Raw genomic sequence first — 461,373 nt, forward strand, 5'->3', positions numbered from 1 at the left:
ATCCGGTTAGCTCCCATACTCCTTGGCCATTTTTCTGTACCAGCATACGGTAATCATGGACTCTGCCATTCGGCAACTGCACAGGAATGCCTTCCTGAACAATGTAGTTATCCATGTTCCAGCTGCTCAGACGCGGCTCCAGACGGTCTAGACGTACCCGCTGCTGGGGAATGATATGGCGTTTGCGATTGCGGCCCTCAATCAGATACAGGCCTCCTTGCTTGTTAACAGGTTCAATACGTAAAATACCTCGGCCTCCCGTACCGTTAATCGGTTTGAGGTACACTAGTGAATTCTGTTTGAGCATCCGTTTGACACTATGAAATCCACTGAACAGCTCTGTTGCAGGCAAATGGGGGCGAAAGGCAGACCTTCTCGCAAGCTGCTGATGAATGACCCATTTGTTACTCAGGGGTCGGTTTAAATATACAAGGTCTGTGTATTGCAATCGGAACTGCTTCAACTGACGATATCGCTCACTGCGCTGTACCCGACAACGGTCGAAAATCATGTCTGGGAACTCTCGCCACTTTCGGCTCCATTTTCCGCTGTGTGGATCATAGATTTGGGCAAGGAGCAGCCTGCGATCCTTATGGACATCCGCAGGAGTGAATACATACATATCCAGTCCCAGCCGTTTCCCTTCTGCAATCATGCGCTCATATATGTCGCGTTCCTCTAATTGCTTCTTGTTGTTCAAATACAAAGTCATGATGCCTAGGACAGGTTTTGGCACAGCATTCCACCTTCCTCTGCCGTCTGCTTATCTTGGGATAACTCTCCGTGAAATATCAGCGTGGGTTTCCCGGTTGGTCCAGTCGTCATTTCATGCGCAACAAGCCCAGCGCGGAAACAGGTTTTGAGACTGGACATATTGTCGGCGGCTACGCTGCACGTCAGACGGCGCAGCTGTTTGAGCTGGGCGGACAGCAGTCTAGCGCCCAGTCTGCGGCCCCGGTAAAGCGGACGAACAATTACGATGCAAGCATCCTCCCCGTAATTCAGAGCGAGGGAAAATCCGGCAATCCGCAGCCCCTTCTCCGTGCGCACAAATGCACACAGGAGGGAGGAGCCAGGGGTGTTCAATTGCTCGGGCGTTAAAACGGCCAACTGCCGCAGAGCATTACGAGTAATGCGCATGCCCCCTGAGCTGCGGGCCAAAAACAGCAACTGTCGTCGTCTCAGCAGCCAGCTCCGGGCAGGCAAATGTTGAACATCGCTAATTTGCGGCATGATTCCACTTCCTTGATCATGATTTCATTCGTCCGGCCAAAAAGGAGCTGTACTGGAATATGCGTCTAAGCGACTTTTGGCGGATTTCCGGCTCGTCAAATTTCATTGGTTTGGCATTGGCCTCAAAAAACCAGAGGGTTCCGAGCGTATCCACGCCCAGATCCATGGACATTTCGCCATGAGAAAGACCGGATGCGCGTTCAATTTGACGTGCAATCTGTATGGCCGTACTTTTAACTTTGTTCAGTAGATCCGTGCTGTCCTCAGGCCCAAACAGTGAGGACAGTAGCTTGAAAGGGTCCTCTACACTCCCGCCACGCGGGACATGTGTGGTAATGCTCCCCTTACCGGCCAGTCTGGCACCGACTCCGGTGATACTCCAGGAGCCACGGATATTTTTTTGTACCAGGATACGCAGGTCGAAGGGTTTTTTCTGATGGGTTGCCAGATCGATACCCTGTTGAATGATATAAGGTGAGTTGCCTGCTTCCCGTCGGATACGTCCCCACAGCCGGGATAGCGATACAGATCTGTAGGTTACACTTTTTTTGTCATGCTGAATGGTCAGTCTGTAAGCCATTAGATGGTCTGGGAGGAATTTAAGAATCATAATCCCCTTTCCGGCCTTACCGTTTTCCGGCTTGAGATACAGGTATGGATACGTAGACAGCATTTTTCCTAAGGAAGACAGGTTGCTTAACCGTTTGGTTGCCGGAACAAGCTGACGAGTCGTTTCTGAGGTGCGCAACCACTTGAACAGTTCCCATTTGTTAAAAAAGCCTGGATTGTACAGCTCAATGCCCGAGGCATGTGAAATTTCATCCAACTTTGTGCGCACAGAGGTTTTAAGTTCATAATTACGGTTGGGGATGCGATTATAAATGACCTGTGGAGGTGGGAAATCCTGTTCCTCCCACGTCTGTAAGCTCTTGTTGAAGACATAGCCCTTAATCGTCTCATCTGCCAGTTTCAGGTCCCTGACGGTAACAATGTACACCTGATATCCCATCCGTGTTCCCGTTTCAAGAATATCCCTGAAATTGCGCTGATTGCCCTTGAAAAATTGCCCTTCGTCGTGCACTGTCAATACAGCAACGACTGGCTTATGCTCCGCCCGGGTATTCATAGTTCCTCTTTTCTGCGGAATTTACTGAGGTAAAGACAGTGGTCCAAAATATGCTCCACGGATGCTTTACCCTCCGCACGCAACGATGGATGCTGAAAAATGGATCGGCCTGGCTTGGAGTTGGCTTCAAACATCCATACCTTTTCATCCTGATCAATGCCCAGATCAAAACCGATTTCACCCAATAGATGCTGGTGATGGTGTTCAATGGCTTCAGCGAGTGTAACTGCTACGTTCTTGGCACGTTGAAGCACTTCACCCGCCCGGTCTCCGAATACCCGGTTCAACGCCTGTTCAGGTGTCATAAGAGAACCGCCATTTTTGATATGGGTTGTGACACTGCCACGTCCGGCTTTTTTGGCTCCAATGCCGACGACGACCCACTGATTATTTCCATTTTTATGCATGTGAAACCGGAAATCAATCGGGCAATTGTCAATCTCGATCAGCTGGATACCCTGTTGAATGACATAACCCTTTAACATCTGTCCCTGATTGGAGTGAAGCATCCTGAGCATGGAATTAAAAGAGGCGAATTTTAGCAATACATTGCTACTTTTCTTACGGTACCTCACATAATATCCTTGCTTGGGAACATGGGACAGACGATAGATTCCTTTACCGAGACTGCCTCCACTTGGCTTGTAATAAGCAAATTGATGTCGCTCCAGCATACCTCGGATACGTTCAGAGCTGGGATTCATATATGATTCAGGGACATAGCGGTTAACATCTGGGTTATTCTCCAGCAGATTATAGATATCGGACTTATTGAAAAAGCTCCAGTTAAAAAAGGGAATTCGTTTGCGGGAAAAGCGTTCGCGTAGTTGATTGATCGCCGGGGAAAAATCAGAGCGACGGCTCGGCAAACGGTTATAGATCACGTCCGGCAAAGGTACAAGTTTACGTGTGAATTCCCCGCTGGATGACAGAAAATAGCCGTTAATCGTATCATTTTGCCAGTTGATATCCCGAGGGGTGAAGGCAAAAATATAAGATTTTTTGCTGCCTTCCCTCAGCAGTTGCTTAATAAAGCCTGTGCGCGATCCGAAAGGGCGAGTGGTGGAGGTGGTACCGTCAGACAGCACGCCAATCAACGGCCCTAGCTGTATATCACCATCCAGATTCCGCAAATAGATGGCCCCGCTTTTGGGAACACGGATTGCATTACGTAAGCCGGAGGTCAAGTATAGATGGCGTCCCGCCTTCTGAATTGGTTTTACTGTAGCGGGAATCTGATCCTTACCGAGCCGCAGACGAACGGACTTGGCTCCGGATAATTTAAGGCTTTTCAACAAGGCAGTGGATATATACGCCACCTTGTCGGGCTGCTGTGAGAAATGCACATTGCAATGCGTTAAACTCATCTGTTTATCCTCCTATACCGTATGTTCAAGGGAGGCGCCCGCGCCCTTTGGCCCTGTCGCTTTGGAATGGGTCATTAAATATCGAGCATATTCGAGCGGGCGGTTGACCGACTGGAAAGCGCACTCCGGCTGACGGGTCTGAAAAAAGGCGGCCCGACCAGGTCGGGAATTAACCTCCAATAGCCAGATGTTCCCGCTCTGGTCAATACCGTAATCAATTCCCAACTCGCCAAGGCGGCCATAACGTTCCTCAAGCGCCCTGGTAATGGTCGAGGACAGCGCCCTCATCTGCCCGATGATGAGACGCGTGGTGTCCGCGCCAAATTGTTCACGAAGGTATGGCTCAGCCGGATGGGCTTCGCCACCACCGTGCAGATTAGAAGTCAGAGTTCCTTTTCTGCCTTCTCTTACAGCAAAGCCCGTCAGGCGCCAATGGCCGTTGCCATCCTTTTGCATGAGTGCGCGAACATCAAAGGGATGATTGCCTTGGCTTGTTAATTTCAAATAAGGCTGCACGATATAAGCGCGTTTGTGTGCAATTCCGTGGATCCATGACAATCCTGCATCCAATTCGGGAAACAAACGCCGGAACGGACGGTTACGGGAGTCTCTACCCTGTACAAGTAGTCCCTGGCCTCCTTCTGCCAGCCGGAGATACAGTGTGCTCTTGCCATGTGTTCCGGTCTGTGGCTTCATAAACAGCTCCGAATGGCGTCCTAGCCATTCCACAAGCTGGGCCGTGTCCCGGTAAGGCGCCGTAGGCGGCACAAAAGGACGTACTTTATCTACCGCATGCAAAGCGCGATACACCTGCCATTTGCCAGGTAAGTTACGCGACCAGTAGATGAGCTTGCGCGAATTTTGCTCCGCCATGTCTTCCAGTGTGCGCCTGACATTCTGGCTCTCGTGGACATGGAGACAGCGGTTATACACAATATCCGGCAACGGAAAGCGGCCGGATGTCCATACTCCGTTACGATAAACATAACCTCGTATGGAGTGATCTTCAGGTGAAACTCCTTCGACGGTAAACGCCATTACGCTAAGATCAGAGCGCCTGCCCAACAGACTTAGCCTGCGGCAAAAATCGGCTTCGGTAATAGGGGGAGTGGCGGCCTGATTCCGGCTAACAAGCACGCCCAGCGTGCCTGGCACAACAAGAGACACCGACAACAGCTCCTTTGGCAGCCAGACTCTGGAAGAGATGAATTCATTTGAAGCCGGCTGAATAACAGCAGTATTCAATCATTTTTTTAACGGACGGGCGAGTTTTCTGATCATTTAACGGCGTGTTGTCATTCTTCGATGGCTTCGAATTGACCTCCAGCAACCAGATGCGCCCCGTGCTGTCTATTGCCAGATCAATACCAAATTCTGCGAAATGGGCGGGAATTGCTTTTTCTACTCCGCTTGCGATATCCAGTGCTGCTGTTTTGAGAGAGGTATGCCCATTCGATTTAACGGTTGCGGGCAGCGTGGTCTTGGCAAGTGCTTCCTTGACAGTACTCAGCGTGCCGCCTCTTGCCAGATTGGACACAAAGTGGCTTCCTCCGGCGATCCGAGCGACAATGGATGTTACGGTCCAGGTTCCGGACGAATTTTTCTGTACAAGCGCACGAAAGTCGACCGGACGCTTACCGTGATCAATCAAGGTAAGTCCCTGTTGGAGTTGAAAGCGTGTTGTTTTCATTTTTCCCGCCAAGCTTTTGTACAGCTTATCGACGTTGGCATACGTTTGCTTGCGGGGTGTGCCCGCTGTTGTGGATAGCACCGAAAAGGTGCCATCGGTTTGCTTATTAATGCGCATTATGCCTTTACCCAGGCTTCCGCGCACTGGCTTGAGAAAAACAGCGGGATACTGGTTGCACATTTTTTTGAAAACAACAAAAGTTTGCAGCAAGTGGGACTCGGGTAAATACTTGCGCAGGGAAGAATTTGATTTAAGCGCATCAAATACTTCATTCTTATCCAAAAACTTTTCGTTAAAAATAGTCGTGCCGTACTGCGATTTTACTTCTTTCATGAAATGCTGTACGCTAGTTCTGTTCTCGAGTTTACGGGAGGTAAGACGATTATTGACGACATCGCCGGCGGGCATGACCGTCTTTTTCCAGCCTCCGTCATACACCCATCCCTGAACTCGCCCGGGCTGACTTCCGATATGCTCCGGGGTGAAGAAATACACATATGCTCCTTGTCTGCGGCATTCCCCGACTAGTTCACGGCAGAACAGGGTGATCGACCCGAAAGGCTTGTCGGGCTGTTCGGGATAGTCCCGACTGACCAGCACGCTAATAAGTGGGCCCACTCGAAGTGTCCGGCGACCTCGGCTGTAGGTTACTCGCAGATCACAATTGGCATGAAGCCCCATTTTTCGGGCTAGCACGCTTCCCACACGTAGGCCGCTATAGCGGGGCACCGATATGACGGTAACCTCTTGGCGGAACGAACCGAAGGCGAGCTGAACGGGGTGGCCAGCGGATATTTTCCATTTGCGAAGCAAGGACTCGCCGACCATGAGTACGTCATCCTGCAAGATGCCCGATCCGATGATTTGAATCGTTGTTTTTTTGATGGACATCGTGGATCTCCTTCCGGGCAGCAACTTGATGTCTTGAAAGTAACGGGAAACGTGAATGGGCTGTAATAGCACTGATTCATCATATGAGGACATATATCCCTTGGTGATTGACGGACAATGTGAAATGTTGACACTAAACTTGTATTGGAGGAATAAACAATCATGAACATCTATGACAAAGCCCATGATTTAGCAAAAGCATTGAAGGAAAGCAAAGAGGTAGAGGAAATTACGTCAGCGATGAAGCTGATCGAAACCGATCCAGAAGCCAAGAAAATGCTCGACGATTTCCGTGAACGCCAAATGGAAGTACAACAACGCATGATGAGCGGTGATATGCCAGCACAGGAAGAGATGGAAAAGATGGAGAAGCTGTTCGAGGTACTTAGCTTGAACCTCAACATCCGTCGCCTGTTCGACGCTGAACGTCGCCTGAGCGTGATTATTGAGGACGTTAACAAAATTATTGCAGACAGCCTTCAAGATTTGTACGGTTCATCTCTGTAAGTTTGTCTCATATTCCTTCCTGTCCTCTCATAGACTAGATACATAGAGTCACAGGGAGAGGAAGGGATACGATTGGGTTCTTTTAAAAGATGGAAACATGGTTTGTATACACTGATTGCGCTGGCTATGGTCTTGGTCGCGTTACCACGCATCTCGCTTGCAGGCGGTTTGAACTGGGTCAACGGCTTTGGGATAGTATGGGTACTTTTTGCGCTGCTAGTCATCGGAGCGAACATGCATTTTTTGCTGGGTGTGGATGAGGAAAAGCGCAAAACGCTGGAGCGTGTACGGCGGGCCAAAATGCAGCAGTGGCAGATGAAATGGGATAAAAAGGCTGACAAAGGCAGCATGCAGTGAGTTTTTTTTCAGCTTGTCTTGGGCTGGCCTACCAGATTACAAATCAATCATAGTAAGAAGCGGTCCTTGTGAAGAGGGGATCGCTTTTTTGCTATTTCCGAAGCAGAGAACTCAAAATGAACAAAGGTCTAAAATAAAGGGTTTTTGTGCTATAATAGATACAGAATGATACAGATTGAACGTTGGGGGTGTAACAGAGTTGGACGGGCTAGATGAAACAGTTACGAAGCATGAGCAGCTATTGCGACATATCGAGCAGTTGAAAATAGGCTCCAAAATTTCTGTGCGCAGGTTGGCTAAAGAAATGAGCGTCAGCGAAGGAACGGCCTATCGGGCCGTGAAGGAAGCTGAAAACCTAGGAATTGTCATTACCAAAGAACGGATCGGAACAGTACGAGTGGAGAAGCGCCCTCGCGGCTTGTCCGAGCAGCTGACCTTTGCAGATGTCGTGAATATTGTAGAGGGACATGTGCTGGGCGGAAGTGAGGGGCTGGAGAAGCCTTTGCACAAGTATGTGATCGGAGCGATGCGCGAGGAAGCTATGGCTCGTTATATTGATGCAGGTAGTTTGCTGATCGTAGGTAACCGTGAGGATGCGCATTCACTTGCATTGGAGCAGGGGGCAGGTGTGCTGATTACAGGGGGCTTCGGTACGAGCCGAGAGGTTAAGCAGCTCGCAGACAAGATCAGTCTGCCGATTATTTCCTCACGCCATGATACTTTTACAGTGGCATCTATGATTAATAGAGCCATATTTGACCGCTTGATCAAAAAGAAAATTATGCTGATTGAAGATATTGCGGCAGGCAAACCGAAAACGTTGACTTTGAAAATCAACAGCACACTTACCGAGTTTGAAGAACTTTCGGTGACGACCGGACATCATCATTTTGCAATCGTGGATGAATGGAATCGTTTAATTGGTATCGTCAGCCGCAAAGATGTGGAGGGGCTTCAACCTGAGCATACGATGGATAAATGTCTGATCCGCAATCCGATAACGGTCACCTACCAGACCTCGCTGGCTTCAGCCGCGCAAATGATGGCGTGGGAAGGTGTGGATTATTTGCCGGTCGTGGACCGCAACCGCAAGCTGCTCGGGTCCGTTACACGGCGTGAGGTGCTGGAGGCGCTGCGTAACGCCCAAAAGCAGCCGCAACTTGGCGAGACGTTCGACCAGCTGATCTGGAACGGGTTTGCTGAGGAGCGTAATGAGGACGGATCGTTATTTTTTCGCGGGTTTATCATTCCGCAAATGGCGACCAATTTAGGTACGATCTCGGAAGGCGTACTGGTCAACGTGATGACACAAGCGGGCTACCGGGCAGCTAGAGACATGAGCGGCAAGGATTATGTGCTGGACAATTTGACGACATATTTTATTAGACCCGTACAGATAGAAGATGCTGTCGTTCTTCGTCCGATGCTGCTCGAGATGAGTCGCCGCACCTGCAAGCTAGAAATTGCAATTTCACGGGAAAATCATTTGGTATGCAAAGCAGTGATGACGCTTCATTCCATTGAACATGGTTAGTCTACAATGGAACGGAGTAAGGTGTGAAGTCGAATAGATCGACTAGTGGCTTTCAGGCAATCTTTCTTTTGCTTCCAGCCAAATTTGCAGCACGCCTTCCATTACAAGCATCGTTTTGACCTGGATCGTATACTCCTTGTCACGAACGGTGTATTTTTTTTGGTGCAGCAACATACGTACCAGCTTGCTGTCAGAGTCAATCTCGAACATATCTCTGCCACGCAGCACCTCCAGATCACGACTGACACGGCGAAGAAGTTCCTTCAGGTTGATAGAATCAATTTTTTCGGCCGAAGCTTCCTCCGCGATCAGCTTGATTTCTTTGACAACGGTTTGGCGCTTGCTGTATTTGCGCAATGTTTTGTTGTCCTCCTCGGCTTGCTGGAGCTGGAATTGGAGATCCTGGTTGTTCGTCCATAGCTGATTGAAGCTGGCATGCCAGATGACGTTGTAGATCATGCCTCCCGTAATCATACCGAGTACAAAGACGGAGGACAATTGCATAAAAGGACGCAGGCGCTCAAAAGGGGGAACTCTCATAGTCGTTTCACCTCACGGTCGTCCGTTGCCGCATACCCACTTGACCAGCTCTGCACCCATATGAGCGCCTAAAAAGGCGAAAATCAAATACAATATCTGCTTAATGGCAGGTGACAAATTACCATCCAACATATTGCTTTCAATGACCCGGATCGGGTCCATCGTTCCCCCCACAGCGGCAGCAAGCGCCCATATTTTAATTCTTCCGGCAACCTCTAGCATCGTCTGGGTGGGCGGCTGAAGCGATACCACAGCTCCCATTCCGCCGAGCATGGCTCCACCGAGCACGATGCCGAAGGCAATGAAGAAGTCGAGAATCGCTTTGGATATAAAAGTGCTCATGCTCTTTTCCTCCTTAGGTATACGAATCAAGACCGCGCTTGTCCGCCGAGGTCTGTACTTTTATTCTATGGGCGCTACTAACGCGGATATGATAAAATAGTTTGAAGAAAATCAAGCGGTGAAAGGAAGAGAAGCGCATGAGTTCATTTGTGCATTTGCATGTTCATAGCGAGTACAGCCTGCTGGACGGCGCGGCTCGTACCGCGGAGTTGGTCAAACAGGCATCAGCTTATGGAATGAAGGCGCTGGCCCTTACAGATCACGGGGTCATGTACGGTGCCATTCCTTTTTATAGAGCGTGTGTAGAGAACGGCATTAAGCCGATTATTGGGTGTGAGGCCTATATGACGGCAGGATCGCGCAAGGAGCGTGGCAGCCGCAAGGATCAGCCCATATATCATTTAATTTTGCTCGCCAAAAATAAAACAGGCTATCAAAATCTGATGAAGCTGTGCTCCATCGGCCATTTGGAGGGCTTTCACTATAAGCCGCGCATCGACATGGAGGCTTTGGCTGCCCATCACGAAGGCATCATATGCCTGAGCGCTTGTTTGGGCGGTGAAGTGCCGCAGCATTTACTGCATGGTCGGGAAGCCGAGGCACGACGCGCAGCGGAACGATATCGTAATATTTTTGGCGATGATTTTTATCTGGAACTCCAGGATCATGGTCTTTCGGAGCAAAAACGTGTAAATCCTCTCTTGATCGCACTGGCGAAGGAACTGGATATTCCACTGGTCGCGACGAATGACGTGCATTACTTGACTGAGCCAGATGCGGACGTGCAGGATGTCCTGATCTGTATCGGGACAGGAAAGACAGTTGACGATGAGGAGCGTTTGCGTATACCAACACGTCAGTTGTATCTGAAAAGTCAGGAGGATATGGCTCGTTTATTCCCGCATGTGGCAGAAGCCATCGCCAACACGGTGCGTATTGCTGAAAAATGCGAACTGGAGCTGGAATTCGGTCAATCCATTTTACCTGAATATCGCCCGCTGCCGGAAGGAATGACCTCTTCGTCCTATTTACGCAATCTGTGCGTGCAAGGGCTGGAGCGTCGCTATGGAAGCGATTCCGGATGGGAGCAGCCGGAGGAACGGGAAAGGCTGAACCAACGGCTAAACTATGAGTTGAATACCATTGACAGTATGGGTTTCAGCGATTATTTCCTGATTGTATGGGATTTTATTGCCTTCGCACATAAGCATAAGATTGCAACGGGACCAGGGCGTGGTTCCTCAGCAGGCAGTTTGGTTGCCTATGTGCTTAACATCACGAATGTCGATCCGATGAAATACAACCTTCTCTTTGAACGATTTCTGAATCCTGAACGAATTAGTATGCCGGATATAGATATTGACTTTAGTGATGAGCGGCGTGACGAGGTTATCGACTATGTAGTACAGAAGTACGGAAATGAGCATGTAGCGCAAATTATCACCTTTGGAACGCTGGCGGCAAGAGCCGCTGTCCGTGACGTCGGTCGTGCATTGAACGTGCCATATGGAGAGGTAGACAAGGCAGCCAAGCTGATTCCGGCGCAGCTGGGCATTAATATCCGTCATGCGCTGGAAATTACCCCGGAGCTGAAAACGCTATATGAAACGAAGCCCAAGACACGTGAACTGTTGGATATGGCGATCAAGGTTGAAGGAATGCCTCGTCATGCTTCGACACATGCAGCGGGTGTTGTCATTTCGCGGACTCCATTGACCGATGCGGTTCCGCTTCAAGAGGGGAGCGAAGGAGTACCTTTGACGCAGTACTCGATGGAAAATCTAGAGCGCATTGGTTTGCTTAAAATGGATTTCCTTGGGCTGCGTACGCTCTCCATTATTGAACGGTGCATACACTGGATTGCGGAAGAGCATGGAGAAACGCCTGATTTTAGCCGTATTCCCGATAACGATCCGCATACCTATGACTTGTTGGGCAAAGGAGATACAGGAGGCGTATTCCAGCTGGAGTCGGCCGGTGTACGCCGGGTACTCAAGGATTTGAAGCCGAGTGTATTTGAGGATATCATTTCTGTCCTGGCTTTGTATCGTCCGGGCCCGATGGGTTTTATTCCTAACTTTATACAGGCCAAGCATGGTCAGATTGAGATTTCTTATCCGCATCCTGACTTGGAACCGATCTTAAAGGATACGTACGGTATTATTGTGTATCAGGAGCAAATCATGCAGATTGCTTCGCGCATGGCGGGCTTTTCCCTGGGAGAAGCCGATCTGTTGCGCCGGGCTGTGTCCAAGAAAAAGCGCGAAGTACTGGATCTGGAGCGCGGACATTTTGTTGAAGGCAGTATGAAGCAGGGATACACGGAGGAGGAGGCCGGCAGGGTTTACGATATGATTGTTCGTTTTGCTGACTACGGCTTCCCGCGTGCTCATGCAGCTGCTTATGGTGTGCTAGCATTTCAGACGGCTTATCTAAAGGCACATTATCCAGTACAATTCATGGCTTCAATGCTGACGGCGGTGATGGGAAGTCATCGGAAAGTGGCTGAATATGTCGTCGAATGCCGTCGTATGGATATCGCAGTGTTGCCACCTGATGCGAATGAAAGCGGGGTGCTGTTTACTCCATTACAGCAAGGAAGCATCCGTTTCGGCCTGGCTGCAATTAAAAATGTTGGCACACAGGCGATGGAGAGCATTCTCGCTGTTCGCAAGGAACGGCCTTTCGACAGCCTGCTCGATTTTTGTCGACGTGTCGATTTGCGAGTATGTAATAAGAGAGTAATTGAATCGCTTATTCAGGCAGGGGCCTTTGACTCATTGACGGGTCATCGGGCACAGTTGCTTGCCATGCTGGATGAAACGGTGGATGCAGCCGTCAAGTGGCGCAAGGAACGGGATGACTTGCAAATTGATATGTTTGGTTTTGTGGAAATGCCCAATTGGGATATCGAATACCCCAATGTACCCAAATTCAGTGCCAGCCAGCAGTTAGAGCTGGAACGTGAACTGCTGGGACTGTATTTATCCGGGCATCCGTTGGATGATTTTGAGTCGCTGTTGGAAAACAGCGAGGCGGATCGTCTGATGGAGCTGGGCGATGTGCCAGATGAAACGGTTGTTGTGACCGCAGGCATGGTAGTGTCACTCAAAACGATTACGACCAAGCAGGGTAAGGCTATGGCCTTCATTGAGCTGGAGGATCAGATTGAGCGCTGTGAGGTTGTGTTGTTTCCTGAGGTGTGGAAGCGGAGCCAGCAGTGGATTGAAAAGGGGGCTTTGCTTACGCTTCGAGCCAAGATGCAGCAGCAGGACGAGCACTTCAAGCTCCTTGCGGATGAGACCGCCCCGCTGGCGGAAGACTCGCTGGCACGGCTCCTCCAGCGCCGACGTGCCAGTACGCGCTCGTCCGCCGCAGCTGGAGCATCCTTACCAGCTGCTGGTTCTGCCGCTGGCGGCCCAGGCGGGAGCGCGTCGCGTGTGTCGTCCCCGCCTTCGGCAGCCACTGCATCTGCTTCGCCTCAATCGAAGGCGGATCGCCCCGTGGCGGCGGCTTCACCGCGCGGAGTCGAAGCGGCTCGCGGTGAGCAGGTGCCGGTCCCGCGCAGCGCGGAGCCGACCACTCGTCAGCGGGTGTTTGTCAAGATCACCCGCCAGGCTGAGGAGGACGCCAGCTTGTTGGTCAGTCTCAAGGCGCTGCTACAGGAGCATCCCGGTGCTATGCCTACCGTACTTTTTTATGAGAGCAACCAGCGTCTGCTGGCGTTGAGCGATGCTTACAGCATTAAGCCCTCTCCTCAGCTTTTTGATCAAATGGAGTCGATGTTGGGTGAAGGCACGGTGAAAGTCAAATAATAGGTACACAGTAACCCGCCCTTATTGTAACGGTTTAATGAACATTTTCCTTCCCTCCCGCATACACTTGGAAAACTGGCGGAACAGGGGTTCAACACGCACCCTGCACCATAAGGTCCCGCACGGTGAAAGAATTGAACTGCACGGTGAAAGCGGGAGGGAAATTATGTCCTATGAATATGCAGAAACTTTGCTAAATCGCAGAGGCATTCGTATCGAGTCCATTGCGGACATTGTTTTTCAGCTTCAGCTAAAATATTATCCTCATTTGACGATGGAAGAATGTATAGACAGTGTCAAAGCGGTTTTGCAAAAGCGCGAGGTTCAATATACCTTGCTCACAGGCATTGCGCTCGATGAATTGGCTGAAAAAAAACTTCTCCCTCAGCCGCTGCAAGCCATTATGGAGGCAGACGAACCGCTGTACGGAGTGGACGAGACACTAGCTCTTGGAATTACGAGTGTGTACGGCATGATTGGCTTAACCAGTTTTGGTTATCTGGATAAGGAAAAGACGGGGATTATCGAACAGCTGAACCAAAAAGGCAGTGGTATTCATGTGTTTTTAGACGATCTTGTCGCCGGACTGGCTGCCGCTGCTTCTTCGCGAATTGCACATCGGAGTCTCCATGCCAAGCATTATCCTGCATCATTGGATGCTTAGTTGACCTGTGTAAACAGAGTTGATGATTTTCTAGGCCCTCCGACGGAACTTAAATGATCAGGAGGGCTTTTGTTGCGGGAAAAAAGTAAGGTATGTTATCATGAGTCTATTATATGGGCTCAAAACTTGAGGCTTAGGGGGTAGAAACAAGGCATGTGGACGGTGATTTATATTGCACCGACGGCCAGACTGGCTGACATGATTAAGCTCAAACTGTCTGAAGAAGGTTTTATGGTGCAGGCCCGGGCCATCAGCGCATCCAAGCAACAGTTTGAGATACTTGTGCCTTCGGGTGAAGTCGAAGAAATTCAGGAAGTGCTTAATTCGATTTTGCGCCCTTGAGTCCGGAACGGCGGAAGTGATACAGCAGCATGAGTGGAACAAAGGATGCACGATCGGCGGTAATGTTTTAGGAACAGGCGTTGACGTGTGTATGAACATAATGCTTAGAGGTGCCGCATAGACGGCAGAGGACCTTGTATCGGTTACGGCTGACAAATAAACGGCTGGAGAGGTGTAGTTGTGTTTAAAGATTTATTCCAAAAGAAGCGTAAATACGCGACCATCCCTTCGGAACGGGCGCTGAGCGGCGATCAAGCGGACATGCCGGATCGTCCCAAACGGGAAATTCCCGAAGGTCTTATGACCAAATGTGGCAAGTGCGGAAGTATTCAATACAGCAAAGAACTAGAGAAAAATTTGAAAGTGTGTCCGGTGTGCGGATACCATATGCGTTTGAATGCAATGGATCGCATTCGCATGGTGCTCGACGAAGACACGTTTACGGAATATGATGCCGATATGATTTCGGTTGACCCGCTGGACTTTCCGGGATATGCGAGCAAGCTGGAGCAACAGACCCTGAAATCTGGCTTGCGAGAGGCTGTCGTTACGGGCGACGGCCTTATTTATGGACATCCTGTTGTCGTTGCTGTGATGAGCTTTGACTTCTTTACTGGTAGTATGGGTTCGGTCGTAGGAGAGAAAATTACGCGCGCCATTGAGCAAGCAATAGACAAGCGTCTGCCGCTAATTATTTTCTCAACTTCCGGCGGAGCACGTATGCAGGAAAGTATTTTAAGCTTGATGCAGATGGCAAAAACAAGTGCTGCTCTTGCTCGTCTGGATGAGCAGGGATTGCTCTATATTTCTGTTATCACCGACCCGACTACAGGTGGAGTATCCGCTAGCTTTGCTACGCTTGGAGATATTAATATCGCAGAGCCAGGAGCTGTATTCGGTTTTGCAGGGCGTATTGTAATTGAACAAACAATCAGACAGAAGCTGCCGGATGATTTTCAAACTTCCGAATTTAATTTGCAGCACGGACAATTGGATATGGTTGTACATCGCAAGGAACTGCGCGATACCCTTGGGCAACTGCTTGATCTACACAGTGTGAAAGGGGAGGAATAGATGGCTGGCGAATTGCCTTATGAAAAGCCCCTGGTCGAGATGCGACAGAAGATCGAAGAACTCAAGCAATTCGGACAGGATAAGCAAATTGATTTTACAGATGAAATCAACCGTCTCGAGGAACGTTATCTCGAGATGGAAGAAGAAATATATTCGAACATTACAGCACCACAAAAAATGCATTTGGCTCGTCATCATCAAAGACCAACGTCTCTTGATTTGATAGAGCAGGTGTTTACGGATTTTATTGAATTACACGGCGACCGCTTGTTTGGAGATGATTTGGCGGTTGTAGGCGGGATTGCCAAGCTGAATGGTATTCCGGTGACCGTCATTGGCCAGCAGCGTGGTAAGGATACGAAAGATAACATTGCACGTTTTTTTGGTAGTGCCCATCCGGAAGGATTCCGTAAAGGCTTGCGTCTGATGCAGCAGGCTGAGAAATTTAAACGCCCTATTATTACATTCATTGATACGAAGGGCGCTTATCCGGGTAATACAGCAGAGGAGAGAGGTCAATCGGAAGCGATTGCCCGCAACTTGCGGGAGATGACAAAGCTTTCGGTGCCTGTTATTTGTGTGGTCATCGGCGAGGGTGGAAGCGGCGGTGCGCTTGCGTTTGCAGTCGGTAACCGTGTGCTGATGCTGGAACATGCCATTTATTCGGCCATTTCTCCAAACGGTGCAGCCTCGATTCTATGGAAAGATGCTTCCAAGGCCGATCAGGCAGCTGAAGCCATGAAGATTACGGCTAATGACCTCCTTCGCATGGAAATTATCGAGGATATTGTGCCGGAGCCGAAAGGGGGCGCGCATCGTAACTATGAAGTGACCGCTGCCGCAATCAAGGAGCTATTGGAACGTCATTTGGCGGAACTTACCAATATGAGCTGCGATGAATTGAGGGAAGATCGGTATCAGAAATTCCGAAAAATAGGTCAATACACCTTCTTGAAGTCTTCGGAAACTGAACCTATGTTGTAATACGCTGTAAACGGGTAACAATAAATATGACGAACTTCCTATACAAATAGGAAAAAGTGTAGTAGATTTAATTGTTGGAAAAAGATATAAAGAGTAGCACCTTTGAAAACGGAGGAAAAACCCAAATGCGCAAAACTAAGATTGTATGTACCATCGGTCCTTCCAGTGAGTCATTGGAAAATGTGAAGAAACTGATTTTGGCTGGTATGAACGTAGCCCGCCTGAATTTCTCTCACGGTGATTTCGAGGAGCATGGCAACCGGATTAAAAACATCCGTCAAGCTTGTAAGGAGCTTAACAAAAATGTTGCTATTTTGCTCGATACGAAGGGGCCGGAAATCCGGACAGGAAAGCTCGAAGTTGAACCTATTGAGCTTGTTCAGGACGAGTTCATTACGCTGACAACGGAAGAAATTCTCGGTACGCAAGATCGTATTTCTATTACGTACAAAGATCTTCCCTCGGACGTGGAGCCCGGCTCCACCATTCTGATCGACGATGGTCTGATCGGACTCACCGTTATTGAAGTATCAGGCACTGAAATCAAATGCCGCATTGTCAATGGCGGAACGATCAAAAGCAAGAAGGGCGTTAACGTTCCAGGCGTTGCAATTTCTTTGCCTGGTATTACGGAGAAAGATGCTAATGATATCATTTTCGGTATTGAGCAGGACATTGATTTCATCGCGGCTTCTTTTGTTCGTAAAGCAAGTGATGTACTGGAAATTCGTGAATTGCTGGCGAAACACAATGCAAGTCATATTCAAATCATTTCCAAAATCGAAAATCAGCAAGGTGTGGACAACCTGGACGAAATTTTGGAAGCTTCGGATGGCCTGATGGTTGCCCGTGGTGACCTTGGTGTGGAAATTCCTGCTGAAGAAGTGCCTCTGGCGCAAAAATTGATGATTAACAAATGTAATGTAGCTGGCAAGCCTGTTATTACGGCAACACAAATGCTGGATTCCATGCAACGTAACCCGCGTCCGACTCGTGCGGAAGCAAGTGACGTGGCGAATGCTATTTTTGACGGAACAGACGCAATTATGCTGTCCGGCGAAACAGCTGCGGGTAAATATCCCGTAGAATCCGTATTGACGATGTCACGTATTGCAGAAAAAGCTGAGTCCTCTCTGAACTACCGTGATTTGTTCAAAAAACAAAGAACGGCTCAAGAAATTAGTATCACAGAAGCAATCAGCCAATCCGTTTCTATTTCTGCACTTGACCTGCATGCTAAAGCGATTCTGACGTCCACACAAAGCGGAACAACAGCGCGTATGATTTCTAAATACCGTCCAGAAGCTCCGATTGTTGCTGTGACAACACAGGAAAGAACAGTTCGCCGTTTGGCTCTGATCTGGGGCGTACATGCAGTACAAGGCAGACCAATCGTTGACACAACAGACAGTCTGTTTGACAACGCGCTGGAAGGTGGTCGCAAATCTGGCCTCGTTAAAGAGGGCGATTTGGTTGTGATTACTGCGGGCGTACCTCTTGGTGATTCCGGTTCTACGAACCTGATCAAAATTAGTTGCGTTCCAGCACAAGCGTAATTAAAGCCTCCGTGAAATAATACCGAGGCTGTATGTATCGTTACAACAAGCAAAAGAGCATTCAAGTCAATAAGACTTGGATGCTCTTTTTTATGTTCTCTAGCTTTTTATTTCTAGTCCTTCTTGTCGTATGAAGTTAAGGAATGCCTGTTGCATTAAGTTCATGTGTGTATCTTGTTGATACACGATGTTTATTTGATAATGGCTCCTTTTGTTATCAGCCTCGGGATAAGGAAGCCACTCCACCGAGGGAATAGCATTTTCATGATTATCGACTCCGCTTGCAGGAAAGAAGGCAAGCGCCTCTCCGCCGCTTACGACTTGCTTTACCGCTTCCCAAGAGTTGATTTCCAGATGGGGCTTAACTAGCGAGGAGTACAGATCTACAACGGATGAACCGCTATATTTTACCCATGTGTGCTTGTCCAGCATATCGGTTCCATCGAACTCCTCTAATTTGACTTCAGGTGCACGTGCAGAACGGATAACTCCTACTTGATCTGAAGCCACTGGCTCTGCCACTGTATACTCTGGAAGAGATCCTCTATCGTCGAGAAAAGCAAAATCAATTTCCCCCTGTTTCAGTAGCTGCCTAATTGCATCCGGGGATTGAATCTCCAACTGAATACGACAATCTGGATACCGCTCAGCAAACTTAGCCATCAAAGTGGGGAGGAGATAGGTACCTGATATCGACTCAGCACCTAGATGTAATTGACCCTGTGACTCTTCTGTCAGTTCATCTACAGCTTGTCTAGCTTCTTGCTCCAGAGAGATGATTTGCTTTGCGTAAGGTAATAATTTTTTTCCAGCTTCCGTTAGCATAATCCTGCCTTGTTGAAGAGAGAATAGGGAAACACCCAATTCCTTTTCCAAGCTTTTCATATGAAAGCTGACGGTAGGTTGTTTGACTTGCAAAGCTTCGGCCACATCCGTCGCCTTATGGAATTTGTCGATCAGCATCAAGATACGCAATTTTAGAATATTCATGGAATCCAACAGCTCTCCTTATATGTCATTCATATATGAATTTCAAACTATAGATTAATTATATACCGAAAAATAATTTATCTATCAATATTTTATATTTGTTTTACAAAACCACGTCGTTCGTCTAACATTCCAGGCCTACAATGTAAAAGTGTTGATGGTCATAAATAAAAAACCGTCACTTAACTAAGGGGAGGACAATAAAAAATGTTGAAAAAATGGCCGTTCATTCTGATGACTCTCACCATGGTATTTGCACTTGCAGCTTGTGGATCAGGTAACAATGCTGCACCACAAGGAGAAGCTGCTACAGGAACAGACAATAAAGCAGCTGCTGAACTGACAGGAAACATTCTGGCTGTGGGCTCCACTGCACTTCAACCATTGGTAGAGCAAGCGGGACAAAAATTTATGGCTGTCGATAAATATAAAGGCATTGCAGTTCAAGTACAGGGCGGCGGTAGCGGTACTGGCTTGACTCAGGTTTCCGGCGGACAAGCGGACATCGGTAACTCCGACGTGTTTGCAAAAGAAAAACTGGAGAGCGGTGCAGATGAGCTGGTCGATCACCAAGTAGCTGTTGTAGCCATGTCAGCGGTAGCGAATCCTAAAGTAGGCGTTACAGACCTGAAAAAAGATCAATTGGTACAAATCTTCACAGGTAAAATCACAAACTGGAAAGAAGTTGGCGGTGCGGATCAAAAAATCGTTATTGTAAACCGTCCAAGCAGCTCCGGTACTCGTGCAACATTTGAAAAATACGCATTGGGACAAAAAACAGAAGATCTGCCGGGCTCCATTCAAGAAGATTCCTCCGGTACTGTGAAAAAGCTGATTGCTGAAACACCGGGTGCGATTGGTTATCTGGCTCTGTCCTACATCGACAACACAGTAACTGCTTTGAAATACGATGGCGTTGAAGCTAACGTTGAAAATGTAGAACAAGGTAAATATCCAGTATGGGCTTACGAGCATATGTACACTAAAGGTGAGCCAAAAGAGCATGTGAAAGCATTCCTGGACTACATTCTGTCAGATGAAATCCAAAAAACGGATGTCGTAGACTTGGGATACATTCCAGTATCAGGTATGCAAGTGAAACGTGATGCTGACGGTAATATCACGAAATAAGGAGAGTCACACCTCCTGTTCGATGAACGCAGCTAACGCGAGTATATTCACGAAGAAGAGGCGGACTAGCGTCCGGCCTCTATTCTTCGGTTAAAGGAGTTACAGTATGGGACCAATTGAAGGGAAGGCATACATGGAACAGAATAAACGATCCCGAGTTATGAAAGAAAGACATTACTGGGAAGAATGGACCGGCCGCATATATACGTCGGTTTGTGTCGTTTTTTTAGTTGCGGTTATTGTCTCCATCGTATATTTTGTTGCCTCCAAAGGTGTAGCTACATTTGCGGTGAATGGAGTCAGTCTGCGAGAGTTTTTCTTTGGAACCAAATGGAGTCCGGATGGCGAGCCTAAGTCCTTCGGCGCACTTCCGTTTATTACGGGTTCTTTTGCAGTAACCATACTGGCGGCTTTAATTGCCAGTCCGCTCAGCTTATGTGCGGCTTTATTTATGACGGAAATTGTGCCGAAATCGGGTAAGCGTATCCTTCAACCCGCGATTGAATTATTATCCGGTATTCCGTCTGTTGTATATGGCTTTGTCGGCTTGACCGTAATCGTCCCGCTGCTACGGAACGTGTTTGGAGGACAAGGCATCGGCATTCTGGCAGGCTGCCTAGTGTTGTCAGTCATGATTTTGCCGACGATTACGAGTATTATGGCGGATGCGTTGTCTTCCTTGCCGGGGGGGCTACGTGAATCCTCTTATGCTTTGGGTGCTACCCGCTGGCAGACAATTGCTCGTGTTATTATTCCGACGTTGTTGCCTGCTCTTTTAACAGGAATTATTCTCGGTATGGCTCGTGCCTTCGGAGAAGCGTTGGCTGTACAGATGGTAATCGGGAATGCTCCGCATATACCGCATTCCTTGCTGGAATCCGCTTCGACCTTGACCAGCGTCATTACACTTAGCATGGGGAATACAGCGATGGGCTCCGTTCATAACAATGCTCTCTGGAGCATGGCGCTTGTTCTTCTGCTCATGACATTCATTTTCGTGCTGCTGGTAAGGCTGCTTGAAAGGAGAAACCGGGTTTGATGAAAGCTAAAACGACCGACAAGATCGCTACATTTGTAATCTGTTTCTTCGCTTTGTTCATTGTTGCACTTTTGGTGGGATTACTGGGCTTCATTTTGGCCCGCGGAGTCAGTCATATTTCTTTTGACTTTTTAACCAGTGCTCCCCAAACATTACGTGCAGGCGGTGGTATTGGCCCACAACTGTTTAATTCCGTATTTTTGTTAATCTTAACTTTGATTATCACCATTCCGATTGGCTGGGGCGCAGGTATTTACATGGCGCAATATGCAAAGCCGGGGAAAATTACGGACTTTATACGACTTGTCGTCGAAGTATTGTCCTCCTTCCCGTCGATCGTCATCGGATTGTTTGGACTACTACTTATCGTAAATACGTTTGATTTTGGCTTTTCCCTCTTATCAGGAGCCTTGGCTTTGGCCGTATTTAACCTGCCGCTGATGGTTCGCACAACGGAGCAGGCTTTCCGAGCTGTGCCGAAGGAGCAAAAGGAAGCTGGACTTGCGCTTGGATTGTCCAAGTGGAAAATCATTACCTCCATTTTGTTGCCAGCTGCGCTGCCAAGCTTGATTACGGGTACCATTTTGGCCGCAGGCCGTATTTTCGGGGAAGCCGCAGCATTGCTGTTTACAGCAGGGATGAGTACGCCGCCGCTTGATTTTACTGATTGGAATCCATTGCATGCTAGATCGCCTATTAACCCGATGCGACCTGCTGAGACATTGGCTGTTCATATTTGGAAGGTCAATAGTGAGGGGATTGCTCCTGACTCCAAAGATATTGCTGCAGGCGCTTCTGCCGTACTGGTGCTGCTTGTGCTTGCATTCAACTTGAGTGCAAGATGGTTCGGAAGAGTTGTATACCGCCGTCTGACAGCTGCCAAACGTATGGATTAGAAAGGGGATGGAGAACAATGGAACATGTGATTACGCGAACGGCAAAAACCGCCGCACCAGCAACATCCGTTCAGTCTACGCGTTCGGAACAGCTTGTGGGACAACCGCCGCATCCGTTCAGTACTGAGGATTTGAGTATTTATTATGGTAGCTTTGAGGCTGTGAAAAAAGTGAATCTAGCCTTTCCCGAGCAGACAGTGACTGCCCTGATCGGGCCTTCCGGCTGCGGTAAATCGACCTTTTTGCGCTCCCTTAATCGGATGAATGATGAGATTGCATCTTCCTCTACAACGGGACACATCTGGATGGATGGACAGGATTTGACGGCACCGGAAACGGACGTGATCAAGCTGCGTCAGCAAATTGGCATGGTGTGGCAGCGTCCCAACCCTTTTTACAAATCCATTTACAATAATATCGCCTTCGGTCCCAAATACCGTGGGGTGCGCAAGAAGAAACAGCTTGATGAAATCGTCGAAAGCAGCCTGCGTAAAGCAGCATTATGGGATGAGGTCAAGGATCGCCTTCACGACTCCGCTCTAGCGCTGTCTGGCGGGCAACAGCAGCGGCTTTGCATTGCACGTGCTCTATCCGTTCAACCGAAAATTCTGTTACTTGACGAGCCAGCTTCAGCGCTGGACCCTGTGTCTACAGGCAAGGTAGAAGAGCTTATTACCGAATTGAAAAAAGAATTGCGCATCGTTATTGTGACGCACAATATGCAGCAGGCTGCACGAATTTCCGATTATACTGCTTATTTTTATATCGGAAGTCTGGTTGAACATGGGAAAACGAACGATATTTTCACGAATCCTGAAAATGAGCTGACTCAGGAGTACATCATGGGTCGATTTGGTTAAGCGATGTTGCTCATCGACCTACTTTATATTAGCTTTACGTAAAATCCTCTTACTAATCCGGCATTAGTAAGAGGATTTTTATTGTTTTCAAAGTTTTTTAACTTTTTTAATCTATTAGTAAATTAAAATATATTGATCGTTTGGATATATTTTCATATAATACAACTAACTATTTATCATGCATAAATAGTGGTTCAGTCCCTCTCACTATCCAAAAGAATCCTCAGCAAGAATGTATAGGTTAAACTGAACGCAATGACCCAACTTAAAATAAGGGAGAGGTTCAAATGAAGAAGAAGATGTGTCCAACTGTAAAGATGATAGCGCTTTCAAGTTTGGCGATTACAGTAACGTCAGGGCTCCTAAGTCCCTCATGGGCTGCGGCACAGGAGATTGTGCCGGCTACATATGATTCAGTACGTGAATCGGCTACTGCTTCTTATGAGCTTACCACAGATTCAGCTGTGGGACGGGACGTTTATGGTGACGATGTAAATTCAGGTGTGTTGGATCGTGAGCAATTATTTGGGCTGTCGGCTGTGGCGAAGCCAACCGCTGTTGTCAATACAGACAGCATCCTAAACAAGATGCGCGATTTCAGTAAGTTTTCTACGGGGAATACATCCAAGGATACTACACTTGCCTTAAATATTGTATCCTGGCAATTGCCACATGGCGGATTCTTCAAAGCTATGGAAAAGAATTATAAATCTAAATGGGATGGCAAAGCTGCACGCTCCACATGGAAGAGCAAGGATGGTGTTGAACTCGGAACGTTCGATAACGAGGCGACGACAACCGAGATTCGCTTTTTGGCGGATGTATACAAAAAAACCAAAAATAAAGACATTAAGATCAGTGTACAAAAAGCAGTTGACTTCGTACTAACTTCTCAATATTCCTCCGGTGGCTGGCCTCAAGTATACCCTAAACGTGGTAATTATTCCGATGCTGTAACTTATAATGATGATGCAATGGTCAGAGTTATGGTTTTGGCTGACGATATCGTGAACAAGAAGCAGCCGTTTGATAGCGATATTCTGGATAACTCTTACCGCTCCAGACTTCAGCAAGCGCTAAACAAAGGTATCCAGTACACAATTAAATCTCAAATTGTAAATAATGGTACACCAACAATCTGGGGTGCACAGCACGATCCGGCTACTTATGCATCTGTTGAAGCCCGGGCATTTGAGTTACCTTCCAAAACAACTACGGAATCAGTAGGCATTACTGCTTTTCTCATGTCCCAGCCGCAAACCGCTGAAGTGAAAAAAGCGGCTCAAAGTGCTTTGAAATGGTTTGACGCGAACCGAATCGACGGTATGAAATACAATCGTCAAGGTCCGGAGTTTTTCCAAAAGGACGCATCGAGTGTAATGTGGTATCGGTTCTATAATGTGGAAGACAATAAATACTTCTTTTCAGACCGGGATGGCAAAAAGTATACCGACATCATGAAAATTAGTGAGGAAAGACGACTCGGTTACGCCTGGGCGGGAAGCCAAGCTAAGAGCTTGCTTAAGCTGGCTTCGGATAGCGGATATTATAAACTGTCCAAGCCGTTGCCACAATAATAAAGGCATTATTATATATGATTTGCGAGGGAGGACCGGTCGGTCTGCCCTCTTTTTGTTCCCGGGCTGTAAATATGGTTTAATGGAGAGAGGGCAAAATAGAGATAAAGATGCACAAAGATAGGAGAGCTTGTATGACTCAAGAGGAGAAACAAACGGAATTACGCTGGTATGGCGCACCGCTACGTGTCCGTTATCAGGAAAGCGACCAGATGGGGGTCGTATATCATGCAAATTATTTGAACTGGTTTGAGATCGGGCGTACCGAAATGATCCGACAGACGGGTTTTAACTATCGGAGCATGGAGGAACGTGGAGTTTTACTGCCAGTTATTGAAATCAATGCGAAATATGCGAGTCCTGCTCGATATGATGATTTAATTACCGTTTATACCGCAATTACCGACTTCTCCAGACTGCGTCTAAACTATATCTATGAGGTTCGGCGGGTAACGGATGATGAGCATCAAAGGTATCTGGGAAAGGTATGGACCCAGGCAGACACGCTGCCGGGAGAGCTGCTCGTCACTGGGATGACACGTCACGTATGGGTGAACACCGAATGGAAGCCCGTTCGACTGGACCAGGCGCTACCTGAGCTGTACACTGCATTAAGGTTTGCTTTTACAGGCGGGGAGGGACAGAAGTCATGATGATGCGTAAACGTCTATGGCTGTTGCTGCTGCTCATTCCTTTGGCGGAGCTATACGGGTTTATATGGGTAAGTCACTGGATTGGAGCAGGCAAAACGATTTTACTCATCATTCTGACGACGCTAATCGGGGCTGCCATGATGCAATTTGAAGGTCGTAAGGTGATTGCCGATGCGAAAAATGAAATGAATCGGGGACAAATGCCCGGCCGTAAAATGCTGGATGGATTATGTGTCTTTTTTGGTGGGAGTTTGCTGCTTATCCCCGGATTTTTAACAGATATTATTGGTTTTACGTTGGTGTTCCCTTTAACACGAGCGTTGTACCGACGTTTTTTATTAAAGTGGCTGGAGAAAAAAATGAAAAACGGCAGTATTACGTTTCGGCGGTTTTGACGTGAGCTGCCGTTTTTCCTATCCATGATCTAGCGGACTCTTCCTGCGAGAATATAATTGCGCAAGTCCTGAATGACATTCGCACGATTCAGTGCATCAACGACAATGAGTGATACAGGTCCGATAATGAGTCCTAAAACGCCAAATAGCTTGAGCCCGATGAACATACCGATAAGGGTGGGAAGCGGGTTTAAGCCCACGCTGCTGGCCAGCACCTTAGGCTCCACGATCTGTCGTCCAATCAACAGGATGATATAAAGGATCGACAATCCTACCCCTAGCGCCAAATTACCAGACATATACGCATACAGTATCCACGGAATCATCACAATGCCAACCCCCAAATAAGGTAGCAAGTCCACCAGCCCGATCATTAAACCGATGGTAAAGGCGGATTCCACACGCAATATGAACAGCCCAACAATGACCGTTAATGCCGTAATGGAGATGATAATAAACTGTGCACGCAAATAGCCGTACAGTGCTTTACGTAGATCGTGCCATATATCCGACAATGGCTTGCGAATCGTATCAGGAACCGTGTTTGCGAGCATCCGACTATGTCGGTCCCAATCCTTACTAATAAAAAAAGCTGCTAATACAATAACCATTAGAACTGCTCCCATATTAGGCAGAGAGGTCAGCAAGTTCAAAACCCCATTAAAAAATTGAGCGACTAGCGTAGTGACAGCCGAACTGACGGTTTGAGTTGTTTTATCAATATTACTGTTAATGGTGTGTTGGTAATCCGGATTATCCCGGATGAAATGGTTAATTTCAATAATTACATTTTGAATCAAATCGCTTTGTGTCCAATCGATAAACAGGCTTTTAAAACGCTCAATATGCCCGTCAAAAGTCATGGCTAACTTTATAACTTCTCGAACCATGCGGGTGATTGCTGCAGACAGGATAATTGCAATTCCACCTAAATATACAAATAATGAGACCGTGACAGCCGTCCAACGTGGCATACGGGCTTTGTTACGCAGAAAACCAACCAATGGATTCATGGCATAAGCCACAAGCCAGGCGAATAGGAAAGGATAGACGAGAGGGAAAAGCACATATATGCCCAATAACAGAGCTACAATCACGATTGCCACCCATAGAGCACGAAATATGCGATTCAGGATTAACCGGCTCAAGCTCTCACGACTCCTTTCTTTTACGATAGTATTTCATAAAATAAATGCTCTACTATACATATGCGGGAAAGGGGGGAGACAAGACCTGTGTAAAAAAGTGCAAATGAATCAATAATTTTTGTAAGGGGTTTCAAAAATTTATTTATGGAAGCGATAAAACATTTGAATGTGTTGGAATAGCCCTCAATGTTCACATAAACGACAAAATCCAGTATAGTGAAAGAAGGTTTAAATATTGACATATGGCGTTAACATTACTCAGCTATTTAAAAGGCATATCTTACTTTTGAAAATGTTTACATTGCAAGTCCGTTCACAATGTTTTTACAAAGGAGAGATGTAACGATGACAGCGACTAAAGGTCTGGAAGGGATCGTAGCGACCACTTCCTCCATAAGCTCTATCGTAGATGGCGTTCTCACGTACCGGGGTTATAACATTGATGATTTGGCTGTTAACGCCGATTTTGAAGAGGTAGCTTATTTGTTGTGGTTTGGGAAATTGCCTGATAAAGAGCAATTGCAGGAGCTTCGCAACCAGTTAAGCGAATACGCTGCTATTCCGGATGAAATTGTTACTCAATTAAAGTTATATCCGAAAGATTTGAGCACGATGGCTGCCTTGAGATCAGCCGTATCGTCTCTCGCTTTGTATGACCCAGAGGCGGATGATATGTCGAGAGAGTCTAATGTGACCAAAACCGTCAAGCTTCAGGCGCAATTGCCTACCATTGTGGCAGCTATAGCACGTATACGCGAGGGCTTGGAGCCGATTGCGCCTAAAAAAGGTATTTCTATCGCTGAAAACTTTTTGTATCAGCTGACTGGCAAGGATCCAGAGGAGATGGCTATTAAAGCGTTCAATCAGGCTCTCGTGCTGCACGCCGATCATGAATTAAATGCCTCTACCTTTGCTGCGCGTGTAACGGTAGCCACATTGTCGGATATTTATTCCGGAATCACGTCTGCTATTGGAGCTTTAAAAGGACCACTGCATGGCGGGGCCAATGAGGCTGTGGCCAAAACGCTGGAGGAGATTGGTGGTTTGGATCAGTTGGACTCCTATATCCAGGCGAAACTGGATAATCGCGAAAAAATTATGGGCTTTGGACACCGAGTCTATAAAAACGGTGATCCGCGTGCCAAGCACTTGCACAAAATGTCCCGCGAGCTGGGGGAAATGAACGGCGACACAACGTTGTTTGATATGTCAGTTCGAATTGAGGAAATTGTAACAGGACAAAAAGGCTTGAAGCCCAATGTGGATTTTTATTCTGCCTCTGTTTATACCCAACTGGGTATCAAGAGAGACCTGTTTACACCTATTTTTGCTATGAGTCGTGTATCCGGTTGGACAGCGCACATTTTAGAGCAGTATGAAAATAATCGCCTGATTCGTCCTCGCGCCGAATATACAGGTCCAATGGATCAAAAATACGTATCACCAGAGTTGCGCTAACCCCTTGTCGAAGGAAGATTGAGGTTGTATACCCTGAATTTAAAAAATAAGGTACAATAGAGGGGACGACGAGAGATGTACGTTTTTGTCTGTGATAAAGATCATGTCTTTCGTCCTGTACCCATTCATATCTGAGGAGGAAAAGGAACTTATGGCGAAATTTGAAAAGTTTGAGCTCCCAACTGAAGGCGAAAAAATTACGATTGATAACGGTCAACTACAGGTTCCGAACCATCCGGTAATTCCGTTTATCGAAGGTGACGGCACGGGTCGCGATATCTGGAAAGCCTCCAAGCGCGTACTGGACGCAGCTGTAGAAAAAGCATATAACGGCAGCAAAAAGATTGCCTGGTATGAAGTATTCGCTGGTGAGAAAGCTTTCAATACATACGGCGAATGGCTCCCTAACGATACTTTGGAAGCCATCCGTGAGTATATTGTAGCCATTAAAGGTCCGCTTACGACACCTATTGGCGGTGGTATCCGTTCGTTGAATGTGGCATTGCGTCAGGAACTGGATTTATACGTATGTCTGCGTCCTGTTCGTTATTTTAACGGTGTTCCTTCTCCAGTGAAACGTCCTGAATTGGTAGATATGGTTATTTTCCGTGAGAACACAGAAGATATTTACGCGGGGATCGAGTATGCTGAAGGGTCCGAAGACGTGAAAAAGGTTATTCAGTTCCTCCAGCAAGAGCTGGGTGTGAACAAAATCCGTTTCCCTGAAACCTCTGGTATTGGCATTAAGCCAGTTTCTTCCGAGGGTTCAAAGCGTCTGGTACGGGCAGCCATTCAGTATGCAGTTGACCACGGACGCAAGAGTGTAACGCTTGTACACAAAGGTAACATTATGAAATTTACCGAGGGTGCCTTCAAAAACTGGGGTTATGAAGTGGCTGAGGAAGAATTTGCAGATAAAGTATTTACTTGGGCCCAATATGACGTAATCAAGGAAAAAGACGGTGAGGATGCGGCTAATGCAGCTCAAAAAGCAGCTGAAGATGCAGGCAAAATCATTATCAAGGATGCGATTGCTGATATCGCACTTCAGCAAGTACTGACTCGTCCTTCTGAATTTGATGTGATTGCTACGCTCAACCTGAACGGGGACTATCTGTCCGATGCTCTTGCTGCCCAAGTTGGTGGAATTGGTATTGCGCCAGGTGCGAACATTAACTATGTAACAGGGCATGCTATCTTTGAAGCTACACATGGTACAGCACCAAAATACGCCGACAAAGATGTAGTGAACCCTGGTTCCGTCATTCTGTCGGGCGTAATGTTGCTTGAACACTTGGGTTGGAAAGAAGCGGCTGACCTGATTTACAAAGGGCTGGAGACGTCCATTAATAAGAAGATTGTAACTTATGACTTTGCTCGTCTGATGGATGGTGCTACACAAGTGAAATGCTCCGAGTTCGCAGATACCATTATTAGTAACCTGTAAGGAAGGGGAATACCACTTGTCCATTCAACGTAAAAAAATATCCATTGTTGGCGCCGGTTTTACCGGTGCCACTACCGCATTGCTGCTGGCTCAAAAGGAGCTAGGTGATATCGTACTGATCGATATTCCGCAACTAGAGAATCCGACCAAAGGCAAGGCGCTTGATATTTTGGAGGCCGGTCCGGTACAGGGATTTGACAGTCAGATCACGGGCACTTCCAATTACGAGGATGCAGCTAACTCAGATATCGTCATTATTACAGCTGGGATTGCACGCAAGCCGGGTATGAGCCGTGATGATTTGGTAAATACGAACGCAGGAATTGTAAAATCCGTTTGTGAGAACGTGAAGAAGTATGCGCCAGATTCTATTGTTATTATTCTGAGCAATCCGGTAGATGCTATGACCTATACTGCCTACCAAACGCTGGGTTTCCCGAAAAATCGGGTTATTGGCCAATCCGGTGTGCTTGATACAGCGCGATATTGTACCTTTATTGCACAAGAGCTTAACGTTTCCGTCGAAGACGTGCGCGGCTTCGTTATGGGGGGCCACGGTGATGATATGGTGCCTCTGGTACGCTATTCCAGTGTTGGAGGTATACCTATCGAAACTCTGATTTCGCAGGAACGTATCGAAGCGATCGTACAACGTACACGCGGCGGTGGCGGAGAGATCGTCAACCTGTTGGGTAATGGTAGCGCATATTATGCTCCGGCAGCTTCGCTTGCACAGATGACGGAAGCGATTGTAAAAGACAAAAAACGGATTATCCCAGTCATCGCCTATCTGGAGGGAGAGTACGGCTATCAGGATTTATTCCTTGGCGTACCGACACTTCTTGGTGGCAATGGCATCGAAAAAGTGTTCGAGTTGGAATTGACAGCCGAAGAAAAAGCAGCGCTCGATCAATCCGCGGAGTCGGTCCGCAGTGTGATTAAAATAGTTACCGTTTAGATTCAATTTTCTACTAAAACGGTGACTATTACCTGAAGAGGTGTCCCTAAGCCATAGTCATGGCCGCGGGACACCTCTTTTACTCATAAACAGAATATAGGGAATCTATTCGTTTTCTTCCTTATTCCTTTGCTTTGACTCACTTCCCCGGTATAATAGAGTTCATATGCATTGATAGTTACATGAGGACTTTGCAAAATCCTGACATAGAAAAGCATGTCCCAAAACACTGAAAAAGATGGTAGTCATTCGTTGGAATATGATCGTTCTATGGAAAAAAAGTTTGTAAGAAAACAAAGAAGTGGAGGTTGTAAAATGTTTTTTATTCACATTATTGGATCACTGGCGATGGGTTTTTATTTATTGCTCCCCTTCGTGGTGGGCAAAATCGACAAATTGGCTCCTAGCGTGCAGGAAGGAACGATATCGGCTGTTCAGCTATTGAACCGTTTGGCTCAATTTGCGCTGATCTTAGTGCTTGTTAGCGGTATCTATATGATTTTTCCCTGGGGTTCTTATTCGGTAGCATGGATTGTTGTCGTTTTGCTGTTGTTTCTCGCTATTTCTGGTATTGCGGGAGCCATGGGTAAGCCGTTACGGCTGTCGCTGGAAGCGATTCGTAGCCAACAGCCTATTACGCAATATGCTGGCAAAATGCGAATGTTCAGTACGCTGCTTGCCGTCTTCCTGATTTTAATTACGTTTTTAATGGTATACAGCGATATTATTTAATTATGCATTTAGTGAGAGTCTATAATCGAATGATGACAAATGCTAAATTGAAAAACGGTCTGTGCTGAATAAGCATAGGCCGTTTTTTTTTGCGCTCAAATCACTACATTGTTCTTTTTTCGTTTAACGAATAACTTTGTGTGGTAATTCAGGAGTAGAGTGGATGCAAATGTTGCATCCTAAAAAATATCTGATTTTGAAGGGAGAATGTACAATGTCTAAAAGTAATCAACCTCAGCAAACTTTGCCCCCACAGCATCAGGACCAGCAACCGGGGATTGAGTCCAAAATGTCGCCTGCACCCCAATTTGAAAAACCAACTTACAAAGCCGCTGGCAAGCTAACAGGTAAAGTTGCACTTATTACTGGTGGGGACAGTGGAATTGGTCGGGCTGTAGCTGTCACGTATGCCAAAGAAGGTGCGGACGTAGCCATCATCTACTTGAATGAGCATAAGGATGCGGAAGAAACAAAACGTCAGGTGGAACAGGAGGGACGCAAATGCGTGTTGATTCCTGGCGATATCGGAGATGATCAATTTGCCAAAAAAGCGGTTCAACAGACAGTTAACGAACTGGGCAAGCTCGACATCGTTGTGAACAATGCGGCAGAGCAACATCCACAACAAAAGCTGGAGGATATCACCAAAGAACAGTTGGAGCGCACGTTCCGAACGAATATTTTCGGTATGTTCTTCTTGACGCAAGCAGCATTGCCGCATTTGAAAAAAGGGAGCACGATCGTCAACACAACATCGATTACCGCGTATGCTGGGAACAAGACACTCATTGATTATTCATCGACCAAAGGGGCAATCACATCCTTTACACGTTCCCTTTCACTCAATTTGGCAGATCAAGGCATTCGGGTGAACGCTGTAGCACCAGGGCCGATCTGGACACCGTTAATCCCGTCTACATTTGATGCTAAGACGGTCAGCGAGTTTGGAGGAGCGCAGCCAATGAAGCGTCCGGGTCAGCCGGAAGAATTGGCGCCAGCCTATGTGTACCTTGCTTCAGATGATTCTTCTTATGTAAGCGGACAGGTTATTCATATCAATGGCGGTGAAGTTATAAACGGATAAAAGGACAAGGAAAAGGTTAGGGCTGTGTTATGCCCTAGCCTTTTTTCTTTTCACAGTGGAACATAATGAAGGTAGCCTGTAGAATGAGACTTAACTTACATAAAGGATGGGCATATTTTATGAAATCGTTTCGTTTCAGGCTTACCCTGATCATGCTGATTTTGATTGGCGTATCTGTCCTTGCTGCTGGAATCACGATGGGACAAATTTTTAAAAATTCGAATATGAAGGTGCTAGAGGAGAACATGGGACGGGAGATCGACCTGCTTCGAGCTACATTCCCTTTTGTTAATGCAGATGCCCTGTCCAGCACGGATTATGTCTCTTATTATTCTCAAAAGGCGAAAGAAATTGCTCGTCTGACGGAATCGCGGGTGACCTTCATTCGCAAGGACGGGACGGTGGTTGGAGATTCGTTAAGCGATCCGCGTAAGATGGAAAATCACGCATCTCGTGAAGAAATTCAGCAAGCTTCAACAGAGAAGATTGGACGCACGATTCGTTACAGCGAAACCTTGCAGCGGAACATGCTATACGTTGCAGAGCCTGTTGTATCGGATAAGGGTTTTGACGGATATATCCGTTTGTCCATGAGTCTGAAAGCGGTGGAGGAGGGAGTGCAGCGCGGCTGGACGGCCATCGGGATTGGTCTAGTGTTGCTGTTTATTGCTGCTGGACTGGTGAGCTATCGTATTGCTCGCAGTCTCACCTCGCCCATTGAACATATTACTGGGGTAGCCAACCGTATATCAGGACTGGATTATGACGCAAGGGTTGGTGTGCAGCGCCGGGACGAGGTAGGGCAACTGGGTGAAGCCATTAATCGTATGGCTGATAGTCTCCAAAACCAAATGAAAACGATACGTGACAATGAGGATCTGCTCCAGAGTGTCATGAGTAATATGACAGGCGGAATTCTAATGATTGATGCAAATGAGTGTATTGCGCTTGTAAACCGTGAGTCTGAGCGAATGCTTGGTGTCGTGGGTAAACGGGTGACAGACAAGCCGTATCATGAGCTGAAGAAGCATTATGAGCTCACAAAGCTAATTGAGGGCAGTATACAAAGCCGAGAAAGGCTGCATGGTGAGGTTCATTTGTACAATCCCGAGGAGAGACTCGTGTTGCTGGACGGTGTTCCGATGTATGAGGATGAGGGCGGATACCGGGGGATGCTGTTCCTTTTACAGGATATTACGGCTATTCGACGGTTGGAAAATATGCGGAGCGAATTTGTGGCTAACGTTTCTCATGAGCTAAAAACGCCGATTGCCGCAGTCAAGGGTTTTGCCGAGACCTTGCTCGGTGGCGGGGTTAAAGATGAGGAGACGGCCCGTTCATTTTTGCAAATTATATATGATGAAAGCGAACGATTGAATCGGTTGATCGGTGATATTCTGGAGCTGTCCAAAATCGAGTCCAAGCGTTCCCCTCTGGAATGCTCGCCGGTGCACGTTTCGTCGTTCATAGAATCATTGCTGGAAAAACTGAACAATGTAGCTGCCAAAAAAAGAATTTCACTACACATGGATATCCCGGATGAGCTGTTTATGGAGGCAGATGAAGATAAGCTTCAGCAGATTTTCCTGAACCTTTTGTCTAATGGCATCAACTATACACTTGATGGTGGCAAGGTAAAGATTAAGGTTCTAACGATACAGCGGGAGAATGACACCGAAAAGGTCGTATTTACAGTCAGTGATACAGGTATTGGAATTCCGAAGAAGGACCTGCCACGTATCTTTGAGCGTTTTTACCGGGTGGACAAAGGTCGCTCGCGTAACTCTGGCGGAACGGGGCTGGGATTGTCGATCGTCAAACACTTGGTCGATTTGCATCATGGCACCCTTTCGGTGGAAAGTGAGCTTGGATTGGGTACTACATTTACAGTTGAATTACCGCTATTGCAACAGGAAGAATGAACTAGACCATTTTTTACATTCTGTTAACAATGCCGTGATAAAATAAACGGGTGTCGCATGAGTATGGAAAAAGTTTCAGGATTTTGACCAATGCGCCTTTAACAGGTAAACAGGAGATGAAGTTATTTATGGGACAACGCTTACTGGTTATTGAGGATGAACCAACGCTTGCCAGATTGCTATCCTACAATTTGATACAAGAAGGCTTCGAAGTGGATACGGAGGATCATGGCAGTGCCGGGTTTGAGAAAGCCTCCAGAGAGTCCTACGATTTGATCCTGCTGGATTTGATGCTGCCGGGAATGAACGGACTGGACATTCTGAGCAGACTTCGCCATCAGGGGCTGACGACGCCTATTATTATCTTAACGGCCAAAAACGGTGAAGCCGAGGTTGTCCAAGGGCTGAAGTCGGGTGCGGATGATTACATCACGAAGCCTTTTGGCGTTTCTGAGCTGTTGGCCCGCGTGACGGCTGTGCTGCGAAGAACTTCCGGTGGGGATGAAGGAGTGTTGTCTGATCAGAAAGATAGCTCCAAAATTCAATTGGGCGAGCTGGAGATTTACCCTGAAAAATATGAAGTCATTCTTGGAGGTCAGTCCATCAGCCTCAGACCCAAGGAATTTGAGGTGCTTCTTTATTTGTCCCGCAAGCCGGGTGTGGTCCTGACCCGGGATGATCTGATGAATGCTGTTTGGGGTTTTGACTATATTGGCGGTCAACGGACCGTGGATGTGCACGTCAGCTCCTTACGTAAAAAGCTGGAGCTTGATCCCGACTCGGTTCATATCGATTCGATCCGTGGAGTGGGGTACAAGCTGGTTGTAAATAAAAAAAGAAGCGCTTCTCATTTATTATAAATGAGGAGCGTTTTTCTTTATTCAGCGCAGTGTCCGGGGACCTTTGTGTCCATTTTGTGATTTTACATTTCATTAACAAAACTAGACGCTAGAATCAACAAATGACCGATATGATGTTCCCGTCACTCCAAGTAGTTAAAAAAAGGGGACTTCAGAACGATGATAACGGAACCAAAGACCCAGCCGAGCTCCACTGCCGTGATTGAACGTGAAGCATACAAGTCGATTACTACCTATGTGCCATGCCGGGAGGTTCCGATCATTGGTACGGATATGTCTTGTAAAGAACTGTTAGCCCTTATGAAAACACAGGAAGATATTCCTTGTGTCATTGTTGTGGATAAAAATGATCTTCCATTGGGCATTATTATGAGAGATGCGTACAATCGCCATTTTACGGGCAGATTTGCTGCGGCGTTGTTCTATGACAAGCCTGCGGCCCTATTTGCCGACCCCGATACATTAATTGTGGATCTGAAAAGCCAGGCATCGGACATTGTGGAACTGGCGATGCTGCGCGAAGATCAGCGTTTTTACGATTGTGTGTTGATTAAGGAAGGAACACGGTTACTCGGTGTACTCACGATTCGTGATATCCTGTCCGTCGTGCAGCGAATGCAAAGAGAAGCGGACGAAGAGCGGGGAGATGTGATTCGGCATAGCTATGACGGAGTCCAGCGTATTCAGCTGACTGTGCTGGATGCAGCTAAAGAGGCCGATGACAGTGTGCGGCTAACCCGCTCAATGAGTGAATTATCCCGTCGTGGCAAAGTAGAACTGGAGGATGTTTTGCTCTCCTATCGTGCGGTTACGGAGCAAATGAAACGCCAGCATGAGCAAATGACGGCATTGACGCAATCGCTGAATGACATTGCGGGCATGGCTTCATCCATTCGTGCACTGGCAGATCACAGTGGATTGCTGGCGATCAACGCGTCCATTGAAGCGGCACATGCTGGCGAACATGGACGAGGCTTCCAGATTGTGTCTCAGGAGGTGCGGAATATGTCACTCCAGACGAAAGCTTTTTCCACACAGATTACAGGCTTACTCACCCATATCGAGCAAATGCTGCGTGACACCGCTGAACTGACGGATACGAGTATGCAGCAGATTCATACAGGCTCTCAATATATATCTGCCGGAACACAAACTTTTGCCAAACTACTGCAGGCTGTCGATGAAATTGAAGCTAAAAACAGTGAAATGTCCCGTTCCGCAGAGGAAGCAGCTTTGAATGCAGCCGAAATTGCGCAGGAGCTTGAGCTCATGCTAAGTTCTTGATCATTTTACATACCGTTAACAAATCCACCACACTAAATTTACACACAGCTTATATAATCTTCATATTGTGCAAATCAGGTGCAATGCTTGAGGATCATAACTGCAACACGAAGGAGATCATAAATCCATGAATGATTCCGTAATCCGGATTGATAAGCTGAATTTATATTATGAGAAATTTCACGCGCTGAAACATATAAACCTCGATATTCCTGAAAAAACGGTAACTGCCTTTATCGGCCCGTCCGGCTGCGGCAAATCGACCCTACTGCGTACGCTGAACCGGATGAATGACATGATACCAGGTACGCGTATTGAAGGCACCGTGAGTATCGCAGGCCAGGATATATACGGCGATACTATGGAAGTAGAAACTCTGCGGAAGCAGGTGGGAATGGTTTTTCAACAGCCTAACCCGTTTCCCAAATCGATTTATGATAACGTGGCCTACGGCCCGCGTCTGCATGGAGTTCGGCAAAAGGACAAGTTGGACGAATTGGTCGAGCAAAGCCTGCGGCAGGCGGCACTCTGGGAAGAGGTCAAGGACTTTTTGAAGCGTTCTGCTCTGAGCTTGTCCGGTGGACAACAGCAGCGGTTGTGCATTGCCCGGGCGCTTGCTGTACAACCAGATATTTTGCTTATGGACGAGGCGACATCTGCGCTGGATCCGATCTCCACGATGAAAATTGAAGAACTGGTTCAGGAATTGCGAGACACATATACCATTGTCATGGTGACGCATAACATGCATCAGGCAGCTCGTGTGTCTGGTAGAACTGCATTCTTTTTGAATGGTGTTGTGGTGGAAGCGGCGGATACAGAGACAATGTTTTCCACGCCGCAGGATTCACGAACGGAAGATTATATTTCAGGGCGATTTGGCTAAAGCCTACCTGATGAATATGCCAGAAGGGGTGACTTCGAAATGATACGTAGAAAAGGTTTTGATGAAGGGTTAGATGAACTGAGAGCCGTACTGCGCGAAATGGGTGCACACGTTTCGAAGGCGCTCGATCAGGCCATTGAATGTTTGCAGACCAAAAATACAGAATTGGCTCAGCAGGTGGTCAAAAATGATGCATCCCTCAATACGCTGGAAGAGAATATTCTCGATATGGGTTCCAAGCTCATTATTACCCAGCAGCCGGTAGCGAAGGATTTGCGCCGAATCATTGTTGCATTTAAAATTTCCAGTGATCTGGAACGAATGGGCGATTTGGCACTTGATATTGCCAAGGTGACCCTTCGTCTGGAAGGGCAGCAGATCATTAAGCCGCTGGTGGATATTCCGCACATGGCTTCCATTGTTAAAGAAATGATAGATGATGCGATCAAATCCTATTTGGATGAAAACACAGATCTGGCCTACAAAATGGCCAAAGAGGATGATCGTGTGGATTCCATGTATAGCCACATGATCAGCGATCTGTACGCCTTTATGGTAGAAAAGCCGGCAGAGGCTTCACAAGCTATGCTGCAGTTGCTTGTAGGACGATACATTGAACGAATTGGTGACCATGCTACGAATATCGGTGAAAGCACTGTATATCTCGTGACAGGGGAGAGACCAGATTTGAACCAGTAGAGCTTTCAGGTATATAGCGGTTGTTTCTGACCCAGACTTGTCTTTGAGCAAAAGGCAAATTTGGTTAGGAAGCAGCCGTTTTTTTCTGAAAAAGGAGTCTTGTATGTTAAGATAGGAAGAGGAATGCGTAAAACGTAAGAACGTTACGAATGCATTGATGAACTTGCGAGGTGCTAAATGGATAAACTCATGCTTATAGATGGTAACAGTATCATTTACCGGGCGTTTTTTGCTATGCCACCGTTAACGAATTCGAGCGGGCAACAGACGAACGCGGTATACGGATTTACGACGATGTTATTGCGGCTCTTAGAGGAGCACAAACCAACACATATGCTGGTTGCCTTCGATGCCGGTAAAATAACGTTTCGCCATAAGGGATACGAGGATTACAAAGGTGGACGGGAGAAAACCCCGCCAGAGCTGTCCCAGCAATTTCCGTTGCTGAAAGAGCTATTGACCGCTTTCGGCATTGCCCAGTTTGAATTGGATGGCTATGAGGCGGACGATATTATAGGGACCCTGTCCAAGACAGCGGACGAAGCCGGCTTCAATGTGCTGGTCGTGACCGGGGACAAGGATATGCTTCAATTGGCTTCAGACCATGTCACAGTCGGCTTGACTCGCAAAGGGGTTACTGAGGTGGAGACGTATGGACCTGAGCAAATTCAGGAACGATATGGGCTGAAGCCGCTGCAAATTATTGATCTTAAGGGCCTGATGGGCGATACGTCGGACAATATTCCTGGTATTCCCGGCGTGGGTGAAAAAACAGCGCTCAAGCTGCTGCATCAATACGGTTCAGTCGAAGAAGTGCTGGCGCACACGAATGAGCTGAAGGGCAAAATGAAAGAACGCGTTGAGACACATGCTGACGATGCGCGAATGAGCAAAGATTTGGCGACCATTTATCGGGACGTAACGTTGGACAAGCAGCTGGAAGATGTGGCCTTCGGCGGGCTGCAAGCAGAAACAGCCGGGCCAGCTCTGGCGAAGCTGGAGTTCAAGTCCTTGCTGGAACGTTTATCTTTTTCAGGTGAGGTTGGCAGTACTGGGGTAGACGTAGAGGAAGCCGCGGCTGACGTAACAGTGCTGGATGAGCAGCGGATTAGCGAATTGGTAGAAGTGTTGGATCATGTGGATGTGCTGCATGTTGAGACGCATGGCGATAATCCGCATCATGCTGACATCGTAGGTCTGATATTTGCCGCAACGGGACAGCAGTTTTTTATGACACTGGGTGTACTGCAAAGCGATACAGCTACACCTATTCGCGAATGGCTTGCTGACCCTGAACGCAAAAAACGCGGTCATGATCTGCATCGTACGGATTTGGCTTTACACTGGCATGGAATTGAGTTTGCAGGTGCCGAGTTTGATGTGCAACTGGCAGGATACTTGCTGGACCCAACTGATGCAAACCAGACATTGAGCGGATTGGCAGCCAAATATGGCTTGTCTTCGATCCGTCCTGACGAAGAAGTGTTCGGCAAAGGAGCTAAATATAAAGTTCCTGACGTGGATGTACTGTCTGATCATGTGGCGCGTAAGGCAGCGGTGATTGAAGCTTTGGTGCCTGTGCAGCAGGCTGAGTTGGAGAAAACGGAAATGCATAAGCTGTTTCATGAGCTGGAGATGCCGTTGTCCCGCATTTTGGCGGATATGGAGAAGCAGGGCATTTTGGTGAACGTAGAAGAACTGCGTGCTTTGGGTAAAGAATTTGAAGCCCAGATCGCAACGTTGGTGAACGAGATCTACAGCATTGCCGGAGTAGAGTTCAATCTGAATTCGCCTAAGCAGTTGGGTGAGATTTTGTTTGATAAACTGGGTTTACCTGTCATTAAAAAGACGAAAACGGGGTACTCGACCGATGCGGAGGTACTGGAAAAGCTGGCCCCCTATCATGATATTGTACAAAACATTTTGCAGTACCGTACCATTGCCAAACTCCAATCGACGTATGTTGAAGGATTGCTTAAAGAAATTTCGGAGAAAACGGGTAAGGTGCATACGTATTTCCGGCAGACGGTTGCAGCAACTGGACGCTTGAGTAGTCAATTTCCGAATTTGCAAAACATTCCGATTCGTCTTGAAGAAGGTCGCAAAATCCGCAAAGTATTTGTTCCGTCCGAACCGGGCTGGTCTATTTTGGCGGCAGACTACTCACAGATTGAGCTGCGGGTGCTGGCTGATATTTCGGATGATGAACGTTTGAAGGAAGCCTTTGTCCACGATATGGACATTCACACCAAGACCGCATCCGATGTGTTCGGTGTAGCAGCGGAAGATGTGGACTCCAATATGCGGCGTTCTGCGAAGGCAGTCAACTTTGGGATTGTCTACGGGATCAGTGATTATGGTCTGTCACAAAATTTGAATATTACGCGGAAGGAAGCGGCTCGCTTTATCGACCAGTATTTTGATGTGTTCCAAGGCGTTCGCCGTTACATGGATGATATTGTGAAGGATGCGAAGCGGGACGGCTACGTAAAAACGCTGTTGGAACGCAGACGCTATTTGCCGGAGATTAACGCCAGCAATTTCAACCTGCGTTCATTCGCCGAGCGTACAGCGATGAATACGCCGATTCAAGGCACCGCAGCTGATATTATCAAGTTGGCGATGGTACAGATGGATAAAGCGCTACGTGAACGTAATCTTCGTAGCAGAATGCTGCTCCAAGTACATGATGAGCTTGTATTCGAGGTTCCGCCTGAGGAAATGGAAACGATGAAAGAGCTTGTCCCGGCTACCATGGAAGCTGCATTAAAGCTGGCTGTGCCGCTCAAAGCCGAAGTAAGCTATGGCAGCAATTGGTATGAGGCCAAATAAGATATTTCAATGAGTAGATAGTCCCAATTTGACGCTGCTTCCGTTATAATATAGGGTGAGGTGAAGACATCATGCCGGAATTACCGGAAGTAGAAACCATTAAACGAACGCTAAACGAGCTTATCGTTGATAAACATATAGATCATGTCACTGTGAATCTGCCGCGGATCATTCAACGGCCCGATGATATCCACGCTTTTGCCATGGAATTGGCTGATCACCGGATTACAGGGGTGGAGAGACGCGGAAAGTTTCTGCGGATTTTGCTGGACGGGCTGGTGCTGGTCTCCCATCTTCGAATGGAAGGGCGATATGGATTATATTCACAACATGATCCTGTGGAAAAGCATACCCATGTCATCTTTCATTTTAAAGATGGTACGGAGCTGCGTTATCAGGATGTGCGCCAGTTTGGCACGATGCACTTATTTCCAGCAGGACAGGATTTGCTGGAAAAGCCGCTGAACAAACTTGGTCTGGAACCGATGGACGAGGCCTTTACACCAGAAATGCTGCGTGCCGCTGTTGGAACTCGTTCGACTTCGATCAAGGCAGCGCTGTTAAACCAGTCATATGTGGTGGGCATCGGGAATATCTATGTAGATGAATCGTTGTTTAAGGCGGGGATTCATCCAGCACAGCCAGCCAAAAGCCTAACGGATAGCCAATTTCATGTCTTGCATGAAGCTATTGTCTCCACGCTAGGTGCGTCCATTCAGGTTGGAGGCTCGTCCATTAAATCATTCGTGAATGGACAGGGCGAAGCGGGCGACTTCCAGCATCAATTGCAAATCTATGGACGTAACGCGAAGCCTTGCATCAACTGTGGTACATTGATCGAAAAATCTGTCGTAGCCGGACGGGGCACACATCATTGTCCGGTCTGCCAGCCTCTGCGCTAAACAAGCACAGTCACCCCAAGCCCATCCCTCTCATATATTGTTCCAAGTACCAATACTGCGGAGGGTTTCGGTTGTTATAAGGCCCTGCCTTCGCAATGGGAGGGAATTGGAGTGGCTAATCATTGGGGAGCCCTGCTGTTACTGGCATTTGCGCTAAGTTTGGACAGTTTCGGAGTCGGTGTTACATATGGTCTGCGCAAAATGAAAATTCCACTGTTGTCGATTGCTATCATCTCCGTATGTTCAGGTTTGGTGATCGGCATATCCATGCAATTGGGCGCATTACTATCTCGTGTCCTGTCTCCTGTATATACGACCGTTTTCGGTGCTGTCATCCTGATCTGTATTGGCTGTTACTCTTTGATTCAAGCTCTGCACCGCAAAGAGGATTTGCCAGAGGATTCAGTGGAGCCCTCTCGGGGTCTGCTTCTTACAAAACAGACTGATCCAGCGAGCAGATCTGTTCTTGGGGAGAAGGAGGGTATGGAGAATGCTGATACCGAGTCTTTCCCCAGCTCAAGAAAAGATCTGTCGGCAGAAGCTTCTGTGGAGCAGCAGGAACGAACAGTATTTTCTCTGGAGTTTCGCAAATGGGGGCTTGTTATTCGGATTCTTCGAAGCCCGTCTGCTGCGGATATGGACCGTTCCGGCAGTATATCTGCTACCGAAGCGGTTTGGCTGGGTATTGCATTATCGGTCGATGCGTTCGGAGCGGGACTCGGGGCAGCTATGCTTGGTTTTCAACCACTGTCTACTGCGCTGGCTATTACGTTATTCAGTGGAACATTTTTGATTGCAGGGATGAAGGCAGGTTTCTTTCTATCAGCATTTCGATTTATGAAGGCGCTGGGTGTATTGCCGGCATTATTACTGATTATGATGGGCATATTGAAGCTGTTATGAGGTGAAAGAGCATGAATATCGGATTAACCGGAGGTATTGCTACCGGAAAAAGCACCGTGTCGGCTCTTTTGGTCGCCAAAGGTGCGCTGCTGATCGACGCAGATGCCATTGCCCGGGAAGTGATGCTTCCGGGGCATCCGGTGTTGGCGGCGGTCATACAGCATTTTGGACAAGCTATAGTGAACAGTGACGGAACTCTGCATCGCAAAAAGCTGGGAGAGATTGTATTCGGAGACCCTGCCCAGCGGCAGGCACTTAACGATATTACACATCCTGCTATTCGTGAGGAAATGCGTATGCGCATGGAAGCATTCGAACGGGAACAGCCGAACAAGCTTGTTTTGGCAGATATTCCGTTACTGTACGAGTCGGGGCTTGAGAGCTTGTACGAGGAAATTATGGTTGTGTACGTACCACGTGATATTCAGCTCCAGCGTCTGGTGCTCAGAGACGGTCTGACGGAGGAGCAAGCTGGACTTCGGCTGTCCGCACAAATGGATATTGAGCAAAAGAAAAGCTTGGCCGATATCGTTATTGATAATAGCGGAACACAGACTGAGACGAAGCGACAAATTGATCAATTTTGGCAGCGGAAGGGACTTGCATGAATATTTTGCGAAAGAAAAGAGTCCTGCTCATTTTGTTTGTCGGGTTTGTCCTGATTCTATTCCTTAATTCAAATTGGATGCCCTGGTTCTATCCAATTCAATATAAGGATGAGATTCGGCAGTATTCACAGACGTATGAAGTAGACCCATTTTTGGTGGCGTCTATTATCCGTGTAGAAACCAATTTTAAAACCAGTAAGCAGTCACATAAGGGGGCGCTAGGGCTGATGCAGATTATGCCGAATACGGCAAATTGGATTATGGACAGCGCCCAGATTCAAAAGGTTCCGCTGGACAGAGTCAAGCACGAGCCTGGCACCAATATTGAGCTGGGAACCTGGTATTTGCATAACCTATCCATAAAGTTTCAGGATAATCCTGTAGCAATCGTAGCTGCTTACAATGCAGGGCCGGGTAAAGTTCAAGAGTGGCTGGATAAGGGAGTGTGGGATGGAAAAGAAGAGTCCATCAAGCAAATCCCTTTTGGTGAAACACGACATTATGTACAGCGGGTCATTTATTACTACAGGCAATACACGAAAATTTATAATGATTTTTAAATCCAAGTTAATGACATGATGAGCTTTTCGCTTTAAAATGAAAAAAGCGTTGGACAGGCTGTTTTTACCAGCCCATCCAGACACTTTTTCTTGTTATTTTTGCATTATTACCGCGATTATTGGTATTGACCTGCCAATTGTTGTTCAGCGATCGTTACGAGGCGTTTTGTGATGTAGCCCCCGATCGAACCGTTCTCATAGGAAGTCATATTACCTTGGTATCCATCTTGAGGAATGCTGATACCCAACTCTTGAGCGATTTCAAATTTCATTTGCTCCAGAGCGCCGGAGGATCTGCTGACTACCAGATTGTTGGAGTTGCCATTGTTTCCTTGTGCCATTGTTGTTCACCTCCTCGCGATATGGTAAACATATTATGATCTGTTTTGACAAAATTATTACTAAAAGTCTTCGGGAATTTATTGGAAAAAGAAAGTGGTGAGATTATGAAATGTCCGTATTGTGCCTACAATGGCACGAAAGTGCTGGATTCGCGACCTGCGAATGATAACAAGTCCATCCGTCGCCGCCGTGAATGTGAGCAGTGTGCCAGGCGTTTTACCACCTTTGAAATGGTGGAGGAAACCCCTCTCATGGTCATCAAAAAAGACGGCAGCCGTGAAGAGTTTAGTCGTGATAAAATGCTGCGCGGTCTCATTCGAGCCTGCGAGAAGCGTCCAGTATCCGTCGAGCAACTGGATATGATCGTATCCCAGGTGGAGAACGCTATCCGCAACACAGCAGCCACAGAAGTGGATAGCCAGCAGATTGGTGAGCTGGTCATGGAACAGCTTTACCCAGTGGATGAAGTCGCCTACGTACGTTTTGCGTCCGTCTATCGTCAGTTTAAAGACATCAATATGTTTATGAAGGAACTGAAAACACTGTTATCTAAAGATACAGCCAGCGACTGATCGCTGACTGTATCTTTTCTGGGCCATGAAGGGAGAAAATTATATTTTTTTATAAAAGTATTGACACAGGGTTAAATATTTTATATGATATAGAAGTCGCTTGAAACGTTGATAAAACTTGCTTATGATGGGGCCTTAGCTCAGCTGGGAGAGCGCATCGCTGGCAGCGATGAGGTCAGGGGTTCGATCCCCCTAGGCTCCACCAAACTTTTATTATGGACTCTTAGCTCAGTTGGTAGAGCAGTTGACTCTTAATCAATTGGTCCAGGGTTCGAGTCCCTGAGAGTCCATCTTTTTAGAAAAAACGGCAGAGATGCCGTTTTTTTGTTGTTTATAGATCTATTCCCAGTCTAACCGGGAACAGTTATGGGTGGAATGAGCGCGTAACTGACTGCACAGAAAACAGATCCTAAAGGAAATAGACGTCTTTTTTAATTGCAACCCATTGTTCACGAGTGCAAGGACTAGTTATTTGCAGACATGGGCTGCCCATTGACGAACTCTCAGAACAATGTGGACTGTCTGTAGACCGCATTAAGAAAATCGTATACTCAAAAAAGATGGATTTTTTATCAGCATATTCAAAAGAAGTATGAAAAAAACATCATTGTTTAACGCTCACTGACATAATTGGCAAGGATTTCGAGATACTCGTCATTCACCAATTTTCTTGGGGCGAATACGGCTGTTAAAAAAGTTAGAGATTTTGAACGCGCGATTTTTTCATCCATCATGGAGTGGTCGGCTTCAGGTAAATGAATCACGGACAGCAGTTCTGGAGGTATCTTCTGGCGATAGACTCGCTCGGTATCCTTTGCATCAACATTAATATCTTTTCCAGCCAGAACCAAGAGTACAGGAGAATGGAAGTGACTTAATTCTTCGGTGGAATCAGACAGAAAATTTTTGCGTATAAAGCTCCATCTTTCTTTGGAAATCATATCGTCAGGATCGGCTATGCTTAGATATTCTTCATAAGAAGCCTGTCTTTTCAGTAACTGTAGAATCTCTTGATCGTAGTTCAATGTCTTTTGAATTTCTTGCGGAGTAACTCCTTCTCGCTCCAGTTCTTTTCTGGTATTAAATTGTCCTTGGGAAATCCAGTTCACGGCAGGCGATACAAGGATGCTGAATGCTATATCATGCTCCTCTTTAACGATCTTCGGAATGACCCATCCTGCTTGACTGGCTCCCCATAGGCCGATTTTTTGCTTATCAATCATAGGTAAGCTTCTTGCCCAGTCTATTGCATATCGGATCTCCTGTGCGCGGTCCTCCATGCTTTGGGCGAGCCAGTTGCCAGGAGCGCTGTTAATACCGGGCTTATTCAGTGACAAGGATGCATAACCCTTGGAAGCGAACTTTTCCCACAGTGGTTTGTATCCATCATCATAGGTGTCATTAATAGGACCATCCCCATGGACAAAAATAACCAATCCAATCTTTCCCGAGTAGTTTTTAGGCAAAGTTAATGTACCTGTTAACAGCCCTTTAGGTGTCGTGATTTGTATTTTTTCTTCTGTCATCTTGTAGGAATTTTGATATAGAACAATGAGTACCGAGACAGCAGCCAGAGCTGCCGCAATACCAAAAGTAAGCTTGAGTGTTTTTTTCAATGATGCTCTCTCCTCGAATGCAGGTTCTCTTTCCAACTCATCAGATGCCATACAGGCTCCTTGAACCAAAAATGCCGTAACCCATTATATTTGGATTGTTTTACTTCAAACGCCAGTTGGTGATACAAACGGATAGCCCCTTGGTTCTTATGCGCTACGTGAAGCGTCAATGCATGAAAACCAGATTCAACCGAAAATTGCTGTGCGAAAGCTACAAGATGGCGTCCTATTCCCTGATTACGATGACTTGAACGAATCGCCAAATGATCAATGTAACACTCATTTGCAGCGGGGGTATACTCTAGCGCATGCATACCTGCCAAAAATTTAAATACATTGAAACAACCAAACTGTTTTAGGAGCGGAGTCAAAGAAATGGGGTTTGTTTCAGGAAGTGAAGAGTAGGAGGGTTTCCATTTAAGGGAAAGAACACCGATAACTTCTTCGTTTTCTTTGGCTACAAATTGTTTCATAGATGTAGAATAAGGATTTTGAACCCAAACCTGCATTAACAACTGCTGTGTAGCTTGATCCTCTAGTGTAACAAGAGATTGGAATTTTGCTTTAAACGATTCGACTAAAAGACTGCAAACAGCTTCATGGTCTTGTTTTTGGTATGCAACAATGTCAAAAGATTTTGCACTCATGTAACACCTCCAAGATTTATTCTACTTTGACTTGAATTTCATATTGTAGCTTGTTGTTGTCGAACATCGAAAGATAAGATTTTTCTACTAGAATGATCTTGCTTTGGCAGTTATATTGGTGATGAGCTACATATCGTTCCATTTGTTTGATCTCATAATCAATCTCAGGTTCTTCAATGACGGAAAGATGCTTATAAAGATAGTTGCCTTCTTCCAGAATATAGTCAGCCACATCCGCCGTTTCATAACACAGCTTCAACTGTCCAGCATCAGGCAAGTAATGCATGTCATTTTCAAATAATCGAGGTGGGGCAGGGCGGTGTTCAAATAGGTTTCCGGCAGTGAACTCTTGACCATTCTCCAATGCAAACCATAGCTTTAAATGACGGGGACCTAATCGTTTGACTTGATACTCATCGCCCTGCTGGGTCCGATTATTATATTCTTCTAACACTTTGTGAATAAACTGTTCATGCATCTTTAAGTTAGCTATTTCAGCTTGTACTTTTTGCAACGAATGCTCTAAAAGCTGGTTATAATCATCGGCAGCATAGGAAGTCATACATTCTTGAATCTGACCGACAGGGACATTTAATTTACGTAGTAATAAAATATGCGATAGCTGATAAATCTCATGAAGCCCGTACATCCGATATTGATTTTCTTCAGTATGTGATGGATAGAGGATTCCCTTTTCTTCAAAATATCGCAGTTGATGTACAGATACATTCATAAGCTGAGCAAGCTGGCTGATCGTAATGTGTTCTTTCAATGAGAGGACTCCTTACTGATATTTGAATAACTCCACTATAAACCTTAGGTCAGACCTAGGGTCAATAGAAAATATCAAACAAATCTTGGATAGGCGTAGGTGTCGAGCATTTGATGCCCACACCAAGGGGGAGACTGGAGAGTTTACCTGTCGGTGATAACCCGTTATAATCATAAGATTAGTGAGCATAAACAAGATGCTCAGGATGAAGGTTAGAATGGGGAAATCATGTTGAAAACTTTTAAAAAGGTATACATTGAGATAACGAGCATTTGCAATCTCGCATGCAGCTTTTGTCCTCAAACACAGCGTGTCAAAAAATTTATTGATCCGGAAGTCTTTCGAAATGTGCTTGATCAGGTCAAACCACATACAGATTATATCTATTTGCATGTAAAAGGAGAGCCGTTGCTCCATCCGAAAATTGATCTTTTACTGGAAAGTGCTCATGAGAAAGGCTTAAAGGTCAATATTACCACTAATGGTACCTTGCTGCCGAAGACCGGACATAAGCTGCTTGGGCAACCAGCGCTGCGTCAGATGAACTTCTCTCTCCATAGTTTTGACGGACATGAAGGCTCCGTGGATCGAGAAGGATATTTGGGTAATATTTTCACGTTTGTAAGAGAAGCGGTGAAACACAATGTCATTATTTCGTTCCGTCTCTGGAACTTGACTGAAGATAATTTGACTAATGTGCAGCGTCAGCGCAATCGGGAAACACTTGAACGACTGGAGCAAGAGTTTGGACTGGACTATCGGATTGAGGAAAAGGTGATACCGGGTAGTGGGGTCAAAATCGCACCAAACGTTTATTTGAATCAGGACCACGAATTTGAATGGCCGAGCCTCAGTGCCCCGGAAGATGACGGAAAAGGCTTTTGCCATGCACTCCGTAGCCAAGCAGCGATATTGGTGGATGGAACGGTGGTCCCTTGCTGTCTGGATGGAGAAGGTGTCATTAATTTAGGTAATGTGCATGAGCAATCTTTTTCCGACATTGTGGAAGGGGAGCGTGCAAACCGTCTGTACTTCGGGTTCTCCAAAAGAGAAGCGGTAGAAGAGTTATGCCGAAAATGCGGGTACCGCAAACGATTTGGAACATAGCCATACAGGTAGAGCTTTAATCGACAGTAGAATGAATCGCAAGAAAGATAGCCCTTTTGCAGGGCTTCAGGCTGTCGAGAAAGTCTCGACAGCCTATTTTATGTTAATTTTGTTTAAGACGACACCGCGTTAATGTTGTATAATATAGGTAACTATTGTAGAACGGATGGTGTTGATATGCTACGCTCCAACCGCGAAAAACAACAATCCTACGAATTTGTTTCCATCGAAGATCTGGTTCCTCAAGATCACTTGCTCCGCAAAGTAGATAAGTATATCGATTTTTCGTTTATCGATGATAAAGTTCGACCACTGTATTGTGCAGACAACGGGCGTCCTGCCATTGATCCTACCGTATTGTTTAAAATGATCTTTCTCGGTTATTTCTATGGCATTCGCTCAGAACGGCAACTCGAGCGAGAAATTCAGACGAACCTAGCTTATCGTTGGTTTCTGGGGTTGGGCTTAACGGATAAAGTTCCGGACCATACGACGATTAGCTGGAATCGTCGCACTCGCTTTAAAGACACCACGATCTTTCAAGATATCTTCGATGAAATTGTGCTGCAGGCGATCTCTCACCGAATGGTGGGTGGGCGTGTTCTCGTCACCGATTCCACACACGTCAAAGCCAATGCTAACAGGCACCAGTACACCAAAGAACAAGTGTTGCAGAATACTAAAGACTATATGGACGAGCTGAACGAAGCGGTGAAGGATGACCGGAGAAACCACGGAAAAAAGCCTTAAAATCCCGAGAGGAAGTGAACGAAGAAAAAGAAATTAAAGTGAGCAAAACAGACCCGGACAGCGGCTATATGATCCGTGATGGCAAGCCCGAAGGCTTCTTCTATCTGGACCACCGCACGGTGGATATGAAGTACAATCTGATTACGGACGTGCATGTGACACCAGGGAATGTACATGATTCTGTCCCCTATTTGTCCCGTTTGGATCGCCAAAGAGAACGTTTTGGTTTTCAAGTAGAAGCTGTTGCACTAGATTCAGGTTATTTAACAACGCCGATTTGCCGAGGTTTGCAGAACCGAAAGATTTTTGCCGTGATTGCTCACCGAAGATTCCATCCCAGACAAGGACTGTTTCCGAAATGGAAGTTTGAATACGATGCCAAACGCAATGCGTATAGATGCCCAGCCCAACAGGAACTGCCCTACCGAACGACGGACCGTAAGGGATACCGGCAGTATGCCTCTGACCCAGCTCAGTGCCAGCATTGCCCACTGCTAAGTCAGTGTACCCAGTCTCGAAACCACCGCAAAGTGGTGACTCGGCATGTCTGGGAAGACAGCAAAGAGTGGGTACGGAGCAACCGGCTGAGCCCATCTGGTAAAAAGCTGTACCGCAAACGAAAAGAGACGATTGAGCGAAGCTTCGCGGATGCCAAAGAGCTCCATGGGTTTCGCTATTGCCGTTTGCGCGGTCTTCCAAACGTCAGGGAACAAGCCCTTATGACGGCAGCCGTGCAGAACATGAAGAAGATGGCGATCCACCTAGATCGCCTGGAGAAACAGGGGTAACCCCCCCTGCTTCTCCAGAGACCAAAGCATTATGATGTAAAAAAGAAACCCACGTCTCAAAATGACGGGGTTTCTCGACAATCTGTAGCCCTTTTGCAGGGCTTTTTTACTTATATTTTGATATATACATACATAATTAATGGTTTTAAACTATTCAGAGGAAGTTGGATATATTCGATTGCTTGTGAGAATGATTATCAATTATAATAAATTTAATTCTGATAGGACGGAATAAGAACTGAAGGAACGGTTTGGATGGGGGCTGAGCGGTAGTAATGAAGTTGAACGATCACATTTTGCTGTGGAATCATGTTTTTATACAGGTGATGGATGTTCGTCATAGGAAGATCGAAAAAGGAGAGGAGCTTCGAGCCTATCGACTTCCTGCCAGTGCGTTCTTATATGCCGTGCGTGGAAGTCCACGGGTACGGTTGGATAACAGTATTCACAGGATAGAGCGTTTCCATGTACTGCATGGCGGAAAAGGAATGTGCCTGAGTATCCTGGCGGAGGATGTGCTTGAATATTACATCATTTTGTACAGGGCGACGTTGGCCCTGCCTGATCGCAAAGAGATAGCACAATTGCTGGAAAAGGAAAATCCCTTTCAGAATCAGTATGCTTTCGCACCACATTACCCGCTGTCCCTGTACGAGAAAGTGAAGCTGTTGGAGCAAGAATGGCGTGGAGCTTCTGGACTTGGCAAACTGCATGTTAAAGCCTTGTTTCATCAATTTGTATACGAGTTGTTGCAGCAGTTGTATTGGCAGGGCATCGAACCTCTTAAGCCCGACCTTGTATCGCAGGCTCATGCACGGAAGAGTTAAAATAACGGCCATGATGATTATGCTGTGTTTATCATTGATGCTGGGAGCTTGCTCGGCTCCGACGAATACAAATGGAAGTTCGCAAACGAAGGCTAATCATACAGCGACAACATCCAACAGCGATGGACAAGCGGCAGTGCAAGCACTGGATAAATTCCGTAGAATCAGTGAAATCTTTGGCAAGCAGAAAGAAGCCGAGCAGTGGATTACTGAATACGAGAAGAAAGCTGCAGAGGCCAGAACGAAAATTCAAGGTATCGTTAAGGACGGAGAGACGGTTTCAATTGTACAAGTCGCCAATAAATCGATATATGTTTTGGCAGCGAAAGGCGGCAATTACGGAAGTCCGACCATTTATCAGATGCTAAAGCTGCCACCTACCAAGAAGGCATTGAATATGAAAGAAGGATTTGAAAATATTTCACTTGAGGTTTTACCCGAGTATATGGGAGATCACATCTTTGTATACGGTTCAGAAGATGAAGGGGCTAATCAGATTCTGCATAGTGAGCTATGGAAAGGCCTTCAGCTGGATACCATAGTTAATCTCTTATTAGCCCACAAAAAATTAAAGGATGTACAAGTAACATCTCCTATCTAAACAAGGGGAAGCTTTTAGAATTTCAAGCTGTGATAGTCATATAGACAAAATCCGCTTAACACAAAGATTCCTAAGTGTTTGGCGGATTTTATCATGTCTATATTTCTTCTTCTCTGTATGTTTTGGTGTATCTTTGAAATTCAGATTTTTGATTATCGTAATAATCAGCTCTCGTCCAAAAAATAATTTGAGAGAATGAGTCGGAATGTTCCAAATAAGTGATTAGATATACAATTTTTACTTTATCACTCTCTACCCATACTTCGTATTGCAAGCCTTGATTCCCGTTTATATTGACCTTTACTGGTCCTGTCGAAATAATCCCTTTTCCAGACCTTTTGAGTACTAATTGAGCTGAAAACTCAGCGTAATCTTTTAATGTGATCATTGAGGATTTCTCATACGGCAGTTCAGATTTCCAATCCTTGATGATCGTCATGTATGCATCGTTTTTTTCATACCAAGCTTGAATTAGCGCATCTGGATTAAGAATTAAACCAGTCTTCCATATATAAGGGAGACGAATTTGTTGCGTGGCATCTTCACTTTTAAATGTTTTCAAAATAGTTGTTGAGCGAAGGTCTGGCTTAACTTGTGAGTCGCTTAAGACTTTCAAGGAGCTGGCTATAGTTGCAAATTCGTGATGTTGTTCTACTGCAGAGCCTCCCCTTGAATAGATTAATACTTGAAGATAGTGCTGCTTACTCTCTAACATGGCACTGAAGTAATAGACCTGTTGGCCATTGTATTTCCCGCTATAATCGGCTGTTCTGGCGGTTGTGGAATCAATCTGGATTGGGGTAGTATCCACAGCCTTAAAGTTTTCTAGGCCCAATGCGGAGATTTCTTCACGTTGCTGTACGAATTCGTCGAGCGTCATATTATTTGCAAAAGCTGACTTGGGGACACGGAAAACCAGACCTACATTCTTTTTTTCTTTGTCACAAACACTAAGCACCGAATCCAGTTGTCCCTGTTTAAATTTACGCCAGCCAGCGGGAATGGTAAGAGCCACAAGATCCTTATCCGAGGTAACGGTATGAGGCAGCGACTCTGTGACGGGTAGAACAGGCTGACTTTCTTTGTCTACAACTGTTGTACTATGAGTCGCATTGTCTACATCAGAATTTGTTTGGACTGCAGTTGCAGCATTTTTTGAGGTGCAGCTGGTAAGCATGAGCACTGCGATCAGTGCAATAACATAAAATCGGAAATGCGCAAAATTGAATTTCATGGAAATAACTCCCTCTGTTTCATATTTACAAAGGAAATTTTACCTTTTTATAAAATTATAAAAAAGAGGCGTTTGTCCTGTTTTACGTAGCTCAGTCGCTTATGGTAGTCGTTACTGAACATTGTTGACAGAGGTTGAGGAGGCACTAGAGTTGAAATTAATAACTTCAACGACTACTGTCGCGCCAACAATCAGGCCTGTATTTATAATTAGGTTTGTAGCAGAAAGCGTTGTTAAGCCGCCTCGCTGCAACGTCCCATTTACAAAAACATTGTAGTATCCGCTACTAGTCGGAACAACAAGACTGTTTGCCGAGACTGAAGTACCACTATCATTTGTAAAACTTTGTGCTGGGATGGTGAGTCACTCCACCTAATATATTACCAAGCACGACAATAGCTGTGTAACGATTAACCACTGGAGTGACATTGATACTTGTTGTGATAGCAATGTTTCCAGATACGATACTGTCTGCTTCCAGATAGATTTGAATAATAGACATAGGAATTCCTCATTCCTAATACTCCAGATAAATATAATAGTTTATGTGAATACTCTAGATATGGATTGGATGGGGAGGAGTCTTCTAATTATTTCTCTTTGTTCAAGCTTCTTTGGGCCCGGGTTACTATTCGCTTCGTTTCTTTAGTATCCGAAGCCATCAGCCATGCATTACAAACTTGAAGAACCCATTCCGGGCTGGTTTTGCTGGCATCATTCAACCAATTGCCAACGGAGTCCTGGACATATTTGACCGGATCGGACTGAACAGCCTCCAAGAGCGGAAGAGCCAACTCGGGATGTTCTTTTAGTTCAGGGATGTGCTTGGCCCAAACGCCTTGTGGTCGGGTTAATTCAATGGCAAAACGACGTATGTTAGCATCCTCATCTCGCACCCAACTGTCTAACAGGGCAAGCCCTTCAAGCAGTTGCAAGGATATGGATTCTCTCACGGCCATCCAGGCTATTTCACGTACTCCGAAATGGGAATCCGCTGCAAAGGGGCGAATGCCAGCCAATTTTTCCTCTACACTTAAACAGGGATCAACCCCGATGATGTAGGCAGCCCAGCAGCGAATGCTGTCTGAAAGATGCGAGGCCATCGCATCAAAGATGCGAATACGTTCTTCTATCGCTTGTTGCTCAAACACATGAAGCCACGCTCGCGCGATTGCGGGTATCATTTTCATGATCTTCTTTTCCTTCAGCTCATTCAATTCGGTCAGGAAGACATCGGATGATTGCTGCAAGCCAAATTCATCAAGAGTATTTTGTAATAGTACAACATGATCGACAGCCAGCCATTCGGTGAGATTCACCGTCTGAAGCCGCCCTTGCTGTAGCAGCTGAAGCACATCACTAGGAATATCTGACCCTTTGCGAGCACCTTTTCGTTGTAACATTTCATCCACTCCATATCGTAAATTGTCTGATAGGTATACGATACTTTTTTGGGTTGGAGTATAGATGTAATGTAGTTTACAACTTCACTAACTTTTCGCGATGGATGTAAATCGTCTTAAAGCCGGTTTTAATGACCTTTTCTTTGACAAGCTCCTGAAGAGCAGCTGTTACAGCCTCACGGGTGGCCCCGACCAGATTCGCAATTTCTTGATGAGAGAGAGGGAAATTGATTTTGCAATACTCATCACGGCTTTGGAGGGCGAACTGATCGGACAATTTCAGAAGAATATACAAAATTTTATCCTGTAAATTTCCCAAAGCTAAATGCTGGGCCAGACTGCTCATTCCTGAAATTCGGTCACTTAACACCTTGATCATGTTCATCATGAACCTGGGATGTTCTATTAAAAAATGCTCGAATCGGTCTTTGTCCATACGGCAGATATCGCATTCTTCTATCGTTTCTATATACATCTCCCTTGTTCCTAGTGAAATCATATCCATTTCACCAAATACATTTCCCTCGCGGAGGATATCCAAAGTAAATTGCTTCCCGTCAGCATTTAGCTTATATAGACGTACTTTGCCCTTTTTCACAAAATAAAGTCCCTCGGAAAAGGTCTCTGGAGTTTGTATAAAGTTTTTTTTCGGTATAGTCGTAATGGAGGTCATTTGATCCATTTCAATTAAATCTTCTAATGAGAGACTATGAAGCAAATTAAATTGGGACAAATATTGAATGCTATTCATATGTTCTCCTTTTCGGTTGCACAGGGTATACAGAATCATAATACAATTATAGCTTCTATAAGGTATTTTGACCTCTATTACTCACTTGTTTGCGCTAGAGTGAATAATGAATTTTGGGGAATCTGTTGGATTTATATAAAAGAGAGGTTGGTATAAAATAGATATACATGATTAATAGTAGATACATAAAGAGTGAGGTAGTAACCATGATTAAATTAAAAGATGTAGGCAATTTCAAGGTTCTTCCTGAGATAGCGATGCATATCGTTCAAGGCAATATATCTGCTTTACGCCAGGCGCTGACCGAAGGCTGGGATATAGAACAAGGGATCGTACTCAGCAAATATACGACATTAAGTCCACTGGATATTACACTCATCACTGGGCAAATGGAAGTCTTGAAGCTACTGGTCGATGAGGGGGTTCAACTTAATGTAAAGGATAATCCCGCATTCCTGACGGCTGTTCGCTATGGTACCGAAGAGGTTGTCCGTTATGTGGTCGCCCATGGCGCCAAGCTGGACGGTAAAAATCATGTCAAATCTGGTGCTTATGAGCAAGCCTACTACGGTAACAAAAGTAATATGCTGCTTATCCATGAGCTGGGCCTCGATATGAAGCAGCATGCTGGAGCAACACTCCGCAACGCAGTTAGTGAGCATGACTTGAAAACAGTAGCTTTACTATTGGAACATGGCGTAGATATTAATTTCAATGCCCCTAATATGGTATATCCATATAAAGCCACGCCTTTGACAGTGGCGGCGCGCAACAACGATTTTTCGATGGTGAAGTATTTGGTTCAGCTAGGCGCTGATGTGACGCTGGCAGAAAAAGATGGAGAACGGGCATATACAATTGCACTAAGTAATAAAAACGTAGAAATGGCTGAGTATTTAAAGTCTGTAGAGCCTCCGGCATTTCATAATCTGGAAAATAAACGACATGCTTTGAAAAGCTACAAGCTTCCGAAGGATTTAATAGCCTTTCTGACAGGGAATCAACTCCGTGTGAACCTGCCAGAAAATGATCTTGATATTCAATTTGTTGAGTTCTTTTCAATTATCGATACGGTTGAGATGAAGGTAGGTCGGCAAAAGCTGTTGCGTCTGTCTCTAAACGTAGATAATTACTCGGATATTATATTGGTGTGGAATCCAAAGCAGAAGTGCCTGGGTTATTATGACGAGGAGCATCAGGAATATGCGGATGTGTGCAGCTTTGCTGAGTTTCTTGCACAGCCGGAAGATTATCTGGAGAAGATTATTGAGGGTGAATATGTATCATAACAAGGTGAGCCATGAATGCGGTATGCACGCAGTCATGGCTCTTGTTATTTTAAAATACAGCGCTAGTGTACACAGGTGCCTAATGCTCATCAGGAATGGTTACGTATGAGCTTAATGAGGTTTCAGGGAAATTGGGACGAATTGTGCGCATAATGGTAAAATAGTACTGATGGAAGCTTTAGAACGTTTTTGAACGTTTACTGCTGAATTCCTATGTAAGAAGAATGAATTTACATAAAAGTAGATGAATTTTCTTTAAAATGTAAACGCAATCATGTCGATTAGAGCGGGAATTCACCATTTTGTAAAAAAATGAAGTTGGAATGAATTTTTTTGAATCTTTTTGGAGAAAAATGATTGTTTTTTATCAGGTTTGTGGTACGATATAAACAGTTGGGGGAATGAAGATGCTGACGGAGGAAAGATACAAGTTAATAATACAGCGCTTACAAGAACGTGGTGTTGTAAAGTTGCAGGAATTGGCTGATCTGTTGGGAGCTTCTGAATCAACAATTCGGCGCGATTTGATAGATCTTGAGGGCCGTCAGTTGCTAAAACGGATTCATGGTGGGGCAACCTTACTGAATCAGAAAAGTCAGGAACCTGGCATGGAAGAAAAAACATTCAAAAACGTTCAACAAAAAAACGCAGTCGCCCGCATGGCAGCCAAAGAAATTTTGGATGGCGAATGTATTTATCTGGATGCGGGAACAACAACGATGGCGATGATTCCTTACATTGAAGCTAAAGACGTGACGGTCGTGACGAATGGTCTATCCCACGTAGAAGCACTGGTAAGTAAAAGAATCAGAAGCTATCTACTGGGAGGGATGATGAAAATTCATACCAAAGCCGTAATTGGCAGTATTGCCCTACAAAATTTGGACAATTTTCGATTCGACAAGTGCTTTCTAGGAACGAACGGGGTGGATATGGAAATGGGGTATACAACTCCTGATCCTGAAGAGGCGCTAATCAAGCGGCGAGCCCATCAGTTGTCAGGCAAAACGTATGTGTTGGCCGATTCCAGCAAAATTGGAGAAGTAACCTTCGCCAAACTGTTCGAGCTCAAGGAAGCTATACTTATTACCGAATCGATGCCAGAACGCTCACGCCGATCCATCGCTCAGAAAACTAAGATAATCGAGGGATAACAATGATATATACAGTAACGCTGAACCCTTCCATTGATTATATCGTGGAAGTTGACGATTTGAAGCTTGGTGATTTGAACCGGATGAAACGTGATTTGAAATTGCCAGGTGGTAAAGGAATTAATGTATCACGTGTACTAAACCAGCTGGGAGCAGATAGCACGGCGATCGGCTTTCTAGGAGGATTCACAGGCAGGTTTATCGACGATACATTGCGGGAAGAATCCATTAAAACTGATTTTGTAATGATCGAAGATGACACACGGATTAACATTAAACTCAAGCATGGCGATGAAACGGAAATTAACGGTTTGGGACCTGTGATTCGTGAGCAAGAGGCCGATGCGTTGGTGCAAAAGCTGGCCGCACTCCAGAAAAATGACATTGTCGTCTTGTCGGGAAGTATCCCGCCGTCACTTGGAGGAGACTTCTATGATCGGCTGATTAGCGTATGCCAGCAAACTGGGGCTGAATTCGTCATCGACACCACAGGTGAGGCGCTGATGAAAGCACTGGTTCATAAACCGCTGCTCATCAAGCCAAATCACCACGAGTTGGCTGAGTTGTTTGGCGTAACTATTCATTCAAAGGAGGAGATCGTCACTTACGGTCGTAAGCTGCTGGAAGCAGGTGCAAAAAATGTACTGATTTCCATGGCAGGAGAAGGGGCTTTGTTCATTACGGCAGATGAAGTGTATCACGCAAATGTACCAGCAGGAACGGTTAAAAATTCTGTAGGCGCAGGTGATTCAATGATTGCTGGATTCGTGGGTACGCTGGCTCTTCATGGCGATCCGATCGAAGCATTCCGTGCAGGAGTGGCATCCGGAAGCGCAACTGCGTTTTCCGATGATCTGGCTACTAGAGAGAAAATTGAACAATTACGGCCGCAAGTCACGATTTCAAAACGGTAATCCGGCTGCATCATGAGCTTATTATGCGTGTATCGACACGCTGACCGAACTTAGGAGAGTGTGAAAAATGAGAATAACAGACCTGATGATTAAAGAAACGATGATCATGGACCTGCAGGCGACGACAAAAGACGAAGCGATTGAGGAACTCATTGCTAGCCTTGAAGCAAGTGGACGTATTAATGACCGTGCCTTGTTTAAAGAAATGATTTACAAACGTGAAGCAGAGTCCAGCACTGGAATCGGCGGCGGCATTGCGATGCCGCATGCCAAGACCAAAGCTGTGAATGAAGCGACTGTCGTTTTCGCCAAAAGCAGTAAAGGCGTAGAATTCGAATCGTTGGACGGTGAGCCGGCAAAAGTGTTCTTTATGATTGCGGCTCCAGAGGGAGCAGCAAATACGCATCTTCGCACATTGGCAGCCCTTTCCCGGCTCTTAATTGATACCGATTTTATCGGGAACCTTATGAAAACGCAAACACCGGATGAAGTATCTGTGTTGTTTGATACCAAGCAGGCGGAAGAAGAAGCTGCCAAAAAAGCAAAAGAGGCTAAGAAAGAGGCAGCCAAAGCGCAGCAAACGCCAGACGTTATCGTTGGCAATCCGAATTCTGACGAGTTTGTGGTTGCAGTGACCGCTTGTCCTACAGGCATTGCACACACGTTTATGGCTGAAGATGCTCTTATTAAGAAAGCGAAAGAAATGGGTGTAAATATCCGTGTAGAGACGAATGGCTCGGAAGGCGCACAAAACGTACTGACAGCGGATGAAATTCGTCGTGCCAAAGGAGTAATCGTCGCAGCTGACAAGAAGGTTGAAATGGCCAGATTTGACGGTAAACCTGTATTACAAAGACCGGTAAGTGACGGTATTCGTAAATCTGAGGAACTGATCCGCAAAGCGCTGAACGGCGATGCGCCAATTTATCGTAGTGAAGGTAAAGGCAGCGCTGAAGAGTCGAAAGCGGAGAAGAGCAGCGTAGGCAGCAAAATCTACAAGGATTTAATGAACGGTATTTCTCATATGCTACCATTCGTTGTAGGCGGGGGGATCTTGCTAGCCATTTCCTTCTTGATTGAACAGGTAGCGGGAGAAGATAATGTATTCTTCCAACTGTTACAAACGATTGGCGGCGGAACAGGTGCGTTCCACTTCCTGATTCCGATACTGGCCGGATTTATCGCGATGAGTATTGGAGACCGCCCGGCACTGATGCCAGGTATGGTTGGGGGTCTGATGGCTGTAAACTCCAATGCAGGTTTCCTTGGCGGTCTGGCAGCAGGTTTTCTGGCTGGTTATGTGGTGATCTTCCTGCGTAAAGCTTTTGCAGGTCTACCAAAAACGCTGGATGGTTTAAAACCAATCTTGTTATACCCGGTATTCGGACTCCTAATTACAGGCGCGATTATGTTCTACCTGTTTGATCCAATTTTCGGTGGTATTAATACGTGGCTTGTCAACGTTCTGAACAATTTAGGAACAGGTAATGCAGTTATTTTGGGTCTGATCCTGGGCGGAATGATGTCGATTGACATGGGTGGACCTTTCAACAAGGCAGCTTACGCATTTTCGATCGGTGTCTTTACTTCCAGTGGTAACACGAACGGAGCTATGATGGCGGCTGTTATGGCGGGCGGCATGGTACCTCCGCTGGCAATCGCATTAGCTTCGACGTTCTTCAAAAATAAGTTTACTGAGCAAGAGCGCAAGTCTGGCTTGACGAACTATGTACTTGGATTGTCCTTCATTACGGAAGGAGCCATTCCATTCGCAGCTGCTGATCCTCTGCGTGTCTTAACCTCTTGTATTGTAGGTTCAGCGATTGCTGGTGGTCTGACGCAGTTCTGGCAAATCAATCTTCCAGCTCCACATGGCGGAATTTTTGTAGCAGCTCTTGCCAATCATGCTTTGCTGTTCTTGCTTGCAGTGGTGATTGGTTCCGTAATTTCCGCGCTCATTCTGGGACTGTGGAAAAAACCGCTTGAAGCGAAATAACAGGTATGACAACAAGAGTATAAAAATAAAGAGAGGGCCACATTTTCTTAGGCCTTCAAAATAGTAAAGCCGCTAAACACCAGGTTTCTGAGTGTTTAGCGGCTTTTTCTTTATGCAAAGATGATATAACTTATTAGTAGTCTTGCATAGATGCTATAGCCTGCAAAGCTCCTTAACCAGCTGTATAAATAGCTTTCGGGCCGAAGACATATACTGCTGGTGATGGTTGTTTTGTAATAGTCCAACGGCAATATTAGGGTCTGTTAACTGGAGGGGGACGGTGACCAGTTCCTCCGGCAAAGGCATTGACGATAGAACCACTCCAACTGAAGGAATCGTTTTTACGAACGTGGGGATCGACGAGATTTGACTGACAGTATAAAAAAACGGCATCGACGGGAAGTGTGAAAGCTCTTTCTCCAGTCGTATATGGTACAAGCAGTTCTTACCTCCGACGATAAGCGGATACGCGTACAGATCTTCGAGCTGAAGCTCACTTTTTGCCGCGAAGGGATGATTACGGGACACAATAAAGGCGATGTGTTCGTGATATATGGATTCAAAGTGTAAAGAAGGAATGGAGTGAGGTTCCCCAGAGATAGCAAAATCCAGCTTACCATCCACCAAAGCATGTGCGAGTGCATCCGTGTTTCCAACTGTAAAATGACATGTAATATTCGGTTTATGCTCTCGAAACTGCTGCAGAGCCAAGGGGAGTAAGGTAGCCGCTACCGTTTCAAGCACACCGATATGGAGCGTGCCGATCTCCTCCTTTTTCAGCGACTTCGCCTGGTCCATTACAAAATTCCAATGCTGAATAAGTCCGTCTATCTCCTCGGCATATAGTTTGCCCGGGGACGTTAACTCCGCATCCCAACCCCTTTTAAAAAGTTGAAATCCCAGCTCTTTTTCAAGCCTCTGGATTTGGTTCGTGACTGTAGACTGAGCGTAGTTTAATTTGACAGCAGCTTTTGAAAACGTTCCTTCTTCGATTATGGTACGAAATGTAGTTAATTCTTTCAGATCCACGCTTGCTCATCTCCATCGATGAAATTGAATATATTTATGATTATTTTCAATTATACAGATGAAAGTAAGGGGAGTACAATCATCTTATCCCAACGGATAGGAGAGATGAACATGCCATTTGTACGAGTTGGCTACATGGAGCAACAATACACAGAGCAAGAGCTGTCTGACATTAGCTGCTGTATCATGAATGCTTTGATCGAACATTTTCAGGTTCCGGAAAAAGATTACTTTCAGGCTTTTCATGCTCATAAGCAAAGCGAGTTTTATTATAGTCCTGATTATTTGAATGTATCCAGAACAGACAAGTTGCTGTACATCCAAATTACGATGGGATCGGGTAGAACTACGGAACAAAAAAAGGATTTTTACCAAAGATTAGCCGAACTCATCTCTATTGAATGTAAAGTCCGACCGGAGGATGTTTTTGTGACACTGGTAGAGACTGAATTAGAGGATTGGTCCTTTGGCAATGGACTTGCCCAGATGATTGTATGAAGCATAAATTAATCAAATCGAGTGTTCGGGAAACGATAGGTGATTTTGCACCCGCTTTTGTAACCTATACGGAGGATGTTCTTTTTGGAGATGTATGGAGAAGAAGTGAGTTGTCTCTTAGGGAACGGAGTTTTATTACAGTTGCTGCTCTGGTGGCGGGTGAGCATGTGAATCAACTTCCTTATCATCTGAACCTGGCCAAGGAAAACGGGATTTCGGAGGAAGAACTGGTTGAAGTCATTACACAGCTTGCCTTTTATGTAGGATGGCCCCGGGCAGCCTCAGCCATTCAGGTTGCCAAAGAGGTGTTTTGCAAAGAGCAAGAAAGTTAAGCATGAACCTAAAAAACTGCTAAGCACAAAGGATTCCGAGTGTTTGGCGGTTTTTTGGCATGATTGTATTGTTATTCTGCATTGAAAGCGGTATAGTAAGAGTAATTGAATGAGGGGTGAAGTGCCCTTCGGGATTGTTACTGGTGAGCAGGCGATACCCAAATAATGACTAATTGATTTAGTCGTTATTTGGTTTTTTTTTTGTTATTACAAACTTTGTCATTACATCAATGAGGTGAGCAGATAAATGATCATCCGGCAAATTTTTAACAACAATGTTATCCGAGTCGAAAATCAGGTGGGTCATGAATTTGTTGTCATAGGGAATGGTCTAGGCTTTAAAAAGAAAAATGGCCAGAGGGTCGATGAGGACAAAATAGAAAAAACCTTTGTATTAAAGTCCGATAAAATTCCACAAAAATTAATAGATCTTATTGGGGAAACATCTGTAGAGTATTTAAAGGTGGCGGATGAAATTGTAGGCAGCGCAAAAAAGGAAATGGGAGATATTTTTAGTGACAATATCTATATTTCTCTGATTGACCATATTCAATTTGCCATCTCTCGATACAGAAAATCCGTAGGACTTAAAAATTCACTGTTATGGCAAATTAAAAAATTTTACAAAAAAGAATTTATGATCGGAATGAACGCATTGGACATCATCCATGCTCAATTTGGCATCCAAATGGATGAGCATGAAGCAAGCTTTATTGCTATGCATTTTGTAAATGCAAGACAAGACGGTCAGGGAATGAAACAAACGGTTGAGATTACCGAGATTATTGATGACATTTTCAACATTGTAACCGATTACTACGAGATTACACTGGATGAAACTTCGTTCAATTATTCCCGGTTTATTACTCATTTGCAGTACTTTGCCCAACGATTGCTGAGCAATGAACAAGAACAACTAGCTTCAGGGGATAATTTCTTGTATGACCAAGTCAAAGATAAATACGAGAAGGCTTTTCAATGCACCCAATTAATCAATCAATATTTAGAGTTAAAGCATGAAAGTGCTATGTCGATTGATGAAAAAGTGTATTTGACGATTCATATACAGCGTGTAACCTCCAGAAATGATATAGCTAGTTCTTAGAAAAAAAGCTTGCAAACGATTTCTAAGTGATTTATAGTAGGCTCACAACTTAAATATAAGGATTGTTACTGGTTAAGCAGGCGATACCTAAATGAATGGCAGTGATCATTTTCTTTGATCATGCAGGCCTTTCGTTTAGGTATTTTTTTGTTTCCAGGCAATCTGCCCAAGAGGAGAATGAACATGGACCATAAGAAAATGGGCGAAGACATCGTATGTCTCGTTGGAGGAGAAGAAAATATCAATGGACTTGTCCATTGTGCTACACGACTCCGATTTGACCTGAAGGATTCACGAAAAGCCGAAAGAGAAGCGCTTGAGAAGCATGAGGGAATCATTACCGTTGTTGAAAGCGGAGGACAATTCCAAGTTGTTATTGGCAGCCATGTTGCCTATGTATATGCAGAGATCATGAAAAACAGGGATTTTGGATCGAATTCCCCTGCAGCCAGTGAATCCAGTGGTAAAAAAACATCGGTCATATCCACAATCTTTGAAGTCATTTCCGGTAGTTTCTCCCCGTTAATTCCGGCGATGGCGGGCTCGGGAATGATAAAAGCACTCCTGACGGTTTTGACCTTGCTAGGATGGATGTCTGCAACAAGTGATACTTATATGATCCTGTCTGCTGCAGGGAATGCTGTGTTTTACTTCTTGCCTATTTTGCTGGGGATTACGCTTGGTATAAAGCTGAAGGCGAATCCTTATGTAGCTGGTGTGATCGGTGCGGCTCTCATGGAACCCAACTTTACGGGGCTGATGGACAAAGGCACTGATGTATCGTTTTTAGGAATACCGGTGGTCATGATGAACTACTCCGCCAGTGTTTTCCCGATTTTTATATCCATTAGCATCTATGCGTTGGTAGATAAGTTTTTGAAGAAGATCATTCTTAAGGATTTACAGCTATTTTTAGTTCCGATGCTGGCTTTAATGATTATGGTTCCGCTATCTGCGATGGCTTTTGGACCTTTCGGTACAGGGGTAGGAGATTGGATTTCTTCAGGTGTGACATGGTTAATCGGTGTAAGTGGCATTTTGTCAGGGATTGTTCTTGGCGGTTTTATGACCTTTATGGTCGTCTTCGGACTTCACTGGGGTTTTACTCCGATCACGATTCAAAATATCGGTGTTGGCGGTGATCCGATTGAGGCGATGGCTGCAGCAGCTGTATTTGCTCAAATTGGGGTCGCATTTGGTATCTTCCTGAAGGCGAGAAAAGATAAAACACTTAGAACTCTTGCCGGTTCCACGAGTATTACAGGATTGCTGGCTGGTGTGACAGAGCCGATTGTGTATGGTCTGGTGCTTCGCTATAAACGTGTCATTCCGATTGTCATTATCGCAGGTGCTCTAGGCGGTGCCATCAATGGACATTTTGGAGTGAAAATGACGGCGTATGTGTTTCACAACATTTTTGCGATTCCAGTGTATACGCCAACCTTGCTATACGTGATTGCCATTGCCTGCTCATTCGCGGCAGCAACCGCACTAACCCTTATTTTTGGGTATGAAAGCAAGGTGAAGGAGGAGACCCCGGAAACAGTTGAATCCGTGAAAACAGCAGAACCAGAACCTGTTGTTACAGCAACGAAGGCTGTTGACATCAAGAAAGAAACGATCTACAGCCCGATCACAGGCAAGGCTATACCATTGAGCCAAGTGAATGATTCGGCATTTTCTACAGGGGCGATGGGAAAAGGCTTAGCCATTGAGCCGTCTGTCGGTGAGGTCGTAGCGCCTATAGATGGAGTTGTAACCTCGCTGTTTCCCACAGGACACGCCATCGGCTTGACTTCAAAGGCGGGTACGGAGATATTAATTCATATTGGAATTAATACCGTTGCGCTGAAAGGGAAGCATTTTAATCCAGTCGTTCAAGAAGGAGATATCGTAAAACAAGGGGACTTGTTAATCCAATTTGATAGGGAGCAGATTATAGAAGCAGGATACGAAATCGTGACCCCTGTCATCGTCACGCTTACAAAAAATAAAGTGGATGTGTTTGAGACAAATCAGGAGCAAATTCAAAAAAATGAAGTATTGCTAACGTTGGTTCTGTGATACAGGAAAGCCTATCATCACATTCATGAATTGCAAATTCAGAAGGATATAACGATAACTGGAGGGACTATAGCATGAAACATAATCAATTGAAGGCATTTCCTGAAAATTTTTTCTGGGGTGGTTCAACTTCTGCTTATCAAGTAGAGGGTGCATGGGACGAAGATGGAAAAGGCCCCTCTGTCATTGACATGGCTAATCACGTCGAAGGAGTCACTGATTTTAAGGTAACCAGTGATCATTACCATATGTTCAAAGAAGACGTAGCTCTGATGGCTGAAATGGGCTTTAAGGCGTACCGCTTCTCGATTGCTTGGACACGCATCTATCCGCAAGGCGCCGGTGAAGTCAATGAGAAGGGAATTGCGTTTTACAGCTCATTGATTGACGAACTCATTAAGTATGGCATTGAACCGATTGTTACTATGTATCATTTTGATCTGCCTTATGCTCTTGAACAACAAGGCGGTTGGTCGAAGAGGGAGACGATTGATGCCTTCGAACAGTATGCCAAAACATTGTTTGAGAACTTTGGAGACAGGGTGAAATATTGGTTAACCATTAATGAGCAGAACATGCTGATTCTCCATCCCGGTTCTATTGGCACATTAGATGCAAGTCTGGAAAATCCGCAAAAGGTACTGTACCAACAAAATCATCATATGTTAGTAGCCCAGGCGAAAGCCATGGTATTGTGCCACGAGATGCTGCCTGATGCGAAAATTGGACCAGCACCGAATATTGGGGTCATTTATCCAGCCAGTTCCAAGCCTGAAGATACGCTGGCGGCGGACAACTATGCAGCCATTCGCAACTGGCTCTATCTGGATATGGCTGTGTTTGGCCGATACAACCATATTGCCTGGAGCTATTTGGTCGAGAAAGGCTATGAGCCTGTCATTGAAGAAGGGGATATGAATATATTAGCGAAGGGGAACCCGGACTTTATCGCATTTAATTATTATACCTCTCAAACCGTAGGAGAAAGTTTAGATGACGGGAATGATTTTTCACATACAGGAGATCAGCATGAAATTGTGGGTGAACCCGGAGCATATCGAGGTTCCGTTAACCCCAATCTGCAAACGACGGAGTTTGGTTGGGAGATTGATCCGGTCGGTTTTAGATCCACGTTACGCCAAATTTATTCTCGCTACCACTTGCCTTTGATCGTGACAGAGAACGGCTTGGGCGCTTTTGACAAGCTGGAAGAAGGGGATGTAGTGAATGACCCTTATCGTATTGACTTTTTCAAGAAACATATTGAGCAGATTCAATTTGCTATTACAGATGGTGTAGACGTATTCGGCTTCTGTCCGTGGTCTGCAATTGATCTGGTGAGTACCCATCAAGGCTCCAGCAAGCGTTACGGGTTTATCTATGTGGATCGTGAGGAGTTTGATCTCAAGGATCTGCGTCGTATTCGTAAACAAAGCTTTTATTGGTATCAAAAGCTGATCTCCACAAACGGTGAAATTCGTTAATTAAAGCCGCCGTGAAAAAGCACCTCCTTGAAATGGATGTTACCATTTTGAGGGGGTATTTTTAAATTCCCTTTTTCAGGAGCATGGGCATGTATTATATAATAGAAGAAACACAAACGGAAAGGACATCATGCATTGACCCTACAACAATTAAAATATGTCATTGAGGTTGCCAATCGCGGTTCCATGAATGAGGCGGCAAAGCGGTTGTTCATTTCCCAGCCCAGTCTGTCGAACGCGATTCGTGATCTGGAGGAAGAAATTCATATCACCATTTTTGAGCGTACCAATAAGGGGATTTCTTTGTCCAAGGAAGGCGTGGAATTCCTCGGTTATGCACGTCAGGTCGTTGAGCAGGCGGAGCTGCTGGAAAGTCGCTATCTGGATGCCAAGCCTACACCACAGCATTTTGCTGTGTCCACGCAGCATTACGCTTTTGCCGTAAATGCATTTGTGAATCTGGTGAATCAATATGGTCAAGAAGAGTATGAATTGGCTTTGCGAGAGACCAAAACCCATGAAATCATACAGGATGTCAAAAGCCTGCGCAGTGAGATCGGAATCCTGTATCTGAACGAATTTAACGCCAAGGTCATTAACAAGCTGCTAAAAGATGCGAATCTACAATTCAACAGCCTGTTTACGGCCAAGCCACATATTTTTATCAGTGCCAATAATCCGCTATCCCAACAGTCCATCGTGACCATTGACCAGCTTTATCCGTATCCGTATTTGTCCTTTGAGCAAGGGGAGTACAATTCCTTTCACTTTTCCGAGGAGATTCTCAGTACGTTATCGCATCCCAAAAGCATTCGCGTCCATGACCGGGCGACCCTTTTTAATCTGCTCATTGGGTTGAACGGCTATACCATTTCTACCGGAGTGATCAGTGCCGATCTGAACGGTAACGACATTATTTCCGTCCCTCTGGAATGTGATGAGTCTATTAATGTGGGATGGATTTGCCATAAAAATGCTGCGCTCTCCAAGCTGGCCACTGTCTATGTAGAAGCGCTGCATGAGGCGATAGGGGAATAAAAAGTTGGGTATAGCCCTAGGCTATAACTAGCTATAGTTTATTGGAGTTACCTTATAACTGAAAATGTATGTTATCTTTCTTACAAGAACTTCACTATAGAAGCGAAAAAGGAGATAACCCTAATGAGCAGCATCCTTGATAATGCATCCCAACGTAAAGTGACCCCTTTTAGACATGATATGGTCGGCAGCTTTTTGCGCCCGCAAGCGATTAAAGACGCCAGAATTCAATTTCAAAATAATGAAATCTCTGCGGACGAGCTGAAACAAATTGAAGATAACGAAATTATCAAGCTAGTGGAAAAGCAAAAATCCGTAGGACTTCAAGCCGTGACGGACGGTGAATTCAGACGCTCTTGGTGGCATCTTGATTTTATGTGGGGTCTGGACGGTGTGGAAAAGGTACAGCTTTCGAACGGCTACCAATTCCAAGGTGTGGAAACAAGAGCGGAAACCGCACGCTTGTCCGGTAAAATCGGACATTCCCGTCATCCTTTCATTGAAGATTTCAAATTCCTGAAGCAAGTAGCAGGTGAGGATGCGATCGCACGCCAAACGATCCCGGCACCTGCACAGTTCCTGGCCGAGCTATTGCGCGGAGAGAATAAAGAAACAACCGATACGTATTACAGCAATCTGGATGAACTGGTGACGGATATCGCCAAAGCCTACAAATCCGTGATTCAAGCGTTGTACAATGAGGGTTGCCGCAGCTTGCAACTGGATGATTGCACATGGGGTATGCTCTGTGATAAAAACTATTGGGAAGCTAGACAGCATGCGGGTGAGAATGTGGAAGATACCAAAAAGCTATTCGCTCGCGTGAATCAGGAAACGGTGAAGGATCTTCCAGCCGATTTGGTCGTTACGACCCACGTATGCCGTGGTAACTACCATTCCACCTGGGCATCTTCTGGCGGCTATGAGCCTGTAGCCGAAACCCTGTTCGGCATCGACAACATCGACGGCTACTATCTCGAATTCGATACCGACCGTGCAGGCGATTTCACACCGCTTAAGCATCTGAAAGATCAAAAGCAGGTCGTACTGGGTCTCGTTTCCTCCAAAACGGGTGAACTGGAAGACAAGCAGACGGTCATTAATCGCATTAAGGAAGCGACTCAATTCGTCGACATCAACCACATCTGCCTCAGCCCACAATGCGGCTTTGCTTCGACAGAAGAGGGCAATATTCTGACAGAAGAGCAGCAGTGGAAAAAGCTTGCTTTCATTAAAGAGATTGCGGACGAGATTTGGAAGTAAGGTTTGGTTTAGGATATTTAAAAGGTTCTATTAGTTAAAAATATTTTATTGAAAAACACGTCATATATGGACGTGTTTTTTGATCTTTACAAGATTAGGTGGGGGTTTTCTTTTGATTGAATTCTATAACATTAACAACATGGTCATATGGTTTCGCCAAACTGATGGCGGGAAACTCTAAAAAAGCATAATCTCTGAGTATCCTAAAAAAGGCTAAGACTCTTTTATGTTTGTCCACTTCCTATTTACAACTCTTGCATACAATGGATTGTAGAATGGTATTAAGAGGGAGTGACAAAAAAATGAGTCTTTATTTTCGAAACAGCACCAATTCTACCGTACAGGTAGCCATTTTCTATCACGCGAGTAGGTGTGGGTTTGTCTTTGTGGGACAAACTGGTATATTGTCTACCTGGTACCGTTTGGCGCCTGGTCAAACGAGGGAAGTTGTTACTGGCAACGTAGGGGATAGAACAATATATTATTACGCTGAGAGCGTATCAAGAAATCTTGTGTGGTCAGGTAGTTTCCCCATACATGTTCCTAATTATAACTTCAGTGGATGTTGGATCTGGAATATTAATGGTAATCTATGCAATAATTGCAGAAGAGTTGGTTTTAAAACACTTAACATCCAACGCGGTTTCGTGAACTTCACAGTCAACCTTATTACAAATAGTGCTCAAAGAAAAGCGAAGCTAAAAAATGTTCGTATGGTATTGCCCACAAAAAGGGTAAAAAGAAAATTTAAATTGAATGACCGCAAGAAACTACCTAGAAGCCAATAATTTCATAATGGCGGGAAATCCTTTGCAATTTCGTATTCGATTCGGTTCGCGCTTTTATATAAGAAACTTGAAATTAAGATAATACTGGATATATATATGTTATTTTAATGTTCGATAGGGTATTGAACTTACGTAAAACAATAGTGCAATAGGAACTGCCTTGTTAACTAAAGGTGGCTCCTTTATTTTTGCTAAAAAATCCTTTTATTTTGTAATCTCCCGTATCACATTCCTCGCCAAGCGTACTTTCTCTGGACTCGATTTTTGGAGTATTTTTACGATTTCTTGTATATCAGTTTCATGTTTTGTAACCTTAATATCCTCATTTACATAAGCAAAAAGCTGAATCAAATTAACATCCAGTGCATTAGCAATTTTAGCTATATTTATTAAAGATACGTTTTTTTCTCCACGCTCAATCTGCCCTATGTATGAAAAATGGAATCCACCTTTTTCCCCAAGCGACTCCTGAGACAATCCTTTTTCTTTTCGCAAAGCACGTATTCTGGCACCCACTAATTTAAGAACTTCTTTATCTTCCATCGTCTACACCTCACTATTCTAAAAGTGTAGACAAGATATCCAAACGAAAACATTGAATAATGAATATAATAAATAATAATAATATCTATAAGTATTATTTTGGAGTATAATAAGACAAATATTGAAATTCTCTGGAGGAATAGATATGAAAGAAGCTCTTTCTACCTGTATTCCAAGTCCCACACAATCGTCCAGATCCTCACAACACCTACATCATTCAATAACTGATTTTCAAACTCTATCACAATACCACATGAAACTAGCCCAAATCCTGTACAAGCACAATCAAGTCCAATGCTGCATTATCCTATGTGACTGGGCTTTGACCTCTATGTTAAAAGCACTATATATGAAAGAAACCAACAGCCTTTTCCCTCCGGGATTCCTGTCCATGACGGATCTGCTGCACTTATTACATACTGATACCAGCCCGGGATTGGATGTTGTCGTATTTATAGGCACCACTCAATTTCTTTCAGCCCAGTTAGAAACTCCGCTCCTTCAAAAGATGAAGCGAAAGGATGTGAGCAGGCTACTGCGAAGAACGGACGACATTCTCTGCCAGTTGTCATCCCGAGTGATCAGCGATCCGTCCGAGACGTATCAGTCCATTTTCTGAGAGGGCCCTCCATGGCAAATAAACTTGCCAATCCGCCCTGTCGGTATCCGCTTTTCTTCATAAGATAAGAGTATGCTTTAACGCAAGGAGGGATTCAGACATGGGTGAAGTAGGTTACGGTGGAGCATGGACATCCACAGGTGCAATTTTGGTATTGTTCATTTTGTTGGTAATTATTACTAAGTCTTTTCTGATCTAACAGCAGATTAGTATTGCTTAAATCCACAAATCGGCCTTCTTTCGCGACATCGTGAGGGAGGGCTTTTTATGCAAAATGGATGGTAGCTCTAGTATGTTGTCTGGCCCTGCAAGCATTGTTATACTTTACATACAGGGAGATATTCCCTCTAGTATATAGCAATACGGATAGCGGAAGACGTGAAAAAACGGAAATTCGCTGACGGAAATTAGGAGGGTCGCATGATGAATACGGCAAGCAATCCATTTCAATTTACAACAGATACGGCGACTCTTTGCCTATTTGATACGCAAGCTCTGAAGCATCGCTTGAACGATGAGCCGGATTGGTGGTCCATTGAAGAGGACGAGCTGGGCGAGTTGAACAAAGGAAATGTTGCTTTTTTGAATCTGGGAGCGGACGGAACGTATGAGGTTGTGATGACAGATCATATCGACAAGCCTGCTGTGCGGCTGTTTTTGAAGGTTCCCTCAGGCAACCTATTTATTGGAGCAGGGGAGGAAGCCACAAGTGGTGGGCTGGAGCCTGAGTGTGTATGGGGAGGGATGTTCCTTTCTTTGCAACCGGGACTTTATGAATGCATGGCAAGCAGAGAAGACAACCGTATTTACCTTTCTATAAAAAAAGGAAGCGAAGGCAGCAATAGCTTTACAGATCTGATTCGATTGTAGATTGCAGGATCAATACGTGACGGCCATACATGCCGCTTGAACAGGTGGAAGCAGGAACAACCGAAGCTAGAGGAAATGGAAAAAGGCTATCCCCACGGCTTACAGATCCGTGAAGACAGCCCTTAATCCGTCTATTGATACTTTACAATAATGGCATTGCTGATTTGGCGGCCGGGTGTGGTGAGATAGGAGCCGTTGTAATACAGCCCGCTGGAAGCACCGCCGTCCAGATTCATGGCCTGATAAGCGCCGGCCTGCTTCATCATTTGGGCGAGCTGCGGAATGGTCGCTCCGCTTGTGGTCAGGAGGATCAGCTTATGATCCCGACTCATTCCGAGTGCGCTGCGGGCGCCGCCGCCTGTTAATATTTTAGGGTCCTAGAAGCCTTCGGCTTTGACATTTAGGGAAACCTGACCGTTCGTAACCAGACGAGGTCCAGCTTGAAGAGCACCTTCGACGCTGCCTTGACTTAAGCGTTGTTCAAAGGCAGAACCTGACACCAGCTCGGATAAATGGTTAGCATCGTAGGTGAAGACCGTCCGTTGGTCGCCGGAGCTCTTTTTCAACATCTTTCCATGGCTGACCAGGTAGCCGTAAGGCGTTTTGTAGGAGCTTTTGGTATAGGCATCAAAGAATGTACCGTTTATGGCTACAACCGCTTGATTACGTTTAGCGAGACTGCTTAAGTCTTCCACTTTACCAATGGTATCGCCTGCTAGAGCCACGTCTAGGCTTACCTTGGGATGGAGCATAGAGATGGTGACCACCTTAGCGGAAAAGGTACGAGACCCGACCTTGAAGCTTTTATGAGCCGTTGTAATGGGGGGAGTATTTCCGGGTAGCTTACCAGTAAGTACCGGAAGCGTGACGGACGTTGTACCCTGCTTAATGCGTACAGCTGAGGTTTCCTTTTGCCATGAGACTTGCAGGTTTAGATATTGGCTGACGAACTGCAAGGGTACATAGGTCGAACCATTATCGGTAAAAGGAGCGTTTTGCAAACGGACCGTCTGGTCATTCACTTTGGCGGTAGATTGTCCGGTGAATAATGTGATCCGGGTATTGCCTTGCGCGATTTCTATTTTTTTGTCCGCGGCAGTCATGTTGAGTGTGATCCCTTCATAGCTGTTCAGGAGACGGAGCGGGATGAAGGAGTGGTTACTTTGATCCACATAGACCAGCATAGGTGCTGGGGCAGCAGCGTAGATCGGGGTTACAAGTAATAGCAAGGACAGGATAACAAGTGCGGTGATTCTTTTCATGAATAGATCAATCTCCTTATGTAGTCTTGACACTTTACGAGGTGCTTGTAGTTATATCGGATTTTGTGAGTTGTAAATGTATGTTATACGAATGTTGAGTGTTTAACTGATATAGGAAGCGGGGTGGCTGGGGATGAGCAGGTATGAGACGAGACTTGAGGATTACCGTCGCAGAGAGCGCCCGTCTTATCGTGTGTTTGAAGGATTGCAGGAATTGGTGCATAGCGTGGGGCAACTGCATAATAACTGGTTATATGTGAATGTAGATCAATTGGATCAGGACCCTGTTCACACACCGATTTATTATTGGGATGAGCATTGGCTAGAGGAATGTGCAGAGGAGGGTACAGCCGTAACCAACGAACATGACGAGTCTATTCCCAAGTGGGTGCCAGATCGTCAGGTTCAAACCTGGTTTGAGTTGGCGACCTTCGAAAGTATTGTGGAAGTCCTTAAGGCTGCTGGACAGCCAGTGACGCTTCAGATGGTGATTATAGCGGTAAAATACTATGACAAGCACGATGCCTATCTGGACTATGAAGAGGTGAAGGCAGTGACAGACCTGTGGTCTGTGCTGACAAAGGTGAGAAACCACCTAGCAGAATGAACAAGCCTGTAGATCGAACGGGGCATACATACACTGGATGGGGGAAGCGAATGAGTTGGTTGGATCATGAAATGGCAGCAAAGTGGCGACAGGAAGGAAAAAGGTATGCTGCAGATGTGAATGAATTTGTCAGAATCGGTATGGAAAGTCAGTGGCAGCAAGAGCAGCCAGAGCCAAAGCAAGACGAACGCTCCAAACTGGCCGAAGATATTTTTCGTATGATTCAGGACGCAAATCAGGCAGAGGAAACAGAGCAGTTACGTCGGGAAATTCCGGCTGCATCCTGGCCGCTTACAGCAGCGTTTGAGGAGGCTTTGCAAGCCGTTAGGCCGATAGCCTTTATGAATGGAGGCAATGAAGTCATTCTACATGCGGGCAATCCTCGGGAATGTGGAATGATCTATGTGGCGGGAAAAGATAGAATCTTGCAAATCCCCGGACTGCATCGAGTAGGCTGTTCGCCAGACGGGACTTATTTTGCGTTGGTGGATGGACAGGGGATTCGTATTGTTCGTCAACCGGACTTAAATCTGCAAGGAGAAGAGACAGCACATTTTCAGTGGAAGGATATACAAGGACGCTTAAAAGCATCCATTCCTGATTTGGAGTGCTTGGGAGATGAAGAGCATCCAGAGGATATATTAGATGAAGTGATTCCGTTTGGCGATGGACAGCGAGTTCTGCTGGTATGCGGTTACGGCGTTTATTTGTTGGCTGGTGATCAGGTGGATTTGATCCATCCCAAGACGTCTGAACGAAGAGAACTAGAGCTGGAAGACACGATTGTGGATATGGCCCATGGAGCTGTGTCGAGGGATGGACGCTGGATCGCTTACGGTAGCCAGATGAGTGAGCATATGCTTATGGATCTGTCCGATAAGACGGTGCATACATTGGAGCCAAATTCTAGTTATCCGCATTATGCTGTATTTTCCAAAGATGATTTGAATGTCTGGTACAATGCCTGTCATTTCTACAACGGCGCCACCATTCAAGTGTCGATTGCTGAGGTGGATCAGGGTCTTGCTCAGAATAAGGAAGAGTGGCCGATGATAAATGAAGAAATGCGAGTATACGCTGCAACAGCACTGACGCAAGGATCTATTTTGGGTGATGCCTACGGTTATCTCCGTCTGATTGACAGGGAGGGGCGTGAACTTTGGCGCTATTTTGTCGGCAGTACGATATCCGGGCTGGCAGTTACACCCGATGAAGGCATGTTGGCGGTTGGAACGTATGGTGGTATGCTTCATTTGATTGATTTGCAGAGCAGCACGAAGGACGAATATAGCATTGGCACCGCTCTAATTCACGAGACAGAACGTTGGATGATCTGGCGTAACTATGAGCCGTTGCGCTGGTAATACTAATATTCCGCAAATGGTGATAAAAGCAAGTTCTGATAAGCTGAACTTAAAAGTGCAGTAACACATGAATACAATGCTATTTTCATATAGAGAGCATTTGGCATAAACCCATGATGCAAAATGCGAATAGAGAGGAAAGAGGTGTGAGGACATGGACAAGAAAGCGGATATTCGTACATCTATGAAGGAACTATTTGCACAGATGGATGAAGCCTTTTTTATGGATGTGGAAGAAAATGTACCGATTGAAATGCGTGATGGGAATGTCGACGAGGAGGGATGGATCAAGTGGAAGCCTCTCCCTTCACAGATTACTGAACAGGAAATTCGGGAGATGGAGGAAAAATACCATTTTGAGCTGCCGCCTCTGCTAAGGAGTTTTATCATGTCCTACCATTATGTATCTTTACAATTCGATAATGAATCCATTCCGGGAGTATACTGGAGCGATTGTACGTTTGTTGAGTTCCCGCGTCTGCCTGTAGGTCAAGGCTTAAAGGCATTTTATGATTTGATCGATCAATGGTCACCTCTGCTGTCAGCAGGCTACATTCCTTTTGCAATAGCAGAGGACGACCAAGGTCCCGTTTGTTTAAATGTAGGTAGCAGACATAAGGACGGCGATTATCCTATTGTTTGGTTCTTTCATGAGGACCTACAGCATTTGGATGAGGATGAGCTGCGGATCAGGAGTAATCTGCTTCCCCATGTACAAGGGCTGTTTCCCTCCTCTGTCGAAATGTTTAACGTGATGTTTAAACACATTAGACACTAGCGATTTCCTAAAATGTAATTTTACTGCTCAGCCAACCGAGATATTGACATAAAAAATGAGGAATGTTATAAAAAAGGTAGGCTAGCACTCGAAAGATGGGAGTGCTAACAAAGTAGAATCGTTTGCATAGCTCATATCTGCTGGCCTTACATAGGTTTACATCTGAAAGGAGATATCCGAATGGAGAAAAAACAGTTTCAGGCTGAGTCCAAGCGTCTGCTCGAAATGATGATTAACTCGATTTACACGCAAAAGGAAATTTTTCTAAGAGAGCTGATCTCCAATGCAAGTGATGCGATTGACAAAATTTATTATAAAGCATTGACGGATGATCAACTGGTCTTTGACAAAGAAAATTATTATATCAAAGTAACTGCCAATAAGGATAATAGAACGCTAACCCTGCGTGATACCGGGATTGGTATGACTAAGGAAGAACTAGAAAATAACCTGGGTGTTATTGCTAAAAGCGGCTCACTGGCATTCAAAAATGAAAATGAATCCAAGGATGGTCATGACATCATCGGTCAATTCGGCGTCGGCTTCTATTCAGCTTTCATGGTAGCAGATGTGGTTACAGTGACTACCAAGGCTTTGGGAAGCGATACTGCATATAAATGGGAATCCACAGGTGCGGACGGGTATACCATTGAGGCAGCTGAGAAGGACGAGGTCGGAACCGAGATTGTTCTGAAAATCAAAGCAAACACCGAAGATGAGTCCTACGACGAATATTTGGACGAGTATCGTTTAAAAGCACTGATTAAAAAATACTCCGACTTTATCCGCTATCCGATTAAAATGGATATTACAGGCAAGCGGTTGAAAGAGGGAAGCGACAACGAGTTTGAGGATTACGAGGAAGAACAGCGTATCAACAGCATGGTTCCGATCTGGAGAAAAAACAAAAGCGAGCTGACCGACGAGGATTATCAAAATTTCTATGCGGAAAAACGCTATGGCTACGACAAGCCGCTCCAGCATATCCATGTCAGCGCGGACGGCGCGGTAGTGTACCAAGCTATTCTGTTTATTCCTGAGAATATCCCGTTTGATTTCTACTCCAAGGAATATGAAAAAGGGCTGGAGTTGTATGCCAACGGTGTGCTGATTATGGAAAAATCCCCTGATCTGCTGCCGGATTATTTTAGCTTTGTCAAAGGTATGGTTGACTCCGAAAGCTTGTCACTCAACATTTCCAGAGAAATGCTGCAGCATGACCGTCAGCTGAAGCTGATTGCCAAAAATATCGAAAGCAAAATCAAAGGCCAATTGCTGACCTTGCTCAAAAATGACCGGGAGAAATATGATCAATTCTACAAATCATTTGGCAGACAATTGAAATTTGGTGTCTACAACGATTACGGCAGACATAAAGAAACTCTGCAGGATCTGCTCATGTTCTACTCTTCTACAGAGAAAAAGCAGGTTACTTTGGACGAATACGTATCACGTATGCCAGAAGATCAAAAGTATATCTATTATGCTTCCGGCGAGTCCAACGAGCGTATTGAAAAACTGCCGCAAACCGAAATGGTGGCTGACAAAGGCTACGAAATTCTGTACTTCACTGATGATATTGATGAGTTCGCTATTAAAATGCTCTTAAGCTACAAAGAGAAAGAATTCAAATCTGTATCAAGCGGCGATCTGGGCATTGAGCCTGACGAAACTGAGAAAGAAACAGAAGCAGAACAAAACGACAACAAAGAGCTGTTCGAGTACATGAAGGGCTTGCTGGAAGGCAAGGTATCCAGTGTTAAAGCCTCTAAGCGCTTGAAGACACATCCGGTATGTCTGTCCGCAGACGGCGAGGTGACGATTGAGATGGAAAAAATCTTGAACGCCATGCCTAATAACGCTGATGTCAAAGCGAATAAAGTGCTGGAAATCAATATAAACCATGCCGTGTTCAATTCTTTGAAAGAAGCTTTTGCCGAGGATAAGGAGAAAGTAAACCTCTATACGGCATTACTGTATAATCAGGCTTTGCTGATCGAAGGCTTGCCACTGCAAGATCCAGTTGAATTCACGAACGATATTTGCAAAATCATGGTTTAACAAGTTTTATTACTATATAGAGCCGTTCCCGTACTGGGAGCGGCTTTATTTATCATAAACGTTTCCTAAAGCTTCATGATAGATCATATAGCGCTTACAGAAGAAGGGATGGGCCCACACATTGCCGATCATACTCAATACAAAGGAGGGCAATTATATGAGTCTGGATCAAGCCAACCAGGAACTCCAAAATTTAGACCGTTTAGAACGAAGTGAGCTTATAGAGTTAGTGGAAAAAATCATCAGAGATGAGGGAACAGAAGAGGAAATCGACAGTATGCTGACCATAGTGAAGCAAAATACGCCCCATCCGGGGATCAGTAATTTGATCTACTGGGATGATCGTGATTTGAGTGCGGCAGAGATCGTAGATGAGGCATTACGCTATCAGCCCATCATTTTACCACCCCATGAATCTTCTCCATAGGATGTGGAGGGGTGGTCTTTTGTTTAGAAATAAGATAGTATTAATTCTTTAGGGCTATGCGCATTATATTCAAAAAAACTTCCGTTAAACGTGTGCTGACTTCCCTGGGGTGTATGGGGTAATAGTTGTTTTCTGTTCACTCTACGGAGTTTTATGCCTAATTTTGGGTTTTGTAAAGTTTTTGTGACATGCTCCTGTGAATTTTGACACAGCAAATTATCGTTTTTCTTGATTATTTGGTGGGATGTCTTTATAATCATTTTGTTTGCAAGAATGATTAGCGATTAGCGTATGGAATAAGGAGGTTATTTATTTTGGGAAAAGCATTGATTATTGGCGCCGGTGGCGTGGCCAGCGTTGTGGTGCATAAATGTTGCCAAAACCCAGATGTATTTGAAGAAATTTGTATCGCAAGCAGAACTGTTGAGAAATGCGATGCGCTTAAAGAGAAGCTGGGTGGAGGTCGTACGAAGATTCAAACGGCTCAGCTTGATGCTGACAACACCGACATGGTCATTGACTTGATTCGAAGCTTTCAACCGGATGTAGTTATCAATGTGGCTCTCCCTTATCAGGATTTGACGATAATGGATGCTTGCCTTGAGACAGGTGTTCATTACGTTGATACGGCGAACTATGAACCGCCGGATACGCCGAAGTTTGAATACAGCTGGCAATGGGCCTACAAAGAAAGATTCGAAAAAGCAGGAATTACAGCTCTGCTGGGCAGCGGTTTTGATCCAGGCGTGACTGGAGTATTTACGGCTTATGCTCAAAAGCACTACTTTGATGAAATTCATACGATTGATATTGTGGATGCGAATGCAGGGGACCACGGATATCCTTTTGCAACTAATTTTAATCCGGAAATCAATATTCGTGAAATTACGGCGAAGGGCCGTTACTTTGAAAACGGAGAATGGATTGAAACTGAGCCACTTTCTGAGAAAAAGGTATACGACCTTCCTGAAATTGGACCGAAAAATATATATCTTTTGTACCATGAAGAACTGGAATCTCTTGCAGTGAATATTAAAGGCGTGAAAAAAATCCGCTTCTGGATGACGTTCTCGGACAATTATCTGAATCATTTGAATGTACTTCAAAACGTAGGCATGACTTCGATCGAGCCTATTGATTACGAAGGACAACAAATCATTCCACTGCAATTCCTGAAGGCTATTTTGCCAGATCCGGCTTCTCTGGGTCCAAGAACAAAAGGCAAAACAAACATTGGTTGCATCATCCAAGGTGTGAAAGATGGAAAACCAAAAACGTATTATGTTTACAATGTTTGTGATCATGAGGAATGTTATGCAGAGGTTGGCTCCCAAGCCATTTCTTACACAACTGGTGTTCCTGCCATGATCGGCGCCATGCTTATCATCAAAGGTCTCTGGAAAAAGCCAGGCGTTTACAACGTTGAGGAATTTGATCCAGATCCATTTATGGAAGCCCTAAATAAACACGGATTGCCATGGCAAGAGAACTTTACGCCAACGTTGCTTGATTGAGGTCTGCGATGAATATTGATATTACAGGACTTCCATCACCTTGTTATCTTGTTGACGAAAGACTTCTTGTCAAAAACCTTGAGGTTTTAAATTCCGTTCAAGAACGGACAGGCTGCAGTATTTTGCTCGCTCTTAAGGGATTTTCGATGTTTTCGACCTTTCCTCTGGTTGGCAAATACTTAAAAGGGGTAACCTCCAGTTCGTTGTTCGAAGCTAGACTTGGTCGCGAAAAAATGGACAAGGAAGTTCACGTATACGCACCTGCTTATGTTGACAGTGAATTTGATGAGCTATTGGAGTATGTTGACCATATTGTTTTCAACTCCTTTGATCAACTGAAACGCTACAAAAGCAGAGTGCAAGGCGTAACTTCCAAAAAAATCGACATCGGCATTCGGGTTAATCCGGAATATTCGGAAATCGAAACGCCGTTGTATGATCCTTGCTACAACAACTCCAGAATGGGTGTGACTCTGGCTAACTTTAGACCTGAGGATCTGGATGGCGTGGACGGTATTCATTTTCATACGATGTGTGAACAGAATTCAGATACGCTGGAGCGCACCATTAAAGTCGTGGATGAGAAATTCGGGCCATACATTAAAAACATGAAATGGCTCAATTTCGGCGGCGGTCACCATATTACCAGAGAAGACTATGATCTGGACACGCTGGTACGCTGTATTCAATATTTTCAGGATAAATATGGTGTGCAGGTTTATCTGGAGCCGGGCGAAGCTATTGCTTTGAATACTGGATATCTGGTGGCTACTGTATTGGATACGATGAAGAACGGAATGGATATTGCCATTCTGGATACTTCGGCTGAATGTCATATGCCTGATGTGCTGGCTATGCCTTACCGCCCGAATATCATTGATGCAGGCAAACCTGGTGAGTATGCACATACTTATAGACTTGGTGGGCTTACGTGCTTGGCCGGAGATGTAATTGGAGACTATTCCTTTAAAGAGCCATTGAAGCCAGGAGACAAGCTTGTATTCTGCGATATGGCCCATTACACCATGGTCAAAAACCACATGTTCAACGGAGTCAACCTGCCAGCCATCGCCAGCTACAACGACGAAGAAGGCATTAAGGTAATCCGTCAGTTTTCCTACGAGGACTTTAGCTCTCGTTTGTCGTAAGAAATAGATGTGATTAAATGACTGTACCGAAGAATGAATGAACTACAAAAGCCTCGCCCCTTGAGATAGGGGCGAGGCTTTTTTGTATAGGAAACTGAATTAGTATCTTTATTCCTCAATTTTGGCGGAAATCTTGTACCAGAACAATTGACCGATTTCGTAGCCTGGCACTCCCACTTCTAAGTAGTACTCTTTGCCAGCCTCAAGTTTTTTACCTAAAGTATTCTGTCCTTCTTCTGTTGTTTTAATCATATGACCATCGCTATCTGTTAGAGTCAAATTTAACCATGCATTAGGATACTTATCCCCTTCAATTTTAAAATCAACCCACTTGGTCTGAAAAGCTTTAAATTTATACATATCGTAAGTATCATAGTCTCTTCCTTCAATGAGTTCCCCTATGGTTCCGTATATATCACTACCTAGCCAAACTTCGCTGGCCTTATCATACCAATTGTTAGGCTCCCTGTCAGTTCCATTACCGAAGAGTTGGTTGGTTTCCTTTGCAACTGGTACAGAATCTGCTTCTGCAGCTAAAGCGACACTGGCAGTAGTACTCAACATAAGTGTAAGACCTAATGAAGCTAATAATGTTTTTTTCATGAATAAGAGCCCTCACTTTTTTGGTTTATATTCATTAAGTATACATATTAATTTTAGGTTGTTATTCTATACCATTCACTAAATAATCATATACAAAAAAGAAATAACAATACGTGAGTATAATAGAATTCTTGTTATAAGATGGTGATTTTCCATGATGCAGAAGCTTATACCAGCCATAAGCACGGAGAAGGTGTTAGCGTTCATCCGTAGTTCTCCTACGAGGATAGCTGCGTTTGTGGTAAGACAGGAGTTGTTAAAAGTGGTAAAAATGTGGTCCTGAAAAAGGATCGTGTTTTTTTGTTAACTTCAATTTATCCTTTGATCTACTTGATCGTAGAAGTAATTTTATAGTCGAATAATTGTCCTAACTCAGCACCGGGTGTTTCTACGACCAGGTAGTACCATTTGCCAGCTTCAAGATTTTTACCTAAAGAGTATTCACGATCATTTGCATATCTAATGAAGTGTCCGTTACTGTCAGCCAAACCAAGTCTCAGCCATGTATTAGGGTATATGTCCCCTTGAATATTAAATTGATACCAACCAGACTGAAAGGCTTTAAACTTATAATAATCGGTATTGTCATAACCTCCATCAATGTGTTTGCCTATTTCCCCATAGATGTCGTCTCCTGCCAGTATTTCACTAGCTTCATCGAACCAGTTATTAGGCTCTCTGTCAGTCCCATTTCCAAAGAGCTGGATAGATTCCTTTTGTAAAGCGGGTGCTCCTTCTTGAGCTTCTTGAGCAGATGCAACAGCGGAGGATGTGCTTAATAGAAGTGCAAGACCTAGTGTGGAAAAAACTGCCTTTTTCATTTAATAATCTCTTCCCTTCTTTTGTTTTGTGGGATATATATGATATATTACTAATCCCATCCAGTATTATATAGTGTATTACAATAAATTGGAATAATAAACGAAAATATATATTTTTTTGTCACAATTATGTGTTTTTACAAATTTATTCACCGAACTTCGACATATAAATTGACCAACTTGCTGTATACTATAAAGTTCCATCTTAATATGCTTTCATGAAAAGGGGCATTCTATTTTAGAGGTAACAGAAGCTATGTTATACTCAATAATTGGAGGTGGAAAAATGTTCGACCCGACGGTTTTTGATAATTTAAAAGTGGCTATGGAAAATGCGGTTTACGATCTGGATAATTTGGATTCACGTATTGACATTACTCAGCGGATCGATAGATTGGAAATGTCTGTGATGTCGCGTGAATTTGGCGTACAGTTCAGACTGAGGGAACAGCCGGATGTGATGGCAGAACTTCAACTAAAGATGGATTTAAACAACTTGGCTGCGGAAATTTTGGAAATCAAAGATCAAATTCCGGGATGTGTCTTGTTGCTGAGTTTTTACATGGAAATTCGTGATATTGAGTCACAATGCAGGCGGATTGAAAATATACTGACCGAAATTTGGAAGCCCGATCTTCGATCGGTACAAACGCTTAGTCAGATTTACGGAGAGAAGACACCTACATACCAAAATAGGATTGAACTCCGATTTTCCAGACAAATTAATGAAGATCAGATGGAGGATATTCCAGAGTTATTGGAACATATGTTGCTGACACTTATGGAATTAAACAAGGTCTAAACATCCCTCTTCCTCTTAATAAAGACAGCCTGTCATTTGGGGGATTTAGAGGTAAAGGAGCTAGGAATATATGATAAATGAACACGATTTTTCTGAAATATATGCGATTATGGAGTCTTCTTTTCCAGCATCAGAATGCAGGACGTTTGAGGCTCAAAAGGCTTTACTGAAGCATCCAAGCTATCGTATTATCACTGAAAAGAATGAGCAGGGCAAGGCAGTGGCTTTTTTGGCAGGCTGGGAATTCGCGCATTTTCGGTTTGTAGAGCACATTGCGGTAGATTCCCGTATACGAGGTGGCGGATTAGGCAAAAAACTCATGAGTAGTTTTATCTCACAGTCTGATAAACCGGTAGTACTGGAGGTTGAGCCACCAGGGGATGAATGGACACGGAGAAGGATTGGTTTTTACGAACGTTTGGGGTTTCATCTAAACCATTTTGACTATGTACAACCCCCATTAAGAGAAGGACAGGCTGATCTGCGGCTTCAAATTATGAGCTATCCAGGTGCGCTGGCTGAACAGGATTTTGCTCCGTTTAAAAAGATTTTATATACCGAGGTTTATGGGCTTAAATAAGAGACTACATAGTCAGTTGTATTAAATAAAAGCAAAAGGCTCTGCTTAAGCCGTATTTCTACGGGAGCAGAGCCTTTGTGCTATAAAGCTGTTGGTGCTTCATTATTGTTAATGTTGTGTCCATTTCATCACGAATTCTTTCTCGTCAGTTTCGGTATCTACAGATTCCTCTTGAATGGTAAATCCATTTTTAGTGTAAAAGTTAAATGCTTTCGTGTTTGACTGGTACACCTTTAATTGAATCTCATCATGTTGCTCCTTAACCCAATCTAATAGTAACTTGCCGTAGCCCTTTCTTTGAGAATCAACACGTATAAATAGAGCCGCCAAGTATCCATCCAACATGGAAACGAAGCCGCCGATGCTATGATCATCTTGTATGATAACGTAGTTTTGAGCGAGGGGAAGGTACCTGTTCTCCATCTCAGTAGCTTGTGATGCCCAATACTGCGGAGCAATAAAATGGTGGGCTTCTACGGAAGCATCCAGCCAGATGGCTGCCAGTTCCTTGAACTCTTCTACATTCGCGGGTCTAATCGACATCGTAACGCCTCTTTTCACAGTATGTAATCCTATTCCGATAGTCAAGTATGAGAAAGATGTTGTTGAAATAAAAAAGACCGTCCGAGGACGGTCTTTCTACCCGTGGCGCTTAATTAAAGCTTTGATCCGTATCCCGCGCCTCCGTTAACTCTGTAAATTAGAGAATAACGGACCGGGTAAGGGATACGTTCAACATGTGATTATTGATGTTGACGCACCTCCTTTCCTGATGAACCCATTTTACCATATCTGGTTTGTGATATCCAGTGATTTTCTTATATTTACGGGAATGATTCATAGAAAATATAAGATAAAAATAGCTTGATTTTATGTTCTATGGAAGATATAATCTAAATTACCGTGATTGAAAAACATCGGTGTGAATACATAATATGCGGTCGTGGCGGAATTGGCAGACGCGCACGGTTCAGGTCCGTGTGGGCTAACCCCCCGTGGAGGTTCGAGTCCTCTCGACCGCATCATGCCTAACATTTACAGGTTCTTGGATTGGCTGGATGCCACCAAGAGCCTGTTTTTATATGGGTAAGATGCGTGTACTATTATAACTATTTTATTTATACTGAAATATATATTTGATATAATCCTTTGCACTCTGATTAATGTCTTCGTCACTTGCTTGAAACGAGGCTCCAAAGACAGCGAAATAGGGTAATGTTATGGCGCCAACATGTACTGCGCTTGCTTTAAAAGGTGCTATAACTTCATCAACAGTGAAAGAAACGGAACCAGTAGGTAAGTAATTTTCTTTTTTATCGCCAATGGACATGGCTATCCCTAGCTTCTTTCCTTTTAACTTATCACCTTGTGAACCATAAGCCCATCCGTGAGTAAAAACATCATCGAACCACTTTTTTAATAAAGGTGGGTAACTATACCAATATAAAGGGAATTGAAATATGATATTACTATGTTTTTCAAGTAACTTTTGCTCTCTCAAAACATCAATGCTCCAGTTTGGATACTCTTTATAAATCTCATGAATAGTAATTTCATTGGTATACTGAAGTAATTCTTGTTTCCATCTTTGATTTACTCTGGAATCTTCAATATTCGGATGTGCTAAAATCACGAGAGTTTTCATCATAAATCACCTTTCTTACATAGCATCATTTGTTTTTTGTTGGTACGTCTTATTATTCTGTACGCTATAAAAAAAGTAAATACACACAATAAAGTAATATAGTTACTAGAAAGTGTGCATGGTACTTAGAGTAAATATATGGGATTATAGAATTAATCAGATCAACTTAGTTATTTTAGCGTTGAAGAGGTGGTCGTATGAAACAATATAATTTAGGCATAGAAGCAACACTTGAGATCATCGGAGGTAAGTGGAAATCCTTAATCATATGCTTACTAATGTCTGGTAGAAAGAGGACAAGTGAATTACAGCGCAGTATTCCAGGCGTTTCTCAAAAGGTTCTTATACAGCAGCTCCGTGAACTTGAGAAGGATGGCATCATTGGCAGACATGTGTATAATCAGATGCCTCCAAAAGTGGAGTATTATATAACGGAATATGGTATAACAGCAAATGAAATAATTGATTTAATGTGTTCTTGGGGAAGAGCTAATATCAAAATAAGACAACAGCAAGGAGAAGATGTGATGTTGTTAGAATATGATTCAAAATGAATAGTGGAGTAAAAAAGCGTTATAGACTACGATGTTTGCGGCGGTTTTCTTCGGCTGCCTTCAAGTGCTATGTTATATGTTGAGCCACAAGCTGATTTGCTATATAGTAATGACTGGACAACCATTCCATCCATATTAAATGAATGCCAAAGTAGGGGGACCATTTACAATGATTATTAAACCGAAAATTCGTGGTTTCATATGTACGACTGCACATCCTGCAGGATGTGCGGCTCATGTTAATCGTCAGATCAACTACATCAAAGACAGTACATCAATACAAGGAGCTAAAAAGGTACTTGTGATCGGAGCATCTACTGGATATGGGCTGGCTTCTCGTATTGCTGCGAGCTTTGGGCTGGGAGCGGATACCGTAGGGGTATCCTATGAACGTCCCGCATCAGAGGGGCGCACGGCTTCAGCAGGCTGGTATAATACAGTAGCCTTTGAAAGAGCGGCCAGAGCAGCTGGCTACATAGCAGAAAGCATTAATGGAGATGCTTTTTCTCATGAAATTAAGCAGGAGACATTGAAGCTGGTAAAGGAAAAGCTGGGCAAGGTAGACCTGATTGTGTATAGTGTCGCTTCACCGCGACGGACACATCCCGATACGGGTGAAACCTTTAATTCCGTTCTCAAGCCTATCGGACAGTCTTTTTCTAATAAAACAGTGAATACGAATACAGGTGTCGTATCAGAAATTACGCTGGAACCGGCTACGCAGGAGGAAATTGAGAACACCATTACGGTAATGGGTGGCGAAGATTGGTCCTTGTGGCTAAAAGCGTTGGAAGAAGCTGATCTGCTGGCTGAAGGGGTAACCACACTGGCTTACTCGTATATTGGTCCCGAAATTACGGAGGCTATCTATCGTAAAGGAACCATTGGCCAAGCTAAAAATGATTTGGAAGCTACAGCACATACTCTAACAAAGCAACTGGAACGTTATCATGGAAAAGCCTACGTTTCTGTGAATAAAGCTTTGGTTACACAATCCAGTTCGGCTATTCCAGTCGTACCATTGTATATTTCTTTGCTGTTTAAGGTCATGAAGGAAAAGGGACTGCACGAGGGATGTATTGAGCAGGCACAACGTCTGTTCGAGACGCTATACAGTGGGTCCACTGTGGAAACGGATGAAGAAGGACGCATCCGTCTGGATAACTGGGAAATGAGAGACGATGTGCAGCAGGCTGTCAAAGTAGCTTGGTCTGAAATCACTACAGAAAATGTATCTGAATTGGGCGATCTCGAACAATACCGTCTGGATTTCCTCCAATTATTTGGATTCGGGTTTGATGAAATTGATTATGAATTAGATGTTAACCCAGAGGTAGACACGACTTCATAAGTGAATATGTGTAAAATAAAAACGGGTACTCTCAAGCGATGCAATTGGCTTAAGAGGCCGTTTTTTTATATTCTAGCAAAATACAAGTTGCACTCGTTTCACTAACAGCATTTATCGAGAATTAGACGTGGAAAGCGACTTACGGTGCAGCAAGCGAAAAACGGCAATGGTAATGATAATCCCCGCAATGCCAAAGATTGCAACAGAAGTCAGGGCCCGGTAAGCTTGCCAGCCGAACAAAAATGCAATACCACTGCCAAACGTTGTACCTGCCAGTAACCCAAGTGCGCAGGCAATATCCGTTCCAAATTTCATAAACATGTTCCTTTCAAATGTATAAATTAAAAAGTAACTTGTACTTTTTCTCTGGACTTAGACACACACTTGTGCGTACAATTAAATAGTAATCGTTTTCAAACGGAATCTATTAATCATTATGTATCATTCTTGTGCAAATTATTCCTTTTTCAGGAGGCTGATGAAATGAATATGAATGAACAGATCAAGCTGTGGAACGAAGAGGCGCAGGCTAGTAACGCTGATCATCCTCACCGAAAGGTTGAATTGTTTATTGAGGTACGAGATGGAGCATTGGAGGCTGTTGTTCCTTATTTGAACCAACAGGATTATCGTCATGTAACTCTGGTAGAAGATGAGCATACTTCGGTTGCGGCTGGAAAAAAAGTAGCTGAGCTGATCCGGGAGGCAGGTTTGACAGTTGATGTAGTCCGTTTACCTCCGAATGCTGTAGGGGATGTCATTGCTGATGAAACCTACATTATGAAGGTGCTGCTGGGTGTGGCGGATAAGAGTCAGGCTGTACTTGCTGTAGGTTCTGGCACGATTCATGATCTGGTTCGCTTCGTATGTTATAAAATGAATCGTCCCTTCTTGTCAGTACCGACGGCTGCCTCGGTGGATGGTTTTACCTCCGCAGGCGCACCACTGATTGTGGACGGTAGCAAGCAGACATTCCAAGCAGTTCCGCCAGAGGCGATCTTTGCTGATTTGTCCGTGCTGGCAAATGCGCCACAGACGATGACTGCCGCAGGTTTTGGCGATATGCTTGGTAAGTTCACCTCACTAGCGGACTGGCATGTTTCCAGAGATTTGGGAAACGAGCCGTATTCGCCTGTGGCTAATCGCATTACCGAGGAGGCTTTGCGTGCCTGTGTAGAGCATGTCGATGAGATTGCGGCAGGCAGCAAGGCTGGTGTCGAGGTATTGATGAATGCGCTGATTGCATCCGGTATTTCGATGCTGATGATAGATCATTCCCGTCCAGCGTCAGGGGGAGAGCACCATATTTCCCATCGAATTGAAATGGATTTTATTGCAGAGGGACGCAAGCAAGTTTTGCATGGTGCTAAAGTAGGCGTAGCATCCGCATTGCTGTCTGACCTGTACAGGGATTTAGCATCCAGTCAAGATGTAGAGGCTTTTAAGGTGTATCAGGCTTTGCCTACGTCGGAGCAGATGCGTGCATGGCTGGCTCAGGTCGGAGGCCCATCTACCATTGCCGAGCTAGGAGTTACGGAGGAACAGCTCGCTCGTGCATTGCGCACGGCTCATACCTTGCGTGATCGCTATACTGGGCTCAAGTATATGAACGAACATCAATTGCTTCGTTCGTAATGTGCAACATCTACGTAAATTGTCCTTAGATATTCAGCCAATCTTGTGTGGCAAGGAAGGGATAAGCGAATGGGTTTACACCTCCGGCAGCAATACGAGGATATCCTGCTCCTGTGACATTTGTATGTACAAATGAACGGTATGCTATAATCGTGGAATATAAACAGGTACACGATATTGCGAGTACGGAGGAAATTATGGCGCCAAAATATATACAAGTTAAACAGGAAATTTTGTCCTGGATTCATTCATCCAGACTTGAGCCGCAAAGTCAGCTTCCATCTGAGCATGAAATGTCTGAACGTTTTGCCGTTAGTCGGCAAACGGTGCGTCAGGCGCTGGGTGAGCTGGTGCAGGAAGGCTGGCTGTTTCGGATGCAGGGCAAGGGAACCTTTGTTGCGACACGTGACAGTAAACAGCCCGAAGATCCAAAGATTATTGGAGTCATTACAACCTATATTTCGGATTATATTTTCCCATCCATTGTACAGGGAATTGAATCCAAATTGAGTCGCCAGGGCTACAAGATGCTGCTGTCAAGTACAGGTAATGACCCTGAGCAAGAAAGTCAGTGCCTGGAAATGCTGTTAAGTCAACCGCTGAGCGGAATTATTATTGAACCGACCAAAAGTGGAGAGCGTAACCCCAATCTGAACTATTATTTAACCGTGGAAAATCGCCAAATCCCTTATTTGATGATCAATGCGCGTTATGAAGAAATGGATGCGCCATGTCTGCGAGTAGATGATGAAAAGGGTGGTTTTTTGGCGGCCGAGCATCTGATTAAGCTGGGACATCGACGCTTGGCCGGATTTTTCAAAACCGATGATATGCAGGGGATTCTTCGTATGAAGGGATTTGTTGCCGCTCACCGCAAATACGGAGTGACATTACACCCGAACGCAGTAACGACTTACCGGACAGAAGAAAAAAATGAGATTCCGCTACAACGTGCGTCGAGGCTGCTGGCGATGGAGGCGGGGGAGCGTCCTACTGGATGGATGACCTATAATGATGAGTTGGCTGTTCGACTCCTGGATATTGTACGTTCGGCGGGTCTGAATATACCCAATGATCTATCGCTGGTTGGGTTTGATGATTCGTTTTTGGCGACAGCAACAGAAATCAAGCTAACGACAATTCGGCATCCAAAGGAAGAATTGGGGTTACGTGCTGCCGATACCATGCTGTCGATGATTGAAGAGAAGGGGTACCATGAAGAAGATCGTCAGTTAATTCTACCGCCTGAGCTCATCGTTCGTGAATCTACAGGGCCTGTCCAGGTCATGCCTGGAGAACACTAGGCTGGGAGATCAGTCACTTTTATTACTTAACATGTAAGGACAGGTTAGTAAGTATACAGCTGTAACGCTTCATATTTGATGGGCATGGTTCTCGCCATACCGAACAGTCTGTTTTCTGGATTGCAGAAATAGACTGTTATTGTTATATCTTTTCTGAAAATAAGTACATAAATCTATCGAAAAAACATAAAAAGGTTAGCTAAGTTGTACGTACAACTATATAATGAAAGCAGAACCAAGAATAAAGGGTCAATGCAATCGGTCTGTAACCGTTCTCTGTTGGTCGACACTAACCTGACAGGGCTTATTGTCGGGTATACGTTGCTGACGTAACCGGACGGGAATTTATTTAAGGTTGCAGCTTCCACCCAAACTCCTGCGCTGGGTGCGGCCATGTTCGCAGCAGTGGCTGCGGGAGCTGAAACTGGAGGATACAATGATATCATCGAAGCAGCGCGTCATATGGCACGTGTACGGGACTAGAGCTTCAAACCGATCCCTGAGAACGCGGCCGTGTATGATAAGCTGTACGAGGAATACTGCCGTCTTCACGACTACTTTGGACGTGGAGGCAACCCGGTGATGAAAAAGCTAAAGTCCATTAAGGAAGAAGCCGGACGTTCAACTGAAGCGGCAAGCATTCATTCTTAAGATACTGACAAAATATAAGCAAGAAATATTTAAAGCTCTGTTATCTAAAAAGCACAGTACACCGAGGAATCGGCAGACTGTGCTTTTTGCAGTTTATTTTCTGTGAAATTACATGATGTGAAAGTCTCAGCGAATGAAAGATGGTAATGCGTTCCTTTCAAAGACTTTCATGAAAATTACAAACATTTCTCTTTTACGGACATTTTTACTTTTTCAGCATGGCATCAGCAAACAAAATGGATTTTGGAATACGGAAAAACTGTTCCGCCTGATCCTGGAAGGTTTGCGAAGGAACGGTACCCTGATGCAACCATTTCCGAAATGTACCGGGGTGAACTCCAATCCAATGACTCACATCGGTCACCGAAATATCATGTACCATGCATAGACCCGCCAAAATCCGATTTTTAACCGGAGAGCGAGTCACAGTCCGTTTCATAAAACGGGACGGCGCTGGTTGACAGATGAGTGGTGAACGCCGGACAACCTCTTCATTAAATAGGATATGGTGCGGATAACCAAGTGTATTACACGTCTTTTCCAGATTAGTGTTGCCGGGAATGCGACCTTCATATACCCACGCACTGACACTACGGGAGGAAATGGAAAGCTCCACGGCAAGTTGGGACAGTTTAATGTCATTAGCCATCAAAACGGCAAGCAAAACGCGATTGCGCACCTGACAGCGTGTTGGTTTACGAAAACGTTTGACACGCACGCCTTTTCCCAAATATTTGCGATTGATCAGAGACCACGCCTGAATGGAATGTTTATCTTGTTGTTTAGGCATATACCCTCCGATTTTTTTAAACACATACTACTATACCCGAAGGGGGGTTTGCAAGTGGCTCCTCTCCTGATTTTCTTTTAATCCCATGGGCTTAACCGGTTTATGGAAAATAAGGTCCATTTGGCCTATAAAAATGGAAGTTTAAGGTGCCGACATATTAAAATGTGACATTTTTAATGGAAATGGAGGTAACATGTTCTTCTCTTACAATTGTAAGGATGTACAGAGATAAAAGTGGGTCCTTGCAGCCCGACATGGATTTTTTTGACGAGAAAAAAGGAGGTTATACAGCTAGATGATTTGTAAAAAGGTAATGGTATGGTTTCTGACGGCACTTTTAGCAACAAACACTTTGCTGTGCTTGCCTAGTGTGGCAGGAGCGGAAAAACAAGATTTAAAGGACGGAATGCAACTGGATCAGGCAGGTTTGGTACAGGAGGAGCAGGAGCTTTCTGATGAAACAGTTTCTTTCAATCCGCCTACCTCTGCAACAAACAGCGTTTATAACGCACTCATGATGAGTTTGGCAGCGGTGGAGTATACGTCAATTGTTATCGAACCTGGGGAAACCTATGAATTCGAGAATACAGATACGATCAGTAAGTCCATATATAGCAACGCTTCTCAATCAAAAGGCATTTTGTACGATAGTGTAAGTTACAAAGAGGACGGAGACATCAGCACTGTCCATATGGACTATGGCATAAGCCCCATTGGTGTTCCTGGGGGAGGCACAGCGTTTATTACGAATACAGGAACAGCAGCATTAACCGTAAAAGTAACGGACGTCTTCACCTACAGTACATCAGAGGACCCGGCACTAGAGCGAGTTACGGTCTCTAAGAATGAAAGCTACCGGATTGTGAATGAAGGATGGACAGCCCGTTCCATTCAGCATGATGGGTCAAATGCAGACAATCGTCGTTTTGATTATGCAAAATACAAGGCAGACGGAACTTTATCCGCTTCCGCCCTTAATAGTATTGCTCATCCCACTTTGGGTGATGGCGAGGAACTGATTATTACAGGTTCCACTACCAATGCGGTGACCTTCGGATTTCCATACGGCAAATACAGTATAGAAAGCACCGGCGAGCCGGCTTATGCGCGGGTTACCCTAAATCAGGGGGAAAGCTACCAATTTATCAATGTGGGAACCCGATTGGATACGGTGGAAAGTGACGGTACATCTAAAGACAAACTTGACTATGTTGTTTATTTGGCAAACGGAACAGAGGCCTCCCGCGGCAGTGGCACTACGGCGAAGCCGCAGATTGCTGTGGACAGATACGCGGTAATTACCCAGGTCACTGCAAACCCGGTGACATATGGGGCTCCATATCGCAATTTTATTGCCCGTCCAGTGGGTGGAGATGCAATCAGCCGTGTGGAGCTTGAGGTAGGCAAGAGCTACGTTTTCCACAACAATGGTACGCTGATGAATCCGATCTACAATAACTCCAAAAAGGTAGGAAGCTTGTTCGACTATGCTATTTACAAGCCGGATGGAACGGTAAATTCCTCTGGTTTTAACAGCCAGTCTGGTCCCATGATCCCGCCTTCGGGATATGCCATTGTGACTGTGATTGGTCCGAATCCTATTATCTTTGATTATACAGATGATTTTTCCTGGGAAACGAGTAGCCATCCTGCTTTCTTGCGGGTAACACTTTCGAAAGGTGAAAGTTATGCTTTTACCAATATTAGTGATCATTTGAGGAATCTGCACAGCACAGCCAAAACTGTTAAAGGAAAATTTGATGTGGTCCTGTATAAAGCAGATGATACAGAGCAATCCAGGCGCAATACCGGGAACTCAACCTTTTTGGTTGGCGCAGGTAAAAAGGCTAGTGTGACGGTAACCAGTGACACGCCAATCACGTTTGGGGGTATCTATCGGAGCTTTAAGGCCAGCGAAGATGATAATGGTATTGGGCAAACGACGCTGGAGCCGGGAGATTCGTACATTTTCCGCAATCATGATAGCAAATCGAATTCATTGCGGCATGACAAAAGTAGTGGAAGTGCACGCTTTGATTCGGCAAGCTATCGAGGGCTTCGTTTACTGACATCAGATCATTTCAACAATACAGTGGACCCAGAGATTGTTGCGGGCGGTGAAGCCATTGTCACCAATGTATCCGATCGGCCAATCACCTTTATTTACAGCAGTAAGGTAGAGGCTATGCTTAACGCACAGGCAGCCTTCCATCGAATTACATTGAAACGCGGTGAAAGCCGGAAATTTATAAATGTTAGCACTTTGGACAAGGCCCTTGACGTCATTTCGGTCAACGGTATGAAATGGAATTACATTAATTATAAGGCAGATGGGACAGTGTACAGCCAGGCTAAGGATACAACTCAATTGCCATTGGTACAGGCCGGAGGTTATGCCATTGTAACGACGGTTTCGGATGTGCCAGTGACTTATGGAGCTGTATTAGGAATATTCGATGTTGAGGCTGCCGAGGTGCCAACAGGCAATCAGGTTACCATCAAGAAGGGAGAAAGCTATGTATTCCATAATATTGGCTCACAGGCTTCCTCATTAACCACAGATGCTTCAGACACAAGCCGTCTCTATGACTATGCCATGTATGGAGAAGGTAGCGGTGTGAATTCCAAGGTGGATAGAGCAGGTATGAGTGTTTCATTACCTGAGATCTCACTTGGAGCAGGAGGTACACTTGTTGTAACCGTCACTTCGCCGCAAGCTGTAACCATTCATTTCAACAATGACATTAAAGCAGATCCAAGCACAGAACCAGCATTATTAAAAACGTCTTTGTCTGGCGGCAAACAGGAAGTATGGATCAATCGCGGGAACCAGGAAGCACCTGTTTTGACGAATGCGAAAGCAACGGGTGGAACATATCAGTTCACTGTTGCAGATCATGCTGGAAAAGTGATTCGTGAACATAAAGAGGCGACAGACACTCAACAGCAAGTGCCAGCTAACGGAAATATTCATCTCGCCGTAGCTGCAACTACTCCTGCTGTTAACTTTGGAGCGCCTTATCGTGTGTTTGCTGTAAAAAATAACGATGACAGCAAGATGGACGAGCTAATTGAGCTTATAGATAAGGAAGTTGACTTTACGGTAGGCCAACAAGGGAAATATCGGTTTACACCCAAAGAAGACGGGATTTACCGTTTTGCGGTGAAGGAGAAATCCAACTTTGCTGCGCAGCAGCCAATTCTAGCCTTGTTTACGGACCCTGATTTTAGTAGTCAGCTTGTCTCCTCAACTGAGCAAGCACAAATATATGGTTGGGATTACACGGTCTTAGAGTATGAGATGAAGGCAGGTCAAACGGTTTATGTGAAGCTGTCAGAAATTAATAGCGGTGCATTGCAAACTGTAATTAAGGCAGCCCATATGGCGCTTGGCAAAGATACTTCATACGAATACGGCAAAGGAAACCGACTGAATAAAGTTATCTTATTCACCGGTGATCAAATTCAATTGGATTATGATTTAAACGGAAACATCATTAAACGGACAAAAAAGGTATTTCCTTTTACAGATTAAAAGGATGTCTTGGCTTCGAAAAAATATAACAGATCATTAGATGTATAGGCATTATTAATAGGGGTGAGCGAGTGTTTAAACGTTATATTTGTAGTCTACTATGTGTGCTGATGTTACTGGGTTCATGGAGCACATGGGCATATGGAGAAGCAGGTCGTGGAGAGGCAGCAACTTCTCAATCTTCTTCGTCTTCTACTCCGCAGATTATTACCAGAGCTTGGCTTGCACAGCAAACAGGTAAGGATCAGGCGTGGGTCAATGCACAGTTATCCAAAGGCTATACCTTATATGATATTTATAAAGCATGGCAAAAAGATGGTGGAGAAAATTCATTACCAGAACAAAGTCCAAGCTTGTGGGTACAGCAGAATGGACTGACATTGAGCACAAATACAAAGGTGGAACCATCCGATGAGTCGGCTGCACTGAAGGAGGGCGAAAAGCGCGCTCAGACCACCCAGGATGAAAAGGCAACTCAACATCCACTTGATAAGGAAGAGGGTAAAGAGCCGGCTCCAGACACGACTGAGATGGTTATCCCATCTATACCCCGAGTAAATGATTCCGTATATGCTCCGACTCCAGGAGAAAGCGGACTGATCGGGCAGGATTTATTTAAACAAAGTTTGTTGCAGGTATCAGCTACAACAGATGTGTATGCTCCTTTTGATCAGGCGGCGCTTGCACAAAGCAGGTTGAGTGATGATACGTCTCGTTATGGAATGGACTATGGTGACAACAGTGTGTCCACCGCTTCAGGACAGCTCGTTGTTCAAAATACGGATTTGGTACTGCCGGGGTCATTGCCCTTTGCATTGACTCGTGTGTATAACAGTTCATTGGCAAATAATCAGATTGGTGTGCAGCAAAATGAAGGGTTGTATACAAACACAAGTGCCATCCGCGAGGAAGAAGCAGCTTCTGGTCTGGGGAGAGGCTGGAAATGGGATCTTCCTCATATGCAGAAACAGGATGGTAAACGGTATTTGTATATTCCGGGAACAGGCTCCTATGAACTGAGAGATGATTTGCAGCTAGAAGGATATGCATACAAAGATCTGAAGATCAGTACAGATCAAAGCGCAAGTGTGCAGGGAGTAAGCAGTGCATACAAAATAGCAGTGCTGAATGGAAATGACTATTATATCGATCAGGACGGTTATTTGATTTTAATCCAGGATGCGTATAAGAATCGGGTGGAGTTTGATTATACAAGTTCTGGTGGAGTAAAGCTTATTCGATCGATTCGAAACAGTGATGGCAAAGAGCTTGACTTCACTTACAATGCCGGGCAAATTGTTGTTAAAGAGCAGGGCACGGACCATCAGTACACCTATCGCCAAAGTGGCGAGGGAAGCAGCAAGGTGCTGTCAGAAGTATTGGATTCTCTTTCCCGAAGCACAAGCTATGCGTACACATTTATGGATGCTCCTTTTAATGTAGTCGTAAATGGTGAAGGAAAGACTGGAGCTCTACAATCCAATGAAACCGCGCTCCTTACACGAATTGTACGACCTACTTCATCGATTACAGACATTCGGTATGAAGCCTATAACAAGCAGATAGGCGTATACGGTACACAAGGCGTGTTTAAGGTGGCTTCACGCGCTGATATGTACAGTACAACTGCCGGCGATCGTTTTTTAAATAAACTTGATTTCGCGTATTCCGGAGAAGATCTAGCAAGTTATGGCAAAAATGCTGAGTGGACGGTGGTTGCTAAAGGGACGCGTACAACAGAAACCTTCCATTTTGGTAAAGTCTTTAGAGGTGATAATACACCAGACAAGCTTGTTCTTAACCGCTATGATCAAGAGGGTGATTCTACCGGCTATCATATAAACTACATATATAATGATGCCATGGACTGGAATTTGCCTGTGCAAATGCAAGAGTCGTATACGGAGGGAGGTTCTTCGTCAGAACCTGTAACCACCTCCTATGACTACAATGAATATGGTCTTCCACTAAAAGTATCCCAAAGTACTGGATTGGAGACTGTTCATACGTATAAAACCTCTAGTGAGCCTTTTTTCTGGATTCAACCTACCCAGACGGTTACTAAAATAAGTGAAGGAAAAACTGGAACGACAGTTCGAACTTATAAAGCAGAGGGTACATTGTATGAACTGAAAAACTATGAAGGTACAGAGCAAGGGAAGCTTTTATCAGATACCTATACTTTTTACAATGCAAAAGGGAATGTAAGTGGTCAGAAAGTTCTTATTGATGACAGAAACTATACGGATGTTTCGATTGATTATAAATCTCCCTATGGTTCTCAGCTCCCAACAAGACAGCTTTTGCCTAAAGGTGTTGAGTATACGTATGATTATTATCCGACTGGGGAAATCAAGTCCCAAACAGATGCCAAGCGCAAAACAGAGTCCTACGTATATGACGCTTTGGGACGTGTAACGAAGGTTACTTATCCGGATGGAACTCAGACGGTTGTGGTGTATAAGGATGATACGAACGATGTCACCGTCACCGGACCAGATGGAGTAAGTGCTGAAAGAATGTATAATCCATTCGGACAGATGCTCCAGCAGCAGGTGGGTGATGCGATTTACGGATATGGTTATGATGATCATGGAGATATGGTAGAAAGCACGGATGCTGAACAAGCAACCACTCGCTATGCCTATGATGCCTTTGGACGACCTGTGAAGACGACCTATGCGGATGGAACCACAGATACCGTGACTTATAACGCAGTGGATCGTACTGTTACTCAGACGGATGCGTCCGGTTATCGTGTGCGTGAAGTATCAGATGCTTTAGGTCGTGTGACTTCCACACAAGAAGCTAAAAATGGATCATTTCAGCCGCTGGAATCGTTAGCTTATAATTATGCGGGTATGGTCACTAGCCGTACAGACGGTAATGGTCAACGCACGCTCTATGATTACGATGCTTTGGGACAAATGACCTCGGTCACTGATCCATCCGGACAGCAGGTCAGCTATGTGTATGATCTAGCCGGAAATTTGAAGACCGTTCAGTTTCCTGATGGGCAAAAGAATGTGTATTCATACGATGAGCTGGGCAGACGTACGTTACTTGAGAAATCAAGCGGAGGAACTACGTTAAATATTTACGATACAGATGGAAACATCACCCGTATGTTGACAGGAAAATCGGAGGCCATTACCTTTCAATATAACGCTGACGGATTAGTTACCGAAGCGGCGGGTCCCGATTTTAAAACCAATTACACCTATGACAGCGCAGGACGAAGAAAAAGCATGACTGATGGTCAGGGAACGACCTCCTATGCCTATGATCCATCAGATGGAGCCTTGACTGGGCTGAAGTACCCTGATGGTACGCACATCAGCTATGAATACAACAAGCAGTCTCGTACAGGCTATGTGCTAACAGATGCTGCTGGCACGTCTATGCACGTTCAATCCAAGCTGGACAGTGTGGGCCGAGTTACCCAAATGGACATTAGCGCTGGGGCCGGTGCGGCAAATGTACAGAGTTTGGGAGAAGCGAGTGCTGCTGCGGGCGGATCATTGGATCGAATGACGTTCGATTATGCTCCTAATGGTTTGCTGAAAAGCCAGTCTTCGAGCAGAGGGCTGAGTACGCGATTCAGCTACAATGGACTGGATTTATCCGGGGTTACGGTGGAGCACGGTGGTACGTCGCTACATCAATTTGGGTATGAACGGGATGGGAATAAAAACATCATCGGACGTACACAAAACGGAACAACAGACCAGTTTGGATATGACCCGTCAAACCGTATTGCCAGCGAAGCCGCTGGTGAAAAGAATAAGACCTATGTCTACGATCCGAATGGAAACCGAAGTGCTGAAGGCAGTGGCAAAGTGTTCGGCATGAAAAATGCTGAATATACGTATGATTCTGCCAGCCGTCTGACAAAGGTGACCGGTGAAGGCAAAGAGGTAGGGTACAGCTATAACGGAGACGGTCTACTGTACGAGCGTACAGAGGGCGGCAAAACGACTCGGTATTACTATGACGAAGAAGCGAAGCTGATTGCAGAAGCCGAGGTCCAAGGTGAAACAGCCAAGATCACTTACGCTTACGTGTATGACTTGTCCGGTCAACTGTGGGCCAGACAGGACAAGGCAAGCGGGCAGTTGCAATATTATCAGCTCAACGGTCACGGTGATGTGGTAGGTCTAAGTGATAGTTCGGGCAAGGAACTGAATAGCTACAGCTACGATATTTGGGGTGGACCGGAGAAGGTCAAAGAGACCGTTCCGAACGTGTTGCGTTATGCTGGCGAGTATTGGGATGACACGGCTGGACTCCAGTACTTGCGGGCTCGCTGGTATGATCCGGGCACAGCCCGTTTTATGGGCGAGGATACGTACCAGGGCGAGATCAGCGATCCGCAAAGCTTGAACTGGTATACGTATGCAAATAATAATCCGTTAAAGTATATTGATCCAAGTGGGCATAAAGTTTGGCTAGTTCACGGTACTTTTGTTGATCCAAGTACATGGGATAATAGTAAAACGTATATTAAAAATGAGCTTTTTAATGAACCGACTGATACTCCGCGATGGAGCGGTAAGAATAATGATGGAGCCCGAGTTGAAGGTGCAGAAATTGTAGCGAATCAAATTTATAATTATCACAAAGCTCATCCAACAGAACCGATACGAATCATGGGGCATAGTCACGGAGGTAATGTTTCCATCATGGCAACTAATATGTTGGCTAAACGTGGGGTACATGTAGATACTCTTATCACTATTGCAACACCAGTAAGGGAATATAGACTGAAAACGAAGGTCGGTCAACATATCAATGTATACAACCATAATGATATTATTCAAGTTAACGGAGGGTTTTGGGGTTTAGGAGAAGCAAAACGCAAATACCCTGGTGCTGAGAATGTTGAAGTTAAATTATCCCCATATTATTTTAAACATCCAATTGAAGCTCATTCTGTAATGCACAATAATCCCAATATTTTGGATAAATACGTAAAACCACGAGTGCTGTGGCACAACTTTTCTAAAGCCAGATATGAAAGTTATAAAAAGAATCAGAGTAGGTACTAATCACTAGAAATAATTGGTTTATTATGTATTTTAGGATAAAGTTAGTATTCGAAATAGTGAAGTATCAGTTTTTGAAATGTGAGTAAACATTTCAGTGAGACTGGAGGGAAGGAAATGAAAATGCCCATTTGGTTTAAAATCATATGGATGATTCCTATTGTTATTAATATAGCGGCGTTCATATGGTTTATTTTAGGCTCAACAGGGGGCTTTCAACGTGGACATGATATCTTGGCAACTGCTACATTAGTCATATTTGGAGTCCCGTCTATTATTATTGTATTAATATCATTAACATATATATGGCAAGGATGGCCACCATTTAATGGTGTGAAATATTTAGTATCAGCAATATTGATGGGATCTTTATTATTTTGTTCTTATTATTTGGTTGACGGGACTCCTACACGTGGATGGTTGTATGATAACGTTGATAGTGATCCTGTACGGTTAACTTCAGATCAAAAATATGAATACCGTATAGATTTAATTAATCCTTTCCAGAGGAATAGTAGAGAACAATTGCACTTGAAAAATATTTCAACAGGAGAAGAAAAGAATATCCCTATTTCAATTAGAAAGGAAAATAGTGGCTACTCAGGTGGTGATGGAGATAATTGGGCTTGGGGTATTTTAAAACCAACAAAAGTACCAAATCAATACGAGTTGTCTACATTGGATGAGTATAACAACGGTATGTATGGCATGGATCCGAGAGTTTTTTTAATTGATGTAAAAGCTGGAACTGCACAAGTATTGAAGTAGAATTTGAATTATTTAACCACAATACGAGATAGTTTCGTATTGTGGTCTTTATTTATTATTAGTTCTGAACTAATAATAAATAGCTAAATATTCTCGATACTGTGCTACACGGGCTGGTTACTGAATCTGCAGGTACAAAGGATAAGACTTACAACTACGTTTCAAAAGGAAACCGAAGCTTCGAAGGTAGGGCAGTGAAGATTACATACGCTTACGTGTTGTATGACTTGTCCGGTCAACTGTGGGCCAGACAAGACAAGGCAAGCGGACAGCTACAATATTATCAGCTCAACGGTCACGGTGATGTGGTGGTCCTAAGTGATAGTTCGGGCAAGGAACTGAATAGCTATAGTTACGATATCTGGGGCGGCCCGGAGACGGTCAAAGAGACCGTTCCGAACGTGCTGCGTTATGCTGGCGAGTATTGGGATGATACGACGGGGCTCCAGTACCTGCGGGCTCGCTGGTACGATCCAGGCACAGCCCGTTTTATGGGCGAGGATACGTATCAGGGCGAGATTAGTGATCCGCAGAGTTTGAACTGGTATGCGTATGTGGCCAATAATCCACTCGGATATGTAGACCCTAGCGGGCATGAACTTATGCCTACGACTAAAGGCGGAATATTTTATACTAACCAGAAGACGATTATTCATTATCAAAGAGTAGGCATGGGGACATGCTGGAATGAGTTTAAAGCAGGAACTATTCAGGCATCCACGGCTGTAGCCAATTTCTTGATTGTAGATGATATAAACACGATACTTGATCCCAAATCGTCCGCATATGACAAAACACTTGCTCTAGCAGGATTTATACCTGTTGGTAAGTTTGTTAAAGGTGGAAAATTGATCATACAGCTGACGAGTAAGGAGGGAAGATATGTTGAACGTTCTGTTGAATTGACAGAAAAAAATCTAAAATCAGCCAAGGCACTCCCTTGTAATTGCTTTACGGCGGGGACTAAGGTTCAAACAGACGAAGGGGAGAAACCTATCGAGGAAGTCGAGGTAGGTGACAAGGTTCTAGCCAAAGACGATGAGACAGGTGAGATGGCTTATAAGGAAGTCGAATGGCTCTACCAACGTGATGTGGAAGAAACGTATAATATTACTGTTGGTGGAGAAGTCATAACGACAACTGATGAGCATCCGTTTTGGATTGTCGGCAAAGGTTGGGTCAAGTCTAAAGACCTCGAGGTGGGAGATGTTCTGACAACTTCGGATGGTAAGGAATTAGCCATTGAGAAGATTGAAGTTAAAAAGGGACATGACACTGTATACAATTTTAAGGTCAAAGATTTTCATACTTATTTTGTATCAAATTTGGGTGTGTGGACTCATAACGCTTGCGATATCCCGAATAAAACAACAAAATGGGATATAAAAATGAATGCAAAAGGAAAAGTCACTTACAAATTCCACGGAGATACAATTACAGCTTACCAAGATAACACAAAGAAAGGTTATTGGTGGGCGAAAGACACAACTGGACACGGCGGTTCAGCGTATAAGGTATTTGAAAAGAAAGGAAATTCACTTCATTGGATTACTGATGCAGATGAATATGGAAATTTCATAACAGGGAAACACAAGAGTACAACAGGTACAGTCATAAAGCTAAAATAAATATAGTTAAAAAAACGCCGTAAAGGGAACATAGATTTCCCTTTACGGCTACATGATGGGGATGATTGAATGGAACATAATCAAAATTTAAATGATTTTTTGTTGCGATACTTTGAAGGAATTTATTTAAAGAAACCTTTGTTTTATAATGCTTCAATTGCTATTAGGTTTGAAATGGGGGGAGGGACAGATACGCCTGGAAAAAGAGTAGAGCAGGTGAAACAGAGAGCGGTTGCTTTATTTGACGCATTAAATAGTTATGATGACGATGTTTACTTTGTACTATTCGTAGATAAATGGAGTAATGAGTCAATTAATGCCATTGAGAATGATGTCTTTAAAGAATTCAATAATTATATTAGTAAGATAGATTTTGGACATGTATTTAAACAAGAACAGGAGTACCGATATAAAGATTCCGACGAAACTGATGATATAGTAACTATTAGATATTGTATAAATGTGAAATCCCAAGATTTGAAGATTGATAGTCTGATAGAGGCGATTGCCAATCGAACACTTGGTTTAGAACCTAGTGTAGATGGTGACATATATTTAATAAATGACACGAACAAAACAATTTTTCATCTTTATGACGATAGAGGCTTGGATATTGTAGCGGAAAACAAGGAGACTCTAAGGATTGTTTATGAGCAGTATAATCATTGGATATTGGATTATGACCGAAATAAAATCGATGAAATATTTTCTTGAATGATCTTGAGGGCTGCAATCCTCAAGGTCTTTCTTTATATTAATACCTAGTACCAAGTAAATGGTTGAATGACAATCCCATAGTCAATTAGAAACCCAAAATCTTCAGATACCACTGTATCTTGCTCAAAAGTACCTCATCTTCATTTTCTTCCGGTAGGTTCTAGTTCCGCCAAAAGAATCTACTACCCGCTTGTACCCTTCTTAACTCCTATTAATTTATTCACAACTTTGTAACTTTCTCTGGCAGGGGGGTTGCGAGATTGTTTTCAAATTGTTTTACTATATTTACCTACTATAGTCTGGTAATCTATTAATATATATAGGGGGAACGAAAAGACGTCCGGTTCAGTCGGTTTATATGCGTTTATGTTCTATATGTTGAGTGAATGTCTATATTGCCATGTCTATATCGTCATGTCTGTATAACTTCATAGACAAGCTAGAGATAGCTCCCGCACATTATAAAATACAGCACAGGATGGTGTAATGAATGAAGCTTTTAAAAGTAAAATGGATGGCTGTATGCTTGATGGTAATCTGTTGTTTGGGTTTGCTAGGTATACATACGAATACAGCAAGTGCACAAGCGAAGGCTCCTTTGCTGGGGGTCAATGATGTGTTGCTAGATTCGAATACGATTAAACCTGTAATGGAAAATGATAAGTTGTATGTACCCATCGTTACATTGGGGCAAAAGATGGGCATTTCTACTTCTGCCAATGGAAATACATTGGTGCTGACTGGACATAATCGCAGCTTTACGCTGGATTTGAACAAGGGGGATGTGTTCGAGCGTGGAGGACGCACGATGGTGCCAATTCGCACTTTGACCAATGCATTCGGCTTCACTATTACGGTTCCTACAAGTAATCTGTATCGAATTCAGAATGCAAACGCTAGTTTGTCTGATGCTCAGTTTTTGAATACATTCGCGGCAGAAATTAAACAGTATGCAGCTGTCGAACCGGGCAAAGCCAGCAATACAGGCAACAAGGGAACTGCCTCATCATCCAGCCGTACGATTTATTTGAGCTTCGATGATGGTCCTACGGCGCATACGTCGCAGCTGCTGGATATTTTAGATAAATATAATGCGAAGGCTACTTTCTTCATGCTGGGACCTGAAATTCGCCAACATAGCGCAGTGATGAAGAGAATGGTAGACGCAGGGCATGGTTTGGGCCTCCATGGGATGACACACCAGGTGAAAAAGATCTATGCATCCCCGGCAGCAGCATTGGCAGAGATGAATCAGGATAACGACATTTTATTTAAGGCCACAGGGAAACGCACTTCTTTGATTCGTACACCTTATGGCAGCAAACCGTATTTGAAGAAAGCATATCGTGATCAATTGACGGGTGCAGGCTATCATATTTGGGACTGGAACATCGATTCGAATGATTGGCGTTATACTAAAAATCCGCAGCATTTTGTACAGACAGTCCTCAGTGATATTAAGAGACTGAAAAAGCAAGGCAGAACACCAGTCGTTCTTATGCATGATAAGCCATCTACGATCAAGGTGCTTCCACAAATCATGGCGGCCTTGCAGAAAGAAGGATATTCGTTCGAGCCGTTGAATGATAACCTGACTCCGCTTAATTTTTGGAATGATCATCGTTAATTGAATAGCATGAAAGAAAAGGCACCTTTTCAACCATTTGTATAGTGGTTTGGAAGGTGTCTTTTTGTTGTATTTGCTCGAAAATGTGAAGTTTGCAGCATGGTTTATATGAATCTATGAATTCATGTCTATGCACAGGTCATATGACTTTACGGGTTATCATGTCGCTGCATATATTACAGTAACCGTCCCGAGAGGAGGAAGGTATGAATATTAATCCGAGTATGTTTAGTATGATTTGTGCTACCGCAGGAGCCTTTATTACGTTTGCCTTTGGCGGCTGGAATCAGCTAATGGTGCTATTCACGGTTGCAATGGCTGTCGATTATGTGACTGGAGTCGCCGCAGCAATTAAGACTGGGCAAGGTTTAAGCAGTAAAGCCGGCTTTTGGGGGTTGGCGAGAAAGGCTTTAATGCTAATGGTAATTTCTTTGGCGCATCATGTGGACCTCCTGATGGGTACCGAAATCATGAAAGGGGCGGCAACGTACTTTTATTTATCCAATGAATTGATCTCTATTACGGAAAACTGTTCACGAATGGGTTTACCGCTCCCACCGAAGCTCAAGAATTTTTTTGCCCTATTAAAGGACAAGGAGTCTGATGGAAAAAATGGTGGAAAAGATCGCTAGAATTACAAAGTTTCTTTCCGTATGTGGGGCGTTATGATAAAATTTTCAAGAGAACATTTTAAGATAAGGAGCCTATACGCATGATTAAACATATTGTTTTGTTCAAATTGAAAGACCGCTCCCCCGAAAGCATTGAGCACACAGCATCCATTTTGCGCAGCATGAACGGCAAAATCAAAGAGCTGCTGTCACTCGAAGTAGGTACGGATGTGATTCGTTCGGAACGTTCTTATGATATTTCCCTTACCGCTGTTGTCGAAACACTGGAGGATTTGCAAACGTATCAGGTACACCCTGTGCACCAGGAAATTATTGTACACATGAATGAAGTGAAGGATGTATCTATCGCAGTTGATTATGAAATCTAAAGCGGTACTGGAGGTGCAGGACCTTGTATTATGTCAACCGGGAACAAATTGAGCTTCGACTAGGGGCTGTTCCCGACATTGTCGCCGGACTTCGCCAGACTTCTGCTTCCTGGAACGGCGATCTGTTGCAGGGGCTAGTGCAGGAGCGCTGTCTTCATCTGGCCATTGAGACGGTAACGGACGTAGGAAGCTATATCATCGACGGATTTATTATGCGTGACGCCAGTAGCTATGAGGATATTATCGGTATCATTCATGAGGAAGGTGTACTGGATGATACCGTATTTCATTCGCTAGTAGAGCTGGTAGGCTTACGTAAACCCTTAGTGCAGGAGTATTTCCATTGGGACCGGACAAGCCTTCACCCGCTTACAACAAAGCTGCCTGGGTTGCTGGAGCTTTTTGCATCTAACGTGCATGATTATTTAAATAAGGAATTGGGTCCCCAGCCCGAGGGAGTGTAAAGGCAAAAGTGACGGATAAGTATATCGTACCCGAAATGCCCACTAGGCGCATGATCATGACACTATTGAAAACCCAGGGACCTGTGGGCGTCGGAAGCTTGGCAGCTCAATTAGGCATTACCGAAATGGGAGTGCGTAGGCATCTCAAATTGATGGAGCAGGATGGCCTGATCGTGGCTACAATCGTGAGACAGGCTATGGGACGCCCGACGTTTTTGTACAGCCTGAGCGAGCAGGGAAGCGAGCAGTTTCCACGTAATTATGATCATTTGTTACTGGAACTGTTAGAGGAACTCGATGAAGAACAGGGAATGGAAGCTGTTTACTCGCTGTTTGATGGTAGAAAACGTAAAATGATGAAGCGATACGCCCCTCATATAGAGGGGGAGACTACACTGGCTTCACGTGTGGAAAAGCTTTCGGGCATCCAGAATGCTTCCGGATATATGGCAGAGTGGCGCGAGGAAGAGGATGGTAGCTACTCTATTGTGGAATACAATTGTCCTATCTCTCAAATTGCAGGCCGTTACCGCAAGGCTTGTGAATGCGAGCAGCAAATGTTTGAGGAGCTACTTGATGCCGAGGTTGTTCGTGAGGATTGTTTGGCAGATGGGGGCCGTTGTTGCCTGTATCGTATCCGCTCTAAAAAAAAGTGAAACTTTTCAGGCTTGTTTTCTGTGTCATGACAAGCTCCCCATGCTTATAATGCACTAACAGATGGGCATTCGCCCGGGCACAAGGGAGAGATGATGATGAAGGAGAACTGCAAAAGTTTTATCCGAGGCGCGTTGGCAGGCAGCATTGTTGGTTCGGTTGCTGCTTTATTATTTGCCCCTAAGTCAGGTCGTGAGCTGCGTCAGAATATTACAGATCAGGCGCGCAACGTAAGTGATAAGGGACAGGAGCTAGCGGGGAAAATTTCAGACACTTCAATTGAGTATACTGACAAAATTAAGGAGACAGCCTCAGCCGTCATTCATGAAATTGGGCAATGGCGTAAAAAGAGTGAAATGATTCCTGAGGTTAGTATTTCATCAGCGACTGCTCAAGAAGATACGGAAAAAGATGCGCTGTAACGGTCTGTAAAAAATAGGTGAAACACTGAATACAGTTTGAATTCGTGGCTTCTCCCGTTGGGATGGAGCCTTTTTATTGATCACTTCCTCGTTTTAGGGTAATCTTTTGGGGTACCTTTTACACGAATACGACATAAGGTATGTAGCAACGGATAGCATTCCGAGATGAAACAACTCATATTTGAACAAAAAAAGGAAGCGGTGTGTACGTGCAGCAAGCGATTGCAATATTGGATTCCGGTGTAGGAGGTTTGACGGTTGTTAAAGAAGTCATGCGTCAGCTTCCACGGGAAAAAATCATTTATTTTGGAGACACTGCGCGCACTCCGTATGGCCCCCGACCATCGGAAGAGGTTAAAAAATTTACAGAGCAAATGGTTGATTTTCTGATTCAATTTGATCCGAAAGTCATTATTATTGCTTGTAACACGGCTACTGCCGCGGCATTGGACTATATTAGCCAAAAGGTATCCATTCCGGTGATCGGAGTCATTCACCCCGGGGCTCGTGCTGCGATTAGCGCGACTGCTACCGGGCATGTCGGGGTGATTGGGACTGTCGGTACGATTCGAAGCGGAGCGTATACAGCTGCGCTCAAGCAATTGTCTCCTTACGTAGACGTGGTGAGCCATGCGTGTCCTGCGCTTGTTCCATTGGTGGAGCAAGGGTTATTTCGCTCTAAGACGACATCGCAGGTTGTGGAGGAGACATTGAGACCTATTCAAACGTATCCGATTGATTGTCTGATTCTTGGTTGTACGCATTATCCTTTTTTGAAGGAAACGATTCAAGAAGTCATGGGGCCTGCAGTAAAGCTCATTAGCTCGGCAGATGAAACGGCGCGTGAGACGAGTACCATTTTGTATAACAAAGACAAGTTGGAAGCTGGGGACGAAACCCCGGTACATCAGCTTTTTTGTTCCGGCGATCCTGAATTGTTCCAGCGCATTGCCGCACAGTGGCTCGGGGAGCAAATTCGCCAAACGCCTGTCGTCTGGCAAGTCACCAATTTGGATTAACGAGACAGCCGACTTTTTGTCATTGGACAAAAGAAGTCGGCTGTTTTGCTTTTCGCTACATCAAGACACGCCGCGTTTGCATAACATGCAGTAAGGCAGATGGAAGGGGCGTAGAAGATGAGGGAATATATCGTTCAAAAAGGAGATACATTGCACCGGGTCGCCTCGGCTTTTAAACTATCGGCGGATACTTTAATCGTAGATAATCCGTGGGCCGCCACGCAACCCTATCTGATTAGTGGTCAAGTGTTATATATTCGTCCGTCTACGGATCGTAAATACGTTATTCAGCCTGGTGAGTATGCAAGACAGATTGCCAAGCAGTTTGGTGTGGAGCTTAATGAGTTACGGCTAGCCAACCCCGGACTTGCGGAGCATGATTTTATGGAAGGAAAAACTATTGTTATTCCTGAAGACCATCAGGATCAGATTGTACGATTACGTGGAGAGTATGGATATGAAGATTTAAAGGAAGACCTAGCGGCCTTGGCCCGCAGATATCCGTTTATTGAAGTTGGCAGCATTGGAACCAGTGTCATGGGGAAGGATATTCCTTATGTACGTATTGGGCAGGGAACGCGTAAAATTCACGCCAATGCTTCAGTTCATGCTAATGAATGGCTGACGACGCCTTGTTTGCTGCGTTTTATAGAGCAATATGCACAAGGGATCGGTGGGACTGAAGAACATGTAGGGGCCACTCAATGGGTGTATGGAGGTTCTCCGCGGGATTTGCTGGAGCATACATCCTTATGGGTGGTTCCGATGGTCAACCCGGATGGGGTAGAGCTGGTGCAACAAGGTATACTCCCAACTCATCCGTTGTATCATGACCTCAAAAAGTGGAATGAAGGACGTGCTGATTATCGCGGTTGGAAGGCGAATATTCGTGGTGTCGACCTCAACGATCAATTTCCGGCATATTGGGAAGAAGAGGTGCGCAGACGCGGTAAAACAGGTCCGTCTCGACGAGACTATGCAGGGCCTGCACCTTTGTCTGAACCGGAGTCTAAGGCGCTTGCCGATCTAACGGAGCGCGAACAGTTCGACATGGTGTTATCCATACACAGTCAGGGACAGGAGATCTATTGGAATTATCGGGATCTAGAGCCTAAGGAGAGCCGAGATTGGGCCTTACGGCTAGCTGCCGCAACAGGTTACCGGGCGGTAAAGCTGGGTGGGAGCGATGCAGGGTACAAGGATTGGTTTATACAGCGATTTGGTAAACCGGGGTTTACCGTTGAAGTCGGTCTAGGCGTAAATCCGCTGCCCATGCGTGATTACGATGATATTGCAGCAGAAGTGGGCATGTTAATGGCAACAGTGCTGTCATGGTAAAAAATTCGGCCTACTGAAACGTATCGAATCACTTGCACGTATTAGGAGGAACACGTTTTTTATAAGTGTTCCTCTTTACATGTCCCTTCAATGGGGTATATATACTTAGGAGCATTGGAAATGGAGTGAACAACCTATGAAGTGGAAAAGATTACTAACTCTCCGTCAATGGTCACATGTATTTCGTCGTATGCCCCGATTGATTACTTCATCAAGGATTCCGCTGGGAGAAAAATTACTCTTTGCGGTGCCTGTGTTGCTCTATTGGGTATTACCTGATGTCATGCCATTTATGCCCATCGACGATATTGGTGTTACGCTATTGCTTATGAATTGGTTTGTCACCCGTGCCGAACGAAAATATCCAGATGTGCTTGAAAAGCAACATGTACGTGTTCGGTAGATAAGCTTATGAATTTCGTGATTGCGATTTTTCGCGATTTTCTTTACAATAGGAATATTGCCTTTTGCTATGCTAAACATAATTGTGATTTATCCAATAAACCACATTTCATTTAATGAATATGAAGGAGATGAAGTTTGATGAACTGCAAAATTACTCGTAACGCAGCTAAAGTATTGAAACTTGAACTGGATAAGGAAGAGAACCAAGGGAAGAGCCTGCGCGTTGTTATTACTCATGCTCATGGAGATCATGCTCATTACGGGCTGGATTTGGACACGCCTAAAGAAACAGATACTGTCGTATCTACAGATAAAGGCATTGACGTAATTTTGGAAAGCGGCCAGCCGCTGCTGGATGGTGTGAAAATTGATTACTTGTACTTCCCCGAAGAAGGATTTGTCATTACTAACCCTTCCCAAGGTAATCACGGCGACCACTAAGCCGGAGCTCGGAGGGATGACAGATGGCCAACGATATTCGCGTATGTGATGAATGCAATCATATTCGCTTGAAAACAATCTTGCCCAAGTTGCAAAAGATGGCACCAGATGCCGAGATCAAAATCGGCTGCAAATCGTATTGCGGTCCTTGTGGGAAACGGGCGTTTGTGTATGTGAACGGACGTTATGTGAGTGCGGCTACGGAGGATGAAGTATTGGAGAAGGCTGCGCGCTTTATCAAATAGTTCCAGTACGCAGCATTCGCAATTTTTGAATAGTTCCCCTTCTTCTGATCCATGCTAATGGATGTAGACCACTGCCCAGAAGGAGGAGTGACTCATGGCCCAATATGATTCCAATCTCGACAATCACAGTGTTGAGGCTCAAACACAAAACTCGGTGGACAGGCTCCACAATGCCGTCTCTCAGGCATTGTCACATCCAGCTGAGCAACTGATTGAACAGGCGGAGCAGTCTCGCACTCATGCTGAACATGCCATACAGCAGGCGAAGGATAGCCTTGGTGACGACTCAGTAGAAGTTGCGGAGGATATGCTTGGTGAAGAGGTACAACGGCTTGAACAGGCCAAAAAAACGTTGCGTTCCTAAGCATTTGTGACTGGTAACAACGAGCGCAGTCGAGTGACAATCCATAAAAAAGCACGATCCACAGCACTTACAAGCCGATGGATCGTGCTTTTTTGTTATATACAGAGTAGTTATGCGGCGACATCGTTAAAGGGGTTTGGGAAGATGCTATATCAGCAACCTCCCACATAAAGTCTATTAGATACAGATACAGAAGGAGTTACTTCTTTGTTTGTGGTTCCCATTCGCGAATAAGATCGTATGTGATAACCTGATCGGATATGTTCAACCGATTGAGAGCTTCGGTATATCCCGGTCCGCAGGCGTTTACGTCTGTAGGCTGGCCTGTACTCAGGTTGTAACAGGTCCCTTTGGAGAATGTACCGTCCTCAGATGGAATGTAGTACACTCGTCCATCCGTGAAAGCACCAGTACGTAGCACAACCATACGAGGCTTCCCGCTAAACAGATCGTTTCCCATAAAATGATATGGTTTTGTAGAAATCCCAAGTAGGTGCATTACGGAAGGAGTCAGATCCAACTGACCTGCCGGTTCTGTATACGTGCCCGCCTGACTTCCGTCAGGAAGATGCACAAGCAATGGCACCTGATTCATGATTTTCTGCATGTCCAGATCCGTAAGTGGCTTGCCTAAAAATTTCTCATACAGTGCTTTGTCTTTAATAGAATTATCATGATCCCCATAAAACATCAGGATCGTATCATCCCACAGTCCGTCTTTCTTCATCTGATCTACCAATTCGCCTAGTGCTTCATCTACATAATGGACAGATTTTAGATAGTCTCCGAACATGGTACCTTCAAACTCGCCAACGTCTAAATCTACCGCGTCAGGTGACAGGTTGTACGGATGATGGCTCGAGATACCGACCATATAGGCATAGAACGGCTGCTTAACTTCGGTAGTGAGATCATTGAGCGTTTGACGGAAAAAGGATTTGTCTCCCAGGGACCAGCCCAATGGCTCATCAATTTTAAAATCTTTTTTACTGTAGAACTTGTCATAGTTCATTGCCTTATACATAGTGTAGCGGTTCCAGAAGCTGCTGTCATACACGTGAAACGCATTGGGACTATATCCAGTATCCTTCAAAATGGAAGGTAGCGTATCGAATTTATGGTCCGCATAACGGATAAATACAGAGCCTGTAGGGAGCGGATGCAGCGAAGCATGTGTAGAGAAGTCCGCGTCCGAAGTACGGCCCTGCGCAGTCTGGTGAAAATAATTGTTGAAATACATGCTTTCCTTCGTCAGTTTGTCAAAGTTAGGCGTAATCGCTGCACCGTTGATCTGTTTGCCGATAAAAAAGTTCATGAACGCTTCAGCTTGAATGACCATCACGTTTTTGCCCTTATACTTGCCAGATAGATCATTTTTTACCTGAAGCAACTTTTGGTGCTGATTAAACCATTCCTTATCCTTATCGGATTCCGCTTGAGCCAATGTAGGCTGAGGACCAAGGTGATCCTGACCATAGCGGTAGATGTCATATCCATGAAATCCGATCAACCCTGTTACATTGTACAAGGCCATCGACCACCAGTTGCCGACAAATATGCCAGTTGCCCACGTGGAGGTATAATATTTGATCGGCCCAAATGTTAATACATAGCCAATCAGGAAGGCCAATGCTCCTTTAGAGAAGCGAAGCAGGAACCTCTTTGTGTAGGAGCTTCGGGATGCTTTTAAATAAGTATCATTCGTGGTAAATCGACGTCGTAAGGAAGCCACAAATATGACATACGGAATGAATAGAATCCAGTCTGCAAAAAAGAGAATGTCCCCCCAGTACATAAGGGATGCGATACTTCCGCCCAGAGAATCAACTTGTCCAGCTTGAAGTAAGACGGGAATCGTAATGAAATCCTGGAAATACCGATAATAAACCATGTCGGAATAAATGAGCGCGGTGAGCAACATATCGAGCACCACAAGAGCAATCAAACGTCCGCGACGTGGCAGCCATAAGGTCCAGAAGCTCACAAGTAAAAGCGAACCAATAGCGATGACATAATCCAGCGGATTCATGTCAATATTTTGGGCATGCAAGTTATAGTGAATCAGTACGAGCTTGCCGATCATAAGCACAAAAAACAGACCTAGTCCAAAATATCGAGACAGCAGCATTCTGCTGAACGTGTTACCAGTGCGACTTGCACTGGACGTGCGAATAACCAACACTTTACCCCCTCTGGCAGAAATGTTCGGCTAGTATAAATTACATATTAACGTAATGTTAAAACCGAAATGCCTTTAATTATTATAGCGCTCATCTCGCGCATTTCAATGATTAAGTAAAGAAAATACAGCACAAATCAGGCCAGAACAACGAACGGAGAGTTCGTTTCCTGGCCTAGGCTTCATCTTATTTAAGGCTGCAACGGCGAAGTATCTTTGCGGCGCGGAGGCAGAGGGCCTAGATACTGATAGTATTGGCATTCGATCCGGCCGTTAAACAACTTCCGGCGCTTGTCTGCTTTACGGCCCCAATAATGCTCAAATTGCTTGGTGGAGCTGATGGCAAAGAAGGACCAGGTCTTCATTTCGGCTGCCGTGCGTGCGAGTGAACGGATCAGCTTTTCCACCTCGGATTGTTCGCTCAGTCTCTCGCCATAAGGTGGGTTTGTAATCATCACACCATATTGTCCTTCGAGTCTGACTTTAGTTACAGGCATCACCTTAAGAGGGATGTCTTTAGCAAAGCCTGCTGCTTTTACAGCTGCCTCAGCAACTTGTATGGCATTTGGATCGATATCGCTACCTGCAATTTCAAAAGGAATGTCATCGCGGGTCAAATCCATCGCCTCGTCGCGAGCCTGATCCCATAATTCTCTGCCAATGACAGGCCAGTCTTCCGAGTTAAAGGTACGTCTCAGTCCTGGCGCAATATTCCAGGCTTGCATGGCAGCTTCGACCAATAAAGTACCGGAACCGCAGCATGGGTCATAGAAGGGGCGGTCCGGGCTCCAGCGACTAAGCTGAATAAGAGCAGAAGCCATCGTTTCTTTGAGGGGCGCCTCTGTAACGAGCTTACGGTAGCCGCGTTTGTGCAGTCCTGGACCGGTTGTATCAAGCGTCAGCAACGCACGATCATTCAATAGAATGACCTCAATGACGTAACGAGGGCCATCTTCAGCAAACCAATCTGTGTGGTAGGTTTCCTTGAGCTTCTCTACAATCGCCTTCTTGACGATTCCTTGACTGGCTGGTACGCTACTAAGCTGTGATTTGTGCGAACGTCCCTCTACGGGGAATTCACCATCTACAGGAATCCAATCCTGCCAGGGTAATGCTTTGGTACCCTCGAACAGCTCATCGAAGGTTGTTGCAGCAAATTCACCCATTTTAATAAGTACGCGGTCTGATGTGCGAAGCCACAGGTTACACCGGCATATATCCATATAATCTCCGGTAAAAACGACGCGGCCGTTTTCGACGGTTAGATCTTCGTACCCGAGTTCTCTGAGTTCTCGGGCCACGACGGCTTCAAGTCCCATTGGCGCAGTCGCAATTAGTTGCAGTTGAGTCATTAAACGTATTCACTCCGTCCCCATAATCATGTAAGCTTGGTTCAATCCCTATAGTATAGGTCATTGTACTCGAAGAGACAAATCATTAAGGTAAAAAATTTACGAAGGACACCACGTCCTACCTGCGTTATGATTAAGCAATAAGGAGAGATGAACCGTGGAAATTACACCCAATATGACGCCTGAACAATATGTAGACCAGCTGGTACAAGAGGATGAAGCACTTCGCAGTATTAGGGAGGCTATCGTTAAAGAAGGTATGCCGGAAGTATCCGTTACCCATCCTTATGGAAAACTGTTGACCTTTCTAATTGAAGTATCTGGCGCACAGCATGTACTGGAAATCGGCGCATTAGGCGGCTACAGTGGATTATGTCTGGCCCGTGGGCTGGGAGAAAAGGGCCGTATTGTGTCACTGGAGCTGAAAGAAGCGTACGCAGCGCTGGCACATCGACATATGGAAAACAATGGCTACGGTGACCGTGTCGAATATCGTATTGGACCCGCAGCGGACAGCTTGAAAGAACTTCAGGAAGAGGGAAGAACTTTCGATTTTTTCTTCATTGATGCAGATAAGGAAAATTACCCAGTATATCTGGAATATGCGATTGCTCTGGCGAATCCAGGTGCCATTATTGCGGGAGACAACTGTTTCCTTCGCGGACGGACGCTGAATACGGATAAGAACGGCCCTGCCGTTCAGGCCGTGAGACGTTTTAACGAAACGATAGCAACAGATCCGCGGCTGGTCAGCACGCTTTTGCCAGCTTACGATGGATTGGCGCTAGCTCGAGTTAAATAGCGTTCATTCTTCCCTATGTATAGCTATAAAAAAAGAACCTCCCTGTCCAATGTAGCGTGGACAAGGAGGTTCTTGTCTGTTAAGGCGGGCTTGTCTTACCTGAAGGTTTCTTACCTGAAATCAGGCGTAGCCTTACGATCAAAAAGCTTCATGCGTACCCAGAATATGTTGACGATTAACAGGACACCTGACATGATAAACAGTCCTTCGATGCCGATAAACCCGGATAGCACCCCGCCAATGACAGCACCCAGCATATTCCCAAGCGCGAGCGAGCTGGTATTGAAGCCGAAAGAACGACTTTCCATTCCTTCCGGTGTATACGTGCGAATCAGCGCATTTACGCTTGGTAGCAGACCGCCCATAAATACACCCATGAAAAAACGGATAATGACAAGTTGCCACACTTCATTGACAAAAGCCTGCGGAATGAGCATAACCGCCGTTCCGAGCAGTGCAATGGTCAAGATCTTGTGCGCTCCTATCTTGTCACTCAATCTTCCAAGGAGTGGTGCAGCAATCATATTGGATACGCCTGTTATAGCTGTAACGAACCCGGCAATCAGTGCAATTCCTTCTGCCGACCCATATAGTTTTTGCACATATAACGGCAGCAGAGATACCGTACTGATCATGGCAAATTGGAGCAGAAACGTTACGGTGAACAAAGCCGGAAGCTGGGGCGTATGGCTTAGCTCCTTTAATCCGGCAAGAACCGAAATTTGCGGTGTGCGTGCGGCTTCCGCTTTACTGAAATTTTCTTTAACCAGAAACATTGCAATGAGCGAGGCTATAAAAATCAGAGCGCCTGTAATATAAAAGATCGGTCTGAATCCGACCCAATCAGCCAAAAATCCGCCTAGCAGAGGACCGAGAATCGTGCCGGCCATCTGACCGGATTGCATAATCCCCATAGCGAATCCGGTTCGCTCTTTGGGAGTGGTGCCCGATACTAGGGAAATCGATGCCGGATTGAAACCCGAAATCGTACCGTTCAGCAGGCGAAGCGCCAGCAGTTGCCACGGATGGGTGACCAAACCCATACATCCGATGACCAAAGCCATACCAAAGCCTGAGCGAAGCAGCATGACTTTACGTCCATATCGGTCAGCCAGCTTGCCCCACAAAGGCTGGAACATAAATGAGGTCAAAAAGTTAGCGGCAAAAATAACTCCAGCCCATAGACCAATATCGTGCTCTCCCTTCACATGAAGGTCCTGAGCCAGATACAGAGCGAGGAACGGAGTAATCATCGTAATACCCGCATTGACCAGAAACTGACCGAACCAAAGCACAATGAGATTGATTTTCCACGTCTCCCACGTTTTCAATGTGCTTTCACTTCCTTTCTGCCCATTCTCATCCTGTTGTAAATCCTACGTATCAACGCATAACTTCTCCGGAGCTTTAAAAAAAGCCATTTCTCTAGTATAGCACACTTCATTGAAACTTTATCCAAATGTCATGGGTTTGTCATGGTTTGTTCGAGAGCTACGGTTGTTACGACTCTTGAAAAAGGGCATAATTAAAATATAGTATTTATGATTCGAACTGGAGGCTGAAGTCATGACCTACAATGATACTTTTATCCGCGCTTGCCGCAAGCAAGCTGTGGATCATATTCCCGTATGGTACATGCGGCAGGCCGGAAGGTATGACCCTGAGTATCGCAAAATTAAAGAAAAATACACGTTGCTTGAGATATGCCGCCAGCCCGAGTTGGCCGCAGAAGTGACTTTGATGCCCGTGCGCAAGCTCGGGGTGGACGCTGCAATTTTATATTCTGATATTATGAATCCGGTGGCCTCGCTAGGGGTTGATTTTGATATTGTCAAAAATATTGGACCGGTTATTGATAATCCGATCCGGTCAGCTGCAGACGTAGACAAGTTGCGTCCAATTGATGTGGAACGCGATTTGGGTCATATTTTGGAAACGATCCGCATTTTGGACCGTGAACTGAAAGTGCCATTGATTACGTTCGCTGGAGCGCCTTTTACCATTGCAAGCTATTTAATAGAAGGAAGACCCTCCAAAGGATATATTCGCACCAAAGCGATGATGTATGGAGAGCCTGAGTTGTGGCATCGCCTGATGGATAAGCTAGGGGACATGGTTATTACATACGTGCGAGCTCATATCGCTAATGGCGGTAAGGCTTTTCAATTGTTTGATAGTTGGGTAGGTGCGCTCTCGCCCTATGATTTTCAAACTTTTGTGCTGCCGACTATCACACGTATTTTTCATGAATTATCTGATCTGGATGTACCTAAAATTTATTTTCCGGGCGTAAGCTCTGGTGAATTGCTCCCACACTTGAATGGGTTAAAAGCCGATGTGATTGGACTGGACTGGCGGGTAAGTATACCTGAAGGACGTCGTCGCTTGGGCAACGGTTTTGGTGTACAGGGAAATCTGGATCCTTATGTGCTTACTGCGCCAATAGATGTTATCAAGCAGTATGCGAAAACCATTGTAGATGAAGGTATCTTGGAGCCGGGTTACATTTTCAATCTCGGTCACGGTTTATTTCCTGAAGCCTCGCTAGATAAGCTAAGAGAGCTTACTGATTATGTACATGAGTATTCCCACTCGATTTTGTCAAAGAATTAAACCATTAGAAATGTTAAGAGGTGATCTGCTAATGAAAACCAAAGTGGGTGTGCTGGTTATGTCCTACGGGACGCCAGAAAGTCTGGATCAGGTGAAAGCCTACTATACACATATCCGTCGCGGTAATGCTCCCTCGCCGGAGCAGCTAAAGGAATTAAAGGATCGTTATGAAGCTATTGTGGGCGGTGTGTTTCCGCTGCGTCAGAATACGGATCGGCAGGTTCAAAACCTGCAGGAAACCCTAAATCGGGAAAATCGCAACCCGGACATTGAATTTGCCTGTTATCAGGGACTCAAACATGCGAAACCGTTTATTGAGGACGGTGTGGAAGCCATGGTGCAAGATGGCATTCGTGCTGCGGTGGGTGTCGTGCTGGCTCCGCATTATTCCGTTATGAGTGTAGGCACTTATATTAAGCGCGCACAGGCTAAGGCACAGGAACTGGATCTGGCCATATCATTTGTGGAGAGCTATTATCTTCATCCAAAGTTGATTAAGACGCTAACTGAGCGTGTGAACGCCAAGCTGGCGCTTTTTGAAGAAGCTGGAGCCAAGCGGGATGAGGTTCGTGTTCTATTTAGTGCGCACAGCTTGCCTGAGCGGATTTTGGCTATGGGTGATCCTTATGTAGAGCAATTAATGGCTACTTCGCAGGCTGTTGCGGATAAGGTGGGGATTACCAACTGGCAGTTTACGTGGCAAAGCGCTGGTCGTACAGCAGAACCATGGCTGGGGCCAGACATTTTGGATACCATGCACAGTCTTAAAGAGGAGCAAGTGGAGTATGTGCTGGCTGCACCAGTTGGCTTTGTTTCTGATCACTTAGAGGTGTTATACGATCTGGATATTGAAGCACAGGCTTTGGCGAAGGAATTGGATATGCGTTTTCAGCGTATTGATTCACTCAACAGTGATCCACTGTATATGGAGACGCTTAGTGATGTCATCATAGACCAATGGAAAAAGGGATGAGGACATAATGGAGCAAAGGTTACGTAATATTGTAATTGTAGGCGGAGGCTTGACCGGGCTTAGCACTGCTTTTTATACACGAAAAATGTACAAAGAAGCTGGCTACACACCTCGAATTACGCTGGTGGAGAAAGCATCCGTGCTGGGCGGAAAAATTGAAACACTGCATAAAGATGGTTTTGTGATTGAAAAGGGGCCAGATTCCTTTCTGGCCCGTAAAACGGCCATGATAGACCTGGCAAAAGAGCTGGAGTTGGATCATGAACTGGTGAGCACGAATCCTGAGGCTAAAAAGACATACATTTTGCATGAAGGACAGCTTCATCCGATGCCCCCTGGACTGGTGCTGGGGATTCCAACGGAGCTGAAACCCTTTTTGCGCAGCGGCTTGATCTCTTTAGGCGGGAAAATGCGGGCTATGATGGATTTTGTCATTCCGCCTCGCCGTGTACCGGGAGATGAGGCGTTGGGTGATTTTATTGAACGCCGACTTGGCAAAGAAGTGCTAGAAAATGTAACCGAACCACTACTGGCAGGGATTTATGCTGCCAACATGAAGACACTAAGTTTGCAAGCGACCTTCCCACAATTTGCTGAGGTAGAGAAGCAATACGGAAGTCTCATTCACGGAATGATGACAGGTCGAAAACCAGCTGAAACACATACGGGTACGAAAAAAAGCGCCTTTTTGACCTTCCGTCAAGGCTTGCAAAGTTTGGTGCATGCGTTACTGAATGATTTGTATGACTGTGATTTACGCACCGGTATTGCTGTTACAGAATTCACAAAGACACCGCAAAGTGAAGGCAGCCCATATCGCGTTATGCTGGACAATGGAGAGATGCTGGAGGCGGATGATATTTTTGTAACGACTCCCAACTTTGCTGCTGCGCCGCTATTGCGAGATCATGTCAATGTGGCTGCACTGGAAGCTGTTAATTACGTCTCCGTAGCAAACGTGGTCCTAGCCTTCGATAAAACAGATATTGAGAACGTCTTTGACGGTTCTGGTTTTCTGGTTCCTCGTAAAGAAGGACGCAGCGTGACCGCTTGTACATGGACGTCTGCCAAGTGGCTTCATACCAGCCCAGATGATAAGGTGCTGTTGCGCTGTTATGTAGGGCGAGCAGGAGCTGAAGACACTGTAGAGTTACCGGATGATGAGTTGATTGGACTGGTACGTAAGGATCTGAAAGAGATGATGGGAGTTACAGCGACTCCGTTGTTCACGGAAATTACACGTCTTCGCAATTCCATGCCGCAATATCCGGTAGGGCACCCGCAGGCTATAGCTGATTTGCGTGAAGAGTTACGCACTGAGATGCCGGGAGTGTATGTGTTGGGCGCTGGCTATGATGCAATTGGCTTACCGGATTGCATCCGTCAGGCTAAGGAATGGGCCTCCAATGCCGTCCAAACGACACAACAGGAAGCAGTCAAGGTACAGGTGTAAATGTTCGATAATGAACCCTTCGCGATCCAGGCGAGGGGTTCTATTTATATTGAAATTTGATATATAATGGAGAAGGTGTAAAGTTCGCCAGCTAATAAAGAAGTTATGCAAATGCAATAGCATAGAAGGAGTGAAGAATGTACCCTCCCAGATCACAGCGAAATGAAGGTCGCAAAAAAGCAAGAAAACCAAAAATAGGCAAGGCTTGGATCATTACAAATCTGGTCCTACTGCTTATGATTGTAGGTCTTTTCGGTTATTATTACATATTTGAACACGACAACAGTGGCTCTCTTGCGGAAAATGCCGGGTATTCGCAAACGGAGAAGAAAATCCAAACAGGATCTGCTAGTGCAGATCGGTCTACTCCCTCGGTCAGTGAAAATGTTACACCCTTGTCAAATAAACAGCTGGATGAAGGCCCCCATGCAGAAAATAAATTTGCCGACGATGAAACAAAGCAATCTACTGCTTCAGACACAAGCAATCGTCCCGCGACAACGTCTGACACAAATGCTCCCGAAGGCAGTTCCACAGGAGCAAAATTGTCCTCGGGGAAAGACGGGCAAGCACAGAACGATACGTCCAATAAGGATATATACGACGATAATCCATCCACCGATAAGGGAGGAACGGAGGATATAAAGAAATCCAAAACAGACGGTGCAGACTCTCCGACAGTCACGCTTCACTTTGTAGGGGATGTGCAGTTTTCCGGTAAAGTTGAGCAGCGTTTGGAGCAGAATGGGTTTGATTTTCCGTATCAATATCTCGGAAACTTGTTTCATAAAGACGATCTGACGATTGCCAATCTGGAAACGCCCGTGACAACGAATGGTGTGGGTGCGTTAAATAAAACGTATGTGTATAAATCTTCGCCCAAAGCGTTAACTGCGTTGGCTGCGGCAGGGATAGACGCTGTCAATTTGGCCAACAATCACATTTTGGATCAGGGCACAGGCGGATTACTGGATACACTGAAATATCTGGATGAAAAGGGTATAGCCCATGCTGGAGCCGGACGTAATGCAAAAGAAGCATATGCACCGCATTATTTTGAACGTAAAGGGATCAAAGTTGCCTTGTTGGGGACTACACGTGTTATGCCTGAAGCCAACTGGAATGCGGGCGCCAAACAGCCCGGTGTAGCAGGAGCCTATGATTCGACCGCTATCGTAAAGTCTATCCGTGAGGCACGAATGCAGGCCGATCTGGTGATTGTCATTACCCATTGGGGGAAGGAGCGCGCAACTGCACTTGAGCCCCATCAAACCGAGTTATCGCACGCTTTTATTGATGCTGGAGCTGATCTTGTCATTGGCGGTCATCCACATGTGCTTCAAGGGATGGAGCAATATAAAGGTAAATGGATTGCATACAGCACAGGCAATTTTATTTTTTCTAAATCAACGGTGCCAGCCACTTGGGATACAGCGATATTTCAGGCAACCTGTACCCGTAAAGGGGCTTGCGAGATGAAGCTGACTCCTTATCGGGCGGAGCTGGGTCAGCCGATCCCATTGAAGGATACGGAGGCCAGCAAAATTTTGCAGAGAGTGGCGGCACTGTCACCGGGAAATGTCTCGATTGGGACGGATGGTACAGTAAGTGCTCAATAGAATTTCGAAAGAAATTGTTAATATAGGAATTGACGGAATGAGCGTATGAGGGACTCCTTTGTGGATGGAGGTCATAACAAGATGAATAATTTGTGTGTGGCTCACCGCGGTTTTTCGGGGATTGCTCCTGAGAACACGATGGCAGCCTTTCAGCTTGCGTTGGAGCAACCATTTGTGCACTGGATTGAGCTGGATGTACAGCTGTCAAAGGACGGTGTTCCGGTGGTAATTCATGATTTTACACTGGAGCGAACGACGAATGGTACAGGGAGAGTAAAGGATTCGGACTGGAAAGCATTGCAACAACTTGATGCTGGTAGCTGGAAAAGTGCAGAATACCGTGGAGAAATAATCCCCTCCCTCGCACAGGTGCTGGATTTATGTCGTGGCCGCGTATCGCTCAATATTGAGCTTAAAACAGCGGGAGATATGTATCCAGGACTGGAGAAAGTCGTACTCCGTGAAATTGCGATGAGAGGGATGGAGGGAGAGGTGGTATTAACCTCTTTTGAGCGTGCTGCATTACGCCGGGCTAAGGAGCTGTGTCCTGAGATCCGTACCGGATTGATTATTGATGCGCGTCCAGATGACTTGGCAAAGCAACTGGAACAGCTACAATGCACTTTTTTATCTATAGGCTATCCGCGTTTGGATCGAAACTTGATGAAAGATCTCACTGGACGCGGTATTACTGTCATGGCGTGGACGGTGGATGACCGCCGTATAATGCGGAAATTGGCCTCATTGCATCCTGAATTGATGATTTGCACCAATTGGCCGGATCGCTGGGAACGGGTTTTTTTGCTTTCCAAGCATCGGATGTGGCACTATATACGTAAACTTATACGTTAATAATTGGACTACATACGCGGGAAGGGTGAAGGGTCGTAATGAACGTGGAAATTCGTAATGTTTACTGTGTTGGGCGCAATTATAAACTGCATGCGGAGGAGCTGGGTAATGAGGTTCCCGCAGAACCAATGATTTTTTTGAAGCCGTCTCATGCGGTTGTGCCGCTGGATGGCGCCACGCTGGAGCTTCCGCAGGGGCAGGGAGATATTCATTTTGAGACTGAGCTGGTTGTAGCTGTAGGACGTAAATACGAACCGGGCATGTCCGCAGATACGTGTCTGAACGCATTTGCATTCGGCATCGATTTTACCCTGCGTGATGTACAAAGTGCTCTCAAGAAAAAAGGCCATCCATGGACCGCCGCCAAAGGCTTTAAATCGTCTGCTCCCGTGACACCATTCCTGCCTTTAGAACAATTGGACATGCTGGAGCTGCAGGATTTTTCCTTGCTCAAAAATGGACAGGAAGTGCAGCGTGGACATGTCAAAAATATGATTTTTTCTATCCAGCACATCGTTGAATATATAGCGACTCATTATGGACTGGGCGAGGGAGATATTATTTTTACAGGTACTCCAGCAGGAGTAGGGCCTACAGCAAGTGGGGATCGCTTTGAGCTTTTCTGGGGGAGTGAGCGTCAGGGAAGCTTCACCATCGCATAAATTTGTGAACGAAATCCACAGAAGAGGATTAAAAAAGGGAATGTTTTGAAGGCCGTGTCCTGTGCCAAAGCATGGGACACGGCTTTTATATAAGCGTGGAGCGTTGTACAATAATATACAGAACGAAAAAAGAAAAACGGAGATTCATTTCAAAAGCGGGGGTATATCATGGACTGGATCATCGGATTGCTTTGTGCTGCTGTGGTGGCGGGAGCTGCATTTTATAAAAAATCCTTAACCTTATCTGGCTTTGCTGCGGCTGTACTGATGGGAACCGTATATTATGGGGCGGGTAACCTGTTCTGGTTCGGCACATTGCTCTTGTTCTTTATCACGTCAACCCTCCTGTCGAGGTTCAAAAAGGAGCGCAAGGCTGAGCTGGAAAAATCGTATGCCAAAACCGGCAACCGGGATGCAGGCCAAGTATGGGCTAATGGGGGATTAGGTATGCTGTTATGCCTGGGTTATGCGATATGGCCTCATGTTACGTGGCAGCTGGCTTTTGTCGGTGTCATGGCTACGGTCACTTCCGATACGTGGGCAACGGAATTTGGCAGTCTGAGTCGTAAGCCACCCCGTTCAGTGCTTAACGGGAAGGTGCTGGCACCTGGAACCTCAGGAGGAGTATCTGTATTGGGAACGGCTGCGGCCTTGGCTGGGGGTCTACTGATTGGCATAGGTGCATGGGGCTTTGGACACGCCATAGGAACGCAGAGTTTGCCGTTATGGCTGTGGGCACTGGTTGGAGGTATATCCGGTAGTGCCGGAGCCTTTGCTGATTCCTATCTTGGTGCTACGGTGCAAATGATGCGTTCCTGCACGGTTTGTGGACGGGAAGTAGAAGTAGACTCACATTGTGGACAAACGACGGTCTATGTACGAGGCTGGCGTTGGATGAGTAATGATCGGGTGAATAGCATTAGTTCTATTTTCGGAGGATTGGTCGCTCTTGCAGGTATTTTTCTTATACTCTGAACACGGAGCTGGGGATCGTTACAAGGGAATAATTATTATAAGAATTGACGGTGTTTCGATCCTTGTATAAGGAGGTGCTAAGATGGGCGATATACACGGAGATAAATATGAAGCCATTTTGGACGCCGCTTACACCGTCTTTGGCACCAAAGGCTTTTATGAAAGCAAAATTTCCGAGATTGCAGAACAAGCGGGAGTTGCCAAAGGCACAGTATACTTGTACTTTAAAAGCAAAGAGCAGCTATTTACAGCAGTCACACGTAGAGATTGCGAGCAATACCTAGCCGAAATGCAAGGCGCATTAATCAATCGTACTTTGGGAGAAGGTCTGCTGCGGATGGCAAATTTGCATCTGCACTACTATTTCAAGCGCAAGCAGCATACGAAATTATTTTTTATGACCCCCAACAGTGACCCCGATCTAATGGAGTTTATGCGGGGATTTATTCAGGACTATACTGATTTGGTCAAAAATAAACTGGCGTCAGAGGGTGTACAGCAGTCCGAGTTTCATGCGAAGGCATTCATTGGGATGTTGGAGCGCCTAAAAATGGATATTTTATTAAATAAAGATTTCCGAGAATGTGACGTGGATCAGACGGCTGAACTAGCAGCGAACTTATTTATGCATGGCTGTAAAGCCGGAATACAAAAATCCTGACATCTTATTGCTAAGAAACCGTACTGAATTCATTCAGATAACGGTTTTTTTAATCATTGGCTGTGTCTGTGTTAAAATAAACAGGATGCATCACAAAATTGGGGAAGAGTAGGGAATCCGTATGAATATTATGACCGTTGAACATATAACGAAAAGCTATGGCGAGAAAATGTTGTTTGAGGATGCTTCCTTTGGTATGGATGAACGTGACAAAATAGGAGTCGTTGGTGTAAATGGCACCGGTAAATCAACATTTTTACGCGTGATTTCCGGCTTAGAGCCGCCGGATGATGGCAATATTGCAGTGAACAACGATGTGCGAATTCAGTATCTAGCACAAAATCCGGAGTTTGATCCTGAAATGAAGGTACTCCAGCATATTTTTCATGGCAGTCAGCCTGAGATGAAAGCGGTCCGTGAATACACAGAAACCATGGAGTTGTTGGAATTAAATCCGGGTAGCGAGGAGCTTCAAAAACGTCTATTGCGAGCAAGTCAGCAAATGGATACGTTCCAGGCATGGCAGCTGGAGAGTGAGGCCAAAAATATACTTACCCGACTGGGGATCACCCAGTTTGAGTCTCGTATGGGCGTTCTATCCGGTGGGCAACGTAAGCGGGTGGCTTTGGCGGCGGCTTTGATCCAACCCTGCGAGCTGCTCATTCTGGACGAGCCCACAAACCATATTGATAATGAGTCCGTTGAATGGTTGGAGCAGTATTTGCAAAAAAGACGTGGTGCGTTGTTAATGATCACGCATGATCGCTATTTTCTGGATAGAGTTGCAAATGTCATGCTGGAGCTGGATCATGGTCGCCTTTTCCGTTATGAGGCTAACTATACCCGTTTTCTGGAGCTGAAGGCAGAACGCGAGGAGCGGGAAGCGTCTACGGAACAAAAAAGGAAGAACCTGCTGCGTAATGAGCTGGCTTGGATTCGCCGTGGAGCAAAGGCTCGTTCCACCAAGCAGAAAGCGCGTATTGACCGATATGAGCAGCTTAGGGACCAGCAACCGGAATCTCGTTCTGGATCTGTAGATATGTCCGTCGCCTCCACACGTCTGGGTAAAAAAATATTGGAGATCGAGCATCTGTCCAAATCGGTAGATTCTCGTAAGCTGATACAGGATTTGAGCTACATTGCGGTTCCTGGTGATCGTGTTGGTATCCTAGGTCCTAACGGTAGTGGGAAATCCACTTTGCTCCAAATAATTGCCCAGCATATAGAACCGGATTCCGGCAACGTTGTGCTGGGACCGACGGTGAAGCTTGGCTATTTTACTCAGGAACATCAGGAAATGAACGAGTCTTTACGTGTTATTGAATATATTAAGGAAGAAGCCGAAGTGATTCGTACAGCAGACGGTTCGACGATTACAGCTGCACAAATGCTGGAGCGTTTCCTGTTCGCACCAAGCGCGCAATGGACGGTTATTTCCAGGCTGTCCGGGGGTGAAAAACGGCGCTTGTATCTGCTTCGTGTTCTGATGTCGGCACCGAATGTGCTATTGCTGGATGAACCAACAAATGATCTGGATATTCAAACCCTTTCCGTTTTGGAAGACTATCTGGATGAATTCCCGGGCGTGGTGTTTATTGTTTCTCATGATCGCTATTTCCTGGATCGAACAGTGGACAAAATACTGGCGTTTGAAGGGAATGGACAGGTACGTGTACATGTAGGCGACTATAGCGAGTATGCAGAATGGATTAGTAAAAATGCTCAATCTTCTGTGAATACGTCTGTCTCGACGAGTACGGATTCCTCGAATCGCTCTTCCACGCCTAAGTCTGCGGGTCCTTCCGAGTCAGTCAAGGAGACAAGTAAAACCAAGCTTAAATTCACCTTTAAGGAACAGCGGGAATATGAGCAAATTGATGAGCTGATTGAACAAGCCGAACAGAAGTTGGCCGACATTCAGCGGCAGATGGAAGAGTCTTTTAGTGATTCAGCACGACTACAGGAGCTCATGGCTGAGCAAGCGAAGGCAGAACAGCATTTGGAGCACCAAATGGAACGCTGGACCTACCTGAATGAGCTGGCCGAGCAGATTGAACAAAGTAAATCTTAAGCAATGATAAAGCCACATTAATAGCATTCTGCCAGAGCTATTTCTTCATGTTGCTCAGACTAAAAAAGCAAGTATCCGAAAAACCGGAAGACTTGCTTTTTTATTTACTGATCTATTCGACGATGTAACAGGCTGATTGTCGTTATTCGAATTAAACTGTCACATAAGCTGCAAGCAGATGGGCAGTGTTCACCACGGCCTGCTTGTGCGTGCGCTCCATTGCATGGGAGGCGTGTACACCAGGGCCGATCAACGCAGCACGGATGTTGTTACCTGCTCTTAGTGCAGCCGAAGCGTCCGAACCGTAGTGTGGATAAATATCTACCGCATACGGAATATTCAGCTCTTTGGCCAGCTCAATTAGACGGGTTGTCATAGTATAGTCGTAAGGCCCGGAGGAATCTTTGGCACAGATAGAAACATCCGTTTCCTTGCAGCTCAGATCTTCACCCATACAGCCCATATCGACAGCTATCATCTCACTGATTCCTTCAGGTATGTAAGCCGCTCCGTGCCCCACTTCCTCGTAGTTAGAAATGAGCAATTTAACGGTATGTCGAGGCTTCCAGTTTCCATGTACAGCAGATTCCAGTAAACCAAACAGTGCAGCTACACTAGCTTTATCATCCAGATGGCGTGACTTGATAAATCCACTGGGTGTTACGACTGGACGCGCATCGAACGAAATAAAATCGCCCACTGCAATACCGAGCTGAAGCACGTCTTCTTTTGACTCGACAAGCTCGTCAATCCGTACCTCCATATGGCTCTCCTTGCGCTCAAAGCTCCGTGCATCATCATAGACGTGCACAGATGGATGGCTGGACAGAATAGTGCCTGTATACGTTTGTCCGCTTCTGGTATGAATAAGGCAGTATTCATTCTCAATACTGTTCATCATGAAGCCGCCGACGGATGTCAGACGCAGGGTGCCTTGTGCTGTAATGGAACGCACCATTGTGCCCAATGTATCCACATGTGCGCTCAGCGCCACCGTACGGTCCGTTTCCTGACCTTCCAGAGTCAAGATGGCACCGCCTTTTGCATTCCATTCGATTTGTACCCCGAGGCTTTCCGCTTCTTGACGAATCAGCTCCATCACATGGTGTGTATATCCACTGGGACTGGGTGTGTTCAGTAGCTGATTTAAAAAGTTCATCATATAATTCTCATTTAATTGAATCGTCATTTGTTGCTCCTCCTCATTTGGACAACCGATCAGAGTTAGAGGACGGTTGCTCTATATCTTGGTCGGATGTAGACCCTGTGCTGGAAGAACCAGTCGTGTCATAGGCCACATCCGCGTTTGCTTCTACCGTGGATGTGTGCTCTTCTTGTAGTGTATGAAGCTGAGTAGTCAGACGTTTAATCTCCCTCTGAAGCCTATATTGGCGGAAAATACCGAAAGAACCGACAATAAGTCCACCTAGAAGAGTGCAACCGAGAATAAGCAGAATCAAAGGAATGCTGACCATACTGAATAGAAGGTTCACTTGAACCGAATTCACATTAATAACAGCAAATACAGCTGTTAACAAAGCAATAACAAGAGCTGCGATCAAAGACCATTGTGTTTTCAAAATGCCACCTCCTCCCGTTACATTATAAAATCCCTTGCCCGCCATGGACAAGGGATTTATCCGTGCATCATTTCAATGCTGGATTTTAAGTGCGCACGGTTTTACTTTCCTTCAGTTAGCTTTTCCATTTCTGTAATGACTTCTTCGAATACGCTCATCGCTTCGCGAATCGGCTGCGGAGAGGACATGTCAACGCCAGCTTTTTTCAAAATATTGATTGAATAATCACTGCCACCACTCTTCAAGAAGCCCAAGTAACGGTCAACGGCTGGCTGGCCTTCTTCCAGAATCTGTTTCGAGAAACTGGTTGCTGCCGAGAAGCCAGTAGCATATTTGTAGACATAAAAACTGTTATAAAAATGGGGGATTCGTGCCCATTCCATTTCAATGTCTTTATCTACCTTCATGCCTGGTCCGTGGTATTTCACATTCAGATCATAGTAAATCTCTGATAAAAGCTGCGGTGTGAGGGATTCCCCCTGTTCAGCGCGTTCATGTACAATTTTCTCAAATTCCGCAAACATGGTTTGACGGAATACCGTTGTGCGGAATTGATCTGCATAGTAGGTGAGAAGGTACATTTTCTCTTTTGGATCGGTTGATTTGTTCAGCAGGTAGTCCATTAGCAACGCTTCATTGGTTGTGGATGCCACTTCAGCCAGGAAAATGGTGTACTGTGCATCTCTATACTTTAATGCGTTGTCTGAATAGTACGAATGCAACGCATGCCCCATTTCATGAGCAAGCGTGAACATGCTGTTCAGGTTATTTTTATGGTTCAGCAGCACATAGGGGTGGGTACCATAAGCTCCCCAACTGTATGCACCCGTACGTTTGTTTTCATTCTCGTATACGTCGATCCAGCGCTCATCATAGCCTTTTTGCAACGAAGCCAGATAGTCCGCGCCCAGTGGCTTAAGGCCTTCCTTTGTTTGCTTTTTGGCGTCTTCATACGTAATGTCCATCTTGTATTCGTCCACAAGCGGAGCGAACAAATCATACATATGGAGCTCATCCACACCTAACAACTTCTTACGCAACTTCATGTAACGATGGAGCAGGGGCAAGCTTTCATGAATGGTGTCAATGAGATTGGTATACACTTCCTTCGGAATATTGTCACCGTATAGTGACATTTCCAGTACAGAAGGGTATTTGCGAACACGAGAATAAAAAATATTTTTGTTCACATTGGCACTTAGTGTAGAAGCAATTGTATTTTTATTTTTGGCATACGTGTCATACACCGCTTTAAAAGCACGTTCGCGTACTTCGCGGTGCGGACTTTCGAGAAATTGAATGTAGCTGCCATGAGTCAGCTCAACCTCTTTGCCGTTCTCATCTTTAATTTTTGGAAACTTCAGATCAGCATTGTTGAGCATGCCGAAAATCGTTTGCGGGGCTTGAGCCAGATTGCCAACCTGAGCGAGCAGCGCTTCTTCTGTTTTGCCCAAAATATGTGCTTTTTCCCGCTTCATTTCTTGAAGGGTAAACCGATAATCTGCAAGCTTCGGATCTTCAATGAAGGCATCGAGCTGATGATCCGGCAGTGCCAAAATTTCAGGTGTCACAAAAGAAAGAGACTCGCTAACCTCAACGCCTAATTTTTTGGCTTTTTGCGAAAGACCCTGGTATGTAGGTTCAGCTGTATCCTCATCATGATGCAGATGTGCGTACACATATACACGCTCGGTTTTGAGCGACAATTCATCTTCCAATTTAAAGCAGTTGCCAATCGATTCTGCTGAATTGAGCTTGCCTTGGAATTGTTCAGCCTTTTTGGCTAGTTGTTTGACTTCTTCGTATTCTTGATCCCATGCTTTGCGGTTGGGAAACAGATCTTCCAATTTCCATGTATTTTCCACTGGCGCATCAGCGCGTTTTACAATTTCACTCATGGAGAGCCTCCTCTGATCGAACGTAATGTGGGGTAGGGCTGCGGCAGTAAGAGACGGATGCCAAAACGAAGAAACCGCCACACTTACCGTAAGCAGCAGGGCAAGAGGTTTTACAGGATGCATGTAACGGCAGATCCTCCTTATACCATGGCTTGTTATGCCATAGTATGACCTCTTACGCCCGAAAGTATAATTTTCCTTACTGTGGGTTGGAACCTATATTTAATAAGCTGTATACAATGAGATAAAAGGCAAAGCAAACCATGATTACAGCAGTGAGGGCCATCCACTTTTTGAGAGGAGTCGGTATCGTATCACGCTTCATGATCAGCACTCCGCCCAGCGTGAAGGCCAGAATAATGAAGATGAGATAGCTGTTGGACACCATGAATAGGCTAGACCTGTTTGAAAGCGTTCATGATCCGCTGCCATTCTTCCTCATTATCTTGAAAGGACTGCTTGGGAAACCGATTTTGAGCCCAATGCATCAGCGCCGGGCGGCTTAAAAACGTGTGGGCTTCCTCGCCCCAATCATCGGATATTTCCCGTAGAACGATGTAACGGCCCTGCACCTCGACAGTCATCATGTTCCAATTGTCTTTTTTGTATATTTCGTGTTTTTTCATCATATGCATGTCTCCGATTTTATAGATGTTTTGGTTCATGATACCGCAGTTTCCGCCGCAAAAGCAAATCATTCCAGCCCAAAAAACCCGGAAAAACATCAATTGCATTGTGAAAAAGCATGAAGTATAATATGGATATTCGCCATAGATGGCGGTATTTTTAGGAGGTTGTTCACTTGAAAGGTACAGTTAAATGGTTTAACGCAGAAAAAGGTTATGGCTTCATTCAAATGGATGGTGGCGAGGACGTATTCGTACATTTCTCCGCAATCCAAGGCGACGGCTTTAAAACTTTGGAAGAAGGTCAAGCGGTTGAATTCGAAATTACTGAAGGTAACCGTGGACCCCAAGCAGCTAACGTAATCAAACTGTAAGTGTAACTGAATTGTAAGAATGGTTCCGTTTCTACGGATGTCTTATATATTACGGTTAAACTATGAATTGAGAGCGCAGTTCCTTTATTTTAAGGGACTGCGCTTTTTTGCGTAAATACGTTTATGATATGAGAAGATTGAGCAGGAATAGGGTATTATACGTAATAAAACTAGGCAGAAGACATTATAGATTGAAGGAGTTGAGAAAATGAGTGCAGCAGAGGCTAGTCGTAAGCCTTCCTTGATTGAAGGTCCTATTGCTAAAACGCTGTTTATGTTCTCTTTGCCGATGCTGTTCGGCAACATTCTGCAATCCCTGAATGGAACGATTAATTCGATCTGGGTTGGGAAATTTCTGGGAGAGGCCTCCTTGACTGCCGCTTCCAACGGAAATATTATAATGTTTTTTCTTATCAGTTCCATTTTTGGTGTCACTATGGCTGCTACTATTATGATTGGACAAAATATCGGAGCAGGAGACGTAGCCGAAACCAAGCGTGTAGTAGGTACAAGTGCAGTCTTTTTTCTGGTGCTCGCTTTTGCTATAGGTATTATCGGATTTTTGAGTGCGCCTTGGATACTTCATGTACTCAATACCCCTGCTGAATCGGTAGATATGGCTATCACGTATACGCGTATTATTTTCGCAGGCATGCCCTTTTTGTACGGCTATAATTACATCATGACTGTAATGAGAGGGGCTGGAGATTCCAAAACACCATTTTATTTTCTGATTGTTTCCGTCGTACTGGATGTACTACTCAACCCGCTGTTCATATTCGGATGGGGACCGATTCCTGCTATGGGCATTGGAGGTTCCGCTACTGCTACCCTGATTGCTCAAGGGATCAGCTTTGTGTTGATTCTCATTTATCTATATCGTGTAAAATATTTTTTGCGCATTACATCTTCAGAGCTTCACTTACTTAGATTTGATTGGAAGATTATTTGGACCCTAGTCCGTAAGGGAGTGCCGATGGGGTTGCAAATGATTGCTGTCTCTACCAGCGCGATTGCTTTAATGAATCTGATTAACGGCTACGGGACAGTTGCAGCTGCAGCTTATACAGCAGCTAATAATTTGTCCAGCTATGTACAGATGCCGGCAATGGCGTTAGGTGCAGCTGTATCTTCCTTTGCCGCTCAAAATATCGGAGCCGGACGTTGGGATCGAGTGCGCACGACAACCTGGATTGGGATTGTGTATAATTTTGTATTGACTGGTGGAGCTGTGGTATTAATTTACGTGTTTAACCGTCAGGCCTTGCTCATGTTTCTTCCTTCTACAGGGGGTGCATTGGAATTGGGAATGCGGATTAATATGATCACCTTGTGGTCTTTTGTTATATTCGGTGTTACCAATGTCATTACAGGGGTTGTTCGATCAACGGGTTCCGTAATGATACCGCTTTTAATTACCATTATTTCATTATGGGGCATTCGTATACCTTTGGCCTATGCATTTGTTGATGAGTATGGTCTAGATGCTGTATGGTGGAGCTTTCCTGTTGGTTTTGCTATCTCTGCCGTAGCAGTCATTTTCTATTATGCTTTCGGGAAATGGAAGCAGGCAAGTATGGGAGAGGGAATCCAAGGCGTGAAGCCAGCAGAGGACAAGGATAGGTAGGCCCTTTATACTATTTTCGGCTAATAAAACATTACAGGTATAAAGTCTTTTAATGAGAACAGCTCATTTTTCTTGAATTTTAAAGAAAAAAGTGAGGTTGTTCATTTGTGCTAAAAGGACGATCATATTATAATGGATATGGTTTGGATAGGTATAATTACGTAGACAACAATGTGGAGGCACCGTCATTTGAGTTATGTTGAGCAAGGACGTTATCAAGTACCGAGAGGCCCCATAGGTCTAATGAGCCGAATGTACAAGCACATTCTCCCTGAAACGAAACAAGAATTGAGTAACTGGAAGAGCAAGGCCGAACAAATTCCGGACCCTGAACTGCGAAGCCAGGCGCTTGCGAGCATAGCGGATAAGACATTTCACTGCGTGGGTGGAGCGGTTTATGCCGCAGCTAATATGTCTGCCCGGCAGACGTTAATTCCGCTGATCGTAGCGTATCAGACCATTAGTGATTATCTGGACAACCTGTGTGATCGCAGTACGTCCATGGACCCGGATGATTTCAGGCTGTTGCATCAGGCTATGCTGGATGCGATTAATCCGACGGCTAGGCCAGTGAATTATTATGAGTTGCGTCGTGAGCAGGAGGATGGCGGTTATTTGACTGGGCTGGTGACAACCTGTCAGTCTTGTGTAAGCAGGCTTCCGGGCTATGAGGCGGCAATGCCTTACGTTCAGGATTTGGCGCGATTATACACGGATTTGCAAGTATACAAGCATATTAAACCCGAGCTGCGGGAACAAGCGCTTTTGGACTGGTGGTCGCTTCATAAAGACCGTACACCAGAGTTGCGCTGGAATGAGTTTGCTGCGGCTACCGGTTCAACTCTGGGGGTCTTTATGCTGTTTCTTGCTGCCAGCGACCAGCATCTGACAGATGCGGGGGCTGCCTCAATACATGCATCGTATTTTCCACATGTGTGCAGTCTTCATATTTTGCTGGATTATCTAATCGATCAAGACGAAGACCGGAAGGGCGGAGATCTTAACTTTTGCAATTATTATGAAGATACCGACATGATGCTAAACCGGATCGCCTACGTTGTGAATCGGGCGCGGGCTGATATTGCAGATGTCCCTGCCAGCTCCTTTCACCGGATGATTATCGAGGGATTGCTGGCTTTATATTTATCCGACCCTAAAGTTAGCGAGCAGCAAGACGTTCGCGCTGTTTCGAGACGTTTAATGAAAAATAGTCCGCTCATGCGTTTGTTTTTCTTATTAAACAGTCGATGGATAAGAAGGCTTATATGATTATTTTGAGGAGGTCATAAACCATGACAGCAGTTAAGAAAATTGCAGTATTAACAAGTGGTGGAGATTCACAAGGGATGAACGCGGCAGTTCGCGCCGTCGTACGTAGCGGATTGTATTTCGGACTGGAAGTATTCGGAATTCAACGTGGTTATCAAGGCCTTTTGAACGACGATATTTTTCCAATGGATCTGAGAAGCGTCGGAGATATTATCCAACGTGGGGGTACTGTACTTCAATCTGCAAGATGCCTGGAATTTACGACTGAAGAAGGGCAGAAAAAAGGCGCGCAAATTTTGCGTGACCGTGGGATTGACGGCGTAGTCGTGATTGGTGGAGACGGTTCCTACCAAGGAGCTAACAAACTGACCAAGCAAGGCATTAAAACCATGTGTCTTCCGGGTACGATTGACAATGACATTTCCTTCACGGACTACACGATTGGTTTTGATACAGCGGTTAGTATCGTAGTGGACGCAATCAACAAGCTGCGTGATACAATGTCATCTCATGAACGTTCTTCCATTGTGGAAGTTATGGGACGTCATTGTGGTGATATTGCTTTGCATGCGGGTCTGGCTTCTGGCGCAGAAACAATTTTGGTGCCTGAGGTAGAATTTGACCTGAACGAAGTATCTGATCGTATGAAACAAAATTTCAAGCATGGCAAGCGCCACAGTATTATTATCGTTGCGGAAGGCGTAGGCAAAGGCGAAAATGTAGCAAAGGTAATCCAAGAAAACTGTCCGGATTATGAGCCTCGTGTTACAGTGCTTGGACACATCCAACGTGGAGGCACACCAACCGCGTTTGACCGCAACCTGGCGAGCCGTTTGGGTGACTTTGCTGTTCGCCAATTGATCGAGGGCATATCTGATAAGGCTTGCGGAACGATCGACGGTAAGTTGGTAGCCACAGATATTGACAAGGTTGTAAATACTAAAAAAGATTTCAACATGGAGCTTTATGAGCTTGCTTTGCGTTTGTCGCAATAATAAGAGCCTTCTACGTACAGTAGATCGGTTCTGATATTGGAAAAGATCAAAATTATGCGGATGACCCGAGTCATCCGCTATTTTTTAGCTTTGAGTCCTATCAGGAGGTAGTCATACATGTACCTATTCAAAATCGAAGTGGATAGTTCGGAAGGAGCGCTGACTGTCATTCTCGCTGCTGAAAATGAAGAACAGGCATTTGAAGAGATTGAACAACATGTGGAGAGACACTTTCTATATCCTCCCAAGCTGAACGAAGTGGCTATTGTAGAGAAAAAACGAATAACTTTAGGCGCAGCATATGTAATCGAGACACGCAAAGGCTAAATAACCTCTGCGTGTTGTTTTTTTTCGGAGAAACGACGTTGTACTTTCACCAGACGCCAGAGAAGTAAAATAGCGCCTACTGCCAACCCTGTAATCAAACCGATCCAGTAGCCGTAGGGCCCCAATGAAGTCCAGCGTGCCAGTATATATCCTACAGGAAGCCCAATGACCCAATAGGAGAGGAATGTGAGCAAAAAGGCTGGATTGACGTCTTTATACCCGCGTAGCGCTCCTTGTGTAGGTGTAGCGACAGCATCAGATATCTGAAAGAAAATCGCATAGATTAGAAAATGCTGTGCCAACTGAATGACCTGCAGATCGGTGGAGTAAAGTCGAGCGACCTGTTCACTCCAGATAAGCAGTACAATAGCTGTAATCAGTGATAGACCTACTGCGCTGCTGATGCCCATTACACTATAAGCTTTGGCATCCCGCGGGCGAGTAGCTCCTGTTTCATAGCCAACCAGAATCGTAAGTGCCATACAAATGCTGAGTGGAATCATATATAACGTAGATGCAAAGTTCATCGCGGCCTGATGTGCGGCTATGGTAGCTGTATTATAGCTACTCATGAAGAGAGTGACGGCTGAAAAGACGGCAGTCTCAAAAAATATTGCAAATCCAATCGGTACTCCAATCTTGATGAGCTCTTTCAAAGCACTAGCAGCAATCCCGTATATTTTGCTGAAGATTCGGTATTCGGCAAATATTTTTCCCCGATGCGCAGTGATACCAGCGACCAGCATAATGATCCAGTAGGTGGTTGCCGTTGCCACCCCGGAGCCTACACCTCCCAGACGCGGAAAACCCCAGTTCCCATAAATAAGTAGATAGTTTAACAAGACATTGATGGGTAACGACATGAGCGTGATTAACATCGTAAAGTGGGTTTGTCCCAATGCATCCATAAAGCTTCGGAGCACCGTATAGGCAAATAGAGGCACAATACCGAAGGCCATCGCACAAAGGTAGTACAGAGCTACATTATGAACTCTCCATTCAAGATTCATACCATTTAGAATAGGCTTGACCAAAATGATGCCCACAATCAAAACGACCATGGATAGGGCAAGAGAGAGCCAAAGTGCTTGAATGACATAGTAGGAGACTTTATCTTTGCGCTGTGCTCCCACTAATTGAGATACAATAGGTGTGATAGCCATAAGTATTCCGTTAAGGCCTGTTTGTACAGGAATCCACAGACTTACTCCGATGGCTACTCCAGCCAGATCGGCAGGGGAAAAGTGTCCCGACATATTCGTATCGAAAAAAGTCATGGCAGATAGTGCAAGCTGGGTAATCAGGATAGGGAGCAAAATGTATAAAAGCTGCTTCCATTTCTGCCCCGTTGTTGAAGTCAATTGCATTTTTGTTTTCCTCATTTACTAGGGATTGAATATTCGTATGTATCATAACATGTAAGTATTTATTGTAAGGGATACCGCCACATTTGAACAGTAATAAAAAAGACTGCACCCGTTCGCCAAACAACGGGACAGCCTTCGAAAAAATTATATAATTTCTAAATTTCGTATTAGATAACGAGAAGTCCGGAGGGATAAAACTATTTGTAAGTTACTCCGCTTGAATAGCGGTTTGTGGCATTCCAGAGTAAATATTCATCCACTTTCATATCCTTAAGCGCTCGAATTTGGTCCTCTACTTGAGTTTTTCCATACTTAGCATAATGTCCGCTTCCTAACCAACTTGCAGTAAAATCCTGGATCCAAGGACGAATAATTGGCTTTAGCTTGCCCGTCGGATCTAGCTTTTTGTGTGTATCGGCCATGGAGCCTTTAATCGTCTGGTAGGGATTCTTATCAGGGTCTTTTACACCGAACCAGCCTGTGGTGTAGTGGCTTGGATAAACCATGGGTGAAATGACATCCACATTTTCAGAAATTTTAGTGAAATCCTGTCCGATTCCCTCCGCAGCAGGGACAGATGCAGCATATCCAAAAATATCTACGGATACTCGTACACCTAATGGAGCAAGCTCTCTGCGGGCATATTGTACGAATTCAGCGACTGCATCCGAGCGGGATTGATCTGATTTGGTATATTTCAGCTTGTCTGCTCTTTTCTCAAAGCCTTCAGGGAAACGTACATAGTCAAATTGAATTTCCTTAAAACCAAGTTTAGCTGCTTCCTTAGCGATGGCTATATTATAATCCCATACTTCTTTATTATAGGGATTGACGAACCCGTCTCCCTTGCCGTTTTTCCAGACAGAGCCGTCAGGATTACGGAAAGACATCTCGGGATTTTTGTTGGCCAGTACCGTATCTTTAAATACGACAATACGAGCAATCGGGTAAACATTATGCTTTTTCAATCGGTCCATCAAACCGGAAATATCCCGAATGAATTTTTGCGGCTTGCCCAATTTGAGCAGCTCGGGATTGGACGTTGGATAAGTGATATAACCTGCATCGTCTTTAATATCAATAACCATGGAATTGAGCTCTGTCTTATCAAGCAGTTCAAACAGCTGGGTCATACGCGAACCGCCTGCGCTATAAGCTGTGACATAGATGCCCTTGATAGCAGGAGTCGTCGGTTGTGGGTCAATTTTAACCGGAGGATTGGAGGCATCCACCTTCATCTTATTGTGCTGAGCCTGAATCATGGCGCTGCTAATTGTTGTTGCCACCGTATCTTTTACATTTGGAGTGTTGGCTGACTGGTCCCCGTTTCCGCCTATCCCCATCGCCAATAGCATAATTGCCCAAATCATATTCATTTCCTAACTCTCTCCCTTATGGATGTCGCTTACCTGATTATACGTAAAGTTATGTATCGAAAAACAACACGCTTGTAACCAATACTGGAATCATCAGGCACAGTCTTACATGATTAACCCAACTTATGTTTATTGAATCCATAAAAATGTATAAATAATGCCGCTCTCTTCGCAGTTGTAGATGCAACCGGAAGAAGCGGCACTTGGTAAAGAAATTTATTGAAGATAATTATTGTCTTGATGCTCGCAAATACTGTACTGAATAATTTCTAGCGCATCCGTTGGCTTGAGTATGGACATCCCGTCCCGAAGCACAATCATCGAGTTCAGCTCATCCTTTTTGAGAGAAGGGAGCATTTCCGGATACCATCTTAAGACAATGTCGGACAGTTTTACCGTTTCCATTTCCACAAAAATCACCCTTTCCTGCTCGGAATCATTCCAAAAGAATCATTCAATACGATTCGGAAAAGCAAAGTGCCTGTGAAATAGCAGGTAAAGCTGGTCTTTATATACTATGGGAACAGCGCACATATAGTGTACCACAGAAACTGTATTTTGACACTTGGGTTTGTGCTTATCTTCGGCGAAATGAACCCATCACCCCAACCGTTTCCACAATATTGACAAAAGCAGAAGGGTCCACTTCTTTAATGATCCGTTTTAATTCAACTAGCTCGTAGCGTGTCGTGACAGTCATCAGCATGTCTTTTTCAGTATGTGAAAATGCGCCTTCAATTTTTATTTTGCTAACACCGCGTGGTGTGGTTAACATCCGCTCCAGTAGCTTGTCGGTGTGTTCTGTAATAATGTAGACGGTAATCTTCGTGTGACTGACATAGATTTGATCTAACACTTTGCCAGTCACAAAAATAGATAGCATCGACGCAAGTGCAATATTCCAATCATCGTTCAAATATCCTGCTGCAAGAATGACCAGTCCATTCATGCCAACAAGTACAGTTCCTACGGGGAAGTCACGATAACGAGTGACGATGGAACCGATAATGTCAAAACCGCCCGTAGACCCCCCTACCCGAAAGGAAATTCCTGCTCCAACGCCGATCATCACTCCTCCAAAAACGGAGGCTAGCAGGGGGTCCGACACGACAGATCGCACCGGCACCAAGGCCAAAATCCATGTTGTAACGACAACGGATAAAATGCTCAGGCTAATAAAACGCTTGCCTAAAATAAACCAGCCTGTAATAAGCATCGGGATATTGATAATAAAATACATCGCGCTGATATCAAATTTTGTGAAGTAGCCGATTAACATGGAAAGCCCAGCTACTCCTCCGCTCAGCAAGTGGTGTGGCACGAGAAACAGATTAAAACCGCATGCAATGGCAGCGGCTCCAAGAATGACAGTTAAGCAGTTTAACACCATTTTTAACAACTTATTTTCACCTCATTTAAATTATACGGGAAGCAACTTGCTGGTATTCATGAATTGTTCTGTGCTATAATGCGATGTGGATATTCTTGAGTAGGGACCTATGTCCAGAGAAACACTTAAAATTTAAACTGTTTTAAAAAGGATAAATTCGTTTAAGATGTATCGGATAGGTTCCCCAAATTCATTACAGAAAGATGCAGTTATAGGTCTAAATAAACTGTCACTGTATTGGGGAAAACTTATACAATAATATCGCTACTTAAGAATACAGACAACATTGTGGATTGTCCACCACATCCACCATTAAGAAGGAGTTTGAATAAATTTGACGACATTTGCAGAATTTGATCTTGAACCGAAAGTAATTCAGGCGATTACAGAACTGGGTTTTGAAGAAGCAACACCAATTCAATCGCAATCCATCCCGATTGCACTACAAGGCAGAGACATGATTGGCCAAGCCCAAACAGGTACTGGTAAAACTGCTGCGTTTGGTATTCCGCTGATCAACAAAATTTCTAGAAGCGACGAAAAAATCAGAGCTCTGATCATGGCACCAACACGTGAGCTTGCTATCCAGGTAGCTGAAGAAATCGAAAAACTCTCCCGTTTCAAAGGTCTTCGTACTTTGCCAATCTATGGTGGACAAGATATCGTACGCCAGATTCGCGCTTTGAAAAAGAAACCTCAAATTATTATTGGTACGCCAGGACGCTTGCTTGACCATATTAATCGTAAAACCATCAAGCTGGAAGATGTAAACACAGTTGTTTTGGATGAAGCAGATGAAATGTTGGATATGGGTTTTATGGAAGATATTCAATCCATTCTGAAGCAAGTTCCAGACGAGCGTCAAACGATGCTTTTCTCGGCTACAATGCCTCCTAATATTAAAAGATTGGCTGAACAATTCCTCAAAAATCCTGAGCATGTTTCAGTTATTCCTAAACAAGTTAGTGCTCCACTGATTGATCAGGCCTATATCGAAGTTCCTGAGCGTCAAAAATTCGAAGCATTGAGCCGTTTGATCGACATGGAATCCCCAGAACTTGCTATCGTATTTGGTCGTACCAAGCGTCGGGTAGACGAGCTGGCTGAAGCTCTGCAAAAACGCGGATATTCTGCAGACGGTTTGCATGGTGACTTGTCTCAAAACCAACGTGATGCTGTAATGCGTAAATTCCGTGACGGAAGCATCGATGTGCTCGTAGCGACTGATGTAGCTGCCCGTGGCTTGGACGTTTCCGGTGTAACTCACGTTGTGAACTTTGACCTTCCGCAAGATCCAGAAAGCTATGTTCACCGTATTGGACGTACTGGACGTGCAGGTAAAGAAGGGGAAGCTTGGTCTTTCGTAACGCCTCGTGAAATTGACCATTTGCACTTTATCGAACGTGTAACTCGTCACCGCATTCCACGCAAGCCGCTTCCAACGTTGGCTGAAGCTCTGGAAGGCAAACAACGTATCATTGCTGAACGTCTCCTAGAGGCTGTAGAAAGCGGCGAGCTGAACGAGTACAAAGGTTTGGCTATTCAAATGCTGGAGCAATATGATTCTGTGCAACTTCTCTCCGCAGCTCTGAAACTAATGACTGGTGAGAAGAGAGAAGCATCGATTGAGCTGACTCCAGAAGATCCGATCCGTGCAAAACGTCGTAAACCAGACGTGCGTTCTGGCGGTCGCAAGCCTTCCAACTACAGCGGTCGCAGCAACGGTGGTTACAATTCCAACCGTTCCGGTGGTAGCGGCGGTAGTGGCAGCAAAGGTGGATATGGCGGTTACAACCGTGGCAAAGAAGGCGGTGGCTACAACCGTGATTCCGGAAGCCGGTACAGTGGAGATCGCAAACCACGCCCGAGCAGCAATGGGGAAACTCGTCGTCCTGCAAGACGTGAAGATTCCTCTTCCGAATAAGAAATGAAATAATGAAAAGTCGAAGCAGATGAAGCTTCGGCTTTTTTGTTATGATTGAATCAGTATGTATGAACCTTTTAGCAATCTGCTTTAATGAGGCACTTATTGATTTCACTGGCGCATTAGGGCTGAAATACGGTATGATATAGCCAAGAGCCGGAATTTATAGGCATAGCAACATGAGTCTTGGAACTGCCAAGGCTTGCGGAGGGAGAGACTGACATTGGAGTTTAAAGGAGCTATGGGTGGTATTTACCGCCTGACCGAGTGGATTACCCGACTGGCGGCTACAAATTTGTTATGGGTGTTATGTTCGTCGCCTTTTGTGTTCTGCCTCATACTGAAACTACTTGTAATGAATCAGAATTTGGCTAATGAATCTTTACAAATGAATTGGGCGATGGCTGTTTTGGCACCGCTTACTTTATTTCCAGCCACATCGGCTATGTTCACAGTGGTTCGCAAATGGGTAATGGGGGATACCGATACAGGCGTGTTTCGTACCTTTTTTAAAGGGTACAAAGAGAACTATAAGCAGAGTCTAATCGGGGGTATCTTTTACACGTTACTGTTTGTCATCATGTATGTGGATTATACCGTATATATGACACAACTCAGCAACTTGCAAATCGTGGGCGTAATTATGCTCATTCTTATCATTATTTTGCTTGTGTCTATGTTTAACTTCTTTTCGATGGTGGCTCATTATCATATGTCTACCGGACAAATTATCAAAAATGCGGTTTTACTGACGCTGATTCGACCATTCCGTGTATTTTCTACCATGCTCGGTAGCGCCGTTGTTATATTTATCGGAGTCAAATATCCTGTGCTTTTCTTATTCTTCATCGGTAGTGTAGTTGCCTGGTTCGCTTTCTTTAATTTTTATGGAACATTCCTTAAAATGCAGGATCAAATGGAAAAAATGAAGCAGAAAGATGAAGATACGGCAAGCATTGAAGACAAGAAAAGTGATAACCTCTAAAAATAAAACATATTTCTCCTAGCATTTACTTTCTGAGTGAGAAGCGCTATAATAAGGTCATATCCTGCGATGCACGTTACGGTCATTTGTTGTTTTGAACCAATGACAATGTCTAGGGAGATCTATACGGATGAATAGCTGAAAAGCCCTGTCAATTCCTGACAAGGGGACTTCAAAAGTTTATTCTGCGGTCACCCACCTGCTAAAGCAGGTTCAGAAGACGCTATGGTCGGACGGCATCGGCGGGTACTCCAAAGATAATGAATACACTCTGTTTATGCTTCTTGCAGAAACAGGGTGTTTTTTGTATGCAACAATGTTAAACTAAGACATGAGGTACTAAGGTCGCATACCACAGGTATGGTCGGTTAACTTTTTGTTGTTTAACGTTTTATAAAGCGCTTGCAGCAAAAAAACCGATGTGCTGCATTATGGCAACGATTATCGTGAAGGAGGAAATGTCTTGTCGTTGAAGAGGACTCTGGTAGGGATTGTGCGCAGCCAAGAAGGTACAAGCGACCGGGTCAAGGACCCCCAAATGAAGACACGCTATTATAACTTATCGAGAGACAAGGCTTGGGAAGAAGTATCATCTATTCTAAAAAAAATTCCTGGCTACAAGGTTCTTCATGAGGTAGCATCCGTAGGTGAAATTACGTTAGAGAAGCGAACGGCGTTCGGTAGAACCGTCGACATTACCGTTTCCATATTGTCTGTCTCACCAGTTCGGAGTGCGGTGGATATTTATTCTGCTTCACGCGGATCGCTAGGGGACTTGGGCGCGAATTACCGCATCATTTTGCAACTGTTCGCTGTGATTGACAAGAAGCTGTCTGCTCATAAGGTTGTGCAGTGATTGTAGATGTGTGAGCAGTGATGTGGCAGACAAACGTCAAAAAAAGCGAGGAAGGCAACCCTTCACTCGCTTTTTTAATATGCAGTCTTGATTTAGACGAGTTTTTTCACTGCTGCAATCGCTTGGTCATAGTCAGGGTGTTCGGACATTTCGCTCAAGTATTCTACGTAAGCAATTTTGTCATTTTGATCAATCACAAAAATAGCTCTATGATCCAAATGGAATTCCTTGATGAACACACCATAAGCTTCGCCAAAGGAATGATCCTTATAGTCGGACAGTGTCAATACGCGGTCAATACCGGCAGCACCGCACCAACGAGCTTGAGCGAAAGGCAGATCGACGCTGACAGTCAGCACCACGACTTGATCCCCAAGGGAATCAGCTTCCTGGTTAAAACGTCGAGTCTGTGCGTCACACACACCTGTATCCAAAGAAGGAACAACACTGATCAGTTTGACTTTGCCTGCAAAGTCTTGGAGCGTAGCTGCTTCTAACAGGTTTTTCTGTAATTTGAAATCAGGTGCCTGATCTCCAACCTTCAGTTCAGGACCTAAGAGTGTCAAAGCATTGCCTTTAAAAGTAGCAGCTCCTGTACGTTCTTGTGCCATATGTAATAGCCTCCTTGGTTTTTAGCATTGGTTATCGTTGCCGAAATCTATTATAATCTTTTATAAAAGACATTGTCCAATTTGAATAAGGTGGAGACACCCATGAAGGAAGGATTGCCTTGATTTTTTTACGTTATGAGAACTGGAAAAGTTATTTGCGGTTTTACCCAGTAACCTGTCTGATTTTGCTCATCAATATTGTGATGTTTGTTGTACTCACCGTACAGGGTGGATCGGAAAATAGTTTGACGCTGATCCGATATGGAGCTTTGATTAATGAGGCGCCATTCACCGATCAACTGTGGCGATATGTATCAGCCATGTTTTTACATGCAGGGTTTGATCATCTTCTGTTCAATTCCTTTGCCATACTCGTCTTCGCTCCTCCGCTGGAGCGTTTGCTGGGGTCCTTCCGCTATGTGTTATTGTATCTGGTCACGGGTATTGTAGGGAACATACTGTCCATTGCCCATTACAACATGGTGGCGGAAACGACAGTCTCTGTAGGGGCCTCAGGAGCGATTTATGGCATCTATGGGGCGTTTCTGTACGTTGCCTTGTTCCAACGTTCCTTGATGGATGATGCTTCGCGCAAAACGCTGTACACGCTGCTTGGGTTTGGCATTCTGTTTTCTTTTGCTGTAGCGAACATTAATTGGACCGCTCACTTTGGGGGATTACTCAGTGGATTTTTCATGTATGGATTATTAATTAGATTGACTGGCCAGCGCAAACGCCACTAAAGACAGTTTTACCGTAAGTTAGCAGGGAAGAAAGAGGATGATGTTCGATTGACGTCTTCTTCCGGATGTTGAAAAACAGATTGGAGCGAATATCGGAGTGGAATTACGACAGTTGCAATACTTCATGAAGGTAGCGCAGAAAGAACATGTCACTCAGGCAGCCGAGGAGCTACATGTGGCGCAATCTGCGGTAAGTCGGCAAATTCATCAGCTTGAAGAGGAGCTGGGAGTTAATCTTTTTATGCAAAAGGGTCGCAATTTGCAGCTTACGCCAGTGGGACAGCTATTTTGCAAACGGGTTGAGACGATAATAAAAGATCTGGAGCGAGCTGTTTTGGAGGTTCATGAGTTTTTGGATCCTGAGGGGGGCGAAATCCGCATCGGTTTTCCGCACAGTTTGGGGATTCATCTTATTCCTACGGTAGTGGCTGAATTCCGAAAGCGGTATCCCAATGTTAAATTTAGATTTAAACAGGGGATGTATCCGAGTTTAATTCGTGATGTGTTAGCGGGTGAGGTGGACTTGGCTTTTGTATCTCCTTTTCCGGATCGTCATGATCATGTGGAGGGGGATGTGGTGCTGACCGAGGAGTTGTTTGCTGTTCTCCCGCCCAATCATCCTTTAGCTACGGCCAAACATATCACGCTGAGTCAGCTTAAAGGAGAAAAATTTATTCTGTTCAGAGATGGATATTCGTTACGCCCGATTGTCTGGCAGGCTTGTCTGGAGGCAGGATTTACCCCAGATATTGCTTTTGAAGGTGAAGAGACAGATACGATACGCGGATTAGTTGCGGCTGGTATGGGCGTTAGCCTTTTGCCTGAAATGGCGTTGTTTCAGACCAACCCGCTTCAACCTGCAAGAGTGTCAATTGTTGATCCAGAAGTCACGCGAACTATTGGCTTGATTCATCGTAGAGATGATAAACTGCCATTAGTTGCAAAGTCATTCCGAACTTTTTTGTTGCAATATTTTGGTCTTAAAGGTAGTGTTGCTACTCCGAACGGAAGTGCAAAAGCGGATTTAGGACAGTGAGTATAGTTTAGATAAAGAAAAAGGTTGTTCTCTACCGTTAACTTGGTAGAGGAACAACCTTTTTTGCAACACAAGCAATTAATCCCGGCTGTTAAAGATACCGATTAAGCGGATTAGTTCCAACAAGGAGACAAGAGCTGCAGCCACATAAGTTAATGCAGCAGCATTTAATACTTTGGCTATACCCCGTTCTTCATCACTACGGATAAACCCTTCGGAAACCATAATTTCTCGGGCCCGGTTGGAAGCATTAAATTCAACTGGTAATGTAATTAATTGAAAAGCAACAGTAGCCGAGAAAAAGATAATACCCAAGCCAATCAGGTTCGTGTAGCTGAATAAGAAACCGGCAATCAGCAGAAACGGTGCAATCCCAGAAGCGAAGTTTACGATCGGAAAGATCCGGTGACGGAGTGCCAGCATGGGATAATGCTCTTTATGCTGAATGGCATGACCAACCTCGTGACAAGCTACGGCAACTGCGGAAATGGATTTTTCATAATAAACTGGCTCGGACAGCCGTACGACTCTTTGCATTGGATCATAATGGTCAGATAACGCACCAGGTACTGGTTCAATAGGCACATCATGCAAACCATTGCGATCTAGCATATGCCGAGCTGCATCATAACCGGTCAACCCATTTTCATTTGGGACATCAGACCATTTATTAAAAGTACCTTTTACACGGAATTGCGCCCATAAGGATAATCCGAACGCAAGAATAATCAATATATACATACCCATCATAAAGCAACCCTCCAATATTGTTCATCATACTAGCCCAGGTATCTACATCATAGAACTATGCTCCAGCAGATACTTCAGAGCTTCGATACAAGCGGCGCTTTGTGGTAGTAGACCAGTAAGCAACTTGCGCGCTTGAACGGGCTTGAGCTGCCCCAAGAGAGGTTGTAGTTCATTGACTTCACGCTCTAGACGCTGCATGTGCATCTCCAGACTCGTTAGTTTGTCAGTGACGTGCTCTTCCCCCGCAACCGAGTTCCATTTAATCAGTGTCTGTCTGATTTCCTCTAGGCTATACTTCTCTTGTTTCATTTGGTTAATACGTTCAAGCCTGTTTAAGGTTTCATCATTATAGAGCCGATAATTTTTCAATGATCGTTCTTCAGGTGTGATCAAACCAAGCTTTGTGTAATAATCAATAGTTCGTTCGCTGACACCAGCCGTCTTGGCTAGCTCACCAATTCGATACAGCTTCATATCCCCATCTGTCTTCACCTCGCGCTCTTCGTTCAACCTTCAATATTAGCATTTGCAAACGGAGTGTTTATAAAGAATATTTTACATGATTCCCAACCATACAGTCAAACGTTATGCTTTTTTTTGAACAGAAACAAGCTACTTTTATAGTTAGTAAATATGACATGGAGTGTTTGGAACCATATTTTTTTAACATAATAAAAAAAATCTTGTCAACTTTCATGTATTCTGATTATAATGACAATAAGAATTTCACGAAATGTAAAGAAACTTAACATTTGAGGGAGTGGGCTTCATGAGAAAAAAGTGGTTAGTTGTATTATTGGCCATGCTGACAGTATTAGCTTTTCCGGTAGGTGCGTTTGCTGCTGACGGTCCGACAAATATTCAACTTCAAGCCGGGCTAAACACGGCCTTTACGTTCTTGGCATTTATACTTGTATTTTTTATGCAAGCGGGATTTGCATTGCTGGAGGCAGGCTCGACTCGAATGAAGAATGCGGGTCATGTCGCTGGTAAAACGATTCTCACCACGGGTGTTGCGGCTTTGTCCTTCTGGGCACTTGGATTTGGATTCGGCTTTGGTAATGATGGCGGAAACGGATTTATGGGACTGACGGGTTTCTTCATGAGTGGTACGGATGCGGCTGCATCGTTTGATGCTCTCTCAGGTTTGGATGTTCCGATTACAATTATGTTTTTGTTCCACTTTGCTTTCGCTGCGGTATCACTTTCTATCGCATGTGGAGGGATGGCAGAGCGTGCAAAATTAAGTGTATACATTATTTTCGGTATTTTGTTCTCCATCGTGATCTATCCGGTTGTAGCTCACTGGGTGTGGGGCGGTGGATGGCTTGGTAAGTTGGGGATGCAGGATTATGCCGGTTCGACGGTAGTCCATTTGACAGGCGCTACGGCAGCACTCGTCGCTACCCTGCTGCTCAAACCGCGTCTGGGCAAGTTTAATAAAGATGGCAAGCCGAACATTATCCCTGGTCATAACCAGGTGTACTCTATCTTGGGTGTTATTATTCTCTGGTTTGGTTGGTTTGGGTTTAACCCGGGTAGTGCTGTATCAGCTATGAACGACGGATTCTTTGGATATGTGGCCTTGACTACCAATATTGCTGCTGCGGCAGGTGGGGTTTTCGCTTTGCTCGTATCCTGGATGGTATATGGAAAAGCAGATATTCCTGCTATGCTAAACGGTGTGCTGGCGGCTTTGGTTGCTATTACTGGTTCTTGTGCCTTTGTAGCACCTTGGGCGGCATTGGTCATTGGTGCAGTTGCAGGGATCGTTACTTTCTTCACAGCGCAATGGTTCGAGCGTGCAAGAGTAGACGACCCGGTATATGCTTTCTCCGTGCACGGTGTTGCAGGGATGTGGGGCGCAGTGTCCACAGGGTTCTTCGCTACTCCTGAGCTTGTAAAAATAACTGGTGTAGGTCAAGCGGGTCTGTTCTATGGTGGTGGATTTACCCAATTAGGAGTACAGCTGCTTGGACTGATTGGCACTTTGGCTTTCGTGTTTGTCATTTCCTTCATTATTCTGGGTGCGATGAAAGCGATTATGGGTATTCGCGTTACAGAAGAGGAAGAAACAATGGGATTGGATATCAGTGAACACGGTACGTACGGCTATCCTGAGCAAATGAAGTTGGTTGCTGAGGCTGAAAAGCGTTCTGGAATTGTGAACTAATATGTAAAATATAAAGAACCAGTATGGATGAGCGGAGGAGATGGAAGTATGGAACTGCAAAATATGGCCCCTTGGGTGAGTTCCGCCGAAGCGATTGATCATGCAGATACACCTGAATCGCTAAGGCGGGCCAGGGTCGACTCTCAAAAATGGTTGCTGGCTTCTCAAGCCTCCGCTCCGTTATCAGACTGGTTACAAACGGCGAATGAAATGCATGACCGCATCGCGGCCAGAGCTGTACAAATGTGCGAAAAAGGGATGGTTGAGGATGGCTTCGGCCCTCCTCCCGTCCCTTACGCATTTATAGCCTTCGGAAGCATGGGGCGCTCGGAATCAACGCTGTGGAGTGACCAGGATAACGGTATGATTATCAGTGACACGATATCTGCCGACAAAGAATTATATTTTAGAGAGTTTGGTCGCAAAGTGTCTGCGATGTTAGAGTATTTGGGATATCCCAAATGTGAGGGGAAAGTAATGTGCTCGGAGCCGTTGTGGCGTCAAACATTATCTGAATGGCAAAAACAGCTAACAAAATGGTCGGACGATTTTGCTTGGGAGCCGATCCGTTATCTGATTATCTCGTCTGATATGAGGCATATCGCTGGAGATGAACGACTATCTGCAAACTGGAAACGAAGTTTTTATGAGTTGTTCCGAATACATCCTGATTTACCCTCGGCGGTACTTAGGAACACGGTGAGGCATAAAGCGACACTTAACATTTTAGGTCAGGTTGTTACCGAGCGCTTCGGTGAGCATGCGGGCGATTTTGATGTGAAATACGGGTTGTACATTCCGCTGGTGAACGCAGTCCGTTTTTTGGCGTTGCAACATGGTGTAGAGGAAACCTCCACCTTCAAAAGGCTCAGTCGTCTCGCATCACTGGAAGCGGCACCGTTGCCTTTACTCGATGCTTGCGAGCGTGCCTTTCGGATTGCGCTTCAGCTACGAATGGCTACACCAGTGAAGGAGAATGATGGATTGCTGGTCAGCAATGGCTACCTGGCTGTAAAGCCGCTGAAACAAGGTAAAGGCTGGCATGAGTTGCGCGAGGCGCTTTCGACGGTACGACGGTTGCATCGTGCGTTGCAAAGGCAGTTGCGATTTATGGAAGGGAGAAGGTCATGAAGGAACCAGCGCAGGGAAGTGGCTTCTGGAGCGCTCTCCGCAGAGGAGGAGTGCCGTCTGCGATCGCATCTGTAATGGGGGCTCCTACGGCTCAACAGATGGCGTTTATTCGCTCCTTAACCCGGGAGCAACGGCGTTCTGAAGTATTGCGGACCCCGCTGGATCGTTTGGAGACGGTAGTTTTTGATCTGGAGACAACGGGATTTTCAGCACAGCATGGAGATGAGATTTTATCGTTCGGGGCGATTCGGGTTGTCGGGGACATGATTATGGAAAAAGAGCAGTTTTATACGCTTGTTAATCCACGGACTGTGATTCCTGAGTACATTACCGAACTAACTGGGATTACCCGGGAAATGACGGATGAAGCTCCACCACTTATGAATGGACTGCACGACTTTATGTCCTTTGTAGGTGGGCGAGTACTTGTAGCACATGCTAGCGCTCATGATAAGGCCTTTTTGAATGCTGCGTTATGGAAAACATCTAAAGTTCAATTGACTCATCGTGTTCTGGATACGATGATGCTTGCCAAATGGCTTGAGCCACAGCAACATCAAACCTACAGTTTGGATGAATTGTTGACCTATCAATCCATTCCGATTGAAGGGCGGCACCATGCGTTAGAGGATGCGAAAATGACGGCTAAGCTGTGGGTTGCTTATGTTCAGGAAATGTTGAAGCGTAATGTGACCAATTTGGCAGATGTCTACGCGCATTTAAGTCATGCCTGATTCAGTACAAGGCATAGCATTCATATACACATCAAAACAGCAAGTTCGCGATTTCGTGGGTTTGCTGTTTTTTTGCGTCCTATTCAGATTTAGAAGGTTAGAGGTGGGGACAGTATGGGCATCCTATGGAGAAGGTAAGGGTCATTTAGACGAAAGACAGGTGATAAGACTGTGAAAAAAATTCTTTTCATGAGAGCGATGGTTATACTGGTTGTGGTTGGGGCTTCATGGGGAGTTATTGCAAACACAACTTATGCAGCAACCCTGTCCATGAAAAATGCACCCTTAAAAGAGGGGAATGGTAGAGAAAAACTTGAAGCTAAGAAAGAGGTAGAGGCTGAAACAGATGCGGTAGAGGTATTGAAAAAGCTAAAGCCTGGTCAACGGCTTCCTTCTATGATTTTAAAGGGGTTAAACGGCAAGACCTACGATGTAGGGGCCCCGCGCAATAAGGCTTTGGTTATTAGCTTTTGGGCTTCATGGTGCGATCCGTGCCGATTAGAAGCGCCTATGCTGAATGAGTTGTATAGTAAGTACAAAGATGATGTAGATGTGTATGGTATCAATGTAACTCGTTATGATCGATTGGAGGATGTACAGAAGTTTTCCCGCTCTTTGGATCTCCAGTTTCCCATTTTACTTGATGAGCAAGGAGCATTGTTTGAACGAGTTGGAGGGGTGGCTTTTCCAACTCATGTAATGGTTGATCCTCATGGACAGGTCAGCGAAATCATCATCGGCATGCTCAGTGAGCAGGAGTTGGAACGCAAAATAGAAACTCTTCAAAAAAAGAAGGTGTCTTTGGGAGCCGAGTAGACCGCCAAAGGCACCTTATAAGCTCATGCGAGCAACTGATTAATGATTAACTAATCCATGATGAGTAAGCTCTGACTGATCGTTTGTTGGAGTTGGTGCTTCCAACAATGCGTAACGGAAGCTGTCCAAGAGAGCTTCCCAGCTGGCTTCAATTACATTTTCGGATACGCCTACGTTACTCCAGACGTCCTCGTAATTTTTAGACTCAATGAGCACACGTACCTTGGCGGCGGTGGCATCCTTTTCGTCAAGCACACGTACCTTGTAGTCGGCCAAATGCATGTCCCGCAAAGCAGGGAAATATTGAGAAAGAGCCTTGCGGAGTGCGTTATCGAGCGCGTTGACAGGACCGTTGCCTTCAGCTGCAGTATAGACACTCGTCCCTGCGACATTCAGTTTCAAGAATGCCTCGGATACGACCGGGCGGCCGGCTGTTTTCTCTACCAGCACTTTGAAGGATTCAAAAGAGAACATTTCCTTCACTTCACCACCTGCTTCACGAATGAGCAGTTCCAGCGAAGCGTCCGCGCCTTCAAACTGGTATCCCTGATGCTCCAGTTCCTTGATGCGGCTAATTACGCCACGTGCCTCATCACTGGATGGGTCAAGGGTGATGCCCAGCTCTTGCGCTTTGGATACCACGTTGCTTTGCCCGGCCAGTTCGGAGACCAAGACCCGCTGCTTGTTCCCCACAAGTTCAGGAGCGATGTGCTCATAAGTTCGCGAGTCGCGCAGAATGGCTGACACATGAATGCCCCCCTTATGGGCAAAAGCTGCATTGCCAACATAAGGCTGGTTCACAGGCATATTGACGTTGGCGACTTCACTCACAAAGCGGGCTGTATTGTGGAGTTGACTTAACTTCTCGGTATCTAGACAGTCGTAACCCAGCTTGAGCTGCAAATTAGGAATGACGGAGCACAGGTTAGCGTTACCACACCGTTCACCGTACCCGTTAATAGTACCCTGAACCTGCCTTGCGCCTGCTTGTACAGCACTTAGAGAGTTCGCTACTGCCAACTCGCAGTCATTGTGTGTATGAATACCCAACTGTGACCTCGTTATCTGGCTTTGCAGCATAGTGACAATTTCCTGAATCTCATGCGGCAGGGTACCGCCGTTTGTATCGCACATCACGAGCCAATCCGCGCCTGCTTCTTCAGCTTTTTTCATAACGGCCATTGCATACTCCGGATTGTTTTTATATCCGTCAAAAAAATGCTCGGCATCAAAAATAACCTCCATGCCCCCTTGCTTTAAAAAGGCGATGGAGTCGTAAATCATAGACAGATTTTCCTCCAGTGTCGTCTGTAAGGCAGTGTGTACATGAAAATCCCATGATTTACCCACAAGTGTAGCAGCCTGAGCGCCGGATTCCAGAATTCGTTGCAGATTGACATCCTGTGCTGCGATGCTATCTTTGCGGCGCGTGCTGCCGAAGGCTACAATCTTTGCCCGAAGGCCCAGTTCTTGTACCCGTTTGAAAAATTCGATATCCTTGCTGTTGCTTCCGGGAATCCCGCCTTCAATATAATGAACACCGAGATCATCGAGTTTTTTGGCGATTTTCAATTTGTCATCAGCAGACAAGCTAATTCCTTCTCCTTGAGTGCCGTCTCGCAGCGTTGTGTCAAAGATAGAAATAGCGGTGGACATGAGGGACTCCTCCTTTGCGGATTGCTCAGATTGGTGATATTCTGCTTTTTTAAGCACATTAATTTAGTTGTTTAACGCTTAAAAACAGGAAAGCGTTAGTTTGTCGTGTTCGTATGTTAGTCGATTATATCAACTTATGACTTCAATTGTAATATATAATTATCATTTTTAGCCGCAAAACCTTTATTTTTTATGTAAAATAGAAATGGTACTTAAGGGTATCTCAAGTGTAAAATCAAAACACATATTCCCGCGATGACGGGTGAATTTACAGTTAAAAGAAGGGTTGAGCATGAAAGATGTCAGTGCTTATTATCCGGTTGGCGGGCGAGTTATTCTGCATGTGGATATGAACGCATTTTATTGTTCCGTTCATGCCGCGGAGGAGCCGGAGAAATATGAGGGACTACCTACCGCGGTGGCAGGCAGTAGTGAGCTGCGCAAAGGTGTAATTGTAACCTGCTCTTATGAAGCCCGACGATTGGGCATTTCAACAGGAATGGTCGTTCAGCAGGCTCGTCGGATCTGTCCACAGCTCATCGTAATACAGCCTGATTTTCACTTGTATCGTCGTTATTCCAAAGCGTTTATGAGCATTGCATATTCGTATACGCCTATGCTGGAAGCAACTTCAATTGATGAGTGTTATCTGGATATTTCTGGATCCAAACAGTTTGGAACACCTATGGAAATTGCTGAGGAAATCCAGCGCAGAGTAGAAGACGAACTAGGCCTGCCCTGTTCCATTGGAGTTGCTCCCAACAAGTTGCTGGCCAAAATGGCCTCTGATCTGAAAAAACCGCGCGGGATTTCTGTTCTACGTTTGCGTGATGTACCCAACATTTTGTGGAACCTACCTTGTGGTCAATTGTTTGGTGTGGGCCGCAAAACGGCAGATAAGCTTCTACAAATGAACATTCGCACCATTGGGCAACTGGCTAAGGCTGATGAACATATGCTGGTTGGGGTATTTGGTGTGACGGGTTCGTGGTTAAAATTGGCTGCTAACGGGATTAATCATTCTCCAGTCAGCACTGAGCGGGAGCCAAACAAGTCTATCGGCCACACGACCACCTTACCTATGGATGTGGTCAAACTGGAAGAAGCCCAACGGGTACTTCTTAACATTAGTGATCAGGTAGCCCGGCGGCTTCGACGACACGGTATGCTGGCAGGAGGTATACAATTGACGATTCGGACGCCGGATATGAAGACCTTTACGCGTTCTCAAGTCAGGAGCACTCCTACGGAAAGTGCAGAGGACATATATAAGGAAGCTTGTGCGTTATATCGTCGCCATTGGGGAGAAGATAAGCCTGTGCGCTTGCTGGGGATTACGCTACAGCAGCTTATTCCAAAGGAGGAAGCGGCCGTTCAAATGGATCTATTTGAATACCAGGATCAGCCCAAGAAAGAAAGCTTATTGAAGACGATGGATGCACTTCGCGACAAGTTTGGTGAAAATGCAATTTTGACCGCTGGGATGCTGGGAGATGATCCTTCGGTACTTCTTCGCAACTCCAAGTTGCGCGGAACTTCGCTGCAAAAAGACAATCTACCAACTCCGGAGTGAACTTTTGGATAGATTAGTGCAAGCAGAAGCTTACGTTATAAGCATTTTTTGCATGAAGGATAAAGGAAAATAATTTGTAATAATATTGGGTTTGTATTAATATGTGAATAGAATGCAAAAGCTGGTTTGTTTGATTGTATAGGAGGAAGAGAAAAGTTATGGCTAAATACACTTGGGTAGAAAAAGATACATGCATTGCATGCGGAGCCTGTGGCGCTACAGCACCAGACATTTATGATTATGATGATGAAGGTTTGGCTGAAGTGATCTTTGAAGGGGATGCCAACCAAGGCATCAAGGCGATCTCAGAAGACCTGTTTGATGATATGCAGGATGCTTGTGACGGTTGCCCTACGGATTCCATTAAAGTAGCAGACGAGCCGTTCAATAAAGAAGGTTAAGCGTAGGCTTCTTTGATAGGCACAGCACCGACAGTTCCCTTCGCCGTATAACGGTGAAAGTAAGCTGTTGGTGCTGTTTTTTTAGGTTATAGAATGGTTCAGCGGAGGCTGAACCATTCTATAACCGCAAGAAAAACTTCTGCCAAGCGCGGTCTGGCTTCTGTGAAAGTACGTCGATAGACGTTTTTCTTATGTGCTGTCCATCAAGTCTATTTTTACCGATATACATAATAGGAAGTATGCAAGATTACACGATCAGGAGGATCCGATGAACCATTCGCCTCATCTTAAATCGTATGTGAAAAAACACCCTGATAATAAAATGGCCTGGTATTTACTCGGCAAAGAGTATGAGAGCAGCGGTCAGGAGGGCAAAGCAAATTATTGCTTTAATCGCGCAGGAGAAGTGTTCGAAGCCTTCGAGCATAAACAGATTCCGGCAGACGTATGGATGGAATATCAGGATAAACTGGTTCAGATGTCCAAGGAGAAGGAGCGAAGGACGGCTCGAACACGTCACCTGTTAACTGCGTTAATGGTACTACTGCTCATATGGGTTCCTTCAGCTAATTCACCGAGACCTTCAAATGAGAATACATTTGATCCATCTGGAACTGAGCAGGCAGCAATTGATAATATTGAAGTTACGAAAGTGGCCACTGCTGATCCGAAGGAGACGGCCCAGATCGGTGTGGTTGGTGGTGTGTTTACGGCTCAAGCTCGAAAAGGGAGTGAAGCTGGAACGGGGCTTACTGATATGTTGGCTAAGACTAGCCGACTGCCATCCAGGACTACGGTGTTGGGCATGGAGCAAGGGGGCTCGTGGCTGCTCTGGAGAGAGGGCATGAAACCATTACTTAGTGTACAGAACAAAGGAAACGGCGGATTAGCTGTTCAGTCTTACGACGCAGCTGCGTGTGCTTGTAAGCCGTCAGACAGTGAAAATCTTCGCAAAGCAGGTCTAAAATGGGCTGCTGGACAGGAGGAATTAGCTGTGCTGAATAGCTCCATGCGTGCTTTTCGCTCACAGCATCAACGTCTTCCCCAGAGTCTTGATGAACTGACTCGAGACTTTCCCGCTAACACGATGTATGGTACGACAGACGGGATGAAGAAGGCTTTTACACCTATGCGTAATTTACTTGCTTCACCAGGAAAGGGAACAGGGAAGGCAGTAGATTTAGACGCTGACTCGTTGGCCGGAAGCAGTCCATTACTGGCATCGTCATTGCACGGAAGGCCTTTTCTGGGGCAACCGCTGCGAATTGTGGTGGACAAATCTAAGCATAGGCTCGCCCTGGTAAGTGGCAATGTACTTATTCGAAATTATCCTATCGGTTTGGGTGGAGAAAGAACACCAGAAGGGAAATTTGTGGTTACCGATAAAGTAGTAAATCCGAACGGAAAATCCAACGGTGAGTTTGGCAGCCGTGGAATGCAACTGTCTGCAACGAATTATGCCATTCATGGCACGAACGAGCCGGACAGCATTGGCAAAAATGAGTCTTTGGGTTGCGTCCGAATGGGTAAAGAGGATGTGGAGGAATTGTTTGCACTCGTACCTTCGGGTACGGAGGTAGTCATTGGTAACGGGGGATTGCCTGATCAAGTGCTTGTGCCTGGTTCTCGATTTACAAGTGAGCCGCAGCATGACCAGACGAATCCCCGCAAAACCTATCACTGGCTAAATTAAAATTTTGATGCTATTGCTACTTGGTGTTTAACGATTTCCTGCTTGTGCTAAAACAATGACCAGAATAATTACAATGATGAGGAGAACAAAGCTGACGGCGGTCCATACAATCGCTTTCTTGTTCACCTCATCCTTTTTCTTTTGCAGACTGGGCGGCTTGCGCTTGGTCTTCATATCAGCAATCCCTCTTTTCTAACGAGCTAAGGTCTTGTCTTACTATGTCCATTGTAAATGGTTTGATTATACATTTTCAATGACATCTCCATGACAACTGAATTGTTCTGATGTTGCACCTCGCAAATTACTTTCTTTTTGGTATGGAAAAAGCTAAACTATTTTGTAGAGATGTTTTTTTAGGATTGTGCAAGGGCATAGAACGGAGTGGATGAATCGTGTTGTATCGAAGGATTGCGAAACCTGTTTTTTTTAAAATGAGTCCAGAGACGGCCCATCATGTAGTCATTGACGGTTTAAAACATGCGGGCTCACTTCCTGGTGGAGCAGCGACACTGCGAGGAATGTACGGAGTCAAGGAAACGGAGGATCTTGCCGTTGATCTGTTTGGCATTCATTTTCCCAACCCGATTGGACTGGCTGCAGGACTGGATAAAAATGCAGAAGCGGTTACTGGTTTTTCTTCCATCGGGTTTGGATTTATGGAAGTGGGAACGGTGACACCTGTGGGACAGCCCGGTAACGATCGGCCACGTTTGTTCCGACTGCCTCCCGATGAGGCATTAGTCAATCGGATGGGCTTTAACAATCTGGGTGCTGAGAGCATGGCCAAGCGTCTGGCTGCACTCAAACATCGACCTGTTCCGGTCGCAGTTAATATCGGCAAAAATAAAATCACGCCCAATGAGGATGCTCATAAGGACTATGAAAAGTGTATTTCCGCACTGTATCCGTATGCGGACTTCTTTGTAGTGAATATTAGCTCGCCGAATACGCCGGATTTACGAAAGCTCCAGCATGGTGATGAACTGAAGTCGTTATTGGAAGCGGTTCGGGCAGAGATGGGAGTCCAGGCGAAAAAGTATGGCAATGCCAAGTCTGTACTGGTTAAAATTGCGCCAGATGTATCGGATGAGGAATTGGAATATATGACAGATGCGATTGCTGCCAGTGGAGTAGACGGCATTATTGCGACCAATACAACGATATCCAGAGCTGGTTTAACGCACCGAAATGCGAGTGAAACAGGAGGGCTGAGTGGTAAGCCGCTGCGTGACCGTTCCACAGAGGTCATCGGACGGGTGTATCGCCAGACGGAAGGTAAGCTTCCTATTATCGGATCAGGCGGTATATTCACGAGCCGTGATGCCTATGACAAAATTAAAGCAGGCGCAAGTCTGATTGAAATTTATACAGCATTGATCTACGAAGGGCCGGAAGTAAATAGAGCTATACATGCTGGCCTGCGTGAGCTGCTTCGAAAGGACGGCTTTAGACACATTACCGAGGCTGTTGGTGCAGATCACAGATAAAAAAGTGTTGTCGGAAGAGACAGGAGGTACGGGGATGGACGGAAGAGACTGGGGAACATTTTTACTGCCATACGATCAGGCGGTGGAAGAGCTTAAGGTCAAGTTCAAAACAATGCGTGCGGAGCTGAAAAAGCGCGAGGAATACGCTCCTATCGAATTCGTAACCGGACGGGTTAAAAAAATATCAAGCATCCTCGATAAGGCGAAGAGATTACAGGTTCCTTCTGATCAGCTGGAGACGGGAATCGAGGATATTGCAGGCATTCGCATTATGTGTCAATTTGTAGAGGATATTCGGCGGGTGGCCGAATATATCAGAAGACGTAAGGATTTGACCGTACTGTATGAAAAGGACTATATCACCAATTATAAAGACAGTGGCTATCGCAGCTTTCATATGATTGTGGAGTATCCGGTTCAGACAGCAGTCGGGCTGAAAATCGTGCTGGCAGAAATTCAAATCCGTACTTTGGCTATGAATTTTTGGGCAACCATAGAGCATTCTCTTAGCTATAAGTATCGTGAAAGCTTGCCTGATAATATGCGTACACGGTTGAAAAAGGCAGCTGAGGCAGCCTTTGTATTGGATAATGAGATGTCTTCCATGCGTCTTGAAATATTGGAAGCGCAGAAAAAATTCGAGGATGAAGCCAATATCGTTTCCAAAGTGCTAACAGGCATGCATCGGCTGTATTTCTACCATAAGATCAGTGAAACGATTGATGCGCAGCGCAGATTCAATGAACTGTGGGAACGGCACGACATGGAAGGAATCAAGCTGCTTCACGATGAGGTCAAGGAGATGCTAGAAGCCTCTACCAAGGAAGAAGACAGGGATGAGTATTAAATGGCACACCTTTCCTACGAACCGCTGTACGTGACTTATTTGGTATACTTCAATCGTGATCGGGATTACTTTGAATGTCATGAGGTACTGGAAGAGCTGTGGCTTAAGCTGGACCGTGACCCTGTATATAAAGGTTTGCTGCAAGTTGCTGTAGGGCTGTATCATTTTCGGAATGGTAACTATCGTGGTGGACATATGATGCTGGATAGTGCGGTCCACCGGTTGGAGCATGCTCCTTCGCAGGCGCTGGGCATTAATATGGTGAAGCTGGTGGAAGAGGCGCGCATTTGCGCTCGTCAGCTTGCTGAAGCTGTTATGACCGGCACGGAAGAGCTTCAGCAAGAACCGCCGGTTTATCGGGATATGACGATTGAAATCGTCGAGCCCGGGTTGCGCCGGGCCGTGGAGAAGGCGTCGTCGTCCATTCCAGTCAACATCCCGCAGCAGAGAGGTCCTCGGCGTGGGGAAAAGCATGAGCAGCGTCAGCAGGCGCTGGAAGCTTCTATTAGGCGAAGACAGGCCGCTGGCGGCTCAGGTTCTGTCTCAGCGGAAACGAAGGATGCACCTTGAGTTTGAAGCGCATGATAAGCAAGCAGCCCGATCCGTTTCATGAGGATCGGGCTGCTTTATCGTTTTGAGGTGTGTGAAGGTTTGCCTAGGAGGTTACGTTCTTTTTATATTTCTCAAAGAAGGCTTTGAAATCGTCGAGTGTGTATCCATTGTCCGAAGGATTTTCCTTCAACCCGCCTACCATACGTTCCTTTTCCACGCCTTTTTCGTAATAAATGAGCGTAGGGGTATACTCAATCTTATACTTGTCCCAGCCATCCTCATACTCACGCAGGTTAAATTCGTGCATCGTGATGTTCTCCTGCTTGCTCAAAGGCAAGAGCTTAGGAGTAGTGGCGCGGCAATGCACACAGTCGGAGGCGAAATGATAGACGAAAAAGTTTTCCTTTTTGTCAATTTTGCTCTGTAAATCTTCCGGCTTAATAATTTGCTGATAGTTCGGGTCATTCAGCAGCTCTTGAGTAGCAGGATTTAACGAGGCTGTGGAAACGCCATACAGCTTGTTTTTAGTGCCTGAATTTAAAGCGAGCAGCACACCAATCAAAATGACCAGCACAACAAAAAAGCCGATGACGGGTATAAGCTTTTTTTTGTTGGAATTTTGTGCGTTCAATGCAATCTCTCCTATCAAAATTCAAAATATGCAGCTATGAATCTTATTATTATACAACATTACATCTTGTAGTGAAAGTTTGTAAATCACACGGATATTGCGGGATAACAGGTTGAATATGGTACAATAAAATTTATTTTAAAAGGACAGGATGATTACGATTATGGGTGTACAGCTCCCCACAGCATTTGTAAAGCGCATGGAGCAATTGCTCGGCGAAGAATTTGAAGCATTTATGACTGCCTATGACCACACGCCCCATGCCGGGATTCGCGTCAATACATTAAAAATTCCGGTAGAGGACTTTAAGAAACGTTCTCCGTTCGAACTGCGGCCGATTCCGTGGTGTGCCACGGGTTTTTATATTCCGCACGGTACAAAGCCGGGATTACACCCTTACTACCATGCGGGGCTGTACTATGTACAGGAACCGAGTGCAATGTCTCCGGTTGAGCTGCTCAATGTAGCTCAGGACGAAGCTGTATTGGACTTATGTGCTGCACCGGGCGGGAAATCAACCCAAATAGCTGCCAAATTACAAGGAAGCGGCGTATTGGTGACAAATGATATTAGCGCGGACCGAACCAAAGCGTTGGCTAAAAATGTGGAATTGTACGGTGTGCGTAATGCCGTGGTACTGAATGAAAGCCCGGATCGAATCGCCGATGCCTTTCCACATTTTTTTGACAAGATACTAATTGATGCACCTTGCTCGGGAGAAGGTATGTTCCGCAAGGATGAGGACATGGCAAAACAATGGGAAACGCATTCGGTAGATAAATGTATAGTCATGCAACGGGACATTTTGCGTGTAGCGGCCTCAATGCTGAGCGCAGGAGGGAGAATTGTCTATTCGACCTGCACCTTTGCGCCAGAAGAAAATGAAGGAATGATCGCAGAATTTCTGGAGGCTCACCCCGATTTTGACGTAGTCCCTGTTTCATCAGAAGCAGGCTTTGCACCAGGCCACCCGGAATGGATGAGTGAAGAGGTCGCGTCAGCATACCCCGAGCTGCGGGGAACAGCACGCCTTTGGCCGCATCTAGTAGAGGGAGAAGGCCATTTTATCGCTGTATTGCAGCATCAGGGGGGGCATGCCGCTGCGATAGAAGATCACACTGAATCGGAGGATTTGACTCCATTTGAGGACAAGGATGATAGGGCATTGAATATAGATGCAGCGTATCCACGGAAGAAGCCGTTTTTGTCCGTCAGGGAAGCGCAGACGCCAAGCCGTCAAGGAAGACATGGAACTGGTGAGCCTAAACGAAGTGGAAAAGGAATGGACGGGAAGTCCGGTAAAGGAAGGTCCGCGCGCGGCTTGGGTGGCATTAAGTCCCGATCTGGCAAAGAAAATGTAAAATCCGCTGCACGCTCCCCACAGGATGTGCTGGAATCCTATCACCAATTTGTGAAGGAGCAACTGGAAGTGTCTTTTACAGGCTATACGGTGGTTTATGGAGATCGCATTTATCAGTCGCCACTGGCATCACATCGTTTGGACGGCCTTAAGGTGGTGCGACCAGGCTGGTTTATGGGTACTGACAAGAATGGTCGCTTTGTGCCTTCACACCCGCTGGCGGTGGCATTACGCTCTTCAGAGGCGGTTAGAAGCATCAATCTCTCCAGTTCAGATGCTGAGGCCATCCGGTATTTAAAAGGGGAGACCTTGTCCATCCCCGTTGAGAGAATGGCACTGCGGAACGAAGTCCAGCCCAAAGGCCATACTCTCGTGTGCATTGATGGTTATTCGGCTGGGTGGGGCAAATGGCAGGATGGCATGCTCAAAAATGAATACCCTACAGGCTGGAGGTGGACATCGGTATGAGTGGAAAAGGGAGACAAACGCAACGTTTGGATAAAGTTTTAACCCATATGGGATATGGCACCCGTAGTGATATCAAGCGACAGGTGAAGCAAGGGATAATCACGGTAAACGGGAAGACCACCAAGGATAGCGGCTTACAGGTTCATCCATACCAGGATCAGATTGAAGTGAACGGGGAACGTGTTGTTTTTCGGGAGTATATTTATATCATGCTGCATAAGCCACCAGGTGTCATCTCTGCAACTGAAGATACAAGGGAGCGGACGGTACTGGATTTGCTGAGTGCGGAGGAACGACATTTTGAGCCTTTTCCAGTAGGACGTTTAGATAAAGATACAGAAGGATTATTGCTATTGACCAACGACGGTAAACTAGCGCATGAGCTACTTTCTCCACGGCGGCATGTTCCTAAAACGTATGAAGCTACCGTGTCGGGTCATGTCACGGAGGAGGATATTCTTCAATTTACAGCAGGAGTGGAACTGGATGATGGGTATGTTACCCTTCCCGCACAGTTGACTATTCTTCGCCACGAACATCCGTACCAGGCAGATGGAGAAGTCATTTCCTATATTTCGCTTGTCATCCATGAGGGTAAATTTCATCAAGTGAAGCGTATGTTCGAGGCGGTTGGTAAAAAGGTGACCTATTTGAAAAGAACGGCCATGGGACCATTGAAGCTGGATGAACAGCTTCCACTGGGCAGCTATCGAGAGCTGACTAGTGAAGAGCTGGCATGGATCGGCCGGGATATAGCGTCTGCAACGTCAGAAGTTTGATGAGCAGATTAAATATAAATGACGCACAGGCTCTTATAAGATTCCTGTGCGTCATTTTAGGGTATAGACAACCAGACAGAGAATTATTCAAACTCAACTTTTAACAACGAATCGCAGTTTACAAATTATTGTGCGCGTGCTGCCCGACTTTTTTTCACTTCGGCTGCCTTATAAGCTGTAACCTTGTTTTTACCTGTCGTTTTGGATATGTACATCGCTTGATCGGCCTGTTTGACCAGTTCATCCGGGTTCATTTCCTTCTTCACTGTACTGTGTCCGACACTGATCGTGACAATGCTTTCTTCCGCGACCCGTTCGCGGATACGTTCTGCGACATGTCCAACCTTGGCCCGTCGATCCACAACCATTGCGACCAGTTCCTCGCCACCATATCGTCCGGTCAGTCCGATTTCATCCAGTTCATCCTCCATAATCTGTGCCACCTGTTTGAGTACTTCATCGGCACGAGCATGACCCTGCGTATCATTCAACTTTTTGAAATTGTCAATATCGCAAAAAATGACCGACACGCGGATTCCCTGGTCCATATATCGCCGTAGTCGCCCCGAAAAATATTTACGGTTATATAGCCCGGTCAGGCCATCGGTGATGGAAGAACGGTAAATCCTTTGGAGCAGCTCCACAATTCGTTCAAATAGAATGATGAATAACGTAGTGTAGTACAACAATGGTAAAAATGACATATATAAGACTGTGTTTGATTTGCCAGCTTCTTCAGGGATGTCATTTCGCAGCCATAAATAGCCGAGCCAGAGCAAATACATGAATAAGCCCGCCACATACTTCTTTGGCTGCCCGATTCGTGGGGTGATAAACACAAGGCTCAGTATAAGCACCAGTACTCGATAAAATAGAGTGAACCCAACCAGTTTCGCTGCGCTGATCCAAGCGGGCAACAAACCTGCTGTCCAGGCAGTAACCGGCAATATCAATAACGCACCCAGCAGTAGCAAGGTCCATGTCTGCACACGTTTCAGCTTCCGGTATAGTTGAAATACGGCGGCATTGATGAGTACGAAGGCAGACGCCTCCAGTACATTTTTCCACACGATTCCTTGGAGTTGCATCTTGCCTCCGCCTGCTGAATAGAGATTCATGGCTTCATATGTCATAATAATAATAGCGGCAACTGAAAAAAGGATATAGGCTTTTTTTCGTTGTCTGCTATATATGATCACGCACATCAGTGCCATCATGAGTATAATATACAAACCGCAGGCTGCACTTACGGCCTCGGCCAGAGATGGGGGACCCAAGGTTCCCGATAAGGACAACAACGTCAACATCACCGACTCCATTTGCAAAAATAGTCAATCTATTGAACGGTTGATATCGTTCCGATACAATAGACAGGATTTATCCCATTTAAAATGTTATAATTTTCTTTTGTGACTAACATTTATTCTCAATATATCATCTTTCAGAAAATCCGGAAACCTATACATACATCTGTGATCCGGGCAGTTTAATGCTTGAAAGGGGAAGCACGTCATGAAATTGCTACAGGCTCTCTTTTTCCCACCCGAGCAACCGGGAGGTGTTTCATCCATGATTCCATATCTGCAAGAGCGATTTACATCCCCCCGTTGGGAAATGGAGCTATTTTCAATCCCTAAACGGATTCGTAACAAGGGTAGGGACGAAGTAATTTTTGATACCTTTGACTGGACGAGATATGAACAATATCCAATCGTTCAAAAATATATTCAGACGTACCGTGACTATTTGTGGTGGACCCGGCTTCGTATTCAGAAGCCCTATGACCTCATTCATGCTCATCACCCCATTGCCGGGATTGCTATGAAAACTGTTTTTCCTGACATCCCGCTTGTACAGACGATTCACTCTTCCTATGAGAAGGAGTTAATCCTAAACGGGAAAATAGAGGAGAACGGGCCTGAACACCAATTCTTGGTATCACTGTACGGGGAAATGGAGCAGAAGGCGGATCGCCTGATAGCGGTATCTCATTCTTTTCAGCATTATTTAACTCCTTACGTTCAGAATCCGCAAGACATTGCAGTCATTCCGAATGGATATGATGAGAAGCGCTTCAAGCCCATTCCACACGAAAATGAAGTGACACAGCTCATAACCGTTTGCCGCCTTGTTCCGGCGAAAGGATTGGATATTTTATTGCGGGCCTGTGCTGAACTTAAAAAAAGAAATATGGAATTTGTGCTTCATATTATTGGAGATGGCCCGGTTCGCCCTGAGCTGGAAGAGATGGCGCGAGAGCTTGATATATACCATGAGACGATTTTTTATGGATATACCCTTCATCCAGAAGAGTTTATGCCTTTCTTTGATGTATTTGTCTTGCCTTCTCGGGCGGAGGCCTTTGGTTCGGTATTTGCGGAAGCAGCGTTAAGTTGTCTGGCATTGGTAGGTACAGAAGTGGGGGGAATACCGGAGCAGATTGAAGATGGGGTAAATGGCCTGCTCGTGCCACCCGACCATCCGAGGGCACTGGCAGACGCATTAGAGAAGGTCATTGCTGACCCTGCCTATCGTTATGAGCTGGCTAGATCTGCCTGCGACAAGGCTAAGTCAAGCTATTCTTTAAGTCGGGCGGTTAACGAGTTGAAGAAAATGTATTTGAAATTTCCACATTAACCATGACGAGTATCATTTGGTTTGGAATCGGAATGCCGAAAGCTGGAGCGAGGACGTGAGGAACGGAAAGGCCTCCCGCGTCCTGCTATGATTAGTTTACTAACCCACATCAGACTGAGCATTCCGAAAATAGGATAAAGGACAGATAATAGTGAACTGAAGCCGAACTGACTGATTAAAAAACAGGTGAGCATAATGAATAGTGTAATGAGCTTGGGCGAAATTTGGACATGCTGACGAATTTGTAGACTGACTCCATAAATGTCGGCCACAAAGGTACTGAAGATTTCCATGAAAATGAGTAGAATGTATATGATTTCGACAAAGGCACCCAGACGGTAAGCAATGCTTCCCATAGGGATTTCAAATTGCTGAATACCCGGCATATGTGCTGACATGGCAAAGTGTGCAGCCATCAGCATAAACCCGACACCAACTCCGCCCAAAACTCCGCCCCAGCGGATGGTTCTTCGGGAAAAGGTTTGGCTGCCAAGTGGTACAAGCACGGCTTGGGCCATAGTTAGGTTGAAGGACGTGTACAGCAGTGGAGAGAGCAAGGTTCGAAATGTACTGTGATCTGTCGTATTCGTAATAAAACTCTGAGGATTGGGCATAGAGAGCGTGCTGTGAACGAGCAGAAGAGACATGATGATCATCAGTGGGACAACCACGGTGTTCATGTGCAAGATGGCTTTAATGCCTTTACTTAGCAGCAAATAAGTACCAATCAGTGTAATAAGCAGTCCGGTTTGGTAATGCAGGTGAAGGTGCTCTACAAAAACAGAGCCGGCTCCTGCCAACATGACGCTGTTTACGCCGATCAGCACGATGAGCGTGAACCAGCTAATCCATTTCCCGGCATTGGCGCCAAAAAGATGTTTGTTCAGGTCCTCGTAGGATTTGGCTGAAATATCATGAGCGATCAGCATCATTTTCGTACCCAACCATACAAATATGATTGTGGATAGCATAATAGTGAGTGTAGCCCAACGACCATACTGCGTAAAAAATTGCAGAATTTCTTGTCCGGTAGCAAATCCGGCACCGACGATTGTACCGATGTATGTAAAAGCAATCTGAAAAACATGAATATTACGTTTCATCCCCAGTCCCTCCTTGCCTGCTTGAATAACGCTGCAGCGAGCATATAATACAAACTATGTTCAACTGAAATAGGACATGACTGGATGAGACTGAAAATAATTAAAGTGAATTAATGAATAGCTTGACGGGAGCGTAATTTATGGGTCAAATCCTTGCATGGATACTGGAATACGGATATTTGGCAATGTTCGGCTTGCTTGCACTTGGAGTAGCGGGTATGCCGATACCCGACGAAGTGCTAATGATTGCCTTCGGCGGGCTCGTGTCTCAAGGGCACTACAACTTCATTGCTGCACTGGCAGTCACATTTTTCGGTAGTATGACGGGTATGATGCTTAGCTACACACTAGGGCGTCTGCTGGGAAAACCACTTTTGCATCGATACGGAAAATGGGTGAGGCTTACGCCTTCTAGGATTGCCTCTTCTGAAAATTGGTTTGGGCGCTATGGTACCTGGGGAATCCTGTTCGGATATTTTGTCCCCGGCTTGAGACATGTATCCTCATATCTGGCAGGTACAACCCGTCTAGGCGTTTTTCGCTATATCTGTTATGCATCAGCAGGAGCTTTGCTGTGGTGCGGTACATTTTTGGGGATTGGACATGCGGTGGGCATGCATTGGGAGCAGGTGGCGAAGCTAATGGAGAAGGTGACGCATCGGGTAGGGCTGGTCGTTATTCTTTTAATCGTTGTGGGAGGAATCACCGCATGGTTCTGGAACAAGCGTAAAAAAAATGTCACATGACCGCATGGAAAGCAGCTATAGCTTGAAAGCGGCGGGTGAAGTATGGTACTTTTACCGCATAGGAATGCCGTGGGAGGTCATGTAATGGAAGTATTAAAGGAACGAATTATAAATGAAGGCGTGATTGCATCAGATCAGGTACTGAAGCTGGATGGTTTGCTTAATCACCAAGTTGATCCGGAATTGACAATGGCAATGGGACGAGAGTTCGCAGCACGTTTCCGAGAAGAGAAGATTACCAGAGTAGTGACCGTGGAGTCCTCAGGCATTGCCATCGGGTTTGCGACAGCTTTGGAATTGGGTGTCCCGTTGGTATTCGCTCGTCGTAAAAAGACCCTACTAGCTGATCCAGACGCGCTGTGTGAACGCGTACCTTCGTTTACTAAAGGTATTGTTACGGATATTATGCTGTCTCGTCAATTTATTCACGAAGATGATCGTGTTCTTTTCATTGATGATATTATCGCTAATGGTGATGCGGCGCGAGGCATGGTTAAAATCATTCAACGCTCCGGAGCTGAGTTGGTTGGATTCGGTGTCGCGGTGGAAAAAAGCTTTCAGGCCGGAGCGAGAACCATCCGTGAGCAGGGTATTCGTGTAGAGTCATTGGTCAAAATTTCGTCGTTAGTGGACGGTAAGATTGAGTTTGCTGAATAGTAACAATTCAAAACTCCTGTTCCTTATTTCTAATAATAACCTTTGCATGAGCTTCAATTTCGCTTATAATATAGTTAAGGTTTTGGAGAGGAGGCAGCAACATGGGGAAAGAACAATTGACCGAACAGTTTTTTCTGGAAAAACTGGCAGCGGCTAAAGTACACTTTGAGCGTGCCTTGGATTGTAAGCATACGGAATTTGACGATTTGTATCCCTATATGATTGAACATCCTCAGTTTTTTTGGTATAAACGCTATGTGGCCTGGTCTGAGTTGTTGACGTTGGTTAACCTATGCGAAGAATTGTCCTTCTCTTGGAAAGAAGAATTTACTGCTCACCAAGTGGAGTATGTAGATCAGCGAGTGTTGTCTGCACAAGTGCTGGACTTCTGGTACGAGAAGAACGATACAAAAGAACATGATCACAGTGTAAATCAGTCGGGATAATTTGTCGCTCTGTTGGCAATCCATATAAGTAGTAAGTGAGAAGAGACCTAAATGATTCATTTAGGTCTCTTTTTAAACTTTTTCATGCATAGAATCATGGTCGCTGTGTTATTAAAAAAAGTGTATAAGGAGGGGACAAGGATGATTATGGACGAAGAATTGGATGCTTATCGACTCTCCGGTGAAAAGGTGCGTGTCGTACGCGATGGATTGGAGACCAACGATGTTGTTGGCATTGTACTGGCATGGGATGATGAACAGGTGCTTATTCGCCGCCAGAATCGACGTGTGGTCAAATTGGATCGCAGCTATACATATCAGCCGTTCAGCGAGCCACGTCACAATCCGATAGATCTGGATTAGGAATGGGTTCCAAATGGGTGTTGGATAAAAATAACTGGGTGATTCATTAGGCATACAGAAACTCTAAATCGGACACAGTAATGAAGGAAAATCCAACAGAGAGGACGTGCTGTGTCAATGACGGTTATGGACGAGAAAGTACATGCATATAAGGATCAAATCAGCCATTTGGAAGATCAGTTGCCCGAGGTAGTTCATGCATATCATCGCTTTACCGGAGAGTGCTTTCAAGCCGGCAGCTTAGATGAGAAAACTAAGCAACTGATTGCACTAGGCATTGGCTTATTTGCCAACAATGAAGTATGCACGTTTTATCACGTAGACGAGGCGCGGTCCAAAGGAGCTAGTGATCAGGAAATTATGGAGACCATTGCTGTAGCCGCAGCGGTAGGTGGAGGACATGCTCTAAGTCAAGGGGTTACGCGTGTACAGAAGGCGTTGCAATAAAGCGAATCATTAATAGATATGCTTATGCTTCATCTTAGCGGTTATAGATCGATTTGGATATATGATGGATATGGAAAGGAGCTTCCGAGCACAGTTGGTGTCTGCGGAAGCTTTTTTTTGCGTGTTTATTGTGCGGGGATTATGCTCTTCTGCTTGTGGCAACAGCAGCAGGGCGGGACGTTTTACGCTTATAGGCCAAAGAGGATGTAACCAAACTTCGATCAACGATGCGTAGGGGGGTGGAAGTTGAATTGTTTGGTAATTCGGCGCGATGTTTCTCTAGTAAAGGAAGGGCAGATGTATGGGGCATAGAGGTTGAGAGCCCCAGATATGCTCGCATCCGCTCATACATTTCTTTTCGGAATGCTGGCATTGCCATACTGAACTGCTCTTTATTGCCTTTACTTATATAGGTGGCGTGAACGCCGGAGTGGTTTTGTTGTATGTCCAGAACATGAATGCGATATTTATTAAATTCATGTTTTACTTCAGACAGTAGGATTCCGGTACGATCTACACCTGCGTTAACCATTTCGACATAAAGATCAGGGGTTTTCAGCATACCGCTTTCTTCAAGAATTAGGCTGTCCCGCTCAAATACTTTTTGAATAAAGGTAAGGAGCAGATAACTTTTCACAAGAGACCATTCATGCTGAGTAGTATCCAAAGAGGTCATTACCATTCACCGCCTTAGGAAAATGTGATGATAATTCATAAACGATTGAAGAAAAGGAACATTCATTCCCGAGAACCTATGTTCTTATTTTAGTTTATTATTCCTTTTTTATCAAGAGGAAATTAACGAACATAAAAGGTTTGACATCTTGATATATGCATGGTATGATCTATCTTGTCGCTAAGAAAGATTGATCTTTCGAGGATAAACGATAATTTATATGCGGTCGTGGCGGAATTGGCAGACGCGCACGGTTCAGGTCCGTGTGGGCTAACCCCCCGTGGAGGTTCGAGTCCTCTCGACCGCATCCATTAGAAAAGGTCTATAGAATTGCTCTCGTAGCAGTTTTAGAGACCTTTTTCTTATATTTCTGGGGATTTGCTCATAGTTTAAGCTGAACACGTTTCTTGTCTTCACGCAAACTATGGATTTCCAGATATGATAGAAAATTTTATGATGAAGTTATTGAAAGGTTGGATGTAAGATGGAGAAAGCAACTTTTGCAGGTGGGTGCTTCTGGTGTATGGTGACTCCGTTTGAAGAGCAGCCGGGCATTCATGGCATTGTGTCAGGATACACTGGAGGAACGATTCCCAATCCCACCTATGAGCAGGTTAAAACAGGAACTACAGGTCACTACGAGGTGGTGCAGATTACGTTTGAGCCTGAGCTGTTTCCTTATGAAAAGCTGCTCGAATTATATTGGCCACAAACAGACCCTACCGACGGGGAAGGTCAATTTCAGGACCGGGGCACACAGTATAAACCCGCAATTTTTTATCATACAGAGCAGCAACGTGAGCTTGCGCAACAGTCCAAGGAGCAGTTGGCACAAAATGGACGCTTTGATAAGCCAATTGCAACGGAGATCCTTCCGGCTTCGATTTTTTATCCAGCAGAGGATTATCATCAGGATTACCACAAGAAAAACGTGAAGCACTATAAGGAAGATCGGGCTCAATCGGGCCGTGATGAATTTATTGATAAGAACTGGTAAGCGGCTTTAACATACGTTTTTACGCACGATAAGGCAGATTAGGGAGTATTCCATGGTCTGCCTTATACATATTTAGACGAGGTTACTCACACAATGAAGGGACAGAGAAGGAGGCTGACCCGCAATGAGTACACGACGGAAGCTGCACATGAGAAATATAATAAAAAAGGCTTTAAAGGCATCTCGCGGTCGGAAAGAGCCAGCTTATGTACCTGTATTCCATTCAAGCTCCAAAATGCGAAGAACCGTAGTACTCTGTATTTCGGTATGCATGTTATTCATGGTCTGTAGTACTGGTGTTGCAGAAGCAATAGACAAACAGGACGAGTCGCAAAGGATGGTTGCTGTCATTATTAACGATCTGGGAAACAATATGAAAGGGACTGAGCGAATTTTAAATTTACCCGTTAAGATTACCGTTGCTGTGATGCCTTTCCTGCCTACAACCAAACAGGACGCTATGGAAGCGCACAAGCGTGGTCATGACGTCATTGTTCATCTTCCAATGGAGCCAAGACAGGGAAAGCCCGAATGGCTCGGACCCGGAGCAATTAAGGCTAATATGACGGATGATGAAGTACGCGCTAAGGTGACAGCAGCAATTAAGGATGTTCCTTATGCGATAGGGATGAACAACCACATGGGTTCCAAGATTACTTCAGATAAGCGCATTATGTCCATAGTTCTTGATGTTTGTAAGGAGCATGGACTATTTTTTGTCGATAGCCGTACTAATTATTGGTCAGTGGTGCCTGAGCTTGCCGCTAAAAAGGGAATGCCTCCGGTACGCAATAATGTTTTTCTGGATGATGTTCATACCCTCGCCCATGTGAATCGGCAACTTACAAAAGTGGTTGAATGGCTGGATGAGCACAACACCTGCGTAACAATTGGGCATGTCGGCGTGTCGGGCATGTACACGTCCTCCGCTCTTCATTCGTCGGTTCCCAAGCTAAAGGAGCAGGCCAAATTTGTGGGTATTAGCGATTTGGTGCGAGCTGTATGGGGATGGACGGGAGACCCAGCCACCAACACTACCAGGCCGTCAGATGCGCAATAATGCCTTCGGCAATAGCTCCTGCAATGCTTTTTTGACCACGATCCTCGGAAAGCATAGCTCTGTCCTGTTCGTTACTTATAAATCCGGTTTCCACAATGACAGCAGGGTGCTGGATTTTATTCAAAAGATAAAAGGGTTTTCCGTACACTGTTTTTCTATTCATGCAAAATAAGCGGTTTAATGAATGCTGAATTCGTTCAGCTAACAGATAGCTGCTGCCTTCATCCTGATACAGCACAATGGGTCCCCGTTTTTCGGCACGTTTGGTCCAATTGACATGCAGGCTTACAACCAAAGCGGTGGGCAGTTGTTCTGTTAGGCTTTTACGTTGGGCGAGGTCTTTAAGATGCCGGGATTTGGACTGTAGCCAACGGTTGTCGTCACTCAGTGCGTAATCCTTGTCCCGATTCAGAACAGCAGGATATCCCTGGGATCGTAAAATCAAGTACAGCTTTTGAGCAATGGCGAGATTGATGTCTTTTTCCAAAATTCCTTTGTGACTTGTTCCACCATCCACACCACCATGGCCTACATCAATCAGGACAACGGGCTTGGCAAAAGCGTGATAGGACGAATGTACGTTGGGCGGAACATCTGTATACTTGTTCGGTTCGTTACTTTTATCGTCGGGCTGAGCAGCTATATAGGTAAATGGGGCAAATACAGCACTGCAAAGGATGCATAGACTCAATCCCAGCCTTGTCAGCCCTATCTTGTTTAACTTTTTATTCCGCACGTTCTATTCCTCCAGTGGACGAATTAATTATTTACTGATTGAAGATAGTATGTTCCATTTAAGGGAAACCATGCATAGTTATTCCCACAGGGGTTAGACCTTTTGGAAAATGAGCAAGCTAGTTGTATCTGCACCTAACGTGTAAATCCGATATTTCCAAGCAACGTAAATGGAAAGGATGGGCGCAGATTGAAGGAGGTCATGGAGGATGGCGAAGAGTGACGAACTGGTGACGTATATTACGCAGCGGATTGTTCGCTATATGGAAACGCCGCGTGATGTTCGGCGCAGTCAAAAACAAGCCAGAGAGCCGTGGGGGAGCAAATGGTTTGGCATGTTGCCTCTCGCTCTGAAAATGTGGATGAAATCCACACGCAGAGGGCGAAGGGAGCGACATTAAACTCGCCAAAGAGACCACAAGAGGCATAGGGTATGCCATTTTGAGGTCTCTTTTTATGTTGTAGAGATCATTCCGAATCATTATCATGTTTCTTTATAACTAGGAGTCCAAACGATAGAATTCGCCAGCTGATAATAACTTTTTTAATGGTACAAATCGGGAAAGTCCATGATGGTAGGTTAACGCATATAAATTGGATTGGGACGGATGACCTGGGGATATCCAGGACTGATACCCACTAATAGATAAGGGACCCCCAAAGGCAAAATTGATACCTGTGGCAGAAAATATAATACGCGGCGAAATACTCAGTGTATCCATAAATTGGCCTGTGTTACGGACGGAAAGCTTTTGTTTGGGTTGAAGCCACCCCAGGTCGTCATAGGGATCGAAAGGAGCAGACAAGACCGTAACCGCCTGCGCCTGTGTTTTCAAAAAGGGAACAGATGAAGAGAATACGTTGTTCTGAAGCTTATGTTTCCAACTCCCATCTGCCACTTCTACAGGTAACGGATCGCCAGTTACAGCATCAATACATATTTGGCTGCCTGTAGAGGAACGCACCAGCCAGTAGGCTAGTAGCGGTTCCTCATACATAGGTGTGATTTGCAGCTTGTCGATAGATGAAAGATCGGTTTCTGTGAGCGACACCAGAGATTGGCGAAGTACATCCATACTATAAGGTCCACCTGGACCATTCCCATATTCGTTGAGTTGATATGCGCCATTTGAGTCTGATCCGATAATCAGGTAGCCGATGTATTCTCCTGCGCGGTTTACTTGAACAAGCCAACTATGGGTTCCAGGTCCGAGCGGATGATAGCTCAGCTCAGCATCTTTCCACAAGGAAAAAGGGGGTTGGGACGATAAGGATTGTACCTTGTTGTCCGCAGCTTGTTTTACGCCCGTAGGTACGCCTTGCTCCTGTGTAGGAAAACTTGCTGAAACGTCATCCTGGGAAGGGGAAGGAGTAGCAGGACTCGCGGATTCCAATGGAGGAACCCGCGAGCTATCGTTGTAAAGAGACTCCGAGTTTAAATTGTTGTCTTGAGCGACTGAGGGAGCCGCATGAATGGAAGTGAGCGGACAGACTGCGGACAGGCCGATCAGAACAGCTGCGATCATACCTATGCTATAGTGCCCGGAATGACTCTTCTTCAATGGTATCCACCTTTCTGTCGGCTTGATTGCCCGACGGAGGCATTCTTTTTTATCCAGCATACAGCCTGTCCCATAAAAAGACTGCTGCACCTTGTCGGCGTAAATGTCATATCCAGGTTCGCTTTTTGCTGTCGATACATAGGGGACATGTTTAACCAAACTTGTGGTTACAGCAGCGGAAACTGATGTAGGCTGAAGCAAGATGTTACAAGCTGACGATATCTCTGCAACTTTCCTGCGAAGGAGCGAGAGATATCGGTTACCGCAGATGAAATATCCCGCAGTTAATGGCGGATACGAGTACCTTTGGCTCATATTGCCATACCATTTCTTTACGGCGGGCTTGATGCTGCTCGGATATGGCTTCTTTTTTTTCCTCTTCCTCTTTCTGCTCCTTGATTAGATCTTCGTAGTAGTGGTCAATGACCTCCAATTCCTCGCGCAATCGTTCCTTCGCCTGCTCAGCCCAACCATAGTCTTGCTGACGGAGTTGTTCAGTGAGGTAGCTTTCAAGCGAGGTGGAAGCTTCCGGGACAGATAGCTTGGCAGGCTGTACATGCATATTGCCCGCCAGCAGCGGGCTGAGCTGCCGGGTTTCGAGCATGGCGCCAAAATCGGTTACAATGGTGCCGCTTTTGAGCGAAATACCTAGCCAATGAAGTTCCTCACGCTTCAAATCGCAAGCGAATTCAATTTTATAGCAGATGCTGAGCCAAGCTTCATAGACTACGGGAGAGCGGGCAGACAACTGACGGGCATCAGGCTGCTCAAACAAATAAACATATTTTCCTCCATCCCGTGCGGCTTCAAAAATTTGGTGCAGCCGACGGCTTCCATATCGAAGCTCCTCCTGCAAAATACGTCCAGGTCCCAATTGTGGTAACGTCGGTACATGACCGAAGTAACGCCCCATGACCTGATCTTGTGCTGCGTTGCCTGATGCTGGAGTTGGGGGTGTATGGTCCGCTAAACGTTCCTGTTCTGTGCGATAGGCTTCCCCATCAAAGATGAAGGTGAAGGACATCGTCTGCGCTGGAACGCCAGTACGCTCCACGTATCCCCAATAGTAGGGCCGGTTTGTTAAGGCTTTATCCGCTTCTGGAGAAAGCTTGACGGTTACATGGTGGGGTGACCTCTCAATGACACTGCATCCGGTAGCTTCCAGATAGGTGTGGACAAAACGCTGGACTTGCTGTGCATCCATGGTCAAACTAGCGACCTCCCTTCACACTGCGTCGAGCTTTACCCGGAGGAACCGTATTGCCTGCTAAGCCTAATAAGTTCTCGGTGTTTGGCTGGTCTGTGCGCAGTTGTTCCATTTCCTGTTTGATGGAATCCAGCGAGTGGCCCAGTTTTTGCATTTTTTTGCGAATTTCATCATCGCTACTGGATTCAAGCATGATTTTATACAAACTTTTTTCAATGGATTCTTTCTTCTCAAACTTCTCCAGAATAACGTCCAATCCGCCAATGACCATCTCAAACATATTTATTTTTTCATGCAGCAGATGTAGGATATGCTCCTCAATCGTTCCGGTTGTGGACAAGTTGAAAATATTAACATCATGCGTCTGTCCAAGTCGATGCACCCGTCCGATCCGCTGCTCCACGCGCATGGGGTTCCACGGTAAATCGAAGTTAATCATATGGTGACAAAATTGCAGGTTAATGCCTTCACCACCCGCTTCGGTGGCAATCATGACCTGAATGCGCCCACGGAACAGATCCATCATCCAATCCTTGCGTCCACGGTTCATACCGCCTCGGTAAGGAACAGCAGATAGGCCACGGTCACGGAAATAGTTCAGCAAATACTCCTGTGTGGCTCTGTATTCTGTAAAAATGATCACCTTTTCGTTCATCTGACGGATAAGCTCGAGCGCCTTTTCTGCTTTGGAATTGGCCTTGATCGCTTTAATGTGTGCAACCAAATCCCAGACACGATCGCGTAGGGGAGAGTCTGGAGCCATTTTTTTAGACAAATTGACCAGCGTCACGAACACAGCGTCCCGGCTGCTGCACACTTCCCGTTGAAGGGTAACGAGAGACAGCATGCTACTTAAATTTCCGCCATTCGCCTGGTATTGCTCTTTGACAAAAGAGGTTACCCCATCGTACAGCGCTTGCTCTTCCGGCGAAAGTTCCAAGTGAATATTGGAAACATTTCGTTTGGTGAATTGAACTGGGCCTTCTCCGCGACGATTGCGGATCATGACTTTAGACAGCTCATCCTTGAGCTGATCTTCATTTTTGGGCAGACGTTTATCTACAACAAAGTTGGCTGAAAAATCGCCATGTCTTCCCAATTGACCGGGCTTGAGCAGTGTAATCAGGTTAAACAGCTCAGACAGATCGTTTTGTACAGGTGTCGCTGTCAGGAGCAAACAATATTTTTTACGCAGCTTCATAATGAACTGGTAGTTGGATGTCTTTTTATTTTTCAGCTTATGGGCCTCGTCTATAATGAGCAGGTCATAATCGGTATCTAGCAGGATGTTACTATGGGGCTCTCGCTTGGCAGTATCCATAGAGGCCACGACAACCTCGGAAGACCAAGAATACGCTTTTTTCTGGGCGACAGCGGGAATACCGAATTTGCTGTTCAGCTCACGCACCCATTGTAGGACCAGGGATGCGGGTACAAGAATAAGCACTTTGGAAGCCAGCCCGCGAACCAGATATTCCTTTAGGATCATTCCAGCTTCGATCGTTTTGCCCAGGCCGACTTCATCGGCAAGAATGGCACGTCCGGACATTTGAAACAGTACCTTCCGAGCGGTATCCAGCTGATGGGGTAGTGGAGTGAGGTCTTGCAAATGCTGTAGACATTGAAGCTCATCGAAGTTCGGCACCAGTTTGACTTTTTCTGCCTCAATGGCCAGCTGATACAGATTCCAATCTCCCCAAGGGCCACCTTTGCGTAGGCGTTGGTCCAGCTCATCCTGCCAGCTTCGATCAAATTGCACCGGAACAGGCAGTGGCGCTTGATTGTGTATGTGCGGGGAACTTGTCGATTTGGCTTTCATGATGATTCCCTCCCTCCTGGTAGTAGCACAGTTGAAGCTCTTGGTTCTGTCACATACGTGGCATCTATTTTTGCACAGATCGTAGATGTAGTATGGACGGAAAATGATATCTTCATAACAGGAGGGATGAAATCCTTTAGCTGCCTTCCATTAACTTTTGGAGTTTGCTTTCCGTTGAGGTTTGCGCATTGGGGGTGTAGATGCTGCAACGGAGATCAACACTGCCTTGTACCTGAAGAGAAGTTAGGTCAAATAGCATTTTGCCAGCCTTCGCATGACGAAATTCAATGAGTACCTCCGGCGCGGAGCTTACTTCACTCTGATTCCAAAGCTCGTTAAACTCCGGGTAGGCCTGGCTCATATTTTGTATAAATTGTGCATACCAGGGATCTGTCACGTATTGCCCATAATAAGCGCGGAAAATAGCAAGGAACCCCTTTACAAAGTGTTCCCAATTCACAGCTAGACTTTTAAACTCCTTTTTGGTGAATAGCAGTTCAATCATATTGCGTTGCTCATGTGGTAGCTCGGCAAAATCCATAAAAACATGAGCAGCAGCGGCGTTCCAGCCGACAATATGACAGCGCCGATCTGAAATAATAGCAGGGCAGTAGTGCAGCTCTTGTACGATCTTTTGCAGAGAGGGGGAAATGACGGCTTGCTCTGCAGGAGCAGGAAGGCTGTGAGACCCAGCCTCGATCGCCAAATCATACAAATATTTGCGCTCGTCTGTGTTCAACTGCAATGCGGCAGCAATAGCATCCAACACAGAGGCGGACACCTTAATATCTCGTCCTTGCTCCAGCCAGGTATACCAAGTCGTACTGACACCAGCCAGCTGAGCGACTTCTTCTCTGCGCAAGCCTGGTGTTCTGCGACGTGATCCTTGGGGGAGACCGACCATATGTGGGTGTAGGCGGGCTCTTTTTGTTTTTAGAAAAACAGATAGTGCTTCCAGACGTGCTTCCGTTTTCATAGGTATCTTCTCTCCATTCAATGGGTATATCCGAAGTGAGCCAATAAGGCGTGTACTATAGTAGTGTTCATTATACCAGGATAAACAAACACTTGTAATAGGATAAGGCGAGGGTAAAATGAGGATTATAAGTAAGTCACCGAGCAGGAGGAATGAATAGCTTATGCAAAGAGTAGTGATAACAGGTATGGGTGTCGTTTCCCCACTGGGTAATGAAGTGGACACGTTGTGGAAGAATTTGCTGGAAGGCAATTCAGGTATACGTAAAATTGATACATTCGATGTGTCCGATTTGAAAGCACAAATTGCTGGACTGGTACAGGATTTTGATGCAGAAAAGCAATGGGGACGTAAAGATGCTAGACGAATGGATCGGTTTACTCAGTTTGCACTATATGCGGCAGAGCAAGCGCTCAAGGATTCCGGTCTGGAACTGGATCACACCGATTTGGAGCGTGTCGGTGTTTATGTGGGATCGGGAGTCGGCGGTTTGGATACGTTGGTGGACAATGTAGATGTACTGCTACAGCGTGGACCGGGCAGAGTTAGCCCGACGCTGGTACCCATGATGATCTCAAATATGGCTGCTGCTCAAATTAGTATCGCGTTTGGAGCGATGGGACCTACGCTTTCCCCCGTGACGGCTTGCTCTATTGGGAATACAGCAATTGGAGAGGCGTTTCGGACGATTCGTACAGGAGATGCGGATGTCATTTTTGCCGGTGGAGCTGAAGCAGCGGTGTCCCGATTGGCCTTGGCAAGTTTCGCTAATGCGACTGCCTTGTCCACACGTAACGAGGAGCCTTCCATAGCAAGTCGACCTTTTGATCAGAATCGGGACGGCTTTGTCATGAGCGAAGGTGCAGGTATTCTGGTACTGGAGTCACTGGAGCACGCTATCCGACGTGGTGCGGAAATCTATGGTGAGGTCATCGGTTATGGAGCGAGTTCGGATGCTTATCACATGGTTGCACCGCATCCCGAAGGAACCGGAGCTTACTTGGCGATGAAAGCGGCCCTTCGTTCGGCTCACATCTCCCCGGAAGAAGTGGACGTGATCAGTGCCCACGCAACGAGTACAGCTGTAGGGGATACCGCTGAAACTTTGGCAATCCACAAACTGTTTGGCGACTATGCCTATCAGATTCCGGTTACTGCGAATAAGTCCATGCTGGGTCATATGCTGGGAGCTGCGGGCGGGGTCGAAGCGATTGCGCTTGTGCAAAGCCTACGGGAGGGCATCATTCCACCAACGATGCACCTGGACAATCCGGACCCGGCTTGCGATCTGGATTATGTGCCTCACGAAGCGCGCAAGGCTCTACTAAATATTGGGCTATCTAATTCTTTCGGCTTCGGTGGTCATAATGCGGTCATTGTGCTGAAGCGCTACGAATCATAATTTGTAAGGAGTTATTGAAACCTCAGGCATTCTATTCGGCTGGATAGAGTACCTGAGGTTATTTTAATTGAAGAATAACAGATTCATTTTAGATCCGGATTTTGCAAAATTCGATACTAGTCGCTCCGAAGTGCAAGATATAGACGAACTAAACCATTTCGATCTATATCTTGTTCATTGAAAGTCGCTCATTGGATTTTTGCTAAATCCCAAGATAAGAGATAGAGTAAGATGAAGGAATACGATGAGGAGTTCATCGCTTATTTTTATTAATGGTGAAAGGTTTTGAAAAAATGAAAATTGACCGATTGCTTTCTATCGTCATTTTGCTGCTAAAGAAAAATAGAATACAAGCGAAGGAACTGGCTGATTTATATGAGGTTTCGATCCGGACGATCTATAGAGATATTGAAGCGATTAGTATGGCAGGTATTCCGGTGGTGACTTATCAGGGAGCCAATGGGGGGATCGGCTTGATGGAAGGATACCGCCTGGATCGCAGTATGTTGACGGATCATGATGTCAAGGACATTGTAATGGGGCTGCAGAGTTTGTCCTCGTCGTTGGGCGGCCCGAATGTGTCGCGGTTACTTCATAAATTTGAAAGTATTATACCAGAGTCTGGGAAAGAGCAATTTAGTGTCCATACCACACAGTTTATCGTCGATCATTCGGGATGGGGAAATCGGGCTGCGCAGGAAGGCAAATTGATAAAGGTAAAAGAAGCAATGAGCCAAGCGCGCACTGTCGCCTTTACCTATCGAAATGCGGGGGGAGCCATTACAGAACGGAATGTTGAACCGCATACGCTCGTTCTGAAAGGACAACAATGGTTTGTATATGCATATTGTCCCGATAGGGAGCAGTTTCGTCTATTCAAGCTTTCCCGCATGAGTGACCCTGTGGTTACAGAGACCGTTTTTGCTCGCAGGGATCTTTCTTATGAAGTGTTGCCGTGGAATGAGGGGCGGATGGAGGTATCCAGGGCCGTACAACCATTTACGCTACAATTTAACCGTAACTCAAGGCATCTGGCGGAGGACTGGTTTGGCGTAGAAGCATTGACCGAGCAGGAGGAAGGGATCTATACGGTCTCGGTCCCGTTTCCTGAGGATGCATGGGCGTACGGATTTATTTTAAGCCTGGGACCGGATGTGGTTGTCAAAGAACCAGCCCATTTGCGGGATAAGATTCATAAGATGGCGCTGCGTATTGCGTCTAATTACGAAGAAGTTCGGGAATCATAAAGGAATTCTTAGATTAAAGTAAAACAAACCTGACCCATAGTTGTCAGGTTTGTTTCGTTATACTGGTGGCATACCTGATATCAGATAGCGAAAGGGGATTTACGAGGATGGATAAAGCTTGTCAAAGTTGTGGGATGCCGCTGGAGCATGAGGACCAATATGGAACGGATGCACAACATCATAAAACGGATGAGTATTGCAAGTATTGTTACAAGGAAGGCGAATTTGTACAGCCTGAATTGACTATGGAGGGGATGATTCAGCAGTGTGTGCCTATCCTGGTAGAAGAGGGGATGCAGGCAGAAGAAGCGACTTCGATGCTGCGTAATTACCTACCGCATTTGAAAAGGTGGAGGTCTTTAGAGGATACAGAGCTTCAACTTGATGGACCCATTCGGGAGGAATACCGAGGTGAAATCCATTTAATTGGACTAAAAGCACGTACAAATAATCAGAAGGAACAAACATCTCACGGGATCATTCCAAATATGTGGGAACGTTTTTGGAGCGAGGGTGTGCCAGGTCGGATCAGGGGGCATGAAGGATCTGCTTCCGTCTATGGTTGCTATACTGACTATGAAAATGGAGCTTTGGGCGAGTATACATTCTTTATCGGGAAGGAAGCGGCTGTTGATTTCCAAACTCCTGACGATCTTGAAGAACTTGTTATTCCGGCTGCACGCTACGCCATTTTTCAGACAACTCAGGAACCCTCTTCTATCTTCCGAGTATGGCAGACGATCTGGGAGTGGGCTGCCACGGGACAAGGGGAGCGGACATACACAGGTGATTTTGAAGTGTATGGCAGTCCTGATGAACCTGTTTTGATTTATATCGCAATCAAGTGATGATTTTGTCGTGACAGAAGAGAACCACCCGGTCATTGTCGTGGACCCGGCGGTTTTTTCTGATTCAATCCATAGCATTCTCCCCATCAAGTTGAACGTCGGGTCACAGCCCAAAAGATGAGAGCCAGAGCACTGACACCAGCTCCTAATAGACACACCCCGTTCCATCCGGCATAGATGTACATATGAGTGGAAGCAATAGCCCCGGTGGCGCTACCGATGGAATAAAATATCATGTAGCCTGCGGTAAGTCGGCTCCGTGCCTCAGGGCGAACATTGAAAATCAAGCTTTGGTTGGTGACATGTACAGCCTGTACGGCCAAATCCAAAAGTATTACGCCAAGAACTAAAGCGAACAAAGAATGCTCGGTGTAGCGGATAGGTAACCAGGACAGCAGCAATACAACGAGTGCGATACCTGTCGTCCGTTGTCCCAAGCCTTGATCAGCAAGACGCCCTGCTCGTGCTGCTGCTAATGCTCCGGCGACTCCAGCCAGGCCAAAGGCTCCGATGGCTGTATGTGAAAGAGATAGAGGCGGGGCACTGAGAGGTAACACAAGCGAAGTCCACAATATGCTGAATGCCATAAAAATGAGCAACGCAAGGACAGCGCGAATGCGTAGAATTCGTTCTTGCACGAACAACAAGATAACCGATCGGAGCAGCTGCGGATAGGAAAGTGTCGCACTCGTGGGTTCGTTCTTTGGCAACACCCGCAACAGAGCTACAGCCATAAACAGCGTAAGTATAGCAGAAACAAGGTAAACTGAACGCCAGCCTGCCAGATCAGTTAATACACCGGCCACGGTTCGTGCAAGCAGAATGCCGATAACGACTCCACTGGTCACCAGACCTACGACCTTACCCCGTTCAGTCGGATTAGCCAAGGTAGAGGCGAAAGCCACGAGTGTTTGAGTAACTACAGCCAGCAGTCCAACCATTGCCATTCCCATAAGTAGTATTGTACGAGTAGGAGCAAAGCTAACCACGATTAATGCCAGCACGGACAGTAGCATTTGCCCAGCAATCAGCCGCCGTCGATTCAAAAGATCGCCAAGCGGGACGAGCAGCAATAAACCTAATGCATAACAAATTTGCGTGATGGTAATGACCATGCCTACCGATGAGTGCGTAATGCCAAATTCATTTGCCAGCGCATCCAACAGTGGCTGTGCATAGTAAATGTTAGCGACAGCCAGCCCGCAGGCTATGGCAAATAGGAGTGCCACAGATCGGGACAGGGAGGGAAGGGGGGCTGTTTCGGTAGCACCTGCTACCGTTTGATGAGGGAAGAGTACCGCTTTTTCTTCTGACGTCTTCATTTTCACATACCACATCGCTTTCTGTAAGTTACATACCGTTAAGTATAATATACCGATTGGTATGTAATTAATTTAGGTCAATATAACTCGTGCATATATGTTATGTCAAGAGTTTATCCTGTACATATTTGACAGTTCCTTTTCGTAATCATACAATCTTAATATACTGAACGATACAAAAAGAAGGAGTTGCTTATGGTTCGACCACGGGAATTTGATGAAGATCAAGCGTTGGATGCAGCGATGCAAATTTTTTGGGAAAAAGGATTCGAGGCTACCTCTTTAAGCGATTTAACCTTAAAAATGGGAATTCAGCGTCCTAGCATTTACGCTGCTTTTGGAGACAAGAAGCAATTATTCGAAGCCGCGCTGCGCAAATATACGCAATCTCATGCAGCTTGTGTAAGGGCTAAACTGCAAAATAGTTCATCTGTAAAAGAAGCATTTTACAATTTTTTTGGAGGAGTGGTGGCAGAAGAGTACGAGGAGGGACCCAATAAGGGATGCTTTTGCATCAACACGATGGTAGAATTAGCCCCTCATGATGAAAAATTCGAAATTTTAACTAGAGAACATCAAATGTATCTTTCTGCTGTCTTTCAGGAGACCCTCGAACGTGGTATTCAATCTGGGGAGCTTGAGGCGACTATGGATGCACGGGCTTTGGCGCATATGTTGGTCTCTTTGTTAATCGGGATTACCGTGATGATGAAATCACGCCCAGAGCGTTCTTTTGTGGATCATGCGGTTGCGACCGCACTTATGTTGCTGGATGGGAAATAGAGATGAAGGGAGGGGAGCGTGGATGCCACAGATAAAGGCCGTTCAAACCCCGATTGGAGTATTGTATGGACGAGATGCGATCTATTTGGACCATGTGCATATGAATTATTCGAAGAAGGAGCTGATTTTAAAGGGAGAGATTAATGGGGGGCTGGCAACGGAAGCAGCAGATGATTTTGTGCCTTATGAACTGATATTTACAGAAGTCTACTACTTCAACATGATTGAATTGGACGTCGCTTTGCACATGTCTGAACGGGAATATACGCAGGGCAGCAGCTTTGATGAGCTTATAGATACGCCGTTATTAGCTACAGTAGCAAGCGCACGGGGGAAAAATCTAAAGCACTATATGTTGAAAAACCTATGACGATATAGTAGAAATTGCCTGTAGAGACTATAAGATGACTATATAAACGAGTTGATTTTTAGAAGAGGGAGAGGATCAATGGATACCCAAATTGAACTATTGAACGTGACAATACGTGTGTTGCAAGGGGATATTACCCGTTGTAAGGCGGATATTATTGTCAATGCAGCCAATACAAGCTTGCTGGGTGGCGGTGGCGTAGACGGCGCGATTCATAGGGCTGGCGGTCCGGCTATCTTAGAAGATTGTGTAAGTATCAGAAACAAGCAGGGTGGATGTCCCGTAGGAGAGGCAGTTTATACCACAGCTGGCAAGCTGGATGCCCAATATGTTATTCATACCGTCGGCCCTGTGTGGAATGGTGGCGACCATCGGGAAGAGGAGCTATTGGCGAAATGCTACCATAATGCACTCCAATTAGCTTTAGAACTGAATGCACGAAGCATTGCTTTTCCGAATATCAGCACAGGCATCTACTGTTTCCCGAAAGAAAAGGCGGCGGATATTGCTATACAGGAAGTGACACGTTTTGTACGTGAACATTCGGCTTTGAATGAGATTATTTTTGTTTGTTTTGATGCGGAAAATGCTCAGTTATACAGCCGTAATGCTCAACAGGAGGTGCACGATGCTGGCTAAGCTGGTAAATAAAATTCCACGGGATTGGCTTGTATTCATGTATAAGCACACGCCGTTCACTCGATTGAAAAATGCATTGGTGTATCGGGCGCAGCACAAATTTTTGATTGCTGTGTTGGGCATTTTTACGAATGATGCCGGGGAAGTGCTGCTATTAAAGCACGTATACCGGAAGCAACCGTGGGGAATTCCCGGTGGCTGGATGGAGCTAGAGCAGCCGGAAATCGCACTACAGCGCGAAGTCCGAGAAGAAACCGGGCTGGAGGTAGAGATCACCTCATTAGCACAAGCCCAGTTTGGTCAGACGCCGAACCGTGTGGATCTCATTTTCACAGGCCGGGTTATCCCGGGTACTTTCCGACCAAGCGCCGAAATCTCCGACATTTGTTATTGCCGTGTAGGGGAATGGCCGGAAGGCTTGCCAGCACACCAGAAAAAGCTTATTCAGAAGCTGTTACAGTAGGGTTCATCCAGTACTCATGTTCATTTCAAGATAGGAAAAATCGCATTTACAGGCGCTTCAAAAATGCGCTAATGCGCTCCAAAGCCATTTCCAACTGTTCTCGCGATGACGCATATGAGCAACGGATAAAGCCCTCGCCGCCTGGGCCAAATGCGGAACCGGGTACAGTAATGACTCCTTCTTCTTCCAGCAACCGCTTGGCAAACTGCTCTGAGCTTAACCCTGTGTGCATAATGGAGGGAAAAGCATAGAAGGCACCATTTGGTTCGTGACATGGCAGTCCTGTCTGACATAGGCCTTCAACGAACCATTTTCTACGCAGATTGTAAGATTCCATCATACGATCTTTTTCCTCTAGCCCGTTACGCAGGGATTCAATAGCGGCAATTTGCCCGATAATAGGAGCGCACATGGCGGTATATTGATGAATCTTCAGCATAGCTGAAATCAACTCTCTTGGGCCGCACACATAGCCGACCCTCCAGCCTGTCATCGCAAATGCTTTGGAAAAGCCGCTGATGAGCAGGGTACGCTCTTTCATTCCCGGCAGAGAAGCGAAGCTTACATGCTTCTGTCCATAGGTCAGTTCAGCATATATTTCGTCTGATATAACGACAAGATTATGCTCCTCAACCAGGCGGGCAATCGGCAACCAATCCTCATAGGTCATCACCCCACCCGTCGGATTATTCGGATAACAGAGAATAAGCACTTTGGAACGTGGAGTCAGCTTGGCTTGGAGTGCCTCAACTGTTAGCTTGAACTGCTGATCCGCAGAGGTTTCAACCGTTACGGTATGTCCTCCGTTCAGAAACGTGATGGGCGAATACGAAATATAACATGGAGCCGGAATAAGTATTTCATCGTGTGTGGTGATCAGGGCGCGTAGTGCCAAATCCAGTGCTTCACTGCTTCCAATGGTAACCATGATTTCATCTGTCGGGTTGTAGGATGTGCTGAAGCTGCTCTCCAGATACCCGGCAATCTCCTCACGAAGCTCGGGAAGTCCAGCATTCGGTGTGTATGATGTTTTACCATTTTCCAGTGCTGTGATACAGGCCTTTCTGACATGTTGAGGGGTTACAAAGTCAGGTTCACCGACACCAAGCGATACAATATCTTTTCTGCCTGTACTATATTCAAAAAACTTACGGATGCCTGAAGGTGGCATTTCCCGTACAGCTGGAGTCAAAAAATCGGTTATAGATACTGCTGTCGATACATTTGTCATGATGATTTCCTCCTTTTTGAAAAACAAAAAAACCCGCCCCTGTAAAGGGACGAGTTTATACCCGTGTTACCACCCTAGTTTCATTCCATACGAAATGACACTCTGTTCACGTATCCATCAATACGTGTTCCGGTTAACGCTGGAAAGGCGGCAGAGCTTACTTCAGGTTCAGCCCGCTTCTCAGAGATGGCGTTCGGCTACCCTCGGAATGTTGGCTTTCACCTGCCCCAACTCTCTGCAAATCCGCTGTATAGCTTACTCGTTCTCGTCATTGAAATTTGTTACCGTATCAAGTTAGGTGTAATTATAAGCACAACATTTCAGGATGGCAAGTCTTTTTTTTATAAACATTAAAGACAGATCATCATTATTGACGACTGGAAAATAACGTATATAGTGGTATCAAGGGGATTGTGCCCAGATTTCAATGTGTTATATGACTATATTGCCAGAGAGGAATGGTGTCCATATGAACGTATTTGAACGCTTTAGCGGTAAAGTAATGCCGGCGGATTGGAGTTGGATCAATGAGCCGGCTGAATGGAGATTCGATGATTCCAAGTCTTTGCAAATTTCTGCACCTTCACAGGCAGATTTCTTTAGAGATCCGTCTGGCGCAGCGGTAAAATCGTCCGCACCCTTTTTGCATACAACGCTTCAAGGTGATTTTACAATATGGACGAGGGTTCGTGTTGATATGAAGCAGCCTTATGATTCAGGATGCTTGATGATGATGGCGGATGATACCCACTGGGCTAAGCTGTGTTTTGAATATTTTGAAAGCACTCCATCTATTCTTAGTGTGGTCACTCGGGATACATCCGATGATTGTGTCTCTGGGGCGATGGACGTGTCCAATCCGTATTTACGAGTGGCACGAGCTGGAAATTGCTTTGCATTTCATTATTCATCAGACGGTCAGCATTGGAGGCTGGCGAGATATTTTGGTATGAATGTTCCTAACCAGCTCAAAGTCGGAGTTGTTGCTCAATCTCCGGTGGGAGAGGGCTGTGCTGTTACCTTTGATGCCTTGACGATAACAACCCATGTATCCGAGGACATACGAAACGTGGAGTAAATAGACAAAGGCCCTCTCTAAATATGAAAGCGCTATAAAGTAGGGCTTAAAAAGACGTATATACGCATGATCAGGCAGGAGGTAGATGGAAACTTGCTGTTAAGAAGGAAGGGTTACAAGCTGCCCAGTTTGTTGGGAGTGCTGCTTGTAGCTACGTTGGGCTGTTTCGGGCTCATTATGTATTTACAGTCCACAAGCGGAACGAGGATGTATCAATTTCTGTACTGGGATATATTCCTGGCCTGGGTTCCGGTCTTTATCACTCTCGGCATGATGGCTTTATCCAGACTGCGAAGTACAAAAGTGAGGAGTATTCTTTTATTTTTCTCTTTAATTGTATGGTTGTTTTTTCTGCCGAATGCTCTCTATTTGGTGACTGAGTTACTTCATGCGTTTCGTTTTTACGATGTGAATCCTGATACACGTTTTTGGTTGAACACCCAATTTTGGTTAATCTTATTTACGTCTTTTTCAGCAGCAGGGCTTGGCCTTTTTCTTACATCCCTTTGTGTGTTGGTGATCCATCATATGCTGAGGAGGATTTGTTCAAAGGGGCTCGCATGGGCTGTAGTTTTGGTGTTGTTGTGGCTGGACAGCATAGGCGTATATATAGGCAGATTTGCTCGCTGGAATAGCTGGGATGTGTTGTTGCAGCCACTGGTGCTCCTTACGGATATTTGGAGCTGGGGAGTATATGCTGGACCTAGGCTTCATTTGCTGTCCTTTTGCTGGCTGGTGTTTGGGATAGCAGTCATTTTTTATTTATTGATCTATATCTCTTTAAGTGAGGATCAGGATGTTTAGGCCGAGGACATGTATTCCATGAATACAGGCTTCGGCCTATTTTTACATGTGGCGAGTCAGGAGTTGGCGTTGTCCTCCCCATGCACATCGTAAAGCACGCGCACAAGCAGATCCTGACTGAAATTCCCGAATCTTTTGCCAAAAATAGTGAGTCCTCCTTTGTTTTCTGATTCATCGGTTACAGATAAACGGAGTGTAATGTCGCTTTTATAATTAAGGTTAATATCATCTATTGTGACCTCGGAAATGCGGCACCCATCAATGAAGCTGCCTTGTTGATTGATGCGAATTAATTTGAGCATACCATATTGATTCAGATGCGGTGGCCACCAATCTGGATTGAGAACCCCCGGCACTTCTCCAAAATCTCCGGCGCTGGTCCAGTGCCCAATAGGGATACCGTTAATGTGAAAACAAATATCGGAGGGATATTCCTCACAATAGCAGGGTGCTTCTGAGCCCAGTTCTGCGGAGAATTGAATTTCTTTAAAGGATTGATTCGCTTTCAGATAGTTGGGGATACGGTATTCCAAAAAGCCCTCAGCCATCCAGATCATTTCCGACTCCAGCCGCCCGGGATCTGCAAAATAGCGTGGATCATCAAAATCGCCGATAATGCTGTCTCGGGTCACCAATCCACAAGTGGGGGACGCTTGATAGTTACTATAATGACCTACGCGAATCTCAACCTCATACACATTTTTTTGTTCTCTACTGCGCAAATCTACCATCAGTTTATCCTTGTTCAAATAGCACATTTTTCGGGTGCCGTGCTTGCCGCTCACGGTATTGATCTCCACAAGGCCGCATTCTTCCAATTTTCGAATATGCATTGTAATGGTACCGTTGCTCAAATTAAGTTTGTTAGCAATGTCATTCATACTTTGTCCCTGGTAGGCAAGTAACTCGAGAATTTGAATGCGGATTTCTGAACCCAGTGCTTTAAAAATATCTAATCCTGACATTAAGTCCTTAATATAAATCATAGCTATAGACCATCCTTATCTATAAAAATTGTGATGTAAGCGCTTATATATTTACTTTGATTTATGTTAAAATAAAATCAAAAAGAAGTAAACTGCTTTTTTGTAAATTTTTTTTACTAAATAAAGAGGGGAGCAAATTAAACTCCGAATTAAGAATTACTTCAAAAATAAATCGTATTTAAGCTTTATCACTGATTATTTCGATAAAAGTTAACTTAAATACGATTTAATTTTGCTTTCCATGTTACTCTAATCTATGTTTTATAATTATTTAAAAAGATTGAAAAATACATTGACGAACCGAGGAAAGGCATGCTATATTTTGTTTGTAAACGAATTCATTATTGATAAAGTAAAATGTTAATTATATGGTACATGAGAGGGATGATAATCACAGCGGCAATCAACAACGGGTTGTGTACCGCACAGTTAAAGATTAGGCCGAGTGGTATAAAGTTATTTTAACACTAAATGTATGCGGTTTCATTTAAATTTAGGAGGGGTCGCGTTGATAAAGAAAAAAGGTTTTGCAATAACAATGGTTGTTCTGTTGTTAATGGTGGCTGCACTGGCTGGTTGTAGTGGGGGAAGTTCCAGTAGTGATGGAAGTAAGGAACTGACATTCATGTTCCGTGGTGGCACAGATGAACAAAAGGCTTATAAGGAAGTAATCAAGAAATTTGAAGAGGAACATCCTGGCGTAAAAGTTAAAATGGTCGTGACGGCAGCGGATCAATATGCTACAAAGCTAAGAGCTGCGATCACAGGAAATAATCTTCCAGATATCTTTTACTTTGCCCCTGGAGATGTGAAAGCTTATGTAAACAGTGGGGTATTGAAGAATCTCACTCCTTACATTGAGAAGAACAAGGATATTAAACTGGATAACATCTGGAAATACGGTATAGATTTGTATCGCTATGACGGTAAAATGGCCGGTCAAGGAGATATTTACGGTATGCCGAAGGACTTAGGTCCATTCGCACTTGGCTACAACAAAACGATGTTCGAAAAAGCGGGCGTTCCATTGCCTGACAAAGACAAACCGTATACATGGGATGAATTTATCAAGGTTAGCCAAGAGTTGACCAAAGATACCAATGGTGACGGCAAGCCAGATCAATACGGTACAGGTTTTAACGTTCAGTGGGCATTGCAAGCCTTTGTATGGAGTAATGGGGCTGATTGGCTGGATGAGAGCAAAACGAAAGTAACGATTGATGATCCGAAATTTGCGGAAGCTCTTCAGTACTTTGCTGACATGCAAAACAAATATAAAATCACACCTGGTATTGAACAATCACAAACATTGGACACATACCAACGTTGGATGAAGGGCGAAATGGCATTCTTCCCGGTTGGTCCTTGGGATATGAGTACATTTGAAAAACTGCCATTCGAATATGATTTACTGCCGTTCCCAGCCGGATCGACTGGCAAATCAGCAACATGGATCGGTTCTCTGGGTATCGGCGTTTCCTCTAAAACAAAATACCCGGATGAAGCTGTTGAACTGGTTAACTATCTGACGACTTCTAAAGAAGGAATGAAGCAGCTCGTAGATGCCAAGGTACAAATTCCGAATCTGCTGGACATGGCTGATGAATGGTCCAAAGATACGAAAACCAAGCCTAACAATAAACAAGAATTTATTGATATCGTAAATGACTATGGACGCTCATTACCAGGCAACTATACGTATAATGCAGAATGGTACGATATTTTCTTCACAGATATTCAACCTGTGCTGGATGGTAAAATTACGGCGGCAGATTATGTGAAACAAGAACAACCGAAGATGCAGAAACTGCTGGATAAAGCGGTGGAGCAAGAGAAAAAATCACAGAAATAATGCGTAAATAGAGGAAAAAAGGATGATGTTAGTGGCTGAATATCATGCTGCTAACATCATCTTCATTCCAAATTAGAAACAGAGGTGAGCCCTGTGATAACCAAATCTAATCTCTACCGCAAAGAGAAGGTATATGGATACTTATTTATTCTTCCACCTATTCTCGGTCTGCTAATCTTTACGTTATTCCCGTTTGTCTATTCATTATACGGCTCTTTTACAGACTGGGACGGATTGGGACAAATGAACTTTATTGGTCTCGACAATTTTAAAGATTTATTTAGCGATGAGCTCTTTTATAAATCGATGTACAATACTCTTTTCTTAATGCTAGGTATTCCAATCGGTCTTGTACTAGCTTTACTGCTGGCACTAGGTTTGAATCGCAAGATTCCAGGTACGACAACATTTCGTGTGATTTACTATATCCCGGTTATTTCTTCGTTGGCTGCCGTTTCTATTATGTGGAACTGGGCATACAACGGGGACTATGGTTTGGTGAACCAATTCCTCGAAATATTCGGTATTAAGGGTCCTAACTGGCTAATGGATAAGGATACGGTCAAACCGGCCTTGATCCTCATGACCGTCTGGAAGGGTCTCGGATATACGATGCTGCTATATTTGGCAGCCCTGCAAAGCGTATCTCGCTCTTATTATGAAGCAGCAGAGCTAGATGGAGCTAGCGGATTCCAAATGTTCCGCAATATTACATGGCCAATGGTGAAACCAGTAACCTTCTTCCTGGTCGTAACTAATATCATTGGTGGTTCACAAATCTTTACTGAAATGAACATTATGACACCTACAGGGGGTCCGGAATACTCATCCGCCTCAATCGTCTTTTATATTTGGGATAAGGCATTTAAAAACCTGCAAATGGGATATGCCTCCGCGATGGCTATGATTCTCGGCATCTTCATTTTTATCGTAACTTTGATTCAATTCAAAATGAATGAAAAATCGTCCTTTGATGGGGATTGATTTTCGCGGAAAGGAGTGAGTCTGATTATGTCCCATAGTCAAAAAACGAAAGTTACCAATATCATTATCTTTATTGCACTAGCGATTGGAGCGATTGTGATGATCGCGCCACTGCTTTGGATGCTGTCCACTTCGGTGAAAGAAAAGCAGGATGTTTTTGCTCTTCCACCAGTATGGATACCAGAGGTGTTCCAGTTTGGCAAGTATAAGGAAATTTGGGAAGCAGGACCTTTGTTAAGCGGGATCAAGAACAGCGTGATTGTGGCTGTAAGTGTTACCGTTGTGGGTACCTTTACATCCAGTGTGGCCGCTTTTGCATTTGCAAAGCTGAGATTCCCTCATAAAAACAAACTGTTTTTGGCACTCATCGCATCTATGATGATTCCATACCCAACGGTTATGATTCCACAGTTTATGATGTTTTCCAAACTTGGCTGGGTCGATACACTTTTACCTCTGATCGTTCCAGGCTTATTCGGAAATGTAGTTATGATCTTTTTCCTGCGGCAGTACTTGCTTAGCGTACCAGATGCCATTATCGAAGCTGCGAAAATTGACGGAAGTTCTTATTTCCGACTCTATTCGTCGATTACGTTCCCGCTCATTAAGCCGGCGGTTGCGGCACAGCTTATTTTATGGTTCATGGGAATTTGGAACGATTATTTGGCACCGATTATTTACTTGAACTCACCAGAAACGCAAACACTGCAGCTGGTTATCGCGAATTTTAATGCGACTTACGCCATTCAGACGGACTATCCGCTTATAATGGCAGCATCCATTATAGCTTTGTTACCTGTACTGATTATATTCTTGATCTTCCAGAAACAAATTATTGAATCGGTTGCCATTTCGGGTGTCAAAGGTTAATTGACACTTGGAGGGTACGGATGAACGATGTAAGGCAGTCACAATATGTAATGGGTAAAGGAAGGAGGAGAATAACAGTTATGGTTATGCTGCTCATGCTGGGTCTATCCGGCTGTGGGGATAACACTCCGGACCCTGTGTATCCGCAGGCTCCGCCTCCCGATCACTTGTATGATCAAAGTACGATTAACGATGAACAGCGCTGGACCATTAACAATGCACATGACCCGGCGATTATCAAAACAGATCAAGGCTATTATGTCTACTCAACGGATGTAAAGACAGGTGGAGAATTGAGACCTGGTGTCATGGTACGCAAATCGACTGATCTGATTCATTGGAACTGGGTTCAGTATGCACTCCCCGGCATTCCAAAGGTAGCAGAGGCGTGGTCATCGGCAACCAATCTGTGGGCACCGGACATTATCAAGATGGGTGATACCTATCGCATGTATTACTCCGCTTCTACCTTTGGCAGCACACGGTCTGCGATCGGATTGCAGACATCCAGCTCCCCGGAAGGCCCTTGGAAGGATGAGGGGCTGGTCGTTAAAACGGAAGAGCATGACAAGCTGAATGCGATTGATGCCAATCCGGTGCTGGATGCAGAGGGTAATCCATGGATGGTATACGGCTCTTTTTTCGGCGGTATTTATATTACACCGCTTGATCCCCAGACTGGAAAGCTCAAAGAATCTGGCTATGGTAAAAATATCGCTGCCAGAGATCGGGCAACTGAGGACGGTGCTGTAGAAGGACCTTACATTGTGTACAATCCAATGTTCCGTAAATACTACTTGTTCGTCTCGTATGATTCTTTGTTTGAGGACTACAATGTTCGCGTTGCCCGTTCAGATTCTATCACAGGCCCTTATGTGGACATGAATGGACATGATATGGCAGATACCAACTATTTGCCTCAATACGAGATTGGAAACAAGGTATTGGGCGGTTATCGGTTCAGCGAAGGAGAAGGCTGGGTTGCGCCAGGTCACAATTCTGTCCTGAAGGACGGTGCGGATTATTATATTGTACATCATGCGCGAGGAGAAACGGACAAGAGCTGGCCGTACCTGCATGTACGCAGAATATTGTGGACGGCAGAGGGCTGGCCGGTCGTCTCTCCAGAGCGCTATGCCGGCGAAAAGGAGCAGGATATACCCAAAAGGCTATTATCCGGCAACTGGGAGCGCATCGTGATAAAGCAGGAAGTAGACGGCCAGGTGGAAGCTGAACAGCTCCGTCTAGAAGATGGAGGGCGGGCAACCAGCGGTTCTCTTGAAGGTCACTGGAGCTTTGATGGCAGGCGTACTCTAACAATGGATTGGAGCAATACATCCGAAGGAACTAAGGAAGAATTGTTATTGCTTCCTTCATGGGACTGGGAGCTTGGTCGCCATACTTTAATTTTCACGGGTATGAATGAAAAGGGAATTTCCATTTGGGGAAAGCGTATCAGCGATTAATTGTATGAACTACATACTACACATAGAGGAGAGAATAACCATGAATCAAACTGTACCCTTTAATAATCCGGTCATTGAGCAACGGGCAGACCCTTGGATTTACAAGCATAGTGACGGATACTATTATTTCACCGGATCTGTACCAGAGTATGACCGCATTGAGGTTCGACGAGCAAGTACTATTCAAGGCTTGAGTACAGCAGAGCCTGTCGCAGTGTGGCACAAATATGAAACGGGCCCGTTAAGTGCGAACATTTGGGCACCGGAAATTCATTATATTAACGACAAATGGTACATTTATTTTGCAGCAGCTCGTACAACGGAAACGAAGGAAGGCCTGTTCGACCACCGGATGTTCGTGCTTGAAAATGATTCAGCTAATCCTCTGGAAGGGGAATGGGTGGAAAAAGGACAGATCAAAACCCGTTGGGAGACGTTCGCTCTCGATGCGACAACCTTCCAGCATAATGGAGTTTTGTATTATGTGTGGGCTCAGAAGGACCCTGACATCGTCGGTAATTCCAATCTGTATATTTCCGAAATGAGCAATCCATGGACGTTGCGGGGTGAGCAGGTGATGATCTCCACTCCTGAATATGATTGGGAAATCATCGGTTTTAAGGTGAATGAAGGAGCAGCGGTTCTGAAACGGAACGGGCGGATCTTTATCAGTTATTCAGCTAGCGCCACAGACCACAATTATTGCATGGGTCTGTTGACGGCAGATGAGAATGCGGATTTACTTGATCCGAAATCATGGACGAAATCACCTCAGCCGGTATTCTGCACCCATGAGGAAACAGGACAATTCGGGCCAGGTCATAACAGTTTTACGGTTGCTGCTGATGGTAGCGATGTAATCGTATATCACGCCCGGAATTACAAGGAAATTACAGGCGACCCGCTGTATGATCCGAATCGTCATACACGTGTGCAGCCGTTCTACTGGAAAGAAGATGGAACACCTGATTTTGGTATTCCAGTACCAGATGGCGTTTCTGTTGATAAATAAGCGAAATCTATTATAGATGGTTGACGTGTTGCACAGTGGCACTTTAACTTTCTAGAAATCATAGGGGATTATGATTCGGCTGCGTATAACAAGAGTAATGAGATATCTTCTGAGCCTTCAGGCTGGAGGATATCTTTTTGATTTTGGGACGGCATGAAGGACTCTTTTCAAAAACTTCGATTTCTGCTATATTTAAATCGTAATATTTACGAATTGATCAAGGGGTGGAAATCTCGTGAACGAACGGATCGATCCGTTTACCGTTAAAAAGGTTGAATACCTGCTGAATGGCTATATTGCGCTAAAGGTGCCAGGCTACGTACGTTCTGACGTGCGGCTCATTTATCAAATAGAGGATAACTGTTTGATCTTGATGGAGGAAAGGCCTTCTAATGAAACTGAGTTGTGGGATCGCACGGACATTGTCCAATTTCGCTGGGAAGAAAATCATTGGCATGTATATGCCCGGCAAGAAGCTGAAAGCTGGCAGTGTGTAAAAGAGATTGCACCTAATCCGTGCTTTGAAGAACAGCTCGAACAGGTAGAAATAGATCATGCAGGTATTTTTTGGACAGGTTAACGAAGTCCAGAATGATAAGTTCGGAAGATGGAGGTAGTGGGAGTCGTGTCGTTAAACTGTATATGGAAATAAACAGGCTGACCGTAATTCCTTATATGGAAGTTACGGTCATTTGTTTTGTCTGATGTGGCACTGTCTAGTGCACTTGAGGGTTATGTATGCGTTTGGAAAGTATGTCAAGCGGTTGATTGATACAAATGTTTAATATTTTCCACGAGGTGGAAGTTACAAATGTATGGTAAAGTGTAGTATATACAAGGTTTTAATCCAAATGTCTTATTCAAAGTCTCCTGTGCATACCGAATCCGAATCACACGAGGTGAGAAAAATGTTGCAATCGTTAAAAGCCATTGCTAATTACAGGAAAGAAAATGATCTGGCCTGGGATACACCGACTTGGTTAAAGCTGCTTGTTTCGGCTGAGGAGCGTATTGTAAATTTGGAACGCATTCGATCTATAGGTGAGTTAAAGGATGCCAATCCTGTACTGGATTACGTGGAGCGTACGTTGCTTATTTTGGACGGACTTCCATTGTCATTCTGGGTTAAAGAGCTACTGGAGGATGTATTGGTATGGTCTGAGACAGCCAAAGGAGGCACAGTCCGCGAACGGCTACGCTGGCAGCATGAGGGTATTAATTTATTTGTACATAATATCGGATCCTCCCAACTGTATGTCAGACAGGCCCAAGCGGAGTCCCCTGCTTACCCGCGCAATAGCATGACCCGAATTCTGATTGAGACGCATGGATTGATCGGGCAATATATACGGGGGGAAATTCCTTTTGCTGAAAATCGACTGCTGCTTGAAATTACTCGTAAGGGCTGGCTAAGCCCTGAGGAACTGGAGCTTGTTTTACGGGCCCTGAACGAGTGTATTATCGCCGGGGTGGAACCTGCATTATGGGACCAAGTACGAAGTGAAGTGGAGCAGCTGATCGGCTGGATTGCATGGGATAACGCACCTGTAGTCTGGAGTGTAAAGGAGCGACTGGAAAGATTACGGTCGGTTTCCATTCATGAAGGGGAGCCGTTCGAGCAGGCTTACACAGAACTAGAGCGGGAGTTGAATGTAGAGAAGGCGCTGGCTCCGTTGGAGAATCGGACACTTTGGTATGTAGAATCAGCTTTGCAGGATTTTTCACTTCAAGAACTGGTAAAGGTATTTTTACTCACATTAAGGGATGGCACAGGGCAGGAACAGCCTGCGACCGTTCGCCATATCAGTTTCGAATCGCTCATGAATACGATGTACTATGACTATCGTGGTGTCAAGAAAATTAACGTATATAAAAAACGAATGATAGAAAAATATTTAAGTGCACTGTCTTGGCAGGACATTTCAAAAGGAAAACGGAAGCATAATCCTCATTTGAGTGTGATCGTGGAGCATAAAGAAGAGCTGCCGAGTACTGTATTTTTTAATTTTGTATTTTCATCTGCGGCTGAGAAACTGATTGACTTTTGTATTGAGGCAGAAAAAACGCCTCTGTATGACAAAGCAGTCCTGCTGCTGTTCGATCTGTTCGGATTACGGCGCGATGCGTATGATCGCTTTCACAATGAGGAAACGTACCTTACAGATATGAACCAGACCGTAGATTACAAAAGGGTCATTTTAGATTATGTGACTGGAACCCGCATACTGGATATTGGACCCGGCGGGGGTGTACTGCTGGATCTGATCGAACAGGAAAGACCAGATGCGAAGCCATTAGGTCTTGATATTTCTGTAAATGTCATTGAGGCACTTAAACGTAAAAAGCAATTGGAGCGCCATCGTTGGGATGTCATCAAAGGGGATGCGCTTCAGTTAGAGGAATATGTGGAAACGGGGAGTATGGACACGGTCATCTTCTCTTCAATTCTTCACGAGCTCTATTCCTACATTGAACGAGATGGGATTCGGTTCAATCCACAAACAGTGGAGGCAGCTCTGCAGAGCGCCTATCGTGTGCTTGCACCCGGCGGGCGTATCATCATTCGTGACGGGATTATGACCGAACCAGTAGAGCAGCGCAGACGAATTCGATTCTTGGAGCCGGATGGAATGGAATGGCTGATACGGTATGCGCAAGATTTTGCAGGTCGCCACATTGAAATAGAGCGTGTGGGGGAGCATGAGGCTGTTTTACCAGTGAACGATGCGATGGAATTTCTCTATACCTATACATGGGGAGCGGAAGCCTATGTGCATGAAGTGCAGGAGCAGTTTGGTTATTTTACCCCGTCACAGTATGAAGAGTGTATTCGTAGCACACTTGGATCACAAGCGATTATCCGCGTGAGCCGTCATTATTTACAGGAGGGCTATGCCGAGGCGCTGTCCAGACGTGTTGAGTTCATGGATGAGCAGGGCCAGCAGGTTTCTTTTCCAGACAGCACCTGTCTGATCGTGATTGAGAAGCCGAATAATAGGGTTGGAGTTGCTGAATGATTTTTAAATTGAACAAGAGAATGCCTTCTGATTTGTGCCAAGCACGATTAGAAGGCATTTTTTAGAAAGCTATGCATTCAAATATGACCGTGCAGCGTATACAGAAGCCAAAGGACCATTCATTCGGCAGGTGGTTGAGCGGGCGAAGCTTGAAAGATATAGGTAGGGACAGATGAATTCTTAGTCGCATGAACAAAGTGGGGGAATGATGAAGAATATGATGCTTGATGCACAGCTAACGCCGAATGGTTTAAAAGACAGAATGCTACTACTGTCAGCGCTGGACATTATATTGTCTCCAGAAGATTGGTTACGCACGTATCGTATGCGGTCTGAGTGGTCTGGTGATGTGTGCCTGGGTGAGGTAAACAATGGCGCTGGAGATACGATTCATATGCTATGGACGGGTGAAGGTGTGCTGCTGAAGGGGTTTGACCATGAATCCCCTGTAAGTTCTCATGCGAGAGACGATTATGAAGTCTGGCCGGGCATATATGACGGTGTGCCTAATGATATGATGGAGCTTTTGGAAGATGAAGCACTGGAGAAAGAGGACGTTACCTTTTGTATGTGGAGGGAAGCGGGAGATAAAGAGTGGCGTATGGGCAACGCGAACTTTCCTGAGGGATATGACGATGGCTCATCCTTTTTGTTGGGGAAAATTATAGTTACACCGGAGGAATATCAGGATTGGGCTGAGAGTTACTATGAGTTGCCGATTTCTCTAGGGGTGGTAAGCCAGATTTTCAACGGCGTTCCGATCACTGCACAGATGATCTCTGCGCTTCATCCACAGCGTAACGTTACGGAAGCGATAAAGGAGCTAAAGCAGCTTGGCGTTCAAGTGCATGAAAGCTAAGAATACAGATTTGTTTTTCTTGACAAGTTTTGTATATAATACAGGAGAAATGCTGGGTTAACCACCTCGAATTAAAGGAGCTGTGTTGAAGATGTCCAAACGTTTGATTCCTTACATCACGATGGATGGAAATGCAAAAGAAGCAATCGAATTTTATAAAGAGGCATTGGATGCTCAACTGCTTTTTATTCAAACCTTTGGGGAAATGCCGGAAAACCCCGATTTTCCCATTCCCGCAGAGGTCAAGGAACGTGTGGGACATGCTACCCTTAAAGTGGGTGAGACAGAGCTCATGTTTTCTGATACCTTTCCCGGGTCACCGTTTAGCCGCGGGAATCAGGTGAGCATCTGTATTACAACCGATAGTGTGGAGCAAGCTCAAAAAATGTTTAATGCTCTACAGCAGGGAGGACAGGTGGGAATGCCTTTGCAGGAAACCCATTTTAGTCCAGCTTATGGGAATGTAACAGACAAGTTTGGTGTCACTTTTCAAATGTTCACTGAGGCTGGGTCTTAAGAAATGTAAAACGGCTCGATTCCGCTACTTTAGCGATCTGGCCGTTTTTTTTTCGTGTATGCCCTCGTGCTCAATTCAATAATTATTTTAATATTGTTGAAATAGAAACAAAAATATACTATATTGTATTGTTAATGCACCAACGGGTGGGAGGACAGGCCATGAACAAAGAAGAACAGGTCATAGTGGGTTTCAGGGACTTATTTAACAAGATGGTTTGGCTTAATAAAGATAAGATGGAAGACAGCCTTAAGGGTTATAAGCCTTCTGAAGTACATTGCATCGAATACATTGAAAGAAATGCAGATTCCAACGTGACAAAACTTGCGGAGTCCCTTTATATGACTACCGGTGCCATAAGTAAAATAACTAAGAAGCTTATAAAAAAAGGCATTATCGAAAGCTACCAGAAGCTGGATAACAAGAAAGAAGTCTATTTTAGGCTTACTGAGGAAGGGAAAGTAATCTATAACATCCATGAGGAACTGCACAAAGAGTTTCAAGAGCGGGATAAAGCCGTATTTGAGCAGGTAACCGAAGAACAATTTAACAGTATGATTAGCTTCTTGGAAAAGTATAGTAGGCATTTGGATGCAGAAATAAAAAAACAGGGTATAGATATTAAGACGGAATAAATTTGAATAATGAAAATCAAACCATAGGCAGCCGGGCTCTATTGAGAACGGGCTGCATTTTTTTGTTATTATTTTGTTGCCGAGGAAGCAAAATTGTGATACGATATTTTTGCTTCCGAGGAAGTAAAAATTAACCTTTAAGGGGAGAAATGAAGTGTTCAAATGTAGATCACACAATGAACAGAACACAGAACAAACCGTAGATAAACACGCTTTAATATTCGGCCTTATCTCTGTATTTCTTTGCGGAATAGGCTTCAGTATCATAATACCTGTCGTCCCATTCTTAGTGCAGCCTTATACAAGCAGTCCGGGAGAACAAGCTATAGTTGTTACGCTGCTGACCTCTGTTTATGCATTCTGCGTGTTTTTTGCGGCTCCCGTACTTGGAGCTTTGAGCGACAAATATGGCCGTCGTCCATTGCTCTTAGTATGCCTTTTGGGTTCCGCAATTGGGTACTTGGTTTTTGGCATAGGAGGAGCTCTATGGGTACTATTTGCTGGGCGCATCATAGAAGGGTTAACAGGCGGGAGCATAAGCACGATCTTCGCCTATTTTGCAGACATCATTCCTCCAGAAGAGAGAACCAAATACTTTGGATGGGTGAGTGCGGTTGTAGGTGTAGGCACTGTCATTGGGCCAACTCTAGGCGGATTACTTGCCAAGTTTGGTTATTCTGTACCCATGTATTTTGGAGCAATCATAACTTTATTGAACGTTGTTTATGGATTCTTTTTTATGCCTGAGAGCCTTGACAAGAAACATAGACTGAAAGAGATTACCTTTGTAAGACTGAATCCATTTACACAGCTTGCAAATCTGCTTTCCATGAAAAACTTAAATAGGTTACTTGTCTCTGCGTTCTTACTTTGGATACCCAACGGATCTTTACAGGCCGTTTTTTCACAATTTACAATGGATACTTTCAGTTGGAGGCCTGCACTAATCGGACTTATGTTTTCAATTATGGGTTTCCAAGACATCATTTCACAAGGTTTCATCATGCCCAAGCTTTTGATAAAACTTAATGATAAACAGATAGCCATTCTTGGAATGGTTTCGGAGATTATAGGTTACAGTCTTATTGCGCTATCTACTTTGTTCTCATTCTATCCTCTTTTTATCGCTGGAATGTTTATATTTGGTTTTGGTGATTCGATCTTTGGACCTTCATTCAACGGGATGCTCTCCAAGTCTGTCGATTCTAGTGAACAAGGAAGGATTCAAGGAGGTAGTCAATCTATTCAGGCTTTAGCAAGAATGATTGGGCCTATTATTGGGGGTCAAATCTATGTATCACTTGGTCATGCCGCACCCGCTTTTATGGGTATAATCCTTATAACAGCGGCAATACCAGTTTTATATAAGCGAACGCATGTAAATGAGGATTTTGCAAAATCCTGAAATATGTAAACTATCTACTTTCTTTAGGCAATAGGGTTTCAGAACTCAGGGACAAGTTCTGAAACCCTATTTGTTTACAGTTTTACGTAATTGTACTTATACGCCAAAATTAAAATCATCATCTGTCAGCGGCTCTACATTCATCGCCCGCACATAGCCGTTTCCTTTTTTAGAAAAGAAATCATGCTGCTTAGTATGGGTGCTGATGCCGTTGAATACAATGGGATTAACTTCTTCTTCTTCAAACAGTGGATCAAAGCCCAAGTTCATCATGGCCTTGTTGGCATTATAGCGCAAAAAGACTTTCACATCGTCTACGAGTCCAATAGGGGTGTAAATTTGCTCGGTGTATTGTTCCTCGTTATTATGCAAGTAGCGCAGCAAGCCTACCAGCGTCTGGTAAAGATCACGTTGTTCTTCCTCGTCCAATTCTGCATAAATCTCCTGTGCCAGTACACCTACGTACACACCGTGAATACTTTCGTCCCGTAAGATCAAATCGATAATTTCTCCACTACATGTCAGCTTGCCCTGGCCCGCCAGATAAAGAGGATAGAAGAAGCCGCTATAAAACAAATAGCTTTCTAACAGCACCGACGCAGCCATCGCGAGATAGAGGTCTTTCGGTGTGTGGATATTCATATAATATTGACGAATGGTTTCTGCTTTGGTTTGGAGATGTGGATTTTCTTCCACCCAGCGGAATACACCGTCAATTTCTTCCGTGGAAGCTAGCGTTGTAAAGATGCTACTGTACGACTTGGCATGGATTTGTTCCATCATCGCCATAAAGCTTAGTACGGCTTTGCGTTGCAGTCCGTCCACATGCTCCATAATTTGCGGCATACCTACACCGCCTTGAATGGTATCCAGCAGTGTTAATCCGCCCAGCACCTTCATGTAGGCTTCTTTTTCGATATCACTGAGGGTTACCCAGGACATTTTATCGTCAGACAACGGGATTTCATCATCCGTCCAAAATTGCATGATGTTCTGGTTCCAGAACATCAGTGTAAAATCATCGTCCGAGCGATTCCAGTTTACGGCTTGTATACCTGTCATTGTTAGCATTCTCCCTTCAGCTTGCGAGATTCCCTAGAAACACACATTGAAATAGTGCAGGCGAATCATCGTATGCTTGACATACGGAAGCTGTATCCGCGAGGGTCTTGTCCAGCCCCGTAAAGGTCTGAACCACACGCTGGATACAGCTTCTAATGCAAAGCATCCATATCTATTTAAAATCTAATTTTTATACTACAGCTTGTTACCATTTATGCTTAGATGGAGCAGGTGAGGCACTCTTCCACAGACAGCTTTTTGGTGCGTGTGTAGTATAACGATTTAAGTCCTTTGTGTGCGGCGTACAGATAGCAACGTGCTAACTGACGCGTAGTCACGTCACTGTTCACATGAAGAACGGTCGAAATTCCTTGGTCCACATGCGGCTGGATTTCTGCAATCAGATCCAGCACTTTGAATTGGTCCATTTGATAAGCGGATTTATAGAAGAACACGTTATCCTTTTGCAAATAAGGCATTGGATAGTAGGTCGTCGAATTGGCATAGGTACGGGTTTCAATCTGCTCAACAATCGGCATGACGCTGGATGTTGCATTTTGAATGTACGAAATGCTGGCAGTCGGCGCAATTGCCATACGATAGGCGTGGTACAGGCCATTTTTCATCACATCTGCTTTTAATTTGTCCCAGTCCGCTGTAGTCGGAACATAGATGCCCTTGAACAGCTCTTGCACACGTGCAGTTGTTGGACGATAATCTGTGTTCAGGTATCGGTCAAAATATACGCCTGTCGCATAATCCGATTCCTCAAATCCATAAAAGCTTTGTCCAGCCGCTTTCGCGATTTCCATACTCTTTTCGATGGAATGATAGTTCATCGTCATGAAGAAGGTACGGACAAAGTCTTTTGCTTCATTGCTTTCATACGCAATTTTGTTCTTGGCAAAGTAGCCGTGCAGATTCATGACACCCAAACCGACGGAATGCATTTCACGGTTCGCTTTCGCGACACCTGGTGCATTAGCTACTTGGGTCATATCGCTGACCGAAGTAAGAGCAATCATACCCTCGTGAACGGATTCGCGGATTTTGCCATGCTCCATCACATTTACAATGTTCAGAGAAGCCAGATTACAGCTCACGTCCCGGCGGATAGTATCCTGTTGTCCGTAATCTGTAATTTCGGAAGTTTCCTGCAACTGGAAGATTTCCGTGCATAAGTTCGACATCTTGACTTGACCCACGTTTTTAAGAGCATGTGCCTGGTTCGCGTTACTTTTGTTCATGATATATGGATAACCAGACTCCAACTGAATCATGGCAATTTTCGTCAGCATGTCACGTGCGCTCATCGCTATTTTTTTCTTCACCCGATCGTCGGCGAGCAGCGTGTCGTACATTTCATCCAAATCCATGTCGTCCAGATGTGTTCCATAGGCTTTGAACACACTGTAAGGAGCAAATACATGCAGCGGTTCGTTATCTTGAGCCAGCTTGTAAAAGCGATTTGGCACCAGTAATCCAATCGAAAGTGTCTTGAGACGTACTCTTTCGTCAGCATTGATTTTTTTGCTATCCAGGAACTCCAGCACGTCCCATCCGAAAATGTTGTAATAGGCTGCCCCAGAGCCTTTGCGTTGCCCCATTTGATCTGCGTAGGAGAAGCCGTCTTCCATCAGCTTCAGCACAGGCATAATGCCTTTTGCTGCGCCTTCTACGCCTTTAATCGCTTCGCCGCGTGCCCGCAGCTTCGACAGGTTAACGGCAACACCGCCCCCGATTTTGGACAACTGCATGCAGGTGTTCAGCACATAGTTGATCGAGTTCAGGGAGTCGTCCATTTCGAGCAGGAAGCAGGATACCAATTCCCCACGGCGGCTTTTGCCTGCATTCAGGAACGTTGGTGTCGCTGGCTGGAGACGTTGCTCCATCATCGAGCGAGACAACAGGCGTGCCGTATCGGCGTTACCGCGTCCTAAATGCAGCGCGACAGCAGCAACCCGGTCAGGGTAATGTTCCAGATAGACTTTACGGTCGTTACTCTTCATTGCATAGTCGGTATAAAACTTGGATGCTGCCATATAGGAAGGAAATTTAAAATTATAGCTATGAGTGATATGGAAAATATCATTAATTTCGTCAGCCGTGTAGCTGTTATAGAAATTTTCGTAATAATCATTCTCAATCATATACAGCACTTGAGCGGCTGTGTCAGCAAACTTCAAACTCCGTTCCTGAACTTCCTTCATAAACTCTGCTACAGCCTCTTGGTCTTTTTCCAATTGGAAAAAGCCGTCTGTATCGCGTTTCATCAACATGTTGTTCAATTCAATATGCCGCAACTCGGCTCACCTCCTGTTTAAAACGCTCTACATCTCCGAACGTTCCAGATAATTCAAATTTACTAATCACGGGGACATTATAATGATCGGCAATCAAATCCGCACTTTTGGCAAATTTCTCACCCCAGTTACGGTTGCCGCTTGCAGCTACACCAACAAGGTTTTGAGCATTCTTTTTCAAAAAGGAAGATACCCTCTCAGGTATCTGCCCAAACCCAGTTGTATATGTAATAAGTACGTAAGGTTCTTCTATAGTCATTTGCTCCTCGATCTGAACCGCTGGAAGCTTGAGCTTGTTTATAAATCTTTTTACATTGCCGGTCTTGGAATCATATGCAATCAGCATGGTATGCAACCCCCTTAAACATTTAACGAAAAAAGAAAACGGCATTGCCTGGGATCTATTATAGATGGAATCCCTTGCTGGCTGCGCCATTTAAGATTTTTGACTCTATATTTACATGTATTTTCATACCTGTATCTTCAAGATATCGGGCATAAATACGTTTTTTACACTATATTTAGAGTACATTCTCTATTTTATATCTATATATAGTTTTGTCAATCGGTCTAGAGGGGATCAGAGGACCCAGATCGGGTAGAAGTCCAAGCGGGGTGCGGAAAAGAGCGAAAGAACTTTTTTTTCGTAAGTATGTTAAAAAAGTATTGGAGTTTTTGAGGGTGAAGATGTACGATTTGTCAATGGGCAATTGAATGGAAAATTTACATTTTACTGTAGAAAGGATGAAGTGAATGGGAAGTGATTCTATGGAAGTTCAATCGTTTAATACGATCTTTTTTATCGTATTTGGACTCATTGCTTTTGTAATGATTATGGGAATTGTCAAAACGATCGGAGCGGGCCTGTCCAATCAAGCAGCCGAACGGGTACAACGTTCATGTAAGGTTGTGGATAAACGGACGAGAGTGCGTGGGGGATCAGGCGATTTTTCAGCTTCGACCTATTATTATATCACCTTTGAGTTTGACGGGGGTGAGCGTAAGGAGCTGGAGGTGAAGGATAGGGACTTTGGTATGATTGTGATCGGGGATCGTGGGGAGCTTCATTATAAAGGTACACGTTTTCTGGAGTTTGTGAGAGTAATGGAAGCATAAAGGTGCTTAAACAAATACATAATCGGAGGGAAGATTACGATGCCGCATATCATTGGAAAACGAGTTGTATTGAGAGAATACCGTCAAGAGGATATACCAGATATCCGAAAATGGGTCAATGACCCGGAAATCACACGTGGTTTAAGCGACGTGTTTATCTATCCGCATTCACAGGTGAATAGTGAATCTTTTGTACAGATGATGATTGACGGCAACCCCGAGATCAAAGGTTTTGTCATTGCGCATAAAGACACCCTGGATTATATCGGACAACTGGACTTATTTAAAATCAACTGGGTGAATCGGCATGCCACCCTTGGAATTGTGATCGGGCGTGACGGTGATCTGGGCAAAGGTTATGGACGGGAAGCGATCCGGCTGTTACAAAAATTTGCATTTCATACGCTGAACCTACATCGACTGGAGCTGGAGGTCTATGCGTTCAATGAACGTGCACACCGTTGCTATTTGGCCAGCGGCTTCAAGGAGGAAGGGCGGCTGCGGGAAAAGCTATTCAGGGAAGGGCGATACTATGACATTATTCAGATGGGGATTTTGCGAAGTGAATATGAGGCTGCACAGCAATCGACGGAATCCTGAGAGTGCAACCTCATAAGCTATATTACTCCGTCAGCTTTCTTCAATTTTTTATGAGTGAAATCACGGGGACTACGCTCATCCTTTTTTTATTAGCTAAAGGACTTTCTTTGCAGAGTGCGAACTTCTTACTGGTTGTATTCTTTGTAAGTATTTTTCTGTTTGAGATACCTACTGGGGCTATTGCAGACAAGTATGGAAGAAAAATCTCTGTTATTTTGGGACTTTGTTGTTTTCTAGCCTATAGTGTATTGTTCGTTTCGACAGATCATATCGGGGTGCTTGTGTTTGCGCAAGTCTTTGGAGGTCTGGCTATATGTTTACAATCAGGTTCGTTGGAATCATGGGTTGTGGAAAATAGTGATAAGCCCATGGAAGTTCTTTTTACAATCTCTAACAGTATACAGTACATTTCAGGATTTATTTGTGGTCTGTTGGGGGCCTTTCTCGCAACTTTTAACTATTCACTTCCATGGGCGGTTAGCATTTTATCTATTATTGTATGCATTTTTCTATGCTTCTTTTATATGGATGAGGAGAATGTGGCTCATCGAAAGACGTCCACTACCCGCATTAAAACGATTATCGGAGAAAGTGTCCGTATCGGTTTTGAAAATAAATCTATCTGGATTGTGTTTATGATTGGCTTATTTATCAGCTTTTCAAACTCGGCTGGAAATACATTTCAACAGCCACGTCTGGTGGGCCTTTCCGAACAAGGGATTTGGATTATGGGGTTTATCAAGGCAGGGTATTCACTATGTATGACTTTGGGAAGCTACCTGGTTCGAAAGCTAGGCGCACGATACAGTGATGTACATATACTCATGTATGCTTGCGGCATGATTGGAGTATGGCTCATTTTTGCCGGTGCGTTCAACACATTTTATCCTGTACTGCTTACCTTTTTGATCTATGAAATGGGGCGCGGCATGTACCCGGTTGCCAAACAAATTTTTCTGAACAAAAGAATCTCTAATGAGTATCGTTCTACACTACTATCTCTGGATTCTGCGATTTCACAATTAGGCATGTGCATAGGTTTAATCATGACAGGGATCATCAGTCGTAATTTTACGGATTTGTCTTCCGATCAAACACCTATTCAAATATCTTGGGTAATGTGTGGGGGGATTGCGTTGATTCCTATCATCTTATTGTTTTACGTCAATCGTGTATCAGGGAAAAGTAATTCTTGGAAAGAAAAAGAAACCAAACAGAATATGTAATAATAGTTAATGTAGAAGGGCTGAACAGCATGGTCTGTCAGCCCTGTAATATTTCATTAAAAAGGCAAACCCTATTTTTCGCCGTACCACAGTTTCAGCCGATTTTGAATTAGGCCAGTATAGATTTCTTCAGCCTTTGGCACACCCGCCTGATCCAGCTCTTGGAGCATGCGGTCATACACAGCGTCGAACTGATCTGGCTTGGCGAGTACGGCCTCAGGAATGCGTTTGCGTACAATGTCCTGCGACTTTTGATAAATAACATTGTAATTCGTATTGGTCGGAACAGGCATGTTGTAGGCAGCCCCCCACTCTTTTACCGGAAAATCTTTTTCGTTCGGGAACAGGTCTTTCCACGTATGGGCTTTGTATGCCTGAAGGGACTCTTTCTCGGCTTGACTATAATTTTCGGTAATCATCTCCGGATAATTGGTTGTGTAATAATTGCCCGAAGGGTCCTTTACGCTATCGCCGTAATGTGGCCCCCATATCCAGTACAAACCGATACCTGACTCTCTGCTAAAAGAAGCGTTATCCGTGTTCTTACGTTGTTGCACATCCGCCGGAATGACTCGTTTGCCATTCTCTACGTTGTAATGCTGGCCTTCAATTCCCCAATTACGTAAAATTTGTCCTTCGTCGGAGGCCAGAAAATCCAGAAACTTGATAGCTCGCACCGGATTTTCACATGAGGTTGTAATTCCGATCCCGGATGCGGTATCGAAGCCGATGGGCTGGAGGGAATGGTCCTCGTATTTCTCATTTAAAGTGACTGGAAAATGGGCGTAAGTGAATTCATCCTTACCTGCTGCTTTGAGCGCATTTTCGGCATCTTGATAGTTCCATTCCTGATCAATGAGTCCGATGACACGGCCTGCGGCAATTTTGGACTTGTACTGATCACTTTTTTGCACAAAAGTATCCTTATCCAACAGTCCCTCATTGTACATATGGTTCAACCAACGGAAATATTCACGTTCTTCTGGGCGCTTGTAGTGAAGAATGGCTTTGTGTGTTTTAGGATCAATATAATATTCGCCATCGTCGGGTCCACCTGTAGCAGTAACAGCCGGGTTTGTCACTGTAATTTGAATTTTCCAGTCCTCGGCATCGAGTGATAGGGGGATGGTTCGCTGTCCATTGGTGGTTGGATATTTGGCGACATAATCTTTAAGTGCTTTTTCAAAATCTTGAACGGTGCGGATTTTAGGGTATCCGAGCTTCTTAAGTGCCTGGTGCTGGATTTCGAAGCCGGCTTGTGCATCAAACGCAATGTGATCCACACCCAGATTGGTCGGGATCGTGTAGATGGCTGGATCTTCACTACTATATTTAATACGATTAAAATAGTCTCCATACACTTTCTTAATGTTAGGGCCGTATTTGTCAATGAGGTCGGTTAAGTCAATGAGTGCCCCGGCATCGACTAACTTGCCAATGTCTGATTTAGGGTACACGAGATCTGGATATTCTCCGCTCGCTGCCATTAAAGCAAACTTTTCCTCGCCTCGACCATTGACAGCATGTTCGGCATTTAGCGTAACGCCCGTTTTCTTGATAATTTCCTGTCCGACAGCATCCTTCATGTTGTTCCAGTTAGAGCTGGAATCACCGCCAAAGAAAGTAAATGTAATGGGACTGGTGTCATTAGGATCTTCATTTTCTGCCTTACCGTCTGTTCCATTCGCACAGCCCGTTGTAACGAGCAGCAGCAAAGACAGGAGTAGAATAGAGCTCTGTCGTACCGACCTGTTCATGAACATTTGCAAATCCCCCTTAATAAGTATGATTTACACAATGTAAGTGCTTTCAATAGTAAATTGTAGGAAATAAAGAACCTCACGTCAAGTTATTTATAATTGTTTGTTATGCAGTTTGTTTTTTTATTAAGCAAACATATTTTAATGAAAAGTGTGGATTTGTGTAAATCCATCGTTTGATGATCTAAAACAAAGTATGCTACGATGGTACCAGTTTATAGGCATATCTGTATATTTAGAATCTAAGGTAGAAAAAGATTTCGAATAGGGTTGGGTGAGGAGATGCGTGGAAAAGTAACATTGCAGGAAATTGCGGATGCGGCGGGTGTTTCAAAGTTTGCTGTTTCGCGTGCACTGTCAGGCAAACCCGGTGTAAGTGAAGAGACGAGGGCGCTGCTGGTTAAGCTTGCTGCCCAGATGGGCTATTTTCGCAGTCATCCCAAAATGACTGGGATAGAGCCTCGGGACACAGATGCAAGAGAATGGTCGGGTACGGTGCTGGTGTTATTCCCAAATATTCGGCACCAGAACAGGGAATCCAGGTACTGGGGACCTGTATTTGAAGGGATTTCCGAGCGTCTGAACCGTAAGGGGATGGATATGATCACGTTAACGGAGCCCTCGACTGAGGATATGTTTTCTCTACTGAACCCGGAGGCGATTAAAGGGATTATCACAGTAGGGACAATTTCAACTTCGTTGTTGCTGAACATTTATCGGATGGGTATTCCGGTCGTCATGGTAGATCATTGGGATTCTGCATTTTTAAGTGATACGGTGTTTACAGATAATCGCACATGCATGAGTGAATTAATGAAGGATTTGCTGTGTAGGGGCTATACCCGCTTTCAGTTTGTGGGTCATATTGATGACGCTCACAGTTTCTACGAACGCTGGGAAGCTTGTCGTTCTACACTGGAAATGAGCGGAGTAGAATTGCGACAAAATAAAGCCCTTCTTCACGGAGGAGCGCAGGCGCTTGCTGAGGAAATGGACAAGTTGTCTGAGGACAAACTGCCTGAGGTTTTTGTGTGTGCTAATGATGTGACTGCTGCGCAGGTCGTGGATGTGCTGAAAGAAAAGGGGATTGACGTTCCGAGGCGTTGCGGAGTGACCGGGTTTGACGATACGAATGAACAAATGCCAATTTATGCCACGGTGAGAGTGGATAAGGAATTGCTGGGAATGCGTGCAGTGGACCAATTGTTGTGGCGCATAACGAACCCGAACTCGCCTGTCGAGAAAAAGCTGCTACATGCTGAGCTATTCATACGGGAAGTTCATGCACCCCGGATCAGTCGGGAAAATGATGACCGTGAGCGTCCCATCAGCACAATCACATATAGTTAATGTCCAGATACGTGTGTGACACCATACATCGTGAAGACAAAGGAGGTCGCTTTTAGCCTGTTTGGGGCAGAGGGCGACTTTTATTTTGTATTTTGTCACTTGTTCCAAAAAACAATTGACTACTTTGTTAGCTTAATGTTATTTTTGTTATGTTACTGACGAATCCAGATGTTCCCAATCATGCTTATAGGGAGGCTTGTGACGATGGTTAATGTGATAGGGTTGGATGGCTGGAGGTTTAGAGAAGCACAAAGTGATGAGTGGCTCAGCGCGAAAGTGCCGGGTTGTGTGCATACCGATCTTTTACGACATGGCAAAATTCCTGATCCGTTTATGGGTATGAACGAGATGGAGGTACAGTGGATTGATAAGCAGGATTGGATATATGAAGCCCATTTTGAGATAAATGCAGATCAGCTTCAATGTCAATGTGTAGAGTTGGTGTTGGAAGGTCTGGACACATACGCGGATGTAAAAGTGAATGATCAATCTGTCTTGTCAGCCAATAATATGTTTCGAGTATGGAGACGGGATGTGAAGGCATTGGTTCAGCAAGGGGAAAATCGGCTAGAAATCAGTTTTCGTTCTCCGATTGCTGAAGATGTACCCAAGCTGGAAAGCTTAGGTTATGGACTCCCTGCACCCAATGATCAGTCCGAAATAGGTGGTTTGTCCGATAAAAAGGTAAGCGTTTTCGCACGTAAAGCTCCTTACCACTATGGTTGGGATTGGGGACCGAGGCTGGTGACGAGCGGTATCTGGAGAGAGGTTCGGATCGAGGCTTGGTCCGGTCTGATCGTGAGAGACTTGTTTATTCGACAGGACGAAGTGAGTTCGGCAGGGGCTAAACTCATGGCAGTGGTAGAGATCGAAAATGCAGATGAGATTAGAGATGCCGAGTTGCGTATTTCTGCTGACGGCAAAGTGTGGTCCAAGCCAGTTCGGCTGCTGAAGGGGAAGCAGACAGTGGAGCTGGAGCTGGAGATGAAGAAGCCGAAGCTGTGGTGGTGCCGTGGACTGGGGGAGCCGCATCTATATACGTTTGTGGCCGAATTAGTGGAACAAGAACAAGGAGCTGTAATCGCGGAAAAATCAGTAAAAACGGGACTGCGTTCCATCCGTCTTGTACGGGAACGGGATGCAGCAGGAGAGAGCTTTTATTTTGAGCTGAACGGAATTCCGGTGTTTGCAAAAGGGGCTAACCATATTCCGAATGACAGCTTTGTCACTGAAGTTACGATGGAACGATATCGGTATGAAATTGCCAGCGCAGCCGCCTCGAATATGAATATGTTGCGAGTGTGGGGTGGCGGTATATATGAACAAGACGTATTTTATGAGCTTTGTGATGAATACGGTTTGCTCGTGTGGCAAGATTTTATGTTCGCTTGCAGTATGTACCCAGGCGATGAAGATTTTATAGACAATGTGGCACAGGAAGCCGAGGACAATATCAAGCGGCTGCGTAATCATCCCTGTATTTCCTTATGGTGCGGCAACAATGAGATCGATTCTGCGTGGGCGCATTATGAAGAGAATGGAGGCTGGGGCTGGAAAAAGAACTACACACCTGAGCAACGGGAACGCCTGTGGAATGATTATGAAATGCTCTTTCATCGGATTCTACCGGAGGCGGTACGCACCTGGTCAGCGCAGACAGCATATTGGCCCTCCTCCCCGCTAATTGACCTGACGAGAGATCGGAATCAGCATGCCCATCGGTCTTCAACTGCAGGTGATGTTCATTATTGGGGTGTATGGCACGCGTCTGAGCCGTTTGAGAATTATCATGTACATGTGGGCCGTTTTATGAGTGAATATGGTTTTCAGTCTTTTCCTGAATACAAGTCCGTTCGTACTTATGCGGAAGAGAAGGATTTGGAACTGGAATCTGCGGTGATGCTGGCACATCAGAAGAACGGTGCGGGCAATCGTCTGATTAAAGAATATATGGAGCGGTACATGCGAGAACCAAAGGATTTTACAAGTTTTCTTCCCATGAGCCAAATTTTACAGGCAGAAGCAATGAAAGCAGCTATAGAGGCGCATCGTCGTCACAAGCCTTATTGCATGGGAACATTATACTGGCAAATGAATGATTGCTGGCCCGTTGCCTCCTGGTCGAGTATGGACTATTTTGGTCGTTGGAAAGCGCTCCAATATACGGCTAAGCGTAGCTTTGCCGATGTGTTGTTGAGTGCAACAGATACAGAACAGGGGAATAAGGCACTACATCTGGTCAACGACACACTAGAGCCGATATCAGGTACGCTGCGGCTGACGCTTTTGCATATCCGAAGCAGCCAGGCTGTTCGTGAAGAGAATGTTAAGGTAAAGCAACCAGCAGGTGGTGCAGGAATTGTACATATACTGCCTATCGACAAATGGCTGAGTGGCCTGAACCGTGCGGAGCATATGCTGGTCGCGCGTCTGACGCAGAATGGTGAACAGGTGATCTCCAGTGAAATTTATTTTGCAGACACGAAAGAGATGGATTTACCGCAGGCAAAAATTGAAGTGACAGAGATTCAGGGAAGCGAGGCTAGCAGATTCATGCTGTGTTCGGATGTACTTGCCCGACACGTGTGGCTATCGGCAGAGCAGGAAGGTATTTTCAGCGACAACCATCTGGATCTGGCTCCCGGTATTCCAAAAACAGTGGAATTTTTGGCTTTGCACAACGGTTCATCAGCATTTGTGGCAGCTGCGCCGGGTACATTGGCAGTACATTCATTAGTCAATTGGATACAAGGTTAGACAACAGTAAAAGCTTATCCGTCTTTAAGTAGATGATGGATAGGCTTTTTTTATAATATAAATTTATTTTTGTGATATGTGGAGCGATTTCATAATGTTCATATACATAACAAAAGAAGGCTTGGGAGCTGAGTGATAATAGATCATTTGTAAGAAATTTATCTATTCAGCATCTAACTGTTGGAATATAAAAAAACATATGGGCGGTCGAGAACTTGTAGAGGAAATCCGTCAGTTGGGCTTTAGCAGGGTGGAGCTGAATTATAACATTACCCGGGAAATGCTAACGACGATTGAGCCTATGATTGAGCGGGGGAAAATCGGCATATCGAGTGTGTACAATACATTTCCTCATACACCAGATCCGAATTAGCACGAATTCCGTTCTGCTCGGGTTTGACGATGAGACCAAGCGACAACGTGCGATAGAACTGCTGGTGCAATCTGTGGAATATGCGCATCAGTACGGAGCAAAAGCGGGAATTGTGCATCCCGGACGACAGATGGCGAATGGACAGAGCGCAGCAACGGAATTTATAATGCCGTTAGCGGTATTATGCTAATTCATGCTGCCCGAATATTAAAACTACCGGAGCTACGCCTTTACCTGTGAGTGAAGTCTAAAACACAGTAAGCATCTATTTTTCGGGATGGGGTCGATTCCCAAAGAATAGATGTCTTTTTATGTTCATTTATGCAGAGGTGGAGCGCTTCCATTGAGCTTGAAGCCATTGTGGTGTACACTGTCCAGAACAGGTGTAAATTGGAACGTCAGGAAGGCAGGACGGTTACAAGGAGGGAAAGACACGTATGTATGCCCGTTTAAGATCGTTAAATTATCCAGTAAAACTTTATGTTTTTTTAACACTGGCCTTATGCTCCGTAATCAGTACATTGTGGATCATTAACGTGCGACTGCCCTCAGGGGGCCGCCCTTATCTTTTTATTTGGTGGAATATGATGCTGGCCTGGATTCCTATGCTGTTGACGCTGCTGCTTGATGTAGTGTATAGCTCGTGGAGGCGAGGAACGAGGACTTTTTTACTCTGGGTCACGGGGGCGGCATGGCTTTTCTTTTATCCCAATACACCCTATTTGATCACAGATTTGCTGCATGTATTCGCCAGATATCCGTTTCTCGGGGAGCAACGTTTCTGGGGAAATCCGTACTTTTGGAATCATGTATTGGGGATGCTGCTGGTAGCCATACTTGGTCTGACAATGGGATTTGTATCACTTGAATCCGTACGACAGTTGGTACAACGTGCACGTGGTGGGCTTGTTAGTTGGCTGTTTATGATGGCGGTACTCTTGTTGAGCAGCCTGGGTATTTATATTGGCCGTTTCTTTCGAGGGAACACATGGGATATTGTTTCTGCGCCTTCTCAACTGTATGCACAGGTATCTTCCATATGGGCAGACTCCTTGCAACGTACTCATTTTGTGGAGTTTAGCGGGATGGTATTCGTTATTTTGCTCGTCAGCTATGTATCCACGATGTGCGTAGTCTGGATGGGGAACAGCCGCCAGGACGAATGGCGTCGTTGGTGATTTTGTTGTAACTGAGTGGCTGAATATCATCATAAATATAAAACAAAGGAGGAATAGCTACAATGAACGGACAGAATCGATCCGACATCTGCGCTGGTCTTCAGGTAGATATTGTACTTAAAAAGGATCAGCCTACCGGTAAGTTGACGCGAGGAACGGTGAAAGATATTTTGACCAATTCCCCACGTCATCCGCATGGAATCAAAGTGCGTTTGGCAGACGGACAGGTTGGGCGTGTCAAACATATCGTAACGAACGAAGGCTAGAGCTTTGGGCTGAGGAGGAATGACGATGAACCAGGCAACGGCATGGTCTAAAAATGATCGCTACCCGCTTGTTTTACTTGTATTGCTGGCGCTTGCCCTAATTTGGTCTTTGATTCGCCCGGCGGATTATTTTACATGGGTACTGGAAGTTCTCCCAGCGGTTTTGGGAGCTGTACTGCTGGCGGCTCTATACCGAAGATTTCGGTTTACCAATCTGGTATATACCCTAATCTGGCTGCACGCATTGATCCTGATTGTGGGCGGACATTATACCTATGCCGAAATGCCACTGTTCAACTGGATTCGGGACACGTTCGGACTGGAGCGCAATTATTATGATCGACTTGGGCACTTTGTACAAGGTTTTGTACCCGCACTCATTGTCAGGGAAGTGCTGTTGCGTAAAACGGCCTTGGGAAGCGGGAGCTGGCTCACTTTCCTCACGGTTAGTGTGTGTCTTGCGATCAGCGCTGTATACGAGTTGATTGAGTTTGCTGTAGCCAAGGCAACGGGAACAGCAGCAGAAGCTTTTCTGGGCACACAGGGGGATGTATGGGACACCCAATGGGATATGCTTCTTGCGTTCATCGGCGCTTTGACCGCAGTGATTTTGTTGAGTGGGGTACATAACAAGCTGCTGAAACAATTAAGGTATTAGCAAAGGTTTTTCTTCTTTTATCTGCAATTGTAGTTAGACGGGGAAATAGTTAAGCTGATGAAGGGTGGTTACAGAATGCGTGAAGGAGCATTTTCTAACCACCCTTTAGCACCTGTAGCTATGAAGTCCTCAGAGTTACATTCGCGTCATGGGATGGCTGTCAAGATGGAGGGTCGCTGCGTCCATGTAGCTGTCCAGTAGCCGTTCAAAAATACGGTCCCATGTCTGCTCCAGACTGTAGGCTCTACCAGTTCTGGATATAGCATCGCGAAGTGAGGCATCCTTATACAACAGGTGTACAGCTTTGGCAAAGGCAGAGGCGTCCCCAGCAGGACACAATAGCCCCGTTTTTCCATGGATTAGATTATCTTTTACCCCGCCTTCATTGGCACCGACCACAGGTGTACCGCTCGCCATAGCCTCCAGTACTACGTTGCCGAAGGTTTCCGTGGTTGAAGGGAAGAGAAATACGTCGGCTGCGGCGTAGAGTTCAGCTAATTCCGGCCCTTTCACAAAACCAAGCCAGTGGAGTGCATGCTCCGGCACCCCTATATCCGCTGCAGTTTTGACCTTATATAATGGACCATCTCCTGCAATGACCAGCACAGAGGCTGCGCGGACGTCGTCAGGTAACTGGAGGTAGGAATCCAGTAACGTGTCTACCCCCTTTTCTGGTGCAAGCCTGCCCACATACAAAATAACAAATGCATCTGCATGAACGTCCCATTTCTTCCATACTGCATGACGGTCCACCTTTGGTTGAAATCGGTCGGTATCAATGCCTCTGCTCCAGATTTCGAGCTGCCCCATTCCTTTATTGCGCAACAATTCCATGGTTGATTGAGAGGGGACATATACCCTTTCGCAATGTCTATGAAACCAGAGCATGTATTTCCATAACGCAGGTTCAAGCCAGCGAAGCTTGTAATATTCAAGGTATTTATCAAAGTGGGTGTGATATGAGGCAACGAGTGGAATATGGTGTTTGGCTGCGTAGCTTGTTCCATACAGGCCAAGGTTAAACGGAGTAGCGACATGAATCAAATGCGGGGAAAAGGCTGACAGACGCTCGTTGATCTGTTTGGCGTTGGGGATCGCAAGTCTGCATTCCCGGTACAACAAAAAGGGAATACTTCGAAATCGCTCTACACCCGGCCCAGAGGGCAGATGATGGTCTGCCTCCGGTGCGAAGACGAGCGTAGATACTCCATGTGTCTCCAGATAGCCAATCCATCGTTCCAGGGTCAGAGCAGCGCCATTCACGTCAGGCGTATACGTGTCCGTAAATAATGCAACTCGAAGCATGCCTTCATTCCTCCTCCGCCATTCTCATTTATCCTATGACGTTCCAAGGGAGTCCGCTTGGAGGCTCCGGCTTTTATTGTGTCATGATTTTGTTTACGGGCCTGCCGGGTTTTGTAAAAGCTGGTTCGCAGACGGACGCTTTTCTCGAAACATCCTGTAATAGACGAGGGAGGACAAAATATAGAAAACACCTGTCATGCTAAATGTGATGGCATAGCCCCAGTAGTTGCCATAAGTTGTAACCAGATAGGCTTGTACAGGTCCCATACCTGCGGTGCCTAGCATCCAGGTCGTCTGGAGAATGGAGTTGGCAATGCCACGATTTTTATCTGACACACGTTCGACGAGAATGGCGGTTTGCAGCGGATTAGCTGCATTCATGAGCGCTTGCCTGAATAGAAAGCTGATCGAAGCGATCCATAGTACGTTTGTAAAGCCTGTAATGAGAAGGAACGGTAGCGAAAGCAGTTGGAAGCCAACTACAGCTCTGACTAGACCAATTCGGCTGCCGAGGGTAGGTCCGATCAACATGGAGAGGATGGTCATGAGCTGGCCGAGTGCAATCAGTAAACTCATTGCGCTGAGCGATACAGAGAAGCGGTTCGTAAAATACAAATTAAGATACGGGATGACCAGACCTGAACCCAGTCCAAGAAAAAACTGGGCCAGAACAAATTGTCCAATAACCCGGCGATCAGAAGAAGCAGTAGGTGTCTCCGAGGCAGGGATATCGGATGTAATGTACGGCGTCTGTACTTGTTCTGTTTGAGATGAAGATTCGGCAGGAGCTGGTGCTTCTACGGTTGCCGTAGTTTTTGTGATAAACAATAGAGGAATAAAAGCAGTCAATGTTGCCATTCCTCCAAGGAACAGAGCAACCCGCAGACTGGATAGCGGTGTGATTCCCCACGTCTGCAGCCCATCTGCAAGTACGCCACCCCCGAAGCTGCCCAGGACCTGAGCTGCCAATACAAGAGCCGAGTAATAGCTGAATATTTTTAAGCGTTGGGCTTTGCTTATGCTTTCTGCTAAAAAGGGCACAGCTAGTACCTGAATAAAGGCGGCGAATATACCTGAGATTATGGCAAATACCAACATGCTTGCGCTGGTATCTGTAAAGGTACGGGCGAGAAAGGCCAGGCCGCTGAATAATGCACCGATGACCAGCATATTTTTGCGGCTTGTCCGATCCCCCAAAAATCCGACCGGAATGAACAGCAACGCCGTCGCCAGCGCCTGCATGCTGACCACCCGGCCGTTCATATCATCATCAAAGCCAAGCCCTTGGATATACAGGTTATACAGTACGGAAAACATTCCCGTGCCCATCTGATACAGCAGATTGGCCATAAAAAACAATCGGATATTGCGTGGCCACTTTCGGGGCTCTTCTAACATTTTGCTAATCCATGACACGATGAGTTCCTCCTGTGACGTTGTTGCAAATAAGTTAATTCTGTTGATATGTATTCTATCAGGAACTGTACATTTCATAAATATTCCTGATCTTCGCTTGTTTTGGGTAATAATAAAGCATGGACTTTACATTGAATTTTCATTATAGTAATTCGGTATGAATAAATTTGAAAGGTAAGCAGGAGGGATGGCTTTGGCTTTTGGAGCACGGGTGTTGAAAACGGGAATTGCAGTGACGCTCGCCCTTTTTCTGAGCACGCTTTTGAACACCCATTCGCCTGTGGGGGCAGCGATAGCCGCTATTTTTGCCATGCAACCGTCGATATATAGGTCGTGGCGTTATTTCTTGGATCAACTCCAAACAAGCACACTAGGTGCAATCATGGCATTGCTGGGCGGAATGGTATTTTCGAATGAGCCGATTGCAGTCGGACTCGTATGTGTATTGGTACTTATGATATGTCTGAAAATAAATATGGCTGATACGGTTGGATTGACACTCGTGACCGTTGTTTCTGTAATGGAAGCCTCAGGGGACTGGAAATTTGCGGTGACTCGATTTGCGCTCACTTTGATTGGAATTGTGTCTGCTTTTGTCATCAATGTTAGCGTTTTTCCCCCGAAACCGAAAAGGCAGTTTATTAATCAGATTCAAAATGTATTTAACAGCATGTCCTTGCTGCTGCGTACTGCCATTTCCGATGAGATTAAGGAGTCTGTCTTTAAAGAGGAAAAAGGAAATCTAGAGGGAGCCATTAAATCGCTGTCGGACAAATATCATTTGTTCGAGGAAGAGCAGAAGAAGCTCAAGCGCTCCAAGTTTAGTCAAACGAGACAAATGGTAGTATACAAACAAATGCTCGGAAGTTTACACAAAGGATATGAGGTACTGGATGCGGTGGAAAGGCACTACTTCCAGTCTTTACGGCCAAAGGGAACGGATGCTTTTTTTGACAGTCACCTGGAGTTGCTGATTCGTTTTCACGAGCACGCTCTACTGAAATTCGAAAATAAGCTAAAACCGAATGAGGACGAAAGTGAATTGTTCCAGCAGGCGAACGGCGAATTTATGAAGCATGCGATTACACGTTTTGACCATTGTCAGGAAGGAATGCTGCGGCTTTCTATTGTGGCTGCGGCGATGTACGACTATGGTCATCAGCTGGAGAGGTTGAGCAGATTGGCCGATCATATTCATCCTGTGGAAGAGAGCAGATAGGCGAATTTCCTAAAAGAAAAGCGACCGCATTCATCAATCAGATGAACGGTCGCTTTTTTATGTAATGAATTCAAGTATGTCAGAACAGGTTAATAGAAGGTTGCCAGAACGCACAAAAAAAGCCCGCTGGTTGCGAACATGGACTGAACTTGCTACAATAGAGAATGCTCTGTTTTATGGTAAAACCATATGCATAAATTGTGAGTTACACTTCTTTTTACATTATAGCATGCTTCAAAGGATTAGTCAATTTTCCCGGAGCAGGGGGATGCCGCGGGTATGTCCGGGTCCATAATAGAGCATAGTTTGTACGCAAGGGAGCCCTGCGTGAGCAGGAGGAAACGGAACAGGAGCGATGCCAGTGACTACTGAACAGCAATGGAATGAAGAACAACGAAGAGTAGAAGATGTGACCGCAGTAATTAGCGGGCGTATTCGGAAGCTAGAGACAGAGGTTGGTTCTGTGCGCGGAGATGTCGTCGATATGCGTAAAGACTTCTGGGATGAGGTAACGATCAATTTCAGTGAGGCGGATGATGTGGGCGAGACGTCCACCAGTTTGCGTCAGCAGTCTGAGATTTTGTCTGAGCGGGAACGAAGACACAAACATTCCACAGAGGCGTTAGGTCGTTTGAAAAAGTTGCTTGATTCACCGTATTTTGCACGCATTGATTTTGCTGAGGAAGGGCAGACTGCGGAACGTGTTTATCTGGGGATTGCCTCCCTGCTTGATAATCAAGATGAGGAATTTCTGATCTATGACTGGCGCGCGCCTATTTCCAATCTTTATTACGATAACATGCCGGGTCCCGCTTCTTATAAAACTCCGGCAGGGGAGATGGATGGAGAGCTCACGCTTAAGCGTCAATTCTCGATCCGTGATGGACAAATTCGTTTTATGTTCGATACAGGGGTGACGATTGGAGACGAACTTCTTCAAGCCGTATTGAGCCGCAGCTCGGATGCTCAAATGAAAAGTATTGTCGCTACCATTCAAAAGGAGCAGAATCGAATCATCCGTGATGACCGAAGCCGTATGCTTATTGTTCAGGGAGCGGCAGGAAGTGGCAAAACCTCTGCAGCGCTTCAGAGAGTAGCGTATTTGCTGTATAAGTATCGGGATCGCTTGCGAGCGGATCAGGTCGTGTTATTTTCGCCAAACCCGATGTTTAACAGTTATGTTTCGACGGTATTGCCTGAATTGGGTGAGGAAAATATGCTTCAGGCCACGTTTCAGGAATATTTGGAGCGGCGTTTGGGCCGGGAGTTTCAGTTAGAAGATCCCTTTGAACAGCTGGAATATGTGCTTTCAGCGTCGTTACTGCCTGGGTATGAAGCCAGGATGGAAGGTATCCGTTTTAAATCGTCTAAGACGTTCTTACATGTGATTACAGGCTACAAGGCGTATTTGGAGCAGGAGGGCATGCGTTTTAAACCCATCCGCTTTCAGGGACGTGAGGTGGTTTCAGTAGAGCAGATGGCACGCAAGTTTTATGAATTCGACTCTACGGTGCGACTGGCGAATCGATTGGAACTGCTGCGGGATTGGATGCTTAAAGAGCTGGCCCGCTTTGGTAAGGAGGAATGCTCCGCTCCATGGGTGGATCAACAGATGGATCTGATGGAGCCGGAGGATTATCAGCGTGCCTATAACCGTATGCGCCGTAAATCCAAGAATAAGGGCGATACTTTCGATGATTTTGCACGTGAAAGAGAAATATTGGCACGTATGGTGGTCAGTGACCGCTTAAAGCCCTTGCGCAAATGGATTAAGGCGCTTCGCTTCGTAGATACGACCCGGCTCTACAGCGAGCTGTTTATGAACGAGACGCTGTTGAGCCAACTGGCGAATCATGCAGAGCTGCCCGTCAGCTGGGGTGAAATTAGTCGGCAAACCCTGCAACGAATTCAGGCTGGGGAGTTAGCGTATGAGGATGTAACCCCCTTTTTATATTTGCGTGAGCTGATGCTGGGCTTCCGTTCCAATAGCAACATCCGTCACGTGTTTATTGATGAGGCACAGGACTATTCCCCATTCCAACTGGCGTTCTTCAAGCGTTTGTTTCCACAGGCTAAAATGACGGCACTGGGTGATTTTAATCAGGCCATCTATGCCCATGCCTCGGTGCTTCAGGATGCAGAGCCATTGTATGACTTGTATGGTGCAGATCAGACCGAGATGATTTCCCTGACACGCAGCTATCGCTCGACACAGGAGATTGTGGAATTTACCCGGGGGATGGTCGCTGGGGGAGAGCACATTGTACCGTTTAACCGTAAGGGTGAGAAGCCTCTGGTAACCGAGGTGCGTTCACGTGAAAAGTTGCATCAACGGATAGCTGGGAATGTCACTGAATTGTTGGCAGAAGGCTATGAGTCCATCGCGGTGATCTGTAAAAATGCTGACGAAAGCGCGGCAGCCTACGAAGCGCTGGAAGGACAGCTGTCAGTGAAGCCAAAATTAATTAAGAAAACAACCCCCGCTTTTGAAAAGGGGATTCATATCATTCCAGCCTACCTGGCAAAAGGCGTGGAATTCGATGCGGTCCTGATTTATGACGGATCAGCGAAACAATACCAGCGTGAGAGTGAGCGTAAGTTGTTCTACACCGCCTGTACGCGAGCGATGCATTTGCTGCATATTTATAGCATAGGGGAGATTACACCATTCGTGAGTTTACGGGATACGTATACCCGCAATGTGGAAGAAAGTGATCGTGTTCTGTAGAGAGGATATTGGCAATCAGCTGGGGACAAATGCCACAGGAACCTTTGCGATGTTTGAATAGATATAGAGTTGGCTGGCATTATGGAGCGTATTCCAGTAACATAAGCAAATAAGCAAAACAGGTAAGAAGCATAAACGGAGGTTACAAACGTAATGGACATGAAGAGTGTATTTCAACGCCCGCCACTGGCGGAGTGTGTACCCGAGTTAGTAGCTACAGCTAGAGGGGAGCGCAAGGCATCACTGGTGATCCGCGGAGGAACACTGGTCAATGTGGTATCGGGCGAGTTGCTGCCGGGCATGTCTATTGCTGTGCAAGGTTCTCGTATCGCTTACGTCGGTAGGGACGTCAGTCATGCGATTGGTGAAGACACCATAATCATTGAAGCGGATGGCCGCTATATGGCACCGGGGTTACTGGACGGACATTGTCACATCGAAAGCACGCAGCTTACGGTAACTGAGTTTGCTAAGGCTGTACTGCCGCTGGGAGTGACGGGTGGTTTTTTTGACCCGCATGAAATTTCTAATGTACTGGGTCTAAAAGGGCTTCGTCTGATGTTGGACGAAGCCCGTACGACACCGCTGGCAGCTTACATGCAGGTGGCTTCCTGCGTGCCGTCCACAGGCCCGGAGCTGGAAACGACGGGTGCCTCCTTCGGCCCGGTGGAAGTCGCAGAAGCGTTAAGCTGGGGCCCGGATATGATCGGGCTGGGCGAAGTCATGAATTTCCCTGGTGTCGTCTATGGAGACGATGTGATGATCGGGGAAATTCAGGCCACGCTGCGCGCGGGCAAGGTGGCGGATGGCCATTTTACATGGGCCTCCGATGATTGGCGACTGCCGGTCTATGCAGCCGCGGGAATTTCGGGCGACCACGAGTGTGTCACGCCCGAGGATGTAGCTGAGCGTATCCGGCTCGGCATGTATGCCAAGATGCGGCAAGGTTCCGCATGGCATGATGTGGCCGAGACGATCCGCGCCAGCACGGAAATGGGTCTCGACACGCGCCGCATGATGCTGGTAACGGATGACCGCAGCGCAGAATCCTTGCTCCATGAAGGGCAGATGGACTTCGTTGTGCGTCATGCCATTGCACAGGGCGTCAAGCCCGTAACCGCGTTTCAGATGGCTACGCTGAATACGGCAGAGCGCTTCGGCGTGGCACGGGACATCGGCTCGATCATTCCGGGTGCGATTGCCGACATTATTTTGCTTGATGGCCGATTGGCCGAAGTGAATGTGACGGCTACCATCGCAGCGGGCCAGCTGGTGGCCGAGCACGGTCAAATGGTCGCCGATTGGGACGGATTCGTTTATCCTGCGGAAGTAATGGACACGGTCCATCTGGGACGAGAGCTGAGTGCAGCAGATTTCCGCATTGCGGCTCCAGTACAGGAGGGGAACGTACCCGTACGGGTGATTCGTGTTACGGAAAATCACGTGGACACGAAGGAAGTGCGGATGACCGTTCCGGTGCGTGATGGTGAAGTTGCATCAGATCCTGCGCAGGATTTGTGCAAAATCGCCGTTTTCGAGCGACATCATGCCAGTGGCAGTCACGCGGTCGCACTTGTGACAGGTGTCGGCTTCACTGAGCCGGCTGCGATTGCCATGACCGTCGCGCATGATAGTCACAACCTGCTCGTCATTGGTAATGATGACGAGCTCATGACCCAGGCGGCGAAGCAGGCTGTTGGTCTGCGTGGTGGCGTGGTGGTTGTATCCGCCTCGGGTGAGACACGCTTCCCGCTGCCTATTGCCGGGCTGATGTCCCCAGCTCCGTTTGCAGAGGTGGCAGCGCAGTCCGAAAGTATCAGCCGCGCGCTTCAGCAAGCCGGCTGCATGCTGAACAACGCGCTGATGACACTGTCACTGCTCGCACTGGTCGTTATCCCTGAAATCCGTCTGTCGGATCAGGGGCTTGTCGTCATCGGAGCGGATGGCATCCGCAAGGTATCTCTTTTCGTGGAAGAGGATGCTGCGGAAGTCTGATAGAACACGTCGCTGGGGGTTGTCCTGCAGGTCTGTCCAGACCTAAGGGATAACCCCTGTTTTTCATATACGAAGCCATAAAAGTTATCTTCGATTCCTTTATAAAAGTCAAGAAGAGGTGGGCAGATGCATCCCTATTATCGTTCACTAGAAAAAATGGCTCATCATGCCTCGATTATAGAGCAGGATTGGAACCGGTTTGTAGAGCAAACCCGTGTGAAGCATGTTCAGCAGGGAACGGTTCTCATTGAAACGGGTGAGCCTGTGAAACATGCCTATTTTTGTTCAGAGGGATTATTCCGTTTATTTTATACATTAGCAGATGGCAGAGAATATAATGTCGGTTTTTCGCCAGAAGATGATTACGTAACCTCTTATGGGGCTATGATCCAAGAAGAAGCCTCCACTTTTTCGATTGAGGCAATGGAAGATTCGGTTGTCATTGAAATTCCATATCACGTATTGAAGGAGCTTATGGATACAAGCCATATGTGGGAAAGATTCGTGCGCAAGAGTGTAGAGAGACTTTACATTCGAAAAGAGGAGCGGGAACGCGAATTATTGTACCTCTCCGCTAAGGAACGTTATCACGCTTTTCTCCTAAAATACCCCGGATTGGACAAGCGAGTTGCCCAATATCATATAGCTTCTTACATAGGCGTCTCCCCTGTGTCACTTAGTCGTTTGCTGCGTAGTGATCCGCATTAACCTATGTTAATGCGAATTTGTAGACAAGCAGCGTACAATAACGATACATCATTCAAGCTTCACCAAAAAAAGGAGATAGGCATATGCGTTATATGATGATTGTATTATTGGAATTCTACCCTTCCTGGTTGGCTCTTCCTCGGGAGGAACGTCGAAAACATGCGGGGACCTTGCAGGCTACCATTCAAAAGTATAACGAACAGGTTCAGGTTCGGTTTTTTGATGCAGAAGCATTGCCTGGAAAGGACTACACCGATTTCGTCGTATGCGAAACAGAGGATATGAAGCAATATCACTATATGTGGGAAGAAATTCGCGATTCGGAACCGTATACCAAAGGATACATGAAGATTAAAGATGTAGTGATGGGTATGGAAAATGCATTTCAGTCCTATGAGTCAGAAATGTTACAGATGGAAAAATAACCTTCATTCCGCTTTCTATGTAAAATGAAGAGTTCATCTTATATACGGTTAATAAAGGCGAATTCCTGTGCTGCTTATGTTCAGCTGGGAATTTGCCTTTTATCTTTTGGAGACGAAAAAAGTGTAATAAGAAAAACCACATTATACAGTTGTGTTACTTATAATCTTCAGAAAACCGTTCTTCCCAGCGGTAAACATTAACTGATTAATGGATTTTCTTGCGGTATCATTAAACAAATACCACTCATCTTTCGATACGTCATGAACTAAAATCTCTGGATATTCTGTTGAAAGTTCAGATGGAACAGGACTAATTAAAGAATAAATATCAAAACGGACTAAGCTTTTCCCTTTTTTGTCTAAAAAATCATATTGTGCATTTTTATAATAAGACCCAAGTGTGTCAATAGTGAAGCTCCAAGAGTAGTTTGCAGGTGCTTCAACCTTTTCACCTATGTTGTTTGCAAAAATACTATAGATGGTTTCATTAAATGCATTTCCATTAATTTGCTGAACTACGCCGCCCATAAACATATGGTATTCATATTGCAATGCTTTTACTTGTACACCGTCTATGAACAGTGGTTTAGTATCAACAATCACTGCAAGGTTGCTGTAATTGACATTGCAGCCAAACGTCTCTGCAATAAAACGAAGTGGAACATATATGCGATTGTTTTTCGTGTATGGTTTTACATCAAGCAGTATCTTTTCGCCGTTTTTCTCCGCTGTACTTCTATTTATTGCTAATTTCACTTTCATATCGCTTTTAGCGAGAATAACCTCGGAATTGGACCATTCGACGCTAGCCCCCAAACTTTCACTAACAACACGTAGAGGTACCATTAAACGGTTGTTCTTCATTTCGGGCTTCACATCGGATGTAGCAGTCACACCGTCAACTTTGATTTGATTTTCTGCTGCATAAGTAGTGGATGATGAAATAAATAAAAAGATTGCAAGAAAAACCCAGCAGAATGCTTTGTTCATAAATGATTGCCCCTTTTTTGATTAAATTTGTTGTGAAGTAACTTTTCCCCATATTAAGACGCGATTGGATAAAATTTGTTGTGCTATCTTGTCTGTTAACTTAACGTAACAACCTGTTTGTACTATTATTTAACTTCCGATATTTACCAACGAAAAACTTCTAACCTTCGCGAAGGATTATGTCGATAACATTGAATATTGTTCATAAATTTTATGAAAGCAAATCCTTAGGGGGGGAAGTTAATGAGAAAACAGCTAAAAGTTGCGATTTCTCTAGCATGTTTAATTATGTTTATAGGTTGTTCAGCTTCACCATTATCACAGCAGACGACCAAGATTACACTTTTGAATTCTAAATCTGAAATAAAAACCCAGTTAGAGGAAGTAGCAAAACAATACAATCAAGAGCACCCTGAAGTATCTTTAGAGATTATAACCGCTCCTGAGGGGACGTCTGCATATCAAAAGCTGATGTCGATGTATGGCTCAGGGAGTCCAGCTACCATGTCGATGCTTGATCCAGGCGACACGCTGACATTCTTGGATAAAGCTATTGATTTAAGTAAAGAGAAGTGGGTAGCCGATACGATAGAAAATGGACTTGACACCGTCAAGAAAAATGATGCTGTGCTGGGGTTTCCATTTGCAGTAGAAGGCTACGGATTAATTTACAATAAGAAAGTACTGGACAAAGCAACAGGGGGGGCTTTTGATGTTTCCTCGGTAAAAAGTAGAAGTAGCCTGAATTCATTAATGGCTAAAATTCAGAAGTCGGGAGTAGCACCGGACATGCTTTCACCAATGGACTGGTCTCTCGGCTCTCATCTTTTAGCTCTGTCTTATTCTGTTCAACCTGGGGGCTTTCCGGAGTTTGTTAAAGGTATGCAGAATAACTCCATTGATATGTCCCAGAACAATGTAATGTCTGGATGGGTACAAACTTTAGATCTGCTCAAGGATAACAACATTAATAAGCACTTGCCTTTGGACAGTACGTATGAAGATGGAGCCAAAGCTTTGGGAGAGGGCAAGGTAGGGCTTTGGTTTATGGGCAACTGGGCTTGGAATGGAATAAAGAGCAATGATACGGCAAATGAGGAATACGGTTTCTTGCCTCTTCCGCTAAACGATAATACGGATGATCCTAACAATGCTAAGATCACTGTCGGTGTGACAAAGTATATATTCATCGACTCCACAACTACCACACCTCAGCAGCAAGAGGAAGCAAAGAAGTTTTTGAACTGGCTGGTATATGAAAAATCCGGACAAGAACTTTTGGTTAACAAGGCCAATGTTATACCGGCGTTCAAGAATATTGACATGGTGCCTTCAGATCCTTTGAGTAAATCGATCAAGTCATATATGTCGAGCGGAAAGACGCTGCCGTTCATGGCAACCCTTCCACCTGATCATGGGGGCATCACAGGAGCATCTATCCAAAGCTACATCAGTGGAAAGATAGATAAGGCAGAGCTGTTGCGCCAAATACGTATATATTGGAAAGCTCAGCAGTGATGATACGAGACCAGTCACGGGAGGAAGATAAGGGTGTTTAAATTAACGTTAAAGAAAAAGATAATTAGTGCAGCGCTCATACTGGTGATCGTGCTGTCCCTTTCAAGTGTTATAGGCGTTATTAAGATGTCGGAAATGGGGGAGGCTTCTGATAAGGTAAATAACAGGTCTTTACCTGCAGTCATTCTTCTTCAAGGTATGGATAAGCAGATTACAGAAATCGATAGGCTCACCGTTCGAATGATACTCGAAGAGGATGCAGCCGTCCGCAGCACTTATCAAGAAGAACTAACCAAAGCTACAGCGTCAATGGATAAGAGTGTAAATAAATATCAAAGTTTAGCCTCCACGGCAGAGGAAAAAGAACTATTCACCGACTTTTATGGTCAGTGGGCAATGTATCTCCGCCATCTAAAGGTGGTTTCCGCGGCCATGGAAGAAAACGACAAGGTGATGGCCTACATGATCATCCATGGGAATTCTTCTATTTATAAGGCAGCCTTGGACGATGTGAATAAACTGAAGCTGCTTAATGAGCAGTACGCTACTGATGCCGCTAATCAATCGAGTCAATCTTACCATTCAGGTAGACTTTTGATGATTTCTCTGACTATCATATGTACGATCCTTGGAATTATCGGTTCTTTTTTACTGGCTCAATCGTTCACTAAGCCCATATTAAAGATAGCGGAACAGATAAAGCTGGTAACGAGAGGGGACCTGCAAGTGGAACCCCTTAGTATCCGATCCAAAGATGAGGTCGGGGAGCTGGCATCCGATTTTAATGAAATGTGCGATTCACTTCGCAATCTTTTAAAGGAAGTTGTGGATAATTCCTTACTGGTTGCCTCTACGGCTGAACAGTTAACGGCTAGTGCGGAACAGACAAGCATTGCTACCGAGCAGATAGCTATAAGTGCCACTCAGGTTGCGGAGGGATCTCAGACACAGCTTGTAGACATAGCTGAAACGCTGAATTACACGGTAGACGTTTCTAAAAGTGTAGAGAACATAACCAATCGCTTTGTGAATGTGGCAAATCTCACAACCCAAGCACAAGAAAAAGCAAACAACGGAAAAACCCAAATGTCTTCGACTGTTTCTCAAATAAGAGATGTGCATACCAAGGTAACTCAATCCGCTGAAGTAGTAAATATTCTAGGAGAAAAGTCTGCGGAGATCAGACAGATCACAGCTATGATCCGTGATATAGCAGCTCGAACCAATTTGCTTTCACTAAATGCGAGTATAGAAGCTGCGAGGGCGGGAGAGCAGGGAAAAGGGTTTGCGGTTGTTGCTTTTGAAGTACGCAATCTGTCGGCACAAGCAAGTGAAGCAACAGGCAAGATCTCTTCTCTGGTTAACGAAATTGCCTTAAGAACAGATGAAGTTGTGATTTCAATGAATGAAGGTGTTCAATCTCTAAATGAAGGCATGATGCTTGTCGAAGGCGTAGGTAACGTTTTTTCTGAGATTGTAGGTGCCGTTGAAGAAGTGAGCGGTGAGGTGGACACTGCGGCTGTAGAAGCAAGATCCGTAAATGAAGGGACCGTTTCTATGGTGGAATCGATGAAGAAAATTGCTGAAATCTCCGAACGTGCAGCAGATTCTACTCAAACAGTCGCAAGCGTAGTCGAGGAAACTACTGCATCCATGCAGGAAGTGTCTGCGGGTGCTAACATGCTTGCCAAGAGGGCGGAAGAGATGAATCAGACGGTGTCGGTATTCAAGATTTAAAATAAGCTTCAAATCAACTGGAGTTAAGAGCGGCAGCCTTGGACGAGAAAAAAGTCCTAGACTGCCGCTGTTTTGTTAAGCTTAAACCATTAGATTACGAATGAACTGCTTCAGCTTTTTTGGTTGCTCTTTTCAGATCCTGTTTACGGCGTTCTTCCAGATACCGCTCTCCATTCTTCTTGTCTGCTGTCAGTGTAAAACAGGATAGGATGGTGAATAGACCTGCAATGGAACCCAGAATTACATAAGTAATCGGGAAATTTAATACTTCATACATATGCCCGACAATGGGTGAGAAAATGGAAACCACCAGGGAGCCCATAAACAAATACAGCAGGTACATGGTGGAGGACAAGCGCTGGTCAAAGTTAACGGTAATGTACTTGAAGATGGCTACCAGAATAAGTGGTTTCTCCAGGGAGTGAATCATCTTCATCGCAGCCACCCATATAGAACCGAATGGCAGCGAAGAGCCGATAATACGCAAAGACATAATCGACCCGGCAATAATTAATGCCCATTTGGCGGTCGTTTTGTTCACAAACCAAGGGGTAACGAAAAGGAACACAAATTCCAGAAAAACCTGCACAGCGCTCAAATCGCCAAGGAATTGATTTCCTTCCGCTTTGGAACTGAACTGCGATACGAAGTATGTGGCAAACTGTTGGTCATATACCTCATAAATTTGGGTCACGCCAACCATGAATAGCATAAGAAACCAGAACTTTGTGGTACGTACGAGATGCAGCACATCAATGAGCTTCAACGATTCTGTTTTCTGCTGCTCCTGTCCAGAAATTTCGACTTTGGTCAGGAAGATGCAGATCATGGCAACAATGGCAGATACGGAGGCAATCCAGAAGGTCAGATTTACATTGATATTGATGACCCGTCCCGCAACAAAAGTAGCCGCCGCCCACCCGAGTGAACCCCACATACGAACCCGTCCGTATTCAAAGCCATATTTACGCGAAACTTTGTCCATATACGAATCGACGACACCGTTACCTGCATTAAATACCAGGCCGATAAATAGCGCACCAACAATGGCACCAATGACGAACTGCGTTTGAAGCAATGGACCGTATACATAGATAAAAAAGGGCCCGACGAGCAAAAGGATTGTAAAGAGTATGTACAGCAGGTGTTTTCTCAAGCCCAGCTTGTCAGATAAGTAACCGAACAAAGGCTGCATGATCAAGGCGACGATTGAATTAGCCGCGTATAAAAATCCCGTGTAGGTTTCTGAAATTTCCAGGCTTTGTCCCAGCCAAATGACAAAAAAAGACATGGCGGCAGACCATGTAAATAGATAAGCGAAGTTAAAAATACTCAGAGACCAATAGTTGCGTTTTGCCAAATTCGTCATGTTTAAGCACCCCTTCAATTGTAGCCGCTCAAATTGTATTCAACGTTAATATGCATTGTTGTACTATTAATTGTAAGGATTATTCGCTTGCTTCCATAGGGCATTTTCCCAAGATTTCCTGTGCTTATTACAATCAGTTGATGATTCGATTAAACCGCAGATTATGTAGTAATTTAAAACTTTTACGAGACCTACCGGGTGTGTGTAACTACATCTATGTCTTGTAAGAAATAAGTCCTACGTGTAAAATTCTCTTATAGTTCATTAAGCTCACTAAGTAGGAGGAGAAATATAGGGTAGCCTCATAAGTGCAAAAGCAAGGGGATGAAATGATTCATTTTTGCAAGTACAAAGTTACTTGAAACGATGATCGTATATAGAGTAACATACTCTAGGCAATCAGATGCCGTTCTTTGAATGCAACAATTGGCTACGTTCCTATTAACATACAGTATACAAAATTAAAAGAAAACGAATAAAAACAAAATGTTGTGAGTTCGTGGTTGGAGGATTTATTATGTCTAAAAGTGTTTCTACGTCCTTTATTATCATTATAGGATCAATGCTATTTGCCTTATTTTTTGGTGCAGGGAATCTAATCTTTCCACCTATGCTTGGGCAAATGGCCGGAAAGAATGTATGGATAGCCAATGCGGGTTTCTTGGTTACCGGTGTCGGCTTACCATTACTAGCCGTCACAGCCTTTGTTTTTTCGGGCAAAAGCAATTTGCAAACTTTAGCGAGTCGTGTACATCCAGTATTCGGTCTTGTCTTTACAACAATCCTTTATCTAGCCATCGGGCCTTTGTATGCAATTCCTAGAACCGGTAGTGTGTCATTTGAAATTGGAGTAAAGCCTTTTTTTTCAGACAATGCAGATCATCCTGTCGCACTTTTTGTATTTACTATCCTTTTTTTTGCAGTTGCATGTTTGTTGTCACTTAATCCTACAAAAATTATTGATGTCATCGGAAAGTTCCTAACACCCATTAAATTGACATTCATTGGATTACTTGTGATTGTAGCTATTATTCACCCAATAGGAAAATTCCAAGAACCTGCGGAGGGTTATACATCCAATGTCTTTTTTAAAGGCTTTCAAGAGGGTTATTTAACATTGGACGCTCTTGTAGCCTTTATTTTTGGAATTATCATTGTGAATGCGATTAAGGATAGAGGGGTTAATACAAAAAAAGAGCTGATGATCATTTGTGGCAAAGCGATAGCAATTGCGGTTATACTCTTAGCTTTTATCTATACGTCTCTTTCATACATGGGAGCTTCTAGTGTTGAAAAACTGGGCATTTTAGGAAATGGTGCTGAGGTGTTAGCTAAGGTTTCCTCCTATTATTTTGGATCTTATGGATCTATTCTATTAGGCTTAATGATTACAGTAGCGTGTTTAACGACAAGTGTGGGGCTTATCACTTCCTGCTCTTCCTTTTTTCATGGATTATTTCCAAAAGTCTCTTACAAAAGAGTCGCTCTCATGTTATCTATATTTAGTATCCTTGTAGCCAACATAGGTTTAACACAGCTCATTAAGGTTTCAACGCCAGTATTAATGGCAATATATCCTATTGCTATTTCTCTAATATTTTTAACTTTTTTACATCCCGTATTTAAAGGAAAGTCAGAAGTATATCAAGGCAGTTTGATATTAACCTTTATCATTAGTTTATTTGATGGCTTGAATGCTGCTGGAATAAAAATTAATGTAATTAATGATTTTTTCACCCATTTTCTCCCATTATATAATGTAGGGTTAGGGTGGTTAATTCCCTCTGTTTTAGGAGGTGTAGCTGGCTATATATTTACTAAATTAAGAGGAAGAAAAATAATTTTAGTACTTATGAAGCCCAAAAAAAACAAATAATTTATCCTATGCATATCAGTCTGTTATATAAGGGACAGCAAGCGCCTGATCTGCTTCGTGCTGCTTACGGTACTGCGAAGGGGTCAGGCCTTTCCATTTTTTAAAGGTCGCAATAAAGTAGCTTAGATTGTCAAATCCAACATCCAGCGCAATATCAACCACTTTTCGATCACTTTGCTCCAACAACCTGCAAGCCTTTTGAATCCGATGATAGTTGATATATTCTACCGGGCTTTTCTGAACCATCTGCTTAAAAAAACGGCAGAAATGTCCCTCGCTCATTCCAATCTCATCTGCGATTTCCCGTAAACGTATAGGCTCATGAGCATGACTGTTGATATACGCCAACGCTTTTTTGATCCGTTCAACTTTGTTGCGCTGACCCGCCATAATCACATCCTCTCCGTTAGCGGGAGTCATGTGTGGGTACAGGCAGGCGATCATGCTATAGAGCTGTGCCTTGGTCGCCAGTTCACGGGCAGGCGCATTCTTTTCATGGCTGGTGATAATGTATCGCAATGCAGCCAGCACCTCTTGCTCCCAGAGCTGCACGCCGCGAATGTGGGGGGGAGGGACAAGCTTTTTACTGATAAATGGGTCAATAAACTGCGTCTGCACCGTATCCTGCGTGCGGCTGTGCAGTATGTCGGGGTGAAACACCACCGCAGAAAATACACAGCGAGGACTTTTTTGTAAATAACCGGCGTGAAGCTCGCCACTGTTTACAAAAAGGGCTTCACCTTCGCTAACCTCCGTATAGACCATATCCGTCTGAAATACAGCGGTCCCTTGTTCCACTACGATAAACTCCATTTCCTCATGCCAATGGGACTCCAATATACTATTTCCGTTCAATTGCTCTACGCTCGGATATACGCTGACTGGATACATGGGATTGCCGTGAATGCGGTTTTCTCGTAACATTTCCCTTTGCATTTCAATGATTCCTTTCGGCAAACTGATTTATATAGAAAACATCAAAATATTGATACAATACGTCAAAATAAAAGAAGTAAACCCTTACATAAATCAATATTATTATAGTGAGGATTTCGAAAAAATCCAACAAGCGATTTGGAATCAAGAATATAAAGATTGAGACGGAGGAAGGAACAGATGAAATTTACAGATGGCTATTGGTTGGTTCGCAAGGGCTATGAAATACAAAATCCTGCTGAAATCCGTGATATCGTGACGGACGATGCTTCCATGACGGTATATGCAGCAACCCACCGGATCGAGCATAAAGGAGATACACTGAACGGAGCGTTGCTGAAAGCGACCTACAGCTCGCCTATGCCGAATGTCATTCGGGTACGTCTAAACCACCATAAGGGACGGGTGCATCAGGGACCGGATTTTGAAATTCACACCTTGCCAACAGAGGTAGGCATTACGGTGGATGAGGACGCAGCGGTACTGAAAAGCGGCGATCTGAGTGTGCGAGTCGGTCGTGGAAAGAGCTGGGACGTAGGCTTTTATGTCGAGGATCGCAGAGTCACAGGTAGCGGACATCGGGGACCAGGCTATATTACAGACCCGCAGGATCAGCCTTTTTTTCGGGAACAGCTGGAGCTGGGCATCGGTGAGTACGTATACGGACTCGGAGAGCGTTTCACTCCGTTCGTAAAAAATGGCCAAGTGGTCGATATCTGGAATGAAGATGGCGGGACCAGCAGTGAGCAGGCCTATAAAAACATTCCATTTTATCTATCTAATAAAGGGTATGGTGTGTTCGTCAACCATCCGGAAAAGGTATCCTATGAGATTGCATCGGAAAATGTATCAAAGGTTCAGTTTAGCGTCTCCGGCGAATCGTTAGAGTATTTTATTATTGGAGGAGCTAACCCTAAAGAGGTACTGGACAATTACACCAAGCTGACGGGTAAGCCTGCATTACCACCAGCCTGGACTTTTGGTTTGTGGCTGACCACTTCGTTCACAACAGATTACGATGAAGCCACAGTGAATCATTTTGTGGACGGGATGGCTGAGCGAGATCTGCCACTCTCGGTATTCCATTTTGACTGCTTCTGGATGAAGGAATACCAATGGTGCGATTTCCAGTGGGATCAAGACATGTTCCCAGACCCGGAAGGCATGCTGCAAAGATTGAAGGCAAAGGGGCTCAAAATTTGTGCATGGATCAATCCGTATATTGCTGAGAAATCCATTTTGTTTGATGAAGGCATGGAGAATGGTTATCTGGTCAAAACCGCCGATGGTGGCGTGTGGCAATGGGATATGTGGCAGGCGGGGATGGGGCTGGTTGACTTCACGAATCCGGCTGCAGTCGCCTGGTACCAGGATAAGCTGAAGGTGTTAGTAGATCAGGGGGTAGATTGCTTCAAAACTGATTTTGGCGAGCGCATCCCTACCCATGTGGTATATCATGACGGATCTGATCCGATGAAAATGCATAACTATTATACGCATTTGTACAACAAGGCTGTATTTGATGTGCTGGAGGAAAAGCTGGGTAAAAATGAAGCCGCGTTATTTGCACGTTCCGCTACAGCCGGGGGGCAACAGTTCCCGGTTCACTGGGGAGGAGACTGCTCGTCGACGTATGAGTCGATGGCGGAATCCTTACGAGGCGGTTTGTCGCTTGGTTTGAGCGGCTTCGGCTTCTGGAGCCATGATATTAGCGGCTTTGAGTTAACGGCTGCGCCGGACGTATACAAACGGTGGGTACAATTTGGACTTCTGTCCTCCCATAGCCGTCTGCACGGAAACGAATCCTATCGCGTGCCTTGGCTATTTGACGAAGAATCAGTGGATGTGGTGCGTAGCTTTACAAAACTCAAATGCTCGCTAATGCCATACCTGTATCCTTCTGCTGTGGAATCCTCGGTAAAGGGACTGCCGATGATGCGGGCTATGGTATTGGAATTCCCGCAGGACCCAACCTGTGCAACACTGGATCTGCAATACATGCTGGGGGATTCCATTTTGGTAGCCCCAATCTTTAATAAAGAAGGCAATGTACAGTATTATGTACCAGAAGGTCAGTGGACAAATTTACTTACGAATGAGAGAGTGTCAGGTGGTCGTTGGGTCAACGAGCATCATGATTTTACAACTTTGCCTGTGCTCGTGAAGCCGAACACACTGTTGGCAATCGGTCATGAGGACAGTCGTCCGGATTATGATTATGCTGATCAAGTGGCGCTTCATTTGTTTGAGCTTGGTGAGGGGCAACAGGCTCGAACGGTTATCGTGAATACGTCAGGTGAAGAAGAGTTAACGGTTATTGCCAGCCGCAAGGATTCTGTCATTACAGTGAAGGCAGAAGGTGCTGTTAAACCATGGTCGATCGTCCTGCGCGGTATCCACGAGGTTGTTCAAGTGGAGCAAGGCAGCAGCCAGTCGGGAGAACAGGGTGTAATTATTACACCAGCTTCCAGTGGACAGCAAGAGCTTACGATTCACTTGGGCTAGGTAAGGCGCTAGAAAGTGGATGAAGTATGTCACAATGTAGCGATTATATGTAAAGAAAGGGCTTGCTTGATCCAACAGGCAAGCCCTTTTTGATGCAGATTTTTGATAGAATCAGTTGCAACTTTTAGCATTGGTTATCTACTCCTATCCATTCTGCTGGAGTAGTAGCGGTACAATATACTGCCGGAAAATATCCACAGGAGTCCGTTTCTTTTTGAATTTATCGGCGGTAACGACAACAACCATGTCATACGACGGGACGACAACAATATATTGCCCACCAAAGCCGAGAGCGTAAAAATAGTCCGTTTCACTTCCTGTATCTGTTCCATCTGAAAAGGAAGAAGTCCACCAGTGCCATCCGTAAAATGCTTTTTGTGGTTTGGCAGCAGGGAGAAACGGACGGGTTGAATATCGAACCGTCTCTGCTTGGATGATCTGCCGTCCTTCCCAGCCTCCTTCATTCAGGTAAAGCTGCCCGAATTTGAGCATGTCCATTGGCCTGAGATGCAGTCCGAAGCCTCCCGTATGAGTGCCCTGAGGATCGGTTTCCCAATGGTAGCTTTCGATACCGAGCGGTTGGAATAATTGCTGTTCGGCAAATTCAGCAACTGTTTGTCCAGAAACATGACGTAGTATGGTGGCCAAAAGTTGAGAACAGCCAGAACTGTACTCCATTCGCGTGCCTGGCACATCCGATAATGGCTGTGAAAGTACAAATTGCACCCAGTCTGACGTTTTGCTCATGGTAGGAAAAGAGTTTTGTCCGCCAAACTCCGTCCAGTTAAAGCCTGCGGACATCGTCAGCAGATGTTCAATCGTAATATCATGTTTTCGAGAATCACTATCTGTGGCCAACTGGGGAAAGAATTCGAGGATCGGCGTCTCCGGTTTCGGTCCCTGTTGCTGGTTCATAGCGATACTAACTAATGCAGAAATCACGCTTTTGGTGCAGGAATTTATTTTATAGAGTTCGTTAGCAATTTGAGGTTCACGATAGTAATTCAAGATCATGTTACCCTGCTGCTCAATAAGGCAGCTGCGGGTTTCCAACTCGTTAAGCACGTGAATAAGCGGTTTGAGCTCCAGACTGTTCATGCAGATCCTCCTTGAGGCTTATGCTATACCAATACATAGTATATCATTTAAATAGTCTGAAATTCGAAGAGTACAAACTGAAAACAGTTCATTTACCTAATTTTGAATTTTTTTGTTTTTTGATATTAAAAAAGATATATATGTTCACTGAATAGACATAAATATATTTAAAAATCTATACACTATTTTCTATTTCATTCAAAAAAACAATCGAATAAAACGATATATAGTAAGTTGGACATTTTATTCAGAAATAACTGGGGGACCGATTCATGAATTTAACGATTAAGGCCAAAATGATTCTTAGCGCGATACTGATCCCGAGTGTGATTGCAGCAATGCTGCTGACCAATTACATTTTAAGCGTACATAGTGAGAATGAGTACAAGGATATTATGAATCGTGAAGAGGCTATTGCGTATAACTCGAAGTCTCTTCAATTTTTGTTAAACGGCATATCTAATGATGAGCGGGCATATTTGCTAACTCGTGACGAACAGTATGGGAAAGAGATCGGAAACAAGCAAAGTGAAGTTGCAAAGTTGCTACAGGAGACAGAAGCTCTGCTTAGTACAGGCAATGAGGATTCTAGTAAAAAGATGACTGATCTCAAGACGGGGATTAATACCTATATGAATCAAGTTCATCGTTTACTGACTACAGCGGGGTATCAGAGTACAAGAGATGACGCTTTCCCGCCATTTTCTGATTTGCTCGATGATTTTGAAAACGAACGGGTGTTGCGCAAGCAACTTGATACCAAGGTAGTAGCCTTCGTCAAAGCTCAAGAGGATATGGTGACGGTGAAAGTACAGCAAGCGCACCAAACGATGACGAATACATCCTTGATTACGAGTATTGTAGGGCTTCTGGTTATCATTTACAGTATTTTTCAATCCATCGTTCTGATTCGTTCAATTCGTCCATTACACCATATGAATGAGCAACTGTTGGAAATGTCTGAAGGTGGGGGAGATTTGCGTAGCCGACTGGATATTACGTCCAAAGACGAAATCGGTATGATTGCAAGCTCCTACAACAAGCTTATTGAGGGATTCCGCAGTATTATAGTGGATGCTCAGGATACGGCGCGTACATTAACCGTAACCGCAGAACGGGTTAGCGTAAGTACAGAGGAAATGAATCAGGCCAATCGTCATACTTCCGGTGTAATGGAAGAATTAGCGGCTGGTATGGAGCATCAGGTCGACGATATTACACAAACTACAGATACTGTGAAAGAGCTTGCCCACGAACTGGAGCATATTGCAGCTACGAGCCAGCAGGTATATGAGTTGTCTGATACAGCCGCTAAAGATGCAGAAGCAGGGGAACAATCTATAGGTCAGGCTATGCGTCAGATGGAGAAGGTAAGCGAAAGTGTAGACAGCTCTGCACGTGCTGTACGTTCACTTAGTGAACAGGCCGAACAGATTGGCATGATTGGAGCTGTTATTACTGGAATTGCTAAACAGACAGGAATGCTGGCGCTCAATGCGTCGATTGAAGCGGCAAGAGCCGGAGAGCAGGGCAAAGGATTTGCAGTTGTAGCCTCTGAGGTAAGAAGATTGGCCGAGCAGGTATCGGTTTCAGCAGCAGAAATCACACAATTTGTGCAAAATATTCAGGAGCATGTTGGAAATGTCGCTTCCAGTATGCAGACAGGGACGGTTGAAGTGCAGTCTGGCGTAAAGGTCATGCAATCCGCAGAAACCGCATTTCGTCAGATTGGAAGTTCCATTCAACAGGTCAGCGAACAGATTCACAATGTAAACCGGTCCGTAGAACAAATGTCCGGCGGATCAGAGCGAATGGTGGAAGCAGTAGAACGTATTCGTGAAGTAGCAGAGCAGTCGGCAGGAGGAACCCAGAGCGTCAGTGCGGCGGCTGAAGAGCAACTGGCTTCCATGGAGGAAATTGCATCATCTATTCATACACTGGCGGATATGTCGCAACTGCTGAATGCAAGGGTCGGTGGATTTAAAGTGTAGCCGTATAAATCCCCACCAATGTAAACACAATAACATCTGTTGAACAAATCTGAACAGCTGTGTTATTACTTTTGCAAAGGTGGTAACGGGATGCAACAAAATAAGGGGAATCTGCTTGCGTTAGGTTCCATCCCGCTGATGATGACGCTGGGTAATTCCATGCTGATTCCTGTGTTACCGGAAATCGGACGTAAGCTACATGTAAGCTCTTTTCGGATTAGCATGTTGATTACAGTATATGCGGTGGTGGCCATTTTACTGATACCGATTGCGGGCTATCTCTCCGACCGATTTGGCCGTAAGGCGGTGATTGTTCCCTGTCTGATTCTGACGGTGATTGGTGGGGGGATTTCTGCAGCGGGAGTATGGCTGCTTCACGATTCGGCAGCATACTGGACCATTATTGCAGGCCGTCTACTTCAGGGTGCGGGAGCGGCAGGGGCTTTTCCTATAGTCATTCCGCTTGTGGGTGATCTGTACGAGAATGAGGATGAGGCCAGTAAGAACCTGGGGGTCGTCGAGACTTACAACACATTTGGCAAAGTGCTAAGTCCGATACTCGGTGCCGCATTGGGAGCTGTTCTATGGTTTTTGCCACTGGCCGTAATTCCAGGCCTCTGTCTGATTTCGCTCATTTTGGTGCTTTGGCTGATCCATGTGCCTAAGCGTAAGAACCAACCGATTATGTTTCGGGAGTTTGTGGGAAATGTGAAGCGGGTGCTTGCCGAAAAAGGACGTTGGCTCTATGCTATTTTCGCTATGGGCGGCATTTGTATGTTTGTCATTTTTGGCGTCTTGTTCTACTTATCCGACATCTTGGAAAGTCGTTACAACCTCCATAGAGTGTGGAAAGGTTTTGTGTTAGCCATTCCGCTGATTTCCCTCTGTCTGTGTTCTTATGTAGGAGGCAAGATCATCGGCAAGCACAAAAAGCGTATGAAGTGGATCGGTTTTAGTGGTTTGGCCATATTGACGATCAGCTTTGCCATTCTCGGATTTATCCAAAATATTTATGCGGTGATCGGACTGTTTACGTTAGGGGGCGGCGGAATTGGGCTTGCGCTGCCTTGTTTGGATTCTCTCATTACAAAGGGAATTGAAAAAGAGGAACGCGGAACCATTACTGCCCTGTATAGCAGCATGCGCTTTGTCGGGGTGTCACTAGGCCCTCCGGTTGTATCCTTGCTGCTGGGCAGCAGTGGACATGGTCTGCTCTTTGGCGTGATGGCCGCAGTGGGAGGCATTGCAGCTCTGCTGATGCTGTTTGCGGTCAGACCCAAGCAGGATGAACCCACAGATGACAAATCCACGGACCGTATGAGTGTAAATGAGGAGCAAACAAGCGTGTCCCGGGAAAAGCCTCGTTCTCCCAAGCTAAGACGCAAAACTCCTGCGAAATAAATGAAAAAGCACCCATTGTCCATGAAACCATGGCAACGGGTGTTTTTGATAACTAAGCAAGTAAGAGCTAATGTTCATTTGTAAAATATAGTCTACCCTTCTAGAGGGAGATGCGTCTTAGGCTTGCGGCTCACAACGATTTGTATGACATAGATTAGTAAGAACAGTACAACAAACAGCGAGGAAAGACGGTACATCCACGCATAATCACTTGCTTTGGCGATAATGCCAAGTATAAGCGCTCCGGCTGCAACCCCGAAATCGAGGGAATTGAGAAACATACCGTTTGCCATGCCCCTCTGTTTAGGAGACACGACCTGAATCATCCAGGTTTGGAGGGTCGGCTGCATGACACCAAACCCGATACCGTAGCAAAGAGCAGACATATACATGAAGACATCACTGTGTGCGTAGGAAAGCAGGATCAGACCGCCAATTAAAAACAGGGAGCCAGGGATGAGCAGTGCTTTTGCCCCTTTTTTGTCATAAATACGGCCCGAGAAGGGACGCACGATCAGCACGGATACCGCATTAAACAGGAAAAAGTAGGCCGGATGTGCCAGATTTGCTTCATCCCCGTAAAGCGCCATAAAGCCGAGTAATCCACCATATGTGATAGACATCAGCATGTTCAACAAGGCGGGAACCCACAATTTACGGTTAAATGCCGGTTTTCGCCCTTCTTCCAAAGGAACCATAGGTGGTTCGATGTGCTCTTTGGGTAGTGTACGAATCAGCCAGTAAGCCAACGGGAATATCACAACAATTACAGCTGCTGTCGTATAGGCAAGCAGGTTGAAACTCCCGTATTGAAGCATCGAAATGCCGATGGTCGGCCCAATCGACATCGCTAGACTAGTGGACAGACTAAAGAAGCCCATTCCTTCACCGAGACGTTTGGGCGGGATGACGTCAGAGGCCATCGTTGGAAAGGCCGTGCTACTCATACCGAAGCCAATCCCAAATAACATCCGCATGAGCAGAAGCACTGTAATCGTTGGCGAAACACTGTACCCCAGCGTTCCTGCCAATGCAAACAGCAGTCCCACGAAGATCAGGGTACTGCGATGTCCCTTTTCCAGCATACGGGCTGAAAAGAGTCGTGCTGCAATCGCACTTAAAGCGAATAAGGTGGTAACGAGACTCACCTGAACGGAACTAGCGTGGAATGTATTTTTCACATAAGAAGGAATGGAAGATAGGATCATCTGTAATTCCAGAAACAAAAATAAATTGGAAACCGTAAGAACGATAAATTCCTTGGTCCAAAGAGGTTGCTTGCCTTGTTGCATATTAATCGTTCTCTCCTTGTTTTTCTGATTCGGTCATGTTGGCGTGAATTTGTAAAAGAGTCCGGCGGAATTGCTTCAGATCGGCCGAGGAAATTCCTTTTACAAAATCGTGATTGGTATCAAGTTCGACAGGAAGAGTCTTCTCCACAAGCTGTCGGCCTGTTTCAGTCAGATGAAGCAAATAGGCCCGACGATCCTGTGGGCTATTTACACGCCGTACCCAGCCCTTCTTGTCCAACAAATCAATAATTCGAGTCGTGGTAGGCTGGTCCTTCACGGCCTTAGCTGCAATTTCTTTCTGATTTAAACCCTCAGCCTGATAGATTTGGAACAGAACCGACCATTGCTCTGGGGAAATATCATAAGGTTTGAGGCGCTGCAAGAGCTGCTGACTCATTTTGCGGTGAGTAATCCCGAGCAACATCCCAATGGAACAATCGGGAGGCAAGTTATTCATAGGTACTCCTTTCTGTTTCCCGTACATAAATTACTTTGAAATTAATTAGTTGTTATAACAATTATATGAACAACAAGTTATTTTGTCAAAAAAAGTTGTTCAGCGTTTTGGGTTCTGCTATCACTACAGCAAAAAAAACAGCCCGTAAAATACGGGCTGTTTGGGTTGATATAATATCGTTTGCCATGACTGGCGAATTAAGCTTTAGGTACGGTTTCCCAGTCCTTCAGGAAGCGTTCGATACCACTGTCTGTCAGTGGGTGTTTCCACAGAGAAGGGAGCAAGGAACCTGGAATGGTGGCAATATGTGCACCAGACAGAGCAGCATCTTCTACATGCTTAATATTGCGGATGGATGCGGCGATGATTTCGGATTTCAGACCATGAATGTCCAAAATTTGTCTCAGTTCACGAATCAGCTTCATACCGTCAACAGCGATATCATCCAGACGTCCTACGAACGGGCTGATAAAAGTAGCGCCAGCTTTGGCTGCCATCAAACCTTGAGCCGCGGAGAAAATCAGTGTTACATTCGTTTTGATTCCGTTCTTGGTCAGCTCGTTACAAGCATACAAGCCATCTTCAGTCATAGGAAGCTTGATAACCACGTTCGGTGCCCACTTGGCGATATCATAAGCTTCTTTGAGCATATCTTCAGCCTTCAGACCAATAACCTCAGCACTTACGGGACCTTCAACGATACTGCAAATCTCCTGAATGACTTCCTTGAACACTCGACCTTCCTTAGCGATCAGTGAAGGGTTCGTTGTTACACCATCAACCAGACCCAAACGTTCAATACGTTTGATTTCTTCAATGTTACCAGTATCCAAGAAAAATTTCATTTGATTTCCTCCTCAGGTTTATATAATACATAATACATATCACATGCGATGTACAATAGTTCATTATAAATGTAGCATATTGCACACGTTAAACTTATAATTAGTATGTATTACATTCTTAATTGTGACACATTTTAAATTTGAAAACAAGCGGTGTATGATTAAAATTTGATGAATTGTCGGAAGATGCTGAAATTTACCGATCTACGCTCTTTATAATGTATTCTACCCCACTCCATAAGGAGGTAATCATTATTCAACTGTCTGAAAGACAGCGGGAAATTGTTGATATTGTCCAGCGTCTGGCACCTGTTACGGGGGATAAAATTGCTGAAACACTGGGATTGACGCGTCCGACTCTCCGTTCTGACCTTGCTCTGCTCGTTATGCTCGGACTGGTGGATGCCAAGCCGAAGGTAGGCTACCTGCCAGGGCGTCATCCTAAATATGATAGTCATATCGGCAACATGCTCAAAAAGCTGACGGTGGCGGATATACTTAGTGATCCGATTTTGATTTCCGGTGACACTACCGCCTATGATGCGGTGCTGATGCTGTTTCAGCAAAATACAGGTACCCTGATGGTCACAGGAGAGGAGCAGGAGCTCATTGGAATTGTTACCCGCAAGGATTTGCTGAAGGTCATGCTGGGGCATACCGATCTTCACACCGTCCCGGTGACCATGGCAATGACGCGCCGGGCCCAAATGACGACGCTTGCTCCAGAAGACACTTTACTGGAAGCGATATCGAAACTGATTCGGCATCAGGTCAATTGTCTTCCAGTTTTGGACGAGCAATGTAGCTCCTCAACTCCAATTCGGGAGTTGGTAGGGCGGGTTACGAAAACGGACATCATGAACGCCATTCTGAGCTTGACAGAAGATAAAACGTAAAACATAAATAAGGGGGCCTTGTATGTACTGGTTGGCCATGCTGACGATGCTGATTGACCATGTCGGACTTGTGTTTTTTCCGACGGATCCGGCTTGGAGAATTGCCGGCAGGCTTGCTTTTCCAATCTACGCGTACGCGCTGTATGCGGGATATACTCATACCCGAGACATGCAGAGCTACATGCTTCGTCTACTCGGACTGGCTCTGATTTCTCAGGTGCCCTATATGCTGGCGTTTGATGTGCTTAGACCGAACGTAATCTGGACGCTATTGGCCTCGTTGCTTGCGTTGGCTGCTGCATCCCACTTAAAGCATTGGACGGCTGTAACGTGTCTGTACGTCGTCTCAGCTCTGGTTATGGAGCTCAGCCAGATGGATTACGGAGCCTATGGACTGCTGTTGGTTCTGATTTATCGATACACCCGTTCATATATGATGATTGCAGCCCATTTTGTTTTGAACGTAGTGTATGATATGGTGCATCACGCGAATCTTCAGCACTTTAGTCTGCTGTCCAGTATTCTGATCGTATGTTTTGCAACTGGAGAAAGCGGATTTTATAGTCGGGTACCGCGTTGGTTGTGGCGTAGCTTTTACCCGGTACATCTGGCTGTTATCGCGGCAATTCGCATCTGGCCCTAATCTACATCTCATACATTAAAAAAACCTTTAAAACCACGACATAAAATGGTTTTAAAGGTTCTTTTTTATCCTTCAATAAGCTAGCCAACGTTTAGGATACCTTGTTGGGACCTTGAGCAAAAGGAAGTGGGCGAAGGGGAGCACCTTCCTTCATGTATTGCACCAATACTTCGGGAATATTGTGTATTCCACCTGCATTGACGCGATAGCCGTTCGTTTGCCCTGGCGAGTTAATCCCGCGTTTCACCGTAAACGTAACGTCAATACCCAAGGAACGGCAAATTTCCATCGTCTCCTTGGTATACCCACCATAAGGGAAGGCAAGTACATTCTGATCATTGTGTAGATGCTTGAACAGCTTCTTGTCAGCCATGTCCAAATCGGTAGAAACTCGCTGTTTGAACTCATCCTCGGTTTCCATTCGCCCCAGCTTTTTCGAATACACTGGAGCCATCAGAAGCGGCTTTTGTTGGGTGCGCGCTGTGTTGGAGTATCCGTAAGCATGCTGGTCATTGGTATGATTGTAGAAATCAATGCCTTCAGCATGCATCTGATGAATTTGATCCCATGTCAGCTTTGGAATACCAATATGTTTGGGATTGCTGATCGTGGACGTGATGAGAAAATTGGTTGCCGGTACCTGGTACTTTTTCAACACAGGAAAAGTGTCCGTATAAAAGGACTCGTAGCCATCGTCGAATGTCATAAGTACCGCATTATCAGGAACCTTGGCTTTATGTAAAATAAAATCCGTATACTCTTTCATCGTGATCCAGTGGAAGCCGTTAGCTTTCATTTCGTCCAACTGCCTCGTTAAATTACTAAGCTTGAGAGCACCGGGATCAGGTGGAGTCTTGGTCACCTCATGATACATCAGGACAATTACTTTGTTTTGGTAATATACTTTATCTGGTGTAGGCGTCATTGAAAATAAATGGCGTACCAGTCGATCTGCATTAGCTGTGCGTGTACGATGAGCCCCTTTAACTGTAGGTGTGTGGTATATGCTACGTGCTTCATACACCAAAATTCCTAAAATAGCCAACAAACTTATGATTAGCAACGTTCTTTTAAAAAAAGTGTGTTTCATTGAATGACATCCCCCGCATGCAAAAAAATTCTGAAAGTATAGAGGTTTATACTAGATATGAAACTAGCAAAATCTAGTCTATCATACCGAAAACACGCGGGGGAAATATCACAACTTTGTTACCTCTGTGTAGCTTTTACAGATACCGGTGAAGAGGTCGGGAAGTAACCGATCTCGACGGCATGCTGGATCATGTTCCGAATAAAATTCAGGTCGGTTGCCGGGCATTGAACGCCAGCTTGTTCCAGCAGAGCTGTGGTTACAGAGCATCCGTAACGGTAAGCTGAATCCTTGGCTCCGTCACCTTCTAGTTGTCCCATAGCAAGGTGAAGTGCATCCTCCTGAATGCCGGAAGACGGATTTAGCAACCAGGCGCTGTAATCGTCAAAAGGCAGGGTTTCTACTGCGTAACCGAGTTGGTTTACCATAGCGATCAGTTCATCATATGGCAGTGGGTTCGGATTGCAGATATGGAAAATACGGTTTGCGCTTTTTTGATGAACAGACAGCTCTACGATAGCACGGCTGGCGTAATCAATCGGTGTGAAGTCCGTATGCCAATCGGCTTGTGGCGCTTTGCCCAGCAGCAGCATCGCCTTCATCATACGATAATAAGCATTGCTATCAATATTTCGCTGGAAGCGTCCGTTGGCCGAATGGGCTGTCAAATTACCCGCGCGATAGATCGAGACAGGCGTACCGGCCTGAGCTGCTTGGAACAACAGCTTCTCCGCCGCGAGTTTACTGTTCGTGTACAGATTGTCCACGTTCAATTCATCTGGGAAGGCAGAAAGCTCCAATGCCGACTCCCATTTTCCTTCGTTAGCAAGATCCTCCGGTATTCCCATAGTGGAGACATGATGGAAGGATACTCCCGGCTTGGCTTGGGCGATTTTCAGCAGTTCCAGTGTTCCGGTCACATTCGTGCGATCGAAGGCTGCCGAATCACCAAAATGGCGTACGTCAGCGGCGCTGTGAATAATGCCGTCGATTTGGTGCTCCAGCATATGGCGGTCGACAGAAGAGAGACCCAGATCAGCTTGCTCCAGATCCCCATAGACAGCCTTCACTCGTCCTTCGATCAAGCTGGAGATATCATGTCCAAAATATCCCGTCAATACGGACTGAATACGCTCGATACCAGATGGACCGTCCTGAGAAGGGCGTACCATCGCGTATACTTTGGCTTCTGTTCGTTGAAGTAGGTCATACAAAATGTGCGAGCCCAGATAGCCTGTAGCACCGGTCAACAAAATCACGCGCAAGTCGCGGACTTCAGCTAAGTCAGAAGCACCAGATAACTCAATAGGATGCTCATTCAAGTCCATTTTTTCTTGAGAAATCGCGAGTGGCTTGCGTTGCGGCATTTGTTCCGTACCTAATTGTTCCACGTATTCAGCAAGCTCACGAACGGTTTTGTAGCGGAAAAAATCTCCGATGCGCAGCGCGCCATAACGCGGCTTCAAAATAGCCAGCACATGGATGACACGAAGCGAATCGCCCCCGATCAGGAAGAAATCATCGGTAGCGCCAATGTTATTTTTACCAAGCACTTGAGTCCATGCTTCGGCAATGAGTGTTTCGGTTCCTTCTCGGAGAGGTTCCCCGCCAAATGAAAGATCAGACGCTTCCGGTAGTGGTCGCAGGGCCAGCTTTTTGCGATCGATCTTGCCAGTTGGTGAAATTGGCATAGCTTCCAAATGAACGACATGACTCGGTACAAAATAAGAAGGCAGCTTGCCCCCAATATAAGACTGAATAACGTCCTGTGGAATAGATTGTCCATCCGAAGTGGTGAAATAGCCAACTAGCATGTTCTGATCTGTGTGATCTTTGACGGCTACCACAGCGACGTCCTGAACACCTGGATGTTTGGAAAAATGGTCTTCAATTTCTCCGATTTCAATCCGATTTCCACGAATTTTGAGCTGCGAATCCTTGCGGCTTACGTATTCAATCGTACCGTCTGGCAGCAGCTTGGCGATATCACCCGAGCGGTACATTTTTTCACCCGGAACAAAAGGATTGTCCACGAACGATTGCGCTGTACGTTCTGGCTGATGGAGATAACCATGGGCCAATGCAGGAGTAGCAATACATACTTCACCCGGAATATTGACTGGGCAGAGCTTGTTATCATCGTTAACGATATACACTTTGTAATTGTAAATCGGCTTGCCGATCGGGATATTGACGACATGCTCAGGCACGGCACCACGGACCCGATGGGTCGTTGTCGCTACGGTGCATTCGGTCGGTCCGTATACGTTTACGATGTCGGTATCTGTACCGAACTTGCTTTGGAACGCTCGAACTTGGGAGCCGTACAGCGCTTCGCCTGCTACAGTAACAATCCGTACCTTAGCGAGTTTGCGATAGCCTTCGTCTGACAAGTACGTAGATAGCTGATTAAAGAATACAGTTGGCAAAATGGTAATAATCGTCGTGCCTGTACGTGCAATGGCTTCAGCGAATTCTTCAACAGATACACGCTCTTCAGAAGACAGCAAGTACAATTTTGCACCGTAAAACAAGGCTCCAATGGTATCCCAAACGGATGCATCAAAGCTGTAGGTTGCAAATTGGGTCAATACATCCTGAGGTGTAATGTCGCAATCGCGTTGCACGACAGCTCCTAGGTTAACAACACCGCGGTGAGCGATCAGGGCACCTTTCGGTTTGCCTGTAGAGCCGGATGTATAGATGACATAAGCTAGATCATCCGGACTTACACGAACGTTCGGATTGCTTGCAGCATAGCCTGCCAGCGGCCCGTTAATAGCTAAAATTTCTTTTACCGTTTCAATAGAACCGCACAGTTCAGTCGCTTGTTCCATAAGTGCGGAAGTTGTTAATACAAAAGGAGAACGCGTGTCTTCGACAATGTAGCTACTCCGGTCAGCGGGGTGGGCGGGATCAACAGGTACATATACGCCTCCGGCTTTTAGGATACCAAGCAGTGAAATAACGGTCTCTAAGCTCCGTTCCATGAAGATGGTCACGAATTCACCTTTGGTAAGACCTTTGGATAACAAGACACGTGCGACTTGGTTAGCGCGTTCGTTCAACTCACGGTACGTGTACTCTCCAGTGTGGGAAGCAATAGCCGAACGATCAGGGTATTGTGAAGCCGCCTCCTCAAACATTCCATGAATAGTTTGATGCTCAGGATATTTCACGACTGTATTATTTAAAGCTTCGTGAGCAGCTCGATCTGCATCCGATAATATATCAATTGAATTCACAGGTGCATGGCTGTTGGTTAGCGCGCCACGCAAAAGGGTTTCAAAGTATTCTGCGTATCGGACAACCGTTGTTTCCAGCAAGAGTGATTGATCATATCGTATCTGTATTTGATAAGCGCCATTGTGTTCACTGACAGCCCAATCCATAATACGGGATTCTACACCGCTGTCCGTAGGCAGATTTGTCGAAAATGAAGTATCGGCTTGTGGTTCCGCAAGGTATGCACTTGGCTCACGGAGCATCTCCTGAAATAAGTCTGCTAGTTCATGAAAAGTCGTTTCCTTTTCGACTGTCAGCGAAGCTGTAAGCAGACCAGTTTGTGGCACGAAAGTAGAAAAAGAAACTTCTTCTTCTGCGGAAAGGCGATATACCCATGCAGTATATGCTGATAAGAGCAACGCTTGTTTGTCTCCCGCAGTTTTTTGCTGATTTAATTGTTCCGAGATGGACGCTTCTAACTCTACTTGATAAGTAGAGGATGTATGCTTGCGTTGTATACGTGCATAATCCAAGGGAACTAGGAATGGGGAAGGGGTTGTCTGTGTACTGTTTTGTAGTAATGAAGCCATTACGCTAACCTCCTGAATGTATGATGTCTTAATATAAATGGTAAACTCAGTAAATGCCTCGCTCCCTTCAAATGCATGAACAGGAGGGAGGCATTACCGAATGAATGATTAACTATGAAATTAACTTTAAGTCGATAAATGGCTATTATGATTTGCTACGGTTGGTGTCTGCAATTTTGAAATAAGATGTAATTTCTTGAAGCTCTTCAGACATGGATGTCAATTTATGGGATGAATCAATAATCGAATCCAAAGAAGCTTTTTGTTCCTCCACCGTTTGCACAATGTGAACACTGTTATTGGCTGTTTTGGTTACAGTGGAAGAAAGATCGTCTGCTGTCGCTGTCATTTCCTGTGTACCCGCAGATATTTGCTCAGTAGCGCTGGATACTTCTTGGATTTGCCATGCTACATTTTTAGTTGCTTGAAGAATATCATTGAACAGCACGCCTGCTTGTCCAGCAACGACGATTCCGTTTTGAACTTCAACGTTTCCTTGCTCCATCGATTTCACAGCTTGTCCGATTTCATTTTGAATTTCTTCAATCAGTGATGTAATCTGTTTGGTTGCCTCCGCAGATTGTTCTGCCAGCTTACGTACTTCACTGGCAACGACGGCAAAGCCTTTACCTTCTTCACCAACGCGCGCAGCTTCAATAGAAGCGTTCAGAGCGAGCAGGTTGGTTTGACTGGAGATGCCTGAAATGGTACTGATGATATTGCCAATTTCCTGCGAACGACTGTCCAGCAACTTGATGATACGGGAAGTATTGGTTACTGTATCGGTAATCAAGTGCATTTGGGATGATACCTTACTTACAATCTCGTTGCCTTCGTTAGAGCGTTTCTCTACCGAATTGGCTTCTTCCGCAACATTGGAAGAACTCGTGGCAATATTTTGAATGACCGAAGCCATTTCAGCCATGGCACGTGCACTATCGCCTGTTGCTTTTTCCTGCGAACGGATATTCTCCGTGATTTCACTGATGTTTTGATTGATGATGTTGGAATTGATTCCGTTTTGTTCGCAGATTGCGAGTAATTCTTTGGCGGATTCATTGACTTCATCAGTTGTCTGCTTCACTTTAGTCATAATGCTGTTAATATGACTTACCATATCGTTGAAATTCTGATTTACGAGTCCCAAATCATCATGACCTGCATGAATTTGAACATCCAGATTTCCTCTGCTTACTTCGCTGATACCGTACATCAATTGCTTAATCGGGGACAGCGTACGTTTCACAACCCAATATTGAAGCGCCAGGCAGATCAGTAGGAAAATCACTAAAATGGTAGCGCCGCTAATGAGCAGCTTGGTCAATCCTGCAGGTACGGCACCGGCATCTGCATCGACTGCAAAATATGCAAAGATTTTGCCGCTTGGATCTTTAATCGGAGTCATCAAAGTCGTCCATGTACCAAAAGTATCATCGTAGAAGCTGGTGAATGTTGGTTTGCCACTGTCCAGCATACCGGTTACGCCTACTGCCACGACATTGGGTTGCTCATACATAGAGCCAACGAGCATCTTATCTTTTTCAAATGCTTCTCTGAGATCCGTTGGCATCGCCACAATAGATGTCAGATTGCCATTTTCGAGCTCCGTCCCGAAAATATAGGCATGAGAGATATTTGGATTCGTCGCCATGATGTTATCTAGGTACGCGCGGAGTTTGGTTTGAATGGGTCCATCATAATTTTTCTCTTGAACCGCTTGGGTTACTTCATCGGAATTAATGCCCTGGGCCCACTTCAATGTGATTTTTTCCACTTGCCCATGCAATTGGTCTATCAAAATCGTACGTTGGATCAAATAGCTGGACACAATAAGAACTAGCCCAATCAATACGATGTTGAAGAAGGATAATAATAGGTTTTTGGTGAAGAATGATAAGCTACTCCACTTTTTCAAAATGTTCCACTCCCTGGTTGTATTTTTTGTATATGGTGTTGAACCGCTTATCGAATGAGATAATCAAGTCCCCCTTACAAACAAAATAATCGAGATCATAGACCCTTGAATTTTATGTAATAGGTCTTAAGTCCTTTTACAGACAAGTATGATATCCCTATATATATGTCGTACGAAAAGCCCTTGAAATGAATACCTTACACAATAAAAAATTAATTTTAATAGGTAAACGCTGTCTGTGTTTCAGTATATTCCAATTTATACTTCAACTTGAGATTTGAATTCATTACAGTCCATAAGCAACTATTCAACAGAAACCATCATACTTTATAATAGAGTCAAATGCACTTATCAATTTGGGACATTTTTCATATTTAACGTTGTAAATGCTTGATTTATCGCGGTTTTTGTGAATTGTTTGCAAATGAGTCTTTATATCCATGCAAAGAGAAGAGGGATAAGAAGAATGTCCAAGCTTACGATTTTAAAGGTTGAGAGTAATCACGAGGATCTGCATAAGTTGATTCAAAGGCTGGATGAGGACTTGCTGGAAAGGTATCCTGCCGATGAAATTTACTTGGTTGATTTTTCCAATCCGAAAGTTAAAGAAATGTTTTTCGCTGTTGTGTATGTGGACGAAAAACCGGTGGCTTGTGGAGGGCTTAGGCCTATAGATGCGGAAGAAATGGAACTTAAAAGATTTTATGTCGATTCCTCTTATCGCAGACAAGGGATTGCGGTGAGCCTATTATCTTTTTTGGAAGAGGAAGCCAGAAAACGGGGAGTTGTAAGGATTAAATTGGAGACCGGAGCGGCTCAACCTGAAGCGATTGCTCTCTATACCAAGCGGGGATACGAACCTATTGAACGATTTGGGGAGTATGAACACGATGAAAACAGCCTTTGTTATGGTAAAAAGCTGTCTCTGTTAATATAAAGCGTTCTCTTATAAAATGGATGATGATCAATACTAGCCTATATAGCGGGAGAGATGATAATGAATTTGAAGCAAAAAGCGGCCGAAAAAGCAGTTGAGGCGATTCAGGACGGCATGAAAGTAGGACTTGGTACAGGCTCGACAGCCTTTTGGGCTATTCAAAAAATTGGTGAGCGTGTAGCGCAAGGATTACATATACAGGCTGTAGCTACATCCCAAGCGTCGGAAGATCAGGCCAGGGAGCTGGGAATTCCCATCATTCCGTTTGATCAGATTGGAAGGCTTGACGTTACCATCGACGGTGCAGATGAGGTGAATGAGCAGCTGGTGCTGGTGAAAGGTGGAGGCGGAGCCTTACTGAGAGAGAAAATTGTGGAAAGCAATAGCGACCGATTAATTATTATTGTCGATGAGTCCAAGGATGTGAAGGTGCTGGGTGCATTTCCTTTACCTGTTGAGGTCGTACCCTTTGCCAGTGAATGGACGTTGGAGGCCTTGCGGCAGACGGGCTGTAAAGCGGAGTGGCGTATGAAAGACGGCGAGCGCTACCTTACGGATAACGGTAATTATATTGCCGATTGTCGCTATGGTACGATTGAGAATCCGCAGGAGTTGGAAATCCGCTTGAACCAAATTCCGGGAGTAGTCGATAACGGACTGTTCATTAATATGGCGGACCAGGTGATTATCGCACGGGCCAATGGACAGATCGACGTCCGTAACAAGTAATGTCTAGGACCCGTCTGCTTCATCATGTGGCATTGGTGTTATTGATTTTATATACAGGACTTCTATTATATTGGATGTTTCTCGGTTTTGGTCGTACATTACGGCCAGGACCCCCGTATTCGTATAATATTGTGCCGTTTGATACGATCAGGCAATACTGGCGGGCAATGGAGTCGTTTCCTTTTCGGGTATGGGGTGTTAATTTGCTCGGTAATATTGGCGTATTCATTCCCTTCGGTATCCTTGTGCCTATCATTTGGGTGTCCATGCGAAGTATAGGCAGTCTGTTGTTAACGATAGTGATCACACTGGTCATTCTTGAGGTGTCCCAAATGCTGCTGGGCGCAGGTACAATGGATGTGGATGACATCATACTGAATGTTCTGGGAGTATTATGCGGCCGTATTGCCTACGTATTTTTACGTAAGAAGTTAGGGATTGCAATATAATCGTCCTGCTCTCTGAATCAGTGTGTTAAGACTGGCTGAGAGCGGACTTTTTTTACATAATGAACTGTAATCTTCACATAATAGACGACAATTCCTCCATTTTTAGGCCGTAGGAGTAGGGGGAGGAACGCTTAAACTTGACAAAAGCGCACAATTAAGATATCTTGGAATAAAGATATGAGTAACGGAGGCTGTTAATATGTCTGTAAAACCAGATGATCAGGACCTAGCACTTAATTTGTTCGTTGTTCTGGCTCGTGCTTATAATTCGGTCACGTCTCGTACGAATCGGGACATTCATAGTCATGGATTAAATACAACAGAATTTGGTGTGCTTGATCTGCTGTATTATCGGGGACCCCAGCCTTTGCAGAAAATTGGAGAAAAGGTACTAATCTCTAGTGGGAATATTACGTACGTGGTAGATAAACTTCAGAAAAAAAACTTGCTTACCCGTCGTGCTTCGCAAGATGATCGGCGTGTGATTTATGCAGAATTGACTGATGATGGACGTCATTTCTTTGAGCAAATATTCCCGCAGCATCATCGTGTTATTATGGAGACCGTGGATGGCTTATCCGTGGAAGAGAAGGAGCAGGCTATTCATCTGTTAAAAAAGCTTGGACTAACGGCTGAGGGGCAGAAGAGTAACGGATCATAAATTGTGCATGTGCAGGTTAAATCTGCTTTAGATAAAATACCGACTTTTCGGTATTTTATTTTTTTGTCGTATTATGGGGGAGTAGGGTTAATGTAGAGACGCAAATCAGGTATAATTGTCTAATAGTCACGTCCGGAACAAATTCCCAGTACCTGTTTCGAATACAAAACCTTGTCGGGGAAGGAGCTGTACATGAGTATACAGCAATACACCGCAGGTGAATCGCTATTGATGCAAGCAGGAGCTTTGGCTGAATTAGTTACCCATAAGCAATACGAATTACAGCCCGATCTTTTGCAGCGTTTTGGGGATAACGGTAAAATAAAGACAAAACAGGATTCCATATATAGTTTGAACTATTTGGCTGAAAGTGTAATCATGAACAGCCCTATTTTATTTACACAGTATGTTTCTTGGTTAAAAAAGCTTCTGGAGGGTTTCGGGATAACCCAAGAAGATTTGAGCATCAATTTCAGATTAATCCAGGAGACGTTGGTAGAGCACTTCGATCATACGAATAAAGTCATGGTGCTGGAGCACCTGGATTTGGGGATACAGCAAATTGGGAAGAAAGAGGAGTATGCCTCTTTTATTACAGGTGATAATCCCTATGCTGCTGACGTGGCTCAATATTTGGAATATTTACTCTCAGGTAATCGCAGACAGGCTTTGGATTGGATCGTTCGCTTGCTGGATGAGGGTATCTCTATTCAACATACGTATAAATATATTTTTCAAATTTCGCAATATGAAATAGGCCGTCTATGGCATGAAGGCAAAATCACCGTCGGTCAAGAGCATTTTTGCACTGCCGTGACTCAATTTATTATTTCAAGCCTGTATCCCAGATGGATGGGGAGTGGAAGTAAGGAACGCTGCCTGGTGGCGGCGTGTGTAGGCAGCGAGCAGCATGAAATTGGAGTGCGTATGCTGGCTGATATATTTGAAATGGATGGTTGGGATACGTATTATTTAGGCGCCAATGTACCTAACCGGAGTTTGCTTCAGGCCATTGTGAGTTACAAGGCGGATGTAGTGGCTATCTCAGCTACCATGGCTTACCATGTCCATCTAGTGAAAGAGTTGATTGCTCTCATTCGGCAAGACCCAACGACTAGCCATGTGAAAATTATGGTCGGAGGCTTGCCTTTTAATCTCGATTCCCTCTTGTGGCAAGAAGTAGGGGCGGACGGATACGCACCAGGTGCGGAAGAAGCGCTGGAGGTTGCGGGTGACTTACTTTCGCTCAGGAAATAAGGTTGGTTTTGTGAACCTGTAAGTCATTTTGTAAAGGGGGCCTTTTAATATGAAGGAACCGACAGCAGAAATGGCTGTTCTGCGGAAAACGGTCGAACAATTAACGGATGAGATAGTGAAAAGCAAGGCTGAGGAAGAAAAGCTGCTGAATGAATTTTCAGCGATGAACAACGAGCTGGTTAATCTGCAGCGTCAGCTTGCCAAAAGCAATGTGGAATTATCACGGACGAAGGAAGAAGCGGTACGGGCTAATGACCTAAAGAGCACTTTTCTGGCTGTGGTTAGTCATGAATTCAGAACGCCAATGAACGGAATACTTGGAATGATCGAAATGTTAGGTTCATCCAAACTTTCCCCGGATCAACGGCAGGCCATCGGTGTGATACGTGAGTCAGCCTCCCTGTTATTGAACATGATTAATAATCTGCTTGATATATCCAAAGTGGAAGCAGGACAGATGGAACTGGAGATCGGAAACGTCAGAGTTCAGGCGATTATGAGCCATGTTGCTCAGTTGTTGGAGCCGCAAATCTATCAGATGGGTAACCGGTTGAGTATAGAGACCGATACCGGTGTGGCAGAGCATCTGGAGGGAGATTCGGCAAGGATCATGCAGATCTTGCTCAATCTGTTGAACAATGCGAATAAATTTACGAGTGAAGGATTGCTCATCATTCGAACAAAATTAGTGGAGGAAACAAAAGACTCCCAACGTGTTCGGTTTGAGGTGCAGGATTCGGGTATTGGGATTTCACCGGAGGATCAGAATAAGCTGTTTCAGCCTTATGTACAAGCCGGTGAAGGCAGCGCCTCCCAATATGGAGGAACGGGTCTAGGGCTATGGATATGCAGTTCATTTGTGGAACTCATGCAGGGAGAAATTGGGGTCGTCAGTACAGAAGGCCAAGGCTCCACGTTCTGGTTTGAAATTCCCCTCATGAAAGGATTGGAGCAGGCAGGCGAAATGGAGAAGCGTGAAAATGGTGATTTAAAGGTATTTAGCGAGTTGCTGCGTGAGCATAGTCATTCTCTAACTATTTTGGTGGCTGAGGATAATCGGGTAAATCGTCAGGTGGTGCAATTACAGCTTAACCATTTGGGATTCCAGCATATTGATTTTGCTGAGGATGGACAAGCTGCTGTAAAAGCGGCCTCCGAACGATCCTACGCTTGTATTCTAATGGATCATTACATGCCTCTGCTAAATGGTCATGATGCGGCAAAAGCGATCCGCCAGCGGGAAGCAGAAAACCAGCAACCACCTGTACCGATCATTTCTTTGACCGGGAATGTGTCTGAGGAGGATCAGGCACGGGGCCGGGAGGTTGGAGTGAACGATTACTTGATAAAGCCAGTAACGATTGAAAAGCTCTCTGAAAAGCTTGTCAAATGGCTTCCAAAGCCGGAAACCGAGCCGATTTTGGATAAGGAAGTTATACGTGAAATTATGCTGCTGGACGAGGATGGCAGCACGGCACTACTGGAGTCATTGGTCGAAATGTATACAAGTGATACACCTGCCAAAATCAATAGGTTAAGAGAACTGGCTGCTGTGGGCGAAGTCACAAAAGTAGTAGAGGCTGCTCATGAGTTGAAATCAGGCAGCGTGAGTCTGGGTGTCGGGCGTTTGTCCTCGTTGCTGTCGGATATTGAACAGCTTGCACGGGAGAACCGACTCGAGAATGCGAAAGCGAAGTTGTCTGCGCTCCAATCTGTCTATCAAGCAACGTGTTTAGAACTGGAACGCTATATTCACCAGTGCTAGACCGTTTCCCCCCCCCTTTATTAGACTTGCACGCGGAAGGAGAACGTAAAGGCATATATGAAAGAACAGTTGCGTTCCATTCACCCGCTGGCCTGGACGATTATTGTCGGTACTATTTTCGGGCGGATGGCGACATCCATGAGTATCCCGTTTTTGTCAATTTACCTTACCACCCGTTTAGGAGTGTCCCCCTTTCATACGGGGGTGATCGTGTCGGTAAGCTCGTTGGTCGGCATTTTTGCCAGCTTTTACGGTGGATATATTTCAGATCGAATCGGACGGCGTAAGGTGATGTTGGTGTCCATTGCGAGCTGGGCGCTTGTATTCGTTGCTTTTGCGTTGGCGGAAGCGGCCTGGGCCTTTTTTGTCATTAATGCTCTAAATGGACTGTGCAGGTCCTTGTTCGAGCCAACCTCGCGGGCGCTGTTATCAGATGTAACCCCCAAGGAGAAAAGACTGCTTATCTATAATATGAGATATGCGGCCATTAATGTTGGGGTAGTGGCAGGGCCGTTGCTTGGTTTGATGTTAGGATCTGCATCCAATGGTACGCCGTTCATGGTAGCTGCTGGTGTGTACGCACTATACGGAGTACTGTTGTTGATCCAATTTGCCCGTTATGCATCGGATCTGCATATAGGTACAACGGCGAGAGAGGCTCCACTGCGAATGGCTGAGGCATTCCGTACAGCCAGCCGTGATCCGGTGTTTATGCCGATTTTGCTGGGAACGGTATTTTGTGTGATGGGCTATGCGCATTCCAATTCCACAATGCCTCAATTCTTGTCCTTATCCTTCGCGGAAGGAACTCGATGGTTTACATATATGCTGACGGTCAACGCGGTTTGTGTATTGGCATTTCAATATCCGCTGGTGCGGCTGGCAAGCCGATTTTCCCCGGTGAATTCTCTGATTGCAGGGAATATATGTATTGCGGTCAGCCTGTTGCTGTGCGGTATGCTAAACTCAGGCTGGATGTTTATACTGGATATGGTGCTGTTTACGGTTGGTGAAGTGTTATTGTTCACGATGCTGGACGTATTGATTGACCAAATTGCAGATGCTCAATATAAAGGGACCTACTTCGGTACAATCGGCTTTAATAATTTGGGAAGCGTGCTGGCTCCTTTATTTGGTGGCTGGTTGCTGGATATCTATGGTCAAACGGCGCCGCTTGTTGTTTTTGTTCCGGTTGCCCTGTCGGTTGTGATTGGCATTCCGTTCCTTCTGGTCGCACGCCGCCGCCTGGTGCAGCGTACAGCACGGATCGCGGCTCAAGGAGGAGAATCGGTGCAGCAACTGTCATCATAAAAAGGGAGTTGAGTGCAGGATGAAGTCGGAAGAAGATGTGCTACGAGTCATACAATATATGAATGATCCGCAGGTACTGGAAGACTTGCGCTATGTGCGAGAGCTGAAGTTGCCGCAAGGATGTATTGCCGCAGGCTATGTACGTAACCGCGTTTGGGACAAGCTCCATGGGTATACAACGGCTACACCTTTAAACGATATAGATGTTATCTATTTTGACCCGAAAAACACGCTAGAGGAACGAGATGAGTATCTAGAGTTGTCCTTGAACCGTAAGCAGGCCGGACGTAATTGGTCTGTCAAAAATCAGGCTCGGATGCATTTTCGCAACGGGGAGGCTCCTTATTCCTCGGTAGAGGATGCGATGAGCCGCTGGCCAGAGACGGCAACGGCGGTGGCGGTTAGATTGAATGACAAGGATCAAATAGAGGTCATTTGTCCGCATGGATTGGAAGATCTGCTGGATATGCGGGTACGACAAAGCCCTTTGTTTCGTCACACAACGGCTTATCGTCAGCGTGTATTTGAGAAGCAATGGCTTGATAACTGGCCGTTGCTTATTATGGAGAATTAGAGTGAAATCCTAATTTTAGGATATTAAGGAGAGACGACAAACAATGTTTAAAAATATAAAAATAGATTCAGATCGTGAGGAAGTTCTGGAGCTGTTAACCTACGCCGTGCTGGATCACCCTGAACGCGGAGAAGCAGTTTTACGTACCTATCAAGCCTCGGATGACTGGAAGCTGTTCGGTGTAGAAGATGAAGGACTTATTGTAGGTATTGTCGGCTTTGAGGACCAGGAGGATGGAACAACTGTAATTCGCCATCTGGCCGTGTTGCCTGAAAACCGTCATAGAGGATATGCCAGAGGTATGCTACTTACGCTCATTCAGGAGCGTAATCCAAAACGGCTTACTGTGGACACGGATGCGGAGGGGGCAGATTTTTTCCGCAACGTGGGCTTTGCCGTGTATGGATCAGAGGATTTGCCGGATGGTGGGCAATTCCATTGTGTATATGAAATAGACGAAGAATAAGCGAATCTCCGGGTCCCGCGTCCCTCTTTCTACATAAGATATGTTATGCAGAAAGAGGGAGGTGGGTTTCATTGGCGTACCACTACACAGCGATTGGAGATTCTTTAACAACAGGTGCAGGGACGTTGCTGAGCGGCGGATTTGTACCTATCTATCGGCGAATGGCAGAAAGACATCTGCGTACGCCAGTCAGTTACGAGAATCTGGGAATTAACGGGCTGACATCGCAGGAGTTGCTGTCCATGGTCCGAAACAATCCACTTTTTCGGTCGGCGATCAGCCGGGCTGAACTTATAACGGTAACGATCGGCGGGAATGATCTGCGCCCATACATCAGCGCCCTTGCTGGAGGGTCCGGCTTATCGGGTTCTTCCATTCCACAAGCGTTGAATCACACAAAAGAACATGTACGCCAAATTGTACATGCCCTGTATCAGATAAAGTCCGGTCAGCGTGAGCCATTTATTATTCGAATGGTGGGATTATATAATCCTTTTCCAGAAGTAAGGGAGGCGGGAGTATATGTGCGTCAGTACAACTCGTTTCTCTATACATTAGGCGGACCGAATTACCGGGTGGCGAATATTTATCCCGCATTTGAGGGCTATGAACGGGCACTACTTTCGTTAGACCGGGTGCATCCGAACAGTCGTGGTTATCGCGTGATTGCGGAAGAGTTGAATCGGCTTGGTTATGCGCCATTAAGGCGAGCGTGAGAGGATGCTTTGGATCAGACAAAGTATATTAAAGAAAGAGGTTCATGATGACAGTAGAAACTGACCATTATGAACCTCTTTGTTTGCGTTAGTAGGCGCTGTTTAGCCGATTGATTTACGAAATAAGCTACGCGCAGCCCACTTGCGCTCACTTCGTTTGCGGTATTTGGGTAGAGAGCGATAGACGGCAATGGACTGGTTAAAGGCTATAGTGGCTTCATCCTTGCGTCCCAGCATACGGTACATCAAGCCTGTCAGATAATAACCCTCGCTGGAAGAAGACTGAATCTCCTGAAATTGCTGCAGATAATGAAGCGACTTATTGACGTCACGTTCCTTGAAAGCAGCGGCTAAATGCAAATAAGGCTCACCGTACTGTACCCGCGGGTTAATATCCAGTGCTTTTAGTAAATGTTGTTCTCCATCCTCCAGATGGTTTGTATGTACTTCAGCCGTTCCCCGTGCGTTCCAATAGTCTGCTGAGTCTTCATAACGGGATTGAATTTCCAATAAGAGCTCCAAAGCCTGCGGATATTTCTTGCTTTCGATCCAGATACGAGCCAAATCGAACCTAGCAGCCACATCGTTGGTGTTTAGCGCAATCTGTTGGCGCAATCGAGCGGCATTGCGTCTTCTTTTCCATGGTTTGCTGATGCTGGGCAATACACCGACAAAGCTACGATCCAATATATAGATCACGATTAAGAGTACGAGCAGTGCCAGAAACGGGTTGCCGAGCAAACTCCATAGTAGAGAGAAAATTAAAAATTTCCCAATCATTTTTCTCCAATCCTCCTGTGCATGTAACAATCCATACTTTCCACATTATAGCATAAAGCCGCTTTAAGGGGCATTAGCCTGATGAGATTTCGAAGGATGGTAGAGGGGGTGAGAAGAAAAACACTTATTTGTGATGCTCGGTGTATAGTTTTACGAGAAAAGGAACCTTTTTTTATTCCCGCCAAAAGGTTGAACAGTCTGCCTTATCCAAAATATTAAACTCGATCATTTTCTCAAGTAATGAGAAATCAACTGGACTATCCCACTGGATACGTACCAACTGCTTGGTGTGATCATAGCCAGCCTGCACAATTAACTCAGAAAAATGATTAATCCCTGCCTTTTCAGGGGCAACGGCCAAATGATGTTTGGCTACGCTAAAGCCAATAATAAATGTGCTGTGATCCGTAAACATAGGCTGATTCCACGCAATTTTTGGCATTAAATTTGGAAATTTCTTGGTTACCCAAGCCAATACTTCTTGCGTTCGAGCCCGATGTTGGGGGTTATCAATATGCGCTAAATATTCTGCAAAAGCTTCCATGTTGTTCCCTCCTTAATTAAAAATTGTATCGTTCAGAGAAGTTCCTCGAACCTATTTGTCGTTAAAACTCCTCATAGAATGGCTCAGACACGTTCTTAACAACACCTATTTCCAACGATATATATTTTCAAACTAGATAGTCAAAATGGTTTACTATCAATTTATCGCAGCAACATGCTTCCCAAGATGTAAACAATACCTTTTATGTCCTGTTATATTCCTCAGAAAGAATAGAGTACAAATATGAATCGTGAAATTCGCCTTTGTAGTACCAGTGTTCTCGCATTATACCTTCACGTTGCATTCCGATCTGTTGCATAATCTTCTCAGAAGCCTTATTTTCTGGACGACATGTTGCATAAATACGATGGACATCAAGTGTGCTAAATCCAAAGCCTAGCAGGGCTCGTGCCGCTTCTGTTGCATAACCCTTTCCTTGATAATCTGGGTTTAGAATATAGCCCATTTCTGCATTAGTATCTTTGACATGAATACCAACACCGCCGATCAGGATTCCAGTGTTTTTCAGACATATGGCTAGTTCGTAGTCTTGTCGTGGCATTTCCTGCTGTGAGGCTAGAACTTGTTCTATATATGCCTTTGTATCTTCTTCTGTATTGGGTCCCCATGCTGTGTGCCTAGTAACTTCAGGCAATGACGTGTAGGTATGTATACTTCCCCAATCGGATGTACAAATATCACGAATGATGAGCCGTTTTGTCTCAAATTGCATAACGATTCCTCCTGTCTATAATTAGCATACATATTCGTGTTTTTTGCACATTCTATTAATCCTATTTAAGCAGATCTGATGGGGAAGATCCAAGATTTTGAGAGAAAGTGCTAGAGAAGAGGATCGAATTACTTGTTGAACAATGGGAACGAATCAATACCTTTTGCCACCTGAACGCAAACCGCAAGGGAGGCGTCCGGCAAAAATGCAAACAGAAAATATTGAATGTGGTACTGGAATAGCCCGCTATTATTAGCCATCCAGTTTGTCTTAAAACAGCCTGCGGGCTGTTACGAAACGATTCTGCCATTTACCATCAAGCGTGTCAAAATGAACGCCACGTTCTTTGGAGAATGTATGCAACAATTTGTTGTTCCCTGCATAAATAGCCACATGGCCGATCTCCAGGCCGCGTGCGCTGAAGAACAGCAGGTCGCCTTTACGTAGCTCGTTTAGCCCGACCTTCTGGCCTTCTTTAGCCTGATCGTAAGAGACACGGGGGAGGTCGATGGAGAGCGTATGTCGGAACACTTCCCCCACAAAAGAAGAACAATCAAAGGTCGATGTCTGGCCGCTTGCTGCGCCGAATTCATAAGGAGTACCAAGGAATTTCTCTCCGTAGGCGATGAGTTCATCTCCCTGCCGTTCCACCAGGGATGAGCTGGTATAATCGCTGTATTTGGGTTTAGCCGATATGTATCCGGTCAGGTTGTCTTTAGTGCGCACTTCCAGCCAGAGGGCATTGATCTCACGGATGACATGAACCTTTTCGTTGGCTGGAATAAGCCGCAGGGAAGGGGAAGCTCCCGACGAATCCGGTTTGCTGCGCAGGTTGACTCCCGAAAGAACCGTTGTAAAAAAATCGTTACTGGAGACAATCCGAATCGCTCGGGTCAGGGCATCCCACTTCACTGTGCTCCCAAGTGCCTCGCTCACAAAACGTAGTGGAATCATTGTGTTGCCCTCAACAATTTGTCCAGGAACATTCAGGGACAGCGTTTTGCCGTTTAAGGTGGCAGCAAGTTCCCCCATACGGTAGGTCAGCACCGCTTCATTTTTGGTAGCTGTTACGGTTTTGCTGGATGCGTTCCAGGAAAGCTCGGCTCCTTGTGCCTCAAACAACTGGCGCATCGGGACGAGCGCTGTTCCTTCTAGCAGCAGCGGCTGGGCAGCAAGCTGAAGTGGGCGGTCATCTACATAAACGGTCGTCACCGGAGTCAGCGGTACCGACTTCGCATACGACGGGTTTGCTTGGAGCAGTGATACTGCTAGCAGAGCTAGCAATGCTTTCTTGTTGATTGTCATGCTGTCATCACCTCATTGTGAATATGTTCATCTAAGTTGTACGAGGCTTCCTCCGATTAGTTGTGTACCAAATATTGGACTGATTCGAAAAACGTAAACAAACAAAAATAAAACCAATAAATATCTGTGTTTAATTGTTGACACCAAAATAAAATAAAGATAACATTATATATGTGAAATATTTCACTTTTGAGAAATACCCTTATATTTAGCGAGGCAACAAGAAGTGAATCCTTTAGGAGGCCGATTTTATATGAGCGCACATGTATTTTTTGTACCATCTATCAATCTTATGGGAACAGGCTGTTTGCAAGAAGTTGGGCCGTATATAAAAGAACTGAATTTAAACAAAGCTCTAGTCGTGACGGATAAATTTTTGATGAAGAGTGGTATTGCAGGCAAGGTTACATCTTTGCTGGATGATATTGGATTGAACTATGCGGTATACGATGAAGTAAAACCAAATCCGACCTGTAAAAATGTACATGATGGTGTTCAGTTTCTGCAAGAAAATGAATGTGACTTTTTAATTTCGATTGGCGGAGGATCACCACAGGATACGGCTAAGGGAATCGGCATTATTGCCACCAATAGGGGACATATAACCGAGTATGAGGGCGTTCATAAATCCAAGCATAAATCGCTTCCTATTGTCGCCATTAATACCACAGCAGGAACATCTGCTGAAATCACGATCAATTATGTCATTACGGACGAAGAGCGCAAGGTCAAGATGGTTATGGTTGATAAGAATAGTGTAGCTACGATTTCAGTAAATGATCCTGAACTGATGGTAGATAAACCCGCCGCATTAACGGCAGCTACAGGGCTAGATGCTTTGACCCATGCCATTGAAGCTTTGGTTACGCCAGGTGCTTATCCTGTAACGGATGCAACTGCCTTGGCAGCAGTAGAAATTATTTTTAAACATTTAGCTCGTACAGTGAGAAACGGTCATGATATAGAAGCGCGTGAGCAAATGGTATACGCTATTTTCTTGGGAGGACTTGCATTTAATAATGCCGGATTGGGTTACGTTCATGCGATGGCGCATCAGCTTGGCGGCGTTTACGATTTGCCTCATGGTGTTTGTAATGCCATGCTGCTGCCAATCGTGGAGGAGGAGAATGCCAAGCATGTACCGGAGAAGTTTCGTGCCATCGCTAAAGCCATCGGTTTTGAAGATAAGGGGAAAACGGATAAGGAATGCGCAGACTATGTAATCCAAAGAATCAAAGACCTGTCGAAGGAAGTAGGGATTCCTTCCAAACTTTCTGAACTAGGTGTAAATGAAGTGGATTTGGATCTGCTTGCCGAGAACTCAATGAAGGATGCTTGCGCTCCGGGCAATCCGTTTATACCTAGCAAAGAACAAGTTATCGAGATGTTTAAGAAAATTCTTTAAATAAAAGAGGCAATTATTTTACTAAATACTATAAGGGCTGTCCCAGGAACTGATCGAAGTATACTGGGAACGGCCCTTTTTATTCGCATTTTCTACTAAGAGATTTGTGAGACTAGAGATAAGACAACCCCATTGAAGATTAAAGGCACAGCTCTCTCGGCTAAATCTGTAGGAGACTCTTTTTTTCCTTCCACATTCCAGCGAAAGGTTACACCATAAATGGACCAGCTTAAAATGGTCGCGGCAAGTTCTAACGTTCTTTGGTCTGTATTATTGGCTTCTCTTGTTATGAGTTGAAGTATGAATTGCTGTAATTGATTCTTAATATGTTCTTCCAGGATCGGTGCCACTGAATTATATTTATGAACGCATTGGTTACTTGAGTCGTGATAGTCACATAACGAAAGAATAAGTTTCTGAATGATCTCCTCCGACAAACGTGCCTCAGCATCAATCCTCTTGATAACATACTCCAAAAATGCATCTGACAAAAGGGTTTCAAGCAGTGCATATTTATCTTGAAAATGTGCATAGAACGTGGCGCGGTTAATGGTGGCTTTTTGGGTAATGTCATTGATCGTAATCGTGTAGAAGTCTTTCTTATTTAATTGGTCAACGAATGCGTCGAGAATTAATCTACGTGTTCGAATGACGCGAGGATCGTTTGGGTTGGGTGAAGTTACACCAGGCATCCTAAAGACACTCCTTTCAGGTAAATCAAATGATTCCCCCATTATAAACATGTGTTGTTTTGTCAACAAGTGAATTTAGATATACAACAATTTCATAACCCTTTTGGTTAAGCAACAGAATGAACATTTTGTCGGTTGAATGATAAATTAAACATTGCTAACATTTCACTTGCACCCCGTTTGATGATGCACGAGCCTTATATATAATCCTTTAAAAGAATAAAAGAAAATGAGGAGGTACAATCCTTGAGTAATCAACCGCAAAATGTTCATTCAACAGAAGCTTTATTTCAACCTTATACCATTCATAATCTAACCCTACAGACTCGTATTGTAATGCCGTCAATGGGCCGCGCTTTTTCACCAAATGGTGTGCCAGGACCGGATGTAGCCGCTTATTATCGCCGTCGCGCAGAGAATGATGTAGGTCTTATTATTACTGAAGGCGCAGTGATTGACCATCCGGCTGGAACAAGTGAGCCGAGGATACCTAATTTTTATGGGGAAGCGGCTTTAAACGGTTGGGCTGAAGTGGTCAGACAGGTTCATGAAGCTGGTAGTAAAATTTTCCCACAGCTTTGGCATATGGGGATGGCTCGTCCTTTGGGATCTCAGCCGAATCCCGAAGCGCTATCGATTGGTCCATCGGGGCTGGATCTGGAAGGCAATAAAGTGACCGAGCCGATGACAGAAGAAGAAATTGTCAAGGTCATTCGCGCCTATGTCGATGCAGCTGCGAATGCGAAACGACTGGGCTTTGACGGCGTTGAAATTCACGGAGCGCACGGCTATCTGGTTGATCAATTCTTTTGGGAGAAAACGAACCAACGTACGGATCGCTATGGTGGCGATATCATAAAACGTGCTCAATTCGCCATTGAGCTTGTGGAAGCTATTCGTGCTGAGGTTGGCCCTGACTACCCTATTGCCATGCGCCTATCCCAATGGAAAATGAATGATTACAACGCAAAGCCGTTCGATACACCGGATAAACTGGAGCAATTCCTGAATGTATTAGTAGAAGCGGGCGTGGACATCTTCCATTGCTCGACACGTCGCTTTTGGGTACCTGAATTTGAAGGCTCCGATTTGAGCTTTGCCGGATGGGTGAAGAAGCTGACTGGAAAAACTACGATTACGGTTGGCTCTGTAGGTCTGGATGAGGATTTTGTAAGTTATATCGAAGGGAAAGGGGCAGGACACCAAGATATTAATGAACTTCTGGAACGGCTCGACAACAATGAATTTGATCTGGTAGCTGTTGGGCGTGCGCTTCTGGGCGATCCTGCATGGGCTACGAAAATACGTGAAGGCCGAATTCATGATCTTCAAACCTTTACACCTGAGGTACTTCAAACGCTCAACTAAAACATATCATACTTCGAATACCTCTTTATTTCATAAATAAACACTGTAAGCCAAAATACTCAAAGTCAGGTAAGGAACTTTGGTATTTTGGCTTTTTTATGCGGCTGCGATAGTAGTCCATCATGAAACATTATAGATTAAGTCATATTTGCTTTTAGTTCAGACTGGTATCAATACTTGATATATATAGATATCTATGTAATAATGTTTGTATGTTAAAAAATAATGCAGCTGCACTGATAGGAACCATTAGAGACTCGATCAATAAATTGATTGTGTCTGAGCTCGAATCGAATGGAATTGAAGGGATTGTTCCTACTCATGGCGGAATCCTAATGTTCCTTTATCAAAACGACGGGCTTTCCATTAAGGAATTGACGCAAAAAATTTCTCGTCAGCAACCCACGGTCACTGTCTTGATCGACAAGCTAGTGAAGTTGGGATATGTCGAAAGAAAAAAAGAAAGGGAGGATAGCCGAGTTACCCTGATATTTCTGACCGATAAGGGAAGAGAGATAGAGCCTGTATTTGAGATGATCTCCAATAGATTACAAGAAACCATCTATGGTGGTCTCAAAGATGAAGAAAAAGAACAACTGGAATATTTGCTGGAGCATGTCAAAAACAGATTATAAATTTTTTTAAGTAAATGTATAGATATCTATATTAATATTAATATCAAAATAACAATAAAACATCTGGAGGTTATTAAAATGAAACATCTTATTATCTATGCTCACTCAAACGCAGAAAGCTTCAATCACGCGATACTCGAAACGGTTGTAAATACCTTGAAAGAAAAAGGTGATGAAGTCGTTGTACGCGATCTTTATGCCCTTAATTTTCAACCTGTATTAAAACCTGAGGATACTGCCGCTATGAGAGCAGGGCAAACTCCGGCTGATATTAAATTGGAGCAGGAATACATCTCACAAGCGGATACGATTACTTTTATTTCTCCCATTTGGTGGACAGGTCTTCCGGCTATCCTGAAAGGTTACGTTGATCGTGTATTTGCATACGGCTTTGCATATACGGCTGGTGCGGAAGGGATTAATAAGCTGCTTACAGGTAAAAAAGGTTTTATCGTGAATACACATGGTACTCCCAACGCAATCTACGATGAAATCGGTATGACCGCAGGATTGAAGATCACATCCGATACGGGAATTTTTGATTTCGTTGGAATTGAATCCGTCGGTCACTTGCTGCTTGGAAGTATCGGCTACCTTGATGAAGATGGCTATAAAGGGCTGCTAAAGCAAGTCCAAGATACGGTTAAAACGGTGCTGTAAAGTCAGTTCATTTTCTCTTAGAAACGTAAGACAGTCTTTAAATGATGAGGTCAACCCGTATTTAGTGGTTGGCCTTTTCTTGTAAATGTTAATACTTCTCTAATATAGTCCAAACAACAATCTCATTTGGAGCTGCTCAAATCCCCCTTTTCCTTGAAATTCTATGATATAACACATTTCCAGAACCTCATAAAATAAAACACTCCTTGTTGTCTCCTCTGGGTGTCTCACAGTCCACGGTATAAAACCTCCTGTTACTGGACATTCAAGGGGGGGATAAAGTATAAAAATTCACAAATATTTCATTGTTATTATCGTGGGCAATTCATTATAGTACATAGTATTAATAGTTAACTGTATGTATTATGTGTGTTGCGGAGGTTCACTATGAAAGATTATGAACTAAGGGACGAATTGAGAGAATCCGTTAACCGGATTTATGACATGGAATTATTCAGTAGCCTGACGGAGCTTGTTCAGGGGGAAAACCATGTGCTTCAATATTTAGTTCAGCATCGGGATGATGAAGTTAATCCTTCCTTGCTCAGCGATGATCTGCATGTATCCAGATCAAGAATTACGGCAGCGCTTACGGGATTAAGGAAAAAAGGCTATGTGACTATGGAAATGTCAGAGCATGACAGACGACGAATGTGTGTAAGGCTCACAGTAGATGGTGAATCCTTGATCAGACAGAAGCAAGAGAGAATTGAAGGTTATTTTGAAGCGCTTGTAGTAGGTTTGGGTGAGAAGAATGTGAAGGAATTTATACGGTTAATTGAGCTTTCTTTGAGTACTATGAACGCTCGTTCTATTGAAAAATAACATAATGTGAGGGTGTACCGGGTGAGATATAAAATAATAGCAGATAGTTGCTGTGATTTAACGAGAGAGCTTAGAGAAGAGATGCAGATTACTACGATCCCGTTAAATATGACGCTGGGAGATAAATGCTTTGTAGATGATGACACATTGGACTTACCTCAGTTTATGGAAGAAATGAAAGCCTGTACAACCAAAATAGGATCCGCATCACCGTCACCTATGCTATATAAGGAAGCCTTTCAAGGTGCGCATACTTCTTTTGCCATTACATTATCCAGCAACCTGTCCAGTTCGTATTCCAGTGCATTGGTAGGAAAAGATATGGCGGAAGAAGAGGGGGCGGATGTTCATGTATTTGATTCGAAAAGCGCTTCGGCTGGACAGCTCTTGTTAGCTCTAAAACTGCGCAAGTTGATTGACGAGGGATATCATAAAAGCGAAATTATTTCTTCCTTAGAGAGCTTTATCAGCAAGATGAAAACCTACTTTGTTTTAGAAAATCTGGATAATTTGGTTAAGAACGGGCGGATGAATAAAATCACTGGAAAGATACTTTCACTCTTGCATATCAGGCCTATTTTAGGCTCGGATGGTGACGGTAATATCGCATTTTTTACTCAAGCACGCGGCCAGAATCAAATTATCGAAAAGTTGGCAGATACTATTGAAAAAAGTGGCCGGGCTACCGAAGGAGAGAGCATTGTCATTACTCACTGCAATAATCCTGGGCTGGCGGAAAAATTAATGAATGCGCTGAAGAAACGCTATCAATTTAAAGATATTCATATTGTGTCCACCAGAGGGATTAGTTCAATGTATGCCAATGACAAAGGTATTATTATGGCGTTTTAAGCTATAGAAGTGGACTGTAATGATGACTGCCCATTGGAACAAGAATCGAGATTGGTAGTAATGTATGGAATGGAGAAGGTAACCCCTCTCCTCCCGCTCAAGCGACAGGGGTTTTAAGGAAATTCCATGGTTGCAATCCATGAAGAAGTGAATAGATTTTCTGTCATTGGCCCAAGCGGGAACAAGCTGATGTTTGATCTGAACAAATGAGCCGTTAGTAGTAAAATAAACGGGATGTTTCCAGATCTAACTTAATCTTTTGATAACCACAGAAGCGTTTACGTTGGCTTGGGTACCTCCAGCTAAAGTTTGGAGGGTAACCGCAGCGGCAGAACTATGATTTCTCAGGGTAAGAACATCACCGGATGCCAGAGCGATGATGGCTTGCCCTGTATTTTGCTGTGTGCCAGCTCCTGAGCCGTATATGGTTCCCGCAGCAAGGGTTCCATTAACAAATATTGCGAATTGACTTGGCTCTACACCCGATACTGAAAAATTAACTTCATAGATCCCCGCGTCAGTTACTGCAATCTGTGTAGTGCCGGGAGCATGTGTAATACCAGGTGTAAGTATACCGTTCGTATCGAAAATGACATCCGCTTCTATCGGAACGACTTGAGCACCTAAGTTGTAAATATAACCAAACTGTGCTATTCCACCTGCGGCTCCAGTAGCTCCAGTAGCGCCGGTGGCCCCCATCGCTCCAGCGGTACCCGTAGCACCAGTGGCACCTACCGCACCCGCAGGACCTGCTGGACCGATAGCACCTGCCGCGCCTGCAGGACCTACAGGGCCGACTGGTCCAGCAACGCCCGCAGGACCTACTGGTCCTACTGATCCAGCAACGCCCGCAGGACCTACAGGTCCTACAGGTCCTACTGGTCCTACAGGTCCTACTGGTCCTACCGGTCCTACCACACCCGCAGTGCCTACAGCCCCCGCTGCACCCACATTTCCGGCAGCCCCAACGGCGCCCGCAGTACCCACAGCCCCCGCTGCGCCAACATTTCCGGCAGCCCCGACAGCCCCAGCTGTACCTACGGCACCCGCTGCACCTACGTTACCTGCTGCACCTACGTTACCTGCTGCACCTATAGCTCCAGGAGCACCCGTTGCACCAAAAACATCTTGAGGGATATTTACACGGACGATTTGCTTTTTGACGACGATTTCCTTACAAAAGCACTTTCTTTTCGAGTGGCACTTTCTTTTCGAGCGGCCTTTTCTCTTTGGGGGCTTCTCATCAAACTTTTTTTCTAACTTATCAAACCAGGCACGGACAAAAACATTTTTTTTACGGCCTTTTTTTCGTTTTAATTCAGGATGACCCAATACAAACACCTCCATATGGTTTGTTGTATACTACTCCATTCATCTAGAGGAGGCATGGATATCTGTCCTGTGATTCATAGGAAACGATCTATTTTGACTAAAAACAGGCTACTGTACAAGGTACATTCGTCTAGTATGTAAAAAAAGCACCTTTGAATGTGCACTTGGATGACAACCAAGGACAGACAAAGGCACCAGTAGAGGTGTATATCATGATGAGGCGGTTTGAAGCCGCTTTTTGCGCACATATAGGGCGTACAAGATGCCCCCAAGCAGGCACAGGATACATGTGAAGCCTGCCAGCAACCACGCCGATGAGACTGCTCCACCACGATCCATGCTATTTCCGAGCCATAAAGGCAGCAGAGCTCCCCCAACTCCACCTGCGCCTATAAGCAGGCTGGTGGTAGATTCTTCGGTGCCTGGCATCATTTTGCTGGCAAAAACAAGTGCGATGGAAAAAATGCCCGACATGCCCAGCCCCAGCAGTGTGATAAGGACAAAGGCAACGGTAGTTCCCTTGGTCAGTGGGAACACGCATAGCAGCACGGTCGCCGCCAGCGAGCTTAGGGCTACAAAGACACCATAGCCGTACCGATCAGCAATACTTCCTGCGAACAACCGTCCGGTAGCCATTGCTAGCCAGAAGCAGGTGACACTGAGTGCTGCCTCCGCTTGAGTGAGGCCCAGCCGTTCGATGAACATGGAGGGCAGGAAATTAGCTAGGCTCATCTCTGTTCCTACATAGATAAAGAAAAAGATGATAAATAGTGTAAGTAGCTTCCGATTGCCAATAGGGTTACCTTCAGAAGCCTTCTCCGTGGGTGACTTCAGTGAATTAGTCGAACGCTTAAGGCTGTTATCTCGGTGTTCCTGTGGGTCCAATACAGCGTCCAGCGGGCCGAAGGACCCGCGCAACCAAGCTATAATGGTCACGGCTGCAAACATGGAAATGATGGGAAAGGCCAATCGCCACCAACCGAGAGCGATAAGTTGGCTGGCGATAGCGGGCATAGCCAAAGCGCCAATCCCAAAAAAGACTTCCAGACGGCTCATCGCCGCGCCCGTTCCTTGAGTAATACCGCTGATAATAATCGTGCCAATGAGTGTTTCTACCATGCCGAAGCCAAACCCCGCTGCTGCACCGACGACATATAGCCAATCCCAAGGCGGCAGCAATGAGTATAGCACTTCAGCCGCGCACAGCAAAAGCAGGGCGAATACCAGACTTCGGCGTTTGCCGAAACTTCGGGCAAGCCACGGTGACAGCAGGACTCCAACCAGAAAACCGGAAAATTGAGCGAAGATTAGACTACCGCCATCCGTATAGTTTCTACCGTAATGCTCTAACAACACAGGCAGTAGGGAGCCTACAACCACGTGTGCCAGGCCGATTAAAAAATAAGACAAGCTGCCGATCCATAGCAGTCGTTTCATGATGAACTCCTTTGATACCTAGATTATACTCATGCAGCAAAGTGAACTGTATGTGTCAAATCTGAGTGATTATGATAGCTCCAGTACTTGAAAGCCGTAGCCTTCAATAGAAATATCTCCTTCCAGGTATTTACCGCTGATTAGCTCATTCCCTTTCTGATCATCCAGATGATATTGCTGCGTCTGGGCGTTATGATTCAGAATGAACAGATATGATTTTCCATCTTTGGTCCGTACAGTGGTTTCTACACCCGCAGGAGCGCGCAGCAGGGATGGAATCCCTTTTTGCTCACAAATGTAGCCCAGCAGGCCATCAAGGAAAGTCTCTTCAGGATCTGAAGCAACGTACCATGCCTCGCCTTGACCGAAACGATTGCGTGTCAGCACTGGCATGCCCTGATAGAAATCATCGCCGTATTCCGCCAGCACCTCGGCACCTTCGCTATGCAACAGGTCGCAGAGCAGACCACATTGATATTCACCTTGTAATACGCCCACCTTTTCTTTTAATACAATGCGATTGTATGATTCCGGCAGAAGCGCGTCAATTTCCTCCACCCAGATCCCGAGCAAGTTACGCAGTTTACCAGGATATCCTCCGGTTGTGACCAAATCGTTTTCATTTACAATGCCACTGAAAAAGGTCGTTACGAAGGTGCCTCCATGCTCTGTGAATTGTTCCAGCTTCTCGGCGGTACCTGGCTTGACCATGTAGAGTACAGGCGCGATAATGAGATCATATTTCTGGAAATTTGCATCAACGGAAATCAGGTCTATCTGTACGTTGCGCCGGAAGAGGGTCGCATAATACTTATGCACCTGATCCACATATTTCAAGGCGACAGAAGGACCGCTTGATTTTTCCAATGCCCACCAATTATCCCAATCAAACAAAATGGCTACTTTGGCATTGACGGTCGCGTCAAGTAGCGTGTTGCCTAATGCGCCAAGCTCACTGCCAAGCTGTGCCACCTCGCGAAATACACGTGTGTTCTCATGCCCGGCATGCTCAATAACAGCCCCGTGGAATTTCTCACATGCGCCGATTGAGCGGCGAAGTTGGAAGAACATGACCGTGTCCGCGCCATGCGCGACTGCCTGATAACTCCATAACCGCATAACGCCGGGCCGTTTAAGCGAATTATACGCCTGCCAGTTCTGCTGGCTCGGTGTTTGCTCCATCAGCATAAAGGGTTGCCCATCCTTCAAGCCGCGCATCAGATCGTGTGCCATCGCGGTATAGCTTGGCGGGGTATTAGCCGCAGGATAACTATCCCAAGATACAATATCCATGTGCTTAGCCCATTTAAAATAGTCCAGTTGTTTGAAAAATCCCATCAGATTGGTCGTTATCACGGCATGGGGAATATGTTTTTTAATCGCGTTGTATTCCAGCAGATAGCAATCCAGCATACTGTCTGAATTAAAACGTGCATAATCGAGGGATATGCCCTGAAAGGAGGAGTGATTTTCTCCCCAATGCTCGCTCAAATTATTTGGTGGCACGATTTCATCCCAATCATAGAAGGTATGACCCCAGAAGGAAGTATTCCACACCCGGTTTAGCTCTTCCAGTGATCCGTATTTTTGCTTGAGCCACACCCGGAATGCGGCCGCACAGTTATCACAATAGCAATCCCCACCGTACTCATTGGACACGTGCCACACGAGGATCGCGGGATGGTTTTTGTATCGTTCTGCAAGTTGGCCAGCCATCTGCTCCGCAAATTTTCGATACGTAGGACTGTTCGGACAAGAATTGTGGCGACCACCGAACTTCCGCTTCCGTCCGTCAGCGTCCACCCGGAGAACGTCGGGGTAGCGAGTAGCCATCCAAGCAGGATGCGCTGCCGTGCTAGTAGCTAGACAAACGAAGATATCGCTTTCATAAAGACTGTCAATCAATTGATCCAGCCATTCAAAATGATATGTGATTTCGTCGGATTGAATTTTGGCCCATGAGAATACGTTGACCGTGGCGATATCAATCCCTGCCTGCCTGAACATCCGTAAATCTTCCTGATGCGTGGCCTCATCCCATTGTTCAGGATTATAATCTCCACCGTAAAATACTTTAGGTAGTTTACTGCTTATCATGCCAATCACCTCTGTATATAAGAATAATTCTATCTTATAATACAAATAACTGCTTTTAAATATAATAAAATGAACGTGTATATAACAATATGGATCTACATGAGAAATACATACCCGCATACGCCGGAGGTGCTTTTTATGATTTTAACTCCCCATCATTTGCGATTTTTCCTGACTACGCGTGAGCACTCTTTACCCCTTTTTATTGAAAGTATCGGATTTAACAGCAGGCAGGAAGATGTGTCCCGTCCAGAGGGCTATCCGTGCTTTCACTGGATTCAGACGGTGTCTGGTGAAGGGATGTTTACATTTAAAGGGGGGACCTTTCGTCTGGGGGAGCAGTCTGGAGTTCTGCTGCTACCTGGGGAATCCCATGCATACAGACGGGCGACCAAGGTATGGCGAACGTTATACATTACATTTGACGGCCCCATCGCCGCTGCTGTACTGACTGCACTGGGGTTGAAGCATACGCGTGGGTATCATTGGGACCCGGATAGCGAGCTGCACAGTTTTGGGGAAACGATGCTTCATTCCATGGTTAGTGAACGTGATTTGTCTGGATTAGATGCTTCGGCCAATATGTATCGTTTTCTGACTCTGCTGCGTAAACATGGACAACATAGCTCGATGCCTTCCCTATCCCATAATGTGGAACGATTAACCCCTGTACTGGCCTTTATGGAGCAAAATTATGCCAGTCCAGATGTGGGTCTAGGCGATATGGCAGTTATGATGAATGTCAGCTCCCGTCATTTAAATACATTATTTAAGCAAGCGTTTGGTGTGACTTCGTATGCTTATCTGATTGTGATTCGGCTGCGGAAGGCCAAGGAAATGATGGCGGAATATCCGCAATTAACAGTAAAGGAGATTTCGGAGCGAGTGGGCTTCCGAGATACCAGTCATTTTGTGGCAACTTTTCGCCGAGCTGAAGGAATTACCCCGGAAAGGTTCAAATTACTGTATACATAAAGGTATTTTATCGAAATGCTCTTTCTTACTCGGGAATGCTCTTTTTAGGGAGCATTCCTTATTGTTTTTTTCAGGAAGAGGGAGTATAAAATAATAGTTCATTTGTTTCATCAATCTGATGTGCAGGTGACATAATAAACATAAGATCCATAATTCTTTTGCAAAACCCTCATCCAAAGAAGGAGTCAACGAAATGCTGAGCAAAGTCAAAAGATTATTAATCGGTCGTCCGCGAAAGTCGACGGCCCTTGAAGATGAGAAGCTGAATAAGCTCAAGGCACTGGCCATTCTGTCCTCAGATGCCTTATCCTCTGTAGCTTATGGAACGGAGCAAATTCTGCTGGTTTTAATTACAGCCGGCTTTGCTGCCCTATGGTATTCCATTCCTATATCCATTGCGGTATTGGGTTTGCTGATCATTCTGATCCTGTCTTATAGACAGACCATTTTTTCCTATCCTGGTGGCGGAGGAGCGTACATTGTTGCACAGGACAATTTGGGAAAGAGTCCGAGTCTGATTGCAGGCGGTTCTTTGCTGGTCGATTATATTCTGACGGTAGCAGTTAGCTCATCAGCAGGTACAGATGCCATTACATCGGCGTTCCCATCGTTACATGATCATCGGATCGCCATTGCTCTAATTATGATCATCTTTTTGACGATTATGAACTTGCGCGGAGTAACAGAATCTGCCTCAGTGCTGGCTGTACCGATTTACTTATTTGTTGTTGCCATATTTGTTTTGATTATTAGCGGTATCATTCATTACGTGGCAGGGGGAGCTCATGCTGCAGCACCGCAATTTGGAGCTACGGTATCCAACGTCAGCCTGTTCCTGTTACTGAAGGCGTTCAGCTCGGGTTGCTCGGCGTTAACTGGGGTAGAAGCTGTCTCGAATGCCATTCCGAACTTCCGCAAGCCAGCTGCCAAAAATGCAGCAACTACACTAATGATGATGGGTTTGATTCTCGGGTGTATGTTTATCGGAATCAGTTTGCTGGCTTATTGGTACGGTGTTCGTCCTAATCCGCATGAAACGGTCATTTCGCAAATTGCGAACGCCACTTTCGGGCGCGGTGTGATGTATTACATCATTCAGGGCGTGACGGCGCTCATCTTGTTTTTGGCGGCGAATACAGCCTATTCGGCCTTTCCATTGCTTGCTTTTATGCTCGCGAAGGACAAATACATGCCGCACATGTTCATGGTTCGTGGAGATCGGCTCGGATACTCTAATGGTATTTTGTTTCTGAGTATCTTCTCGGCATTGCTGGTCATCGTATTTGGCGGCAACACAGAAAATCTGATCCCGCTTTATGCGGTAGGGGTATTTATCCCGTTTACCCTTTCACAGCTTGGTATGATGATTCGCTGGATCAAGCTCAAACCGCCAGGCTGGATCGTCAAACTTGCTATTAATACGGTTGGGATGCTGACCACGCTGTCGATTACGCTCATCTTTATCTTCACCAAGTTTAGCCAGGTGTGGGTAGTCTTTATCTTCCTGCCTTTGGTTCTGTATTTCTTTATGAAGATCAACAGGCATTACAAAAATACGGCTGAACAACTGCGCATTGATATTACCAAGGATAAACCTATGGTGAAAGGCAATACGATTATTATTCCGGTGGCAGGCATTACGCGAGTCGTCATGAATACGATCAGCTATGCCAAAACCTTGTCGGACAATGTGGTAGCCGTATATGTGGGTGTGGATGATGATGCAATTCGCAAAATGGAACAGAAATGGGAAGAGTGGGATGTCGGTATACGTTTGGTCGTACTGAAATCCCGTTATCGCAGCATTATTAATCCGCTTCGCAAGTTCATCGATACAGTAGAGTGGAAAAAAGCAGACGAGGACCATATCACTGTTCTCATTCCACAATTCATCACCAAGCACTGGTGGGAAAATATTCTACACAATCAGACCAGCTTACTGATGAGAGCTTATTTAATTAATTATAAAGACGTGATCGTAACGACCGTACCTTTTCATTTAAACAAATGACAAAATGAACATCTTTTGGCCGCATTTCTTTGCGGTCGGAAGGTGTTTTTTTGCATAACGAGGATATTTACTTTAGTGATACATTTTGTGTATTATAGATACAAAATGTATCATTTGAGGCTGTTATGGAGGGATACGATGCCCGAAGCTAAGGGGAAAATGGAAGATGACAAGCTGCAATTTGTAGATACGCTAAGGGCGCTGGCTATTATTGGAGTTTTACTTGTGCATGTCAGCCAGCATGTGGACGGATTAAACGGTTGGTTGCAAAAAGGCTTGAGTATAGGAGCCAAAGGTGTCGCTTTATTTTATATGGCCAGCGCTTTTACGCTATTTTTGTCCTTAAGCAGACGTTCGGGTAACAAGAGTGAAAGAATTTCAGCTTACCTGATGCGTCGTTTTTTTCGGATTGCTCCTTTGTATTACGTGATGTTAGGAATCTATTTAGTTGTGAACGGGACAGGTCCACGATTTTGGCTTGGGGATCAGGAGGGAGTCACTGCCGCCAATATCGCAGCTCATGTCCTGTTTTTGAATGGTCTGAATCCGTACTGGATCAACAGCATTATCGGTGTGGAATGGTCCATTGCGGTGGAATGTATGTTTTATCTGTTTATCCCTCTATTATTTAAGCTGATCCGATCCGTCCGCCATGCGACGTGGTTTGTCGTGATGGCGCTTGTGGTAAGCTTGGGGCTAAATACGGTAAGTGTTCAATATCCATGGATTAGTGATCACTCTTTATGGGGGCACTATCTGTATTTATGGTTTCCGAATCAATTGCCTGTCTTTGGGCTAGGTATATTGTTGTTTTTCATTTGGAAAGACGAGCGGCATTGGAAAAGTATAGACCGAGTCAGTGGAGGTTTGCTGCTTGTTTCTGTGCTATTTTCATTTTTAGAAGGCATGACCGATGTTCTCATAGGTGTCGGGTTGCTGCTGGGAGCGTATGCTTTGTATCACTGGCAGCCGATATGGCTGCTTAATCGGGTATGGTCATGGATCGGCCGCCTTAGCTACAGCATGTATTTAACGCATATGCTGGCTCTGGGACTAATCGTACAGGTTAAAATACCTTTTGCTCCCCTAGTCAGCCTCACACTTATGTTTATCATGACGTTGCTAGTCACCATCGGACTATCTTGGTTTACCTACTCGTGGATTGAACAGCCCGGTATCCGTTGGGGGAAAAAGCTTATATCACGTATGAAGCCTGTGCGCAAGCAGGGAGATTCGGTCAAAGAAAGTGTTGCCTAAGCTACAACTTGAAGTGGCATCCGATAACATTTGGTTGAAGTGCTTGAATAAATTTATGAAATAATTGAAAAGACCTCTTGAAAAGTAGCTCCCAGCCCTTTATATTCGATGTACATCCAAGTTTTTGAATACACCGATGAGGTTTGTTGGAATTGTAAAGGAGATGCACGCATGCTTTTGAAGCCAATCGGCTTTTTGCTTTTCTCCACACTTGAGGGAGTCGCTGTTTTTGCGCTTATTTTGAGTATTTTTAAAGTTAAAATGACCCCTTATCTATGGCAGGCCATTTTTGTTAACCTGATTATGAATATGCAAAGTTATATGCTTAGAGAAGAGTTTTCCCTTTCGTATTTGGTGCCTGTCGTAAATATGCTGCTTTTTATTTTTTTACTCGCTACGGTCGTGAAGATTCCGATTGTGTGGTCCGGTATTATGACGGTTACAGGTTATTTTGCATATGCCGTTGTTCAGTCGGTACTCTTAAAAGTCATGTTCGGCAATCTTCCGGTTTCTGAGCTGCAGGATGGGTCCTTGAAGGGCTATCTGCTACAAGTGGTAAGCGCAGCAGTAGGACTGCTTATTTCATTGATGTTGTCTCGAAAAGGGATCGGCTTTTCCCCTAATTTCAAGAAGCTTAAGTTCAAAGAGGAATATGGCATTGTCATCACGCTGATTATCCTGTCTCTCATTTCAACTTCTATTGTGCTCTACTATAACGAGGTATGGTTAAGTATGATATTTTTTGCACTGGTTTCGGGATTTTTCATCTATTATGCAATCGGAAAGGAATACCGGGATGATTGAAGCGATGGCTTTCAAACTTGCTAACCAGATCAAACGTACTGTGCCTGATCATCCGGCCTCTGTCGCGGTACTTAAATACGCACTTGCTCTCATTCTGAATGCGTCCCTGATCATTGTGTTGACACTATTCGCCTCATTCTTCACGGGGCGTATGGTAGAGGCTGTTACGATTCTCGTCGCTTTCGCCCTACTGCGCCAAATGTCAGGAGGCATTCATTTGAAAACGGGCATGACATGTGTGTTGGTGACCTCAGCAGCTTTTACTTACATATCCTGCATTGCCTTAAATAGTGGGTGGACAAACCTGTTTACCGGAATAGCTCTCATTTTCGTTTTATGTTTTGCCCCGTCCAGAATTGAAAAGCAGTCGCGCATTCCAGTACGGTTTTATCCCTTCTTGCGGCTGTTATCCTCCTTGCTTGTATGTACTAATTTTGTAATCGGTTCCTCTGTAGTGGCTGTTGCTTTTTTGGTCCAAAGCCTAACATTGATCCGGGGAAGGAGGTGAGTGGAATGATGAGAAAAATGGTATATGGGTTAGCCACATCGTTGTCTATGTTTGCTACATTTGCTGTATCAGTGGCGAGTTACGTGTATGTTTATCAAGGGGATACACCCGAGGAACTACTGAAATAAACAAAATGCCGAGATAGAAAAATGATACATAGAGCTGCTATTAAGCAGCTTCTTTTTATGCAAAAAAAATCAGGCGCTCCATTTAAAGAGCGCCCGAATGGGAGAGGAGAAACCGGACGAAGAGCTTATGGGGAAACGTAAGTCTTCTCCGCGGTTGTCTACGACATTGGTTGAATGCCGATATCCTAAGGATGCCCAGGGAATGGTTTTTTATACCTGCCTCATCCTAAGTTTTTCAAACGGCGGTGCATGTGGTACGATAGCGTCATAATCTATGGTTATGAACACATATAGAAAATAGGTGAGTTTCAGCGTGAGAGTGGTATCAGGTAGTGCCAAAGGAAGGCCGTTAAAGGCAGTTCCCGGCACAGGGACGCGGCCAACCACGGATAAGGTCAAGGAAGCGCTATTTAGCATGATAGGTCCTTATTTTGATGGGGGAGTCGCACTTGATCTGTTTGCTGGCAGTGGCGGCCTAGGTATAGAGGCGCTTAGCCGGGGGATGGACAAGGCTGTTTTTATTGATATGGAATCCAAAAGCATTGATGTCATTAAAGAAAATTTGCGAAAAACTGGATTGGAAGGACAGGCTGAAGTGTTCCGCAATGATGCCGGACGAGCGCTCAAGGCGCTGGCAAAACGTGGAGCTCTTTTTGATGCTGTTTTTCTGGATCCGCCCTATCGTCTCAAACACGGAGATGAATTGATGAGCCGTATGGTTGAATTGAACTTGCTTCGTTCAGATGCAATCATCGTGCTGGAGTATGAATCGGGACATGAATATCCGGAAAGCTTCGGGCCGTTCGAACAGGTTAGAAAAGCAGTCTATGGGGAAACGGCGTTATCCATTTATCATTTTGCAGCCGATGCTTTATCGGATGTCGAAGAACATACAGAAGCCGGAGTGGTCAAGTTCGGCATCATCGAATCAGACGGGGAGGACCATCATGATTGAGCACAAACCACGTATTGCCGTATATCCGGGAACCTTTGATCCTGTGACAATGGGGCACCAGGATATTATTCAAAGAGCAGCCAGACAGTTTGATCTATTGATTGTCGCGGTTCTTAACAATATTAGTAAAAATCCGCTGTTTTCACTTGAGGAACGAATGGAGCTGCTGCGAACGGTAACTCGCAATATCCCGAACGTTGAGGTGGACAGCTTCCGTGATTTGACAGCTAATTATGTACGTCAAAAAGGGGCCCAAGTTATTGTCAGAGGAATCCGGTCGGTGACTGATTTTGAATATGAGCTGCAATTAGCCTCTACAAATCATAAGCTGAACCCGGATGCGGAAACGATCTTTATGATGACCAATCCGGCTTATTCATATCTGAGTTCCAGTATGGTGAAGGAAATTGCGCATTTTGATGGCAAGGTTGTAGATCTGGTGGCACCGGAGGTGGAAGACGCGCTGCGTGCAAAGGTCAACGCAAATCGCGGCGGCTCCACCATGAAGTCATAAAGGAAAAGGCCAGCAGGGTAACTATAATTGTACCCAGCAGCGCAATGGACAGTACGGTTAGTTGCCAGGGGTACATAGATGTTCCTTCTATTTGTGTTAGTAAGCTGCTGGCTTCGGCCATGACAGGATGCGTGCCGGATTCATTTACGCTTTCCGCAAAAGAAGACACAGAACTCCGACTGACGTAAGCGGGAATTGTATTGCTGACGATGCGGTTAAGCGGGACCCATGTCGCCAAGGTAAGTCCAAAAGCAATGATCCCATGGAGCACTCGTGACAAGGTGAAGGTGATACCCTTGTCGGAAGGTCTGGTGACGGCGGTAATTTGAAGCCAGCCGCACAGGCCGCCCCAGCCCAACACAGCACTGATCAGCGCTGCTTGTGTACGGAGATCGTAGGGCAGACGGCTGGTTTCATAGGAACCCAGATGGATTTCCATCCAAGCAGGCCATATGAAAGAAAGCGATCCTTGGCCTGTGTATATGGACAGCAGTCGAATCAGTACGGAAAAGAAAATAATGAATCCACCTGTCACCATCAGCGTCTGTACAGCATGGGATACGGTTTCGCCCAACAGTTTTCCGAAGCTGCGGCCGTCCCGTTCTCTGGCAGAACGGGTAGCTTCCCATGCGGATCGGATCAGGGAGGGAGAAGTACGGGAAACTGAGGTGCGCCGAAGGGCAGCTGGCGTTTCCCGTTTTTGCAATTCTTTGGACGATACAGGTAGTCTGGCGGTGATCCAGCCTGCCAGCAGCCCGGAAATCCAGTGAACGGCAAGTAACATCACGCCTACGGCAGCATTGTGCAGTAGCCCTGTCCCGATGACGAGCAGGATGGTAATCGGATTGCAGAAATGAGCGATGGCGGTTAGACGTCGAAGCTGAAGCGCGGTCATATCTTCCTGTTGTGACCATTGGCGTACTGCTTCCGCAGCAGCCGGGAATCCCGCGGTCAGGCCGAGGGCCAACACCCAGCCACTTCGTCCGGGTAGACGGAACCAGAATCGCATAAACGGCTCCAGCAGGACACCTAGTCCATGTACTAGACCAAAGGCGATGAGCATTTCGGACAGCATCAAAAAAGGTAGCATAGCTGGGAAAATAATACTCCACCATAGCTTAAGGCCTTGAGTAGAGGCTTGAAATACTTTTTCTGGTGAGGCGACAACAGCCAGTACAAGCAAAATGGCTCCGAGGCCAAGCAGTACGGTTGTCCAATAAGGAGCGGAATGGGCTTCCTTTTGCATCAAAAAATTCACCTCTCATAAATATGCTAAGGAGAGTCGGATGCTATCTCCAGCGTTTATTCACGTTCGTTGTCTTGGGATAGGTTGTTCGTATACGTTGTCGTAAATAATGTATGCTTTTTTGAAAGGCTTGAGAACAGGTGCACAGAGGCACTTGGATAAGATGGGAGAAGTTAGGCTGGAAGGGGGGAGAAGCAATGAAACGAATAAACCGGAAAAGAGCTTTTTTTACAACCGGTTATGTCTTAATGCTGGCTGCAATGGTCTATGTGCTGGTCTATATGCCAACCCCTTATCTGATCTACGGACCAGGTGGGGCAAATGAGATCAAACCGATGGTTAGAGTCCGGGAGGGTGACAGCATCGAACGGGGGGCCTTTATGATGACGACGGTATCGGCGCGTTATGCCAATGTTATCATGTTGGGTCTGTCCAAGTTGGACCGCAATTCGGAGATTCAGCGCAAAGAGGATCGTCTGCATGGAAAAAGTGAAGACGAGTATGCGGCAGAACAGTTATGGTATATGGGGGATTCCCAATCTTCCGCGATGGAGGCTGCCTACACCCGTGCCCATGTCCCCTATCGCATTGTGCCGGATTACGTGTATGTATTTAAGGTCCCGGGATCGAGCAGCGTGTTTGACCCCGGGGATGAAATATTGGAGCTGAACGGCGTGAGGGTGACCGATAATCGTTCCATTCGGAAGGCTTTGGAGGACGAAAAACCGGGAATAATGGCTAAAGTGAAGCTAAAGCGCGATGGAAAGTTGCTGTCCGTGCAAGCTCCTTTAACGACCATTACGGACAGTGAGACGGGCAAGCAACGTTCCGGATTTGGCGTCAGTATTGCCACGGTACAGAAGGTAGAGCCGAAGGATGGACGTAAAACGATTCATTTTACATCTACGGATGTTGGCGGTCCTTCGGCAGGTTTGATGTTTACCATGGAAATCTATAACCAACTGACACCAGGTGATTTGAGTAAGGGATATCGTGTAGCCGGTACGGGTACCATTGATAAGGACGGTCAGGTTGGAGCGATTGGTGGTGCAAAGTATAAAATAGTTGCTGCTGACCGTCAGGGTGCGGATTTGTTTTTCGTCCCTGCGGATAATTATAAAGAGGCCAAGACCAAAGCTGAGCAAATTGGAACCCGGATGAAGCTTGTTCCGGTTCGCAAACTTGGCGATGCGCTGAATTATATGGAAAAGCTGCCCATCAAACCATAATGGGCGGTCGCAAGTAATCAGCATACATGTCGCGGATGGCGGGGCGTGGCATCCCGGCTGCATGTATGGCGGCTGCGGCGGTATCCCAGTCCAGATGAGGATGTGATCCGGTAGACAGCTTGACCCATACCGGAAGGGTAGCTGTCTGCTTCATACGTGCAAGCAGTTCGCGTCCAGCCCTGTTAAAGCCAAGCACGCGGATATAGCCCGGACCTTTCGCCAGCTCAGCCGGAGTCATATCGGCTTTGGCATGATTCAGCAAAATATGTGCACACATCCGCTGAAGCTTCGTACGAGTATAGCGCCTTGTCTTGATCGCGGCGAGCAGGGCCTCCACAGAGGGCTGGGGCAGCGTGTACAGCGATTGTCGCAGACGATGCTCCAGCCCTTCGGTGACCTCGTGCAGCTCCGCCAGCTGCTGCGAGCTACGTGTGATCAGGGCGTTCAGCAGCGGCTGGCTGAACGCTTCCCAATGCAGCGGTGCGCGTCCGGCTTGCCACTCGCGCCGCAAAATCCCCAGTGTCGCCGCAGGTATGTATGGCGACGCGGCCTCCGGCCCGCCGTCCAGCAGCAGACGGCGAATGGCCGTGGCACTGGCGATGACTCCGTCCGCAGGGGCCACGGCTTCATGGTAGCCCGATCCCGTGCGGGCTACCGTGAAGGGCTTGATTGTGCTGCCCAGCCGTTCCAGCGCAATCAAGTAATGCAGCCCCAACGTATTGTTGGGCTGCTGCATGAGGGCGGCGAGCGCAGCGCCGTCCGCTCCTTCGGCCGCGAGCGCGGCTGCGGCTCCCGCGTAGGCAGCGGGATAGCTCGCGCCGCTACTCAGGCGCTGCGCGATGCCGGCCTTGAGCTCGGCCGGCTCTGCCGCCAGCACGCGGACCAGCGCGCGCAGCGGGGCGATGTCTCCGCTCTCGCTGCCGAAGCAGAGCGCGTCTACGATGCCTGTCGCATGGAGCAGGGCGATTGCTCCGCGGGCAAACCATTCTGCAGGCTGGACGGCATAGGCCACAGGCAGCTCCAGAACGAGGTCCACACCCATGGCGAGTGCCATTTCGGTGCGGGACCATTTGTCTGTAATCGCGGGTTCACCTCGCTGAAGGAAAGGACCACTCATCACAGCCACTGTGCGCTGTGCACCAGTGATGCGAAGAGATTCCTCCCAGTGATGGACATGTCCGTTATGCAGGGGATTGTACTCTACAATCATACCGAGTGTTTTCAAGACCGTATGTCGGCTCCTTTCTTATAGTAGCTTATTGGATAACTATTTTGACAATAATGGTTAAGTACCCGTGAATGATTGTTTTCAGGGCAGCTATACTGATTTTTCAGCATCGGCATGAACAAGACCATTGAGACCTGGACGAAAAAGCTTTATACTCGCATTATTGTACACGAAGAGTGGCGGGGGTACGAATACTCATCAGTACATGTTTAGCACAATGCATTTTTGCTTCTGCATAAAACTTGTCGAACCATTGGAAAACCGGTGGATTTGTGAGTGGTGTAAAGTGAAAGGTGTTGACAAACGACTCGATCAGTCGGTATAATAATTTTTGTTTGTTTGGAGTGATAGTGATGCAACTATTTTTTCGCAAAGTAGCAACAAGTGACGGTCCTTTTCCTATCCGTGAATCTCTTAATGTGAGTGAATTGGTGGATGATCGTGCTGATGTTACGGCCGTTTCCCCGCTGGAGACCGACTTGGTCGCCGTTAGTCTGGGTCAAGGGTTGATGAGCGTGGAAGGCACGTTGACCGCAGGTCTGGACATGCTCTGCTCACGCTGTTTAAGCCCGATGCACGAGGATTTAAAGATTGAATTCCGTGAACGGTTCAAGCAAACCTCTTCGAGTGTTGAAGAGGAGGATGAAGATGGCGATTTTATCGCAGTGACGGAGGACTCCTTCGACATTGCACCGTATTGTGAAGAACTGTTTGTACTGCATGTGCCGTTTGCGCCTTTGTGCAGTGAGGATTGTCAGGGAATCGCACCAAAGACCGGACAAAACTGGAGTATTGGCTCCGATGACAGTAGCGATGGCGATACGGAAAAGATTGATCCGCGTCTGGCAGGGCTTAAGGATTTTTTTAAATGAGAATTGAGTTCAATTCTGAAAAATCATCATCCGCTTGTGCCGGAAAGTTACAGAACCGATGCGTGGATGTTGCAGGCTTGATTCACCGGCTGTAAGATAATTGCTTCTGGCATTTTCTTCAGTCTTGAATGAGATAAGAAGTCATACCCGTTATGCGGGGTTGATCTGGTTAAGGAGGTGGGAATAATGGCAGTACCTCAACGGAGAACATCCAAAACTCGTCGCGACAAACGTCGTACTCACTTTAAACTGGCAGTACCAGGTATGGTGAAATGCTCCGAATGCGGCGAATTGAAACTTGCTCACCATGTGTGCAAAGTTTGCGGAACGTACAAAGCTAGAGAGATCATCTCTCAATAATGTCCGATAAGCGGATTCTTTGGAATCTTCGCAGAAAAAGTAGCGCTTCACTTCAGTGAGGCGCTACTTTTTTTGTCTGCATGCTTCCTTTTTACGTCAGCATGCTATATACTGTTTTAGTACCAGGTTCTAAGAAAGAAGGGCCGAAGGGGTTCCTTTATACATACAAGAAGACAAATCGGCTTGAAGTTTCGCCGTTAGAAAGTGAAGTAAAGTAACCCGAACTGTCGTCTGAACGATGGTTTATTGTAGGGAAAGGAGGCGTCACTGACATCGAACGTTTGCCGAAGAGACAGAGACAGCAGCGGCTGACTCAATTAATTGATGATAATCCATTCGTAACGGATCAGGAATTGACAAGACAGCTGAAGGTGAGTATTCAGACTATTCGGCTGGACCGGATGGAGCTGGGAATCCCCGAATTGCGGGAACGGCTAAAGCTGATGGCTGAGCGCTCCTACGACCAGGTTCGTTCCTTGCCTTTGCATGAAGTGATCGGGGATATCGTTGATCTGCAGTTGGATCGAAGCGGTATTTCGATTTTTGAGATTAAAGAGGAACATGTTTTTTCGCGTACTGGCATTGCGCGGGGGCATTATGTATTTGCTCAGGCCAATTCATTGGCCGTTGCTGTGATTAATGATGAGATAGCATTGACTGCATCAGCGGATATACGCTTTGTCCGCCCGGTTCATTTAGGTGAGAAGTGCATTGCCAAGGCATATGTACGTTCAAATCCAGAACAAAAAGGGAAGGCTAAAGTGGAAGTTTTCGCCTACGTAGGAGAAGAAATGGTGTTCCAAGGCAACTTTATCATTTATCGCTCCACGGAGGAAGAGTATAGCGAAGGAGGAAGTCAGCATGCGGATCGCCATTGATGCCATGGGGGGAGATAATGCTCCTGAGGCGACAGTAGAGGGCGCGCTATCTGCGGCGGCGGAATGGAAGGATACGGACATTACGCTGGTTGGTGACCGGGAACGAATTGAATCGGTTCTGAACGGTAGAGCGTTGCCGACGAACCTCAGCATTCGCCATGCATCCGAAACGATAGATGCGCAGGACGAGCCTGTAAAGGCGGTGCGCCGCAAAAAGGATGCTTCAATGGTCGTAGCTGGTCGAATGGTCAGAGAAGGCGAAGCGGATGCCATGATATCTGCAGGTAATACAGGCGCGCTAATGACCACGGGGTTGCTGGTGGTTGGAAGAATGGAGGGCATTGAACGTCCGGCTCTCGCACCGATGATACCGACGATTGACGATCAGGGTATTCTGGCGCTTGACTTGGGAGCCAATATGGATGCCAAGCCTGAGCATCTTGCCCAGTATGCACTGATGGGGAGCTTGTATCGTCAGAAAGTTCACGGTGTGACTTCTCCAAGGGTGGGTCTGCTGAATGTGGGGACTGAAGCTGGGAAGGGCAATGAACTGACGAAGTTGGCATTTCCACTTATTGAGCAGTTACCTGTCCATTTTGTGGGTAATGTTGAATCGAGAGATGTGTTAACTGGGAATTGCGATGTACTGGTGTGCGATGGATTTGCTGGAAATATCATGCTAAAATCACTAGAGGGTACAGCGGGGGCCATATTTTCTCTCTTAAAAGAGCAATTCACCAAATCCTTGAAGACCAAGCTTGCGGCAGCCTTGATTATGCCTGAGCTCCGCAGTCTGAAAGGTAAATTGGATTATAAAGAGCATGGCGGGGCTCCTTTGCTGGGTTTGAGTGGACTCGTCCTGAAAAGTCACGGTTCGTCTGACGGCGTTGCCGTCAAAAATGCGGTAAGGCAGGCTCGTACGGCCTTGCAAAACCGGTTGGTGGAAAGTATATCCAAGGAAATCAGCAGGAAGTGAGTGACGATATGAATAAATTACGGCCGGTTGGTGTTATCGGAACAGGGAAATACGTACCTGAGAAAATTCTGACCAATAAAGATTTGGAAGCAATCGTAGAAACAAGTGATGAATGGATTGTCAGCCGTACAGGGATTCAGGAGCGCCATATTGCAGCTCCAGAGCAGGCTACATCTGATTTAGCTTATGAAGCAGCAATTAAGGCGTTGGAGTCCGCGGGTATGACGGCACAGGATCTGGATTTAATTATTGTAGCTACGGTTACACCGGATATGGCGTTTCCGTCAACTGCCTGCATTCTTCAGGACAAACTGGGAGCCAAAGGCGCAGCGGCTTTCGATTTGTCTGCGGCATGCTCGGGTTTTGTATACGGACTGGCTACGGCAACGAGCTTCATTAAGACAGGTATTTATAATAATGCGTTAATCATTGGGGCAGACTGTCTTTCTCGGATTACAGATTATACCGACCGCAATACCTGTGTCCTATTCGGAGATGGTGCAGGAGCTGTAGTGATTGGCGAAGTGCCTGAAGGCAGAGGATTCCAATCCTTTGATCTCGGGGCTGAAGGCGCAGGTGGAACCTTGCTTAAGCTGGAAGCTGGTGGCTCGCGTTTGCCTGCGAGTGCAGACACACTGGAGAATAAACAGCACTATATTTACATGAACGGACGCGAAGTGTTCAAGTTCGCGGTTCGTGTTATGGGAACGGCAACGGTTGATGTGTTGGAAAAAGCAGGGCTGTCCAAAGATGATATTGATCTGTTCGTTCCACATCAAGCCAATGTTCGCATCATCCAATCGGCGATGCAACGTCTGGATTTGCCAGAGGAAAAGGTAGTTGTTAATGTTCATAAATATGCGAATACATCCGCAGCATCAATCCCTCTCGCCCTAGTAGAAGCAGCTGAGGAAGGCCGCATGAAGGAAGGCGACCGTGTATTAATGGTGGGCTTTGGCGGTGGCTTGACCTGGGGAGCGTCGGTTCTTGTCTGGTAATAAGATGGAATTTTTGATATAATATTGAATTTGTGTAGTGTTTTACAGGACAAGCATTGGATATAGAGAGGTGCATACACGATGGGCAAAACGGCATTTATATTCCCCGGTCAGGGTTCACAAGCTGTAGGTATGGCTAAAGATGCTTATGAAGCAGTTCCAGCTGCAACAGAAGTATTTCGCCAAGCGGACGAACGGTTAGGGTTCGCACTAAGCACACTGGTTTTTGAAGGGCCAGACACAGCTTTGAAGCAAACATCCAATACGCAGCCTGCACTGTTAACGGCGAGCATTGCACTGTATGAAGCGTTCAAGGAAAAAATGGACATTCATCCCGATTATGTAGCTGGGCACAGTCTAGGAGAGTACAGCGCGCTAGTTGCTTCAGGTGTCCTTGCATTTGCGGATGCGGTTGAGACTGTTCGTGCACGTGGTCAGTTTATGGAACAGGCTATTCCTGCTGGACAAGGCGGTATGGCTGCTGTGTTGGGAGCTGATCGTGAAGCATTGGCAGCATTGTGCCGTGATATTACGGAGTCTGGTCAACTGGTCGAACTAGCCAACATCAATTGTCCCGGACAGATTGTCGTATCTGGTACGAAGGAAGGCGTAGCTGCTGTCGCTGAACGTGTGAAGGAAGCAGGCGGCAAGCGTGCTATTACTCTGGAGGTTAGCGGTCCTTTCCACTCGTCATTGATGAAGGAAGCAGCGACCAAGCTCTCAGACAAGTTGGGGACTGTAACTTTCTCTGAAGCTCAGATTCCGGTGGTGGCTAATGTAACAGCTAAACCTGTACGTGAGGGGAATGAAATCCGCCAACTGTTGGTGGATCAGGTCTATTCTCCGGTACTGTGGGAAGACAGTGTAGCATGGCTACTGGAACAAGGTGTTGACACTTTTGTTGAGTTTGGACCGGGAAGTGTTTTGACTGGACTGGTTAAAAAAATCGACAAAACGGTTAAGCTGTATAATATAAGTAGCCTGGAGTCGATTGCTTCTGTAACGGAAGCCTTGGAGGCCCGTTAAAAGTATAATTATTGCCTTAACGGGTTATATACTTGCAAGGGAGGACTATGATGTCTAAGCCATTAAGTGGAAAAACGGCGCTCGTTACGGGAGCGTCGCGCGGAATTGGCCGTAGTATCGCGCTGGCGCTGGCTGATGCAGGCGCTAATGTGGCGGTAAACTATGCTGGTAGTGAAGCGGCTGCGACTGAGGTAGCTGAGCAGATTCGTGCCAAAGGTGTGGAGGCTATTACAGTTCAGGCTAATGTCGGTCGCGCTGACGAAGCAGATCAGTTGATCAAGGATGTGATTGGCGCTTGGGGCAAGATTGACATCCTGGTGAATAATGCCGGCATAACAAGAGATAATTTAATCATGCGCATGAAGGAAGAGGAATTCGATCAGGTGATCGAAACGAATCTGAAGGGTGTGTTTAATTGTCTTAAGGCGGCAACACGTCCAATGATGAAACAGCGTTCTGGCCGAATTATCAATATCTCCTCCGTGGTTGGTGTTCTTGGCAATGCAGGACAAGCCAACTACGTTGCTGCTAAAGCAGGGGTGATTGGTCTTACCAAATCCTCTGCTCGAGAGCTTGCTTCGAGAGGTATTACAGTGAACTGCGTGGCTCCTGGATTCATCGATACTGAGATGACGCAGGTACTGGCTGATGATTTGCGTGACAATATGCTTAGCGGTATTCCGCTGGCCCGTCTTGGACGGCCTGAGGAAATTGCTGACGTGGTGCTGTTCTTGGCCTCGGATGCTTCCTCATATATGACGGGCCAGACTTTGCATGTGGATGGCGGCATGTATATGTAGTAGCATGTTGCCAATCTGCATGCCCCGATGAAGAGTTGTCAAAGAAAACTCTCTTCTATGGCATTTTAATTGTAATTTTCGTATAATACCTAAGAGGAGGTGAGCCGGATGTCCGATGTATTGGAGCGCGTAAAACGCATTGTCGTTGACCGTTTGGGAGCCGACGAAGCCGAAGTTACACTTGAAGCATCTTTTAAAGATGATTTAGGCGCTGATTCTCTCGATGTAGTTGAATTGGTAATGGAATTGGAAGATGAGTTTGATATGGAAATCTCTGATGAAGATGCAGAGAAAATTACAACTGTAGGTGAAGTTGTGAAGTACATACAATCTCATACCTAATTCATGTCATCAAAAGTCCCGTTCTGTTACAGGCGGGACTTTCTCCTAATTATACAGATTGAACTAAAGGCGGAATTGCCGCGTGTTTTTGAGTTTGGTTCAGCTTAACTTAGTCAAAGGCTGAGAAGTATGCCGCATTACTAACTTTAGTTGATTCTATATTATTTTAACGCACAAGAGTGTGCGGTCTTAAAATACAATATGCAGTAGACATAGAGGTGATTATCTTTGAAACAACGTGTTGTCATAACAGGAATGGGTGTAATCACTTCGCTGGGACAGGATTTGAACACACTATGGGATAATCTGATGGCCGGAAAATCCGGCGTCAGTGAAATCGAAGCTTTCGATACAAGTGAGTACACTACGAAAATAGCCGCTTCCATTAAAGATTTTAATCCAGAGGATTATATTGAACGTAAGGATGCGCGTAAAATGGACCGCTTTGTGCAGTTTGCGGTTGCTGCTAGTAAATTGGCGCTTGAGGACAGCGGACTTGTAATCGGAGAAAATGCGGAAGCTGAGCGTGTTGGTGTATCTGTCGGTTCCGGTATTGGCGGATTGGGAACTTGGGAAGATCAGCACAACGCACTGATTGAAAAAGGACCTAAACGCGTAAGCCCTTTCTTCATCCCGATGATGATTGCTAATATGGGTTCCGGTCAAGTGTCGATTTCGCTCGGTGCTAAAGGCCCCAATACATCACCAGTTACGGCTTGTGCCACGGGCAGTCATGCTATTGGCGATTCCTTCCGCATGATTCAGCGCGGCGACGCAGACGCCATGATTTGCGGAGGAGCTGAGGCGACTATTCGTCCGATTGGTATGGCTGGATTTTGTTCCATGCGAGCGATGTCCACGCGTAACGACGAGCCTGAAAAGGCAAGCCGCCCTTTTGATACCGAAAGAGACGGGTTTGTTATGGGCGAAGGCTCTGGTGTTCTTATTCTGGAATCGTTGGATCATGCTTTGAAGCGTGGTGCGCGTATTTACGGTGAAGTGATTGGCTACGGTCTTTCTGGCGATGCTCATCATATGACGGAGCCTGATCCAGAGGGAGCGGCACGCTGCATTAGAATGGCGATCCGTGATGCCGGATTGAATCCTGAGGAGATTGATTATATCAATGCACATGGTACGTCTACGCCAGTCGGTGATAAATCCGAAACGGAAGCAGTTAAGAAAACGCTTGGAGATCATGCCTATAAGGTAGCGATCAGCTCAACTAAGTCGATGACAGGGCATTTATTGGGTGCAGCGGGCGGCGTTGAAGCCGTGATCTGTGGTCTCGCCCTTCAGCACCAGACGATTCCGCCAACGATTAATTTGGATAATCAAGACCCGGCATGCGATCTTGATTATGTACCTAATAAGCCGAGAAAAGCGGAACTGAATGTGGTTATGTCCAATTCCTTTGGTTTTGGCGGTCACAATGCTACGGTTATTCTAAAAAAATATGAAGCATAAGGGGTCAGTTCGTTGAGTGGAGACTTGAAGCAATTACAGCAGAAACTTCATATTCAATTCAACAATCGGCAGCTTCTGAAGCAGGCCTTTACGCACGCTTCCTACGTAAACGAACATCGGTTCAGTCAGCATGCAGACAATGAGCGTCTTGAATTTTTAGGTGACGCTGTTCTGGAACTGACGGTGTCCGAGCAATTGTACAATCAGTACCCTAACCGACCCGAAGGCGAACTCACCAAGCTGCGTGCAGCTATTGTCTGTGAGCCTTCTCTGGTGAAGTTTGCTGTCGGACTTGAGTTTGGGCAATATGTGCTGCTTGGAAAAGGTGAAGAGTTGACAGGTGGACGTACTCGTCCGGCTCTGTTGGCTGATGTATTCGAAGCGTTCGTAGGTGCGCTTTATTTGGATCAGGGTCTGGAGGCCGTCCGTTCGTTTCTGGAACATTATATTTTCCCTCAAATTGTATTAAATGGTAAACTTCAGATGAGTGATTTCAAAACAGAGCTTCAGGAACTGACACAGCATCATAACATGGGGATGCTTGAATACAAGATTGTAGAGGAGCGCGGACCAGCCCATGAGCGCGAGTTTGTAGCCGAGGTATATATGGACAGCGAACGGCTAGGGGCAGGTACGGGGCGCTCCAAAAAAGAAGCTGAGCAGCAAGCGGCGGCAGTAGCTTTAAACCGTTTGAAGCTGGCAGAATCGTAATCGGTACCTGAGCAGCCCGGACGGGTTACGCAAGCAGGGGGCACAAAGTAAGAGCAAAGGGCAGTCCGCGGGGAGTCCCGGCCCGTAATGGCGAATGGACTGCGTTTTGCTCTTTTTTCGTGGCTTTGCTGGTGTAATGTGAGTGTTGGTACTGTGCTTTAAACAAGCTAGTTTATGCTACAATAGGGATAATTCATATCAATCAGGTAAACGGTGTTGTACAAGCATATTTGAAATGTTAGAGGTGAGATTGAGCATGTTTTTAAAGCGCATTGAGCTGGCGGGCTTCAAATCGTTTGCAGATAAAACGGAAATGGAATTTGTCCGCGGCATTACGGCAGTCGTCGGACCTAACGGAAGCGGAAAAAGTAATATTTCCGACGGGATTCGTTGGGTGCTGGGCGAACAGAGTGCCAAATCACTGCGTGGCGGCAAAATGGAGGACATTATTTTTGCAGGTAGTGATGCTCGTAAGGCTGTTAATTACGGTGAAGTATCGCTTACGTTGGATAATGAAGATCAGGCGTTGCCTCTGGATTTTGGTGAAGTCACGGTAACGCGACGTGTACATCGAAGTGGGGATAGTGAATATTTCATTAATCGGCAATCATGCAGACTCCGAGATATTACAGAGCTGTTTATGGATACAGGGATTGGTAAAGAAGCTTATTCCATTATTGGGCAGGGACGCATTGAAGAAATCCTAAGTACTCGATCTGAGGATCGTCGAGGTATTTTTGAGGAAGCCTCGGGTATCGTAAAATATAAATCCCGTAAAAAAGATGCGGTTCGCAAGCTGGATGAGACGGAGCAAAATTTGCTGCGTATTCACGATTTAGTTAGTGAACTGGAAGATCAGATTGGACCGCTTAAGGAGCAGTCTGAAAAGGCGATTCATTTTAAAGAGCTACGCGGTGAATTGAAATCAAAAGAAATCTCTATGTACGTCCATCAAATTGAACAAATTCATACTTCGTGGAGCGATGCGACTTCCAAATTAGCTTTGCTGCAGCAGGAGCAACTTCAGTTGTCTACGGTGGTCTCCCGCCATGATGCGATGCTGGAAAGCGACCGCAACGAATTACGCCAGCTGGAAGAGCAGGTAGAACAGTTGCAAAGGGATCTGCTGCAATACAGTGAAGCGACGGAGAAAAGTGAAGGCTACGGCGAATTGCTCAAAGAGCGCACACGCAATCTGGCGGCTAATCGGGAACAGCTGATCTTATCACTTAGCACAAGCGAATCACGGCATTCCGAGCGCAAGAGTGAACTGGATCAGCTGAACGAAAAGCTGTCTGCACTGAATGTAGAGCTTGACGAGTTGCGTGCACGGCTGTCTGACGAAGAGGCCAAACTGATTGGAGTTACAGGCGGAATCAGCCAGGAGCAGGAAGAAAGCCTAAAGGGTGGTCTGCTGGAGCTGATGAATCAGATGGCGCAGGCGCGTAACGAAATCCGTTATACAGACCAACAGAAGGAAGCATTGGAACGGCGTGTGACTCGTGTAAGTGACGAATCCGGCAAATGGGAAGCCCAGAAAGTACAACTTGAACAGCGCAAAAAGGGATTGGAAGCTGCGGTTCAGAAGCTGGGGCAGGAAATCAGTAGTTTGCGTAGTGGCTATATTCAGGGAAGTGAAAAGTACCAGGCCCTGCAAAAACTTTTGGAAGAAAACCAGGGTACAGTTCGTAAATGGGAACAAAAACGTGAGGCTCAAATTTCACGGCGAGATACAATGAAGGAAATGCAGGATGACTTTGACGGCTTCATGCTTGGAGTTAAAGAGGTATTGAAGGCTGCACGAAAAGAAACCTTGCACGGTGTGCATGGAGCGGTAGCAGAGCTGATTCGGGTGCCTGAGCATTTAGAGCAGGCAATGGAAACTGCTTTGGGTGCATCAGTTCAGCATATCGTGATGGAAAATGAATCCGTATCCAGACAGGCAATCAGTTTTCTAAAGCAGCGTCAACTGGGCAGAGCGACATTTTTGCCTATGGATGTTATCCGTCCGCGTCAAATCGGTGCAGGAGAACGCCAAATTGCAGAAGGAGCCGAAGGCTTTGTCGGAATCGGTGCAGATCTTGTTCAGTATGATGATCGATATGCCGGAATTGTAGGCAGTCTCTTGGGGAATGTGGTCATTGCCCGTACGTTGGAAGATGCAAACCGTATTGCGGCCCGTTGCCAATATAGATACCGCGTGGTCACTTTGGAAGGCGATGTTGTCAATGCAGGGGGTTCCATGACTGGGGGAAGCCAGTTTAAGAAAAATGCTAATCTGCTTGGACGCAAACGTCAGCTGGATCAGTTGGACCAGGACATTGTAGATACGGAGCAGCAAATTGCAAGGTTGCGCCAGAGTGCAATAGATACCAAACGCCAGTTGGAAGAGACACAGACCCGTCTGGACGAGTTGCGCCAGGGCGGCGATGTGAAGCGCGGTGAAGAGCAGCAGATGGCAATGGAACTCAAGCAACTGGAGCATGAACTTCGTCATGTTCTGGAGCAGGTCGCTGCGTCTGGTCAGGAGAAAAAGGGCTTTGATCAGGAAATCAAGGAGCTGGAAACTTCCCGTGAAGAAGCGTTGGTAAAGTTGGCTGCGCTGGAAGAAGAAGAAAAGAAAACGCATCAGGCCATTCACGCTGCTGAATTTGCCCGTAAAGCTAACGAATCTGCCAAAGAGCAGCTGCAGGGAGAGCTTACGAATCTCAAGGTAAGAGAAGGAAAGCTGGACCAAGAGCGCTTTTCTTTGGAAGAGCAGTTGCGCAGATTGCGTGGGGATTATGATACTCTTGGTAAAGATTCGAGACAAAACAAAACCTTGCTTGCTTCCATCGAAGCAGATTTGCTGACCAATGAGCAGGAGACCGTGAAACAGATTGAAAATCTCAATCAATACCGTTTGAAAAAGGAAGAAGCCGCACAGCAACTGGAATTCAAACGGGCTGCACGCAGCAGCTTGTCCAAAAAGCTTGAAGTGGCTGAGAACGACACGAAAGAACAGCGAATTCAGCTCAAGTCAGTGGAGGAGTTGCTTCGTCAAACGGAAATTGGAGTAAATCGGCTTGATGTGGAACTGGAAAACGTTCTGAAAAAATTAAGTGATGATTATGAACTCAGCTATGAGTTAGCCAAGCAGCGTTACCCTATACCGGAAGATATAGAAGGTACGCAGAGCGAGGTAGAGAGGCTCAAACGGGGTATTTCCGCGTTGGGTGAGGTGAATCTGGGTGCCATTGAAGAATACCAGCGTGTGCATGAGCGTTATACGTTTCTTGATGAGCAAAAGTCTGATTTGGTGGAGGCCAAGACAACACTTTATCAGGTTATTCGTGAAATGGATGAAGAAATGTCCAAACGCTTTAAGACTACGTTCGATGCTATTCGGCGCGAATTTGGAACGGTATTCTCCAAGCTGTTCGGAGGCGGACGTGCTGATCTCGTGTTACTTGACCCGGAACGCTTATTGGAGACGGGAATTGACATCGTAGCTCAGCCACCGGGCAAAAAACTGCAAAATTTGCAGCTACTGTCGGGCGGTGAGCGTGCGTTAACAGCGATGGCGTTACTATTTGCCATTTTACACGTTAAACCTGTTCCATTCTGTGTACTCGATGAAGTAGAGGCTGCATTGGACGAAGCAAACGTGGTGCGTTTTGCCCAGTATTTACGAGAATTCTCGGAGCAGACACAGTTCATTGTAGTCACACACCGCAAGGGCACAATGGAAGAATCTGATGTGCTGTACGGGGTTACGATGGAGGAAGGCGGGGTTTCCAAACTCGTATCTGTCAAGCTGGACAACGATGAAGCTGAGATTGCCTGACATTAAATAACATACTTTCAGACCAACGGAGGGAATCCATGAGTTTCTTTAGGAAATTGAAGGAAAGCATTGCAAACAAAACTGAATCGGTCACAAAACAGTTCAAAGATGGATTGGAAAAAACACGTAAAGGTTTTGTTGAAAAAGTAACGGACTTGATGATTCGCCGTAAAAAGATTGATGAGGAATTTTATGAGGAACTGGAAGAAATTCTGATCGGAGCGGACGTAGGCGTCAACACGGTTATGAACCTCATTGAAGACCTGCGAGAAGAAGTGAAAAAGCGCAAAATTGAGGATGCATCCGAATTACAGCCTGTATTGTCGGAAAAGCTGTCCGAGTTGCTGCGGGGGAATGACAACAGTCAGCTCAAAATGAGTCCTGACGGAATTACAGTCATTCTATTCGTGGGAGTCAATGGCGTCGGCAAAACGACAACCATTGGCAAGTTAGCTCATCGTTTTAAACAAGAGGGCAAAAAAGTATTATTGGCTGCCGGAGATACGTTCCGGGCGGGTGCGATCGAACAGTTGGAGGTATGGGGCGAGCGGGCAGGTGTAGAGGTTATTAAGCAGCAATCCGGTTCCGATCCGGCTGCAGTTATGTTTGATGCCGTACAGGCTGCCAAGCAGCGACAAGTGGATGTTTTGTTGTGTGATACCGCAGGACGTCTTCAGAATAAAAGCAATCTGATGGAGGAACTGAACAAAATTTTCCGTGTGATTCAACGCGAAATTCCAGATGCTCCTCATGAAGTGTTGTTGGTACTTGATGCGACGACTGGACAAAATGCACTTAACCAAGCCAAGCTGTTTGGTGAGAAAAGCGGTGTAACCGGGCTGGTACTAACGAAATTGGATGGTACAGCGAAGGGCGGGATTGTTGTGGCCATCCGTCAGGAGCTGAATTTGCCTGTTAAGCTGGTGGGCTTAGGTGAAAAAGTGAATGATCTTCAACCGTTTGATTCCGAGCAATTCGTTCATGCGTTGTTCGCGGGGTTGATTCAGGAAGAGACGGCCGAAGCAACTGCTACAGGCGAGGAAGAACAGAACTGATACGTTTAAAGTGGGCTTTCATGCTGCGTTTGGGATAACTAAGTAGCCATCCTGTTGCTGTTCAAGTTTGCCCAGATGTATAATGAAAGCAAGAGGTCTGTCGAACCGTATATGTAATGTATCTTGTATGTAAAATATAAATCAGGAAGCCGGGTGAAAAACCGATGGCAAACACCTATACCTACTCCCGACGGGAAGAAGTAGCTAACGCCATTACACATGGAATTGGAGCCGTTTTAAGCGTGGCAGCGCTTGTGTTGCTTATTGTTTTTGCTAGCATGAAAGGAACCACTTGGCATGTCGTCAGCTTTACTATTTACGGGATTACGATGCTGCTGTTGTACACCAATTCAACGTTGCTTCATAGCCTACGTGAAGGAAAAATGAAGGATTTGTTCGAAATATTCGATCATTCTTGCATTTACCTGTTCATTGCAGGTAGCTACACCCCGTTTATGCTCGTTGCACTGCGAGGTACTCTGGGATGGACACTATTTGGAGTGATTTGGGGGATTGCACTGTTCGGTGTGTTGTTCAAGGCGTTCTTCACCAAGCGCTTCCTGTTTATGTCTACCGTGTTTTACATTGTGATGGGCTGGCTCATCACAATTGCCTGGAATCCTCTGGTTGCGACTGTTCCCGCCGGAGGGATGACGTTATTGTTCGTAGGTGGCCTTATGTATACGTTGGGCACGATTTTCTATGTATGGCGGGCATTTCCATATCACCATGCGATCTGGCATCTGTTTGTTCTGGCAGGCAGCATACTTCATTTTCTGGCTGTTCTGCTGTATCTTACTCCGGTAAGGGTTTAAGTAACAATGGGTAAAAAGTCGATCCGTACTTCCGTTTAAGGACAGTGGATCGGCTTTTTTTTGTATGACAAGGGATAACGCTTGACATCTTCTTTTCTTTTAGGTATCATAAGGAACGTTGAAAAGAACTGTAAAGTGTTTTTCCTTGACGATGGAGGTATACAAGATGAGTCAGGAGAATCGGCTGGAAAAGACAAACCGGATTAACCGACTGTTTGACTTCTATGAACCTCTGCTTACAGAGAAGCAACAGATGTTTTTAAAATATTACTTCCATGATGATTTTTCTTTAGGAGAAATTGCATCGGAATTTCAAATTAGCCGTCAGGCAGTATATGAACATATTAAACGTGCTGAACAGGTATTGGAAATGTACGAGGAAAAGCTTGGTTTGCTAAGTAAGTATGAGCGCAGAATCCAAGATCTCGATGAATTAAATAAGACGTTGTATGAGGCATTCGGTAAAATCGGTGAATCCGATGAAGGCACTCTGCAACACGTTCATCAAATTGTAAATCGCCTGCAGGAACTGTAGGACATATAGATTAAGAACAAACAACCCTGGTAGACAAGGAGGTGCGAAAGTATGGCATTTGAAGGATTATCGACTCGCTTGCAAAATGTATTCAGTAAACTGCGCGGTAAAGGAAAAGTGTCTGAGGATGATGTAGCTCAGGCGATGCGTGAAGTACGATTAGCTTTGCTTGAGGCGGACGTTAACTTCAAGGTTGTAAAGGACTTTATTGCCAAGGTAAAGGAGAAATCCGTTGGTAAGGAAGTGATGGACAGCTTTACGCCAGGCATGGTCATCATCGACATCGTGAACAAGGAACTGACCGAGTTGATGGGTGGCAGTCAGGCCAAGCTTGCCAAAGCAAACAAACCGCCTACGGTCATTATGATGGTGGGTCTCCAGGGCGCAGGTAAAACGACGACATCTGGTAAACTGGCGAAATTGCTGCAAAAGCAAAATCATCGCCCATTGCTTGTAGCTGGTGATATTTATAGACCAGCCGCGATCAAGCAGCTTCAGGTTCTTGGGGAGCAGATTAATACTCCTGTATTTACTCTGGGAGATCAGACAAGCCCAGTGGAAATCGCAAAACAGGGTTTGCAGCATGCTAAGGATAATGGAAATGACTACGTTATTATAGATACTGCCGGTCGTCTTCATGTTGATGAAGAACTCATGGAAGAGTTGCGCCAGATTCATACCAACGTCAACCCGGATGAAGTTCTACTGGTTGTAGATAGCATGACGGGGCAGGACGCGGTTAACGTTGCGGAGCACTTTAATACTAGCCTAGAGTTAACGGGAGTTGTACTGACGAAGCTGGATGGCGACACTCGTGGTGGCGCAGCTTTATCGGTTAAAGCTGTAACGGGATGTCCGATCAAGTTTGCTACATTGGGTGAAAAGCTGGATGCGATGGAGCCGTTTCATCCTGAACGGATGGCTTCACGGATTTTAGGTATGGGTGACATGTTGTCCCTGATTGAAAAAGCGCAGTCCAATATCGACGCCGATAAGGCGAAGGAAATGGAACGGAAAATGCGTAATGCCGAGTTTACTTTCGAAGATTTTCTGGAGCAAATGGATCAAGTTAAGAAGCTTGGCCCAATCGACCAGATTCTTGATATGATTCCCGGTATGGGCAATATGAAGCAAATGAAAGATATCAAAGTGGATGACAAACAGATGGGCCGAATTGAGGCTATCGTTCATTCTATGACCACACAGGAGAAGCAAAACCCAGACATGATTAATCATAGCCGTCGCAAACGTATTTCTGTAGGCAGTGGAACATCACTGGCTGAGGTAAATCGTCTGATAAAGCAATTTGACGAAATGCGTCGCATGATGAAGCAGTTCTCAGATATGATGGGACCTAAGGGTGGCAAAAACAAGGCTATGAAGCAGTTAAAGAGTATGGGTAAAGGTATGAAGTTTCCTTTCCGCTAAGGCCAATAGGCCCTTGGAATTATGGATAACAATATACAGTCTACTTTTTGAAGGAGGTGAATTTTCGTGGCAGTTCGTATTCGTCTGAAACGTATGGGTGCACATAAAGCTCCTTTCTATCGCGTCGTGGTATCTGATTCTCGTTCCCCGCGTGACGGTCGTTTTATCGAAGAAATCGGTTACTACAACCCAATCACAGTACCAGCGGTTGTAAAAATTGATGAAGATAAAGCGCTGAAATGGTTGCAAGATGGTGCACAAGCATCCGACACAGTCCGTAACTTGCTTAGCAAAGCGGGCGTAATGAAAAAGTTTCATGAGTCTAAACTACAGAAATAAGGTGCTGATACGGAGGGTCAACCATGGAAGAATTAGTGATAATCATTGCTAAGGCTTTAGTCGATCATCCGGAAGATGTAACCGTGAAGACCTTGGAGAAGGATCGGCTTGTTGTATATGAGCTTAGTGTACATCCTGAGGATGTAGGCAAGATCATTGGTAAGCAGGGTCGTATCGCCAAGGCGCTTCGCACTGTGGTTGCATCAGCAGCCGTTAAGATGGATAAACGGGTTACCGTAGACATCATATCTTAAAGATATACGAAAGTGGGTTAGGATGTATGTCCTAACCCTTTTTCGTACATGATGAAGATGTATATGGAGCGGGACCGATTACAAGCAGGAGGAACACGATGCAACAATTGTTTAATGTCGGAAAAATTGTGAATACCCATGGAATCCGTGGGGAGCTAAAAATATTAACGACGACAGATTTTCCAGAGGATCGCTTTGCAAAAGGCAGTGAGCTTTTGATTGTTCCGGCTGAAGGTAAAGCACCGATCCCCGTAACTGTTGAAACAGCGCGTTTTCAAAAAAATATGGTTGTCGCTAAATTTAAGGAATATCACAATATTAATGAAGTTGAAAAATATAAAGGTACATTGTTGAAGGTATCTGCTGAGCGGTTAGGCGAATTGGAAGAAAATGAATTCTATTTTCATGAAGTAGTCGGCATGGAAGTGGTGACCGAGGACGGAAATGAGCTCGGCGTGGTCAAGGAAATTTTGACTCCGGGAGCCAATGACGTATGGGTAGTCAAAATGCCTAAAGGCAAGGAACTGCTATTGCCGTATATAGAGGATGTTATTTTGGATGTAAACGTGCGTGAAAAACGGGTTACGGTACGGTTAATGGAAGGTCTGCTGTAATGCGGGTGGATGTGCTGACCCTGTTTCCAGAGATGTTTGATGGAGTATTTAATGCAAGCATTCTGGGAAAAGCAAGGGATAAGGGAATTGTATCACTGCAAGCGGTTAATTTTCGTCAGTATGCCGGCAACAAACACGGACAAGTGGATGATACGCCCTATGGCGGTGGGGGCGGCATGGTTTTGAAGCCTGACCCTATTTTTGCTGCTGTGGAAGCGCTGTTGGATAAATCAGAGCAACCAACATTAGAGACTGCCGCTGAAGTTAACCAACTTGAAGGGGTAGAACGTAACACAGACATAAAATCTCCGCGTATCATTTTGATGTGTCCACAAGGCGAGACTTTTACGCAAAAGAAAGCGGAAGAGCTGGCCAAAGAGGACCATCTTATTTTTATATGTGGGCATTACGAGGGTTATGATGAGCGTATTCGAGAGCATTTGGTGACGGATGAGCTTTCTATCGGAGATTATGTATTGACTGGTGGTGAGCTTCCAGCCATGACCGTCATTGACAGTGTGACACGGTTGCTTCCAGGAGTTCTGGGGAACGAAACGAGTGCGGTAACGGACTCGTTTAGTACGGGGCTGCTGGAATACCCCCATTATACCCGGCCTGCGGAGTTTCGGGGCTGGAAAGTACCCGATGTACTCCTGTCAGGGCATCACGTCAATATTGATTCTTGGAGACGACAAGAGGCGTTACGTCGCACGATGGAACGCCGACCGGATCTATTGGAACAAGCTGAACTGACAGGCAAGGAGCGTGTGTGGATTGAGGAGCAACGCAAAGCTGACTTTTTGGAAGACAAGCATTAAAACGCTTTAAACATGAGTGGATTTGAAAGCAGGCAGTGACCTGTTCTATAATAAAGTCAATTAAATAATGTTTGGTCAAATCCCTTTTTGTTGTTGCAATGCGGTATCCTCCATGATACAATACATCTGTTGTGTGTAATACGGTGGTCCTCTGTGGATGATGAAGGAAACGGTTGTGTTTCCAGAAGAAGCATGAACACCTGTACGGAAGGAGGGAGTCATAGATGAATATCGTCCAAGCGATCACTGAAGAACAACTGCGTAAAGATTTGCCTAACTTTCGTCCTGGTGACACTTTGAAAGTGCACGTGAAAGTTATTGAGGGAACTCGTGAGCGTATCCAGTTGTTTGAAGGTGTTGTAATTAAACGCCGTGGTGGTGGAATCAGTGAGACTTTTACAGTTCGTAAAATTTCTTACGGTGTAGGTGTGGAAAGAACTTTCCCGCTTCATTCCCCGAAAATCGATAAAATCGACGTGGCTCGCCGTGGTAAAGTGCGTCGTGCGAAGCTTTATTATCTTCGTGAACTGCGCGGTAAAGCAGCGAGAATTAAAGAAATTCGTCGTTAATACAACGAATAACGAAAGGGGCTTGGTTACAAGCTCCTTTCGTTTTTTCTACGTACATAGGGAACTGTGGATTATTGACCGTAAAGAGAGGACAGTGAGCTATGGAGCAAGAAGTAGGACAAGGAGCTGTACAGCAGCCAACTGATCAGGATGGTACGCCCAAGCGTAAACCAAAAAATGAGATTTTTGAGTGGCTCAAGGCCATCATTATTGCGTTAGTGCTTGTCTTTTTAATCCGCTGGCTTCTCTTTAAGCCGTTTATTGTGGATGGCCCGTCGATGCAGCCTAACTTTCATACCGGAGAACGCGTCATTGTGAATGAGATTTTGTATGATTTCCGTGCCCCTAGACCAGGCGAAGTGATCGTGTTTCATGTGCCGGAGGAAGGAAGAGACTTTATCAAACGCGTCATTGCCGTTGAAGGAGATACGGTCAAGGTAGAAGGTGACACAATTACAGTAAATGGCAAGCCGATTCAGGAATCTTACCTGAAAGCTCCTTTGGAAGAAGCGCATCAAAATGGCGAGCTTTACAACAAGTTTACAAATTTTCCAAATGAGAAGTTTAAGGATGGAAAAGTTCCGGCTGGGCATATTTTTGTAATGGGAGATAACCGTTCCAATAGTACAGACAGTCGGATGATCGGATATATTGATTTGAAAGAAGTCGTGGGTCGGGCTGACGTTATTTTCTGGCCGGCGAAAGATATGCAGTGGATTAACCACTAGAATAACTAATAAGCAGCATAGCTGCCGTAATCCTAACTAAGAGCCTAAGGGTAAAAGTTGGAGTTACGCACAATGGGGTGATGACGGTGACGATTCAATGGTTTCCTGGTCACATGACCAGAGCGCGCCGCCAAATTGAAGCAAAATTAAAGCTGATTGATTTGGTTATTGAGCTGATTGATGCTCGATTGCCGCTCTCCAGCCGAAATCCAATGATTGATGATATTTTGCAAGGCAAGCCGCGAATGATTATATTGAATAAAGCAGATTTGGCGGACCCCGTAGTATCACAGCAATGGATTGCCTACTTTAAGGAACAGGGGCATGTGGCCTTACCAGTGGATGCCACAACTGGAACGGGGCTAAAAGAAATCCCGATTCAGGCTAAGCTGTTGCTTAAGGAAAAGATAGATCGGCAGATTCGGAAGGGAATGAACCCGCGTCCTATGCGTGGGTTGATTGTTGGTATTCCGAATGTCGGTAAATCGACACTGATCAACCGAATGGCGGGACGTAATATTGCAGCTACGGGTGACCGTCCAGGGGTAACGAAGGCACAGCAGTGGATCAAGATCGGTGAAATTGAATTGCTGGATACACCAGGTATTCTATGGCCTAAATTCGAGGATCAGAATGTAGGCTATCGTCTGGCTGTTACAGGTGCGATCAAGGAAGAAATTCTGAATGTCGAGGATATTGCTTTTTTTGCGACTAAATATTTGGTCCAGTACTATTGGGATGTAATGGCAGAGCGCTTTGAGCTCACCAAACGTCCTGAAGATACAGAAAATCCTGATGAAATTGTCAACGTCATGGAAGCGATCGGACGTAAACGCGGCTGTATTGTTAGCGGCGGACGTGTGGATCTTGAAAAGGCGTCAAAAATCATTTTGCGTGAGCTGCGTGCAGGGAAGCTGGGACGGTTCAGTCTGGAAGCTCCTTACTGATTCTACAGGTACACCGATACAGAACATAGCACTTTGTGGCAAGGAAGAACCTTCCCCATCTCTCCGGAGAGGAGGAAGGTTTTTTTGGTATTTGAAGGCAGTTAGAAAAGGGTTTTGGACGATGAAGGTCTGTGGTAAGCTGAATTCAATCGCTAGAGCTACGGCATGAATGACGCGTTAAACTACATATAGATGGGCAGGTATTGAATATGGAAGATAAAGAGATTGTAGTGAAGGACATGCTACATTATGAAAAAAAATGCTGGGAGCAGTCTTGTGAGCGGATTGCAGGAATTGACGAGGTAGGTCGCGGATGTCTGTTTGGTGATGTTGTGGCCGCAGCAGTCATTTTACCAGTGGGTGAGTTACTGGAAGGTGTGGATGATTCCAAAAAATTGACGGATAAGAAGAGAGAAGCGTACTACGAGCTGATTATGGAGAAGGCCATTGCTGTAGGAGTTGGCTATGTAGATGCGCAGACGATTGATGATATCAATATTAAGCAAGCAGCTCGTTTGGCTATGAAGCAGGCTATTGAGGCTTTACATGTGTCTCCTGATTATTTACTGGTGGATGCAGAAAAGGTAGATGTGCCTATTCCTCAGCTCGCTATTATTAAAGGAGATGCGAATAGTCAGTCTATTGCGGCGGCCTCTATCATCGCCAAGGTAACCCGTGATCGGCTGTGCAAAGGTGAATGGGATGCGAAGTATCCGGAATATGGGATCGGTATACATAAAGGTTACGCTACCAAGTTGCATAGGGGACAAATTTTGGCGCTAGGACCTACAAAGATGCATAGACGCAGCTTTCTGGGCAATCTGTTGACGGAGCAACCGACGCTGTTTGATCTGTGATTACTTATTATGAATCGGGACAATGCCGATATAAAGGATAACTAATACCATAAGCCCCTTTGAATGGGGGAGAGTGAGAGGAGGGGCGATATGAACATCGGATCTGTATTTCGTGGATTACTTGGAGATGTGAAGGCTGGAGAGGCTAAAAAGCTTGATATGCAGCCAGGTCAGGTCGTACGAGGAGTCGTGCTAAAGGTGTCTGAGGACGGCGGCGAGGCTGTGTTGCAAATACAAGGTTCTCAGGTCAGGGCAAAGCTGGAGACCCCTCTTCAACCTGGGCAGACTACAACGTTTCAGGTTCAACCGGCTTCCCCCAGCGGAATGACGGTGCTTAAACCTTTGAACGATGTGGCCAATACACCACAGCAAACCGTAGCGCTGACAGATGTATTGGAATCGGTGGGACTGCCGGATACAGCTCAGAACAGGGAGCTTATACAGGCAATGCAAAAGAATGGTGTGCCGTTGACATCTGAAAATGCGGCTTCTTTGCGAGAAGCTATGGCGAAGCAAAGTGGCAATGTACAGTTGGGAACGTTTGTGCAGGCGGCGGCAGTTGCTTTTCAGCGGGGACTTCCATTGACGGCAGAAAGCATAAACGGATTGCGTCAAGCGATGTTTGGGCCCCCTTTAAATGATCTGTTGTCTTCGCTGGAGCAAGAACTTGAAGCGGTGTTAAAGCAGCAAGGACAGGGAACGCCTACTGACCGTTCAGTAGGGGAAGCAAGCACAATAAAAAGCACTGACCGAACGTCAGTTAGTCCAACAGGCACTTCTTCTGTGGTGATTGCAGATGGACAGGAAGGCCAAGCTTTAACATTGTCCAAGGATGCTTCTGCCTCTGCTGCTACAAAACAGGCAGAAACAGGACAACAAGCCACAGGTGGCAAGGAATTGTTAAAAGGGACTCAGGCAGCCAATCTCGCTGCTACAGTAAGCGAAGCGAGTGTTTTGGCTACAGATTCGGATACTTCGGCGGGATCTACTGCATTTGCATCCAACGGGACTGCTTCAGAAGAACCGCAAGCAGTTAGCGGGCGAGGAGCGACAGTGGTATTGGATGCTGGTGCCAATGCGGCTGAATCGGGCGCTGCTGATGCATTAAACGGCTCCCGCGTCAAAGCGGAGCAACAACAGCAAGCTACTGCGGCAGGTACGCAGCTTAAGGATGCCGATGGTGCTCCAACTCCGGCCACGGCAGAGCCTACGGGGACGAAGTCTGCCTTAAACGCAGTCATGGCAGACCGTCCTTCCGCACAGCAAGCCGCTGGCTCTACGCTACCATCCGCGGCGAACAACGTTACTGCGCCAGAGGCGCCGCTCCAGCGGCTGCGCCTCCTGCTGCAAGAGCTGCGTGCAGCCGTGCCACCCGAACTGAGCACGGCTGCACCAGACCAGTCCACGGGAGAGGTAGCGCAGCCGGCGGCTGGCGCCTCGCGGACTGCGGATGCCGCTGCTTCACAGCCTGCGGCATCCAGCCCGCAGCTCACCCCCACGGAGGATCCGTGGGTGGGCCGCGTACTGAAGCTGCTCGGTGCAGAGCATGAGCAGCAAGTACACCGCGCGACTACACAGGTCGCGCAAGGGGCGACGGCACGTATGGAGTCGCCAGAGGGAATGCCCCAGACACTGCCGGGATTAGCGGCTACGTCAGGCGACACAGTGTCAGCAGACGCAGCCACCGTAAAAGGTGCGCTGCTCCAGCTGATGAGCAGTGACGACCTGCCGCCCGCTTTGAAAGAGGCGGCTCAGCAGGTTGTACAGCACCTGACAGGTCAGCAGTTGCTGCTCAATACAGACCGAACGGCGCCTTTTGCACAAGTACACATGTTTATACCGTTCGTTGGACCGGACGGTCGTGAAACAGCTACGATCCAGATTCAGTCTCGCCGCGGCAAACGGGGAGAACTGGACGCCTCCAACTGTCGTCTTTGGTTTGATTTGGACATGAAGGGGCTTGGACCGACCCTGGTAGATGTCCAGGTTGTAGATCGGATTGTAAGTGTCAAGCTCCATAATGATCATGAATGGGCGGCTTCGTTGTTAACCAGTGGGCGTGAGTCCATTCACACAGCGTTGGAGTCACTAGGATACCAACTTCTATCGCTTCGTACCGAGCCCATGCCCATAAGGACTGAACAGAACAGCCTCGTCTCTTCTGAAGTACAAAGCTATGTACCTCAGCCGTATAAAGGAGTCGATCTTAAAATATGAAAGAGCCGTTGGAGCCTCCTTCTCCTTCCATAAAGAAGGCGGTCGCCCTTAAATATACGCCTGGTGAGAGCGAAGCACCGATTGTCGTTGCCAAAGGGAGCGGCCGTATTGCGGATAGCATTTTAGAAAAAGCTAAAGAACATGGTGTTCCGGTACAGGAGGACGCTGCGCTGGTTGAAGTACTATCCAAACTTGATTTGGACGAACAAATCCCTGCTGAGCTCTATCAGTTGGTGGCAGAGGTGCTTACCTATATTTATCAAATGGATCGACTTGCATCAAGGGATGACTGGTGATGAGGAATGAGATGAAGGCTGGAGGCAAGGATCAACGGAAAGCCAAAGGAGCGATGGGCGAAGAGGCAGCGGCTTTGTTTTTAGAAAACTTGAGTTACCGTATCATAGAGCGTAATTGGCGATGCCGCAGTGGTGAAATAGATCTGATTGCCAAGCAGGAGCATACATTCGTGTTTATTGAGGTACGTAGTCGTAGTAGCTCCAAATATGGAACGCCAGCAGAATCAGTTACTACGCGTAAAATAGCCCAAGTTCGCCAAACAGCTGCTGTATATTTGCATATGAATGGGATTGGAGATGCTCCGATCCGCTTCGACATGATTTCTGTACAATTAACTGACGAAAAGGCAGTTGTTACGGACCATTTAATAGGTGCATTTTAAAAGAGTAAGAGCTTTCGCGAAGGTAAGAGTGCGGGACTGAATTCAAATGTGCAGGTTGACATGAAGGAAAGCTACAGGTATATTTTATTGAGAATAGTTATCATTTTCATCTTAAAATGAATATCGAGAAGTTGTACCTGTGAAGGAGGATTTACGTGACAAAGCATACCTTTAGTGAACATGTCATAGATGTAATTCAGGAACGTCGAACGATTAAACGATTTAAATCCGACTCCATTCCGGTAGAAACGATCAAAGAACTGTTGGACGTCGCTGTGTGGGCTCCTAATCATAAAATGCGTGAGCCGTGGCGTTTTTTGTTGTTTGCTGGTGAAGGACGGAAAAGGCTTGCAAAAGCCATTGCAGCCGATATTGGTAAAGACAACAAGTTTGAAAGTGGAATTCTGCACAACCCGATTCAGCTTTTAGTGGTGATGGAAGAAGATCCGCGTCAAGCGGTTTGGGATGAGGATTTTGCAGCGGTCAGTGCGCTTGTACAAAACTTTATGCTTGCCGCATGGAGCAAAGAAATTGGAACGTTTTGGGTGACAAAGCCATTTTTGTATTCGCCTAAGTTCCGTGAGCGCTTGGGAATTCAACCGGGTGAGAAGGTAATAGGAATGATATATGCAGGCTATCCTGACGTTATCCCAGAATCAAGGCCACGTACTCCGGCAGCCGATAAGCTGACCTTGTTTGACAAATAATCTTTCGTTAGATAAACTTAGTCAAGAATTTTGAAAGCATGTTCAGAGCTAAAATTACGAACATTATATTTGCAATAAATGAAAATTTGGAAGCACCTTTTTTCATATAGGCAATGATTCCCGAGAGGGACATTTCAATATGAGGAGAGGTGCTTTTTTGATATGTATGGAAAATTACATGGAGCTTGCCTATATGGGATAGATGGCGTTCTGATCGAAGTTGAGACTGATTTGTCCAATGGCTTGCCTCAGACCGCAATTATCGGATTGCCAGATTCAGCGATTCGAGAGGCAGTAGAGCGTGTGAGAGCAGCAATCAAAAACTGCGGTTTCAAATATCCGTCCCAGCGTGTCACGATTAACTTAGCTCCTGCAGATTTGCGTAAGGAAGGCTCATCTTTTGATCTTGCTATCGCTTTAGGCTTGCTGACAACCAGCGGACAGGTTGTTTTACCAGTAGGGGAACGAACGCTGTTTATTGGCGAGCTGGCACTGGATGGCAGCATTCGTCCTGTAAATGGGGTGTTGTCTATGGTTGATCTGGCCAAGCGAGAAGGATTCGATTCCGTGCTGCTTCCTCAAGAAAACGCAAGCGAGGCTCGTCTAATTGCGGATATACGTATTTACGCTATACGCCATCTGGTGGATCTTATCCCGGTTAATGAGCATGCACAAGGCACCCCGGACGGCCAAGTGACCAATCAAAATTGTACTGCCAGTAAACAAGTTATAATCCATTCCTATGACCATTTATCCCAAGCAGAGCATATAGCGTTGTGCGAGCAAGAGGAACTAGCCAGTAATATGGAGGATTACAGCGATGTGCTGGGTCAGCTACACGCCAAACGTGCGTTAGTTATTGCTGCAGCAGGAATGCATAATATTTTGCTTATGGGGCCGCCGGGTGCTGGAAAAACGATGCTCATCCGCAGATTGTCCTCTATCCTGCCGCCTTTGACTGAAAAGGAGTCGCTAGAAGTGACCAAGGTATACAGCGCAGCAGGAAAATGGAAGGAGTCATCGCCCCATCTCATGCATGTTCGTCCCTTCCGTTCGCCTCATCATACGATCTCTGCTGCTGGATTGGTAGGCGGAGGAGGCATACCCAAACCAGGAGAAATCAGTCTTGCACACCGAGGGATTTTATTTCTGGATGAACTGCCTGAGTTTAGCCGTCATGTACTAGAAGTACTGCGCCAACCTTTGGAAGACCACAATGTCACGATCAGTCGTTCACGTGCTGTTTTTAAGTATCCGGCGCATTTTTTACTTGCTGCCTCTTTAAATCCGTGCCACTGTGGCTTTTTCGGAAATGATACGGAACATCAGCGCTGTACCTGTTCACCTGCAGCAGTCGCTCGATACCGTTCACGTATTTCCGGTCCACTGCTGGATCGGATCGATCTTCAGCTTGAAGTATCGCAGCCGAAGGATTGGCGGGAGGAAAAAGAATCATTGTCGTCCGCTGAAATGCGAAGGCAGGTGTTGGCTGCTCGAGCAATACAAATCCGCAGATACAGCAAGCTTCCTTTTTCATGGAATAGTGAGCTGTCCGGTCAGCTGCTGCGTAAATATGCGGTATTAGAACAAAATGCAGCGGAGTTGCTTGACCAGACGATGGATGCACTTGGTTTAAGCATGCGTGCGTATGATCGAATTCTCAAGCTGTCCCGCACCATTGCAGACTTACATGAGTCAGAGAAAATTACGACTTCACATGTGGCTGAAGCTATTCAATACCGCCAGATGGATAGAGCAAATTCCAATTTTCCCGAAATGTAAAGAGGCGATAAAATTAGCAGATACAGCACGATCATTTTTATGAAAAAGTTTTTCCCGAAGGGTATGTATACGAGAGAAAACGGAAATAAGGACAAAAAAAGCTCCAGGCAAAAAGACCTGGAGAAGCAAAAAAAGATTATGACAATAGTGATTATACTATGAATATATCAATTTCGTATATACGATTATGCATCATCTCCCATGTTACTTGATGGAAAAACAACAAGCCCCTCGACCAATACGGTTCAGGGGCTTGTTGTGAAATTCATTCTAACTCTATGTTACAAAACGTTCAGCTTCACTTCAATATTACCGCGGGTAGCGCGGGAGTATGGACATTGTTCATGTGCGCCTTCCACCAGTTTTACCGCAGTTTCATGATCAACGCCTTTGACCAGAACGTCGAGGTTTACTCCGATTCCGAAGCCGCCGTCTTCGACTTTGCCAAAATGGACCGTAGCTGTGACTTCGGTACCTTCATGTTTAACACGTTGCATGCGAGCGACCATATTTAAAGCACTGTCAAAGCAAGCAGAATAACCTGCTGCGAATAGCTGCTCTGGATTCGTACCTGTACCGCCGGCGCCACCCATTTCTTTTGGAGTATCAATATCTAAACGAAGTTCAGGGGAAGAAGACTCGATATAACCGTTACGTCCACCAACTGCTTTTACTGTTGTTTCATACATTTTTTGTTGAATGGTCATCATAATCCAATCACTGCCTCTCGCTCAATTTATATTTTACACAATTTAATTTATCAAAATAATTATTGTTTGTAAAGTATTTCATGCAATTAGAATGTACTTTGCTATATAATGTGCTAAAATAATGACGAAAGTAGGTGACTAGACAGTATGGAAAATAATTCTAATGAACACGCAGCGTTGAAACTTGATAATCAGTTATGCTTTGCCATATATGCATGCTCCAGAGAGATTACGAAGCTATACCAGCCTTATCTGGAAAAGCTCGGTGTGACGTACTCACAATATTTGGTGCTAATCGTGCTCTGGGAGCGTGAAGAGTGTACAGTGAAGGAATTAGGTGAGGCACTATATTTGGACTCCGGCACACTAACTCCGCTATTGAAGAGATTGCAGAACGCCGGGCTGATCGATCGAAAGCGTTCCACTCAGGATGAGCGTAAGGTGCTGATTTCTTTGACGACAGAGGGAATCGCATTACGGGAAAAAGCTCTGTCTGTACCTGGATGCATCCAGGAAAAAACAAGTATGACCCATGATCAATTTGGGTCGCTTCTGCTCCAATTCAATGATCTGCTCGATCGTGTTCATCAAGCGAATGTACAAATCGAAAAATCATAAGGTATTTTCAGTTGCTCTGCGAATCTTACGGCATGAGTTAATCTCCACTGAAAGAAAAAATACCTAATCATGCTTGAAGAAATAAAGTGCCTCTTAATGCGGATTAGTAATCCCATATTGTAGAGGTGCTTTTTTTGTGTGAATTTGTATTATATATAATATCCAATAATATCCAAACATTCGATTTTGGGAATGATAATGATATCAAAATACTGTAATTCATAAGGTTAAATTATAAGGAAAGCGTTTTAAAAACATGTTACAATGATGTAGGTTTAGTATAGATTTCCTTGTGAACCGCCCTTGTTGCAGTCATGTTGATAGGAGGATTCCAGAATGAATATCCATGAATATCAGGGTAAAGAAGTATTGAAACAGTACGGAGTGGCTGTACCGAACGGTAAGGTTGCCTATACGGTGGAGGAAGCCGTTGCTGCGGCAGAATCGCTTGGGAGCGCTGTTACGGTGGTAAAAGCACAAATTCATGCTGGTGGACGCGGTAAAGCGGGTGGCGTGAAAGTTGCCAAAGGTTTGGATGAGGTGCGGACTTTTGCTGCTGAAATTTTGGGTAAGGTGCTGGTGACGCATCAGACCGGACCTGAAGGTAAAGAGGTCAAACGCCTTTTGGTTGAGGAAGGCTGCGATATTCGTAAAGAATATTACGTCGGTGTTGTCGTAGATCGTGCGACTGGACGTATCGTAATGATGGCCTCAGAAGAAGGCGGTACGGAAATCGAAGAGGTGGCTGCAGCCACTCCGGAGAAGATTTTTAAAGCGGTTGTTGATCCAGCGATTGGGCTTCAGGTGTATCAGGCCCGTAAGTTGGCGTATGACATTAATATTCCTAATGAACTGGTAAACAAAGCAGTCAAGTTTATGCTGGCGCTATACGAAGCTTTTGTGGACAAGGACTGTTCGATTGCAGAAATCAATCCCTTAGTCGTTACGGGTGATGGGAATGTACTGGCGTTGGATGCCAAACTGAATTTTGATTCTAATGCGTTGTTCCGTCACAAGGATATTTTGGAATTGCGTGATTTGGATGAAGAGGATGAGAAGGAAATTGAGGCATCTAAATACGATCTAAGCTATATTGCTCTGGATGGAAATATTGGCTGTATGGTCAATGGTGCGGGTTTGGCGATGGCAACCATGGATATTATCAAATATTACGGTGGCGATCCGGCCAACTTCCTAGACGTGGGGGGCGGTGCGACGACGGAAAAGGTAACCGAAGCGTTCAAAATCATTTTGTCCGATCCGAAGGTAGAAGGTATTTTCGTGAACATTTTCGGCGGAATTATGCAGTGTGACATCATTGCGAACGGCGTCGTGGAGGCTGCCAAACAGTTGGGGCTGACTCGTCCGCTTGTTGTCCGTCTTGAAGGGACGAATGTTGGGCTCGGTAAACAGATTTTAGCGGAATCCGGTTTGAATATCGTGGCAGCCGATTCTATGGCGGATGGCGCCCAAAAAATCGTCGAACTTGTTCAATAGCCTGTTTGCATTCCGATATGCCGAATAAACGATAGGGGATGTGAAGATCGTGAGTATTTTGGTCGATAAGCATACAAAGGTGATTACACAGGGGATTACGGGAAAAACGGCGTTGTTTCATGCCAAGGGTGCACTTGATTACGGTACACAAATGGTAGGTGGCACCTCTCCAGGTAAGGGGGGCACCGAGGTAGAAATTACACTGGAGAACGGACAACAGGTCAAATTGCCAGTGTTTAACACAGTGAGCGAAGCCAAGGAAGCTACTGGCGCAACAGCGAGCGTGATTTACGTGCCACCGGCTTTTGCAGCAGATTCCATTTTGGAGGCTGTAGATGCGGATTTAGATCTCGTGATTTGTATCACGGAGGGCATTCCGGTGCTTGATATGATTAGGGTCAAACGTTTTATGGAAGGTAAAAAGACCGTTCTGATTGGCCCTAACTGTCCAGGTGTTATTACACCAGGAGAATGTAAAATCGGTATTATGCCAGGTTACATTCATCTACCAGGTCATGTAGGCGTTGTGTCACGTAGTGGCACTTTGACCTATGAAGCAGTGCATCAGTTAACGACCCGGGGTATAGGACAATCTTCCGCTGTTGGTATTGGCGGTGACCCCGTTAAAGGTTCGGAATTCATTGATATTTTGCAACGTTTCAATGAGGACCCCAACACTCACGCTGTCATTATGATTGGAGAAATTGGGGGTACAGCCGAGGAAGAGGCTGCTGAGTGGATCAAGGACAATATGACGAAGCCGGTGGTTGGTTTTATCGGCGGTGTGACTGCGCCTCCGGGCAAACGGATGGGGCATGCTGGTGCCATTATTTCTGGCGGAAAAGGAACGGCTAAAGAGAAAATCGCCACGCTTGAAGCCTGCGGGATCCAGGTGGCACCGACTCCTTCCGAAATGGGCTCGACACTGGTAAGTGTGCTGGAAGCACGTGGTATTTTGAATTTGTGCACGACACATTAAATCGTGTTCCTTCATTAATATACAGGCCATAAAACGCATCGAAATTTGCCGCAGGCTAGTGTATAATGAAAGAAAGGTAAGCAACCTTTTTATCTTCTGAAACAGGGGATGAAAAGGTTGCTTTTTTTGCGTTAAGACAGGCTTATCAGGGAAACGCTTGCAAAATGACTCATTGTGCCACAAAATAAGGGAGGGTTCACTCTTCCGTGAATGGGGGAACCATAGTTTGGAAGAAAGATGGCTTTTGTTAGGCTTACATGAGTTAGAGGGAATCGGAAGAAAAACAATCCAGCGTATTTGGTCGAGTGACTATCAATTGCATGAGCTACTGCATTTTAGCGAACAAAAATGGATTGAGATAGGGTTAAGCCCTGCTCAGGCACGCATTGCGGCCCAGTGTTACGATGAAGAATGGGTGCATGAACGATATCAGCGAGTCCAATCCGGTGATATTGGAACGGTAACTTATGTGGACGAGGATTATCCCCTATTAATGAAGGAAACAGTTGATCCACCCTGGGTAATGTATACAATAGGGGATAAATCACTTTTGCATACATGTTCTGTAGCCATGGTAGGAACTCGCGTTCCCACCGCTTATGGACGTAGAGCAGCGGAGATACTAACAGAGGGATTATGTAATGCAGGGATTACAATAGTTAGCGGATTGGCGAGAGGCATTGACAGTATTTGTCACGAAACAGCCCTGCGCCGGGGAGGAAACACGATTGGTGTACTGGGAACAGCGATCGATCAAATTTATCCTCCCCAAAATGCGTCTTTATTTGCAGAGCTGGCTAGCAAAGGCTTGATCGTATCAGAGTATCCTCCAGGCACAAGGTCGCATCCGGGAATGTTTCCACAACGTAATCGGATTATAGCCGGCCTAACGAAGGGAACGCTTGTCGTCGAAGCAGATGCAAGAAGCGGTTCTTTGATTACAGCTGATGCTGCGCTAGAGGCAAATCGAGATGTGTTTGCTGTTCCCGGACCCATTACGTCACCGAAGAGTAGAGGCACGCTGAGCTTGATTAAGCAAGGAGCCAAAACAGTCACTGAAGCTTCGGATATTATTGAGGAGTATGAAGCGGATTTGCGTACAAGGGAGGTTTCTTCATACAATAGAGAGCAGAGTCCTAATCTGAAGGAGGTCTCCAAATTGCCAGAAAGTGAGACTTCTGAGGAAAACCGTGTCATACTGTTGCTCGAACAGGGAACCATGACTCTGGATGAACTGCTCGATGCTACGGCATGGGATTTTGGACTTTTACACGCAGTTCTGTTATCGTTAATCATAAAAAAAAGGATCGCCCAGCTAGCGGGCACAAAATACAAGCTTATTTAGTAGTTGTTTTTGCAAAGTCCTTAGTAAATGCACAAATTCAATTTTAAACATCAGGTGGAGGGCAGTATGGCATTTATCCGCGCCGCGGATTCCTACTCCTTCCCCACTTCCTGAAATGTGTTGAATTTATAGCTCGTACTAGTGAAGCGTTGGATTTGAACTTGGAAAAGCGACAGCGTTCGCCTTTGTAATGGAATTCTAACTTTATCGAAGGTTTATAAAATCTAAGAATTCCGTTACAAACAGCAATTGTAAGATCAATTCCATCGTGTAACTTCTCTACGAACTATAGCTCACCACATTTCAGGAAGTCTATCATACTCATGTGTGTAATTGAGAGGAGGAAGAGCCTATGGCGGATTCACTCGTCATCGTGGAATCGCCTTCCAAGGCGAAGACGATCGGCAAATACTTAGGCAGCAAATATATCGTCAAGGCTTCCATGGGTCATATCAGGGATTTACCGAAGAGTCAGATCGGCGTAGAGGTCGAAAATGATTTTAATCCCAAATACATTACCATTCGAGGTAAAGGCTCAATTCTAAAAGAATTAAAGGATGCCCGAAAAAAAGTGAAAAAAGTATATCTGGCGGCTGACCCGGATCGCGAAGGTGAGGCTATTGCCTGGCATCTAGCGCATGCGCTGGAACTGGACGATACGGCAGATTGCCGTGTGGTATTTAATGAAATTACAAAGCAGGCTGTCAAAGATGCTTTTAAAACACCCCGTAAAATCAATATGGATTTGGTCAATGCTCAACAGGCACGACGGATACTGGATCGACTTGTAGGCTACAAAATCAGCCCGTTGCTCTGGAAAAAGGTGAAAAAGGGCCTATCCGCTGGGCGTGTGCAGTCGGTTGCGGTGAAAATTATTCTGGACCGGGAAAACGAGATCAGTGAGTTTGTACCAGAAGAATACTGGACGATTACAGCTAAACTAGCTATTAAAGACAGCACCTTTGAAGCGAAATTTCATAAGCTGCGCGGTGAAAAGAAAGAACTCTCCAGCGAAGCGGATGTACAAGAAGTGTTGGAAGCTATCGGAAAATCGTCTTACAAGGTGCGCGATGTGAAAGAGAAAGAGCGTTTACGCAATCCTTCTCCTCCATTCACAACAAGTTCCTTGCAGCAGGAGGCGGCTCGGAAGCTCAACTTCCGTGCTTCTAAAACGATGTCTGTAGCTCAGCAGCTATATGAGGGTGTGGATTTAGGTAAAGAAGGGACCGTGGGTCTAATTACGTATATGCGTACGGATTCCACACGGATCGCCGCTTCAGCTCAAGAGGAAGCGAAAGAATTAATTATTCAAAAATATGGCGAAGCTTTTGTACCTGAAACTCCTCGTCAATATTCAAAAAAAGCGGCCAACGCCCAAGATGCGCATGAAGCGATTCGCCCAACCTCTGCGTTACGCGAACCGGAAACAGTTAAACCGTTTATGAGTCGGGATCAGTTCCGTTTGTACAAATTGGTATGGGAACGTTTCATGGCCAGCCAGATGGCTTCTGCTATTATGGATACTTTGTCCGTAGATATTGAAGCGGGTGAGACGATATTCCGGGCAGCAGGTTCGAAGGTTCGTTTTCCAGGTTTCATGAAAGTGTATGTAGAGGGAAATGACGACGGTAAAACCGAAGAAGATAAACTGCTGCCACCACTTCAACCAGGCGATAAATTAAAAAAAGAAGCAGTTGAGCCGAAGCAGCATTTTACACAACCGCCTCCCCGTTATACGGAAGCGCGACTTGTTAAGACGCTGGAAGAACTGGGTATAGGACGTCCAAGTACGTATGCGCCGACGCTGGAAACCATTCAGAAACGTGGGTACGTTGCTATTGAAGAGAAGAAGTTTTTCCCTACAGAGCTGGGCGAATTGGTCATCGAACAGATGGAGGAGTTCTTTCCAGAGATTTTGAATGTGGAATTTACAGCTCATATGGAAGGTGATCTTGACCACGTCGAAGAAGGCGAAGGTAATTGGGTCAAAGTGTTGAGTGACTTTTACGAGTCATTCGAGAAGCGACTTGAAGTGGCTGAAGAAGAAATGAAAGAAATTGAAATAAAAGATGAAGTATCCGATGTTATTTGTGATAAGTGTGGCAGCCAAATGGTCTATAAGCTTGGCCGATTTGGTAAATTCCTGGCCTGTTCTGCTTTTCCAGATTGCCGTAACACAAAGCCAATTGTTAAGGATATCGGGATTGATTGTCCTACATGCGGTGAGGGACATGTTGTCGAACGACGAAGTAAAAAGGGACGTATCTTTTACGGATGTGACCGCTACCCGGAATGTGATTTTGTATCCTGGGATAAACCGTCCATTAAGCCTTGCCCAAGTTGCAGTAGCCTAATGGTTGAAAAACGTACGAAACAAGGAACGAAGCTCAACTGTACTGTCTGCGATCACAGCGAAATGCTGGAAGAGAGCGATGAGAGTGTAGAGACTTCTTAAGAACAACATTAGCAGGGGGATTTAAACGTGAGTGAACTACAAAAGGTAACGGTCATCGGAGCAGGCTTGGCGGGCAGCGAAGCTGCCTGGCAAATTGCAAGCCGTGGAGTGCCAGTCAAGTTATATGAAATGAGGCCGGTTGTAAAAACACCAGCACATCATACAGATAAATTTGCCGAACTGGTATGCAGTAATTCCTTGAGGGCAAACGGCCTAACGAATGCAGTAGGCGTACTGAAGGAAGAGATGAGAATACTGAACTCCTTGATTCTGAGCGCAGCAGATCGTCATGCTGTTCCGGCTGGCGGTGCATTGGCAGTAGATCGTGACGGATTTTCCGGTCATATTACTGATACGCTTCATCAACATCCTTTGATCGAGGTTGTTAATGAAGAGCTTCAGGAAATCCCACAGGACGGTATTGTGGTTATTGCGACGGGGCCTTTAACTTCTCCAGCTTTGTCGGAACAGATTAAATCACTGATGGGAGAGGAGTATTTTTATTTTTACGATGCGGCGGCCCCGATTGTGGAAAAGGACTCTATCGACATGAGCAAGGTTTATCTGGCTTCCCGTTATGATAAGGGAGAAGCAGCGTACTTGAATTGTCCGATGAACGAAGCGGAATTTGATGCTTTTTATGAGGCTCTGATTACGGCTGAGGTAGCGCAAGTCAAGGAATTCGAAAAAGAAATTTATTTTGAAGGCTGTATGCCCATCGAAGTGATGATGCAACGTGGGAAACAAACGGCATTGTTCGGACCTATGAAACCTGTGGGTCTCGTAAATCCGCATACAGGTGAACTGCCTCACGCAGTTGTTCAGCTTCGGCAGGACAACGCTGCAGGAACGCTGTATAATCTGGTTGGTTTCCAGACTCACCTCAAATGGGGGGAGCAAAAGCGTGTATTTTCAATGATTCCGGGTCTTGAAGAGGCAGAGTTTGTACGTTATGGTGTGATGCATCGCAATACCTTTATTAATTCACCGCAGCAACTTCATCCAACCTATCAGTTCAAGGGAAGAAGTAATCTATTCTTCGCCGGACAAATGACCGGTGTAGAGGGATATGTGGAGTCGGCAGCTTCTGGTCTGCTGGCCGGGATGAATGCGGCACGAGCAGCACGTGGACAGGAAATGTTTGTATTTCCTGCAGAAACGACATTAGGCAGCATGGCGCGGTATATTACGACCGCTGATTTTAAACATTTTCAACCGATGAATGCAAACTTTGGTTTGCTTCCAAAGTTGGAAAAACGGATTCGTAACAAAAAGGAAAAGAATGAAGCTCTCGCTAGTCGCGCGTTGGAAAGTTTGCGCGGTTATATCAATGAAACGGGAGTTATATCAGCTGAAGTACAGGCATAGGGATGAAGGAAAAGGAGGAGCGCGTTATGGATATGTCCTTTCATGCTACCACCATCTGCGCTGTACGCCACAATGGCAAAGGAGCTATTGCGGGTGATGGACAGGTAACGTTCGGTAACAGTGTTGTAATGAAGCAGACGGCAAAAAAAGTACGCAGATTGTATCGTGGTCAGGTCGTTGCAGGATTTGCGGGTTCGGTGGCCGATGCTATCACGTTATTTGAAAAGTTTGAAAATAAGCTAGAGGAACACCACGGAAATCTTCAAAGAGCAGCCGTGGAACTGGCCAAGGACTGGCGTCAGGATCGTATCCTGCGTAAACTGGAAGCGCTTATGATTGTGATGGACTCTTCCGGGATGCTGCTCATTTCTGGAGGCGGCGAAATTATCGAGCCGGATGATGATGTGCTTGCCATTGGCTCAGGTGGCAATTTTGCATTGGCTGCTGCCCGCGCTTTCAAACGCCATGGCTCTGGCATGGAAGCAAAGGACATGGCACGGGAAGCGCTAGAGGTTGCTTCGGAAATATGTGTGTATACGAACAATCAGATTATCGTGGAAGAACTGTAAATCGGCTCTGAGTATTCAAGGGTGGAGGAGTGCAAAATGAATAATCAATCGTTGACGCCCAGACAAGTGGTATCCGAGCTGGATAAGTATATTGTCGGACAAAAGGAAGCAAAAAAATCTGTTGCTGTTGCCTTGCGCAACCGCTATCGGCGTAGCAAGCTGCCGGATGACATACGGGATGAAATTGTGCCTAAAAATATTTTGATGATCGGACCGACTGGTGTGGGTAAAACTGAAATTGCACGTAGACTTGCACGGCTCGTGGGGGCTCCTTTTGTCAAGGTAGAGGCGACCAAATTTACAGAAGTAGGTTACGTCGGTCGTGATGTGGAATCCATGGTGCGTGATCTGATGGAAACCTCCATTCGCATCGTCAAGTCGGAACGAACAGAGAATGTGAAGGACAAAGCGGAGGACATGGCAAATGAACGGATTGTCAGCATCCTTGTACCTGCAGAAAAGTCAAACAAATCGCAACGTAATCCCTTTGAAATGCTGTTTGGCAATAACACGGGAACTTCGGTAGAAGAAGAACCACCACAACAGGATGGATCTTTGGCAGAAAAGCGCCGTAAGGTTAAATTCGATCTGTTGTCCGGTAAGCTTGAGGATGATGTCATAGAGATTGATGTGGAGGATACTGCACCCAATATGCTCGATATGTTTGCTGGGCAAGGGAATGAACAAATGGGTATGAATATGCAGGAGATGTTCGGAAGTTTTCTGCCCAAGCGGACGAAGAAGCGCAAGCTGCCAGTCAAGGAAGCTCGCAAGGTGTTGATTCAAGATGAAGCCGCCAAATTGATCGATATGGACGATGTGATTCAGGAGTCTGTGAAGCGTGCTGAGCAATCGGGTATTATTTTTATCGATGAAATAGATAAGATTGCCAGCCAGGGTAAGGGGAGTGGCCCCGATGTGTCGAGAGAAGGCGTCCAGCGCGATATTTTACCTATTGTCGAGGGATCTACCATCATGACCAAATACGGTCCGGTAAGAACAGATTACATTCTGTTTATTGCTGCAGGAGCTTTTCATGTTGCAAAACCATCTGACCTGATCCCTGAGCTTCAGGGCCGTTTTCCAATCCGTGTGGAATTAAGTAGCCTGACTTTGGATGAGTTTGTGTCGATACTGACGGAGCCTAAAAATGCGCTGACCAAGCAATACACTGATCTACTCCGTACCGAGGAGATTGAAGTCGAATTTTCTGCGGAAGCGATTCGTGAGATTGCCAGTATTGCTGAGTCTGTAAATCGCAACACCGAAAATATTGGCGCACGTCGTTTGCATACCATTCTAGAAAAGCTGCTGGAGGATCTGTCGTTTGAAGCACCAGAGCTTACATTGGATCGTATGATCATTACCCCGGAATATGTACGTGAGAAGCTGGGAGATATTGCCCAAAACAGGGACCTTAGTCAGTATATTTTATGAATAGGGTTTTCTAAAAATAGGGTGTGTGGTCCAGAATAACACTATCTTGCACCGTCATTTAGACCTAGATAATGGTCAAGTTGATGATTTTTCTGTCTATTCCAAAAGTAGGACGTATAATCTTTTACAGGTGTAAAGTGCTAAGAAAACATTCATTTTCTTGAAAAAAACCTGAAAAATTTAACAATTTATGCATCTAAAGCCCTCTTTTTTTAAAAAGATAGGGCTTTTTTCTTATTGTAATTAGGTCCCAACTCTACGAAACTTAGAATATATGACAGAAAGTTATTATTTTCTACTTAAGACCTAAAAGAAATGTATAATTATGAAATTTTATTGTCGAAAAAAAGTGAAAAATCTTGTTTTATTGAATCTTACTTTGGAGTAGACGCTGGGAGGGAGGAGCTAAATGAATCTGCTGGGTGATATGAGCTTTCAAAAGCTTCAGGCAGGTGTACAGGCGGCAAATACGAGACAACGTGTGATGGCTGACAATATTTCCAATGCGGATACCCCGTATTTTAAGCGTTCGGAGGTTTCATTTGAAGAACTGCTTCAGCAGCAAATGGACGGGGATGTCACACCACTACGTGGAAAAGTAACCAATTCAAGACATTTTCAAATAGGACCTGTGAACTCCATTCCAGATGCCACGGTCACCAAAGATGGGTACTCAGTCATGAATAACAATATGAACAACGTAGATATCGACAGAGAAATGAGTCTTATGGCTGAAAATCAACTAAGATATAATACCTACATCCAAGAAATTAATGAGCGCATCAAGATGATGAGAACAGCGGTAGAAGGGAGATAGGAATAGGTGAAGATTAACAACGGCTTTGATATTAGTGCGTCTGCTCTTACTGCCCAACGGTTGCGGATGGACGTTATATCTAGCAACATTGCCAACGCAGAGACAACTCGGGCGAAAGTAGAGAATGGACAAGCAGTTCCATATCGGAGAAAAACGGTTGTTTTGGAGCCGAACCAATCTGGCTTTGCCGATGTTTTGAAGGCTCAAATGGAAGGAAGTAGAACTAGCGCTGCTGGCGTTAAGGTTTCGCAAATTCAGGAAGATCAGTCACCTTTGAAGCCTGTGTACAATCCGGGTCACCCGGATGCTGATAAAGATGGCTATGTATATATGCCTAATGTAGACATTATGAAAGAAATGGTCGACATGATTTCCGCAACACGCTCATACGAAGCCAATGTAACAGCTCTGAATGCATCAAAGGCTATGGTTTCCAAAGCGCTTGAAATCGGTCGCTAAGCTCTAGGACTACTAATTACTTAATAGGGAGAGTAAAACATGATTCAGAACGCCATGTTTAATGTACAGACACCGGTAATACAGCAGATTCAATCGCCTAACAATGAGTTGGCGAAAGCGACGCCTTCCGAATCCTTGAAGGACTTTGGTTCCTTCCTAAAGGATGCTCTCAATGAAGTAGGGCAGCAGGAAGCCGCTACGCACCAGATGTCCGACCAATTCATGGCAGGCAAAGTTGATGTAGATCAGGTCATGATCACTTCCCAACAAGCGCTGCTTTCCCTGCAGCTTACTACACAGGTCCGAAACAAAGCGATCGAAGCCTATCAGGAGATCATGCGTACACAGATGTAAAGAGGGTTTAGCAAAGTTTCGGATGGGGTGACGGAGTGAACGAGAGAATCGCCCAATATCGGGATAAGATTTCCGGGTATTGGAATAATTTTAGCAAAAAACAGAAGATATTACTTGTTTCGACATTAGCATTCATCATTATCGCTGTTGTAGTGCTAACGATGCAGTTTACCAAAACCGAGTATGAAGTGGCTTTCCGAGATTTAAATGCTAACGATGCTGCCGGAGTCATTAAATATCTCGATTCTGCGGGTATACCGTATCAACTTAATGCTGGTGGGACACAAATCTCAGTCCCAACCGCTAATGCGGATAAGGCGAAGGTAGATGTTGGGTCTCAAGGCCTGATTCAGAAGGGTTCAATCGGCATGAGCGCTTTTGACCAGTCCTCCTCTGCCATTGGCATGACGGAGAACGAGTTCAATGTGAAGTACAATAATGCATTGAACGGCGAAATACAGCAACTGTTGGAACGGATGGATGGTGTCCAAAGCTCCAAAGCTGTCATTAATATGCCAAAGGAAAACATTTTTGCCGGACTTGAGGAAAAGGACAAAGCCTCCGCTTCGATTCAAATGGAATTCGAGCCTGGCTTTACTCCAAATCAGCAGGCGATCGATGGATACTTTAATCTGGTAAAAACGGCAGTACCGAATCTTCCAGTGGAAAACATTACGATCACTAATAAGGAATATGAGTTGATTCCAACGGCCAAGGGCGGCCAAGGTGGGCTCACTAGTGGTGTTCAAGAAAACATGGCTCTACAGAAGAAGTTTGAGAGCGATGTAAGGAATAATGTTCAACAATTTTTGTCGAAAATTGTTGGAGACGACAAGGTAAATGTACTTGTGATGTCCCAGCTAAATTTCGACAAAGTAACATCAAAGGAACAAATGGTCACACCTGTTGACCAAACGAAAATGAAGGGTATTGAAATTAGCGCCCAACAAATTCAGGAAAGCTATACAGGTAGTAGTGGACAAACCGGAGGAGTTGCAGGAACAGGAACACAGGATGTTCCGGGCTACCCCGGAGGAGCTAATTCCGGCAATACCAGCTCAGATAAGAGCTCAAGTACGATTAACTACGAAGTTAACCGAATTGCAAGGGATATTATCCAAAGTCCGTATACTGTAAAAGATTTAACCATTAATGTAGCAGTTGAACCACCAACAGGTCAGCAAACGTTGGATACTGCAACTCAGACAGCAATTCAAAATATTTTGGTTAATATCGTAAGAGCGTCGTTGGCGAATTCTGGTACTACAATTACAGACGCTGATTTGGCTAAGAAGGTTTCGGTGTTCTCACAAGCAGTTCCGGCGCCTGCGAGCACAAATACATTCTTCTCAGCTTCCAACCCTTGGCTATGGGGCATCGGAGCTGCTGTTCTGGCACTGCTGGCGGGTGTAATCTTCCTCATCGTACGCGGTCGTCGTAAGCAGGAAGAAGAGTTGGATGAAGAATTGCAACTTATGCCAACGCCGACGGAGTTCCCGTCTATTACCATGGAAAGTGTGACAAATGAAAGTCAAGTGCGTAAACAGCTTGAAAGTCTGGCGAAAAAGAAACCCGACGAATTCGTCAATCTGCTTCGTACATGGCTGGCTGACGAATAGAGGTGAGTTCATTGGCAAAGGCAAGCAGTCAAGGTTTAACGGGAAGACAGAAAGCAGCTATACTTCTGATCACAATGGGACCAGAGGTATCTGCTCAAATATTCAAGCATTTGCGTGATGAGGAGATCGAGCAACTTACATTGGAAATTGCCAATGTGCGGAAGGTCGATGCCATTGAGAAGGACTCCATCATGGCCGAGTTTCATCAAATTTGTTTGGCTCAGGAGTACATTTCTCAAGGCGGTATTAATTACGCTAAAGAAATATTGGAGAAAGCACTCGGATCGCAAAAAGCAGTTGAGGTCATTAACCGTCTAACAGCGACGTTACAGGTAAGACCCTTCGATTTTGCCCGCAAGGCTGATCCAAACCAGATATTGAATTTTATACAGAATGAGAATCCGCAAACAATTGCCCTCGTGCTTTCGTACTTGCAATTTGAGCAGGCGGCTGCAATTCTGTCGTCTCTGCCACAGGAAAAGCAGGCAGATGTGGCCCGGCGGGTCGCTGTCATGGACAGTACATCTCCGGAAGTTATTTCCCAGGTGGAACGAGTGTTGGAGCAAAAGCTGTCTGCAACCGCGACGCAGGATTATACGAATGCCGGTGGTATCGAGTCCATTGTTCAGATTTTGAATGGCGTAGACCGCGGAACCGAGCGTACGATTCTCGACTCGCTTGAAATTCAAGATCCAGAACTGGCTGAGGAAATTAAGAAAAGAATGTTCGTGTTCGAGGATATCGTCAATGTGGACAACCGTTCCATTCAGCGCATTGTCCGCGATATCGACAATGCAGATTTGCAATTGGCGCTTAAAGTATCCAGTGAAGAAGTACGTGATGTGATTTTCCGAAATATGTCGAAACGTATGGCAGAAACCTTCAAAGAGGAAATGGAGTACATGGGACCGGTGCGGTTGCGTGATGTGGAAGAAGCACAGACACGTATCGTATCGACGATCCGCAGATTGGAAGAGGCCGGTGAGATTATAATCGCACGCGGCGGAGGAGATGACATCATTGTCTAACTTGATCAAGTCTTTCCAATATGTTCCTGTAGAGGCTTTGAAAACAATTGATGTGGCACATACGTATGCGCCAGAAACGACGGACGAAGAAATCACAACTGAATATACGGAGCCGGAGCCTCAGCGAGATCATGAGGCTGAACGGCTACGGGATGAAATGCTGAAAGATGCTAAGGATTTTGCCGAACGTCAGGTTCGCGAGGCAGCTGAAGAAGCGGAACGGATGCTTCAGGAGGCGCAGCAGCAGATTGAAGCCTGGTGGCAGGAGCGACGCGAGCATGACGATCAGCTGACTCAGTCGTTAAAGGCTGATGGGTTTCAGCAAGGATATGAAGAAGGTCAGAAGCTGGCTGAGGCCGAGCTTCAGACGAAATCAGAGCAGATGATGGAAGAAGCACAGGATATTCTACGTCAGGCCTATGAGATAAAGGAACAACTAATTCAGGAAGCTGAGCCTTTTCTGGTTGAACTGAGTAGTGCTATTGCTGAGAAGGTCATTGAGAAACAGCTTAGCCTTGAGCCGGACTACACAATTGAATTAATTCGTAAAAATTTGGCTCGTAAGCGGGAAAAAGGAACCATTACATTGTGTGTGTCGCCTCAGCATTTCGCATTTGTGCAAGGTGCACGAGAAGAATTGTCATTAACTGTCGATTCGCAGGCAGAACTGCAAATTATTCCTGATGGTACCGTGAAAGATCGCGGTTGTGTTATCCGTTCTTCTTTTGGGAGCGTGGATGCGCGGATTGATACGCAATTAGCTGAGATCAAAAAGGAACTACTGCGTCTGGCACATGAGAATGAGGAGCGAAGACATGAAGGGGCTTAATACGCAGCGCTACATGGATCATTTGCGCCAGCTGGACCCGGTTCGGGTAAATGGCAAGGTTACGCAGGTTATCGGCCTGATGGTTGAATCGGAAGGTCCGGATGCCAGTATCGGGGATGTTTGTTACATTTATCCGGGTAAAACGGCAAAGCCGTTGCAAGCGGAGGTTGTAGGCTTCAGGGACAATAAAGTGCTTCTAATGCCACTTGGAGAACTGCAATCCATTGGTCCCGGTTGTGATGTAGTAGGAACAGGGAAGCCGTTGAATGTGCAGGTCGGGTCGGAACTGTTAGGCAAGGTGCTGGACGGCTTGGGTCAGCCTCTGGATGGCTCATTGATTCCCTCGCGAATGGCGAGATATTCAACCTTCAATATTCCGTCCAATCCGCTGAATCGTCCGCGTGTGCAGGAACCAATCAGTATCGGGGTGCGCGCTATTGACGGGTTGCTTACTATCGGTAAAGGACAACGGGTTGGTATTTTTGCAGGTTCGGGTGTAGGTAAAAGTACCTTGATGGGAATGATTGCCCGTAATACGGAAGCTGATGTGAATGTAATCGCCTTGATCGGGGAACGTGGACGCGAGGTGCTGGACTTTATTGAACGGGATTTAGGTCCGGAGGGACTAGAACGTTCCGTGGTCATTGTGGCAACTTCCGACCAACCTGCGTTAATCCGTATTAAGGGTGCACTTATTGCAACGACGATCGCGGAATATTTTCGGGACCGCGGGTTGAATGTCATGCTGATGATGGATTCAGTTACCCGGTATGCGATGGCCCAACGTGAAGTCGGCCTAGCCGTAGGGGAGCCACCGGCAATGAGAGGGTACACACCTTCCGTGTTTGCTAGTCTACCTAAGCTTCTAGAACGTGCAGGGACAGGCCCTACTGGCTCCATAACCGCTTTCTATACGGTACTGGTCGATGGTGATGATATGAACGAGCCCATCGCGGATGCGGTGCGCGGGATTTTGGATGGACACATTGTCTTGAATCGTGGAATTGCGAACAAAGGACATTTTCCGGCAATCGATGTGTTAGCGAGTATTAGCCGGGTTATGAAGGATATCGCACCACGAGATCAGATAGACGCTGCCGAGAACATTAAGCGCTTGATGGCCATTTACAAAGATTCGGAGGACCTGATTAATATTGGGGCCTATCAGCAGGGTTCAAATGCAGAAATTGACGAATCCATGGAGCGTATACGGGATATATGGGATTTTACAAGACAAAGAACAGATGAAAAGGCTGAGCTGGACGAGGTAAGAGAGCGTTTGATTTCTGAATTTACGAGGAGATGAAGGTTGAACGATGAGATTTCAGTATTCCTTTCAGAAAGTTGTAGACTTGAAAACCAACGAAAAGTCACAGGCCGAATGGTTGCTTTCCAGTGCTGTTGGACAATTGCAGGCTGAGGAGCAGACATTAACACAGCTTGTAGGCGAAAGGAATCGAGTCATATCAGCCATTCAAAAGGCTGCCGAGGATTGCGCACCACTCTCTACCATTCAGGAATTACAGGCTTATGTTAATCATCTGGACCAATGTATTACACGCAAGCATAGGGATGTTCAATATGCGCAGCAAAATGTGCAAAGCAAACAAACCGTTTTGACCGATAAAATGCTGGATGAACAGGTTTGGCTGAAAGCGAGAGAGAAGGCCAACGTGAAATTCCAACAGGAAGTGCTCCTGCGCGAGCAGAACGAGCTGGATGAAATGGCTTCCGTGCGATTTGCCATGAAAGCCCGGTAAGCGGAAAGTCATAGGATACGCATATCAGCTGCCTGAGGAGGAAGACGATGGCACAGAAGTTAGCAGAAAATGAACTGGATATGGATTTAGGAAAAGAATCAGGCGGGGGATTTGAACGGTTTATGTTTTTCCTGATTCCGATTGTGTTCACAATCGTTCTGGTCGGGGTCCTGCTTACATTGTTCAATATGGACTTCAGAAGCGAAATGATTTCATTAGGGAACAAAATACCAGTTGTTAAAAATTGGGTACCTGAACCGAAAGATAAGGCTACACAGACGAAAGAGGCAGATCAAAAGGCTCAGTCCGAAAGTTCTGAAGCAACCATTCAGCAGTTAAAGGCAGATCTAGCCAAGCAGACGGAGGAGCTTAAAAAGGCTACCGCTGCTAAGACGACACAAGATAAAAAGGTTACTGAACTGCAGAATCAGGTCAATACGCTCCAAACGCAACAGGAACAGCAGCCACAGGCCAGTCAGCAGGGACAGGCTGGTACGCAAACTACAGGTGGAACAACAAATGAAGATCCTTATGTAAAACAGGCCAGAGATCTTGCTAGTATGTATGAAGGAATGACAGCTAGTAAAGCGGCACCGATTATGGAGAATCTGACTACGGAAGAGACTGTGCAGCTGCTAAGCTACATGGACCCTGCCAACAGTGCGAAGATTTTGCAAAAGATGGACGCTAAAAAAGCAGCCGATATTACTATGGCTCTGAAAAACGTAACGCCATCTACGGATTTGTCAGTTGCTGCGTTGCAGTCTCGTCTGAAAAAGGATCAAGGTACCACAGCTGGCACGACGAGTAAGAGTTTGCAAAGCACTCAAATCAGTAGCACATTTGCTTCCATGGACAAGAAGAGCGGTGCCGAACTTATTTTGCAAACTTACAAAATCAGTCCAGACAAGGCATTAAACATATTAAATACAGTAGATGATTCGACACGTGGTTCTTTACTACAAAATATGTCTGCCAAGGATGCGGCTCAGACCGCAAAAATTTTAAACAAACTGATGGGCAGTAAGTAATTTAAATGAAGGGAGGTGAAAAATAAATGACCCTTATTTCTCAAAGTGTATCGCTCGGCTCCAGTCAGACAGCTAGCAGTACAACGGCCTCAACAACGACTACAGCCACAGCTGCTGGAGCAACCACGGGTGCTTTTAATCAAACACTTACGCAAATGATGACAGGCGGGCAAACGGGCTCAGCAGGCACAGATGCGAACGGTTCTCCATTAGTTATGGTACTCCCGCTTATTGCGACTGGAGAATCCACGGAAGCTCCAACGGAGTCGCTGGTCGAAACACTGGCTCCTTTGCTGCAGAATCTCGAAAAGTTGGATGATCAAGTAGCTGCCGATCCTGCTCTGCTTGCAACTCTGCAAGCTTGGATTCAGCAAGTACAACAGTTTTTGCAAGGCGACGGAACAAATCAACAGTTAAACGGTGGAGAAACGACAGAGGCGACAGGCTTAACAGCCTTGGCAGCCAACCCGGCTACTCTTCGATTTGCATTGCAGGACGCTTTGTCACAACTTGCCAATGTAGCAGAGCAGGCTTCTGGAGACCAAAAGTCCCAGGTGACACAGTTGCTACAATCGCTCCAAAGCGCAACGGCAGGTAGGGGAGCAATTTCCGATGAGCAGTGGAATGGTGTAATGAAAGCTGTGGAACTTGCTGATGGTGGGGATTCACAAGCAGTTCAGCCTTCTGCAAATCGAGCAAATGGTACTCAGACCGTAGCTACAGCCACTACAGACAAACAGGTTGTTGCTTCTCAGCAGCAAGCTAGTCAGGGCGAAACTAATCAACGAGGTTCAGAAGGGCAACGTTCATCAACTAATATTCTCGTTCAGTCTGCAGTTAAGACGACTGGAGCGGATGAAGCGAGTGCATTCGTAGATGCAACTGAGCAAGCGGATTCGACAGCAACTGACAATCAGACTCCAGTGATCACGACTGCGGGACAGCTTTCGGTACAAATGCAAGGAACAACACCTTCGGCTCCGGCTCAACCAGTCGTACATGTGCGGCAATTTGCCAAGGAGATGACCGAATTTGTAGTGCAGAAACTTGACATTGTAAAACACACTGGGTTGACGGAAGCGACTATCATGCTTCGTCCAGATCATCTGGGCCAGCTGGAGGTTAAGCTGACAATGCAAAATGGTCATCTGGTTGCCCAGTTCATGACTGAGCATAGCGGAGCGAAGGATTTGCTGGAACAGCAAATGTCGCAGCTGCGTTCGAGTCTCCAGAGCCAAGGTATCCAGGTGGATAAGGTAGAAGTCACGCACAATGAGTCGCTTTCCTCCCATATGTATCAGGATGGGCGCGGATCTGGAGCTAATCAGCAGCAGCAATCCAATCAACGTTCCAAAGCTCGTGGTAGAGAAGAGAGCGAAGATGCTATCAAGGTAGCTGAAATGGCAGAGGAACTCCGTAACTGGACAGCAGAACAACGTGCAGATGATATAAATCGGACAGGCTCCTTTACAGCACAAGCGTAATGATGGAGGTGAGAACACAATGACGACGACAGACAACAATGTATCCACCAGCAACGTCTGGCCGAATTACAATGTGAACAATGTCAAAACGGCGAGTGCTAAGGATACTAAGACTATGGGTAAAGATCAATTTCTGAAAATTTTGATCACCCAGCTACAAAATCAGGATCCGATGCAGCCTTTGGAGGATAAAGAATTTATCGCTCAAATGGCCCAGTTTTCCTCAGTGGAACAACTGATGAACATTTCTACGCAGTTGAATGCATTGGGACAGTCTTTAGGTACGGCTTCCGGTTTGATAGGAAAAGAAGTCAGCTGGATTGAGGCAGGTAAAAAAGACTCCATCACAGGTGAAACAGGTGCGGGTACCGTAAAAAGTGGAATCGTGGATTCCATCGTTATTCGCGACGGTGTGCAGTATGCCAAAATGGGAGCGGCTGAGGTGGCATTAAAAGATGTAACATCAGTGAGTCAGGCTAATACAACGACTCCCGCTATAAATACATCGGATACTTCATCTTCTTCCTCTACTGGAAGCGGTGAGAACTCATGAATGATAGAATGACGGTCGGACGCCTTTTTCCCGCCAACGTGCCCCCGGCAGCAATCTCACAAAACCGAGTAAATTCGGTATCCAAGGATGCCAGACCGTTCGGTCAGGTGTTGCAGGAACAGGTGCTCAAGCTGAGCAACCATGCAGCCAAGCGTCTGGAGCAGCGGGGAATAGAGTTGAGAAGTGACCAAATGGCGAAAATTAACTCTGCTGTGGATAAAGCAGCTGCCAAAGGCGCCAAAGAATCATTGATTTTAATGCAGGATATGGCTTTGATTGTAAGTGTACCTAATCGAACAGTTGTTACCGCGATGGATAAGAAGTCCATGGAGGATAACGTATTTACGCAGATAGATAGTGCTGTGATTATTTCATAAAAATGTATATGAAGTGGCTGGCCCGAATAGGAAAGCCATGAAAAAGCCGCGGATCGACTGATGCGGTCAACTAAGCAACCAATCAGAGGAGGATTTATACTCAATGTTGAGATCAATGTATTCAGGTGTATCGGGCATGAAGGGCTTTCAAACAAAGCTGGACGTTATCGGTAACAACATTGCAAACGTAAATACTACAGGCTTCAAGTCCAGCCGAGTGATGTTCAAGGATATCTTGAGCCAAACGAGTTCAGGTGCAAGCGCACCAGACGCTACGACAACTGCAGGTCAAAATGCCAAACAGGTTGGTCTAGGCGTGTCGGTCAGCTCGATTGATACACTGCATCTTCCAGGTAGTGCAATGACTACGAACAATCCAACGGATTTGCGTATTAACGGTGACGGATTTTTCCTGGTCAAAATGAATGATGCACAGGAAGTCCCTTATCTGACTCGTGCGGGTGATTTCCACATAGATGCAAACCGGAATCTGGTTACTTCCGATGGATTTTTTGTGGGAAATTTGGATGGAGATCCAATCACACTTGAAGACAATGTTACGGCAGTCTCTATCTCACAGGATGGCACGATTGTACAGCAATTAGATGATGGTACAGTGAATAATGGCACGCAAATTGGTATAGCCAGAGTTACTAACCCGGAAGGTTTGGAGAAAATTGGAGGCAGCCTGTATCGTACAACGGTCAACTCCAACATTGATGAACTTGAGCCTGGAGCAGCCAACTCAGAGGGGCGTGGAGCTATCATCGCGGGTCAGCTGGAAATGTCCAACGTTGATCTGACAGGCGAATTTACCGAAATGATCGTAGCTCAGCGCGGATTCCAAGCGAACTCGCGTATCATTACGACCTCGGATGAAGTGCTTCAGGAAGTTGTAAACTTGAAACGATAATCTCATTTAAACGCGGAGGAGTAGAGGCTCCTCCGCACCTATCAGGAGGTTGGTATTACGATGATCCCGTTAACGCGGCTGAACGGCTCGCCTATGTGGCTTAATGCGCTGCTCATTGAGACTGTGGAGGAAACACCGGATACATACGTCACTTTGGTGACGGGGAAACGGTTGATTGTATTGGAAAAAGCGGCAGATGTCGTCTCCTTGATCAAGGGTTACAGCCGTGAAATCGGTATGCATGCCGCCACGATAAAAGTGCAACAAATGGAGGAAGACGAATGAAGAAGATGCTGCCATGGCTCATTACAATTTTACTCGCGATTACTTTGATTGCAGGCGCGGCCTTTGTACTTATACCAGCGCTTAGCGGGAAGAAGTCGGAAGTCATACCGAATGCGCAAGCTGCTCAGGCAGAACAACTTCCAAGATTGTCAGCAGATGAATTGGTGGAAGTGAGCTCTGAAATTACCGGTATCAAAACAAATCTGGCAGACGCAGATTACATTGTTCAGATGAACCTATCTTTTCAATTGAACGATGCCAAAGCAAAAGAATCTTTTGAAAAAATCAAAGACATCAGTATTAAGCCCATCGTTATTCAATTACTTGCAGACACCAAACCTGATGAGCTCAGAACGGCTAAAGGCCGGGACCAGTTCAGTGACAAGCTGACGGATCTCATCAACAAGTCGCTCCCTGAAGGTCACCTGGGGAACGCCAAAATTACAGACTTTTTGCTGGCAGCCATTTGATTCCAGGTGAACTTGTCAGGAACACGTAAGGGGGTGAATAACATTGGTGGATGTACTGTCACAAGGGGAAATTGATGCCCTTTTAGCAGCTCTTTCGTCCGGTGAAATGGATGCGGAAGAACTTAAAAAGGAAGATACCCAAAAGAAAGTTCGCGCTTATGATTTCAAAAGAGCGCTTAGGTTTTCCAAGGATCATATACGGAGTCTGACGCGGATACACGAGAACTTTGCACGGTATCTGACCACATATTTTTCAGCGCAGCTTCGTACTTTTGTCCAAATTAATGTCGTTCAGGTGGAGCAACTTCCTTATGATGAATTCATTCGCTCCATTCCGAAAATGACCATTCTAAACATTTTTGAAGCTGAACCGCTGGAAGGCCGTATGGTGCTTGAGGTTCACCCGAACGTTGCTTATGCCATGTTGGACAGGCTTCTCGGAGGAACAGGTTCGGCACCGTCAAAGGTTACTGCGTTGACCGAAATCGAGACGACGATTATGGAGCGAATTTTCAGTCGTACCTTTGATAGCCTGCAAGAGGCTTGGAAAACGGTACTGGACATTGAACCGCGCCTAGAGGCGATGGAAACAAATCCGCAGTTCATGCAGATTGTCTCGCCGAATGAAACGATTGCTCTGATTTCGCTTAGTACCAAAATTGGTGATACCACAGGGATGATTAACCTCTGTATCCCGCATGTGGTATTGGAACCTATTATGGCTAGACTGTCCACGCACCAGTGGTTTACATCCGAAAAGAAATCAAGGGCGCCCGAAGAGATTGACGCCTTGAGATTACGGGTCACCAAAGCAGAGCTCCCTATTATTGCGGAGTTGGGTGAATCCCGGATAAATGTAGCCGAGTTTCTGGGTCTTTCGGTCGGGGATGTCATTTCATTGAACAAACCTGTCAAAGAAGGACTATCCATCCGGGTAGGCGAGAAATTGAAGTTTATGGGAAGTCCCGGCATGGTAAGAGATCGTGTTGCCGTACAAATTGATGAAATTGTCAACGAAGGAGTTGAAGAAATTGACGAGTAAAGACTATTTGTCCCAGGAGGAAATCGATGCCTTGCTGAAACAGTCTGAAGCGGGGACGGATTCTACTCCCGCAGGCAAGACCGTTGACGATTTTCTGACTCCTCTGGAGCAGGATGCTCTCGGGGAAATCGGTAATATAACGTTCGGCAGCGCAGCTACGGCTCTTTCCACACTGCTCGGTCAAAAGGTGGATATTACGACACCTAAAGTTTCAATTATTACCCGTTCTGAATTTGAAACTGCATTTCCAAAGCCACACGTAGCTGTACATGTAAATTATGTCGATGGATTCGAGGGTATTAACTCACTCGTAATCAAAAAGCGTGATGCACAAGTGATAGCGGACTTAATGCTTGGTGGTGAAGGAAACCCAGCAGATGAAGAATTGAATGAAATCCACATTAGTGCTGTGCAGGAAGCGATGAACCAGATGATGGGATCGTCGGCGACCTCAATGTCTACTATGTTTAATCGTTTTGTTAATATCTCTCCACCGGGGATTGATATTTTGGATCCTATGCACGGTGATGGAGTATCCAGTCTGCCGGATGAAGAGACGCTCATCACAGTCTCCTTCCGGTTATTGATCGGGGATCTTATTGACTCTACGCTGATGCAACTGTTACCTGTTAATTTCGCCAAAAAAATGGTGAGCATCCTAATGAATGGCGGAGAGGATGAAGAACAACCGCAAGCGTCTGCACAGCAGGTAGCTGCAACAGCTGCTCCCGAAGTGCCGCAACAAGCTAGCGTTCCGCAGCAACCGCCTGCACCAGCCTATCAACAGCCACCTGCAGCCGCGCAGGCGCCGCAAGACGCAGGCTATGGACAACAACCGCCAATGTATCCTCAAGACCCGGGATATGGGCAGCAGGGCGCTCCAGGCTATGGAACACCGGGTTATGGAATGCCAGCTGGTGTACCGCCGCAAGCTCCTTACGGAACGCCTCATCACTACGGCGCAGTACCGGGACGTAATGTAAATGTACAACCTGTACAATTTTCTAACTTGCAGTCCGGTGCATTTGCGCAAGTGGATGAAAACAATTTAAATTTATTGATGGACATTCCCCTTAGAGTCACCGTAGAATTAGGAAGGACCCAAAAGCAAATTAAAGATATTCTGGAGCTCTCACAAGGTTCAATTATTGAACTAGACAAGCTTGCTGGGGAGCCGGTGGACATTTTGGTAAACAACAAACTGATTGCCAAGGGCGAGGTTGTCGTAATCGACGAGAACTTTGGTGTGCGCGTAACAGATATTGTAAGTCAATGGGACCGTATTCAAAAATTACAATAAAAGCATAATTTAGGGAGGATTTATTTCAGATGGCAAACCGTATTTTGATCGTGGACGATGCTGCATTTATGAGAATGATGATTCGGGACATCCTGTCCAAAAATGGATTTGAGGTAGTAGGAGAGGCCCAAGATGGATCACAGGCCATTGAAAAATTCAAGGAGCTTCGTCCGGACCTGATTACGATGGATATCACGATGCCTGAAATGGACGGCATTGCCGCTCTGAAGGAAATCAAACAAATTGACGCGAATGCAAAGGTTATCATGTGTTCCGCGATGGGTCAGCAAGCAATGGTTATTGATGCCATTCAAGCTGGCGCAAAAGATTTTATCGTTAAGCCTTTCCAATCGGATCGGGTTATCGAAGCCATCAACAAAACACTGGGTGTCTAAGGCGCACCCAGTATGGATACACAACAGGGTGCCTCTGACGCATTGAGTACATCCAGCAATATAGGCAACATTGCCTGGGTCCTTTTCGTGCTAATCTTTATCATCGTACTGATCGTGTACTTGATACGGTTTTTGAGTAAAAGAAATCAGAGCTGGTTCAGCAACCGCTCCGTTCGCATACTGGGAGGCGTGGGACTGGGTCCCAATAAATCCCTTCAGCTTGTTGAAGTAGGTAGCAGTGTGTACCTCATTGGTGTGGGAGAAGATATCCAGCTTGTTGACAAAGTATCCGATCCTGAAGAAGTGGAGCAAATTTTGGCCGCACTGGAGCAAGAAGCTTCTCTGCAGCGCGGCCCGATTGCCCCGCTATTCGCTAAAATTGCGGATAAGCTTCGCCGGAACAACGCGGCACAGCAGCAGCCTGAAGAGGAGACATCTTTTCACGAGATGTTTGAATCCAAGCTTCGGCAAATGCCGAATCGTAAGGATAAACTTGAAAAGCTGCGCAATGAGGAGAATACTACAGATCGGTCGGGAGATTCATGAGAAAAAAGATTATACTTGCATGTTTGCTGCTTGTCTTGTTCAGCTTCATTTCGGTGACGGCGGCCTCTGCGGAACCGATTCCGAACATTGATATTCAAGTCGGCAATTCGGACAAAGGACAGCCCGGTGCCACCTCGCTGTCTATTATTTTACTTATTACTGTCATTAGTGTAGCGCCCGCGTTGCTTGTACTTATGACAAGTTTTACGCGAATTGTGATTGTGCTTGGCTTTGTGCGAACTTCGCTGGGAACCCAGCAGATGCCGCCTAATCAGGTGCTTGTTGGACTGGCTTTGTTTCTCACTTTATTCATTATGGCACCGACGTTCTCAGCTATGAATGAAACTGCGCTTCAGCCGTATCTCAAGGGGGATATAACACAGTCTCAGGCGCTGGACAAGGCATCGGTACCGATCAAGACCTTTATGTTCTCTCATACACGTGAGAAGGATCTACTGCTCTTTATGAAATACACCAAGATGGAAAAACCAAAGAATTATCAGGATATTCCACTAACGGTGATGGTTCCGGCTTATGCAATCAGTGAGTTGAAAACGGCCTTTCAGATGGGCTTTATGATTTTCATACCATTTTTAGTTATAGACATTGTAGTGTCGAGTACACTCATGGCTATGGGGATGATGATGCTACCACCGGTAATGATTTCACTTCCTTTTAAAATACTGCTCTTTGTACTTGTAGATGGTTGGTATTTGGTAGTCAAATCGTTGCTTCTAAGTTTTAACACATGAGTACTTCATGCAAGGACAGCAATCAAGGAGGACGGCAATGACTTCGGAGTTTATTATTTCCCTGGCTGGGCAAGCGGTGTACATTGTACTCAAGGTGAGCGCTCCGATGCTGATTTTGGGGCTAGTCGTGGGTTTGATTATCAGCATTTTTCAGGCGACAACCCAAATTCAGGAGCAGACACTGGCCTTTGTTCCGAAGATTGTCGCCGTATTGCTGGCATTGCTTTTGTTCGGGCCTTGGATATTGACCACATTAGTGGACTTTACGTATAACATTCTGGACAATTTGTACAAATATATAGGTTAGGCTGAATGTTATGAACATATTGTTACAAAGTTTTCCTGTTTTTTTGCTGATTTTTTGTCGGATTACCTCATTTTTTGTAGTAGCGCCTATTTTTTCGACCCGAGGTGTACCTAATATCTTTAAGGTCGGAATTTCAGGATTTCTAGCTTTGGTCGTGTATCTTACATATGGTACGCATCAACAGGTACCGACCGATGTAGCGTATGTGCTGTTAGTGGGCCGTGAAGTGCTGATTGGGTTGTTATTGGGATTTACTGCATATCTGTTCATGACAGCGATCCAAACCGCAGGTTCATTTATAGATTTACAGGTGGGGTTCGGAATGGCAAGTGTGTTTGATCCCATGACAGGGGCTTCAACGCCTTTAACAGGGAATTTTAAGTTTGCCATAGCTGTATTGTTCTTTTTAAGTATAAATGGGCACCATCATCTGCTAAATGCTATCTTATACAGCTATGATTGGGTACCGTTGACAAATGATTTTTTTGTAAAGCTGTATGGTGGCAGTGTAACTGAATTTCTGGTACGTTCTTTTGCGGAATCATTTATGCTGGCCTTTCAAATTGCTGCCCCCATTGTAGTAGCTACCTTTTTAACGGATGTGGGACTCGGTTTTTTAGCTAAAACAGCGCCACAATTCAACATTTTTGTCATTGGTGTACCTCTTAAAATTATTGTGGGACTGTTCATGTTACTGCTTCTCATGCCAAGTTTTGCTTTTATATTCGAAAGATTGTTTTCTGTGATGTTCGAATCCATGCGCAACTTGTTGGATATTATGGGTAATCGTCCTTAATGTCTGGTCTGGAGGAACGTAGTTTGTCATTTAAATATGCTATGAACCTGCAGTTGTTCTCAGGGGAAAAAACGGAAAAAGCTACACCCAAAAAGAAACAGGATGCAAGACAAAAAGGGCAGGTTGCCAAAAGCATGGAGTTGCCCGCCGCTGGTGTCCTGTTGGTTACGTTTTTTTGCCTCATGATTTTCGGCGGGTATTTTAAGGACCATGCGGTTCGACTATTTCGAGATATTTTTGTGAATCGGCTTTCTATGGAGGTAACGCCGAACACAACGCTGCTGATGATGGGCGAATATGGCGTGCAAATCTTAATTATGCTGGCACCTATTTTTATTGGGGCCATTGTCATTGGGATAGCAGCGAATTACATGCAGATCGGTTTTTTATTAACCGGAGAGGGCATTACGCCCAAGTTTAGCAAGATTGATCCGATTAAAGGATTCAAAAATATTTTTTCCATGAGGTCATTGGTTGAATTCCTGAAATCTGTTTTAAAGATGACCGTAATTGGTTATCTGGTGTACAGCGTACTCTGGAAAACAAAGGCTGACCTACCCAAACTGGCTGAAATGTCCGGCGATCAGATGTTGAGCTTTACAGCTTCATTAACGATGGAACTGGGGCTCAAAATTGGTGTGGTGCTGTTCGTTTTAGCGGTATTGGACTATATGTATCAACGTTATGAGCATGAGAAAAACCTGAAAATGTCCAAACAGGACATCAAGGATGAATACAAGAAAATGGAGGGTGACCCGCTGATCAAAGGGAAAATTCGCGAGCGTCAGCGCCGTATGGCTATGCAGCGTATGATGCAGGAGGTTCCTAATGCAGATGTCATCATTACCAACCCTACGCACTTTGCTGTGGCTTTGAAATATGACGGTTCGGAGATGGAAGCGCCGCAGATTATTGCGAAAGGGCAAGATTACGTTGCGCTCCGAATTAAAGAAATTGCCAAGCAAAACGGCGTTATAACGATGGAAAACAAGCCGCTGGCGCGGGCGCTGTTTCAAAGAGCCGAAATCGGGGATGCGATACCAGCTGATCTGTTCCAGGCCGTTGCCGAAGTGCTGGCGTATGTATATAAATTAAAAGGTAAAGTGAAATAAAGGGATCGGAGGGCTAGAGACCCGTGAAAATAAAAGAAATAACTGTCCTTGCAGGCGTCATCGGTATCGTTCTTATGATGATTCTCCCGATCCCATCATGGCTGCTGGATATCCTACTCGTCATTAATATTTCTATTGCTTTAATGATTCTACTCGTTTCTATGAATACGAAGGAAGCTTTACAGTTCTCTATTTTCCCTTCATTGCTGCTCATTACAACGTTATTTCGTTTGGCACTTAATATCTCTACAACCAAACTTATTTTAGGTGAGGGCCATGCAGGGGAAGTAGTTGCTACGTTTGGTAGTTGGATTGCAGGAGGGCAAATTGCCGTCGGTTTTGTTGTCTTTCTCATTCTCGTGGTCGTACAGTTCATTGTTATCACCAAGGGATCTGAGCGGGTTGCTGAGGTAGGCGCACGGTTTACATTGGATGCAATGCCGGGTAAACAAATGAGTATTGATGCGGATCTGAATGCAGGTTTGATCAATGAGCAGCAAGCCCGTGAACGACGCAGTAAAATCGAACGGGAAGCAGATTTTTACGGAGCGATGGATGGTGCGAGTAAATTCGTTAAAGGTGATGCCATTGCTAGTATTATCATTTTGATCATCAACTTGGTCGGTGGCTTTATTATCGGTATGGCCGTTCAGGGAAAAGGATTTCAAGAGGCGCTGTCGACTTATTCTGTCCTCACCATCGGTGACGGACTGGTCAGTCAGATTCCCGCACTGCTCATATCCACGGCGTCAGGCTTGATTGTTACGCGGGCTACGTCAGATGGCAACTTGGCAGAGGATTTAACTGGACAACTCTTTTCTTATCCAAAACTGATCTACATTGTGGCTGCCACAATTGCATTATTAGGGCTTTTCACACCTATTCATATCATTACAACTCTTCCACTGGCGATTCTGCTGTTTTTTGCGGCTCGAAGAATGCAGGGCAATATGGAGCGCAAGCAGATAGCCGATGAACAGCTGGAAGAGGAGCAACAAATTGAAGAAGTCCGTAGTCCGGAAAGTGTCATTAATTTGCTTCAGGTAGATCCAATTGAATTTGAATTTGGATACGGGTTAATTCCGCTGGCGGATACACAGCAGGGCGGGGATTTATTAGATCGGATTATTATGATCCGTCGTCAATGTGCTTTGGAACTGGGTTTGGTTGTACCGGTCATTCGTATTCGAGACAACATTCAGCTCAAACCTAACGAGTATGTAATTAAAATTAAAGGTAATACCGTGGGCGGCGGAGAGCTTCTGTTAAATCATTACCTGGCTATGAGTCCAGGATACGACGATGATTCTATTACAGGAATCGAAACGACGGAACCAGCCTTCGGATTGCCTGCGCTCTGGATTGATGAGAACACCAAGGATGTTGCGGAATTATCTGGTTATACCGTAGTTGATCCACCTTCAGTTGTAGCTACTCATCTTACGGAGACGATCAAGAAACATGCTCATGAGTTGCTTGGCAGACAGGAGACACGTTCGCTGGTCGACAATCTCAAAGAGAATTATCCAGTGCTGGTGGACGACCTTATTCCTTCTGTGCTTGCGATTGGGGATGTACAAAAAGTGTTAGCCAAGCTGTTGAAAGAAAAAATCTCCATTCGCGATATGGTGACTATTTTCGAAACACTAGCTGACTACGGTACTTATACAAAAGATCCCGACGTGCTGACTGAATATGTCCGTCAGGCGTTGTCCCGCCAGATTACGCAGCAATTTGCCCAACAAGGGGAGACGTTACGCGTTATTACAGTGGGACCAGGATTGGAAAAGAAAATTGCTGAAAGCGTACAACAGTCGGAGCAAGGTAGCTATTTGGCTCTTGACCCGGTGTCTACGCAAACGGTGTATCAAAGGATGATGGAGCAAATCAACCGCCTTATTCAATCTGGACAGCAGCCTATTGTATTAACGTCACCGACAATTCGTATGTATTTGCGGCAAGTGATGGAGCGGACGATGCAGGATGTCCCGGTGCTGTCGTACAGTGAGCTGGAGCCGAACGTTGAAATTCAAAGTGTCGGGGTGGTGAACTTATGAGAGTAAAACGATATGTAGTGGATACCATGCCAGAAGCCATGCTGCAAATCAGGGGTGACTTAGGAACAGACGCCGTCATTTTAAGTACAAAGGAAATGAAGGTCGGCGGTTTCATGGGAATGTTCAGTAAAAAGAAAATCGAAGTGGTTGCAGCGGTAGAGGAGAAGCAACCTCAAAAGCCACGACGGTTTGGACCATCTTCACAAGAGCTTGCCCGGGCGGCTTCACCTCAAATGAACGCTCCTGAACAGCCAGAAAAATCATTTATGCCTGTGGTTCCCAGACAAGCTGCTCCAGAAGCTTACCGGCGGGTAACGCAGATGACGGGTGGTTCCAAAGAAGAACAAGCTGAATTAATGATCGATGCAGAACAAGCAGCTTCAGCAACTGAGCATTTGTCATCTAGGTCTGCTAATAATCTGGAGACTACGTCTCAAGCACTTGATCATGAAGCATTACTTTCGAACATGAAATCATCCAGTGAACTGTTTAAACAGCCCATTGAAGCAAGCGTTTCAGACAAGAGCGGAGCGGAGGAAAATCAGGCTCTGCTTAATGAATTGCGGGAAATGAAAGCTATGATGACTCGGTTTTCCCGAAACTCTTCAATGGAAAGTACTTGGCCGGAGCCGCTGCAAGAGATTTGTGAGCGTGTGCTGGAACAGGAAGTGGAACGTGATTTACTGGAGTATTGGCTCGAACAGGTATATGTGCGTCGGAGTGAGCACCCTTTTGTGCCTGAAACTTTCGATTGGGAACAAACCTTTCGTGAGGAAGTGGCCAGTTTTATTCAGACAAGACTGGACAAAGGGATCTCCAAAGATACCAAAATTGTGTATGTGGCAGGTCCTACCGGAGTAGGGAAAACAACAACCATTGCCAAGTTAGCAGCAGAACAGTTGTTTAAGCATCATCGCAAAGTTGGATTTATTACTTCTGACACGTACCGGATTTCTGCCGTCGAGCAACTGCGTACATATGCTACGATTTTGAATGTACCGCTTGAAGTTGTGCAATCTCCCGGTGACGTTCACAGAGCCATGCAACGTCTGGAACATTGTGACCTGATCCTCATGGATACGGCAGGACGAAATTATCGAAATGAATTACTTGTTTCGGAACTGCAAAGTCTGCTTTCGCCTATTAATGAAAGTGAGACGTATCTGGTACTCAGCCTAACATCCAAAAGCAAAGATATGCTCAATATAACTGGACATTTCAGCAAGTTTGGTCTCGGTAAGGTTGTGTTTACTAAGATGGACGAGACAGGTAGCTGCGGTGGAATGTTTAATCTTTTGCATCAATTTCCGATGCAGCTGGCCTATATTACCAATGGACAAAATGTTCCTGATGACTTGCTTCATCCCGATACAGAAATGGTGACAAGCATGCTGCTTGGACCCAAAACATCAACAGGAGTTAACGGAGATTCCATATGAGTGACCAAGCCCAATCACTTAGACAAATGGCTTCTTCCTTGGATAAATATCGATTGCCCCCACGTAATCGTCAAGCAAAAATTATAACGATCACCAGTGGTAAAGGCGGGGTGGGCAAATCCAATTTCACGCTGAACTTTGCTCTTGCTCTGCAATCCCTTGGTCGAAGGGTACTTGTGTTTGATGCTGATATAGGTATGGCCAATATTGATGTATTAATGGGAGCCAATTCACAATACAATCTTTTTCACCTGCTAAAACGTGAGAAATCAATTGATGAAATTATTCAAACGGGTGTAGGTGGTTTGCCTTATATTGCTGGAGGATCGGGTTTGAGCGAATTGTTTACGTTATCGGATGACGATCTGAATTATTTTGCCGAAGAAGTAGAGAAAATGGCGGCAGATATGGATTATATTCTATTTGATACAGGTGCAGGTTTATCCAAAGAAAACCTTAAATTCATCACTTCAGCTGACGAATGCCTGGTTGTAACTACACCGGAACCGACGTCCTTAACAGATGCGTATGCGCTAATTAAAGTCGTCAGCGGTTTGCAAAAGGATACGGTATTCAAAATTATAGTCAATCGTGCCGATAACGATAATGAGGCCCGTCAAGTTGCCGATAAGATCGCACTGGTTGCGAAACGCTTTTTGGAGATCGATATCCCGTTGCTTGGACATATCAGTGATGATACTCATGTCATGCAAGCAGTCAAAAGGCAAGTACCATTTATGGTTGCTTTTCCGGGATGTGCGGCTTCAAGAGATGTATTGAATCTGGCACACCGTTTTGCAGCAATGCCACAGATTCCGCAATCAGGTGCATTGAGTGGAATTAAAGGGTTTATGCAAAAATGGTTGCGGCGTTCTGTACATTGATTTTGATGAGAGGAAACAGAGGTGTTTAACATGTGTGCTTACCGGGTGCTGGTTGTAGATGATTCGGCCTTTATGCGCAAAATTATTACAGATTTAATTGTAAGGGATGAGTCGTTCAACATCGTAGGTACAGCCGCCAATGGCAAAGAGGCTGTAGAGAAAGTGAAGGAATTGCAGCCCGATTTGGTCACCATGGATGTCGAGATGCCTGAAATGAATGGTCTTGAAGCATTGCCATTGATTATGGCAGCCCATCCGCTACCTGTAATTATGCTGTCAGGCATTAATGAACAAGGCATGAAGGAGACCATCATGGCTCTGGAGGCAGGAGCTTTCGATTTTATAAGAAAGCCTTCCATCGCTCATGCGCAAGATATTGAGCAAGTGAGTAAGGCGCTGCTGGAACAGATGCACACTGCTATGCAAGCAGTGCGGAGTCGTCTGGAGCGCAAGGAAGCTAATGAGCGCAAAGCTGCATTGGAACAAGCGAAAAAAACGCCACAGCAAAAGCCTCCAGGACAGGCTGTGACTGAGAAGCGATCAGGCAGTCAAGCTTCGACAGACAAGTCTCCTGTTGTTCCGCTTGCTCCTTCACCTGCTGTATCAGCTCAGCCGAAGCGTGATGTTGGCAAGTCCGCCCCGGCAGTAGCCAAGCAGGAAACTAAACGACAACAGTCTGGAACATCTGTTACAGCGGGGCGCATAGAACAGCAGCCAGCTGCTCAGCCAAGCAATAAGTCAGTCCAAGCACCTACTGTTCAGAAGAAGGAAGATTTGTCCAAGGGGATAGGACGAACACCAGGGCAACTAAACAGTACTACTACGGCCGCTGGCAAATCGCTGCATGGTAAGGATAAAGCAGGCTTGGTTAAGCCGGAGCCCCATAAGACGGTGATTTCATCAGCTACTCGTACTCCTGCGGCTGCTACGCCTCCAGTAGCGGCACCTACAGTTCCTGCCGCACCTAAGGGATTGTCACTTAAAAAAGGTGTGCACACGTCCAACTTTCGCAAACTAGTGGCGGTGGGATGTTCTACGGGCGGTCCGCGGGCGCTTAAGACGCTGTTGGAACGCATTCCTGGTGATTTTCCTGCTCCAATCGTTATCGTTCAGCATATGCCGCCAAACTTCACTCGTTCGCTGGCACAACGCTTAAACACGTTAAGTCCACTCCGAGTTGTGGAGGCTGAGCAGGGAATGACGTTGGAGACTGGAACGGCCTACATTGCCCCAGGGGGATATCAACTAAGAATTGTACCAGGAGCTGGTGGTAAATACACTGTGTCACTGAAGACGGAGGAAGCTCGCAATGGTCACCGTCCTTCCGTAGATACGATGTTTGAATCGTTGCTCTCGTTAACCTCGTTGGAGCGGCATCTAGTATTGCTCACTGGAATGGGGAGCGACGGGGCCAAAATGATGAAGAAGCTTTATGATGCTGGGGTACAATCCACATTTGCTGAAAATGAGGAAACTTGTGTAGTGTACGGAATGCCCCGCTCAGCAGTAGAGTTAAAATGTGTGCGTCACCTTCTGCCAATGCAGGAGATCGCCCCCAAGCTTGTACAAGTTGTGAAATAATCGGAGTGTAACTCATGGAGGAGGTGTCTCACAATGGACATGAACCAATATTTAAACATGTTTATTGATGAGTCGAATGATCATCTGCAATCTCTTAACGAAAAAATGCTTCAACTGGAAAGCAATCCAACTGATCTAGGTATCGTTCAGGTGATTTTCCGTTCTGCCCATACCCTCAAGGGAATGGCTGCTACGATGGGGTTTGAAGACCTAGCATCGCTTACCCACCAAATGGAAAACGTTCTTGATCTTGTACGTAACAACAAGCTGGCGATGCATGAATTTATATTCGATACCTTATTTAAGGGATTGGATGCTCTGGAGTCCATGGTGCAGCACATTACAGAGGGAGGCGACGGAAAAGCGGATGTCTCCTCTATTGTATCTTCACTACAATCCATCGTGAGCGGGGATTTCCAAAAGACCGGCGCAAATGCTGCGACTGAGGAGTCTCCATCTAAAAAAGTGGGCAAAAACGATAGTGCTGGGCTTGTTTTGGATCAGTTCCAGTATTCTGTATTGGAGCAATCTATTTCTGAAGGACATCGTGTTCACTATATACAGGTAACAATCAGCTCAGAGAGCCAGTTAAAGGCGGCGCGTGCTTTTATGGTGTTTAATACACTGGAAAACTCTGGTGAAATCGTCAAGGCCTATCCGTCGGTACAGGATATTGAGCAGGAGAAATTCGAGCAAAGCTTCTCGTTATATTACATAACGCAGAAAGAAGTTGGGGAGCTGGAAAAGGAAATCGCGGGCATCTCTGAGATTGACACTGTCTCAGTGGTACAACTAGATCAGGAATCGCTTAAACAAATGAGCGAAGTTACTGCTGGACTGGCTGAGACTGCTGCGGTACAGGAAGCTCCTGTTGCCGTGCAATCACCTGCTCCATCCCAGCCGCAGTCTTCAGCTGCGGCCTCTGTGGCTAAGGCAGCTGCAGGTAAGACGCCAGCAGCTAAGGCAGCTGCCCCTACGCATAACCGTACGATTCGTGTAGATATTGAACGTCTGGATGTACTTATGAACTTATTTAGCGAGTTGCTCATTGACCGCGTGCGGTTAGAGCAGTTGGCAAGTGAAGCTTCCAATCCAGCACTGACAGAAACGGTAGAGCACATGAGTCGTGTGAGCAGCGATTTACAAAACGTCGTTCTTAAATTGCGAATGGTACCAGTAGACACTGTTTTCAATCGTTTTCCGCGTATGGTGCGCGATCTGGCCAAATCGCTGGATAAAAAACTTGATTTGGTTATTACTGGAGCAGAGACTGAAATGGACCGCACTGTTATCGACGAAATTGGCGATCCTCTGGTGCATTTGCTTCGTAACTCCGTGGATCATGGCATTGAGTCGGTAGCCGATCGGATTGCAGCTGGTAAACCTGAGACAGGAACGGTTAACTTGCGTGCTTTTCATAGCGGAAATAACGTATTCATCGAGATTGAAGATGACGGAAATGGTATTAATCGCGATAAGGTACTAAACAGTGCTATTTCTAAAGGGATTTTGACAGCAGAGCAAGCAGCGGTCATGACCGACGAGGAAGCTTATCAGGTATTGTTTGCTCCAGGCTTTAGCACAGCTGCAGTCATTTCAGACGTATCAGGACGCGGTGTCGGTTTGGACGTTGTTAAATCCAAAATCACTGCTTTGGGTGGCAATGTTACGGTTCACTCTACACTGGGCCAAGGCACTAATTTCTCTGTGCAATTGCCGCTCACCCTATCCATTATTGCAGCCATGATGATACAGATCGGTTCTGAAAAATATGCGATCCCATTGTCCTCCATTGTGGAGACTGCGATTGTCAAACGGACACAAATTCGTTCTGTACATGGCAATAAAATGATTGCTTTCCGCGATTCTCATATCCCGCTCATCTCCTTGAGTCAGCTGTTTGAGGTACCGGACTTCAATGAAGATGAAGAAGAAGAGACAGAGGTCGTGGTCATCCGCAAGGGAGACCGTTTGGCAGCTCTTTCTGTACAGGACTTTTTGGGACAAAGTGAAATTGTCCTTAAAAATCTGGGCAAATACCTTCCAAACATCCAAGGAATTTCAGGTGCCACGATTCTGGGTGACGGTCAGGTTGCGTTGATCATTGACCCGAATGTTTTCATTAAATAATGTCTTCATCAGAAATGAAAGAAATGTGAAGTTGCTGACATCAATAAGGAGGGTTTTTAGACATGGGAGAAGAAATTAAAGTTATCGTATTTAAGCTTGGTGAAGAGGAATACGGTGTTGAAGTAGAAAAAGTCCAATCTATTGAACGCATGGTGCCGATTACACGGGTTCCAAGAACTTACGATTTTGTAAAAGGTGTATTCAACATGAGAGGCGTAGTCATTCCGGTTATTGATCTTCGTGGCCGATTTGGATTGCCTGAAGCTGAATATACCGATCAAACCCGCATCATTATCGTTGCAGTGGGCGAAATGCAAGTCGGCTTTATCGTTGATTCAGCGAATGACGTTATTGACCTGAATACTGACAATATCGAGACACCACCGGAAGTGATTGGCGGAGTTAAGGCTAAATATCTTCGCGGAGTTGCTAAAATTGGTGAAGAGCGCTTGTTGATTATGCTGAACTTGTCCGAAGTCCTGAATCGTAGCGAAATGAACCAACTGGAAGGCTTAGAGGATTAACATATGGAGAATCTTGGGAATCTCGAAGACTTCAAGTTGGATGTGTTGAAAGAAGTCGGCAACATTGGCTCGGGGAACGCTGCTACAGCGCTCTCCCGGCTTCTCAATAAACCGGTCGACATGGGTGTGCCTAAAGTACAAATGCTGCCTTTTGAGGAAATTGCCGATAAAGTCGGTGGAAATGAGCAACTTGTTGTTGCAATATTTTTTAGGGTAGAAGGGGAAGCCCCCGGCAATCTATTCTTCATATTGCAGCCTCAGGCGGCAAAAGGCTTACTTTCCCGTTTGGCGAATATTCCTTCAGATGACGAGGACAGTTTTAACGAAATGGAGCACTCAGCCCTGTCGGAGATCGGAAACATTTTAGCGGGCTCTTACCTGTCTTCGCTGGCCGATTTCACACGTTTATCCATGTATCCAACAGTCCCTGCGCTGGCGTTGGACATGGCAGGAGCAATTCTTAGCTACGGACTGCTGCAGTTTGGGCAGATGGGAGATGCTGCATTATTGATTGACACATCGTTTCTGGAAGGGCAGAATCAGATAGAGGGTCAATTTTTCCTGATTCCTGATCCAGAATCGTTCGGGAAAATCTTTAGGTCGTTAGGAGTCCCGATGAACGATGATTGAGGATAAAAGCATCATTAAAGTCGGCATGGCAGATTTAAATGTTACCAGCAATCCGAACTCGATTCGTACGACAGGACTTGGCTCCTGCGTCGGATTGACCCTCTATGATCCTCATTTGAAACTGGCAGGCATGGCACATGTGATGCTACCGTCCTCAGATATTGCGCGTGAAGGGCAGCTGAATATAGCCAAATATGCGGATACGGCGCTGCCCGAGTTATTTGAGAGGATGCTGAAATTGGGTGCAGAACGACGCAGGCTGATTGCTAAAATGGCAGGGGGAGCGCAGATGTTCGCCTTTGCTGGTAGTGGAGACACCATGCGGATTGGTCCACGTAATGTAGAATCATGCAAGGAAATGCTCGTAGATCTCGGCATTCCTTTGATTGCGGAGGACACAGGCGGCAATTATGGACGAACGATTGAGTTGGACTCTGAAACTGGCGTTTTGAATATTCGAAGCGTACAAAAAGGTGTAAAGGAATTATAAACATGTTATTTGGCAGCTTACGCATTAATCTTTGGTCTGGAGTAGTCGGATTTATTCTGACTTTTGTGTTGTCCGTTGGCAGCAATCTGCTGACCACGAGCTTAATTCGTGGCTTGATCGCCTTCGTTTTTTGGTTCCTACTTGCATTTGTGCTGCGCTGGACACTAGGTGTTGTAGCGCGGCCAGATCTGGGGAATGCCCAAAGCCGGGCAAGCTCTCAGGTAGATGGCGTAGGGGGGAATCTGGACCTGACGACACCAGACGAAAATGAAGACCTGAATGAATTGCTGAAACCGAAACCAGAGCAGACGGACGAGGGGGATAATGGTTTTGCACCTTTAAACCCACCTAAGCTGGTTTCCAACAAGGACCCTGAAGAATTGGCCAAGGCCGTTCGTCACCTGACAGACAAATAAGGAGGGTGAAGCCGATGAACGAGCGAAAAGCCGCTCATTTAAACCATTCCGAACTATGGGAACAATGGAAAGAACACGGTGACAAGGAAGCAAAAAAACAGTTAATTGAAAAGTATCTCCATATTGTGGAGTATGTGTCAGGCCGTCTTGCAGTAGGCTTGCCTAAAAATGTATCCAAGGATGATCTGGCGAGTAACGGCGTTATGGGTTTGATTGACGCTTTAGAGAAATTTGACTATGAGCGTGGTTTGCAGTTTGAGACTTATGCTTCTTGGCGTGTTCGTGGAGCGATTTTGGATGGTCTTCGTCAAGGGGATTGGGTTCCTCGTTCAGTTAGGGAAAAAGCGAAAAAAATCGAGGATGCATACCAGCATTTGGAACAAAGATATCTACGCACGGTCAGCGACGAAGAGATGAGTCATTATTTGGACGTTTCTGAGAAAGAGTTTCAAAATATGATCCAAGAGGTCGCTGTTATGTCGATTGTCTCACTGGAGGATCCGATCCGCGAAGAGGAATCGGAAACACGGCTTTCCCTTTTGGTGGACGAGAAGGCGAAAAATCCGGATCATAAGGTCAATGAATTTACACTTCGTGATGCCCTTGCACAAGGCATTGATAAATTGACTGAAAAAGAACGTATCGTTGTTTCTTTATTGTATTACGAGGATTTGTCACTCAGCGAAATCGCTGAGGTCATGTCGCTATCTCCATCGCGAATTTCACAGTTGCATTCCAAAGCAATATTACGTCTGAGAGCGACATTGGACAAACAACGGGATTTGCTAATGCGTAAAGATTAACGTACGGGAGGTTACAGTAACAGTTAGACGGAAGGAGCACCCTTGTGGAGAAGCAATATGCTTTGGACCAGTTTTTAAAAGTGGTTGTCTCACCTGACAAACAAACCGCCTACTTGGAGTTTGCCAAACGTGAAGAAGGCTTTGCCTGTTCTGTGGAAGAATTAGAGCGTTTTCTAAGCAACCAAAAAATATCCTACGGTTTAATAACCGATGCAATTCGCGTATTTGCGGCAAGTCCGGAAGATCATTTCTTCGGAAAATTACTGATTGCTCAGGGAAAGCAGCCGATCCATGGCACAGACGGAAAAATCAATCTGGCTGATATTGTGACTGGCGAAGATGCACATAAGCCGCTTGAAACCGTGGATGGACGGGTGGATTATAAAGAACTAACTCGTTTAAGAAATGTAAAACGTGGTCAACTGATTGCCGAACGGGTTGATCCTCTGCCAGGTGTACCGGGGATTGCTGTAACCGGAGAGGAAATTCCTTTTCTTCCAGGTAAAGAGGCGCGTTTTAAAGTTGGAAAAAATGTAGTGATTCATCCAGAAGGTGTTGCGATGTATGCGGCTATTGACGGACTGGTAACTACGACTGAAAAGGGCAAACTTAATGTGTTCCCCGTATATGAAGTTAACGGGGACGTCGATTATAGTGTCGGCAACATTGATTTTGTTGGAACCGTCGTCATTCGTGGGAATGTTTTGACAGGTTTCCGGGTTCGGGCGGCTGGCGACATTCGTGTCATCGGTGGTGTGGAAGGGGCCGAAATTGTGGCGGAAGGTTCAGTGGAAATCACTGGCGGTATTATCGGATACCATAAGGGGTTCGTGAAAGCTGCACAAAATGTGAAATGCTCGTTTATACAAGATGGTAACGTGATTGCGGGAGGCGATGTACTTGTATCCCAGAGTATCATGCATTCCCAGATCAAAGCGAGTAATAATGTAATCTGCGAAGGGACAAAAGGGCTTATCGTAGGTGGCAGTGTACAAGCTGGTAAAAAGGTAGTGGCTCGTACCGTCGGTAATACGATGTCCACAGCTACCAATATCGAAGTGGGTGTACTTCCCGAACTGCGCGATGAACTGACAGAACTCCGCGCACGTTTGAAGCAGCAGACAGACAGCCAGGATAAAACGAATAAGGCTCTTACCATATTGGATCAGCTTGCCGCCGCCGGACAGCTTGCACCTGAAAGAATGGCTATGCGAATCAAGCTGACATCTACTAAAAAATCTAATGAACAGGAGCTTTTGGAAACCAAGTCCAGAATGCTTGAAATTGAACGAACATTAGAGGATACAAGCCGCGCACGGGTAGAAGTGAAAAATGTGATTTACGGTGGCTCTAAAATAGTTATCGGCAGATATACAAAATTTATTAAAGATTCAGTGGAAAGAATGGCGTTTTATTATCATGAGGGAGACATCAGCATGTCCTCCTACGTGTAATTCGGCACACTGATAAACAACATTTAACATTGTATTCCTTGGAAGAAAGATACGGATGCCCAATCGGAAAGGGTGTGGTCCAATGAGCTTGAAGGCTGTTGAATTGCAAATTGCCGTACCTCGCACCAGCGAAGCTGGAAAATACCAAAGTGAGTCCCAGCAGCGGCCGATGAATGATCAAGCATTGCTTGGACAAAAGGCCGCGCTGGAGACGGAGAACATGCGTCAGCGAAGCAGTGCTGTAGATCAGTCTGCGGAAACATTTGTCGGTGAGCGGCAAACAGGGGGACAGAGCAGAGATTCTTCCCAGCAGAGCCGCTCCCGGCCAGATGAGGCTGAACTGCCTAAGGAGCATCCGGCAGAGCATCCGTTCAAGGGACACCATATTGATTTTTCGCTCTGATCCGACAGGTGGAGAAGCGTTATTAAAGGAGACGATGGGCAGTGGATCAACCATGGATTTATATTGTTCTGCTGGGCGCCGCAGCTGTTGTCTATGCCTGGCTACAGCCTAAGCGTCAGCCAGGCCGGGGAACAGAAGAGGCCGTCGTCCAAAAGGTCGAGGCCACATTAGAGCAATATATGGCCGATATTGAAAACGATAATGACGAGTTGATTGAGCTCGTTTCTGGTATGAAGCAGGAGCATACAGTGAAACAGGCGGCATTACAGGAGCAAGTAGCTGAGCTTCGGAGCCGTATCGTGGAGCTTGAGCGCCAGGCTATGTTTGCAACTGTGTCTATGAATACCGAGCCTGTACCTAAGGAGATACAACATACAACTGCTTCTCAGCAGGCAGCGGTTGCATACGGTCAATTTCAAAGTCCGCAACCTGAAATGTCTGTGCAGGAAGGCTACTCTGGTTCAGAAGCTCCCCTCATAACTATGGAGGAACAGACGGCATTACAAGATCCTGAAACTGAGCAGGAAGCAGAGTCCATCCGTGATCGTTATCAAGAGTTGTTTGCGCTGCATGAGCAAGGCAAGTCAGTGGACTATATAGCTAAGCAATCAGGCATTCAACGGGGTGAAGTACAGCTTATTTTGCAACTCGCGGAGCGGGAGGATGTAACGTGATCAAAAACCGTTCATTTATGCTAGGCATGGGTACTGGTCTTATAACGGGGGCATTGCTATTGCAACTGGCATTGATCGGTCAGGGGCAATCGCAGCAATCTTCCACAGACCCGAAAAACATGACGCGAGAGCAATTAGAAAAGGCAGCAGCCGGATTAAATCTCCAGGTCAGTGACAGCTCTAACCCGAAAATGACAGAAGAGGAATGGCGTAATAAGGTAATCAAGGAAGGTAATAAAACTCCCGTTGCACCCCAAAAAGCTAAACCAGCTCAAACGCCAGCAACACCAAAGGCACCTGCAAACAGCATATCCTCGGCTGGTTCTAAACCTTCGACCAGCACATCGGTTCCACAAAGTCCGAATAAGCCGCAAACTCAAAGTTCTGGCACTACAGCGACTCCCAATATCCCCAAGCAGCCTGCCACCCCACAAGTGCAGTATAACATTGCATCCGGAAGCAATTTGAGAAGTGTGGCATCAGGATTGCAACGGGCAGGGGTCGTATCGGATGCTAGTGCATTTGAGGCAGCAGCTAAGGCTAAAAAAATCAATACCAAAATTCGTACCGGTACCTATCAGTTTGCTAAAGGTGAGGATTTCAGTTCTATCATTACTAAAATTACGAAAAAGCCGTCCAACTGACCAGACTGGGAAGTGGCCGGCTTTTATTCTTGCTGAAAAGTTCAATGAGAGGCGTAAAACGTCACATCTTGCGTTGTTCTAACTATTGTCGAAAAGTTGGTTGCAACGATGCAAGTGTTATGGTATATTAATTAACGGTGTTAAAAACGCACGTCGGTTAATTTTATAAAGGGTGCTTTCCAATGGAAAGTCTTTATGAAAAATGATGTCGGCGGAGGACACACAAAAAACCAAACTTAGGAGGTGCGTGAAGATGGCAGTAATCTCCATGAAACAGCTTTTGGAAGCTGGGGTTCACTTTGGTCACCAAACACGTCGCTGGAACCCGAAAATGGATCGTTATATCTTCACTGAAAGAAACGGTATTTACATCATTGACTTGCAAAAGACAGTGAAAAAGGTTGAGGAAGCTTACAACTTTGTAAAAAGCATTGCAGCTGAGAATGGTACAATTCTGTTCGTAGGCACGAAGAAACAAGCACAAGATTCCGTTAAAGAAGAAGCAGCACGCGCTGGTCAATTCTACATTAACCAACGTTGGTTGGGTGGTACGCTGACTAACTTCCAAACGATTCAAAAACGTATTGACCGTTTGAAACAACTAGAAGCTTGGGAAGAAGACGGTACATTCGCAGTTCTTCCTAAAAAAGAAGTTATCATTCTTCGCAAAGAAAAAGATCGTCTTGAAAAATTCTTGGGCGGTATCAAAAACATGAAGGGCCTTCCAAGTGCTCTGTTCATCATTGATCCACGCAAAGAACGTATCGCGGTTGCTGAAGCTCGCAAATTGGGTATCCCAATCGTAGGTATCGTTGATACAAACTGCGATCCAGACGAAATCGACTATGTTATCCCAGGTAATGACGACGCAATCCGCGCTGTTAAATTGCTGACAGGTAAAATGGCTGATGCAGTTATGGAAGCAAACCAAGGCGAAGAAACTACAGCATAACATTTCCATTAGGAAATAACTATATGAATTAAATGAAAAGGGTGGTTGGCAGGTGTATAACCTCTCACTACCCTTTTTTTAAGGAATAAGCACGGTATACCACTGAAAATCAAATTTGGAGGGAAATAATATGGCAGTTAATGCTAGCGCAGTAAAAGAGCTTCGTGAAAAAACAGGCGCAGGAATGCTGGATTGTAAAAAAGCGCTTGAAGAAGCAAACGGTGATTTGACAAAAGCGGTTGAAGTTCTGCGCGAAAAAGGACTTGCAGCTGCAGCCAACAAAGCAGGTCGTATTGCTACTGAAGGTGTTGTTGAATCCTACATTCATGCTGGCGGCCGTATCGGCGTACTGGTAGAAGTAAACTGCGAAACAGACTTCGTAGCTAAAACAGACCAGTTCAGAGATTTTGTGCGCGACATTGCAATGCATATCGCTGCATCGAACCCTCGTTATGTTCGTCGTGAAGAAGTGCCACAGGAAGAGATCGAAAAAGAAAAAGAAATCCTGAAAGCACAAGCACTGAACGAAGGTAAACCAGAAAAAATTGTTGAAAAAATGGTTGAAGGCCGTATTGGTAAGTTCTATGAAGAGTTCTGTTTGTTGGAGCAATCTTTCATCAAAGATCCAGACAAAACAATCTCCACGCTTATCAACGAAAAAATCAGTACGATTGGCGAAAACATCTCCCTGCGTCGCTTTGTTCGTTTTGAACTGGGTGAAGGTCTGGAGAAAAAAGAAGACAACTTCTACGAAGAAGTTATGTCTCAAGTGAAACAATAATTACCAACGAACGGTAATCGCATATGGAAAAATGGAAATGGGACACATCAGTGTTCCATTTCTTGCAACAGGACACCTATCCTGTTACATAAAGTATAAATGATATTGGAGGGTGATCATTTGGAAAAACCTGTGTTTAAGCGTGTTGTCCTGAAAGTTAGTGGTGAATCGCTGTCAGGTCCTAACGGTTACGGTATTGACGCGGATACGATTGCATCCATTGCAGAACAAGTCAAAGACGTAGTGGAACTGGGAGTAGAAGTTGCTATCGTGTGTGGTGGCGGTAACATCTGGCGCGGTATTGCTGGAAGTGCCAACGGAATTGACCGGGCCACGGCAGATTACATGGGTATGCTGGCAACGGTGATGAACTCACTGGCCTTACAGGATGCTTTGGAACAGATTGAGGTACCTACCCGTGTACAAACATCCATTGCGATGCAACAGATTGCAGAACCTTACATTCGTCGTAGAGCTATCCGTCATTTAGAAAAGGGTCGGGTTGTTATTTTTGCAGCAGGTACAGGTAATCCGTTCTTCTCGACTGATACTACAGCTGCACTGCGTGCCGCTGAGATCGAAGCGGAAGTGATTCTGATGGCTAAAAATAAAGTGGATGGCGTATATTCTGCTGATCCGTTTAAAGATAGCACAGCTGAGAAATATGAGCAGCTTACGTATTTGGATGTGCTCAACAAAAATCTCGGTGTCATGGATTCTACTGCTTCCTCGTTGTGCATGGATAACAATATTCCGTTGATTGTCTTTGCTATTACAGAGCAAGGTAACATTAAACGTGTCGTGCTGGGTGAGAAAATTGGTACGATCGTCAAAGGGAGTGTAAATTAATGCCACAATCTGTGAAAAAGAGTGCTGAGGAACGCATGCAAAAAGCAATCCAGGCATTGCAACGTGATCTTGCATCTTTGCGTGCAGGACGGGCGACACCAGCTTTACTGGACCGTGTACAGGTAGAGTATTATGGTACAATGACTCCAGTCAACCAACTGGCGAATATCAATACACCTGACAGCCGGACCTTGATGATTCAGCCTTGGGACAAATCTTCCTTGGCCGATATCGAGCGCGCTATACAAAAATCCGATTTAGGTTTGACACCTTCGAATGACGGTAACACCATTCGTCTTAGCATTCCTGCTTTGACGGAGGAGCGCAGAACTGACTTGGTGAAGTTGACAAAGAAGAACGGTGAAGAAGCGAAGATCGCTATTCGTAACATTCGTCGTGATGCCAATGATGACATCAAAAAATTGGAGAAAAGTGATATTTCCGAGGACGAATCTCGTAAACATCAGGAAGATATCCAGAAAACAACTGATAAGTTTATCGCTGAAGTGGATAAAGTTTTAGCTGCAAAAGAAAAAGAAATTATGGAAGTCTAAAAGATTGGCAGCCCCTCCCTTACGGTGGGGTTTGTCTCTTTTCAAGCCTGAGGCACATTTTCAGAGAATGCTGGAGGAACTGGAATGATCAAACGGGTTCGGTCTTGGTGGAACGGGGAACAAAAACAGCAAATACCGGCCATTTCAAAAGACAATATTCCGCAGCATGTTGCTGTCATCATGGATGGGAACGGCAGATGGGCCAAACGGATTGGAATGCCGCGGATTGTAGGGCACCAAAATGGAATGAAGGCAGTGAAACGCACAGCAATTGCGGCGGATGAACTGGGTATTAAGTATTTGACTTTGTTTGCATTTTCAACTGAAAATTGGACGCGTCCAAAGGACGAAGTTGATTTTCTAATGCGCTTACCGCAGGAATTTCTGGCTATTGAGCTAGATGAGTTGATTGAAAAAAATGTGCAAGTACGTATGATGGGCAATAAAGAACATTTACCTTCCCATACCGTTGAAGCGCTGACTGAAGCGACTCGACGAACTGAAAATAATACCGGACTTGTTCTTAATTTTGCATTAAATTATGGAAGTCGGTTGGAAATCACCGAATGCATGCAAACATTGGGCCGTCAAATTGCGGATGGGAAGCTTAAATCGGAAGATATAACATCTGAGCTGATCGGTAGTACGTTGCTTTCTAGCGGTATGCCAGACCCTGATTTACTGATTCGAACAAGCGGTGAGCTTAGACTTAGTAATTTTATGCTCTGGCAGCTTGCCTACAGTGAGTTGTGGTTTACTGATATTTATTGGCCTGAGTTTAAGAAAGAACACTTATACGAAGCAGTGATCGAATATCAGCAAAGAACACGACGGTATGGCGGACTGAAGTAAATGGAGGATGAAAGCCGTTGAGACAGAGATTAATTACCGGTATTCTGGCAGGCATATTCTTTTTGGCGATGGTCCTGTGGGGCGGCTTGGCCTACCATTTGCTTATATTGGCGATGGCCCTAATCGGATTTTATGAGTTCGCACGAATGACGCAGGTATCTCCTTTTGGAGGTACAGCAATACTTGGATACGTAAGCATATTAGCTTTTGTATTCCCGTATGAACCTTTTGGCTTGCACTCACCCTTACCCTTTGCCAGTATGCTTTGGCTGGTAATGATAGCTTTTATGATCATCACGGTAGGAACAAAAAATAAAATCCCGATTCAAACGGTAGCTATATTATTTCTTGGTACCGTTTATATAGGGTTTGGATTTTCGTATATTGCGGAATCACGTCATATGGAACATGGACTATTATGGACATTTTTATTATTGGCTTGTATTTGGGCAAGTGATGCAGGGGCATATTTTGTAGGCAAAATGGCAGGAAAGACGAAATTATGGCCTGCGATCAGTCCGAATAAAACGGTCGAAGGCTCCATTGGCGGCATCGTTTTAGCGTTGGTTATAGCTCTTGTATTCGCTGGATTATCGGGTGGACTGCTGCCATGGGGCAAAGCCATCGGCATCGGTTTGTCATGTGCAGTTGTGGGACAACTGGGCGATTTGGTACAATCTGCATACAAACGAGTGTACGGCATTAAAGATTCCGGTAATCTGCTGCCAGGGCACGGTGGTATACTAGACCGTTGCGACAGCTGGATTGTCGTTTTTCCATTTGTACATATGCTGATGCTGCTTCCATGAGTCTATTGATTACAGTTTATGCTCAGGCTAATCTCTATGCTGCTCACTCTGCGCTACTAGAAGGTTGGAACCAGTAGCATAGCTGCCTGAATAATAATCAATGAGCTCCTGGATAAAAGTGATTTTCAGGATAGGAAGGTGCATCATGAAAAGAATTACGGTACTTGGTTCAACCGGTTCTATTGGAACTCAAACGCTGGATGTAGTGTCCATGCACCCGGATCAGTTTACTGTTGAGGCTTTAGCAGGTGGTTCTAATATAAAGTTACTTGCTGAGCAGGCGCATCTTTATAAACCCAAAAAAGTGTCTGTGGGTACTCGGCAGTTGGCGGATGAAATTCGTCCTTTACTGCCTTCTGGAATGAAACTGTATTGGGGAAATGAAGGACTCGTTGAGCTTGCTGCGAACACGGAGGCGGATATGGTTGTGACGGCTGTAATGGGCAGTGTCGGATTGCACTCCACGCTGGCCGCGATTGAGGCTGGAAAACAGATCGGTTTGGCCAATAAGGAGACACTGGTTACTGCTGGTCATCTGGTCACAGCGCGGGCTCGGGCGAAAGGAGTGCCGTTGCTGCCGATTGACAGTGAGCATTCAGCTATTTTCCAATGCTTGAATGGTGAGCGTATGAAAGATGTGGCACATATTACCCTCACAGCATCAGGGGGTTCTTTTCGAGATTTGACAAGAGAACAGTTGCGTGAAGTTACAGTGGAAGATGCACTCAAGCATCCCAATTGGTCAATGGGGGCCAAAATTACGATTGATTCAGCAACGATGGTAAACAAGGGGCTGGAAGTCATTGAGGCGCATTGGCTATTCGGACTTGATTATGAGCACATTCATGTGTTGCTTCATCCGGAAAGCATTATTCATTCCTATGTTGAGTTTCAGGATACAAGCATTGTTGCTCAACTTGGGAATCCGGACATGAGAGTACCCATTCAATATGCATTGACTTACCCTGAGCGTATGAAGTCCCCGGCGAAGCCGTTGTCACTAGCTGAAGTGGGTAAACTCCATTTTAAGGAAATGGATTATAATCGTTTTCCTTGTTTAAGGCTTGCCTTCGAATGTGGTAAAATGGGTGGTACAGCACCGACCGCATTTAATGCGGCTAATGAAATTGCAGTTGCCCGTTTCCTGCGTGGAGAAATTTCTTTTCTGCATATTGAAGCTATTATTGAACGTGTGCTGGAGCGGCATGTCAATGTGGCTAATCCTGATCTTTCTGCAATTGAAGCCTGTGACGAAGAGACTCGTAGCATATCTGCGGGGTTGTAGGCTAATGTTGGGTTAGAAACGAAATGTGATTCTCTTGTGCGGGATCGGAGAATAATGATAATCTAGGAAGACAAACTCGATCTCATTGAAAGGGGAACAGAAACGATTGGAAACGATTCAAATAGTGTTGATGACGGTGCTCATGTTTTTCGTCATAGTGACGGTGCATGAATGGGGGCATTATTATTTTGCCAAACGCGCCGGGATTCTGGTACGGGAGTTTGCGATCGGTTTCGGTCCGAAACTGTTTTCTTATAAAAGAAACGAGACGCGATTTACGTTGCGTTTGTTGCCGTTCGGTGGCTTTGCCCGCATGGCGGGAGAGGATCCGGAGGTCAATGAAATTGAGGCCGGACAAACGATTGCTGTACGCGTAACGGATGACGTCGTTAAAACCATCTATCTAGATCAACTGGATAATCGTAAAAATGTGGTGCGCGGCGAAGTGTTGGATATTGATCTGGAACAGTCATTAACTTTAAAATTGGATGTGGATGGCGAAGATCAGCAATACACTGTACATCCGCAAGCGATGATGGTAACCAAAGGTCAATCCATTCAGATTGCACCCAAGGATCGGCAGTACGGGAGTAAAACAGTAGGACAGCGTGCGATGGCTATTTTTGCTGGACCCCTGATGAATTTTATTCTTGCTTTTATTTTGTTTGGTCTGCATATTCAGATGGTCGGCATACAAGTGGACAACCCGACTTATGTCCAAATTAGTGAAATTACAGCAGGTATGCCTGCTGCTGAAGCTGATTTGCATAAGGGAGATATCATCGAATCGGTGAATGGAATAGCCATTGGTGCAAATGTTGAAAACATGATCAAACTGATTGCGGATTCTCAAGACAAGCCGATGAAGTGGACGGTTCGCCGTGATAGTAAGACCTTTGATCTTACGATTACACCTCGTGCTATGGAAGGACAAAAGGGTGGCAAGGTGGGTATTGTACCCGAACTTCCAAAACGCCAAGCAGGTGTGGGAGAAACGTTCAAATTTGCCGGCCAATCTATGGTCAGAACGACCGATATTATTTTCCAAGGATTTAGCCAGCTCATCCAACGTTTTTCTATCAATGACCTGGGAGGCCCGGTACGTACTTTTGAAGTGACAGGGCAAATTGCCAAGCAGGGGATTGAGCAGTTGACGTATTGGACTGCTATAATGAGTCTTTACCTGGGGATATTTAATTTATTGCCTATTCCGGCGCTGGATGGAAGCAGACTTGTTTTCCTTGGTGTGGAGGCGGTAAGAGGACGTCCCGTTGATCCGAGTAGGGAAGGTATGGTCCATTTCGTTGGTTTTGCTATGCTATTCCTGCTTATGATTGCGGTCACGTATAACGATATTTTACGCTTAATTAATGGTTAATTAGAGACGGACTTATATAAAAACGGTCTGTATGGGAGGACATGCATTTCTATGTCGAACGATAAACAGTTTGTCGAGGAAATTACGCCACAGAGTGAAGATTTTTCCCGATGGTATATTGATGTTATTAAAAAAGCAGAACTGATGGATTATTCCCCTGTTCGCGGATGTATTGTATTCCGCCCCGATGGTTTTGAAATTTGGGAGCATATCAAGGAAGCCATGGATGTGCGCTTCAGAGAAACAGGTCACCGTAATGCCTATTTTCCAATGTTCATTCCAGAAAGCTTTTTTCAAAAGGAAAAAGAGCATGTCGAAGGGTTTAATCCTGAACTGCCTTGGGTAACCGAGGCTGGCGGGGAAAAGCTGGAAGAGCGTCTTGCAATTCGTCCGACTTCGGAAACCATGATTGGTCATATGTACTCCAAATGGATTCAATCCTATCGTGATCTACCTGTGCTTATTAACCAATGGGCTAATGTAGTGCGTTGGGAAAAACGCACGCTGCCTTTCTTGCGCACAAGTGAATTTTTGTGGCAAGAAGGTCACACGGCCCATGAAACAGAAGAAGAAGCACGTGAAGAAACGATGAAAATGCTGGAAGTATACCGTGAGGTTATTGAGGAAGTTCTGGCTATTCCGGTTATTACTGGACAGAAAACACCTTCTGAAAAGTTTGCAGGTGCGAAGGATACATTTTCACTGGAAGCGATGATGAAGGATGGACGGGCAGTACAAGCTGGAACTTCCCACTATATGGGAACTAATTTTGCAGTTGCATTTGATATCAAATATTTGAGTCGTGAAAACAACCTGGAATTCGCGCATACGACTTCATGGGGAACAAGTACACGTTTGATCGGCGCACTGATTATGGTCCATGGAGATGACCGTGGTTTGGCATTGCCTCCTAAAGTTGCGCCTACGCAGGTTATTATGGTTCCAATTGGGCCACCTAAGAAGCGTGATGCCGTTATCGCTCGTGCAGATGAACTATTCGCTCAGTTGAAACAAGCTGGAGTGCGTGTTAAAATGGACGACCGCAGCGATGTAAGCCCAGGCTGGAAATTTAATGAATATGAAATGCGCGGTGTGCCGGTTCGTCTGGAAATCGGGCCGCGTGATATGGAAAACGGTGTCTGTGTGCTCGTATCCCGTATCAGCGGTGAGAAAAAAATCGTGCAGCAGGATAATCTGGTTGAGGAAGTACACGCGATGCTCGCACAGGTACAGCAGGAGATGTTTGATCGTGCGAAAAATTTCATGGAAGAAAACTTCTATTCCGTTGATACGCTGGATGAAATGAAGACTCTCATGGAAGAAAAACGCGGCTTTACTTTGGCAGGCTGGTGCGGATCTGAAGAATGTGAAGATAAAGTTAAAGAAGTGACAGGTGCTACAAGCCGTAATATACCGTTTAAAACAAACGAGCAAAAGTCCACATGTTTGTGCTGTGGCAAACCTGCCAAGCATACAGTAGTGTTCGCACGGGCGTACTAATATAGAAGTAGGGCAATACCACTATACTCACTTCATTCTCTTCGCTGACATGGTAACTGTTACGGGACAATGTCCCGAAGGATCTATGTGTCGTTGTGAAGAGGATTGAAGAGGGCTACGAAAAGCTTTTGCGGTCGGAGATGTTTTTGACGCAGAAGCTTTTCATGTTTTCAGAATGGTAGATTTGAAATTGGGGGGAGAGCCATGGGCGGAGCTGAAGAAAAGAGAAAGCGGCTGGAACTGCTAATGAAGCAAGTTGGGATGCCGGCGGGAGTGGTTGAACCTTATTTTTTGGACGGTTGGATTGACCAAGTGGAGATTAGCCGAACCAATAAGGATTGGAACATCACCATTGCCAAGGAGACATTGGTCCCCGCTCAGGTGTATCGTACGTTCTGTATTCAAGTACAGGAAAAAATGAGTCACATCGCAAAAATTACGTTCCGTTTTCAGTACAGTGAGCAGATTCAGCCTGGTGATATCATCAGTGAATACTGGAAACTTTTTCTAGAGTGGGTACATCGTGAGATTCCATCGGTTAACGGTTGGATGAATCGGGCTGTGCATGAGTGGGACGACGGTCTATTATTGCTAACGATGAGCGACGGTATGTCGTTGGAACTGGCGCGTAAAAAGCAGATAGATCAAGCTATCATCAAATTTTACGATAAATATTTCGGGCTTTCTATGCGCATTAAAGTCCAGGTGGGTGAAAGTAACCAGGAGGCGTTACAGCAATTCCAAGAGAAAAAAATGCAGGAAGAACGCGAAGTCATTCAGCAGATGATGGAAAGTATGGAATCCGAAATGCCGCCTTTGGATGAAGAAGAAGGAGACGTACGGCTTCAATTCGGTTATGACATCAAAGAACCGGCTGTTCCGATGCAAGATATTCAGGACGAAGAGAAGAAAGTCACTTTACAAGGAACAATCTTCGGTTTGGATAGTAAAGAATTGCGCAATGGCAGTACGTTGTTTACGTATTATTTGACCGACTTTAGTGATTCCCTGCAAATGAAAATGTTTGCTAAAACTAAAGAAGATCTGAAGATCCTCAGCTTGTTGGCTAACGGGAAATGGGTCAAAGTACGGGGTCGAGTTGAATATGATCGTTTTATGCAAATTCCCGAGCTGGTTATGATTCCCTCTGATCTAGTTGAAGTACAGGCTCCACCCACACGTAAGGATAAAGCAGAGGAAAAACGAGTCGAGTTCCATCTCCATACAAAGATGAGCGCAATGGATGCTGTTGCCTCGATTGATCAATACGTTAAAACAGCCGCCAAATGGGGGCACAAGGCGATTGCAGTCACCGACCATGGCGGAGTGCAGTGCTACCCTGATGCTGCTAAGGCTGCAAAGAAAAACGGCATTAAAATGATCTACGGTGTTGAGGCCAATGTGGTTAATGATGCCGTTGAGGTTGTAATGCAGGCACAGCCATTAAATTTGAAAACAGCGACTTATGTCGTTTTTGATATTGAAACCACCGGTTTATCGGTTACACAGAATAAAATCATTGAGATTGCAGCTGTGAAAATGCATGATGGCAAAGAAATTGATCGTTATGCTACCTTTGTCAATCCGCATGAGCGCATTCCATATAATATACAGCAACTGACCAACATTAACGATGAAATGGTCAAGGACGCGCCGGATGTAGAACCTGTTATGAAGGAGTTTGTAGCTTTTGCTGGCGATGCTGTATTGGTTGCCCATAATGCGCGTTTTGATGTCGGTTTTATCCAGGCCACCCTTCGAAATATGGGTTTGCCTGAAATGACCAATCCGGTACTGGATACGCTCGAACTGGCTCGTTTACTGTTTCCAACAATGAAAAACCATCGTCTGAATACGCTGACGACCAAATATAAAGTGGCGCTCGAAAGCCATCACCGAGCCATTGACGATACAGTCGCACTGACTGAAGTGCTGAATGGCTTGCTGAATGATGCGGAACAAATTAAGGGTTTAAAAATGCTCGATCGTCTGAATGATTATGTGGGTAAGGACTTATCGACCGTTCGTCCATTTCACTGTTGTATTTATGCCCTCAATCCGATTGGTAAAAAAAATCTGTACAAGCTGGTTTCGATGTCTCATACCGAATATTTCAAGCGTGTGCCTTGCATTCCTAAATCAAAATTGTCAGAAATGAGAGACGGACTGCTTATTATTTCTGGCTGCGAAAAAGGAGAGTTCTTCGAGGCTGTGTTGAACAAGTCCGAGGAAGAAGCCGAGGAAATAGCACAGTTTTATGATGTGTTGGAGATTCAACCTTTGACGATGTATATGCATTTAGTAGAAAAACAACTGGTAAGCGGGCCTGATGCTCTGAAAACGGCAATACGCAAAGTATGCGAAATTGGGCGGCGACTTGATAAGCCCGTAATTGCCACAGGCAATGTTCACTATTTGGAAACGCGCGATAAGTTGTACCGTGATATTACGATACATGGCATTACGGGATTTAGTCCGCTAAAAGATATTCGTAAGCCTGATGCGCATTTACGCACCACAGACGAAATGCTGGCAGAATTCGAGTTTTTGGGCGAGGAGAAAGCCTATGAAGTCGTTGTGAAGAATACCAGTGAGTTGGCGGATCGATTTGAGGAGCTGGAGTTGTTCCCTGACAAGCTGTTTACACCTTTGCTGGATGGGGCGGACGAGGAAATCCGTAACACTTGCTATGAGACGGCTAAATCTATCTATGGTGAGGAATTGCCCGAGGTGGTTGTAGCTCGCCTTGAAAAAGAACTGGAGCCGATTATTAAATACGGTTTCTCTGCCAACTATCTTATTTCCGAGCGCTTGGTTAAAAAGTCTAATAAGGATGGATATCTGGTAGGTTCACGGGGGTCTGTTGGATCTTCTGTGGTCGCTACCTTCCTCGGTATTTCCGAGGTTAATCCACTGCCTGCACATTATATTTGCGGTAATCCTGAATGCAGACATAGCGAATGGATTTTGGACGGTAGTGTGCCGAGTGGATTTGATTTGCCGGACAAAAATTGTCCGAATTGCGGCGGCAAACTGAAGGGTGAGGGACAGGATATTCCGTTTGAAACGTTTCTTGGGTTTAAGGGAGATAAAGTTCCCGATATTGACTTGAACTTCTCTGGCGAATATCAGCCTGTCGCACATAACTATACGAAAGTACTGTTTGGTGAGAAAAGTGTATTCCGTGCTGGAACCATCGGTACCGTTGCTGAGAAGACAGCCTTTGGCTTTGCCAAGAAATATGAAGAGGCGCATCATAAAAAATGGCGTGGGGCTGAGCTGAATAGGCTGGCTTCGGGCTGTACAGGGGTCAAACGCAGTACCGGGCAACATCCAGGCGGAATTGTCGTTGTTCCCGATTATATTGAGGTCGAGGATATTACGCCGGTACAGTACCCCGCCGATGATACAAGCTCGGAATGGAAAACAACGCATTTTGATTATCACGCTTTTGATGCGAATTTACTCAAACTCGATATTCTGGGTCATGATGATCCGACCATGATGAGGATGCTTCAGGATTTAACTGGTGTCGATCCTACGACCATTCCAATGAATGATCCTAAGGTGATGAGCATGTTCAACTCCACGGAGGCGCTCGGTGTTACACCCCAGCAAATCCGCACGCCTGTAGCAACCTATGGTGTACCAGAGATGGGGACGAAGTTTGTGCGCCAAATGCTAGTAGAGTCGCAGCCAAGTTCTTTTGCCGATTTACTGCAAATATCCGGACTGTCTCACGGCACGGGCGTATGGCTGGGGAATGCACAGGAACTGATTAAGAATAATACCTGTAACATCAAGACTGTAATTGGTTGCCGTGATGACATCATGCTGTTTTTGATTTACAAGGCAGGCATGGACGCAGGTCTGGCCTTTAAAATTACGGAGAGCGTACGTAAAGGTAAGGGGCTTAGTGCTGAATGGATTGAAGAAATGAAAAAATGCAAGGTGCCACAGTGGTACATTGATTCTTGTCTGAAAATCCAGTACATGTTTCCGAAGGCGCATGCTGCAGCGTATGTTATTTCAGCAGTGCGCACAGCGTACTTTAAGCTGTATCATCCGATTGAATATTATGCGACTTACTTTTCAGTACGTGCAGCCGATTTTGATATTGAGCTGTGCTGTCAGGGATATGATGCAATCGCGCGGAAGATTGTCGAAATCGAGCAACTCGGTTTTCAGGCACCTCCCAAAGAAAAAGGGATGCTTCCGATCCTGGAAATGGCTCTGGAAATGACGGCTCGCGGGTTTAGTTTTAAATCCATTGATTTGTACCGTTCCGAAGCTACACGCTTCAAGGTGGATGGAGATTCACTCATTCCGCCATTCGGAGCTCTTCAGGGAATTGGAGACAACGCGGCACGTAACATCGCAGCCTCCCGTGAACATGGTGAATTTTTGTCTGTCGAGGATTTTCAACAAAAATCGAAGGCTAGTAAAACCATTGTCGAAATGCTGTCCCAGATGGGTTGCTTTCGAGGTCTTCCAGAGAGTAATCAGTTGTCTCTGTTTTAATCCGAACCACAGTAGTCAAGCTCTGGCACTTGTCACATAACTACGGTTATGTTATAATTTTTTTGGTAATCATGGAGATAAAACCGTTGCTAAAAGAGTGGGGAAACCCACTCTTTACTGTTTGATATACAGTTACAACGTGAAAAGGTAGTTTTTGGGCACGAAACCGGTACGCCGGTTTATTTGCAGTGAGCCCGAAATGAACATTACATCAAATGAAAATGAAAATGCCGGTGATGGAGAAGCATTGTCCATGCAATAGGGCATCTTTTTTTCAACACAGGAAAGTTCACTTTTGGAGGTTATAATCTTTGAGCACACCAAAGATCAAATCAGTAGTAGAAGAAATGGCCCAACCTTACCTCGAAGAGCATGGTTTTGAACTGGTCGATGTCGAGTATGTCAAAGAGGGCAGTAATTGGTTTCTTCGCGTTTTTGTAGACAAAGACGGAGGAATTGATCTGGACGACTGCAGTATGATCAGTGAATATTTGGGTCAAAAGTTGGATGAAAATGACCCTGTTTCTACAGCATATTTTCTGGAAGTGTCTTCACCAGGCGCCGAAAGACCGCTAAAAAAAGCGGAGGACGTTACTAAAGCGGTAGGCAAAAACGTATTCGTTACTACATACGAGCCGATCAACGGCCTGAAGGAATTTGAAGGTCGTTTGCTTTCTTTTGAAGATGGGGAACTCACCGTTCAAAGCGGACAAAAGAAGCATGCTATACCTTATGACAAGGTAGCTGGTGCAAGGCTCGCGATCATATTTTAATTCAGATTTGACTGTTGCTGTTTGACATGTACTACATGTTTTTTTGCCTCGTGTGCCGACCAGTACGCAGGTGCATCATTTGAAAGGGGGAGCAGTAATCCATGAGTATGGATTTTATTGAAGCAATGAACGAGTTGGAAAGAGAAAAGGGGATCAGCAAGGATGTGCTGTTTGAGGCCATTGAAGCAGCCTTGATTTCTAGTTACAAACGGAATTTCAACACCGCACAAAACGTGCGTGTTGATATGAACCGCAACTCGGGAGTCATTAAGGTATATGCCCGCAAGCTGATCGTTGAGGAGGTATTGGATCCTCGCACCGAGATTTCATTGCCTGCGGCTCGTGAGATTAACCCGCATTTTCAGTTGGAAGATATCGCTGAAATTGAAGTTACACCACGTGATTTTGGACGGATTGCTGCACAAACTGCGAAGCAGGTCGTGACCCAGCGTATCCGCGAAGCGGAACGGGGACTGATCTACAACAAGTTTGTGGACAAGGAAGAAGATATTGTAACAGGAACTGTACAGCGCCAAGACCCACGTAACATTTATATTGATCTTGGTAAGGTGGAAGCGGTTCTCCCGTTAGGCGAATTGATGCCTAATGAGAAATTTAGCCATCTGGATCGAATTAAGGCTTATATTACCAAAGTAGAAAACACAACCAAAGGACCGCAAATTATGCTGTCCCGATCACATCCGGGTCTGCTTAAGCGTTTGTTCGAACTCGAAGTGCCTGAAATTTTTGATGGTGTTGTAGAGATTCGTTCCGTAGCGCGTGAAGCAGGCTTCCGTTCTAAAATCGCGGTTCATTCCCGTAACGCCGAGGTGGATCCGGTCGGCTCTTGTGTGGGTCCTAGAGGAACACGTGTACAGACTATTGTGAACGAGCTGCGTGGCGAAAAAATCGACATTGTACGTTATTCCGATAATGTTGATGAATACGTGGCTAATGCGCTGAGTCCATCCAAGGTGCTCGAAGTGCAGGTGTTTGAAGAAGAGAAAATGGCGCGTGTTATTGTGCCTGATTATCAGCTTTCTCTTGCTATTGGTATCAAAGGACAAAATGCTCGTCTTGCTGCTAAGCTTACGGGTTGGAAAATTGATATTAAGAGTGAAACACAGGCGGAGGAAGAACTCGGCAGACCGAGAACATCCACCGATGAAATGCATCAGGATTCCGTTTCTGTAGATTAAGCGGAGTGTAGGGGGGTTAATGCATGAAACAGAGAAAGATACCTTTGCGCAAATGTGTGGCCTGTCATGAAATGATGCCAAAGAAGCAGTTGATCCGTGTCGTCAAAACCCCTGAAGACGAAGTATTGATTGACTTGACTGGCAAAAAGTCGGGACGCGGCGCTTACTTGTGCGGCAAAGCCGCCTGCTTCAAGCTGGCTCAAAAGAGCAAGGCACTGGATCGAGCATTGAAGCACTCGGTTCATCCTGATATTTATGAGCAGCTAAGTCGTGATTTTGCTGCCGTCGAGGAAGAATTCCTGGCGGCACAAGGCAGCGTGCAGGATGAATAAGGCGCTGTCTGGATTGGGTCTTGCCATGAGAGCTGGCAAGCTGCTAACAGGTGATGAGATCGTTTATAAAGCGATCAGGTCTTCAGAAGCCAAGCTGGTCATTCTTGCGAAAGATGCTTCAATGAATACTCAAAAGAAATTCCGCGACAAATGCGGGACGTACAAAATCCCCTTAATGATAGGATTTGACCGGGAAAGCTTGGGAAGCAGTATCGGCAAGCCTGAACGGGTTGTGCTGGCTGTGACGGATCAAGGATTCGCGAAATTGATCAAGAAACATACGGGGATAATGTCGGAGGTGGAGTATATTGAGTAAACAAGAAAACAAAGACAAAGTGCGGGTATACGAATACGCCAAATCGTTGAACATGAGCAGCAAAGAAATTATCACCATTCTTAAACGGCTGGATATTCCCGTGAACAACCATATGAGCGTCATGGAACATGATGCCGTAGGTAAAGTGGAAAGTTTTTTTAAGAATATTAAATCCAATGCTGCGGCCAAGCAAGGCGAAGCAGGTACGGTGCAAGTAAGCTCGAATCAGGCCGGTTCAAGCCAGAATAGTAATCATTCAACTGAGCAAACCAAAAATCAACAGGAAAAGCAGGTAAGTATGAATAGGACAAACAACAACCAAAACAGTAACCGAAGCAGCGCTCCAAAAGCGCAAAGCAGTCAGCAGGGCGGTCAAAACCGCAGTCAACAAAGTACTAGCAGACCCACTGGTCAGCAAAGTACACAAAACCGCAGTAATGGTCAACAACAGGGAGGACAACAGCGTCCCGGCGGTAACACAGGTTCGCGTCCTCAAGGTAGCCAAAGCACTAACTCACGCCCTCAGGGAAGTAGTCAGGGTGGTACGGCTGTAAGAACATCATCCTCCACAGGTAGCAACAATGCGAACCGTAGTGGTGGCAACCGTACAGGCAGTAACTCCAACAACGGTGGTAACCGTTCCGGTCAAGGACGTTTTGACGATAACCGTCAAGGCGGCGGACGCGGTGGTAACGGTGGTCGTGGAGGCAATAATCGCGGTGGTAGCAATCGTGGCGGGAAATTTAACAATCGTGGTAAAGGTCAACAACAGGAACGTCGCGAGAAAATCGACAACACGCCAAAGAAAATTATTGTTCGTGGTGAGATGACCGTAGGCGAAACTGCCAAGCTTCTTCACAAGGATGCGTCAGAAGTCATCAAAAAGCTGATTATGCTCGGAACGATGGCGACCATTAACCAGGAACTGGATATGGATACTATCCTCTTGCTTGCCGGAGACTTTGGTGTCGAGGTAGAAGTGAAAATTCCGGTCGAAGAAGATCGTTTTGAAACGGTGGAAGAAAATGATGATCCTGCGGATCTGAAAACACGTCCACCCGTTGTAACGATTATGGGTCACGTCGATCATGGTAAAACAACTTTGCTGGATGCCATTCGCTCGACTAATGTAACTGGTGGCGAAGCTGGCGGTATTACACAGCATATTGGTGCATACCAAGTTGAAATTAACAGCAAAAAAATCACTTTCCTGGATACACCGGGTCACGAAGCCTTTACTGCTATGCGTGCACGTGGTGCTCAAGTGACAGATATGACGATTATCGTGGTTGCAGCTGATGACGGTGTTATGCCTCAGACGGTCGAAGCTATTAACCATGCGAAGGCGGCAGGTCTGCCAATTATCGTAGCTGTGAACAAGATCGACAAACCAGATGCCAACCCGGATAAAGTGAAGCAAGAACTCACTGAATATGAATTGGTACCTGAAGAGTGGGGCGGCGATACGATTTTCGTCAACGTTTCCGCGAAACAAAGAATGGGTCTGGAAGACCTGCTCGAAATGATTCTGCTCGTAGCTGAAGTGAATGAGTACAAAGCGAATCCGAACAAACGGGCACGTGGTACCATCATCGAGGCAGAACTGGATAAAGGCCGCGGTTCTGTGGCTCGTATCCTCGTTCAGAATGGTACACTGAAAGTTGGCGATGCTTTCGTAGCGGGTAACTGCTTCGGACGTGTGCGTGCCATGGTCAACGATAAAGGTCGTCGTCTTAAGGAAGCAGGTCCTTCCACTCCAGTTGAAATTACTGGTTTGACAGAAGTTCCACTTGCTGGCGATCCATTCATGGTGTTTGAGGATGAGCGGAAAGCACGCGCTATTGCTGACAGACGTGCGATCACACAACGCCAATCTGATCTGGGCAGTAATACACGCGTAACACTGGATGACCTGTTCCAACACATCAAGGATGGCGAAATGAAGGATCTGAACGTCATTATTAAAGGTGACGTGCAAGGTTCTGTCGAAGCGTTGAAAGGTTCCTTGAACAAGATTGAAGTCGAAGGTGTGCGCGTTAAAATTCTTCACAGTGGTGCAGGAGCAATCACCGAATCCGATATTATTTTGGCCGCAGCTTCCAATGCTATTGTCATTGGTTTTAATGTTCGTCCGGATAACCAGGCGAAATCTACAGCGGAAGCTGAAAAAGTGGACATTCGTCTACACCGTGTCATTTACAATGTCATTGAAGAAATAGAGCAAGCCATGAAGGGCATGCTGGATCCTGAATATAAAGAAAATGTGATTGGGCATGCTGAAGTACGTAACGTGTTCAAAGTTACTAAAGTCGGTACGATCGCTGGTTGTATGGTGACATCCGGTAAAATTACCCGTTCAGCAGAAGCACGCCTGATTCGTGATGGCATCGTCATTTTTGAAGGTAAAATCGACTCACTGAAACGCTTTAAGGACGACGCAAAAGAAGTTGCCCAAGGTTACGAATGCGGTATTACCCTTGATGGCTATAATGATGTTAAGGAACTCGACATTATTGAAGCGTTCGTCATGGAAACAGTGGAGCGCTAACGGCAGAGAGGTGAGCATCCATGGCTAAAATACGTACAGGTCGGGTTGGCGAGCAGATCAAGAAGGAGCTAAGCCAACTCATCCAAACTGAATTAAAAGACCCCCGCATCGGTTTTATCACGGTAACGGGTGTCGATCTTACAAATGATTTGTCCCAAGCGAAAATATACTTGAGCGTGCTCGGGGATGAAGAACAAAAAAATTCTTCCCTGAAAGCATTGGACAAAGCGAACGGTTATCTTCGTTCTGAACTCGGCAAACGGATACGGCTGCGCCATATTCCTGAGTTGATTTTCAAAATTGACGAATCTATTGCTTACGGCAGTCGAATTGAAAAACTGCTGAGTGATATCGACAAGGATGAAAAATAAAACTTTTAGTTTGTCTGAAGGAACCATGAACTGAATGTAAAGGAGAAGGCAATGCATACCTATGAACAGGCGCTTCAACAAGCGAAGGAATTTATTCTGGAGCATGATGATTACCTGATCGTATCGCATGTACAGCCGGACGGAGACGCAGTCAGCTCCACCGTAACGGTGGGCTGGCTTCTCTCATGTCTGGGGAAGAAATTTACCATGCTGAATGAGGGACCTATTCCCAAGCGCATGGATTTTTTATGGCATGCCGATGAGATTATGGATATGAGCCAGCAACCGCCAGAACGGAAATACAATCGGATCATTTGTGTAGATTGTGCGGATTACCGTCGTGTTGGTTTGACAGAGCAGTTTTTTACGGAAGATGCCATTATCCTGAATATTGATCATCATCCAACAAATGATGCTTATGGTACAGTTAATGTGATTAAGTCAGATGCTGCGGCAACAGCGGAAATTCTTTTTGATCTACTGGAAGAGTTTGCAGTAACCTGGGACGTCGAAGTAGCAACGGCTTTATATACAGGGTTGCTAACGGATACAGGAGGTTTCCGTTATTCCAACACTTCACCGAAAGTGATGTCTGCTGTGTCACAGTTACTTGCTTACGGTGTAGATGGTCCCTCTTTATCTGAGAAATTGCTCGAGGAAATGACCTTTCCACAAATGAAGGTGCTGACAAAAGCATTGCAAACGCTCACGATGTCCGAGGATGGAAAAGTCGCTTGGGTCGTTGTATCACCTGACGATATGACAGAATGTGGCGCTGTAAATGAGGACTTGGAAGGCATCGTGAATTACCCAAGAAATATTCGTGGTGTTGAGGTAGGCATTTTCTTTAAGGTTATTAATGATCAAGCGGTCAAGGCCAGCTTGAGATCGGCAGGGAATGTAGATGTAGCCGCGCTGGCTCAATCATTTGGAGGCGGTGGACATGTACGTGCGGCTGGCTGTCGGCTAGAGGGTAAACTGGAAGATATCATTAAGACAGTTGTAGGGCGGGTGAAGTCTGAGCTATGAACCCGATAAAGAAGGAACAAGCAGCTTGGGAAGGCGTCCTACCAGTCTATAAACCTGCTGGATTTACCTCTCATGATGTGGTGGCCAAGGCTCGCCGTTTATTAGGTATGAAGCGAATCGGACACACTGGAACGCTTGATCCGCAAGTAACCGGTGTTTTGCCCTTGTGTCTGGGACGTGCCACCCGCGTGGTGGAATACATGCAAGAGCGGCCCAAGGAATATCTGGCTACACTGCGATTAGGCATTGCCACGGATACCGAGGACCTGACTGGGGAAATTACGGAAGAAAGTGAACGTCCAGTAGAGGTGACGGAAGTGGAAGTCAAAGCGGTTCTGAAGCGTTTTGTTGGTACGATCTCCCAAGTGCCTCCAATGTACTCCGCGCTAAAAGTGGACGGCAAACGCCTATACGAACTGGCTCGAGAAGGCAAAACTGTTGAGCGCCAAAGCCGTGAAGTAAGCATTTATGAGTTGGAGATGACGGGATTCGCGGAGACGGAGGCGTATGTGGATATTTCTTTTCGTGCCTTATGCTCCAAAGGTACTTATATCCGTACACTATGTGTTGATATTGGCCGTGAATTAGGATATCCTTCAACGATGGTCAAGCTGGAGCGAACCATGTCTGCGGGAATTCCTGCGGAACGTTGTCTGACTTTCGAAGAGATAGAGCGTTTCGTAGCGGATGGCAGTCTTGGAGAGCGACTTATTACAACGGATCAGGCGATTGACTATATGCCTGAACATTTTGTGGCTGAAGCCAAGGTAACTGCGGCTCTGCAAGGCCAGCGCCTGTCGCTGAATATGATTTCACCACCTGTGACGGACAACCAGCCTTTCCGTTTGTATAAAGAGGATAAAACGTTTTTAGGCATATTTGGTCGGGATGAATCAGACGCGATTGCTCCCATTAAAGTTTTTTTAAGATTATAGAATTTATAGATTTTCAGGGGAGCTGAACAATTCTATAATTGCAAGAAAAACTTCCGCTAGGCGTGATCTGGCTTCCGTGAATTACGTCGATAGACGTTTTTCTTACCTTGAATTGTGCTATAATTTTGACGAAGTTAGTCAAATGATGTGAAATGCAGGTGAATTAATAATGATTACCGTATCGTTATCTTATCCATTGAGTGATGAGCTTTTGCAGCAATGGGGACGTTCACAGGTCACGGCGATCGGTCAGTTTGATGGTCTTCATCTTGGACACGCAAGCGTGATACGCGAGGCCGTTGCGCTGGCTCGTGAACAGCAAATGCCGGTATCTGTCATGACATTTCACCCTCATCCGAAGGAAGTCATGAAAAAAGGCGATTATGAAGGTTATTTAACACCGCTTGCGGACAAGCAGACTATTCTGGCTGATATGGGTGTGGATGTACTTTATATTTTGAGTTTTAACGAAGAATTTTCCAAGGTCAGCCCTGAGGCGTTTATGAGCGACGTGCTGCTTCCATTGCAAATTCGAACAGCGGTAGTAGGCTTTGATTTTCGGTTTGGCCACCGGGGAGCAGGGCATGAGAATACACTTCGGACGCTGGGAGGAAAGCTGATGTCTGTGCACACCGTACCACCGTTCGAACTGGATGGGGACAAGGTGAGCAGCTCTGGAATTCGCCGTGCTTTACAGACTGGGGATCTAGCGCATGCCTCTCGCTGGTTGGGACGTCCTTATCGTATCCAGGGTACTGTAATGGATGGGGAGAAGCGTGGACGTACGATCGGTTTTCCGACCGCTAATCTCAAACTGAGTGATACTTACGCGATTCCGATCAAGGGTGTATACGCTGTACGAGCACTAGTAGGTGATCGTTGGATAAACGGTGTAATGAATGTAGGGGTTAAGCCTACTTTCCATGAAGGTGTGCTGAATCCGTCGTTTGAGGTACATCTATTTGATTTTAATCAGCAAATTTATGGAGAGTCTGTACTTGTGGAGCTTCACCACTACATCCGTCCTGAACGCAAATTCTCTTCGGTGGATGAGCTGATCAACCAAATTGGCAATGACGCACAAACGGCTAAAAAGCTGTTAGGCTAATTTATTTACATAAGACAGGCGCTGTGTTATACTGACTTATGTTGTGTAAACAACGATGAACCTTAGCTTGGTTGTCCGCTTTCACCGGCGGCTACGAGGCTAATGGCGATTATAATGAAGGAGGTGAACAGGATGGCATTGACTCAAGAACGTAAACAGCAATTGATCGAGGAGTACAAAACTCATGAATCCGATACAGGATCACCAGAGGTACAAATCGCTATCCTTACTGAAAACATCGTCAACTTGCAAAGTCACTTTCGTTCGCACAAGAAAGACCATCACTCCCGCCGCGGGTTGTTGAAAATGGTCGGTCAGCGTCGTAAACTTTTGGCTTACCTGAAGAAGACTGATGTTAAACGTTACAGTGCGTTGATCGAGCGTCTCGGACTGCGTCGTTAATTTTCAGACATGTAATGAGAAAAGAAGCCTGGTTGTTCACCGCTTGTCCCTGCTAAGGCGACGGCGGACAGCAGCCGGGTTCTTTTTTGAAATGAGGAATCTTTTTTTGAATTACATATCCTGATTTGCCTGCGAGCTTCTTATGAATAAGACCTGCGCAGGAAATACTGAATATGTATAGAACTTTTACAATGAAATGAAATGGAGGGATACCATGGAGCAACGCGTAGAAATGCAGCTCGGCGGAAGAAAGCTGGTGCTGGAAACAGGACGTCTTGCGAAACAAGCCAATGCGGCAGTTAAAGTGAGTTACGGAGAAACAGTTGTGCTTTGTACCGTGACCGCTTCACGTGAACCGAAAGATTTGGACTTTTTTCCACTGACCGTAAACTATGAGGAAAGATTGTATGCTGTGGGGAAAATTCCTGGCGGATTTATTAAACGTGAAGGACGTCCGAGTCAAAAAGCAATTTTGTCCAGCCGTTTGACAGACCGTCCAATTCGCCCATTGTTCCCGGAAGGTTTCCGGAATGATGTACAGGTGTTGAACCTGGTTATGAGTGTCGATCAGGATTGCGAACCTGAAATTGCAGCAATGATCGGAACCTCGGCAGCACTTAGCATTTCGGATGTACCTTTTAATGGGCCAATCGGTGGAGTCGCTGTAGGACGTGTAGACGGACAATTTGTGATTAACCCGGATATTGCACAGCAGAATGCAAGCGACATGTACCTGGTTGTAGCCGGAACGAAAGATGCCATCATGATGGTAGAAGCCGAAGGCAATGAGATTCCAGAGGAAGTTATGCTGGAAGCCATTATGTTCGGTCATGATGAGATTAAGAACATTGTGGCAGTCATTGAACAATTGGTGCAAGTAGCAGGTAAAGAGAAAATGCAGGTTAAACTGCATGCTGTTGATGAAAAAGTGAACAGTGAAGTACGTGCTTATGCAGCTGAACGTTTAATGGAAGCTGTTAAAATTGCAGAAAAACATGCCCGTCAAGAGGCGATTGATGCAGTCAACGAAGAGACAGTTGCCCATTTTGAAGCACAATACATAGAGACACCAGAGCTTTTGAGCGACGTGAGCGAAGTTCTCTATGATATCGTCAAGGAAGAAGTACGTCGTCTGATCACGCATGATAAAGTGCGTCCTGATGGTCGTAAGCTTGACGAAATTCGTCCGATTGAAAGCGACACTAGCATCTTGCCGCGTACTCATGGTTCGGGCTTATTTACACGCGGTCAAACGCAAGCACTTAGCATTTGTACACTTGGTGCATTGGGTGATGTGCAAATTTTGGACGGTATTGATTTGGAAGAAACAAAACGCTTCATGCATCATTACAATTTCCCGCCGTTCAGCGTAGGGGAGGCTCGTCCTTTGCGTGCGCCAGGTCGTCGTGAAATCGGACATGGTGCTCTTGGTGAACGTGCGCTTTCCAAAGTAATTCCTTCCGAAACTGAATTTCCATACACCATCCGTCTGGTTTCCGAGGTACTGGAATCGAATGGTTCGACTTCACAAGCTAGTATTTGTGCAAGTACACTGGCTATGATGGATGCAGGTGTACCAATTAAAGCTCCGGTTGCAGGTGTAGCGATGGGATTGATCAAGGATGGAGATCATGTCTCCGTATTGACTGATATCCAAGGTATGGAAGATCACCTGGGCGATATGGACTTTAAAGTTGCTGGTACTGCGGAAGGCGTAACTGCCATTCAAATGGATATTAAAATTAACGGTATTGACCGCCAGATTTTACAGGATGCGCTCAAGCAAGCTAAAGAAGGACGCTTGTTCATTCTTAGCAAAATGATGGAAGCGATCCAGAAGCCACGTGAGCAGTTGTCTCCGTATGCTCCAAAAATTATGACGATGCACATTAACCCGGACAAAATCCGTGATGTTATTGGAGCTGGTGGTAAAATCATCAACAAAATCATCGAAGAAACCGGCGTGAAAATCGATATTGAACAAGATGGTCGTGTGTTCATCGCTTCCACAAATCAAGAGATGAATGAAAAAGCACGTTCCATTATTGAGGGTATCGTAAAGGAAGTCGTGGTCGGTGAGATTTACATCGGTACAGTAAAACGGATTGAGAAATTCGGTGCATTTGTTGAAATTTTACCAGGTAAAGATGGTCTGGTTCATATTTCTCAACTGTCTACTGAGCGTGTAGCCAAAGTTGAAGATGTAATTGCTATTGGGGATACAATTACGGTGAAAGTAACCGAAATTGATCAACAAGGACGTGTCAATCTGTCCCGTAAGGCTGTTCTGACAGCAGAAGCACCTGCAAAATCCTAGGACCTGCATGTCGCAGACTAGAAAGGCAGGAGAAGCTTTTCGTATTAACAGTACAAGGGATTTGAATAGCATTGTTTAAGCTTTTGGAAAGAGGCAGAGCTACGTTTCTGGCTCTTTTTTCATACATATACACAAGCTGCACCCAAGTGAGCTTCTAGAGCTTGCTACGTCATAGTTCTTGTCCTCGTCGCATACAATGTGGACAAACGGGCGGGGGGATGAAGGAATCATGAGTAGGACAAAAAGAGCAGTGTGGGTGGTAGCCAGTTTAGCCATCACACTGGTAATCGGACAGTTTAGCGGGGTTCGTGACTTCGCTGATCAATTACGCAATGGAGACGTTATAGGAGTTGGGGAGCCTAAAGTTGAAACAACGATGGCGATGGCGGCTTTACCCGATAATGCGCTTATGCAGCGACTAAGAACAGAAGCAGCCCGTCAGCGGCGGGAGCCAGTTGATGCCAAGATCGACAGGGTATGGAAGGCTATTCCAGGCTATAACGGGCTGGAGGTGGATTTGGATGCTACCTATCGCAAAGCGATTGCATCTCCGGATCGACCTATTCAATATGTATATCGGCAATTGGCACCTAAAATACATTTAAATCAGCTCGGTAATGTTCCAATATACAGGGGAAATCCCGAAAAGCCGATGGTCTCCTTCATGATCAATGTAGCATGGGGGAATGAATTTATCCTGCCGATACTGAACACGTTGGATCAGGAAAAGATCAAGGCTACATTTTTTCTTGATGGAAGTTGGTTGAAAAAAAATCCTGATCTCGCCAAGGAGATTCAAAAAAGAGGGCATGAGCTTTCAAATCATGCTTACTCTCATCCGAATATGAGCCGTCTGAGTCGGGCCAGAGCCACACAAGAAATTGAAAAGACTCAAGTACTTCTCCAAGAAACTTTGGGTATCAAAAATTACTGGTTTGCCCCTCCTTCGGGTGATTTTAATCAGCAAACGGTGGATATAGCAGCAGAAAGTGGGCTCAAAACAGTGTTGTGGACATTGGACACAGTAGATTGGAAACATCCGTCACCAGAATCGGTGATTAACAAAATCAGTAGTAAGGTTGAATCAGGCTCCCTGATATTAATGCACCCAACAGATTCCTCAGCGGCTGCTCTCAAAGGCATGATCCATGCCATTCGTAGTAAGGGACTTATGCTCGGAACTGTCAGTCAGACGCTTTCTCCTGATCGGCAGCTACCTGTTCCGGTTGAGTGAACGTCTTTTTTCTGTTAGGATTGAACATTATGGCTAAGTATGCAATTCAGTTTAGGAGGGCCAATCGTGGAAAGAATTCAACTCAAAAACGGCCTAAGAGTGGTCATTGAAAAAATTCCAACCGTGCGTTCAGTTTCTTTCGGCATCTGGGTTAAAACTGGCTCCCGGAATGAAACGCCGGACAATAGCGGTATTTCTCATTTTATCGAACACATGCTTTTCAAAGGAACAGAGCGTTTTAACGCTAAGGAAATCGCTGAGCAATTCGATGCCATCGGAGGAAATGTTAATGCTTTTACTTCGAAGGAATATACATGCTATTATGCCAAAGTGTTGGATGAGCATCTACCGATCGCAGTTGATGTGCTGTCTGATATGTTTTTTAATTCCAAACTAGATCAGGAAGAATTGGCAAAAGAGAAGAATGTGATTTTGGAGGAAATCTCCATGTATGAGGATACACCGGATGATATGGTGCATGATCTTGTATCTCGCGCCGCCTATGGTGAACATCCACTGGCTTATCCGATTCTCGGAACCGAAGATCACCTGCTTGCTATGGATAGCTCACATCTCAGCCATTATATGAGGGAACATTATACAATCGACAATACGGTTATCAGTGTGGCTGGTAATGTTGACGATCGCTTGGTAGAATTGTTGGAGCGACATTTTGGACATTTTGACAATCATGGAACCGTTTCGCCGCTGACAGTACCTGCGTTTAACGGTGAACTGTTGTATCATGAGAAAGCAACGGAGCAAAATCATATTTGTTTATCCCTACCTGGATTTGCAACGGGTGACGAACTCCAGTATGCTATGGTTTTGCTGAATAACGCGATCGGCGGCGGCATGAGTTCACGTTTGTTTCAAGAAATTCGGGAAAAGCGTGGGCTTGCTTATTCGGTCTATTCCTATCATAGCTCCCATGCGGACAGTGGCATGTTCACGATCTATGCAGGTACGGCTCCTAAACAAACAAAGGACGTGCTGGATTTGACGCTGGAGCTTTTACGAGATGTGGCTGTCAACGGTTTAGACGCTAATGAGCTTCGTAAAGGTAAGGAGCAATTAAAAGGAAGTTTGATTTTAAGCCTTGAAAGTACAGGTAGCCGGATGAATCGGCTTGGAAAAAATGAATTAATGCTTGGTCAGCATTATACGCTGGATCAAATGATCGAACATATCGAGCAAGTGACGGCGAATGATGTGAACAAAGTGCTGGATCGGATGTTCTCGGAGCCGTTTGCCCTGTCGATGGTGGGAGCGAGTGATTCAGCGGTAAAGGATATGAGGAGGGACTATTTTGTTAACTTACGTGGAAATTAACAGACTCGCGGGCAATGAAGATATTGAGCTGCCCCGCAAAATGTCAGAGCTTGCATCAGGGTTTGACTTGTATGCAGCAGTACAGGAAAATCTGGTACTGGAACCCGGCAAGCGTTGCCTCGTTCCAACCGGATTTGCAATAGCTATGCCGGCGGGATTGGAGGCGCAGATCCGTCCGCGAAGTGGACTGGCTCTTAAGCATGGTATTACTTGTCTCAATACACCGGGAACAATTGATGCGGATTATCGTGGGGAGATTAAGGTACTTCTTATTAATTTGGGCGAGGAATCGTTCACGATTACGCGCAATGAGCGAATTGCACAAATGGTATTTCAAGCTGTACCTGAGGTAGAGCTGAAACAAGTAGACCAATTATCTGAAACAGTGCGTGGTGCTGGAGGCTTTGGTCATACAGGACGCTGAGGCGATGGTTGGTTTAAAATGTACGAATATCTATTTTGTAAAAGCTTCGTATTTACTTGCTTAAGAGTATGTATGCATATAAAGGTCGCCTCATAAAGAGGCGGCTTTTTTTTGTGTTTTCTCACCCCTCTCCGGGCACTCGCATAGACTAAAAGCATATCGTGTCTCGGAAAGGAGTGATCCGGATGCTAACAGGAATACGCGTCGTTGTTTTGGGTGGCGATGCTAGGCAGCTTGAGGTAATCCGTAAATGTGTGGACATGGATGCTACCGTCAGTGTGGTCGGTTTTGACAAGCTTGAAGTACCACTCAAAGGAGTGACACTAGAACCACTGTCTGTCAAGCTGCTGGAATCGTCAGATGCATTGATTTTGCCGGTGGTGGGATGCGATGAGGAAGGCAACGTAAATGCACTTTTCGGAGCACAGAAGCTTCAGTTCCTGAATGAGCATGCTGCTGCTCTTCCACCTCATTGTATTGTATATACAGGAATGGCGCGGACGTACTTAAAAGAAATTTGTACCAGACATGAGTTAAAGCTGGTAGAGCTGCTGGAGAGAGATGATGTGGCCATATACAACTCTATACCTACGGCCGAAGGCGCACTGATGATGGCCATTCAGCATACTGATTTTACGATTCACGGTGCAGATTGTATGGTTCTAGGCATGGGACGGACTGGATTTACCATGGCAAGGGCACTACAGGGATTGGGAGCTAGAGTGAAGGTTGGAGTACGGCGGGCAGAGGATGCAGCGAGAGCCGTGGAAATGGGTTGGAAGCCTTTTATGACAAGGGATTTAGCGCATGAGACAAAGGGAGTTGACTTGATTTTTAATACGATACCCTCTATGATTATCACAGCGCAAATCCTGTCTAAATTGCCATTGAGCACCGTGATTATAGATCTTGCTTCCGCCCCGGGCGGATGTGATTTCCGTTATGCGGAAAAGCGTGGAATCAAGGCTATGCTTGCCCCTGGTCTTCCCGGTATTGTTGCTCCCAAAACTGCTGGTGCCATTATAGCGAATACGCTGGTGCAGTTGCTAATGGAAGATAATCCTGATCGGGGGGATGCACAATGAGTTGGCAAGGGAAAACAGTAGGTTATGCAATTACAGGCTCACATTGCACATTTGAAGAGGTAATGCCTGTTATACAGCGCTTTGTTGATGAGGGTGCAAAGGTCGTCCCTATTATATCCAATACAGTGCTAACAACGGATACTCGCTTTGGTACTTCGCAAAGTTGGCAAAAACAGTTGAAAGATATAACAGGGAATGATATCATTTCTACAATTGTGGAGGCTGAGCCACTGGGTCCCTCCCAAATACTCGATGTGCTGGTGATTGCACCTTTGACGGGGAATTCGATGAGTAAGTTAGCGAATGCGATGACAGACAGTCCGGTTTTGATGGCTGCCAAGGCGCAATTGCGCAACGGCCGTCCACTTCTTTTAGCCATATCTACTAATGATGGACTGGGCCTAAATGCTGCCAATATCGCCAAATTACTCGTAGCCAAAAATATCTTTTTTGTACCGTTCGGACAGGACAATCCAGTTAAAAAGCCGAACTCGCTTGTAGCTAACATGGAGTTGATTCCGGAGGCTGCTTATGAAGCATTGCAGGGCAAACAGCTTCAGCCGATGATTGTGGAACGCAAGACCCCATGAAGTATTATAGTTAACTGCTGAGCATCCCTCGCCTAGAAGATGATTCGATATTGTATCGGGTCTAATTTCTTGTTGGCGGTGGATGCTTTCAGAATAAAAAATGGTTTTTTAGTCGAGAAGGGGAGATATACCAGATGAGCAATAGAAAGTTTAATGTAGCTGTCGTTGGAGCGACAGGCGCTGTAGGAGAACAGATCGTAAATCTGCTGGAAAAACGGGATTTTCCTGTGGACAAAATCAAATTTCTTTCTTCGCCTCGTTCTGCCGGCACGTTAATTAGCTTTAAAGGTCAGCAAATTCCAGTAGAGATTGCTACCCCCGACAGCTTTGAGGGAATCGACATTGCTTTGTTTAGTGCAGGTGGAGACGTAAGTAAGGAATTGGCGCCGCATGCTGTTCGTCATGGGGCAGTTTGCATTGATAACACCAATGCATTCCGAATGGATCCGACAGCTCCTCTTGTAGTGCCTGAGGTGAACAGCGACAAAATTGCCGAGCATCAAGGCATTATTGCGAACCCGAACTGCTCCACCATTCAGATGGTAGCTGCTTTGAAACCATTATATGATCAGTATGGCATTTCTCGTATCATAGTATCCACATACCAGGCCGTTTCCGGGGCTGGAAGCCGAGCTATTGATGAATTGAATCGTCAAAGCGCAGCGATTCTTAACGGTGATGAAGTTCAGCCTGATCTGTTGCCAGTAGGCTCGTTGCCAGTAAAACATCAGATTGCTTTCAATGCTATTCCGCAAATTGATAAATTCCAGGACAATGGTTATACACTGGAAGAAATGAAAATGGTACGTGAAACGAAAAAAATACTGGGTGACGAATCTGTGGACGTAACAGCAACGTGTGTACGTATTCCTGTTGTATATGGTCACTCGGAATCTGTATATGTAGAACTTAAAAAAGATTATGATTTAGAAGAAATCCGTAATTTGCTGGCTTCAGCACCGGGAGTAACGCTAGTGGACGATCCTGCTGCTCAGCTTTATCCACTGGCATCTGAAGCTGCAGGAAAACCTGACGTATTTGTGGGGCGTGTACGCCGTGATTTGGGCAATAGCCGTGGATTGAATTTGTGGGTCGTATCCGACAATCTGCTCAAAGGAGCGGCATGGAACGCGGTGCAAATCGCGGAAATTATTGCTGCAAACGCGGAGTAACGTTCCAATATGGGGGAAAAATAATGGGTATTTTGGTGCAAAAATTTGGAGGAACCTCGCTTTCCACACCTGAAGCACGTAAACTTGTGTTGGCACATGTGAAGAGGGAGCTGGAACAAAATCTTCAATTGGTTGTTGTTGTGTCGGCCATGGGGAGAAAAGGAGAGCCTTATGCCACCGACACGCTGCTGGATTGGGCGGTGTCTAACGGCGATAGTCTGCCAAAGCGCGAACGGGATTTATTGCTGTGCTGTGGTGAAATTATTTCTGCTGCTACATTATGCAGCCTGATGGAGAAGGAAGGTATTCCTGCTACAGTGCTAACTGGGGCACAGGCGGGCTTTATTACGGATGATCAATACGGCAATGCTCGTATTTTGGATATAAAGCCAGACCGTGTTGTTGAAGAGTTGAACCAAGGCAGAGTTGTCATTGTGACAGGTTTTCAGGGACAAACAGCAGACGGTGATATGACTACCTTGGGTCGGGGAGGCAGCGATACGTCAGCTACTGCTCTAGGTGCTGCTCTACATGCGGATATGGTTGATATTTATACGGATGTGAATGGTATATTGACCGCCGATCCGCGCATTGTGGAAAACGCAAAGCCGCTTACACATGTTAGCTATACGGAGATTTGTAATATGGCTCATCAGGGAGCAAAGGTTATCCATCCTCGTGCTGTTGAAATCGCCATGCAGGCTAATATCCCGGTCCGTGTTCGCTCTACCTTCTCCGAAGGAGAAGGTACGTTAGTTACCCATCCGGAAGGCTTTAAAGACGTGCAGGCAGACATCGTAGACCGTTTCGTGACCGGTATTGCGTATGTTGGCAATGTCACTCAGATTAATGTTGAATTAAAGCCGGGTATGGAGCACTTGCAATTACAAGTGTTCAAATCTATGGCTGAACATGGAATCAGCGTTGATTTTATTAATGTAACGCCATCGGGGGCAGTTTATACTGTGTTCGATTATGATGGAAGCAAAGCGGTTGAAGTATTGAACGGGTTGGGTCTAGAACCTAAGATACTGGCCGGATGTGCTAAAGTTTCTGTCATAGGCGGTGGTATCAACGGGGTACCGGGCATTATGGCGACGATTGTGGAGGCATTGGCAGAATCAGACGTACAGATCCTTCAATCCGCAGATTCCAACACGACGATCTGGGTACTTGTTAAAAAAGAAGATATGGTGCAGGCTGTACGCGCATTGCATAATAAATTTGAACTCCATCAATAGGTGCATGGTCCGTGCTCGGATTTGCAAAAAGGAGGCAGCATGGTGAACTTCGGCAGATTGATTACCGCGATGGTGACACCTTTTGATCAGCAAGGAGAGATTGACTGGACTGCATTGTCCTCGTTGATTGATTATTTAATAGAAGAACAGCATTCAGAGTCACTTGTTGTATCTGGAACAACAGGAGAGTCTCCTACCCTGAGCGATGATGAGAAAATCAAGTTGTTTGCTTTTGTTGTAGAAAAAGCAGCTGGACGATGTAAAATTATTGCCGGGACTGGCAGCAACAATACGCGTCACTCCATTCATCTTACCCGTGCCGCGGAGCAGGCAGGAGCAGATGGTGTTCTACTGGTAGTGCCATATTATAATAAACCGAATCAGGAAGGGATGTATCAGCATTTCGAAAGTATTGCAAACTCCACATCCCTTCCAGCTATACTGTATAATGTTCCAAGCCGTACTGGAGCGAGTCTAACAGCTGAAACAACGCTGCGTCTTGCACAAATTCCAAATATTGTGGGAACCAAAGAATGTGCATCACTTGCGCAGGTTACACAGATTGCAGCGGCAGCGCCAGAGGGTTTTCTGGTTTATTCCGGGGACGATGCTTCTGGGTTGCCTGCTATGGCTGTAGGTGCTTATGGTATTATCAGCGTAGCGAGCCATGTGGTAGGTGCTGAAATGAAGCAGATGATCGATTCACTTGTAGGAGGACACTCTCAGGAGGCAGCAAAGTTGCATCAGCAGTTGTTCCCGATTTTCAAGGGTTTGTTTGGCTGTCCTCATCCTCTGCCTAATCCAGTGGCAGTAAAATATGCATTGGAATTACGGGGGATTAGGGTTGGTTCGGTTCGGTTGCCGCTCATTCCTCCAACTGAGGATGAAGCGGAATTTATTAAGAAATTATTTACCCGCTAAAGACAAATAGGAATGTAGGATATTAATTAATACTAAGGAGTAACCTTGTTAAGGGCAGTCGGTAGGTACAAAACCGATAGAGTTTATTGTCTGACAAGGTCCTCCAGCATGAAGGACGTTCTTATAGGACGTCCTTTTTGCTGTGCTTTTAACCATGCATATAGATAAAATGACAGATACTAATGGTTTGAGACGGCAATGGGAAACCTAGCGTAACGAACAGGATGACTTGTTTTTTCGTATTTTAATCATGTATAATGGGGTCAAGTGACTGGGTGCGGTATTTTTTTGAAAATTAAATAACAATCAAGGTACGACGTCCAACTACCATAGGAGGTTTAGATTCATTTGTCTAAAAAAACAAACAACGATAAATTGATGATTTTCGCTTTGGGCGGCGTCGGTGAAATCGGGAAAAATATGTATGTCGTTCAATACGGCAATGACATTGTCGTGGTGGATTCCGGTCTGAAATTCCCGGAAGAGGACATGCTGGGCATTGATATCGTTATTCCTGATATTTCCTACCTTACAGAGAACCGCGACAAAGTAAGAGGCATTGTGCTGACTCATGGTCACGAGGACCATATCGGCGGTTTGCCTTACGTGTTGAAACATTTGAATGTACCAGTATATGGTACCAAATTGACGCTGGGATTGGTGGAAAACAAGCTGAAGGAAGCGAATCTGCTTGGTGAAACCAAACGTATTTTGATCAATGCTGATTCCGAAATCAAGCTGGGTTCCACACTAAAAGCAACCTTCTTCAGAACCAACCATAGTATTCCGGATTCTGTAGGTGTATGTATTGATACTCCTGAAGGCGCTGTTGTTCATACAGGTGACTTCAAATTTGACCATACTCCGGTGAACGGACAATATGCAGATTTGCAGCGTATGGCTGAAATTGGCACACGTGGCGTACTGGCTCTTTTGTCAGACAGTACGAATGCCGAGAAACCGGGCTTTACACCTTCGGAAAAGAGCGTTGGTATTGTGCTGGAAGACATTTTCCGCAAGTCGAGACAGCGTGTGGTCGTAGCCACTTTTGCTTCTAACGTACATCGTATTCAGCAGGTAATTAATGCTGCTGAAGCAACGGGACGTAAAGTAACAGTTATTGGTCGAAGCATGGTTAATGTCGTAGGCATTGCTTCGGACTTGGGTTATTTGGAAATTCCGGATGGAATGCTGATTGAGCCTGAAGAAGTTGGCAAAATGTCAGCGGACCGTGTAGTTATTCTCTGCACAGGCAGTCAGGGCGAACCGATGTCCGCTTTGACAAGAATGGCTCGTTCCACACATCGAAAGGTTGACATTCTTCCAGGGGATTCAGTCATCATTGCAGCTACTCCGGTACCGGGTAATGAAAAATACGTTGGACGCACAATTGATGAACTGTTCCGTCTGGGTGCCAATGTATATTACAGCGCAGCTAATCCAGGTATTCACGTTTCTGGACACGGAAGCCAGGAAGAACTTAAGCTGATGCTGAATCTGATGAAACCAAAGTTCTTCTTGCCAATTCATGGTGAGTTCAGAATGCAACGTCGTCACGCCCTTCTTGCTGAAGGCGTAGGTATTGAGCCTGAAAATATCTTCATCACGGATATCGGTGAAGTCATTGAAATTCAGAATGGCGGAGCACGCAGAGCTGGTAAAGTTACAGCAGGTAACGTACTGATCGATGGACTAGGCGTAGGGGATGTAGGAAATATCGTATTGCGCGACCGTAAATTGCTGTCACAGGACGGTATTTTGGTGGTGGTTGTCACGCTGAGCAAGCAAGACGGAACGATTAAATCGGGTCCAGATATCATTTCCCGCGGTTTCGTTTATGTCCGTGAATCGGAAGGTTTGCTCGATGAAGCGAATCGTATTGTCTCAAGTACACTGCATAAGCTCATGAGTGAAAATGTAAATGAATGGGCTTCCCTCAAGACAAATGTCAAGGATGCATTGGGTCGCTTCTTGTATGAGCAAACTCGTCGCAGACCGATGATCCTGCCAATTATAATGGAAGTGTGATTCAATTGAAATTTGTTCAAAAACCTGAATTAAAAACTTAAGTCACAGGCACACAGTCGCCTCTCTTCCCGCAGGAAATATTGGACGGTTTCCGCGGGAGGAGAGGCTTTTTTGATTTTTCAGGGCAAGGAAAGGCATGGGGGTAGGTATAAAATATTCCATTTACATCCCATACTATAGGGTGACTACGGGTCATATAGATGCGTAAAGCGAAAGGAAGATCACCCATATGGAACAATACAGCAATCTATCATCTGGCAACGAGGAAACGGAAACGCCAGATCAACCAGAAATTGGGCAAAGACCCGCGTTACCTGCTATGGAGGCTTTGCAGCAACTGGGTCAAACCTCCATGCCTGGAGGCGAGTCCAATATTTTTTGCATGACGATTATCGGTCAGATTGAAGGGCATCTCATTTTACCGCCTCAAAACAAAACGACAAAATATGAGCACATTATTCCCCAACTGGTAGCGGCAGAACAAAATCCTCGTATTGAAGGATTAATGATTTTGCTGAATACAGTTGGTGGTGATGTAGAGGCAGGACTGGCTATTGCTGAAATGATCGCATCGATGAGTAAACCAACGGTGACCATTGTGATAGGCGGGGGGCATAGCATCGGTGTGCCGATTGCTGTGTCTTCCACTTATTCCTACATTGCGGAGAGTGCGACGATGACCATTCATCCTATTCGTATGAGCGGCCTGGTCATTGGAGTCCCACAGACTTTTGAATATATGGAAAAAATGCAGGAACGTGTCGTACGCTTTGTCGTTTCTCATTCTCGTATTACAGAAGAGCAGTTTAAGGAATTGATGTTTAAAACCGGTGAGTTAAACCGCGATATTGGTACAGCGGTTGGGGGAGCCGATGCAGTGAAGTATGGATTGATGGACGCGGTTGGAGGGATCGGAGAGGCTTTAAAACAGCTGAACACCATTATTGAAACGCGGCGTCAGCAAAACGGGAACGCTGGGATCCAACAGCAGGCTCCGTATGCTCCTTTTATTCCCAGTGCCACAGGAACTCCTACAGAGACACTGTCAGGGGAGCATAGCGGGGAGCTATCCCAATGACATTATATACTGTAATGCCAATGGAAATGGTGTGGCAAGGGATGTGGAAAGAGGCTGAGGAGCTTGCAGAGGTTCGAGTAGACGGTCTACTTATGCAGGTACAGCCGCTTGAAAGTCGTCGGGGGATCATTGTACGGTTGTTGGACTGCCCGCTGGAAGCCTACCTGAATCCGCGTTATGGACCCGGTCAAGTCATCGAATGGTCGTAGAAGTTGTCGAATAATATAGAAATCGGTCATTTACTGCTGAAAAAGAACATATGTGCGGATACCGGGTGACGTGGTATAATATTCTTCTGGGGGGTGACCTTGTATGTCCAGAAGAAGAAAAAGAAAAAAGAAAGCCGCATTTGGCGGAGTTCTAAAATTTGAAATTTACGGCATTGTGCTGATTACATTAGCGGTCATTGCGTTATCGGGTGAAGCGGCAGTTGGTCGGTCGCTATCCAAGATGTTTGGGCTCGTATTAGGGAAATTCTATTTTGTTATCCCTCTGATTGGCATTTATTATGGTCTGATGGTGATGATTCACCGCAAGTGGCCGAACCAGTGGAACTCGCGTAAAACGGGTTTGCTCCTGTTGGTATTTGCCTTTACACTTATGAGTTCTATTTCATCTATGGAGCAGCGTTTGGGGCCGATCAACGCGCTTCAGCCGGGCGGAGTGATGACCCAGATACATATAGATATGCGCGAGCAGTTGCTGTCGCCTGATCAGCAGGGCCATTCCTCAATGCTGAACAAGGATATCAGCGGGGGTTACGTAGGCGCGTTGCAGCTTACTGTTCTGTTGTGGCTGTTTGGTCTCACGGGAGCTAAACTGATCATGATTGTTATGTTCGTCATTTGTTTCATGCTGATGACTCAACTGTCCTATGTGGATTTGGTGCGGATTGTAAAGACCAAGCTGCTAGCAGCTGGGGGAAGTGTGCGCAAAAAATGGACTGGTAAAGCTACTCCGCTTTCGGCATCTAGCAAAGGTAATGGAAATAGAAAGATCAAGTCTGAGCCGATTCCTGCCTATGAGGAAGACATGGATGATGACTTTGACGAAATGCAGCCTCCTGCACGCAAACAACCGATTTTCTTTCAGTTGTTTGGTCTTAAGAATTCAGATAAAGCGGACAAGGAAGAGCATTCCGTCGATGAGGATGAGCATGATTTTCCATATGAAGCTGAGGACGCGCAGGCCCAGTGGAGAAATGGCAACCAGAGTGAAGAGCTGTCTGACGTAGTCGAACACGCTGAGCAGGAAGCTGCAATTCCGGTAAAAAGGTCGCCGATTATTAGGGATTTCTTCGAACAAGTAAAGCATGAGGAAAGAAGAACGGAAGCTGAATTTGGAGAGTCCCTGACAGGGGCAGAGCAGACGACTTCCATTATTGACGAACCCCTGGATGATGACTTTGTGGGTGCCAATGCGAATAAGGATATGGATGATTCGACTACGATTCAGGGGACATTAGAAGGTGCTCAGGGACAAGCTCAGACGATTGCAACTGGGGTGGCAGGCGAAGAGGTTGAAGGTACCCATACAGCTATCCCGGCTCCGCCGCCGCCTAAACCGTACAAGCTACCATCGTTTCGTTTGCTTGCTAAACCACAAAATGCAGGCAAAGGTATGGGACAAAAGGATTATATGCAAACGGCACGCAAACTGGAAGCAACGCTGGAAAGCTTCGGTGTGCGGGCGAAGGTGCTGGAGGTTGTCCGTGGCCCTGCCGTAACACGTTATGAAATTCAGCCGGACATTGGAGTGAAGGTCAGCCGTATTGTGAGTCTGACGGATGACATTGCGCTTGCGCTTGCTGCCAAAGATATCCGTATGGAGGCTCCAATTCCTGGCAAATCTGCTATCGGAATTGAGGTTCCGAATAATGAAGTTTCCATTGTAACGATGCGTGAGGTAATGGAGACAACCGTTTTCCAGGAGTCAGCTTCCAGCTTGTCTATTGCATTCGGACGTGATATTGCAGGACAGACGATTGTCGGTAATTTGGCCAAGATGCCCCATCTGCTTGTAGCTGGGGCAACAGGTTCGGGTAAATCAGTGTGTATCAATGGGATCATCACGAGTATTTTGTACAAAGCAAAGCCGGATGAGGTCAAATTTTTGATGGTCGATCCTAAAATGGTGGAGTTGAACGTGTACAACGGAATCCCACATTTGTTGGCTCCGGTCGTGACTGATCCAAAGCGTGCCTCACTTGCATTGAAGAAAATTGTAGTTGAAATGGAAAAAAGGTATGAGTTATTTTCCAAATCAGGAACCCGTAATATTGAGGGATACAATAATTTGATGAAAGATAACCCGGATGCATTTCTGCCTTACATCGTCGTTATTGTGGACGAGTTGGCAGATTTAATGATGGTAGCTGCGGGAGATGTGGAGGATGCGATTGCACGACTTGCCCAAATGGCGCGCGCAGCAGGCATCCACCTTATCATTGCAACGCAAAGACCTTCGGTTGACGTAATTACCGGGGTAATTAAAGCTAATATTCCTTCACGTATTGCCTTCGGCGTTTCCTCGCAGGTAGATTCCCGTACTATATTGGATATGGGTGGAGCCGAGAAGCTGCTCGGACGTGGTGATATGCTGTTCATGCCAATGGGTGCTTCTAAACCAGTCCGCGTTCAGGGAGCGTTCATGAGCGATCAAGAAGTCGAAAATATTGTTAACTATGTACGTGAACAGGGTGAAGCGCAGTATGATGAGACGCTAGTGCCGGAGGTGGAAGAGGTATCGACTGATGCAGATGAAATGCTGGATGAGCTGTACGATCAGGCTGTCAACATCATTTTAGAGGCTAAACAAGCTTCCGTTTCGCTCCTTCAGCGCCGTATGCGGATCGGTTATACACGTGCTGCTCGACTGATTGACTCCATGGAAGCTCGCGGAGTCATCGGCCCTTACGAGGGCAGCAAGCCCCGTGAGGTTCTTATCTCAATGGAGCAATATCAGCAAAATAAAGTTAGTTCCTAAGCATTATCTCTATCCAGCACTACATTAAAACGCTGTTCGTTCGCAAGGTAGTTGTTCTAAAATGACAACTGCAAGTGCACAAACAGCGTTTTTTGTGATGTATTTTTGAGGTGTGGCGACTACCTGCTGAAAGAAGATTAAAAGGGTGAATAGCTTTAAGCGGAGCTTGTCATAATAAACGTAGCCATCCTGTTAATCCCACAAAAGAAAGGTAGAGCGCAGCATATGAAAAAGACAATGGTCTGGATTTGCACGGGTATCCTCGCAGCCTCGGCTATTACGTACACAGGACTTTTTAAAAATGACTCTGCACAGCAGCAAGCAGAGTCGCTCAGCACACAGCAGAAAGTACAAGCGGCGCAACCATCCGAGCCGACATTCAGCTCGGGAACGGTTGATTTTGGATCTTACGGTCAGGATGTATATGAGTTGCAATCACGTTTGAAGTTGCTGGGCTTTTTTGGCGGGAAAGTGGACAGCCATTTTGGCAGCAGTACACTAAAAGCTGTTAAAGGTTTTCAAAAGGAATTTGGTATCCGTCCCGATGGAGTGGTCGGAGCAAAGACGAAATTAAAGCTGGTGAATGCTACCCCTAACTGGAAGCCAACGGAAACTCCTATGCATCGTAACAATCAAGGTTCCGCTCAGGGACACACAGCGGACAATAATGATAAAGCGGATCAAAATGATGAAACAATGGGATCGGCCAACACCATGGGACTATCTGCAAACGATCTTAAGATTTTGGCTAATGCGGTCTACGGTGAATCCCGTGGCGAGCCCTTTGAAGGGCAGGTTGCCGTGGCGGCGGTTATTTTGAACAGGGTTAAATCACCTAGTTTTCCAAATACACCATCTGGGGTGGTTTTCCAGCCGGGGGCCTTTACAGCTGTAGCAGACGGACAAATCTGGCTTACGCCGAATGAAACTGCACAGAAGGCAGTACGACAGGCGCTGAACGGCTGGGACCCAAGCGGAGGATGTCTCTATTATTTTAATCCAAAAACAGCCACCTCCAAATGGATTTGGACCCGTCCGCAGGTGAAAACCATCGGGGAACATATTTTTTGCATGTAAAACGCCGAAGCAGCCGGGAGCTTGTCTCCGGTTGCTTCTTGGCTTTTGCATGGTTAGAATAAAGATTGGTACACTTTACCTCTTTACAGGAGGACGATTTACAGCAGCTAATGCTAATCAAAGGCTAGACGCCAATTGACGTCACAAAGGAGTTTTGGACTTGAACAAAACAGGTTTCGAGCGTGGCACACGCAGACAACTGAGGATTCATGTACTGCCAACCAAGCGCTTTAAGACGTTTGCTATATCATTGTATGTAGGCACTCCGCTACGGGAGGAAACCGTAACTCGAGTGGGGCTGGTACCTTTCGTTCTGCGCCGGGGTACAGAATCGTATCCGCAGACTACACAATTCAGAGAACAGTTAGAGCAATTGTATGGCGCAGGTTTCGGATTCGATGTGTATAAACGTGGAGATTATCAGATCGTGCAATTTCGCATGGATACGATTAATGACAGCTTTGTAAACAGTCCGGATAGTTTGCTGGATCGTTCGTTTGCTTTCCTTGGAGAAGTGCTGACGAAGCCTGCATTGGAAAATGATGCATTTCAAACTGGATACGTTCAGCAGGAACGAGAAAATGTGCGCAAGAAGCTGGAATCTATAGTTAACGATAAAATACGTTATGCTGGTGAGCGCTGCATGGAGGAAATGTGCAAAGATGAGCCTTATCGTCTGCACCCTCTTGGTCAACGATCTGATCTGGACAGTATAGATGCACAGAGCTTGTATGAGGCTTATGGAGAATGGCTGAATCATGCCAGCATGGATTTATACGTTGTGGGAGATACGACGCTAGAAGAAGTTGAGAAGTTTGTTGATCGCTATTTTCAATTGAACCGTTCAGCGGAAGCAGGGTATGTTCCGGAACAGCCCAAGTCGGTAGAGCGTGATGTTCAAACTGTTGTAGAGCGTCTTGATGTGAACCAGGGCAAGCTCAACATGGGATTGCGGACCCCTATTACGTATGGTGACGATCGCTATGCATCCGCTCTGATGTACAATGGCATTCTGGGCGGGTATCCGCATTCAAAGCTGTTCGTTAATGTAAGGGAAAAGGAAAGTTTGGCGTATTACGCTTCATCGCGATATGACGGGCATAAAGGGATTGGTACGATTCAATCTGGTATTGAAATTCCTAATTATGAAAAAGCGGTTACTATTATCCGCAAGCAACTGGAAGATACGCAAAACGGAGCGATTACTGAGCTGGAAATGACCCAAACGCAGGCGATGATTCGCAACTTGCTGAAGGAGATGCAGGATTCCGCTTTTGAGATGATCGCCTATGATTTTAACAGACAGCTTTCCGGTAAAGAGCGGACGGTAGATGAGCTGCTGAGTCAGGTGGAGGCAGTCAAGGTGCAGGATGTTCAGGATGCCGCCCGGACGTTCCGACTGGACACTATTTATTTCTTGAGAGACCAGAAAGGGGAATAACGGTGGAGCATATACCTTATGAGCATTTGCAGGAAACGCTGTACTATGAAGTAATGGATAACGGCTTACACGTTTATGTGTTGCCCAAACCGGGTTTTCAGAAGACGTACGCCACATTTGCGACTAAATACGGCTCGGTTGATAATCATTTCCGCGTAGAAGGTCAACAGCCCGTAAAGGTGCCGGATGGCATAGCCCATTTTTTGGAGCATAAAATGTTTGAAGAGCCTGAAGGAGATATTTTTGCTACCTTTTCCTCTAATGGTGCATCGGCGAACGCATTTACGAGCTTTGATCAAACCGTATATCTGTTTTCGGCAACTGAGCGTATTCAAGAAAATTTGACCACGCTGGTCAATTTTGTTCAACATCCTTACTTTACAGATGAAAATGTAGAGAAGGAAAAAGGCATTATTGGCCAGGAAATCAATATGTATGAAGATAACCCCGATTGGCGGAGTTACTTTGGTCTGATCGAGGCGTTGTACAAGGTCCATCCGGTGCATATTGATATCGCAGGTACGATTCAATCCATCAGTACGATTACAAAGGAAACGCTGTACAGTTGCTATGAAGCTTTCTACCACCCAAGCAATATGATTCTTTTTGTAGTGGGAGGAGTGGATCCAGCTGAAGTAATAGAGCTGGTACGTAACAATCAGGCCAAAAAGGACTATAAGCCGCAGGGAGAGATTGAGCGGATTTTCGACGATGAACCCACTACAGTTGCAGAACCACGTCGTGAGGTGAAGCTGGCCGTTTCTCTGCCAAAGCTACTGTTTGGATTCAAGGAGGCTGAAGTAGGCTTAACGGGTGAAGAATTGCTTCGTCATGATCTGGAAACCAAGCTGATGCTTGATCTCCTATTTGGTTCCAGTACACAACTGTATCAAAAGCTCTACGATGAGGATCTGATTTCGGACAGTTTTGGCCATGAGTACAATAGTACGCAGCAATATGCATTTTCCGCAATCGGTGGAGATACCAAAGACCCGGATCGGCTGTTGGCGAGAATACGTGAAGAGGTGGAGTCCATCCAGAAGCAGGGCTTCGCAGCAGAACATTTTGAACGGGCACGCAAAAAGAAAATCGGTGGTTATCTGCGTACACTCAATTCACCAGAAAATATTGCGCATGAATTTACAAGACATCGCTTCCGGGGCAGTGATTTTTTCCAACTGCTTCCGATTTATGAAAGTATTACGCTTGAGGATGTAAATCGCCGTCTGAAAGACCATATCCAGTGGGATCAACTCGCAATATCACTAGTGGTGAGTCCGTAATGTCCAGGGAGAGGGAAACGATGACCACTGAGGGCGGAGAATTAAAAGCGATTGGCGATACAACTGTGCTGATTACAGGAGCGAGTGGCGGAATTGGTGCGGCTATTGCTGAGCGTTTTGCAGCTGTAGGGATGAATGTGGTCATTCACTACATGAAGTCCCATGAAAAAGCAAATGAAGTTGCCCGTCGTTGCATGGTTTATTCAGGCAAGGTAATGACCGTGTCAGCGGATCTGCGGAGCAAGGAGCAGATCGAACGCATGCGGGAAAAGCTGGATAATCACGGGATGAAGCCGGATATTCTTGTGAACAACGCCGGATTATCTCATTATGGGCTGTTGACAGATGTTTCGGAAGAGGAATGGGACGAAGTGATGGCAGTCAATGTTAAGGGAACCTTTCTGTGTACGCAGGTTTTTATGCCACATATGATTTCCCAACGCTATGGCCGCATTGTGAATGTTTCCTCCGTGTGGGGGATATGTGGGGCTTCGTGCGAGGTGTTGTATTCCACCACGAAGGGAGGCATTAACGCTTTCACTAAAGCGCTGGCTCAAGAAGTAGCACCTTCCGGGGTGACAGTGAATGCAGTAGCTCCAGGTGCAGTGAATACGTCGATGCTGGATCATTTAGATGAAGGCGAAATTACCAGTTTGGAAGAAGAAATTCCTGCCGGACGATTGGCTCGACCTGATGAGATATCATCCCTGGTTTATTTTCTTGCGCTTCCTGAGTCAGGTTATATTAATGGCCAGGTCATAAGTCCTAACGGAGGATGGGTGACTTAAGGGAAATAGCGCTTGGAGGAATCCACCAGTATAGTAAGCGTCTGAGAAGAGCATATTACAACTGTTGATTTTAAATCTGAATCATCTAAGGAGGATTTAAGTATGTCAACAGTTGTTCAGAATTTTGATGTTTGGAAAAAGTTCCTCGGTCAGCGTGTAGAGCAAGCGGAGAAGCTGGGAATCAGCCAAGATACCATTTCAGAGCTTGCTTATGAAATCGGTGATTTTCTGGATGAGAAGGTCGATCCAGCCAACCACTCCAACCGCGCATTGAAAGAACTGTGGGGAGTTGCCGATGAGGACGAGCGTCACACCATCGCCCGGCTAATGGTTAAATTGGCCAAGAGCAACGCATAAGTAAGAACCAACATGAAAAGCTCCCTTTTGGGGGCTTTTCTGTAATGGTTACAGAGCTGTTCTTGTAATTCCATTGTAATTTATATATCATAAACGTGATTGAGGCTTACAACACAATGCAGCCTATCAAATTTCAATAATTGGTTTTGTCGAAAGATGTTATTTTATGATACAATAATGCTTTGATTTGGAGTTGTTGACGGTTTGAATGTGAATGAGGTGCTAACGTGACGGAAGAAACGAAACAGTGGTACATGGAGTACAAGATACATAAAAATCGACCCGGACTGCTGGGAGACATTGCTTCCATGCTTGGTATTCTGGGGGTTAATATACTGACGATCAACGGTGTTGAAGGTGAAAGACGGGGGATGTTGCTTGAAACAGACGATGATGAGAAGATACGTATTCTCGGAGACACGTTAAAAAAAGCGAGCAACATTACAGTCACGGCCTTACGTGCTCCGAGACTGGTTGATATATTGGCAGTAAGACATGGCCGTTACATCGATCGGGATTCGGATGATCGTAAAACATTTCGCTTTACACGCGATGAGCTTGGGTTGCTGGTCGATTTTTTGGGTGAAGTATTAAAGAGGGACGGCAATCAGGTAATCGGTCTTCGCGGGATGCCACGTGTGGGCAAAACGGAATCCATTATTGCCAGTAGTGTATGCGCAATGAAGCGTTGGACTTTTGTATCTTCGACGCTACTACGACAGACGGTACGCAGTCAGCTCTCTGAAGAAGAAATGAACCCAAACAATGTGTTTATTATTGATGGTATTGTGAGTACAATTCGGTCAAATGAAAGACATTATCACCTGCTTCAGGAAATTATGAGCATGCCAAGTACTAAAGTGATTGAGCATCCTGATGTATTTGTACGTGAGTCGGGATACAGCTTTGACGATTTCAATATCATTATTGAACTTCGCAATAATCCGGCTGAGGAAATTATTTATGATACCTTTACAGCCAGTTATACAGAAGATCTTTAAATAAGCGTAATTACACAAGGAGATGATGACATGTCAGAACTGGGTCAGCAATTAAAGGAGGCCCGGCTGCAAAAAGGATTGAGCCTTGACGATGTTCAGGAAATGACGAAGATACGCAAACGTTATCTGGAAGCCATTGAGACGGGCGATTACAAAGTGCTGCCGGGAAGCTTTTATGTCAGAGCTTTTATTAAAACATACGCTGAAACGGTCGGGTTGAATCCTGATGAGATTCTGGAAGGGCATCAAAGCAATGTGCCTGAACCTGAACCGGAAGCAGTCATGGAGCCTGTTACACAGAAACGCTCCAGCCGTCCCGCCACGATTGGTAATCTTAAATGGTTGCCTACAGCGTTAATGTGGCTTTTTCTAGTTCTCATTGTTGGGGTTATTTATGCTTATTGGGTGAGCAACAACCATTCAACTCCAAAAACAGCAGAAAACACAACACCGATTACTACACCAAGTACAACACCAAGTACAACACCAAGTACAACACCAAACACGTCTACTCCTGATACCACTACGACACAGCCGAACAATGGTCAAACGACGGCTCCAAATGGTGCTGGTGGGCAGACTCCTGGTGCGGGGCAAACCGGGCAAACTCAGCCAAATGGTACGGGGAATACGGATGCTACTACTCCAAATACTGGACAACAGCCGGATACGACTACTCCACAACAAGGTGTAACTGTGGCACAGGACGGCAAGCAAGGCAAGACGACGATTTTTAAAGTTTCCAGTGCAACGGGAGCCACAGCCAAGGTTGATATTAAAGCTACGGGTGAAAGCTGGCTTGAAGTATACAAGGGAGAAAATTCCCGTGGAGAAAAGCTGAGTTATGGTATGACTAAAAGTGGAGATGCCATGTCTTTCGATATTGGTCCAGAAGGTTTATATATCAAATCAGGGCGGTCTTCTGCCACAGATATTTCCGTAGCAGGTCAACCGATAACAGATAATAAATCGACTACTCGTGTACTGATACAGCAAGGAGAAGCCTCTTCGACCGGAACGAGTGCAGGGGTGACGGGTTTACCTGCAGATTCTACGACAGGTAGCAGTACGGATTCAGCACAAAGTGGTACAGATTCTACAACTACTAATGGTGAATAAACGCCTTGGTGCGAGGAAATACTAATGACTGTAATTCCTGGAAAGGCAGTCATTTCATTTTCCGCAAAGTGAGGTGTATACGTTATGACCGTCAGCTGGATTGTGACTGGGCTCGGTATAATTGTCAGTTTACTGGGCTATTATCTGACACCGAATGCATGGGGCTATGGCATACTGGGCTTTGGTCTTGCTCACATTGTGCTTGGACTTTTGGATATGTTCCGAACTCCAACACGAAGCCATAATTAGATATTTTGACCGTAAATGAAATAAAGGCGTTTTTGTCAGGAAAACTGGCAAGAACGCCTTTTTAGTCAACCGATTATTGGATTTTTGTAAATGACTAGCCTATAATTAGATATTGAACTTTGTTGTGGAAAGGAAAGTGAAACGATGGCTTCAGAAAATTCATTTGATATCGTCTCCAAAATGGATATGCAGGAGTTAACAAATGCGGTTCATCAGACGGAGCGTGAAATTGAAACACGATTTGATTTCAAGGATAGCAAAAGTAGCCTCAAGCTTGAGAAAGAAGCTCTTACGATTGCATCGGAAGACGAATACAAGCTGAATGCGGTGATTGATATTTTGCAGTCTAAAATGGCTAAACGAGGTCTGTCCCTCAAAAATGTGGAGTATGGCAAATTGGAACCCGCTTCTCTAGGTTCAGTGCGTCAGCGTCTTTCGCTGAAGCAGGGAATTGATCAGGATAATGCCAAGAAAATTAACATTCTTATTCGGGACTCCAAGCTAAAAGTTAAAAGTCAGATTCAAGGTGATCAAATCCGGGTGACCGGGAAAAACAGGGATGATTTACAGGCGATCATTCAATTGCTACGTAAAGCTGATTTGCCATTGGAGCTTCAATTTACAAACATGAAATAAAGACGTTTTCCCTCATATATTTTGCAGGAAAAACGTTGCTTGATGTGCGGCAGGTTATTTTGACATGCGTTTTGCGCCATATTATACTTGTAACGAAAATGCAGACAATTCAGGTGTATAGCGCTCGCCGAAAGCGATTTACATAGGGTTGAATTTAATCCGAAAACTGCCATTTGTAATCAAGTACGATAATCAGGGGAGAGTGTGTTGTGAATTTACCCAACAGAATTACAATAACGCGGATTTGCCTTATCCCGGTGATGATGCTGGCTTTGCTGGTGGACTTTGATTTTTATCCGCCACCGATTGAGATCGGAGCTTTCAAGCTGCCGTATAATCAGCTGATTGCGGCTATCATTTTCCTTGTAGCAGCCAGCACGGACGGTCTTGACGGGTATTTGGCACGTAAAAATAATATGGTCACCAATTTGGGCAAGCTGTTGGACCCCCTTGCTGATAAGCTTTTGGTAACCGCCATTTTGGTTTCCTTGGTAGAAATGGGGAAAATTGATTCGTGGATTGTTGTTGTGATTGTTAGCCGTGAGTTTGCGGTTACGGGGCTGCGTCAGATTGCCTTGCTGGATGGGTCTGTGGTTGCTGCAAGCAATTGGGGCAAATTAAAGACGATCATTCAGATTGTTGCTATAGTAGCGCTGCTCATTAATAATTTCCCGTTTGTTTTTCTTGGTATACCGTTTGATTTAATAGCGATATGGGCAGCGGTGTTGATCACCATTTATTCGGGTATTGATTATTTCGTGAAAAATATCCATTTGCTGAGCTCCTCCAAGGTTTAACAGTATAAATTTTATGGAAACAGCAATAGGGACTAAACTTATTGCTGTTTCTTTATATAATTCCCATCATATTCGCAGTACAGGAGGAAGAATTGATGAAAGCTGAAATAATTGCGGTAGGAACAGAGTTATTGCTCGGACAAATAGTGAATACAAATGCTCAATATTTGTCACAAGAGTTGGCTACAATTGGAATCGATGTATATTTTCAGACTGTGGTTGGCGATAACATAGATCGGCTTCAGGAAGCCATAAGAATTGCTCAGAAGCGTGCGGATATTATTTTATTTTCTGGCGGTCTGGGACCGACCCAGGATGATTTGACGAAAGATGCGATAGCGTCTGTATTGGGGCGAAAATTGCACATAGATCGTCTTGCAATGGACAAGCTAGATCAATTTTTTCGTAACCGTGGGGTAGAAATGACCGAAAATAACCGCCGGCAGGCGCTTTCTATTGAAGGTGCTACTCCGCTTGAAAATGAGACAGGGCTAGCTGTGGGCGACGCAATTGCACAGGATGGTAAATTTTATGTAGTTTTGCCTGGACCTCCTAAGGAACTCAAACCGATGTTTGCAAACCAGGCCAAACCTTGGTTGCTTCAGCAGGCATTGAGCGGTGAGGAAATGCCAATTTATTCAAAAATGCTAAAATTTGCAGGGATTGGTGAGTCAGCTCTTGAAACCCGTTTGTTAGATCTGATCCAATCCCAGACAGACCCCACGATTGCTCCTTATGCCAAGGAAGGGGAAGTCACGATCCGTATATCCACCAAGGCGGCCAGCGAAAGTGAAGCATTGATTAAGCTGACGGCTACGGAAGTAGAAATTCAGCAGCGTCTTTCGGAATTTATGTATGCAAGCGAAGATGTTACGCTGGAGAAGGTTATCGTAGATCTAATGGCCAATCGCGGACTCACTGTGAGTGCGGCAGAAAGCTGTACAGGTGGAATGCTGATGGAACACCTCACTTCTATACCTGGCAGTGCTACTATGTTTCAAGGTGGCATCGTGTGCTATTCCAATGAAATGAAGATGAAATTACTCAACGTGCCTTGTGATTATTTGGAAGGGGATCAAGCGCCAGGTGCAGTGAGTAAGGAAGTGGCCCTTGTGCTTGCAGAGCAGGCGAGAATGATCATGGACAGCGATTTTGGACTTTCAGTTACTGGTGTAGCCGGGCCTGGGTATTCCGAACGGAAGCCAGTCGGTCTAGTGTATATTGGCATTGCTGAACGCGACAAGGAAACGGAAGTACATGAACTGAGACTGAGTGGTAACCGCGAAACAATCCGACTGCGATCAGTCAAAGCGATTCTGTACAGATTGTGGCGCAGGCTGGTAGAGAACGAGAAACTCTCTTAATCATCTATGTACAGTGTGGGTCGTAGAGTTGTTTTAGATAGATATTCATGATATAATCACCTTATCGGAAGAACCGTTGCAAAGCCTTTTGCCAGCGGTTCTTTTTTTGTTTTAAGAGACAGGTGTAATTACAGAAGAGAGCTGTGTGAATAAAAAAAACGAATGTATGTTCGAAAAAATGCTTGGCAAGCGTGTCAAAACAAGGTATTATTAAAGTACAAACAATGAAGGATGTGAGTTTATTGTCAGATCGTCGTGCTGCGCTGGATATGGCGCTCCGTCAAATAGAAAAGCAATTTGGTAAAGGTTCCATTATGAAGTTGGGTGAGTCTACCCACATGCAAGTGGAAACGATCCCCAGTGGTTCGATTGCTTTGGATATTGCGTTAGGAACGGGCGGCTTTCCAAGAGGCCGGGTTATTGAAATATACGGACCGGAATCATCCGGTAAAACGACAGTAGCTCTTCACGCTATCGCAGAGGTGCAAAAAACAGGCGGACAAGCCGCCTTTATCGACGCCGAGCATGCGCTTGATCCGTCGTATGCAAGCAAGCTGGGTGTCAATATTGATGAGTTGTTACTATCGCAACCAGATACAGGAGAGCAGGCGCTTGAGATTGCCGAAGCCCTTGTACGTAGTGGAGCAGTAGACATTGTAGTTGTTGACTCCGTAGCGGCACTTGTGCCGAAGGCAGAGATTGAAGGCGAAATGGGAGATTCCCACGTCGGTCTTCAAGCACGTCTGATGTCGCAGGCATTGCGTAAGCTGTCTGGAGCCATTAACAAATCGAAAACTATTGCTATTTTTATTAACCAGCTACGTGAAAAAGTAGGTGTTATGTTCGGTAACCCTGAAACAACACCAGGTGGACGTGCCTTGAAGTTTTACTCTACGGTACGTTTGGATGTTCGTCGTATTGAAAGTTTGAAAATGGGTAACGACATTGTGGGTAACCGCACACGTATTAAAGTCGTGAAGAATAAAGTTGCCCCTCCATTCCGTCAGGCTGAAGTGGACATTATGTACGGTGAGGGCATTTCCAAAGAAGGTAGCTTGATCGATATCGGTACGGAGCATGACATTGTCGACAAGAGTGGAGCTTGGTATTCCTACGAAGGTGAGCGCCTTGGTCAGGGACGTGAGAATGCGAAGCAATTTTTGAAGGAAAATCCGAACATTGCTAGTACGATCGAGCAAAAAATTCGGGTGGCAAGCAATTTGATTACGACGGTTGCTCCGCCTACAGAAGAAGAGTTGGCACAGCAAGCCAAGGAAGAACAGGAATTGTTGGAGCTTGAATAAAGCTTGGTGAATCCTGATTTGTGAACTGGAGCCAGGGTTATGGCACAATCCGGTTGAATAGCATGATTCTGATGCCCTGCACAGTTGTGCAGGGCATTTTTGCATCAATTAAAGCTGCTTTGTCAGCGGAATCTAACTTTTGCGTAGCAGTTGTCCAAAGACTGCTTTCGTGAATTTCAAAGTGAGGGAAACATATTGCAGTTGGACGATGAAGATGAATATTCTGCGGAAGCAAATAAGCAACAAGAGATTTCTCTTTTTCCGGATCATGAGGAATTGATGATTACTAGGGTAGAGCAGGGACAGGGACGCAAACGTGGACGCTATATCATTCATTTTGGCCCGTATTCATTGTCTGTATTAGAAGATGTAATGATCAAGTACAATATGTTCAAAGGAACGTCATTCGTCAAAAAAGAACTGGAAGATATTGTTCTGGCAGATGAAAAGCAACAGGCCTATGTACTCGCGCTTCGATATTTGGGGCGAAAGCCTCGCACACGTCAGGAAATTGCCCAGCGTTTGGTGCAAAAAGAACTGGATCAGTCTGTTATTGACGAAGTAATGGTCCGACTGGAAAGGGAGCAACTCGTGGATGATGATTTGTACGCCCGCCAATGGGCAAGGCAGCGTATAACTAGCCAACGTAAGGGGAAGATGTGGGTTAGGCAAGAACTCCGTCAGAAAGGCATCTCTAAAGCCTCTATTGGGGAAGCGTTAGGTGAAATCACCGATAATGAGGAGTGGGAGAGTGCTTTGACGATCGGACGTAAGAAATGGAATCAGGTACGTGGTGATATAATGGAGAAAAAAAGGAAAACCTACCCTTTTCTCATGAGACGCGGATATTCGGGGGATATGACACGCCGAGTGGTCAATCATCTCACTGCGGCCGAGCATGACGCTGCTTCAGATGACGAGGAATTGTTGCAGTGGGAGGAATAATTGCCAAACGGCTGCTGAACCTTGGGCTAGTATGAACGGATAGGATGAGCTAGTTATTACATGGAAAGCTGCATGGTACTCTACTAATGTTTGCATTCCCTTGACAATGCCATTTGTCAAATAATAAAATATATATGAAACGATACTTGTGGAACGCCCTTTTTCCTTCCAAAAAAGCGGAATCCACCGGTGAGTTCTCATCGCCAAATAACAAGTGATGCCGCTATGCCAGGCGGAATTGTACATGTGAAAGCATGTGCATATGAAATGAAACGACCTTGTGTCGTTATCTTAGTTTGACGATCAAAGTAAATGTGACAATTGCAAAAAGTCCCAAGGAATGCCTTGGAGGAACCAACGGGGAGGTGAACAGTATGATGACTGCGATCTGGTTCGTTCTCGTTGCTGTAGCCGCGTTATTCTTTGGGTTCGGGATTGGTTATTTTATTCGCAAATCTATTGCAGAAGCTAAGATCTCCAGTGCGGAAGAAGCTGCCGCGCAAATCGTGGAGAACGCGAAAAAAGAGGCAGAAGCGCTGAAGAAGGAAACGGTATTGGAAGCGAAAGATGAAATTCACCGCATCCGTGCCGAAGCTGAAAAAGAAACTCGTGAACGTCGCAATGAAATTCAACGACAGGAACGAAGATTGCTGCAAAAAGAAGAATCGCTGGATAAAAAATTGGAATCGCTGGAACGCAAAGAAGAACAGGTGGCCAACAAAGAGAAACGAATCGATGAAACCCAGCAGCAAATTGATTTGATTTACAAGAGTCAGGTAACTGAGTTGGAGCGTATTTCCAATCTGACGATGGAGGATGCAAGAAGTATTATTCTGACCAACGTAGAGCAGGAAGTTCGTCATGAAACAGCTCAGATGATTAAAGAAATTGAACAGCAGGCCAAAGAAGAAGCGGACAAAAAGTCTCGTGAAATCATCACACTGGCCATCCAACGCTGTGCGGCAGATCATGTAGCAGAAACGACGGTTTCTGTCGTCACATTGCCGAACGAAGAAATGAAAGGCCGGATTATCGGGCGCGAAGGCCGTAATATCCGTGCACTTGAAACCCTTACAGGAATTGACCTCATTATTGATGATACGCCGGAAGCTGTTATTTTGTCCGGATTTGATCCGATTCGTAGAGAGATTGCGCGTACTGCGCTTGAAAAGCTCGTAGCGGACGGACGGATACATCCGGCTCGTATTGAAGAGATGGTGGAAAAATCCCGTAAAGAGGTGGACGAACGAATCCGTGAATATGGTGAGCAGGCCACCTTTGAGGTGGGCGTGCATAGCTTACATCCGGATTTGATCAAGATCTTGGGACGTCTTAAGTTCCGTACGAGTTACGGACAGAACGTATTAAAGCACTCGATGGAAGTTGCATACTTGACAGGTCTAATGGCCGGGGAACTGGGCGAAGACGTTGTACTGGCAAGACGGGCAGGATTGCTGCATGACATCGGGAAGGCGCTGGATCACGAAGTGGAAGGATCGCACGTTGAAATTGGCGTGGAACTGGCGAAGAAGTACAAGGAACACCCGGTCGTCATCAACAGCATTGCTTCACATCACGGCGACTGCGAAGCGACTTCAGTGATCGCCATGCTGGTTGGGGCGGCAGATGCTCTATCAGCAGCAAGACCGGGAGCGCGGCGTGAAACGCTAGAGACGTACATCCGTCGTCTTGAGAAGCTGGAACGCATCTCCGAATCTTTTGAAGGCGTTGAAAAATCATACGCGATTCAAGCCGGACGCGAAGTTCGTGTCATGGTACAGCCAGAGAAAATTGATGATGCGGAAGCATTCCGACTGGCCCGCGATATTACGAAAACGATTGAGAATGAACTGGACTATCCGGGACATATCAAAGTTACTGTTATTCGCGAGACCCGTGCGGTAGAATACGCAAAATAAAAGCATTTCAATGAAAAGTGGCCACTGTTTGTAGGGCCACTTTTCATTTATGTAAGGCAGACTAGGGAGGGCTTTCTATCAACGTATTATTTATTGGAGACATCGTCGGCAGTGTAGGCAGAAAGGCACTGAGGGAAAATCTTCCTTCGCTCAAATCAAAATACAATCCGCATGTTATTATCGTGAACGGAGAAAATGCAGCTTCGGGAAGAGGCATAACCCCTGCTATCGCCAGAGAGTTTTTTGATTGGGGCGTCCATGGGATTACGATGGGAAATCATACTTGGGACAATAAGGAAATATTTGATTTTATAGATGATGAGCCACGGATCATTCGCCCGGCTAACTTTCCACCAGGAACACCGGGCCGAGGTTATACCGTTGTAAAGGGTGGAGGTAAGGAGCTGGCTATTGTTAATCTGCAAGGTAGAACCTTTTTGCCAGCTATTGACGATCCATTCCGTGCAGCAGATGAAATTGTCGATGAGTTGCGCAAAAAACATAAACATATCCTAGTTGATTTTCACGCCGAAGCAACCTCGGAAAAAATCGCTATGGGTTGGCATTTGGATGGACGTGCTTCAATCGTGGTAGGTACGCACACACATGTACAGAGCAATGACGATACAATTTTGCCACAAGGAACTGCGTATCAGACAGATGCGGGAATGGTAGGTCCTTATGAGGGAGTGCTTGGAATGCAGAAAGAGGCTGTGTTACAGAAATTCCAGACCCAGCTTCCGGTGCGTTTTCAAGTGGACATGGGCAAATGGCATTTCCATGCCATCAGCGTAGAGCTGAATGATAACGATGGAAAAGCCCGCAAAATTCAGAAAATCAGACTCAAAGAAGATGAATGGCGGATGGATTAACTTTTTTGTAAGCTGCTTAAGGAAAGAATAAGGAAAACTGTCACCAAAAAGCAGGAATTTTTTGCTGACCCTCGAATAACATCTAATAGTGGAATCAAACCATCATCATTCCCAGGGGAGGTACTTACTATGGATGTATTAAAAGTATCAGCAAAATCCAATCCTAATTCAGTTGCAGGCGCACTCGCAGGAGTACTGCGTGAACGCGGAAATGCAGAATTACAGGCGATTGGAGCGGGTGCACTAAACCAAGCCATTAAAGCGGTAGCCATTGCCCGGGGATTTGTCGCACCAAGCGGAGTGGATTTGATTTGTATTCCTGCTTTTACAGACATTGTTATTGATGGAGAAGATCGGACTGCGATCAAATTGATTGTAGAGCCAAGATAATAAATGTAAGTTGCCTGAGCCTGTTTACGATTTGTAAACGGGCTTTTTTGCATTGTGAGTCTGTTACTATGATTTTTAAAATAAATTTGTGGTGCTTCAATCTATAAATGGAGGTAAGATACATGAATGATAAGCTAAAAGTGAATTGGCCAGTTGTTGACTTTCATTGTGATGTGTTATGTAAAATGCAGCTCGATGCGCAGATCGATTTCAGTCATCCATCGCTTGATGTCACAAAAGAACGTTTGCTAGAAGGTAACGTGCAGTTGCAAACGTTTGCTATATATATTTCACAGGTATTAGGCACACCAAGATTTGAACATGTGGTACGTCAAATTGAGCTGTTCAGGCAGCATGTTACCTCTATCTCCGGTGGGTTGAGACCATTGCTGTGGAAGGAAGACTTGGCAATGTGGAAAAATGCGTCCGCAGTGCATCAGGAAGAGCAAGTAAAGCGGGAAGGAGAAGAGAAGCGCACGGAAAAGATAACGTATTTGGATGGTAATGGGACGGATCATACATGGGCACCTTGGGCTTTGCTCTCACTGGAGGGGGTAGATGCGCTGGAAGGGAACCCTTTTTATGCAGAATTATGCTATGCCATGGGAATACGATTGATTGGGCTGACATGGAATTATGCGAACTGGGCAGCTGACGGCATTATGGAACATAGAGGTGGCGGGCTGACTAGCAAGGGGCGCGATTTGGTCAATCGCTGTAATGACCTGGGACTGCTGTTAGATGTGTCGCATCTGTCCGTACAGGGCTTCTGGGAGGTGCTGGAGGAGGCTACTCTACCGCCCATCGCCTCGCATTCGAATGTCTTTGCGAGATGTGCTCATCCTCGTAATCTGCGGGATGAACAGATTCGTGCACTGATCGCCCGTAACGGACGGATTGGTTTGACCTTCGTCACCATGTTTCTCAAAGAGCAGGATACAGTAACTGCTGAGGATCTGCTACCGCATATTGAGCATATTTGTTCATTAGGGGGCGAAAGGCATTTGATGTTTGGCTCTGATTTTGACGGTATCGAGCACCATGTGCAAGGCTTGGAACACTCGGGGAAATATCCGGCTTTTGCAGAACTGCTGCTGAAGCATTACTCTGAGGAGCTAGTCAAAGGATGGCTGGGAGGTCATGCCCTGGAATACCTGCAAACGAATCTGCCTTCTAAAATGTCTTCTTAAATAGCTATTTAAGGGGATGTTTTGGCTGCGAACACTCTTGACAAAGCGAGAACGATTACGAAATAATGAGAAGTATCTTAGATTTTAAATAATATTTGCAGAAATACGGCAGACAATGGAGCGAGACTGATGGTGCACCATGCTGCACCGCTATACCAGAGGGGGCTCCATTACACAATGTTAATAAAAAAGGTTACCTGGCTTGAACTCTTTTATGACTTACTATTCGTAGCTGCTGTCTCTAAGGCCACTCATGTTTTACTACATGTTGAGCATGGTAGTATCTCGTGGGAACATATGGAGAAGTTCATTATGATTTTTATCCCGATATGGTGGGCTTGGGTGGGGCAAACTGTCTACAACAACCGTTTTGGTCAAGACAGTATAACGCATCGAATCTTTATGATCCTGCAATTGTTTTTCGTGTTAATCATGACTGCCAGTTTGAATATAGATTTTGATGCGTATTATGTATCTTTTTTTGTTGGCTATATTGGGTTAAGAGGTTTAACTGTCGTTCAATATTTACTTTCGGCGCCCAAAGAAACGGCTCATAAACAGGAAACAGCTCGTTTTTTCGGAACCTATTTTTGGATTGGAATAGTCATCTCTAGTTTCTCCCTTTTCTTTGACTCTTGGGTTCGATATTTGATTTTATATACCGGTATAGCTGTTGATATCCTCGTTCCTTTGATTGGTCGTAAAAAGTTGGTGATCACACCAATCCATACGGAGCATCTTTTAGAACGATTTGCACAGTTCACCTTAATTCTGCTTGGCGAATCTGTGATAAGTATGCTTTCTGTTTTACAATCCGATCATTTTACGGTTTCTTCCGTTGTATTTGCCGCTTTGGCTTTTATATTAGTCATCGCAATCTGGTGGCAATATTTTGAGAATATGGAGAAGCGCGTAGATAAATCAAAACAATCAGCAGGACAGACTATTATTTATGGTCATTTGTTTATTTATCTTTCCCTTAGCATGCTAGCTGCTTCGATTCAGCTCTTGTTTTTGGGACAAGTAGACTATATCTTTGTGCTTTGCTTTACCTTTGCTTCTGTTTTTATTTACTTTTTGTCGGTTTTACTGGTATTTCATCAGTACAGATTAAGTCATCTTAAACCCCGTCTCAGAGTCATTTTTTTCTTAACTGGAATACTCTGTGTCCTGTTTATCCTTAATATATTTATTGTCGTCCCCCCTCATCTCATTGTAGCTGAAATCATGCTTTTCTTTCTCCTGTTCGCTAAAACGACGATTTGATCTGATTTATAGGGATGATATTTAACGATGATTGGGGCGAAAAAGGGAACTTTATACGCTCTTCTTTTCTTTCTTGGCAAAATAGGAGTATAATAGCATGGATGTGTAAAGTATTGTATAGAGAAAAAGGAGTGACCACACGATGAGTAAAATCGTACCTGTCGGCGTTTCCGCCCGTCATATTCACCTGACTCAAGAGCATATTGAAATTTTGTTCGGAGCAGGCTATCAATTAACCGAATTTAAACCTTTGTCCCAACCAGGACAATTTGCCGCAAATGAAACGGTAGCTGTAATTGGTTCTAAGGGCCAATTTGATAAGGTTCGCATTTTGGGACCTGCTCGTCCCGCTTCCCAGTTGGAAATTTCTCGCACTGATTCCTTTGCTATTGGTGTAAAAGCACCTGTACGCGAATCGGGTAGCATTGATGGTACACCAGGAATCACAGTAAAAGGACCAGCTGGTGAAGTGGAACTGCAAGAAGGCGTGATTGTAGCAGCCCGCCATATTCATTTCCATACATCTGATGCAGCTAAATGGGACATTAAGGACAAGCAGTTGCTGAAAGTACGTGTTGGCGGCGAACGTGGTCTTGTATTTGAAAATGTTCTTGCACGTGTGTCCGATTCTTTTGCTTTGGATATGCACATTGATACAGATGAAGCGAACGGTGCCGGTGTGAAAAACGGTGACAACGCTGAAATCGTAGACTAATATACACGATTTAAATGCCGGAAGGCTTAAAGAGTCCGATTCTTGCAAAAGAATCGGGCTTTTTACATACTATATAATTCACAGATACTTCACTTATGTACAAAAAGAACATGAGTTCACTTTGCACTCAATGGTATCTGCGGTTGATCTATGGCGATGGCCTATAAATCATGCTATAATTTAGTGTAATGCCTTTTTTAAAGGTTTTTTTAGAACTTAAAATAAATTTACCCATGCCTAAAGATACAGTAAAATCACAAATTAGCTCGTGAAATAGATGGTGTAAGGAGTGACTAAGGAATGGAAAAGAAAACAAAAGATTACTCCAAATATTTTGATTTCTCGGATGCGAAGATTATTTCTGAAGATGAGCATAGCAAAAAGATCCGTATTCGCGGACGTGAAATCAACATTATGGCGGAGCCGAACCATAGAAAAGAAAAGCAACGCGGTAAAGAGGATGTACAGGTATTATATGATAACGCAGTCCCGGATGAGCTAAAGCATATCGGTGAGGGAAAGCATTACATCGTATACACATTTGGTTGCCAAATGAACGAGCATGATTCCGAAACCATAAAAGGTTTGCTGGAGCAAATGGGCTACCAATCAACCGAGGATCGGAAGGAAGCAGACATCATTTTACTAAACACTTGTGCTATCCGTGAAAATGCGGAGGATAAAGTGTTTGGCGAGCTGGGTCACCTCAAGCATCTCAAAACAGAAAAGCCAGGACTGCTGCTCGGCGTGTGTGGCTGCATGTCACAGGAAGAGAACGTCGTTAACCGGATTATGCAAAAACACGGTTTTGTCGATATGATTTTTGGTACCCATAATATTCATCGTCTGCCTCAGCTCGTCAAGGAAGCACTCTTTAGCAAAGAAATGGTGGTCGAAGTGTGGTCTAAGGAAGGCGACATTATCGAAAACTTGCCGAAGAAGCGCGAGGGTATGCGGGCTTGGGTGAACATTATGTACGGCTGTGATAAATTTTGCACCTATTGCATTGTTCCCTTTACACGTGGTAAGGAAAGAAGCCGTCGTCCAGAGGATGTTATCGCTGAAGTACGGGATTTGGCACGTCAAGGTTTTAAAGAAATCACCTTACTGGGGCAGAATGTTAACGCTTATGGTAAGGATTTGAAAGATTTGAATTACAGATTCGGGGATCTGATGGATGATATGCGCAAAATCAATATCCCGCGTGTACGTTTTACAACATCACATCCACGTGATTTTGATGACCATTTGGTAGAAGTGCTCGGTAAGGGTGGTAATTTGGTGGAGCATATCCATCTGCCTGTTCAATCCGGTAATACGGATATATTGAAGAAAATGAACCGAAAATATACCCGTGAGCGTGTTCTGGAACTGGCAGCGAAGATTAAAGCAGCTGTTCCGCATGTTTCTCTGACAACGGATATCATTGTAGGTTTCCCGGGCGAAACAGACGAGCAGTTTGAAGATACTCTATCTTTGGTGCGCGAGGTCGGCTATGACTTTGCCTACACATTCATTTATTCACCACGTGAAGGTACGCCAGCTGCTTCGATGGAAGATAATGTGCCTATGTCGGTCAAAAAAGAGCGTCTCCGGCGTCTGAACATTGCGGTGAACCAAAACAGCCTTCGCTTTAATAGTCGATTGCGTGGCGAAGTGGTTGAAGTGTTGGTGGAAGGCGAGAGCAAAAATGACAGCAAAGTGCTTGCCGGTCGGACCCGTTCCAATAAGCTTGTACATTTTGAGGGTTCTCAGGACCTGATTGGTTCCTTTGTTCAAGTGAAAATTACGGAACCTATGACCTTTTACATCAAAGGTGATCTGGTTGAAACGGCTGTAGCAGTTAACGGATAAAAGAATATTCTAGCGGGTTGCATGCGGTCTGAGTAAGGTTGTGTGCAGGGCCGTCTAAGTGAGAAAAGGAGCGATGGACAATGACAGAGGAGCGGTTGCAACAAACAGAACTTCAATCGGCGGCGCGCCAGCATGATCATTTGGTCAATCGCGAAATGATATTGGCAAAAGCCAAAGAATTAGCAGGTATTTTGGGTAGCAGTGAGGAAGTACAGGTATTCCGGAAAGCAGAAGAAAAGATTCAGGATCATGGGCGCATTCAGCAACTGATTGCAACGATGAAAAAGAAGCAAAAGGAAATTGTTGCATTTGAATCCTTAAAAAATCAAAAAATGATTGCCAAAATAGAGGCCGAGCTACAGGAGCTACAGGAAGAACTTGATGGTATTCCAATTGTAACGGAGTTTCAGCAGAGTCAGGTGGAAATTAATGAGCTACTGCAAATGGTGATCATGGCGATTCGTGATACCGTTGCTGAGAAGGTGAACGTTGAAGAGGGAAAAAGTACTTCCTCGTCGAATTGCAGTGATTAGAATGAAATTTATGGTGTGGAGGCGTAGCTTCCACGCCTTTTTTTCGAAAGCAATTTGCCATCGTATATATTTATAAGACATCAAGAGAAATGGGACAACATAGAAGGGATGGAAGCAAGGGAATGGATAAGTTCGGTAAGATGCTAGAGGGCGAAAATAATACTTTTTGGGAGTATTTAGGGTGTGAGCTGATTGCAGCTGATGCAAACGAGGTACAGATCGCTTTGGAAGCCAAACAAGAGCATACCAATGTGATGGGTATTGTCCATGGGGGTGTGCTTACTTCATTGATGGATCAGGCGATGGGGATGGTCAGTATGGCTTCACGAAATATGGATCCATGTGTAACGACGAACCTGAATGTTCATTTCTTGTCAGCCATGAGGCAAGGCCGACTGGAGGTTAGGGCGCGGATTCTTCATCAGGGAGGTCGGACTATAACCACTGAGGCGGAAGTAAGGGATAGTGAAGGCACACTTGGGTCTACATCTACAGCAACCTTCCGAGTATTACGTACACAAGCAAGTGATTCAGGTAAGGCCTGACGCTTGACAAAAATTTTTATTATGTCATAATGAATTTATCAAAACGATATAATATGGTGATGCCAATGGATAGCAATCGTATAAACGAAGAGGCGCAAAAGGCGTCGTATAACATTAAGAAATACCGCACTCCAGATGGAGCTCCGGCGGATATCGTTATGTTTACCTTAACGAAGCGGGAGCGCAAGACGGTAACAAAGACATTGCCGATTCGGGAGCTGAAAGTGATGCTCATCAAGCGCCGCAGTTGGCCGTTTGCAGGACGCTGGGCGTTGCCTGGAGGGTTTTGTCAGGAAGATGAATCCATGTATGGAGCTGCCAAGCGGGAACTGTTAGAGGAAACGGGTGTGGACGGCGGGCATCTGGAGTATTTGGGTGTATATAGTGGACCGGGACGTGATCCGCGCGGCTGGATCATATCGCATGCATTTTTTGCGCTGGTAGAAGAATGGATGTTGGAACAGCGTCAGGCGGCCGATGATGCTTCCGAGGTGGGGCTATTCACAATCCGCGAAGCGTTGGAGGAATTGGAGCTGGCATTTGATCACCGGGATATCATAGTAGATGCTTATCGCAAAATTCAGTTGCAGATGCTTCAGACGACGATCGCCAAGCAGTTTTTACCGCTACATTTTACACTGGGTGAATTATATCAGGTGATACAGAGTGTCGTACCGGACTTCGAAGAGCCAAACTTTATTCGCAAAATAACATCGACTCGTAGCAGACAGGGAATTCTGGAAGAGGTGCGTGATGAGAACGGCAAACCGCTCAGTTCCAACCAGTATTCACAAAGACCGGCACAGTTGTACCGTTTTAGTGACAGAGTACCGCGTTTATCTATCTACACGTAACGTCTAATGTAATAGGTACGCATAGAACGTACAATTTCACTTTGAGGATAAGGAGCTGACCGTACGATGCAGGCACTAATTGTGATTGATTACACGAAAGATTTTGTGGATGGTAGTTTGCCTGTAGGACAACCTGCGATTGAGTTGGATGAACGGATCGCAGCAATTACGCAGGCATATGTAGATCAAGGGGACTTTGTCGTCATGGCTGTGGATTTGCATGAGGAGAACGACCTTTATCACCCAGAGAGCAAGCTGTTTCCTCCGCATAATATACGTGGAACCAACGGACGACATTTGTATGGCAAGCTTCATAGCCTCTATGAGCAACAAAGTGATCTTATCTACTGGTTGGATAAAACACGGTATAGTGCTTTTGCGGGCACAGATCTGGAACTCAGGCTGCGAGAACGTGGTATTGTGGAAGTTCATCTGATTGGTGTATGTACGGATATATGTGTACTGCATACGGCTGTAGATGCTTATAACAAAGGTTTTGCTATTACTGTATACAAGGACGCTGTGGCGAGCTTTAATCAAGCTGGACATGATTGGGCTTTGGGTCATTTTGAGGGAAGTCTTGGAGCCGCGGTACGATCGGCTGAGGATACGGTTTTACGCCAGAAGAAGTAAAATAACTTAACGATTGTGCACCAATGTCCGATAACAAAATGGAGCCGGATATTGCTGAATCTGGACAGATGAGGCGGTAGCGCCACAAACCTGGAGACAGTCAGAGAGGATGATTACAATGCAGTCAACGAGCCTCGCATTACATACAGATAAATATCAGATTAATATGATGTACGCCCACTGGGTGAACGGAAGTCACCAGCGTAAAGCTGTGTTCGAGGCGTATTTTCGTAAACTCCCTTTTGGTAATGGATATGCCGTGTTCGCGGGTCTGGAACGCATTGTGAATTATATTTCAAATTTGCGGTTTACAGAAGAGGACATTCGCTACCTGTCTGAACAGGAGGAGAAGTACGATCCCATGTTCATGGAGGCGCTTCGCCAGTTTGAGTTTGGTGGAACGGTCCATTCGATGAAAGAAGGGGCCCTTGTTTTTCCCAACGAGCCTCTGGTACGTGTTGAAGGAACGATTATGGAAACGCAGCTTGTCGAAACGGCATTGCTGAATTTTATGAACTATCAGACACTCATTGCGACAAAGGCATCGCGCATCAAGCAGGTGGCAAGTGACGATACACTGCTCGAATTTGGAACACGGCGTGCGCAGGAGGCAGATGCAGCGATTTGGGGAGCACGAGCAGCTTATGTGGCTGGTTTTGACGCGACTTCTAATATGCTGGCAGGCGAACATTTTGGAATCCCGACGAAGGGGACACATGCCCATTCATGGGTGCAGACCTTTATGACGGAGCAGGAGGCGTTTGACGTCTATGCGAAGGTTTTGCCAGACCAGGTTACACTGCTGGTAGACACCTTTGATACGCTGGAAAGCGGTGTTCCTCATGCGATTCGGACAGCAAAAATGCTAGAGAGTCAGGGCAAGCGTATGAATGCAATTCGTCTGGATAGCGGTGACTTGGCTTATCTATCCATTCAGGCGCGGGAAATGCTCGATGCTGAAGGCTTAGATTACGTACAAATTGTAGCTTCCAATGATTTGGATGAAAATACGATTTTTAACCTGAAAGCCCAAGGGGCACGTATTGATGTATGGGGTGTAGGAACACAGCTTATTACGGCTTCGGATCAACCATCGCTTGGCGGGGTGTACAAGCTGGTTGAGCGTGAAGTAGATGGCGAAATGCTGCCGACGATTAAGATCTCGGGGAATCCAGAAAAAGTATCCACACCAGGCAAAAAGGATGTATATCGCATTGTGGATAAGAAGAAAGGGAGAGCTGTAGCCGATTATATTTCTTTTCCGGATGAAGAGCGTCCGCGTAATGGTAAGCGCCTGAAGCTGTTTAACCCTTTGCATCCGTATATGAAGAAGTATGTAGAAAATTACGAAGCCGTGCCGATGCTTGAGCCTATTTTTATAAATGGACAGAAGGTATATGAGCTTCCCGAGCTGGATGAAATTCGTGCCTACCATACTTCACAGTTGAAACTGTTCTGGCCAGAATATTTGCGGAAGCTGAACCCTGAAATTTATCGTGTAAATCTGAGCGAGAAGGTATGGGAGCTAAAGCAAAAGCTGATCGACAGCTATATGCAGCCCGAAGTTGAAGAAAAAGAATAGTTGGAAGAGGCACCTCATGAATGCATGGGGTGCCTCTTTGTGTTGAAGCATGTAGGAAATAGGAGCTTATTTATAAATTTCTCTCATCACATGTCGTAGCTCAGGGACAATAATGCGTTCCATTGCCAAACGAACGGCTCCGCGTGAGCCAGGCATAGAAAATACAGCTGTCTGGCCCACAGTGCCAGCTACAGCCCGGCTTAAGATAGCTGCTGAACCAATGTCCTCAGCAAAGCTTAAATAACGGAAGATTTCCCCAAAGCCAGGTAGTTCCTTATCCAGTAGAGAAGAGACAGCTTCATATGTAGTATCACGTGGAGAAATACCGGTACCACCTGTCAAAAGAACAGCCTCGATGTCATCCTGTGCCGCTGCTTCGGATACTAACTGCTGAATACCTTCGTAGTCATCCTTGACGATGACATATCGAACAACTGTATATCCATTGGTTTCTAGTAGATCCATGAGCAGTCGTCCCCCAGTATCTGTTTCCACGGTGCGTGTGTCCGAGACAGTCACGACCATGCAATTCACTTGTTGGGGGGATTCCTGACGGTGTTCCTCTACAGAAGACATATTCATTAAAATGTTCACTCCTTGATCGGTGGTTAGACATACACTTTTTACAATAGAGCAATGACTGAGCGTATGCAAGTCAGAAACAGGGGCTAAAAATCTATGTGATTAATATCCTTGCATTTGCACACTGGAATATAGTACACTTCCTTACATAAGTCGGGATTATATTGTTTTGTTTTATTATTGAAAGCGCGCACATCAAATGATTAACCTCAAGGGACAGCGGGTAATAGTACAGCAGGGTCAACAACTGGGAGGTAATGTAATATGAATCATTCATACCAACAATGCGTGGATGCTTGCCTGGAATGTATGAACGCTTGCAATGTATGTTACGTAGCGAGTTTGAAGGAATATGATTTAGCTATGCTGCGTGAATGTATTCGAGTGAGTAGGGAATGTGCAGAAATATGCGGATTTGCTGCCCAAATGCTGCAGCGTGGAACGGATTTTGCCGAGCAAATCTGTGAGCTGTGCGCCAAGGCCTGTGAGGTATGTGCTGCTGAATGCAGCAAGCATTCCCATGATCATTGCAATCATTGTGCAGAAGCCTGCCGTCGTTGCGTTCAGGCCTGCCGCCAATTGGTGGCAGTATAATTACATATATGGAACTAGTGCCTGAAGAGGAAATAAAAGGTTGCTTTCTACTGAATAGGTTTGTATAATGATTGGAATTAACGTCATGGAACGGGAGAGTAGCAGCGAAGCCATATCATTACAGCGAGCCGGAAGAGGTGGAAGCCGGTATGAGATCCGATGTGAAGCGCACCCGGGAGACGGTTGATCCAACGAGCAGAACTTCTAGTAGATCAGCCCGGCAGACACCGTTATTAGTCATTGGAGTGAAATCGCGATTTGTGTAGTTAGCTTTAGCTGCACAACCGATTTACGAAGAGTGGTACCGCGGGATATTGAAGTTCTCGTCTCTTGAATGATTTCAAGAGGCGGGGGCTTTTTTTGTTAGATTCTATAAAAAGAAGGAGAGAGATCATCATGTTAATGAGGATTGCTGCTCAAGCGATATTGGCCCATACGGGCTTGGAGGAGAAAGAAATTTTATCTTTATTTGAGGTGCCTCCGCAGCCTGAATGGGGAGATATGGCGTTTCCGTGTTTTGTGCTGGCTAAAAAGTTTCGAAAGTCTCCGCAGCACATTGCACTGGAATTGGCGGAACTAGTAGGCCATAAAGAAGGTTTAACCGCTTCAGCATCGGGTGCCTATGTAAACATAACCTTGGATCGATCGGTTCATATTCCGCTTATGCTTGCTGAATTGAGCAAGGCTGATTTCCTCAGGCCTAATATCGGGAACGGGCAGCGGGTAGTTATTGATATGTCCTCGCCTAATATTGCCAAACCGTTTGGTATCGGTCATCTTCGCTCTACGGTTATCGGTGCTGCCTTGTATCGCATACTTGGTGAAACAGGTTATGTACCTATTAGTGTGAATCATCTTGGGGATTGGGGAACACAGTTTGGTAAGCAAATTGCGGCCTATAAAAGATGGGGAAATGAGGAGCAGTTACAACATGATCCGATTGGTGAATCGCTAAAGCTATATGTGCGTTTTCATCAGGAGGCCGATCATGATCCGACTTTGGAGGATGAAGGGCGCGAGTGGTTCCGACGTTTGGAACATGGGGATGCTGAGGCTCAACAACTATGGGAGTTTTTTGTTGAAATCAGTCTGGGTGAATTTGATCGTATGTACCAGCGTCTAAACATTACATTTGACCATGTGCTGGGAGAAAGTTTTTACAATGATAAGATGCAGGCAGTTATTGATCAATTAAGAGCAAAAGGATTGTTGGAGGAAAGTGATGGGGCGCTCGTAGTTCGCCTGGAAGACGAGGAACTGCCTCCGTGTCTTATTCTGAAAAAGGATGGAACCACCATTTATCCGACACGTGATCTGGCAACAGCGATTTATCGTCATGAAGTGATGAAGGCTGATCGGTTGCTGTACGTTGTTGGTGGGGAACAGAAGTTGCATTTCCAGCAGGTGTTTGCGGTGCTGAAGCATGCAGGGGAGGCATGGGCGGAGCAATGTGAGCATGTGCCGTTTGGATTAATGCGGTTTGCGGGTAAGAAAATGTCCACAAGACGTGGCAAGGTTGTGAAGCTGGAGGAGGTGCTGGATGAAGCTGTAGCGCGTGCTCAAGGCATCATTACTCAGAAGAACCCTGGTTTACAGGAACAGCAGGCAATAGCGGAGAACGTTGGAATTGGGGCGATTATTTTTGGTGATTTAAAAAACAACCGGCTGAATGAAGTGGACTTTTCGTTGGAGGAGGCGCTGACCTTCGAAGGCGAGACCGGGCCTTATGTACAGTATACTCATGCGCGCATCCGCAGCCTTCTGGAGAAAGCCCATGCTCGCGCCGATGTTGATGTTAATACTAATCCTAGCGACAACGATCTTGTCCAAGATAGCCATTCTCGTGATTTGAATGACGTATCGGATGAAATGTTGGGTGACGCAGGTTGGGCGCTGCTTAAGCAGTTGGGTCGCTATCACGGACAACTGATACGTGCGGTTCGCCAACTGGAGCCTTCGGTAATTGCGAGATTTGCATTGGATACGTCCCAGGCGTTTAACCGTTTTTACGCCAAGGAAAGGATTGTCGATGGTGGACAGTGGCGTATTCAGTTGGCGGAACAAACTGCGGATATTCTGGCATGCGCGTTGCAACTTCTTGGTCTGAAAGCACCGAATCGAATGTAAGCAAAGCGAACAAAGGGCAGCGAGTTTTTGCTGGCGGGATGACTGCTACCATACCTGGCTCTTCCAAAGGAATACTGTAAAAGATTAATCTGTTACAAGCACTTTTGGGTATGTATAAAGATTGTGAGCAGAAAAGAGTTAGACGGGTTACACTAATCGCAGGTATTCCACTGTCTTGCAACCAATTTGTGCATATTTGAAACATTTGATGCTTTTATTGCGTCGGTAAGTGTAGAAGCAAAGTAAACATGGAGGTGTATCTCATGAAAAAGAACAAAAGCGTGACAGCTGCCCTGCTTGTCATCTGCTCATTGGCAGTAGCAACGTCGGCCTCTGCTTTTCGTGATATAAAGGGAGCTGAACAGGAGAAGATCGTAAACTCACTTCAGGACAAAGGAATTATTCAAGGAATAACCAAGGATAAATTTGTACCGGATCAAACGCTCACGTATGCACAAGGAGTACACTTGGTTGTTCGTGCCATGGATCTTCAGGTAATGCCTGATTTTACAACGGGTTCCTTTGCAAACATTCCGGCTTCCGCATGGTATGCTCAGTCCTATCGGATTGCAGCCCAACACCAAATCCCTTTGTCACCAGATATTGATCCAAGCACTCGTATGACAAGAGAACAATTTGCTAATATTCTGTATAAAGCAGTGAGTGCAACGGGTGAATATCCAACTGTCCGTATGTTAATTAATGTAGCGGATGGCAATAAACTAGACCAGGAATCAAACGCAGCAGTTCAATTCCTGCTACTGACCAAAATTGCAAAATTGGACGAACAGAGCAACTTTAACCCGGATCGTAAAGTAACGCGGATGGAGGCAGCAGAAATGGTCTATAACGCATCCGAATTTGTACAAAGTCATAAAACGGTTGAAGCTACTCCTGAAAATCCGGCTGAGCCTGTAGATCCGGTTCAACAAAACAATATTAGTATGAGTATAGAGAAGGCAAATGACCAGCTGAACAAAGTGACAATCACCCGTCTGCAGGCACCTAATCCAGGTTACGGCATTGAAGTGGATCACATCGACTACGTAGATGATACAAATGCAGTAATTTACTACAAGCTGACTAGTCCAAAGCCAGGGGAAATGAATATTCAGGTCATTACGGATACCCACACAAGTACGTTGGTAGACAGCAAGTATCAGGTTACGCTCAAAGCAGTAGATGGAACAGTGCTTCCACCCACAGGAACAGGCACGTCTGTAGCTAAATAAAATTACAAGCCATATGTCCTATATAAAAATAAAACCAGCAAGTCTCCAATGTGTAGGGGAGACTTGCTGGTTTTTTTGATGCCAAATGTTCATCGTTAGCCCTAAAGAATAGGGCTATTCAAGCTTTAAATGCTGACTTTGCCAGTAAGTAAGTCATTTTGCGCAGGAGGTGTAGCAGAGGATGAATCTGATTCTGTTGCAACTGTTCCCGACTGGAGCTGATACATTTGGAAGTAACGACCGCCTTGAGCCATAAGTTCGTCATGGCTACCCCGTTCAACAATTTCACCCCGATGCAGCACCAAAATTTGGTCCGCACTGCGAATGGTGGACAAACGGTGAGCAATGATAAAGGTTGTACGTCCCTTCTTGAGTACCTCAAGAGCGGATTGGATGAGCGCCTCCGTTTCGGTGTCAATATTGGCGGTAGCTTCATCTAGGATTAAAATTGCGGGATCAAAGGCTAGTGCACGAGCGAAGGAAATAAGCTGGCGTTGTCCGGCTGATAAGGTGCTGCCTTTTTCAATAACGGGCTCATCGAATCCTTGCGGCAAATGGGCCAGCAATTTGTCGGCTCCAACGTCATGCAGCGCTTTATTTACCTGTTCTCTCGTGATTCGGCTGTCTCCGAGACTGACATTGGAGGCTACCGTACCTGTGAACAAATATGGATCTTGAAGAACAATGCCCATATGATGTCGAAGCCACTGCTTAGGGATGTCTTTGACAGACGTTCCGTCAATGGTGATCGTTCCTTTTTGCGGATCATAGAACCGGAATAGCAGGTTGATAATCGAACTTTTGCCTGATCCGGTATGTCCAACAAGGGCAACTGTTTGCCCGGGGTGTGCTGTAAAGGAAATATGTTTAAGTACATCATCCTTTTTGTAAGCAAAGGAAACGTCGTTAAACTCTACCTGGCCTTTGTAGCGCGGCATCGTGCCGTCCGTCACTGGCTCTCCAGTTTCGTCCATCAACTCAAATACGCGTCCTGAGGATACGATGGAAGTATCCAGTACAGCGAGTTGGTTGACCATACCCGTCATAGGTTGGAACAGTCGTCCCAATACATCGACGAAGGCATACAATACGCCTAGTGATACAGCACTACCTGTAGTGCCAAGCGCCTCAGATCCGAAATACCACAACACGACGGCAAAGGCGAGATTTCTCAACACGTTGACTAAATTGTGCGAAGTGAAGGCGTTCAAATTCAGCATTTTATTCTGATGCTTCATGTAGTCATCATTCAGTTCTTCAAACTCTTGCTGCGTTTGTTTCTGGTGTCGGAATACGCGAATAATGGACATCCCTTGAATCGATTCATTGATAATCGCATTAATCTCACTGAGTCTGGACCGAATGATCGTATTATAGCGGGTGGCGACCTTACGATACAATACAATCCACAAGATCAGTAACGGTACAATAAACAGAGAGATAAGACCCAGTCTGAAGTCCAGTAAAAAAAGTGCAACATATACTCCTGCCATCGTTACAATCCCTGAAGTGAAATTTGACAGCACAGCCACAAACAAATCTTTGACTGCCTCAGTGTCATTCGTAACACGGGATACGACCTTACCTGCGGGCAAGTTATCAAAAAAGTAAACTGGCAACCGCTGGATGTGCGCGTAGAAATCAAGCCGAAGCTTTTGAATGACCTTGTTCGCCGAGGATTGCAGCCAGTATGTTTTGCCGAATTCAGCAAAAATGGAAATAACCAGGAAGAAGCAATACCAACCAATCAGTTGAAAGATACCGGGCATTTCCGGTTTGTAAAAGCTATACAGTTCATCAGCTGTCAGAACCTTGGCTTCATAGCGAAAGGTGTCGGAGCCACGTGTCACAGTCAGCGTTCCGTTCGTAAAGGAGCGATTACCGTCAGCCACTTGAACCGAGCCATCCACAAATACGAAAGATTTTCCAACTTGTAAAATTCTCGCTTCGCGACCTTTAGTCTCCCCGGACTCAAAGCGATCTTCACGCTTAAAGTGGGTTCCCGCATAGCTTACAGTGCCGTCGTCCACACGAGTTGTTTCATAAAATGGTTTTTCAATAGCGAGCATATGGTCGTCGATCATCGTTTTGGCGATGAAGGGACCAGCCAGCTCGGCGGCTACTCCGATAGCCAAAGCGATGAGAGCGGCGATAAAGCCTGCTTTGCTCGTCAGTGCGTACTGGAATAGCCTTTTGCCGATATTGGGTTTCATTAGGATACCTCCCCTGAGGTCAGATCAGATTCCACTTGTTGCCGTTCATACTGTTGTCGGTACCATCCGTCAGTCTGAAGCAGCTCGCTGTGGGTTCCTTCCTCAATAATGCGTCCTTGCTCCAACACGACGATCCGGTCTGCATGTTCTACAGCGGAGAGGCGGTGGGTGGAGATCAGAGTCGTTTTACCTGAGCGCTTGCGTCGGATATTGTCAATAATTCTAGCTTCCGTCCGGGCATCTACTGCAGACAGTGCATCGTCGAGCAATAGAATATCCGGGTCACCGATAAAGGCGCGTGCCAGCGAAACGCGCTGCTTCTGGCCGCCAGACAGGGCGATACCTTTTTCTCCGACCAGTGTATCTAGCCCGTCAGACAGGGTACCTAAATCCTGATCGAAGGCAGCAGTACGGATTGCTTCCATAATGTCGTCATCAGCTGCATGAGGTTTCCCGAATTGAATGTTCTCGCGCACTGATTTGGAAAACAAAATTTGCTCTTGCGGCACGTAGCCGATCCAGCTGTGTAGTTGTTCTACTGCAATGTCCTCCAAACGTATGCCGGAGATTAAAATATCACCGCTACCCGTCGGATATTCATGCAGTAACTGTTTGAGCAGAGTGGATTTTCCGCTGCCAGTTCTACCGACGACGCCTAGCGTTTCTCCGCGTTTGAGATCCAGACTCACATGTGACAGATTGTCAATAGTGGAGGTAGGGTAACGGAAGGTAACGTCTTTCATCCTGATGGATTCGAGGCGGTCCACTGGAACAGGTTGAGCGGCATCCTGAACGTCTGGCTGGACATCGAGAGTTTCATTGACCCGGTCCAGTGAAGCGCTACCGCGCTGCATAATGTTAATCAGCTCTCCAATGGCAAACATCGGCCAAATCATCATTCCTAGATACATATTAAAGGAGACCAATTCGCCTAGCGTGATATCGTTATGAAATACCAGATAAATACCATACCCGAGTCCAATGACGTAGCTAAGTCCTACACATAAACGGATTGTTGGTTCAAAGAGGGCATCCATCCGGGCGACAGCCAGATTTTTACGAAATACATCGTCAGTAATATCAGCGAAACGCTTTTCGTCCATTCGCTCTTGCACATAGGCGCGAATGACCCGGATACCAGCCACGGATTCCAACACCTGATCGTTCATATCACCAAATGCATCTTGTGCCAGTGTGTAACGCTCATGAACGGCTTTACCGTAAATGCTCATAGCCAGTGCAATAAAAGGTAGGGGCAGGATAGCTGCCAGTGTCAGCTTCCAACTGATTAGGGTGCCCATGGCAACTAATACCACGCTCAGATAGACCGTAGAGTCTGTCAGTGTCAGCATGCCGAAGCCCGCTGTACTTGCTACGGAGCGAAGGTCGTTCGTAGCACGAGCCATCAGATCGCCAGTGCGATTACGTTCAAAAAATGGAGGGGTCATCCGCAGCAGATGATTCATAAAGCGTGTGCGCAGTAAGCGCTCCACCAGATTGGCACCACCAAACAGCTTGTGCATCCATATGTACGTAATGTAGTAAATGACGGCTAGAATGCCTATGATGTACAAAATATAATGCCAAAGTGAGGACCAGGAAATCGAACCGCGCACAATTTCATCAATGGCACTACCTAGCAGCCGAGGTGGAGCAAGCTCCAGTACCCCAACAGCTATCAGCAAAAACAGTCCAATGGAGTATCGGCTTCGTTCTCTTTTAAAAAACCAGCTTAAATTTTTAAGTACTGAAAACAAGAGGAATCCCATCCTTTCATGACAAGTTCATTCGAGAGTTGTGTACCATTTTGAAGAAACAACAGGGCTTGCTGCCACAAGTATGATCCGACAACAGGCGAAAAAAAGGCATACCGTCCGCAGACGATATGCCTTAAATCTCAATATCATATGGCGCGCAGGTATTTTCAGCACACTCACCACTGAAAAACTGCTCAAACGCAGGCAGCCACTCGTATTAAACCATACAACATGAATGGCCCAATTCTGAAGGATGCGACAGGGGAGATGCTCCGGTATGAAGTTGTTGTGTTTGTAGATGTGGGTAAAATGCAATAGGAAATTTTAGCACCGGTAACACTCCTTTCTTCCTCAAAATGGATTCATTCTAACATGAGTAATCGTTCAAATTGGTAATAAATTTCAAAATGGTTCTCGTATGGTTGAATCTTAACACCCTTTTTTGCGAATTGTCAAACCTTTTTCAAAAAAATGTATATGGCTTTCCAAGAAGCTGGCTGGGTTAGGACGGTTGGTGGTCATTCTAAAAAATGCTATGATATAGTTAGCAGACGTCATTGTATAAGGAGATGAGAATAGCGTATGAGCATACAGGTAACTGAACCTGCGGCACAGTGGTACATTAAGGAGCTTGGTTTGAAACGTGGAGATTCGATCCGTTTTTTTGTTCGCTATAGCTCTGGCGGTGGGTTGCATCCAGGCTTTTCTCTGGGAATTGCCGTAGAGCCTCCGCAGCACCCCGTATTACAGCATGAAGCGGCTGGCATTACGTTTTATATGGAGGACCAGGATTACTGGTATCTCAAGGGCCATCATCTGGAAGTTAAGTATTTGGAGGAACATGATGACATTATTTATACCTATGTTGAGGATGGACAAGCTTAGTACTCCACTGTCAATCATAGCGTGCAAATAATTGTTCTTGGACATGAAAAGCGGCGGAGTATCGTGTTACAGGAGATGAACCTGTAACACGATACTCCGCCGCTTTTTTGTGGTTAAGGCGGGTATGTCGTATGTTAAGGGTTGTTAAGTATCGGGCCATCGAGTGCAAAATCAAAATCATCAATGTCGTACACATGTACAGGTACGGAAGCTTCGATAATGCGGTGGATCCAGTCCAATTGATCCGTCAGAATGGGTAATGATTCACGCTGAGCTGTTAACACCAGTTCAGTCTCAATTGGATCAAAATATTCTCCGTAATGTGCTGTATCAACAGCATTAATGATAATGAGTGATGTATTGGCATCGAATAGAATAGGCAAGCTCTTGGCCCAAGGCATCTGAAGCGCACGCCGAATTTTTTTCTGATTCAACGGTTCCTCAAAATAACTGATCAACTCGCTTACCTTCCGCTTCACATGTTGATCGTCCATAGGATTATCCATGAGCGGCTCTGTGCTATCCTGGAATTCGTATAGCTCTAGCAGTGATGTGTAAGGCACCATATATTCCACAGGGGCGGGAGATGTAAGAAGTTGGCCATATATAGCCACCATTACAGCTTCCGTTACAAATTGTCGAGACATCGGTCAAGCCTCCTGCATTTACCAAATTATGCGATATGAGTATACCACAAAGCGGGACTGAATTCAGCCCGACATGCAGATTGCTATCATTTATTCCTATATTTGTTGTACGAATTTAGCTGCGGCCAATTAACAAGGAAAGCAATCCGGCAGCAATTAGAGGTCCAACAGGAACTCCTTTAAAGAAGGCAACGCCAATGACGGTCCCAATCAGTAGACCTGTCACAATAATGGGCTGTCCAGACATCAAAGTTACTCCGCGGCCGCCAAGGTAGGCTACCAGAATTCCGATACCAATCGCGAGCAGTGATTTCCAGTGCAGGAAGGACTCCATCACCTGATTGATGCTGATTTTACCGCTGGCTAGCGGGGTCATGACCCCAATCGTCAAAATAATAATTCCGATCGTCAGGCCATACTTTTCGAGCCAGGGGAAAGCAGAATGAAAGCTGGTTACCCGCAGCAGCAGTAATACAACCATGGCAATAGTCACGGTAGAGTTGCCACTAACAATCCCAAGACCAGCCAATACCAGTAAGATAAGTGAGCTGTAATCCATACAGATGTTCTCCTTCGTTTATTTAGCTTTGGATATGCTCCGCGATTTGACGCCCGTGCCAGCGGCCTGTTTCAATAAACACTTCATTGGCATTGCTGCCTGAAGCGATGACCCCCGCGACATATATACCTGGGATGTTCGTTTCCATCGTGGCAGGATTAAATTCTGGTTTGTCCAGATCTTCAGCCATATGAACGCCGACAGACTCCAGTAGTTTTCGTTCCGGGTGAAATCCAGTCAGTGCCAGTACAAAATCATTTTCGAGTCGGAATGCTTCAGTGTCCAGCGGAGTGACTACGACATGGTCTGGATGAATTTCGGTAATGCGTGCGCCTAAATGCAGCGTGATCTTCCCTTTTTGTACCATACTGTCAAACAGTGGACGAACCCACGGCTTGATGTATTGGGACAACTCGCTTCGACGATATACCATATCAATCGTAGCTCCGACCCGCACTAATTCCATCGCAGCATCTACCGCAGAGTTACTGCCACCGATAACTGCAACCCGGGTTCCTGTGTAGGGATGGGCTTCGCTGAAATAGTGAGTGACTTTATCCAATTGTTCCCCGGGAATGCCCAAATAGTTCGGATGATCAAAATATCCTGTAGCCACAACGACATAGCGTGACGAATACGTTTTGGTTATTTCTCCTTTGCTCAGGGTATGTACAGTAAATGTACCGTCATCCTGGCGATGAATAGACTGGGCCTCCTCATAATGCTGAATGTTCAAGTTATAATGTGTAGCTACCTTACGATAGTACGCCAGTGCTTCATGACGAAAAGGTTTGTCATTAGGGGTACTGAATGGAATATCACCGATTTCAAGTAGTTCAGCGGTGCTAAAAAACTGCATGTTCGTCGGATACAGAAAAATGGAGTGAACGATGTTGCTTTTTTCAATAATGACAGTTTGCAAACCTCTGCGGCTGCATTCGATTGCAGCAGATAGTCCGCAGGGTCCGCCACCGATAATGATTACGTCGTGCATTTGGTTGAACCTCCAGTTGTATTGGTTTATTACGCCAGTTTTGTAGGGTTAACATTATTTTGACGATTAAAAACGGATCTCAGGATTGAAGCAAATCGCTCAGTATGTGAGAAGTTTTCAAATAATAATCCTACCGCAATGCGAACACAATATCCAGCCGTTTTCAGAAAAGATGACAGACGGTGAAGATTGACAGCCACATTTAGTGAACATATAATTAGATATATATCTAATTTATGTGATTGAATTCGTTTGCATAGCAAGTATGTACTAGTGAAAAGAGGTGCAATAACGATGCAACTGGATAAAATGGTCAATTATCATAAAGCACTTGCTGATCCAACGCGAATGCGGATACTACTTCTTTTGTCCTGTGGGGAGATGCATGGCCAAGCTTTGGCGAAAAAGCTGAATTTGTCCCAACCGACTGTTACGCATCATGCTTCCAAACTTCGTGAGACTGGGTTGATTAAGGAACGACGTGATAAAAACACGGTGTATTTTACACTGAATCCAGAATTGATCCGGCAGCATGCCGAGGCGACGGTGCGATTTATTTTCGAAAAAGGAGAGGGGGAGGAAGAGATGTCAGAGTTGAATGAAACGCTGGAGGCATCGGTCTTACGCAATTTTTTTTCCAAGGACGGCAAGTTGCGCCAAATCCCTGCGCAGTATAAGAAAAAATTGATCGTACTTCAGATGCTGGCAGAAAAGCTGGAGCCAGGCCGCATGTATCCTGAACGTGAATTAAACGAGTGGATCAAGCAATACCATGAGGATTTTGCAACGATTCGGCGTGAGCTGATTATGCATCAGTTTATGTACAGGGAACGGGAAATGTACGAATTGAACCCGCGTGAGATGTGGACGCGCTGGGATCAGGTACGCTAAACGAAACTTGACAAAGATTTCAAAAAAGTTTCGTAGCTGCCTTGACAGACAATTGATGGACTTGTATGATAAAGGAAATTTTAGGAGGAGGCGATGTTATATGCGTACGAACATGAATGGATGGGTTCAGCAGCAGAATGACTTGTCTCCCGCACGGACAATGCACAGTTAAAGACTGTATAGATCTATAGTCTTGGCTTAGCAGTTGGTTGGACAGTAGAACCAACAAAATCCGCAGGGAGTGATTCCCTGCGGATTTTTTATGGTTAGGCGTCTTGTTATCCAGTTGTTGGTTCTGGGGAGTGGTCTGTGAGAGACTGCTTGCTTAAGTGAACGAACGGATCGCATCGACCTGAATCGTATACCCTCCGCAGGGAAACCCCTGCGGATTTTTCGCGTTGTTCGCATGCGGGGAGAAAATGTACACCTATCAAATAACATTACGATCAAAAATGAACAATGAATTCAGGAGGAAAACAATGAGTATACATGAATACGGTTGGTCTGATTACTGGAACGTTTTTTGGGACCAATGGAAGCAAGGCTTTGAGGAACGCACAGGAAATACACAGGTACGTCCTGCTCGCTTGATTGCCGATTACGGACAAAAGGTGAAGCTTATCACAATGGATGGAGAACGCTGGGGAGTGTCTTCAGGTAAGCTACGACATGCTGTTGTCGATCCGGCGGAAATGCCTGCTGTAGGGGACTGGCTAGCAATCACTACGCCAGATGAAGTGTCGGATGCAGTAATTCATGCCGTCTTGCCGCGGAAAAGTCGAATATCTAGACAGGCAGCGGGCTTTGAGACGAGGGAGCAGCTGATCGCTACCAATGTGGATACGCTGTTCCTTGTTAATGCGCTGAATCATGATTTTAATATGCGCAGACTGGAACGGTATTTAATTATGGCTTGGAACAGCGGGGTAAACCCGGTTGTCGTTTTGAGTAAGAGTGACCTTTGTGAAGATGTCGAACAACGGGTTGCTGAAGCGGAGGGAGTTGCCCCTGGTGTACCTGTTATCGTTATTTCTGCTTTGCAGAATGAAGGCAGAGAGCAACTGGAGACGTTTCTTCAGCCTGGCTCTACAGTTGCTTTGACAGGCTCTTCCGGTAGTGGCAAATCCACGATAGTAAACTGGCTCTCCGAGTCTGAGGTTCAACTGACACAGGATGTGAGGGAGGAAGACAGTCGGGGCAGGCACACAACCACTCACCGACAGCTTTTTCCTATCGCAAAGCAAGCCGTTTTGCTGGATACACCTGGTATGCGCGAGCTTAATCTATGGGATGATTCCATGGGTGTCGCTCATACCTTCACGGATATTATGGAAACGGCGCAGCAGTGCCGTTTTGCAGATTGCAAGCATAAGGGCGAAGCTGGATGTGCAGTGGAGGAAGCTATAGAGAGAGGGGAATTGTCGGAATCCAGAGTGAACAATTATCGCAAAATGCAGCGGGAACTGGAATATCAGGCGCGTAAGGAAGCAGACCGGCGCAGGAAAGATAGTCGTTCAAGCACAACCCCGGGGCGTAGGGATCAGCGAAGTGGCTGGCTAGGGATCAGCGAAGTGGCTGGCGACGTGATGTGGAGTGGTGAGCCGAACTGCAGTGAAGTATCAAATGTAAAAATATACGAAAATCTATGTTGTAGTCGGCATATGGTATAAAGGGGTGAATATATGCCGAACTACAGCATTGTGGTGGATTTATCGGATCGTCGTTTATATTTGAAGGATGGAGATCAGATTGTTCTTAATTATCCAGTCGGTATTGGCAAGCTGGCTACACAGACACCGCATGGGCAATTTACGATTATTAACAAACAACCTAATCCGGGCGGACCTTTCGGAGCGTTCTGGATGGGGCTGTCCAAGCCGCATTATGGCATTCACGGCACCAATGAGCCATGGTCCATTGGCAAGATGGTGTCACATGGCTGCATTCGAATGCAGAATAAGGATGTGCTTGAGCTTCAGGAGAGGGTAAGTATAGGCACGCCAGTCACGATACAGCCGTAGCGGCTAGACGACATGAGACTCTGTATCTACTCATACGTGGAAACCGCGTCATAGACTGTATCTGTGAAGCGTATTTCATGGCGAACGGCCGTAACTTTAAGTTAGATGCTGCGTTTAGTTACGATTTGGGTTGGATAGGGATACGGGCTTCAATCTGTTTGGAGCCCTCTTTTTCGTCTGCAGATTTGACTAACGGTCCCGAAAGACGTTCTCCTTGTGTACCATACGCCTGTTTGGCGTTGGTCCACATATCTTCGTTTGGTTCGAAACTTATGACTATGATGTAGCGGTTGGCAAGGCTCGGCTTTTTGACCCTCATGCTGAAGGAGCCGTCAGGCATAACTTTGGTTTGATCATCGTAGCCAAACTGCCATCGTCCCGGAAAATCAATCTTGAGTTTGACGTCCGACCCTTCCAGCAAATTGCTGCGCGCATATACATGATAATAGTTACCCTCTTGCTTCACATCAGGCTTAATCCACACTTGAGGGCTGCCGTAGTCCTTAGGTTTGTTCCAGACGGGCTTAACTAAAGGGGTATTGCGTTCTTGTTCAGGATCAAATTCAGCCCCAATCCGAACTTCATACAGAAGCTGTTTGTTTTCTTCGTATTGATATACATAAGGACCTTCCAATTTGTTGCCACCGCTGCCATACAGATTTCGTATTTCATTGTCTTGGTCATCTGGACGGAACAGAACAGTCAGATCCATACTGCCCTGTATTCCGGGGCGTTGTACCTGGAGTACAAAACTTCCGTCCTTTTGAACGGTTGTCTCATCCGTGTACCCAGTTAACAGGGAGTTTTTGACCGCAAGATTCCCTTTGATCCGTGCTCCGGCCGGGAGGTTGGAATGTCCTGTAACCTTCACGGTATTTTTATCAATGCTGACGCCACCTGATATTTCGACATAGCTGCTGCCTTGCTGATGGACAGGTGTATGATTGGCAGCTCGTTCATCAAGGGATGATGCACCTTGGTTGGGATTACCCGTTACGGTGTAGGCACGTGCTTCAGCTTCATGTTGGGCTATACTCCGGGTTGAAGCTTTTTCCCTGCTGCATGCAGCCAGCATCGTTAGAATTAAGAATGCGAATAAAAGGTTGCAGACTATTTTGGTAATCATGTGTTTACTCATGGTTTTTGTTCGCTCCTTGTCCATAGCTTCCAGGCTTAACGTGATAAAATTATCGAAACTTTATGTATTTACCCTTATTAAAGGGTATGTAATCCCGCCTGCTTTATCCTATAAGGAACGTACCTGTTTAAACAACAGGCAGAATGGTTAAAAATGGATAGCCTGATCATCCCCTTGAAAAGCAGGGGCAGCTTGCTGTAAAGGAGCCTGAGTCATATGTCCATTGACCGTTTTATCTTAAAAAAGCTGGACAACTGCCGGGAAGAGCATACACGCGCTAATTTACTAGAACTGTTTAGAATACGGATTGAGAAGGCGCAGAATAAGGAACGAGGCGGTAAAAAAGGTTATCGCAGAATACTTTAAATAAAGTCTGATCAATCCATAAGCTGCGGTAAGTCACATGTATCATGTTTTAAAGCTGCTGATATGGAGAGGGTGCTGAAATGTCCCTCTCTTTTTTGTGTGTCTAAAGTGGACAAAAAAAAGTCCCTCTTAATAGAGGGACAATGCCAATGAATCATTTTCACTAACACTATGCAGGATGGCTTCACAACCGACAATCTCTATACTGATCAAAGAGTTAAGGCATTTTTGAAGGGCACGCTTGCCGCTGGAGATTTTATTCTCCAAAGTGTTACTTAGAAGTTTTAATGTTTTTTGTACTGGTTGCTTATTTTCTTGATTGAAGTATACGGGAATACGTTTGTTTTGAAATGTAATTAATGTTCTCACAAAAATCACCTCGCCTGAGTTATTTCATGGCTTAATTGTAGTGCCCGTTTCTTAAAATTACCTTAAAAACACCTTATAAAAACATAAAGGTCTGAAAAATTTACAAAGTGTTCACAACAATCTAGGTAACAATCGAATTTAGTTCTAACTAATCGACAAAATGACGTATATACCCATATTAGAACCGATCCAATACATATTATTGATACCAATGACTCTACTAATATGAGAAAATATGACCAAAGTCACTATTTTATTTTTGGAGTGGGTATTTTGTAACAAATTGACAGTCTAATAGTCGGATGCTACAGTTACGATAGCCATATTTCCGTGGAAATAGGCTTTTTGCGTGAACTTTGCTATATATTAAGGATCGGGAGGGATGACAGATGATCCTGACCGTGCTTTCAGGACGACAGGAAACAGAGTGGTTTGACATCGAGGTAGCTGATGAATACTCGGTGGAACATTTAAAGCTGATGCTGGGTGTGCGCATTTTCGGCGAGCCTCCGGCGGAAGGCATGCAATATATTATGGAAGCAAAGTTCCCGGAAGGGCTCTGGTTCAGGGTGGGAGATAACCAGCTACTTACAGGATCCGGCTTGCGGGAAGGCTGTACTGTGCGTATTCAGCGCGCTTTTTCGACAACTCAGGACGAAGCGCCTGTGTATGGAAGGCGTTCTCTGTTTCAAAATGAAAAAAATGGGTAAATACACACATGAAATTATATGAAACCTTGGTAAAATGAAATAGTAAGCGAAAAGGGGGACTTTTGTCTTGAATGCATTATACCAGCGATCCCCGAGATTAAGGCCGGCGCTCCGAGAGGAGAAGCTGGAGATTTTACGGCCTCCGGCTGAGCCGAGCAAGCCGTCTTTTTCTATTATATCTATACTTATTCCGTTAATGATGACGTTGGTGACTATAGGCTTTTACGTATATATGAGCAAAACAGGCAAGATGGGTAACAGTAACTATTTGATGTTCCAAATGGTCACTGTGGTCATGATGCTTACATCTTATACGATTCCTTTTTTTGTCTATCTAAATAATAAGAAGGAATACAAGCGCAAGCTAGAGGAACGGGACCGCATGTACCGGGAACAGCTCCAAAAGCATCGTGAAGAACTTGAAATGAAACGCGAGGAGCAAATTCGCACACTATATGAAATTCACGGTGACCCGCAAATATGCACTCAAATTGTCAAAAACCGCAACAGTTCACTTTGGGAACGATCACCGGAGGATGAGGACTTTTTGCAGGTGCGTATTGGAACTGGACAAGTTCCCTTTCATATAAAATTGCAAATTCCACGCCCAGACGGTTATGACCGAGATCCTTTGTTGGGAGCTGCGGATGAACTGGAAGAAGAATTTCGTCTGGTAGACGCTGCTTCCATTGCATTACCGCTGTTTCAATCCAAAGTGGTTGGATTGGTCGGCGATCGGGAACATACCCTTGCTGCGTTAAGAGTCATTTTGGCACAAGTGACGGTTCGTCACTCGCCAGATGAAGTGAAAATTGCTTCCTTCTATGACGAGCGAGAGGAAAGTGAATGGACCTGGATGCGCTGGCTTCCACATGTGTGGGATGATGACCGAATCCAGAGAATGATGTCAGACCGCAGTAGTAGTGCACATCAATTAGCAGATTTTCTGTTTGCCAGACTGAACCGCCGTAAAAATAATCGTAATGAGCGTCAAGGCAAAGGGATGGAAGTCCCTTGTTATGTCGTTGTTTTATCTGACACCCAGCTGATTGAGGAAGAACCGTTACTGCCGTTGTTATTGGAAGACGGCCGAACCATTGATGCGTGTACGATTGTGCTGGCTTCTCGTAAAGAGGCTTTGCCGATGCAGTGTCAGCTGATTGTGGAGGCTTCCAAAGAGCAGGGCGTATATGCCCGTAAATCAGAGTCGGCGGAGGTTGAACAGCAAAGTTTTAAACCGGATCGTTTGTCAAAAGAGGAAGCCGATGCATTAGCGCGGTACATGGCTCCTATTCGCTTGAAGCGTTCCTCTGCTTCTGATATTCCCGCTGTGCTGCCTCTGTTTGATATGATGAGCGTAGCAAGTGTGGAAGAACTGGATGTGGCAGATCGGTGGCGACGTAACCGCCATCCTGATACCTTACCTGTGCCAATGGGCGTGCGAGCAGGCGGCAAGAAGATTATGATTAACCTGCATGATAAGATAGAGCGTCAAGGGCATGGTCCCCATGGCTTGATCGCCGGTACAACGGGTTCAGGAAAGAGTGAGGTTATCCAGTCCATTGTAGCCTCGCTTGCTGCCGAGTTTCATCCGCATGATCTTGCTTTTATGCTGATCGATTACAAGGGTGGAGGCATGTCCAACACGTTCGTTAACTTGCCGCATGTTGTGGGTACGATCACGAACTTGGACAATAATTTGATTGAACGTGCCAAAATATCTCTTAAAGCAGAACTGGTTCGTCGGCAGAAGATATTGAACGATGCAGGCAATTTACAGCATATTGATGAATATTACAGACTACTCCGGCAGCGGCAGGAACAACCGCTGCCTCATCTGGTTATTATTATTGATGAATTTGCACAATTAAAGCGGGATCAGCCAGAGTTTATGGACGAGCTAATCAGTATTGCTGCGATTGGGCGGACACTAGGTGTCCATTTGATTTTGGCGACGCAAAAGCCCGCAGGTGTCGTGGATGACAAGATTTGGAGTAACTCCAGATTCCGCATCTGCTTACGGGTGCAAAGCGAAGGCGATAGCCGTGACATGTTGAAAATACCGAATGCCGCGTGGATTACGAAGCCGGGACGAGGATATTTCCAAGTGGGTAGTGACGAAGTATTTGAAGAGATGCAGTTTGCTTGGAGCGGTGCGCCGTATATAGGCAACAGCGATATTTCTTCTGCACTACCTGTACATGAAGTGAGACTGAACGGAAAACGTGAAGCGCTACTGACGGGCGGCGAACGGGCAAGCTCGGGCTTAAAAGGAGAAGAAGCCCCTAAACAGCTTCAAGTATTTATTGATTATATTGCGAATGAGGCTGCTAAGGCAGGGATCGAACGGCTTCAGGGACCGTGGCTTCCGCCGCTGCCTGAATTGCTGGATTTAACAAATTTGCCGGCATGCACCGAAATAGATAGTACATCATCACCTTTGGAGCTGAAGGCTCTTATTGGTCTAGTGGATGATTTGCCGAATCAGCGACAGGAGCCAATTTATGCATCGCTAGATCATGGTCATTGGGCTGTGTATGGCATGCCCGGCATGGGGAAAACAACCTTTTTGCATACGTTGCTGATGTCCACGGCTCAGCGATTTGCTGCGAATCATTGGAACGGTTATATCATTGACATGGGTCGAACGATGCGCGACTTTGGGGAACTTCCCCAAATCGGGGCTGTTATGATGGCTGAGGAGGATGACCGGATCAAGCGATTGTTCCGTTATCTGTTCAAGATGGTGGCCGTACGCAAGGAAATGCTTTCCGAGGCTGGAGTCAAAACAATAAGCTCTTATCGACGTTCTGCTGTCGAGGATATTCCGCAAATTGTCGTAGTTATTGATGGATATCTTAATTTCCGTAATGCTTATCCAGATGAAAATGAACTGCTGGAATCTCTTTTGCGAGAAGGGGGTAGTCTAGGCATCACGTTTATCATTACAGCGAACCGGATTACCGATGTGTTTGAGAAATTCCGCAGTAACATACCGAATGCTGTTTCTTTTGAAATGTCCGACCCGAGTGACTATTACTATGCGGTAGGGCGACCAGCCAAAACGCCAGGACCGTTAATTCCAGGTCGCGCTCTGGTTAAAGGGCATGTTCCTCCGCTGGAGTTCCAGACGGCACTGCCTTCACCAGGAGAAGATGAGGCGGAGCGATCAGCACGGCTACGCCGCAATATTGCTGGCATTGTGCAGGAATGGAAAGGCAAGCACGCACCAGCTATCCTACCATTACCTGAGCGGATTCCACTATCGGAGCTGCTTCAGCAGTGGGATCGGACGAGTGGACCATCGGGCGCACTACCTTACGAAGTACCTGTAGGCCTACAGAGTGACGATCTTGAGCCTTTTCTCCTGAATCTGAAAGAAGGGCCCAATTTTATTGTGGGTAGTCCAATGGAGGGTGGAAAAACCTCCTTTCTAATGAGCTGGATTATATCGCTGGCTTATTACACATCACCCGATCAATTGGAAGTCTATACGATCGATACACGCTATGGAGGCGGGGGACTATCTAGATTACGACATCTTCCTCATGTTAAGGCTGCTGCTGAAAGTGAGGAAGAAATGGGACCTCTGGTACAGCAAGTGTATGATATTGTTCAACAACGGAACAAGGAGGGGAATGATCCCGAATTGCTCCTGGTCATTGATGATGCGGATATGTTAAGCAAGCAACTGAATGATTTTATGATAAAGGATCAGCTCTCCGCCATTGTACGGTTGGGACGTGATCGCAATGTGCATGTCGTGCTCTCGGGTGTGCCATCTGATTTTCCTACCTTTGGTGTGGACTGGTTTAATGATGTCAAGGCAAGCCAAAGCGGTATGCTATTTGGAACACTAGATTCGAATGATCTATCGTTCTTTCGTATCCCTTATTCGGAGGCGAACGCCGCTACTGGTGGACTAAAAGTCCTGCCACCTGGGCAGGGGTACTACGTACGGCGCAAATTTACCAGGATAAAAGCGGCAATTCCCTTCTCAGAGCAAGTGAGCTGTGAGGATTGGATAACGAAAATTCGTGACCGATGGCATGTTGTAGTTTGAAGGGAGGTGGCTCATAATGTTAACGTTTCAAGCTTCCAAGCAGAAGTTAATAACCCTCAAGGCGAAGGAACTGTTTTTTCTGGCAGGCGTATTGGGTTCTGACCGACTGCTTGGGGTGGAAGATCCGTTTAAGGGCTATCTAGCAGAGGAGTTGGCGGAAGAGTGGGAGCAAGTAAAAGCTACTCTTTTGGAAAAGGGTTATCTAAAGCGGGTAGATAAGGGCAAAGAGCTAGCAATGCCTCCTACTGTTTTTTCAAGAGTCGCTATCGCGGGATTATCCAACAGGGCTTGCCGTATACGCTATGTGCGGGGAGGTAAGCAATTTGAAGGCTATCTCCATTGCACGAACGAGCGTGTAGTGGAACTCGTGAAATCCGCTGATGAACCCGATGAGTATCGATTGTACGATCTGGGTAATGTGGAAAAGGCTTGCGAGACATTGATTGATAAAATGGGTTGGGTAGATCGACTTGTGCCTGAATCCCCCGCACTAATGTTCTCCAAGCAGGCGTTTAATAAAATTTACGAGCAATCGGCAGGGGAAAGTGTGTCTTTGATCAGCAGTAAACTGACCGAGGCTAGCGGAGATGCAGAGGGGTCTGCAAGACTGGCTCAGTCTTTGAGTTCCCGTGTAGCTGAGGGAGAACTGCAATTGCTGGTTTGGAACGGCAGGGAGTGGGAATCACAACGGGCAGCCTTTGTCCTGTGTCCTGCAATGAACTGGATATTTCGGATGAGCTCTAGTGGTAACGGGGACTGGCTGATTGCAGCTATGGCTTCAAGAGATCAGTTTGTGGATTTATTATTAAATTGGTTGAAACAGTCGGCAGTGAATGAAGAAGTGACAGAAGAAGGGTGATGGATATGCGCATTCGAGTTGAACCGGATGTGCTTCGGGGGCTTAGCGGGCAGCTACAGCATGCGGCGGAGCAAATTCAACAGTTAACAGCAGGTTTGGAGCAGGCGTTACAATCGCTGGATTGGGATGTATCTGCACGCGAGGCGATCTTGAATCATTGGATGCAGGCCAAGCGGATGTCAGAACAGATCCATGCTTACCTCCATACATCAGGTACACAACTGAACCGAAAGGCAGAGCAGTTTCAGTCTGTTGACCACAACTATCAAACGATACTGTCATTTGCCAGCCAACCATTGGGACGACCCGTCACGATGCTCGATTGGTCGAATCAGCAATCACCGTCTATTCTGCCTGGGCAAGCTTCGGAAGGAAGCAGCCTGATTTCTAACCCGCAGTCTGTCGTACATGCCATTTCTGGTGTACAGTCTTCGGATGTAGAAACGTTGCATCAGGATATTCTGATGCAGGCGTCTTCTAGCAGTCCGCAGGATTGGTATTTTACTGATCCGTCTACAGTAAGAGATCAGCCTGTCGCTTAGTTGGGATCGCGTTCCGGGACAATCTGGATCGATTGCAAAATTACTTGAGCTCGTTCCACAATTCCCGGCTTTATGGGACTTATTAGGTGTTTTTTTGTTAATATTATACTGTTAGGTGCTGTTTTATAGTTAAAAAGTGGGATTGTTACAATTAGGTCCTTTGCCTTTTGTAGGGAATTAAATAGCCATAGTACAATTTGAACCAGATAAACAAAAACATTATTTATCATCAAGGAGGACTCAAAAAATGGCAGGACGCATTTTAATTACCCCAGAACAGGTTGATCAGGTGGCTAACCAATTTAAACAAAGTGGTGAGCAAAGCCAGCAGATCGTTTCCAGTTTGACACAGTCCATCTCAGGTATGGAAGGTCAATGGGAAGGTATGACTAAACAACGCTTCTTCCAAGAGTTTCAGGAAGCTAGCAAACAAATGCAAGCTTTCGTAACGACTTTGAACAGCATCAGTCAAGAATTGACAGCTATCGCTAACAAATTCCGCACGGTTGACCAAACGAAATAAGTTGTCTTGCCTGATAGGCATTAACTTATCATATACCACTCTATTAAGAAGCAATATGTGAGCCATTCCTCACGGTTTGGCACAGGATGTTCAGGAAAAACCGGGCGATCTTCGGATACCCGGTTTTCTTGCCATCCATAGATGTATATAATAAGGTGAGGAAAACTAGCATACTGAATGATGTAAGGAGAGGGATGTTTCATGTCTTTTCAACCGAATCCGGGAGACGAATTGATCATAAACGGCACAGCTTATGTGGTTGGACGACATCCCGCTGCACCCGGTTTAGCCTATGCTCAAGCAGGGCGTCAGGGAATTGTATACCAGCTAAATGCCAAAAACGGAGCGCCACATGAGGCAAAAGCCCTTAAGGTGTTTTTTCCGAAGTTCCGCATCCCGGCTATGGTTTATCAATCTGAGCATATGGAAGCATACGGGGATATTCCCGGTTTGCAGGTATGCAAGCGTGATGTGCTCACTCCAGAAAGAAACGGAAGTCTGATTGCCGAGCAGCCTGATTTGCTGTATGCGGTACTGATGCCATGGGTTCACGGTATGACATGGTTCGATTGTCTCACAGATCAGCGTCAGCTTGAGGCTTCCGATAGTCTGGCTTTAGCCAGAGCATTGGCAGGGATCGGTTCAGCTATGGAGCAAAAAGGATTGGCGCACTGTGATTTATCGGCGCCGAATGTGATGCTTCCGTTTTTTTCTGAAGTGGAACTGCCTGAAGGCACGTCAGCTGTGGAATTGGTGGACGTGGAACAAATGTATAGTACTAAAATGGATCGTCCAGACGCTCTATTGGCAGGTTCGCCAGGGTATGCCGCCCATCGTACCGTCCACAGCGGGTTGTGGAGTGCGTATGCAGACCGTTTTGCAGGGGCAATCATTATAGGAGAAATGTTAGGCTGGTCTGACCGTGTAGTAGTCGACAAAGCGTGGGGCGAAAGTTATTTTGATCAGCATGAAATGCAGACGCCTTGCGAACGTTATTTTATTTTACGAAAATCGCTGGAATCTCGTTGGGGCAGCAAGGTGGTAGAATTGTTCAGCCGTGCTTGGGATAGTCAGGATTTAAGCAGTTGCCCTACTTTTGGCGAATGGCTGGTTGTACTTAATGCGGTTACTGAGCAGGAAATTTCAGTTGAGGCTATAGAACCGGAACCTGCTGCGACAGAAACAATAGAATCGGCAGCGGTGGGTGGCCTTTCCAGTGAAGCTGCATCCTCTTTGTCAGCGCCTGCACCGCTCAAGACTGAACAGGCTGCACTGCTAAATCAGGCCGCCCTGGAGCAAGGAGAGCGTGGGGTAACGGACAAGCTGTTCCGACAGGCACGTGATTTGGAGCAGCAAAACAAACCTGCTGCAGCGCTGGAAGTATACCGGTCGTTGTATCATTTTGTAGAAGACGGCAGTCCTTTGCATGTGGAGGTGTCAGCTGCGATCACAGGACTAGAGGAGCAGTTGAATCCCATGACGCCAGAGCAACCTGAAAAAACAAAAGCCTGGTATCGCTCCAAAGCGTTTATCGTGACAACTGCGGCCGCAGTCGTTCTATTGGCAGCTGGAATCCCAGCCGTGAATATTCTTGCAGATCAGTCCAATCAGCGGCAAATCGAGGCAGCCAAGCAGGAAGAGGCAGCGAAGGCTGCAAAGGCGGCCGAGGAAAAGCTGGCAGCCGAGCAGAAAGCGGCTCAAAAATTGCTGACGGAGAAACAACGACAGGAAGCGGAACAGCAGACCAAACAACAGGCACTTGCTGCTCAAAAGCAACAGGAAGAGCAGAAGAAACAGCAAGCCCTTATCGCTCAACAGGTTAAATATGAAGCTTATCTCGCTCAAAAGGAACAAAATAAGCAGGCGGCTGCCAAGTTGGCGAAGCAAAAAGCGTATGATCAACAGGCAAAGTATGAAAAATACTTGGCTTTGAAAAAAGAGCAGGAAGCTCGTGCCGCCCAGGAAGAGGCAGCTCGTAAGGCAGCAGCCGAGGCGGAACAAAAGCAAAAAGAGTCCATGCATGCACGAAACAAGGAGAACGTTCTTCAGCTTATTTCCCTGTACAACAAGGCGTATGCCTCTCAGGAAGGTGGCAGCGCTGCGAAGGCAAAGAGCTTTGCGAAGCGTTTTAGATCACTATATGATAGTAATCCTTCTTATTATCGTTCGGTAGGTGAAGTAGGATATCGGGCCTCCTCTATTTATAATTTTTTAGGAGATACGAATTTTAGACTGCCTAAAATTTAATATTTCATATGTTTATATATAGGCGGAATGATAGATACGAAACAGATGGAGATAGAAGGTAACTGAGGGGAGCATGTACAAACCATGAATTATACAATACAGGCTTCACAACGCACTCCCGCCCTGATCATTTACCTGATTGACATCAGCGCGTCGATGAACATGCTGATGGAGGGGCGGCGGCGTATTGACGTTGTATATGAAGCTATATCGTTGGCGATCCGGCAGATGGTTTTTCGATCAACCAAAGGAAATCGGCTGACAGCGCGCTATCGGATTGCGATTTTGGCTTATAGTGACGACGTGTATGACCTGCTGAATGGTGTCAAGGGAATTGATGAAATCGCGGCCATTGGTTCGTTGCCCGATTTGACGCCCAAACGGTTTTCAGATTCAGCAAAGGCCTTCTTGCAAGCTGAGCGTATTTTGCAAGCGGAATTACCAGGGATGCAGGACTGTCCTGCACCTTTGGTCTGTCATATGACAGATGGAGTTTCCACAGGTGATGATCCCGAACCGATTGCGAAGCGTATTATGAGCATGAGCGTACCGGACGGTAATGTACTGGTGGAAAATATATTTTTATCCGACAGGTTGCTGGAAACGCCTATTCAGGACCCCCGTCGCTGGAAAGGTCTGACACATAATACGCCGTTGCAGGATGAACATGCTGTGAAATTGCGTGATATGTCTTCTGTGCTGCCTGAAAGCTATCGGGAAATGCTATTTGAGGCAGATTATCAGTTAGGTGAAGGAGCCATTATGATGCTGCCCGGAACCTGTGCGGAGCTGGTGTCCATTGGGTTTCAAATGTCGGCCGCAACGCCTGTACGGTAAGGAGGTAAAAGCATGAATCCACCGCTGTCCCTGCTCCCCGCGAGCAAAAAAAAGGGAATGAATGCAAGGCTGACTCAGCAATTTGCTTACATAAGCTCTCAGACAGGCGATCAGCCTTTATCATCTCATCACAGTCGTTTTATGTGTCGTTATGGCTATGGAAGGTCTGCCGAATCTGCCAGTATGGGAGAAAGCGGACAGGATTTCGCCGCAGTACGTATTCATAAATCCGTCTGTTGTTTTGTCTTGTGTGATGGTGTCGGGCTCAGTTACCGAGGAGATTTTGCGGCCCGCTATCTGGGTTCTTCTTTACTGGATTGGATGGAACGGGGACAAGATCTGTCTGCTGATCAATTGAGAGTGTACCTTGAACGTTTGGCAGGTACAGCGGCAGAGGAACTGGATCGGCAGCCTTTGGATCACGAATCAGGCCTAATGCGTTCGGTATTGGAAGATAAACGTCGTCAAGGTAGCCAGTCCATGTATATTTGCGGTAAAATCGAACTGCCGAAGCGTGGCAGCCGTGGCCGTCTCCGACTTGCCTGGCAAGGGGATTCACGTTTGCGACTATGGAACGGTGCCGAAGAAATCAGCGAGCTGTTCGATCATACCTTCTCTACAGCGGAGCGCTGGTCTACAAGCCGTGGGCCGATTGGAGGGAAGCCTCATTGGTATGAAAGAAGCATATCCGCAGATATGCCGATGAGATTACAGGTATATACGGACGGTTTATCCGATTTGGACCCCATTCGCGAGCCTGTCCCTGATGAGCAGATACAGGTATTGCTGGATGCATCCCACACCGGGGGACTTGATGATGATGCTGCATTTATTGAGCTGCAGTGGTAAATGAATAAGCAAAAGGACGTTATACAACCATGGATATGGATGTATACGTCCTTTTTTTGATGAATACATAGAACATTACGATTCGTTAAGATATTTATAGAATGTAACGAGGAGGAGAAGGAAAGACGCGCTAATGCGCGTAATATTCGTACTTTTCTTAAATATCGCAAAGGAATAGCAAAAAATGCGCAAAAATGGTGATTATAAAGTATATCCTTTTGGGTAATCTTGTGATTATACAGATTACTGAAAGGGAGCGATACATATGAGCTACACATATGCAGGAGGCGCACGCTTTGAAGGAAAAACGGCTCTGATCACGGGGGCTGGTTCTGGCATTGGCAAGGCAACGGCCATTCAAATGGCTAGAGAAGGAGCGAATGTCGCTCTTTTTGACGTAAGTAATGAGCGTATTTTGGAGACAGAAAGAGAAATTAATGCTATACGTGAAGGGTCAGCGCGGGCATTTGACGTGGACATTGCCGATCCGGTGCGTGTGGAAAAAGCAGTTCTGGAAGCGGTTGAATTATTTGGCGGTCTGCATATCATTTTTGCTAATGCGGGGATTAACGGAGTCGTCGGACCGATCGAGGATCTGAGCATTGAGGATTGGCGGCAAACATTGTCCACGAATCTGGACGGTACCTTCCTGACGGTGAAGTATACAATTCCACATTTGAAAAAGAACGGTGGCGGCAGCATTATTATTACCAGTTCCATTAATGGAAATCAGCGCTTTACCAGCTTTGGGATGTCAGCCTACAGCACATCGAAGGCGGGTCAAACTGGTTTTGCTAAAATGGCTGCACTGGAGCTGGCTAAGTTTCGTATTCGTGTCAATGTCATCTATCCGGGTGCCATTTCGACGAATATTGATGAAACCACGGAGAAGTCGGAAGGGTTAAAGCAAATTACCATCCCCGTCAAGTTTCCTGAAGGAGGGCAACCGTTGGCAGATGGACCGGGTCAACCCGAGCAGGTAGCTGATTTGGTAACATTTTTGGCCTCAGATCATTCGCGTCACATTACTGGCGCACAAATTGTCATTGACGGGGCAGAGTCGTTATTGTTTTAGAAATAGAGCATTGTCTGGGACAGAGAAATGTTTTGTGGTATCCTGAGTGTATGTCTTGGTTACGGTGCAAATGTGAAGCTCACATAAAAACCCTGGATCTTTCGCACCTCGAAATTTGTCGAAATGGTTTTAAATTAGCTTTCTTCGTTAGAAGTCAATAGTCGATTCAAGCTTTTTTGGCATCGTTTTTTTCGGAAATGCATGGAATTGATATCATTAGGGTATTAATTCCTTCATTTTCGCTGTCGTCGCACTCTATATGAGTGCGTGGATTGCGAATTTGTTGGCTGGTAAAAGGTTTGGTTTAGAACAAGTCGTGGTTCAGTACAGTCAGCATTTTTATTTTATAAACGAAGATTTGCACGAGGAGGATTATATGAATAAAAATGATGATCGTCATGATAACACCCCAGAATAAAGAAGGCAGTCGAAAATATAGACATACTCTTGATAAACTTTCTAATACATAAATAATCAGTCAAGTAAAACGCCGTTCGGAACGGAGAAAGCAATCACTATTTATCAAGTTTGTCCCTAATTGACAATGGAGTAGGTTGGGGTATTTTTATGAACGTAAGGAATTTGAAACTCACAAATCTAATATTTAATAGTAAAGCTGATCCTTTCTAGGATCAGCTTTACTATTGACCCATTCCACTCTACAAGTAAAAGTACTTTTTTACTTGTGAGTCTTTAGAGTTCTGCCCTTAAAGAGAATATACGACAGTTCATGTTTGATAATTTTATTATTCTCTATTGTTTTCACATAATCTATGTCATCTTCGCGAGTTACAATTTCATCCTTATCTATACTGGGCCTTTTACGATTTCTATTTTCCCCGGCCGTGCTATTGTCAGAAAAAATAAAAGTGGTATTTAAATCTTCAATGCCCTCACTAATCTTTTTCCCTGTCATATTCTTAGCTGTAATGGCCAGATGAATTTTTTCTCCCATGGTCAATTTGTACGATAACAACTGGAATGCATTTTCATTATCCACTTGTTCTCTAAAATGATCCAAATCTTCTACATTCTCCATCAAAGGTGTCTTCATTAATTCTTTCCCAGAGAGGGAATACAGTTTATTTTGCTGATCCCATTCCTGGTGTATGTCTAAGTGCTTAGTAAGTACCCCTAAAGGGACAAACATCGCATTTTTATAAAGCACAGGGACGGTATCCATCACGGACGAGCTCGAGTCGGTAACAATCTCAGTGGAGTTCATTTTAAACTCAACCTTGTGTGTTCCAAACTTAATTGTAGCCGTATTAGAAGTTGGGTTAAACGTAGTCTGTCCTCCCAACAAATCATTTATGGATCTCAAAGGTACCATATAGCGATTATTCTGATCAATATAAGGTGCTTTGGGGGCTGTGAACAAGACATAGTAATTGTTAATCTTCAAAAATGGAGTGTTTGGAGTTATACTCTGAGCTGACATTTTTCCTATATAGGGTAGAGAAAAACAAAGAAACAATGCACCTATAAGCATAATTCTGAACAACATCTTTCCCATAAAAATATCCTCCTTAAAAGAGAGGGGCTAGCAGCCCCTCATGGAATTCAATCTAAAAATATATTATCTGTTTCCTCTCCTCCATGTACGTAATCCACTACAACTTTACTCCGTGGCATAGAACAATAATCATAGGTTTGACTGTTTCGCCAAGGAATATTATCTTCTGAATCTTTACCAATGTAGGATGTAGCCCAACGAACTCTTCTAATGTATGATCCGTCATTATAGTCTTGTCGATCTTGTAGTCAGAAGGGACATAAAATTTCATTTGTACTTCTTGATCAGGCTCAAAGCGTGGCTTAAAAGTATAAGGCTCTTTTACACCTTCAATGAGCATGAAAGGAGCCCAGTCATTACATTCTGTACTATGCTGCAAACCAACATCAACCGCCAGCCTGGAAGAAATAAGGGACGTTATTGATCTCTATTTCATTGACCCTAGTGGAGTACAACCTAAGCAGAAAGTCCTCTCTATCCTGCGGTAGCATCTCGCAGAGGCTGACCAGAAGATCGGTGGGTTACAGCAATTCCGCGCTGATTTACAGGCCAACATCGAACGCTTCGAGCGCTGGTTCAAGGTAAGAGAGTAGCATTAATTTTTTCCTAGTTGCTCAGGGCGCACAGCTGGCGTCCCGGCCGGTTGAGACAGTAATGAGCAGGGGAATTGTTGCAACCATTTTATGGGATGATGCATCTGTCGAAAGCGTCGTCATGAACGAAGGCTTCTTAGAGAAGCTTGGAACAGGTGGTGTTCACATCTCGATGACAAGTGGACTCGCCCGTTCCTATGTCAAGTCTATTGTCGACCTTTTGAGCATTGAGCAGAGACAAGACTAACATCAAAATCCGGTGCGCGTTCACGAGATAATACCCGCTTTATTAAGCAATTCCAGTCTACAGATGTTAAGAAATTCATAGTACGGGGACAACCTGTTCAAAACCTGAGAAAAGACTAAGCTAACGGAGAACGTTAGTTTAACTTCGAAGAGGCTGCGCCACACGGTAGCCCCAACTTATTTTTTATCCGAAAAAATCATGTTAAACGCCAAGATTCACTGGTCTATTCAGTTAATTCTCCGATGCTCCTGACGGATGTGTCGGAGGAAAAGAACATATTACGTATCGGGTTCGCGGATTTCGCGGATTTTTGTTTTTATCGTGATACATGTTCTTTCCCAAGACATGAATCGGTACCCGAAAAGGACAAGAACTTATAATCTTATCCCATCCCTTTTTGCCTACTGGCGCCTCCTGATAGAAGCAATAGACTTGAACATCCGTTGAGGCTGTTAATTTTGCGGGATGGGAACGACCTCCTTGCGCACCTCGTCCGGCTGCGTCACGGTTAGCTTTCCAGACGAGTCGGTCACGGAACCGCCGACTGTATGCTCGAAGCCGATCCGGGTGACCTTCCCGTCCAGTCCGATCAGGCCGCTTTCCTCGGTGCTGGAATCTCCGGCAATGCCTCTGCTATAGAATACCAGCGGCTTGTCGATTTTCGGCGTCGGACCCGTACGGTCCTTCAGCTTTTCCTCCAGCAGCAGTTGAAAGCTATCTCCAATGCTTCCGTCAAAATGGGCCTGCCATGTCGCGACAAGGAAATCGTCCTTGTATTCGTAATAGGTCGCCGTCTCATTGCCCTCGATGGTGAAGAAGCGGAGTGCCTCTCCTTCGGGAAAGAGGAAGGCGGTGCTGTAATCCTCGGATTCGTGGAGCGTCCGCAGTGGCGTATGCTCGTAATGGGTTCCAGAGAACATCGCTTCCATGACCAGATTCCTGCTTGCGGCCAGATCGCCGGTATAGAGCGCGTCCCGCTGCTTATCGGAGAGTGGCGACTCGATGGCGACAGTGTTGTTTTTCCATTCCACCTTGTAGCCGTACTGCTCGGAGACGAAGCGCAGAGGCACGTAGACGCGATTATGGACGGCCTTCGCTGGCACGTCGAGCGAAATCGGACCCGACGAGGACGAGTTATTCCCAAACGTCTCGGTCGCGGCCGTCTTCTTCCCGACGGTCAGCTTAATCGTCTGCGACCATTTTCGGACGACCACGGTGTCCGTTTTCGCATCCCAATCGACGGCAGCGCCCAGTGCTTCGGAGACAGCTCGGATCGGCACGAGCACCCGTCCCTGATCGTAGATGGGGGGACTGTCGGTCGCGATCGGCTTGCTCCTCACCGTAATGCCAATATCCACGGTGGCGAATGCGGTTGTACCGACGGATAATGCACCGATGACGGCGAATGTGCATAGAAGCTTTTTCATAGTATCCACTCCTGTTCTCATGACGGCAGCGTTCTTTCCGAATGCATACCAGCAATCTTTATTCGTATGTTAGACGCGGGTGAACTTGAAAAAGTTTCCATCCATAGATTGGCTGACCACAGACTCATGGATCAGCTGCCTTGTTGCGCTAAACATTCCTGTAGAGCTTATTCTCTATATAAAAAAGACCACTTCAAGGTTGAAGTGGTCTGGTGTTCTGATCCCATTTACTCTGCAAGTGACTCAATCAATTTTGGAAAAGAGCCTCCAGCTCCTTTAGTAATTTTTCAGTTCTAAAATTGGTTGCGGCCATGTCCATTACACTCAAACAGATTTATATACAAAATTATAGCCAACTTAATATTTGGTGCTGATAGTGTGTACATACAATAAAGTTGTGTACTAAATTCCATAATTTTAAATTTATTCATTAGAAAAAATAGTACTCATCCTGCGTTACTCCACAAATGCGCCCGATTGTGGTATAAGGGATGACTCTAGGTATTGCATTTACATCGTTAAGCACAAAAATAAGATTTTAAAAACAGGAGTATTATTGATTGTTTCCAAACTGGATTTTACTTTTCCATTACGAATTGCACTTTCAATTGTCTTACGTAACCCTGATAAAATAAATTAAATATTTTGAAATAACAAAAAGTAAACATCCTATAAATCCTTATAAAAATCTTTAAAAATGCATATTTTACACTAAAAAATTTGCTTAAAATGAAACCGTACTACAAATCTTTGTTATTGACTAACAGGCTACTTCATCGATTTTAAAGCAATTGTTAGCAAAGAAGGAGAAGACATTATGAACAAAATAGTTGGAAAAGTTGCTGTTATTACTGGGGCAGGTGGCGGATTAGGTAAATATATTGCACTTCGTTTTGCAGAAGAAGGTGCTAAACTGGCATTATGTGATATCAATGCAGAAGGGCTTAACGAAACTACTGAATTATGTAAAAGCAAAGGTGCAGATGTATTTGCAAAAGCATTTGATGCTACTGATCTTAAAGAGTCAACAGCATTTATTTCCGATACGGTTGCACAATATCAAACTGTAGATATTTTAGTAAATTTAGCGATGGCGATTGAGCCACCTCATTCGTTCTTAGATCATACGCGGGAGACTCTAGAACGAAGCTACCAGACGGGTCTTGTTACAACATGGGACTTTATGAAACTTTGCTATCCATACCTGAAAGAAAATGGTGGTAAAATCATTAACTTTGGCTCTGGAAGTGGGAATGAAGGACAAGAAGGCTATGCAGCATATGCAGCGATTAAAGAAGCAATTCGTGGTCTTTCGAGAGTAGCTGCGCGTGAATGGGGACCTGACAATATTAATGTAAATGTCGTAAACCCAGGTGCCATTACAGATGCGATTCAAGCATATTTGGACCAAATGCCTGAAGGCCAACGAGATCCACTTTATTTAGGTTTCTCACAAACTGCTATAAGAAGGTTTGGCACGCCTTACGAGGATATTGCACCTGTCGTACTGTTTTTAGCGAGTGAAGACTCTAGACACATTACGGGACAAACAATCAATGTAGATGGCGGTGTCATTATTAACGCTTAATACCTTAAATGAAATAGATGGTGCATATTGCGATCTATGCTATTAATAGGTATAGGTTAATAGAGAGATAGACGCATCTAATAAGAAAAAACTGCTAATCTGCATGGATTAGCAGTTTTTTTCGTGAACAATCAATTAATGATTGAGTATATTTTTTCGGTACTGATTTGGTGTTACACCCGTAAATTTTTTAAATAGGCTTGAAAAGTGGCTTTGGTTATTGAAATGAAGCAACATACAAATGTCGGCTACAGAATAGTCCGTTTGGATCAATAATTTTTGTGCCTCTTTTATTTTTTCTTCTTGGATATATTTTCCAATATGTTTGTTTGTTTCTTTTTTAAAGAGCTGCGATAAATAAACTGGATTTAAATGGACGAGGTCTGCTAAATCCTTTATCGAAATTTGTTCAAATATATGATTGAATATATAGTTTTTACAAGTATTCACAGCCTTAGAATGTGCACTTTCCCTATTTTCATTCATACGGTCAACTAATGAAAATAATAAGTTATCACCAATTAATAAAACTTTTTGTAGGTCAAACGTTTCTTCAACTTTTTGAATGCTAATATCGCTCATTGTATAGGCAATTTCAGGATAAAGACCGCCTTCAATAGCTGCCCTCGTCGCAAGTGCAATATAAATGATGATTTGATTTTTAATGTTACGAAGGTGGCTTTTTTTCGAAAGTTGACTCAATCCCTCCATTTCAATTGATTCTAAATGCTGTAACAGCTTTTCCTTCTTGCCTTCTTTCACATATTGCCATATTTTCTGCTCAGTTTTATGGTCTAAATGAAAAGACGTTTCCAGACGAAGATGCCGTATTGCTTGTTCAATATGAGTGGGTTCAATTTCGTTAAAATTCATTAATTGAGATCTCACTATTTCTTCATCCATAGGCTCTTGGTAGATTAAAAAATACGTGAGTGAACAAAGCGATACAATTTGTTTTTGGTTTAACAGCTCTAATTGACTGTAATAATGGCATAACTCTTGCTGATAACTAGAGGATATTTGATGATCATGCATAATACCATTTACGGTGTTCTCGGTAACCTCAAAGGAAGTGAAAGGTCCGATTATTATCGTTTCTGTGGAAGATGAATGAAATACAATGAGCGTTTCTAGATAGTTTGTTATTCTAATCAAAGGAACGTTTTGTTGATCGCCAGGTTGAATGAGCCTGTTTATAAATGTTTCTATTGAATCAAAAAGAGGATGTCTTAGCTGTTTTCCACTTCTAGTAATACGATGACTTTTATTCTTGAAAATAAAAAGAGGAATATTGTATGTGTCATAGATCAATTGAGAGATATATTCTAAGTTTTGTTTCACCATTATTGCCACTCCTAAATTGATTAAGTAACCTGTCAGTCAATAACTAAGATTTATAGTATAACCTCATTATTGCTATAGACCATGAGTTTCTATGATTGACGTTGAAGTACCCATAACATCGATCACTTTTTCTTTTGGAGATCCTAGAGTAAAAAAAAATGGTGTTTTCTTCTGTAACCCTCTATGGACAATAAAGTAGAGTTCTTGGTCTCACAAAATCATCATTTTCATTCGAGCATATACAATAATATTGAGTTTTGAATTAATTATCAATTACCCTTATTGCTCTAAAAGAGTTCTTATGATGTAACCTACCGTCGGGTCTCTTTAATTTTGAGAACACAACTTTATTGTATTTTTTTCAGTTAGAACTCAACTTTATTGTTCAGAACTCATCTTTATTGGGTTTGATCAGATAGCTCCTGCAAAGGCCTAATTCCTTGAGCTCACCGTGCAGTCTGACGGAAGAACAACATGTCTTCCACGCTTTCATGCCGCTGCTCGCCTTCTTACAATCCATAGGCTCCCAACCGAAAACATAAAAAACCGAACCTTTTTTCCATCGAGCGACAATATAGGGTGTAAGCTGCTTACTCAGGAGGGCCCTCTGAATGCAAAGTGAATCTATGTACCACGTGCTCACAAAAATGATCGAAGGAGATCAGCAGGCGTTTCATACGTTGTATGATGCCACCTACAAGGATGTCTACCGGACCGTCTCTTTTCTGGTGGATCATCCGCAGGATCGCGAAGATATTATGAATGAGATCTACATGCAAATGTGGACCTCGCTTCCCAACTACGATCCGAATCGTCCTTTCCACTTCTGGCTGCACGGCTTGGTCATCCGACAAGTGCAAAGATTCCGGGTGAAAAGCTGGAGGAGATTCCGAATTTTCGAACGCATCCGTGTCTTTTCTCGGGAAGAGTATCATTGGGATCAGCCCACGTTGAGGACGGATGGGACAGACCCCGAGATATCGAGGGCCATGCACAAGCTGACCGATAAACAGCGAACGGTGATCATCCTCCGCTTTTATCACGATTATACGCTGGAGGAGATTGCGACATTACTCGATATTCCGCTGGGTACAGTCAAGTCCAGATATCATGCCGGCCTGCAGTCGCTTCGAAAACAATTGGGAAATCTCCCGTTGGAAAGGATGGAAAAGAACAATGCCTATTGAAAGTCAAGTCAGCGAGTACCTGCACCAAGAGGCAGAGACCATGGAATGTCCCCCGGCTGTTTCCAAACGAATCGAACAATCCTATTCTCAATACGTACAACGGCAAAGGAGCAAAAAAACGATGAAAAAACGATTGATCGGCGGCATTGTTGCTGCAGTAATTATGATTCCAACCGCGGCATTCGCGGCCCCTCCCCTGATTGAAATGATTACGAGGACACCGATGACAGCCCAACAAGTCAAGATGGATGCGGTTGGCCAAGCAGCGCTTGAAAAGTTGTATCGCTCTTATCCGGAAACCAAGTCGTTTGAAATTATCGACGCCAGCCAGATTGGAGGAGACCCCGCGAATACAAGTCAGGGGAAAGCCATTCAAACAAGCATCGTGCTGCAGGAAAAGGGAGCTCACGGCAAAAAGGTCCGACTTGATTTGAACGGTATCACGGGTGAAATCGAACAAGTGAACCAAGAGAATTGGGAGCCTCAGGAGAAGCCGGTCATCTCCTTAACCGATCAAGAAATCAAATCGAAAGTAGATGACCTCATTAACAAACTGTACGGCAGCTCCAGTAAGTACGAATGTAACATGGAGCCGATGCAGAACCCGGACCAAAAAACATTTATATTGAACTACACCGAAAAGGGATCAACAACGCCGTTTTATCAGGCATTCGTTCAAGGGAATACGATCAGCGTTTCTCTGATCGGAGGCGGCCCTGCTCCATCCGTGGAAGGCTTTTTCATGACTAACGGCAAGCCTGACTATACTGCGGATGCCTTTTTAAACGATGAAGAGCTCTTTTCTTTACTTCACATGAGTCCAGCAGACTTGAAACAAGAATTGGCAAAGGGGGCATCTGTCGTCGAGATCGCAGCATCTAAAAAGATTTCCAAACAACAAGTCATGGACGTAATCGCAAGTACGCAGGCAAAAAAACAAATCCAAGCCGATCCGCATGGTGCAGCTACTGATGACGATCGTACGCTGGAACTATTGAAACGGATTCTGGAACCCAAAGTATTGAAAGTGATTGAACACAAAACGGAAACGCCTTGGTAGGAAGACAATACAGGCGCCAGAAATGGCGCCTGTATTTTATTTTTTAGATATTCTTACATTGCATTCGAAATGCAATAATGGCTTCTTTACAGTCAAAAAATAGGGCATGGGTTGGTTGTTTATGGTCATCATTGATACAGAAGGGAAAGTTCATTTTGAGTCAATTTGAAGACGAAGAAATGCCGGCAGAATAGGCAAAAATCCGACTGCCGAGTGATTGGGACAACGTGCTGAAGCTTTTGGAGAAGTAAACGTCCATGAGCCGCCGAAGGATAAGGCCGAAAACGGCCGTTTTTGCGATCGTGGGAGGGGCAGACATGTGCACAAAATGTTGGGTTTTATACATATGCCAGCTAAAACAATATGCGATAACGCTGTAGTGTGTGAATGAAAATGAGTCCATGAGATCCGGACTCATTTTAGAGTGTGTTCATTTTTTTACGCACTTTTTTATTAAATGTACAGCCAAGAAGCCTAGTGCTACTATACCTGCGCTTAAAAAGCAAACTAATAAACCATTTAGTTCTACCTTTCCATTAAGTATATATATAGTCAATATTCCAGTAAAAAATCCAACGACCAAGATTGTTGCGATATTCTTCAAAATTGAAAACTCCTTCTAAAAAAAGTGTGCCAATAGTGATATATATGTACTCTATGTATTGTTGTTACAATTATATCATATTATTAGGTGGTAGGTGGTAAAATGAGGAATTTGTATCAGCCTGGATGGCATCCGTTATGCTAATGCTTGTTATCAGCAGTACAGTAGCAACGCCAAATGAAGTACAGGGAGAATTCGCAATATCCGGAGGAACCTTTACCGGTATTTTTTCGTTTTTGGGTATACCAGGTTGGGGAGTAAGCACTGTAAAAGGTGCTACCATTGTTTATGCGGATAATAGCAGAGGGGGTTACTTTGATGTATTTTGGGCTGTGGACCCTGCTAGCCAGGCAGTAAACTTCGTCACAGCTAAAGTGTATGGGGGCTTGATACTGTTAAGTAAAACGCGATAAACGAAACATGGGTGCGAAATATCCCCTCATTATCACATAATCAGTTAAAAACGTTGATATACCAAGGGAAGCTGGTACATAACTTTTCTGATGAGATCAGGGAGCGACGGACAGGATAATCAACTGAATACATATAAATGAATGTTAAAGAACGATAAAAATCGCTCTTTTTTACGTGATTATGTATTCTACTATGTTACTGATTGATTATCTTCTTTTGAAAAATCTATCGTATATCACTAAAGCGACGACTATGGTAAACACCTGGATTAGAAACTGTGGTACGAAGATCAAAAAGCCCATGTAAATTCCCCCCTGAAAAAATATACGAGATTATAATTGTTGAAAAATCAAGTTGTCATGGGGAAGGTGAATCTTCCTAAATTGCGCATTTAACAAAAACAAGTGCTATATATTCAATTCCGGTATATTCGCTATTGATTAATTGAGTATGTTGGAAAAAATATCAAGTTACCTGTATAATTAACATGGATATTCCGAAAAATATAAAAAAATAGTTGTAAATTACAAAAAAAGATTAGTAACTATTTGCATACAAAGATTATACATCAATAGAATAAAAATTAAAGGATGGAGGGAATTACAAATGTAGAAAACATGGTTTACTATGCTTGCTACACTTACAATGGTTGCTGCTTTAGGTGCTTCTGTATCCGCCGCTTCGGTTCCTGCCGCTAGCAAATAACTAAAGATCAGGCGACTCCTTCTGTCGAAGTTCTGCCAGTAGGAACTGGAAGTAACGAAAAAGCGGTAGATAAAATTGGTATTGTAGATAATATGAATAAACCAGTTATAGAAACAACGAGTGATGCTAAAGTCGAAATATTAGATCCAGCAACAGATAAGACGTTTGCTCTTGATCCTAAGAAAATAAGCACTTCAAGCAGCTTAGGGTTATTCAGCATTACGTACCCAACCTTGTTCTGGAACATTAACAGCCAAGGTACTTATATTGCTGAATTTTCAGGTGTAAGAGACACTATTTATACTAACTACTATTTCCCTACAAACAGCTCAGGAGAAATTAAAATTAGAGGAACTGTGAATGGAGGATTACCCACATTAGGGAATCTATACCATTACTGTATATGAATTAGGCAGTAATAACGCTGTGTCCAGTTCCACTTTTAAAACAGGTGAGCGCATTTTTGTACGCATTTACAATTTAAATAAAAATAAAATTATTTCTTTGGTATCACATATAACAGTGCTAATACCATAAGCGGGGCCTTATCCATCGACCACAACTAATTTAATAA

437 protein-coding genes, 4 tRNA genes, 1 other RNA gene, 3 pseudogenes and 2 other annotated features (1 of these 447 cut by a window edge) are annotated in these 461,373 nt (G+C 45.4%); of the genes and pseudogenes, 349 read left to right on the forward strand and 96 right to left on the reverse strand.

Features of this window, described 5'->3' with window-relative positions; all coding sequences use genetic code 11:
* The 6 genes in view from MKY98_RS08620 to MKY98_RS08645 are tightly spaced (at most 43 nt apart) and all read right to left on the reverse strand, a layout consistent with a single transcriptional unit that may run on beyond the window.
* Window positions 1-736: the 5' portion of a YheC/YheD family endospore coat-associated protein gene (locus MKY98_RS08620; protein WP_165145276.1), read on the reverse strand. 467 nt of this gene lie to the left of the window's left edge; the window shows 736 of its 1,203 coding nt (coding positions 1-736); it begins with the start codon at window positions 734-736; its stop codon lies off the left edge, out of view.
* Window positions 718-1,233 carry a GNAT family N-acetyltransferase gene (locus MKY98_RS08625; RefSeq protein ID WP_069011207.1) on the reverse strand — a complete coding sequence of 172 codons (516 nt, stop codon included), beginning with the start codon at window positions 1,231-1,233 and terminating at the stop codon, window positions 718-720. Before MKY98_RS08625 ends, MKY98_RS08620 begins: the two co-directional genes overlap by 19 nt.
* 16 nt (window positions 1,234-1,249) lie before the next feature.
* Window positions 1,250-2,359 (reverse strand): YheC/YheD family endospore coat-associated protein, encoded by a 1,110-nt coding sequence (locus MKY98_RS08630; protein WP_069011206.1) that lies wholly within the window; start codon window positions 2,357-2,359, stop codon window positions 1,250-1,252.
* The gene (locus tag MKY98_RS08635) at window positions 2,356-3,726 is read right to left on the reverse strand and encodes a YheC/YheD family endospore coat-associated protein (RefSeq protein ID WP_029516605.1); all 1,371 of its coding nucleotides are present in this window, start codon (window positions 3,724-3,726) and stop codon (window positions 2,356-2,358) included. Before MKY98_RS08635 ends, MKY98_RS08630 begins: the two co-directional genes overlap by 4 nt.
* 12 nt (window positions 3,727-3,738) lie before the next feature.
* Window positions 3,739-4,893: a YheC/YheD family endospore coat-associated protein gene (locus MKY98_RS08640; protein ID WP_069011205.1), complete on the reverse strand. Its 1,155-nt coding sequence runs from the start codon at window positions 4,891-4,893 to the stop codon at window positions 3,739-3,741.
* Window positions 4,894-4,936: 43 nt separating this feature from the next.
* Window positions 4,937-6,307: a YheC/YheD family endospore coat-associated protein gene (locus MKY98_RS08645; RefSeq protein ID WP_029516607.1), complete on the reverse strand. Its 1,371-nt coding sequence runs from the start codon at window positions 6,305-6,307 to the stop codon at window positions 4,937-4,939.
* A 162-nt stretch (window positions 6,308-6,469) separates the two neighbouring features.
* Between MKY98_RS08645 and MKY98_RS08650 the strand changes: the two genes are divergently transcribed.
* The 3 genes from MKY98_RS08650 (at window position 6,470) to MKY98_RS08660 (ending at window position 8,705) form a co-directional block, all read left to right on the forward strand.
* The gene (locus tag MKY98_RS08650) at window positions 6,470-6,814 is read left to right on the forward strand and encodes a YlbF family regulator (RefSeq protein ID WP_013309578.1); all 345 of its coding nucleotides are present in this window, start codon (window positions 6,470-6,472) and stop codon (window positions 6,812-6,814) included.
* 72 nt (window positions 6,815-6,886) lie between these two features.
* A complete protein-coding gene (locus MKY98_RS08655; protein WP_069011204.1) occupies window positions 6,887-7,171 on the forward strand; it encodes a hypothetical protein in 285 nt (94 codons plus the stop codon).
* Window positions 7,172-7,370: 199 nt separating this feature from the next.
* The gene (locus tag MKY98_RS08660) at window positions 7,371-8,705 is read left to right on the forward strand and encodes a DRTGG domain-containing protein (RefSeq protein ID WP_029516609.1); all 1,335 of its coding nucleotides are present in this window, start codon (window positions 7,371-7,373) and stop codon (window positions 8,703-8,705) included.
* A 42-nt stretch (window positions 8,706-8,747) separates the two neighbouring features.
* On the opposite strand, the gene MKY98_RS08665 is transcribed toward MKY98_RS08660, so the two are convergent.
* Both MKY98_RS08665 and MKY98_RS08670 read right to left on the reverse strand, forming a co-directional pair.
* Window positions 8,748-9,245 carry a hypothetical protein gene (locus tag MKY98_RS08665; protein ID WP_039269883.1) on the reverse strand — a complete coding sequence of 166 codons (498 nt, stop codon included), beginning with the start codon at window positions 9,243-9,245 and terminating at the stop codon, window positions 8,748-8,750.
* 12 nt (window positions 9,246-9,257) lie between these two features.
* On the reverse strand, window positions 9,258-9,587 hold the full coding sequence (locus MKY98_RS08670; RefSeq protein ID WP_013309582.1) for a YtrH family sporulation protein: 330 nt from the start codon (window positions 9,585-9,587) through the stop codon (window positions 9,258-9,260).
* A 137-nt stretch (window positions 9,588-9,724) separates the two neighbouring features.
* Here MKY98_RS08670 and MKY98_RS08675 point away from each other — a divergent pair, with 137 nt between their 5' ends.
* The 6 genes from MKY98_RS08675 to pyk all read left to right on the forward strand — a co-directional run bounded on the left by MKY98_RS08675 (window position 9,725) and on the right by pyk (window position 18,022).
* Entirely contained in the window at window positions 9,725-13,402 is a 3,678-nt protein-coding gene (locus MKY98_RS08675) for a DNA polymerase III subunit alpha (RefSeq protein WP_069011203.1), read from the forward strand.
* A gap of 166 nt (window positions 13,403-13,568) precedes the next feature.
* On the forward strand, window positions 13,569-14,066 hold the full coding sequence (locus MKY98_RS08680; protein WP_023987905.1) for a phosphatidylglycerophosphatase A family protein: 498 nt from the start codon (window positions 13,569-13,571) through the stop codon (window positions 14,064-14,066).
* Between the two features lie 153 nt (window positions 14,067-14,219).
* Window positions 14,220-14,408 (forward strand): hypothetical protein, encoded by a 189-nt coding sequence (locus tag MKY98_RS08685; RefSeq protein WP_013309585.1) that lies wholly within the window; start codon window positions 14,220-14,222, stop codon window positions 14,406-14,408.
* Window positions 14,409-14,588: 180 nt separating this feature from the next.
* Window positions 14,589-15,482: an acetyl-CoA carboxylase, carboxyltransferase subunit beta gene (accD, locus tag MKY98_RS08690; RefSeq protein ID WP_029516612.1), complete on the forward strand. Its 894-nt coding sequence runs from the start codon at window positions 14,589-14,591 to the stop codon at window positions 15,480-15,482.
* A complete protein-coding gene (locus MKY98_RS08695) occupies window positions 15,483-16,466 on the forward strand; it encodes an acetyl-CoA carboxylase carboxyltransferase subunit alpha (protein WP_069011202.1) in 984 nt (327 codons plus the stop codon).
* Window positions 16,467-16,591: 125 nt separating this feature from the next.
* The gene (gene pyk, locus MKY98_RS08700) at window positions 16,592-18,022 is read left to right on the forward strand and encodes a pyruvate kinase (protein WP_029516614.1); all 1,431 of its coding nucleotides are present in this window, start codon (window positions 16,592-16,594) and stop codon (window positions 18,020-18,022) included.
* 99 nt (window positions 18,023-18,121) lie between these two features.
* On the opposite strand, the gene MKY98_RS08705 is transcribed toward pyk, so the two are convergent.
* Window positions 18,122-19,012 (reverse strand): LysR family transcriptional regulator, encoded by an 891-nt coding sequence (locus MKY98_RS08705; protein ID WP_069011201.1) that lies wholly within the window; start codon window positions 19,010-19,012, stop codon window positions 18,122-18,124.
* 207 nt (window positions 19,013-19,219) lie between these two features.
* On the opposite strand from MKY98_RS08705, the gene MKY98_RS08710 reads away from it, so the two are divergent.
* The 7 genes from MKY98_RS08710 (at window position 19,220) to MKY98_RS08740 (ending at window position 25,563) form a co-directional block, all read left to right on the forward strand.
* On the forward strand, window positions 19,220-20,143 hold the full coding sequence (locus MKY98_RS08710) for a phosphate ABC transporter substrate-binding protein (RefSeq protein ID WP_029516616.1): 924 nt from the start codon (window positions 19,220-19,222) through the stop codon (window positions 20,141-20,143).
* Window positions 20,144-20,249: 106 nt separating this feature from the next.
* Window positions 20,250-21,182, forward strand: a complete 933-nt coding sequence (gene pstC, locus MKY98_RS08715; protein WP_029516617.1) for a phosphate ABC transporter permease subunit PstC — start codon at window positions 20,250-20,252, stop codon at window positions 21,180-21,182.
* Window positions 21,182-22,078: a phosphate ABC transporter permease PstA gene (gene pstA, locus MKY98_RS08720; protein WP_023987910.1), complete on the forward strand. Its 897-nt coding sequence runs from the start codon at window positions 21,182-21,184 to the stop codon at window positions 22,076-22,078. The genes pstC and pstA overlap by 1 nt, the downstream gene beginning before the upstream one ends.
* A gap of 17 nt (window positions 22,079-22,095) precedes the next feature.
* Window positions 22,096-22,938, forward strand: a complete 843-nt coding sequence (gene pstB, locus MKY98_RS08725) for a phosphate ABC transporter ATP-binding protein PstB (RefSeq protein ID WP_039269891.1) — start codon at window positions 22,096-22,098, stop codon at window positions 22,936-22,938.
* Window positions 22,939-23,225: 287 nt separating this feature from the next.
* Entirely contained in the window at window positions 23,226-24,515 is a 1,290-nt protein-coding gene (gene pelA / locus MKY98_RS08730; RefSeq protein WP_029516619.1) for a pectate lyase, read from the forward strand.
* A gap of 134 nt (window positions 24,516-24,649) precedes the next feature.
* Window positions 24,650-25,168: an acyl-CoA thioesterase gene (locus tag MKY98_RS08735; protein WP_029516620.1), complete on the forward strand. Its 519-nt coding sequence runs from the start codon at window positions 24,650-24,652 to the stop codon at window positions 25,166-25,168.
* Window positions 25,165-25,563: an FxsA family protein gene (locus MKY98_RS08740; protein WP_013309596.1), complete on the forward strand. Its 399-nt coding sequence runs from the start codon at window positions 25,165-25,167 to the stop codon at window positions 25,561-25,563. The genes MKY98_RS08735 and MKY98_RS08740 overlap by 4 nt, the downstream gene beginning before the upstream one ends.
* A 29-nt stretch (window positions 25,564-25,592) precedes the next feature.
* Here the strand turns inward: MKY98_RS08740 and ytvI are convergent, their stop codons facing one another.
* Complete coding sequence (gene ytvI, locus MKY98_RS08745) at window positions 25,593-26,711, reverse strand: sporulation integral membrane protein YtvI (RefSeq protein WP_069011200.1); 1,119 nt, start codon at window positions 26,709-26,711, stop codon at window positions 25,593-25,595.
* Window positions 26,712-27,056: 345 nt separating this feature from the next.
* Between ytvI and citZ the strand changes: the two genes are divergently transcribed.
* The 15 genes from citZ (at window position 27,057) to MKY98_RS08820 (ending at window position 43,846) form a co-directional block, all read left to right on the forward strand.
* The gene (citZ, locus tag MKY98_RS08750; RefSeq protein ID WP_069011199.1) at window positions 27,057-28,169 is read left to right on the forward strand and encodes a citrate synthase; all 1,113 of its coding nucleotides are present in this window, start codon (window positions 27,057-27,059) and stop codon (window positions 28,167-28,169) included.
* A 151-nt stretch (window positions 28,170-28,320) separates the two neighbouring features.
* The gene (icd, locus tag MKY98_RS08755) at window positions 28,321-29,616 is read left to right on the forward strand and encodes an NADP-dependent isocitrate dehydrogenase (RefSeq protein WP_029516624.1); all 1,296 of its coding nucleotides are present in this window, start codon (window positions 28,321-28,323) and stop codon (window positions 29,614-29,616) included.
* A 16-nt stretch (window positions 29,617-29,632) separates the two neighbouring features.
* Window positions 29,633-30,574, forward strand: a complete 942-nt coding sequence (gene mdh / locus MKY98_RS08760) for a malate dehydrogenase (protein ID WP_028542892.1) — start codon at window positions 29,633-29,635, stop codon at window positions 30,572-30,574.
* 315 nt (window positions 30,575-30,889) lie between these two features.
* Complete coding sequence (locus MKY98_RS08765; protein ID WP_069011198.1) at window positions 30,890-31,306, forward strand: hypothetical protein; 417 nt, start codon at window positions 30,890-30,892, stop codon at window positions 31,304-31,306.
* 214 nt (window positions 31,307-31,520) lie between these two features.
* Window positions 31,521-32,390 (forward strand): SDR family oxidoreductase, encoded by an 870-nt coding sequence (locus MKY98_RS08770; protein WP_029516625.1) that lies wholly within the window; start codon window positions 31,521-31,523, stop codon window positions 32,388-32,390.
* Window positions 32,391-32,509: 119 nt separating this feature from the next.
* Window positions 32,510-34,312, forward strand: a complete 1,803-nt coding sequence (gene pnpS, locus MKY98_RS08775) for a two-component system histidine kinase PnpS (RefSeq protein ID WP_029516626.1) — start codon at window positions 32,510-32,512, stop codon at window positions 34,310-34,312.
* 128 nt (window positions 34,313-34,440) lie between these two features.
* Window positions 34,441-35,172: a response regulator transcription factor gene (locus tag MKY98_RS08780; protein ID WP_013309604.1), complete on the forward strand. Its 732-nt coding sequence runs from the start codon at window positions 34,441-34,443 to the stop codon at window positions 35,170-35,172.
* 159 nt (window positions 35,173-35,331) lie between these two features.
* On the forward strand, window positions 35,332-36,456 hold the full coding sequence (locus tag MKY98_RS08785) for a methyl-accepting chemotaxis protein (RefSeq protein ID WP_029516627.1): 1,125 nt from the start codon (window positions 35,332-35,334) through the stop codon (window positions 36,454-36,456).
* A 127-nt stretch (window positions 36,457-36,583) separates the two neighbouring features.
* Window positions 36,584-37,342 carry a phosphate ABC transporter ATP-binding protein PstB gene (gene pstB, locus MKY98_RS08790; protein WP_023987922.1) on the forward strand — a complete coding sequence of 253 codons (759 nt, stop codon included), beginning with the start codon at window positions 36,584-36,586 and terminating at the stop codon, window positions 37,340-37,342.
* Between the two features lie 39 nt (window positions 37,343-37,381).
* Window positions 37,382-38,041 carry a phosphate signaling complex protein PhoU gene (gene phoU / locus MKY98_RS08795; protein WP_025721993.1) on the forward strand — a complete coding sequence of 220 codons (660 nt, stop codon included), beginning with the start codon at window positions 37,382-37,384 and terminating at the stop codon, window positions 38,039-38,041.
* A 177-nt stretch (window positions 38,042-38,218) separates the two neighbouring features.
* Window positions 38,219-40,873: a DNA polymerase I gene (polA, locus tag MKY98_RS08800; protein ID WP_069011197.1), complete on the forward strand. Its 2,655-nt coding sequence runs from the start codon at window positions 38,219-38,221 to the stop codon at window positions 40,871-40,873.
* A gap of 71 nt (window positions 40,874-40,944) precedes the next feature.
* Entirely contained in the window at window positions 40,945-41,775 is an 831-nt protein-coding gene (mutM, locus tag MKY98_RS08805) for a DNA-formamidopyrimidine glycosylase (protein WP_069011196.1), read from the forward strand.
* 111 nt (window positions 41,776-41,886) lie between these two features.
* The gene (locus MKY98_RS08810) at window positions 41,887-42,678 is read left to right on the forward strand and encodes an MntP/YtaF family protein (RefSeq protein WP_029516631.1); all 792 of its coding nucleotides are present in this window, start codon (window positions 41,887-41,889) and stop codon (window positions 42,676-42,678) included.
* A gap of 11 nt (window positions 42,679-42,689) precedes the next feature.
* Window positions 42,690-43,286, forward strand: coding sequence for a dephospho-CoA kinase (coaE, locus tag MKY98_RS08815; RefSeq protein WP_039269909.1), 597 nt, complete (start codon window positions 42,690-42,692; stop codon window positions 43,284-43,286).
* Complete coding sequence (locus MKY98_RS08820) at window positions 43,283-43,846, forward strand: lytic transglycosylase domain-containing protein (RefSeq protein ID WP_069011195.1); 564 nt, start codon at window positions 43,283-43,285, stop codon at window positions 43,844-43,846. Before coaE ends, MKY98_RS08820 begins: the two co-directional genes overlap by 4 nt.
* 116 nt (window positions 43,847-43,962) lie before the next feature.
* Here MKY98_RS08820 and MKY98_RS08825 read toward each other — a convergent pair whose 3' ends face one another.
* Window positions 43,963-44,187, reverse strand: a complete 225-nt coding sequence (locus MKY98_RS08825; RefSeq protein WP_025685069.1) for an alpha/beta-type small acid-soluble spore protein — start codon at window positions 44,185-44,187, stop codon at window positions 43,963-43,965.
* Between the two features lie 105 nt (window positions 44,188-44,292).
* On the opposite strand from MKY98_RS08825, the gene nrdR reads away from it, so the two are divergent.
* The 3 genes from nrdR (at window position 44,293) to MKY98_RS08840 (ending at window position 45,050) form a co-directional block, all read left to right on the forward strand.
* Window positions 44,293-44,760 carry a transcriptional regulator NrdR gene (gene nrdR, locus MKY98_RS08830; protein ID WP_013309614.1) on the forward strand — a complete coding sequence of 156 codons (468 nt, stop codon included), beginning with the start codon at window positions 44,293-44,295 and terminating at the stop codon, window positions 44,758-44,760.
* Between the two features lie 129 nt (window positions 44,761-44,889).
* Window positions 44,890-44,965 (forward strand) — tRNA-Ala (locus tag MKY98_RS08835).
* 12 nt (window positions 44,966-44,977) lie between these two features.
* Window positions 44,978-45,050 (forward strand) — tRNA-Lys (locus tag MKY98_RS08840).
* Between the two features lie 321 nt (window positions 45,051-45,371).
* Here the strand turns inward: MKY98_RS08840 and MKY98_RS08845 are convergent.
* Genes MKY98_RS08845 through MKY98_RS08855 form a run of 3 tightly spaced genes read right to left on the reverse strand, consistent with a single transcriptional unit; the run spans window position 45,372 to window position 47,795 of the window.
* Window positions 45,372-46,376 (reverse strand): alpha/beta hydrolase family protein, encoded by a 1,005-nt coding sequence (locus MKY98_RS08845; RefSeq protein WP_069011194.1) that lies wholly within the window; start codon window positions 46,374-46,376, stop codon window positions 45,372-45,374.
* Window positions 46,373-47,023: a GNAT family N-acetyltransferase gene (locus MKY98_RS08850; RefSeq protein WP_141695481.1), complete on the reverse strand. Its 651-nt coding sequence runs from the start codon at window positions 47,021-47,023 to the stop codon at window positions 46,373-46,375. Before MKY98_RS08850 ends, MKY98_RS08845 begins: the two co-directional genes overlap by 4 nt.
* A 16-nt stretch (window positions 47,024-47,039) precedes the next feature.
* The gene (locus tag MKY98_RS08855) at window positions 47,040-47,795 is read right to left on the reverse strand and encodes a helix-turn-helix domain-containing protein (protein ID WP_069011193.1); all 756 of its coding nucleotides are present in this window, start codon (window positions 47,793-47,795) and stop codon (window positions 47,040-47,042) included.
* A gap of 228 nt (window positions 47,796-48,023) precedes the next feature.
* On the opposite strand from MKY98_RS08855, the gene MKY98_RS08860 reads away from it, so the two are divergent.
* From MKY98_RS08860 to MKY98_RS08875, 4 genes are all read left to right on the forward strand, one after another.
* Window positions 48,024-48,902, forward strand: a complete 879-nt coding sequence (locus tag MKY98_RS08860; protein ID WP_039269916.1) for a radical SAM/SPASM domain-containing protein — start codon at window positions 48,024-48,026, stop codon at window positions 48,900-48,902.
* 177 nt (window positions 48,903-49,079) lie between these two features.
* Window positions 49,080-50,440 (forward strand): IS1182 family transposase gene (locus tag MKY98_RS08865; RefSeq protein WP_241113430.1). Its coding sequence is split into 2 segments (ribosomal slippage): window positions 49,080-49,647 and window positions 49,647-50,440, totalling 1,362 coding nucleotides; the frame shifts between segments, so codons are not numbered across the junction.
* A 275-nt stretch (window positions 50,441-50,715) separates the two neighbouring features.
* Window positions 50,716-51,267, forward strand: a complete 552-nt coding sequence (locus tag MKY98_RS08870) for a hypothetical protein (protein ID WP_256026103.1) — start codon at window positions 50,716-50,718, stop codon at window positions 51,265-51,267.
* A 10-nt stretch (window positions 51,268-51,277) separates the two neighbouring features.
* Window positions 51,278-51,868: an ABC transporter substrate-binding protein gene (locus tag MKY98_RS08875; RefSeq protein ID WP_069012188.1), complete on the forward strand. Its 591-nt coding sequence runs from the start codon at window positions 51,278-51,280 to the stop codon at window positions 51,866-51,868.
* A 97-nt stretch (window positions 51,869-51,965) separates the two neighbouring features.
* Here MKY98_RS08875 and MKY98_RS08880 read toward each other — a convergent pair whose 3' ends face one another.
* The 5 genes from MKY98_RS08880 to MKY98_RS08900 form a co-directional block, all read right to left on the reverse strand.
* Window positions 51,966-53,102 (reverse strand): hypothetical protein, encoded by a 1,137-nt coding sequence (locus MKY98_RS08880; RefSeq protein WP_069012187.1) that lies wholly within the window; start codon window positions 53,100-53,102, stop codon window positions 51,966-51,968.
* Window positions 53,103-53,213: 111 nt separating this feature from the next.
* Window positions 53,214-53,459 (reverse strand): DUF4183 domain-containing protein, encoded by a 246-nt coding sequence (locus tag MKY98_RS08885; RefSeq protein ID WP_256026104.1) that lies wholly within the window; start codon window positions 53,457-53,459, stop codon window positions 53,214-53,216.
* Window positions 53,434-53,604, reverse strand: coding sequence for a hypothetical protein (locus MKY98_RS08890; protein ID WP_245231557.1), 171 nt, complete (start codon window positions 53,602-53,604; stop codon window positions 53,434-53,436). Before MKY98_RS08890 ends, MKY98_RS08885 begins: the two co-directional genes overlap by 26 nt.
* A gap of 88 nt (window positions 53,605-53,692) precedes the next feature.
* Window positions 53,693-54,505: a DNA alkylation repair protein gene (locus MKY98_RS08895; RefSeq protein WP_069012186.1), complete on the reverse strand. Its 813-nt coding sequence runs from the start codon at window positions 54,503-54,505 to the stop codon at window positions 53,693-53,695.
* 76 nt (window positions 54,506-54,581) lie between these two features.
* A complete protein-coding gene (locus MKY98_RS08900; RefSeq protein WP_069012185.1) occupies window positions 54,582-55,256 on the reverse strand; it encodes a Crp/Fnr family transcriptional regulator in 675 nt (224 codons plus the stop codon).
* Between the two features lie 206 nt (window positions 55,257-55,462).
* On the opposite strand from MKY98_RS08900, the gene MKY98_RS08905 reads away from it, so the two are divergent.
* The 4 genes from MKY98_RS08905 (at window position 55,463) to MKY98_RS08920 (ending at window position 60,609) form a co-directional block, all read left to right on the forward strand.
* The gene (locus MKY98_RS08905) at window positions 55,463-56,545 is read left to right on the forward strand and encodes an ankyrin repeat domain-containing protein (protein ID WP_069012184.1); all 1,083 of its coding nucleotides are present in this window, start codon (window positions 55,463-55,465) and stop codon (window positions 56,543-56,545) included.
* 407 nt (window positions 56,546-56,952) lie between these two features.
* Window positions 56,953-57,699, forward strand: a complete 747-nt coding sequence (locus MKY98_RS08910; protein ID WP_029516644.1) for a DeoR/GlpR family DNA-binding transcription regulator — start codon at window positions 56,953-56,955, stop codon at window positions 57,697-57,699.
* Window positions 57,700-57,701: 2 nt separating this feature from the next.
* Window positions 57,702-58,613, forward strand: coding sequence for a 1-phosphofructokinase (gene pfkB, locus MKY98_RS08915; RefSeq protein ID WP_029516645.1), 912 nt, complete (start codon window positions 57,702-57,704; stop codon window positions 58,611-58,613).
* Window positions 58,614-58,680: 67 nt separating this feature from the next.
* Window positions 58,681-60,609 (forward strand): PTS fructose transporter subunit IIABC, encoded by a 1,929-nt coding sequence (locus MKY98_RS08920; RefSeq protein WP_029516646.1) that lies wholly within the window; start codon window positions 58,681-58,683, stop codon window positions 60,607-60,609.
* Window positions 60,610-60,762: 153 nt separating this feature from the next.
* On the opposite strand, the gene MKY98_RS08925 is transcribed toward MKY98_RS08920, so the two are convergent.
* Window positions 60,763-61,638 carry a LysR family transcriptional regulator gene (locus MKY98_RS08925; protein ID WP_069012183.1) on the reverse strand — a complete coding sequence of 292 codons (876 nt, stop codon included), beginning with the start codon at window positions 61,636-61,638 and terminating at the stop codon, window positions 60,763-60,765.
* Window positions 61,639-61,749: 111 nt separating this feature from the next.
* Here MKY98_RS08925 and MKY98_RS08930 point away from each other — a divergent pair, with 111 nt between their 5' ends.
* The 8 genes from MKY98_RS08930 (at window position 61,750) to MKY98_RS27060 (ending at window position 70,210) form a co-directional block, all read left to right on the forward strand.
* On the forward strand, window positions 61,750-62,136 hold the full coding sequence (locus tag MKY98_RS08930) for a tautomerase family protein (RefSeq protein WP_029516648.1): 387 nt from the start codon (window positions 61,750-61,752) through the stop codon (window positions 62,134-62,136).
* A complete protein-coding gene (locus MKY98_RS08935; protein WP_069012182.1) occupies window positions 62,133-62,468 on the forward strand; it encodes a carboxymuconolactone decarboxylase family protein in 336 nt (111 codons plus the stop codon). Before MKY98_RS08930 ends, MKY98_RS08935 begins: the two co-directional genes overlap by 4 nt.
* 247 nt (window positions 62,469-62,715) lie before the next feature.
* Window positions 62,716-63,573, forward strand: a complete 858-nt coding sequence (gene licT, locus MKY98_RS08940; RefSeq protein ID WP_029516650.1) for a BglG family transcription antiterminator LicT — start codon at window positions 62,716-62,718, stop codon at window positions 63,571-63,573.
* 183 nt (window positions 63,574-63,756) lie between these two features.
* On the forward strand, window positions 63,757-65,637 hold the full coding sequence (locus MKY98_RS08945) for a beta-glucoside-specific PTS transporter subunit IIABC (RefSeq protein ID WP_069012181.1): 1,881 nt from the start codon (window positions 63,757-63,759) through the stop codon (window positions 65,635-65,637).
* Between the two features lie 74 nt (window positions 65,638-65,711).
* The gene (locus MKY98_RS08950) at window positions 65,712-67,121 is read left to right on the forward strand and encodes a glycoside hydrolase family 1 protein (protein ID WP_069012180.1); all 1,410 of its coding nucleotides are present in this window, start codon (window positions 65,712-65,714) and stop codon (window positions 67,119-67,121) included.
* Between the two features lie 135 nt (window positions 67,122-67,256).
* The gene (locus MKY98_RS08955) at window positions 67,257-68,159 is read left to right on the forward strand and encodes a LysR family transcriptional regulator (RefSeq protein ID WP_029516653.1); all 903 of its coding nucleotides are present in this window, start codon (window positions 67,257-67,259) and stop codon (window positions 68,157-68,159) included.
* Between the two features lie 123 nt (window positions 68,160-68,282).
* Window positions 68,283-69,422: a 5-methyltetrahydropteroyltriglutamate--homocysteine S-methyltransferase gene (locus MKY98_RS08960; protein ID WP_069012179.1), complete on the forward strand. Its 1,140-nt coding sequence runs from the start codon at window positions 68,283-68,285 to the stop codon at window positions 69,420-69,422.
* Between the two features lie 302 nt (window positions 69,423-69,724).
* Entirely contained in the window at window positions 69,725-70,210 is a 486-nt protein-coding gene (locus tag MKY98_RS27060) for a DUF1036 domain-containing protein (protein WP_029516655.1), read from the forward strand.
* Window positions 70,211-70,414: 204 nt separating this feature from the next.
* Here the strand turns inward: MKY98_RS27060 and MKY98_RS08965 are convergent, their stop codons facing one another.
* A complete protein-coding gene (locus MKY98_RS08965; protein WP_029516656.1) occupies window positions 70,415-70,753 on the reverse strand; it encodes a helix-turn-helix domain-containing protein in 339 nt (112 codons plus the stop codon).
* A gap of 391 nt (window positions 70,754-71,144) precedes the next feature.
* On the opposite strand from MKY98_RS08965, the gene MKY98_RS08970 reads away from it, so the two are divergent.
* From MKY98_RS08970 to MKY98_RS08980, 3 genes are all read left to right on the forward strand, one after another.
* A complete protein-coding gene (locus MKY98_RS08970; RefSeq protein ID WP_256026102.1) occupies window positions 71,145-71,372 on the forward strand; it encodes a hypothetical protein in 228 nt (75 codons plus the stop codon).
* A gap of 100 nt (window positions 71,373-71,472) precedes the next feature.
* Window positions 71,473-71,571, forward strand: a complete 99-nt coding sequence (locus tag MKY98_RS08975; RefSeq protein WP_014599622.1) for a hypothetical protein — start codon at window positions 71,473-71,475, stop codon at window positions 71,569-71,571.
* A gap of 221 nt (window positions 71,572-71,792) precedes the next feature.
* Window positions 71,793-72,242 (forward strand): DUF6386 family protein, encoded by a 450-nt coding sequence (locus tag MKY98_RS08980; protein ID WP_069012177.1) that lies wholly within the window; start codon window positions 71,793-71,795, stop codon window positions 72,240-72,242.
* 131 nt (window positions 72,243-72,373) lie between these two features.
* Here the strand turns inward: MKY98_RS08980 and MKY98_RS08985 are convergent.
* A pseudogene (locus MKY98_RS08985) lies at window positions 72,374-73,504 on the reverse strand (phosphodiester glycosidase family protein).
* Window positions 73,505-73,637: 133 nt separating this feature from the next.
* Here MKY98_RS08985 and MKY98_RS08990 point away from each other — a divergent pair.
* From MKY98_RS08990 to nspC, 7 genes are all read left to right on the forward strand, one after another.
* Entirely contained in the window at window positions 73,638-74,111 is a 474-nt protein-coding gene (locus tag MKY98_RS08990) for a DUF7716 domain-containing protein (protein ID WP_069012175.1), read from the forward strand.
* Window positions 74,112-74,161: 50 nt separating this feature from the next.
* On the forward strand, window positions 74,162-75,475 hold the full coding sequence (locus MKY98_RS08995) for a PQQ-binding-like beta-propeller repeat protein (protein WP_029516660.1): 1,314 nt from the start codon (window positions 74,162-74,164) through the stop codon (window positions 75,473-75,475).
* Between the two features lie 154 nt (window positions 75,476-75,629).
* Window positions 75,630-76,253, forward strand: coding sequence for an SMI1/KNR4 family protein (locus MKY98_RS09000; RefSeq protein WP_069012174.1), 624 nt, complete (start codon window positions 75,630-75,632; stop codon window positions 76,251-76,253).
* Window positions 76,254-76,433: 180 nt separating this feature from the next.
* Window positions 76,434-78,314 carry a molecular chaperone HtpG gene (htpG, locus tag MKY98_RS09005; protein ID WP_069012173.1) on the forward strand — a complete coding sequence of 627 codons (1,881 nt, stop codon included), beginning with the start codon at window positions 76,434-76,436 and terminating at the stop codon, window positions 78,312-78,314.
* Window positions 78,315-78,471: 157 nt separating this feature from the next.
* Window positions 78,472-78,741 (forward strand): bacteriocin immunity protein, encoded by a 270-nt coding sequence (locus MKY98_RS09010; protein WP_069012172.1) that lies wholly within the window; start codon window positions 78,472-78,474, stop codon window positions 78,739-78,741.
* Between the two features lie 314 nt (window positions 78,742-79,055).
* Window positions 79,056-80,255: a saccharopine dehydrogenase family protein gene (locus MKY98_RS09015; RefSeq protein ID WP_016819676.1), complete on the forward strand. Its 1,200-nt coding sequence runs from the start codon at window positions 79,056-79,058 to the stop codon at window positions 80,253-80,255.
* Window positions 80,256-80,263: 8 nt separating this feature from the next.
* The gene (nspC, locus tag MKY98_RS09020) at window positions 80,264-81,403 is read left to right on the forward strand and encodes a carboxynorspermidine decarboxylase (RefSeq protein WP_029516665.1); all 1,140 of its coding nucleotides are present in this window, start codon (window positions 80,264-80,266) and stop codon (window positions 81,401-81,403) included.
* Window positions 81,404-81,511: 108 nt separating this feature from the next.
* On the opposite strand, the gene MKY98_RS09025 is transcribed toward nspC, so the two are convergent.
* Together MKY98_RS09025 and MKY98_RS09030 are read right to left on the reverse strand one after the other, a co-directional pair.
* On the reverse strand, window positions 81,512-82,006 hold the full coding sequence (locus MKY98_RS09025; protein WP_069012171.1) for a hypothetical protein: 495 nt from the start codon (window positions 82,004-82,006) through the stop codon (window positions 81,512-81,514).
* Between the two features lie 326 nt (window positions 82,007-82,332).
* Window positions 82,333-82,827: a hypothetical protein gene (locus MKY98_RS09030; RefSeq protein WP_039269955.1), complete on the reverse strand. Its 495-nt coding sequence runs from the start codon at window positions 82,825-82,827 to the stop codon at window positions 82,333-82,335.
* 286 nt (window positions 82,828-83,113) lie between these two features.
* Here MKY98_RS09030 and MKY98_RS09035 point away from each other — a divergent pair, with 286 nt between their 5' ends.
* Together MKY98_RS09035 and MKY98_RS09040 are read left to right on the forward strand one after the other, a co-directional pair.
* Window positions 83,114-83,629 (forward strand): hypothetical protein, encoded by a 516-nt coding sequence (locus tag MKY98_RS09035; RefSeq protein WP_069012170.1) that lies wholly within the window; start codon window positions 83,114-83,116, stop codon window positions 83,627-83,629.
* Window positions 83,630-83,699: 70 nt separating this feature from the next.
* Window positions 83,700-84,209 (forward strand): GNAT family N-acetyltransferase, encoded by a 510-nt coding sequence (locus tag MKY98_RS09040; protein WP_039269957.1) that lies wholly within the window; start codon window positions 83,700-83,702, stop codon window positions 84,207-84,209.
* A 108-nt stretch (window positions 84,210-84,317) separates the two neighbouring features.
* On the opposite strand, the gene MKY98_RS09045 is transcribed toward MKY98_RS09040, so the two are convergent.
* The gene (locus MKY98_RS09045) at window positions 84,318-84,752 is read right to left on the reverse strand and encodes an N-acetyltransferase (protein WP_039269959.1); all 435 of its coding nucleotides are present in this window, start codon (window positions 84,750-84,752) and stop codon (window positions 84,318-84,320) included.
* A gap of 394 nt (window positions 84,753-85,146) precedes the next feature.
* On the opposite strand from MKY98_RS09045, the gene MKY98_RS09050 reads away from it, so the two are divergent.
* Window positions 85,147-85,231: transfer RNA gene (locus MKY98_RS09050), tRNA-Leu, on the forward strand.
* A 92-nt stretch (window positions 85,232-85,323) separates the two neighbouring features.
* Here MKY98_RS09050 and MKY98_RS09055 read toward each other — a convergent pair.
* The gene (locus MKY98_RS09055) at window positions 85,324-85,854 is read right to left on the reverse strand and encodes an NAD(P)H-dependent oxidoreductase (RefSeq protein WP_069011057.1); all 531 of its coding nucleotides are present in this window, start codon (window positions 85,852-85,854) and stop codon (window positions 85,324-85,326) included.
* Window positions 85,855-86,051: 197 nt separating this feature from the next.
* Between MKY98_RS09055 and MKY98_RS09060 the strand changes: the two genes are divergently transcribed.
* Both MKY98_RS09060 and fabV read left to right on the forward strand, forming a co-directional pair.
* On the forward strand, window positions 86,052-86,408 hold the full coding sequence (locus MKY98_RS09060) for a winged helix-turn-helix transcriptional regulator (protein ID WP_029516671.1): 357 nt from the start codon (window positions 86,052-86,054) through the stop codon (window positions 86,406-86,408).
* 169 nt (window positions 86,409-86,577) lie between these two features.
* On the forward strand, window positions 86,578-87,759 hold the full coding sequence (gene fabV, locus MKY98_RS09065) for an enoyl-ACP reductase FabV (RefSeq protein WP_069011058.1): 1,182 nt from the start codon (window positions 86,578-86,580) through the stop codon (window positions 87,757-87,759).
* 111 nt (window positions 87,760-87,870) lie between these two features.
* Here the strand turns inward: fabV and MKY98_RS09070 are convergent, their stop codons facing one another.
* Complete coding sequence (locus MKY98_RS09070) at window positions 87,871-88,074, reverse strand: hypothetical protein (RefSeq protein WP_069011059.1); 204 nt, start codon at window positions 88,072-88,074, stop codon at window positions 87,871-87,873.
* Window positions 88,075-88,242: 168 nt separating this feature from the next.
* Here MKY98_RS09070 and MKY98_RS09075 point away from each other — a divergent pair, with 168 nt between their 5' ends.
* From MKY98_RS09075 to MKY98_RS09085, 3 genes and pseudogenes are all read left to right on the forward strand, one after another.
* Complete coding sequence (locus tag MKY98_RS09075) at window positions 88,243-89,394, forward strand: sn-glycerol-1-phosphate dehydrogenase (protein ID WP_069011060.1); 1,152 nt, start codon at window positions 88,243-88,245, stop codon at window positions 89,392-89,394.
* A gap of 197 nt (window positions 89,395-89,591) precedes the next feature.
* Window positions 89,592-90,698, forward strand: coding sequence for a GntR family transcriptional regulator (locus MKY98_RS09080; RefSeq protein ID WP_039270176.1), 1,107 nt, complete (start codon window positions 89,592-89,594; stop codon window positions 90,696-90,698).
* Window positions 90,699-90,965: 267 nt separating this feature from the next.
* A pseudogene (locus MKY98_RS09085) lies at window positions 90,966-91,349 on the forward strand (ribulokinase); the annotation flags it as partial.
* 205 nt (window positions 91,350-91,554) lie between these two features.
* Here MKY98_RS09085 and MKY98_RS09090 read toward each other — a convergent pair.
* Window positions 91,555-92,139: an XRE family transcriptional regulator gene (locus tag MKY98_RS09090; protein WP_341010832.1), complete on the reverse strand. Its 585-nt coding sequence runs from the start codon at window positions 92,137-92,139 to the stop codon at window positions 91,555-91,557.
* A gap of 295 nt (window positions 92,140-92,434) precedes the next feature.
* On the opposite strand from MKY98_RS09090, the gene MKY98_RS09095 reads away from it, so the two are divergent.
* The 17 genes from MKY98_RS09095 to MKY98_RS09175 all read left to right on the forward strand — a co-directional run bounded on the left by MKY98_RS09095 (window position 92,435) and on the right by MKY98_RS09175 (window position 111,811).
* On the forward strand, window positions 92,435-95,674 hold the full coding sequence (locus tag MKY98_RS09095) for a hypothetical protein (protein ID WP_341010833.1): 3,240 nt from the start codon (window positions 92,435-92,437) through the stop codon (window positions 95,672-95,674).
* A 71-nt stretch (window positions 95,675-95,745) separates the two neighbouring features.
* Window positions 95,746-100,722: an RHS repeat-associated core domain-containing protein gene (locus MKY98_RS09100; RefSeq protein WP_208332480.1), complete on the forward strand. Its 4,977-nt coding sequence runs from the start codon at window positions 95,746-95,748 to the stop codon at window positions 100,720-100,722.
* A gap of 114 nt (window positions 100,723-100,836) precedes the next feature.
* Window positions 100,837-101,487 carry a hypothetical protein gene (locus MKY98_RS09105; RefSeq protein WP_069011062.1) on the forward strand — a complete coding sequence of 217 codons (651 nt, stop codon included), beginning with the start codon at window positions 100,837-100,839 and terminating at the stop codon, window positions 101,485-101,487.
* Window positions 101,488-101,681: 194 nt separating this feature from the next.
* On the forward strand, window positions 101,682-103,115 hold the full coding sequence (locus MKY98_RS09110) for a polymorphic toxin-type HINT domain-containing protein (RefSeq protein ID WP_069011063.1): 1,434 nt from the start codon (window positions 101,682-101,684) through the stop codon (window positions 103,113-103,115).
* A 69-nt stretch (window positions 103,116-103,184) separates the two neighbouring features.
* Window positions 103,185-103,829, forward strand: coding sequence for a DUF3885 domain-containing protein (locus MKY98_RS09115; protein ID WP_069011064.1), 645 nt, complete (start codon window positions 103,185-103,187; stop codon window positions 103,827-103,829).
* Between the two features lie 493 nt (window positions 103,830-104,322).
* Window positions 104,323-105,459 carry a polysaccharide deacetylase gene (locus MKY98_RS09120; protein WP_069011065.1) on the forward strand — a complete coding sequence of 379 codons (1,137 nt, stop codon included), beginning with the start codon at window positions 104,323-104,325 and terminating at the stop codon, window positions 105,457-105,459.
* A 206-nt stretch (window positions 105,460-105,665) separates the two neighbouring features.
* Window positions 105,666-106,091: a phage holin family protein gene (locus MKY98_RS09125; RefSeq protein ID WP_029516680.1), complete on the forward strand. Its 426-nt coding sequence runs from the start codon at window positions 105,666-105,668 to the stop codon at window positions 106,089-106,091.
* Between the two features lie 80 nt (window positions 106,092-106,171).
* Window positions 106,172-106,459: a Dabb family protein gene (locus MKY98_RS09130; protein ID WP_013309679.1), complete on the forward strand. Its 288-nt coding sequence runs from the start codon at window positions 106,172-106,174 to the stop codon at window positions 106,457-106,459.
* A 23-nt stretch (window positions 106,460-106,482) separates the two neighbouring features.
* Entirely contained in the window at window positions 106,483-106,923 is a 441-nt protein-coding gene (locus MKY98_RS09135; RefSeq protein WP_069011066.1) for a DUF86 domain-containing protein, read from the forward strand.
* 8 nt (window positions 106,924-106,931) lie between these two features.
* Window positions 106,932-107,579, forward strand: coding sequence for a helix-turn-helix transcriptional regulator (locus tag MKY98_RS09140; protein WP_029516682.1), 648 nt, complete (start codon window positions 106,932-106,934; stop codon window positions 107,577-107,579).
* Window positions 107,580-107,675: 96 nt separating this feature from the next.
* Window positions 107,676-107,999, forward strand: a complete 324-nt coding sequence (locus MKY98_RS09145; RefSeq protein WP_069011067.1) for a YtxH domain-containing protein — start codon at window positions 107,676-107,678, stop codon at window positions 107,997-107,999.
* Between the two features lie 209 nt (window positions 108,000-108,208).
* Window positions 108,209-109,018 carry a glutamate racemase gene (racE, locus tag MKY98_RS09150; RefSeq protein WP_069011068.1) on the forward strand — a complete coding sequence of 270 codons (810 nt, stop codon included), beginning with the start codon at window positions 108,209-108,211 and terminating at the stop codon, window positions 109,016-109,018.
* A gap of 117 nt (window positions 109,019-109,135) precedes the next feature.
* A complete protein-coding gene (locus MKY98_RS09155; protein ID WP_039269978.1) occupies window positions 109,136-110,356 on the forward strand; it encodes a M14 family metallopeptidase in 1,221 nt (406 codons plus the stop codon).
* Window positions 110,357-110,492: 136 nt separating this feature from the next.
* Window positions 110,493-110,759 carry a hypothetical protein gene (locus tag MKY98_RS09160; protein WP_069011069.1) on the forward strand — a complete coding sequence of 89 codons (267 nt, stop codon included), beginning with the start codon at window positions 110,493-110,495 and terminating at the stop codon, window positions 110,757-110,759.
* 140 nt (window positions 110,760-110,899) lie between these two features.
* The gene (locus tag MKY98_RS09165) at window positions 110,900-111,202 is read left to right on the forward strand and encodes a heme biosynthesis protein HemY (RefSeq protein WP_013370462.1); all 303 of its coding nucleotides are present in this window, start codon (window positions 110,900-110,902) and stop codon (window positions 111,200-111,202) included.
* A gap of 23 nt (window positions 111,203-111,225) precedes the next feature.
* Window positions 111,226-111,447, forward strand: coding sequence for a DUF1450 domain-containing protein (locus MKY98_RS09170; protein ID WP_007429791.1), 222 nt, complete (start codon window positions 111,226-111,228; stop codon window positions 111,445-111,447).
* 94 nt (window positions 111,448-111,541) lie between these two features.
* Window positions 111,542-111,811: a hypothetical protein gene (locus MKY98_RS09175; RefSeq protein ID WP_023987992.1), complete on the forward strand. Its 270-nt coding sequence runs from the start codon at window positions 111,542-111,544 to the stop codon at window positions 111,809-111,811.
* A 199-nt stretch (window positions 111,812-112,010) separates the two neighbouring features.
* Here MKY98_RS09175 and MKY98_RS09180 read toward each other — a convergent pair whose 3' ends face one another.
* Together MKY98_RS09180 and MKY98_RS09185 are read right to left on the reverse strand one after the other, a co-directional pair.
* The gene (locus MKY98_RS09180) at window positions 112,011-113,993 is read right to left on the reverse strand and encodes an LTA synthase family protein (RefSeq protein ID WP_069011070.1); all 1,983 of its coding nucleotides are present in this window, start codon (window positions 113,991-113,993) and stop codon (window positions 112,011-112,013) included.
* A 188-nt stretch (window positions 113,994-114,181) separates the two neighbouring features.
* Window positions 114,182-115,342 (reverse strand): THUMP domain-containing class I SAM-dependent RNA methyltransferase, encoded by a 1,161-nt coding sequence (locus MKY98_RS09185; protein WP_023987994.1) that lies wholly within the window; start codon window positions 115,340-115,342, stop codon window positions 114,182-114,184.
* Between the two features lie 157 nt (window positions 115,343-115,499).
* On the opposite strand from MKY98_RS09185, the gene MKY98_RS09190 reads away from it, so the two are divergent.
* Window positions 115,500-116,144, forward strand: a complete 645-nt coding sequence (locus MKY98_RS09190; protein ID WP_081317557.1) for an O-methyltransferase — start codon at window positions 115,500-115,502, stop codon at window positions 116,142-116,144.
* A gap of 110 nt (window positions 116,145-116,254) precedes the next feature.
* Here MKY98_RS09190 and MKY98_RS09195 read toward each other — a convergent pair whose 3' ends face one another.
* Window positions 116,255-117,475 carry an MFS transporter gene (locus MKY98_RS09195; protein WP_029516688.1) on the reverse strand — a complete coding sequence of 407 codons (1,221 nt, stop codon included), beginning with the start codon at window positions 117,473-117,475 and terminating at the stop codon, window positions 116,255-116,257.
* 235 nt (window positions 117,476-117,710) lie between these two features.
* On the opposite strand from MKY98_RS09195, the gene hemE reads away from it, so the two are divergent.
* The 9 genes from hemE to MKY98_RS09240 all read left to right on the forward strand — a co-directional run bounded on the left by hemE (window position 117,711) and on the right by MKY98_RS09240 (window position 128,023).
* Window positions 117,711-118,757, forward strand: coding sequence for a uroporphyrinogen decarboxylase (gene hemE, locus MKY98_RS09200; protein WP_039269982.1), 1,047 nt, complete (start codon window positions 117,711-117,713; stop codon window positions 118,755-118,757).
* A 31-nt stretch (window positions 118,758-118,788) separates the two neighbouring features.
* On the forward strand, window positions 118,789-119,730 hold the full coding sequence (gene hemH / locus MKY98_RS09205) for a ferrochelatase (RefSeq protein WP_069011071.1): 942 nt from the start codon (window positions 118,789-118,791) through the stop codon (window positions 119,728-119,730).
* Window positions 119,731-119,737: 7 nt separating this feature from the next.
* Window positions 119,738-121,183: a protoporphyrinogen oxidase gene (gene hemG / locus MKY98_RS09210; RefSeq protein WP_069011072.1), complete on the forward strand. Its 1,446-nt coding sequence runs from the start codon at window positions 119,738-119,740 to the stop codon at window positions 121,181-121,183.
* Between the two features lie 137 nt (window positions 121,184-121,320).
* Window positions 121,321-122,802, forward strand: coding sequence for a CapA family protein (locus MKY98_RS09215; protein WP_069011073.1), 1,482 nt, complete (start codon window positions 121,321-121,323; stop codon window positions 122,800-122,802).
* 81 nt (window positions 122,803-122,883) lie between these two features.
* A complete protein-coding gene (locus MKY98_RS09220; RefSeq protein WP_069011074.1) occupies window positions 122,884-123,654 on the forward strand; it encodes a glycerophosphodiester phosphodiesterase in 771 nt (256 codons plus the stop codon).
* A 38-nt stretch (window positions 123,655-123,692) separates the two neighbouring features.
* On the forward strand, window positions 123,693-124,316 hold the full coding sequence (locus tag MKY98_RS09225; RefSeq protein WP_069011075.1) for a fumarylacetoacetate hydrolase family protein: 624 nt from the start codon (window positions 123,693-123,695) through the stop codon (window positions 124,314-124,316).
* 168 nt (window positions 124,317-124,484) lie between these two features.
* Window positions 124,485-125,291 (forward strand): DUF92 domain-containing protein, encoded by an 807-nt coding sequence (locus MKY98_RS09230; RefSeq protein ID WP_069011076.1) that lies wholly within the window; start codon window positions 124,485-124,487, stop codon window positions 125,289-125,291.
* Between the two features lie 82 nt (window positions 125,292-125,373).
* Window positions 125,374-125,952 (forward strand): TetR/AcrR family transcriptional regulator, encoded by a 579-nt coding sequence (locus tag MKY98_RS09235; protein ID WP_029516696.1) that lies wholly within the window; start codon window positions 125,374-125,376, stop codon window positions 125,950-125,952.
* 121 nt (window positions 125,953-126,073) lie between these two features.
* Window positions 126,074-128,023, forward strand: coding sequence for an ABC-F family ATP-binding cassette domain-containing protein (locus tag MKY98_RS09240; RefSeq protein WP_069011077.1), 1,950 nt, complete (start codon window positions 126,074-126,076; stop codon window positions 128,021-128,023).
* 151 nt (window positions 128,024-128,174) lie between these two features.
* Here MKY98_RS09240 and MKY98_RS09245 read toward each other — a convergent pair whose 3' ends face one another.
* The 5 genes from MKY98_RS09245 to MKY98_RS09265 all read right to left on the reverse strand — a co-directional run bounded on the left by MKY98_RS09245 (window position 128,175) and on the right by MKY98_RS09265 (window position 132,130).
* Complete coding sequence (locus tag MKY98_RS09245; protein ID WP_069011078.1) at window positions 128,175-129,212, reverse strand: M42 family metallopeptidase; 1,038 nt, start codon at window positions 129,210-129,212, stop codon at window positions 128,175-128,177.
* A gap of 13 nt (window positions 129,213-129,225) precedes the next feature.
* Window positions 129,226-129,648 carry a LapA family protein gene (locus MKY98_RS09250; RefSeq protein ID WP_069011079.1) on the reverse strand — a complete coding sequence of 141 codons (423 nt, stop codon included), beginning with the start codon at window positions 129,646-129,648 and terminating at the stop codon, window positions 129,226-129,228.
* Between the two features lie 56 nt (window positions 129,649-129,704).
* Window positions 129,705-131,501 (reverse strand): oligoendopeptidase F, encoded by a 1,797-nt coding sequence (gene pepF, locus MKY98_RS09255; RefSeq protein WP_029516700.1) that lies wholly within the window; start codon window positions 131,499-131,501, stop codon window positions 129,705-129,707.
* Between the two features lie 199 nt (window positions 131,502-131,700).
* Window positions 131,701-131,889, reverse strand: a complete 189-nt coding sequence (locus MKY98_RS09260) for a hypothetical protein (RefSeq protein WP_029516701.1) — start codon at window positions 131,887-131,889, stop codon at window positions 131,701-131,703.
* A 7-nt stretch (window positions 131,890-131,896) separates the two neighbouring features.
* Entirely contained in the window at window positions 131,897-132,130 is a 234-nt protein-coding gene (locus MKY98_RS09265) for a hypothetical protein (protein WP_013309704.1), read from the reverse strand.
* Between the two features lie 173 nt (window positions 132,131-132,303).
* On the opposite strand from MKY98_RS09265, the gene MKY98_RS09270 reads away from it, so the two are divergent.
* The 5 genes from MKY98_RS09270 to MKY98_RS09290 all read left to right on the forward strand — a co-directional run bounded on the left by MKY98_RS09270 (window position 132,304) and on the right by MKY98_RS09290 (window position 136,719).
* Window positions 132,304-132,501, forward strand: a complete 198-nt coding sequence (locus MKY98_RS09270) for a cold shock domain-containing protein (protein ID WP_013309706.1) — start codon at window positions 132,304-132,306, stop codon at window positions 132,499-132,501.
* A 208-nt stretch (window positions 132,502-132,709) separates the two neighbouring features.
* Window positions 132,710-134,128: an MATE family efflux transporter gene (locus tag MKY98_RS09275; protein ID WP_069011080.1), complete on the forward strand. Its 1,419-nt coding sequence runs from the start codon at window positions 132,710-132,712 to the stop codon at window positions 134,126-134,128.
* A 189-nt stretch (window positions 134,129-134,317) separates the two neighbouring features.
* Window positions 134,318-135,397, forward strand: a complete 1,080-nt coding sequence (locus MKY98_RS09280; RefSeq protein ID WP_039269998.1) for a tetraprenyl-beta-curcumene synthase family protein — start codon at window positions 134,318-134,320, stop codon at window positions 135,395-135,397.
* Between the two features lie 23 nt (window positions 135,398-135,420).
* On the forward strand, window positions 135,421-136,392 hold the full coding sequence (pfkA, locus tag MKY98_RS09285) for a 6-phosphofructokinase (protein WP_029516704.1): 972 nt from the start codon (window positions 135,421-135,423) through the stop codon (window positions 136,390-136,392).
* 117 nt (window positions 136,393-136,509) lie between these two features.
* Entirely contained in the window at window positions 136,510-136,719 is a 210-nt protein-coding gene (locus tag MKY98_RS09290; RefSeq protein ID WP_013309710.1) for a DUF3906 family protein, read from the forward strand.
* On the opposite strand, the gene MKY98_RS09295 is transcribed toward MKY98_RS09290, so the two are convergent.
* The 4 genes from MKY98_RS09295 to MKY98_RS09310 form a co-directional block, all read right to left on the reverse strand.
* A complete protein-coding gene (locus tag MKY98_RS09295; protein ID WP_069011081.1) occupies window positions 136,716-138,086 on the reverse strand; it encodes an MATE family efflux transporter in 1,371 nt (456 codons plus the stop codon). The genes MKY98_RS09290 and MKY98_RS09295 overlap by 4 nt on opposite strands.
* 197 nt (window positions 138,087-138,283) lie before the next feature.
* Window positions 138,284-139,462, reverse strand: coding sequence for a putative glycoside hydrolase (locus MKY98_RS09300; RefSeq protein WP_029516706.1), 1,179 nt, complete (start codon window positions 139,460-139,462; stop codon window positions 138,284-138,286).
* 216 nt (window positions 139,463-139,678) lie between these two features.
* Complete coding sequence (locus MKY98_RS09305) at window positions 139,679-139,867, reverse strand: hypothetical protein (RefSeq protein ID WP_080658605.1); 189 nt, start codon at window positions 139,865-139,867, stop codon at window positions 139,679-139,681.
* A gap of 172 nt (window positions 139,868-140,039) precedes the next feature.
* A complete protein-coding gene (locus MKY98_RS09310; protein WP_029516708.1) occupies window positions 140,040-140,861 on the reverse strand; it encodes a YitT family protein in 822 nt (273 codons plus the stop codon).
* Between the two features lie 325 nt (window positions 140,862-141,186).
* Between MKY98_RS09310 and MKY98_RS09315 the strand changes: the two genes are divergently transcribed.
* The 4 genes from MKY98_RS09315 (at window position 141,187) to MKY98_RS09330 (ending at window position 144,617) form a co-directional block, all read left to right on the forward strand.
* Entirely contained in the window at window positions 141,187-142,776 is a 1,590-nt protein-coding gene (locus tag MKY98_RS09315) for a DEAD/DEAH box helicase (RefSeq protein ID WP_029516709.1), read from the forward strand.
* A gap of 223 nt (window positions 142,777-142,999) precedes the next feature.
* A complete protein-coding gene (locus tag MKY98_RS09320; RefSeq protein WP_029516710.1) occupies window positions 143,000-143,761 on the forward strand; it encodes a YesL family protein in 762 nt (253 codons plus the stop codon).
* 58 nt (window positions 143,762-143,819) lie between these two features.
* Window positions 143,820-144,014, forward strand: a non-coding RNA gene (ssrS, locus tag MKY98_RS09325) — 6S RNA.
* A 210-nt stretch (window positions 144,015-144,224) separates the two neighbouring features.
* Window positions 144,225-144,617 carry a DUF1499 domain-containing protein gene (locus tag MKY98_RS09330; protein ID WP_013309718.1) on the forward strand — a complete coding sequence of 131 codons (393 nt, stop codon included), beginning with the start codon at window positions 144,225-144,227 and terminating at the stop codon, window positions 144,615-144,617.
* Window positions 144,618-144,709: 92 nt separating this feature from the next.
* Here MKY98_RS09330 and tpx read toward each other — a convergent pair whose 3' ends face one another.
* Entirely contained in the window at window positions 144,710-145,228 is a 519-nt protein-coding gene (gene tpx / locus MKY98_RS09335; RefSeq protein WP_029516711.1) for a thiol peroxidase, read from the reverse strand.
* 119 nt (window positions 145,229-145,347) lie between these two features.
* Here tpx and MKY98_RS09340 point away from each other — a divergent pair, with 119 nt between their 5' ends.
* Together MKY98_RS09340 and MKY98_RS09345 are read left to right on the forward strand one after the other, a co-directional pair.
* Window positions 145,348-145,971, forward strand: coding sequence for a rhomboid family intramembrane serine protease (locus MKY98_RS09340; RefSeq protein WP_069011083.1), 624 nt, complete (start codon window positions 145,348-145,350; stop codon window positions 145,969-145,971).
* Between the two features lie 97 nt (window positions 145,972-146,068).
* Window positions 146,069-147,007 (forward strand): LysR family transcriptional regulator, encoded by a 939-nt coding sequence (locus tag MKY98_RS09345; protein ID WP_069011084.1) that lies wholly within the window; start codon window positions 146,069-146,071, stop codon window positions 147,005-147,007.
* Window positions 147,008-147,085: 78 nt separating this feature from the next.
* On the opposite strand, the gene MKY98_RS09350 is transcribed toward MKY98_RS09345, so the two are convergent.
* Window positions 147,086-147,757, reverse strand: a complete 672-nt coding sequence (locus MKY98_RS09350) for a zinc metallopeptidase (protein WP_023988023.1) — start codon at window positions 147,755-147,757, stop codon at window positions 147,086-147,088.
* Window positions 147,758-147,799: 42 nt separating this feature from the next.
* Window positions 147,800-148,231 carry a MerR family transcriptional regulator gene (locus MKY98_RS09355; RefSeq protein ID WP_049816952.1) on the reverse strand — a complete coding sequence of 144 codons (432 nt, stop codon included), beginning with the start codon at window positions 148,229-148,231 and terminating at the stop codon, window positions 147,800-147,802.
* Window positions 148,232-148,526: 295 nt separating this feature from the next.
* Here MKY98_RS09355 and MKY98_RS09360 point away from each other — a divergent pair, with 295 nt between their 5' ends.
* The 4 genes from MKY98_RS09360 to MKY98_RS09375 all read left to right on the forward strand — a co-directional run bounded on the left by MKY98_RS09360 (window position 148,527) and on the right by MKY98_RS09375 (window position 152,611).
* Window positions 148,527-149,930: an ammonium transporter gene (locus tag MKY98_RS09360; protein ID WP_029516714.1), complete on the forward strand. Its 1,404-nt coding sequence runs from the start codon at window positions 148,527-148,529 to the stop codon at window positions 149,928-149,930.
* A gap of 48 nt (window positions 149,931-149,978) precedes the next feature.
* Window positions 149,979-151,061, forward strand: coding sequence for a DUF294 nucleotidyltransferase-like domain-containing protein (locus MKY98_RS09365; RefSeq protein WP_029516715.1), 1,083 nt, complete (start codon window positions 149,979-149,981; stop codon window positions 151,059-151,061).
* Window positions 151,058-151,795: an exonuclease domain-containing protein gene (locus tag MKY98_RS09370; RefSeq protein ID WP_029516716.1), complete on the forward strand. Its 738-nt coding sequence runs from the start codon at window positions 151,058-151,060 to the stop codon at window positions 151,793-151,795. The genes MKY98_RS09365 and MKY98_RS09370 overlap by 4 nt, the downstream gene beginning before the upstream one ends.
* A 171-nt stretch (window positions 151,796-151,966) precedes the next feature.
* Window positions 151,967-152,611 (forward strand): TlpA family protein disulfide reductase, encoded by a 645-nt coding sequence (locus MKY98_RS09375; RefSeq protein WP_069011085.1) that lies wholly within the window; start codon window positions 151,967-151,969, stop codon window positions 152,609-152,611.
* 39 nt (window positions 152,612-152,650) lie between these two features.
* Here the strand turns inward: MKY98_RS09375 and cimA are convergent, their stop codons facing one another.
* Complete coding sequence (gene cimA, locus MKY98_RS09380; RefSeq protein ID WP_069011086.1) at window positions 152,651-154,267, reverse strand: citramalate synthase; 1,617 nt, start codon at window positions 154,265-154,267, stop codon at window positions 152,651-152,653.
* A gap of 292 nt (window positions 154,268-154,559) precedes the next feature.
* On the opposite strand from cimA, the gene MKY98_RS09385 reads away from it, so the two are divergent.
* From MKY98_RS09385 to MKY98_RS09395, 3 genes are all read left to right on the forward strand, one after another.
* Window positions 154,560-155,840: a DNA polymerase IV gene (locus MKY98_RS09385; protein WP_029516719.1), complete on the forward strand. Its 1,281-nt coding sequence runs from the start codon at window positions 154,560-154,562 to the stop codon at window positions 155,838-155,840.
* Window positions 155,841-155,998: 158 nt separating this feature from the next.
* The gene (locus MKY98_RS09390; protein WP_013309730.1) at window positions 155,999-156,241 is read left to right on the forward strand and encodes a ferredoxin; all 243 of its coding nucleotides are present in this window, start codon (window positions 155,999-156,001) and stop codon (window positions 156,239-156,241) included.
* Between the two features lie 268 nt (window positions 156,242-156,509).
* Complete coding sequence (locus MKY98_RS09395; protein WP_069011087.1) at window positions 156,510-157,934, forward strand: L,D-transpeptidase; 1,425 nt, start codon at window positions 156,510-156,512, stop codon at window positions 157,932-157,934.
* Window positions 157,935-157,961: 27 nt separating this feature from the next.
* Here MKY98_RS09395 and MKY98_RS09400 read toward each other — a convergent pair whose 3' ends face one another.
* Window positions 157,962-158,108: a hypothetical protein gene (locus MKY98_RS09400; RefSeq protein WP_023988033.1), complete on the reverse strand. Its 147-nt coding sequence runs from the start codon at window positions 158,106-158,108 to the stop codon at window positions 157,962-157,964.
* 218 nt (window positions 158,109-158,326) lie between these two features.
* Between MKY98_RS09400 and MKY98_RS09405 the strand changes: the two genes are divergently transcribed.
* The 3 genes from MKY98_RS09405 to MKY98_RS09415 are packed head-to-tail and all read left to right on the forward strand — an operon-like array spanning window position 158,327 to window position 160,838.
* Window positions 158,327-159,421: a quinone-dependent dihydroorotate dehydrogenase gene (locus MKY98_RS09405; protein WP_029516721.1), complete on the forward strand. Its 1,095-nt coding sequence runs from the start codon at window positions 158,327-158,329 to the stop codon at window positions 159,419-159,421.
* 34 nt (window positions 159,422-159,455) lie between these two features.
* Entirely contained in the window at window positions 159,456-160,268 is an 813-nt protein-coding gene (locus tag MKY98_RS09410; protein WP_023988035.1) for a GTP pyrophosphokinase, read from the forward strand.
* Window positions 160,269-160,838, forward strand: a complete 570-nt coding sequence (locus MKY98_RS09415; protein WP_029516722.1) for a DUF309 domain-containing protein — start codon at window positions 160,269-160,271, stop codon at window positions 160,836-160,838.
* Window positions 160,839-160,923: 85 nt separating this feature from the next.
* Here the strand turns inward: MKY98_RS09415 and MKY98_RS09420 are convergent, their stop codons facing one another.
* Window positions 160,924-161,451, reverse strand: coding sequence for a thioredoxin family protein (locus MKY98_RS09420; RefSeq protein ID WP_029516723.1), 528 nt, complete (start codon window positions 161,449-161,451; stop codon window positions 160,924-160,926).
* Window positions 161,452-161,614: 163 nt separating this feature from the next.
* Between MKY98_RS09420 and MKY98_RS09425 the strand changes: the two genes are divergently transcribed.
* Window positions 161,615-163,279 carry an RsmB/NOP family class I SAM-dependent RNA methyltransferase gene (locus MKY98_RS09425; protein ID WP_069011088.1) on the forward strand — a complete coding sequence of 555 codons (1,665 nt, stop codon included), beginning with the start codon at window positions 161,615-161,617 and terminating at the stop codon, window positions 163,277-163,279.
* On the forward strand, window positions 163,276-164,058 hold the full coding sequence (locus MKY98_RS09430; RefSeq protein ID WP_069011089.1) for a pseudouridine synthase: 783 nt from the start codon (window positions 163,276-163,278) through the stop codon (window positions 164,056-164,058). The genes MKY98_RS09425 and MKY98_RS09430 overlap by 4 nt, the downstream gene beginning before the upstream one ends.
* A gap of 125 nt (window positions 164,059-164,183) precedes the next feature.
* Here MKY98_RS09430 and MKY98_RS09435 read toward each other — a convergent pair whose 3' ends face one another.
* Entirely contained in the window at window positions 164,184-165,365 is a 1,182-nt protein-coding gene (locus tag MKY98_RS09435; protein ID WP_069011090.1) for a GGDEF domain-containing protein, read from the reverse strand.
* 205 nt (window positions 165,366-165,570) lie between these two features.
* Here MKY98_RS09435 and MKY98_RS09440 point away from each other — a divergent pair, with 205 nt between their 5' ends.
* The gene (locus MKY98_RS09440) at window positions 165,571-166,695 is read left to right on the forward strand and encodes a glycosyltransferase family 4 protein (protein WP_069011091.1); all 1,125 of its coding nucleotides are present in this window, start codon (window positions 165,571-165,573) and stop codon (window positions 166,693-166,695) included.
* Here the strand turns inward: MKY98_RS09440 and MKY98_RS09445 are convergent.
* Window positions 166,692-167,798, reverse strand: a complete 1,107-nt coding sequence (locus MKY98_RS09445) for a YkvI family membrane protein (RefSeq protein ID WP_069011092.1) — start codon at window positions 167,796-167,798, stop codon at window positions 166,692-166,694. The two genes, MKY98_RS09440 and MKY98_RS09445, sit on opposite strands and share 4 nt — an antisense overlap.
* A 140-nt stretch (window positions 167,799-167,938) precedes the next feature.
* Here MKY98_RS09445 and MKY98_RS09450 point away from each other — a divergent pair, with 140 nt between their 5' ends.
* From MKY98_RS09450 to MKY98_RS09470, 5 genes are all read left to right on the forward strand, one after another.
* Window positions 167,939-168,544 (forward strand): DedA family protein, encoded by a 606-nt coding sequence (locus MKY98_RS09450; protein WP_069011093.1) that lies wholly within the window; start codon window positions 167,939-167,941, stop codon window positions 168,542-168,544.
* Between the two features lie 84 nt (window positions 168,545-168,628).
* Entirely contained in the window at window positions 168,629-169,201 is a 573-nt protein-coding gene (locus MKY98_RS09455; protein WP_069011094.1) for a xanthine phosphoribosyltransferase, read from the forward strand.
* Window positions 169,202-169,302: 101 nt separating this feature from the next.
* Complete coding sequence (locus tag MKY98_RS09460) at window positions 169,303-169,647, forward strand: hypothetical protein (RefSeq protein WP_007429850.1); 345 nt, start codon at window positions 169,303-169,305, stop codon at window positions 169,645-169,647.
* Between the two features lie 141 nt (window positions 169,648-169,788).
* Complete coding sequence (locus MKY98_RS09465; protein WP_029516731.1) at window positions 169,789-170,010, forward strand: hypothetical protein; 222 nt, start codon at window positions 169,789-169,791, stop codon at window positions 170,008-170,010.
* 117 nt (window positions 170,011-170,127) lie between these two features.
* Window positions 170,128-170,457, forward strand: a complete 330-nt coding sequence (locus MKY98_RS09470; RefSeq protein ID WP_013309744.1) for a carboxymuconolactone decarboxylase family protein — start codon at window positions 170,128-170,130, stop codon at window positions 170,455-170,457.
* Between the two features lie 139 nt (window positions 170,458-170,596).
* Here MKY98_RS09470 and MKY98_RS09475 read toward each other — a convergent pair whose 3' ends face one another.
* Window positions 170,597-171,133 (reverse strand): hypothetical protein, encoded by a 537-nt coding sequence (locus tag MKY98_RS09475; RefSeq protein ID WP_069011095.1) that lies wholly within the window; start codon window positions 171,131-171,133, stop codon window positions 170,597-170,599.
* 222 nt (window positions 171,134-171,355) lie between these two features.
* Between MKY98_RS09475 and MKY98_RS09480 the strand changes: the two genes are divergently transcribed.
* The 3 genes from MKY98_RS09480 to MKY98_RS09490 all read left to right on the forward strand — a co-directional run bounded on the left by MKY98_RS09480 (window position 171,356) and on the right by MKY98_RS09490 (window position 173,190).
* Window positions 171,356-171,440, forward strand: a tRNA-Leu gene (locus tag MKY98_RS09480).
* Window positions 171,441-171,617: 177 nt separating this feature from the next.
* Window positions 171,618-172,130, forward strand: coding sequence for a peptide-methionine (S)-S-oxide reductase MsrA (gene msrA, locus MKY98_RS09485; RefSeq protein ID WP_341010843.1), 513 nt, complete (start codon window positions 171,618-171,620; stop codon window positions 172,128-172,130).
* Between the two features lie 124 nt (window positions 172,131-172,254).
* Entirely contained in the window at window positions 172,255-173,190 is a 936-nt protein-coding gene (locus tag MKY98_RS09490) for a divergent polysaccharide deacetylase family protein (protein WP_069011344.1), read from the forward strand.
* Here the strand turns inward: MKY98_RS09490 and MKY98_RS09495 are convergent.
* Entirely contained in the window at window positions 173,165-173,926 is a 762-nt protein-coding gene (locus MKY98_RS09495) for an N-acetylmuramoyl-L-alanine amidase (RefSeq protein WP_069011345.1), read from the reverse strand. The genes MKY98_RS09490 and MKY98_RS09495 overlap by 26 nt on opposite strands.
* A 208-nt stretch (window positions 173,927-174,134) precedes the next feature.
* On the opposite strand from MKY98_RS09495, the gene MKY98_RS09500 reads away from it, so the two are divergent.
* Entirely contained in the window at window positions 174,135-174,326 is a 192-nt protein-coding gene (locus MKY98_RS09500; protein ID WP_029516735.1) for a YqzE family protein, read from the forward strand.
* Between the two features lie 99 nt (window positions 174,327-174,425).
* On the opposite strand, the gene MKY98_RS09505 is transcribed toward MKY98_RS09500, so the two are convergent.
* The 4 genes from MKY98_RS09505 to MKY98_RS09520 all read right to left on the reverse strand — a co-directional run bounded on the left by MKY98_RS09505 (window position 174,426) and on the right by MKY98_RS09520 (window position 179,489).
* The gene (locus MKY98_RS09505; RefSeq protein WP_069011431.1) at window positions 174,426-175,487 is read right to left on the reverse strand and encodes a hypothetical protein; all 1,062 of its coding nucleotides are present in this window, start codon (window positions 175,485-175,487) and stop codon (window positions 174,426-174,428) included.
* A gap of 259 nt (window positions 175,488-175,746) precedes the next feature.
* Window positions 175,747-176,697, reverse strand: coding sequence for a YqhG family protein (locus MKY98_RS09510; RefSeq protein ID WP_029516737.1), 951 nt, complete (start codon window positions 176,695-176,697; stop codon window positions 175,747-175,749).
* A gap of 1 nt (window position 176,698) precedes the next feature.
* Window positions 176,699-178,513 carry a DEAD/DEAH box helicase gene (locus MKY98_RS09515; protein WP_069011346.1) on the reverse strand — a complete coding sequence of 605 codons (1,815 nt, stop codon included), beginning with the start codon at window positions 178,511-178,513 and terminating at the stop codon, window positions 176,699-176,701.
* A 136-nt stretch (window positions 178,514-178,649) separates the two neighbouring features.
* On the reverse strand, window positions 178,650-179,489 hold the full coding sequence (locus MKY98_RS09520; protein ID WP_023988057.1) for a helix-turn-helix transcriptional regulator: 840 nt from the start codon (window positions 179,487-179,489) through the stop codon (window positions 178,650-178,652).
* Between the two features lie 163 nt (window positions 179,490-179,652).
* Between MKY98_RS09520 and fabF (MKY98_RS09525) the strand changes: the two genes are divergently transcribed.
* The 3 genes from fabF (MKY98_RS09525) (at window position 179,653) to MKY98_RS09535 (ending at window position 182,986) form a co-directional block, all read left to right on the forward strand.
* Entirely contained in the window at window positions 179,653-180,891 is a 1,239-nt protein-coding gene (gene fabF, locus MKY98_RS09525; RefSeq protein ID WP_069011347.1) for a beta-ketoacyl-ACP synthase II, read from the forward strand.
* Between the two features lie 293 nt (window positions 180,892-181,184).
* Window positions 181,185-182,138, forward strand: a complete 954-nt coding sequence (locus MKY98_RS09530) for a helix-turn-helix transcriptional regulator (protein WP_039270185.1) — start codon at window positions 181,185-181,187, stop codon at window positions 182,136-182,138.
* 107 nt (window positions 182,139-182,245) lie between these two features.
* Entirely contained in the window at window positions 182,246-182,986 is a 741-nt protein-coding gene (locus MKY98_RS09535) for a zinc ribbon domain-containing protein (RefSeq protein WP_029516741.1), read from the forward strand.
* 86 nt (window positions 182,987-183,072) lie between these two features.
* Here the strand turns inward: MKY98_RS09535 and MKY98_RS09540 are convergent, their stop codons facing one another.
* Window positions 183,073-184,308: an MFS transporter gene (locus tag MKY98_RS09540; protein WP_069011348.1), complete on the reverse strand. Its 1,236-nt coding sequence runs from the start codon at window positions 184,306-184,308 to the stop codon at window positions 183,073-183,075.
* A gap of 195 nt (window positions 184,309-184,503) precedes the next feature.
* On the opposite strand from MKY98_RS09540, the gene MKY98_RS09545 reads away from it, so the two are divergent.
* The 4 genes from MKY98_RS09545 (at window position 184,504) to MKY98_RS09560 (ending at window position 186,563) form a co-directional block, all read left to right on the forward strand.
* Window positions 184,504-185,091, forward strand: coding sequence for a TetR/AcrR family transcriptional regulator (locus tag MKY98_RS09545; RefSeq protein WP_029516743.1), 588 nt, complete (start codon window positions 184,504-184,506; stop codon window positions 185,089-185,091).
* 22 nt (window positions 185,092-185,113) lie between these two features.
* A complete protein-coding gene (locus MKY98_RS09550; RefSeq protein ID WP_245231561.1) occupies window positions 185,114-185,461 on the forward strand; it encodes a hypothetical protein in 348 nt (115 codons plus the stop codon).
* 78 nt (window positions 185,462-185,539) lie between these two features.
* Complete coding sequence (locus tag MKY98_RS09555; protein WP_069011349.1) at window positions 185,540-186,100, forward strand: O-acetyl-ADP-ribose deacetylase; 561 nt, start codon at window positions 185,540-185,542, stop codon at window positions 186,098-186,100.
* Entirely contained in the window at window positions 186,090-186,563 is a 474-nt protein-coding gene (locus MKY98_RS09560; RefSeq protein ID WP_069011350.1) for an NUDIX hydrolase, read from the forward strand. Before MKY98_RS09555 ends, MKY98_RS09560 begins: the two co-directional genes overlap by 11 nt.
* A gap of 46 nt (window positions 186,564-186,609) precedes the next feature.
* Here MKY98_RS09560 and MKY98_RS09565 read toward each other — a convergent pair whose 3' ends face one another.
* Entirely contained in the window at window positions 186,610-187,794 is a 1,185-nt protein-coding gene (locus MKY98_RS09565; protein ID WP_069011351.1) for an aminotransferase class I/II-fold pyridoxal phosphate-dependent enzyme, read from the reverse strand.
* A 42-nt stretch (window positions 187,795-187,836) separates the two neighbouring features.
* Window positions 187,837-188,075, reverse strand: a binding site (T-box leader).
* Between the two features lie 188 nt (window positions 188,076-188,263).
* Between MKY98_RS09565 and MKY98_RS09570 the strand changes: the two genes are divergently transcribed.
* Together MKY98_RS09570 and MKY98_RS09575 are read left to right on the forward strand one after the other, a co-directional pair.
* The gene (locus MKY98_RS09570) at window positions 188,264-188,872 is read left to right on the forward strand and encodes a DUF1349 domain-containing protein (RefSeq protein ID WP_069011352.1); all 609 of its coding nucleotides are present in this window, start codon (window positions 188,264-188,266) and stop codon (window positions 188,870-188,872) included.
* Window positions 188,873-188,965: 93 nt separating this feature from the next.
* The gene (locus tag MKY98_RS09575; protein ID WP_069011353.1) at window positions 188,966-189,676 is read left to right on the forward strand and encodes a DUF1361 domain-containing protein; all 711 of its coding nucleotides are present in this window, start codon (window positions 188,966-188,968) and stop codon (window positions 189,674-189,676) included.
* 56 nt (window positions 189,677-189,732) lie between these two features.
* On the opposite strand, the gene MKY98_RS09580 is transcribed toward MKY98_RS09575, so the two are convergent.
* A complete protein-coding gene (locus tag MKY98_RS09580) occupies window positions 189,733-190,662 on the reverse strand; it encodes an ArsR/SmtB family transcription factor (protein ID WP_029516749.1) in 930 nt (309 codons plus the stop codon).
* A 508-nt stretch (window positions 190,663-191,170) separates the two neighbouring features.
* Between MKY98_RS09580 and MKY98_RS09585 the strand changes: the two genes are divergently transcribed.
* The 11 genes from MKY98_RS09585 (at window position 191,171) to MKY98_RS09635 (ending at window position 203,279) form a co-directional block, all read left to right on the forward strand.
* Entirely contained in the window at window positions 191,171-192,514 is a 1,344-nt protein-coding gene (locus MKY98_RS09585) for an ABC transporter substrate-binding protein (RefSeq protein WP_029516750.1), read from the forward strand.
* A 93-nt stretch (window positions 192,515-192,607) separates the two neighbouring features.
* On the forward strand, window positions 192,608-193,498 hold the full coding sequence (locus tag MKY98_RS09590) for a carbohydrate ABC transporter permease (protein ID WP_013309768.1): 891 nt from the start codon (window positions 192,608-192,610) through the stop codon (window positions 193,496-193,498).
* Window positions 193,499-193,525: 27 nt separating this feature from the next.
* Entirely contained in the window at window positions 193,526-194,368 is an 843-nt protein-coding gene (locus MKY98_RS09595) for a carbohydrate ABC transporter permease (RefSeq protein WP_029516751.1), read from the forward strand.
* Between the two features lie 80 nt (window positions 194,369-194,448).
* Complete coding sequence (locus MKY98_RS09600; RefSeq protein WP_069011354.1) at window positions 194,449-195,834, forward strand: arabinan endo-1,5-alpha-L-arabinosidase; 1,386 nt, start codon at window positions 194,449-194,451, stop codon at window positions 195,832-195,834.
* A gap of 40 nt (window positions 195,835-195,874) precedes the next feature.
* Window positions 195,875-196,846, forward strand: a complete 972-nt coding sequence (locus MKY98_RS09605) for a glycoside hydrolase family 43 protein (RefSeq protein WP_029516753.1) — start codon at window positions 195,875-195,877, stop codon at window positions 196,844-196,846.
* Between the two features lie 235 nt (window positions 196,847-197,081).
* Window positions 197,082-197,426, forward strand: a complete 345-nt coding sequence (locus tag MKY98_RS09610; RefSeq protein WP_238794840.1) for a DUF3024 domain-containing protein — start codon at window positions 197,082-197,084, stop codon at window positions 197,424-197,426.
* A 328-nt stretch (window positions 197,427-197,754) separates the two neighbouring features.
* Window positions 197,755-199,863, forward strand: a complete 2,109-nt coding sequence (locus MKY98_RS09615; protein ID WP_029516755.1) for a class I SAM-dependent methyltransferase — start codon at window positions 197,755-197,757, stop codon at window positions 199,861-199,863.
* 208 nt (window positions 199,864-200,071) lie between these two features.
* On the forward strand, window positions 200,072-200,722 hold the full coding sequence (locus MKY98_RS09620) for a hypothetical protein (RefSeq protein ID WP_069011355.1): 651 nt from the start codon (window positions 200,072-200,074) through the stop codon (window positions 200,720-200,722).
* Between the two features lie 91 nt (window positions 200,723-200,813).
* Window positions 200,814-201,239: a VOC family protein gene (locus MKY98_RS09625; RefSeq protein ID WP_029516757.1), complete on the forward strand. Its 426-nt coding sequence runs from the start codon at window positions 200,814-200,816 to the stop codon at window positions 201,237-201,239.
* Window positions 201,240-201,400: 161 nt separating this feature from the next.
* Complete coding sequence (locus MKY98_RS09630; RefSeq protein WP_029516758.1) at window positions 201,401-201,874, forward strand: MarR family transcriptional regulator; 474 nt, start codon at window positions 201,401-201,403, stop codon at window positions 201,872-201,874.
* Between the two features lie 154 nt (window positions 201,875-202,028).
* Complete coding sequence (locus MKY98_RS09635) at window positions 202,029-203,279, forward strand: MFS transporter (RefSeq protein ID WP_069011356.1); 1,251 nt, start codon at window positions 202,029-202,031, stop codon at window positions 203,277-203,279.
* A gap of 96 nt (window positions 203,280-203,375) precedes the next feature.
* On the opposite strand, the gene nrdF is transcribed toward MKY98_RS09635, so the two are convergent.
* The 3 genes from nrdF to nrdI form a co-directional block, all read right to left on the reverse strand.
* Complete coding sequence (nrdF, locus tag MKY98_RS09640; RefSeq protein ID WP_029516760.1) at window positions 203,376-204,341, reverse strand: class 1b ribonucleoside-diphosphate reductase subunit beta; 966 nt, start codon at window positions 204,339-204,341, stop codon at window positions 203,376-203,378.
* Window positions 204,342-204,559: 218 nt separating this feature from the next.
* The gene (nrdE, locus tag MKY98_RS09645; protein ID WP_029516761.1) at window positions 204,560-206,644 is read right to left on the reverse strand and encodes a class 1b ribonucleoside-diphosphate reductase subunit alpha; all 2,085 of its coding nucleotides are present in this window, start codon (window positions 206,642-206,644) and stop codon (window positions 204,560-204,562) included.
* Window positions 206,631-206,990: a class Ib ribonucleoside-diphosphate reductase assembly flavoprotein NrdI gene (gene nrdI / locus MKY98_RS09650; protein WP_016819181.1), complete on the reverse strand. Its 360-nt coding sequence runs from the start codon at window positions 206,988-206,990 to the stop codon at window positions 206,631-206,633. Before nrdI ends, nrdE begins: the two co-directional genes overlap by 14 nt.
* A gap of 407 nt (window positions 206,991-207,397) precedes the next feature.
* Between nrdI and MKY98_RS09655 the strand changes: the two genes are divergently transcribed.
* Genes MKY98_RS09655 through MKY98_RS09665 form a run of 3 tightly spaced genes read left to right on the forward strand, consistent with a single transcriptional unit; the run spans window position 207,398 to window position 209,586 of the window.
* Entirely contained in the window at window positions 207,398-207,760 is a 363-nt protein-coding gene (locus MKY98_RS09655; protein WP_069011357.1) for a DUF2500 domain-containing protein, read from the forward strand.
* Window positions 207,761-207,799: 39 nt separating this feature from the next.
* Entirely contained in the window at window positions 207,800-208,360 is a 561-nt protein-coding gene (locus MKY98_RS09660; RefSeq protein ID WP_029516763.1) for a GNAT family N-acetyltransferase, read from the forward strand.
* A gap of 2 nt (window positions 208,361-208,362) precedes the next feature.
* The gene (locus MKY98_RS09665; protein ID WP_069011358.1) at window positions 208,363-209,586 is read left to right on the forward strand and encodes an MFS transporter; all 1,224 of its coding nucleotides are present in this window, start codon (window positions 208,363-208,365) and stop codon (window positions 209,584-209,586) included.
* A gap of 71 nt (window positions 209,587-209,657) precedes the next feature.
* Here MKY98_RS09665 and MKY98_RS09670 read toward each other — a convergent pair whose 3' ends face one another.
* Window positions 209,658-211,349: an ABC transporter substrate-binding protein gene (locus tag MKY98_RS09670; protein ID WP_069011359.1), complete on the reverse strand. Its 1,692-nt coding sequence runs from the start codon at window positions 211,347-211,349 to the stop codon at window positions 209,658-209,660.
* Window positions 211,350-211,628: 279 nt separating this feature from the next.
* Between MKY98_RS09670 and MKY98_RS09675 the strand changes: the two genes are divergently transcribed.
* From MKY98_RS09675 to MKY98_RS09700, 6 genes and pseudogenes are all read left to right on the forward strand, one after another.
* A complete protein-coding gene (locus MKY98_RS09675) occupies window positions 211,629-212,696 on the forward strand; it encodes a LacI family DNA-binding transcriptional regulator (RefSeq protein ID WP_039270191.1) in 1,068 nt (355 codons plus the stop codon).
* A gap of 204 nt (window positions 212,697-212,900) precedes the next feature.
* Entirely contained in the window at window positions 212,901-215,453 is a 2,553-nt protein-coding gene (locus MKY98_RS09680; RefSeq protein WP_069011360.1) for a beta-mannosidase, read from the forward strand.
* 199 nt (window positions 215,454-215,652) lie between these two features.
* Window positions 215,653-215,950 (forward strand): annotated as a pseudogene (locus MKY98_RS09685) (sugar phosphate isomerase/epimerase); the annotation flags it as partial.
* Window positions 215,951-216,263: 313 nt separating this feature from the next.
* Entirely contained in the window at window positions 216,264-217,004 is a 741-nt protein-coding gene (locus MKY98_RS09690; RefSeq protein WP_029516768.1) for a DUF1361 domain-containing protein, read from the forward strand.
* Window positions 217,005-217,066: 62 nt separating this feature from the next.
* Window positions 217,067-217,270, forward strand: coding sequence for a YwbE family protein (locus MKY98_RS09695; protein ID WP_069011361.1), 204 nt, complete (start codon window positions 217,067-217,069; stop codon window positions 217,268-217,270).
* A gap of 25 nt (window positions 217,271-217,295) precedes the next feature.
* Window positions 217,296-217,928: a DUF2238 domain-containing protein gene (locus MKY98_RS09700; protein WP_025721732.1), complete on the forward strand. Its 633-nt coding sequence runs from the start codon at window positions 217,296-217,298 to the stop codon at window positions 217,926-217,928.
* Between the two features lie 135 nt (window positions 217,929-218,063).
* Here the strand turns inward: MKY98_RS09700 and MKY98_RS09705 are convergent, their stop codons facing one another.
* Together MKY98_RS09705 and MKY98_RS09710 are read right to left on the reverse strand one after the other, a co-directional pair.
* Window positions 218,064-219,233, reverse strand: a complete 1,170-nt coding sequence (locus MKY98_RS09705) for a glycosyltransferase family 4 protein (RefSeq protein WP_069011362.1) — start codon at window positions 219,231-219,233, stop codon at window positions 218,064-218,066.
* 93 nt (window positions 219,234-219,326) lie between these two features.
* On the reverse strand, window positions 219,327-220,649 hold the full coding sequence (locus MKY98_RS09710; protein WP_069011363.1) for an MFS transporter: 1,323 nt from the start codon (window positions 220,647-220,649) through the stop codon (window positions 219,327-219,329).
* Between the two features lie 187 nt (window positions 220,650-220,836).
* Between MKY98_RS09710 and MKY98_RS09715 the strand changes: the two genes are divergently transcribed.
* The 5 genes from MKY98_RS09715 (at window position 220,837) to MKY98_RS09735 (ending at window position 227,724) form a co-directional block, all read left to right on the forward strand.
* Window positions 220,837-221,868 carry an FUSC family protein gene (locus tag MKY98_RS09715; protein ID WP_175405266.1) on the forward strand — a complete coding sequence of 344 codons (1,032 nt, stop codon included), beginning with the start codon at window positions 220,837-220,839 and terminating at the stop codon, window positions 221,866-221,868.
* A 355-nt stretch (window positions 221,869-222,223) separates the two neighbouring features.
* Window positions 222,224-224,596, forward strand: a complete 2,373-nt coding sequence (gene helD, locus MKY98_RS09720; protein WP_209018282.1) for an RNA polymerase recycling motor HelD — start codon at window positions 222,224-222,226, stop codon at window positions 224,594-224,596.
* Between the two features lie 153 nt (window positions 224,597-224,749).
* Window positions 224,750-226,591 (forward strand): adenine deaminase, encoded by a 1,842-nt coding sequence (locus tag MKY98_RS09725; RefSeq protein ID WP_069011364.1) that lies wholly within the window; start codon window positions 224,750-224,752, stop codon window positions 226,589-226,591.
* 126 nt (window positions 226,592-226,717) lie between these two features.
* Window positions 226,718-227,299: a Crp/Fnr family transcriptional regulator gene (locus MKY98_RS09730; RefSeq protein WP_069011365.1), complete on the forward strand. Its 582-nt coding sequence runs from the start codon at window positions 226,718-226,720 to the stop codon at window positions 227,297-227,299.
* A gap of 83 nt (window positions 227,300-227,382) precedes the next feature.
* Window positions 227,383-227,724: a darcynin family protein gene (locus tag MKY98_RS09735; RefSeq protein ID WP_029516775.1), complete on the forward strand. Its 342-nt coding sequence runs from the start codon at window positions 227,383-227,385 to the stop codon at window positions 227,722-227,724.
* 141 nt (window positions 227,725-227,865) lie between these two features.
* On the opposite strand, the gene MKY98_RS09740 is transcribed toward MKY98_RS09735, so the two are convergent.
* Window positions 227,866-228,714: a copper amine oxidase N-terminal domain-containing protein gene (locus MKY98_RS09740; RefSeq protein WP_069011366.1), complete on the reverse strand. Its 849-nt coding sequence runs from the start codon at window positions 228,712-228,714 to the stop codon at window positions 227,866-227,868.
* 243 nt (window positions 228,715-228,957) lie between these two features.
* Here MKY98_RS09740 and MKY98_RS09745 point away from each other — a divergent pair, with 243 nt between their 5' ends.
* Both MKY98_RS09745 and MKY98_RS09750 read left to right on the forward strand, forming a co-directional pair.
* A complete protein-coding gene (locus MKY98_RS09745) occupies window positions 228,958-230,232 on the forward strand; it encodes an ABC transporter substrate-binding protein (RefSeq protein ID WP_341010853.1) in 1,275 nt (424 codons plus the stop codon).
* 33 nt (window positions 230,233-230,265) lie between these two features.
* Entirely contained in the window at window positions 230,266-231,969 is a 1,704-nt protein-coding gene (locus MKY98_RS09750) for a methyl-accepting chemotaxis protein (RefSeq protein ID WP_029516778.1), read from the forward strand.
* A 94-nt stretch (window positions 231,970-232,063) separates the two neighbouring features.
* Here the strand turns inward: MKY98_RS09750 and MKY98_RS09755 are convergent, their stop codons facing one another.
* Window positions 232,064-233,338: an oligosaccharide MFS transporter gene (locus tag MKY98_RS09755; RefSeq protein ID WP_069011367.1), complete on the reverse strand. Its 1,275-nt coding sequence runs from the start codon at window positions 233,336-233,338 to the stop codon at window positions 232,064-232,066.
* 517 nt (window positions 233,339-233,855) lie between these two features.
* On the opposite strand from MKY98_RS09755, the gene brnQ reads away from it, so the two are divergent.
* Entirely contained in the window at window positions 233,856-235,214 is a 1,359-nt protein-coding gene (brnQ, locus tag MKY98_RS09760; RefSeq protein ID WP_069011368.1) for a branched-chain amino acid transport system II carrier protein, read from the forward strand.
* Window positions 235,215-235,229: 15 nt separating this feature from the next.
* Here brnQ and MKY98_RS09765 read toward each other — a convergent pair whose 3' ends face one another.
* A complete protein-coding gene (locus MKY98_RS09765; RefSeq protein WP_029516781.1) occupies window positions 235,230-236,150 on the reverse strand; it encodes an AraC family transcriptional regulator in 921 nt (306 codons plus the stop codon).
* Window positions 236,151-236,330: 180 nt separating this feature from the next.
* Here MKY98_RS09765 and yicI point away from each other — a divergent pair, with 180 nt between their 5' ends.
* Window positions 236,331-238,655 (forward strand): alpha-xylosidase, encoded by a 2,325-nt coding sequence (gene yicI / locus MKY98_RS09770; protein WP_069011369.1) that lies wholly within the window; start codon window positions 236,331-236,333, stop codon window positions 238,653-238,655.
* A 144-nt stretch (window positions 238,656-238,799) separates the two neighbouring features.
* On the opposite strand, the gene MKY98_RS09775 is transcribed toward yicI, so the two are convergent.
* Complete coding sequence (locus MKY98_RS09775; RefSeq protein ID WP_069011370.1) at window positions 238,800-239,753, reverse strand: serine hydrolase domain-containing protein; 954 nt, start codon at window positions 239,751-239,753, stop codon at window positions 238,800-238,802.
* Window positions 239,754-240,025: 272 nt separating this feature from the next.
* Between MKY98_RS09775 and MKY98_RS09780 the strand changes: the two genes are divergently transcribed.
* On the forward strand, window positions 240,026-241,744 hold the full coding sequence (locus MKY98_RS09780) for a methyl-accepting chemotaxis protein (protein WP_069011371.1): 1,719 nt from the start codon (window positions 240,026-240,028) through the stop codon (window positions 241,742-241,744).
* Between the two features lie 90 nt (window positions 241,745-241,834).
* Window positions 241,835-243,145 (forward strand): MFS transporter, encoded by a 1,311-nt coding sequence (locus MKY98_RS09785; RefSeq protein ID WP_069011372.1) that lies wholly within the window; start codon window positions 241,835-241,837, stop codon window positions 243,143-243,145.
* Window positions 243,146-243,237: 92 nt separating this feature from the next.
* Here the strand turns inward: MKY98_RS09785 and MKY98_RS09790 are convergent, their stop codons facing one another.
* The 3 genes from MKY98_RS09790 to fsa form a co-directional block, all read right to left on the reverse strand.
* Window positions 243,238-244,437 (reverse strand): MFS transporter, encoded by a 1,200-nt coding sequence (locus tag MKY98_RS09790; RefSeq protein ID WP_069011373.1) that lies wholly within the window; start codon window positions 244,435-244,437, stop codon window positions 243,238-243,240.
* 1 nt (window position 244,438) lies between these two features.
* Window positions 244,439-244,894 (reverse strand): MarR family winged helix-turn-helix transcriptional regulator, encoded by a 456-nt coding sequence (locus tag MKY98_RS09795; protein ID WP_029516787.1) that lies wholly within the window; start codon window positions 244,892-244,894, stop codon window positions 244,439-244,441.
* Window positions 244,895-245,091: 197 nt separating this feature from the next.
* Window positions 245,092-245,739, reverse strand: a complete 648-nt coding sequence (fsa, locus tag MKY98_RS09800; protein ID WP_013309811.1) for a fructose-6-phosphate aldolase — start codon at window positions 245,737-245,739, stop codon at window positions 245,092-245,094.
* A gap of 176 nt (window positions 245,740-245,915) precedes the next feature.
* Between fsa and MKY98_RS09805 the strand changes: the two genes are divergently transcribed.
* Both MKY98_RS09805 and MKY98_RS09810 read left to right on the forward strand, forming a co-directional pair.
* Window positions 245,916-246,635, forward strand: a complete 720-nt coding sequence (locus MKY98_RS09805; RefSeq protein ID WP_238437778.1) for a CBS domain-containing protein — start codon at window positions 245,916-245,918, stop codon at window positions 246,633-246,635.
* Window positions 246,636-246,657: 22 nt separating this feature from the next.
* Complete coding sequence (locus MKY98_RS09810; RefSeq protein ID WP_039274832.1) at window positions 246,658-247,278, forward strand: TraX family protein; 621 nt, start codon at window positions 246,658-246,660, stop codon at window positions 247,276-247,278.
* Window positions 247,279-247,369: 91 nt separating this feature from the next.
* Here MKY98_RS09810 and MKY98_RS09815 read toward each other — a convergent pair whose 3' ends face one another.
* The 3 genes from MKY98_RS09815 to MKY98_RS09825 all read right to left on the reverse strand — a co-directional run bounded on the left by MKY98_RS09815 (window position 247,370) and on the right by MKY98_RS09825 (window position 254,098).
* Window positions 247,370-248,368, reverse strand: a complete 999-nt coding sequence (locus tag MKY98_RS09815) for a polysaccharide deacetylase family protein (protein WP_069011374.1) — start codon at window positions 248,366-248,368, stop codon at window positions 247,370-247,372.
* Window positions 248,369-248,487: 119 nt separating this feature from the next.
* Window positions 248,488-252,183, reverse strand: coding sequence for a non-ribosomal peptide synthetase family protein (locus MKY98_RS09820; RefSeq protein WP_069011375.1), 3,696 nt, complete (start codon window positions 252,181-252,183; stop codon window positions 248,488-248,490).
* Between the two features lie 145 nt (window positions 252,184-252,328).
* Window positions 252,329-254,098, reverse strand: coding sequence for a methyl-accepting chemotaxis protein (locus MKY98_RS09825; protein ID WP_029514770.1), 1,770 nt, complete (start codon window positions 254,096-254,098; stop codon window positions 252,329-252,331).
* Window positions 254,099-254,564: 466 nt separating this feature from the next.
* Between MKY98_RS09825 and MKY98_RS09830 the strand changes: the two genes are divergently transcribed.
* The 10 genes from MKY98_RS09830 (at window position 254,565) to MKY98_RS09875 (ending at window position 262,963) form a co-directional block, all read left to right on the forward strand.
* The gene (locus MKY98_RS09830; protein ID WP_069011376.1) at window positions 254,565-255,035 is read left to right on the forward strand and encodes a GNAT family N-acetyltransferase; all 471 of its coding nucleotides are present in this window, start codon (window positions 254,565-254,567) and stop codon (window positions 255,033-255,035) included.
* Window positions 255,036-255,095: 60 nt separating this feature from the next.
* A complete protein-coding gene (gene rpiA / locus MKY98_RS09835; RefSeq protein WP_039274825.1) occupies window positions 255,096-255,764 on the forward strand; it encodes a ribose-5-phosphate isomerase RpiA in 669 nt (222 codons plus the stop codon).
* A complete protein-coding gene (locus MKY98_RS09840; protein ID WP_069011377.1) occupies window positions 255,764-256,213 on the forward strand; it encodes a VanZ family protein in 450 nt (149 codons plus the stop codon). Before rpiA ends, MKY98_RS09840 begins: the two co-directional genes overlap by 1 nt.
* Before the next feature lie 199 nt (window positions 256,214-256,412).
* Window positions 256,413-256,874 (forward strand): MarR family winged helix-turn-helix transcriptional regulator, encoded by a 462-nt coding sequence (locus tag MKY98_RS09845; RefSeq protein WP_013309820.1) that lies wholly within the window; start codon window positions 256,413-256,415, stop codon window positions 256,872-256,874.
* Window positions 256,875-257,066: 192 nt separating this feature from the next.
* A complete protein-coding gene (locus MKY98_RS09850; RefSeq protein ID WP_069011378.1) occupies window positions 257,067-258,131 on the forward strand; it encodes a cobalamin B12-binding domain-containing protein in 1,065 nt (354 codons plus the stop codon).
* A 49-nt stretch (window positions 258,132-258,180) separates the two neighbouring features.
* Window positions 258,181-259,896, forward strand: a complete 1,716-nt coding sequence (locus tag MKY98_RS09855; protein WP_069011379.1) for an ATP-binding protein — start codon at window positions 258,181-258,183, stop codon at window positions 259,894-259,896.
* Window positions 259,897-259,953: 57 nt separating this feature from the next.
* Window positions 259,954-261,207, forward strand: a complete 1,254-nt coding sequence (locus tag MKY98_RS09860) for an MDR family MFS transporter (protein WP_029514763.1) — start codon at window positions 259,954-259,956, stop codon at window positions 261,205-261,207.
* Between the two features lie 19 nt (window positions 261,208-261,226).
* On the forward strand, window positions 261,227-261,781 hold the full coding sequence (locus MKY98_RS09865; RefSeq protein WP_039274819.1) for a nucleotidyltransferase family protein: 555 nt from the start codon (window positions 261,227-261,229) through the stop codon (window positions 261,779-261,781).
* Between the two features lie 43 nt (window positions 261,782-261,824).
* Window positions 261,825-262,247: a GNAT family N-acetyltransferase gene (locus MKY98_RS09870; protein WP_039274816.1), complete on the forward strand. Its 423-nt coding sequence runs from the start codon at window positions 261,825-261,827 to the stop codon at window positions 262,245-262,247.
* Between the two features lie 71 nt (window positions 262,248-262,318).
* A complete protein-coding gene (locus tag MKY98_RS09875; RefSeq protein ID WP_039274815.1) occupies window positions 262,319-262,963 on the forward strand; it encodes a GDSL-type esterase/lipase family protein in 645 nt (214 codons plus the stop codon).
* 102 nt (window positions 262,964-263,065) lie between these two features.
* Here the strand turns inward: MKY98_RS09875 and MKY98_RS09880 are convergent, their stop codons facing one another.
* The 4 genes from MKY98_RS09880 to MKY98_RS09895 all read right to left on the reverse strand — a co-directional run bounded on the left by MKY98_RS09880 (window position 263,066) and on the right by MKY98_RS09895 (window position 266,325).
* A complete protein-coding gene (locus MKY98_RS09880; protein WP_029514758.1) occupies window positions 263,066-263,743 on the reverse strand; it encodes a tetratricopeptide repeat protein in 678 nt (225 codons plus the stop codon).
* Between the two features lie 172 nt (window positions 263,744-263,915).
* Window positions 263,916-264,287, reverse strand: coding sequence for an iron chaperone (locus MKY98_RS09885; RefSeq protein WP_029514757.1), 372 nt, complete (start codon window positions 264,285-264,287; stop codon window positions 263,916-263,918).
* Window positions 264,288-264,489: 202 nt separating this feature from the next.
* A complete protein-coding gene (locus MKY98_RS09890; RefSeq protein ID WP_029514756.1) occupies window positions 264,490-265,020 on the reverse strand; it encodes a GNAT family N-acetyltransferase in 531 nt (176 codons plus the stop codon).
* A gap of 270 nt (window positions 265,021-265,290) precedes the next feature.
* Window positions 265,291-266,325, reverse strand: a complete 1,035-nt coding sequence (locus tag MKY98_RS09895) for a C40 family peptidase (RefSeq protein WP_029514755.1) — start codon at window positions 266,323-266,325, stop codon at window positions 265,291-265,293.
* A gap of 253 nt (window positions 266,326-266,578) precedes the next feature.
* On the opposite strand from MKY98_RS09895, the gene MKY98_RS09900 reads away from it, so the two are divergent.
* Window positions 266,579-267,730, forward strand: a complete 1,152-nt coding sequence (locus MKY98_RS09900) for an iron-containing alcohol dehydrogenase (protein WP_069011380.1) — start codon at window positions 266,579-266,581, stop codon at window positions 267,728-267,730.
* A gap of 95 nt (window positions 267,731-267,825) precedes the next feature.
* Here MKY98_RS09900 and MKY98_RS09905 read toward each other — a convergent pair whose 3' ends face one another.
* On the reverse strand, window positions 267,826-268,422 hold the full coding sequence (locus MKY98_RS09905; protein WP_029514753.1) for a TetR/AcrR family transcriptional regulator C-terminal domain-containing protein: 597 nt from the start codon (window positions 268,420-268,422) through the stop codon (window positions 267,826-267,828).
* A 246-nt stretch (window positions 268,423-268,668) separates the two neighbouring features.
* Here MKY98_RS09905 and MKY98_RS09910 point away from each other — a divergent pair, with 246 nt between their 5' ends.
* The 5 genes from MKY98_RS09910 (at window position 268,669) to MKY98_RS09930 (ending at window position 272,762) form a co-directional block, all read left to right on the forward strand.
* Window positions 268,669-269,790, forward strand: coding sequence for an NADH:flavin oxidoreductase (locus MKY98_RS09910; RefSeq protein WP_069011381.1), 1,122 nt, complete (start codon window positions 268,669-268,671; stop codon window positions 269,788-269,790).
* Window positions 269,791-270,002: 212 nt separating this feature from the next.
* On the forward strand, window positions 270,003-270,425 hold the full coding sequence (locus MKY98_RS09915; protein ID WP_039274799.1) for a MarR family winged helix-turn-helix transcriptional regulator: 423 nt from the start codon (window positions 270,003-270,005) through the stop codon (window positions 270,423-270,425).
* Window positions 270,426-270,503: 78 nt separating this feature from the next.
* A complete protein-coding gene (locus MKY98_RS09920; RefSeq protein WP_069011382.1) occupies window positions 270,504-271,085 on the forward strand; it encodes an NAD(P)H-dependent oxidoreductase in 582 nt (193 codons plus the stop codon).
* Window positions 271,086-271,472: 387 nt separating this feature from the next.
* The gene (locus tag MKY98_RS09925) at window positions 271,473-271,910 is read left to right on the forward strand and encodes a MarR family winged helix-turn-helix transcriptional regulator (RefSeq protein ID WP_069011383.1); all 438 of its coding nucleotides are present in this window, start codon (window positions 271,473-271,475) and stop codon (window positions 271,908-271,910) included.
* Between the two features lie 21 nt (window positions 271,911-271,931).
* Entirely contained in the window at window positions 271,932-272,762 is an 831-nt protein-coding gene (locus tag MKY98_RS09930; RefSeq protein ID WP_039274794.1) for a DegV family protein, read from the forward strand.
* Between the two features lie 246 nt (window positions 272,763-273,008).
* Here the strand turns inward: MKY98_RS09930 and MKY98_RS09935 are convergent, their stop codons facing one another.
* The 3 genes from MKY98_RS09935 to MKY98_RS09945 form a co-directional block, all read right to left on the reverse strand.
* On the reverse strand, window positions 273,009-273,749 hold the full coding sequence (locus MKY98_RS09935) for a BclA C-terminal domain-containing protein (protein ID WP_397376022.1): 741 nt from the start codon (window positions 273,747-273,749) through the stop codon (window positions 273,009-273,011).
* A 555-nt stretch (window positions 273,750-274,304) separates the two neighbouring features.
* Window positions 274,305-275,531, reverse strand: a complete 1,227-nt coding sequence (locus MKY98_RS09940) for an MFS transporter (protein WP_069011384.1) — start codon at window positions 275,529-275,531, stop codon at window positions 274,305-274,307.
* Between the two features lie 69 nt (window positions 275,532-275,600).
* Window positions 275,601-277,628, reverse strand: coding sequence for a beta-galactosidase (locus MKY98_RS09945; RefSeq protein WP_029514746.1), 2,028 nt, complete (start codon window positions 277,626-277,628; stop codon window positions 275,601-275,603).
* Between the two features lie 138 nt (window positions 277,629-277,766).
* On the opposite strand from MKY98_RS09945, the gene MKY98_RS09950 reads away from it, so the two are divergent.
* From MKY98_RS09950 to coaD, 8 genes are all read left to right on the forward strand, one after another.
* Window positions 277,767-278,603, forward strand: coding sequence for an AraC family transcriptional regulator (locus tag MKY98_RS09950; RefSeq protein WP_029514745.1), 837 nt, complete (start codon window positions 277,767-277,769; stop codon window positions 278,601-278,603).
* A 193-nt stretch (window positions 278,604-278,796) separates the two neighbouring features.
* The gene (locus MKY98_RS09955; RefSeq protein WP_029514744.1) at window positions 278,797-280,614 is read left to right on the forward strand and encodes an APC family permease; all 1,818 of its coding nucleotides are present in this window, start codon (window positions 278,797-278,799) and stop codon (window positions 280,612-280,614) included.
* Window positions 280,615-280,752: 138 nt separating this feature from the next.
* Window positions 280,753-281,871 (forward strand): acyltransferase family protein, encoded by a 1,119-nt coding sequence (locus MKY98_RS09960; protein ID WP_069011385.1) that lies wholly within the window; start codon window positions 280,753-280,755, stop codon window positions 281,869-281,871.
* 171 nt (window positions 281,872-282,042) lie between these two features.
* On the forward strand, window positions 282,043-282,675 hold the full coding sequence (locus tag MKY98_RS09965; RefSeq protein ID WP_069011386.1) for a hypothetical protein: 633 nt from the start codon (window positions 282,043-282,045) through the stop codon (window positions 282,673-282,675).
* A complete protein-coding gene (locus tag MKY98_RS09970; RefSeq protein ID WP_029514741.1) occupies window positions 282,668-283,183 on the forward strand; it encodes an accessory gene regulator ArgB-like protein in 516 nt (171 codons plus the stop codon). The genes MKY98_RS09965 and MKY98_RS09970 overlap by 8 nt, the downstream gene beginning before the upstream one ends.
* A gap of 5 nt (window positions 283,184-283,188) precedes the next feature.
* Entirely contained in the window at window positions 283,189-283,311 is a 123-nt protein-coding gene (locus MKY98_RS09975) for a cyclic lactone autoinducer peptide (protein ID WP_023988155.1), read from the forward strand.
* 313 nt (window positions 283,312-283,624) lie between these two features.
* Window positions 283,625-284,266, forward strand: a complete 642-nt coding sequence (rsmD, locus tag MKY98_RS09980; protein WP_029514740.1) for a 16S rRNA (guanine(966)-N(2))-methyltransferase RsmD — start codon at window positions 283,625-283,627, stop codon at window positions 284,264-284,266.
* Window positions 284,259-284,780, forward strand: a complete 522-nt coding sequence (gene coaD, locus MKY98_RS09985; protein ID WP_029514739.1) for a pantetheine-phosphate adenylyltransferase — start codon at window positions 284,259-284,261, stop codon at window positions 284,778-284,780. The genes rsmD and coaD overlap by 8 nt, the downstream gene beginning before the upstream one ends.
* Here the strand turns inward: coaD and MKY98_RS09990 are convergent.
* Complete coding sequence (locus MKY98_RS09990; RefSeq protein WP_069011387.1) at window positions 284,743-286,026, reverse strand: nucleoside recognition domain-containing protein; 1,284 nt, start codon at window positions 286,024-286,026, stop codon at window positions 284,743-284,745. The two genes, coaD and MKY98_RS09990, sit on opposite strands and share 38 nt — an antisense overlap.
* Window positions 286,027-286,223: 197 nt before the next feature.
* Here MKY98_RS09990 and MKY98_RS09995 point away from each other — a divergent pair, with 197 nt between their 5' ends.
* Entirely contained in the window at window positions 286,224-287,255 is a 1,032-nt protein-coding gene (locus MKY98_RS09995) for a YlbL family protein (protein WP_029514737.1), read from the forward strand.
* Here MKY98_RS09995 and MKY98_RS10000 read toward each other — a convergent pair.
* Window positions 287,245-288,480, reverse strand: a complete 1,236-nt coding sequence (locus MKY98_RS10000) for a nucleotidyltransferase (protein WP_069011388.1) — start codon at window positions 288,478-288,480, stop codon at window positions 287,245-287,247. The two genes, MKY98_RS09995 and MKY98_RS10000, sit on opposite strands and share 11 nt — an antisense overlap.
* A 356-nt stretch (window positions 288,481-288,836) precedes the next feature.
* Between MKY98_RS10000 and MKY98_RS10005 the strand changes: the two genes are divergently transcribed.
* The 28 genes from MKY98_RS10005 (at window position 288,837) to MKY98_RS10140 (ending at window position 315,083) form a co-directional block, all read left to right on the forward strand.
* On the forward strand, window positions 288,837-289,355 hold the full coding sequence (locus MKY98_RS10005) for a YceD family protein (RefSeq protein WP_029515015.1): 519 nt from the start codon (window positions 288,837-288,839) through the stop codon (window positions 289,353-289,355).
* Window positions 289,356-289,541: 186 nt separating this feature from the next.
* Complete coding sequence (gene rpmF, locus MKY98_RS10010; RefSeq protein WP_007429979.1) at window positions 289,542-289,715, forward strand: 50S ribosomal protein L32; 174 nt, start codon at window positions 289,542-289,544, stop codon at window positions 289,713-289,715.
* 281 nt (window positions 289,716-289,996) lie between these two features.
* A complete protein-coding gene (gene fapR, locus MKY98_RS10015; protein ID WP_069011389.1) occupies window positions 289,997-290,593 on the forward strand; it encodes a transcription factor FapR in 597 nt (198 codons plus the stop codon).
* Window positions 290,577-291,569: a phosphate acyltransferase PlsX gene (gene plsX / locus MKY98_RS10020; RefSeq protein WP_039274759.1), complete on the forward strand. Its 993-nt coding sequence runs from the start codon at window positions 290,577-290,579 to the stop codon at window positions 291,567-291,569. The genes fapR and plsX overlap by 17 nt, the downstream gene beginning before the upstream one ends.
* Before the next feature lie 8 nt (window positions 291,570-291,577).
* Window positions 291,578-292,567 (forward strand): beta-ketoacyl-ACP synthase III, encoded by a 990-nt coding sequence (locus tag MKY98_RS10025; RefSeq protein WP_029515009.1) that lies wholly within the window; start codon window positions 291,578-291,580, stop codon window positions 292,565-292,567.
* Window positions 292,568-292,648: 81 nt separating this feature from the next.
* Window positions 292,649-293,593 (forward strand): ACP S-malonyltransferase, encoded by a 945-nt coding sequence (gene fabD / locus MKY98_RS10030; protein WP_069011390.1) that lies wholly within the window; start codon window positions 292,649-292,651, stop codon window positions 293,591-293,593.
* Between the two features lie 50 nt (window positions 293,594-293,643).
* Window positions 293,644-294,393, forward strand: coding sequence for a 3-oxoacyl-[acyl-carrier-protein] reductase (fabG, locus tag MKY98_RS10035; protein ID WP_039274753.1), 750 nt, complete (start codon window positions 293,644-293,646; stop codon window positions 294,391-294,393).
* Window positions 294,394-294,501: 108 nt separating this feature from the next.
* On the forward strand, window positions 294,502-294,735 hold the full coding sequence (locus MKY98_RS10040) for an acyl carrier protein (RefSeq protein ID WP_007429985.1): 234 nt from the start codon (window positions 294,502-294,504) through the stop codon (window positions 294,733-294,735).
* Between the two features lie 228 nt (window positions 294,736-294,963).
* Window positions 294,964-296,202 (forward strand): beta-ketoacyl-ACP synthase II, encoded by a 1,239-nt coding sequence (gene fabF, locus MKY98_RS10045; protein WP_029515005.1) that lies wholly within the window; start codon window positions 294,964-294,966, stop codon window positions 296,200-296,202.
* Between the two features lie 12 nt (window positions 296,203-296,214).
* Window positions 296,215-296,913, forward strand: coding sequence for a ribonuclease III (rnc, locus tag MKY98_RS10050; protein ID WP_029515003.1), 699 nt, complete (start codon window positions 296,215-296,217; stop codon window positions 296,911-296,913).
* Between the two features lie 256 nt (window positions 296,914-297,169).
* Complete coding sequence (gene smc / locus MKY98_RS10055; protein ID WP_069011391.1) at window positions 297,170-300,739, forward strand: chromosome segregation protein SMC; 3,570 nt, start codon at window positions 297,170-297,172, stop codon at window positions 300,737-300,739.
* 38 nt (window positions 300,740-300,777) lie between these two features.
* On the forward strand, window positions 300,778-301,794 hold the full coding sequence (ftsY, locus tag MKY98_RS10060) for a signal recognition particle-docking protein FtsY (protein WP_069011392.1): 1,017 nt from the start codon (window positions 300,778-300,780) through the stop codon (window positions 301,792-301,794).
* 164 nt (window positions 301,795-301,958) lie between these two features.
* Window positions 301,959-302,609 (forward strand): PAQR family membrane homeostasis protein TrhA, encoded by a 651-nt coding sequence (trhA, locus tag MKY98_RS10065; RefSeq protein WP_025721713.1) that lies wholly within the window; start codon window positions 301,959-301,961, stop codon window positions 302,607-302,609.
* Window positions 302,610-302,775: 166 nt separating this feature from the next.
* Complete coding sequence (locus tag MKY98_RS10070; protein ID WP_039274748.1) at window positions 302,776-303,144, forward strand: putative DNA-binding protein; 369 nt, start codon at window positions 302,776-302,778, stop codon at window positions 303,142-303,144.
* A gap of 51 nt (window positions 303,145-303,195) precedes the next feature.
* Window positions 303,196-304,572, forward strand: a complete 1,377-nt coding sequence (gene ffh / locus MKY98_RS10075; RefSeq protein WP_069011393.1) for a signal recognition particle protein — start codon at window positions 303,196-303,198, stop codon at window positions 304,570-304,572.
* A 66-nt stretch (window positions 304,573-304,638) separates the two neighbouring features.
* Entirely contained in the window at window positions 304,639-304,911 is a 273-nt protein-coding gene (gene rpsP, locus MKY98_RS10080) for a 30S ribosomal protein S16 (RefSeq protein ID WP_013309862.1), read from the forward strand.
* A 23-nt stretch (window positions 304,912-304,934) separates the two neighbouring features.
* Complete coding sequence (locus MKY98_RS10085; protein ID WP_013309863.1) at window positions 304,935-305,165, forward strand: KH domain-containing protein; 231 nt, start codon at window positions 304,935-304,937, stop codon at window positions 305,163-305,165.
* A gap of 98 nt (window positions 305,166-305,263) precedes the next feature.
* Window positions 305,264-305,779 carry a ribosome maturation factor RimM gene (rimM, locus tag MKY98_RS10090; protein ID WP_013309864.1) on the forward strand — a complete coding sequence of 172 codons (516 nt, stop codon included), beginning with the start codon at window positions 305,264-305,266 and terminating at the stop codon, window positions 305,777-305,779.
* The gene (gene trmD, locus MKY98_RS10095; RefSeq protein ID WP_069011394.1) at window positions 305,779-306,597 is read left to right on the forward strand and encodes a tRNA (guanosine(37)-N1)-methyltransferase TrmD; all 819 of its coding nucleotides are present in this window, start codon (window positions 305,779-305,781) and stop codon (window positions 306,595-306,597) included. The genes rimM and trmD overlap by 1 nt, the downstream gene beginning before the upstream one ends.
* Window positions 306,598-306,821: 224 nt before the next feature.
* Window positions 306,822-307,166, forward strand: a complete 345-nt coding sequence (gene rplS, locus MKY98_RS10100; protein ID WP_010346403.1) for a 50S ribosomal protein L19 — start codon at window positions 306,822-306,824, stop codon at window positions 307,164-307,166.
* 101 nt (window positions 307,167-307,267) lie between these two features.
* Window positions 307,268-307,894 carry a signal peptidase I gene (lepB, locus tag MKY98_RS10105; protein WP_029514995.1) on the forward strand — a complete coding sequence of 209 codons (627 nt, stop codon included), beginning with the start codon at window positions 307,268-307,270 and terminating at the stop codon, window positions 307,892-307,894.
* Between the two features lie 86 nt (window positions 307,895-307,980).
* Window positions 307,981-308,841: a ribosome biogenesis GTPase YlqF gene (gene ylqF / locus MKY98_RS10110; protein WP_029514994.1), complete on the forward strand. Its 861-nt coding sequence runs from the start codon at window positions 307,981-307,983 to the stop codon at window positions 308,839-308,841.
* A 209-nt stretch (window positions 308,842-309,050) separates the two neighbouring features.
* Entirely contained in the window at window positions 309,051-309,698 is a 648-nt protein-coding gene (locus MKY98_RS10115; protein WP_081317567.1) for a ribonuclease HII, read from the forward strand.
* A gap of 90 nt (window positions 309,699-309,788) precedes the next feature.
* A complete protein-coding gene (locus MKY98_RS10120; RefSeq protein WP_069011395.1) occupies window positions 309,789-311,915 on the forward strand; it encodes a DNA ligase in 2,127 nt (708 codons plus the stop codon).
* Window positions 311,912-312,211 carry an EscU/YscU/HrcU family type III secretion system export apparatus switch protein gene (locus MKY98_RS10125; RefSeq protein ID WP_023988176.1) on the forward strand — a complete coding sequence of 100 codons (300 nt, stop codon included), beginning with the start codon at window positions 311,912-311,914 and terminating at the stop codon, window positions 312,209-312,211. The genes MKY98_RS10120 and MKY98_RS10125 overlap by 4 nt, the downstream gene beginning before the upstream one ends.
* On the forward strand, window positions 312,211-312,594 hold the full coding sequence (locus MKY98_RS10130; protein WP_029516978.1) for a YraN family protein: 384 nt from the start codon (window positions 312,211-312,213) through the stop codon (window positions 312,592-312,594). Before MKY98_RS10125 ends, MKY98_RS10130 begins: the two co-directional genes overlap by 1 nt.
* A 155-nt stretch (window positions 312,595-312,749) precedes the next feature.
* Complete coding sequence (locus MKY98_RS10135) at window positions 312,750-313,301, forward strand: nitroreductase family protein (protein ID WP_069011396.1); 552 nt, start codon at window positions 312,750-312,752, stop codon at window positions 313,299-313,301.
* 162 nt (window positions 313,302-313,463) lie between these two features.
* Window positions 313,464-315,083: a YifB family Mg chelatase-like AAA ATPase gene (locus MKY98_RS10140; RefSeq protein WP_069011397.1), complete on the forward strand. Its 1,620-nt coding sequence runs from the start codon at window positions 313,464-313,466 to the stop codon at window positions 315,081-315,083.
* A 281-nt stretch (window positions 315,084-315,364) separates the two neighbouring features.
* On the opposite strand, the gene MKY98_RS10145 is transcribed toward MKY98_RS10140, so the two are convergent.
* Entirely contained in the window at window positions 315,365-315,793 is a 429-nt protein-coding gene (locus MKY98_RS10145; RefSeq protein ID WP_013370662.1) for an organic hydroperoxide resistance protein, read from the reverse strand.
* Window positions 315,794-315,940: 147 nt separating this feature from the next.
* Between MKY98_RS10145 and MKY98_RS10150 the strand changes: the two genes are divergently transcribed.
* The 103 genes from MKY98_RS10150 to MKY98_RS10660 all read left to right on the forward strand — a co-directional run bounded on the left by MKY98_RS10150 (window position 315,941) and on the right by MKY98_RS10660 (window position 422,034).
* Window positions 315,941-316,411 carry a MarR family winged helix-turn-helix transcriptional regulator gene (locus MKY98_RS10150; protein ID WP_039274724.1) on the forward strand — a complete coding sequence of 157 codons (471 nt, stop codon included), beginning with the start codon at window positions 315,941-315,943 and terminating at the stop codon, window positions 316,409-316,411.
* A 336-nt stretch (window positions 316,412-316,747) separates the two neighbouring features.
* Window positions 316,748-317,908 carry an ADP-forming succinate--CoA ligase subunit beta gene (sucC, locus tag MKY98_RS10155; RefSeq protein WP_029516982.1) on the forward strand — a complete coding sequence of 387 codons (1,161 nt, stop codon included), beginning with the start codon at window positions 316,748-316,750 and terminating at the stop codon, window positions 317,906-317,908.
* A 49-nt stretch (window positions 317,909-317,957) separates the two neighbouring features.
* Complete coding sequence (sucD, locus tag MKY98_RS10160) at window positions 317,958-318,887, forward strand: succinate--CoA ligase subunit alpha (RefSeq protein ID WP_029516983.1); 930 nt, start codon at window positions 317,958-317,960, stop codon at window positions 318,885-318,887.
* A 226-nt stretch (window positions 318,888-319,113) separates the two neighbouring features.
* Window positions 319,114-320,232, forward strand: coding sequence for a DNA-processing protein DprA (gene dprA, locus MKY98_RS10165; protein ID WP_029516984.1), 1,119 nt, complete (start codon window positions 319,114-319,116; stop codon window positions 320,230-320,232).
* Between the two features lie 352 nt (window positions 320,233-320,584).
* Window positions 320,585-322,687, forward strand: coding sequence for a type I DNA topoisomerase (gene topA / locus MKY98_RS10170; protein WP_029516985.1), 2,103 nt, complete (start codon window positions 320,585-320,587; stop codon window positions 322,685-322,687).
* Between the two features lie 27 nt (window positions 322,688-322,714).
* Window positions 322,715-324,055 (forward strand): FADH(2)-oxidizing methylenetetrahydrofolate--tRNA-(uracil(54)-C(5))-methyltransferase TrmFO, encoded by a 1,341-nt coding sequence (gene trmFO / locus MKY98_RS10175; protein WP_039274718.1) that lies wholly within the window; start codon window positions 322,715-322,717, stop codon window positions 324,053-324,055.
* 26 nt (window positions 324,056-324,081) lie between these two features.
* Window positions 324,082-324,624 (forward strand): ATP-dependent protease subunit HslV, encoded by a 543-nt coding sequence (gene hslV, locus MKY98_RS10180; RefSeq protein ID WP_013309881.1) that lies wholly within the window; start codon window positions 324,082-324,084, stop codon window positions 324,622-324,624.
* A 36-nt stretch (window positions 324,625-324,660) separates the two neighbouring features.
* Window positions 324,661-326,061: an ATP-dependent protease ATPase subunit HslU gene (gene hslU / locus MKY98_RS10185; RefSeq protein ID WP_029516987.1), complete on the forward strand. Its 1,401-nt coding sequence runs from the start codon at window positions 324,661-324,663 to the stop codon at window positions 326,059-326,061.
* A gap of 409 nt (window positions 326,062-326,470) precedes the next feature.
* Window positions 326,471-326,878 carry a flagellar basal body rod protein FlgB gene (gene flgB, locus MKY98_RS10190; RefSeq protein WP_013309883.1) on the forward strand — a complete coding sequence of 136 codons (408 nt, stop codon included), beginning with the start codon at window positions 326,471-326,473 and terminating at the stop codon, window positions 326,876-326,878.
* 6 nt (window positions 326,879-326,884) lie between these two features.
* Window positions 326,885-327,337, forward strand: coding sequence for a flagellar basal body rod protein FlgC (gene flgC / locus MKY98_RS10195; RefSeq protein WP_029516988.1), 453 nt, complete (start codon window positions 326,885-326,887; stop codon window positions 327,335-327,337).
* 39 nt (window positions 327,338-327,376) lie between these two features.
* The gene (gene fliE, locus MKY98_RS10200) at window positions 327,377-327,691 is read left to right on the forward strand and encodes a flagellar hook-basal body complex protein FliE (protein WP_029516989.1); all 315 of its coding nucleotides are present in this window, start codon (window positions 327,377-327,379) and stop codon (window positions 327,689-327,691) included.
* 35 nt (window positions 327,692-327,726) lie between these two features.
* Window positions 327,727-329,310 carry a flagellar basal-body MS-ring/collar protein FliF gene (fliF, locus tag MKY98_RS10205; RefSeq protein WP_013309886.1) on the forward strand — a complete coding sequence of 528 codons (1,584 nt, stop codon included), beginning with the start codon at window positions 327,727-327,729 and terminating at the stop codon, window positions 329,308-329,310.
* A gap of 11 nt (window positions 329,311-329,321) precedes the next feature.
* A complete protein-coding gene (gene fliG / locus MKY98_RS10210) occupies window positions 329,322-330,338 on the forward strand; it encodes a flagellar motor switch protein FliG (RefSeq protein WP_013309887.1) in 1,017 nt (338 codons plus the stop codon).
* A complete protein-coding gene (locus tag MKY98_RS10215) occupies window positions 330,331-331,167 on the forward strand; it encodes a FliH/SctL family protein (protein ID WP_029516990.1) in 837 nt (278 codons plus the stop codon). Before fliG ends, MKY98_RS10215 begins: the two co-directional genes overlap by 8 nt.
* Complete coding sequence (gene fliI / locus MKY98_RS10220; RefSeq protein ID WP_029516991.1) at window positions 331,154-332,473, forward strand: flagellar protein export ATPase FliI; 1,320 nt, start codon at window positions 331,154-331,156, stop codon at window positions 332,471-332,473. The genes MKY98_RS10215 and fliI overlap by 14 nt, the downstream gene beginning before the upstream one ends.
* A 10-nt stretch (window positions 332,474-332,483) precedes the next feature.
* Complete coding sequence (gene fliJ / locus MKY98_RS10225) at window positions 332,484-332,927, forward strand: flagellar export protein FliJ (protein ID WP_029516992.1); 444 nt, start codon at window positions 332,484-332,486, stop codon at window positions 332,925-332,927.
* Window positions 332,928-332,974: 47 nt separating this feature from the next.
* Window positions 332,975-333,958 (forward strand): magnesium transporter MgtE N-terminal domain-containing protein, encoded by a 984-nt coding sequence (locus MKY98_RS10230; protein ID WP_023988189.1) that lies wholly within the window; start codon window positions 332,975-332,977, stop codon window positions 333,956-333,958.
* A gap of 26 nt (window positions 333,959-333,984) precedes the next feature.
* A complete protein-coding gene (locus MKY98_RS10235) occupies window positions 333,985-335,442 on the forward strand; it encodes a flagellar hook-length control protein FliK (protein ID WP_069011398.1) in 1,458 nt (485 codons plus the stop codon).
* Between the two features lie 19 nt (window positions 335,443-335,461).
* Window positions 335,462-335,995, forward strand: a complete 534-nt coding sequence (locus MKY98_RS10240; protein ID WP_029516995.1) for a flagellar hook capping FlgD N-terminal domain-containing protein — start codon at window positions 335,462-335,464, stop codon at window positions 335,993-335,995.
* Window positions 335,992-336,372 carry a TIGR02530 family flagellar biosynthesis protein gene (locus MKY98_RS10245; RefSeq protein ID WP_039274704.1) on the forward strand — a complete coding sequence of 127 codons (381 nt, stop codon included), beginning with the start codon at window positions 335,992-335,994 and terminating at the stop codon, window positions 336,370-336,372. Before MKY98_RS10240 ends, MKY98_RS10245 begins: the two co-directional genes overlap by 4 nt.
* 103 nt (window positions 336,373-336,475) lie before the next feature.
* A complete protein-coding gene (gene flgF / locus MKY98_RS10250; RefSeq protein WP_016820955.1) occupies window positions 336,476-337,285 on the forward strand; it encodes a flagellar basal-body rod protein FlgF in 810 nt (269 codons plus the stop codon).
* Window positions 337,286-337,345: 60 nt separating this feature from the next.
* On the forward strand, window positions 337,346-337,570 hold the full coding sequence (locus tag MKY98_RS10255) for a flagellar FlbD family protein (RefSeq protein WP_013309896.1): 225 nt from the start codon (window positions 337,346-337,348) through the stop codon (window positions 337,568-337,570).
* Window positions 337,567-338,040 carry a flagellar basal body-associated FliL family protein gene (locus MKY98_RS10260; RefSeq protein WP_023988194.1) on the forward strand — a complete coding sequence of 158 codons (474 nt, stop codon included), beginning with the start codon at window positions 337,567-337,569 and terminating at the stop codon, window positions 338,038-338,040. Before MKY98_RS10255 ends, MKY98_RS10260 begins: the two co-directional genes overlap by 4 nt.
* Window positions 338,041-338,083: 43 nt before the next feature.
* Window positions 338,084-339,082 (forward strand): flagellar motor switch protein FliM, encoded by a 999-nt coding sequence (gene fliM / locus MKY98_RS10265; RefSeq protein ID WP_029516998.1) that lies wholly within the window; start codon window positions 338,084-338,086, stop codon window positions 339,080-339,082.
* Window positions 339,072-340,382 (forward strand): flagellar motor switch phosphatase FliY, encoded by a 1,311-nt coding sequence (gene fliY / locus MKY98_RS10270; protein ID WP_029516999.1) that lies wholly within the window; start codon window positions 339,072-339,074, stop codon window positions 340,380-340,382. The genes fliM and fliY overlap by 11 nt, the downstream gene beginning before the upstream one ends.
* Before the next feature lie 29 nt (window positions 340,383-340,411).
* The gene (locus tag MKY98_RS10275) at window positions 340,412-340,777 is read left to right on the forward strand and encodes a response regulator (protein ID WP_010346372.1); all 366 of its coding nucleotides are present in this window, start codon (window positions 340,412-340,414) and stop codon (window positions 340,775-340,777) included.
* A gap of 12 nt (window positions 340,778-340,789) precedes the next feature.
* Entirely contained in the window at window positions 340,790-341,323 is a 534-nt protein-coding gene (locus tag MKY98_RS10280) for a flagellar biosynthetic protein FliO (RefSeq protein ID WP_029517000.1), read from the forward strand.
* Window positions 341,320-342,075, forward strand: coding sequence for a flagellar type III secretion system pore protein FliP (gene fliP, locus MKY98_RS10285; RefSeq protein WP_013309901.1), 756 nt, complete (start codon window positions 341,320-341,322; stop codon window positions 342,073-342,075). The genes MKY98_RS10280 and fliP overlap by 4 nt, the downstream gene beginning before the upstream one ends.
* Window positions 342,076-342,112: 37 nt before the next feature.
* Window positions 342,113-342,382, forward strand: coding sequence for a flagellar biosynthesis protein FliQ (fliQ, locus tag MKY98_RS10290; RefSeq protein WP_007430038.1), 270 nt, complete (start codon window positions 342,113-342,115; stop codon window positions 342,380-342,382).
* Between the two features lie 10 nt (window positions 342,383-342,392).
* Window positions 342,393-343,178, forward strand: coding sequence for a flagellar biosynthetic protein FliR (gene fliR / locus MKY98_RS10295; protein ID WP_023988198.1), 786 nt, complete (start codon window positions 342,393-342,395; stop codon window positions 343,176-343,178).
* Window positions 343,178-344,290 (forward strand): flagellar biosynthesis protein FlhB, encoded by a 1,113-nt coding sequence (gene flhB, locus MKY98_RS10300; protein ID WP_039274693.1) that lies wholly within the window; start codon window positions 343,178-343,180, stop codon window positions 344,288-344,290. The genes fliR and flhB overlap by 1 nt, the downstream gene beginning before the upstream one ends.
* Window positions 344,291-344,313: 23 nt before the next feature.
* Window positions 344,314-346,347 carry a flagellar biosynthesis protein FlhA gene (flhA, locus tag MKY98_RS10305; protein WP_016820963.1) on the forward strand — a complete coding sequence of 678 codons (2,034 nt, stop codon included), beginning with the start codon at window positions 344,314-344,316 and terminating at the stop codon, window positions 346,345-346,347.
* Window positions 346,344-347,786: a flagellar biosynthesis protein FlhF gene (gene flhF, locus MKY98_RS10310; RefSeq protein WP_069011399.1), complete on the forward strand. Its 1,443-nt coding sequence runs from the start codon at window positions 346,344-346,346 to the stop codon at window positions 347,784-347,786. Before flhA ends, flhF begins: the two co-directional genes overlap by 4 nt.
* Window positions 347,783-348,670 (forward strand): MinD/ParA family protein, encoded by an 888-nt coding sequence (locus MKY98_RS10315; protein ID WP_069011400.1) that lies wholly within the window; start codon window positions 347,783-347,785, stop codon window positions 348,668-348,670. Before flhF ends, MKY98_RS10315 begins: the two co-directional genes overlap by 4 nt.
* A gap of 30 nt (window positions 348,671-348,700) precedes the next feature.
* Window positions 348,701-350,251 carry a chemotaxis protein CheB gene (locus tag MKY98_RS10320; protein WP_029517004.1) on the forward strand — a complete coding sequence of 517 codons (1,551 nt, stop codon included), beginning with the start codon at window positions 348,701-348,703 and terminating at the stop codon, window positions 350,249-350,251.
* Between the two features lie 33 nt (window positions 350,252-350,284).
* Window positions 350,285-352,381, forward strand: a complete 2,097-nt coding sequence (locus MKY98_RS10325; RefSeq protein WP_069011401.1) for a chemotaxis protein CheA — start codon at window positions 350,285-350,287, stop codon at window positions 352,379-352,381.
* A 62-nt stretch (window positions 352,382-352,443) separates the two neighbouring features.
* Complete coding sequence (locus tag MKY98_RS10330; RefSeq protein ID WP_007430046.1) at window positions 352,444-352,905, forward strand: chemotaxis protein CheW; 462 nt, start codon at window positions 352,444-352,446, stop codon at window positions 352,903-352,905.
* Between the two features lie 3 nt (window positions 352,906-352,908).
* Entirely contained in the window at window positions 352,909-353,535 is a 627-nt protein-coding gene (locus MKY98_RS10335; RefSeq protein WP_029517007.1) for a chemotaxis protein CheC, read from the forward strand.
* Window positions 353,528-354,025, forward strand: a complete 498-nt coding sequence (locus tag MKY98_RS10340; protein WP_010346358.1) for a chemotaxis protein CheD — start codon at window positions 353,528-353,530, stop codon at window positions 354,023-354,025. Before MKY98_RS10335 ends, MKY98_RS10340 begins: the two co-directional genes overlap by 8 nt.
* 2 nt (window positions 354,026-354,027) lie before the next feature.
* Window positions 354,028-354,441: a hypothetical protein gene (locus tag MKY98_RS10345; protein WP_029517008.1), complete on the forward strand. Its 414-nt coding sequence runs from the start codon at window positions 354,028-354,030 to the stop codon at window positions 354,439-354,441.
* Window positions 354,442-354,455: 14 nt separating this feature from the next.
* A complete protein-coding gene (locus MKY98_RS10350; protein WP_013309911.1) occupies window positions 354,456-355,244 on the forward strand; it encodes a FliA/WhiG family RNA polymerase sigma factor in 789 nt (262 codons plus the stop codon).
* A 44-nt stretch (window positions 355,245-355,288) separates the two neighbouring features.
* On the forward strand, window positions 355,289-356,698 hold the full coding sequence (locus MKY98_RS10355) for a DUF342 domain-containing protein (RefSeq protein WP_039274680.1): 1,410 nt from the start codon (window positions 355,289-355,291) through the stop codon (window positions 356,696-356,698).
* A gap of 82 nt (window positions 356,699-356,780) precedes the next feature.
* On the forward strand, window positions 356,781-357,101 hold the full coding sequence (locus MKY98_RS10360; protein WP_029517010.1) for a hypothetical protein: 321 nt from the start codon (window positions 356,781-356,783) through the stop codon (window positions 357,099-357,101).
* 41 nt (window positions 357,102-357,142) lie between these two features.
* On the forward strand, window positions 357,143-357,775 hold the full coding sequence (locus MKY98_RS10365) for a hypothetical protein (RefSeq protein WP_069011402.1): 633 nt from the start codon (window positions 357,143-357,145) through the stop codon (window positions 357,773-357,775).
* Window positions 357,772-358,419: an endolytic transglycosylase MltG gene (locus tag MKY98_RS10370; RefSeq protein ID WP_069011403.1), complete on the forward strand. Its 648-nt coding sequence runs from the start codon at window positions 357,772-357,774 to the stop codon at window positions 358,417-358,419. Before MKY98_RS10365 ends, MKY98_RS10370 begins: the two co-directional genes overlap by 4 nt.
* Before the next feature lie 253 nt (window positions 358,420-358,672).
* Entirely contained in the window at window positions 358,673-359,371 is a 699-nt protein-coding gene (gene rpsB / locus MKY98_RS10375) for a 30S ribosomal protein S2 (protein ID WP_013309916.1), read from the forward strand.
* 130 nt (window positions 359,372-359,501) lie between these two features.
* The gene (tsf, locus tag MKY98_RS10380) at window positions 359,502-360,152 is read left to right on the forward strand and encodes a translation elongation factor Ts (RefSeq protein ID WP_013309917.1); all 651 of its coding nucleotides are present in this window, start codon (window positions 359,502-359,504) and stop codon (window positions 360,150-360,152) included.
* Window positions 360,153-360,272: 120 nt separating this feature from the next.
* Window positions 360,273-361,001, forward strand: a complete 729-nt coding sequence (pyrH, locus tag MKY98_RS10385; protein ID WP_013309918.1) for a UMP kinase — start codon at window positions 360,273-360,275, stop codon at window positions 360,999-361,001.
* Complete coding sequence (frr, locus tag MKY98_RS10390; protein WP_069011404.1) at window positions 361,001-361,555, forward strand: ribosome recycling factor; 555 nt, start codon at window positions 361,001-361,003, stop codon at window positions 361,553-361,555. The genes pyrH and frr overlap by 1 nt, the downstream gene beginning before the upstream one ends.
* A gap of 84 nt (window positions 361,556-361,639) precedes the next feature.
* Entirely contained in the window at window positions 361,640-362,407 is a 768-nt protein-coding gene (locus MKY98_RS10395) for an isoprenyl transferase (RefSeq protein ID WP_039274672.1), read from the forward strand.
* A 17-nt stretch (window positions 362,408-362,424) separates the two neighbouring features.
* Window positions 362,425-363,216 (forward strand): phosphatidate cytidylyltransferase, encoded by a 792-nt coding sequence (locus MKY98_RS10400; protein ID WP_029517015.1) that lies wholly within the window; start codon window positions 362,425-362,427, stop codon window positions 363,214-363,216.
* A gap of 145 nt (window positions 363,217-363,361) precedes the next feature.
* Complete coding sequence (locus tag MKY98_RS10405; protein WP_069011405.1) at window positions 363,362-364,501, forward strand: 1-deoxy-D-xylulose-5-phosphate reductoisomerase; 1,140 nt, start codon at window positions 363,362-363,364, stop codon at window positions 364,499-364,501.
* A gap of 106 nt (window positions 364,502-364,607) precedes the next feature.
* Window positions 364,608-365,879: an RIP metalloprotease RseP gene (rseP, locus tag MKY98_RS10410; protein ID WP_069011406.1), complete on the forward strand. Its 1,272-nt coding sequence runs from the start codon at window positions 364,608-364,610 to the stop codon at window positions 365,877-365,879.
* Window positions 365,880-365,930: 51 nt separating this feature from the next.
* Window positions 365,931-367,379 carry a proline--tRNA ligase gene (proS, locus tag MKY98_RS10415; RefSeq protein ID WP_039274666.1) on the forward strand — a complete coding sequence of 483 codons (1,449 nt, stop codon included), beginning with the start codon at window positions 365,931-365,933 and terminating at the stop codon, window positions 367,377-367,379.
* A gap of 204 nt (window positions 367,380-367,583) precedes the next feature.
* A complete protein-coding gene (locus MKY98_RS10420; RefSeq protein WP_029517019.1) occupies window positions 367,584-371,900 on the forward strand; it encodes a PolC-type DNA polymerase III in 4,317 nt (1,438 codons plus the stop codon).
* A gap of 311 nt (window positions 371,901-372,211) precedes the next feature.
* The gene (gene rimP, locus MKY98_RS10425) at window positions 372,212-372,673 is read left to right on the forward strand and encodes a ribosome maturation factor RimP (RefSeq protein ID WP_029517020.1); all 462 of its coding nucleotides are present in this window, start codon (window positions 372,212-372,214) and stop codon (window positions 372,671-372,673) included.
* A 101-nt stretch (window positions 372,674-372,774) separates the two neighbouring features.
* Window positions 372,775-373,872 carry a transcription termination factor NusA gene (gene nusA / locus MKY98_RS10430; RefSeq protein ID WP_013309927.1) on the forward strand — a complete coding sequence of 366 codons (1,098 nt, stop codon included), beginning with the start codon at window positions 372,775-372,777 and terminating at the stop codon, window positions 373,870-373,872.
* Window positions 373,873-373,895: 23 nt separating this feature from the next.
* Window positions 373,896-374,204 carry an RNase P modulator RnpM gene (gene rnpM, locus MKY98_RS10435; RefSeq protein ID WP_007430067.1) on the forward strand — a complete coding sequence of 103 codons (309 nt, stop codon included), beginning with the start codon at window positions 373,896-373,898 and terminating at the stop codon, window positions 374,202-374,204.
* Window positions 374,197-374,520: a L7Ae/L30e/S12e/Gadd45 family ribosomal protein gene (locus MKY98_RS10440; RefSeq protein WP_029517021.1), complete on the forward strand. Its 324-nt coding sequence runs from the start codon at window positions 374,197-374,199 to the stop codon at window positions 374,518-374,520. The genes rnpM and MKY98_RS10440 overlap by 8 nt, the downstream gene beginning before the upstream one ends.
* Window positions 374,513-377,068, forward strand: a complete 2,556-nt coding sequence (infB, locus tag MKY98_RS10445) for a translation initiation factor IF-2 (protein ID WP_029517022.1) — start codon at window positions 374,513-374,515, stop codon at window positions 377,066-377,068. The genes MKY98_RS10440 and infB overlap by 8 nt, the downstream gene beginning before the upstream one ends.
* A 20-nt stretch (window positions 377,069-377,088) precedes the next feature.
* The gene (rbfA, locus tag MKY98_RS10450) at window positions 377,089-377,439 is read left to right on the forward strand and encodes a 30S ribosome-binding factor RbfA (protein WP_010346342.1); all 351 of its coding nucleotides are present in this window, start codon (window positions 377,089-377,091) and stop codon (window positions 377,437-377,439) included.
* Window positions 377,440-377,490: 51 nt separating this feature from the next.
* Window positions 377,491-378,468 (forward strand): DHH family phosphoesterase, encoded by a 978-nt coding sequence (locus tag MKY98_RS10455; RefSeq protein WP_069011407.1) that lies wholly within the window; start codon window positions 377,491-377,493, stop codon window positions 378,466-378,468.
* Window positions 378,465-379,403, forward strand: coding sequence for a tRNA pseudouridine(55) synthase TruB (gene truB, locus MKY98_RS10460; RefSeq protein ID WP_069011408.1), 939 nt, complete (start codon window positions 378,465-378,467; stop codon window positions 379,401-379,403). The genes MKY98_RS10455 and truB overlap by 4 nt, the downstream gene beginning before the upstream one ends.
* Before the next feature lie 169 nt (window positions 379,404-379,572).
* Window positions 379,573-380,511, forward strand: a complete 939-nt coding sequence (locus tag MKY98_RS10465) for a bifunctional riboflavin kinase/FAD synthetase (protein ID WP_069011409.1) — start codon at window positions 379,573-379,575, stop codon at window positions 380,509-380,511.
* Window positions 380,512-380,643: 132 nt separating this feature from the next.
* Window positions 380,644-380,913, forward strand: coding sequence for a 30S ribosomal protein S15 (gene rpsO, locus MKY98_RS10470; protein ID WP_007430074.1), 270 nt, complete (start codon window positions 380,644-380,646; stop codon window positions 380,911-380,913).
* Window positions 380,914-381,127: 214 nt separating this feature from the next.
* Window positions 381,128-383,230, forward strand: a complete 2,103-nt coding sequence (gene pnp, locus MKY98_RS10475; protein ID WP_039274655.1) for a polyribonucleotide nucleotidyltransferase — start codon at window positions 381,128-381,130, stop codon at window positions 383,228-383,230.
* Window positions 383,231-383,459: 229 nt separating this feature from the next.
* Window positions 383,460-384,464 carry a polysaccharide deacetylase family protein gene (locus MKY98_RS10480; RefSeq protein WP_176715716.1) on the forward strand — a complete coding sequence of 335 codons (1,005 nt, stop codon included), beginning with the start codon at window positions 383,460-383,462 and terminating at the stop codon, window positions 384,462-384,464.
* A 66-nt stretch (window positions 384,465-384,530) separates the two neighbouring features.
* Entirely contained in the window at window positions 384,531-385,796 is a 1,266-nt protein-coding gene (locus tag MKY98_RS10485; protein WP_023988223.1) for a M16 family metallopeptidase, read from the forward strand.
* Entirely contained in the window at window positions 385,774-386,220 is a 447-nt protein-coding gene (dut, locus tag MKY98_RS10490; RefSeq protein ID WP_039274649.1) for a dUTP diphosphatase, read from the forward strand. The genes MKY98_RS10485 and dut overlap by 23 nt, the downstream gene beginning before the upstream one ends.
* A 185-nt stretch (window positions 386,221-386,405) precedes the next feature.
* Window positions 386,406-387,305: a dipicolinate synthase subunit DpsA gene (gene dpsA, locus MKY98_RS10495; RefSeq protein ID WP_029517030.1), complete on the forward strand. Its 900-nt coding sequence runs from the start codon at window positions 386,406-386,408 to the stop codon at window positions 387,303-387,305.
* A complete protein-coding gene (locus MKY98_RS10500) occupies window positions 387,302-387,895 on the forward strand; it encodes a dipicolinate synthase subunit B (protein ID WP_029517031.1) in 594 nt (197 codons plus the stop codon). Before dpsA ends, MKY98_RS10500 begins: the two co-directional genes overlap by 4 nt.
* A gap of 134 nt (window positions 387,896-388,029) precedes the next feature.
* The gene (locus MKY98_RS10505; RefSeq protein WP_013309939.1) at window positions 388,030-389,067 is read left to right on the forward strand and encodes an aspartate-semialdehyde dehydrogenase; all 1,038 of its coding nucleotides are present in this window, start codon (window positions 388,030-388,032) and stop codon (window positions 389,065-389,067) included.
* Window positions 389,068-389,090: 23 nt separating this feature from the next.
* Entirely contained in the window at window positions 389,091-390,308 is a 1,218-nt protein-coding gene (gene dapG, locus MKY98_RS10510; RefSeq protein ID WP_069011410.1) for an aspartate kinase, read from the forward strand.
* 39 nt (window positions 390,309-390,347) lie between these two features.
* Entirely contained in the window at window positions 390,348-391,229 is an 882-nt protein-coding gene (gene dapA, locus MKY98_RS10515) for a 4-hydroxy-tetrahydrodipicolinate synthase (protein ID WP_029517033.1), read from the forward strand.
* Between the two features lie 348 nt (window positions 391,230-391,577).
* On the forward strand, window positions 391,578-393,257 hold the full coding sequence (locus tag MKY98_RS10520; RefSeq protein WP_013309942.1) for a ribonuclease J: 1,680 nt from the start codon (window positions 391,578-391,580) through the stop codon (window positions 393,255-393,257).
* Window positions 393,258-393,486: 229 nt separating this feature from the next.
* Window positions 393,487-394,335 carry a ClpP family protease gene (locus MKY98_RS10525; protein ID WP_029517034.1) on the forward strand — a complete coding sequence of 283 codons (849 nt, stop codon included), beginning with the start codon at window positions 393,487-393,489 and terminating at the stop codon, window positions 394,333-394,335.
* A complete protein-coding gene (locus tag MKY98_RS10530) occupies window positions 394,332-394,544 on the forward strand; it encodes a YlzJ-like family protein (protein WP_023988229.1) in 213 nt (70 codons plus the stop codon). Before MKY98_RS10525 ends, MKY98_RS10530 begins: the two co-directional genes overlap by 4 nt.
* A gap of 103 nt (window positions 394,545-394,647) precedes the next feature.
* On the forward strand, window positions 394,648-397,320 hold the full coding sequence (locus MKY98_RS10535) for an FtsK/SpoIIIE family DNA translocase (RefSeq protein WP_069011411.1): 2,673 nt from the start codon (window positions 394,648-394,650) through the stop codon (window positions 397,318-397,320).
* 225 nt (window positions 397,321-397,545) lie between these two features.
* Window positions 397,546-398,397 (forward strand): spore cortex-lytic enzyme, encoded by an 852-nt coding sequence (sleB, locus tag MKY98_RS10540; protein WP_069011412.1) that lies wholly within the window; start codon window positions 397,546-397,548, stop codon window positions 398,395-398,397.
* 160 nt (window positions 398,398-398,557) lie between these two features.
* Window positions 398,558-399,838, forward strand: coding sequence for an EF-P 5-aminopentanol modification-associated protein YfmF (gene yfmF / locus MKY98_RS10545; protein WP_029517037.1), 1,281 nt, complete (start codon window positions 398,558-398,560; stop codon window positions 399,836-399,838).
* 2 nt (window positions 399,839-399,840) lie between these two features.
* On the forward strand, window positions 399,841-401,121 hold the full coding sequence (yfmH, locus tag MKY98_RS10550) for an EF-P 5-aminopentanol modification-associated protein YfmH (protein WP_039273585.1): 1,281 nt from the start codon (window positions 399,841-399,843) through the stop codon (window positions 401,119-401,121).
* Between the two features lie 20 nt (window positions 401,122-401,141).
* Window positions 401,142-401,909 (forward strand): elongation factor P 5-aminopentanone reductase, encoded by a 768-nt coding sequence (gene ymfI / locus MKY98_RS10555; protein WP_069011413.1) that lies wholly within the window; start codon window positions 401,142-401,144, stop codon window positions 401,907-401,909.
* 102 nt (window positions 401,910-402,011) lie between these two features.
* On the forward strand, window positions 402,012-402,266 hold the full coding sequence (locus tag MKY98_RS10560) for a DUF3243 domain-containing protein (protein WP_013309950.1): 255 nt from the start codon (window positions 402,012-402,014) through the stop codon (window positions 402,264-402,266).
* Between the two features lie 227 nt (window positions 402,267-402,493).
* The gene (locus MKY98_RS10565) at window positions 402,494-403,267 is read left to right on the forward strand and encodes a DUF3388 domain-containing protein (RefSeq protein ID WP_013370747.1); all 774 of its coding nucleotides are present in this window, start codon (window positions 402,494-402,496) and stop codon (window positions 403,265-403,267) included.
* A 30-nt stretch (window positions 403,268-403,297) separates the two neighbouring features.
* Window positions 403,298-404,386, forward strand: a complete 1,089-nt coding sequence (locus MKY98_RS10570) for a RodZ domain-containing protein (RefSeq protein WP_208332484.1) — start codon at window positions 403,298-403,300, stop codon at window positions 404,384-404,386.
* An 84-nt stretch (window positions 404,387-404,470) separates the two neighbouring features.
* Window positions 404,471-404,635 carry a hypothetical protein gene (locus MKY98_RS10575; RefSeq protein ID WP_023988236.1) on the forward strand — a complete coding sequence of 55 codons (165 nt, stop codon included), beginning with the start codon at window positions 404,471-404,473 and terminating at the stop codon, window positions 404,633-404,635.
* A gap of 144 nt (window positions 404,636-404,779) precedes the next feature.
* On the forward strand, window positions 404,780-405,271 hold the full coding sequence (locus tag MKY98_RS10580) for a YajQ family cyclic di-GMP-binding protein (RefSeq protein WP_013309953.1): 492 nt from the start codon (window positions 404,780-404,782) through the stop codon (window positions 405,269-405,271).
* A gap of 209 nt (window positions 405,272-405,480) precedes the next feature.
* The gene (gene pgsA / locus MKY98_RS10585) at window positions 405,481-406,068 is read left to right on the forward strand and encodes a CDP-diacylglycerol--glycerol-3-phosphate 3-phosphatidyltransferase (RefSeq protein ID WP_013309954.1); all 588 of its coding nucleotides are present in this window, start codon (window positions 405,481-405,483) and stop codon (window positions 406,066-406,068) included.
* 95 nt (window positions 406,069-406,163) lie between these two features.
* Window positions 406,164-407,432 (forward strand): competence/damage-inducible protein A, encoded by a 1,269-nt coding sequence (locus MKY98_RS10590; RefSeq protein ID WP_039273576.1) that lies wholly within the window; start codon window positions 406,164-406,166, stop codon window positions 407,430-407,432.
* A 242-nt stretch (window positions 407,433-407,674) separates the two neighbouring features.
* A complete protein-coding gene (gene recA / locus MKY98_RS10595) occupies window positions 407,675-408,736 on the forward strand; it encodes a recombinase RecA (RefSeq protein WP_023988239.1) in 1,062 nt (353 codons plus the stop codon).
* 195 nt (window positions 408,737-408,931) lie between these two features.
* Complete coding sequence (locus tag MKY98_RS10600) at window positions 408,932-409,681, forward strand: regulatory protein RecX (RefSeq protein ID WP_069011415.1); 750 nt, start codon at window positions 408,932-408,934, stop codon at window positions 409,679-409,681.
* A gap of 374 nt (window positions 409,682-410,055) precedes the next feature.
* A complete protein-coding gene (gene rny / locus MKY98_RS10605) occupies window positions 410,056-411,600 on the forward strand; it encodes a ribonuclease Y (RefSeq protein WP_013309958.1) in 1,545 nt (514 codons plus the stop codon).
* Between the two features lie 77 nt (window positions 411,601-411,677).
* Complete coding sequence (locus tag MKY98_RS10610) at window positions 411,678-412,472, forward strand: TIGR00282 family metallophosphoesterase (RefSeq protein ID WP_013309959.1); 795 nt, start codon at window positions 411,678-411,680, stop codon at window positions 412,470-412,472.
* Between the two features lie 129 nt (window positions 412,473-412,601).
* Window positions 412,602-412,862, forward strand: a complete 261-nt coding sequence (locus tag MKY98_RS10615) for a stage V sporulation protein S (protein ID WP_007430104.1) — start codon at window positions 412,602-412,604, stop codon at window positions 412,860-412,862.
* A gap of 122 nt (window positions 412,863-412,984) precedes the next feature.
* The gene (locus MKY98_RS10620) at window positions 412,985-414,052 is read left to right on the forward strand and encodes a dipeptidase (protein ID WP_069011416.1); all 1,068 of its coding nucleotides are present in this window, start codon (window positions 412,985-412,987) and stop codon (window positions 414,050-414,052) included.
* A gap of 177 nt (window positions 414,053-414,229) precedes the next feature.
* Window positions 414,230-415,318 carry a low temperature requirement protein A gene (locus tag MKY98_RS10625; RefSeq protein WP_029517044.1) on the forward strand — a complete coding sequence of 363 codons (1,089 nt, stop codon included), beginning with the start codon at window positions 414,230-414,232 and terminating at the stop codon, window positions 415,316-415,318.
* Between the two features lie 142 nt (window positions 415,319-415,460).
* Window positions 415,461-416,033, forward strand: a complete 573-nt coding sequence (gene pduL, locus MKY98_RS10630; protein ID WP_013309962.1) for a phosphate propanoyltransferase — start codon at window positions 415,461-415,463, stop codon at window positions 416,031-416,033.
* A gap of 300 nt (window positions 416,034-416,333) precedes the next feature.
* The gene (gene miaB / locus MKY98_RS10635) at window positions 416,334-417,887 is read left to right on the forward strand and encodes a tRNA (N6-isopentenyl adenosine(37)-C2)-methylthiotransferase MiaB (RefSeq protein ID WP_029517045.1); all 1,554 of its coding nucleotides are present in this window, start codon (window positions 416,334-416,336) and stop codon (window positions 417,885-417,887) included.
* Between the two features lie 80 nt (window positions 417,888-417,967).
* On the forward strand, window positions 417,968-418,420 hold the full coding sequence (locus MKY98_RS10640) for a RicAFT regulatory complex protein RicA family protein (RefSeq protein WP_023988245.1): 453 nt from the start codon (window positions 417,968-417,970) through the stop codon (window positions 418,418-418,420).
* Between the two features lie 122 nt (window positions 418,421-418,542).
* Window positions 418,543-418,965: a PaaI family thioesterase gene (locus MKY98_RS10645; protein WP_029517046.1), complete on the forward strand. Its 423-nt coding sequence runs from the start codon at window positions 418,543-418,545 to the stop codon at window positions 418,963-418,965.
* 65 nt (window positions 418,966-419,030) lie between these two features.
* Window positions 419,031-419,819 (forward strand): NUDIX domain-containing protein, encoded by a 789-nt coding sequence (locus MKY98_RS10650; protein ID WP_023988247.1) that lies wholly within the window; start codon window positions 419,031-419,033, stop codon window positions 419,817-419,819.
* Window positions 419,820-419,885: 66 nt separating this feature from the next.
* Complete coding sequence (locus MKY98_RS10655) at window positions 419,886-420,452, forward strand: cysteine hydrolase family protein (RefSeq protein ID WP_029517047.1); 567 nt, start codon at window positions 419,886-419,888, stop codon at window positions 420,450-420,452.
* Window positions 420,453-420,570: 118 nt separating this feature from the next.
* Window positions 420,571-422,034 carry a nicotinate phosphoribosyltransferase gene (locus MKY98_RS10660; protein ID WP_069011437.1) on the forward strand — a complete coding sequence of 488 codons (1,464 nt, stop codon included), beginning with the start codon at window positions 420,571-420,573 and terminating at the stop codon, window positions 422,032-422,034.
* 66 nt (window positions 422,035-422,100) lie between these two features.
* On the opposite strand, the gene MKY98_RS10665 is transcribed toward MKY98_RS10660, so the two are convergent.
* On the reverse strand, window positions 422,101-422,616 hold the full coding sequence (locus MKY98_RS10665) for a MogA/MoaB family molybdenum cofactor biosynthesis protein (RefSeq protein WP_029517048.1): 516 nt from the start codon (window positions 422,614-422,616) through the stop codon (window positions 422,101-422,103).
* A gap of 264 nt (window positions 422,617-422,880) precedes the next feature.
* Between MKY98_RS10665 and MKY98_RS10670 the strand changes: the two genes are divergently transcribed.
* From MKY98_RS10670 to MKY98_RS10680, 3 genes are all read left to right on the forward strand, one after another.
* Window positions 422,881-423,210 carry a four-helix bundle copper-binding protein gene (locus MKY98_RS10670; RefSeq protein ID WP_029517049.1) on the forward strand — a complete coding sequence of 110 codons (330 nt, stop codon included), beginning with the start codon at window positions 422,881-422,883 and terminating at the stop codon, window positions 423,208-423,210.
* 77 nt (window positions 423,211-423,287) lie between these two features.
* Window positions 423,288-423,544, forward strand: a binding site (T-box leader).
* Between the two features lie 62 nt (window positions 423,545-423,606).
* On the forward strand, window positions 423,607-425,337 hold the full coding sequence (gene argS / locus MKY98_RS10675) for an arginine--tRNA ligase (RefSeq protein ID WP_069011417.1): 1,731 nt from the start codon (window positions 423,607-423,609) through the stop codon (window positions 425,335-425,337).
* A 263-nt stretch (window positions 425,338-425,600) separates the two neighbouring features.
* A complete protein-coding gene (locus tag MKY98_RS10680) occupies window positions 425,601-426,569 on the forward strand; it encodes an S-layer homology domain-containing protein (RefSeq protein WP_069011418.1) in 969 nt (322 codons plus the stop codon).
* Window positions 426,570-426,694: 125 nt separating this feature from the next.
* Here MKY98_RS10680 and MKY98_RS10685 read toward each other — a convergent pair whose 3' ends face one another.
* Complete coding sequence (locus MKY98_RS10685; RefSeq protein ID WP_069011419.1) at window positions 426,695-428,782, reverse strand: ABC transporter ATP-binding protein; 2,088 nt, start codon at window positions 428,780-428,782, stop codon at window positions 426,695-426,697.
* Entirely contained in the window at window positions 428,782-430,539 is a 1,758-nt protein-coding gene (locus tag MKY98_RS10690) for an ABC transporter ATP-binding protein (protein ID WP_069011420.1), read from the reverse strand. Before MKY98_RS10690 ends, MKY98_RS10685 begins: the two co-directional genes overlap by 1 nt.
* A gap of 582 nt (window positions 430,540-431,121) precedes the next feature.
* On the opposite strand from MKY98_RS10690, the gene MKY98_RS10695 reads away from it, so the two are divergent.
* Entirely contained in the window at window positions 431,122-431,424 is a 303-nt protein-coding gene (locus MKY98_RS10695) for a HesB/YadR/YfhF family protein (protein WP_039273555.1), read from the forward strand.
* Window positions 431,425-431,558: 134 nt separating this feature from the next.
* On the opposite strand, the gene MKY98_RS10700 is transcribed toward MKY98_RS10695, so the two are convergent.
* The 3 genes from MKY98_RS10700 to MKY98_RS10710 all read right to left on the reverse strand — a co-directional run bounded on the left by MKY98_RS10700 (window position 431,559) and on the right by MKY98_RS10710 (window position 433,624).
* Window positions 431,559-432,071: a hypothetical protein gene (locus MKY98_RS10700; protein WP_039273552.1), complete on the reverse strand. Its 513-nt coding sequence runs from the start codon at window positions 432,069-432,071 to the stop codon at window positions 431,559-431,561.
* 115 nt (window positions 432,072-432,186) lie between these two features.
* Window positions 432,187-432,630 carry a DUF441 domain-containing protein gene (locus MKY98_RS10705; protein WP_039273550.1) on the reverse strand — a complete coding sequence of 148 codons (444 nt, stop codon included), beginning with the start codon at window positions 432,628-432,630 and terminating at the stop codon, window positions 432,187-432,189.
* A 22-nt stretch (window positions 432,631-432,652) separates the two neighbouring features.
* A complete protein-coding gene (locus MKY98_RS10710; protein WP_029517056.1) occupies window positions 432,653-433,624 on the reverse strand; it encodes a YpdA family putative bacillithiol disulfide reductase in 972 nt (323 codons plus the stop codon).
* Window positions 433,625-433,918: 294 nt separating this feature from the next.
* On the opposite strand from MKY98_RS10710, the gene MKY98_RS10715 reads away from it, so the two are divergent.
* From MKY98_RS10715 to MKY98_RS10725, 3 genes are all read left to right on the forward strand, one after another.
* Window positions 433,919-434,515 (forward strand): DUF2087 domain-containing protein, encoded by a 597-nt coding sequence (locus MKY98_RS10715; RefSeq protein ID WP_029517057.1) that lies wholly within the window; start codon window positions 433,919-433,921, stop codon window positions 434,513-434,515.
* A gap of 479 nt (window positions 434,516-434,994) precedes the next feature.
* Complete coding sequence (gene rsgA, locus MKY98_RS10720) at window positions 434,995-436,185, forward strand: ribosome small subunit-dependent GTPase A (protein ID WP_208332486.1); 1,191 nt, start codon at window positions 434,995-434,997, stop codon at window positions 436,183-436,185.
* A gap of 12 nt (window positions 436,186-436,197) precedes the next feature.
* Window positions 436,198-436,536: a L,D-transpeptidase gene (locus tag MKY98_RS10725; RefSeq protein ID WP_029517059.1), complete on the forward strand. Its 339-nt coding sequence runs from the start codon at window positions 436,198-436,200 to the stop codon at window positions 436,534-436,536.
* A gap of 118 nt (window positions 436,537-436,654) precedes the next feature.
* Here the strand turns inward: MKY98_RS10725 and MKY98_RS10730 are convergent, their stop codons facing one another.
* On the reverse strand, window positions 436,655-437,674 hold the full coding sequence (locus tag MKY98_RS10730) for a flagellar motor protein MotB (RefSeq protein WP_209018285.1): 1,020 nt from the start codon (window positions 437,672-437,674) through the stop codon (window positions 436,655-436,657).
* Window positions 437,675-437,890: 216 nt separating this feature from the next.
* Here MKY98_RS10730 and MKY98_RS10735 point away from each other — a divergent pair, with 216 nt between their 5' ends.
* A complete protein-coding gene (locus MKY98_RS10735; protein ID WP_023988262.1) occupies window positions 437,891-438,040 on the forward strand; it encodes a hypothetical protein in 150 nt (49 codons plus the stop codon).
* A 129-nt stretch (window positions 438,041-438,169) separates the two neighbouring features.
* On the opposite strand, the gene MKY98_RS10740 is transcribed toward MKY98_RS10735, so the two are convergent.
* The gene (locus MKY98_RS10740) at window positions 438,170-438,409 is read right to left on the reverse strand and encodes a hypothetical protein (RefSeq protein WP_013370782.1); all 240 of its coding nucleotides are present in this window, start codon (window positions 438,407-438,409) and stop codon (window positions 438,170-438,172) included.
* A 389-nt stretch (window positions 438,410-438,798) separates the two neighbouring features.
* Here MKY98_RS10740 and MKY98_RS10745 point away from each other — a divergent pair, with 389 nt between their 5' ends.
* The 9 genes from MKY98_RS10745 (at window position 438,799) to MKY98_RS10785 (ending at window position 450,114) form a co-directional block, all read left to right on the forward strand.
* A complete protein-coding gene (locus MKY98_RS10745) occupies window positions 438,799-439,119 on the forward strand; it encodes a hypothetical protein (protein ID WP_029517061.1) in 321 nt (106 codons plus the stop codon).
* A 67-nt stretch (window positions 439,120-439,186) separates the two neighbouring features.
* Window positions 439,187-443,182, forward strand: coding sequence for a type VII secretion protein EssC (gene essC / locus MKY98_RS10750; protein WP_029517062.1), 3,996 nt, complete (start codon window positions 439,187-439,189; stop codon window positions 443,180-443,182).
* A 16-nt stretch (window positions 443,183-443,198) separates the two neighbouring features.
* Window positions 443,199-444,041: a hypothetical protein gene (locus MKY98_RS10755; protein ID WP_029517063.1), complete on the forward strand. Its 843-nt coding sequence runs from the start codon at window positions 443,199-443,201 to the stop codon at window positions 444,039-444,041.
* 5 nt (window positions 444,042-444,046) lie between these two features.
* Window positions 444,047-444,583 carry a WXG100 family type VII secretion target gene (locus MKY98_RS10760; protein ID WP_029517064.1) on the forward strand — a complete coding sequence of 179 codons (537 nt, stop codon included), beginning with the start codon at window positions 444,047-444,049 and terminating at the stop codon, window positions 444,581-444,583.
* Between the two features lie 247 nt (window positions 444,584-444,830).
* Window positions 444,831-445,106: a WXG100 family type VII secretion target gene (locus tag MKY98_RS10765; RefSeq protein WP_013309990.1), complete on the forward strand. Its 276-nt coding sequence runs from the start codon at window positions 444,831-444,833 to the stop codon at window positions 445,104-445,106.
* 201 nt (window positions 445,107-445,307) lie between these two features.
* Window positions 445,308-447,353, forward strand: coding sequence for a hypothetical protein (locus MKY98_RS10770; RefSeq protein WP_069011422.1), 2,046 nt, complete (start codon window positions 445,308-445,310; stop codon window positions 447,351-447,353).
* Window positions 447,354-447,437: 84 nt separating this feature from the next.
* Complete coding sequence (locus MKY98_RS10775) at window positions 447,438-448,190, forward strand: vWA domain-containing protein (RefSeq protein WP_013309992.1); 753 nt, start codon at window positions 447,438-447,440, stop codon at window positions 448,188-448,190.
* A 12-nt stretch (window positions 448,191-448,202) separates the two neighbouring features.
* Window positions 448,203-449,039 (forward strand): hypothetical protein, encoded by an 837-nt coding sequence (locus MKY98_RS10780; RefSeq protein WP_069011423.1) that lies wholly within the window; start codon window positions 448,203-448,205, stop codon window positions 449,037-449,039.
* 265 nt (window positions 449,040-449,304) lie between these two features.
* Entirely contained in the window at window positions 449,305-450,114 is an 810-nt protein-coding gene (locus MKY98_RS10785; protein ID WP_023988269.1) for an SDR family oxidoreductase, read from the forward strand.
* Between the two features lie 679 nt (window positions 450,115-450,793).
* On the opposite strand, the gene MKY98_RS10790 is transcribed toward MKY98_RS10785, so the two are convergent.
* Complete coding sequence (locus MKY98_RS10790) at window positions 450,794-451,630, reverse strand: copper amine oxidase N-terminal domain-containing protein (protein WP_069011424.1); 837 nt, start codon at window positions 451,628-451,630, stop codon at window positions 450,794-450,796.
* Between the two features lie 594 nt (window positions 451,631-452,224).
* Between MKY98_RS10790 and MKY98_RS10795 the strand changes: the two genes are divergently transcribed.
* Window positions 452,225-452,470: an NAD(P)-binding domain-containing protein gene (locus MKY98_RS10795; protein WP_341011428.1), complete on the forward strand. Its 246-nt coding sequence runs from the start codon at window positions 452,225-452,227 to the stop codon at window positions 452,468-452,470.
* 452 nt (window positions 452,471-452,922) lie between these two features.
* Here the strand turns inward: MKY98_RS10795 and MKY98_RS10800 are convergent, their stop codons facing one another.
* Window positions 452,923-453,897 carry a stalk domain-containing protein gene (locus MKY98_RS10800; RefSeq protein ID WP_029517069.1) on the reverse strand — a complete coding sequence of 325 codons (975 nt, stop codon included), beginning with the start codon at window positions 453,895-453,897 and terminating at the stop codon, window positions 452,923-452,925.
* A gap of 817 nt (window positions 453,898-454,714) precedes the next feature.
* Here MKY98_RS10800 and MKY98_RS10805 point away from each other — a divergent pair.
* The gene (locus tag MKY98_RS10805; RefSeq protein WP_069011427.1) at window positions 454,715-455,485 is read left to right on the forward strand and encodes an SDR family NAD(P)-dependent oxidoreductase; all 771 of its coding nucleotides are present in this window, start codon (window positions 454,715-454,717) and stop codon (window positions 455,483-455,485) included.
* Between the two features lie 135 nt (window positions 455,486-455,620).
* Here MKY98_RS10805 and MKY98_RS10810 read toward each other — a convergent pair whose 3' ends face one another.
* Entirely contained in the window at window positions 455,621-456,829 is a 1,209-nt protein-coding gene (locus MKY98_RS10810; protein ID WP_069011428.1) for a helix-turn-helix domain-containing protein, read from the reverse strand.
* Between the two features lie 611 nt (window positions 456,830-457,440).
* On the opposite strand from MKY98_RS10810, the gene MKY98_RS10815 reads away from it, so the two are divergent.
* Together MKY98_RS10815 and MKY98_RS10820 are read left to right on the forward strand one after the other, a co-directional pair.
* On the forward strand, window positions 457,441-458,016 hold the full coding sequence (locus tag MKY98_RS10815) for a sigma-70 family RNA polymerase sigma factor (protein ID WP_039273518.1): 576 nt from the start codon (window positions 457,441-457,443) through the stop codon (window positions 458,014-458,016).
* Window positions 458,006-459,076 carry a hypothetical protein gene (locus tag MKY98_RS10820; RefSeq protein ID WP_081317569.1) on the forward strand — a complete coding sequence of 357 codons (1,071 nt, stop codon included), beginning with the start codon at window positions 458,006-458,008 and terminating at the stop codon, window positions 459,074-459,076. Before MKY98_RS10815 ends, MKY98_RS10820 begins: the two co-directional genes overlap by 11 nt.
* Before the next feature lie 430 nt (window positions 459,077-459,506).
* Here MKY98_RS10820 and MKY98_RS10825 read toward each other — a convergent pair whose 3' ends face one another.
* Entirely contained in the window at window positions 459,507-459,680 is a 174-nt protein-coding gene (locus tag MKY98_RS10825) for a hypothetical protein (RefSeq protein WP_176715717.1), read from the reverse strand.
* A 137-nt stretch (window positions 459,681-459,817) separates the two neighbouring features.
* On the opposite strand from MKY98_RS10825, the gene MKY98_RS10830 reads away from it, so the two are divergent.
* Together MKY98_RS10830 and MKY98_RS10835 are read left to right on the forward strand one after the other, a co-directional pair.
* Complete coding sequence (locus MKY98_RS10830; protein WP_176715718.1) at window positions 459,818-460,093, forward strand: hypothetical protein; 276 nt, start codon at window positions 459,818-459,820, stop codon at window positions 460,091-460,093.
* A gap of 798 nt (window positions 460,094-460,891) precedes the next feature.
* Complete coding sequence (locus MKY98_RS10835; RefSeq protein WP_141695489.1) at window positions 460,892-461,206, forward strand: hypothetical protein; 315 nt, start codon at window positions 460,892-460,894, stop codon at window positions 461,204-461,206.
* Window positions 461,207-461,373: the final 167 nt, after the last annotated feature.

Origin of the sequence: Paenibacillus sp. FSL M8-0228, assembly GCF_038007385.1 — a bacterium.
GTDB classification, from domain to species: Bacteria; Bacillota; Bacilli; order Paenibacillales; family Paenibacillaceae; genus Paenibacillus; species Paenibacillus polymyxa_D.

Coding starts and splice junctions, on each gene's coding strand:
- MKY98_RS09830 (WP_069011376.1), top strand. CDS start 254,565: ATGTCCAAGCTTACGATTTTAAAGGTTGAGAGTAATCACGAGGATCTG.
- MKY98_RS10570 (WP_208332484.1), top strand. CDS start 403,298: ATGTCAGAACTGGGTCAGCAATTAAAGGAGGCCCGGCTGCAAAAAGGA.
- MKY98_RS09885 (WP_029514757.1), bottom strand. CDS start 264,287: ATGGAAGCTTTTGCAGAATATTTAGCGCATATTGATAACCCCCAACAT.
- MKY98_RS08825 (WP_025685069.1), bottom strand. CDS start 44,187: ATGGCACAAGGAAACAATGGCAACTCCAACAATCTGGTAGTCAGCAGA.
- pnpS (WP_029516626.1), top strand. CDS start 32,510: ATGAAATCGTTTCGTTTCAGGCTTACCCTGATCATGCTGATTTTGATT.
- MKY98_RS08945 (WP_069012181.1), top strand. CDS start 63,757: ATGGACCATAAGAAAATGGGCGAAGACATCGTATGTCTCGTTGGAGGA.
- MKY98_RS08675 (WP_069011203.1), top strand. CDS start 9,725: ATGAGTTCATTTGTGCATTTGCATGTTCATAGCGAGTACAGCCTGCTG.
- truB (WP_069011408.1), top strand. CDS start 378,465: ATGAACCCGATAAAGAAGGAACAAGCAGCTTGGGAAGGCGTCCTACCA.
- MKY98_RS09625 (WP_029516757.1), top strand. CDS start 200,814: ATGTCCAAACGTTTGATTCCTTACATCACGATGGATGGAAATGCAAAA.
- pstB (WP_023987922.1), top strand. CDS start 36,584: ATGAATGATTCCGTAATCCGGATTGATAAGCTGAATTTATATTATGAG.
- MKY98_RS10800 (WP_029517069.1), bottom strand. CDS start 453,897: ATGAAAAAGCTTCTATGCACATTCGCCGTCATCGGTGCATTATCCGTC.
- MKY98_RS09790 (WP_069011373.1), bottom strand. CDS start 244,437: ATGCAACAAGGCAAGCAACCTCTTTGGACCAAGGAATTTATCGTTCTT.
- MKY98_RS08635 (WP_029516605.1), bottom strand. CDS start 3,726: ATGAGTTTAACGCATTGCAATGTGCATTTCTCACAGCAGCCCGACAAG.
- MKY98_RS09120 (WP_069011065.1), top strand. CDS start 104,323: ATGAAGCTTTTAAAAGTAAAATGGATGGCTGTATGCTTGATGGTAATC.
- MKY98_RS10785 (WP_023988269.1), top strand. CDS start 449,305: ATGAGCTACACATATGCAGGAGGCGCACGCTTTGAAGGAAAAACGGCT.
- MKY98_RS10615 (WP_007430104.1), top strand. CDS start 412,602: ATGGATGTATTAAAAGTATCAGCAAAATCCAATCCTAATTCAGTTGCA.
- citZ (WP_069011199.1), top strand. CDS start 27,057: ATGACAGCGACTAAAGGTCTGGAAGGGATCGTAGCGACCACTTCCTCC.
- MKY98_RS09170 (WP_007429791.1), top strand. CDS start 111,226: ATGGCCAACGATATTCGCGTATGTGATGAATGCAATCATATTCGCTTG.
- flgB (WP_013309883.1), top strand. CDS start 326,471: ATGAATCTGCTGGGTGATATGAGCTTTCAAAAGCTTCAGGCAGGTGTA.
- proS (WP_039274666.1), top strand. CDS start 365,931: ATGTCGAACGATAAACAGTTTGTCGAGGAAATTACGCCACAGAGTGAA.
- MKY98_RS09955 (WP_029514744.1), top strand. CDS start 278,797: ATGCTGAGCAAAGTCAAAAGATTATTAATCGGTCGTCCGCGAAAGTCG.
- MKY98_RS27060 (WP_029516655.1), top strand. CDS start 69,725: ATGAGTCTTTATTTTCGAAACAGCACCAATTCTACCGTACAGGTAGCC.
- MKY98_RS09235 (WP_029516696.1), top strand. CDS start 125,374: ATGGGCGATATACACGGAGATAAATATGAAGCCATTTTGGACGCCGCT.
- MKY98_RS09300 (WP_029516706.1), bottom strand. CDS start 139,462: ATGAATATGATTTGGGCAATTATGCTATTGGCGATGGGGATAGGCGGA.
- MKY98_RS10505 (WP_013309939.1), top strand. CDS start 388,030: ATGAGCAATAGAAAGTTTAATGTAGCTGTCGTTGGAGCGACAGGCGCT.
- MKY98_RS08645 (WP_029516607.1), bottom strand. CDS start 6,307: ATGTCCATCAAAAAAACAACGATTCAAATCATCGGATCGGGCATCTTG.
- MKY98_RS10535 (WP_069011411.1), top strand. CDS start 394,648: ATGTCCAGAAGAAGAAAAAGAAAAAAGAAAGCCGCATTTGGCGGAGTT.
- MKY98_RS08740 (WP_013309596.1), top strand. CDS start 25,165: ATGATGATGCGTAAACGTCTATGGCTGTTGCTGCTGCTCATTCCTTTG.
- MKY98_RS09400 (WP_023988033.1), bottom strand. CDS start 158,108: ATGAAGACCAAGCGCAAGCCGCCCAGTCTGCAAAAGAAAAAGGATGAG.
- dpsA (WP_029517030.1), top strand. CDS start 386,406: ATGCTAACAGGAATACGCGTCGTTGTTTTGGGTGGCGATGCTAGGCAG.
- MKY98_RS10005 (WP_029515015.1), top strand. CDS start 288,837: ATGCAACTATTTTTTCGCAAAGTAGCAACAAGTGACGGTCCTTTTCCT.
- MKY98_RS10760 (WP_029517064.1), top strand. CDS start 444,047: ATGCGCATTCGAGTTGAACCGGATGTGCTTCGGGGGCTTAGCGGGCAG.
- MKY98_RS10465 (WP_069011409.1), top strand. CDS start 379,573: ATGATTACCGTATCGTTATCTTATCCATTGAGTGATGAGCTTTTGCAG.
- MKY98_RS09975 (WP_023988155.1), top strand. CDS start 283,189: ATGATGAGAAAAATGGTATATGGGTTAGCCACATCGTTGTCTATGTTT.
- MKY98_RS08910 (WP_029516644.1), top strand. CDS start 56,953: ATGCTGACGGAGGAAAGATACAAGTTAATAATACAGCGCTTACAAGAA.
- MKY98_RS09245 (WP_069011078.1), bottom strand. CDS start 129,212: ATGACGATTCAATTAAATGAGAATTATATGATGAACTTTTTAAATCAG.
- MKY98_RS09445 (WP_069011092.1), bottom strand. CDS start 167,798: ATGAAACGTAATATTCATGTTTTTCAGATTGCTTTTACATACATCGGT.
- fliQ (WP_007430038.1), top strand. CDS start 342,113: ATGACTTCGGAGTTTATTATTTCCCTGGCTGGGCAAGCGGTGTACATT.
- MKY98_RS09785 (WP_069011372.1), top strand. CDS start 241,835: ATGCAACAAAATAAGGGGAATCTGCTTGCGTTAGGTTCCATCCCGCTG.
- MKY98_RS09115 (WP_069011064.1), top strand. CDS start 103,185: ATGGAACATAATCAAAATTTAAATGATTTTTTGTTGCGATACTTTGAA.
- MKY98_RS10085 (WP_013309863.1), top strand. CDS start 304,935: ATGGAAGAATTAGTGATAATCATTGCTAAGGCTTTAGTCGATCATCCG.
- dapA (WP_029517033.1), top strand. CDS start 390,348: ATGGTGAACTTCGGCAGATTGATTACCGCGATGGTGACACCTTTTGAT.
- MKY98_RS09690 (WP_029516768.1), top strand. CDS start 216,264: ATGTATGCCCGTTTAAGATCGTTAAATTATCCAGTAAAACTTTATGTT.
- MKY98_RS09655 (WP_069011357.1), top strand. CDS start 207,398: ATGGGAAGTGATTCTATGGAAGTTCAATCGTTTAATACGATCTTTTTT.
- MKY98_RS09090 (WP_341010832.1), bottom strand. CDS start 92,139: ATGCCTAAACAACAAGATAAACATTCCATTCAGGCGTGGTCTCTGATC.
- MKY98_RS10645 (WP_029517046.1), top strand. CDS start 418,543: ATGGATAAGTTCGGTAAGATGCTAGAGGGCGAAAATAATACTTTTTGG.
- MKY98_RS09095 (WP_341010833.1), top strand. CDS start 92,435: ATGATTTGTAAAAAGGTAATGGTATGGTTTCTGACGGCACTTTTAGCA.
- MKY98_RS10115 (WP_081317567.1), top strand. CDS start 309,051: ATGGAAGATAAAGAGATTGTAGTGAAGGACATGCTACATTATGAAAAA.
- MKY98_RS09240 (WP_069011077.1), top strand. CDS start 126,074: ATGAATATTATGACCGTTGAACATATAACGAAAAGCTATGGCGAGAAA.
- MKY98_RS08980 (WP_069012177.1), top strand. CDS start 71,793: ATGATGAATACGGCAAGCAATCCATTTCAATTTACAACAGATACGGCG.
- MKY98_RS09390 (WP_013309730.1), top strand. CDS start 155,999: ATGGCTAAATACACTTGGGTAGAAAAAGATACATGCATTGCATGCGGA.
- MKY98_RS09030 (WP_039269955.1), bottom strand. CDS start 82,827: ATGAAAAAGGCAGTTTTTTCCACACTAGGTCTTGCACTTCTATTAAGC.
- MKY98_RS08685 (WP_013309585.1), top strand. CDS start 14,220: ATGTGGACGGTGATTTATATTGCACCGACGGCCAGACTGGCTGACATG.
- licT (WP_029516650.1), top strand. CDS start 62,716: ATGATCATCCGGCAAATTTTTAACAACAATGTTATCCGAGTCGAAAAT.
- MKY98_RS09960 (WP_069011385.1), top strand. CDS start 280,753: ATGCCCGAAGCTAAGGGGAAAATGGAAGATGACAAGCTGCAATTTGTA.
- MKY98_RS09950 (WP_029514745.1), top strand. CDS start 277,767: ATGATTTTAACTCCCCATCATTTGCGATTTTTCCTGACTACGCGTGAG.
- flhF (WP_069011399.1), top strand. CDS start 346,344: ATGAGAGTAAAACGATATGTAGTGGATACCATGCCAGAAGCCATGCTG.
- MKY98_RS10500 (WP_029517031.1), top strand. CDS start 387,302: ATGAGTTGGCAAGGGAAAACAGTAGGTTATGCAATTACAGGCTCACAT.
- MKY98_RS09370 (WP_029516716.1), top strand. CDS start 151,058: ATGAAGGAACCAGCGCAGGGAAGTGGCTTCTGGAGCGCTCTCCGCAGA.
- MKY98_RS10665 (WP_029517048.1), bottom strand. CDS start 422,616: ATGAATATGTCTTCTGTAGAGGAACACCGTCAGGAATCCCCCCAACAA.
- MKY98_RS10335 (WP_029517007.1), top strand. CDS start 352,909: ATGGAGAATCTTGGGAATCTCGAAGACTTCAAGTTGGATGTGTTGAAA.
- nrdI (WP_016819181.1), bottom strand. CDS start 206,990: ATGCTGATTGCATATGATTCCAAGACCGGCAATGTAAAAAGATTTATA.
- MKY98_RS09415 (WP_029516722.1), top strand. CDS start 160,269: ATGGCACACCTTTCCTACGAACCGCTGTACGTGACTTATTTGGTATAC.
- MKY98_RS10775 (WP_013309992.1), top strand. CDS start 447,438: ATGAATTATACAATACAGGCTTCACAACGCACTCCCGCCCTGATCATT.
- frr (WP_069011404.1), top strand. CDS start 361,001: ATGCCACAATCTGTGAAAAAGAGTGCTGAGGAACGCATGCAAAAAGCA.
- nrdR (WP_013309614.1), top strand. CDS start 44,293: ATGAAATGTCCGTATTGTGCCTACAATGGCACGAAAGTGCTGGATTCG.
- pduL (WP_013309962.1), top strand. CDS start 415,461: ATGAGTAAAATCGTACCTGTCGGCGTTTCCGCCCGTCATATTCACCTG.
- MKY98_RS10830 (WP_176715718.1), top strand. CDS start 459,818: ATGCTAATGCTTGTTATCAGCAGTACAGTAGCAACGCCAAATGAAGTA.
- MKY98_RS08930 (WP_029516648.1), top strand. CDS start 61,750: ATGCCATTTGTACGAGTTGGCTACATGGAGCAACAATACACAGAGCAA.
- MKY98_RS09055 (WP_069011057.1), bottom strand. CDS start 85,854: ATGAAAACTCTCGTGATTTTAGCACATCCGAATATTGAAGATTCCAGA.
- MKY98_RS09385 (WP_029516719.1), top strand. CDS start 154,560: ATGAAAGATGTCAGTGCTTATTATCCGGTTGGCGGGCGAGTTATTCTG.
- MKY98_RS09990 (WP_069011387.1), bottom strand. CDS start 286,026: ATGCAAAAGGAAGCCCATTCCGCTCCTTATTGGACAACCGTACTGCTT.
- MKY98_RS09915 (WP_039274799.1), top strand. CDS start 270,003: ATGTTAAAAAATAATGCAGCTGCACTGATAGGAACCATTAGAGACTCG.
- MKY98_RS09080 (WP_039270176.1), top strand. CDS start 89,592: ATGGCGCCAAAATATATACAAGTTAAACAGGAAATTTTGTCCTGGATT.
- MKY98_RS10590 (WP_039273576.1), top strand. CDS start 406,164: ATGAAAGCTGAAATAATTGCGGTAGGAACAGAGTTATTGCTCGGACAA.
- pnp (WP_039274655.1), top strand. CDS start 381,128: ATGGAGCAACGCGTAGAAATGCAGCTCGGCGGAAGAAAGCTGGTGCTG.
- lepB (WP_029514995.1), top strand. CDS start 307,268: ATGGAGCAAGAAGTAGGACAAGGAGCTGTACAGCAGCCAACTGATCAG.
- MKY98_RS08630 (WP_069011206.1), bottom strand. CDS start 2,359: ATGAATACCCGGGCGGAGCATAAGCCAGTCGTTGCTGTATTGACAGTG.
- MKY98_RS09580 (WP_029516749.1), bottom strand. CDS start 190,662: ATGATTTATATTAAGGACTTAATGTCAGGATTAGATATTTTTAAAGCA.
- MKY98_RS09565 (WP_069011351.1), bottom strand. CDS start 187,794: ATGACAAATGTATCGACAGCAGTATCTATAACCGATTTTTTGACTCCA.
- MKY98_RS10835 (WP_141695489.1), top strand. CDS start 460,892: ATGAATAAACCAGTTATAGAAACAACGAGTGATGCTAAAGTCGAAATA.
- MKY98_RS09940 (WP_069011384.1), bottom strand. CDS start 275,531: ATGAAACGACTGCTATGGATCGGCAGCTTGTCTTATTTTTTAATCGGC.
- MKY98_RS10700 (WP_039273552.1), bottom strand. CDS start 432,071: ATGTCTCGACAATTTGTAACGGAAGCTGTAATGGTGGCTATATATGGC.
- MKY98_RS08820 (WP_069011195.1), top strand. CDS start 43,283: ATGAATATTTTGCGAAAGAAAAGAGTCCTGCTCATTTTGTTTGTCGGG.
- fliP (WP_013309901.1), top strand. CDS start 341,320: ATGAGAAAAAAGATTATACTTGCATGTTTGCTGCTTGTCTTGTTCAGC.
- fabD (WP_069011390.1), top strand. CDS start 292,649: ATGGGCAAAACGGCATTTATATTCCCCGGTCAGGGTTCACAAGCTGTA.
- MKY98_RS09820 (WP_069011375.1), bottom strand. CDS start 252,183: ATGGCTTCATTACTACAAAACAGTACACAGACAACCCCTTCCCCATTC.
- MKY98_RS09230 (WP_069011076.1), top strand. CDS start 124,485: ATGGACTGGATCATCGGATTGCTTTGTGCTGCTGTGGTGGCGGGAGCT.
- MKY98_RS09365 (WP_029516715.1), top strand. CDS start 149,979: ATGGAACTGCAAAATATGGCCCCTTGGGTGAGTTCCGCCGAAGCGATT.
- MKY98_RS09125 (WP_029516680.1), top strand. CDS start 105,666: ATGAATATTAATCCGAGTATGTTTAGTATGATTTGTGCTACCGCAGGA.
- MKY98_RS09290 (WP_013309710.1), top strand. CDS start 136,510: ATGTACCTATTCAAAATCGAAGTGGATAGTTCGGAAGGAGCGCTGACT.
- MKY98_RS08960 (WP_069012179.1), top strand. CDS start 68,283: ATGAGCAGCATCCTTGATAATGCATCCCAACGTAAAGTGACCCCTTTT.
- pstA (WP_023987910.1), top strand. CDS start 21,182: ATGAAAGCTAAAACGACCGACAAGATCGCTACATTTGTAATCTGTTTC.
- MKY98_RS10790 (WP_069011424.1), bottom strand. CDS start 451,630: ATGGGAAAGATGTTGTTCAGAATTATGCTTATAGGTGCATTGTTTCTT.
- MKY98_RS10705 (WP_039273550.1), bottom strand. CDS start 432,630: ATGGATTACAGCTCACTTATCTTACTGGTATTGGCTGGTCTTGGGATT.
- MKY98_RS09880 (WP_029514758.1), bottom strand. CDS start 263,743: ATGATTGGGAAATTTTTAATTTTCTCTCTACTATGGAGTTTGCTCGGC.
- MKY98_RS09360 (WP_029516714.1), top strand. CDS start 148,527: ATGAGAAAAAAGTGGTTAGTTGTATTATTGGCCATGCTGACAGTATTA.
- fliR (WP_023988198.1), top strand. CDS start 342,393: ATGAACATATTGTTACAAAGTTTTCCTGTTTTTTTGCTGATTTTTTGT.
- fabG (WP_039274753.1), top strand. CDS start 293,644: ATGTCTAAGCCATTAAGTGGAAAAACGGCGCTCGTTACGGGAGCGTCG.
- MKY98_RS09815 (WP_069011374.1), bottom strand. CDS start 248,368: ATGAAACACACTTTTTTTAAAAGAACGTTGCTAATCATAAGTTTGTTG.
- MKY98_RS10140 (WP_069011397.1), top strand. CDS start 313,464: ATGTATGGAAAATTACATGGAGCTTGCCTATATGGGATAGATGGCGTT.
- MKY98_RS08935 (WP_069012182.1), top strand. CDS start 62,133: ATGAAGCATAAATTAATCAAATCGAGTGTTCGGGAAACGATAGGTGAT.
- MKY98_RS08770 (WP_029516625.1), top strand. CDS start 31,521: ATGTCTAAAAGTAATCAACCTCAGCAAACTTTGCCCCCACAGCATCAG.
- MKY98_RS09900 (WP_069011380.1), top strand. CDS start 266,579: ATGAGCGCACATGTATTTTTTGTACCATCTATCAATCTTATGGGAACA.
- tpx (WP_029516711.1), bottom strand. CDS start 145,228: ATGGCACAAGAACGTACAGGAGCTGCTACTTTTAAAGGCAATGCTTTG.
- nspC (WP_029516665.1), top strand. CDS start 80,264: ATGAATATTGATATTACAGGACTTCCATCACCTTGTTATCTTGTTGAC.
- MKY98_RS10715 (WP_029517057.1), top strand. CDS start 433,919: ATGCAACTGGATAAAATGGTCAATTATCATAAAGCACTTGCTGATCCA.
- MKY98_RS09920 (WP_069011382.1), top strand. CDS start 270,504: ATGAAACATCTTATTATCTATGCTCACTCAAACGCAGAAAGCTTCAAT.
- MKY98_RS08965 (WP_029516656.1), bottom strand. CDS start 70,753: ATGGAAGATAAAGAAGTTCTTAAATTAGTGGGTGCCAGAATACGTGCT.
- MKY98_RS09530 (WP_039270185.1), top strand. CDS start 181,185: ATGAAAATTGACCGATTGCTTTCTATCGTCATTTTGCTGCTAAAGAAA.
- fsa (WP_013309811.1), bottom strand. CDS start 245,739: ATGAAATTTTTCTTGGATACTGGTAACATTGAAGAAATCAAACGTATT.
- MKY98_RS09070 (WP_069011059.1), bottom strand. CDS start 88,074: ATGAAATTTGGAACGGATATTGCCTGCGCACTTGGGTTACTGGCAGGT.
- MKY98_RS09855 (WP_069011379.1), top strand. CDS start 258,181: ATGAAGGAACCGACAGCAGAAATGGCTGTTCTGCGGAAAACGGTCGAA.
- MKY98_RS09845 (WP_013309820.1), top strand. CDS start 256,413: ATGTCTGTAAAACCAGATGATCAGGACCTAGCACTTAATTTGTTCGTT.
- rny (WP_013309958.1), top strand. CDS start 410,056: ATGATGACTGCGATCTGGTTCGTTCTCGTTGCTGTAGCCGCGTTATTC.
- MKY98_RS09430 (WP_069011089.1), top strand. CDS start 163,276: ATGAGTGGAAAAGGGAGACAAACGCAACGTTTGGATAAAGTTTTAACC.
- MKY98_RS08890 (WP_245231557.1), bottom strand. CDS start 53,604: ATGTCTATTATTCAAATCTATCTGGAAGCAGACAGTATCGTATCTGGA.
- MKY98_RS08710 (WP_029516616.1), top strand. CDS start 19,220: ATGTTGAAAAAATGGCCGTTCATTCTGATGACTCTCACCATGGTATTT.
- MKY98_RS08905 (WP_069012184.1), top strand. CDS start 55,463: ATGATTAAATTAAAAGATGTAGGCAATTTCAAGGTTCTTCCTGAGATA.
- MKY98_RS10325 (WP_069011401.1), top strand. CDS start 350,285: ATGGACATGAACCAATATTTAAACATGTTTATTGATGAGTCGAATGAT.
- MKY98_RS10230 (WP_023988189.1), top strand. CDS start 332,975: ATGGCACAGAAGTTAGCAGAAAATGAACTGGATATGGATTTAGGAAAA.
- fabV (WP_069011058.1), top strand. CDS start 86,578: ATGATTATTAAACCGAAAATTCGTGGTTTCATATGTACGACTGCACAT.
- MKY98_RS08995 (WP_029516660.1), top strand. CDS start 74,162: ATGAGTTGGTTGGATCATGAAATGGCAGCAAAGTGGCGACAGGAAGGA.
- MKY98_RS09670 (WP_069011359.1), bottom strand. CDS start 211,349: ATGTTCATGAACAGGTCGGTACGACAGAGCTCTATTCTACTCCTGTCT.
- MKY98_RS09305 (WP_080658605.1), bottom strand. CDS start 139,867: ATGGAAACGGTAAAACTGTCCGACATTGTCTTAAGATGGTATCCGGAA.
- MKY98_RS09490 (WP_069011344.1), top strand. CDS start 172,255: ATGAGTACACGACGGAAGCTGCACATGAGAAATATAATAAAAAAGGCT.
- MKY98_RS09620 (WP_069011355.1), top strand. CDS start 200,072: ATGAAGAATATGATGCTTGATGCACAGCTAACGCCGAATGGTTTAAAA.
- MKY98_RS08870 (WP_256026103.1), top strand. CDS start 50,716: ATGAAGTTGAACGATCACATTTTGCTGTGGAATCATGTTTTTATACAG.
- pstC (WP_029516617.1), top strand. CDS start 20,250: ATGGGACCAATTGAAGGGAAGGCATACATGGAACAGAATAAACGATCC.
- MKY98_RS09060 (WP_029516671.1), top strand. CDS start 86,052: ATGAAACAATATAATTTAGGCATAGAAGCAACACTTGAGATCATCGGA.
- MKY98_RS08850 (WP_141695481.1), bottom strand. CDS start 47,023: ATGAGTGCAAAATCTTTTGACATTGTTGCATACCAAAAACAAGACCAT.
- ffh (WP_069011393.1), top strand. CDS start 303,196: ATGGCATTTGAAGGATTATCGACTCGCTTGCAAAATGTATTCAGTAAA.
- MKY98_RS08705 (WP_069011201.1), bottom strand. CDS start 19,012: ATGAATATTCTAAAATTGCGTATCTTGATGCTGATCGACAAATTCCAT.
- MKY98_RS09035 (WP_069012170.1), top strand. CDS start 83,114: ATGTTCGACCCGACGGTTTTTGATAATTTAAAAGTGGCTATGGAAAAT.
- MKY98_RS09215 (WP_069011073.1), top strand. CDS start 121,321: ATGTACCCTCCCAGATCACAGCGAAATGAAGGTCGCAAAAAAGCAAGA.
- MKY98_RS10125 (WP_023988176.1), top strand. CDS start 311,912: ATGAAAGAGCCGTTGGAGCCTCCTTCTCCTTCCATAAAGAAGGCGGTC.
- MKY98_RS09850 (WP_069011378.1), top strand. CDS start 257,067: ATGAGTATACAGCAATACACCGCAGGTGAATCGCTATTGATGCAAGCA.
- MKY98_RS09680 (WP_069011360.1), top strand. CDS start 212,901: ATGGTTAATGTGATAGGGTTGGATGGCTGGAGGTTTAGAGAAGCACAA.
- MKY98_RS10330 (WP_007430046.1), top strand. CDS start 352,444: ATGGGAGAAGAAATTAAAGTTATCGTATTTAAGCTTGGTGAAGAGGAA.
- rbfA (WP_010346342.1), top strand. CDS start 377,089: ATGGCTAAAATACGTACAGGTCGGGTTGGCGAGCAGATCAAGAAGGAG.
- hslU (WP_029516987.1), top strand. CDS start 324,661: ATGAATAATCAATCGTTGACGCCCAGACAAGTGGTATCCGAGCTGGAT.
- MKY98_RS09545 (WP_029516743.1), top strand. CDS start 184,504: ATGGTTCGACCACGGGAATTTGATGAAGATCAAGCGTTGGATGCAGCG.
- MKY98_RS10820 (WP_081317569.1), top strand. CDS start 458,006: ATGCCTATTGAAAGTCAAGTCAGCGAGTACCTGCACCAAGAGGCAGAG.
- MKY98_RS10660 (WP_069011437.1), top strand. CDS start 420,571: ATGCAGTCAACGAGCCTCGCATTACATACAGATAAATATCAGATTAAT.
- MKY98_RS09155 (WP_039269978.1), top strand. CDS start 109,136: ATGAGGGAATATATCGTTCAAAAAGGAGATACATTGCACCGGGTCGCC.
- MKY98_RS09265 (WP_013309704.1), bottom strand. CDS start 132,130: ATGATGAAAAAACACGAAATATACAAAAAAGACAATTGGAACATGATG.
- MKY98_RS08665 (WP_039269883.1), bottom strand. CDS start 9,245: ATGAGAGTTCCCCCTTTTGAGCGCCTGCGTCCTTTTATGCAATTGTCC.
- MKY98_RS08895 (WP_069012186.1), bottom strand. CDS start 54,505: ATGTTACAACGAAAAGGTGCTCGCAAAGGGTCAGATATTCCTAGTGAT.
- MKY98_RS10695 (WP_039273555.1), top strand. CDS start 431,122: ATGAGCATACAGGTAACTGAACCTGCGGCACAGTGGTACATTAAGGAG.
- MKY98_RS10315 (WP_069011400.1), top strand. CDS start 347,783: ATGAGTGACCAAGCCCAATCACTTAGACAAATGGCTTCTTCCTTGGAT.
- MKY98_RS09865 (WP_039274819.1), top strand. CDS start 261,227: ATGAAGTCGGAAGAAGATGTGCTACGAGTCATACAATATATGAATGAT.
- MKY98_RS08650 (WP_013309578.1), top strand. CDS start 6,470: ATGAACATCTATGACAAAGCCCATGATTTAGCAAAAGCATTGAAGGAA.
- MKY98_RS09160 (WP_069011069.1), top strand. CDS start 110,493: ATGAAGTGGAAAAGATTACTAACTCTCCGTCAATGGTCACATGTATTT.
- pyk (WP_029516614.1), top strand. CDS start 16,592: ATGCGCAAAACTAAGATTGTATGTACCATCGGTCCTTCCAGTGAGTCA.
- miaB (WP_029517045.1), top strand. CDS start 416,334: ATGGAAAAGAAAACAAAAGATTACTCCAAATATTTTGATTTCTCGGAT.
- MKY98_RS09220 (WP_069011074.1), top strand. CDS start 122,884: ATGAATAATTTGTGTGTGGCTCACCGCGGTTTTTCGGGGATTGCTCCT.
- MKY98_RS10255 (WP_013309896.1), top strand. CDS start 337,346: ATGATCCCGTTAACGCGGCTGAACGGCTCGCCTATGTGGCTTAATGCG.
- trmD (WP_069011394.1), top strand. CDS start 305,779: ATGCGGGTGGATGTGCTGACCCTGTTTCCAGAGATGTTTGATGGAGTA.
- MKY98_RS09870 (WP_039274816.1), top strand. CDS start 261,825: ATGTTTAAAAATATAAAAATAGATTCAGATCGTGAGGAAGTTCTGGAG.
- MKY98_RS10280 (WP_029517000.1), top strand. CDS start 340,790: ATGGATACACAACAGGGTGCCTCTGACGCATTGAGTACATCCAGCAAT.
- MKY98_RS09520 (WP_023988057.1), bottom strand. CDS start 179,489: ATGAAAACGGAAGCACGTCTGGAAGCACTATCTGTTTTTCTAAAAACA.
- MKY98_RS10745 (WP_029517061.1), top strand. CDS start 438,799: ATGATCCTGACCGTGCTTTCAGGACGACAGGAAACAGAGTGGTTTGAC.
- MKY98_RS08950 (WP_069012180.1), top strand. CDS start 65,712: ATGAAACATAATCAATTGAAGGCATTTCCTGAAAATTTTTTCTGGGGT.
- MKY98_RS10680 (WP_069011418.1), top strand. CDS start 425,601: ATGAAAAAGAACAAAAGCGTGACAGCTGCCCTGCTTGTCATCTGCTCA.
- pfkA (WP_029516704.1), top strand. CDS start 135,421: ATGACAGCAGTTAAGAAAATTGCAGTATTAACAAGTGGTGGAGATTCA.
- MKY98_RS09540 (WP_069011348.1), bottom strand. CDS start 184,308: ATGAAGACGTCAGAAGAAAAAGCGGTACTCTTCCCTCATCAAACGGTA.
- MKY98_RS10710 (WP_029517056.1), bottom strand. CDS start 433,624: ATGCACGACGTAATCATTATCGGTGGCGGACCCTGCGGACTATCTGCT.
- MKY98_RS09040 (WP_039269957.1), top strand. CDS start 83,700: ATGATAAATGAACACGATTTTTCTGAAATATATGCGATTATGGAGTCT.
- MKY98_RS10235 (WP_069011398.1), top strand. CDS start 333,985: ATGACCCTTATTTCTCAAAGTGTATCGCTCGGCTCCAGTCAGACAGCT.
- fliI (WP_029516991.1), top strand. CDS start 331,154: ATGAAGGGGCTTAATACGCAGCGCTACATGGATCATTTGCGCCAGCTG.
- plsX (WP_039274759.1), top strand. CDS start 290,577: ATGCGGATCGCCATTGATGCCATGGGGGGAGATAATGCTCCTGAGGCG.
- rsgA (WP_208332486.1), top strand. CDS start 434,995: ATGAGTATACATGAATACGGTTGGTCTGATTACTGGAACGTTTTTTGG.
- MKY98_RS09890 (WP_029514756.1), bottom strand. CDS start 265,020: ATGCAATTTGAGACAAAACGGCTCATCATTCGTGATATTTGTACATCC.
- MKY98_RS09925 (WP_069011383.1), top strand. CDS start 271,473: ATGAAAGATTATGAACTAAGGGACGAATTGAGAGAATCCGTTAACCGG.
- MKY98_RS10040 (WP_007429985.1), top strand. CDS start 294,502: ATGTCCGATGTATTGGAGCGCGTAAAACGCATTGTCGTTGACCGTTTG.
- msrA (WP_341010843.1), top strand. CDS start 171,618: ATGGAGAAAGCAACTTTTGCAGGTGGGTGCTTCTGGTGTATGGTGACT.
- argS (WP_069011417.1), top strand. CDS start 423,607: ATGTTAATGAGGATTGCTGCTCAAGCGATATTGGCCCATACGGGCTTG.
- MKY98_RS10670 (WP_029517049.1), top strand. CDS start 422,881: ATGAATCATTCATACCAACAATGCGTGGATGCTTGCCTGGAATGTATG.
- MKY98_RS09740 (WP_069011366.1), bottom strand. CDS start 228,714: ATGAACAAAGCATTCTGCTGGGTTTTTCTTGCAATCTTTTTATTTATT.
- MKY98_RS10145 (WP_013370662.1), bottom strand. CDS start 315,793: ATGATGACCATTCAACAAAAAATGTATGAAACAACAGTAAAAGCAGTT.
- hemH (WP_069011071.1), top strand. CDS start 118,789: ATGAAAACCAAAGTGGGTGTGCTGGTTATGTCCTACGGGACGCCAGAA.
- nrdF (WP_029516760.1), bottom strand. CDS start 204,341: ATGACAGGTATACAAGCCGTAAACTGGAATCGCTCGGACGATGATTTT.
- MKY98_RS08875 (WP_069012188.1), top strand. CDS start 51,278: ATGATGATTATGCTGTGTTTATCATTGATGCTGGGAGCTTGCTCGGCT.
- MKY98_RS10320 (WP_029517004.1), top strand. CDS start 348,701: ATGTGTGCTTACCGGGTGCTGGTTGTAGATGATTCGGCCTTTATGCGC.
- MKY98_RS09965 (WP_069011386.1), top strand. CDS start 282,043: ATGCTTTTGAAGCCAATCGGCTTTTTGCTTTTCTCCACACTTGAGGGA.
- icd (WP_029516624.1), top strand. CDS start 28,321: ATGGCGAAATTTGAAAAGTTTGAGCTCCCAACTGAAGGCGAAAAAATT.
- polA (WP_069011197.1), top strand. CDS start 38,219: ATGGATAAACTCATGCTTATAGATGGTAACAGTATCATTTACCGGGCG.
- MKY98_RS09145 (WP_069011067.1), top strand. CDS start 107,676: ATGAAGGAGAACTGCAAAAGTTTTATCCGAGGCGCGTTGGCAGGCAGC.
- MKY98_RS09895 (WP_029514755.1), bottom strand. CDS start 266,325: ATGACAATCAACAAGAAAGCATTGCTAGCTCTGCTAGCAGTATCACTG.
- MKY98_RS09470 (WP_013309744.1), top strand. CDS start 170,128: ATGACGGTTATGGACGAGAAAGTACATGCATATAAGGATCAAATCAGC.
- MKY98_RS10480 (WP_176715716.1), top strand. CDS start 383,460: ATGAGTAGGACAAAAAGAGCAGTGTGGGTGGTAGCCAGTTTAGCCATC.
- MKY98_RS10735 (WP_023988262.1), top strand. CDS start 437,891: ATGTCCATTGACCGTTTTATCTTAAAAAAGCTGGACAACTGCCGGGAA.
- rpmF (WP_007429979.1), top strand. CDS start 289,542: ATGGCAGTACCTCAACGGAGAACATCCAAAACTCGTCGCGACAAACGT.
- MKY98_RS09425 (WP_069011088.1), top strand. CDS start 161,615: ATGGGTGTACAGCTCCCCACAGCATTTGTAAAGCGCATGGAGCAATTG.
- MKY98_RS09105 (WP_069011062.1), top strand. CDS start 100,837: ATGAAAATGCCCATTTGGTTTAAAATCATATGGATGATTCCTATTGTT.
- MKY98_RS10780 (WP_069011423.1), top strand. CDS start 448,203: ATGAATCCACCGCTGTCCCTGCTCCCCGCGAGCAAAAAAAAGGGAATG.
- fliE (WP_029516989.1), top strand. CDS start 327,377: ATGATTCAGAACGCCATGTTTAATGTACAGACACCGGTAATACAGCAG.
- ftsY (WP_069011392.1), top strand. CDS start 300,778: ATGAGTTTCTTTAGGAAATTGAAGGAAAGCATTGCAAACAAAACTGAA.
- MKY98_RS09455 (WP_069011094.1), top strand. CDS start 168,629: ATGGAAGTATTAAAGGAACGAATTATAAATGAAGGCGTGATTGCATCA.
- fliJ (WP_029516992.1), top strand. CDS start 332,484: ATGAGATTTCAGTATTCCTTTCAGAAAGTTGTAGACTTGAAAACCAAC.
- rnpM (WP_007430067.1), top strand. CDS start 373,896: ATGAAACAGAGAAAGATACCTTTGCGCAAATGTGTGGCCTGTCATGAA.
- MKY98_RS09560 (WP_069011350.1), top strand. CDS start 186,090: ATGCTGGCTAAGCTGGTAAATAAAATTCCACGGGATTGGCTTGTATTC.
- MKY98_RS10650 (WP_023988247.1), top strand. CDS start 419,031: ATGGATAGCAATCGTATAAACGAAGAGGCGCAAAAGGCGTCGTATAAC.
- MKY98_RS08765 (WP_069011198.1), top strand. CDS start 30,890: ATGTTTTTTATTCACATTATTGGATCACTGGCGATGGGTTTTTATTTA.
- MKY98_RS10525 (WP_029517034.1), top strand. CDS start 393,487: ATGGAACAATACAGCAATCTATCATCTGGCAACGAGGAAACGGAAACG.
- sucC (WP_029516982.1), top strand. CDS start 316,748: ATGAATATCCATGAATATCAGGGTAAAGAAGTATTGAAACAGTACGGA.
- MKY98_RS09840 (WP_069011377.1), top strand. CDS start 255,764: ATGTCTAGGACCCGTCTGCTTCATCATGTGGCATTGGTGTTATTGATT.
- MKY98_RS09945 (WP_029514746.1), bottom strand. CDS start 277,628: ATGATAAGCAGTAAACTACCTAAAGTATTTTACGGTGGAGATTATAAT.
- yicI (WP_069011369.1), top strand. CDS start 236,331: ATGAAATTTACAGATGGCTATTGGTTGGTTCGCAAGGGCTATGAAATA.
- MKY98_RS09225 (WP_069011075.1), top strand. CDS start 123,693: ATGAACGTGGAAATTCGTAATGTTTACTGTGTTGGGCGCAATTATAAA.
- MKY98_RS09780 (WP_069011371.1), top strand. CDS start 240,026: ATGAATTTAACGATTAAGGCCAAAATGATTCTTAGCGCGATACTGATC.
- MKY98_RS09515 (WP_069011346.1), bottom strand. CDS start 178,513: ATGAAAGCCAAATCGACAAGTTCCCCGCACATACACAATCAAGCGCCA.
- rplS (WP_010346403.1), top strand. CDS start 306,822: ATGAATATCGTCCAAGCGATCACTGAAGAACAACTGCGTAAAGATTTG.
- mutM (WP_069011196.1), top strand. CDS start 40,945: ATGCCGGAATTACCGGAAGTAGAAACCATTAAACGAACGCTAAACGAG.
- MKY98_RS09395 (WP_069011087.1), top strand. CDS start 156,510: ATGAACCATTCGCCTCATCTTAAATCGTATGTGAAAAAACACCCTGAT.
- sleB (WP_069011412.1), top strand. CDS start 397,546: ATGAAAAAGACAATGGTCTGGATTTGCACGGGTATCCTCGCAGCCTCG.
- MKY98_RS09250 (WP_069011079.1), bottom strand. CDS start 129,648: ATGGCGGGCAAGGGATTTTATAATGTAACGGGAGGAGGTGGCATTTTG.
- MKY98_RS09450 (WP_069011093.1), top strand. CDS start 167,939: ATGGGTCAAATCCTTGCATGGATACTGGAATACGGATATTTGGCAATG.
- MKY98_RS09185 (WP_023987994.1), bottom strand. CDS start 115,342: ATGACTCAACTGCAACTAATTGCGACTGCGCCAATGGGACTTGAAGCC.
- MKY98_RS09715 (WP_175405266.1), top strand. CDS start 220,837: ATGGCTTTGGCTTTTGGAGCACGGGTGTTGAAAACGGGAATTGCAGTG.
- MKY98_RS09555 (WP_069011349.1), top strand. CDS start 185,540: ATGGATACCCAAATTGAACTATTGAACGTGACAATACGTGTGTTGCAA.
- MKY98_RS09440 (WP_069011091.1), top strand. CDS start 165,571: ATGAAATTGCTACAGGCTCTCTTTTTCCCACCCGAGCAACCGGGAGGT.
- MKY98_RS09630 (WP_029516758.1), top strand. CDS start 201,401: ATGAACAAAGAAGAACAGGTCATAGTGGGTTTCAGGGACTTATTTAAC.
- MKY98_RS10625 (WP_029517044.1), top strand. CDS start 414,230: ATGTTAATAAAAAAGGTTACCTGGCTTGAACTCTTTTATGACTTACTA.
- hslV (WP_013309881.1), top strand. CDS start 324,082: ATGGATATGTCCTTTCATGCTACCACCATCTGCGCTGTACGCCACAAT.
- MKY98_RS09605 (WP_029516753.1), top strand. CDS start 195,875: ATGAATCAAACTGTACCCTTTAATAATCCGGTCATTGAGCAACGGGCA.
- smc (WP_069011391.1), top strand. CDS start 297,170: ATGTTTTTAAAGCGCATTGAGCTGGCGGGCTTCAAATCGTTTGCAGAT.
- rpiA (WP_039274825.1), top strand. CDS start 255,096: ATGAATTTGAAGCAAAAAGCGGCCGAAAAAGCAGTTGAGGCGATTCAG.
- MKY98_RS08970 (WP_256026102.1), top strand. CDS start 71,145: ATGACGGATCTGCTGCACTTATTACATACTGATACCAGCCCGGGATTG.
- MKY98_RS09970 (WP_029514741.1), top strand. CDS start 282,668: ATGATTGAAGCGATGGCTTTCAAACTTGCTAACCAGATCAAACGTACT.
- MKY98_RS09745 (WP_341010853.1), top strand. CDS start 228,958: ATGAGAAAACAGCTAAAAGTTGCGATTTCTCTAGCATGTTTAATTATG.
- MKY98_RS09905 (WP_029514753.1), bottom strand. CDS start 268,422: ATGCCTGGTGTAACTTCACCCAACCCAAACGATCCTCGCGTCATTCGA.
- MKY98_RS09025 (WP_069012171.1), bottom strand. CDS start 82,006: ATGAAAAAAACATTATTAGCTTCATTAGGTCTTACACTTATGTTGAGT.
- trhA (WP_025721713.1), top strand. CDS start 301,959: ATGGCAAACACCTATACCTACTCCCGACGGGAAGAAGTAGCTAACGCC.
- hemG (WP_069011072.1), top strand. CDS start 119,738: ATGGAGCAAAGGTTACGTAATATTGTAATTGTAGGCGGAGGCTTGACC.
- MKY98_RS10360 (WP_029517010.1), top strand. CDS start 356,781: ATGAGCTTGAAGGCTGTTGAATTGCAAATTGCCGTACCTCGCACCAGC.
- MKY98_RS09010 (WP_069012172.1), top strand. CDS start 78,472: ATGAGTCTGGATCAAGCCAACCAGGAACTCCAAAATTTAGACCGTTTA.
- MKY98_RS10575 (WP_023988236.1), top strand. CDS start 404,471: ATGACCGTCAGCTGGATTGTGACTGGGCTCGGTATAATTGTCAGTTTA.
- tsf (WP_013309917.1), top strand. CDS start 359,502: ATGGCAGTTAATGCTAGCGCAGTAAAAGAGCTTCGTGAAAAAACAGGC.
- MKY98_RS09660 (WP_029516763.1), top strand. CDS start 207,800: ATGCCGCATATCATTGGAAAACGAGTTGTATTGAGAGAATACCGTCAA.
- MKY98_RS10395 (WP_039274672.1), top strand. CDS start 361,640: ATGATCAAACGGGTTCGGTCTTGGTGGAACGGGGAACAAAAACAGCAA.
- MKY98_RS09460 (WP_007429850.1), top strand. CDS start 169,303: ATGGGGAAAGAACAATTGACCGAACAGTTTTTTCTGGAAAAACTGGCA.
- hemE (WP_039269982.1), top strand. CDS start 117,711: ATGACCTACAATGATACTTTTATCCGCGCTTGCCGCAAGCAAGCTGTG.
- MKY98_RS08860 (WP_039269916.1), top strand. CDS start 48,024: ATGTTGAAAACTTTTAAAAAGGTATACATTGAGATAACGAGCATTTGC.
- MKY98_RS08735 (WP_029516620.1), top strand. CDS start 24,650: ATGACTCAAGAGGAGAAACAAACGGAATTACGCTGGTATGGCGCACCG.
- MKY98_RS10405 (WP_069011405.1), top strand. CDS start 363,362: ATGAAAAGAATTACGGTACTTGGTTCAACCGGTTCTATTGGAACTCAA.
- MKY98_RS10340 (WP_010346358.1), top strand. CDS start 353,528: ATGATTGAGGATAAAAGCATCATTAAAGTCGGCATGGCAGATTTAAAT.
- coaD (WP_029514739.1), top strand. CDS start 284,259: ATGATTGAGCACAAACCACGTATTGCCGTATATCCGGGAACCTTTGAT.
- MKY98_RS10755 (WP_029517063.1), top strand. CDS start 443,199: ATGTTAACGTTTCAAGCTTCCAAGCAGAAGTTAATAACCCTCAAGGCG.
- MKY98_RS09130 (WP_013309679.1), top strand. CDS start 106,172: ATGATTAAACATATTGTTTTGTTCAAATTGAAAGACCGCTCCCCCGAA.
- MKY98_RS09410 (WP_023988035.1), top strand. CDS start 159,456: ATGGACGGAAGAGACTGGGGAACATTTTTACTGCCATACGATCAGGCG.
- MKY98_RS09500 (WP_029516735.1), top strand. CDS start 174,135: ATGGCGAAGAGTGACGAACTGGTGACGTATATTACGCAGCGGATTGTT.
- MKY98_RS08880 (WP_069012187.1), bottom strand. CDS start 53,102: ATGAAATTCAATTTTGCGCATTTCCGATTTTATGTTATTGCACTGATC.
- MKY98_RS09350 (WP_023988023.1), bottom strand. CDS start 147,757: ATGATGGGTATGTATATATTGATTATTCTTGCGTTCGGATTATCCTTA.
- MKY98_RS09615 (WP_029516755.1), top strand. CDS start 197,755: ATGTTGCAATCGTTAAAAGCCATTGCTAATTACAGGAAAGAAAATGAT.
- MKY98_RS09675 (WP_039270191.1), top strand. CDS start 211,629: ATGCGTGGAAAAGTAACATTGCAGGAAATTGCGGATGCGGCGGGTGTT.
- MKY98_RS09435 (WP_069011090.1), bottom strand. CDS start 165,365: ATGTTGACGTTGTTGTCCTTATCGGGAACCTTGGGTCCCCCATCTCTG.
- MKY98_RS09355 (WP_049816952.1), bottom strand. CDS start 148,231: ATGAAGCTGTATCGAATTGGTGAGCTAGCCAAGACGGCTGGTGTCAGC.
- MKY98_RS09045 (WP_039269959.1), bottom strand. CDS start 84,752: ATGTCGATTAGACCCGCGAATGTAGAAGAGTTCAAGGAACTGGCAGCC.
- MKY98_RS08670 (WP_013309582.1), bottom strand. CDS start 9,587: ATGAGCACTTTTATATCCAAAGCGATTCTCGACTTCTTCATTGCCTTC.
- MKY98_RS09260 (WP_029516701.1), bottom strand. CDS start 131,889: ATGGTGTCCAACAGCTATCTCATCTTCATTATTCTGGCCTTCACGCTG.
- MKY98_RS10455 (WP_069011407.1), top strand. CDS start 377,491: ATGCATACCTATGAACAGGCGCTTCAACAAGCGAAGGAATTTATTCTG.
- MKY98_RS09765 (WP_029516781.1), bottom strand. CDS start 236,150: ATGCAAAGGGAAATGTTACGAGAAAACCGCATTCACGGCAATCCCATG.
- MKY98_RS10025 (WP_029515009.1), top strand. CDS start 291,578: ATGAATAAATTACGGCCGGTTGGTGTTATCGGAACAGGGAAATACGTA.
- flgF (WP_016820955.1), top strand. CDS start 336,476: ATGTTGAGATCAATGTATTCAGGTGTATCGGGCATGAAGGGCTTTCAA.
- dapG (WP_069011410.1), top strand. CDS start 389,091: ATGGGTATTTTGGTGCAAAAATTTGGAGGAACCTCGCTTTCCACACCT.
- MKY98_RS09860 (WP_029514763.1), top strand. CDS start 259,954: ATGAAAGAACAGTTGCGTTCCATTCACCCGCTGGCCTGGACGATTATT.
- MKY98_RS10260 (WP_023988194.1), top strand. CDS start 337,567: ATGAAGAAGATGCTGCCATGGCTCATTACAATTTTACTCGCGATTACT.
- MKY98_RS10730 (WP_209018285.1), bottom strand. CDS start 437,674: ATGAGTAAACACATGATTACCAAAATAGTCTGCAACCTTTTATTCGCA.
- MKY98_RS09570 (WP_069011352.1), top strand. CDS start 188,264: ATGAACGTATTTGAACGCTTTAGCGGTAAAGTAATGCCGGCGGATTGG.
- MKY98_RS10070 (WP_039274748.1), top strand. CDS start 302,776: ATGAGTCAGGAGAATCGGCTGGAAAAGACAAACCGGATTAACCGACTG.
- MKY98_RS10120 (WP_069011395.1), top strand. CDS start 309,789: ATGAACATCGGATCTGTATTTCGTGGATTACTTGGAGATGTGAAGGCT.
- MKY98_RS09075 (WP_069011060.1), top strand. CDS start 88,243: ATGAATATGAATGAACAGATCAAGCTGTGGAACGAAGAGGCGCAGGCT.
- MKY98_RS10580 (WP_013309953.1), top strand. CDS start 404,780: ATGGCTTCAGAAAATTCATTTGATATCGTCTCCAAAATGGATATGCAG.
- phoU (WP_025721993.1), top strand. CDS start 37,382: ATGATACGTAGAAAAGGTTTTGATGAAGGGTTAGATGAACTGAGAGCC.
- htpG (WP_069012173.1), top strand. CDS start 76,434: ATGGAGAAAAAACAGTTTCAGGCTGAGTCCAAGCGTCTGCTCGAAATG.
- MKY98_RS10130 (WP_029516978.1), top strand. CDS start 312,211: ATGAGGAATGAGATGAAGGCTGGAGGCAAGGATCAACGGAAAGCCAAA.
- nusA (WP_013309927.1), top strand. CDS start 372,775: ATGAGTATGGATTTTATTGAAGCAATGAACGAGTTGGAAAGAGAAAAG.
- MKY98_RS09725 (WP_069011364.1), top strand. CDS start 224,750: ATGGACATGAAGAGTGTATTTCAACGCCCGCCACTGGCGGAGTGTGTA.
- MKY98_RS09600 (WP_069011354.1), top strand. CDS start 194,449: ATGGTTATGCTGCTCATGCTGGGTCTATCCGGCTGTGGGGATAACACT.
- pelA (WP_029516619.1), top strand. CDS start 23,226: ATGAAGAAGAAGATGTGTCCAACTGTAAAGATGATAGCGCTTTCAAGT.
- fabF (WP_069011347.1), top strand. CDS start 179,653: ATGCAAAGAGTAGTGATAACAGGTATGGGTGTCGTTTCCCCACTGGGT.
- MKY98_RS08975 (WP_014599622.1), top strand. CDS start 71,473: ATGGGTGAAGTAGGTTACGGTGGAGCATGGACATCCACAGGTGCAATT.
- cimA (WP_069011086.1), bottom strand. CDS start 154,267: ATGTCCACCGCTATTTCTATCTTTGACACAACGCTGCGAGACGGCACT.
- rpsO (WP_007430074.1), top strand. CDS start 380,644: ATGGCATTGACTCAAGAACGTAAACAGCAATTGATCGAGGAGTACAAA.
- rimM (WP_013309864.1), top strand. CDS start 305,264: ATGCAACAATTGTTTAATGTCGGAAAAATTGTGAATACCCATGGAATC.
- rpsB (WP_013309916.1), top strand. CDS start 358,673: ATGGCAGTAATCTCCATGAAACAGCTTTTGGAAGCTGGGGTTCACTTT.
- MKY98_RS08900 (WP_069012185.1), bottom strand. CDS start 55,256: ATGAATAGCATTCAATATTTGTCCCAATTTAATTTGCTTCATAGTCTC.
- pstB (WP_039269891.1), top strand. CDS start 22,096: ATGGAACATGTGATTACGCGAACGGCAAAAACCGCCGCACCAGCAACA.
- MKY98_RS09475 (WP_069011095.1), bottom strand. CDS start 171,133: ATGACCTCTTTGGATACTACTCAGCATGAATGGTCTCTTGTGAAAAGT.
- MKY98_RS09550 (WP_245231561.1), top strand. CDS start 185,114: ATGCCACAGATAAAGGCCGTTCAAACCCCGATTGGAGTATTGTATGGA.
- MKY98_RS09535 (WP_029516741.1), top strand. CDS start 182,246: ATGGATAAAGCTTGTCAAAGTTGTGGGATGCCGCTGGAGCATGAGGAC.
- MKY98_RS08990 (WP_069012175.1), top strand. CDS start 73,638: ATGAGCAGGTATGAGACGAGACTTGAGGATTACCGTCGCAGAGAGCGC.
- pfkB (WP_029516645.1), top strand. CDS start 57,702: ATGATATATACAGTAACGCTGAACCCTTCCATTGATTATATCGTGGAA.
- MKY98_RS10685 (WP_069011419.1), bottom strand. CDS start 428,782: ATGAAACCCAATATCGGCAAAAGGCTATTCCAGTACGCACTGACGAGC.
- MKY98_RS09165 (WP_013370462.1), top strand. CDS start 110,900: ATGAACTGCAAAATTACTCGTAACGCAGCTAAAGTATTGAAACTTGAA.
- MKY98_RS09275 (WP_069011080.1), top strand. CDS start 132,710: ATGAGTGCAGCAGAGGCTAGTCGTAAGCCTTCCTTGATTGAAGGTCCT.
- MKY98_RS08680 (WP_023987905.1), top strand. CDS start 13,569: ATGTCCTATGAATATGCAGAAACTTTGCTAAATCGCAGAGGCATTCGT.
- MKY98_RS09735 (WP_029516775.1), top strand. CDS start 227,383: ATGCGTTATATGATGATTGTATTATTGGAATTCTACCCTTCCTGGTTG.
- MKY98_RS10530 (WP_023988229.1), top strand. CDS start 394,332: ATGACATTATATACTGTAATGCCAATGGAAATGGTGTGGCAAGGGATG.
- MKY98_RS10275 (WP_010346372.1), top strand. CDS start 340,412: ATGGCAAACCGTATTTTGATCGTGGACGATGCTGCATTTATGAGAATG.
- MKY98_RS09705 (WP_069011362.1), bottom strand. CDS start 219,233: ATGCTTCGAGTTGCATTATTTACGGACACGTATACGCCTGACGTGAAT.
- MKY98_RS09295 (WP_069011081.1), bottom strand. CDS start 138,086: ATGCAATTGACTTCAACAACGGGGCAGAAATGGAAGCAGCTTTTATAC.
- MKY98_RS10150 (WP_039274724.1), top strand. CDS start 315,941: ATGGAAAATAATTCTAATGAACACGCAGCGTTGAAACTTGATAATCAG.
- MKY98_RS09795 (WP_029516787.1), bottom strand. CDS start 244,894: ATGAATAACTTGCCTCCCGATTGTTCCATTGGGATGTTGCTCGGGATT.
- MKY98_RS09995 (WP_029514737.1), top strand. CDS start 286,224: ATGAAACGAATAAACCGGAAAAGAGCTTTTTTTACAACCGGTTATGTC.
- MKY98_RS09000 (WP_069012174.1), top strand. CDS start 75,630: ATGGACAAGAAAGCGGATATTCGTACATCTATGAAGGAACTATTTGCA.
- ymfI (WP_069011413.1), top strand. CDS start 401,142: ATGACCACTGAGGGCGGAGAATTAAAAGCGATTGGCGATACAACTGTG.
- MKY98_RS10725 (WP_029517059.1), top strand. CDS start 436,198: ATGCCGAACTACAGCATTGTGGTGGATTTATCGGATCGTCGTTTATAT.
- MKY98_RS09695 (WP_069011361.1), top strand. CDS start 217,067: ATGAACGGACAGAATCGATCCGACATCTGCGCTGGTCTTCAGGTAGAT.
- MKY98_RS10420 (WP_029517019.1), top strand. CDS start 367,584: ATGGGCGGAGCTGAAGAAAAGAGAAAGCGGCTGGAACTGCTAATGAAG.
- MKY98_RS10440 (WP_029517021.1), top strand. CDS start 374,197: ATGAATAAGGCGCTGTCTGGATTGGGTCTTGCCATGAGAGCTGGCAAG.
- MKY98_RS10770 (WP_069011422.1), top strand. CDS start 445,308: ATGTCTTTTCAACCGAATCCGGGAGACGAATTGATCATAAACGGCACA.
- MKY98_RS10240 (WP_029516995.1), top strand. CDS start 335,462: ATGACGACGACAGACAACAATGTATCCACCAGCAACGTCTGGCCGAAT.
- MKY98_RS08920 (WP_029516646.1), top strand. CDS start 58,681: ATGAGAATAACAGACCTGATGATTAAAGAAACGATGATCATGGACCTG.
- MKY98_RS09810 (WP_039274832.1), top strand. CDS start 246,658: ATGTACTGGTTGGCCATGCTGACGATGCTGATTGACCATGTCGGACTT.
- MKY98_RS10805 (WP_069011427.1), top strand. CDS start 454,715: ATGAACAAAATAGTTGGAAAAGTTGCTGTTATTACTGGGGCAGGTGGC.
- MKY98_RS10620 (WP_069011416.1), top strand. CDS start 412,985: ATGAATGATAAGCTAAAAGTGAATTGGCCAGTTGTTGACTTTCATTGT.
- topA (WP_029516985.1), top strand. CDS start 320,585: ATGGCGGATTCACTCGTCATCGTGGAATCGCCTTCCAAGGCGAAGACG.
- flhB (WP_039274693.1), top strand. CDS start 343,178: ATGTCTGGTCTGGAGGAACGTAGTTTGTCATTTAAATATGCTATGAAC.
- MKY98_RS08785 (WP_029516627.1), top strand. CDS start 35,332: ATGATAACGGAACCAAAGACCCAGCCGAGCTCCACTGCCGTGATTGAA.
- MKY98_RS10815 (WP_039273518.1), top strand. CDS start 457,441: ATGCAAAGTGAATCTATGTACCACGTGCTCACAAAAATGATCGAAGGA.
- MKY98_RS09730 (WP_069011365.1), top strand. CDS start 226,718: ATGCATCCCTATTATCGTTCACTAGAAAAAATGGCTCATCATGCCTCG.
- brnQ (WP_069011368.1), top strand. CDS start 233,856: ATGTCTAAAAGTGTTTCTACGTCCTTTATTATCATTATAGGATCAATG.
- pepF (WP_029516700.1), bottom strand. CDS start 131,501: ATGAGTGAAATTGTAAAACGCGCTGATGCGCCAGTGGAAAATACATGG.
- MKY98_RS10765 (WP_013309990.1), top strand. CDS start 444,831: ATGGCAGGACGCATTTTAATTACCCCAGAACAGGTTGATCAGGTGGCT.
- MKY98_RS10640 (WP_023988245.1), top strand. CDS start 417,968: ATGACAGAGGAGCGGTTGCAACAAACAGAACTTCAATCGGCGGCGCGC.
- MKY98_RS08625 (WP_069011207.1), bottom strand. CDS start 1,233: ATGCCGCAAATTAGCGATGTTCAACATTTGCCTGCCCGGAGCTGGCTG.
- MKY98_RS09175 (WP_023987992.1), top strand. CDS start 111,542: ATGGCCCAATATGATTCCAATCTCGACAATCACAGTGTTGAGGCTCAA.
- MKY98_RS09465 (WP_029516731.1), top strand. CDS start 169,789: ATGATTATGGACGAAGAATTGGATGCTTATCGACTCTCCGGTGAAAAG.
- MKY98_RS09595 (WP_029516751.1), top strand. CDS start 193,526: ATGTCCCATAGTCAAAAAACGAAAGTTACCAATATCATTATCTTTATT.
- MKY98_RS10345 (WP_029517008.1), top strand. CDS start 354,028: ATGTTATTTGGCAGCTTACGCATTAATCTTTGGTCTGGAGTAGTCGGA.
- MKY98_RS08780 (WP_013309604.1), top strand. CDS start 34,441: ATGGGACAACGCTTACTGGTTATTGAGGATGAACCAACGCTTGCCAGA.
- MKY98_RS10350 (WP_013309911.1), top strand. CDS start 354,456: ATGAACGAGCGAAAAGCCGCTCATTTAAACCATTCCGAACTATGGGAA.
- MKY98_RS09755 (WP_069011367.1), bottom strand. CDS start 233,338: ATGACGAATTTGGCAAAACGCAACTATTGGTCTCTGAGTATTTTTAAC.
- MKY98_RS10245 (WP_039274704.1), top strand. CDS start 335,992: ATGAATGATAGAATGACGGTCGGACGCCTTTTTCCCGCCAACGTGCCC.
- coaE (WP_039269909.1), top strand. CDS start 42,690: ATGAATATCGGATTAACCGGAGGTATTGCTACCGGAAAAAGCACCGTG.
- MKY98_RS08695 (WP_069011202.1), top strand. CDS start 15,483: ATGGCTGGCGAATTGCCTTATGAAAAGCCCCTGGTCGAGATGCGACAG.
- MKY98_RS10655 (WP_029517047.1), top strand. CDS start 419,886: ATGCAGGCACTAATTGTGATTGATTACACGAAAGATTTTGTGGATGGT.
- MKY98_RS09775 (WP_069011370.1), bottom strand. CDS start 239,753: ATGAACAGTCTGGAGCTCAAACCGCTTATTCACGTGCTTAACGAGTTG.
- MKY98_RS09700 (WP_025721732.1), top strand. CDS start 217,296: ATGAACCAGGCAACGGCATGGTCTAAAAATGATCGCTACCCGCTTGTT.
- MKY98_RS10560 (WP_013309950.1), top strand. CDS start 402,012: ATGTCAACAGTTGTTCAGAATTTTGATGTTTGGAAAAAGTTCCTCGGT.
- MKY98_RS10810 (WP_069011428.1), bottom strand. CDS start 456,829: ATGGTGAAACAAAACTTAGAATATATCTCTCAATTGATCTATGACACA.
- helD (WP_209018282.1), top strand. CDS start 222,224: ATGCCAGTGACTACTGAACAGCAATGGAATGAAGAACAACGAAGAGTA.